The sequence below is a fragment of the Corynebacterium ulcerans genome (assembly GCF_000767685.1).
GTDB classification, from domain to species: Bacteria; Actinomycetota; Actinomycetes; order Mycobacteriales; family Mycobacteriaceae; genus Corynebacterium; species Corynebacterium ulcerans.
Genome location: NZ_CP009622.1, coordinates 1,727,651 through 2,189,023 on the forward strand (window position 1 = coordinate 1,727,651; position 461,373 = coordinate 2,189,023).

General features: G+C 54.0%; 399 protein-coding genes, 15 tRNA genes, 3 rRNA genes, 1 pseudogene and 1 CRISPR repeat array (2 of these 419 only partly in view). Of the genes and pseudogenes, 160 read left to right on the top strand and 258 right to left on the bottom strand.

Going from position 1 to position 461,373, the window contains the following annotated elements:
• Positions 1–913, top strand: the 3' end of a protein-coding gene (gene aceE, locus CULFRC11_RS07795) for a pyruvate dehydrogenase (acetyl-transferring), homodimeric type (protein ID WP_013911953.1). 1,823 nt of this gene lie to the left of the window's left edge; 913 of the gene's 2,736 nt are visible here — the last part of the coding sequence; its start codon lies off the left edge, out of view; it ends in the stop codon at positions 911–913.
• A gap of 89 nt (positions 914–1,002) precedes the next feature.
• Here the strand turns inward: aceE and CULFRC11_RS07800 are convergent, their stop codons facing one another.
• Complete coding sequence (locus CULFRC11_RS07800; RefSeq protein WP_031270461.1) at positions 1,003–1,968, bottom strand: alpha/beta fold hydrolase; 966 nt, start codon at positions 1,966–1,968, stop codon at positions 1,003–1,005.
• Between the two features lie 71 nt (positions 1,969–2,039).
• Between CULFRC11_RS07800 and CULFRC11_RS07805 the strand changes: the two genes are divergently transcribed.
• Together CULFRC11_RS07805 and CULFRC11_RS07810 are read left to right on the top strand one after the other, a co-directional pair.
• Entirely contained in the window at positions 2,040–2,348 is a 309-nt protein-coding gene (locus CULFRC11_RS07805) for an acyl carrier protein (RefSeq protein ID WP_023636049.1), read from the top strand.
• Complete coding sequence (locus CULFRC11_RS07810; RefSeq protein ID WP_023636050.1) at positions 2,345–3,166, top strand: HAD-IIA family hydrolase; 822 nt, start codon at positions 2,345–2,347, stop codon at positions 3,164–3,166. Before CULFRC11_RS07805 ends, CULFRC11_RS07810 begins: the two co-directional genes overlap by 4 nt.
• 1 nt (position 3,167) lies before the next feature.
• Here the strand turns inward: CULFRC11_RS07810 and CULFRC11_RS07815 are convergent, their stop codons facing one another.
• From CULFRC11_RS07815 to CULFRC11_RS07830, 4 genes are all read right to left on the bottom strand, one after another.
• Positions 3,168–3,530, bottom strand: coding sequence for a hypothetical protein (locus CULFRC11_RS07815; protein WP_014526065.1), 363 nt, complete (start codon positions 3,528–3,530; stop codon positions 3,168–3,170).
• A gap of 177 nt (positions 3,531–3,707) precedes the next feature.
• Positions 3,708–4,517 (bottom strand): serine hydrolase domain-containing protein, encoded by an 810-nt coding sequence (locus CULFRC11_RS07820; RefSeq protein ID WP_023636051.1) that lies wholly within the window; start codon positions 4,515–4,517, stop codon positions 3,708–3,710.
• 5 nt (positions 4,518–4,522) lie between these two features.
• The gene (locus tag CULFRC11_RS07825; RefSeq protein WP_046096151.1) at positions 4,523–5,242 is read right to left on the bottom strand and encodes a trimeric intracellular cation channel family protein; all 720 of its coding nucleotides are present in this window, start codon (positions 5,240–5,242) and stop codon (positions 4,523–4,525) included.
• A 163-nt stretch (positions 5,243–5,405) separates the two neighbouring features.
• Positions 5,406–5,479 (bottom strand) — tRNA-Ile (locus CULFRC11_RS07830).
• A gap of 226 nt (positions 5,480–5,705) precedes the next feature.
• Here CULFRC11_RS07830 and CULFRC11_RS07835 point away from each other — a divergent pair.
• The 3 genes from CULFRC11_RS07835 (at position 5,706) to CULFRC11_RS07850 (ending at position 6,978) form a co-directional block, all read left to right on the top strand.
• Positions 5,706–5,778, top strand: a tRNA-Asn gene (locus tag CULFRC11_RS07835).
• 283 nt (positions 5,779–6,061) lie between these two features.
• Entirely contained in the window at positions 6,062–6,304 is a 243-nt protein-coding gene (locus tag CULFRC11_RS07845; RefSeq protein WP_023636053.1) for a hypothetical protein, read from the top strand.
• Positions 6,305–6,396: 92 nt separating this feature from the next.
• Positions 6,397–6,978 carry a neocarzinostatin apoprotein domain-containing protein gene (locus CULFRC11_RS07850; protein WP_023636054.1) on the top strand — a complete coding sequence of 194 codons (582 nt, stop codon included), beginning with the start codon at positions 6,397–6,399 and terminating at the stop codon, positions 6,976–6,978.
• 62 nt (positions 6,979–7,040) lie between these two features.
• Here the strand turns inward: CULFRC11_RS07850 and dnaG are convergent, their stop codons facing one another.
• Together dnaG and glmS are read right to left on the bottom strand one after the other, a co-directional pair.
• Positions 7,041–8,957 carry a DNA primase gene (gene dnaG / locus CULFRC11_RS07855; RefSeq protein WP_031270463.1) on the bottom strand — a complete coding sequence of 639 codons (1,917 nt, stop codon included), beginning with the start codon at positions 8,955–8,957 and terminating at the stop codon, positions 7,041–7,043.
• A 188-nt stretch (positions 8,958–9,145) separates the two neighbouring features.
• Complete coding sequence (gene glmS / locus CULFRC11_RS07860) at positions 9,146–11,020, bottom strand: glutamine--fructose-6-phosphate transaminase (isomerizing) (protein WP_031270464.1); 1,875 nt, start codon at positions 11,018–11,020, stop codon at positions 9,146–9,148.
• A 150-nt stretch (positions 11,021–11,170) separates the two neighbouring features.
• Here glmS and CULFRC11_RS07865 point away from each other — a divergent pair, with 150 nt between their 5' ends.
• Complete coding sequence (locus CULFRC11_RS07865) at positions 11,171–11,713, top strand: guanyl-specific ribonuclease (protein ID WP_023636057.1); 543 nt, start codon at positions 11,171–11,173, stop codon at positions 11,711–11,713.
• A complete protein-coding gene (locus tag CULFRC11_RS07870) occupies positions 11,703–11,960 on the top strand; it encodes a hypothetical protein (protein ID WP_031270465.1) in 258 nt (85 codons plus the stop codon). Before CULFRC11_RS07865 ends, CULFRC11_RS07870 begins: the two co-directional genes overlap by 11 nt.
• On the opposite strand, the gene CULFRC11_RS07875 is transcribed toward CULFRC11_RS07870, so the two are convergent.
• Together CULFRC11_RS07875 and CULFRC11_RS07880 are read right to left on the bottom strand one after the other, a co-directional pair.
• A complete protein-coding gene (locus CULFRC11_RS07875; protein ID WP_038620700.1) occupies positions 11,957–13,231 on the bottom strand; it encodes a deoxyguanosinetriphosphate triphosphohydrolase in 1,275 nt (424 codons plus the stop codon). The two genes, CULFRC11_RS07870 and CULFRC11_RS07875, sit on opposite strands and share 4 nt — an antisense overlap.
• A 2-nt stretch (positions 13,232–13,233) precedes the next feature.
• Entirely contained in the window at positions 13,234–14,004 is a 771-nt protein-coding gene (locus tag CULFRC11_RS07880; protein ID WP_031270467.1) for a YdcF family protein, read from the bottom strand.
• A gap of 179 nt (positions 14,005–14,183) precedes the next feature.
• Between CULFRC11_RS07880 and CULFRC11_RS07885 the strand changes: the two genes are divergently transcribed.
• Positions 14,184–16,262, top strand: a complete 2,079-nt coding sequence (locus tag CULFRC11_RS07885) for a TPM domain-containing protein (protein WP_038620702.1) — start codon at positions 14,184–14,186, stop codon at positions 16,260–16,262.
• Between the two features lie 47 nt (positions 16,263–16,309).
• Here the strand turns inward: CULFRC11_RS07885 and CULFRC11_RS07890 are convergent, their stop codons facing one another.
• From CULFRC11_RS07890 to CULFRC11_RS07900, 3 genes are read right to left on the bottom strand one after another with little or no spacing between them, the layout of a single operon-like run.
• A complete protein-coding gene (locus CULFRC11_RS07890) occupies positions 16,310–16,738 on the bottom strand; it encodes a hypothetical protein (RefSeq protein ID WP_023636062.1) in 429 nt (142 codons plus the stop codon).
• Between the two features lie 20 nt (positions 16,739–16,758).
• Positions 16,759–17,286 carry a hypothetical protein gene (locus tag CULFRC11_RS07895; RefSeq protein WP_023636063.1) on the bottom strand — a complete coding sequence of 176 codons (528 nt, stop codon included), beginning with the start codon at positions 17,284–17,286 and terminating at the stop codon, positions 16,759–16,761.
• A gap of 50 nt (positions 17,287–17,336) precedes the next feature.
• Positions 17,337–18,722 carry a glycine--tRNA ligase gene (locus tag CULFRC11_RS07900; protein WP_014836655.1) on the bottom strand — a complete coding sequence of 462 codons (1,386 nt, stop codon included), beginning with the start codon at positions 18,720–18,722 and terminating at the stop codon, positions 17,337–17,339.
• A 470-nt stretch (positions 18,723–19,192) separates the two neighbouring features.
• Between CULFRC11_RS07900 and CULFRC11_RS07905 the strand changes: the two genes are divergently transcribed.
• Both CULFRC11_RS07905 and CULFRC11_RS07910 read left to right on the top strand, forming a co-directional pair.
• On the top strand, positions 19,193–19,594 hold the full coding sequence (locus CULFRC11_RS07905; protein WP_013911972.1) for an ArsR/SmtB family transcription factor: 402 nt from the start codon (positions 19,193–19,195) through the stop codon (positions 19,592–19,594).
• Between the two features lie 279 nt (positions 19,595–19,873).
• On the top strand, positions 19,874–20,299 hold the full coding sequence (locus CULFRC11_RS07910) for a Fur family transcriptional regulator (RefSeq protein WP_023636065.1): 426 nt from the start codon (positions 19,874–19,876) through the stop codon (positions 20,297–20,299).
• Between the two features lie 53 nt (positions 20,300–20,352).
• Here the strand turns inward: CULFRC11_RS07910 and CULFRC11_RS07915 are convergent, their stop codons facing one another.
• From CULFRC11_RS07915 to CULFRC11_RS07980, 14 genes and pseudogenes are all read right to left on the bottom strand, one after another.
• On the bottom strand, positions 20,353–21,453 hold the full coding sequence (locus CULFRC11_RS07915; protein ID WP_023636066.1) for a VIT1/CCC1 transporter family protein: 1,101 nt from the start codon (positions 21,451–21,453) through the stop codon (positions 20,353–20,355).
• Positions 21,450–22,121: an isoprenyl transferase gene (locus tag CULFRC11_RS07920; protein WP_230478293.1), complete on the bottom strand. Its 672-nt coding sequence runs from the start codon at positions 22,119–22,121 to the stop codon at positions 21,450–21,452. Before CULFRC11_RS07920 ends, CULFRC11_RS07915 begins: the two co-directional genes overlap by 4 nt.
• Positions 22,122–22,206: 85 nt before the next feature.
• Complete coding sequence (recO, locus tag CULFRC11_RS07925; RefSeq protein WP_013911976.1) at positions 22,207–22,935, bottom strand: DNA repair protein RecO; 729 nt, start codon at positions 22,933–22,935, stop codon at positions 22,207–22,209.
• Entirely contained in the window at positions 22,935–23,852 is a 918-nt protein-coding gene (era, locus tag CULFRC11_RS07930; RefSeq protein ID WP_013911977.1) for a GTPase Era, read from the bottom strand. Before era ends, recO begins: the two co-directional genes overlap by 1 nt.
• Positions 23,853–23,949: 97 nt before the next feature.
• Entirely contained in the window at positions 23,950–24,801 is an 852-nt protein-coding gene (gene pdxY / locus CULFRC11_RS07935; protein WP_031270469.1) for a pyridoxal kinase PdxY, read from the bottom strand.
• A gap of 60 nt (positions 24,802–24,861) precedes the next feature.
• A complete protein-coding gene (locus CULFRC11_RS07940; protein WP_023636069.1) occupies positions 24,862–26,193 on the bottom strand; it encodes a hemolysin family protein in 1,332 nt (443 codons plus the stop codon).
• A complete protein-coding gene (ybeY, locus tag CULFRC11_RS07945; protein WP_023636070.1) occupies positions 26,190–26,780 on the bottom strand; it encodes an rRNA maturation RNase YbeY in 591 nt (196 codons plus the stop codon). Before ybeY ends, CULFRC11_RS07940 begins: the two co-directional genes overlap by 4 nt.
• Positions 26,781–27,818, bottom strand: coding sequence for a PhoH family protein (locus CULFRC11_RS07950; RefSeq protein WP_013911981.1), 1,038 nt, complete (start codon positions 27,816–27,818; stop codon positions 26,781–26,783).
• A 47-nt stretch (positions 27,819–27,865) separates the two neighbouring features.
• Positions 27,866–28,636 carry a 16S rRNA (uracil(1498)-N(3))-methyltransferase gene (locus tag CULFRC11_RS07955; protein ID WP_023636072.1) on the bottom strand — a complete coding sequence of 257 codons (771 nt, stop codon included), beginning with the start codon at positions 28,634–28,636 and terminating at the stop codon, positions 27,866–27,868.
• 17 nt (positions 28,637–28,653) lie between these two features.
• Positions 28,654–29,790 (bottom strand): molecular chaperone DnaJ, encoded by a 1,137-nt coding sequence (dnaJ, locus tag CULFRC11_RS07960; RefSeq protein ID WP_014526081.1) that lies wholly within the window; start codon positions 29,788–29,790, stop codon positions 28,654–28,656.
• 232 nt (positions 29,791–30,022) lie between these two features.
• Positions 30,023–31,058, bottom strand: a pseudogene (gene hrcA, locus CULFRC11_RS07965) (heat-inducible transcriptional repressor HrcA).
• 73 nt (positions 31,059–31,131) lie between these two features.
• Positions 31,132–32,286 (bottom strand): radical SAM family heme chaperone HemW, encoded by a 1,155-nt coding sequence (gene hemW / locus CULFRC11_RS07970; RefSeq protein WP_023636073.1) that lies wholly within the window; start codon positions 32,284–32,286, stop codon positions 31,132–31,134.
• 3 nt (positions 32,287–32,289) lie between these two features.
• Positions 32,290–32,970 carry a hypothetical protein gene (locus CULFRC11_RS07975; protein ID WP_013911986.1) on the bottom strand — a complete coding sequence of 227 codons (681 nt, stop codon included), beginning with the start codon at positions 32,968–32,970 and terminating at the stop codon, positions 32,290–32,292.
• Between the two features lie 352 nt (positions 32,971–33,322).
• Positions 33,323–35,158, bottom strand: a complete 1,836-nt coding sequence (locus CULFRC11_RS07980) for an AMP-dependent synthetase/ligase (RefSeq protein ID WP_023636074.1) — start codon at positions 35,156–35,158, stop codon at positions 33,323–33,325.
• Positions 35,159–35,386: 228 nt separating this feature from the next.
• On the opposite strand from CULFRC11_RS07980, the gene malQ reads away from it, so the two are divergent.
• Positions 35,387–37,573 carry a 4-alpha-glucanotransferase gene (malQ, locus tag CULFRC11_RS07985; RefSeq protein WP_023636075.1) on the top strand — a complete coding sequence of 729 codons (2,187 nt, stop codon included), beginning with the start codon at positions 35,387–35,389 and terminating at the stop codon, positions 37,571–37,573.
• 54 nt (positions 37,574–37,627) lie between these two features.
• Here the strand turns inward: malQ and CULFRC11_RS11305 are convergent, their stop codons facing one another.
• From CULFRC11_RS11305 to CULFRC11_RS08000, 3 genes are read right to left on the bottom strand one after another with little or no spacing between them, the layout of a single operon-like run.
• Positions 37,628–37,768, bottom strand: coding sequence for a hypothetical protein (locus CULFRC11_RS11305; protein ID WP_013242396.1), 141 nt, complete (start codon positions 37,766–37,768; stop codon positions 37,628–37,630).
• 42 nt (positions 37,769–37,810) lie between these two features.
• Positions 37,811–38,029 (bottom strand): hypothetical protein, encoded by a 219-nt coding sequence (locus CULFRC11_RS07995; RefSeq protein ID WP_013911989.1) that lies wholly within the window; start codon positions 38,027–38,029, stop codon positions 37,811–37,813.
• A gap of 6 nt (positions 38,030–38,035) precedes the next feature.
• Positions 38,036–40,114 (bottom strand): M3 family metallopeptidase, encoded by a 2,079-nt coding sequence (locus tag CULFRC11_RS08000; protein ID WP_038620706.1) that lies wholly within the window; start codon positions 40,112–40,114, stop codon positions 38,036–38,038.
• A gap of 32 nt (positions 40,115–40,146) precedes the next feature.
• Here CULFRC11_RS08000 and CULFRC11_RS08005 point away from each other — a divergent pair, with 32 nt between their 5' ends.
• Positions 40,147–41,418: a carboxylesterase family protein gene (locus tag CULFRC11_RS08005; protein ID WP_023636076.1), complete on the top strand. Its 1,272-nt coding sequence runs from the start codon at positions 40,147–40,149 to the stop codon at positions 41,416–41,418.
• A gap of 187 nt (positions 41,419–41,605) precedes the next feature.
• Here the strand turns inward: CULFRC11_RS08005 and idi are convergent, their stop codons facing one another.
• From idi to CULFRC11_RS08025, 4 genes are all read right to left on the bottom strand, one after another.
• Entirely contained in the window at positions 41,606–42,160 is a 555-nt protein-coding gene (gene idi, locus CULFRC11_RS08010) for an isopentenyl-diphosphate Delta-isomerase (RefSeq protein WP_029974929.1), read from the bottom strand.
• Positions 42,161–42,193: 33 nt separating this feature from the next.
• Positions 42,194–43,744 carry a hypothetical protein gene (locus tag CULFRC11_RS08015; RefSeq protein WP_023636077.1) on the bottom strand — a complete coding sequence of 517 codons (1,551 nt, stop codon included), beginning with the start codon at positions 43,742–43,744 and terminating at the stop codon, positions 42,194–42,196.
• On the bottom strand, positions 43,744–44,415 hold the full coding sequence (locus CULFRC11_RS08020) for a DUF3558 family protein (protein WP_023636078.1): 672 nt from the start codon (positions 44,413–44,415) through the stop codon (positions 43,744–43,746). The genes CULFRC11_RS08015 and CULFRC11_RS08020 overlap by 1 nt, the downstream gene beginning before the upstream one ends.
• A gap of 302 nt (positions 44,416–44,717) precedes the next feature.
• On the bottom strand, positions 44,718–45,224 hold the full coding sequence (locus CULFRC11_RS08025) for a hypothetical protein (protein ID WP_014526087.1): 507 nt from the start codon (positions 45,222–45,224) through the stop codon (positions 44,718–44,720).
• 123 nt (positions 45,225–45,347) lie between these two features.
• Between CULFRC11_RS08025 and CULFRC11_RS08030 the strand changes: the two genes are divergently transcribed.
• From CULFRC11_RS08030 to CULFRC11_RS08045, 4 genes are all read left to right on the top strand, one after another.
• Complete coding sequence (locus CULFRC11_RS08030) at positions 45,348–47,195, top strand: ABC transporter ATP-binding protein (RefSeq protein WP_023636079.1); 1,848 nt, start codon at positions 45,348–45,350, stop codon at positions 47,193–47,195.
• 135 nt (positions 47,196–47,330) lie between these two features.
• Complete coding sequence (gene brnQ, locus CULFRC11_RS08035) at positions 47,331–48,650, top strand: branched-chain amino acid transport system II carrier protein (RefSeq protein ID WP_023636080.1); 1,320 nt, start codon at positions 47,331–47,333, stop codon at positions 48,648–48,650.
• Between the two features lie 7 nt (positions 48,651–48,657).
• Positions 48,658–49,644 (top strand): LLM class flavin-dependent oxidoreductase, encoded by a 987-nt coding sequence (locus CULFRC11_RS08040; protein WP_023636081.1) that lies wholly within the window; start codon positions 48,658–48,660, stop codon positions 49,642–49,644.
• A 125-nt stretch (positions 49,645–49,769) separates the two neighbouring features.
• Positions 49,770–50,957 (top strand): HNH endonuclease signature motif containing protein, encoded by a 1,188-nt coding sequence (locus tag CULFRC11_RS08045; protein WP_031270470.1) that lies wholly within the window; start codon positions 49,770–49,772, stop codon positions 50,955–50,957.
• Here the strand turns inward: CULFRC11_RS08045 and CULFRC11_RS08050 are convergent.
• Genes CULFRC11_RS08050 through CULFRC11_RS08060 form a run of 3 tightly spaced genes read right to left on the bottom strand, consistent with a single transcriptional unit; the run spans position 50,938 to position 54,300 of the window.
• A complete protein-coding gene (locus tag CULFRC11_RS08050) occupies positions 50,938–52,770 on the bottom strand; it encodes a BCCT family transporter (RefSeq protein WP_038620709.1) in 1,833 nt (610 codons plus the stop codon). The genes CULFRC11_RS08045 and CULFRC11_RS08050 overlap by 20 nt on opposite strands.
• 45 nt (positions 52,771–52,815) lie before the next feature.
• Entirely contained in the window at positions 52,816–53,364 is a 549-nt protein-coding gene (locus CULFRC11_RS08055; protein WP_023636083.1) for a hypothetical protein, read from the bottom strand.
• Positions 53,365–53,379: 15 nt separating this feature from the next.
• A complete protein-coding gene (locus CULFRC11_RS08060; RefSeq protein WP_023636084.1) occupies positions 53,380–54,300 on the bottom strand; it encodes an AEC family transporter in 921 nt (306 codons plus the stop codon).
• Between the two features lie 89 nt (positions 54,301–54,389).
• Between CULFRC11_RS08060 and CULFRC11_RS08065 the strand changes: the two genes are divergently transcribed.
• The 4 genes from CULFRC11_RS08065 to CULFRC11_RS08080 are packed head-to-tail and all read left to right on the top strand — an operon-like array spanning position 54,390 to position 59,167.
• Positions 54,390–55,931, top strand: a complete 1,542-nt coding sequence (locus tag CULFRC11_RS08065) for an ABC transporter substrate-binding protein (protein ID WP_031270471.1) — start codon at positions 54,390–54,392, stop codon at positions 55,929–55,931.
• Positions 55,931–56,881 (top strand): ABC transporter permease, encoded by a 951-nt coding sequence (locus CULFRC11_RS08070; protein ID WP_038620715.1) that lies wholly within the window; start codon positions 55,931–55,933, stop codon positions 56,879–56,881. The genes CULFRC11_RS08065 and CULFRC11_RS08070 overlap by 1 nt, the downstream gene beginning before the upstream one ends.
• 4 nt (positions 56,882–56,885) lie before the next feature.
• A complete protein-coding gene (locus CULFRC11_RS08075; protein ID WP_023636086.1) occupies positions 56,886–57,737 on the top strand; it encodes an ABC transporter permease in 852 nt (283 codons plus the stop codon).
• A complete protein-coding gene (locus tag CULFRC11_RS08080; RefSeq protein ID WP_023636087.1) occupies positions 57,734–59,167 on the top strand; it encodes an ATP-binding cassette domain-containing protein in 1,434 nt (477 codons plus the stop codon). Before CULFRC11_RS08075 ends, CULFRC11_RS08080 begins: the two co-directional genes overlap by 4 nt.
• Here the strand turns inward: CULFRC11_RS08080 and CULFRC11_RS11440 are convergent.
• Positions 59,159–59,293, bottom strand: coding sequence for a hypothetical protein (locus CULFRC11_RS11440; protein WP_256219704.1), 135 nt, complete (start codon positions 59,291–59,293; stop codon positions 59,159–59,161). The two genes, CULFRC11_RS08080 and CULFRC11_RS11440, sit on opposite strands and share 9 nt — an antisense overlap.
• 29 nt (positions 59,294–59,322) lie before the next feature.
• Positions 59,323–60,594, bottom strand: coding sequence for an alpha/beta fold hydrolase (locus CULFRC11_RS08085; RefSeq protein ID WP_023636088.1), 1,272 nt, complete (start codon positions 60,592–60,594; stop codon positions 59,323–59,325).
• Positions 60,595–60,700: 106 nt separating this feature from the next.
• Between CULFRC11_RS08085 and CULFRC11_RS08090 the strand changes: the two genes are divergently transcribed.
• Positions 60,701–61,399 (top strand): YggS family pyridoxal phosphate-dependent enzyme, encoded by a 699-nt coding sequence (locus tag CULFRC11_RS08090; protein ID WP_023636089.1) that lies wholly within the window; start codon positions 60,701–60,703, stop codon positions 61,397–61,399.
• Here the strand turns inward: CULFRC11_RS08090 and CULFRC11_RS08095 are convergent.
• Positions 61,396–62,718: a YeeE/YedE thiosulfate transporter family protein gene (locus CULFRC11_RS08095; RefSeq protein WP_023636090.1), complete on the bottom strand. Its 1,323-nt coding sequence runs from the start codon at positions 62,716–62,718 to the stop codon at positions 61,396–61,398. The two genes, CULFRC11_RS08090 and CULFRC11_RS08095, sit on opposite strands and share 4 nt — an antisense overlap.
• 477 nt (positions 62,719–63,195) lie before the next feature.
• On the opposite strand from CULFRC11_RS08095, the gene CULFRC11_RS08100 reads away from it, so the two are divergent.
• Both CULFRC11_RS08100 and CULFRC11_RS08105 read left to right on the top strand, forming a co-directional pair.
• On the top strand, positions 63,196–64,593 hold the full coding sequence (locus CULFRC11_RS08100) for an FtsX-like permease family protein (RefSeq protein WP_023636091.1): 1,398 nt from the start codon (positions 63,196–63,198) through the stop codon (positions 64,591–64,593).
• A gap of 2 nt (positions 64,594–64,595) precedes the next feature.
• On the top strand, positions 64,596–65,333 hold the full coding sequence (locus CULFRC11_RS08105; RefSeq protein WP_031270473.1) for an ABC transporter ATP-binding protein: 738 nt from the start codon (positions 64,596–64,598) through the stop codon (positions 65,331–65,333).
• Here the strand turns inward: CULFRC11_RS08105 and CULFRC11_RS08110 are convergent, their stop codons facing one another.
• The 7 genes from CULFRC11_RS08110 to lepA all read right to left on the bottom strand — a co-directional run bounded on the left by CULFRC11_RS08110 (position 65,334) and on the right by lepA (position 73,837).
• Positions 65,334–67,079 carry an ABC transporter permease subunit gene (locus CULFRC11_RS08110; protein ID WP_023636092.1) on the bottom strand — a complete coding sequence of 582 codons (1,746 nt, stop codon included), beginning with the start codon at positions 67,077–67,079 and terminating at the stop codon, positions 65,334–65,336.
• 6 nt (positions 67,080–67,085) lie between these two features.
• On the bottom strand, positions 67,086–68,594 hold the full coding sequence (locus tag CULFRC11_RS08115) for an ABC transporter substrate-binding protein (RefSeq protein ID WP_031270475.1): 1,509 nt from the start codon (positions 68,592–68,594) through the stop codon (positions 67,086–67,088).
• Positions 68,591–69,838, bottom strand: coding sequence for an MFS transporter (locus CULFRC11_RS08120; RefSeq protein WP_031270476.1), 1,248 nt, complete (start codon positions 69,836–69,838; stop codon positions 68,591–68,593). The genes CULFRC11_RS08115 and CULFRC11_RS08120 overlap by 4 nt, the downstream gene beginning before the upstream one ends.
• Entirely contained in the window at positions 69,835–70,542 is a 708-nt protein-coding gene (locus tag CULFRC11_RS08125; protein ID WP_023636094.1) for an ATP-binding cassette domain-containing protein, read from the bottom strand. The genes CULFRC11_RS08120 and CULFRC11_RS08125 overlap by 4 nt, the downstream gene beginning before the upstream one ends.
• Positions 70,539–71,168, bottom strand: a complete 630-nt coding sequence (locus CULFRC11_RS08130) for an ATP-binding cassette domain-containing protein (protein ID WP_023636095.1) — start codon at positions 71,166–71,168, stop codon at positions 70,539–70,541. Before CULFRC11_RS08130 ends, CULFRC11_RS08125 begins: the two co-directional genes overlap by 4 nt.
• Before the next feature lie 131 nt (positions 71,169–71,299).
• Complete coding sequence (locus CULFRC11_RS08135; protein WP_023636096.1) at positions 71,300–71,893, bottom strand: hypothetical protein; 594 nt, start codon at positions 71,891–71,893, stop codon at positions 71,300–71,302.
• Between the two features lie 84 nt (positions 71,894–71,977).
• A complete protein-coding gene (gene lepA / locus CULFRC11_RS08140; RefSeq protein WP_038620718.1) occupies positions 71,978–73,837 on the bottom strand; it encodes a translation elongation factor 4 in 1,860 nt (619 codons plus the stop codon).
• Between the two features lie 192 nt (positions 73,838–74,029).
• Here lepA and CULFRC11_RS11085 point away from each other — a divergent pair, with 192 nt between their 5' ends.
• The gene (locus tag CULFRC11_RS11085) at positions 74,030–74,584 is read left to right on the top strand and encodes a type II toxin-antitoxin system PemK/MazF family toxin (protein WP_023636098.1); all 555 of its coding nucleotides are present in this window, start codon (positions 74,030–74,032) and stop codon (positions 74,582–74,584) included.
• A gap of 273 nt (positions 74,585–74,857) precedes the next feature.
• Positions 74,858–75,121, top strand: a complete 264-nt coding sequence (gene rpsT / locus CULFRC11_RS08155) for a 30S ribosomal protein S20 (protein ID WP_023636099.1) — start codon at positions 74,858–74,860, stop codon at positions 75,119–75,121.
• Between the two features lie 97 nt (positions 75,122–75,218).
• Here rpsT and CULFRC11_RS08160 read toward each other — a convergent pair whose 3' ends face one another.
• From CULFRC11_RS08160 to CULFRC11_RS08210, 11 genes are all read right to left on the bottom strand, one after another.
• Positions 75,219–75,866: a LysE family translocator gene (locus tag CULFRC11_RS08160; protein WP_023636100.1), complete on the bottom strand. Its 648-nt coding sequence runs from the start codon at positions 75,864–75,866 to the stop codon at positions 75,219–75,221.
• Positions 75,856–76,257: an ankyrin repeat domain-containing protein gene (locus CULFRC11_RS08165; RefSeq protein WP_038621019.1), complete on the bottom strand. Its 402-nt coding sequence runs from the start codon at positions 76,255–76,257 to the stop codon at positions 75,856–75,858. Before CULFRC11_RS08165 ends, CULFRC11_RS08160 begins: the two co-directional genes overlap by 11 nt.
• Before the next feature lie 10 nt (positions 76,258–76,267).
• Positions 76,268–77,230 (bottom strand): DNA polymerase III subunit delta, encoded by a 963-nt coding sequence (gene holA / locus CULFRC11_RS08170; RefSeq protein ID WP_031270480.1) that lies wholly within the window; start codon positions 77,228–77,230, stop codon positions 76,268–76,270.
• A 47-nt stretch (positions 77,231–77,277) separates the two neighbouring features.
• On the bottom strand, positions 77,278–78,951 hold the full coding sequence (locus tag CULFRC11_RS08175; RefSeq protein WP_038620728.1) for a ComEC/Rec2 family competence protein: 1,674 nt from the start codon (positions 78,949–78,951) through the stop codon (positions 77,278–77,280).
• Positions 78,948–79,628, bottom strand: coding sequence for a ComEA family DNA-binding protein (locus tag CULFRC11_RS08180; protein ID WP_031270482.1), 681 nt, complete (start codon positions 79,626–79,628; stop codon positions 78,948–78,950). The genes CULFRC11_RS08175 and CULFRC11_RS08180 overlap by 4 nt, the downstream gene beginning before the upstream one ends.
• A gap of 151 nt (positions 79,629–79,779) precedes the next feature.
• A complete protein-coding gene (locus tag CULFRC11_RS08185; protein ID WP_023636105.1) occupies positions 79,780–80,610 on the bottom strand; it encodes a DegV family protein in 831 nt (276 codons plus the stop codon).
• An 11-nt stretch (positions 80,611–80,621) separates the two neighbouring features.
• A complete protein-coding gene (locus tag CULFRC11_RS08190; RefSeq protein WP_023636106.1) occupies positions 80,622–81,368 on the bottom strand; it encodes a histidine phosphatase family protein in 747 nt (248 codons plus the stop codon).
• 4 nt (positions 81,369–81,372) lie between these two features.
• Positions 81,373–81,840 (bottom strand): ribosome silencing factor, encoded by a 468-nt coding sequence (rsfS, locus tag CULFRC11_RS08195; RefSeq protein ID WP_014526115.1) that lies wholly within the window; start codon positions 81,838–81,840, stop codon positions 81,373–81,375.
• Between the two features lie 54 nt (positions 81,841–81,894).
• Positions 81,895–82,551 (bottom strand): nicotinate-nucleotide adenylyltransferase, encoded by a 657-nt coding sequence (nadD, locus tag CULFRC11_RS08200; RefSeq protein ID WP_023636107.1) that lies wholly within the window; start codon positions 82,549–82,551, stop codon positions 81,895–81,897.
• A gap of 37 nt (positions 82,552–82,588) precedes the next feature.
• The gene (locus CULFRC11_RS08205; RefSeq protein WP_023636108.1) at positions 82,589–83,875 is read right to left on the bottom strand and encodes a glutamate-5-semialdehyde dehydrogenase; all 1,287 of its coding nucleotides are present in this window, start codon (positions 83,873–83,875) and stop codon (positions 82,589–82,591) included.
• Positions 83,876–83,933: 58 nt separating this feature from the next.
• Entirely contained in the window at positions 83,934–84,848 is a 915-nt protein-coding gene (locus CULFRC11_RS08210; protein WP_023636109.1) for a D-isomer specific 2-hydroxyacid dehydrogenase family protein, read from the bottom strand.
• Between the two features lie 194 nt (positions 84,849–85,042).
• On the opposite strand from CULFRC11_RS08210, the gene CULFRC11_RS08215 reads away from it, so the two are divergent.
• Positions 85,043–85,390: a YbaN family protein gene (locus CULFRC11_RS08215; protein WP_023636110.1), complete on the top strand. Its 348-nt coding sequence runs from the start codon at positions 85,043–85,045 to the stop codon at positions 85,388–85,390.
• 107 nt (positions 85,391–85,497) lie between these two features.
• A complete protein-coding gene (locus CULFRC11_RS08220) occupies positions 85,498–87,090 on the top strand; it encodes an aspartate:alanine exchanger family transporter (protein WP_023636111.1) in 1,593 nt (530 codons plus the stop codon).
• Between the two features lie 39 nt (positions 87,091–87,129).
• Here CULFRC11_RS08220 and proB read toward each other — a convergent pair whose 3' ends face one another.
• The 5 genes from proB to CULFRC11_RS08245 form a co-directional block, all read right to left on the bottom strand.
• On the bottom strand, positions 87,130–88,383 hold the full coding sequence (gene proB, locus CULFRC11_RS08225; protein WP_023636112.1) for a glutamate 5-kinase: 1,254 nt from the start codon (positions 88,381–88,383) through the stop codon (positions 87,130–87,132).
• A gap of 66 nt (positions 88,384–88,449) precedes the next feature.
• Positions 88,450–89,976 (bottom strand): GTPase ObgE, encoded by a 1,527-nt coding sequence (gene obgE, locus CULFRC11_RS08230; protein ID WP_013912094.1) that lies wholly within the window; start codon positions 89,974–89,976, stop codon positions 88,450–88,452.
• A 292-nt stretch (positions 89,977–90,268) separates the two neighbouring features.
• Positions 90,269–90,535: a 50S ribosomal protein L27 gene (rpmA, locus tag CULFRC11_RS08235; protein ID WP_013242446.1), complete on the bottom strand. Its 267-nt coding sequence runs from the start codon at positions 90,533–90,535 to the stop codon at positions 90,269–90,271.
• A 39-nt stretch (positions 90,536–90,574) separates the two neighbouring features.
• Positions 90,575–90,880, bottom strand: coding sequence for a 50S ribosomal protein L21 (gene rplU, locus CULFRC11_RS08240; RefSeq protein ID WP_013912095.1), 306 nt, complete (start codon positions 90,878–90,880; stop codon positions 90,575–90,577).
• 232 nt (positions 90,881–91,112) lie between these two features.
• Positions 91,113–94,496 (bottom strand): translation initiation factor IF-2 N-terminal domain-containing protein, encoded by a 3,384-nt coding sequence (locus CULFRC11_RS08245; RefSeq protein WP_038620734.1) that lies wholly within the window; start codon positions 94,494–94,496, stop codon positions 91,113–91,115.
• Between the two features lie 423 nt (positions 94,497–94,919).
• Between CULFRC11_RS08245 and CULFRC11_RS08250 the strand changes: the two genes are divergently transcribed.
• Positions 94,920–95,621, top strand: a complete 702-nt coding sequence (locus tag CULFRC11_RS08250) for a hypothetical protein (RefSeq protein ID WP_038620736.1) — start codon at positions 94,920–94,922, stop codon at positions 95,619–95,621.
• Between the two features lie 200 nt (positions 95,622–95,821).
• Here the strand turns inward: CULFRC11_RS08250 and ndk are convergent, their stop codons facing one another.
• A complete protein-coding gene (gene ndk / locus CULFRC11_RS08255) occupies positions 95,822–96,232 on the bottom strand; it encodes a nucleoside-diphosphate kinase (protein ID WP_029974871.1) in 411 nt (136 codons plus the stop codon).
• A 97-nt stretch (positions 96,233–96,329) separates the two neighbouring features.
• Here ndk and CULFRC11_RS08260 point away from each other — a divergent pair, with 97 nt between their 5' ends.
• Complete coding sequence (locus tag CULFRC11_RS08260) at positions 96,330–97,280, top strand: ornithine cyclodeaminase family protein (RefSeq protein ID WP_023636115.1); 951 nt, start codon at positions 96,330–96,332, stop codon at positions 97,278–97,280.
• Between the two features lie 25 nt (positions 97,281–97,305).
• Here CULFRC11_RS08260 and CULFRC11_RS08265 read toward each other — a convergent pair whose 3' ends face one another.
• From CULFRC11_RS08265 to CULFRC11_RS08280, 4 genes are all read right to left on the bottom strand, one after another.
• A complete protein-coding gene (locus tag CULFRC11_RS08265; protein ID WP_023636116.1) occupies positions 97,306–97,734 on the bottom strand; it encodes a DUF4233 domain-containing protein in 429 nt (142 codons plus the stop codon).
• Positions 97,731–99,293, bottom strand: coding sequence for a bifunctional tetrahydrofolate synthase/dihydrofolate synthase (gene folC, locus CULFRC11_RS08270; protein WP_023636117.1), 1,563 nt, complete (start codon positions 99,291–99,293; stop codon positions 97,731–97,733). Before folC ends, CULFRC11_RS08265 begins: the two co-directional genes overlap by 4 nt.
• Complete coding sequence (locus CULFRC11_RS08275; protein ID WP_038621021.1) at positions 99,294–102,029, bottom strand: valine--tRNA ligase; 2,736 nt, start codon at positions 102,027–102,029, stop codon at positions 99,294–99,296.
• A 165-nt stretch (positions 102,030–102,194) separates the two neighbouring features.
• Positions 102,195–103,175 (bottom strand): malate dehydrogenase, encoded by a 981-nt coding sequence (locus CULFRC11_RS08280; protein ID WP_023636119.1) that lies wholly within the window; start codon positions 103,173–103,175, stop codon positions 102,195–102,197.
• Positions 103,176–103,790: 615 nt separating this feature from the next.
• Here CULFRC11_RS08280 and CULFRC11_RS08285 point away from each other — a divergent pair.
• Positions 103,791–104,549, top strand: coding sequence for a TetR/AcrR family transcriptional regulator (locus CULFRC11_RS08285; protein ID WP_013912104.1), 759 nt, complete (start codon positions 103,791–103,793; stop codon positions 104,547–104,549).
• A gap of 60 nt (positions 104,550–104,609) precedes the next feature.
• On the opposite strand, the gene clpX is transcribed toward CULFRC11_RS08285, so the two are convergent.
• The 7 genes from clpX to CULFRC11_RS08325 form a co-directional block, all read right to left on the bottom strand.
• Entirely contained in the window at positions 104,610–105,896 is a 1,287-nt protein-coding gene (gene clpX / locus CULFRC11_RS08290) for an ATP-dependent Clp protease ATP-binding subunit ClpX (RefSeq protein WP_038620741.1), read from the bottom strand.
• A 162-nt stretch (positions 105,897–106,058) separates the two neighbouring features.
• Complete coding sequence (gene pabB / locus CULFRC11_RS08295) at positions 106,059–108,860, bottom strand: aminodeoxychorismate synthase component I (RefSeq protein ID WP_023636121.1); 2,802 nt, start codon at positions 108,858–108,860, stop codon at positions 106,059–106,061.
• A 76-nt stretch (positions 108,861–108,936) separates the two neighbouring features.
• Positions 108,937–109,566, bottom strand: coding sequence for an ATP-dependent Clp protease proteolytic subunit (locus CULFRC11_RS08300; RefSeq protein WP_013912108.1), 630 nt, complete (start codon positions 109,564–109,566; stop codon positions 108,937–108,939).
• Positions 109,567–109,581: 15 nt separating this feature from the next.
• Entirely contained in the window at positions 109,582–110,181 is a 600-nt protein-coding gene (locus tag CULFRC11_RS08305; RefSeq protein ID WP_013912109.1) for an ATP-dependent Clp protease proteolytic subunit, read from the bottom strand.
• 340 nt (positions 110,182–110,521) lie between these two features.
• Positions 110,522–111,874 carry a trigger factor gene (gene tig, locus CULFRC11_RS08310; protein WP_023636122.1) on the bottom strand — a complete coding sequence of 451 codons (1,353 nt, stop codon included), beginning with the start codon at positions 111,872–111,874 and terminating at the stop codon, positions 110,522–110,524.
• 76 nt (positions 111,875–111,950) lie between these two features.
• Positions 111,951–112,024: transfer RNA gene (locus CULFRC11_RS08315), tRNA-Pro, on the bottom strand.
• A gap of 383 nt (positions 112,025–112,407) precedes the next feature.
• Positions 112,408–112,482 (bottom strand) — tRNA-Gly (locus tag CULFRC11_RS08325).
• Between the two features lie 266 nt (positions 112,483–112,748).
• Between CULFRC11_RS08325 and CULFRC11_RS08330 the strand changes: the two genes are divergently transcribed.
• Entirely contained in the window at positions 112,749–112,991 is a 243-nt protein-coding gene (locus tag CULFRC11_RS08330; protein WP_023636123.1) for a helix-turn-helix transcriptional regulator, read from the top strand.
• A gap of 134 nt (positions 112,992–113,125) precedes the next feature.
• Entirely contained in the window at positions 113,126–113,929 is an 804-nt protein-coding gene (locus tag CULFRC11_RS08335) for a hypothetical protein (protein WP_023636124.1), read from the top strand.
• Positions 113,930–114,015: 86 nt separating this feature from the next.
• Here the strand turns inward: CULFRC11_RS08335 and CULFRC11_RS08340 are convergent, their stop codons facing one another.
• From CULFRC11_RS08340 to CULFRC11_RS08350, 3 genes are all read right to left on the bottom strand, one after another.
• Entirely contained in the window at positions 114,016–115,026 is a 1,011-nt protein-coding gene (locus tag CULFRC11_RS08340; protein ID WP_038620747.1) for a pirin family protein, read from the bottom strand.
• Between the two features lie 117 nt (positions 115,027–115,143).
• Positions 115,144–115,617 carry a ribose-5-phosphate isomerase gene (locus CULFRC11_RS08345; RefSeq protein ID WP_031270487.1) on the bottom strand — a complete coding sequence of 158 codons (474 nt, stop codon included), beginning with the start codon at positions 115,615–115,617 and terminating at the stop codon, positions 115,144–115,146.
• 221 nt (positions 115,618–115,838) lie between these two features.
• The gene (locus CULFRC11_RS08350; protein ID WP_023636126.1) at positions 115,839–116,459 is read right to left on the bottom strand and encodes a mycothiol-dependent nitroreductase Rv2466c family protein; all 621 of its coding nucleotides are present in this window, start codon (positions 116,457–116,459) and stop codon (positions 115,839–115,841) included.
• A gap of 301 nt (positions 116,460–116,760) precedes the next feature.
• Here CULFRC11_RS08350 and pepN point away from each other — a divergent pair, with 301 nt between their 5' ends.
• From pepN to CULFRC11_RS08370, 4 genes are all read left to right on the top strand, one after another.
• Entirely contained in the window at positions 116,761–119,376 is a 2,616-nt protein-coding gene (gene pepN, locus CULFRC11_RS08355; protein ID WP_023636127.1) for an aminopeptidase N, read from the top strand.
• A gap of 143 nt (positions 119,377–119,519) precedes the next feature.
• Complete coding sequence (locus CULFRC11_RS08360) at positions 119,520–120,479, top strand: mechanosensitive ion channel family protein (protein ID WP_023636128.1); 960 nt, start codon at positions 119,520–119,522, stop codon at positions 120,477–120,479.
• 25 nt (positions 120,480–120,504) lie between these two features.
• The gene (locus CULFRC11_RS08365) at positions 120,505–120,897 is read left to right on the top strand and encodes a globin (protein WP_014836694.1); all 393 of its coding nucleotides are present in this window, start codon (positions 120,505–120,507) and stop codon (positions 120,895–120,897) included.
• 11 nt (positions 120,898–120,908) lie between these two features.
• Positions 120,909–121,805, top strand: coding sequence for a DMT family transporter (locus tag CULFRC11_RS08370; protein ID WP_038620751.1), 897 nt, complete (start codon positions 120,909–120,911; stop codon positions 121,803–121,805).
• 10 nt (positions 121,806–121,815) lie between these two features.
• Here the strand turns inward: CULFRC11_RS08370 and CULFRC11_RS08375 are convergent, their stop codons facing one another.
• The 4 genes from CULFRC11_RS08375 to CULFRC11_RS08390 form a co-directional block, all read right to left on the bottom strand.
• Positions 121,816–122,424 carry a DUF8185 domain-containing protein gene (locus CULFRC11_RS08375; protein ID WP_023636129.1) on the bottom strand — a complete coding sequence of 203 codons (609 nt, stop codon included), beginning with the start codon at positions 122,422–122,424 and terminating at the stop codon, positions 121,816–121,818.
• 5 nt (positions 122,425–122,429) lie between these two features.
• Complete coding sequence (locus tag CULFRC11_RS08380) at positions 122,430–122,858, bottom strand: acyl-CoA thioesterase (RefSeq protein WP_013912121.1); 429 nt, start codon at positions 122,856–122,858, stop codon at positions 122,430–122,432.
• 200 nt (positions 122,859–123,058) lie between these two features.
• The gene (ettA, locus tag CULFRC11_RS08385; protein ID WP_014526132.1) at positions 123,059–124,729 is read right to left on the bottom strand and encodes an energy-dependent translational throttle protein EttA; all 1,671 of its coding nucleotides are present in this window, start codon (positions 124,727–124,729) and stop codon (positions 123,059–123,061) included.
• 168 nt (positions 124,730–124,897) lie between these two features.
• On the bottom strand, positions 124,898–125,464 hold the full coding sequence (locus CULFRC11_RS08390; protein WP_023636130.1) for a single-stranded DNA-binding protein: 567 nt from the start codon (positions 125,462–125,464) through the stop codon (positions 124,898–124,900).
• A gap of 534 nt (positions 125,465–125,998) precedes the next feature.
• On the opposite strand from CULFRC11_RS08390, the gene CULFRC11_RS08395 reads away from it, so the two are divergent.
• From CULFRC11_RS08395 to CULFRC11_RS11095, 7 genes are read left to right on the top strand one after another with little or no spacing between them, the layout of a single operon-like run.
• Positions 125,999–127,717 (top strand): hypothetical protein, encoded by a 1,719-nt coding sequence (locus tag CULFRC11_RS08395; RefSeq protein WP_023636131.1) that lies wholly within the window; start codon positions 125,999–126,001, stop codon positions 127,715–127,717.
• Positions 127,714–129,264, top strand: a complete 1,551-nt coding sequence (locus CULFRC11_RS08400) for a YcaO-like family protein (RefSeq protein WP_023636132.1) — start codon at positions 127,714–127,716, stop codon at positions 129,262–129,264. The genes CULFRC11_RS08395 and CULFRC11_RS08400 overlap by 4 nt, the downstream gene beginning before the upstream one ends.
• A 35-nt stretch (positions 129,265–129,299) precedes the next feature.
• Positions 129,300–130,784 carry a nitroreductase family protein gene (locus tag CULFRC11_RS08405; protein WP_023636133.1) on the top strand — a complete coding sequence of 495 codons (1,485 nt, stop codon included), beginning with the start codon at positions 129,300–129,302 and terminating at the stop codon, positions 130,782–130,784.
• Positions 130,781–133,381 carry a lantibiotic dehydratase gene (locus CULFRC11_RS08410; RefSeq protein ID WP_023636134.1) on the top strand — a complete coding sequence of 867 codons (2,601 nt, stop codon included), beginning with the start codon at positions 130,781–130,783 and terminating at the stop codon, positions 133,379–133,381. The genes CULFRC11_RS08405 and CULFRC11_RS08410 overlap by 4 nt, the downstream gene beginning before the upstream one ends.
• Positions 133,381–134,394, top strand: coding sequence for a lantibiotic dehydratase C-terminal domain-containing protein (locus CULFRC11_RS08415; protein ID WP_023636135.1), 1,014 nt, complete (start codon positions 133,381–133,383; stop codon positions 134,392–134,394). The genes CULFRC11_RS08410 and CULFRC11_RS08415 overlap by 1 nt, the downstream gene beginning before the upstream one ends.
• A complete protein-coding gene (locus tag CULFRC11_RS08420; protein WP_038620754.1) occupies positions 134,391–135,368 on the top strand; it encodes a hypothetical protein in 978 nt (325 codons plus the stop codon). Before CULFRC11_RS08415 ends, CULFRC11_RS08420 begins: the two co-directional genes overlap by 4 nt.
• A gap of 38 nt (positions 135,369–135,406) precedes the next feature.
• Entirely contained in the window at positions 135,407–135,580 is a 174-nt protein-coding gene (locus CULFRC11_RS11095) for a thiazolylpeptide-type bacteriocin (protein WP_013912130.1), read from the top strand.
• 16 nt (positions 135,581–135,596) lie between these two features.
• Here CULFRC11_RS11095 and CULFRC11_RS11375 read toward each other — a convergent pair whose 3' ends face one another.
• Complete coding sequence (locus CULFRC11_RS11375) at positions 135,597–135,749, bottom strand: hypothetical protein (protein ID WP_227914309.1); 153 nt, start codon at positions 135,747–135,749, stop codon at positions 135,597–135,599.
• A 25-nt stretch (positions 135,750–135,774) separates the two neighbouring features.
• Between CULFRC11_RS11375 and CULFRC11_RS08425 the strand changes: the two genes are divergently transcribed.
• Positions 135,775–137,106 (top strand): YcaO-like family protein, encoded by a 1,332-nt coding sequence (locus CULFRC11_RS08425; protein WP_230478283.1) that lies wholly within the window; start codon positions 135,775–135,777, stop codon positions 137,104–137,106.
• 32 nt (positions 137,107–137,138) lie between these two features.
• Here CULFRC11_RS08425 and CULFRC11_RS08430 read toward each other — a convergent pair whose 3' ends face one another.
• The 3 genes from CULFRC11_RS08430 to CULFRC11_RS08440 all read right to left on the bottom strand — a co-directional run bounded on the left by CULFRC11_RS08430 (position 137,139) and on the right by CULFRC11_RS08440 (position 141,023).
• Complete coding sequence (locus CULFRC11_RS08430; protein ID WP_013912132.1) at positions 137,139–137,897, bottom strand: ABC transporter permease; 759 nt, start codon at positions 137,895–137,897, stop codon at positions 137,139–137,141.
• Positions 137,894–138,817: an ABC transporter ATP-binding protein gene (locus tag CULFRC11_RS08435; RefSeq protein ID WP_023636138.1), complete on the bottom strand. Its 924-nt coding sequence runs from the start codon at positions 138,815–138,817 to the stop codon at positions 137,894–137,896. Before CULFRC11_RS08435 ends, CULFRC11_RS08430 begins: the two co-directional genes overlap by 4 nt.
• A 160-nt stretch (positions 138,818–138,977) precedes the next feature.
• Positions 138,978–141,023 carry a bifunctional copper resistance protein CopD/cytochrome c oxidase assembly protein gene (locus CULFRC11_RS08440; RefSeq protein ID WP_023636139.1) on the bottom strand — a complete coding sequence of 682 codons (2,046 nt, stop codon included), beginning with the start codon at positions 141,021–141,023 and terminating at the stop codon, positions 138,978–138,980.
• A gap of 599 nt (positions 141,024–141,622) precedes the next feature.
• Between CULFRC11_RS08440 and CULFRC11_RS08445 the strand changes: the two genes are divergently transcribed.
• The 4 genes from CULFRC11_RS08445 to CULFRC11_RS08460 all read left to right on the top strand — a co-directional run bounded on the left by CULFRC11_RS08445 (position 141,623) and on the right by CULFRC11_RS08460 (position 145,363).
• Complete coding sequence (locus CULFRC11_RS08445; protein ID WP_038620756.1) at positions 141,623–143,908, top strand: carbon starvation CstA family protein; 2,286 nt, start codon at positions 141,623–141,625, stop codon at positions 143,906–143,908.
• A gap of 19 nt (positions 143,909–143,927) precedes the next feature.
• The gene (locus CULFRC11_RS11100) at positions 143,928–144,128 is read left to right on the top strand and encodes a YbdD/YjiX family protein (RefSeq protein WP_013912136.1); all 201 of its coding nucleotides are present in this window, start codon (positions 143,928–143,930) and stop codon (positions 144,126–144,128) included.
• Positions 144,129–144,231: 103 nt separating this feature from the next.
• Positions 144,232–144,305, top strand: a tRNA-Arg gene (locus CULFRC11_RS08455).
• A 368-nt stretch (positions 144,306–144,673) separates the two neighbouring features.
• Positions 144,674–145,363 (top strand): hypothetical protein, encoded by a 690-nt coding sequence (locus CULFRC11_RS08460; RefSeq protein ID WP_023636141.1) that lies wholly within the window; start codon positions 144,674–144,676, stop codon positions 145,361–145,363.
• A 93-nt stretch (positions 145,364–145,456) separates the two neighbouring features.
• On the opposite strand, the gene CULFRC11_RS08465 is transcribed toward CULFRC11_RS08460, so the two are convergent.
• On the bottom strand, positions 145,457–147,298 hold the full coding sequence (locus tag CULFRC11_RS08465; RefSeq protein ID WP_023636142.1) for a S8 family serine peptidase: 1,842 nt from the start codon (positions 147,296–147,298) through the stop codon (positions 145,457–145,459).
• A gap of 274 nt (positions 147,299–147,572) precedes the next feature.
• Between CULFRC11_RS08465 and CULFRC11_RS08470 the strand changes: the two genes are divergently transcribed.
• The 5 genes from CULFRC11_RS08470 (at position 147,573) to CULFRC11_RS08490 (ending at position 151,243) form a co-directional block, all read left to right on the top strand.
• Entirely contained in the window at positions 147,573–148,568 is a 996-nt protein-coding gene (locus tag CULFRC11_RS08470) for an MDR family oxidoreductase (protein ID WP_023636143.1), read from the top strand.
• 139 nt (positions 148,569–148,707) lie between these two features.
• On the top strand, positions 148,708–149,511 hold the full coding sequence (gene cmrA, locus CULFRC11_RS08475; RefSeq protein ID WP_023636144.1) for a mycolate reductase: 804 nt from the start codon (positions 148,708–148,710) through the stop codon (positions 149,509–149,511).
• A gap of 65 nt (positions 149,512–149,576) precedes the next feature.
• A complete protein-coding gene (gene orn / locus CULFRC11_RS08480) occupies positions 149,577–150,236 on the top strand; it encodes an oligoribonuclease (protein WP_013912141.1) in 660 nt (219 codons plus the stop codon).
• 46 nt (positions 150,237–150,282) lie between these two features.
• Positions 150,283–150,358: transfer RNA gene (locus CULFRC11_RS08485), tRNA-His, on the top strand.
• Positions 150,359–150,415: 57 nt separating this feature from the next.
• Positions 150,416–151,243, top strand: coding sequence for a dihydrodipicolinate synthase family protein (locus tag CULFRC11_RS08490; protein WP_031270496.1), 828 nt, complete (start codon positions 150,416–150,418; stop codon positions 151,241–151,243).
• 63 nt (positions 151,244–151,306) lie between these two features.
• On the opposite strand, the gene CULFRC11_RS08495 is transcribed toward CULFRC11_RS08490, so the two are convergent.
• The gene (locus CULFRC11_RS08495) at positions 151,307–152,494 is read right to left on the bottom strand and encodes a L,D-transpeptidase (protein WP_023636146.1); all 1,188 of its coding nucleotides are present in this window, start codon (positions 152,492–152,494) and stop codon (positions 151,307–151,309) included.
• Between the two features lie 381 nt (positions 152,495–152,875).
• Here CULFRC11_RS08495 and CULFRC11_RS08500 point away from each other — a divergent pair.
• From CULFRC11_RS08500 to CULFRC11_RS08510, 3 genes are all read left to right on the top strand, one after another.
• Positions 152,876–152,948: transfer RNA gene (locus CULFRC11_RS08500), tRNA-Lys, on the top strand.
• A gap of 225 nt (positions 152,949–153,173) precedes the next feature.
• Positions 153,174–154,169 (top strand): NADP-dependent oxidoreductase, encoded by a 996-nt coding sequence (locus tag CULFRC11_RS08505; RefSeq protein ID WP_023636147.1) that lies wholly within the window; start codon positions 153,174–153,176, stop codon positions 154,167–154,169.
• 208 nt (positions 154,170–154,377) lie between these two features.
• On the top strand, positions 154,378–154,932 hold the full coding sequence (locus tag CULFRC11_RS08510; protein WP_023636148.1) for an isochorismatase family protein: 555 nt from the start codon (positions 154,378–154,380) through the stop codon (positions 154,930–154,932).
• Positions 154,933–154,941: 9 nt separating this feature from the next.
• Here CULFRC11_RS08510 and CULFRC11_RS08515 read toward each other — a convergent pair whose 3' ends face one another.
• A complete protein-coding gene (locus tag CULFRC11_RS08515) occupies positions 154,942–155,286 on the bottom strand; it encodes an antibiotic biosynthesis monooxygenase family protein (protein ID WP_023636149.1) in 345 nt (114 codons plus the stop codon).
• Positions 155,287–155,395: 109 nt separating this feature from the next.
• Positions 155,396–155,671, bottom strand: a complete 276-nt coding sequence (locus CULFRC11_RS08520) for a DUF3618 domain-containing protein (RefSeq protein ID WP_013912165.1) — start codon at positions 155,669–155,671, stop codon at positions 155,396–155,398.
• An 88-nt stretch (positions 155,672–155,759) separates the two neighbouring features.
• Between CULFRC11_RS08520 and bcp the strand changes: the two genes are divergently transcribed.
• Entirely contained in the window at positions 155,760–156,239 is a 480-nt protein-coding gene (gene bcp, locus CULFRC11_RS08525; RefSeq protein ID WP_023636150.1) for a thioredoxin-dependent thiol peroxidase, read from the top strand.
• A gap of 40 nt (positions 156,240–156,279) precedes the next feature.
• Positions 156,280–156,933, top strand: coding sequence for a transcriptional regulator FasR (locus CULFRC11_RS08530; protein WP_023636151.1), 654 nt, complete (start codon positions 156,280–156,282; stop codon positions 156,931–156,933).
• A 3-nt stretch (positions 156,934–156,936) separates the two neighbouring features.
• Here the strand turns inward: CULFRC11_RS08530 and acpS are convergent, their stop codons facing one another.
• The 3 genes from acpS to CULFRC11_RS08545 all read right to left on the bottom strand — a co-directional run bounded on the left by acpS (position 156,937) and on the right by CULFRC11_RS08545 (position 167,034).
• The gene (acpS, locus tag CULFRC11_RS08535; protein WP_023636152.1) at positions 156,937–157,332 is read right to left on the bottom strand and encodes a holo-ACP synthase AcpS; all 396 of its coding nucleotides are present in this window, start codon (positions 157,330–157,332) and stop codon (positions 156,937–156,939) included.
• Between the two features lie 134 nt (positions 157,333–157,466).
• Positions 157,467–166,565 (bottom strand): type I polyketide synthase, encoded by a 9,099-nt coding sequence (locus tag CULFRC11_RS08540; RefSeq protein ID WP_038620763.1) that lies wholly within the window; start codon positions 166,563–166,565, stop codon positions 157,467–157,469.
• Between the two features lie 220 nt (positions 166,566–166,785).
• Positions 166,786–167,034, bottom strand: a complete 249-nt coding sequence (locus CULFRC11_RS08545) for a hypothetical protein (protein ID WP_023636154.1) — start codon at positions 167,032–167,034, stop codon at positions 166,786–166,788.
• 207 nt (positions 167,035–167,241) lie between these two features.
• On the opposite strand from CULFRC11_RS08545, the gene CULFRC11_RS08550 reads away from it, so the two are divergent.
• Genes CULFRC11_RS08550 through CULFRC11_RS08560 form a run of 3 tightly spaced genes read left to right on the top strand, consistent with a single transcriptional unit; the run spans position 167,242 to position 170,067 of the window.
• Positions 167,242–168,369 carry a sensor histidine kinase gene (locus CULFRC11_RS08550; protein ID WP_023636155.1) on the top strand — a complete coding sequence of 376 codons (1,128 nt, stop codon included), beginning with the start codon at positions 167,242–167,244 and terminating at the stop codon, positions 168,367–168,369.
• Positions 168,366–168,992 carry a response regulator gene (locus tag CULFRC11_RS08555; protein WP_023636156.1) on the top strand — a complete coding sequence of 209 codons (627 nt, stop codon included), beginning with the start codon at positions 168,366–168,368 and terminating at the stop codon, positions 168,990–168,992. The genes CULFRC11_RS08550 and CULFRC11_RS08555 overlap by 4 nt, the downstream gene beginning before the upstream one ends.
• 46 nt (positions 168,993–169,038) lie before the next feature.
• Positions 169,039–170,067 (top strand): DUF418 domain-containing protein, encoded by a 1,029-nt coding sequence (locus CULFRC11_RS08560; protein ID WP_031270502.1) that lies wholly within the window; start codon positions 169,039–169,041, stop codon positions 170,065–170,067.
• 272 nt (positions 170,068–170,339) lie between these two features.
• On the opposite strand, the gene CULFRC11_RS08565 is transcribed toward CULFRC11_RS08560, so the two are convergent.
• Positions 170,340–170,421, bottom strand: a tRNA-Leu gene (locus tag CULFRC11_RS08565).
• Between the two features lie 125 nt (positions 170,422–170,546).
• Between CULFRC11_RS08565 and CULFRC11_RS08570 the strand changes: the two genes are divergently transcribed.
• Entirely contained in the window at positions 170,547–170,993 is a 447-nt protein-coding gene (locus tag CULFRC11_RS08570) for a hypothetical protein (protein WP_023636158.1), read from the top strand.
• A 76-nt stretch (positions 170,994–171,069) separates the two neighbouring features.
• On the top strand, positions 171,070–171,429 hold the full coding sequence (locus tag CULFRC11_RS08575) for a DUF3817 domain-containing protein (protein WP_023636159.1): 360 nt from the start codon (positions 171,070–171,072) through the stop codon (positions 171,427–171,429).
• A gap of 69 nt (positions 171,430–171,498) precedes the next feature.
• Here the strand turns inward: CULFRC11_RS08575 and rdgB are convergent, their stop codons facing one another.
• The 7 genes from rdgB to clpS all read right to left on the bottom strand — a co-directional run bounded on the left by rdgB (position 171,499) and on the right by clpS (position 176,622).
• Positions 171,499–172,122 carry an RdgB/HAM1 family non-canonical purine NTP pyrophosphatase gene (gene rdgB / locus CULFRC11_RS08580; protein ID WP_023636160.1) on the bottom strand — a complete coding sequence of 208 codons (624 nt, stop codon included), beginning with the start codon at positions 172,120–172,122 and terminating at the stop codon, positions 171,499–171,501.
• Positions 172,119–172,853: a ribonuclease PH gene (gene rph / locus CULFRC11_RS08585; protein ID WP_031270506.1), complete on the bottom strand. Its 735-nt coding sequence runs from the start codon at positions 172,851–172,853 to the stop codon at positions 172,119–172,121. Before rph ends, rdgB begins: the two co-directional genes overlap by 4 nt.
• A gap of 38 nt (positions 172,854–172,891) precedes the next feature.
• Complete coding sequence (locus CULFRC11_RS08590) at positions 172,892–173,659, bottom strand: MBL fold metallo-hydrolase (RefSeq protein WP_031270509.1); 768 nt, start codon at positions 173,657–173,659, stop codon at positions 172,892–172,894.
• A 72-nt stretch (positions 173,660–173,731) separates the two neighbouring features.
• Positions 173,732–174,601, bottom strand: coding sequence for a glutamate racemase (gene murI / locus CULFRC11_RS08595; RefSeq protein WP_390073776.1), 870 nt, complete (start codon positions 174,599–174,601; stop codon positions 173,732–173,734).
• Positions 174,602–174,691: 90 nt separating this feature from the next.
• Complete coding sequence (locus CULFRC11_RS08600) at positions 174,692–175,300, bottom strand: rhomboid family intramembrane serine protease (protein ID WP_309543734.1); 609 nt, start codon at positions 175,298–175,300, stop codon at positions 174,692–174,694.
• Positions 175,301–175,595: 295 nt separating this feature from the next.
• Positions 175,596–176,132: a DUF2017 domain-containing protein gene (locus tag CULFRC11_RS08605; RefSeq protein WP_038620771.1), complete on the bottom strand. Its 537-nt coding sequence runs from the start codon at positions 176,130–176,132 to the stop codon at positions 175,596–175,598.
• A gap of 109 nt (positions 176,133–176,241) precedes the next feature.
• On the bottom strand, positions 176,242–176,622 hold the full coding sequence (gene clpS, locus CULFRC11_RS08610) for an ATP-dependent Clp protease adapter ClpS (protein ID WP_013912185.1): 381 nt from the start codon (positions 176,620–176,622) through the stop codon (positions 176,242–176,244).
• A gap of 124 nt (positions 176,623–176,746) precedes the next feature.
• Here clpS and CULFRC11_RS08615 point away from each other — a divergent pair, with 124 nt between their 5' ends.
• The 3 genes from CULFRC11_RS08615 to CULFRC11_RS08625 all read left to right on the top strand — a co-directional run bounded on the left by CULFRC11_RS08615 (position 176,747) and on the right by CULFRC11_RS08625 (position 180,649).
• Entirely contained in the window at positions 176,747–178,102 is a 1,356-nt protein-coding gene (locus CULFRC11_RS08615) for a nicotinate phosphoribosyltransferase (protein ID WP_023636166.1), read from the top strand.
• A 66-nt stretch (positions 178,103–178,168) separates the two neighbouring features.
• Complete coding sequence (locus tag CULFRC11_RS08620; RefSeq protein ID WP_023636167.1) at positions 178,169–180,133, top strand: ATP-dependent DNA helicase; 1,965 nt, start codon at positions 178,169–178,171, stop codon at positions 180,131–180,133.
• Between the two features lie 21 nt (positions 180,134–180,154).
• Positions 180,155–180,649 carry a GNAT family N-acetyltransferase gene (locus CULFRC11_RS08625; protein ID WP_023636168.1) on the top strand — a complete coding sequence of 165 codons (495 nt, stop codon included), beginning with the start codon at positions 180,155–180,157 and terminating at the stop codon, positions 180,647–180,649.
• A gap of 2 nt (positions 180,650–180,651) precedes the next feature.
• Here CULFRC11_RS08625 and serB read toward each other — a convergent pair whose 3' ends face one another.
• Positions 180,652–181,929 (bottom strand): phosphoserine phosphatase SerB, encoded by a 1,278-nt coding sequence (gene serB / locus CULFRC11_RS08630; protein ID WP_023636169.1) that lies wholly within the window; start codon positions 181,927–181,929, stop codon positions 180,652–180,654.
• A 308-nt stretch (positions 181,930–182,237) separates the two neighbouring features.
• Positions 182,238–184,340: a CRISPR direct-repeat array (repeat unit 29 nt; unit sequence CTTTTCTCCGCGTATGCGGAGGTAGTTCC).
• A 53-nt stretch (positions 184,341–184,393) separates the two neighbouring features.
• Between serB and CULFRC11_RS10925 the strand changes: the two genes are divergently transcribed.
• A complete protein-coding gene (locus tag CULFRC11_RS10925) occupies positions 184,394–184,891 on the top strand; it encodes a helix-turn-helix domain-containing protein (RefSeq protein WP_023636170.1) in 498 nt (165 codons plus the stop codon).
• A gap of 390 nt (positions 184,892–185,281) precedes the next feature.
• Here the strand turns inward: CULFRC11_RS10925 and CULFRC11_RS11280 are convergent, their stop codons facing one another.
• Positions 185,282–185,437 carry a hypothetical protein gene (locus CULFRC11_RS11280; RefSeq protein ID WP_155245800.1) on the bottom strand — a complete coding sequence of 52 codons (156 nt, stop codon included), beginning with the start codon at positions 185,435–185,437 and terminating at the stop codon, positions 185,282–185,284.
• Positions 185,438–186,061: 624 nt separating this feature from the next.
• Between CULFRC11_RS11280 and CULFRC11_RS08645 the strand changes: the two genes are divergently transcribed.
• Entirely contained in the window at positions 186,062–186,406 is a 345-nt protein-coding gene (locus CULFRC11_RS08645) for a hypothetical protein (protein WP_023636172.1), read from the top strand.
• A gap of 142 nt (positions 186,407–186,548) precedes the next feature.
• Here the strand turns inward: CULFRC11_RS08645 and ctaD are convergent, their stop codons facing one another.
• Positions 186,549–188,270, bottom strand: coding sequence for an aa3-type cytochrome oxidase subunit I (ctaD, locus tag CULFRC11_RS08650; protein ID WP_013912192.1), 1,722 nt, complete (start codon positions 188,268–188,270; stop codon positions 186,549–186,551).
• Between the two features lie 465 nt (positions 188,271–188,735).
• Entirely contained in the window at positions 188,736–189,722 is a 987-nt protein-coding gene (nrdF, locus tag CULFRC11_RS08655; RefSeq protein ID WP_023636173.1) for a class 1b ribonucleoside-diphosphate reductase subunit beta, read from the bottom strand.
• 438 nt (positions 189,723–190,160) lie between these two features.
• On the opposite strand from nrdF (CULFRC11_RS08655), the gene CULFRC11_RS08660 reads away from it, so the two are divergent.
• Entirely contained in the window at positions 190,161–190,646 is a 486-nt protein-coding gene (locus CULFRC11_RS08660; protein ID WP_014836727.1) for a ferritin, read from the top strand.
• A 69-nt stretch (positions 190,647–190,715) separates the two neighbouring features.
• Here CULFRC11_RS08660 and nrdE read toward each other — a convergent pair whose 3' ends face one another.
• From nrdE to ykgO, 4 genes are all read right to left on the bottom strand, one after another.
• On the bottom strand, positions 190,716–192,875 hold the full coding sequence (nrdE, locus tag CULFRC11_RS08665; RefSeq protein ID WP_038620773.1) for a class 1b ribonucleoside-diphosphate reductase subunit alpha: 2,160 nt from the start codon (positions 192,873–192,875) through the stop codon (positions 190,716–190,718).
• A 150-nt stretch (positions 192,876–193,025) separates the two neighbouring features.
• Positions 193,026–193,463, bottom strand: a complete 438-nt coding sequence (gene nrdI / locus CULFRC11_RS08670; protein WP_023636175.1) for a class Ib ribonucleoside-diphosphate reductase assembly flavoprotein NrdI — start codon at positions 193,461–193,463, stop codon at positions 193,026–193,028.
• 126 nt (positions 193,464–193,589) lie between these two features.
• Complete coding sequence (nrdH, locus tag CULFRC11_RS08675; protein ID WP_013242528.1) at positions 193,590–193,823, bottom strand: glutaredoxin-like protein NrdH; 234 nt, start codon at positions 193,821–193,823, stop codon at positions 193,590–193,592.
• A 474-nt stretch (positions 193,824–194,297) separates the two neighbouring features.
• Positions 194,298–194,420, bottom strand: a complete 123-nt coding sequence (ykgO, locus tag CULFRC11_RS08680; RefSeq protein WP_003852698.1) for a type B 50S ribosomal protein L36 — start codon at positions 194,418–194,420, stop codon at positions 194,298–194,300.
• A 235-nt stretch (positions 194,421–194,655) separates the two neighbouring features.
• On the opposite strand from ykgO, the gene nadE reads away from it, so the two are divergent.
• On the top strand, positions 194,656–195,486 hold the full coding sequence (gene nadE / locus CULFRC11_RS08685) for an NAD(+) synthase (protein WP_023636176.1): 831 nt from the start codon (positions 194,656–194,658) through the stop codon (positions 195,484–195,486).
• An 11-nt stretch (positions 195,487–195,497) separates the two neighbouring features.
• Here the strand turns inward: nadE and CULFRC11_RS08690 are convergent, their stop codons facing one another.
• The 3 genes from CULFRC11_RS08690 to CULFRC11_RS11380 form a co-directional block, all read right to left on the bottom strand.
• Positions 195,498–195,932, bottom strand: coding sequence for a pyridoxamine 5'-phosphate oxidase family protein (locus tag CULFRC11_RS08690; RefSeq protein WP_013912199.1), 435 nt, complete (start codon positions 195,930–195,932; stop codon positions 195,498–195,500).
• 87 nt (positions 195,933–196,019) lie between these two features.
• The gene (locus CULFRC11_RS08695; RefSeq protein WP_023636178.1) at positions 196,020–196,421 is read right to left on the bottom strand and encodes a hypothetical protein; all 402 of its coding nucleotides are present in this window, start codon (positions 196,419–196,421) and stop codon (positions 196,020–196,022) included.
• A gap of 335 nt (positions 196,422–196,756) precedes the next feature.
• Positions 196,757–197,071 (bottom strand): hypothetical protein, encoded by a 315-nt coding sequence (locus CULFRC11_RS11380; RefSeq protein ID WP_230478287.1) that lies wholly within the window; start codon positions 197,069–197,071, stop codon positions 196,757–196,759.
• Positions 197,072–197,078: 7 nt separating this feature from the next.
• On the opposite strand from CULFRC11_RS11380, the gene CULFRC11_RS11385 reads away from it, so the two are divergent.
• The 4 genes from CULFRC11_RS11385 to CULFRC11_RS08715 all read left to right on the top strand — a co-directional run bounded on the left by CULFRC11_RS11385 (position 197,079) and on the right by CULFRC11_RS08715 (position 200,615).
• On the top strand, positions 197,079–197,510 hold the full coding sequence (locus CULFRC11_RS11385) for a hypothetical protein (protein ID WP_230478288.1): 432 nt from the start codon (positions 197,079–197,081) through the stop codon (positions 197,508–197,510).
• A 98-nt stretch (positions 197,511–197,608) separates the two neighbouring features.
• On the top strand, positions 197,609–198,250 hold the full coding sequence (locus CULFRC11_RS08705; protein WP_023636181.1) for a hypothetical protein: 642 nt from the start codon (positions 197,609–197,611) through the stop codon (positions 198,248–198,250).
• A 128-nt stretch (positions 198,251–198,378) separates the two neighbouring features.
• Positions 198,379–198,777 (top strand): ArsR/SmtB family transcription factor, encoded by a 399-nt coding sequence (locus CULFRC11_RS08710; RefSeq protein ID WP_014526176.1) that lies wholly within the window; start codon positions 198,379–198,381, stop codon positions 198,775–198,777.
• Positions 198,774–200,615, top strand: coding sequence for a heavy metal translocating P-type ATPase (locus CULFRC11_RS08715; protein WP_023636182.1), 1,842 nt, complete (start codon positions 198,774–198,776; stop codon positions 200,613–200,615). The genes CULFRC11_RS08710 and CULFRC11_RS08715 overlap by 4 nt, the downstream gene beginning before the upstream one ends.
• A gap of 124 nt (positions 200,616–200,739) precedes the next feature.
• Here CULFRC11_RS08715 and CULFRC11_RS08720 read toward each other — a convergent pair.
• The 4 genes from CULFRC11_RS08720 to pgm form a co-directional block, all read right to left on the bottom strand.
• A tRNA-Ala gene (locus CULFRC11_RS08720) sits at positions 200,740–200,812 on the bottom strand.
• Between the two features lie 175 nt (positions 200,813–200,987).
• Positions 200,988–201,722 (bottom strand): DsbA family protein, encoded by a 735-nt coding sequence (locus CULFRC11_RS08725; protein WP_023636183.1) that lies wholly within the window; start codon positions 201,720–201,722, stop codon positions 200,988–200,990.
• 155 nt (positions 201,723–201,877) lie between these two features.
• Complete coding sequence (locus CULFRC11_RS08730; protein WP_031270519.1) at positions 201,878–202,339, bottom strand: MauE/DoxX family redox-associated membrane protein; 462 nt, start codon at positions 202,337–202,339, stop codon at positions 201,878–201,880.
• Positions 202,340–202,443: 104 nt separating this feature from the next.
• Positions 202,444–204,081 (bottom strand): phosphoglucomutase (alpha-D-glucose-1,6-bisphosphate-dependent), encoded by a 1,638-nt coding sequence (pgm, locus tag CULFRC11_RS08735; protein WP_023636185.1) that lies wholly within the window; start codon positions 204,079–204,081, stop codon positions 202,444–202,446.
• Between the two features lie 126 nt (positions 204,082–204,207).
• On the opposite strand from pgm, the gene CULFRC11_RS08740 reads away from it, so the two are divergent.
• Entirely contained in the window at positions 204,208–204,552 is a 345-nt protein-coding gene (locus CULFRC11_RS08740) for a fluoride efflux transporter family protein (RefSeq protein ID WP_023636186.1), read from the top strand.
• A complete protein-coding gene (locus CULFRC11_RS08745) occupies positions 204,549–204,881 on the top strand; it encodes a fluoride efflux transporter FluC (RefSeq protein ID WP_023636187.1) in 333 nt (110 codons plus the stop codon). Before CULFRC11_RS08740 ends, CULFRC11_RS08745 begins: the two co-directional genes overlap by 4 nt.
• Before the next feature lie 49 nt (positions 204,882–204,930).
• Here CULFRC11_RS08745 and CULFRC11_RS08750 read toward each other — a convergent pair whose 3' ends face one another.
• The 6 genes from CULFRC11_RS08750 to murA all read right to left on the bottom strand — a co-directional run bounded on the left by CULFRC11_RS08750 (position 204,931) and on the right by murA (position 215,785).
• Complete coding sequence (locus tag CULFRC11_RS08750; RefSeq protein ID WP_023636188.1) at positions 204,931–207,531, bottom strand: ABC transporter permease; 2,601 nt, start codon at positions 207,529–207,531, stop codon at positions 204,931–204,933.
• The gene (locus CULFRC11_RS08755) at positions 207,532–208,281 is read right to left on the bottom strand and encodes an ABC transporter ATP-binding protein (RefSeq protein ID WP_014526184.1); all 750 of its coding nucleotides are present in this window, start codon (positions 208,279–208,281) and stop codon (positions 207,532–207,534) included. It lies immediately after the preceding gene.
• A gap of 343 nt (positions 208,282–208,624) precedes the next feature.
• Positions 208,625–208,741 (bottom strand): 5S ribosomal RNA (gene rrf / locus CULFRC11_RS08760).
• Between the two features lie 114 nt (positions 208,742–208,855).
• Positions 208,856–211,941, bottom strand: a 23S ribosomal RNA gene (locus CULFRC11_RS08765).
• 370 nt (positions 211,942–212,311) lie between these two features.
• Positions 212,312–213,831: ribosomal RNA gene (locus CULFRC11_RS08770) — 16S ribosomal RNA — on the bottom strand.
• The 16S, 23S and 5S rRNA genes sit together here, the layout of an rRNA operon.
• A 697-nt stretch (positions 213,832–214,528) precedes the next feature.
• Positions 214,529–215,785 (bottom strand): UDP-N-acetylglucosamine 1-carboxyvinyltransferase, encoded by a 1,257-nt coding sequence (murA, locus tag CULFRC11_RS08775; protein WP_038620777.1) that lies wholly within the window; start codon positions 215,783–215,785, stop codon positions 214,529–214,531.
• 38 nt (positions 215,786–215,823) lie between these two features.
• Here murA and CULFRC11_RS08780 point away from each other — a divergent pair, with 38 nt between their 5' ends.
• Positions 215,824–216,396 carry a cob(I)yrinic acid a,c-diamide adenosyltransferase gene (locus tag CULFRC11_RS08780; RefSeq protein ID WP_023636190.1) on the top strand — a complete coding sequence of 191 codons (573 nt, stop codon included), beginning with the start codon at positions 215,824–215,826 and terminating at the stop codon, positions 216,394–216,396.
• Between the two features lie 67 nt (positions 216,397–216,463).
• Here the strand turns inward: CULFRC11_RS08780 and ramA are convergent, their stop codons facing one another.
• Positions 216,464–217,303 carry an acetate metabolism transcriptional regulator RamA gene (ramA, locus tag CULFRC11_RS08785; RefSeq protein WP_023636191.1) on the bottom strand — a complete coding sequence of 280 codons (840 nt, stop codon included), beginning with the start codon at positions 217,301–217,303 and terminating at the stop codon, positions 216,464–216,466.
• 762 nt (positions 217,304–218,065) lie between these two features.
• On the opposite strand from ramA, the gene cysK reads away from it, so the two are divergent.
• Positions 218,066–219,001, top strand: coding sequence for a cysteine synthase A (cysK, locus tag CULFRC11_RS08790; RefSeq protein ID WP_023636192.1), 936 nt, complete (start codon positions 218,066–218,068; stop codon positions 218,999–219,001).
• Positions 219,002–219,187: 186 nt separating this feature from the next.
• Positions 219,188–219,754, top strand: a complete 567-nt coding sequence (epsC, locus tag CULFRC11_RS08795) for a serine O-acetyltransferase EpsC (RefSeq protein ID WP_013912219.1) — start codon at positions 219,188–219,190, stop codon at positions 219,752–219,754.
• 60 nt (positions 219,755–219,814) lie between these two features.
• Here epsC and CULFRC11_RS08800 read toward each other — a convergent pair whose 3' ends face one another.
• The 8 genes from CULFRC11_RS08800 to CULFRC11_RS08835 all read right to left on the bottom strand — a co-directional run bounded on the left by CULFRC11_RS08800 (position 219,815) and on the right by CULFRC11_RS08835 (position 223,050).
• Complete coding sequence (locus tag CULFRC11_RS08800; RefSeq protein WP_013912220.1) at positions 219,815–220,111, bottom strand: GNAT family N-acetyltransferase; 297 nt, start codon at positions 220,109–220,111, stop codon at positions 219,815–219,817.
• A 235-nt stretch (positions 220,112–220,346) separates the two neighbouring features.
• Positions 220,347–220,553 carry a hypothetical protein gene (locus tag CULFRC11_RS11390; RefSeq protein ID WP_230478295.1) on the bottom strand — a complete coding sequence of 69 codons (207 nt, stop codon included), beginning with the start codon at positions 220,551–220,553 and terminating at the stop codon, positions 220,347–220,349.
• A 483-nt stretch (positions 220,554–221,036) separates the two neighbouring features.
• A tRNA-Phe gene (locus CULFRC11_RS08810) sits at positions 221,037–221,112 on the bottom strand.
• 21 nt (positions 221,113–221,133) lie between these two features.
• Positions 221,134–221,207: transfer RNA gene (locus CULFRC11_RS08815), tRNA-Asp, on the bottom strand.
• Between the two features lie 124 nt (positions 221,208–221,331).
• The gene (locus CULFRC11_RS08820) at positions 221,332–222,408 is read right to left on the bottom strand and encodes an iron-containing alcohol dehydrogenase family protein (RefSeq protein WP_023636193.1); all 1,077 of its coding nucleotides are present in this window, start codon (positions 222,406–222,408) and stop codon (positions 221,332–221,334) included.
• A 156-nt stretch (positions 222,409–222,564) separates the two neighbouring features.
• Positions 222,565–222,638, bottom strand: a tRNA-Asp gene (locus CULFRC11_RS08825).
• 23 nt (positions 222,639–222,661) lie between these two features.
• A tRNA-Glu gene (locus CULFRC11_RS08830) sits at positions 222,662–222,737 on the bottom strand.
• 240 nt (positions 222,738–222,977) lie between these two features.
• Positions 222,978–223,050, bottom strand: a tRNA-Lys gene (locus CULFRC11_RS08835).
• Between the two features lie 268 nt (positions 223,051–223,318).
• Here CULFRC11_RS08835 and CULFRC11_RS08840 point away from each other — a divergent pair.
• The 4 genes from CULFRC11_RS08840 to cydC are packed head-to-tail and all read left to right on the top strand — an operon-like array spanning position 223,319 to position 228,987.
• The gene (locus CULFRC11_RS08840; protein WP_023636194.1) at positions 223,319–224,842 is read left to right on the top strand and encodes a cytochrome ubiquinol oxidase subunit I; all 1,524 of its coding nucleotides are present in this window, start codon (positions 223,319–223,321) and stop codon (positions 224,840–224,842) included.
• Positions 224,843–224,845: 3 nt separating this feature from the next.
• Positions 224,846–225,829 carry a cytochrome d ubiquinol oxidase subunit II gene (cydB, locus tag CULFRC11_RS08845; protein ID WP_023636195.1) on the top strand — a complete coding sequence of 328 codons (984 nt, stop codon included), beginning with the start codon at positions 224,846–224,848 and terminating at the stop codon, positions 225,827–225,829.
• Positions 225,830–225,838: 9 nt separating this feature from the next.
• Positions 225,839–227,407: an ABC transporter ATP-binding protein/permease gene (locus CULFRC11_RS08850; RefSeq protein ID WP_023636196.1), complete on the top strand. Its 1,569-nt coding sequence runs from the start codon at positions 225,839–225,841 to the stop codon at positions 227,405–227,407.
• Positions 227,404–228,987: a thiol reductant ABC exporter subunit CydC gene (gene cydC / locus CULFRC11_RS08855; RefSeq protein ID WP_023636197.1), complete on the top strand. Its 1,584-nt coding sequence runs from the start codon at positions 227,404–227,406 to the stop codon at positions 228,985–228,987. The genes CULFRC11_RS08850 and cydC overlap by 4 nt, the downstream gene beginning before the upstream one ends.
• A gap of 56 nt (positions 228,988–229,043) precedes the next feature.
• On the opposite strand, the gene CULFRC11_RS08860 is transcribed toward cydC, so the two are convergent.
• Positions 229,044–230,549, bottom strand: a complete 1,506-nt coding sequence (locus tag CULFRC11_RS08860) for a succinyl-CoA:acetate CoA-transferase ScpC (protein WP_023636198.1) — start codon at positions 230,547–230,549, stop codon at positions 229,044–229,046.
• A 675-nt stretch (positions 230,550–231,224) separates the two neighbouring features.
• On the opposite strand from CULFRC11_RS08860, the gene dusB reads away from it, so the two are divergent.
• Together dusB and phoU are read left to right on the top strand one after the other, a co-directional pair.
• A complete protein-coding gene (dusB, locus tag CULFRC11_RS08865; protein WP_038620781.1) occupies positions 231,225–232,370 on the top strand; it encodes a tRNA dihydrouridine synthase DusB in 1,146 nt (381 codons plus the stop codon).
• Between the two features lie 47 nt (positions 232,371–232,417).
• Positions 232,418–233,170: a phosphate signaling complex protein PhoU gene (gene phoU, locus CULFRC11_RS08870; protein ID WP_013912228.1), complete on the top strand. Its 753-nt coding sequence runs from the start codon at positions 232,418–232,420 to the stop codon at positions 233,168–233,170.
• 79 nt (positions 233,171–233,249) lie between these two features.
• Here the strand turns inward: phoU and CULFRC11_RS08875 are convergent, their stop codons facing one another.
• From CULFRC11_RS08875 to mshD, 6 genes are all read right to left on the bottom strand, one after another.
• Positions 233,250–233,453, bottom strand: a complete 204-nt coding sequence (locus CULFRC11_RS08875; RefSeq protein WP_023636200.1) for a hypothetical protein — start codon at positions 233,451–233,453, stop codon at positions 233,250–233,252.
• A 198-nt stretch (positions 233,454–233,651) separates the two neighbouring features.
• On the bottom strand, positions 233,652–234,425 hold the full coding sequence (gene pstB, locus CULFRC11_RS08880) for a phosphate ABC transporter ATP-binding protein PstB (RefSeq protein ID WP_014526193.1): 774 nt from the start codon (positions 234,423–234,425) through the stop codon (positions 233,652–233,654).
• Between the two features lie 35 nt (positions 234,426–234,460).
• Positions 234,461–235,339, bottom strand: a complete 879-nt coding sequence (pstA, locus tag CULFRC11_RS08885; protein ID WP_023636201.1) for a phosphate ABC transporter permease PstA — start codon at positions 235,337–235,339, stop codon at positions 234,461–234,463.
• Positions 235,340–235,366: 27 nt separating this feature from the next.
• On the bottom strand, positions 235,367–236,398 hold the full coding sequence (pstC, locus tag CULFRC11_RS08890; RefSeq protein ID WP_023636202.1) for a phosphate ABC transporter permease subunit PstC: 1,032 nt from the start codon (positions 236,396–236,398) through the stop codon (positions 235,367–235,369).
• A gap of 49 nt (positions 236,399–236,447) precedes the next feature.
• Positions 236,448–237,554, bottom strand: a complete 1,107-nt coding sequence (gene pstS, locus CULFRC11_RS08895; RefSeq protein WP_023636203.1) for a phosphate ABC transporter substrate-binding protein PstS — start codon at positions 237,552–237,554, stop codon at positions 236,448–236,450.
• A gap of 294 nt (positions 237,555–237,848) precedes the next feature.
• Entirely contained in the window at positions 237,849–238,760 is a 912-nt protein-coding gene (gene mshD / locus CULFRC11_RS08900) for a mycothiol synthase (RefSeq protein WP_023636204.1), read from the bottom strand.
• A gap of 50 nt (positions 238,761–238,810) precedes the next feature.
• Here mshD and CULFRC11_RS08905 point away from each other — a divergent pair, with 50 nt between their 5' ends.
• A complete protein-coding gene (locus CULFRC11_RS08905; protein ID WP_023636205.1) occupies positions 238,811–239,599 on the top strand; it encodes an LmeA family phospholipid-binding protein in 789 nt (262 codons plus the stop codon).
• 5 nt (positions 239,600–239,604) lie between these two features.
• On the opposite strand, the gene CULFRC11_RS08910 is transcribed toward CULFRC11_RS08905, so the two are convergent.
• Positions 239,605–240,639, bottom strand: coding sequence for a diacylglycerol/lipid kinase family protein (locus CULFRC11_RS08910; RefSeq protein WP_031270555.1), 1,035 nt, complete (start codon positions 240,637–240,639; stop codon positions 239,605–239,607).
• Positions 240,640–240,708: 69 nt separating this feature from the next.
• On the opposite strand from CULFRC11_RS08910, the gene CULFRC11_RS08915 reads away from it, so the two are divergent.
• Positions 240,709–241,353 (top strand): heme-binding beta-barrel domain-containing protein, encoded by a 645-nt coding sequence (locus tag CULFRC11_RS08915; protein ID WP_023636207.1) that lies wholly within the window; start codon positions 240,709–240,711, stop codon positions 241,351–241,353.
• Here CULFRC11_RS08915 and CULFRC11_RS08920 read toward each other — a convergent pair.
• Positions 241,350–242,267: an aminodeoxychorismate lyase gene (locus CULFRC11_RS08920; protein WP_023636208.1), complete on the bottom strand. Its 918-nt coding sequence runs from the start codon at positions 242,265–242,267 to the stop codon at positions 241,350–241,352. The two genes, CULFRC11_RS08915 and CULFRC11_RS08920, sit on opposite strands and share 4 nt — an antisense overlap.
• Positions 242,268–242,320: 53 nt before the next feature.
• Between CULFRC11_RS08920 and ygfZ the strand changes: the two genes are divergently transcribed.
• Both ygfZ and CULFRC11_RS11310 read left to right on the top strand, forming a co-directional pair.
• Positions 242,321–243,451 carry a CAF17-like 4Fe-4S cluster assembly/insertion protein YgfZ gene (ygfZ, locus tag CULFRC11_RS08925; protein WP_023636209.1) on the top strand — a complete coding sequence of 377 codons (1,131 nt, stop codon included), beginning with the start codon at positions 242,321–242,323 and terminating at the stop codon, positions 243,449–243,451.
• Between the two features lie 219 nt (positions 243,452–243,670).
• Entirely contained in the window at positions 243,671–243,874 is a 204-nt protein-coding gene (locus tag CULFRC11_RS11310) for a DUF3073 domain-containing protein (RefSeq protein ID WP_013912240.1), read from the top strand.
• Between the two features lie 96 nt (positions 243,875–243,970).
• Here the strand turns inward: CULFRC11_RS11310 and purM are convergent, their stop codons facing one another.
• The 3 genes from purM to CULFRC11_RS08945 all read right to left on the bottom strand — a co-directional run bounded on the left by purM (position 243,971) and on the right by CULFRC11_RS08945 (position 247,123).
• Positions 243,971–245,035 (bottom strand): phosphoribosylformylglycinamidine cyclo-ligase, encoded by a 1,065-nt coding sequence (purM, locus tag CULFRC11_RS08935; RefSeq protein WP_023636211.1) that lies wholly within the window; start codon positions 245,033–245,035, stop codon positions 243,971–243,973.
• A gap of 75 nt (positions 245,036–245,110) precedes the next feature.
• Entirely contained in the window at positions 245,111–246,673 is a 1,563-nt protein-coding gene (purF, locus tag CULFRC11_RS08940) for an amidophosphoribosyltransferase (protein ID WP_023636212.1), read from the bottom strand.
• Positions 246,674–246,730: 57 nt separating this feature from the next.
• On the bottom strand, positions 246,731–247,123 hold the full coding sequence (locus CULFRC11_RS08945; protein WP_031270557.1) for a sterol carrier family protein: 393 nt from the start codon (positions 247,121–247,123) through the stop codon (positions 246,731–246,733).
• Between the two features lie 150 nt (positions 247,124–247,273).
• Between CULFRC11_RS08945 and nrdI (CULFRC11_RS08950) the strand changes: the two genes are divergently transcribed.
• Together nrdI (CULFRC11_RS08950) and nrdF (CULFRC11_RS08955) are read left to right on the top strand one after the other, a co-directional pair.
• Positions 247,274–247,699: a class Ib ribonucleoside-diphosphate reductase assembly flavoprotein NrdI gene (gene nrdI / locus CULFRC11_RS08950; protein WP_023636214.1), complete on the top strand. Its 426-nt coding sequence runs from the start codon at positions 247,274–247,276 to the stop codon at positions 247,697–247,699.
• 38 nt (positions 247,700–247,737) lie between these two features.
• Positions 247,738–248,760, top strand: a complete 1,023-nt coding sequence (gene nrdF, locus CULFRC11_RS08955) for a class 1b ribonucleoside-diphosphate reductase subunit beta (RefSeq protein ID WP_014526204.1) — start codon at positions 247,738–247,740, stop codon at positions 248,758–248,760.
• Positions 248,761–248,783: 23 nt separating this feature from the next.
• Here nrdF (CULFRC11_RS08955) and trhA read toward each other — a convergent pair whose 3' ends face one another.
• The 6 genes from trhA to CULFRC11_RS08985 form a co-directional block, all read right to left on the bottom strand.
• A complete protein-coding gene (gene trhA / locus CULFRC11_RS08960; RefSeq protein WP_023636215.1) occupies positions 248,784–249,461 on the bottom strand; it encodes a PAQR family membrane homeostasis protein TrhA in 678 nt (225 codons plus the stop codon).
• Positions 249,462–249,599: 138 nt separating this feature from the next.
• Positions 249,600–251,900: a phosphoribosylformylglycinamidine synthase subunit PurL gene (gene purL, locus CULFRC11_RS08965; RefSeq protein ID WP_023636216.1), complete on the bottom strand. Its 2,301-nt coding sequence runs from the start codon at positions 251,898–251,900 to the stop codon at positions 249,600–249,602.
• 14 nt (positions 251,901–251,914) lie between these two features.
• Entirely contained in the window at positions 251,915–252,586 is a 672-nt protein-coding gene (gene purQ, locus CULFRC11_RS08970) for a phosphoribosylformylglycinamidine synthase subunit PurQ (RefSeq protein WP_023636217.1), read from the bottom strand.
• On the bottom strand, positions 252,587–252,826 hold the full coding sequence (gene purS / locus CULFRC11_RS08975; RefSeq protein ID WP_023636218.1) for a phosphoribosylformylglycinamidine synthase subunit PurS: 240 nt from the start codon (positions 252,824–252,826) through the stop codon (positions 252,587–252,589). It lies immediately after the preceding gene.
• Between the two features lie 1,057 nt (positions 252,827–253,883).
• A complete protein-coding gene (locus tag CULFRC11_RS08980) occupies positions 253,884–254,357 on the bottom strand; it encodes a glutathione peroxidase (protein WP_023636220.1) in 474 nt (157 codons plus the stop codon).
• Positions 254,354–256,480: a S9 family peptidase gene (locus tag CULFRC11_RS08985; protein ID WP_023636221.1), complete on the bottom strand. Its 2,127-nt coding sequence runs from the start codon at positions 256,478–256,480 to the stop codon at positions 254,354–254,356. Before CULFRC11_RS08985 ends, CULFRC11_RS08980 begins: the two co-directional genes overlap by 4 nt.
• A gap of 230 nt (positions 256,481–256,710) precedes the next feature.
• Here CULFRC11_RS08985 and CULFRC11_RS11445 point away from each other — a divergent pair, with 230 nt between their 5' ends.
• Positions 256,711–256,836 carry a hypothetical protein gene (locus tag CULFRC11_RS11445; protein ID WP_258863488.1) on the top strand — a complete coding sequence of 42 codons (126 nt, stop codon included), beginning with the start codon at positions 256,711–256,713 and terminating at the stop codon, positions 256,834–256,836.
• 54 nt (positions 256,837–256,890) lie between these two features.
• On the opposite strand, the gene CULFRC11_RS08990 is transcribed toward CULFRC11_RS11445, so the two are convergent.
• From CULFRC11_RS08990 to purD, 5 genes are all read right to left on the bottom strand, one after another.
• Positions 256,891–257,784: a phosphoribosylaminoimidazolesuccinocarboxamide synthase gene (locus CULFRC11_RS08990; RefSeq protein ID WP_013912252.1), complete on the bottom strand. Its 894-nt coding sequence runs from the start codon at positions 257,782–257,784 to the stop codon at positions 256,891–256,893.
• A 210-nt stretch (positions 257,785–257,994) separates the two neighbouring features.
• Entirely contained in the window at positions 257,995–259,434 is a 1,440-nt protein-coding gene (gene purB / locus CULFRC11_RS08995) for an adenylosuccinate lyase (protein WP_023636222.1), read from the bottom strand.
• 29 nt (positions 259,435–259,463) lie between these two features.
• Positions 259,464–260,120, bottom strand: coding sequence for a potassium channel family protein (locus tag CULFRC11_RS09000; protein ID WP_023636223.1), 657 nt, complete (start codon positions 260,118–260,120; stop codon positions 259,464–259,466).
• On the bottom strand, positions 260,113–261,447 hold the full coding sequence (locus tag CULFRC11_RS09005) for a TrkH family potassium uptake protein (protein ID WP_023636224.1): 1,335 nt from the start codon (positions 261,445–261,447) through the stop codon (positions 260,113–260,115). Before CULFRC11_RS09005 ends, CULFRC11_RS09000 begins: the two co-directional genes overlap by 8 nt.
• A 57-nt stretch (positions 261,448–261,504) precedes the next feature.
• Positions 261,505–262,773: a phosphoribosylamine--glycine ligase gene (purD, locus tag CULFRC11_RS09010; RefSeq protein ID WP_031270560.1), complete on the bottom strand. Its 1,269-nt coding sequence runs from the start codon at positions 262,771–262,773 to the stop codon at positions 261,505–261,507.
• 51 nt (positions 262,774–262,824) lie between these two features.
• Between purD and CULFRC11_RS09015 the strand changes: the two genes are divergently transcribed.
• Both CULFRC11_RS09015 and CULFRC11_RS09020 read left to right on the top strand, forming a co-directional pair.
• Positions 262,825–263,250, top strand: a complete 426-nt coding sequence (locus CULFRC11_RS09015; RefSeq protein ID WP_029975534.1) for an HIT family protein — start codon at positions 262,825–262,827, stop codon at positions 263,248–263,250.
• Between the two features lie 4 nt (positions 263,251–263,254).
• Positions 263,255–263,872, top strand: coding sequence for an alpha/beta hydrolase (locus tag CULFRC11_RS09020; protein ID WP_023636226.1), 618 nt, complete (start codon positions 263,255–263,257; stop codon positions 263,870–263,872).
• Here the strand turns inward: CULFRC11_RS09020 and CULFRC11_RS09025 are convergent.
• Both CULFRC11_RS09025 and CULFRC11_RS09030 read right to left on the bottom strand, forming a co-directional pair.
• Positions 263,869–265,377, bottom strand: coding sequence for a sensor histidine kinase (locus tag CULFRC11_RS09025; RefSeq protein WP_023636227.1), 1,509 nt, complete (start codon positions 265,375–265,377; stop codon positions 263,869–263,871). The genes CULFRC11_RS09020 and CULFRC11_RS09025 overlap by 4 nt on opposite strands.
• Positions 265,378–265,420: 43 nt before the next feature.
• The gene (locus CULFRC11_RS09030) at positions 265,421–266,134 is read right to left on the bottom strand and encodes a response regulator transcription factor (protein ID WP_013912260.1); all 714 of its coding nucleotides are present in this window, start codon (positions 266,132–266,134) and stop codon (positions 265,421–265,423) included.
• A 171-nt stretch (positions 266,135–266,305) separates the two neighbouring features.
• On the opposite strand from CULFRC11_RS09030, the gene CULFRC11_RS09035 reads away from it, so the two are divergent.
• The 4 genes from CULFRC11_RS09035 (at position 266,306) to CULFRC11_RS09050 (ending at position 271,561) form a co-directional block, all read left to right on the top strand.
• Positions 266,306–267,760: an MFS transporter gene (locus tag CULFRC11_RS09035; RefSeq protein ID WP_023636228.1), complete on the top strand. Its 1,455-nt coding sequence runs from the start codon at positions 266,306–266,308 to the stop codon at positions 267,758–267,760.
• Entirely contained in the window at positions 267,747–268,316 is a 570-nt protein-coding gene (locus CULFRC11_RS09040; protein ID WP_023636229.1) for a TetR/AcrR family transcriptional regulator, read from the top strand. The genes CULFRC11_RS09035 and CULFRC11_RS09040 overlap by 14 nt, the downstream gene beginning before the upstream one ends.
• 77 nt (positions 268,317–268,393) lie before the next feature.
• Positions 268,394–269,578 carry an alpha/beta hydrolase gene (locus CULFRC11_RS09045; RefSeq protein WP_014836766.1) on the top strand — a complete coding sequence of 395 codons (1,185 nt, stop codon included), beginning with the start codon at positions 268,394–268,396 and terminating at the stop codon, positions 269,576–269,578.
• Positions 269,579–269,650: 72 nt separating this feature from the next.
• Positions 269,651–271,561: a PbuX/PucJ/PucK family nucleobase permease gene (locus CULFRC11_RS09050; RefSeq protein ID WP_023636230.1), complete on the top strand. Its 1,911-nt coding sequence runs from the start codon at positions 269,651–269,653 to the stop codon at positions 271,559–271,561.
• 3 nt (positions 271,562–271,564) lie between these two features.
• Here CULFRC11_RS09050 and CULFRC11_RS09055 read toward each other — a convergent pair whose 3' ends face one another.
• Positions 271,565–272,446, bottom strand: coding sequence for a type IV toxin-antitoxin system AbiEi family antitoxin domain-containing protein (locus tag CULFRC11_RS09055; protein ID WP_023636231.1), 882 nt, complete (start codon positions 272,444–272,446; stop codon positions 271,565–271,567).
• 145 nt (positions 272,447–272,591) lie between these two features.
• Positions 272,592–274,328: a pyruvate dehydrogenase gene (locus CULFRC11_RS09060; protein WP_023636232.1), complete on the bottom strand. Its 1,737-nt coding sequence runs from the start codon at positions 274,326–274,328 to the stop codon at positions 272,592–272,594.
• Positions 274,329–274,481: 153 nt separating this feature from the next.
• On the opposite strand from CULFRC11_RS09060, the gene thrE (CULFRC11_RS09065) reads away from it, so the two are divergent.
• Positions 274,482–275,951, top strand: coding sequence for a threonine/serine exporter ThrE (gene thrE, locus CULFRC11_RS09065; protein WP_023636233.1), 1,470 nt, complete (start codon positions 274,482–274,484; stop codon positions 275,949–275,951).
• 71 nt (positions 275,952–276,022) lie between these two features.
• On the opposite strand, the gene CULFRC11_RS09070 is transcribed toward thrE (CULFRC11_RS09065), so the two are convergent.
• Both CULFRC11_RS09070 and CULFRC11_RS09075 read right to left on the bottom strand, forming a co-directional pair.
• Positions 276,023–279,706 (bottom strand): DUF5979 domain-containing protein, encoded by a 3,684-nt coding sequence (locus CULFRC11_RS09070; RefSeq protein ID WP_023636234.1) that lies wholly within the window; start codon positions 279,704–279,706, stop codon positions 276,023–276,025.
• Positions 279,707–280,191: 485 nt separating this feature from the next.
• A tRNA-Thr gene (locus CULFRC11_RS09075) sits at positions 280,192–280,264 on the bottom strand.
• Between the two features lie 193 nt (positions 280,265–280,457).
• On the opposite strand from CULFRC11_RS09075, the gene thrE (CULFRC11_RS09080) reads away from it, so the two are divergent.
• The 5 genes from thrE (CULFRC11_RS09080) (at position 280,458) to otsB (ending at position 285,114) form a co-directional block, all read left to right on the top strand.
• On the top strand, positions 280,458–282,002 hold the full coding sequence (gene thrE / locus CULFRC11_RS09080; protein WP_023636294.1) for a threonine/serine exporter ThrE: 1,545 nt from the start codon (positions 280,458–280,460) through the stop codon (positions 282,000–282,002).
• A 72-nt stretch (positions 282,003–282,074) separates the two neighbouring features.
• Complete coding sequence (locus tag CULFRC11_RS09085; RefSeq protein ID WP_023636295.1) at positions 282,075–282,419, top strand: hypothetical protein; 345 nt, start codon at positions 282,075–282,077, stop codon at positions 282,417–282,419.
• An 8-nt stretch (positions 282,420–282,427) separates the two neighbouring features.
• Positions 282,428–283,903 carry an alpha,alpha-trehalose-phosphate synthase (UDP-forming) gene (locus CULFRC11_RS09090; RefSeq protein WP_023636296.1) on the top strand — a complete coding sequence of 492 codons (1,476 nt, stop codon included), beginning with the start codon at positions 282,428–282,430 and terminating at the stop codon, positions 283,901–283,903.
• Positions 283,900–284,379 carry a hypothetical protein gene (locus CULFRC11_RS09095; protein WP_023636297.1) on the top strand — a complete coding sequence of 160 codons (480 nt, stop codon included), beginning with the start codon at positions 283,900–283,902 and terminating at the stop codon, positions 284,377–284,379. Before CULFRC11_RS09090 ends, CULFRC11_RS09095 begins: the two co-directional genes overlap by 4 nt.
• 9 nt (positions 284,380–284,388) lie before the next feature.
• On the top strand, positions 284,389–285,114 hold the full coding sequence (otsB, locus tag CULFRC11_RS09100) for a trehalose-phosphatase (RefSeq protein WP_023636298.1): 726 nt from the start codon (positions 284,389–284,391) through the stop codon (positions 285,112–285,114).
• Here otsB and CULFRC11_RS09105 read toward each other — a convergent pair.
• Complete coding sequence (locus CULFRC11_RS09105; protein ID WP_023636299.1) at positions 285,111–286,202, bottom strand: LacI family DNA-binding transcriptional regulator; 1,092 nt, start codon at positions 286,200–286,202, stop codon at positions 285,111–285,113. The genes otsB and CULFRC11_RS09105 overlap by 4 nt on opposite strands.
• Before the next feature lie 41 nt (positions 286,203–286,243).
• Here CULFRC11_RS09105 and CULFRC11_RS09110 point away from each other — a divergent pair, with 41 nt between their 5' ends.
• Positions 286,244–287,077 carry a CE1 family esterase gene (locus CULFRC11_RS09110; protein ID WP_023636300.1) on the top strand — a complete coding sequence of 278 codons (834 nt, stop codon included), beginning with the start codon at positions 286,244–286,246 and terminating at the stop codon, positions 287,075–287,077.
• On the opposite strand, the gene rlmB is transcribed toward CULFRC11_RS09110, so the two are convergent.
• From rlmB to CULFRC11_RS09135, 5 genes are read right to left on the bottom strand one after another with little or no spacing between them, the layout of a single operon-like run.
• A complete protein-coding gene (gene rlmB / locus CULFRC11_RS09115) occupies positions 287,013–287,954 on the bottom strand; it encodes a 23S rRNA (guanosine(2251)-2'-O)-methyltransferase RlmB (protein WP_023636301.1) in 942 nt (313 codons plus the stop codon). The two genes, CULFRC11_RS09110 and rlmB, sit on opposite strands and share 65 nt — an antisense overlap.
• Before the next feature lie 21 nt (positions 287,955–287,975).
• Positions 287,976–289,373 (bottom strand): cysteine--tRNA ligase, encoded by a 1,398-nt coding sequence (cysS, locus tag CULFRC11_RS09120; protein WP_023636302.1) that lies wholly within the window; start codon positions 289,371–289,373, stop codon positions 287,976–287,978.
• A gap of 60 nt (positions 289,374–289,433) precedes the next feature.
• A complete protein-coding gene (gene ispF, locus CULFRC11_RS09125; protein ID WP_013912330.1) occupies positions 289,434–289,913 on the bottom strand; it encodes a 2-C-methyl-D-erythritol 2,4-cyclodiphosphate synthase in 480 nt (159 codons plus the stop codon).
• Positions 289,906–290,643 (bottom strand): 2-C-methyl-D-erythritol 4-phosphate cytidylyltransferase, encoded by a 738-nt coding sequence (gene ispD / locus CULFRC11_RS09130; RefSeq protein WP_013912331.1) that lies wholly within the window; start codon positions 290,641–290,643, stop codon positions 289,906–289,908. The genes ispF and ispD overlap by 8 nt, the downstream gene beginning before the upstream one ends.
• Positions 290,644–290,650: 7 nt before the next feature.
• Positions 290,651–291,232: a CarD family transcriptional regulator gene (locus CULFRC11_RS09135; RefSeq protein ID WP_013912332.1), complete on the bottom strand. Its 582-nt coding sequence runs from the start codon at positions 291,230–291,232 to the stop codon at positions 290,651–290,653.
• A gap of 319 nt (positions 291,233–291,551) precedes the next feature.
• On the opposite strand from CULFRC11_RS09135, the gene CULFRC11_RS09140 reads away from it, so the two are divergent.
• On the top strand, positions 291,552–292,124 hold the full coding sequence (locus CULFRC11_RS09140) for a hypothetical protein (RefSeq protein ID WP_031270605.1): 573 nt from the start codon (positions 291,552–291,554) through the stop codon (positions 292,122–292,124).
• Positions 292,125–292,186: 62 nt separating this feature from the next.
• Here the strand turns inward: CULFRC11_RS09140 and CULFRC11_RS09150 are convergent, their stop codons facing one another.
• Complete coding sequence (locus tag CULFRC11_RS09150) at positions 292,187–293,623, bottom strand: Ig-like domain-containing protein (protein WP_235424591.1); 1,437 nt, start codon at positions 293,621–293,623, stop codon at positions 292,187–292,189.
• A gap of 424 nt (positions 293,624–294,047) precedes the next feature.
• On the opposite strand from CULFRC11_RS09150, the gene radA reads away from it, so the two are divergent.
• Complete coding sequence (radA, locus tag CULFRC11_RS09155) at positions 294,048–295,427, top strand: DNA repair protein RadA (RefSeq protein ID WP_023636305.1); 1,380 nt, start codon at positions 294,048–294,050, stop codon at positions 295,425–295,427.
• Between the two features lie 9 nt (positions 295,428–295,436).
• On the opposite strand, the gene CULFRC11_RS09160 is transcribed toward radA, so the two are convergent.
• Positions 295,437–296,147 (bottom strand): hypothetical protein, encoded by a 711-nt coding sequence (locus CULFRC11_RS09160; RefSeq protein WP_023636306.1) that lies wholly within the window; start codon positions 296,145–296,147, stop codon positions 295,437–295,439.
• Between the two features lie 67 nt (positions 296,148–296,214).
• Positions 296,215–296,844, bottom strand: coding sequence for a carbonic anhydrase (locus tag CULFRC11_RS09165; protein WP_013912337.1), 630 nt, complete (start codon positions 296,842–296,844; stop codon positions 296,215–296,217).
• A 78-nt stretch (positions 296,845–296,922) separates the two neighbouring features.
• Between CULFRC11_RS09165 and CULFRC11_RS09170 the strand changes: the two genes are divergently transcribed.
• A complete protein-coding gene (locus CULFRC11_RS09170) occupies positions 296,923–297,810 on the top strand; it encodes an HhH-GPD family protein (protein WP_031270610.1) in 888 nt (295 codons plus the stop codon).
• A 3-nt stretch (positions 297,811–297,813) separates the two neighbouring features.
• Here the strand turns inward: CULFRC11_RS09170 and CULFRC11_RS09175 are convergent, their stop codons facing one another.
• The 3 genes from CULFRC11_RS09175 to CULFRC11_RS09180 all read right to left on the bottom strand — a co-directional run bounded on the left by CULFRC11_RS09175 (position 297,814) and on the right by CULFRC11_RS09180 (position 301,969).
• Positions 297,814–299,070: a threonine/serine exporter family protein gene (locus CULFRC11_RS09175; protein WP_023636308.1), complete on the bottom strand. Its 1,257-nt coding sequence runs from the start codon at positions 299,068–299,070 to the stop codon at positions 297,814–297,816.
• A gap of 68 nt (positions 299,071–299,138) precedes the next feature.
• A complete protein-coding gene (locus CULFRC11_RS11120) occupies positions 299,139–299,309 on the bottom strand; it encodes a DUF4236 domain-containing protein (RefSeq protein ID WP_013242624.1) in 171 nt (56 codons plus the stop codon).
• Between the two features lie 2 nt (positions 299,310–299,311).
• Positions 299,312–301,969 carry an ATP-dependent Clp protease ATP-binding subunit gene (locus tag CULFRC11_RS09180; protein WP_023636309.1) on the bottom strand — a complete coding sequence of 886 codons (2,658 nt, stop codon included), beginning with the start codon at positions 301,967–301,969 and terminating at the stop codon, positions 299,312–299,314.
• A 232-nt stretch (positions 301,970–302,201) separates the two neighbouring features.
• Here CULFRC11_RS09180 and CULFRC11_RS09185 point away from each other — a divergent pair, with 232 nt between their 5' ends.
• Positions 302,202–302,843, top strand: a complete 642-nt coding sequence (locus tag CULFRC11_RS09185) for a Pr6Pr family membrane protein (protein ID WP_115236930.1) — start codon at positions 302,202–302,204, stop codon at positions 302,841–302,843.
• An 85-nt stretch (positions 302,844–302,928) separates the two neighbouring features.
• Here the strand turns inward: CULFRC11_RS09185 and CULFRC11_RS09190 are convergent, their stop codons facing one another.
• Both CULFRC11_RS09190 and CULFRC11_RS09195 read right to left on the bottom strand, forming a co-directional pair.
• Positions 302,929–304,332, bottom strand: coding sequence for an MFS transporter (locus CULFRC11_RS09190; RefSeq protein WP_023636311.1), 1,404 nt, complete (start codon positions 304,330–304,332; stop codon positions 302,929–302,931).
• 36 nt (positions 304,333–304,368) lie between these two features.
• Entirely contained in the window at positions 304,369–305,361 is a 993-nt protein-coding gene (locus CULFRC11_RS09195) for a nucleoside hydrolase (protein WP_023636312.1), read from the bottom strand.
• 196 nt (positions 305,362–305,557) lie between these two features.
• Between CULFRC11_RS09195 and CULFRC11_RS09200 the strand changes: the two genes are divergently transcribed.
• Positions 305,558–306,355 (top strand): alpha/beta fold hydrolase, encoded by a 798-nt coding sequence (locus CULFRC11_RS09200; RefSeq protein WP_031270613.1) that lies wholly within the window; start codon positions 305,558–305,560, stop codon positions 306,353–306,355.
• Between the two features lie 124 nt (positions 306,356–306,479).
• On the opposite strand, the gene CULFRC11_RS09205 is transcribed toward CULFRC11_RS09200, so the two are convergent.
• The 3 genes from CULFRC11_RS09205 to lysS all read right to left on the bottom strand — a co-directional run bounded on the left by CULFRC11_RS09205 (position 306,480) and on the right by lysS (position 311,252).
• Entirely contained in the window at positions 306,480–307,511 is a 1,032-nt protein-coding gene (locus CULFRC11_RS09205) for a coiled-coil domain-containing protein (protein ID WP_023636314.1), read from the bottom strand.
• Between the two features lie 1,321 nt (positions 307,512–308,832).
• Complete coding sequence (locus CULFRC11_RS09215; protein ID WP_031270615.1) at positions 308,833–309,585, bottom strand: S1 family peptidase; 753 nt, start codon at positions 309,583–309,585, stop codon at positions 308,833–308,835.
• Positions 309,586–309,695: 110 nt separating this feature from the next.
• Positions 309,696–311,252 (bottom strand): lysine--tRNA ligase, encoded by a 1,557-nt coding sequence (gene lysS / locus CULFRC11_RS09220; protein ID WP_038620790.1) that lies wholly within the window; start codon positions 311,250–311,252, stop codon positions 309,696–309,698.
• Positions 311,253–311,366: 114 nt separating this feature from the next.
• On the opposite strand from lysS, the gene CULFRC11_RS09225 reads away from it, so the two are divergent.
• The 3 genes from CULFRC11_RS09225 (at position 311,367) to CULFRC11_RS09235 (ending at position 313,958) form a co-directional block, all read left to right on the top strand.
• Positions 311,367–312,311 (top strand): SPFH domain-containing protein, encoded by a 945-nt coding sequence (locus CULFRC11_RS09225; protein ID WP_038620792.1) that lies wholly within the window; start codon positions 311,367–311,369, stop codon positions 312,309–312,311.
• Positions 312,312–312,524, top strand: a complete 213-nt coding sequence (locus tag CULFRC11_RS09230; RefSeq protein ID WP_023636317.1) for a type II toxin-antitoxin system antitoxin — start codon at positions 312,312–312,314, stop codon at positions 312,522–312,524.
• Positions 312,525–312,668: 144 nt separating this feature from the next.
• Positions 312,669–313,958: a dicarboxylate/amino acid:cation symporter gene (locus tag CULFRC11_RS09235; RefSeq protein ID WP_023636318.1), complete on the top strand. Its 1,290-nt coding sequence runs from the start codon at positions 312,669–312,671 to the stop codon at positions 313,956–313,958.
• On the opposite strand, the gene CULFRC11_RS09240 is transcribed toward CULFRC11_RS09235, so the two are convergent.
• Positions 313,955–315,460, bottom strand: a complete 1,506-nt coding sequence (locus CULFRC11_RS09240; RefSeq protein WP_038620799.1) for an aldehyde dehydrogenase family protein — start codon at positions 315,458–315,460, stop codon at positions 313,955–313,957. The two genes, CULFRC11_RS09235 and CULFRC11_RS09240, sit on opposite strands and share 4 nt — an antisense overlap.
• Before the next feature lie 9 nt (positions 315,461–315,469).
• Complete coding sequence (gene betT / locus CULFRC11_RS09245) at positions 315,470–317,617, bottom strand: choline BCCT transporter BetT (protein ID WP_013912355.1); 2,148 nt, start codon at positions 317,615–317,617, stop codon at positions 315,470–315,472.
• A gap of 206 nt (positions 317,618–317,823) precedes the next feature.
• On the opposite strand from betT, the gene betA reads away from it, so the two are divergent.
• Positions 317,824–319,572: a choline dehydrogenase gene (gene betA, locus CULFRC11_RS09250; protein ID WP_023636320.1), complete on the top strand. Its 1,749-nt coding sequence runs from the start codon at positions 317,824–317,826 to the stop codon at positions 319,570–319,572.
• On the opposite strand, the gene CULFRC11_RS09255 is transcribed toward betA, so the two are convergent.
• The 12 genes from CULFRC11_RS09255 to dacB are packed head-to-tail and all read right to left on the bottom strand — an operon-like array spanning position 319,550 to position 328,348.
• On the bottom strand, positions 319,550–320,218 hold the full coding sequence (locus CULFRC11_RS09255; protein WP_023636321.1) for a pantoate--beta-alanine ligase: 669 nt from the start codon (positions 320,216–320,218) through the stop codon (positions 319,550–319,552). The two genes, betA and CULFRC11_RS09255, sit on opposite strands and share 23 nt — an antisense overlap.
• 7 nt (positions 320,219–320,225) lie before the next feature.
• Positions 320,226–320,612: a hypothetical protein gene (locus CULFRC11_RS09260; protein ID WP_023636322.1), complete on the bottom strand. Its 387-nt coding sequence runs from the start codon at positions 320,610–320,612 to the stop codon at positions 320,226–320,228.
• A complete protein-coding gene (locus CULFRC11_RS09265; protein WP_029974149.1) occupies positions 320,609–321,124 on the bottom strand; it encodes a DUF6779 domain-containing protein in 516 nt (171 codons plus the stop codon). Before CULFRC11_RS09265 ends, CULFRC11_RS09260 begins: the two co-directional genes overlap by 4 nt.
• Before the next feature lie 10 nt (positions 321,125–321,134).
• Complete coding sequence (locus tag CULFRC11_RS09270; protein ID WP_023636323.1) at positions 321,135–321,581, bottom strand: DUF3180 domain-containing protein; 447 nt, start codon at positions 321,579–321,581, stop codon at positions 321,135–321,137.
• Positions 321,578–322,033, bottom strand: coding sequence for a 2-amino-4-hydroxy-6-hydroxymethyldihydropteridine diphosphokinase (folK, locus tag CULFRC11_RS09275; RefSeq protein WP_013912361.1), 456 nt, complete (start codon positions 322,031–322,033; stop codon positions 321,578–321,580). The genes CULFRC11_RS09270 and folK overlap by 4 nt, the downstream gene beginning before the upstream one ends.
• Position 322,034: 1 nt before the next feature.
• Complete coding sequence (folB, locus tag CULFRC11_RS09280) at positions 322,035–322,376, bottom strand: dihydroneopterin aldolase (RefSeq protein WP_023636324.1); 342 nt, start codon at positions 322,374–322,376, stop codon at positions 322,035–322,037.
• Positions 322,363–323,145, bottom strand: a complete 783-nt coding sequence (folP, locus tag CULFRC11_RS09285) for a dihydropteroate synthase (protein WP_023636325.1) — start codon at positions 323,143–323,145, stop codon at positions 322,363–322,365. Before folP ends, folB begins: the two co-directional genes overlap by 14 nt.
• 1 nt (position 323,146) lies before the next feature.
• On the bottom strand, positions 323,147–323,710 hold the full coding sequence (gene folE, locus CULFRC11_RS09290; protein WP_013912364.1) for a GTP cyclohydrolase I FolE: 564 nt from the start codon (positions 323,708–323,710) through the stop codon (positions 323,147–323,149).
• A complete protein-coding gene (ftsH, locus tag CULFRC11_RS09295; RefSeq protein WP_023636327.1) occupies positions 323,703–325,709 on the bottom strand; it encodes an ATP-dependent zinc metalloprotease FtsH in 2,007 nt (668 codons plus the stop codon). Before ftsH ends, folE begins: the two co-directional genes overlap by 8 nt.
• Positions 325,706–326,287 (bottom strand): hypoxanthine phosphoribosyltransferase, encoded by a 582-nt coding sequence (gene hpt / locus CULFRC11_RS09300; protein WP_014836795.1) that lies wholly within the window; start codon positions 326,285–326,287, stop codon positions 325,706–325,708. Before hpt ends, ftsH begins: the two co-directional genes overlap by 4 nt.
• A 3-nt stretch (positions 326,288–326,290) precedes the next feature.
• Positions 326,291–327,133 (bottom strand): tRNA lysidine(34) synthetase TilS, encoded by an 843-nt coding sequence (gene tilS / locus CULFRC11_RS09305; RefSeq protein ID WP_031270618.1) that lies wholly within the window; start codon positions 327,131–327,133, stop codon positions 326,291–326,293.
• A 30-nt stretch (positions 327,134–327,163) separates the two neighbouring features.
• Positions 327,164–328,348, bottom strand: coding sequence for a D-alanyl-D-alanine carboxypeptidase/D-alanyl-D-alanine endopeptidase (dacB, locus tag CULFRC11_RS09310; RefSeq protein ID WP_031270619.1), 1,185 nt, complete (start codon positions 328,346–328,348; stop codon positions 327,164–327,166).
• A gap of 49 nt (positions 328,349–328,397) precedes the next feature.
• Here dacB and CULFRC11_RS09315 point away from each other — a divergent pair, with 49 nt between their 5' ends.
• Positions 328,398–328,874, top strand: a complete 477-nt coding sequence (locus tag CULFRC11_RS09315; protein WP_013242650.1) for an inorganic diphosphatase — start codon at positions 328,398–328,400, stop codon at positions 328,872–328,874.
• A gap of 1 nt (position 328,875) precedes the next feature.
• Positions 328,876–329,160, top strand: a complete 285-nt coding sequence (locus CULFRC11_RS09320; protein WP_023636330.1) for a rhodanese-like domain-containing protein — start codon at positions 328,876–328,878, stop codon at positions 329,158–329,160.
• 36 nt (positions 329,161–329,196) lie between these two features.
• Here CULFRC11_RS09320 and CULFRC11_RS09325 read toward each other — a convergent pair whose 3' ends face one another.
• Positions 329,197–330,639, bottom strand: coding sequence for a cation:dicarboxylate symporter family transporter (locus CULFRC11_RS09325; RefSeq protein WP_038620803.1), 1,443 nt, complete (start codon positions 330,637–330,639; stop codon positions 329,197–329,199).
• Positions 330,640–330,979: 340 nt separating this feature from the next.
• Between CULFRC11_RS09325 and CULFRC11_RS09330 the strand changes: the two genes are divergently transcribed.
• The 5 genes from CULFRC11_RS09330 to CULFRC11_RS11285 all read left to right on the top strand — a co-directional run bounded on the left by CULFRC11_RS09330 (position 330,980) and on the right by CULFRC11_RS11285 (position 337,742).
• Complete coding sequence (locus CULFRC11_RS09330; protein WP_023636331.1) at positions 330,980–332,227, top strand: lipase family protein; 1,248 nt, start codon at positions 330,980–330,982, stop codon at positions 332,225–332,227.
• A gap of 21 nt (positions 332,228–332,248) precedes the next feature.
• Positions 332,249–332,689, top strand: coding sequence for a MarR family winged helix-turn-helix transcriptional regulator (locus tag CULFRC11_RS09335; RefSeq protein ID WP_013912372.1), 441 nt, complete (start codon positions 332,249–332,251; stop codon positions 332,687–332,689).
• Positions 332,690–336,520: a Pls/PosA family non-ribosomal peptide synthetase gene (locus tag CULFRC11_RS09340; RefSeq protein ID WP_038620806.1), complete on the top strand. Its 3,831-nt coding sequence runs from the start codon at positions 332,690–332,692 to the stop codon at positions 336,518–336,520.
• 429 nt (positions 336,521–336,949) lie between these two features.
• The gene (locus tag CULFRC11_RS11320; protein WP_014526249.1) at positions 336,950–337,090 is read left to right on the top strand and encodes a hypothetical protein; all 141 of its coding nucleotides are present in this window, start codon (positions 336,950–336,952) and stop codon (positions 337,088–337,090) included.
• Positions 337,091–337,580: 490 nt separating this feature from the next.
• Positions 337,581–337,742: a hypothetical protein gene (locus tag CULFRC11_RS11285; protein ID WP_023636333.1), complete on the top strand. Its 162-nt coding sequence runs from the start codon at positions 337,581–337,583 to the stop codon at positions 337,740–337,742.
• 70 nt (positions 337,743–337,812) lie between these two features.
• Here the strand turns inward: CULFRC11_RS11285 and ppk2 are convergent, their stop codons facing one another.
• The 5 genes from ppk2 to groL form a co-directional block, all read right to left on the bottom strand.
• Entirely contained in the window at positions 337,813–338,709 is an 897-nt protein-coding gene (gene ppk2, locus CULFRC11_RS09345) for a polyphosphate kinase 2 (protein WP_014526253.1), read from the bottom strand.
• Positions 338,710–338,853: 144 nt separating this feature from the next.
• Positions 338,854–339,039 carry a hypothetical protein gene (locus CULFRC11_RS09350; RefSeq protein WP_023636335.1) on the bottom strand — a complete coding sequence of 62 codons (186 nt, stop codon included), beginning with the start codon at positions 339,037–339,039 and terminating at the stop codon, positions 338,854–338,856.
• A gap of 55 nt (positions 339,040–339,094) precedes the next feature.
• Positions 339,095–339,241, bottom strand: coding sequence for a hypothetical protein (locus tag CULFRC11_RS09355; protein WP_014526255.1), 147 nt, complete (start codon positions 339,239–339,241; stop codon positions 339,095–339,097).
• A 777-nt stretch (positions 339,242–340,018) separates the two neighbouring features.
• Complete coding sequence (locus CULFRC11_RS09360) at positions 340,019–340,213, bottom strand: hypothetical protein (RefSeq protein ID WP_023636337.1); 195 nt, start codon at positions 340,211–340,213, stop codon at positions 340,019–340,021.
• Positions 340,214–340,619: 406 nt separating this feature from the next.
• Entirely contained in the window at positions 340,620–342,260 is a 1,641-nt protein-coding gene (groL, locus tag CULFRC11_RS09365; RefSeq protein ID WP_013912381.1) for a chaperonin GroEL, read from the bottom strand.
• 211 nt (positions 342,261–342,471) lie between these two features.
• On the opposite strand from groL, the gene CULFRC11_RS09370 reads away from it, so the two are divergent.
• The 3 genes from CULFRC11_RS09370 to CULFRC11_RS09380 all read left to right on the top strand — a co-directional run bounded on the left by CULFRC11_RS09370 (position 342,472) and on the right by CULFRC11_RS09380 (position 344,805).
• Positions 342,472–343,833, top strand: coding sequence for a dipeptidase (locus tag CULFRC11_RS09370; protein WP_031270621.1), 1,362 nt, complete (start codon positions 342,472–342,474; stop codon positions 343,831–343,833).
• A gap of 128 nt (positions 343,834–343,961) precedes the next feature.
• Positions 343,962–344,159: a hypothetical protein gene (locus tag CULFRC11_RS09375; protein WP_144245014.1), complete on the top strand. Its 198-nt coding sequence runs from the start codon at positions 343,962–343,964 to the stop codon at positions 344,157–344,159.
• A 97-nt stretch (positions 344,160–344,256) separates the two neighbouring features.
• Positions 344,257–344,805 carry a hypothetical protein gene (locus CULFRC11_RS09380; protein ID WP_023636340.1) on the top strand — a complete coding sequence of 183 codons (549 nt, stop codon included), beginning with the start codon at positions 344,257–344,259 and terminating at the stop codon, positions 344,803–344,805.
• 71 nt (positions 344,806–344,876) lie between these two features.
• Here the strand turns inward: CULFRC11_RS09380 and CULFRC11_RS09385 are convergent, their stop codons facing one another.
• Complete coding sequence (locus CULFRC11_RS09385; protein WP_023636341.1) at positions 344,877–348,515, bottom strand: DUF5979 domain-containing protein; 3,639 nt, start codon at positions 348,513–348,515, stop codon at positions 344,877–344,879.
• A gap of 342 nt (positions 348,516–348,857) precedes the next feature.
• Between CULFRC11_RS09385 and CULFRC11_RS09390 the strand changes: the two genes are divergently transcribed.
• The 7 genes from CULFRC11_RS09390 to CULFRC11_RS09420 are packed head-to-tail and all read left to right on the top strand — an operon-like array spanning position 348,858 to position 356,295.
• Positions 348,858–351,716 carry a Na+/H+ antiporter subunit A gene (locus tag CULFRC11_RS09390; RefSeq protein WP_023636342.1) on the top strand — a complete coding sequence of 953 codons (2,859 nt, stop codon included), beginning with the start codon at positions 348,858–348,860 and terminating at the stop codon, positions 351,714–351,716.
• On the top strand, positions 351,717–352,211 hold the full coding sequence (locus CULFRC11_RS09395) for a Na(+)/H(+) antiporter subunit C (RefSeq protein WP_023636343.1): 495 nt from the start codon (positions 351,717–351,719) through the stop codon (positions 352,209–352,211).
• Positions 352,208–353,878, top strand: coding sequence for a Na+/H+ antiporter subunit D (locus CULFRC11_RS09400; RefSeq protein ID WP_023636344.1), 1,671 nt, complete (start codon positions 352,208–352,210; stop codon positions 353,876–353,878). Before CULFRC11_RS09395 ends, CULFRC11_RS09400 begins: the two co-directional genes overlap by 4 nt.
• Positions 353,875–354,390, top strand: coding sequence for a Na+/H+ antiporter subunit E (locus CULFRC11_RS09405; RefSeq protein ID WP_023636345.1), 516 nt, complete (start codon positions 353,875–353,877; stop codon positions 354,388–354,390). Before CULFRC11_RS09400 ends, CULFRC11_RS09405 begins: the two co-directional genes overlap by 4 nt.
• Positions 354,387–354,659, top strand: a complete 273-nt coding sequence (locus tag CULFRC11_RS09410) for a monovalent cation/H+ antiporter complex subunit F (RefSeq protein ID WP_023636346.1) — start codon at positions 354,387–354,389, stop codon at positions 354,657–354,659. Before CULFRC11_RS09405 ends, CULFRC11_RS09410 begins: the two co-directional genes overlap by 4 nt.
• Positions 354,659–355,012: a monovalent cation/H(+) antiporter subunit G gene (locus CULFRC11_RS09415; protein ID WP_023636347.1), complete on the top strand. Its 354-nt coding sequence runs from the start codon at positions 354,659–354,661 to the stop codon at positions 355,010–355,012. The genes CULFRC11_RS09410 and CULFRC11_RS09415 overlap by 1 nt, the downstream gene beginning before the upstream one ends.
• 20 nt (positions 355,013–355,032) lie before the next feature.
• On the top strand, positions 355,033–356,295 hold the full coding sequence (locus CULFRC11_RS09420; protein ID WP_023636348.1) for a glycosyltransferase 87 family protein: 1,263 nt from the start codon (positions 355,033–355,035) through the stop codon (positions 356,293–356,295).
• Here CULFRC11_RS09420 and CULFRC11_RS09425 read toward each other — a convergent pair.
• From CULFRC11_RS09425 to CULFRC11_RS09435, 3 genes are read right to left on the bottom strand one after another with little or no spacing between them, the layout of a single operon-like run.
• Positions 356,223–357,347 carry a glutamate--cysteine ligase gene (locus CULFRC11_RS09425; protein ID WP_023636349.1) on the bottom strand — a complete coding sequence of 375 codons (1,125 nt, stop codon included), beginning with the start codon at positions 357,345–357,347 and terminating at the stop codon, positions 356,223–356,225. The two genes, CULFRC11_RS09420 and CULFRC11_RS09425, sit on opposite strands and share 73 nt — an antisense overlap.
• Before the next feature lie 19 nt (positions 357,348–357,366).
• The gene (locus CULFRC11_RS09430; RefSeq protein ID WP_023636350.1) at positions 357,367–357,909 is read right to left on the bottom strand and encodes a LytR C-terminal domain-containing protein; all 543 of its coding nucleotides are present in this window, start codon (positions 357,907–357,909) and stop codon (positions 357,367–357,369) included.
• A gap of 10 nt (positions 357,910–357,919) precedes the next feature.
• Complete coding sequence (locus CULFRC11_RS09435; protein WP_013912395.1) at positions 357,920–358,198, bottom strand: DUF3263 domain-containing protein; 279 nt, start codon at positions 358,196–358,198, stop codon at positions 357,920–357,922.
• Between CULFRC11_RS09435 and CULFRC11_RS09440 the strand changes: the two genes are divergently transcribed.
• Genes CULFRC11_RS09440 through cls form a run of 4 tightly spaced genes read left to right on the top strand, consistent with a single transcriptional unit; the run spans position 358,197 to position 362,020 of the window.
• Positions 358,197–358,790 carry a peptide deformylase gene (locus CULFRC11_RS09440; RefSeq protein ID WP_014526268.1) on the top strand — a complete coding sequence of 198 codons (594 nt, stop codon included), beginning with the start codon at positions 358,197–358,199 and terminating at the stop codon, positions 358,788–358,790. The two genes, CULFRC11_RS09435 and CULFRC11_RS09440, sit on opposite strands and share 2 nt — an antisense overlap.
• A 6-nt stretch (positions 358,791–358,796) precedes the next feature.
• Complete coding sequence (locus CULFRC11_RS09445; protein ID WP_023636351.1) at positions 358,797–359,759, top strand: N-acetylglutamate synthase, CG3035 family; 963 nt, start codon at positions 358,797–358,799, stop codon at positions 359,757–359,759.
• 3 nt (positions 359,760–359,762) lie between these two features.
• Entirely contained in the window at positions 359,763–360,530 is a 768-nt protein-coding gene (locus CULFRC11_RS09450) for an exodeoxyribonuclease III (RefSeq protein ID WP_023636352.1), read from the top strand.
• A complete protein-coding gene (gene cls / locus CULFRC11_RS09455; RefSeq protein ID WP_023636353.1) occupies positions 360,527–362,020 on the top strand; it encodes a cardiolipin synthase in 1,494 nt (497 codons plus the stop codon). The genes CULFRC11_RS09450 and cls overlap by 4 nt, the downstream gene beginning before the upstream one ends.
• Positions 362,021–362,027: 7 nt before the next feature.
• On the opposite strand, the gene CULFRC11_RS09460 is transcribed toward cls, so the two are convergent.
• From CULFRC11_RS09460 to CULFRC11_RS09470, 3 genes are read right to left on the bottom strand one after another with little or no spacing between them, the layout of a single operon-like run.
• Entirely contained in the window at positions 362,028–362,789 is a 762-nt protein-coding gene (locus CULFRC11_RS09460; protein ID WP_023636354.1) for a multidrug ABC transporter permease, read from the bottom strand.
• On the bottom strand, positions 362,790–363,719 hold the full coding sequence (locus CULFRC11_RS09465) for an ABC transporter ATP-binding protein (protein WP_023636355.1): 930 nt from the start codon (positions 363,717–363,719) through the stop codon (positions 362,790–362,792).
• A gap of 13 nt (positions 363,720–363,732) precedes the next feature.
• Positions 363,733–364,212 carry an NUDIX domain-containing protein gene (locus CULFRC11_RS09470; RefSeq protein WP_031270625.1) on the bottom strand — a complete coding sequence of 160 codons (480 nt, stop codon included), beginning with the start codon at positions 364,210–364,212 and terminating at the stop codon, positions 363,733–363,735.
• A gap of 76 nt (positions 364,213–364,288) precedes the next feature.
• Between CULFRC11_RS09470 and CULFRC11_RS09475 the strand changes: the two genes are divergently transcribed.
• The 3 genes from CULFRC11_RS09475 to CULFRC11_RS09485 are packed head-to-tail and all read left to right on the top strand — an operon-like array spanning position 364,289 to position 368,915.
• Positions 364,289–365,716, top strand: a complete 1,428-nt coding sequence (locus CULFRC11_RS09475; protein ID WP_046694169.1) for a GlnX family signal transduction membrane protein — start codon at positions 364,289–364,291, stop codon at positions 365,714–365,716.
• Positions 365,716–366,672 (top strand): glutamate ABC transporter substrate-binding protein, encoded by a 957-nt coding sequence (locus CULFRC11_RS09480; RefSeq protein ID WP_023636358.1) that lies wholly within the window; start codon positions 365,716–365,718, stop codon positions 366,670–366,672. The genes CULFRC11_RS09475 and CULFRC11_RS09480 overlap by 1 nt, the downstream gene beginning before the upstream one ends.
• Positions 366,669–368,915: a serine/threonine protein kinase gene (locus tag CULFRC11_RS09485; protein WP_023636359.1), complete on the top strand. Its 2,247-nt coding sequence runs from the start codon at positions 366,669–366,671 to the stop codon at positions 368,913–368,915. The genes CULFRC11_RS09480 and CULFRC11_RS09485 overlap by 4 nt, the downstream gene beginning before the upstream one ends.
• Here CULFRC11_RS09485 and CULFRC11_RS09490 read toward each other — a convergent pair.
• Both CULFRC11_RS09490 and pta read right to left on the bottom strand, forming a co-directional pair.
• Entirely contained in the window at positions 368,912–370,114 is a 1,203-nt protein-coding gene (locus CULFRC11_RS09490; RefSeq protein ID WP_023636360.1) for an acetate kinase, read from the bottom strand. The two genes, CULFRC11_RS09485 and CULFRC11_RS09490, sit on opposite strands and share 4 nt — an antisense overlap.
• Before the next feature lie 3 nt (positions 370,115–370,117).
• Complete coding sequence (gene pta / locus CULFRC11_RS09495) at positions 370,118–371,506, bottom strand: phosphate acetyltransferase (RefSeq protein WP_023636361.1); 1,389 nt, start codon at positions 371,504–371,506, stop codon at positions 370,118–370,120.
• Between the two features lie 249 nt (positions 371,507–371,755).
• On the opposite strand from pta, the gene CULFRC11_RS09500 reads away from it, so the two are divergent.
• The 3 genes from CULFRC11_RS09500 (at position 371,756) to CULFRC11_RS09510 (ending at position 374,863) form a co-directional block, all read left to right on the top strand.
• A complete protein-coding gene (locus CULFRC11_RS09500) occupies positions 371,756–373,108 on the top strand; it encodes an FAD-dependent oxidoreductase (RefSeq protein ID WP_023636362.1) in 1,353 nt (450 codons plus the stop codon).
• Position 373,109: 1 nt separating this feature from the next.
• Positions 373,110–373,580 (top strand): GNAT family N-acetyltransferase, encoded by a 471-nt coding sequence (locus tag CULFRC11_RS09505; protein WP_031270628.1) that lies wholly within the window; start codon positions 373,110–373,112, stop codon positions 373,578–373,580.
• A 122-nt stretch (positions 373,581–373,702) separates the two neighbouring features.
• On the top strand, positions 373,703–374,863 hold the full coding sequence (locus tag CULFRC11_RS09510; protein ID WP_023636364.1) for an HNH endonuclease signature motif containing protein: 1,161 nt from the start codon (positions 373,703–373,705) through the stop codon (positions 374,861–374,863).
• On the opposite strand, the gene CULFRC11_RS09515 is transcribed toward CULFRC11_RS09510, so the two are convergent.
• Positions 374,808–375,863: an ATP-grasp domain-containing protein gene (locus tag CULFRC11_RS09515; RefSeq protein WP_023636365.1), complete on the bottom strand. Its 1,056-nt coding sequence runs from the start codon at positions 375,861–375,863 to the stop codon at positions 374,808–374,810. The two genes, CULFRC11_RS09510 and CULFRC11_RS09515, sit on opposite strands and share 56 nt — an antisense overlap.
• 58 nt (positions 375,864–375,921) lie before the next feature.
• Between CULFRC11_RS09515 and CULFRC11_RS09520 the strand changes: the two genes are divergently transcribed.
• A complete protein-coding gene (locus CULFRC11_RS09520) occupies positions 375,922–376,425 on the top strand; it encodes a phosphoribosyltransferase (protein ID WP_013912412.1) in 504 nt (167 codons plus the stop codon).
• Between the two features lie 37 nt (positions 376,426–376,462).
• Here the strand turns inward: CULFRC11_RS09520 and CULFRC11_RS09525 are convergent, their stop codons facing one another.
• The 4 genes from CULFRC11_RS09525 to CULFRC11_RS09535 all read right to left on the bottom strand — a co-directional run bounded on the left by CULFRC11_RS09525 (position 376,463) and on the right by CULFRC11_RS09535 (position 379,707).
• Positions 376,463–377,953 (bottom strand): disulfide bond formation protein B, encoded by a 1,491-nt coding sequence (locus tag CULFRC11_RS09525; RefSeq protein WP_023636366.1) that lies wholly within the window; start codon positions 377,951–377,953, stop codon positions 376,463–376,465.
• On the bottom strand, positions 377,954–378,121 hold the full coding sequence (locus CULFRC11_RS11325; RefSeq protein WP_013912414.1) for a hypothetical protein: 168 nt from the start codon (positions 378,119–378,121) through the stop codon (positions 377,954–377,956).
• A gap of 117 nt (positions 378,122–378,238) precedes the next feature.
• Positions 378,239–379,129: a PrsW family intramembrane metalloprotease gene (locus tag CULFRC11_RS09530; protein ID WP_023636367.1), complete on the bottom strand. Its 891-nt coding sequence runs from the start codon at positions 379,127–379,129 to the stop codon at positions 378,239–378,241.
• The gene (locus CULFRC11_RS09535) at positions 379,126–379,707 is read right to left on the bottom strand and encodes a hypothetical protein (protein WP_023636368.1); all 582 of its coding nucleotides are present in this window, start codon (positions 379,705–379,707) and stop codon (positions 379,126–379,128) included. The genes CULFRC11_RS09530 and CULFRC11_RS09535 overlap by 4 nt, the downstream gene beginning before the upstream one ends.
• A gap of 272 nt (positions 379,708–379,979) precedes the next feature.
• On the opposite strand from CULFRC11_RS09535, the gene CULFRC11_RS09540 reads away from it, so the two are divergent.
• From CULFRC11_RS09540 to CULFRC11_RS09550, 3 genes are read left to right on the top strand one after another with little or no spacing between them, the layout of a single operon-like run.
• On the top strand, positions 379,980–380,285 hold the full coding sequence (locus tag CULFRC11_RS09540) for a hypothetical protein (protein WP_031270635.1): 306 nt from the start codon (positions 379,980–379,982) through the stop codon (positions 380,283–380,285).
• Entirely contained in the window at positions 380,285–380,542 is a 258-nt protein-coding gene (locus CULFRC11_RS09545) for a hypothetical protein (protein WP_014526285.1), read from the top strand. The genes CULFRC11_RS09540 and CULFRC11_RS09545 overlap by 1 nt, the downstream gene beginning before the upstream one ends.
• Before the next feature lie 25 nt (positions 380,543–380,567).
• A complete protein-coding gene (locus CULFRC11_RS09550; protein ID WP_023636370.1) occupies positions 380,568–380,819 on the top strand; it encodes a hypothetical protein in 252 nt (83 codons plus the stop codon).
• A gap of 43 nt (positions 380,820–380,862) precedes the next feature.
• Here the strand turns inward: CULFRC11_RS09550 and CULFRC11_RS09555 are convergent, their stop codons facing one another.
• From CULFRC11_RS09555 to CULFRC11_RS09585, 7 genes are all read right to left on the bottom strand, one after another.
• Positions 380,863–381,384 (bottom strand): TlpA family protein disulfide reductase, encoded by a 522-nt coding sequence (locus CULFRC11_RS09555; protein WP_023636371.1) that lies wholly within the window; start codon positions 381,382–381,384, stop codon positions 380,863–380,865.
• A gap of 12 nt (positions 381,385–381,396) precedes the next feature.
• Positions 381,397–382,206: a c-type cytochrome biogenesis protein CcsB gene (ccsB, locus tag CULFRC11_RS09560; RefSeq protein WP_013912421.1), complete on the bottom strand. Its 810-nt coding sequence runs from the start codon at positions 382,204–382,206 to the stop codon at positions 381,397–381,399.
• Positions 382,199–383,599 (bottom strand): cytochrome c biogenesis ResB family protein, encoded by a 1,401-nt coding sequence (locus CULFRC11_RS09565; protein WP_023636372.1) that lies wholly within the window; start codon positions 383,597–383,599, stop codon positions 382,199–382,201. The genes ccsB and CULFRC11_RS09565 overlap by 8 nt, the downstream gene beginning before the upstream one ends.
• A gap of 9 nt (positions 383,600–383,608) precedes the next feature.
• Positions 383,609–384,337 (bottom strand): tetratricopeptide repeat protein, encoded by a 729-nt coding sequence (locus tag CULFRC11_RS09570; RefSeq protein ID WP_013912423.1) that lies wholly within the window; start codon positions 384,335–384,337, stop codon positions 383,609–383,611.
• Entirely contained in the window at positions 384,327–385,778 is a 1,452-nt protein-coding gene (locus tag CULFRC11_RS09575; RefSeq protein WP_014526290.1) for an ammonia-forming cytochrome c nitrite reductase subunit c552, read from the bottom strand. The genes CULFRC11_RS09570 and CULFRC11_RS09575 overlap by 11 nt, the downstream gene beginning before the upstream one ends.
• An 11-nt stretch (positions 385,779–385,789) precedes the next feature.
• Complete coding sequence (nrfH, locus tag CULFRC11_RS09580; RefSeq protein WP_014836829.1) at positions 385,790–386,275, bottom strand: cytochrome c nitrite reductase small subunit; 486 nt, start codon at positions 386,273–386,275, stop codon at positions 385,790–385,792.
• Positions 386,276–386,998: 723 nt separating this feature from the next.
• Positions 386,999–388,285, bottom strand: a complete 1,287-nt coding sequence (locus CULFRC11_RS09585) for an adenylosuccinate synthase (RefSeq protein WP_013912427.1) — start codon at positions 388,283–388,285, stop codon at positions 386,999–387,001.
• An 80-nt stretch (positions 388,286–388,365) separates the two neighbouring features.
• Between CULFRC11_RS09585 and CULFRC11_RS09590 the strand changes: the two genes are divergently transcribed.
• Positions 388,366–389,220, top strand: coding sequence for a hypothetical protein (locus tag CULFRC11_RS09590; RefSeq protein WP_023636374.1), 855 nt, complete (start codon positions 388,366–388,368; stop codon positions 389,218–389,220).
• Here the strand turns inward: CULFRC11_RS09590 and CULFRC11_RS09595 are convergent, their stop codons facing one another.
• On the bottom strand, positions 389,221–390,321 hold the full coding sequence (locus tag CULFRC11_RS09595) for an FUSC family protein (protein ID WP_038620813.1): 1,101 nt from the start codon (positions 390,319–390,321) through the stop codon (positions 389,221–389,223).
• A gap of 132 nt (positions 390,322–390,453) precedes the next feature.
• On the opposite strand from CULFRC11_RS09595, the gene CULFRC11_RS09600 reads away from it, so the two are divergent.
• Positions 390,454–391,545, top strand: a complete 1,092-nt coding sequence (locus CULFRC11_RS09600) for a chymotrypsin family serine protease (protein ID WP_038620816.1) — start codon at positions 390,454–390,456, stop codon at positions 391,543–391,545.
• 13 nt (positions 391,546–391,558) lie between these two features.
• Here CULFRC11_RS09600 and CULFRC11_RS09605 read toward each other — a convergent pair whose 3' ends face one another.
• The 19 genes from CULFRC11_RS09605 to CULFRC11_RS09695 form a co-directional block, all read right to left on the bottom strand.
• On the bottom strand, positions 391,559–392,713 hold the full coding sequence (locus CULFRC11_RS09605; RefSeq protein ID WP_013912431.1) for an FUSC family protein: 1,155 nt from the start codon (positions 392,711–392,713) through the stop codon (positions 391,559–391,561).
• Positions 392,714–392,748: 35 nt separating this feature from the next.
• Complete coding sequence (locus CULFRC11_RS09610) at positions 392,749–393,348, bottom strand: hypothetical protein (protein ID WP_031270641.1); 600 nt, start codon at positions 393,346–393,348, stop codon at positions 392,749–392,751.
• Positions 393,349–393,403: 55 nt separating this feature from the next.
• The gene (locus CULFRC11_RS09615) at positions 393,404–394,219 is read right to left on the bottom strand and encodes an ABC transporter ATP-binding protein (protein ID WP_023636378.1); all 816 of its coding nucleotides are present in this window, start codon (positions 394,217–394,219) and stop codon (positions 393,404–393,406) included.
• Positions 394,216–394,488 carry a hypothetical protein gene (locus CULFRC11_RS09620; protein ID WP_014526298.1) on the bottom strand — a complete coding sequence of 91 codons (273 nt, stop codon included), beginning with the start codon at positions 394,486–394,488 and terminating at the stop codon, positions 394,216–394,218. The genes CULFRC11_RS09615 and CULFRC11_RS09620 overlap by 4 nt, the downstream gene beginning before the upstream one ends.
• The gene (locus tag CULFRC11_RS09625; protein WP_023636379.1) at positions 394,481–395,047 is read right to left on the bottom strand and encodes a DUF5808 domain-containing protein; all 567 of its coding nucleotides are present in this window, start codon (positions 395,045–395,047) and stop codon (positions 394,481–394,483) included. Before CULFRC11_RS09625 ends, CULFRC11_RS09620 begins: the two co-directional genes overlap by 8 nt.
• Positions 395,044–395,358 (bottom strand): PadR family transcriptional regulator, encoded by a 315-nt coding sequence (locus CULFRC11_RS09630; RefSeq protein ID WP_031270644.1) that lies wholly within the window; start codon positions 395,356–395,358, stop codon positions 395,044–395,046. The genes CULFRC11_RS09625 and CULFRC11_RS09630 overlap by 4 nt, the downstream gene beginning before the upstream one ends.
• Positions 395,359–395,473: 115 nt before the next feature.
• Complete coding sequence (locus CULFRC11_RS09635; RefSeq protein WP_038620820.1) at positions 395,474–400,078, bottom strand: SdrD B-like domain-containing protein; 4,605 nt, start codon at positions 400,076–400,078, stop codon at positions 395,474–395,476.
• A gap of 177 nt (positions 400,079–400,255) precedes the next feature.
• Positions 400,256–401,290: a class II fructose-bisphosphate aldolase gene (fbaA, locus tag CULFRC11_RS09640; RefSeq protein WP_013912436.1), complete on the bottom strand. Its 1,035-nt coding sequence runs from the start codon at positions 401,288–401,290 to the stop codon at positions 400,256–400,258.
• Between the two features lie 153 nt (positions 401,291–401,443).
• On the bottom strand, positions 401,444–402,586 hold the full coding sequence (locus CULFRC11_RS09645) for a glycoside hydrolase family 76 protein (protein WP_023636382.1): 1,143 nt from the start codon (positions 402,584–402,586) through the stop codon (positions 401,444–401,446).
• Positions 402,587–402,678: 92 nt separating this feature from the next.
• Positions 402,679–403,350, bottom strand: coding sequence for a TrmH family RNA methyltransferase (locus CULFRC11_RS09650; RefSeq protein WP_023636383.1), 672 nt, complete (start codon positions 403,348–403,350; stop codon positions 402,679–402,681).
• On the bottom strand, positions 403,343–403,888 hold the full coding sequence (gene pyrE / locus CULFRC11_RS09655; protein ID WP_014526304.1) for an orotate phosphoribosyltransferase: 546 nt from the start codon (positions 403,886–403,888) through the stop codon (positions 403,343–403,345). Before pyrE ends, CULFRC11_RS09650 begins: the two co-directional genes overlap by 8 nt.
• A gap of 48 nt (positions 403,889–403,936) precedes the next feature.
• Positions 403,937–404,935 (bottom strand): TtfA family protein, encoded by a 999-nt coding sequence (locus CULFRC11_RS09660; protein WP_013912440.1) that lies wholly within the window; start codon positions 404,933–404,935, stop codon positions 403,937–403,939.
• 10 nt (positions 404,936–404,945) lie between these two features.
• Positions 404,946–405,782 carry a sulfurtransferase gene (locus CULFRC11_RS09665; protein ID WP_013912441.1) on the bottom strand — a complete coding sequence of 279 codons (837 nt, stop codon included), beginning with the start codon at positions 405,780–405,782 and terminating at the stop codon, positions 404,946–404,948.
• Between the two features lie 311 nt (positions 405,783–406,093).
• Positions 406,094–407,815 (bottom strand): glycerol-3-phosphate dehydrogenase/oxidase, encoded by a 1,722-nt coding sequence (locus CULFRC11_RS09670; RefSeq protein WP_023636384.1) that lies wholly within the window; start codon positions 407,813–407,815, stop codon positions 406,094–406,096.
• A 704-nt stretch (positions 407,816–408,519) separates the two neighbouring features.
• On the bottom strand, positions 408,520–409,545 hold the full coding sequence (locus CULFRC11_RS09675; protein ID WP_038620823.1) for a YdcF family protein: 1,026 nt from the start codon (positions 409,543–409,545) through the stop codon (positions 408,520–408,522).
• A 454-nt stretch (positions 409,546–409,999) separates the two neighbouring features.
• Positions 410,000–413,647 (bottom strand): DUF6923 family protein, encoded by a 3,648-nt coding sequence (locus CULFRC11_RS09680; RefSeq protein WP_023636385.1) that lies wholly within the window; start codon positions 413,645–413,647, stop codon positions 410,000–410,002.
• Between the two features lie 2 nt (positions 413,648–413,649).
• On the bottom strand, positions 413,650–414,468 hold the full coding sequence (locus tag CULFRC11_RS09685; protein ID WP_023636386.1) for an LPXTG cell wall anchor domain-containing protein: 819 nt from the start codon (positions 414,466–414,468) through the stop codon (positions 413,650–413,652).
• The gene (locus CULFRC11_RS09690) at positions 414,468–415,427 is read right to left on the bottom strand and encodes a class C sortase (protein ID WP_023636387.1); all 960 of its coding nucleotides are present in this window, start codon (positions 415,425–415,427) and stop codon (positions 414,468–414,470) included. The genes CULFRC11_RS09685 and CULFRC11_RS09690 overlap by 1 nt, the downstream gene beginning before the upstream one ends.
• Before the next feature lie 233 nt (positions 415,428–415,660).
• A complete protein-coding gene (locus tag CULFRC11_RS09695; protein WP_023636388.1) occupies positions 415,661–417,214 on the bottom strand; it encodes a SpaH/EbpB family LPXTG-anchored major pilin in 1,554 nt (517 codons plus the stop codon).
• A gap of 690 nt (positions 417,215–417,904) precedes the next feature.
• Here CULFRC11_RS09695 and CULFRC11_RS09700 point away from each other — a divergent pair.
• Positions 417,905–418,792 carry a class C sortase gene (locus CULFRC11_RS09700; RefSeq protein ID WP_023636389.1) on the top strand — a complete coding sequence of 296 codons (888 nt, stop codon included), beginning with the start codon at positions 417,905–417,907 and terminating at the stop codon, positions 418,790–418,792.
• A gap of 124 nt (positions 418,793–418,916) precedes the next feature.
• On the opposite strand, the gene clpB is transcribed toward CULFRC11_RS09700, so the two are convergent.
• Positions 418,917–421,466 (bottom strand): ATP-dependent chaperone ClpB, encoded by a 2,550-nt coding sequence (gene clpB / locus CULFRC11_RS09705; protein ID WP_023636390.1) that lies wholly within the window; start codon positions 421,464–421,466, stop codon positions 418,917–418,919.
• 221 nt (positions 421,467–421,687) lie between these two features.
• Between clpB and CULFRC11_RS09710 the strand changes: the two genes are divergently transcribed.
• The 5 genes from CULFRC11_RS09710 to CULFRC11_RS11130 all read left to right on the top strand — a co-directional run bounded on the left by CULFRC11_RS09710 (position 421,688) and on the right by CULFRC11_RS11130 (position 426,654).
• Complete coding sequence (locus tag CULFRC11_RS09710) at positions 421,688–422,494, top strand: ABC transporter ATP-binding protein (RefSeq protein ID WP_031270648.1); 807 nt, start codon at positions 421,688–421,690, stop codon at positions 422,492–422,494.
• 5 nt (positions 422,495–422,499) lie between these two features.
• Complete coding sequence (locus CULFRC11_RS09715) at positions 422,500–424,086, top strand: hypothetical protein (RefSeq protein WP_023636392.1); 1,587 nt, start codon at positions 422,500–422,502, stop codon at positions 424,084–424,086.
• Between the two features lie 201 nt (positions 424,087–424,287).
• Positions 424,288–425,118 (top strand): hypothetical protein, encoded by an 831-nt coding sequence (locus CULFRC11_RS09720; protein ID WP_038621029.1) that lies wholly within the window; start codon positions 424,288–424,290, stop codon positions 425,116–425,118.
• Between the two features lie 310 nt (positions 425,119–425,428).
• Complete coding sequence (locus CULFRC11_RS09725) at positions 425,429–426,373, top strand: hypothetical protein (protein WP_023636394.1); 945 nt, start codon at positions 425,429–425,431, stop codon at positions 426,371–426,373.
• A 143-nt stretch (positions 426,374–426,516) separates the two neighbouring features.
• Entirely contained in the window at positions 426,517–426,654 is a 138-nt protein-coding gene (locus CULFRC11_RS11130; protein WP_196229953.1) for a hypothetical protein, read from the top strand.
• Positions 426,655–426,960: 306 nt separating this feature from the next.
• On the opposite strand, the gene CULFRC11_RS09730 is transcribed toward CULFRC11_RS11130, so the two are convergent.
• Positions 426,961–428,310: a sodium/glutamate symporter gene (locus tag CULFRC11_RS09730; protein WP_023636395.1), complete on the bottom strand. Its 1,350-nt coding sequence runs from the start codon at positions 428,308–428,310 to the stop codon at positions 426,961–426,963.
• An 833-nt stretch (positions 428,311–429,143) separates the two neighbouring features.
• On the opposite strand from CULFRC11_RS09730, the gene CULFRC11_RS09735 reads away from it, so the two are divergent.
• Entirely contained in the window at positions 429,144–429,851 is a 708-nt protein-coding gene (locus CULFRC11_RS09735; RefSeq protein WP_023636396.1) for a hypothetical protein, read from the top strand.
• 113 nt (positions 429,852–429,964) lie between these two features.
• Positions 429,965–431,095 (top strand): ferredoxin reductase domain-containing protein, encoded by a 1,131-nt coding sequence (locus CULFRC11_RS09740; RefSeq protein ID WP_023636397.1) that lies wholly within the window; start codon positions 429,965–429,967, stop codon positions 431,093–431,095.
• Positions 431,096–431,156: 61 nt separating this feature from the next.
• Here CULFRC11_RS09740 and CULFRC11_RS09745 read toward each other — a convergent pair whose 3' ends face one another.
• The 8 genes from CULFRC11_RS09745 to CULFRC11_RS09780 form a co-directional block, all read right to left on the bottom strand.
• Entirely contained in the window at positions 431,157–431,918 is a 762-nt protein-coding gene (locus CULFRC11_RS09745) for a CPBP family intramembrane glutamic endopeptidase (protein ID WP_052099794.1), read from the bottom strand.
• A gap of 204 nt (positions 431,919–432,122) precedes the next feature.
• Positions 432,123–432,644 carry a hypothetical protein gene (locus CULFRC11_RS09750; protein ID WP_023636399.1) on the bottom strand — a complete coding sequence of 174 codons (522 nt, stop codon included), beginning with the start codon at positions 432,642–432,644 and terminating at the stop codon, positions 432,123–432,125.
• 298 nt (positions 432,645–432,942) lie between these two features.
• Positions 432,943–433,821, bottom strand: coding sequence for a trypsin-like serine protease (locus tag CULFRC11_RS09755; RefSeq protein WP_038620827.1), 879 nt, complete (start codon positions 433,819–433,821; stop codon positions 432,943–432,945).
• Between the two features lie 25 nt (positions 433,822–433,846).
• Positions 433,847–434,824, bottom strand: coding sequence for a DUF418 domain-containing protein (locus CULFRC11_RS09760; protein WP_144245015.1), 978 nt, complete (start codon positions 434,822–434,824; stop codon positions 433,847–433,849).
• A gap of 247 nt (positions 434,825–435,071) precedes the next feature.
• Positions 435,072–436,340: an ABC transporter permease gene (locus CULFRC11_RS09765; RefSeq protein WP_023636402.1), complete on the bottom strand. Its 1,269-nt coding sequence runs from the start codon at positions 436,338–436,340 to the stop codon at positions 435,072–435,074.
• Entirely contained in the window at positions 436,340–437,074 is a 735-nt protein-coding gene (locus CULFRC11_RS09770) for an ABC transporter ATP-binding protein (RefSeq protein ID WP_046096662.1), read from the bottom strand. The genes CULFRC11_RS09765 and CULFRC11_RS09770 overlap by 1 nt, the downstream gene beginning before the upstream one ends.
• Before the next feature lie 3 nt (positions 437,075–437,077).
• On the bottom strand, positions 437,078–438,868 hold the full coding sequence (locus CULFRC11_RS09775; protein ID WP_023636404.1) for an HlyD family efflux transporter periplasmic adaptor subunit: 1,791 nt from the start codon (positions 438,866–438,868) through the stop codon (positions 437,078–437,080).
• 336 nt (positions 438,869–439,204) lie between these two features.
• Positions 439,205–440,032: a carbon-nitrogen hydrolase family protein gene (locus CULFRC11_RS09780; RefSeq protein ID WP_023636405.1), complete on the bottom strand. Its 828-nt coding sequence runs from the start codon at positions 440,030–440,032 to the stop codon at positions 439,205–439,207.
• Positions 440,033–440,383: 351 nt separating this feature from the next.
• Here CULFRC11_RS09780 and CULFRC11_RS09790 point away from each other — a divergent pair, with 351 nt between their 5' ends.
• Positions 440,384–441,478 (top strand): alpha/beta hydrolase, encoded by a 1,095-nt coding sequence (locus CULFRC11_RS09790; RefSeq protein WP_023636406.1) that lies wholly within the window; start codon positions 440,384–440,386, stop codon positions 441,476–441,478.
• Here CULFRC11_RS09790 and adhP read toward each other — a convergent pair.
• Together adhP and exaC are read right to left on the bottom strand one after the other, a co-directional pair.
• On the bottom strand, positions 441,475–442,512 hold the full coding sequence (gene adhP / locus CULFRC11_RS09795; RefSeq protein ID WP_031270659.1) for an alcohol dehydrogenase AdhP: 1,038 nt from the start codon (positions 442,510–442,512) through the stop codon (positions 441,475–441,477). The genes CULFRC11_RS09790 and adhP overlap by 4 nt on opposite strands.
• A gap of 136 nt (positions 442,513–442,648) precedes the next feature.
• The gene (gene exaC, locus CULFRC11_RS09800) at positions 442,649–444,169 is read right to left on the bottom strand and encodes an acetaldehyde dehydrogenase ExaC (RefSeq protein WP_013912464.1); all 1,521 of its coding nucleotides are present in this window, start codon (positions 444,167–444,169) and stop codon (positions 442,649–442,651) included.
• A gap of 372 nt (positions 444,170–444,541) precedes the next feature.
• Between exaC and CULFRC11_RS09805 the strand changes: the two genes are divergently transcribed.
• Together CULFRC11_RS09805 and CULFRC11_RS09810 are read left to right on the top strand one after the other, a co-directional pair.
• The gene (locus CULFRC11_RS09805; protein ID WP_023636408.1) at positions 444,542–445,186 is read left to right on the top strand and encodes a hypothetical protein; all 645 of its coding nucleotides are present in this window, start codon (positions 444,542–444,544) and stop codon (positions 445,184–445,186) included.
• A 176-nt stretch (positions 445,187–445,362) separates the two neighbouring features.
• Positions 445,363–446,601, top strand: a complete 1,239-nt coding sequence (locus CULFRC11_RS09810; protein WP_023636409.1) for an EndoS/ChiA family endoglycosidase — start codon at positions 445,363–445,365, stop codon at positions 446,599–446,601.
• A 99-nt stretch (positions 446,602–446,700) separates the two neighbouring features.
• Here the strand turns inward: CULFRC11_RS09810 and CULFRC11_RS09815 are convergent, their stop codons facing one another.
• From CULFRC11_RS09815 to CULFRC11_RS09845, 7 genes are all read right to left on the bottom strand, one after another.
• A complete protein-coding gene (locus CULFRC11_RS09815) occupies positions 446,701–447,102 on the bottom strand; it encodes a heat shock protein transcriptional repressor HspR (RefSeq protein ID WP_013912467.1) in 402 nt (133 codons plus the stop codon).
• A gap of 19 nt (positions 447,103–447,121) precedes the next feature.
• Positions 447,122–448,312, bottom strand: a complete 1,191-nt coding sequence (gene dnaJ / locus CULFRC11_RS09820) for a molecular chaperone DnaJ (protein ID WP_023636410.1) — start codon at positions 448,310–448,312, stop codon at positions 447,122–447,124.
• A 159-nt stretch (positions 448,313–448,471) separates the two neighbouring features.
• Positions 448,472–449,116, bottom strand: coding sequence for a nucleotide exchange factor GrpE (gene grpE, locus CULFRC11_RS09825; RefSeq protein WP_023636411.1), 645 nt, complete (start codon positions 449,114–449,116; stop codon positions 448,472–448,474).
• Positions 449,113–450,945: a molecular chaperone DnaK gene (gene dnaK / locus CULFRC11_RS09830; protein WP_023636412.1), complete on the bottom strand. Its 1,833-nt coding sequence runs from the start codon at positions 450,943–450,945 to the stop codon at positions 449,113–449,115. The genes grpE and dnaK overlap by 4 nt, the downstream gene beginning before the upstream one ends.
• 308 nt (positions 450,946–451,253) lie before the next feature.
• Entirely contained in the window at positions 451,254–456,815 is a 5,562-nt protein-coding gene (locus tag CULFRC11_RS09835) for a DUF5979 domain-containing protein (protein WP_038620833.1), read from the bottom strand.
• Positions 456,816–456,817: 2 nt separating this feature from the next.
• Positions 456,818–457,594, bottom strand: a complete 777-nt coding sequence (locus CULFRC11_RS09840; RefSeq protein ID WP_023636413.1) for an isopeptide-forming domain-containing protein — start codon at positions 457,592–457,594, stop codon at positions 456,818–456,820.
• The gene (locus tag CULFRC11_RS09845) at positions 457,578–458,474 is read right to left on the bottom strand and encodes a class C sortase (protein ID WP_051373212.1); all 897 of its coding nucleotides are present in this window, start codon (positions 458,472–458,474) and stop codon (positions 457,578–457,580) included. The genes CULFRC11_RS09840 and CULFRC11_RS09845 overlap by 17 nt, the downstream gene beginning before the upstream one ends.
• A 332-nt stretch (positions 458,475–458,806) precedes the next feature.
• On the opposite strand from CULFRC11_RS09845, the gene CULFRC11_RS09850 reads away from it, so the two are divergent.
• Positions 458,807–460,168, top strand: coding sequence for an AI-2E family transporter (locus CULFRC11_RS09850; protein WP_023636415.1), 1,362 nt, complete (start codon positions 458,807–458,809; stop codon positions 460,166–460,168).
• A 43-nt stretch (positions 460,169–460,211) separates the two neighbouring features.
• On the opposite strand, the gene CULFRC11_RS09855 is transcribed toward CULFRC11_RS09850, so the two are convergent.
• The gene (locus tag CULFRC11_RS09855; protein WP_023636416.1) at positions 460,212–460,877 is read right to left on the bottom strand and encodes an ABC transporter ATP-binding protein; all 666 of its coding nucleotides are present in this window, start codon (positions 460,875–460,877) and stop codon (positions 460,212–460,214) included.
• Positions 460,870–461,373 carry the 3' portion of an ATP-binding cassette domain-containing protein gene (locus CULFRC11_RS09860; RefSeq protein WP_023636417.1) on the bottom strand. 1,173 nt of this gene lie beyond the right edge of the window, so only the last 504 of its 1,677 coding nucleotides appear in the window; the start codon falls outside the window, past its right edge; the stop codon is at positions 460,870–460,872. The genes CULFRC11_RS09855 and CULFRC11_RS09860 overlap by 8 nt, the downstream gene beginning before the upstream one ends.

A 461,373-nucleotide genomic window follows, 5' to 3' on the forward strand; every position in this document is an offset into this window, starting at 1 on the left:
GACCTCTTACGCCACCCATGGCCAGGTCATGATCCCGCTGTACATCTTCTACTCGATGTTCGGCTTCCAGCGCACTGGCGACTCCTTCTGGGCTGCAGGCGACCAGATGGCCCGTGGATTTATCCTCGGTGCTACTGCTGGCCGCACCACGCTCACCGGTGAAGGTCTCCAGCACATGGATGGACATTCCCAGATCATCGCGTCGACCAACCCCAGCGTGGTTTCCTATGATCCCGCATTCTCCTATGAGATCGCGCACCTGCTGCGTGAGGGCATCGACCGCATGTACGGCCCAGGCCGTGGCGAAAACGTCATGTACTACCTGACCATCTACAACGAGCCTATCTCTCAGCCTGCAGAGCCTGAGGATCTCGATGTAGAGGGCCTCCACAAGGGTATTTACCTATATGAGAAGGCTCAGGGTGGCGAGCATGAGGTTTCCTTGCTCGCTTCCGGTATCGGAATGCAGCAGGCGCTCCGTGCTCGGGATATTCTGCGCGATGAGTTCAACATTGGTGCGAATATCTTCTCCGTCACTTCCTGGGTTGAGCTGGCACGAGAAGGCCAGGAAAAGAACCGTCAAGCGCTGCGCCACCCGGAAACTGATCCAGGCGAGGCCTTCGCTACAACCCAGCTGAAGAAGGGCAACGGCCCTTACATAGCAGTCTCCGACTTTGCTACGGATCTCCAGGAGCAAATCCGCCGCTTTGTCCCAGGCCACTACACCACATTGGGTGCAGACGGTTTCGGCTTCTCTGATACCCGTCCGGCTGCCCGTCGTTTCTTCAACATCGACGCAGAGTCTGTTGTTGTGGCTACCCTCAACGCACTTGCACATGAGGGCAAGATTGATCGTTCTGTTGCAGCCGAGGCTGCGCAGCGCTTCCATCTCACTGACCCGACTAAGGCATAATCACACGTCCTTATCGCGTTAGGCCGGTGCCCGCACAGTATGTGCATGGCACCGGCCTTCGGTGTTTTCTAAGACTAGAGGCGTTGGGGTCAAGCTGTGGGCAGTTTCCCCACGGAGTGAGCGTGCTCGATCATCTGATCAATCGCCTTATTCACTATCGCAGGCTGCTCCAAAATGATCATGTGCCCGGTATCAGGCGCGACTTGCAGGCCAGCATCTGGCCACAGACTGACAATCCTTTGCGCCTGGCTGAGCGGGGTGACCGAATCTTTTTCTCCCACGATAACTACGCCTTCTATCCCGCTAAGGAGTCTCGCACCTTCCACTTCTTCATGCTCTTGCAGATCATCGAGGAACCCCACGAATGTGGAAAGAGGGGTCTCGTTAATCAGCTGAGCGTGAAAATCAATGACGCTAGGAGGCATAGGAGTTTGGAATACTGTTACTGCCAGCGTAGGAGCCACCAAAGCGGCTATAGATTCTCTGAGTGTGGCGGTTTCTGCCGGAGATGCCTCCACTGCGTTACGGATTTTCTCTGCCACGGGTAGCGCTAAGACCTGAGGCACCCCTTGGCTGGCAAAGGAGTCTACGGCTGTGGCTACCAAAACTAACCCTGCAGTATGCGTCCGAAATTCGGGATAGCGACGCAAGAAATTGATCGCCACCATTCCGCCGAGTGAGTGCCCCACTATCACAAGGGGCCCATTGGGCTTCACTGCTTCTAAAACGCGCGCTACGTCATCGGCAGCGCCGTCGAGAGTGCAATCTTCTACGGAGTATTCCCCCGTGCTCCCGTGTCCGCGTAAATCCATGAGAACGCAGCGGGCTTCATGTGCAACGTGGGCTACCTGCAGGTGCCACGCTGAGGCCGCCAATGTAAAGCCGTGGATAAAGATGACGGTGACGTCAGCATCCTCAGGCCCGTCTAGGTAATAACGGATTCTGCCGGTTTTGCGGGACTCGCTATAAAACCTTTCATGTGCTGTGCTGTGTTTCTTTGCGTGGGCAAGAGCTTGTCGACGCCGGCCCTTGCGCGTCAATCGAGGCAGTCGCATGCGTTTGAGCCTACGCCTGCGTAAAGTCGGAATTGTTCTTAGCCCCTCCCTCATCTCAAGGAGCTCTACCGGTGTCCTCGCTTCAAGACCAGCTTCTCAAGCTGCAAGACAGCACTTCCGATTCTTCTCAACCGGGTGCAAATGCTTCAACCAGGGAAAAAGTCATCGCGGTACTCGCGCTCTTAGGGGTAGAAAAAGAAAACGCAGATCCGTCTTCTCGCCTCGATTCCCTCGGAATAACCTCTCTCGACCGCATCGAACTTACTATTCGGGTAGAGGAACACTGTGGGTTCCGCACGACGGATACTGCGATTTTTGCGCTTGAAACGGTACAGGATCTCATCGATTATGCGGAACGCAAAGGAGAGCAACAGAAATGACCATTTCCTATCTCACAGACATGGACGGAGTCCTTATCAGGGAAGGTGAGATCATCCCTGGGGCAGATCGTTTCCTCAACAGCCTCATGGACAATGATATTAACTTCATGGTCCTCACCAATAACTCGATACACACGCCCCGTGATCTTTCCGCACGGCTGCGTCACATTGGTCTGAGCATCCCGCCCGAGCGCATCTGGACTTCTGCTAAGGCAACTGCCACGTTTCTGAGCAGCCAGGCTGGCGGGCACGACAAGGAAAGAACTGCCTATGTTGTGGGCGAATCTGGTTTAACTACTGAGTTGCACGATAATGGCTGGATACTTACCACTTCGCACCCAGATTTTGTTGTTTTGGGAGAAACCCGAACCTATTCCTTTGAGGCTATTACCACCGCAATCAATCTGATTTTGGAGGGTGCACGGTTTATCTGCACTAATCCAGATGTCACAGGCCCCGCACCTCAAGGAATTTTGCCGGCTACCGGAGCGGTAGCGCAGCTGATCACAGCTGCGACAGGCAAGGAGCCTTACTTCGTGGGGAAACCGAATCCCGTCATGATGCGTTCTGCGTTGAATAACATCGGTGCTCATTCCGAGAACACAGTGATGATCGGCGACAGGATGGACACAGACGTGCGCTGTGGACTTGAGGCGGGCATGCGCACAGTCCTCGTCCGCACAGGTATCTCTGACGATGCAGAGATCTCTAAGTATCCGTTCCGCCCCACTAAGGTCATAGACTCGATTGCAGACCTAACCGAGTCGTTCCTTGACCCCTTCGGCGACGGATATTACGTCTCTAGCGCAGAGGACTGATTTAAACGTATTCCCCGGCGCGCACGGACGTTCGGGGGTGCGTCGCAAAGCTTTTTGCCCCGTTGGCGTAAAAAATCTCGACATCGGCATAGAAGCCCTCATCCGTGGATAGCTGCACAAGGGCATCCCGAAGTTTCTCAAATTCTTCAGCCGTGCCGTTGAGCACCTCCCTGCAGTCGACTGCACGCGGATACAACGCATTGCGCCGCCAGGTCGTGCACCAAGCTGCGTTGAGCTCGTCCACGCCGGGTAACGCATCAATCGGTTCCGTCGCAATATTTTCTACCATCGCAGATTCCACGGTCAGCCGCCATTTTTTTGGCATTCCTTCCACGCGGAGAACCGCAAAAACCTGTTCTTGCATGAGCACCGTTTCACAACTCAACGTCGATACGTATCAACGTAAGACGGGTTTCGTCTTCCCCAACGACCCCGCGTGATGCTGCTCAATACGGCGATTTTCACGCATCACACGCCCCATGCTCAACTCTCAATAACTGGTTTATCCCCCGACACACAGCCCCATTTATTCAACATAAAGTTAAGGTTGAACCATGCGCCACACCGCATCGTTAGCCTGTGCCCAGGGCTCTTTAGCCCACGGACCAAAGGGACGATCCGTTAATGCGATCATCGCCACACCAGATCCGGGGACCAGCCACAGGTATGTCCCCGACTGACCAAAGTGTCCTACCGTAGTCGCCGGCATCTGAGCTCCCGTCCAATGCGGATCTTTCTTGCCCTTAATCTCAAACCCCAGCCCCCACGGACACGGTTTATACATGCCATACCCTGGAACGATGCCGTTGAGGTCCGGGAATTGAACACTAAAGGCCTCGGAAAGGGTCTCAGGGGCCAGCAATCGGGGGTTAAGAAGCTCGCGAGCAAAAGAGACGAGGTCGGATACCGACGACCTCCCCTCGTGTCCGGCAGACCCCCACAGCTGCGTTGAGCGCATCCCTAGGGGCTGAAAAACGGCTTCGTCGAGGTAATCCGCGAACGACATTCCGGATTCCGCTTCCACCGCCTGAGCCAAGAGCTCAAATCCATAAGACGAATAGATACGGCGGATTCCCACCGGCTTCACCGGATCGCCGGACTTAAAACCCACACCAGACGCATGTGCCAGCATATGGCGCACCGTCGCTCCCTCGGGTCCCAGCTCTTGATCCAGCTCAAAGACCCCTTCTTCCATGGCAATAAGGAAACCATAGGCAGACAGCAGTTTTGTCACACTTGCCAGCTCAAACACCCGAGTACAGTCCCCTGCCGTAACCAGGCGATCCCCCGAAATCACTGCACTCGCAACGTTATCCACCGGCCACGTGTCTACCAGCTGTTCTAGTTCCATACGTCCTATCCTAAGTCGAAGTCGCCCTCGATTTTTCGCTTTGAGCGCCGGCCGCGAATAAACCCACGACGCTCACTGCGCCGCACCAGCGCAGCCACCTGGGCAGCAGTCATATTAACCGGTGCCCACTCAGAATTTCGAAACAAAACCCATCCGCGCCAATACGCCACGATTGCCAGACCAGCGCCCAAGATCGGAGAAACCACCATCCCCAATGCATAAAAACCACAGTTGCTAAAGGTCACCATGCTTATCGACGCCACCAAAGCCGGCACTGCATACAGCGGGCCGCCGCCAAAAATACCCGGGACCTGCCCCGTACAAATATCCCTGATCATGCCTCCGCCCACGGCCGTCAAGACTCCCATAAAAACCGCGCTGGTAAGCGGCATATCAAAATTAAGAGCCTTGACCGCGCCAGTAACCGACCACACCCCCAGGACGATTGCATCGCCGTTGACCTTGAAAATTTCCCAAGCCCGTCCCTTGAAATTGATAACCAAGGCCAGCAGCGCACCCGCGATGGCCAACAAGAGATAACGAGAGTCCGCGATGGCCGCGGCTGTTCCTCGCTGCATGAGGACGTCGCGAAGCATACCGCCACCAAGGGCAGAAAATAACGCTAGAAAGACAAAGCCAACAGCATCATAGTCACGTTGACGAGCAATCGTGCCGCCAATAATCCCGTTGAGCACGACACCAATCAGGTCAAACGTGGCGTACATCGTCAAGATGTGGGGGTCAACCGTATTCACTTAGACATCATAACGAGCGCAGGTATCCGCGAGGAAAAGCGAAGCGCCTTCCCCACATACCTCTTCACATTCAACATAGATAGAACAAAAGCAGGTCAGGTGCTAAATAAATCGCACCTGACCTGCAACTTTGTGGGGCCACGGGGGCTCGAACCCCGGACCAACGGATTATGAGTCCGTAGCTCTAACCGACTGAGCTATAGCCCCAACCGACCTACTACCCTTTGGTCGCGACCATTATAAGCGGATGAAGTATAGAAAAGTCGAATCGAGCATTACCCCAATCAACTCCCATCAATCTCCGACATCATCCCGACTACTTATTAGAACTTCCACAGCACTCTCAAACTGGCATCTACCTGGCGATTTGTACCAATCTGCAAACCCCTATATAGTCTTTTCATGTCGCAAGGGAGACCTTGAAGACAGATAATCCTCCATAGCTCAATTGGCAGAGCATTCGACTGTTAATCGAAGGGTTACTGGTTCGAGTCCAGTTGGAGGAGCAAGATAAGCCGGATGGCGCAGCTGAGAAGCTGCGCCATCCGGCTTTTGTCATATTTAAGATCGCCAACCTCACCTTATTGTCGTTTTTGAGAACGCTAGGCCTGCCATGCCCAGCAAAACTCCAGGTCACCATTTCTAGCGTTCTCAAAGACATCTTCCCATCCCCCACGCTCTCCGCCATGGCAATCAACGTTTACCCTCAGAGTTCTTAGGTAGGGTGGACACCAAGCACTACATGCGATCAGTGTTCACGCTAAGACGAAGTGAGTAGGAAGAAAATCAATGATCCAATTTGTGGTTGGCGCAGCTGCCGGATATGTCTTTGGAACAAAAGCCGGCCGTAGGCGTTATGAGCAAATCAAAAAGGGCTATCAAGCTGCAGTTTCCTCGCCCGTGACCCAAAAAGCCGTGCAGGTAACCCGTAAAGCCATCGCTAATAAACTAGATCCGCAACCACGGATGAAAGAAGTAAAGAATTTAAAGCAAGCAGATGGATCAACCGTCCTGGAACCAGATCGCGACTAGCTCACCCCACTCATAGAAGTTTAGCCTATCCTTGATATAGACTGCGGTACTTGAAGCCCGCTCATAATCGAAACCGAAAGGTTAAAAGCCCTATGACTCGCAACTTCAAACGTTCCCTCACCGCAGCAGCAAGTGTCTTGCTGCTTGGCACTGCTCTTGCTGCCTGTTCACCACCGAACGAGAACGATTCGCAGAAGAAAGTCGACACGGCAACGTCAGCAGCTGCCCCGAAGTCGCAAGCTCACGATCATTCGACGGAAAGCGCTGCAGCATCTACTTCTGTGCAAGCTCCTGGCTCTGATCAGGAAGCCGCCATCGTGGCTTCCGCCACTCAGAACCTTGTTGAGGGACAAGAAATTACCCTCAATATCAGTGGACTTAACCCGCAAGCTGGCTACTATGCTGCCATCTGCAGCACAGCCACCCCTCACGGCTCCCCTGCCCCACTGTGCACTGGACAGCACTCCGACACAACCGCACAGGCATGGATTAAATCCGGCGGGATGGGCACTACCCCTCTCAATGCAGACGGAACAGCCACCGCCACTCTCCACGCAGCGTCTACCGGCCAAGGCGTAGATTGCAAGACAGATAAATGTGTGTTGAAGGTCTTTGGCGACCACACTGAGGGATTCCGCGACGTAGCCGAGGTTCCCGTCACGTTCGCTTCCTAAATCCCCTTCCTAGTAAAACCACGACATAAGCGTCGTTAAGCGCTTACGTCGTGGTTTTTCTTTTATTGGAAGACTCTTCTGAGCAACTCGCGACGCGACTGCTCTAAAGCCACCAGCTCAGCAAACATCGAGTTATACGTCACTTCGTCGTCACTGGGACGCATCCGCTGGAGCTTCCCTTTCAGTAGGGCAATCTGGTTTCCTACGCGTTGCTCTTGCAACCTGGACAGAGTCTTGTCTATGTGCTTGAGTAAACCGTTTTCCACTTCTTCTTCGGTTTCTATGTGAACCGGTTCCACGGCCAGCTCCGACACTAGCGATTTCCCCACGAGGTCATGAACGTGATCGGATACCGCAGCAAGCCACGCCGGCCCCTCACCTGTGTGCGCACACCCACCCGCTTGAGCAATAGCGGAATTGAGCGCCGCATACGCTTCATTGCTAAACGCGTCATCTGGGAGGTCGTCAAAGTGTTGACCGGCTACCTGTGGATACTGAAGTGCGAGTTTCAAGGCTTCTCGCTGCGGCCATAGCCGCGGGTCTTTACGGTCTGGCAGCACCATAAGTGTGGTGGCTACCCCCGCAGCCGGGTCGTTGTTCGCATCAAATCGGGTGGCTCGCTTTGGTTTCGGGGCATTCCTTGGGCGGCGCTCTGCAACGCGTACTTGCTGGAGAACCTCGTTAGGGTCGGGCCAGCCTACCCAGCCGGAGAGCAAGCGCGCATATTCGGTTTTGAGCGCTTGATCTTTGATATCCGCAACGATGGGCACTGCACGCCTTAGGGCTTGCAGTCGCCCTTCAACGGAGTCGAGGGAGTATCCGGCTATAAGCGTCCGAATGATGAACTCGAACATGGGGACCCGCTGGGCAACCAGGTCGCGCACTGCAGCATCCCCTTTGCGCAGGCGCAGATCGCACGGGTCCATGCCATCGGGGGCCACCGCCACATAGGACTGACCTGTGAACTTCTGATCGCCCTCAAACGCCCTCATGGCGGCCTTCTGCCCGGCTTCATCGCCGTCAAAGGTGTAGATGAGGGAGCCAGCAAAGTAGGAGTCATCGAGCATATAGCGCCGCAAAATTTGGAGGTGTTCCTCGCCAAAGGCCGTACCACATGCGGCAACAGCCGTAGTGATGCCAGCCGCGTGCATGGCCATCACATCGGTATAGCCTTCCACTACCACTGCTTGATGATTCTGCGCGATGTCTTTCTTAGCGTTATCCAAGCCGAAAAGAACCTTGGATTTTTTATACAGCAAGGTTTCGGGGGTGTTCATGTATTTGCCCAGCTTGTCGTCGTCGAAAAGCTTGCGCGCACCGAACCCAATGACGTCGCCAGAAACGCTCTTGATCGGCCACAACAAACGACGGTGAAACCTGTCGATTGGCCCACGTCGACCCATTGTGGACAACCCTGCAGCCTCAAGCTCTTTAAAATCAAAGCCTTTGCGCAGCAAATGTTTTGTAAGAATGTCCCAGCCATCGGGCGCGTAGCCGCATTCAAACGCATAAATATGCTGCTGAGAAAATCCTCGATCCAGCAGGAACTGACGCGCAGTGGCAGCCTCAGGAGTCTCTAATTGCTCCCGATAAAAGGCATGAGCCGCCTTATTAGCCTCGATGAGACGACGGCGTGTTCCTGGCTCTTCCCGGCGCGCCCCGGTAGTACCGCCCTGGTAATTGATCTGATAATGGATCTTCTCTGCGCAGGCTTCTACGGCCTCGGGGAAGGTGAGGTGTTCCATCTCCATGAGGAAGCTAAACACATCGCCTCCCTTGCCTGTGGAAAAGCAGTGGAAGTACCCGTGGTTGGGACGGACGTGGAAGGACGGAGTTTTTTCCTCTTTAAAGGGGGACAGACCTTTCAAAGAATCCGCTCCGGCTGGCTTGAGCTGCACATACTCCCCCACGATCTCTTCGATGGGCGTGCGCTCCCTGATCGCCTGAATATCACTGTCCGGTATCCGTCCCTTTGCCATAGCCACTACATTAGCGGTCTATCCAAATACGAAACCATCTGTGCAGTACAATGCCCAGCTCGAAAAGAATTTCGTAGCTGGGCAGAGACTGGCAGAGCTAGGCACAGGTGCCATAAGACCGACGGAGCACAGACCTCGTGCAGCCGAAATATCCCAACCGAAGCATTCCGGTGGGTTATCCCTCCGGTTTATTCCACGGTCACTGACTTGGCCAGGTTGCGCGGCTGATCTACGTCAAATCCCTTTGCCGCGGCAACTGCGCAAGCAAAAATCTGCAGAGGCACCGTGGCTAGCAGTGGCTGCATCAGGGTCGGTGACTGAGGGATGCGGATGATGTGGTTGGCGTAAGCCTCCACGGCGGTATCCCCTTCCTCTGCAATAACAATTGTGATTGCGCCACGTGCTCGAATCTCTTGGATATTGGAAACGATCTTCGCATGCAGGGAGTCGCGTCCCCGTGGGGAAGGAACAACTACAAAAACGGGCTGGCCTTCCTCGATAAGCGCGATAGGCCCGTGCTTGAGCTCGCCGGCAGCGAATCCCTCTGCGTGAAGGTATGCGAGTTCCTTCAGCTTGAGTGCACCTTCCAAAGCTACGGGGAAGCCCACATGTCGCCCGAGGAAGAGCACCGACTTCACGTCTTTCAGGTCTTGTGCCAGGGCTTTCACATCGTCTTCCTTCCCCAGCACCTCCTCGACCTTCTCTGGGATTGCGCGCAGCTCAGCCACCACTGCGTTGACTTCATCCGCAAACATATTGCCCCGCAGCTGCGCTAGGTACAGACCTAGGAGGTAGGTAGCGGTGATCTGCGCTAGGAAGGCCTTTGTGGAAGCCACTGCTATCTCGGGGCCCGCGTGGGTGTACAGCGAAGCGTCCGATTCTCTGGGGATGGATGATCCGTGGGTGTTACAGATCGCGATGACCTTGGCGCCTTGTTCCCGAGCATGGCGTACGGCCATGAGCGTATCCATTGTCTCACCAGACTGAGATAGCGCCACGACCAGTGTCTTTTCGTTAACAATCGGATCCCGGTAGCGGAACTCATGGGCCAATTCCACCTCGGTCGGAATGCGGCACCAATGCTCGATTGCGTAGCGTGCCACGTGTCCCGCGTATGCGGCGGTGCCGCAGGCGATAACGATAATCTTGTCTACACTGCGCAACAGCGACTCCTCGATGCGCACTTCATCGAGGGTGAGCTTGCCGTTTTCGTCGAAACGCCCCATGAGGGTATCGCGGATAGCTGCCGGCTGCTCGTGAATCTCCTTCTCCATGAAGAACTGGTAGCCGCCTTTTTCCGCTGCTGCCGCATCCCACTCCACGGTAAATGGATTGCCCTCTGCTGGGGTGCCGTTGAAGTCAGTAATCGCGTAGGAGTTCGGCGTGATGGTTACGATCTGATCGTTGTCCATCTCCACGGCATTCTTGGTGTAGTCGATGAAACCGGAGACATCCGACCCCAAGAAGTTCTCACCTTCGCCCAGGCCGATGACCAGCGGCGAGTTACGACGCGCAGCCACAATGCGATCAGGGCTATCAGCGTGGATAGCCAAAAGCGTGAACGCGCCTTCCAGACGTGTGCACGTCAGCTGCATCGCCCGGGTTAGGTCGCCCTGTGCATCGCCCGCCAGGATACTGCCCAACAACACTGCTGCTACTTCGGTGTCCGTATCCGAAACAAAGTTGTGTCCTTGCGCTACGAGCTCGCTTTTCAGCTCGGCGAAATTCTCAATGATTCCGTTGTGAACTACGGCCAATCGACCGTTGTCCACCACGTGCGGGTGAGCGTTCGCATCTGTTGGGCCACCGTGGGTCGCCCAACGAGTGTGTCCAATACCGAGCACGGAATCAGGCATTGGGCTCTTTTCCAGTTCCTGTTCTAGGGCAGAAACCTTGCCCGCTTTCTTGCGGAAGTTGATCTCCCCGTTTGCAAGGACCGCTACTCCCGCAGAATCGTACCCACGATATTCGAGCCGCCGCATCCCTTCAAGAACCACTTCAAGAGCATAATATTCACGCCCAGACGCACTGGGAGTGCCAACAAATCCTACGATTCCACACATGCGCCTCATGCTACCGCATCGCCGCTGGTAGCGACGTTTGCACTGTTCACAACAATTTTTCCCCGCTCTCTACGGCTGATAACGCAAAAGCGCGTAAAAGCTTGCCGACGCCTCCCGCAATCCGCTCCAGCAACATGACAGAATAAGTCCATGCCCGCTTCTTCACCGTCCCCTAAAAAAGCTCTTCCCACCGCGATCGCAGGGGTGCTCATCGCGATTGTTGCGGGAGCACTGGGATTAAATCTGTCCTCGCACGACTCCCCCGTGGGGAAAAACGACAGTAGTCACACCCCAGTGTCCACGTCTGCCGTGACGGCTTCTCAGACGCAAGAACACACAGCTGCCCCGACTAAAAAGCCCTCTAGTAAAAACACTTCTGTACCTGCTTCCGGTCTGAGCTCTTGTACCGTGGACTCGCTACCCAAGGAAGCTGAAGAAACCATCACCACAATTCTTTCGGGTGGGCCTTTCCCACACCCAGATAACGACGGCGTGAGATTTGGCAATTATGAAGGTCTTCTCCCTCGCCAATCTCGTAATTATTACCGCGAATACACAGTGGACACACCTGGTCTACGTCACCGTGGCGAACGCCGCGTTATCACCGGCGGTGGCTCCCCGCGCGACCCAGACACGTGGTACTACACCGACGATCACTACGAAAGCTTCTGCGAGATCCCTGATGCCGAATAATCACAACACCATTCGTGTTCATAACGTCCATTGCCGGAAGGCACTCTACGAGCAGGTGGCGTCTCAGCTGTACACGCTTGATCGTAAGCCGCCCCGCACTATCGACGCTTTTGTGGATATGCTGCGCGAATTCCACGTCACCCGAATCCATTGCGCCGGATGGCACATGCCCACAGATGAGGCGGCATCGCTCCTCGCAGCTTTGGTTTCTGAGCGCATCACCTTGGCCATCACCCAGGGAGCTTAACCAAAAAAGCCTGCAAGATCAGCGGATTGTTTAGCCATCCGTTCCAGCCTGGATTCGGTCATCGAAGCAATCTGATCAATAATCACGCGCTGCTGTTTAGCTGGGGTATTGGCCTCCTCCCACCAGGTCCGGAACATAGGGTCCAAAGCTCCGCATCCGCCGGCAGTTAAATACTCAAACACTCGATAGATACGCTCGCGTTGCCGGTCTTGCCGACTCAAGTGAGCGGGAGCATCCATCACATAGAGGACAGCGATTGTTTTAAGCAGAGTCACCTCCGCCATGACGTCGGCGGGGATAATGATTCTCCCAGTGCTGCGCCCTAAAGGATGCTGCTCAGTATTGCCGCTACGGGATGCTTCAATGACCGCTCCGATATAGCGCCCCACCAGCTCGGAGGTCATGGATTTAAGCGTGGTAAAGCCCTTGAGCGTTCCAGCGAAATCCGCAGCGGCAGCGACGACAGGAAGATCGCGTAGGCGGTCGGCGGCGTCGATAAGCGCGGCGGGGTCACCGCCAAATGCGCGCGCGCCTTTTTCCGCGAGCTCAGCAAGCTCTACAAAATCCCATAGCACGCTGAGGTTGACGCGACCAGAGACAATCCCATCCTCAACGTCATGTACCGAATAAGCGATGTCATCAGAAAAATCCATGGCTTGTGCTTCCACTGGAGGTGTCTGGTCGCTATGTCCGTGCCTAATCCAATCGAGGATCTCACGGTCTTCGTCATAACATCCGTATTTCCGATTAACGCTGCCGTCAGGATTGGTTTTTGTACGTGGATATTTGCAAGCGGCATCTAATGACGCACGAGTAAGGTTTAAGCCAAAAGATTCTCCCTGTGGAGACAAGATTTTGGGCTCAAGCTTGGTCAGAATTCTCAATGTTTGAGCATTTCCCTCAAATCCACCGCACTCCGTGGCTATCTCATTAAGCGCAGTCTCCCCGTTGTGTCCATACGGCGGGTGCCCGATGTCATGGGTAAGACCCGCCATCTCACAGAGATCGGGGTTGAGCCCCAGACCAGCCCCTATCCCCCGCGCAATCTGAGCGACTTCCAAAGAGTGAGTCAGACGAGTACGCGGAGTATCCCCATCTCGCGGTCCCACCACCTGAGTTTTATCCGCCAGGCGGCGCAGCGCAGCCGAATGCAACACTCGCGCACGATCTCGAGCAAAAGGCCCGCGCTCATCGTTGTGGTGCAGCATCTGACTTTTCTTGCCAGGCTCTACGCACCGACGAGCGGCATCTTCCAGCGAATACTCATACATCTTTATTTCTTCCGCGCTTCTTTTAAAAATCGAATCCTGGTGCGTCTCGACGGCCGCATTTTTGCTTGAAGGTCTCGCAACCTAGTCTCTACTTCAACTGCCACAGAACGACCGCACAATGCAGATACTGTCACCACCAGCAAGCCTCCGTTTTCATGAAGAAATGTAAGCCACCACGGCTTAGAAGGAAAGCGGGTAGGGCTGTACGGAGTCGGCGATGCAACTGCCTTCATCCCCTGTAATCGCGCAATAAGCTCAGATCGCAGCGCATGGTTGGGGTCCGTCACGATGAGAACGGGTTCTTTGACAACCTTTTGAACGGCTTTGAGGGAACTCCAGGTGTCATTACCGTGGGGAACTTCAACCAAAAGATCCGAATCGACGTGCGCCTTTAACAGATATTCACGCCCAACATGAGCTTCTGTAAAACGATCACCGGGCAGCTTCCCACCCACCGTAATCACCTTTTGTACTCGCGCTGTCGCCCATTGATCTGCGGCCCACTGTAAACGAGCCGCAAACTGCCGTGACGGCACACCATCGTATTGTGCTGTCCCAAGAACCACGATTGATCCAAAGCGCCCCCGCTTATTTTTTGGACGAATCCGGCCACGGATCACCATCGCAATCGACGGCAACGCCGCTACACCAAGAAGACACCCCAGCGAACACAACGCCTTTTTCTGCGAATGAGGACGCTGAGGATGCTGTGTTGCGTTACTGCCACCATGAATGCGGCGCAGGAAGCGCTTTCCCGGAAGTCTGGTGTTCATAGAACCTAGTCTGCCAAAAAGCTTGGGATGACCAACAGATCCACGCCAAAAATAGAAATATGGTCTTGGCACGAGGTCTTTCCATAATCTCTCTTCGCATCCCTCACCCTTTGGTTTTCTAGCTCGCAAGCCACGCGGTTCAGAGCACAATGTGAGCTAAGACGACTAAACTGGCTCTCATGCACACGCGCGTGAAAACCACTTGGGGTCCATCAGTCCGACGCTCCGCTGCAGCCGCCTGCGGCAGCGCTCTACTTTTAACGCCACTATTAGGGATAGGCTCGCTAGCGTTGATGACTCCACTAGCAGCCGCGGAACACGTTCACGTGCATGCTGAAGCGCCGCAAAAATATACCCAGCCAGTTACAGACACCACAGGAACCCTTACCAAGGCGCAGATGAAAGAAATCTCTGCTGCTATCTCTGACTTTCAAAAAGCTCATCGCAGGCAGATTAGGGTCGTCTTTGTTCATACCTTTGATGGCTTAACGCCTGAAGCATGGACTAAAAAAACAGTGAATTCTAGCGGCGGAGGCAATGTCGCTGTCTATGCGGTGGCTCTAGACAGCCGTGAGTTTGGGGTCAATGCTGGAGATCAGTGGCCTAAGAAGCCACTCGATAATATGTATAACGCTGCCTACGACAAGCTTCAGCAGCAAGATTGGGCGGGTTCCGCACTGGCGCTTATAGCCAATGCAAACAATACGTCGTCCGGTGCTAGTTCTAGCGGTGGCGTTTCCACAAACACCAGTGGACAATCAGCAGCGTGGCTCGGCGCCGGGGCCGTAGGTCTTGCCGGCGCAGGAGGCGGACTCTGGGTATGGTCACGGCGCAAGCGCAAGGCCGACGACCAAGCTGTTCTCGAGCAAGGACGCGCCATTGAACCAGGGGATGCCTCTAGCCTGTCCCAGCTTCCCACGCCGGCTCTTGAGACACTCGCGCACGAAGAACTGGTAAGTACCGATGAGTCGATCCAAAGAGGTAAAGAGGAACTCAGCATCGCGGTAGCTGAATTCGGCGCAGAGCGCACCAGAAGTTTTAACCGCGCTATGAATGAGTCCACCACCACGTTGCAACGAGCTTTCCAGCTCAAACACCAACTAGACACTGCATCCACCATTGATGAACTCGAGCGACGCTCCCTTTTGATCGAGATCATTTCCAGCTGTGGCACCGCCGATGCTGCACTCGATGCCGAAGCAGCTAATTTTGCAGAGCTGCGCAACCTCTTGGTCAATGCTCCCCAGCAGATCCTTAAACTCACGCAATCAACCGTTGATATACGTGCCCGCATCCCCGCCGCAGAGCAGACACTAAGCGAGCTAAAAGCGAAGTATTCTCCTGCAATGATCGCTTCGATCGAGCACAACGCCGAGATGGCTAAGGTCAGTGTCACCGAGGCAGAACGGTGCCTCGATGCTGCAGGTGAGATACAAAACCGTCCCGCCGGCGAGCAAAGCGGCATGGTGGATGCAATCCGGGGCGCCGAAAATGCTCTGGCTAATGCTGAGAAACTGATTGTCGCAATCGAACGCGCAGAGTCCACCATCATGACCGCCCAAACCGGACTCCCCGCACTGATCGCAGAAATCGACGCTGAGATTGCTGAGGCCACTCAGCTGCGCGAACAAGGCATGCAACAGGGCACCCAAGTAGACTGGGATTCTTTGGACAACGCCGTGACGCATGCGCGTGAGGCAGTGCGTCAAGCGCAATCCCAAGGCGCCACAGATCCCCTCGGCACGTGGTCCACGCTCACCGATGCAGACACCCATCTTGATGACCAGCTTGATATCGTCCGTAAGACCACGGCAGATCATGCACGACAGCTGCAGCTGTTCAACCAGCAATTCAGTGCTGCTTCTGCAAGCGTCCAGGCCGCGCAAGACTTCATTAGCACCCGTGGCCGAGTGATCGGCGCAGAAGCCCGCACAAAGCTTGCCGACGCCCAACGGCTCATCGCGCTCGCGCAGCAAGCACAGGGGCAGGATCTTCGCGCTGCCACGAGCCATGCTCGACAGGCTGGCGCCTCTGCGAGGTCTGCTCTCGAAAGAGCTCAACGCGATGTAGACCGCTACCAGCAGCGCAACAACAACAGTTCTGGCGGCACTGGCGCACTCGTCGCAGGAATGGTGCTTAATGAGATTCTTTCCAATGGACGCCGAGGCGGCTTTGGCGGCGGTTTTGGAGGCTTTGGTGGCGGGGGTGGCGGTTTCTCCGACGGAGGCGGCGGAGGCTTCCGTGGAGGCGCCTTCTAAGCACGCTACGTCTAGGGCCCACTCGTGATTTTTATTACGAGTGGGCCCTAGCTTCGCACCTCGCGTGGGGCGTCGATAAGCCTGCACGCGTAGCTTAAAAAGGCAAGGAATTCAGTAGGAAGCCGTTGTTCTACGGCAATCTGGCCGGTACCAGTACGCGAAAATGCGAGTGTCCCGATCGTCTCACCCGCACGGATTATCTTCCGATGAGTGCTTAGCGCTGACGACCGATCAAGACGATATAACGCTTCACCGCAGTGTGCTTTCAGCCTGTGCACACTCAGTCCTGCGTTTGTAAGCATGTATCTTTGGCCAGACGACGACTCCCCGCGTACCACTATCCCCGTGGGGAATCTTCGCTCTATGCTCACCTGAATCTGGGAATGTGCAAGCACCACGCGATCGTGGCGTACATGCGCAAGCGCCTCCCCGGTGTCGTCGAAAAGAACATCGTTCTTCCATAACGCTTTGTACATGGGGAAGCGCTTTTAGCTGATTAGAGGAGCGAGAGTAAAACCACGGGAATCAGCAGGATCAGGAAAGCGATAAGCATCAAAGTAAAGCTGCTTAACTTTGCCTCCAGAACCGTCCGCGTGACGAGGGAGAGGAAGGCCTTCTGATCGTTGGTCAAAGCGCTAGCTGGCTCGAACTCGGTATAGCTCTTCCGAACACCGTTGTTGCCCCCGGAGAACTGTCCTAGCTTGGTCTCCTCTGGATCTGCGTCTACATAGACCCAGTCGTTTTTGTCTTCATTGATTGCGCGCATTTTACGGCCAGCAGCATCAATATCGATAGCTTTGGCACGACCAAAGCCCTTTGGTGAAGCATCCGCTACAAAAGCGCTCCCGTCAGGCAACTGAGCTGTGATCTGCTGTTTCGATCGACTCACTACCCAGTCCACTCCGCGGACGTTCACATGCTCAGACTCACAGTTATCTGCGGGGAAGGTGGCTAGGGTGTTGTTGGCGTCGTCGAGAAGCTCTACGGTGCCTTTAGCCCGGTTTCCCCAAGCTGTGTAATCCATTGAACTCAATCCTTATAAGCGGTAGTGAACTGGGAATCTAAGAGATGAGGCTAGCAGCCAAGCAGACGAGCTGCGAGGTAGGACTCAAGCTGATCAAGGGCTACTCGCTCTTGGGACATCGTGTCACGCTCACGAACGGTCACCGCGTTGTCCTCAAGAGTGTCAAAGTCGACGGTAACGCAGAACGGGGTACCGATCTCGTCCTGACGACGATAGCGGCGTCCAATCGCTCCAGAGGTGTCATAATCAACATTCCAGAACTTACGCAGCTTGGCGGCAACGTCTTCCGCCACAGGCGTCAGCGTGTCTTTCTTAGACAACGGAAGAACCGCTACCTTCACCGGAGACAGACGCGGATCCAGCTTGAGCACTACGCGCTTATCGACGCCACCCTTAGCGTTGGGAGCTTCATCCTCGCAATATGCATCCACCAAGAAGGCCATCAACGCACGAGTCAGACCGAAGGAAGGCTCGATAACCCATGGGACATAACGCTCGCCGGTCGCTTGGTCGAAGTAGCTTAGATCCTCACCAGACTCCTTGATGTGGCAGCCAAGATCGTAATCTGTGCGATTTGCCACACCCATGAGCTCGCCCCAGGGGTTGCCCTGGAAGCCGAACTTATACTCCATGTCGATGGTGCCCTTGGAGTAGTGCGCACGCTCTTCTTCTGGCACGTCAAACTGACGCATATTCTCCGGGTTAATACCCAGGTCCACAAACCAATTCCAACAAGCCTCAACCCACTCACGGAACTTCTCGTCTGCTTGATCCTCTGGGACGAAATACTCGATCTCCATCTGCTCAAACTCACGAGTACGGAAGATAAAGTTGCCCGGAGTGATCTCATTGCGGAAGGACTTGCCCACCTGTGCAATGCCAAACGGCGGCTTCATGCGCGCGGTGGTCATCACATTCTTGAAGTTAACAAAGATGCCCTGTGCAGTCTCAGGACGCAGGTAGTGCAACCCCTGCTCATTGTCCACAGGCCCCAGGAAGGTCTTCATCAGACCAGAGAACATTTGCGGTTCAGTCCAGTTGCCGGGCTGCCCGGTCTCCGGGTCTGGCACGTCTGCCAAACCATTTTCTGGGGCATGTCCGTGCTTTGCCTCATAGGCTTCAAGCAAGTGGTCTGCGCGGTAGCGCTTGTGAGTGTGTAGAGACTCCACCAGAGGGTCAGTAAAGGTTGCAACGTGTCCGGATGCATTCCACACCTGACGCGGAAGAATGATGGAAGAGTCTAGACCGACCACATCCGCGCGCCCTTGCACAAAGGTGCGCCACCATTGCTTCTTAATGTTCTCCTTGAGCTCTGTGCCCAACGGACCGTAGTCCCATGCAGATCGCGTTCCACCGTAAATCTCACCACAGGGGTAAACGAGTCCACGTCGCTTACACAGATTGACGACGGTGTCGATGACATTGTTCTGAGCCACGAGGTTGAACAACTCCTTTAAATAGATCCTAGGCACAATGGCTTTGTACCCAGTACGGCTAGCCGGCATGGCTTATCGACGCTCAAAAACATCGATACTCCAACTAGTAAACCCTGAAAAAAACTCTCTATGCAACACCGTAGCCTCCCCCGCTCCTGCAATACGTTTTGCAGAACCATGCCAGGCTGCAAATCTGCGTCTTATTTTGAAGTTTCCGCCAGTCTGACCCATTTAATTCATCTCGCTCACGTCCAGTTTGATGCTCCCCTATGCAGCAAAAAATCGATTTGGTCAATCAACTGCACTACCCAATTAGGGTGAAGCAATTTAGGTTGGAAAAACAATGTGGCATAGTTGAACCATAGGTCGCATAACTGCTACATAGGTTTTTTCTGAGGTTTCGTTCATCACAATCCCCTCAAGATGAAACGAAAAAATCAGAATTGGAACATTAGGAAGGTTAGGCGGAAATGGACAGTAGCCCGCGGCTTTCCACTTTCATAGCTTCATCGTCGGATCAGATCAACGCGCAGACCCCTCGTGCCATTGGCGTAGGTCAGCCGTTTGATCCATCCCTCGATTACGTGGGAGTGGCATCGTTGTTTGGGTCCTTTGATTCACCTCTTCGTCTCCAGATTCTTGGACTCTTGGCGGAGCGCGATCATTTTGTATTCGAACTTGTGGATGCGCTTAAGTGCAGCCAGCCCTTGATTAGTCAACACTTACGAGTTTTGAAGAAATCAGGGTTAATTACTAGCGAGCGTCGTGGTCGTCAGATCATCTATCGCTTGCTTCAACCTGAAGCCATGCTCATTGTGGAACAAACGCTTAGGCTTTTTGAAAAAATAGCCATTGATAAGCAGTCGGCGTAGCAAACCGACGACTAAAGCCAGTCTAAGGTCCTTCTTTAAGGGCCTTAGACTGGCTTTTTTCATTAGTGCACGAATATGAAAGATCCCCCACATGGACTATATTGTCATTAGGAGGAAAAATTCACAGCTTATTGACAACGCCAATGCAGCCAGCAGGCATTTCCAGTCCTTAATATGTGCCCTGGCTGTCCTCCCACAACTGCCACACCACCCGCGGGTGCATGACCAAAAGCATTCCGCTTTTCGCTCTCGGTTCTTACCGAGAAAGGAAGACAAGACATGAATCGCACTATCGACCGAAATGTGCCCAAGCTAGGGGTACGTAGTACTCGCCAACGGACCGCCGTTGTCAGCGTCCTTAAAGACCTTGACTACTTCGCCTCAGCCAAAGCCATTCACCAAGAGCTTACAAAGCGAGACCTCAAAGTTGGCCTTACCACGGTCTACCGCACGCTCCAATCACTTTCAGACATTGAAGCTGTCGACGTCCTCCATATGTCCAACGGCGAGACCCTATACCGTCATTGTCTCAGCAACGACCACCATCATCACCTGGTGTGTGCGCATTGCGGCAAAACCGTAGAAATTGACGGAGGCCCCGTGGAGAAATGGGCCAAAGAGATCGCGGCCGCTCACGGATTTGAGCTCACAGGACATGATGCAGAAATCTACGGACTCTGCCAGAAATGCAAGCTCAGCGCTTAATAAGATACAAAAAGCGACCCCATAATCTGGATTATGGGGTCGCTTTTGGCGTTTTAGCCTAAGGCCACACCGAAAAGCTTTCCTAAAGCGTAAGTAACGGCTGCTGCGATAAAACCAACCGCCAGCTGCCTCAATGCTCGCTTCAGTGGCGGTTTCCCGGACAAAATCCCAGTAATACCACCGGTTGCCATCAACGCGATTCCCACCAGTATCAAGGCAGTTATACCTGCTGCTGCGCTGGATAGACCAAAGAAAAATGGCACAATCGGCACCAAAGCTCCCGCTCCGAAGCATAGGAAACTAGATACCGCCGCGGACCATGCCCCATTGTTTGAGAGATCCTTGGAGTCATGCAGTTCGCCAAAATATTTTTCTGGCACGTTTCCTGTATTTCCTTGGGCTTCTAGCACCCTGAATACCTCGGAAGCCTTATTTTCTGCTTCTTCATGGTTCATGCCTCTCGCCCTATAAACGAGGGCTAATTCATTAGCATCCACGTCAAGCTGCGGAATAACTGATTTGGTTCCGGGATGCGGCGAGGAGGCGTCGAGAAGCTCGTTTTGACTCTTCACTGAGATATATTCGCCGGCACCCATCGACAAAGCACCAGATAATAGGCCAGATATTCCAGTAAGCAACACAATATGTGAGCTCACCCCTGAGGCCATCACGCCAAGAACGAGAGCCAGATTAGAGACAAGTCCATCATTGGCTCCGAAAATTGCGGCACGGAAATTGCCACTCATCTGCTCCCGGCCACGAGCTGCCAAACCCCGCACAATCTCAGCATGAATCGCTTCATCGGCTTTCATCTGCGCTGTGGCGTCCTCATCATCTGCGTAGGGGCTTCGTTGCTCTGCAGATTGCATCAAAGCAAGCGCAAATACCGAGCCGAAATGCTCCGCAAGAAAAGCCAAAGTCCGCGTTGAACGATCTGGGCGCTGCGGCATGCCGACGTCATCCCCCAGCAAATCACGCCAATGTTGCTCATGCCGAGCCTCTGCCTCAGCGATAGAAAGAAGAATCTCTCGTTCCTCACCGTCTTTTCTTTTGGCAAGCTCACGATACACAGCTGCCTCGGCACGCTCATTGGCCAAATATTGGCGCCATTTTCTCAGCTGCTTAGCCGTAGGCTGCGTGGAGTCGATTGTCACTTGGTTCCTCCAAACCGACGGTCCCTGCGGGCGTATTCCTCCACAGCACAATACAGGTCATTCGCCGTGTAGTCCGGGAATAATTTATTTTGATAAACCATCTCGGCATAAGCCGACTGCCAGAGCAGGAAATTCGAGGTGCGCTTTTCTCCCGAAGGTCGCAAAAAAAGATCAACGTCGGGCATATCTGGCTCGTCGAGAAACTGCGAGAATGTTGCTTCCGTAATATCTTGTGGTCGCAACTCCCCGTGGGCAGCGAGCCTCGCAATCTCCCTGGCTGCATCCACGATTTCCGCGCGACCGCCGTAATTAACACACATCGCGAGCGTCATATTCGTGTTGTTCTTGGTCAGCTCTTCTGCCGATTCCAGTTCTTTGATCACACTGCGCCACAGACGCGGACGACGCCCCGCCCATCGGATCCGCACCCCAAGCTCATGCAACCTTTCTTTTTGCCGCTGCAGAACATCCCGGTTAAATCCCATGAGGAAGCGCACCTCATCTGTGGAACGCCGCCAATTCTCTGTAGAAAATGCATACGCCGATAGGTAGGGAACCCCCATGGCAAGGCAGGCCTCGACCATCTCCAGCAAGACGGCTTCACCCCGCTTGTGCCCCTCAGTTCGTTTCAAACCCCGCTGGGTAGCCCAGCGCCCATTGCCATCCATGACAAGAGCAATGTGACGAGGAAGAAATTCCGCAGGAATATTTGGCGGCGCAGGTAGCTGATTCACGGCCTATATTCTGCCATCATCAGACCTGATCCAAAACATTGAGGCTTGCCAACCCTCGCTCAAGGTGAAAATAAAGATACGAACGCACAAGCCGATGCGCCTGGAGAAACCTCTCCTGATTCCCCACGGAAAGGGCCGATTCCCGGAATCCCCCAGCCATCAGCCACATCATATGCAGCGTCTCAGGATCAACTTCCACGGCTCCCGGCGGCCTGCAGTGCACACATACGGCACCCCCGGCGACAGGGTGAAAAGCATGATGAGGGCCGGAGGCCCCGCACTGAGCGCAGTCGAAAAGGCTAGGTGCCCATCCAGCGAAGTTCATGGCCTGCAGCAAGAAGGCATCTAAGTCATACAGCGGTTGTTCTGTGGTCTGCAGGCCTCGCAATGCTTCCACTGCAAGGTCAAAGAGCTGGGGCTCCGCCCCGATGGACATCTTTTCCACGGATTCTAAGACAACACAGGCTGCGGCGTAGCGGGTGGGGTCGTCGATAAGCTGCGAGCCAAAGTATGCCACGGTATCCGCTGAGGTAATCGAATCGAGCGTTCTTCCGACATAGAGTTGAACATCAAGCTCGACAAAAGGCTGTAAGCGCGAGCCGAAACGACTTTTCGCCCGTCGCACTCCTTTGGCTACGGCGCGGACAATGCCTCGGCCACGGGTGAGGAGGACAACGATGCGGTCGGCCTCCCCAAAATCGTAAGTACGAACCACCAAGGCCCGTTCCCGATAGCTGTCTCGGCGCACTAGAAGCCTAGTCGTCCCAACTGCTTGGGGTCTTGCTGCCAATTCTTTAAGACCTTGATGCGCAGATCAAGGAAGACGTTCTGTCCCAGAATCTTGATGACTTCCGGTCGAGCGTTATGGATAATGCGACCGAGTCGTCGTCCATCTTTACCAATGATGATCGACTTTTGTCCTGGCCTTTCCACATAAATCACTGCATGGACGTCTAAGACATCCTCGCGTTCCTCATTGGGCAGAATCTCATCTATCTGAACGGCAACAGAGTGCGGAAGCTCATCCTTGAGGCCTGCAAGAGCCGCTTCGCGGATAAGCTCCGCGATGCGGGTCTCTGTGTCATCATCAGTCACATGGTCATCTGGATAGAACTTTGGGCCTTCAGGTAGTAGCCCTGTGATGACATCGAGAAGCACATCGCGTTGCTCGCCTGTGACGGCCGAGACTGGGACGACCTCGCTCTCCCCTCCCAGCAGCTCGTGAAGCGCCATCAGCTGCACCGCGACCTGGTCTCTGGACACTTTGTCTGCCTTTGTGACAATGCCCAAGATCGGAGTCTTGGGGGCAACCTTTTTCACGGCGTCAAGGATCCAACGATCACCCGGACCGATTTTCTCATCGGCTGGAATGGTCAAGCCGATTAAATCCATATCGGCATAGGTGTCCTTGACCACCTCATTAAGGCGTTCACCGAGGAGAGTCCGGGGTCGGTGCAAACCTGGGGTATCCACCACGATGATCTGTGCGTCGGGGCGATGCACAATACCGCGGATAGGATGGCGGGTGGTCTCTGGCTGGTTAGCCGTAATCGCGATTTTCTCGCCGACCAGAGCGTTGGTCAACGTCGACTTGCCTGTGTTAGGTCGGCCAACAAAGCTGATGAATCCCGAACGGAATCCTTCGGGGGTCTCGGTGAAACTCACCTGTCTCCTTCTACGTGGGGAAATCCAAAGTTAATCTCTCCCCATAGTAAGCCATGGGGCAAGCGTTCTTACACTACGCGGCGCAATTCCCCACGAGTTATCCGACTTGTTCCACAGTGAACTGCATCCGAGGGTTCGCATAAGCCTCTTGAGCCTCAATCAACTGCAGCTCGCGTGAGCCTGAGCGATAGGTGGTCTCAATAAGATCAAAAACAGACGATGCGGTGCGGGCTAATGCCGAGGCAGCGTCATGATCTCGGATGTAGTGACCTGTGAATAATGCAGCGGTGACGTCACCTGAACCATTGCGTTTGAAGTCCAGGAATGGGGTCTGAACGAGCCACGCACCTTTGTCGTCGACAGCGAGCATCTCGATGGCGTCGGCAGGAGTTTCCGGCCTGCGCACCGAGGTCACCAAGACGGTGTTTGGCCCCATGTCTCGAGCGGCTGCAACGGCTTCTAGCGTGGAGTCCAGGTCATGTGCGGGGACCTTGGTGAGGTACTCCAACTCGAATTGGTTGGGGGTAATGATGTCTGCGACGGGTACTACACGGTCGCGCAGAAGTGGCGGGATGAGCTCTGAAACAAAGCAACCCGATTTGGCATTTCCCATCACAGGATCACACGCATAGAGAGCATCGGGGTTTGCTGCTTTAATCTGTGCAACGGTGTCAATGATCACGTCTGCGATATCTGAGCCACCTTGGTAGCCAGAGAGCACCGCATCAATGTGGGGAAAAGCCCCACGGGCGGCGACGCCATCGATCACGCTTTTAGCCTGTGACGCAGGGATCAGTTCGCCTCCCCATTCGCCGTAGCCAGTGTGATTGGAAAAGTTCACCGTGTGGACGGGCCAGACTTCGTGACCGATGCGCTGTAGCGGGAAAACGGCGGCCGAGTTCCCCACGTGGCCGTACGAGACATGAGACTGAATGGAGAGGATATTCATGTGTTTAATCATGCGCGTAGCGCAACAGATTACAAACTTGTTGTACCCCCGCGTGGCGTGTCAGGGTGATTCCACATCTGGATCTTCTGGCAAAACTGAGACGACCACAGACCTTACTTGAATCCGCCCACGACGATCCCGTCCGCCTTCTGCGCGTAGTTGGATTGCGCTCGTGCTTACTACAGACCCGGGAAGAGGAACACGGCCCATTTCATATGCGATAAGACCGCCCACTGTGTCCACCTGGTCACGGATGTCTTCGGAGAACTCGATTTCTCTTCCGAGGTCATCCTTGATGGTTTCGATCAGGTCTTCCAAGGAAAGGCGTGAGACTACGCGATACGTAGGCAGAGACTCGTTATCAAGACGCTCAATCGGGGCGATTTCTCGGTCGTCGTATTCATCCGCAATTTCACCGACGATTTCTTCCAAAATGTCTTCGATGGATACCAGGCCGGCGATCCCGCCGAACTCGTCGACAAGCATGGCGATGTGGTTACGATCGCGCTGCATCTCATGCAGCAAAGTATCAAGGTTTTTAGAGTCTGGGACAAAAGTCGCTGGTCGCATGACCTCGTCGACGGTAACGCTGCGCCCGCCATCTGTGGAATAGTACGTTCGTTGCACGAGGTCTTTAAGAAAGACCACCCCTATGATGTCATCGACGGTATCGCCAATCACGGGAATCCGAGAGAATCCTGATCTCACACACAGGCTCGTTGCTTGCCCTGCGGTCTTTCCGGATTCGATCCATACCATATCTGTACGCGGAACCATGACTGAGCGAGCCGTGGTAGAAGCAAGGTCAAAAACGGATTGAATCATCCGCCGTTCCTCAATCTCCACGACTCCGTGTTCCTGGGCTATATCGACCATTTCGCGCAACTCCACCTCGGTGGAATACGGTCCGTCTTGGAACCCCGGTCCGGGCGCAATAATATTGCCGATCTTGATGAGCAGCCTCGGGATAGGTCCCAGGACTGCGGATAGCGCTCTGAGTAACCATGCGGAGGATAAAGAGACTGTATAGGGGTTCTTTCGGCCTACAGTCCGGGAGAACACCCCGATGACAGTAAACGTGATAAGCGATACCCCAACAATCGCTGCAGTCAGTGCCCACGCGCTTGATTCAATGAGGTCAATGGCTAACAGTGCCGCGAAGGCAGCCGCGGTGACGTCGAGAAGCGTGCGCAATAAAACAAGGAGGTTGATGTGTTCGGCACGGTTGTCCAGCACATGCAATAATGTGCGCGAAGCACGTGACTCCGTGTCTTTGTTGATCTGCTCAACCCGCGCCACAGAGATTGAGCTGACAGCGGCTTCCACCGCACCCAAAAAACCGGAGAGAAGAAGCGCGCCTAGAGTCGCAACCCCGCATATGAGGGGGGTCATCGTGGCTCTCCGATAGCGGGTATACCGCCACCGGGCACCTGTTTGTCTAGCTCAGCCCGTTCTGCAGCTGTGGGGAATGCCCCAGCGTTGGAAGGCTTTGGCTGAAACTCCACGCCGCGCTTTTTACAGAACGCATACCAGTCGGATAGCAGCTCATTTTGCAGAGAAAACATCGTTTGCTCGTCTGCAGGCTCAATATGGTCGTAGCCCAAAAGATGCAAACACCCGTGAGTGGTGAGTAACGCGAGCTCATGACCAAGGTCATGCCCAGCTTTTTCTGCCTGTTTCATCGCAAAATCCGGGCAGAGGATAATGTCTCCGAGCAGGGCGGGTCCTGGGGCGCCGGCGTCGGGACGCCCCATCCCGGGGGTCAGCTCGTCCATGGGAAAACTCATCACGTCCGTGGGGCCTTCAATGTCCATCCAGCGCACATGAAGGTCACTCATGGTGGGAACATCGACGACAGAGATGGTGGCTTCCGCATCTGGGTGCACATCCATCTCTCCCAGAACAAACGTGGCTACGTCGATAAGAGCTTCCTCATTCACCCCGTCGAAACCTGATTCATTAACGACTTCGATGCTCACTTAGCTCTCGCTTTCTGCTTCTCGACGCGCCCGCGCCGCGCGCTCCAGGTTTTCTTCATAGTCGTCGTAGGCTTCCACGATGCGTCCCACCAGCTGATGTCTGACCACGTCCGCTGACGTAAGCTCACAGAAATCTACGTCTTCCACGCCACGAAGGATATCGCGTACCAGTCTCAGGCCCGATTTTTGACCTCCCGGGAGGTCTACCTGAGTGATGTCTCCAGTAACCACCATCTTCGACCCAAACCCCAGACGCGTCAGGAACATCTTCATCTGAGCCGCAGTCGTATTCTGAGCCTCGTCGAGAATCACAAAAGCGTCGTTGAGCGTACGGCCTCGCATGTAGGCGAGAGGGGCGACCTCAACAATGCCGGCTTCCATGAGCTTCGGAATGATCTCTGGATCAACCATGTCTCTTAGTGCGTCATGGAGCGGGCGCAGATAAGGGTCGATCTTCTCGTTGAGGGTTCCGGGAAGGAATCCAAGTTTCTCCCCCGCTTCCACTGCCGGACGCGTGAGGATGATGCGACTGACCTGTTTGGTTTGCAGCGCTTGGACAGCCTTGGCCATAGCAAGGTAAGTCTTTCCAGAACCCGCCGGCCCTAGGCCAAAGACAATAGTGTTGTCGTCTATAGCATCGACATAGTGTTTCTGTCCTAGCGTCTTTGCCCGAATCACTTTTCCGCGGCGCGCGATAATGTCACTCGCAAGTACCTGTGACACGGATTGGGGGGCCTCGACCGTCACAATTCCTATGGCATGTTTTACGGAGGCCGGGCTAATCACGTGACCCCGCCTAGCGATAGATTGCAGTTCCTTGAGTACTTTGACCGCACGAGCGACCTCATAATCAGGTCCTGTGAGCGTGACTTGGGTACCACGAACAAAGATAGAGCAGTCGAGCTGATTCTCTAGTACTTTCAGGTTCTCGTCGGTGACCCCGAGCACCGTCTGTGAGTGCTGCTCATCTAGTTCAACAGTTTTGGTGATGATGCCAGCATCTCTGCGGACCCGCACGGTTTGTTGCTCACTAGCCACTGTGTTGATTCAACCTATCTCTAGTTGTTATCTGTCTGTACTGGATTCTACCAGCGCGAAGTCAGTGCGCCGATTGCCGCAAGCGCGACGATTCCAGCCGAGGCGGTTCGCAGAACTTCAGGCCCCAGCTTGGTCAATAGCGCCCCGGCGTCCTGTAACTCGGCGGCTTCCTCTTGGCCGATGCCGCCCTCGGGCCCAATAATCAAGGCAATCGAGGCTGCCTCACGCAGCGGAAGAGCCGCAAAAGGCTGCTGTGCATCCTCATGCAGCATCAAAACCATGTCAAAGCCCTCTGTTGCCAGCCGCCGCGCCAACTCCGATGTAGTGACGGGAGAGTCAATCGTCGGTATAGCAGAACGCCGTGACTGTTTGGCCGCCGCAACCGCAGCCGCCCGCCACTTGTGTACGCTTTTCTCGCGTTTAGCACCCGTCCATTTGGCAACGCACCGCTGGGCTTCCCACGGGACTATCGCATCCACTCCCCCCTGGGTGAGCAGGTCAACAGCCAACTCCGAGCGCTCCGACTTAGGAATTGCCTGGAAAACTGTGACGGACGGAGTCGCAGGCTCCTGCATTCCGCTAGCTTCAACGATCGCTGCGAGCTTGTCTTTCCCAGAAGTTTCCGTTACGAGCGCTTCAACGTGGGCACCGTGGGCGTCGATAAGCTTGATACGCTCCCCAACAACAATGCGCTTCACGCTCACAGCATGGCGCCCCTCAGCACCGTCCAAGCGAACGGCCTCCCCCACGTGGGGAAGGTGGGGGCGCTGGCCTTGGAGGACAGAGTCAAGGTCGTACACAAAGGTGGGCAGCGACATTAGGTTAATTCCTCACATTATCTGCGGAACTTATTACGTATACGGCCAAACAGCGACTCTTCGCCGTCCTCGGCGTGCGAGACTTTTGAAACCTCATCACGGTGTTCACGCAACTGGGTGAGCAAGCTTCTCGACGTCTCATCCAACGCCGTCGGCACAGTTACGTCAACATGAGCAATCATATTTCCGTTGCCTGTGTTGCGTAGCTGTGGCATTCCTTTGCCTTCCACAACAATACGCTCAGCAGGCTGAGTACCTGCAGGTATAGTGAACTCCACGGTTTTCCCGTCCAGAGATTCCACGTTGATCTCAGCACCCAAAGCAGCATCGACCATGGGCACATGAACCGTCAGATGTAAGTCATTTCCTTCTCGTTGGAACACGGCATGCGGCCGAATATGAATCTCCACATAGAGATCGCCTGCAGGTCCACCACCGTGGCCTACCTCACCTTGACCCGCCATGCGAATGCGCATGCCATCGGAAATGCCTGCTGGAACATTAACCACGAGGTCGCGCTGTGCTTTGACACGACCGTCGCCTGCGCATTTATCGCAGGGATCAGGAATAACTTCGCCGGTTCCCTGGCACACCGGGCAGGGGGCAGAAGTCATCACATTACCCAAGAAGGAACGTTGGACCTGCTGGATCTCACCTGTTCCACCACAGTGACCGCATGGGTTCGGCTTTGCTTTGGTTTTGGAGCCTGTTCCCTCGCACAGATCGCACAGAATGGCAGTATCAATGGTGATGGGCTTCTTCACACCAGAAAATGCTTCTTCCAGCGTCAACGAGGAACGAAGGAGAGCATCATTTCCTGGCTGAACACGTGAGCGAGGGCCACGCGACGCACCCGCACCGCCAAAAAATGCCTCAAAGATGTCGCCCAGGCCACCACCGCCAAAGCCGCCGGCGCCATAGCCTCCGCCACCGCCTTGCTCCATGGGGTCTCCGCCCATGTCCACAATGCGGCGCTTGTCGGGGTCTAACAACACTTCTTGGGCGATTGAGAGCTCGCTGAATTTCTCCGCGGCCTCGTCCGACCCGTTAACGTCCGGGTGGTACTTACGCGCAAGCTTGCGGTATGCCTTCTTAATCTCGTTATCAGTGGCGTCACGTTCGACGCCAAGGATTGCGTAATAGTCACGAGCCACAGTAAAAGAATTCTTCCTTCAGCTATTTTTTGAGAAATATCCAACCCAGCCAAGCTCAATCATTTTCTTGGCATTCACATCTGGCTATCTAAAACAACAGCGCAAACACCATGATATGAACTGAAAGGACCGAAACAACAATGATAACGATGCGCACGTTAAGGAGGGAAAACTAGGGCCCCTAATTCGCTAGCGGCGAACGGTACTGAAAAGAGAAACCACCCCACGGGGATTATTCTCCGCTCAAGACCCTCGATACATATTGAGCCACCGCGTAGACCTTGGACATCGTTCCGGAATAATCCATGAACGTGGGGCCCACTACCCCCAAGCCACCTAGGGTTTCTCCCTGTGCGCCATAGCCGGTAGTCACGACCGATGTCCCACGTAGTTGTTCGTCTTCATTCTCCCGGCCGATCAAAACGCTCACGTGGCCTAGGTCTTGAACGTTGGTGAGCAGCTTCAGCACCACTACTTGTTCTTCCAACGCCTCCAGCATGGAAGGCAATGCCGCGGGCGATCCGGGTGAGGTTAGATGCTCCAGCAAGGATGAGACGATCATTCGGCTGTTCCACCAAAGTCTCAATGAGCACGGTTGCGCATCTGAGCACCATCGGTTGGATTTCCGGTGATACTAAGATGTCCGTATTCGTGGGGTCTGCAAGTTCTGCCAAAGAAACAGAGGCATCACTGAGGGTTTTACCGTCTAAGGCCCGGTTGAGGACGTCGCGAAGCTTCAGAACGTGCTCCTGCTCGCATACCTGATCGAGTTCCACATTGCGCTGCTCTACTCGCCCATTATCAGTGATAAGAACAAGCAAAAGCCGCACAGGGCTCAGCAGCACGACTTCACAGTGTTTGACCCGAGAAACCTTAAGATTAGGCAGCTGGATCACCGATGCTTGACGAGTCAATTGGCTCAGCAATTGCACGGAACGGCGCAAAACGTCCTCAAGGTCCACCCCGCCTTCAAGGAAATTTAAGATGGCACGTCGCTCCGCTGCCGACATGGGTTTAATGTCGCTCAAGGAATCCACGAACGCACGGTATGCCTTTTCCGTGGGGATCCGCCCTGAGCTTGCGTGCTGCTGGATGATAAACCCTTCAGACTCCAGCACCGCCATATCATTGCGGATAGTAGCCGAGCTGACGTTGAGATTATGCCGCTCTAGCAGCGCCTTTGATCCCACAGGTTCCTGAGACTGAATGTAGTCCGCCACTATCGCGCGAAGTACTTCACGTCTGCGTTTTTCAGTAGATCCCGCCATGGTGGTTTCCCTCCTCGTGGATGTCTCGACTCGCCATTACCGCACACCAGCTTAACTGTTGCCCCGGCGGGTATCAGTCTGCAACCAAGATGTCGGCGATAATCCCGTCCGCCAATAGCCTGCTTTTCGACGTCACCCGCACCCGCCCTTCTTCCACGCACAGCAGCCCTTGGTGAACCCGCGCCTCGATCACAGACAACTCACCGGCAGAGAACTCCGAAATACTCACGCCTTCTTTGAGGCGCAAGCCCAGCATGATTTTCTCCTCATGCCGTTCAACGTCGCTCAAGGTCTCTTCTTCCTTGATCGGTAATTCTCCGCCTAGGAGGGCCTGGGCATAGCGAGCCGGATGCTTAATGTTATGGAAACGGCGTTGCCCGATATGCGAATGTGCACCAGGGCCCGCACCCCACCAATCACCATCGCGCCAGTACCCCATATTATGTTGGCACTCGCCACCCTCACGTGCCCAGTTAGACACCTCGTACCAAGAGAAGCCTTCCTGGCGTAGGGCCTGATCGATCATCCAATAACGATCCGCATATGTGTCTTCATCAGGAGGCGGTAATTCCCCACGGCGCACTTTACGAGCCATCGCCGTACCATCCTCCACGATCAGCGAATACGCACTCACATGGTCCACGCCCGTGTCTACGACGCGAGCGAGAGTCTCACGAACATCCTCATCTGTTTCTGTGGGGGTTCCATAAATCATGTCGAGATTGACATGCTGAAAACCAGCGGAGAGTGCTTCTTTAGCCGCAGAAAAGGCTCTTCCAGGGGTGTGCTTACGTTCGAGCACTTTCAGCACACTCGAAGAAGCCGATTGCATACCCAGAGAGATCCGGGTAAAGCCCGAGTCCAATAAGGAATCAAAAAACTCAGGACTAGTCGATTCCGGGTTTGACTCCGTAGTCACTTCTGCACCAGGTGCTATACCTGTGGAATTACGTACGGCGCGCAACAAACGATCCAGGCCAGCGGCCTCAAGCATCGACGGAGTACCACCGCCGACAAAAACCGTACTGGCTTGTCTAGTATCACCCGAATCTGCCCGAATCTGCGCGGCTAAGGCCAGCTCTATTTCTAGAGCATCCAGATAGCTTTCCGGGGAAGCAGAACTCCCTAGCTCGCCGGGTGTGTACGTGTTGAAGTCACAGTACCCACAACGAGAAGAACAAAACGGCACATGGACGTACACCCCAAAAGGCGTATCTTTTTGGCTCATGATCTAGCCAACATACTCGCCGGATCCCGCACGCTTAGCGATGACCCTAGCCACGACGGCGTCGATACGCGCGCGCTCATTGAGAAACGCCGGCGGCTGCGCACCACGCATTGTTCGTGTGTACCCCGGGTGTTCCGTCGCCACGGCTTCAGTCCATGCTCGCGCTGCTGCAAACACGATCTCAGCCGTACGGGAATACAGCATCGGCAAATTAAGCGCATCCAAATCTCGCGCCGCTTTTTCCGTCTCCAACAATTCCCACGACACAATGTGAGCAAGGTACTCGCCCACCAAGTCAGTTCGAGCCTCCAAAGCTTGCGAAAGCTCACGAACGATAACAGGAGAATTCTGAATCGGGAACCTCTCCCGCAAAGACTCCGCGTTGAGCACAACCGGACGATCGACCGCATCCTCCATAGCAGCCGACGCCGCCACAGTCCCCGAAGCCAATCCCGATGTCAGCGCCTGACGCAGGCCGACAAGCTCCCGAACGACGGCCCGGGAATCCCGGCGCGCATCTTCAAAGATCTCTTCCAGCTCGGCGACGCAATCATCAACCAGCTCTGCATCCCAATCCGCGATGGCCTCAGCGAGATTCTCGATGTAGGTTGCAACCTCATCGCCAATATTAAAAATCTCTTGGGTCAGCTCACGATGACGCAGCGTAGCATCAAAAACTTGCATTCAGCTGACCCCCTTCCCAGGCATATATAGACGTCCGTCATCATCGCTGCTGCTAGACGTCTGAGGGAACCCAGTAGCAGCGATGCGTTACGAGTGATGACTTTAAAACAGGAATCGATGAAAGCGGTGGCGCCCCGCCGAACAGAACCAAAATCCCGTGGGGAAAAGAGACTTCTTTCTCCTCTCGGCGGGGTCGACATTGTCGTTTTTGAGAACGCTAGCCAGCGCACGTGTTGCAAAACCCCAGGATGAACTTTCTAGCGTTCTCAAAAACGACAAAATAAGCGGAAGAAATAAAAAATCGCCCCCTTCTTCCCTGAAGGCACAAGGAAAAAGGGGGCGAAAAACGCGTCTAGCGCTTGGTGTATAACGCATCGATCTCGTCAGAGTACCGACGCGCCACCACGTTGCGTTTCACTTTCATGGTGGGGGTGAGCTCGTTGTCTTCCTCGGTGAGATCACGATCCAAGATATAGAACTTCTTAATGGATTCCGCGTGGGAAACCGTAGAGTTGGCGTCGTTGATCGCGTCTTGAATCTCAGCCCTTAAGACTGGGTCCTGTGCCAGCTCACGGATCGAACGTCCTTCCGGAATATTTCGATTGAGCTTCCAGCGTTTCAGGGCGTCGTCGTCAAGCGTCACAAGCAAGCCAATAAATGGCTTTCCGTCTCCGACCACCATCGCTTGACTGATAAGCGGATGCGAACGCAGTTTGTCTTCCAGAGGACCCGGTGAAACGTTCTTTCCACCTGCAGTAACAATCAGATCCTTCTTCCGGCCAGTGATGATGAGATGGCCGGAATCGAGGATTTCGCCAAGATCTCCGGTGTTAAACCAACCATTTTCCATTGAGGATTCGGTGGCTTCGTCGTTCTTCCAGTAGCCGTCGAAAAGGGTGGATCCTTTCACCAGAATCTCGCCGTCGTCGTTAATGCGTATCGACGCACCTCCAACGGGCGGCCCAACCGTCCCAATCTTCTGATTAGCAAAGTCCACGGTGGCGGCAGCGGTGGTTTCGGTCAAACCATAGCCTTCATAAATCGGGACGCCAATGCCTCGGAAAAAGTGCATCAAATCTGGGCTCATCGCAGAACCACCTGAGATGCAGTATTTCACTGCATTACCCATCGCTGCGCGAATCTTTGAGTACACCAACTTGTCAAAGGTCTTGTGCTTAAGGGTAAGAGCCCGGCTTGGCCCTTCTGCGGTGTCGAGTGCCCGTGAGTATTCTTGCGCAGTCAGCTCTGCTTGATGGAAGATTGCGGCCTTGAGTGGCCCATCGGCCTGAGCATTAGCAGCAGCGCCATTCCGAACTTTTTCAAAGACACGCGGCACACCCAAAATCAGATTTGGACGAGCACGCTGGAACTCCACTGCGATCGTGGAGAAATCAGACCAATGCGACTGGGTGGCTCCGCCAATGGCCATAGCCAAGGAGACTGCGCGAGCCAAAACGTGAGCTAGTGGCAAGAACGTCAAAACGCGCGAACCGGGGATTGCGATAGCTCCGATGTCGTTGGTCAGAAGCGCGCGTACTTCCGAGAGCCAGTTTGAATGAGTGAGTCGGCAGCCTTTGGGGCGGCCCGTAGTTCCAGATGTATAAACCAGCGACGCAAGGTCTGAGCCTTTGGTATGAGCAATGCGCTCGTTTACCTCAGAGTCTTCAATGGAGCGCCCCTCAAACTTGAGCGTTGTCACTGCTGACGAATTAATCTCCAGAATTCTCCGCAACTGCGACGGTGAACCGCTCAATGCTGGCTTCCCATCCGTCCCCAGCACCAGGTTCTTCATCAATTCCGTGTGCTCGCGGGTTTCAGTGATGGCAAAGACTGCTCCAGAGTCTTCGATGATCCACTCAATTTGGCTAATCGACGACGACCCATAGATCGGAACCGACACGGCACCAGCAGCCCAAATGGCAAAGTCCAGCAGAGACCACTCGTAGCGGGTCTCGGAGAGCAAAGCCACTCGATCCCCTTGCTGAACACCCGCGTTGATGAGGCCCTTGGCAACTTCATAGACTTCTTCCACGAACTCTTTGGACGTGACGTTGACCCACTCGTAGTTTTTCGGCCGGGTGTACATCACTCCAAAAGGACGCGCTTTAGCCGTATCCAGCAACGCAGTTAGGCAGGTTTCATTTTCGCCTACCTCGTATATGGCCTCGGTGGTCGACTCTTGAACCACTTTCTCAACACCTCATTTGTTTTGATCGTGCATTGCCAGCGTGCACCATGCGCCGCAGTTCCCCACGGGGCCGGTGCATCGCAAAACCTGATGTTTTACTCACATCCGTTGATAGACTTTGAATTTACAGCCTTTATGCGCCCAGAGTCATCACTGGGGTAGACGTGTTCCAAATTAAACTACGGACTACGGGACAGACAGGTAGCCACAATGGCAGAATAAAGTCTCGTGGGTTATACAGATTCGCTGCGCGAACTCGCAGCAGCACATGCAGTTTCTTGGTCATTTACCGGATTCGGCGGCGAAGTAACCGAAGTCAGCGAGGATACGCTGGTAAAAACACTTCGTGCGTTGGGCGTTCGCTTTGGAAATGAGCCCGAGGACAGTCCGAACGATCATATGCCGCTCGACGCACCTATGCCGAGCGAGGAACAGATCCGTACCGCTCTTCAGAAGCGTCACGACGAAGAAGGCACGCGTCCACTGCCCCGTTGCGTCGTCGCAACGCAAGGAGACCCTTACGTCTTCAACGTGCACGTCCATGACGGTGCCCCCGCGGACATCACGATTACGCTGGAAGACGGCTCAGTCGCAGCAGACGTCACCCAAGTTGAAAACTGGACGCCACCGCGCACTGTCGACGGCATCACCTGGGGTGAGGCCTCCTTCCAGATTCCCAATGATCTTCCGCTCGGTTGGCACACCATCACGCTGACCTCCGACACGCTCACTGCCAGCTGTTTCCTCATCATTACTCCGCAGCAGCTCTCCACAGCACGCACATTTGTGGATAATCCGGCTACCGGAGTGATGGCTCAGCTCTACTCTGTACGCAGCAACGACTCGTGGGGAATGGGAGACTTCCATGACCTCGGCGAACTGGCTAAAGTCGTGGCCGACAAAGCCGGGGCAGACTACATCCTGGTCAACCCGATGCACGCAGCCGAGCCTTTTCCACCGGTCGAGGACTCCCCTTATCTGCCCACCACGCGACGCTTTATTAATCCCATCTATATTCGCATCGAGGACATACCCGAGCACCTCAGTCTCAGCGACGAGCTGCAAGAGGAAATTGCGGAGATTTCTTCTACGTTTAAAACTCTCAACCACTCCAGCGACAAAATCGAACGCAACCCGATTTACGACGCAAAGCTCCAAGTACTTCATGCGATTTTTGAGGCCGAGCGCGATCCCGCTCGTGAACAGGACTTCCGCGACTTTGTAGCCTCTGAAGGCGACGGCCTTTACGACTTCGCTCTGTGGTGTGCACACCAAGAAATCGCCCATCTCACGGAGTCCAGCTCCCACGCTGCGATACCGACGCCCGAGGATGCTGCAGAATTCTACATGTGGCTTCAGTGGATCTGCGACCAGCAACTGGGCGCAGCGCAATCTGCTGCTATCGACGCCGGCATGAGCATCGGAATCATCGCCGACCTCGCCGTGGGGATCCATCCCGGCGGTGCCGACGCCCAAAGCCTCGCAGATTCCCTAGCACCGCGTGCGTCCGTTGGCGCTCCACCAGATAACTACAACCAGCAAGGGCAAGACTGGTCTCAGCCACCATGGCACCCCGACCGTCTCGCCGAGGCCGGCTACGTGCCGTGGCGCGATCTGCTCCGCACTGTCCTACGGCACGCTGGTGGCATCCGCGTAGACCACATTCTGGGGCTTTTCCGGCTCTTCTGGATCCCTCGCATGCAGTCCCCTGCTACCGGAGCGTACGTCAACTATGACCACAACGCCCTGGTTGGAGTTCTAGCGCTCGAAGCCGAGCGCGCCGGCGCAGTAGTCATCGGTGAAGACCTCGGAACGTATGAACCGTGGGTTCAAGAATTCCTTGCACAACGCGGCATCATGGGCACGTCGGTGCTCTGGTTCGAAAGTTCCCCCACGGGAGGGCCGCGGCACCAAAATGAGTACCGAGAGCTCGCACTCACCTCCGTGACCACGCACGATCTTCCCCCCACCGCAGGACTCCTTGCCGGCGAGCACATCGAGTTGCGTAAAGATCTCGGTATTCTCACCGTCGATCCGGAGCAAGAACATGAGCAAGATATTCGCTGGCAAAGCGAAATTCTGGACGAAATCAAAAATTCCGGCGCCTTCTCCGGCGACACGGTGCCAGAAACTTTCCAGGGGCTTACGCGGGAAGAGCGCGGCACTGCAGACACCCTTCTACCGGCTATCCACAAGTTCCTAGCCAGCACGCCTTCTGCGCTCACGTGCACCGCCCTCGTGGATCTTGTCGGCGACCGCCGAGCTCAAAATCAGCCCGGCACAACCTCTGACATGTATCCCAACTGGTGTATCCCACTGTGTGATGGCAATACCCAAGCCCTCACTATCGAAGACATCGCTGATCTTCCTCTATTCCAGGCCGTAGCGGAAGCATCAAAGAGAAACAAGCACTAACAGCGCACGAATAAAGGCCCATTTCCCCACGGGAAATGGGCCTTTGCGCACGGCCTATATCAGGCTGACTAACCAGGCAATCACGACTAACGCAATAAGCAGGTATAAAGCCTGAGTCACCCGAGACTGTGGATACTTCCGCTTCCTACGCGGAAGCTGCTGGTCCCGTTTACGCAGCTCCTCTGGATTAGCCATTATTCACACTTTCCACATACGTGGGGCGTGTAAGCCCCTCAGTTACTTGGTTGACCTCATTCGAGCTTCTACTCTAGCCCGCACAACCGTGAGGATGCGAAGAATGCGGGCGCCCAGGACGTCGATAAGCCGAAGCCACGCTAAAGCCAGCACGCCGCATACCGGCACCACAACGATCAAAACGAGTGGTGCCTGCAGCCACAAAGGTGCTGACGTTAGAAACTGACTCACCGAGTCAAGAAAGCCCGTCACATGTTCCATCACTCGTTATTGCACCGCCCCGGCTAAGCCACGACGACGCAACAACGGTCCAACATCTTTAGCGCGTCCCCGCAACGACTCGAATGCCACAGTAAAGTCGTCCGCACCGCCACGCGACAACACGAGATCGCGGAACTTTTGCCCCGCGTCTCTGGCAGCGCTTTCCGACGCCGCCACACCTGCGGCTCCCTGCTCGGTGAACCAATCAAAGCCGTCGGCATCCAGCGCCTCTGCCCACAAGTAGGAGTAATACCCCGCCGAATAACCACCAGCAAAAATATGGTTAAAGTAGGTCGACTTATACCGAGGTTCAACGTGCTCTACGTCTAACCCCGCTTCTTCCAAAGCCTTGCGTTCAAATTCTGCGATGTCCTCCGGGGACAGCTGCGCCGCTTCCTCTTTGGTCAACGAGTGCCATGCGAGATCGATAACGGCAGCCGACAAATATTCCGTTGTGGCAAATCCCTGCCCAAACTGACGGGCCTTCCCAATCGCAGCGACCAGCTCATCCGGGATGACCTCACCTGTGTCCACGTGGCGCGCAAAATTCTTCAAGATGGTGGGATCAAACGCCCAGTTTTCATTAATTTGAGAAGGGAACTCCACATAATCCCGCGGGACATTCGTCCCCGAGAACGTGGGATAACGCACCTGAGACAGCAGCCCATGCAATGCGTGGCCGAATTCGTGGAACACCGTCCGCAGAGAATCGATGCTGAGCAGAGCATCAGAACCGTCTGCCGGCTTGGTAATACCCATCACGTTCACCACGACGGGCTTGGTTCCCAGCAAATCCGACTGATCCATAAAACTGCTCATCCACGCGCCCCCGCGTTTCGACGGCCGCCCAAAATAGTCCGTCAAAAACAGACCGATGCCCTCACCGTTTGCGTCTTTGACTTCCCACACCTCTACGCCTTCCGCATAGCCCTCCAAATCTGAGCGCGGAATTACTGTAATTCCATACAGTCGGTTAGCTGCGTAGAAGACTCCGTCGCGTAGTACCTGTTGCAACGGAAAATACTGCGATAGTTCTTCTTCGTCTAAAGCGAAATCACGAGCGCGCACCTTCGACTCCCAATAAGGCCAATCCGCCCCATCCATCGTCGATTCCTGCACCCACTCCTCAGATTCCCCACGGGAGGCTTCGTCGAGAAGTTTGTACTCACCACGCGCATTCGCCGCCGCTGCCGGAGCCAGATCAAACAGCAAATCTCGTGCAGCCGCAGCCGACCCCGCTGTCTCCTCCGCAATCACATAGTCGGCATGAGTTTCGTAGCCCAATAGCGCAGCACGCTCCGCCCGCAGCTGCACGGTCTCCACCACAATGCCCGCATTCGATTCAGCGCCCCTGCGTTGCGACGCCTCATACAACCGCGCCCGCGCCTCATGGCGGGCAAGGCTGCCCTGCTCCGCTTGCACAGTGGGAAGTTCAAGTGGGATGACAAACCCGTCCACGCCGGCCAACTGGGCATCCGCGGCTGCCGAGGCGAGGCGCCCGGGGCTCAGCCCCTCCAATTCCTCCCCGTGGGGAAACTGGACGGCAAGTGCTTTGGTATCGGCGAGTAGATTGCGGCCAAAGGCGTCGGCAAGCACGGACAAGCGAGCATTAATCTCTCGTAGTCGCGCCATATCGGACTCATCTAAACCTGCGCCGTGTCGACGAAACGTCCTGAGCAGATGCGCATGCAGGCGCTCCGACTCGGCGTCCTCTGGTGCCACGACCGCTTCTAGACGCGCAAACAACGCAGGATTCAAATAAATCGCATCCGAATGCTCAGCCAACAAAGGAGCAACCCGAGCTGCGATCTCGTCCATGGCTTCAGAAGAATCCGTCGCATGAAGATTAAAAAATACCGACGCCACGCGCTCTAAGTCTCGCCCGCTGCGCTCCAGCGCTTCCACCGTGTTTTCCCACGACGGAGATTCTGGGTTGTCTGCTATCTGTGCGATTTCTCGGTCATGCGTGGCCAGCGCCGCCTCAAATGCCGGGAGGAAATGCTCCACTGAAATATCTCGGAATGGCGGAAGCTGGTACGGCAGCGAGGACTCTTTTAGCAAAGGATTCGATACAGGTAACGTCATAGGTCACAATCGTAGTTGCTAAAGTAACCGCTATGTCTGAAAGCGCATCTTCGCAGCTCATTACCTGCCCCGGTGGCACCTTCACCGGCACAGTCCGTCAACACGCCAATGGCAGCGTGGCGACCTACGACCCCATCGTTTATGGGAAGCTCACCAGCGAATTTGCCCCCGCACTTCACGTGTATTCCCCCACGGAGAGCACAGACCCCGCAGCGCACAACAACCTGCGCACACAGCTCCACCTCACCGTCACTGCCCCAGCTCACGCCACAAAGTTCAACGACCTTCCGGTCCTAGCGGTGATCCACGGCGGCGGATACGACGCCGGCTCCCGCAACGAAGCCTCCTTCGACGGCGCCGAACTAGCACAAGCCGGAGTCATCGTGGTCAGCATCGACTACCGACTCGGCATCCAGGGCTTTGCACGCTTTCACGACGACGCCCCGCACCACTACCGAGGCATCGACGACTGCTCGCTCGCCCTCGAATGGATCCAAACCCATATCGAGGACTTTGGCGGCGACCCCACCAATGTCACCCTCTTCGGCCAATCCGCAGGGGCAGGAATCGCACTCTGGCTCGCCCGGCGCGACCACTATCGAGGGATGTTTCGGCGGGTGTGGGCGGCGTCGCCAAGCTTCCCCCGTGGGGAAATGAAACGCCGCAAAACAGCCCTCCGATGGGCACTATCCGCGCCAATCACCCAATCCGGACTTGAAGAGTTACGTCGCAAACACCTCGACAAAGGCTACAAACGCTATAAACGCTACTTCCCCACCGATTTGGCGCTGGGCCCCTGGAGCTACGACGCCAACGAACTCACAGCAATCCCCATCATCGTCAGTTCCACCGATCGCGAGCTCTACCAACTGCCCGCCGCTCAACAAGCCGATGCAGCATCATGGCTACACCCGCTGCGCCCGCGCATCGCCCGGCATATGGGGGCCACAGCCGACTACATTCAACAAAAATCCACTCAACCCGACTTTTTCCGCGCCCTCACCGGAGCTTCGCTCATCCACCGCTGGGTAAAGCAAACGCTCAAACGCACATACGGCGACACCTGGTACATCCGTTACACCAGCTCAAACAATCACGAAGCCACCCACTGCAGCGACCTCAGTCTCCTCTTTCATTCCAGAGACAACCAGCCAGATTCCCCACGGGGGATACTTCTGGCCTTCGCCCGCGGCGCTACGCCGGATTGGCCTCGGTATCGCAAAGGTGCCAGCGGGTTGGGGATCTGTGTTGATGGGGCGGGTGCCCAGGTGCTTACTGACCCCCTCCGTGGGGAATTTGAGTAAGTAATCTCCACGGATCAGATAATCCTTCACTCGGCCTAGTTCGCATTCTGGGAGCTCCATCCCGTTTCAAATACTGACGGCGAAAGCAATCCGCTTACCGAGCCTTCAGTTCTGTTCTTGTTATAAAAGCGCATACAAAACGGCACCGCCCACCGTGGGGCAGGTGCCGTTGTAAAAAACTGACGAACTATGTGCCGATTAGTTTGTGCCGTAATTCTTCATGCTCAAGTTGTTCCACCATCCAGGGACTAAAGGCGAAAGGCGCGGCGTCCACGGCATTAAAAAGGTCTTCGGGTTTCATCCAAGCCAGTGAATCTATCTCGTCTGGTCTAGGTTGCAAAAGAAGAGGATCATCAATGTACGCGATAAAAACAGGGCAGATTTCCCACTCAACGGTTCCCTGAGAATCAATTGCTCGGTACCGAAAATCTGGCAAAACGCACTCCAAATTCTTTAGTTCCCCACGGGAGAGACCGATCTCGTGGGGAACCCTACGAATGGCGGCTTCAGCTGATGTTTCGTTGGGAAGTAAATGCCCGCAGGCTGAATTAGTCCACACGCCTGGCCACGTTTTTTTGCTCAACGCTCGCCGAGTCACCAAGATTTTTCCATCAGGGCCCAGGACGTAGCAGGAAAATGCCAGGTGAAGAGGCGTATCGTGGGTATGGACTGTAGATTTGGGAGCGGTGCCGGTCGGGTTACCTTGTGCGTCGACAAGCACGACGAGATCGACGTCGTTCATTCCTCCCACATTATCCGCTCCCGGGCCAAAATCTTATTGCCTCACCCAACTCCCGATGACTCCAGGGACTACGGCATCGCGTTCTCCTATAAGAGCGGCAATATTTTTGTCGGCTTCAACTGAACTCGTCACTGACTTAATTTTTCCGCGCTTATTGCCCTGCGACACACCAGTTGGCGTTGCCATCATTGGCATCATGCGGCCTCCTGCTTGGTTTTGACGGGTGACGCTGCCGGGAGATTCGCCGTGCATTGCATGTCCAGCCCACTGATGTCTGGTTCCAGTCTGGCGTAAAGAGTCTCCAGTGTGATGGATGCCATGGGGAATGTGGTTCTTTCCTCCCACAGAAAAACGCGGTGTACCCGACGTCCCACTCTTATGCGCGTTCATACCGGCAAGTGGCAAACCTAACGCGTTCATTCCATTGTTTGTAGTCGCACCCCCGACCGCATGCGGGATGGTGTGCGCAGCACCAAATCGAGGTGCCTCGTGGGGAAAACCTGTCGCATGCGCCATGTGTGTTCCCACGCTGTCTGCCCCTACTTTTTCTAACTGGCGCTGAGCGCCATACACAGATTCAAACGACGGCGATGCAAAATGCGTACTTTGCGTATCGACGCGACCTCCCGCATTAATTCCTGTCGCGCCAAGTCCAGCTGTAGAGGCTCTCCCGTTACCTGCAATATCATCCATCCCGATTTCAGTTCCGCCTCCACCACCTGCAGTAGAGGTGTTCACATTCATCAAGTTGCGAATGTCGGGCACCGAACGATCGACGATACGCTGAAGTTTCTGTTGGAAATGTAAAAGAGCTGCTCTTTCCGACGCCACTCTCGCAGCAGGATCTGTTATGGCCTTGATACCTGAATTCGCTGTTGCAGCTTCCAGCCACAGCATTGTTTTAATACCAATAAGCTTAGAAACTTCCCCCGCCATGACTTTCGCGTTGCCAGAGAAAATCTCGCTGGTCTGAGCTACCTCGTTGATCCGCTCGACAGCCCGGTCAACCACTTCGCCCTTATTACCTCCAGACAAATCTGTTGCCACCTTACGAAGACGCATCGCAACTTCTAAAGCCAGTCGAGACATATCTGACCAGCTTTGCATCCCGAAAAACACTTCTTGTTCTTGGGTAGCGGCTAGTCCCTGGACAAGAGCGTCCATTGTCGCTGGTTGTACGACTATCGGATGCGAAAAAGAGAAATCTTCATAAGATGTCTCTGGTCTCGTGGGGAAACGGACTGTCTCACCACCTACAGAACCACCTTCATCTGCAATATCTATTCCTCGACGAGCATGATCTTCCTGCCCAGTCAATGCCCCATGGCTTGCGCGGAGCGCATCGTGTAGCCAGCCGATCTGCTGCGTCATCGATTGCAACACTGTGGACGCCGACCCGACTCCCCCTTTAAGCACGATCCCATGATTTGCTCCGATCTGATCAAGCCCGATGAGCGGAGAATATGCACCAGAAATATTGGCTTTTGCTATCTCATTTTGTATTTGTTTGGCCGATTTTCTAATTTCATCGAGCTCTTTTATCGATTTTTCTAAATACTCATTACTGATTCTGAGTTCCAGCATCACAGCCCCCTTGTGATTTCGTTTAATATTTCCATCGCGCTACCACATGCACGATCTTGATCGGTATCGTTTTCATCGCCCAAACGATAAAACACCCAAATCCTTCCCCTTTTTGTAGGGACATATGCTGTACATTCTGTTCCCAGTCCTAAAGAAGGATCTCTATTCTTTGTAAAATAGACGCCTTTAGGAACCTCCATATTTCCTTTGTAGAAGAGAAGTTCTTCTCGTTGAATCGTTTCTTCATACGAAACAATCATCGAGCCAACCATTGCCAAATCATCAGTTGCATCCGGCCTTTCGACAAAGAAATGGCAATGTGCCCGATTCATACCAGAGTGCCCAAAAACCCCATCGCCGGTCGGCCGAATCCCTGCCCGCTCATAAGTTTCCACCGGTACATCCGTACACGGGTCAAAAAATGAGAAATTGGGATCTGCTGGATTCGGTTCCATGACTTCAGGAAAATCCGGATGTGCGTTTTCCGTTGTTGGATTGGTGTGAAGCGCCGCTACAGATTCTTTAACGGTATTCCGTGCGCAAGCGGTGAACATGAGTGCGCAGATAATCATGAACGTTAGTAGCAATAAACTTCGACGCATGAGAGAGTACGACTGCTGCGAATCAGTCCCAAGGTTTAGCCAGTGCATGAGAAAACCCCCTATGCCCATGTCGGACTCCCCCTTCGCGCTGTCACCCTGAGGTCCTCCAACTCAGAGTGAGGGCGCTGTCCGGAGGCGGTCACCACGGTGTAACTTGTGCGTCCGCCGGCCACCGGCCTCCTTGTGGAAACCCGCAACAGCCGTACTCAGATTATTTAGACTACAGAAGGACCCCAATCGGTTCCGCTATTTGAATAATTAACCTTTAGGCATCTAAAAAACACAGCTAAAAGGCATATTTTCCCGTTCCCTACAAAAAATACACTCCACCCAAACGGGGGAGTGTAGACCAAGATAAATATAATATATTGCTAAATACTATTGAGATTTCCTTCAAAAATTGCGTTGCCGATCTGGAAGGTGGCGTCGTAAAGCGTGCCATAGGACGTATTGAATGCGTACTGCAGATTGGTCGACGCACCAGCACCCAGCGGCAAATCCAGCCCCACCGTGCCGGCGTCCACTTGCGACATATCCGCCCCGCTCACACGCAAGGTAGGAGCAGGGAATGCATCTTTGGGCAGTGCAAGATCATTAAGGTTAGTAACCTTCACATAGATCACCGAACCCGACCCCTGGCTATTAGCGCTGGTACCAAGGATTTCCCACTTCACATTCAGGCCCGGATCAGTCTCGGGAGCATTGATATGATCAACCTTGATTGGCGCAACTTGCTTGGGCTGGAATTGAACGGGTGTCGTCGTCGTTGGAGTAACCGAGACGTTCGTTGATACGTCATCACCACCACAAGCGCTTAAAGTTAGCGTTGCGACGCCCACCATGGCACCAGCAACAAGCTGAGATCGGGAAATACGCATCAAATATCCTCACGCTTACGACGAATAACGAACAACTTCCCACAATTTTAACAACGGAGACGATATGAGAGCATTAATCGTCCCCCAACCAGCCATTTTATTCAGAGAGCAGTCACCCTACCCGTGCGATCCATTCTTAGAATCCTCCGCAGCGCTTCCGTCCTTTGGCCCTTTTACCTGGGGGTTATCCTCTCCGCAGTATTTGTTGCCATACTCGCGCTAGCCACCCCCTTCATCATCAAAGACGCCACCGACACTATCGTTTCTGCTGTAAACGGCGAGATGAGCGTCGAAAAAGCTACTCCGCACGTCATTTGGCTTGCCATTGCATTACTCGTCACACAACTCGCGAACACTGCGTTTACAAATGTCGGAGGCTATATCGGCGACGTGATGGCAGCACGGCTGCGGCAAATCTTGTCCACGCGCTATTTTGCCAAGCTCCTAGGCATGCCCCAGCGCTATTTTGACGACCAAGTCACCGGCACAATAATCGCGCGCCTCGACCGCTCCATCACATCAATCACCCAAGCGCTGCAAGCAATGTCCAACAACTTCTTCCCCATGATCATCACCGTGGTGGCAGTGCTGGGCATTTCTGCAAGCTACTACTGGCCACTGGCAGTCCTTCTAGCCATCATCATCCCCGTCTACATGTGGCTGACATCATTGACCAGTAAAAAATGGCAAGTTATCGAGGGACAAAAGAATGAACAAGTCGATCTCGCAGGCGGACGCTTCGCCGAAGTCGTAAGCCAAGTCAAAGTAGTCAAAAGCTTTGTCGCTGAGGTTCGCGAGCTCAAAGGTTTTAGCCACAAATACGCCAAAACCGTTGAGTTCACTCGCAAGCAATCAACCTTCTGGCACTTCATGGACGCCCTCCGCAGCGGCGCAATGAACGTTATTTTCTTCGGAATTTACCTCGTTCTCTTCTACAGAACTCTCCACGGACACTTCTCCCTCGGCGATATGGTTTTGCTCATCCAACTCGTCAACATGGCCCGTATACCCATGACAATGATGAGCTGGGTCGTAGACACAACACAGCGCGCCATCGCCGGTTCTAAAGATTACTTCGAGGTCATGGAAAAGGACCTCGAAGCGACCGTCAATCCCGACATCGCAGCTGCCACAACAGCTTCCGACGAACCGGTCCTTCATGACAACACCATCCCGCCGCTTTCCCCACGGGGAGAGCAACCGGTGGTTAAGTTCTCAAATGTGTCCTTCTCCTACAACGAAGGTGAACAGGTCCTCAACGCCGTGTCCTTTGCGGCCGATCAAGGACAGCGCATTGCCCTCGTGGGGGAATCGGGCGGCGGTAAATCGACAATCGTTAACTTGCTACTCGGCCTTTACCAGCCAAGTGCAGGCCATTTATCGGTATGCGGTGAAGACGTCTCCGAGCTATCTTCAGAGCAACTACGAGCGTCGGTGGGCGTGGTATTCCAAGAATCAAGTCTCTTCTCCGGGACAATTAGAGAAAATATTGCGTATTCCCGTCCCGATGCGACGTTGGAGGAAGTGGTGGACGTCGCAAAGCGTGCAAATGCGCATGACTTTATTAGCTCATTTCCCCACGGGTACGACACACTGATCGGCGAGCGCGGACTGCGCCTCTCCGGCGGCCAAAAGCAAAGAATCGCAGTCGCCCGCGCAATGCTCAAAGACGCTCCCGTACTAGTTCTCGACGAAGCCACCTCCGCGCTGGATACAAAGTCAGAGATCGCGGTTCAGGCAGGACTTGAACAGCTCATGGTGGGACGCACCACGATCATCATTGCCCACAGGCTCTCCACGATTGCGGATGTGGACACTATCATCACGCTTCGCGACGGCACTGTCGACGAAATCGGCTCCCCCGCAGAGCTGGCGCATTCCGGCGGCATTTACGCTGAGCTGCTCGCGTTAACTTCCGATGCTAGTGAAGCAAACAAGGAGAAACTGAAGAAATTCGGGTTCCAGGCGTAATACCGCGAAGCAAAACTTTACAAAATAGTGACTTACATCTCATATTACCTCTTTTTTGGTACTAGGATTCCACTATGTGGGAAAAGAGGTTGTAGGGTATGGATCATCCATTAGATAAGAAGGATGATCCACATCATGACGCTCCCCACGAAGGAAAGTAAGCTCACCACCGGCGCTATCGTCGCGACTGCGCTCATGCTCTTCTCGATGTTCTTCGGCGCTGGAAATCTCATTTTCCCGCCGGTCCTCGGCACGAGCTCTGGCGAAAATTTCACGCCGGCAATCATTGGTTTTCTTCTCGGAGGCGTAGCGCTACCCGCCGTCACTATCATTGCGATGACAATGTCGGGAAGCGACATCCGGGATCTTGGCATTCGTGCCGGAAACTGGTTCAATATCGCGTTTGCCGTCATCGTGTACCTCTCCATCGGTGCTTTCTACGCAATACCGCGTACGAGCGCTGTGAGCTACTCGATGATCGTCCAGCCCGTACTTGAGCAAGATTCCACTCTCGCTTCCGTGGGGTTCAACGCATTATTCTTCGCCGTGGCGTTACTCCTGGCACTTAACCCCACGGGGATCGTAGACAAACTCGGTAAATTCCTCACCCCCGCGCTCCTGGTCTTGCTGGCTGTGCTGGTAGTGCTAGCCATCATCAATCTGCGTAGCGACGTCCCCCCCGCCACCGAAAAATACGCCACCGCGCCGCTGACCACCGGCCTCCTCGAGGGCTACATGACGATGGACTCACTCGCCGCGCTTGCATTCGGCATCCTCGTTATTTCTTCGCTCAAATATAAGAGCGGCCACGAAGGCAAAGCGCTCGTCAAGCCGGCCATCATTGCCTCCCTGATAGCATCTGCGCTGCTCGCGATCATCTACCTCGGACTCGGCTACGTGGGGCGCATCATGCCCGATGGCCAAAGCTACCAAGATGGTGCATCTCTGCTCTCTGGTGCAGCACGACTCACCATGGGAACTCCCGGCCAGGTCGTCTTCGGACTCATCGTCCTGCTTGCCTGCATGACCACAGCAGTAGGCCTGCTAGCAGCCACAAGCGAATTCTTTAACCGTCTGCTCCCAGGCATCTCGTACAAAGCATGGCTGGTGATCTTCTCACTGATTTCCTTCTTCGTGGGCAGCATGGGACTCTCTAAAGTTCTGAGTATCGCAGCCCCTCTCATCACCTTCATCTACCCGGTGGCGATTACCTTGGTAGCACTCACCATCCTCGAACTCTCCGTGGGGAAACTGAAACTTCTGTGGGGTTTCAGGCTCCCCGTCTGGGCAGTCACCATCTGGTCGGCGCTTACCACCATCGGCGCTCAAGGCATCACCGCAGCAGAAAGCCTCGTCAGCTGGGCCCCGCTTCACGACGTCAGCCTCGCCTGGCTACTCCCCGCCTTCACGTTCTTCGCAATCGGCGGAATAATCGACTACACACGAAGAAGCTAATTCCCACATGAAAACCCCAGTCCCGCTCTCAATCCTTGACTTCGCCACAATCCCCCGTGGGGAAACAGCACGAGAAAGTTTCACCAGATCAGTACAACTGGCCCGTGCCGCAGAGCGACTGGGGTTTTCGCGCATTTGGTACGCCGAACACCACAATGTGCCGACGATCGCTTCGTCGGCACCTGCGATCCTTATCGCCCACGTCGCCAACCACACCGATCACATTCGACTCGGCGCTGGCGGCATTATGCTGCCTAACCATTCGCCCTATGTTGTGGCCGAGCAATTTGGCACCCTCGCTGAGCTCCACCCCGGGCGCATAGATTTAGGCCTTGGACGCGCCCCAGGAACAGATCAAAACACAGTTGGCAAAGCCCTTAGACGCTCACCTCACGCCGCAAACTCATTTCCCCACGATGTGGCCGAGCTTCAGGGTTATCTCTCAGACCAATCTCCGATCCCCGGCATTCGTGCAATCCCTGGCGCCGGAACGCAAGTACCTCTCTATATTTTAGGTTCGTCATTATTTGGTGCCCGCCTTGCCGCAGAAATGGGTCTTCCATATGCCTTTGCGTCTCATTTCGCTCCCAAGTATCTTGATGAGGCAATTCGCACCTACCGTGGGGAATTTCGCCCTTCAGTGCATCTAGATAAACCGTATGTAATCGCTGGGGTAAACGTCACGTGGGCAGAAACTATGCAAAAAGCCCACGAAGAGTTTGATGAGGTCTTCCGCAGCACCCTTCGCTCAATCTCACCCCGTGGGGAATCTCTTAGCGATTCTCAACTGGACGCATTAGCCAACACTCACGCCGGAGATAACGTCCGCGAAATGCTGCGTTTCAGCGCTATCGGCACGACCCAAACAGTGACGGATTATTTGCAGCAATTTGTTGCACGTGCAAATGCCGATGAGCTGATGCTCTTATTCCGCACTTCTTCGTGGGACAACCAGCTACGAGCTGTGGAAGAGCTCGGTAACACATGGACTTAGCGAGGTAAATATCCTGGCCCACGCCTGTGGATAACTCCGGTTACTTCCCTCTCGAAAAACAAGTTATCCACAGCACTATCACTCGTCCCTGGATTTTGTCACCTCCACCTTTTAGTTTCCAAGACATGAACGTCAAGGAATGCCTCGAGTTTTTAGCCGCAAACGGAGTTGCATTAGCTGAATATATCTTTTCGGTCTCCCAAAAACCTCGGGCAAAGGTGGAGCTTTCTGCGCTTTTTGGCATTGATCCCACGACTATGGGCAGATACATCAAAACTGCAAAAGCTCTGTTTGGCCCCACGAAAGACAATGCTATGCGAGAAGAAGCCCTGGCTATTGCTCGACAAGGAAATCTAGGGCTAGACACAATCGCACTGATCAACACAAAAGTCTCGCGCCTACGCGACCCTGATAGCCAAGAAGCGTTTCGAGTTGAGCTCCTATTATTCGCGTGCAAACACCCGTTTACAGTCCTGAAGCAGCACGCCGACATTCGCCTCCAGGAAGAAAACAGCGCTTCTGCTTCGCATTCCCACGCGTTGCGCTACGCACGTTTCTCTCATGCCCCAGACGCCAACAATATGCGGTATTTATTCTTATCCCTCCCTGAAGAACTCATGACCGCAATCGAATCCCGCATGGTTGACTACGCACGCCGTTTTAAAAGCGCAACCGTATCAAGCCAACAAACACTCGCTGATGCTATCACTGGCACTTTGCTTCACGACGACTCCCGCTCCCCCGACGGCAACGCTCTTCGCGAAGGCCTTATCCTCTTGCCTGCGGACGGTTGGAAAAATAATGGCGGCAGTGAACTAGTCACCACTGACGGGGCCACAATCAAAGCCGCCGAACTTGCTAATCATCTTCTCGCTGATTTTGGCTATGCCGTGCTGTACGACGAAAACGCCGAACCTGTTGACCTCTTTCGAACCCAACGCTTAGCAAACACAAAACAACGCATCATTCTTACCGCCGACCAGCTTCTTTGCACTGATCCTTCCTGCAGTCGTGCAGCTTTTCGAGCACAATGCCATCACATTGACGCATGGAAACACGGAGGAAACACAAACCTAGAAAATTTAGCCATGGTATGTGGTTCTCATAATGCTCAAAACGACGACGATCACATCCTCGGCAAGCATCGCAATGGACACTACACAAAATGCCCCACGACCGGGCGTGTTGGCTGGCAACCACCCGATCCCGAGGCACCCCTACAATTTAATCAACATCCTTTAGCCAACAAATCAGCCAGGATGTGGGCACTCCGCCACTTCTACCGTGGGGAAATTACTCCCAATTCTCCTTAGGCTGGGGCCGAGAATGCTCCACGATTTTAACTCCTGCAGCATCTTCTTGATCATCGACCACATCACCGGTAATCCCGAGATCTCCTTCGATGACTACGCTTCCTGGAATAACAATGTTCCCGTCCTCATCGTGTGCCAATGAAACAACAGGCAGCTCATTGCCGTCTTCATCGTATCCCGGAGCAGGCATAGCCTCATGTGCTTCTAGCTTCTCCGCAGTATCTGTCTTCCGCCACTGACGAGTTTGAATTCTTCGCTCCGCAGCTGAATCGTCCATCATCCCTTTCATCAGCGAGTACATCATGATGAACTGCGTAATAAAAAACGGGAATGCAACAATAATTACGACTTCTTGGAGCGTCGCGATGCCTGAAGAAGGAGAAACAATCAACAACGCTCCTGCAACAGCACCAATAGCTACTACCCACAGGATTCGATAACCTACGGGCGATACTTCTTCTTCCCCAGTAGAAAACATGTCGTTCACCATGCCGGCTGAGTCAATAGACGTAATAAAGAAAATCACCACGATTACAAGAGCCAACGTCGAGACAGCGCCTGTCCAAGGATATTCTTGGAAAAACCCAAACAGAGCAAAGGGAACATTCCCCTCGTGAACGACGGGGCCAGACAACTTTCCTGGCTCATTTAACTCAATTTCTATTCCTGCACGTCCGAAAACTGCGAACCAGATCACAGAGAAAATGGCAGGTAAAGCCAACACACCACCAATGTACTCACGGACGGTTCGCCCACGGGAGATACGTGCCACGAACATCCCCACGTAGGGAGACCAACAGATCGTCCATGCCCAATAGAACACGGTCCATTTTCCCTGCCACCCTGGATTATCCCCGTATGAGTCAGCCCAGAACATCATCTCGGGAAGCGCTTTAGCGTAAATTCCGAATGACTCAGTGGCAAAGCGCAGTAACGTCAACGTCGGGCCAGAAACCAAGACGAAAAGCATCAGCAGCACGGCGAGTGCAATGTTGACATTCGATAGAATTTTGATGCCCTTCTCCAGCCCAGAGGCAACGGACACGCATGCAATTGCCGTGATAACTAAAATGATGAGCAACTGCGCCCAGCTTACTTCTGGCAACCCCCACAAACGTTGGAGTCCAGAGTTGATTTGCAGTACGCCTAAACCAACAGAGACTGCGATGCCGAAGGTCGTTGCGATGATGGAGAGGGCGTCGATAAGCTTTCCGGGGATGTCATAGATACGTGAGCCCAGAATCGGCGCGAATACAGAACTCACCCGTGGGGGAAGCTTGCGCTTGTAAATGAAATAACCGAGTGCAAGTCCAGGCAAAGCAAAAATAGCCCACATATGAATACCGAAATGGTAGAAAGTGAAAGCAAACGCTTCAGTTATCGCTTTCTCCGATAGCGGCTCTGCATCCTGCCGTGGGACGTTAACTGCGTGGTTCAGCGGCTCAGCCACGCCCCAGAACATTAGTACCGCACCTACTCCACCTGCGAAAAGCATGCAAAACCAGGCAATAAGGCCATGCTCGGGTTCATCGTTGTCATCGCCAAGGCGCAACCGACCAAACCGTGAGATGAACACTCCAACCAAGAAAAGGAAAATAAAGCTCACACCACCGATGTAAAGCCATCCCGTTCCGGTAAGGAGTCCTTGGGCCACTCGGGTAAAGGAGTCTCGCGCAGCGCTTCCTAGGGCGATCGTCCCGATGACGAACACCGTGACAAAACCTAGTGATACGAGAAAGATAAAGGGATCGGTCTTAAGTCCTAAAAAGGGCTTTCTTTGCGGTATTGGCTCCGAAGAAATCGGGGAATTCATGAGACAAACATTTCCGGTAGTCCTACAGGTACCGGTCACACGTTACTAATTTCGTGGGGGATTTCGAACTTCATTTCCCCACGGGGGAAGCAGGCCGACTTTATCAACCACAACCCCATCATTCCTCTGCCCCAGTACATCAGCTATTTCGTAGGGCCGCGGCGTCGCTCCTGCGGGAAATTCGACTGTGTAGAGTTTTTCGCTTCTTCTTTGTTGGATGGCATTGGTCGGCAGCATCGTAAGAAAGCTAGTTTTTGCGTCACTCCAGATCCGGATATGGGCAAGATCCTCGATGGGAAAGGTCGCCCCGGAATGGGTTACGTGCACTTTGTCGCCGATCGTGAGAATAGGGCGACGTCGTCGGGCAAAGAAGGCCCCGAGCGAAGCCAGAGCGCTGATAATCCCCACGGCAGGCGCAACGGCAGAGGCGGCGTAGAGCATTCGCATGGTTCCTGTTGCGTTGTGATGCGCGACGAGGAGCACGCCAAGAAGGCTCGTCATGAGAATCACAAAAAGCACGCACGTGATCGTGGCCTTTGATTGGGCCAAAGCGCGGTAGGAAGTTCTCACTGTTATCGCCATCAAGCACATCATAGTTTCTTCACAGGTTTATCCCAACAAATACATGATTGCGATGAGCACCGGCAAAGAGACGAGAGTGCTTATAACGCCGCTGTTTCTGGCCAAGCTTTCCGACGTTCCATGCCTCAACGCATACGCATACACATTTTGTGCGGTAGGCAGCGCACCCAGGAACGTCGCGACAAGCAAGGCCCGGCCCGTCAGCCCCATCGCCGAAGCAATTCCCCACGCCAATGTGGGGTGCGCAAAGTTCTTAAGCCCGCAAGCCATGATGGTGTCAATCACCTTTGTTTCCCCACGGGGGAAGGTGGTGGCTAGAGACATCCCAAAGAGGATTAAGGCCAGCGGCACGGAGGATTCGCCAAGCAGATGGATTGGTTCGGCAAGGACTGCGGGCACGTGCAGTCCGGCGGCTGCAATCGTTAGGCCGGTTATTGATGCAAGGAACATTGTGTTGCGCAGCGGGGTCCGCACGAGGTTGCCCAGGAGGTTAGTGTCTTTTTTGTTGTGGAGAAAGTCTAGCCAGGTCATGGCTAGCGGCGCGTAGAAAGCAATTTGGAAGAGCATGAGCGGGATGACGAGGGTGGCGTCGTCAAGCACATAGGTGGCGATGGGGATTCCAAGGTTGCCGCCATTTGCATAGCTTGCTGCCAGTGCCCCGATTATGGCGTCGTCGATACGGCGGCGTAGGAGCATAGTGCTGATGCCAAAGGAGAGAAATGCGATGCCCGTAGCGCTGATGCACACGACTATAAAATTGGTCGACACAATCGCAGAGAGCTCGGAGTGCACGATTTTGTCGAACAATAGCGCCGGAGTGGCCACAACATAGACAAAATTTCCTAGCGAAGCAGCGGCGTCTTTGCCTAATACGTTTTTCTTGCCAAGGACAGCGCCTAAGCCGATCACAAGGAAAATCACAAAGAACCCACGGAAAATGCTCTCCATAACTGAGATTGTGCTCCACTTTCCCCACGGGAGGCACCCCCGCTAAAAACAAGTTTGCCCTCATGCATTCACGGGTTAGTCTGCTTGTCATGTTCTCTTTCCCCCGGCGCGCGGTCGCAATGATGACTTTGGCGATCTTTGGTTTGAGTGCGTGCTCTGCTGGTTCGACGGCGTCGCAAAATTCGTTGGTGCATGAGTCCAATGATCACAGTGTGACTCTTGGGCTGACGGCTCCCCCCAGCTCCCTCGATTTCACGACCACCTCTGGCGCTGCCATTCCGCAGGCACTGATGGGCAATGTGTATGAGGGACTGGTTCGGGTTAATCAAAATGGTGAGGTGGAGCCATTGCTTGCGTCATCATGGGAGGTGTCGGAGGACGGCACGCAGTATGTGTTTCACCTTCGCGAGGGCGTTCGCTTCTCCAACGGCGACGCTTTCACAGCGGACACTGCAAAGTTTTCCATCGATCGGGTGCTTTCCGACGCCTGGACTAATGGTCTGAAAGCCCAAATGTCCAAGGTGACCAATACCCGGGTTATCGACACCCACACCCTCGAAGTCACGCTCGCGCATCGCTCAAACACCTGGTTGTGGTCGATGGGCACGTTGATTGGTGCGATGATGTCGCCACGGGGGGTGTCGGACTTGGCCACTAAGCCGGTGGGCACCGGGCCTTATGAGGTGGATAACTGGGCGGTGGGGACGTCGCTATCTTTTACCTCCCGTGGGGAATATTGGGGCGAATCTCCCAAGAATAAGCGGGCTGTGTTGCGCTATTTCGCGGATGCGATTTCTCTGACTAATGCTGTGCGCTCCGGAGACGTTGACGCTGTTATCGGTTTGCAGTCTCCTGAGCTCTTGGAGTCCATACAGCGCGATGGTGACCTCAATATCAACGTGGGCACGACCAACGGTGAGGTGCTGCTCACGATGAATCATGCGCGGGCGCCGTTCAATGATCTTCGCGTCCGGCAGGCGGTGATGTTTGGCGTCGATAGGCAGGCAATCATTGATACCACGTGGGAGGGCTACGGGATCGACACCGGGGGCGCGCCGGTGCCGCCGACGGATCCGTGGTATCAGAAGGCGGAGCAGTATCCGTTTGATCCTGACCGCGCGCGTCAGTTGATGGATGAGGCCGGGGCGACGGGGACCAAAATAACTATTTCGGTGCCGTCGTTGCCCTATGCTGCCACGGCTTCTGAGATTTTGTACTCGCAGCTTCGAGACATCGGCTTCGATGTGAGCATCGAGTCCACCGAATTTCCGTCCGTGTGGTTGGCCAAAGTTTATAAGGGCCATGACTACGACATGTCGGTGATTGCCCACACCGAGGCCCGCGATATTCCCAATATTTTTGCTAACCCAAAGTATTACCTGGGTTACGACGACAAAAAAGTCCAAGAACTCATCGCCCAAGCGGACACCGTGGATGAAGCCGACTATGTCCCCACGATGAAAAAAGCGGTCACGCGGATACTTGATCAGGCCGCGGCCGATAACTTGTTCAATCTGCCCAACATTGTGGTGACGGCAAAGAATGTCAGCGGAGTTCCCGTCAACGCTGTTGGCGACGGCCTCTTGTTGGCTGCTATCGCAAAAGAGGAACCAAGGAAGGTAACGCACTAGTGGTTGCGGCGAAACTTGCACGAGGTGCGGCTAAATACGCGCTTACGTTGTTTATTGCCAGCGTGGTCATTTTTGTCGCGCTTCGGATTGTTCCAGGGAACCCGGCAGAGGTGGCGCTCGGTGTAACTGCGACGCCGGAGGCCGTCGCAAAGCTAAGTGCGACGATGGGGATCGATAAGCCGCTGTGGGAGCAGTATGTGTCGTGGATCGGTGGCCTCCTCCGTGGGGAATTTGGGACTTCGTTGACCAGCTCGACGGATATTTCGCCCATCGTCGCAGATCGGCTTCAGGTCAGTCTGATTCTCGTTGTTTTATCGATGCTGTTCGCCCTTATGCTTGCTGTCCCGCTGGGCTTGTGGGCGGCCAGGCGTTCAGGGCATATCGACGGCATCCTTATCTCCGCGCTCAGCCAGGTCGGGATTGCAGTCCCGAGTTTCCTTGCTGCGATACTCTTTATTTCTTTTTTTGCGGTTCGCTTGCGCTGGTTGCCCACCAACGGTTGGTCGGTGCCCAATGAGGATTTCAGCGGTTTTCTGGTGCGCCTTGTGCTGCCGGTGGTGTCTCTTGGGATTGTTCAGGCTGCGATTATGACTCGATATGTGCGGGCGGCCGTCATGGATGTGATGCGCGAAGATTTCATGCGCACCGCACGAGCCATTGGGTTGAGCTCATGGCAGGCATTGCGCAGTCACGGATTACGCAATGCGGCCCTGCCAGTTCTGACGGTGACGGGCTTGCAGCTCACTTCCCTATTGGTGGGCGCGGTTGTTATTGAACGGGTTTTTGTTATTCCGGGCCTGGGCAGCCTGCTGCTCACCGCTGTAACAAACCGCGATTTGCCCACGGTGCAGACGATCGTGATGATCCTCGTTGTCCTTGCCATCGTGGTCAACGCCATCGTGGATATGGCTTATGTTGTGGTGGACCCGCGCACTCGAAGGGAGGCCTAGGTTCATGCGTAGTAGTCGTTTTTCGCTCGGCGGCAAGATCGGGCTGGGGATCGTTATCGTCGTTGCTGTTCTTGCGTTGGTTTCCTTAGTGTGGACGCCTTATGATCCGCTCCGGGTTATGCCGGGGTCGCGGTTGGAGGGGCCGTCGATAAGCCATGTTTTGGGCACGGATCGCTATGGCAGGGATGTGTTGTCGCAGGTGATGGTGGGATCTCGTATCACGCTCCTCGTGGGGATTGTCGCGGTGTCTGTGGCAGCCCTCGTGGGGGTGCCGCTCGGTGTGTGGGCAGGTATGAGGCGCGGCTGGATAGATTCGGTGATCATGCGCGGCGCAGATCTGCTGCTTGCGTTTCCGGGTCTGCTTCTGGCGATTGTGGCCACCGCGATGTTTTCGGCCACCACGTTGACCGCGATGATGGCTATTGGAGTGGCCAATATTCCGGCTTTTGCTCGTGTGGCGCGCGCGGCGACGATGCAGGTGATGGCGCAGGATTATGTTGCTGCAGCCCGCGACGCCTCCCGTGGGGAATTGAGTATTGCAGTGCGCCACGTGATCCCCAACATTTTGAGTGTGGTGGTAGTGCAGGCATCGGTGGCTTTTGCCCTTGCCATTCTTGCCGAAGCCGGCCTGAGCTTCCTAGGCCTTGGCACTCCGCCGCCGGATCCCAGCTGGGGCCGGATGCTGCAATCTGCGCAATCGTCGCTGGCCACCGCGCCGCTGCTGGCAGTGTGGCCGGGGCTGGCTATCGCGCTGACCGTTTTGGGCTTTAATTTGCTTGGCGACGGCCTCCGCGATCTCACCGACCCCCGTTCCACGCGCCGTACCGCAGGTTTTTCTAAGGAGTCTTCATCATGACGCTTCTCCAAGTCCGCAATCTCACTGCTGCGGGAATCCTGAAGGATGTGGCTCTGGCCGTCGACCGTGGCGAACGCGTCGGGTTGATTGGGGAATCCGGCTCCGGCAAAACGATGACTGCCCTGTCCATCATGCGGCTCATCAACGCGTCAGGTTCCATTCAACTCGATGGACAAGAGCTCACAACGCTATCGGAGAAAGCGATGTGCCGTATCCGAGGTCGCAAAATTGCCATGGTGTTCCAGGAACCCATGACGGCTCTCGACCCGCTCATGCGAGTGGATAAGCAGATCGCTCAGGTGCTCAAAGTTCATTCCGTTTCCCCACGGGGGAAGGTTGCGGAGCTGTTGTCGAGCGTGGAACTCGACCCTGCACTCGGCAAGCGTTTTCCCCACGAGCTCTCGGGCGGGCAGCGCCAGCGTGTATTGATCGCCATGGCCCTGGCCCACGATCCCGACGTATTGATGTGCGATGAGCCAACAACTGCGTTAGACGTGACTTCTCAAAAGGCGATCGTCGACCTAATCTTGCGCCTGGTCGCCGAGCGCGGAACTGGCCTGCTCTTTATCACTCATGATCTGGGGCTGGTGGCCACCACGTGCCAACGCATTCTGGTGATGCAAGGCGGCGCGGTCATCGAGGAAGGAACCGTAGAGCAGGTCCTCCACTCCCCTGCGCACTCTTATACGCGCATGCTTATCGACGCCTCCCAACTTCCTCCCGCCCGCCCCGCCATGATTACTGATGAGTCCATGGTGCGGGCGCGGGGCGTCGAGAAGCATTATCGCCGCTACAAAGCGGTCGATGGCATCGATCTCCACGTCTCCCGTGGGGAAAGAGTCGGCATCGTGGGCGGCTCGGGCTCGGGGAAGACGACCCTGTTGAAGATGATCGCGGGACTCATACGCCCCACGTCAGGCAGCATCTCTGTCTCCGGCACCAAAAAGATGGTCTTTCAAGACCCCATGCGGTCTCTGGATCCTCGCATGACCATCCGCGAGATCGTCGCCGAGCCGCTCCCGCGTGCCAGCGACGAGCGCATCGTTGAGGTTTTAGAAGAAGTCGGCCTCAGTGGGGAGATTCTCGACCGTTTTCCCCACGAGTTCTCGGGCGGGCAGCGCCAGCGTATTTCTATAGCTCGCGCGCTGATTGCGTCGCCGGATATTCTGCTTGCCGACGAACCCGTCTCAGCCCTCGACGTCTCAGTAAGAAAGAAGGTCCTCGCCCTCATAGACCGGCTGGTTCACGAGCGCCATCTCACCCTCTTGTTTGTCTCCCACGACCTCAACGTGATCCGCTCCGTGTGCTCCTCTGTGGTGGTGATGCACGAAGGTCGTATCGTGGAGGCCGGCCCTGTGGATGAAGTGTTTGCCAACCCCAAGGCCGAATACACCAAGCAACTCTTGGCGGCGATCCCCCACTTAGGATGACGTTATATACAGCAACACACTGGGATCAAGAATGTGTTCCTCAGAATAGTTAAGCCCTCCTACCACGTGGGCCAGCTGATCAAACGCCTCGACTTCGTGGGCGGAAAGAACAACGGGATTATTCATGAGAATGAGTGTAAACCACGTGGCTCACATTAGTGATCCGCAACCTTGCTTTTGAGAAGCGCCAGGATTTCCTCGCCGGCCCAGTGGATGCCGTCGTGCTGATACTGGTTGGTGATGTGGAGGCGGGCGTCGCAAAGCTTATCCGCGGTGTGCAACGAATACTCATAGGGCACAAACGCATCATCGACGTACACGCACGCGGCTGCGACGGGACTCTGCGCTAGCGCTTCCGGGCGATACGGTGACGCATCCCACCGACGCATGGCCAAGTCCTGCGCAGCCTGAGCAAACGGAACCAGGGCCGGATCCTCCTCAAAATGCCACGGATAAATGTGCTCGCCTGTGAGATAAAACTTCTCATTGGACCGTGGATCAGCATCCTGCGCAAACCCCTCTATTTCCCCACGGAGGCGGTGGGCGGACCACGCCGTCTGCGGCCCACCAATCCCACCATAAATTGACTCGTGGATCGCGGCGTAGAGCGGGGCGCTCGCAAAACTGACCTGCGCACCAATTTCTGCCAGGACATCAGTTCTGAGTTTCTTCTCCCCGGATCTCTGAAATGGGCTTTCAAGGAGATACGCCAAAGAATAGAATCCTGCCGACCTGCCGAGAGTAATGCCAATGGTGCGGAATCTTCTTGAGCTAAGCCGCTCCCCCGTGGGGAGTTTCTCGTCGGAGTTATCAAGGTGATGGCAGATTTCCCTGATGCGCGCTTCGGCCCACGGGAATTGGCTATAGAATTCCTCGCTGCGGCGGGCGATGGCTGCGTAAGTGGCGCGATACACATCGTCCACGTGGGCTTCAAGGGCTGGAAGACCACCGGTGATATAGGATTCGGCAACCGATTCTGGGTAAAGGGAAAGATAAGAAGTAATGCAGAATCCGCCGAAGCTTTGCCCGTACAGAGTCCATTCGGAGATTCCTAAAGCTTTACGCAATGCCTCGGCGTCATGAACGATGAATTCTTGGCGCAAAAGGTGCAGTTTGTCTGCGTCCGTTCCGAGGGTGTCGCAATCGATACGATGCGAACGACCGGTTCCGCGCTGATCTAAAAGAACCACACGATGAGTCTTCAGTGCTTCCTTGATCACGCCACTGATAGAAATCGGGCGTGGAGCCGGAAAACCAGGCCCTCCTTGGAGGTACAAAAAGGCCGGATAGTGTTCTCCCCCAGCGGGCACCAACTCGCGAGCAAAAAGCTCAAACGTTCCCAGTTCCGGGTTCTGCGGATCCCAGGGGACCTCCAGGGTGTGTTCATGAACTGTGCATCCAAGGTAACGGGTCTTCATGGCACCCATCGTATTCGCAGCCCGCGCATTTCTCGCCGTGCATCTATAAACCGCATGAACCGCATGGCGCGCACCTGTGCACCAAGATCCCTTTTCCCCACGATAGGATTGGGGCATGGAAAACGTGGAAGCTCTCCGCCTCGCCCACGAGGCCGTCCTGGAAAGAATCGCCAGTTCTGCCGAGCGCGCCGGACGCGACGCCGCAGAGGTCCGTCTTATCGCGGTGACCAAGACTCACCCGGTGGAGACCGTACGAGATGCAGTGGCTGCCGGGATGACGGTGCTGGGAGAAAATAGGCCGCAGGAGCTTTCGGCTAAGGCCAGCGAGGTGTCGGGAGTGACGTGGTGCGCGATTGGCCGGCTGCAGCGTAATAAGGCCAAGGAGGTGGCGGCGTGGGCGCAGGAGTTCCATGCGTTGGATTCGATACGCCTGGCCGAGGCATTGCAGCGAAGGCTAGAGGCCGCAGATCGCAGGCTAGAAGTATTTGTGCAGGTCAATACCTCCGGGGAGGTACAGAAAGGCGGCATTGCTCCGGCCGGTGCTGCAGAGTTTTTAGGGCAACTAGCTGACTATGACCGCCTCCACGTACGCGGGCTGATGACGATGGCTCAGAATTCCCCCGAGGAAGCCATTGTGAGGTCGTCGTTTGTGCAGCTGCGTGAGCTTCGCGATACCCTCCAGCCGGACTTTCCCACCGCAACCGAATTGTCGATGGGCATGTCCGGCGACTTTGAATGGGCAATCGAGGAGGGCGCAACGAGCGTGCGGGTAGGCAGCGCACTGTTTGGCCCCCGTGGGGAATATCTGGGTTAGGTGCGCAGGAGGGCGCCGTGTTTCACCACGGTGATCTGCCATCCGGCGCTGCCGACCTCATGGAAATCGGTGACGGCGTGACCGTCGTCGGCGGCCCAGCGTGGAATGGTTTCGGTGGCTTGGGTGCAGTCGAAGTCAATGACGAGCGCTTCCCCGTCGCTGAGCTGGTTGATGGCGGTTTTTGCGTCGATAAGCGGGAACGGGCACACCGCGCCCAGCGTGTCTATCACGTATGTGCCCGGTGCGACTGCGCGCAATCCTTGCTTATCGACGCCCACCTTCACCCCCGTCGGCGCCACCTCAAAGGTGCTGTTCACACGAGTTTTCTGCGTAGGCTTGAGCCATATCTTCGCAGCAGCGGCAACACCTAGCCCGATAAACAGCAACGCTACCCACCCCTGGTAGCTAAACAGACTGGTCTGTACCATACCATTACCCACGGTGCACCCGCCGGCAAGCGCCGCCCCTATACCCATGAGCGTGCCGCCTGCGATCGAGCGTATCGAGGTCGTCGCATCCGGCACCCGCACTCGAAACTCACCCGTGGCCTTTGCTGAGGCAAACGACCCTACGAGGATTCCCACAACAAGCAGCGTCCCCCAATTCAGGAATTTTGCGTCGCCCGTGGTGAGCCAGCTGGTCAAGTGCGCTGTTGGGGTGGTGATGCCTAGGCCGTCGTTACGCCCGGTAGCGGCCGACAGTGGCCATGCAATCACTCCGAGAATCCCCACGAGGAGACCAGCTGTGTTCAGGCTCAGCGGGCGCTTCCATCCAGTGCGCCCAAGTGTGGCCACACTCGCTCCGTCTTTGCTGCGGTAATACCACACCGAATATGCCGTAAGCAGCGAAAGCCCAATCGCAAACCACCACGGGGAGAGCCCAAACGTATTAGGGATGGTGGTTGCGTTAATGGTAAATCCCTTGAGCCAGGTCGCTCCCCCGTGGAGAATTCCGGTCTTCATCGCAGCAGCCGATATGCCGTAGAAGAGCAGCGCAAACCAGGATCCGACCAATCCTTCTCCTGAGCGATACCACGTCCCGGAGGCGCAACCACCGGCCAACACGATGCCGATACCGAAAATAAAGCCACCTATAACAACGGCAAGAGGCGCGAACGCATCCACAGGGGTGGTGATAACACCGAGCGTGCGTAGCGCCGATAACCCCACTGCATGCACGGAAATCACAATAAGAAGCGCCACAAAGCCACGCCACGTTTTTAAAAGATAAATATCTCTGAGCATTCCAGTGACACAGAAGCGACCACGCTGCAAAACAACGCCGAGCACTGCGCCAAGGAGAAGACCTGTTGCAATCATGAGGGGATATTCCTTTGGTCTGGGTTGTGTACCCCACACACGGTAGACATATCCGTCTAGAACTACAAGGATTTTAAAGACAATTCTGTCTATTTTGAATAAATAGGGGTTTGCTGCGGTTTTTTAAAATTCAGCTTTACCCCCGTGGGGAAACTGCGCAGCGTTCTCCTCCCCTTTGCCAAGTTTTCAGCCTCTTCCCCTCGCCTGTTTGTCGTTTTTGAGAACGCTAGCGTGTGCAGACCCCACAAAATCCCAGGACACAATTTTTAGTGTTCTCAAAAGCGACAATGTTGCCCCCCCCCGATTCAACCACTCCCTCGTATCTTCCTTTATCCTCTTAGATATATACCCTTAACTTATGGGCCGCTGAAATTTCTCTAATGTATTTTGGTAGTCCTATTTTTAGGAATCTTCAGATGTATCCCCTCCCTCCACAGCCCTTAAAGTTGATCAATTGCCAAAGCAGGATGGAATTACATGCTCGGGAAACTCATTGTTCGTTCTGTAGTTCGATCTTCGACCACCTGGATTGCTTTATTTATCTCTTCCATCGCTTTGTCCGTTGTCCTTTCTCTCAATATCGGACTTGTTGCAGCTGGGGCGGCAGCCGAGGGTAATGCACAGCAAGCATTTATAGCTATGGGCGGTGTAGCGCTTGGTTTTACTGCTCTTACCGGTTTTGCGTCCTTTGTTCTGGTGGTCGGTATTTGCATCAGATTGCAGCAACGGCACGTCGCGCTTTGGCAGATCGTAGGAGTTATGCCAAAGGCCGCTTTTAGCATTTTGCTCCTGGAGATCCTCTTAGTGAGCGTGTTATCAGCGGTGATCGGAGCCCTCGTAGCTATCGCTGTATGGCCTGTCTACGCCGCTTTCGTGGCTTCTAGCGGTCTTCCGCAGAGCGATGTCCTTACTACCCCGCTCCCTCTGATTGCCCTTGTCATAGGGGTCTCGCTTACCGCGACAGTAAGTGTGGTCACAGGTATCCGCAGTGCGCTTAAGGTTGTCCAGTCCAACCTTGTTCAAGCCTTCTCATCTTCAGCCGCGTTTCCCCACGGGGAAACAAAGTCTCGCGTTCGACGCATCATCGCAGCGTTGACAGGAGCCATCCTGCTACTCGGGGTGCTAAGCCTCTATGTAGCTTTGTCTCGCGCGCCGGAACCAGATTCGGCTCAATCCGTAGGGAATTTCCTTACGTCGTACCCGGGCATGGGACTTTTGCTTTGCTTTGTTTTCGCAATGCTAGGCGGAGCTGTCATTCCTCCGGTGATCTCACTGCTTCGACTCATTCCAATGAATTCCAATGCATGGTTTTTGGCCACACGGGAAGCCTCCGCTCGCCCACGACTCACGCGTTCTTTGGTCATGCCGGTCAGCTTGGCTGCCGCTGCGGTTGGTGTGATAACCATGTGGGTAGGAAAACTCACAGCGGTCTTCACACAAGGTTATGGTGCTGGAGATTCGGTGTCTGCGCCTCCTGAGCAGATGGCGCTTCTTTTGGGTGGTCCAATTGTGGTTGCGTGTGTCTCTGCAGCAGCGGTTGTCTTTGCAACGTATAACCAGCGTTCCGAGGACAACGCTCTGTTGTTGGTCTCTGGGGCAACTCCACCGATGATGTATTCCAAAGCGATAACGGAATCCGTCGTGTACGGCATAACTGCGCTAGTGTGCGCTTGCATCATTGTTGCGGTCAACGAAGTTGCTATGGTCTTTGCTCTTAAAAGCGGCCCCGTCCCGGTCGCTTCCTTCACTGCTCCGGGTTGGCAACCAGTGGCTGTGATTGTGCTTGGGATTGTGTTGGTGCTCATTATGCTGCTGGTCATCGCGGCCAGGGGTGCACGCAAGAATTCAGTATCTATCGTCATAGGGAGTAAGTAATCGTGAATAGGCCCCTTCTCGTTACGACAGGCGTCAAGAAGCATTTCGGTTCAGGCTCGCAGCGTATCGACGTCCTACGCGGCGTCGATGTAGACGCCTACCCTGGCGAGTTCGTCGCAATCGTCGGTAAGTCCGGCTCCGGAAAATCGACACTGTTGTACTGCCTCTGCGGTCTGCACCAAGCTGACGAAGGTCACATACGCCTCGGCGAGCATGACATCACTGGTGCTTCCCGGGCACAGCTGGCCAGTATTCGGCGCGCTACGATGAGCTTTATTTTCCAAGACCTCAATCTGATTAGTGCGCTCAACGTCTCAGATAACGTACGGCTTCCCTCGCAACTGGCAGGGAAAAGGGTGAGCAAAAAGGAGGTAGATAACGTATTGGAGCAAGTGGGGCTGCCAGGCGTCGGCAAGAAGCACCCTCACCAGCTTTCTGGCGGGCAGCGCCAGCGTGTTGCCATCGCGAGATCCTTGCTGCGTCGTCCGCCTCTACTCTTTGCCGATGAGCCCACAGGTTCTCTCGACGTAACTTCAAGTTCCACCGTGATGGACCTGCTCCGCGGGGTCACGTCGGCAGGCACATCTTTAGTCATGGTCACCCATGATCTCGACATTGCGGCTTCCGCCGATCGCGTCATCGTCCTGGAAAACGGGCACAACAGTGCCGTCCTCAACGCGCCCTCTTCTGCCGAGCTTTTTGCGCGCATTCATGGGCAGACAGCAGATAAAGGCGTGTGATCACCGCTTCCGCTCAAAAGTATCGGTTGCCACAGCCGCCACAACTCCCAAGCACACGAGGCCTACCATCGGCCCCAACGCCATCCACGGGGCTCGTTCTAGATAACGCGTAGATTCTTCCAGGATCACACCCCAGTCAGGGCTTCCGACGCTGGCCCCCACGCCTAAGTATCCCAACGCCGCCAGCGAGATCGCATTGTGAGCGATTCTCCCCACGGAGTGGCGGATTACTGCCGGCGCAGTCCACGGCACAACATGGTGACGCAGCAGATGCCATCGGGTGGCTCCCATCGTCGCCGCGAAACGATAATGCCCGCTGGCTTTGGCCTCTTGCACCACCGCTGCACAATGAGAGGCCAACGGAATCCATCCAACGGCTAGCACTGCGACTGCAGCCGTGGTGGTGGAAGACCCCAGGACACCAGCCAGAATGAGGCCGAGGAGGACGGCGGGAAAAGCGTTGAGAGCATCGGCGATGTGCAGCACCCACGACCCCAAATGGCCAGCGATCAGCCCGATGAGTGCACAGGCGGCGGTCACTGCGATGGCGACTCCTACGGAATAGGCAAAGCCGTCGGCAAGCCTGGCCCAGATGTCGCGGCCGAGCTGATCCGCTCCCAACGGATGGCCAAGGGAATACCCGGCAAAACGGTCGTCGGTGTTAATCGCACCGCTGCGCACAACGCCCACGCCCACTGCGATAAGCGGAAGCAACGCCACAGCAAGGCTGATGCGATCGAACACCGTGCTGGTTCCTGCACTCACGCCGGTGCTTAACGACACCCCAGCCACGTCGCTTTCCAGACGTCGCAAGATGAAGCGACGCAGCCCATTCGCCACGATGCCGCTCACTGCACCGACAACAAGCACCACAAACACCGCAGCTTGCAGCACAGGAAGATCGGAATTTAGTGCGGACTCCACCACGGTGCGACCAAAGCCAGGAATGTTAAAGGTGACCTCGACGGCCGCGGTGCTGGCAAGAGTGCCGGCGAAGAAAAGAGTGAGCAAAGGAATCGTGGGTACCAATGAACGCCACAGTAGCTGGCGGACAATACGAGAAGGCGCCACGCCATTAATTCGCCAGGACTCCACCCACGTTTCTCGCATCGCAGAATCAGCTGAAATCAATAGGACCCGCCCATAGACACCGCCAGCGCATACTCCCAGGGCTAACGACGGCAACACCATATGTGCCGGCGACGACCATCCGCCCACGGGTAGCACGTGCAGAGTCAAGGCAAAAAACCACAACACGATCACAGCGACAACAAAGTCTGGAAGCGCCGCCAGCGCTGCCAACATCTGAGGCGCTGCCACCCCAGCGCTTTTACCGCGAGCGGCCCCGGCCAGGCGCGGCCCCACGATCATGAGGGCCACCACCAAACACAGCATCGTGGAGACAAAAGTGAGGGTGGCTGTAATTCCTAATCCGTGGGTGGCCTGCTGCCATGCGTCCTGTGCAGGGTTGGTCCACGAAACCCCAAATTCCCCACGGGAGAGACCGGCAAACCACCGCGACACCGATTCCCACGGAGTCTGCGGAAGATCGAATTCATCCCGAATTGCTTGCAGCAACTCGGGAGTTGCCTCGCGTTCGCGTTCGCGGGCTCGGAGGACGGCAAAGGCCGGCTCGCGCCCTGTGAACCACGGCAATAAAGCTGTGGCTACGAGGGCTAGCAGATATGTTGTTACGGCAATGCCCACCGTGGTGAGCGTGCGTGTGCGAAGGCGAGTCGATCTCATATGGTTTTACTTCTTAGCGGAAAGTTCCGTCTTTTCTGTGATCAGGGAACGCTCCATGGGGTCGGTGGACAGGCCCTCTACGTTTTTGGAAGCGATCAGCAGCTGCTCGTGGGCCAGCGGGACGACGGCTCCGGTGGAGACCACGTCTGCGCCGATGGATGCGGCACTTTGGAGACGGGTGTTGAGGTCTTTCTCACCCTTAGCGTCGGCAATGTCTTTGTCGATCTTCGGGTCGCAGAGGCGCGACAGGTTGTAGGTACCCTCGCAGGAGAAATCGGTCTCTAGGAATGCGAGGGGATCACCGGCACCAAACATATAGTTGCGGGAGCCGATGATGGCGTCAAAGGAGCCGTCGAGAAGCTGCTTTTCCAGGGAACCGTAGTCGGCAACCGTGATCTCCACGTTAAAGCCCAAAGCACGAAGCTGGTCGGCGATGAGATTCGCGGTTTCGGGGAGCTCGGCGCGAGAATCCCAGGTGGCTAGGCGAACAGTCTTGCCCGCCCCGAGATTCGCGTCAGCCTTAGGGGCTTCTGCTGCAAGCGGCTTAGCCTTCTGCGCTGCAGCCCATTCGGTGTCCTGGTTGAAGAGAGAGCCTTGCGTCTTGTTGGCTTTACCCTCGTAGATTTTCTCCACGATAGGCTCGGTCTTGATGGCGCCCGCGACAGCAGCACGCAGGTGGGCGTCTGCAAACACGCCCTTTTCAGCATTGAGGTGCAGCAGCACGGCGCGTGGGAGGTGGACGTCGGTGATGTGGGCGTCGGAAAGCTCTGGCAGCGAGACCACAGGGACACCCTTGACCACATCAAGGTCACCAGCGCGGAAGGCATTGGCGCGAGCGGCGCCGTCTTCGATGAAGGAGACTTTCAGTGTGGAGGTCTTGGGCTTGCCGTTCCAGTAGTCGCCAAAGGCCTCAGCGGTGACGGAACCGTCGGTTTCTTTCTTGACCAGCTTGAAAGGCCCTGTCCCGTGGGCAAATGGGTCGGGATTCTCCCCCTTATATGCGGCCTCGGCGAGGATGGCGGTGCCGGGGTCGGAGAAGCGCTGAACCAAGATGGGGTCAGCCTTAGGCGACGTGACAGTCACCTCATGCTCGCCGGTGGCCTCGACTTTCAGGTCTGCTTTGCCCAGGCCCTTCGGTCGGGTAGCTGCAGAAAGAGCGTGGTCGAGGGCATTTTTCACAGCTTTTGCGTCGAGTTTGCTTCCATCGTGGAATGTCACGCCCTGGCGCAGGCTAAGCACGGCAGTGCGGTCGTCTTTCATCTCCCACTTCTCAGCAAGTACTGGCTTGAGCTTGGCGTTCTGGTCAAGAGTGACCAGGGTCTCCCCGACGCCCATGCGCAGGTTAAGCACAGAATCGTCCGAGAACGGAGAGAAATCAGCGACGGGCTTGAACTGCAGGGCAACGCGCAAGGTTTGTCCGTCGGCAGAGTCAGAGCCTGAGTTGGTGAAACAGCCAGACAGAGTCGCGGCAACGGTCAGGGTGGCAACTGCCAATCCGAGTTTCTTCATTTTCATTGTTGAACGTCTACTTTCTTTTGTTCTTTAAGTTTGGCAAGCCCCACCGCCGAGATGGCAAGCAGCGCAGTCATAGTCAGCCACGGGATTGCGGCGGCCGGCTGAGTGATTTCCGCTTTGTCCAGCGTCGCTCCCACAGCCACAGAACCCAGCAAAACTGCCAAGCCGCCGAAGCTGTTGAGGAATCCGTAGTAAGAACCCAGGTTCTCATTGCTGGCTAGGTCGCCAACAAGATCTCGGGCTATGGGGACAGCGATCATGATTCCGGTATGTAGCAGCACCATCATGATCACGGCTGGCAGGTACGCTGCCCAACCATGTATCTCTATCCCTGACGCCGCACCAACCACGGCAAAGCTCGCAGCCATGAGGCCAAAACCACCGCCTAAGACCACCTTGGCAGGTTGTTTTTCAGCCCAGCGGGTCACACTCGTTTGCAGCGCGATCACAAAAATCGCAGCGCCGGCAAAAAACCAGCCCAGTGAGCTATCCGAGCCAGTAGCGCGACGAAGCTCCACCGGCAGCGAAAGATACTGTTGGTTGTATGCGAGCAGATATGTGGAATATAAAAGCGCAAAGACCACGAACTTTTTGTTGGTGATCACGCTCGCCCATACTGCGACCATCCCCAAAGGTGCACTCTCCCCGTGGGGAATTGTGTTTTTGTTCCACCGGCGCCATAGCAACGCGTGCATCACAAAGATGCCAGCAAAGATGGCGGCGCCGGCAAACGAGACGGTGGAAAAGCCTAGGGGGATCAGCAATGCTCCCAGCAAAGGCCCTGTTAGCGAGCCCACCCGGGAATACGACGCGTCTAGGGCAAACAACCGTGCACGTGTAATCACACCCTGCTTTTCCAGGGTGAAGCCTTCAGAGGCAAAAATGGATTCCACTGCCGGGGAGAACAATGCTGCTGCGAAACCAATGAGCACCACGCCGAGCGTCATCGATCCCACACCCGTCGCCATGCCCACGGTGATAAAACCCAGTACCCGAATGGCAACGCCCACCAACAGAATAGGACCAGCGCCCCATTTATCTGCCAGCCCGCCGCCTAGGAAGAACAGCCCTTGTTGGCTAAAGGTACGAATCCCCAAAACCAGGCCAACCACGGCTCCCGCAGCCCCAAGGTTTTCTGAGAGTTGAACTGCGATAAACGGCACCACTAAGTAAAACCCGATGTTAAAAAGCATCTGGGTGACAAGCAGTGTGGAGATATGGATGGGAAGATTGGTTAGTTTCACTGTTCAAGCTCCAAAGCCGCGCGGAGAAATTCCTGTACTTCAGGATCAGTTGTTTTTACGTGATCGGCTGGCCCGATATAGCGCACCGTTCCACCGATCATCACAAGAAGCTGGCTGCACGTGGCTCGCAGCGCGGCAACATTGTGGGAGACAAAGATAACTGTTGCATCGGATTCCACGAGCAGCGCCTGCAATAGCCGCGCGGTCTCGCCGTCCAAGGCTGAAAAGGCCTCGTCTGCGATCACGAGTTCAGGAGATCCCAGCAGCGCACGGGCGATCGCCACGCGTTGCCGCTGCCCGCCAGAGAGCTGCTTGGGCTTGCGTTGTGCTACCGCCGGGTCCAGCCCAAGCGCCTGCAGAAGACCGGGTATTTCCCCACGGAGGTGGTTGAGTTTTTCCGCGCTCCCCTCCTGCCCACGAAGCCGAATCACTTGCGGTTCGATGATGCACTCGGCCACTGTCATCCGTGAGCACAACGAGGAACCAGGATCTTGAGGAATGTATCCCACCACTGCCGCGTCGACGCTCACACTGCCGGAATCCGGGGCGATCATTTGTGTGATGAGGGAGATCAGCGTGGTTTTGCCGGCGCCCGAGGGACCAATGACTCCGAGTTTCGCGCCCGCATTCACCTCAAAAGATAGCTTTTCGACGCGCCCAGCCACGGTAGCCTCGCAAAATTTTACAAGAACGCGTCTGGTCATAGCTGCGTTACCTTTCCGTCGGCAACGTGTAGCTGCCGGGTGCCTAGTCGCTTAGCCACTCCCGGCGAATGAGTGGAGATCACTACTGCGCCGCCCGTGATCTTGTGGAATGCGTCCAATGCGTCGATCACAGCGAGGGTGGCTATGGGATCGAGTGCTGAGGTTGGCTCGTCGGCAAGCAAAAGCTCGGGGTGCGACGCAAGGGCTCCCGCGATCGCCACGCGCTGGCGCTGACCACCCGATAACTCCAATGGGTAGCGATGCCCCAGCTCGCCGGTGATACCGCAGCTAGCCAAAGCCTGCTCCGCCGCCTGCTTGGACGTTGCCATGAGCCGCACCTGCTTATCACAGCGCACCAACGGATTAAGTGACCCCAAAGAATCTTGCATGATTAGCGCCGTGCGTCGTGCACGTATGATCTCACCTGTGACGACGATTCCCGGCGTAGTCGCCCCACACAGCGCACGCAACAACATAGTTTTTCCTGAGCCGCTGCGACCAGTGATCGCAATTTTGTCGCCAAGAAAAATATCCAGCTTATCCACGCTCACCAGCGCCGCACCAGACGCTGTTGCTATGGTGAGACCCCGTACACTAACAATTGGATCAGCGGGGTCGCGTTCCACGGTCTACTCCTCACGGGCCTGGGCGGTTATTTCCCGGCGCGACCCGTCAACGGCGCACCGACGCTATTGAACGTATTTCGCTTTTCAATAGTTCTGTCGCCGGCTAGCTTAGCGCAGACACAGGTGTGCGCCTAACCCGGATTCAGACCTTCCTGAGGATTCCATACCCAGCGCTTTCCCAAGGAATCCTGAAAGCTGATCCTCACTACTTGATGCCTAGTGCTCGATAACAGCGCGTGTGTTTGCGAAGGCCCACATTCCTCCGGAAGCTCCCACCCCTGCTCAAACCTATTAATAGCAAAATAACGACCTGGTGGAAGTACTTTTATGCACAAAGACCGGGTGGTGATCCCCTGCACCTCCACGTCGATTTGTACGTTGTAGAAGATCGACACCTGCGAGCCTTCATTGGATATAACAAGTCCCCACTGCTGGCACGTGTCTTGTTGATCACGGTAAGCCCACCAGGCCTGTAATCCCCCTGCGATCAGACGACGATCGCGTTCCATGTCTCGGTGGTCCCGCTCTTGCTCGCGCTTGTGCATAGCAAGCTCGGTTTGCCGTTGCTCCTCACGAATCTGCCTATTGAGCTCAACGCTCAAGCTTTCCGATTCTCGAGCATACTTCTCAGATTTTCTCGACTGCCGATTCGCCTGAACCGCGACGAACAGCGCCGCGAGGCCGCTCAAAGCTCCCGCCCATTCCGCTAGTGATCCTATGTCCATAGATTCAAAAACTATCCCCGTGGGGAATAATAAACGAGTTCTCCCGATACCAGGGGGGGTATGTATCGGGAGAACTCGTTTGTGTTACAAGCGGTGTTTAGCCTCATCCGTGGACAAAGCTGCCACGAAGGCTTCCTGCGGCACGGACACCGAACCGATGTTCTTCATGCGCTTCTTACCAGCCTTCTGCTTCTCCAGCAGCTTGCGCTTACGGGAAATATCGCCGCCGTAGCACTTGGCGAGGACGTCCTTACGCAGGGCTCGGATGTTCTCACGGGCGATCACTTTGGAACCAATTGCTGCCTGCACGGGGACCTCAAATTGCTGGCGAGGGATGAGCTCCTTGAGCTTCTTGGTCATCTTGTTGCCATACCACTGAGCATTATCTCGGTGAACGATGGCGGAGAATGCGTCAACTGGCTCGCCTTGCAAGAGGATGTCTACCTTGACCAGGTCTGCCATCTGCTCCCCGGATTCCTCGTAGTTAAGGGAGGCGTAGCCCTTAGTACGAGACTTGAGCTGATCAAAGAAGTCAAAAATGATCTCGCCCAGCGGCATGGTGTAGCGCAGCTCCACGCGGTCTTCGGAGAGATAATCCATTCCTCCCATGATTCCGCGCTTAGTCTGGCACAGTTCCATGGTGGTGCCCACGAAGTCTGAGGGGACAATGATGGTGGTCTTCACGATCGGTTCATAAACCTCACGCAGCTTTCCAGCAGGCCAATCCGAAGGGTTATGAACACGAGTTTCGGTACCGTCTTCGGCGACCACGCGGTAGTTTACCGACGGTGCCGTGGAGATCAGGTCAAGGTCGAACTCACGCTGCAGGCGATCACGGGTGATCTCCATGTGAAGAAGCCCGAGGAAGCCGCACCGGAAGCCAAAGCCCAGAGCTACAGAAGTTTCGGGTTCATAGGTGAGGGAGGCGTCGTTAAGCTGTAGCTTTTCCAGAGCATCACGCAGGTCTGGGAAATCAGCCTGGGAAATCGGGAAAAGGCCGGAGTAAACCATGGGGCGCGGCTCTTCATACCCCTGCAATGGCTCTTCTGCCCCGTGGACAGCCCACGTAACAGTGTCGCCCACCTTGGACTGGCGCACATCCTTCACACCGGTGATCAAGTACCCCACCTCGCCGGGGCCCAGACCTTTGCATTTCTTAGGTGTAGGGGAAACGATGCCGATTTCCAGCAGTTCGTGGACTGCGCCGGTAGACATCATCTGGATCTTTTGGCGCGGGGTCAGCTTGCCGTCGATCATACGAATGTATGTAACGACACCCCGGTAGGTGTCATAGACCGAGTCGAAAATCATCGCACGGGCGGGTGCTTCCGAGCCAAAATCAGTAGTGGGGGCCGGAACTAGCTCGGCAACCTTGTCCAGGAGCTCTGCCACGCCTTCACCGGTCTTACCGGAAACCCGCAGGACGTCCTCGGGCTCGCAACCGATGATGTTGGCTATCTCCAACGAGTATTTCTCGGGGTCGGCAGCGGGCAGGTCTATCTTGTTCAAGACCGGAATGATTTCCAGGTCTTTTTCCATAGCTAGATAGAGGTTCGCAAGCGTTTGGGCCTCGATCCCTTGGGCGGCGTCGACAAGCAAAATCGCACCCTCGCAGGCCTCAAGCGCGCGGGAGACCTCGTAGGTAAAGTCCACGTGGCCGGGAGTGTCGATCATCTGCATGACGATCTGCTGATCGGCAAACGGGCCAGAACGAGGAATCCACGGCAGGCGCACGTTCTGCGCCTTGATGGTGATGCCACGCTCGCGCTCGATATCCATGTTGTCCAGATACTGGTCACGCATGTCACGGGCGTCGACAACATTGGACAGCTGCAAGATGCGGTCCGCCAAGGTGGACTTACCGTGGTCAATGTGAGCGATGATGCAGAAGTTTCGAATCTGCGAGGGATCCGTAAACGTCGTCTCCGCGAATTTGTCGGCCATGGGCGTTACTACTCGTACCTTTCCTTGTGAATTCTCCCTAACACTACCCGACCCACGCCACACTCGAACAATGCAGCATTAGCATCTCAGCAGCCCCCACACACAAAAGCGCAACGCGACAGCCCCCACAAAAGTCCCCAAAAACTACACAACACATGCAAACTCACTACGTGAGGGCTAGGGTATGGGAGCATGGGCATGAAAGACCTAGTGAAGATGCGCTGGCTAAGCAAACTCGCCACCATACTCACACGCGAATCCGATATCCCACTCGATCGCGGCCTCAACAGACTTAACGACCGAATCGGACTCGACCACGAACACCGACGCTTCCACCGGATGGACATCGTCTCCTGCAAAGTACGCCCCTCCGGCGAATGTGCGCGCACTATTTTCTATGCCCCCAACATGGACGGACAAGTCGACCCCGGAGAGGTCGTATGGTTCTGGGCCCCCAGCGACAGCTCCCCCAAGAAACTCCGTGAACGCTCCATCGTGGTTGTAGGGCGCCATGGCCCCAAAGTTCTCGGTCTGCTCATCTCCCCCAACCCGACGCACAACAACGACGACCACTGGCTCGATATCGGCGCCGGCCCCTGGGATGAAGCCGGGCGGCAAAGCTGGGTACGACTAGACAAAGTCGTCTCCGTGCCAGAAGCCGATATTCGACGCTCAGGGGCGGTCATGCCGTCTAGGCGGTTTGAGCGCATCGCCAACCGCCTTCGTGGGGAATTTGGCTGGGAATAACACGAAAAACCTATAACTGCCTTCCTTATACTCCTTAATACTGCCTTCCTGTAGCCCATCCCCTTGAGCTACAGCCAAAAGGTTTGTCCCTACCCCAACGAGCTGGTAAGATTTCCGCTCGTTGTCCATTAATGCCCTTTTGGTGGATGTTCCCGCAAGGCGGTCAGGACCTTGGGTCCGCTTTCATAGCGAGAACAGCTCAGCTAGCGCGCTCCGCGTGCCAGCTCACTGCAATCCGACAAAAGGCTCAACAGAAAATTAAGAGGTATTGCCATGGCAAACATCAAGTCCCAGAAAAAGCGCGTTCTCACCAACGAGAAGGCTCGTCTGCGCAACAAGACCATTCGTTCCGCTGTTCGCACCGAGATCCGCAAGTTCCGTGAGGCTGTCGCTGCCGGCGACAAGACCGCAGCTGAGACCCAGCTTCGCGTCGCATCCCGCGCACTGGACAAGTCCGTGTCCAAGGGCGTCTTCCACCGCAACAACGCGGCAAACAAGAAGTCCAACATGGCTCACGCACTGAACAAGATGGCTTAAGCTTTACGCACGAATAGGCGCCCGGTATCTGAAGTTTTGCTTCACGCTACCGGGCGCTTACTCGTGGGGAAACACAGAAGACGATGCGCTGCACTGGTTAGAACAACGAGGTTGCTCCGGTAAAGACCAAACCGCAGCCCGCGAAAATAAAGAAAAGGCCAGCACCCAGGTCTATCCACGGGCCAGCTTTGAGAAGCTTCACCCGCATCGCGTTAGTGCTAATCACGGTAGCTAAAAGCATAAAACCACCGAATGTGCACGACACCAGTGTCACGATGACCAACAGCGCCGTACCGATACTTGGTTCGGAGGGAAGAAACGGCGCAATAATCGCCGCAAGATAAAGAACAATCTTGGGGTTAGACAAATTTGTGAAAAATCCCTGTCGGAGACAACTCGCCGGAGTCCCCACGAGGGAGTCAAGATTCGCAGCCACCGTAACCCCACCATCGCGAAACTGCGCCCGCGCCGACAACAGCAACCGGCTTCCCATCCACAAAATCCACAGGCCACCTACCAGCTGAATCGTGCTCAAAACGGCGGGATAGGCCGTCAATAATGCAGTCGCGCCAAACACGGTCAACGTAAGCCAGATCGTGACGCCAATCGTAATGCCGCACACTGCGGCATACGCGTGTCGACGTGACTTAGTAGCCAGACGGGTAACAAAAAAGATATCGGGGCCAGGTGTCACCATGCCAACGAGGCTGATGAGCACCAAGGTCCCGAGCTGACTAAGCTCCATGTTGGGAAAGCGTGGCGGCTAGCTCGTCTAAGCCGAACATCCGGGCGGTGTCGATGGCATTCGGATGCCCTTCGTGGGGAAACGCGCCGGCGTTGAGCAGCTTTTCCACCACAGTCATATCCTGCTTGAACACAGCACCTGCAAGAGGCGACTGCCCGCGGCCATTGAGCTGGTTGACGTTTGCCCCACGGGAGATGAGGGCGTCGAGAGTCTCATGGTGCCCGGCGTATGCAGCGAGCATCAGCAGGCTGTTGCCATCTTGGTTGGTGAGGTTGGGATCTACGCCATTGTCGATGTAAGCGGCGAGATTGTTGGTATCGCCGTTGCGGGCCATGTCGAAAAGCTTGGATGCCAGCTCTTGGACATCTTCGGGTACAGAGTTGTCATTCACGGTCAATATTTTAGCGGGCCAGCTCAGAGATGCGCCGGATTGCATTCTCTATTTCAAAATCCGGGTCACCACCTAGGGTCCCGTTGGGGCCATGTCCTTTAAGGCTCGCATCGAGATCAGCCATGAGGATGACCGCTTGACTAATCGCATCGCCATTCCATGCGCGCGCGACTTTAGCCGTCTTTTCAACCACAAAAGGCGCCATACCCAATTGTCGAGCAAGCCCTGCAGAATCAATCCGGCCACGAGTGGAATAGAGCCTTGCGATTCCGCTGATCTTGTAACTCAATGCCGCCGCCAGCGCCACAGGGCTAACCCCCAATTGCAGTGCCCGGCGCGCGCTTGCCACTGCTCGCTGCGTTTGTCCTGAGCATGCCAGGTCTGCCACGTCGAACCCGGAGACTTCGGCAACTCCTACGTAGTAGTCACGGACCTTCGCGGCAGTTATCTCGCCATTGTTATCCGCTATCAGCTGGCTAATCGCGGATGCCAGTTCTCGTAGATTAGAGCCCACGCCTTCTAAGAGAGCATGAACGACGTCAGGAGTGGGGCGAATTCCGTGTGCACGAAACTCCGTGTTTACCCACGGGATGCGTTCACTGGGTTTGAGTTTGTTGGCCTCATGAACCTCAGCGATTTTTTTGATTTTGGGGATCGTCGCTTTTTGTCGGCCGCCGCCGGAGTGCACGATGATCATGTATATGCCGGGCCCGGGGTCGACGGCAGCAGAGAGAATGAGCTGGGTTGGTTCTTTGCCGGCTTCTTCGGCTTTGTTCAGCACGATGATTCGGTCTTCGCCGAACAGGGAGGGACTCAATAAGTCGATAAGTTCCGATTGGTTGACTTCGCCAGCCCTGAGAGAAGACACGGTGATGTCATCGCCGGCTTGAGCCTTGATGCTGTCAATGATGCGCAGACGTGCGCGTTCGGCTAGAAATTCGTCGTCGCCAAGAACAAGATGGACCGGTCCCACTGTTGTACCCACGCAGACAATAGTGCCACAGAGGCGGGCGCTGTTACTCAGAAGCGTCCGTCGGAGGCTTTCTGGGTGCCGTCGATAAGCAAAGCCACGTTTCCGTCCCCGTGGAGAAAGAGGACAGGCGTGCCGTCGCGACGCATCACGGGTCGTTTGTGCGGTTTCGTTTTTTCTTTGACCACGATCAGATCAACACCGGTGGGAGCTGCCTCCGCGTCAGCTGCGGTTTCCACAACGACGATGCTTAAGGTGTGGTAATCGACTTCACGTGGGGTGTGCACAATAAAAGGCCCGGCAACAAGCAGAGCAATGCCCAGCGGCCACGCCTTGTGTGATTGGAAAGCCAGCAGAGCCCATAGCGCAACCACGATCACCCAGCAGGTACCAAGCAGCGTGGATTCTGGCAGAGGTACGCCTAACGTTGATCCTCGCCAGGAGGCGCAGGTGTGGGCAACCATTCCGATCCCGCCGGCGAGCAGATCAAGGAGTTGGATCGCTAGCCAATCGAAGGGAGGAATCCACACGAGTGCGACGGTTACAAGGCCGATCACGGTAATAAGCGGTACGACGGGCGCGGCGATAACGTTGGCGGGGACAGACACCAAAGAAATACGACCCGCCATCATGGCGACGAGCGGGACGGTCACGAGTTCTGCGGCGATCGCAACTGCTATCGACCGCAAGAGGATGTCGGGAATACGCAAGCGTGTTCGTTGCCGCTGGAGGCTAGCGCGTGCCAAAGGCCGATAGATCAGGGGGTACAGAGTGATAATCCCAGCGGTCGCTCCTACGGAAAGAGCGAAACCATAGTGCGCTGCTAGCCCTGGCTCCCATAAGAGGAGGCAGATCACAGCGAGGCACAGTGCATGAATCGGTGGGGTTCTTGACGCGTTCATCGCCGCAATAAGCCCCACTCCTCCCATGACAGAAGCCCTTAACACGGAAGGTTCTGGCCCAACAACGCAGACAAAAGCCACAAGCGCACTGCCTGCAGCCCATCTGCGTATGCGTGGGCTACAGCCGCATGCTGCCAAAAGCGACATAACGGTGGTGGTCAGAATAGTGACGTTTCCTCCGCTCACAGCGGAAAGGTGTGCAAGGCCTGTCGCAATGTATTCCTGCTTTTCTTCCGACGTTTGCAGCGACGTATCCCCCATCACCATGGCGGGTATCAGACCCTGCGACGGCGAATCAGCGAGCGCCGCCACGCGCTCATTAAAACGCGTGCGTAGAAGGGCACTTATCGCATGTATTCCGTCTGGGCCATGTGTCACTGTGATGTCATCGGCAAAGAAAAACCTCCGCCCCAACCCCACAGAACGGCTCATTGTCGCCGTACCCGTCATGGTTATTTCCGTTCCCGGAGTTAATCCAGCCACGGGTTTTCGTAGCAGCACTGGAATAGGTTCGGGAAACCCCGGAACGTGCGCGCGAAACAGCCACCCGGAACGCACTTCTTGCACAGTAGTGCCCACCCTCGCGGTGATTTCCCTACCAAACTGGGCAGTATCTGCCGCGACGGCCCGCAGCCAGCACCCTATGCTTATCGACGCCCCTCCCATGGCCACAGCAATCGCCTGTCCACGATCCCACCGCACCATCACTGCAGCACCTATAGCTGCTATGGCTAACCCCCACCACGGGGTTCGGCTCCACAGAACAGCCAATGTGCATAGCCACGCCACGACTGCAGTGGGAACTAGCCGAAGCTCAGTCATAACATCACGTTCCCCGATAAAGCCTCAAATTTCCTGGGCCCTATCCCCTTCACGTCTTTCAACTGGCCAATGTCTTTAAACCCACCGATCCGTTGGCGGTGCGCGATGATCGCCTCGGCGGTTTTCCCGCCGACCCCGGGAAGCTGAGCCAGTTGCTCTGCCGTTGCACTATTCAGAGATGTTTTCCCATTCTCCTGCGCAGGTGCCCCAACCGCATCGGGCACTACCGTGGCGTGCGGCTCGCCGACGCCGGGAACGTTGATTTGGATGCCGTCGACAAGCTTTTGTGCCTGATTCAAGGAACGCACATCCGAGTCAGGGTATGGTGTTGCCAACCGGAGAGCGTCAGCGACGCGTGCCCCGGCCGGCAGAGTATAAAGCCCTGATTTTTCCACTGCTCCGACCACTGCGACCACGACCGTCGTCTCGGCTGTCGTGGTCGCACTTTGTTGTTGGATACGGGTATCTGCAGCAAGGTCCGCAGGTCTAAGAGCTTTGTCTGTAGCCGTGGATCCCCCACCACGAGCCAACGTTATCGCCCCTACCGCAACGATCAGAATGATCGCCCATATCACTGCGTGCTTTTTACTGATCTCCCATCGAACCCCGTGAGGAAAATCCACGTCCATCACGTCTTCAGTCCCCGTTGGACGTGTGAGCTCGCGCAGCCTCCCCATAGCCTTTTTCTGCACCCGCTTCATGGGGTCACGTTAAGCTCCGAGGGCTACGGGCTGCCACTGCGTAGTATGAGAAGCGCCTCTCCCTGTGGATAACGCTTCATCATCCGCTCTCGCTGTGGATAACTCCGAGGGGTGCTATGCCGTGAAACTAGTTTTTAGTAGGCTCGGAATCATCTGTGTCTTCTGCCGGGGTGGAATGCTCAGAGAAGACAACGGAAATCCCTAAAGCCCCTGCACCACAGTGAACCACTACGCTGCGATCGAGCGTGGTAATCATAAAACTCGACCCACTAGGCAGAGCTAATCTCAGCTGTTCTGCCAGGCTGTGTGCTGCTTCTTCTGCATCGGCGTGCTGAATCGCCACGAACGCCGGATAGTCTGCGCAGCGTTCCACAATGACGGAAGAAAGCTTGGCAAAGGCCCTCGACTGCGTACGCGTTTTTACCGCTAACTCAATTTTCCCATTGTGCAACTTCATAATGGGCTTGGTAGCCAGCGCAGCAGATACCACTGCAGTGGCTGCAGAAATACGTCCCGATTTGCGTAGCTCGTCTACCCGGTGCAGGTAGAGCCATGTGTCAGAACGCGTGAGCGTGTCCCGCGCCAAGGCCTCACATTCATCCAGAGAGGCTCCGTCGAGCGCAATACGGGCAGCAGCCATAGCAGCAGCGCCCACAGCCATGCCAACGGTTCCGGTATCGATCACACGAACTAATCCATCGAAAACGCCGGAAGCAGCAACGGCAGCCGACCAGGTAGCAGAAAGCTCTTTAGAAAGATGCAGGGCAACCACGCCGTCATCGCCACCACGTTCCAGTTGGCGTGCGTAGGCAGCGGCAAGCTCCAGGGCTGTGAGCCCCGACGTTGATACCTCTGATTCCCCACGAAGGATGTGGAGGTCAAGGACGGTGATCCCCAACTCCTCTACCACGTCTTGCGGCAGCCCAGACGAGGAGTCAGTAATAATTCTGACTGGCATCGACCAACCCCCTACTGCGGTTGTGATGAAGGAGTAACGTTGATGCGCCCGAGGCTTACACCCATGTTCCAGCCGTCGAGATACCATTGCGCATGTGCGGCGGTCTCTGGGGTAAAACGGGCTGTCAGCTGGGAAGCATAGGCCTTTTCTTCCGCCTCTTGGCTCGCAGTATGAGGGTCTTTGAACTCAGGGCGTGCTGTCAGCTGCGCCCAGCAGGTGTTATTCAGGCCCGAGAATATCGGGTATTGGCCGACGTCCAAGCCCAGGAGGTGACAGGTTAATGCGCTGATTGTCCCACCATGGGCCACGATGAGCACGCTCGTGTCGTCCCACTCGTGGTAGTCCTGCATGAGCTCGTCGACAACGGGGCGCGCCCGGTGTGCCACATCAAGTCGAGATTCCCCACGGGGAGGCGCCCAGGTGGCGTCGTGACGCCAAATAGCGCGCGCACCGGGATAATCGGTATCCACCTCGTCGATGGTTTTGGCTTGCCATTCTCCCAGATCAGTTTCCCGAAGCCGAGGGTCGGTGGTCACGTCGATGCCGAGACGCTTGCCCACCACGGCAGCCGTGTCGCGAGCGCGCGCAAGATCCGAGGAAATAATTTTTCCGATGGGAAGTGTAGCTAGGAAGTCCGCCGCCGCTTCAGCCTGCGACCAACCGGCATCGGAAAGCACAGTATCGAGGTGCCCCTGCATGCGACGCGTCGCGTTGTATTCAGTCTGTCCGTGGCGGAGCAGGATGAGACGGCGGGTCATGGGACTAGAACTCCTCTTCGGCGGGTTCCTCACCGGCGAGGGGGATCTCGTCGAGAGACTCTACGTTGCGTACATCGATGTCATCGGCCCATTCTTCGGGACGACTCATCGTCTCTACACCTTCGACCTCAATAAGCGGGCAGTCTTGGTAGAGGCGATCAAGCCCGTAGAAGTCGCGTTCGGTGTTGCGCTGGACGTGAACCACGAGCATGCCGTAGTCCAGAAGTACCCAGCGGTTTTCGCGGTTTCCTTCACGACGCTTTGGCTCGTGTCCTTCTGCAGTGAGAACATCCTCGATCTCCTCGACGATGGCACGCACTTGGCGCTCATTGTCTGCGGAAGCCAGTACAAATACCTCACTGATCGCCATGACATCGGAGACGTCAATCACTGCGATGTTGGTTGCTTGTTTCTCATCTGCAGCAAGTGCTGCACTGGAAGCCAAGCGAATAGTGTCTTGGGTTGCGGTCACAGGGGGTCCTTTCCTAAATCGAGCCTAATTGTTCCATGTAATAGCCATGATTGGCTAACTGGTTCGTGGTTTCGGAGTTGGGTCACGGTATGTGTCCGCCCCACCGGGATGATACAAGCGGCGTTTTGCTATGTATTGCACAACTCCATCGGGTACCAGATACCACACGGGTAAGCCTTCACGCGCACGGCGCCTGCACCCTGTAGAAGAAATAGCCATGGCCGGAATCTCAATGAGCTCAACACGCTCTTGATACTTCAGTGGCAGCATGTCCTCTTTAAGCACGTATCCGGGGCGCGTGACCCCCACAAACGTGGCAAGCTCAAGAACCTGCTCCCAGTTTTTCCATGTGAGAATGTTACCTAAAGCGTCCGCACCGGTGATAAAAAACAGTTCCGCATCCGGATATTGCTCTTGCAGATCTTTCAGGGTGTCAACGGTATAAGTTGCCCCTGGCCGATCAATGTCTACCCGACTCACGCTAAACCGCGGGTTAGAGGCGGTGGCAATCACCGTCATCAGATAGCGATCCTCGGCATGCGACACCTCGCATTCTGCCTTCTGCCAGGATGTTCCCGTGGGGACAAACACCACCAGGTCCAGATCAAATCTAGCGGCTACCTCGCTGGCAGCCACCAGATGGCCATGGTGAATCGGGTCAAAGGTGCCACCCATGATGCCTACCCGGCGCGGATGATCGATGACGGTCATGGCCGTATCCTTCCTGCTTCTTCTGATGACGTTCCGACTAGGGGCGCGTTTGGCCGGTCCCCTGCAGGATCCATTTGGTGGTGGTTAGCTCCGGCAGGGCCATCGGTCCACGAGCGTGCAGCTTTTGGGTAGAGATTCCAATCTCTGCGCCCATCCCGTACTGCTCGCCGTCTGTGAACGCTGTGGAAGCATTAATCATGACTGCTGCAGCATCTACTTCATCTGCAAAACGCTGCGCGGTGACGATGTTTCCGGTAGCAATCGCCTCGGTGTGTCCCGTGGAATAGGTTCGGATATGGTCAAGCGCGCCATCGATGCCATCAACGATGCGCGCGGCGATGTCCATAGAAAGGTATTCCTCGGCCCAATCTGCCTCTTCCGCCTGCACGATGTTACTAACGCCCAGCTGTCCTAGCTTGTCGACGTCCCCATGCACCGTTACCCCAGCCTGTTGCAGGGCCTCGATCACCTTCCGCTGCGTTTCTACCGACAGCGCACCGTCGATCAAGACAGTCTCTGTTGCATTGCACACCGAGCAACGCCGTGTTTTGCCGTTGATCAGCATCTCAATGGCCTGATCTATATCAGCGACGTCTCTATCAATATAGAAATGACAGTTTCCTGTTCCAGTCTCGATTGTGGGAACCGTGGCTCCCGTGACCACCGCTTGGATAAGACCTGCACCGCCCCGTGGAATGACGACGTCGACAAGCCCACGTGCAGTGATCAGATCTTGCACACTCTCGTGGGTATCACAGGGCAGCAATTGCACGGCCTCCGCAGGAACGTCATGAGAAACCAGCACGTCTTGGAGCACGCTCACCAAAGCAGCATTAGAATAACGGGCCGATTTGGAACCGCGCAGCAGCGCCACGTTTCCCGACTTCAACGCCAAACCAAAGGCGTCCACCGTCACGTTAGGGCGAGCCTCATACACCATGCCCATAACGCCCAAAGGGATGCGCACCTGACGCATCTGGATACCGTTAGGCATGACGCGACCATCCACGACATTGCCCACGGGGTCTGCAAGGGACGCGACCTGACGCAGCCCATCAGCCATAGCAGTAATACGCCCCTCATCCAGACTCAGACGGTCAATAAGCGACTCGCTCATCCCATGAGCGCGCCCTGCCTCCACGTCGCGGGCATTCGCCGAAAGAATCGTCGGAGTGTGGGCACAGAGGGCCTCAGCGGCGGCAAGAAGGATCGCGTTTTTCTGTGAGCTACGTAAACGTGCCACCCGTGGGGAAACGGCATGCGCTGCACGCGCCTTGGCTAGGACGTCGTCACGCTCGATGCTGCGGATATCTGCGTTGGTCATAACGTATTACCGTACCCAACGTCACAGCTAAGCGTCGTGTGCAGCGCCGGACTGCCTGCTAATATCCCGCCGCCACATCCACTTCCGTAGGCATCGTCTCCCCCGCTTCAAACGCCCTAGCATTGGCCACGAATAATTCGCCGCTGAGCGCACGCATGCGATCCTTCGTGTTTGCCACATGCGGGGTGACAAGAACATTGTCCATTGACCACAACGGATGCCCATCGGGCAGCGGTTCTGGATCTGTAACGTCAAGGGCCGCTCCGGCTATGGTGCCCTGTTGTAGCGCATGAACAAGGTCCTCCGTAACCACGAGGCCGCCGCGTCCCACGTTTACCAACACAGCCTCCGGCTTCATCTTCTCTAGGGCTCGCGCATCCACCATGCCACGGGTCTCGGAGGTCAAAGGCGCAAGAAGCACCACATAATCCGCAACGCCAAGTACCCGGTCCAGCTCCTTATAGTCCACCGTCTCGTCGGCTTGTTCCACCGGCCGCCCCGAACGGTTAACAGCAATCGTGTGCAGCCCAAAACCAGACACAAGTTCAAACAGGCGGCGCGCAATCCCTCCCGCACCCACCACAACCAGGGTCTTATTGTCGTAGAGCCAATTGGTCTTCTCGTCCGGTAGCTTCCTTATGCCCCACGTCTGTGTCCGCACCACTGCCGGGATATGGTGCAGCACCGACAACAACATGGTGAGTGTGGACTCAGCGACTGAATCCGCATAGAGACCAGCTGCGTTTGCCCACCGCACTTGCGGGGTAAGCACTCCCGCCTCTGCGAGCCCATCGACGCCGGCGAATGCCACCTGCACAAACTTCAAGCCCGCGGGCAATTCCGGAAACTGCCGACCCGTTCCGTTAAAAACAAGAAAATCCGCCTCTTCCAGGTCGTCCACGCGGGTATGCCCAGCGGCTTCCAGCTGGCCAGTAGCCTTCTCCCAGATCTCCGGGTACATGACAAACTTCATCGGTTGCTGCCTTTCTTGTCGCGGATCTGTCACTTTGTGTCTTGCCACACAAGGTACGCCTTTATTCCCCGTGGGGAATTTCCCACCGTGTCTCCCCCTTGGCAGTCCCCGACAGACGATCCAACAGATAGCCCCCGACCCGGAACTTAGCTTCCCCTAAATTTTTTTCGTGTTCTCCGCTACAATTACACTTTGTGAAATTTGTTCTGCTTACGTTGGGGATGCTGTGTGTAGCACTCGGGATGCTCGGGGTCTTCCTACCGATACTTCCCACGACTCCTTTTCTGTTAGCGGCTGCTTTCTTCTTTGCACGGAGTTCTGAACGTTTCCACCACTGGTTGCTCAATCACAGATGGTTTGGCCCTTACCTCAGCAACTACTACGAAGGGAAGATGACCCCCTCGCACAAGGCACGCACGCTCACGCTCATGTGGACAGGTTTATTGGTGTCGGCGTTTCTCGTCGACAAGCCCGTGATGTGGTTTGTCTTTATCTGTATCGGTGCGGCCGTTTCCACGCATATCGTGCGGCTCGGGAGATGAACTCACAACGAGTCAATTGATCGTTGTTCAAAAACCCTTAAAAATTGCTTCACAGCCGGTACCATGATTGGTGATACATCATTTGAATCGCTAAGGGGTACGCTGCTGTGTCCAGTCTTTTTCACTATTTGGCTGACCATCCAGTAGTTCTCGTCTTTTTACTGTGCGGGCTAGGCATGGCGCTTGGCCGTATCAAACTACGTGCCATCGGACTTGGTGCAGCGGGTGTGCTGTTTTGCGCCATCGTCTTCTCCGCCGTTGCTCCCCGCTACGGGGTGCAACTGGCCTTACCCAGCGATATTGGGCACTTTGGGCTTGCTTTATTTGCTTTTAACATCGGCATCACCGCTGGGCCGAGTTTCTTCCACAGTGTGAAAAACTTTCTCGTACCGCTGCTAGCAACCGTGGTTCTCTTTGGCGCAGTCGCCGCTGTGGCCTACGGCATAGGTGTTCATCTTTTCCATCTGGACATCGCCGTCGTCGCCGGTACCTACGCCGGCGCGCTAACAAATACGCCTTCCCTCGCCGCCGCCAGCTCGGCATCGGGAGAACCCGCCCTCACAACAGTGGGGTACTCCGTGTCCTATTTGTATGGCGTCGTAGGGATGATGATCGCGGTGCTCTTTGCTCTGCGCTACTCGCGCACTGATAGGGACGCGCCTTCGCCCCTGGATAATCAAACAGTGGTGGTCGATCGCACTGATAAACCGACGATTCAAGACATTCTTACCCTGGTAGACAACAAAGTCGCATTCTCCCGCGTAAAGAGTGGCGACCAACCAGTGCAACATGCAGCCCCCGAACGTGTACTCCTCAAAGGCGACCTGATTACCGTTGTGGGCCCACGCAAAGACATCAATCATGCCGCAACACTTCTGGGTCGCGATTCCACCCGCTCGCTGATACAAGACCGCTCTCAGTTAGACTTCCGCCGCATTACGATCTCCGACCCCAAGATCGCCGGGCGCACTATAGCGTCATTGAATCTAACCGACGACTACCACGCCACTATTTCTCGTGTGCGCCGCGGGGACGTAGACATGATCGCCCAAGCCGACCTAGTCCTCCAAGAAGGCGACAGGGTCCGCGTGGTCGCCCCCACCAAGAAGATGCCGCAGATCACCAAATTCTTTGGCGACTCCGCAGGCGGACTCAGCGATATCAACCCAGTCATTTTGGGTTTGGGCATGGTGGCCGGTCTGCTGCTAGGAGGCATTCCTATCCCCACCGGTGGCGGCTCTACATTCCATATCGGAGCGGCAGCGGGCACGCTCATCGTGGGACTTATCCTAGGAAAGATTGGCCGAATCGGCTCAGTGATCACAACGCTGCCTTACACAGCCACCATTGTGCTCTCTGAGTTTGGGCTTCTCATCTTCCTAGCCCAAGCAGGCACCGTAGCCGGCGGACAAATCATTCATGCTTTCAGCTCCGGCGAATGGCTCAGCATTTTGGCCCTCGGCTTCATCCTGACTTCTCTCCTAGCGGCCTCCGTGTACGTGGTGATGCGCTGGATGTTCGGCATGGGAGGCACCAAATTAGCCGGCTATATCGCTGGCGTGCAGACGCAACCGGCGGTCTTGGCTTTTGCCAACGCACGCACCGGCTTTGATCCTCGCGTCGCGCTAGGCTACTCGCTCATCTACCCGGTCGCAATGATCGCAAAAATCCTCACTACGCAGGTCCTCGCCGGCTTATAGTTCTCTGCGCTTCAAGCTTATCGACGTCCCCCGCCACCTTTACGCACGCGTCGCGTAGTTAGAGAGATAGTCCGCGTGCACCACAGCGCGTTGCTGCCCACGGGGGAAGCTTGACATGGGTCGCCCCTTGAGCGCACTCAGCGTAGCAGAGTCAACAGAGACCTCTCCCCGGCCCACGACTTCACCCTCGGGCCCATGGATCTCTACGATCTCCCCTGCCTGAAAATCACCTTCAACGTCTGTAATTCCCACGGCAAGCAGTGACTTCCCGCCCACGGTGACGGCCTCTACGGCGCCTGCGTCGATACGCAAAATCCCCGCCACGTCAGCGGTATAGAGCACCCAGAATTTCCAGGCGGAAAGGCGATCTTCCTTGGGATCAAACACCGTTCCCACGCGAGCGGAATCCAATGCCGCCCCGATACTGTCCGCGGAGGTCAACAACACCGGAATTCCCCCACGGGAGGCAAGGCGTGCAGCCGTGACCTTAGCTGCCATTCCGCCAGTTCCTACTCGACCCCCATCGCCAGCAACCACATCTTTGAGGTCATTGCCGTCATGAATCTCGTGAATAAAACGCGCATCGGGGTCTACGGGGTTGCGATCGTAGAGGCCGTTGACATCCGAAAGAAGGATCAGTGCGTCCGCGCAGGTGAGGTGGGCCACCAGAGCAGAGAGCCGGTCATTATCACCAAAGTGCATACCAGTGGTTGCCACGGTGTCGTTCTCGTTGACCACGGGCACAGTCCCTAGCTGGAGAAGCCTATTGATGGTGCGCTGCGCGTTGCGGGCACGATCACGACGCCCCGCGTCAGAGGCAGTAAGCAGGACTTGGCCGATGGAACGCCCGTACCTGCCAAAAGAGGTTCCCCACGAGTGGGCAAGATATACCTGCCCCACGGAGGCGGCCGCCTGCTTGGTGGCCAAGTCAGTAGGGCGTTGTGTAAGGCCTAGGGGTCCCATGCCCGCGGCTATGGATCCTGAGGATACGACGATGACGTCGGAACCGCGCTCCATACGGGCTTGGAGGGCGTCGACAAGCTTATCGATGCGCACTGGGTCGACTTGAAAATTCTCGTCTGTTAACGAGGAACTTCCGATTTTTACCACGATACGGCGCGCCTCACGGATACGATCGCGCGTAGGAGAATCGTGTCCATACGCCGGTGAGTCGACAACCTCGGCTGGTAGCTCCGGGAAGCCCAGGGAGCTGGTGGCGCCAGTGTATGGCGAACTTGCTAAACCAATTCCGGTAAGTTCCGCAGTACCAAGGGGATCGTGGCTATTCTCCATGAGGATCTAGTGTAGCCCGTGGGGAATCGCACTTTTGATTCCCCTTGGAGTTAGAGCCTCAGAAAGCTAGCCCTGCCACCTGTCGCGGTTGGCGGACTCACGGGTGACTTCCTGCCCCTCACCAAAGTCGAACTCATCGATAAGACCACGGCGCACCTGCGAGGCACGTTTGCGCTCGGACGCGGACATACGGGTGTTCTTGTCCAAGCGCATGTCTGTTCCGCGTCCGGACATGGTCACCTCTACGCCAGCGGCAGTGGTTGGCTCCCATTCAAAGGACACCTCGCCGATGCTCACGGTACAACCAGGCCGTGCTCCCTTTTTGAACAGCTCGTCTTCCACGCCCATGCGGGCGAGACGGTCTGCTAGGTAGCCCACGGCCTCATCGTTTTCAAAGTCCGTCTGGATGATCCAGCGTTCGGGCTTCTCACCCAATACAACGTAGCCGTTCTCCACGTCAGGATCTTCGATAATCTCAAAGTCCTTCTTCTTTTTACGGGAGTCCACGGCCTGAGGACGCACCACGATGCGCTCTTCATACTTCTGCTTCGGACGCTTACGACGATCCTCTTGCACGATCTCCAGCAGCTTATAGCGCAGCGGATCCAGCCCCTTACGTGCCACAGCAGAGATGATAAACACCGGCCATCCGAATTTCTCTTCAATATCTTCTTTGAGGAATTCTGCCAGCTCTAGAGCATCCGGTATGTCCACTTTGTTCAGGATCACGATACGAGGACGATCGCGCAGATCGCCCAATCCTGTGTCATCATCCAACGCAGATTGATACGCAGCAAGCTCGGTCTCCAGCGCTTCAATGTCTGAAATCGGATCGCGCCCTGGTTCCATGGTCGCTGCATCCACCACGTGAGCAAGAACCGCAGTGCGCTCGATATGGCGCAGGAAGTCCAAGCCTAGGCCTTTGCCCTCTGAGGCACCGGGGATCAGACCCGGGACATCAGCGATGGTAAAGGTATCGTGGCCTACCTCCACCACTCCAAGGTTGGGTTGCAAAGTGGTAAATGGGTAGTCACCGATCTTCGGTTTTGCGGCGGAAAGCACAGAAATCAAGGAAGACTTACCCGCGCTGGGGAATCCCACCAGGCCCACGTCTGCCATGGATTTAAGTTCTAGGATTACATCGTGAACCTCGCCTGGCTCCCCCTTCAGAGCAAAGCCCGGTGCCTTGCGAGCCGCCGAAGCCAACGCCGCGTTACCAAGCCCGCCAAATCCGCCCTTTGCCGCCACGAACTTCATACCGGGAGACGTGAGATCCGCAAGAGTCTCGCCATTTTGCGCAAGGACCACTGTTCCTGCAGGCACCTCAAGCACGAGATCATCGCCGCGTGCACCGTTCCGGTGGTCGCCGGCGCCGTTTGCACCGCGCTTTGCCTTAAGGTTGGGGCGATAATGAAGATCAAGGAGGGTGTGCACCTGGTTAGAAACCTCAAGCACGATATCGCCGCCGTGCCCACCGTTACCGCCGTCTGGGCCGCCAAGCGGCTTAAACTTCTCGCGGTGCACTGAGGCACATCCGTTACCGCCATCGCCGGCTTCAAGGTGCAGAACAACTCGGTCCACGAATCGTGCCATGAGTGGATACCTTCCTAAATTAGGTCCAAAGTTTATGCGCGCCGCTAAGCCACAATGCTGTGAGCTTTTCGACGCCCCCAGCTCGCCGCACGCATCGCCGTTAGGAGCGAGCCTATGCAGACTGATCCTAGCAAGTGCTTAAGACATCGCAGGGGGTGGAAAAGAAAAACGCCCGACCGCAGTGCATGGAGCAGGTGCAGTCGGGCAAAGACAAAGTTGCAAAGTTGCACACTTTATCTGTTTTCCTGGCGGTATCCAGACATAATCTGAACACCTCCAGAAATATTAAGACTTAAGCGTCTACGGTCTCGTTCTCAACGATGTTGACCATACGACGGTTACGCTTGGTAATGAACTCCACAGCGCCAGCCTTCAGTGCGAACAGAGTGTCGTCGCCACCGCGACCGACGTTCTCACCTGGGTGGAACTTGGTGCCACGCTGGCGAACGAGGATCTCGCCGGCGTTGACCTGCTGGCCACCGAATCGCTTAACACCAAGGCGCTTTGCCTCAGAGTCACGACCGTTGCTGGAGCTAGACGCGCCCTTCTTGTGTGCCATGTGGTTTTCCCTCCTTTAGGAAAATGCGAGCCGCGAGGCTTACTTAATACCGGTGACCTTGACCACGGTCAGCTTCTGACGGTGACCCTGGCGCTTCTTGTAGCCGGTCTTGTTCTTGTACTTCAGGATCTTGATCTTCGGGCCTTTGGTGTGCTCGACGATCTCAGCATTGACGCTCACCTTAGCGAGGTCAGCTGCCTTTGTGGTCACATTAGCGCCATCGACGAGCAGGACGGGGGTGAGAGCCACGGACGAACCCGGCTCACCCTCGATCTTCTCGACCTTGACGAAGTCACCTTCGGCAACCTTGTACTGCTTGCCGCCGGTCTTGACGATCGCGTACATACGAGGGCTACCCCTTATCTGATACTCGGCTCAGACGCCTCAAAGCGAAGCATCTGAATTGGACTTACGTGATTACATTTCTGTTCTAAAGCATCCACTCACGCGTACTACCTCGCCCCGCATTGATTGAGGTGATATATCAGCCTCTCGATGCAGGACATGCGCATAGTAGATCGCTTTAAAACAGCGACTGTCAAAGACTACCCTTAACAGCTCGGAAAAAACAAATACGTTAGTTTCTCTTTGCCGCCGTGGTCACCCGACGCGCCACGCGTCGACGTCCCCGACCCGCAGATGATGCGCCACCCACGTCCAGTCCAGCCTCACCTTTCACATACACACCGGAAGATTCCTCACCGATAACAGACTTACGTGGTGTTTTCGCCGAGGATTTCCCCAGGGCTTTACGCACCGCGCGCCGACGCCGTCGAGCGCTCGCGGGCGATTCTTCTACCGCAGCGCTGCTAGTCGAGTTGTCGAGGCTTGTTTCCTGGAGTTTCTTGCGCACGGCACGTCGGCGTCCGCGCCTCCCCCGTGGGGAATCTACCTTCACGGTGCCTGTCGAGGTGTCTGTTGAGTCAGCATCATCTGCAGCGTCTGGTTGTTCTGCAGTTTCCGCAACCTTCCGAGCGTCGTTACGCTTCCTAGCAACACGACGTGAGCGACGGCGGCTACTTGCAGAGATTTCCTCAGAGTCCTCATCCGCAGGCGCTTCTACTTCAGGGGCCACGATGGCGTCGATATGCTTAAAGTCCTCTGGCTTCGGAGCATGATCCGATGTGGAGTTTCCGCGCACCGCACGCTTTCTCCGTGGCGAAGCTTCAAACGCAGCCAGCGCTTCTTCATAAGTGACAGTAGTGCTGCGGCTGAGCTTGTTGTCTGCTAGTGGCAAATGATCGGCGCCCGAGGGCTCGTCGGGATCTTCCTCAAAGGCCCGGTCCAAAGCCGCGTCAACGATGCCCATAACATCGTCTGTTGCGCCCTTGTCCTTGCGCTTGGCGTTACGCAAGCCACGACGCCGCCTGCGTCCCTTCTTCTCTTTGACGGGCTCTGCTGGCGTAGATTCCTCAGCGCTACCTGCCACGGCCTTTACGACCTTCTCCAGCTCTGCGTCATCAATCACAACAGCCGCTGCAAGATCATCGATGCTGGTGCGGTTATCAGCGTCAGAGGTGTCCTCTTCATGATGCTGCATTGCTACAGCTGCAGGGTGCCGCGCCGGATCTTGGTGGGCAACCCCACGATCGCGGGCTGCGTTGTTCCTTCCAGAACGGGCACGCGAGGATTTCTCAATAGCGGTATCCGAGACACCGGCCTCTACCGGGTCATCGTGGATGATCACGCCACGACCCTCACAGTGCTCACATTCCGTGGCAAAAGTCTCCAGCAAGCCCGTGCCAAGCCGCTTTCGAGTCATTTGCACAAGGCCTAACGACGTCACCTCAGAAATTTGGTGACGTGTCCGGTCACGCCCCAGCGCCTCGGTGAGTCGGCGCAGCACCAAATCCTGATTTTCGGAGAGCACCATGTCGATGAAGTCCACGACGATCATGCCACCAAGATCGCGCAACCTCATCTGTCTGACGATCTCTTCCGCAGCCTCAAGATTATTACGCGTCACGGTTTCTTCGAGGTTACCGCCAGCACCGGTGAATTTTCCGGTGTTCACATCGATGACCGTCATCGCTTCCGTACGATCGATCACCAAGGTTCCACCGGAAGGAAGCCACACCTTCCGCGACAGTGCCTTATGCAGCTGCTCGTCTACGCGGTGCACTTCAAATGCATCGCGGCCATCATGCGCCTCACGATCAAACTTGACCAAGCGATCATGCAGCTCAGGGGCCACCGACTGAATATAAGCGTGAACGGTATTCCACGCGCGGTCGCCGTCGACAATCAGCTCAGAGAAGTCCTCGTTGAAAAGATCGCGCACCACTTTCACCAGCATGTTGGGCTCTTCATACATGGTGACCGGCTTAGCTCCCTTGGAGTTCTTCTCTTTCTCCGTGAGCTCCTGAATCTGGTTCCACAGCTTGTGCAGTCGATTCACATCCGCAGCAATAGCCTCTGCAGAAACGTTCTCCGCGGCAGTGCGGATGATAGCTCCGCCATCTTTAGGCACCACCTCTTTGAGGATGTTCTTCAACCGCTTGCGCTCTGTGGCAGGAAGCTTGCGAGAAATACCCGCGCTACGCCCATTGGGCACGTACACCAAATAACGCCCAGCGAAGGAAATCTGGGTGGTCAGTCGCGCACCCTTGTGTCCTGCAGGGTCCTTGGACACCTGAACAAGCACCTGATCGCCAGATTTTAAGGCCTGCTCAATACGACGTCCCCGACCGCCCAAGCCGGCAGCACGCCAGTCCACCTCGCCTGCGTAGAGAACTCCGTTGCGACCTTTTCCGATATCGATAAACGCGGCCTCCATGCTCGGCAACACATTTTGGACACGTCCCAGATATATATTGCCGATCATTGACGACTGCGTATCGCTGGTAACAAAGTGCTCGACGAGCAGATCATCTTCCAAAACACCCACCTGAGTCACCGCTCCGGGGTGGTCGCTGCGCTCACGCTCGCGCACAATCATGGTGCGTTTTACAGATTCCCGGCGTGCTAAGAACTCCGCCTCAGAAACGATGTGGCGTTTATTGCGCGATTCTTCTCGCATTTCCGCACGACGGCGACGCTGCGCCTCAAGGCGGGTAGACCCCTTGATCGCTACCGGTTCGGTGATCAGTTCCTTGGGCTCTTCAACGTCTGAGTCCTCACCGTCCAGCAATTCTTCACAGTCCTCGGCGACGGAAATGTCCTCAGCCTCAGTCTTCTTTCCCCTCCCAGTGCCCCGGCGACCACGGCGACGACGGCGCGACTGCGCGGATTCCTCATCGTCCTCTATGGCTTCGTCGGCATGAGTTTCCAATTCTTCTGCCGGGGTCGGCGCGATGAACAACGGCGTGGGGAAAGCAGGTACAGCCCGCTCCGACGCGGGAGCAGGTGTAATCTCCGGCTCAATATCCGCAAGAAGCTCCGCTACCTCATCCTCGGTGACCACCACAACCAGATCTTCTACTGCTCTATCTGCAGGAGTCTCCGATGCAGATTCTGCTTGTGCAGCCTCTCGGTCTTGCAGTTCGCGCTCGACCTTTTCCTCGATCTGGTGGATCTCATTTTCCACGTTCTTTTCTATCCGTCGGCGCAGTTTCTCGGATTCTTCCGGATCATCCAGCTTGGCTGCCTCAGCGTCGGGATTAAGTTCGCGCTCGACTTTTTCCTCAATCTGGTGGATCTCATTTTCCACGTTCTTCTCCACCCGATGGCGCAGCTTTTCTTCGGCTGAGTAGGTGTCGATGTGGTGGGCGTCGAGAAGCTTTAAAGCTTCTTCGCGGGTCAGCGTCGATTGCGCAACCTTGGTTAGCCCTAGCGTGGCAAGAGTGGCGATAAACTCGCGCGAACTCACCGACGCTAATTTAGCGAGCGCATGTACCCTGATCCGTTCGCCGATTGCGTCACGATCAATAGGTACCGCTGTAACCTCCGGCGCCGCAGGCTTCTCAGCGGTCTTTCGTGTTGCTCGGCGCGCAGGCGCTTTTTTTGTGGTTCCTTCAGCCACGGATCTTCTCCTCAAATGTCTCTTCGACATCGCACTGCCACAATCCGGGCGCTGACAGCCCTACCAGCGTTATCCGCCAAACACACAGGCCGTCGCCGCCGCACAGACATGCAGGGACTCGATTTTTTAGTTATAAGCTTCGTTCTTCTATGGGGCTAGCTCAGCGTTTCACACACCGCGGCCTTGTTATACGCGGACATCCCACGATTCATCTCTCACGACCACGGGTGAAGCGAACGATTACACCCACGCTGTTCATTCTGGCACACCATCAGCAAAACATGGGTGAGGCAGTCCCCCAAACGACCCAATCCCCCGCATAGCACATATGCTATCCAGTGTCGCCATATACGCAGTGCTCTACACTATTAGCGTAACTACATTTTCCGCAGAGCCCCTATTCTCCGCGTAGGACGTGACTATATGCCCTGCTCTACCTCACTTTCTACCACACCCTGGTGGCACTATCTGGTGGGTTCACTCGCTGTCGGTGCGATAGCAACCCTGTTTATCTACGGGCGATGGTTCTCGGCAGTGGGAGTCATAGTTCTTCTGAGGCTGCTGCTATTCAAAGCCCTGAGGCACCCACGCTATGCGCTTCACAGGATTCATATCGACAACGTCAGCGATAATGCTGTTAACCGAGCGTTACGCGGTGGAACACTAGGGATCCTCATTGTTCTTCCTATATGGGTTTCACCTCTCCTGCGAGATATCCACCCCGCTATCACGTTTGCTCTATGCACAGCACTCGCGCCATTCCTCTTCTTAAGCCACACGGATGCTTTGTCTAAAAACAAAGCTCTCATTGCGCAGCACGGCAAGGACGTCGACTCCGCAACCCTGGCAAGCCTTCCCCCGCGCGGGCACGTGGAAGTGCAGATCGTGAAACTTCTCGCCGCCGCTGGTGCCGCAGATGGCTCGCGCGCGCAGCTCGGAAGCTTAGCCAAAATCTCGGGCATTCCTCTGGAAGACCTTACTTCCGCAGTGCGCACGCTCATCGACGCCCGCATCATCACCGCCTTTACTGCGTTATCCCCCACAAACCCAAAGGATTGGTACGTAGAACTCACCCCTATCGGCTGCGCGCTGGCCTCACGCGATCACACGTCTACCGCCACCTAGCTCTTTTTCGTCTTCATTGTCGTTTTTGAGAACGCCAGCCGGGCTAAGCCCACAAAACCCCAGGACGTTCTCCCGTGCGCATTTCTTGTGTTCTCAAAAACGACATTCTCGCCCCAAGATCGCACCCAAAAATGCGTAAAACCGGCACGATGTGCCGGTTTCCTTGTTTTTTTAGAAGCCTTTAAGCGCTCCCAGGACGTTTAGAGGTTCGGGAACCAAATACCGATCTCGCGCTCGGCAGATTCAGGGGAATCAGAGCCGTGGACAACATTGGCTGACATCTCAAGGGCAAAATCCCCACGGATGGTGCCGGGCGTAGCCTTGGACACAGGGTCAGTACCACCTGCGAGCTGACGCCACGCCTCGATGGCACGCGGCCCCTCAACGACTCCAGCAACCAGAGGCGCAGAAGTGATGAACTCAACGAGCTCGCCAAAAAATGGCTTATCTGCATGCTCTGCGTAGTGCTTCTCGGCTGTTTCAGTGTCTGCAACGCGCAGATCCAATGCACTGAGTTTGAGGCCTTTGCGCTCGATACGGGCGATGATTTCTCCGACCAGACCGCGCTCGACGCCGTCCGGCTTGATCAGAATCAGGGTACGTTCAGTCATGGAACACACTCTAGCCAATTCCTGGCAATTCCAAGTACTTTTGACGCTCTAAGAAAAAGATCTCCCGCAGATGGTGCACACGTTATAAGGAGAAAACATGGTCAACTCCCCCAGCCAGCCCCGTGCCTTTACAGCCACGGACATTAACCGTCTTATCTCCCCGGAGAAAGCCCGCCGCTTACTTAAACGTGCACTCAGCACTTCTTTTGATCCTGCTGAAGACCCAGCCCGCCTCGTCCTTCCCACACCAGCCGGTCAGCTCCTTGTCATGCCCTCGGTGATCGACGGCTGGGCTGGCACTAAGGTCGCGTCACTTGCTCCCGACAATGCACAACGCGGTCTCCCCCGCATTCACGCGACCTACGTGCTGATGGAACCAGAGACCCTACAGATCTGCGCCCTTATCGACGGCCAAGCCCTCACCACCCTACGCACACCAGCGGTGTCCGCCCTAGCCACCGAGCTATTACTGACTGATCAAGAATCCGACGCCCCTCGACGCCTCGTGGTCTTTGGCACCGGCCCCCAAGGCCTGGGGCATGCGGAGGCCTTTGCCGCGCTATGCACGCTTTCCGACGTAGCAATCGTCGGCCGGACCCCCTCCTCGGTTGCTTCCTCCGTGGGGAAACTGCAAGAACAAGGCATCCCTGCCCGTGCTGGCGAGGCGGCGGATGTTCGTTCTGCAGACATCATCGTGTGCGCGACGTCTGCACGCACCCCGTTATTTGAGGCCTCGGATGTGCCACGCCATGCCATTATCGTGGCCATGGGCTCGCACGAAGCAGACGCTCGCGAACTTCCCGGAGATCTCTTCCGGGAGGCCTTCGTCGTGGTAGAAGATGTTGCTACTGCGCTGCGTGAGGCCGGTGACGTGATCATGGCTATTGAGGAAGGCCACCTCAGCACAGAGCGACTGGTTGACCTCCGAGGGCTGGTATCCGGCGCAGCCCATCCAGAGACACACAGCCCGCGCATTTTCAAAGGAACGGGGATGAGTTGGCAAGACCTTGCGGTTGCCATCGGATTGATGGAGAAAACCCCGCAGTAGAAACCTGCTTGGTTTCCCCACGGGGTTAAAGGTGCTGGGTGGTGAGCAACCCGCGCTTCATTCTTTCAATGAGATTCTTGCGCAGGTACAGCAGGTACCACCACACGGCAATATAAATGACGGCCATGATGCCCATGGAAATATGCACAACAAATCCTGCGAGTGCGAACACCTGAATGCCCATATTTGCTTTCAGAGCCCAGCGTTTCTTTTGCAGGAAAGACAAGATGAGCATCGCTGTGGACACGGCGGTGACATAGACCCAGTTAAAGGTTGTCCAGTGGATGCCGTTATCAACACGCAAAATAACGGTAAGCACAAGGTAGAAGGAGATGGCTTGCATCATCATGGTCCCGGCCATGACGCCGCGTAGACCCTTCATCGGGTCTTTGGCAGGTTCGTGCCCAGGGCCTAGTGGCCCGTATTCGATCGATTCATCGGAAGAGCGAGTCATGCGGGTTCCTTTCCAAAAAGGGTTCGGGCCTCTCCCGCTGTGACAACGGAACCTGTGATGATAACGCCTGCACCTGATTGAATATCGGTATCCTCGGCCAGTTCGACGGCAAGTTCGACCGCACCAGGCAGGTTGTAGGCCACATGGACGCGTTCTTCGCCGAAGATGTTTCGGGCTTCGTCGGCAAGCTCCTCGGCGTCGAGTGCGCGTGGCGAGGAGTTCGTGGTCACCACGATTTCCGAAAGATAGGGTTCAAGCGACCGCAGTACACCGCGATAATCTTTATCGCTGAGTACAGCCACAACTCCGATGAGTCGTGAGAAATCGAAATCCCTGTCCAATGCCACCCCAAGTGCCGCAGCACCGTGTGGATTGTGGGCAGCATCGATGAAGACTGTTGGCGCAGTACGCACTCTTTCCAAGCGCCCAGGCGACTGCACTGAGGCAAAACCTTCGCGCACTGTGTCTTGGTCTAGTTGCCGGCCTGCTCCTGCGCCAAAAAACGCTTCTACTGCGGCCAAAGCGCAGGCTGCGTTGCGGGCTTGATGTTCCCCGGATAGTGGCAGGAAAATATCGGTGTAGTCGCCACCGAGTCCGCGGATACTTAGTTGCTGCCCGCCCACGGCAATGGTGGACTCAATCACACCAAACTCGGCTCCTGCGCGAGCAACGGAGGCATCCACCGACACTGCTTGTTCCAGGATTATGTTCATGGCTTTGGGATCTTGTTCCGCCACGATCGCCACGTTGTCCGGCGGCGTGAGTAGATCATCAATATCCCATCGAGATTTAATGATCCCCGCTTTCTCTGCGGCGATCTCCTCGATGCTCTCTCCCAGGAAGTCTGTGTGGTCAAGGCCTACTGGCATGACCACAGCGACATCGGCGTTAATCACGTTCGTGGCGTCCCATCGTCCGCCCATTCCGACTTCAACCACAGCAACGTCTACTGGCGCATCCGCAAAAGCCGCATAAGCCATAGCAGTGAGCACTTCAAACTTGCTCATTTTAGGCCCGCCGGATTCCTCCGACTTAGCGTCCACCATCTCCACGTACGGTTTGATTTCTTCCCATATCCGCACGTATTCCCGTGGGTGGATCGGCACACCGTCGATGGCGATGCGCTCAGTGACCAGCTGCAAATGCGGGCTAGTGGTGCGCCCGGTGCGACGATGGAAAGCTCGCATAAGCGCCTCAATCATGCGCACTGTCGACGTTTTTCCGTTAGTTCCCGCAACGTGAATCGTGTTGAATGCACGTTCGGGATTTCCCAGCAGATCCATGAGGAGTTCTACTCTGTCAAGTGTTGGGTCAATCTTGACCTCCGACCACCGTTGATCCAGCTCGGCCTCTACCAGCGCCAGCGATGCGAGGTCTTCCGGGGTGATCTCGCGGGATTCCGGCGCGTTGGCTTCAGCGTGCATGGCGATGGGTAGGGATAGTCCATCCTCGCTGAGTTTCACTTCCCCCATGCCAAGGGTGGCAAGCTCCTCGTGCAGAGTCTCGTCAATGGTGCGCTCAAGCTCACCCTCATCATGTGAATGCTGCTGGTCAACCACTTAGTTCAGCTCCTCAAGGCGGGCGTTGATACGCGCCACCTCTTCTTCTGCGATCTTCTGGCGGTTACGGATTTTCTCTACCACTGCCTCAGGAGCCTTGGACAAGAACGCCTCGTTGCCGAGTTTCTTAGCGGTGGTCTCCAATTCCTTGGTTGCCGCTGCCAAATCCTTCTCTAGGCGCTTACGCTCAGCAACCTTATCCACGGTTCCGGAGGTATCCAGCGAAACCACAACCGTGGCCTGCGACAAGCGCACTTCAATGCTTGCCGACGCCGCGAAGTCCTCCGCAGGGGCCTCAAGACGAACCAAGGAGCGCACAATGCTTTCCTGTTCTGCTAGGTCACAGGCGTTAAAGTCCACGCGAGCGGGCACCTTCTGGGACGGCTTGACGCCCTGGTCTGAGCGGAAGCGGCGTACCTCGGTGACGAGCTTCTCCACATCAGCTATGCGACGAGCAGCGGTGGCGTCGATAAGCGCGCCGCCGTTTGTTTCCGCCTCGGTGGGCCATGCCGCTACGTTGAGGGACTCGCCATCGGTCAGAGCTTTCCACAGGACTTCCGTAACGAACGGCATGGCGGGATGCAGCATACGCAGTACAGCGTCCAGTACTTGCCCCAGCACGATCTGAGTGTTCTCGCCACGACGACGCTCCTCCGGAGTAGCGGAGTCAATATCACGTGGAATCTGCACCTTGGCAAACTCCAGGTACCAGTCGCAGAACTCTCCCCAGGTGAACTGGTAGAGGGCCTCATTTCCCTTAGCAAACTGATACGCATCAAAATAAGAATCTACCTGCGCGCGGACCTGCTCAAGGCGGTCGAGGATCCACCGGTCGGCGTCGCTTAGCTCCTCGCGGGCAGGAAGCTCGCCCACGCGTGCGCCATTCATGAGCGCAAATTTGGTGGCGTTGTAGAGCTTGGTAGCAAAGTTGCGGGAGCTCTGTGCGGAGTCTTCACCAACGGGCAGGTCGACGCCGGGGTTGGCGCCACGGGCAAGGGTAAAACGCAACGCATCAGCACCAAAACGTTCCACCCAGTCCATAGGATCGATGCCGTTGCCCAGAGATTTACTCATCTTGCGCCCGTGTTCGTCGCGAACAAGACCATGCAGGAAAAGGTCCGTAAAAGGTACCTGCGGACGACCATCGCGACCTTCCCCAAGAAGCTCCGGGGTGGTCTCAGCAGCAAGAGTGCCAAACATCATCATGCGGGCCACCCAGAAGAACAAGATGTCATAGGCAGTAACCAGAACCGAGGTTGGATAGAATTTTTCCAGCTCAGGAGTCTTTTCTGGCCAGCCCATCGTGGAGAACGGCCACAAAGCCGAGCTAAACCAGGTGTCCAGGACGTCAGGATCCTGCGTGTATCCCTCGGGCGCCTGCTCATCGGGCCCCACACACACGATGTCTCGCTGTCCGTTAGCGTCCTCAGGGCCGTACCAAATCGGAATGCGATGACCCCACCACAGCTGACGCGAAATGCACCAATCGTGCATGTCATCAACCCACTCAAAGTAACGCGGCTCTGCAGACTTGGGGTGGATGACCGTATCACCTTGGCGTACGGCGTCGCCAGCCATAGCGGCGAGTTCTTCCACACTGACAAACCACTGGAGGGACAAACGCGGCTCAATGGCTTCACCCGAACGCTCTGAATGCCCTACCGAGTGCACATACGGGCGAATTTCCTTAACGATGCGCCCTTGCTCCGCAAGCGCCTCGCGGATCTTGACGCGAGCCTCCGCCCGATCCATTCCATCAAACTGTGTTCCCGTACCTGCGATATGGCCGGTCGAGTCCATAATGGTTGGCATATCAAGGTTGTGGCGCAAACCAAGCGCGTAATCGTTCGGGTCATGCGCCGGAGTGATCTTGACTGCGCCGGTACCAAACTCTGGGTCAACGTAATCATCAGCGACTACGATCATCTGCCGATCCGCAATAAACGGGTGTGGCAACGAGGTGCCTACCAGGTCCTTGTAGCGCTCATCCTCTGGGTGCACAGCCACTGCGACGTCACCCAGCATGGTCTCCACGCGCGTGGTGGCAACGATGACGTGTGGCTCGGAATCATCCAGGGATCCATACCGGATGGAGACAAGCTCGCCTTCAACATCCTTGTACACGACCTCAATGTCGGAGACAGCGGTCTCCAGGACCGGTGACCAGTTAACCAGGCGATTGGCCTGATAAATCATCCCGCGGTCATACATCTGCTTGAAAATAGTTTGAACTGCGCGCGAGAGGCCCTCATCAAGGGTAAAGCGCTCGCGGGACCAATCGACGGAATCGCCGATAGCTCGCATCTGCTTACCGATAGTTCCGCCGTACTCGTTTTTCCAGTTCCAGACATGGCCGATGAATTCTTCGCGGTCATAGTCCCACCGGCTCTTGCCCTCTTTTTCCTTGAGCATGGCCTCGACTTTGGTCTGAGTCGCGATTCCAGCGTGATCCATACCCGGCAGCCACAAGACTTCAAAGCCTTGCATCCTCTTGCGTCGAGCGATGGAGTCCATCAGCGTATGGTCCAAAGCATGGCCCATATGGAGCTGGCCAGTTACGTTTGGCGGAGGAAGCACAATAGAGAACGGCGGCTTGGAGCTAGAGGTGTTAGCGGTGAAGTAGCCAGCATCCACCCAGCTTTGATAAAGCTCCTGCTCATGAGCTTGGGGATCCCAGCTCGCGGGGAGGCGGTCAGCGCGGTTTGCATTCTCATTATTCGCAGTCACGTCGACCATCTTAGCGTTAGCACCAAGCACACTTCACGCTGGGGTTTTTAGGTAGCTCTCGGACCTTCCCCGCTCTCCTTATTCACCGAATCTATAAAACCAAAAATGCCCCCGATCCAAGAGCCACACAAGGCTCTGTCGGGAGCATTATTTTGGATAAGGCTTTTAGAGGGGCTACTTCAGCAAGTCGGCGACAGCCGCGCGCTCCTCTTCGAGCTCTTTCACGTTACGAGCGATACTTTCCTTCTGGAAGTCCGAGAGCTCAAGGCCATCGACGATCTTCCATTCGCCGCCTTCAGCGATAGTCGGGAAACCGAAGATAAGGCCCTCTGGGACGCCATAGGAACCATCCGAAGGGATAGCGGCCGTACGCCACTGGCCTTCCGTTCCATTGATCCAGTCATGCATATGATCGATTGCCGAGGACGCAGCCGAAGCTGCCGAAGACTTTCCGCGGACTTCAATGATCTCAGCGCCGCGCTTAGCCACTCGAGGAATGAACTCGTCTCGGTACCATACATCATCAACCAAGTCAGCCAGCTTTTCTCCGTCCACGGTTGCATAAGCAATGTCCGGGAACTGACCTGCTGAGTGGTTACCCCACACAACAAAGTTCTCAATCCCGTTCTTATCGCGGTTAATCTTATCCGCAAGCTGGGAGATACCGCGGTTATGATCCAAACGCATCATTGCATTGAAACGGTCAGCGGGGATGTCTTTAGCGGCAGACTGTGCAATCAGGGCGTTGGTGTTGGCAGGGTTTCCTACGACCAAGACGCGGATGTCATCGGCGGCGTTGCGGTTCAAAGCGTCGCCCTGTGGGCCAAAAATCTTACCGTTAGCGGTTAGCAGTGCAGCCCGTTCCTCCCCTTTTCCTCGCGGCTTTGCGCCCACAAGGAATGCAGCATTCGTACCATCGAAAGCAACATCGGCGGAGTCAGTCACGGTGATGTTCTTCAAAAGTGGGAAGGCCGAGTCAAGCAATTCCATTGCCACGCCCTCAGCGCCACCGATTGCCTGAGGGATCTCAAGAAGCTGAAGCTCAATTGGGGTGTCCTTGCCATACACATCGCCATTGGCGATACGCCACAGCAAAGAATAGGCAATCTGCCCAGCCGCACCAGTGACAGCGATCTTCTTCACAGCGTGATTCATCGTGAGTTGTACTCCTTACAAATAAAGAACCTAGCTTTATTCGACGCTCACACCGCACGACTGCACCCACCCCACGGTGGCACTAAGCATTTACTTTGCACGGCTGTGAACTACGTCAAATACCACCCTCAAGAGTAATGGTAATGCCACTTTTTTGCCTGTCGGCTCATCGTTTACGCAGGTCACCCACACAAGACAATGATCACATGTGAATTTCAACACTCTTTTTAATCGGTTTACTTTACCCCCGAAAGTGCATTTTTAGCCACGTTTCGCCGACAACGGCGCTGGAGCACCATCGAGAAGGACGCGGATAAAACATCTCAAACACCCCCAAAAAGCCAGAGACGTTAACCCCGAATAGTCTTTAACAGTGAAACCCAGCACTTTTCGACTATCTTTAGCCACGAGGGGTAATGTTTTTCTCTTACTTCCCCTAAAAGTTGTCGTTTCCACCGCTAGGTTAACCTGCGTTCTGCGTTCAAACTGTCATAAGGCAGATCATCTTTATGGAGGAAACAGTTAAAAATATCACTAATTTATCTATATATTTCGCGAGGATTAATCGGCCCATGCATCAGTCCTCGACGTCATTGTTCGAGATAGGAGTACATCGTGAATGGCACTGTGGATCACATCGAGAATACGTCGGTAGATAATACGCCAGAGGTCTCCCCGCAGACGGTGCTTGCAATTGCTCTAGAGATGTTCTCCGAACTCGGTTTCTCCGACGCCAAGCTTGAAGCAATCGCAAAGCAATCCGGGATGTCTAAACGAATGATCCATTATCACTTTGGTGATAAGAAGGGTCTTTATCGCAGATGTTTGGAAGAAGCAGTCCGCAGGCTCAGGCCATCAGCGGAGGAAATGCAGCTAGAAACTCCTGTTCCTGTCGATGGAGTCCGCAAAGTCGTGGAAGCTGTTTTCCGAACCTATGTCATGCACCCAGAATCTATCCGTATTTTGCAGATGGAAAACCTGCATCACTTTGGCAAAATCGCAGAGGCGAGCCCACTCTCCGATCAGTCTTCCATCATGCTTCAGCTAGACAAATTGCTCATGTTGGGACAAGACGCCGGCGCATTCCGCCCTGGGATCTCCGCACAGGATGTGTTCACCCTCATCGCCTCGCTAGCGGTTTTCCGAGTCAATTCTCGCTCCACTACGCTCAACCTCTACAGCGTAGACATGATGGATGAGGACAACACTCAAGGTATGGCACGTCTGGCAGTCGACGCGGTTTTGGCATTCCTCACATCAAACCTCAAAGGTTCTGATGACGTCAGTTACCTCACGTCGACGGCCCCCAGTGATTCGATCACACGCAACATGGAGGAAGCCTCCTACCAAGTCGACGCAGACCCATTTTCTTAAATAATCAGTATCTCAAAGGCGGTTCCACTATCCCGTGGAACCGCCTTTTTTCATCCTTTTTTACGCAGTCTTTTCTTCTCCAGCTTGTTCAGACATCTGTGGAGCCTCTTCTCCTCGCACCGATGCCGCAGTCACCGTGACCACTCCCACATCTTCTAGGTCCGGAATGTCATACATAACAGGGACCAGAAGTTCTTCCATGATGGCTCGCAGCCCGCGTGCGCCGGTGCCACGCTCTATTGCCAGGTCAGCAATGATCTCAAGGGCATCATCATCAAATTCCAGAGCCACCCCATCCATCTCAAAAAGACGCTGATACTGCTTTACCAGAGAATTTTTAGGCTCGGTGAGCACTTTGACCAGAGATCTTTGGTCCAAATTCCCCACGGTGGCAACGATCGGCAATCGTCCGATGAACTCCGGAATCAGACCAAACTTAACTAGGTCTTCTGGCAGGACTTCTTTGAATACGTCGATCTCGTCGATATCTTCTTTGGAAGTCAGCTCGGCGCCAAAACCAATCCCCTTTTTGCCGCGACGTTCCTCAATAACCTTCTCTAAACCGGCAAAGGCACCTGCGACGATAAACAAAATGTTTGAGGTGTCCAGCTGGATAAAGTCCTGATTGGGGTGCTTGCGTCCGCCTTGCGGTGGAATGGAAGCCACTGTCCCCTCAAGAATCTTGAGCAATGCCTGCTGCACGCCCTCACCGGACACATCTCGTGTAATAGACGGATTATCAGACTTCCGAGAAATCTTATCTACCTCATCGACATAGATAATTCCCCGTTGTGCACGCTGGACATCAAACTCTGCGGCCTGCAACAACTTCAAAAGAATATTCTCTACGTCTTCACCCACATAGCCGGCCTCGGTCAGTGACGTGGCGTCTGCGATGGCGAAGGGGACGTCGAGAAGCCTAGCCAAGGTCTGTGCCAGATACGTCTTTCCAGAGCCCGTTGGCCCAAGCATCAAAATGTTGGACTTTTGCAGCTCTGTCTCGTCGTCTTTATTTTTCCGCGTGCTCAGAACACGAGATTCTTCAGCACGCACCCGTTTGTAGTGGTTATACACCGCCACAGACAGGATTCGTTTAGCGTCGTCTTGCCCAATCACATACTTATCAAGGAACGCGGAAATCTCCGAAGGGCGCGGCAACTTAGTGCCCTCGTCCTTCTTCTCCTCAGCAGCAGTGCTGAGCTCTTCCTCGATGATCTCATTGCATAGTTCGATACATTCGTCGCAGATATAAACTCCGCCACCCGCGATCAGCTTCTTTACCTGCTTCTGACTCTTTCCACAGAAGGAGCATTTGAGCAGGTCAGCGCTTTCTTGCATACGTGTCATGGTGAGGTTGAAGCTCTCAATTCTTCCCAGCCGTCAGCGGCCAAACGGATTAGTAATCGACTGTCCTTCACTTTAGCGGGTACGTCAAACTAACGGGCTCGTACGCGCCCAGCGCCTTTTTACCCCAAGGCACAAGACAATCCACCGTAGCAGAATTATCCCTTAGTTTTCTCCGATTAATGGCTGTTGTTTGCCGTCCAGCATATGACGGAATCGCGCTAGTCGTTGGGTATCGCACGGCACTGGCTCACCATCAAGCTCACTCACCCGAGAAATTCCGTGCAACGCATTGACAACCCACAGCTCAACGCCGTGAAGCGCCGAGCGATCATACGTTTTCTGGGCCACTCGATACCCTAATTCCCGAGCAATCTCTATCACCATGTGCTCGGTCACTGAGTCCAGGCGTTCTGCCCGCATGGACACAAGTTCATTATCTTTCCAGGCCATGAGTGCCGCCGTGGTCGTCTCATGTACTCCCCGTGGGGAAACGAGCACAGCATCGTCGGTGGGCACTGCATTTTTGATCCTTAACAGTTCAGGCAGGTCGGGCCCTTTTATGGTCGGATGTTGGATCTTCCCAGGCTGCACCATCACGGTGGTCAGGGTCGTAGCTTCTCGACGCTTCGGCGCAGGCCTAAACCGCACGCGCAGCGTGCCGCCAGGAAGGCTTTCCAAGCGAGGAAACCACTCCCCATGCAGAGGAAGCTCTCGCTTGACGGCGGCTAAGAATCTATCGATCTCTTCTTCTCGCGCCGTCTGCAGCGCGAGACAACTGGTGCGGAAGCGCCGGCAATGGGAGTCAAAGCCGCGGGCGTGGCCGTCGATAAGCAAAAAGGAATCAATCACCGTCGGAGGTTGTGTTTGGAGTGCCGGTTGTAGCCTGGCGCCATCAAACTCCAGAAGCTCTTCATGGGGAAATCCTTGCGCACCCAGGCTCAACAACGGCGCAGACTTTGTGACTATCTCATCCCATTCCGCGTCGGCGTTCGATAACGCGATAATGGCGCCCCCTACCCCATAGCTCAGACGCTGCCCTTGCACAACCGCGGTACGGATCGTCATTGCCAGATCCATGCTCCCGTCCACGGAGATAAAGCCGACCGCCCCGGAATAGACCCCGCGTGGGTGTCCTTCCAGCTCAGCGATAATCTCCATCGTCCTATACTTGGGAGCACCCGTCATTGAGCCGCCGGGGAAAGCCGCGCGGATCACATCCACGGGGGTTGCAGACTCTCTCACTTTCCCGCTGACAGTGGAGACCAGCTGATGTGCTCTGGAAAAAGTCTTTACTTGGCACAACTCGTCTACCCGTACGCTGCCGTATTCGCAGACATGTGCAAGATCATTGCGCACTAAATCCACAATCATGAGGTTTTCTGCGCGGTCTTTCTTATTCGTGGCCAAGTCGTGCCGCATGTCGGCGTCTTTTTTCTCGTCTTGACACCGCGCGCGAGTGCCTTTGATCGGCTCTGAAGAGACCACCCCTTGGCTCATCTTTAAAAATCGCTCCGGTGACGAGCTCACCACGTGGGTATCACCTAGAACAAGCAGCGAACGCATGGGGGCCGGAGCGATCTCTGTGAGGCGTCGATACGCCGCAGGACCATCAAAGTCACCGTCAATGGGCGCTTCCAGCTGGGTGGTCAGGCACACCTCATACGTTGAGCCCTGACTAATGAGCTCTTGAATCTCAGCGATACTGTGCAGATACTTCCGTCGCGATTCCCGCACTCGCAGTCGCCCCACCGCACAAGGGTCAAAAGGCCCCACGGGGGACGCAGCTTGTATCTGCGCCATCGTAGCGTCACACCACTCTATGACTTCTTGTGTCTCGCAATCGTTGTGTGGGGCAAGCGCTACCAGCTGCAAACGGCCTCGCTCGATGACCACAATCCGCTCAGCAAAAAACATTTTTAGTGCTTCACCGAGTACGGGAGCTTGTGCCTGTGCCTGCGGACCAAAGTCAGAATGGTTCGCCTCATAGCCCACGTAGCCGAACCATCCTGGTAGTGCCGCAGGGATCGCGCCATCGTTGCTCTCAACGTGCACCTGCGGGCATGCGTCCATGCTCAGAGACAAGGCATCGAGGGAATCAATTATCTCCCCACCATCATGAGGTGCAATGATGCTTTTACCCTCGAACTCCACCAGCACGCCCTGTCCACCGAGAGCAGCAAAAATATCAACGGGTCCTACGCCCTCTGGGACGGCTGACTCGCGCACCACAACAGACCTATGGGAGGCATGGGCAGTTTCGCACTGCTGTGCCTCCGAGCTTTCCCCACGGGATCGATGCACATGCTGTGCCGCGATCCCCACAAAGTTAGCAATGAGCTGCTCACCATATTGGCTGCCTATGGACTCCGGGTGGAATTGCACCCCCCACCACGGTTTTGTCCTGTGTTCTAGGGCCATAACAAGCCCCTCAGCATTCCTCGCGGTCACTCGCATGCAATCGGGGACGTCGGTGACCACGAGCGAGTGGTAGCGCACCACAGTAAAAGAATCCGCGATTTTTTCCCACAGCGGTCCGGTGGACGTCACCCAGATTGTGTCTTCCCTGCCATGGACCGGCTCGGGCGCTTTTTCTACCTTTCCCCCCTCAACATAAGCCATTGCCTGCATGCCCAGACATACCCCTAGCACCGGAACCTCCGAATGTTCCAATGCCACAGCAGAAATTCCCAGGTCTGAAGGAATGCTGGGTGTGCCAGGTCCTGGGGAAATCACGACCGCGTCAAAGGCATCAGGGGACGCGCTGCCCTGCTTACTGATGCGATTGATATCCAGGGGGGCGTCGTTACGCATCACCGTGACCGAAGCCCCGCAACGTGCAAGGTAGTCCACGATGTTGTACGTAAAAGAATCGTAATTATCGATAACTAAAACGCGGAGAGCAGTCTTCTCGGGCTCGCCGCTAGCTTCTCGACGTCCCCTCGCATCGCAAGCAGGTGTAATCACTCTCCCGATTATGGCAAAGTCCCCGCAGCACCAATAATTTAGGGTACAGCGGGGACTTCTTTAAGACCAGAACTTGCTAGCCGTTGAGCTTGCGATAATCAAAAACCTGGTCAATGATGCCGTATTCCACGGCTTCTTGTGCGGTGAGAATCTTATCGCGGTCAGTATCAATGCGAACCTGCTCAGGAGTACGACCAGTGTGACGCGAAAGGGTCTGCTCCATCAGCGCACGCATGCGCTCGATCTCTTTCGCCTGAATCTCCAGGTCCGAGACCTGTCCCTGCGTCCCCTGGGTAGCAGGCTGGTGAATCAGCACACGGGAGTTAGGCAAGCAGGCACGCTTACCTGGTGCGCCCGCAGCGAGCAGCACCGCTGCTGCCGACGCCGCCTGACCCAAGCAGACGGTGCGCACGTCAGGACGCACGTACTGCATGGTGTCGTAGATAGCCATCAGGGAGGTAAAAGAGCCGCCTGGAGAGTTGATGTACATCGTGATGTCACGATCAGGATCAAGCCCCTCCAACACCAATAGCTGCGCCATGATGTCATTGGCAGAGGTATCATCCACCTGCGTGCCCAAGAAGATAATGCGCTCTTCAAAGAGCTTGGCGTAAGGATTAGTCTCCTTGGTGCCATAAGTAGAGTGCTCGATAAACGAAGGCAGCACGTAACGAGCAGAGGGCATCTGCATTCCGGAAGTAGTCATGTATATTCTCCTGCCTTAGTTAGAAAGCGGACCCTGAGCGGACGCAATCACGTGGTCGACAATGCCATATTCTTTAGCCTGCGCAGCCGTAAACCAACGGTCACGATCAGAATCTTTGGTGATCTGCTCAAAAGTCTGACCGGTGTGTTCTGCGATAAGCTCAGCCATCTCACGCTTGGTCTGCGCGAACTGCTCAGCCTGAATAGCGATATCAGCTGCTGTTCCGCCCACACCTGCTGAAGGCTGGTGCATCATAATGCGTGCGTGAGGAAGGGCATAGCGCTTCCCCTTTGTGCCACCGGAGAGCAAGAACTGCCCCATAGAAGCAGCAAGCCCCATGCCGTACGTAGCGATATCGCAAGGCGAGTACTTCATCGTGTCATAAATGGCCATACCGGCAGTGACAGAGCCACCCGGCGAGTTAATGTACAGGGAAATATCGCGGTGCGGATCCTCAGCCGACAGCAGCAAGATCTGTGCGCAGAGCTTATTTGCGATTTCATCATCCACTTGCGTTCCAAGGAAGATAATTCGCTCGCGCAAGAGGCGCTCATACACGGAATCACTCAGGTTCAGGCCAGCGCTGCCCTGAGCCATGCGGATCTGGTCACTCATTCCAGTACTCCTTACAGATTTTCATTTTTAGCCAGCCACGTGACTATCGAATGCAACCCACGTTACCTGCCTATTAGTCCTCCCATGGCACCTGTTCGCTCACAGCGTAGGACAAACTAACAAGCAGAGCCACTATCCCACCGCTATCCCACAGCGATACAGCCTGTTGCGCGGTTGTATTGCCCAGTTGTCGTTTTTGAGAACGCTAGCAGGGTCGAGTTCTACAAACCCCCACGTCGATTTTTCTAGCGTTCTCAAAAACGACAAAACTTCTATCTCGGCATAGCAAAAGGCCTCAATGAGCGTTGCATCTCATTGAGGCCTCTTGTGTATAAGCCTATTACTTAGCCTCGTCCTCGGAAGCTTCTGCTTCTTCCTCACCGAAGTACTGAGTCGGGTCAACTACGTTGCCTTCCTCGTCCTTAACGGAGACACGGCAGATAGCTGCTGCCAAAGCCTTGCCACGGCGGACATCGGAGAACAAGTTAGCGATCTGACCGGACTGCTGCAGCTGCATCACAAACTGGTTTGGCTCCATGCCATAGTTCTGTGCAGTGAAGAGGATATGGTCGGTCAGCTCCTGCTGAGAGACCTCGGGTGCTTCCTGCTCTGCAAGAGCGTCGAGGAACAGCTGAGTACGGACTGCCTCTTCAGAGTTCTTACGGTTCTCTGCGTCGAAGTCTTCGCGAGTGGTTCCTTGTGCTTCAAGAGCAGCGTTCAAAGCAGCCTCATCGTGAGCGAGCTGGCCAAGCAGCTGGTGCAGCTGAGCCTCAACCTGCTCGTTAACAACACCTTCCGGAAGCTCGAATGTGGACTCTGCGAGTGCCGCCTTCAAGACTTCATCACGAATAGCAGTTGCCTGTGCAGCCTTTGCTTTTTCCTCAACCTGAGCGCTGACGGACTCGCGGAGTTCCTCAACGGTGTCAAACTCGGAAGCCATCTGCACGAACTCTTCATCAACCTCAGGAAGCTTGCGCTCCTTGGTCTGCTGAACAGTTACGGTGACAGTTGCTTCTTTACCGGCGTACTCGCCAGCCTGAAGAGTGGTGGTGAATTCTGCGGACTCACCGGTCTTGAGACCACGGAGAGCGGTATCTAGGCCGTCAATGAGATCGCCAGCACCAACCTGGTAAGACATACCCTCGGTTGTAGCTTCTTCGATTGCCTCACCGTCAACGGAAGCCGCAAGATCAATGGTGGCAAAGTCGTTGGTCTTCAGCTTGCGCTTGGTGTCCTTCAGCTCGCCGAAGCGCTCACGCAAACGATCAATCTCAGCGTCGACTGCTTCTTCATCAACCTTGAGTGCAGGAACCTCTACATTGAAGGCAGCAAAATCAGGGACGGTGATTTCTGGACGAACATCGACCTCAGCAGTGAACTCAACAACGTCGTTGTCTTCGATCTTTGTGATATCGATAGCAGGCTGACCCAAGACCACGAGCTCGTTCTCTTCACAGGCCTGCTGGTAACGGGTAGGAAGCATGTCGTTGACAACCTGCTCCAAAACCGGTCCGCGACCGATGCGGGCGTCGATAAGCTGGCGCGGCGCTTTGCCACGACGGAAGCCTGGAATGTTGATCTGCTGAGCCAACGCCTTGTAGGCCTGATCGATCTCAGACTTCAGCTCCTCGAAAGGAACCTCAACGTTGAGCTTGACGCGGGTGTCGCTCAGCTTTTCGACGGAACTCTTCACGAGCCATTCTCCTGATCGTTGGGTACTCAATAAATTTAAAAAATCCCTCCACCCTTACCAAGTGGAGGGATCTACGTCGGGACGACAGGATTTGAACCTGCGACCCCCTGCTCCCAAAGCAGGTGCGCTACCAAACTGCGCCACGTCCCGTTGTCGAACTTTCAAACAAACGCGCACACAATACAAACATAGAATACGGATTTCCGTACCAAGTTCGTACATGCAGTGTACAAGCTGCCCCTAAAAAGTTACGCCATGGAATCGCATTTTCCCAAAACGCCAGTTCAAGGCCACTAAAAGAGGAAATTACCACTACACGTTAGGACAATTTTTCGCGCTTCAATCTTCCGCCATCGCTTGCTCCCACCCACTCCACAAAAGCCGAGAATTGTCGTTTTTGAGAACGCTAGCAACCATGCACCACACAAAACCGCCGGTCGAATTTTTCAGCGTTCTCAAAAACGACAATCCCCACCCAAACAACATCGCAAAAAGCCGGCAACCTTGAATCAAGGCCACCGGCTTTAAGAAAGTGGAGGGAATGACGGGAATCGAACCCGCGTCTTCAGCTTGGAAGGCTGAGGTATTAGCCACTATACGACATTCCCACTAGCGTTTGAGTGCGTCGAACGCTGTGCGCATAACAGTAGCGGATTTTCGCGATAAGAACAAAACCCCAGCATTTCCCACCAACTTTCACTCCACGGAGCTTCATCAATCATCCCTTGCATCTGTCAGTAAAACCAATTTTTCTACATAATTTCTCTAAAGTTTTTCACCTCTCAAAAATCTTCAAACCCCTCTTTTACCCAACACCAAGGCCCGATAACCTGCATAAAAGACACATTATTGATTAGTGAGTTATTATGTTTTCATGCAACCGAAGATCATCGACGCAGATACCGGCCGCGAATTGTGGACCGCAAATGACTGCGCAGAGTTCTCGGGCACGGCTCGTGGCACTTTTACGAGTTATGCAGGTCGAGGACGTGCCCCTTCCCCCGTAGCTAAACACCATGGTCTAACTCTGTGGGATTCCGAAGCAGTCAAAGAATGGGTCAATGCCCGCAACGCTATGAAAGACCCAGAACCTGAAGACCCCGTCACAGATGTATAAAGTCACATCTCACAAAGTTTCTCTTCCCGCGTTCCTCAGCCCCCATCCGCAAGGTTAGGCTGAGGAACTTTTTGTTTCCTTGGAACGTTGGTCAAAGTAATTAACGTCCCCAATTTTCCACGGAGGCATTCACAATGATTGCGTTATTACTTGTCGTCCTCGTCGTCGGCGGTGCCGTCTTCTTCCTTAGCAGAGGCAATAAAAGTAACCGACAGATCGAGTCAGACAATCTCCAAGACTCAATCGCGGAAGCCCGCCGTTGGATCGAAAGACTAGGGTCACAAGTACTTACGATCTCAGGCACTGATGCAGCATCCACACAAGCCATTGCCGACGCCTCAGAACGCTACAACGCAGCGTCTTCCCAGATCAGCACGGCCACGACGGTGCGCCAAGCAGAATTAGCACGCGAGTCTGCATTAGAAGGCCTGCACTATATGAATGCCGCCCGCGAAATCATGGGATTACCTGCCGGCCCTGAGCTACCACCACTAGAAGGCCAACGCCAAGCAGGAAAGGTCACCGAAAATCGAACCATCGACTTCGAGGGCCAACAAATCACGGCGTCTCCTCACGCAACACCCGATACCCCGAATTACTACCCTGGCGGAATGGTTGCTGGCCGCCCGGTTCCTGCCGGATGGTATTCCGAGCCGTGGTGGGCGGGTGCGTTACGTAGTGGCCTCTGGACCGCCGGATCCGTTTTTCTCTTTAGCTCGTTGTTCAACGGTATGTCTGGCGTCGGATACAGCGCTCATGCCTTTGAGTCCGGCTTTGATAAAGGCTATGCAGAAGGCCTTGCTGCCAATGGCGGCGACGGTGCCGGAGACATAGGAGATGTCGGAGGAGATTCCGGCGATGACGGTGGATTCTTTGATGGTTTCTTCGGCGGCGACGGTGGCGATGGCGGCGGATTCGACTTTGACTTCGATTTTTAGTCGCTAAGCCCCTCCGCAAAGTGTGAAGGTGCCTGTGCTTCCACGCACGGGCACCTTCACTTGTATTTGCTTGTTGTCATTCCTGTCTACGGTCGTGCATACGGCGCCGGGTTTCTCCGCGGCCGTAGGGTCACGTTAGGCAACGTGGGGGCTTCAATTCGTGCTAATCCCTGCGCATTGATCCCCTCACCCCGAGCATTCACTCCGCCATGGCCTTGATAACCAGCGACCTTGCCAAAACGATCTGTTTGGGCTTGCCAAGCATCTCTGTTCTTACGAATCTCTTCGGTCGAGCGTCCTACAAAGTTCCACCACATAACGATCTCTTCCGCAAACGGCTGCCCACCGATCAGCAGTACTCTGCCGTCGCTATCGCTGTGGTTGGATATCACGATGCGTTCCGTACCAACCCCTACATAAGCAAGCGCCGCGTGGGGAATAGCAACGTCTTCTACTGTGATCGTGCCGGCGTCGACAAGCACTCCATGTTCAAAAGCCGGATCGAGGGGTATGGCGAGAGAAGAATTCTTCTTGACGCGTATTTCCGCCCCTACCAGCGGCGTAAACGTTTGTACTGGGCTTTTCATACCGCAGAGCTCGCCAAGAAAAACAATTGCCTGCCCCTCCCCTAGATCCACCGGTTCGGGAGAATAATGCTCGAAGGAGCGGGGCACACTGTTCCGGGCTGAATCCGGCAACGCAACCCAGAGCTGAACACCGTGGAGAGTTTCCGTGGTTGGCGTAGATACCTCCGAATGGCAAATTCCGGCCCCGGAGGTCATTAAATTAACCTCTCCAGGGCGCACCGTGCCAACGTTCCCTCCTGAGTCGCGGTGCTCTATTTCCCCACGGAACAACCAGCTGACGGTCTGCAAACCGCTATGAGGGTGCGGCGCCACATCCATGCCTCCGGTCTGAGAAACATCGTCGGGACCATAATGATCTACAAAGCACCATGCCCCGATCATTGTCCGTTTCTTCTGAGGTAGCGTCCGGCGCACGGTCATCGCACGCAATCCCCCGAGTGGAACCTCCCGAGCAGTGATGATTTCCACTGGGGCCCGCATGGGCTGACTGTTGCTATGCATATTCGTCATCGCTTTCCACCTCATCGATTGCACGTAGTAAAAAATCCCCGATATCACGGCCGGAGAGAGGCCTCGGATATCAGGGATCGTTAGTTGTAAAAAGACAGCTGTAACGCTAGAGAAGAATTAAGCTTCTGGAAGTGCCGGGGCGATTCCTGTGCGCTCGTATTCGGAGAGGATATCGATGCGCCGCTGGTGACGCTCCTCCTTGCTCCACTCCTGCTCGATAAAGGCGTCAATGATCTGGAGTGCTTCTTCTTCAGAATGCATCCGTCCGCCCAAACCGATCAGCTGGGCGTTGTTGTGCTCACGAGCTAGCCGGGCGGTTTCTACCGACCATGCCAAGGCACAACGAGCGCCCTTCACTTTGTTAGCGGCAATCTGCTCGCCGTTACCCGAACCACCCAACACGATGCCGAGTGAACCAGGGTCATTGACCACGCGGCTAGCAGCCTCAATACAATACGCCGGATAGTCATCCTGGGCATCATAAGTGTGTGCACCGCAGTCAATAACCTCATGTCCCTTGGTCTTGAGGTGTTCCGCGATAATGTTCTTCATGTCGAACCCTGCATGGTCCGCTCCGAGGTAAACGCGCATAGTTTCAAAGTGTATCGCATCACCGCACACCACCAAGAAGGGAACGCATCACCTCATATTCCCTTTCCCCGGCCACATAACTTCTTATAAGGACTTAATAAGGAAATGCATCGTTATATGAAGCGCTGGACGAGATCGTACAAGGATCATACGAGGTCATGCGAGTACACCATTAAAAAACATGTGACGCACTGCACCTCGTACAAAGCCTCATACAGGGGTTAGTCAAAGCGAGGGCTCTCTGTCCTCGACCGCTTTAGCTCGAAGAAATAGGGATAGGAGCCTAGCGCGATGGAGGCGTCGAAAAGCTTCCCAGCTTCTTCCCCACGCGGAATCCGGGTGATAACAGGACCAAAGAACGCAGAGTCTCCCAGCTTGATCACTGGTGTCCCCACATCGTTACCCACTAGTTCCATGGCACCGCGATGGTATTCGCGTAATTCTTTATCCCAAGTTTCGGTGTTAGCCACTTCTGCCAATGCGGGATCTAGGCCGACCGTGGACAGTGCAGACTTGATGATCTCGTCATAAGCACCAAAGTCCTGTTTGCCGCCTTGTCCATTGTTATGAATCTCAGTTCCCATGACTGTGTAGAGCTCATCAAGCTTATCGGGGTGCTGCGAGGCGACTGCCGCGAACACTCGCGCTGGCCCCCAGTTCGCCTTCATCTTCTCTTTGTAGTCTTCCGGCAATTCGTCTCGACCTTCGTTGAGAACAGAAAGGCTCATCGGCACCCATTCAACGTGAATGTCGCGAACCTGCTCCACTTCTTTGATCCATCGAGAGGTTACCCAACAAAAGGGGCAGCTCACGTCGAACCAGAATGTCACGTGCTCGGTCATAGAAGTCTCCTTTAATCCCTCATGCGAGTTTCTCATCCAACGCACTTCGAAGTTCTCGGTCCTTAACCTTCCCTCAAGTGCGCAACACTGCCCTTTTCAACGCATCTCCCCACGCGATCATTCCACGCCATGTTTGTCCTGCTGCGTTTGTCCTGCTGCAAAAAAGACTTTGCCCAATAGCCGGTTGCACTGTGGCATCCAGTTGTAAAGTAAATCCACAGATCAAACGCAGTGCCCACAGAGCTTTCGCCCCTAGCACTCTGGATAGCCTCAACTCAAGCTAAAGGAGCTCCTTAATCACATGTCTTCCATCAATCTCACGCAAGCAGAAGCTGAGCAGCGTTCCCGTATCCTTGACGTGCATCATTACGATATTGCTCTCGACTTGACTGAAGGGGATAAAGAGTTTCCTTCCACCACCACGGTCTCTTTCACGGTAAAAGAAGCCGGGGATACTTTTATTGACCTGCGAGCAGCATCCGTAGCAGAGGTGCTTCTCGACGGCACAGACATCACAGCAGCAGCGGTTCCGCTGACCCCCTCCGGCTACGATGAGACCCAGGGACTCGCTTTAAGAGGGCTAACTCCAGGAATGCATTCCCTTACTGTGACCGCTTCATGCGTCTATTCACATACAGGCCAGGGGCTTCACCGCTTTATCGATCCGGAAGATCAGCGAGTCTACTTGTACACGCAGTTTGAAACAGCTGATGCCAAACGCATGTTTGCGTGCTTTGACCAACCGGATCTCAAGGCTACCTACGCTTTTACTATCACAGCCCCCAAAGCGTGGAAAGTAATCACCAATGCTCATACCCAGATAACAACCGCCGCGGACAAAGCTATTCACAGGTCACACGTGGATTACAAGCTTTCCACGTATCTCGTCGCGTTGTGCGCCGGTGATTATCACGAGGTCTCAGACACCTGGTCTGGCGCGCTAACGCACCATCCCGAGACTCCCGCAGACCAACCCACAGCGCTAGAGATTCCGATGTCCATCTACTGCCGGAAGTCATTGGCGCGTTATTTAGATGCGGACACCTTGTTGAGAGAAACCAAGCAAGGGTTCACCTTTTATCATGAGAACTTTGGCATGGCGTACCCGTTTTACAAGTATGACCAGATCTTTGTTCCGGAGTTCAACATGGGCGCCATGGAGAACGCCGGTGCGGTGACCTTCCGCGATGAATACGTCTTTTCCTCTAAAGTCACCAAATACCGCTATGAGCGTCGCTGCGACACAATCCTGCACGAGATGGCCCACATGTGGTTCGGCGACCTTGTCACCATGAAGTGGTGGGGCGACCTCTGGCTCAACGAGTCCTTTGCCACGTGGGCCGCGGCGATCTCTCAAGCCGAGGCAACGGAATACTCCACGGCATGGGTCACTTTTGCCAATGTGGAAAAGTCATGGGCCTACCACCAAGACCAACTCCCCTCCACGCATCCGATCACAGCCGACGCCTCTGATATTGAAACCGTTGAGCAGAACTTCGACGGCATTACTTATGCCAAGGGTTCTTCGGTGCTCAAACAGCTGCAGGCTTTTGTGGGGCGGGAAGCCTTCCTGGCGGGTGTTCGCAAGCACTTTGCCAACCACGCGTTTGCTAACGCGACCTTTGATGACCTGCTTGGAGCCTTTGAAGAGGCCTCCGGCCGCGATCTTTCCCAATGGGCCGACCAATGGCTCAAGACCACTGGAATTAACAAGCTTTCCCCCACTTTTACTGTTAAAGATGGCGTTTATTCCGAGTTCGCCATCCAACAAAGTGGAGCAGCACCCGGCGCGGGAGAGCTTCGTACCCACCGGATCGCCGTGGGGCTTTATTCGCTTATCGACGGCCAGGTGAAAAGAACTCATCGATGCGAGATTGACGTTAAGGGCACATCCACGCCGGTTCCAGAATTACTCGGTCGTGCACAAGCTGACCTGATTCTGGTCAACGACGACGACCTCACATACTGCTTGATGCAGCTGGATCCAGGCTCACTGGAGTTCATTGTTAACAACATCGACAAAATCTCTGATCCCATGGCACGCACGTTGTGTTGGTCCGCCGCATGGGAAATGACAAGAGACGGAAGTATGCGCGCTCGTGACTTTGTCACGCTCGTTGCACGTGGCGCTCAATTTGAGACTGAAATTGCGGTGCTTGAACGCATCCTAAGCCAGGCGGCAAAGGCCGTACGGTCCTACGTGGACCCTGCTTGGGCAGATAACACTGGACATGACATGCTTGCCGACGCTCTCTTGGTGGGTGCTCGCAACGCGCAGCCTGGTTCTGATGCACAGTTGGCGTTTATTCAAGCTCTGGCAAAAATACGCATCACCAAAGAAGCTGCCACCGAATTTGCTGCGATTGTGGACGGCACTACTTCACTTCCGGGTCTCACAATAGATTCTGACCTGCGATGGTGGGCGCTTACAGCGCTCATTGCCCACGGTGACATCACGGGAGCAGCGGTTCGTGAGAGCATAGAGAAGCTACGGGACAAAGATCGTTCTTCCGCTGGTGAGCTTGCGGCGTTGCGTGCATATGCAGCACAACCGGATGCTGAGGTTAAGGCAGAAATCTTTGCTGAGGTTACCGACACAAAGAACACGCTTTCTAACCTCTTCTTACGCCATAAGCTCGAAGGTCTTACTTTCACAGGATCTGGCCCCTGCCTCGCTCAATTTAACTCCGCAGTTTTTGCCTTGGCGGAAAAGATCTGGGCTGAGATGTCGTCTGAGGTCGCACTGGTGACGCTGTCCGGAATCTATCCTTATTGGGATATTTCCGCACAAGGGGTAGAAAATGCCCACGAGTTCCTTAACAAGGACTCCTTGCCAGCTGGTGTTCGCCGGGTGGTGTCTGAAGGGATGTCTGAGCAGGAGCGCGCCTTACGCCTACGTGAAATAGACGCACGCTAGTTTTGTTTCGCCTCTATCCGTAGGACGTCAACTGGCACTTCCTGCGGATAGAGGATTCTCCTCCAGGGGGTTCCTCATGGATTCCACGCACAACCTCCCCTCCCGAAGCTTTAGTGCACAGCGCGCTGCTACGGTGGGCAACGATGACAATCTTTAGTGCTACAGAACAGACTGAGTCGGTCTCCTCTTGGTTAGGATCCGTAAACACCCAAGAATGGCTGATAGACAAACCTATCCAAATTGGGATCACTATCCTTATCGGCCTCATCGCGAACTGGCTTCTGCGGAAAGCCATTACCAAAGCGGCTCACATCAACATCAACAAAAAGCCCTCGAAGATTTCTTCGGTGCTGCCTCTGCGGGGAAAGACCGCTAGCAAGTCTTCTGAGGCCCTCAGCGCGACTCAGGAACAACGTAGGCAATCACGGATGCTCACACTTGCAGCGGTAGGACGCTCTGCAGTCTCTGTCGTGGTGTGGGTCTGGGTGTGCCTTGCTGTCCTCACGTACCTGGGGATCAACGTCACCCCAATCGTGGCATCAGCAGGCGTCGTCGGCGTAGCTCTTGGTTTTGGCGCGCAATCGTTGGTCAAAGACTTTTTATCAGGTGTCTTTATGCTCATCGAGGACCAATATGGTGTTGGCGACACTATCGACGTAGGAGACATCGTGGGAACCGTCGAAGACGTCAGCCTTCGACTCACAACATTGCGCGATATTCACGGCACCCAGTGGTTTGTCCGCAACGGAGAAATTCTTAGGATCGGTAACTTCAGTCAAGAATATGCCGTGGCCCTCATCAATATTCCGGTTGCACTAGACGAGAACGCTAGCGCAGCCATTGAAGCTGTCACTGACGCAGTAAAAGCCGCGGCACAAGAGCCGGCTATTAGCGACGTGCTCCTCGACTCCCCTATCGTCGATGGTGTTAATTCCATTGGGCTCGACCACATGCTGATCCGCGCCCGAGTGACAACCCTCCCGGATCAACAATGGTATGTCACCCGAGAGCTAACGGCGCGTGTCCTCACTGCTCTCCAGCACAACAACATTGATACCCCTTATCCTGAAGGCATTGCGGCTTCGCGACGCATCTCCGACTAACACCCCCTCAGAAAACGAAAGTCCCATGTCTACTCCCCAATCCTTTTACGACGCTGTGGGCGGCGAGTCCACATTCCGTGCATTCGTCCACCGCTTCTACGAGCTCGTCCGCACCGACGACATCCTGGGCCCCATGTACCCGCACGACGATTGGGAGGGTGCGGAAGACCGACTCCGTTGGTTCCTCGTCCAATACTGGGGTGGCCCTCAAACGTTCTCAGAGAATCGTGGGCATCCGCGCCTTCGTATGCGGCATGCGCACTTCCCTATCGACCAAGCCGCCGCAGACCGCTGGCTACTACTCATGGAATCCGCGCTGGATAGCCTCGATGAAGAGACTTTGCCCGCCGCCTATCGCGCTGCTCTGTGGGATCATATGCAGCGCGTAGCCGACATGCTCATCAACCGCGCTTCTTAGTCGAGTTTCGCATGTTGTGGATTCTTCTTGGTGTCGCCGCTGGGGCGGTTATCCCCGTCCAAACGGTTGTTAATACTCGGCTCAGCGCATCCACTGGAACGCCGTTTTCCTCCTCGATGATCTCCTTTTGCGTGGGGACGCTGACCCTCGCGGTAGCTCTCATAGCTGCCACAGGCCAGCTGCCCAACGTCTCAGCTGCTTACCACGCCCCCGCGTGGATTTGGTTTGGCGGACTTTTGGGGGTTATCGCCCTTACCGCGAATATTTTCATGTTCCCCCGGCTCGGCGCAGTGCAAACTGTTGTCCTGCCGATCTCAGGGCAAATCTTCATGGGGCTAGCCATCGATCATTGGGGCTTATTCGACGCTCCACAGAACTCGATAACCCCGCTCCGGGTAGCGGGAGCACTCTTAGTATTTGCCGGAGTACTCGCCACCGTGGGGAAACCGAAAAGTTCTAAGACCCGATCGGGGAGCTTTATTCACTGGATCTGGCGGCTTGCCGGCGTTTCATTTGGCATGCTTACCGCCATGCAGTCAGCTATCAACGGCAGACTTGGCGCTGTGCTTCACTCGGCGGCAACGGCGGCACTCGTGTCATTCTCCGTAGGAGCTGCAGCCCTTATCCTGCTCAACATCGTTTTACGGTGGCGTCCACGGATACAACGCGTCGGGTCTTCTCATCCCTGGTGGATGTGGTTTGGAGGAAGCCTTGGGGCATTGTTTGTTTTTGCTAACGCGGCATTGGTGCCAAAGATCGGAACGGGCCTTACCGTCGTTGCAGCGTTACTCGGAATGATGATCTCGAGCATTGCAATTGAGCGCATCCGTGGTGGACACAGTGGAATCCGGCAGATCCTAGGGGTGGCTGCCATGCTCATAGGAATCGTAGCGATCCGGCTGCTTTAGCGCCTAGCTCCTACGACAACAGGGAAAGTCCTTGAGACTCATAAACCGTTCCGTACGGAGCATCAATGCGTACCCACCGTCCGGCGCTGGATACTCGGAGATGCCTCGGTATATGCGCTGGTGCGGTAGCCGGAGGGATGAATCCCAGGGAGGTGCAGGCAAAGATCATTCGCATCGAAATCTCCACGGATTTATCCGCGCTAGACACCACCATCACTTTTTGATCCAACAGGCTCGCGGGCGGCCCCATCGGACCGGAAAACTGTCGGGCCAAAGAACGTCCTTTTTCTGCAAGGTCGCTGGCAACGCCCACGGGGATTTCGTCGATAAGCTTAAAGCCCGTTAATGGGGGAAGAGCACCTGCCCACGAGGCGTCATGTGGTTTGCCTTCACCTCGTGCCAGCAAATCAGTAGCCAGTACAACCGCGCCGTCTCTCGACGCTTCTCCCCTGACTCTCCGCGATGCGACCACGCTAAAAGGAGTGGTCACATACACGTTCACGCAGTCTTCTACCTGCTGTAGTCGTGCGTAAGCATGCCGGTCTAGGCCGATAGCACGCTGCAACAGGCTCGTTATTCCCGTTGCCGGGCCTTCGGGAATAATTAGACTCTCGTTCATCTTGATTAACGCGCCGATTCTGCAATCTTGGTGAGAACCTGCAGTTCATGGGCCTCAATCTCACGCGGACGGGCAGTCTTAAGATCCACTGCCACCTGCACGGCGAGCACAACCGCACACACGTGTCCCTCGCAGTCCTTCAAACTTTGACGAGTGGTAAACGAGGTAGTCCCGATCTGGACAATGGAGGTTTCAACCTCCACCTCAGCGGTACTGGGCATGATGGGACGCAAATAGTCCACTTCAATTCGGCGAACAAATACCGCAGGAATATCGTGCCCCTGCGCCAAAAACTCATCATTCGCCCACCTGGTGCGCGCTTCTTGAGCTAAATCAACATACGCTGAATTTGTCACATGACCGAAACGGTCGAAATCAGTCCACCGAACGGGAACTGTAGTTGTGTGAACTTGTTGTGTGGATTCTGCCGCCATGCTCTACTTTCTCAAAGTTTTCTATCAGGTTAAAGCACACATTATTCTTCATCTGTGTGTGCTGTTGCACAATGTTAGCCTCGTAACACGTGTTATGTGCAACGATGCCCCTCAGCACTCGTGAATCGGTTTTCCGATCACACATCAAGTACCGAGGGGCATCAACTAGCGCAGTGCACTACCGGCCATGATCGCTATGACTAGCGGGTCAGTTTACGGTGTGTGACGCGAGATGGACGTGCGGCATCAGCGCCGAGACGCTCAACTTTGTTCTTTTCATAATCCTCAAAGTTGCCCTCGAACCAGAACCACTGGCCCTCTTCCACGTTGCCTTCCCATGCAAGGATGTGCGTACACGTACGGTCCAGGAACCAACGGTCGTGAGAGATCACCACGGCACAACCCGGGAACTTCTGGAGAGCATTTTCCAGGGATCCCAACGTCTCCACGTCGAGATCGTTAGTGGGCTCATCGAGAAGAATCAGGTTGCCGCCCTGCTTCAACGTCAAGGCGAGGTTCAGTCGGTTGCGCTCGCCACCAGACAAGACCTTGGATGGCTTCTGCTGGTCAGGACCTTTAAATCCAAAGGCGGACAGATACGCGCGCGAAGGCATCTCGTTTTGGCCAACGTGGATGTAATCAAGCCCGTCGGAAACGACTTCCCACACGGTCTTTTCTGGGTCGATGTTCTCACGGTTCTGGTCGACATAGCTGAGCTTAACGGTTTGCCCGACCTTGACGTCACCGGAATCTGGATTCTCTAGCCCCACGATGGTCTTGAACAGCGTCGACTTACCCACGCCGTTGGGGCCAATAACGCCCACAATGCCGTTGCGTGGCAGGGTGAAGGAAAGGTCTTTAATCAGAACGCGGCCATCAAAGCCCTTATCCAGGTGATCCACTTCCACGACCTGGTTGCCCAGACGTGGCGGAGTGGGAATCTGGATTTCTTCAAAATCGAGCTTCTTGTACTGCTCAGCCTCTGCAGCCATTTCCTCGTAACGCTGCAAACGCGCCTTGTTCTTAGCCTGACGAGCCTTAGCTCCCGAGCGCACCCATGCGAGCTCTTCCTTCAATCGCTTCTGCAGCTTCTGGTCCTTCTTGCCGGCGACCTCTAGTCGCTGAGCCTTGGTCTCCAGGTAGGTAGAGTAGTTGCCCTCATAAGGGTAAAGCTTTCCGCGATCAACCTCACAGATCCAGCCTGCAACATGGTCCAGGAAGTAACGATCGTGGGTGACTGCCAAGACAGCGCCCTTGTAGTCTGCAAGGTGCTTTTCCAGCCACAGCACGGATTCTGCGTCCAGGTGGTTGGTGGGCTCGTCGAGAAGCAAAAGATCGGGCTCAGAAAGCAGCAGTTTAGCCAGCGCTACTCGACGACGCTCGCCTCCCGAGAGGTGCGTAACCGGATCGTCGGACGGCGGGCAGCGCAGTGCCTCAAGCGCTTGGTCGATCTTAGAGTCGATCTCCCAGGCGTCGGCGGCATCCAGTTCTTCCTGGAGCTTGCCCATCTCATCCATGAGCTCATCGGTGTAATTGGTCGCCATTTCCTCGGCGATCTGCTCGAAGCGCTGCTTCTTCTCAAAAATCTCGCCGAGGCCTTCCTCAACGTTTCCACGAACGGTCTTCTCCTCGTTCAGTGGTGGTTCCTGAAGAAGAATGCCCACGGTAGCACCGGGGTCAAGGAATGCTTCGCCGTTGGACGGCTGGTCAAGTCCAGCCATGATCTTGAGGATCGAAGACTTACCAGCGCCGTTCGGGCCCACAACGCCAATCTTGGCGCCTGGGTAAAAGGCCATGGTGACATTGTCCAAAATGAGCTTGTCACCGATAGCCTTGCGCACGTTTTTCATCGTGTAGATGAATTCGCCCACAGTGATATTCCCCTTTAAATGTTGAAATAGGTTTCAGTCACGTCAAAGGGTACATCACTCTTCCTATAAATTCGCCCCGCGCTGCGCCCTCCTAACCTAAAAGAGGTTTTATTTCCTCACTATGCAAGCCCGCCGCCTCTATTATTCGGCGAGTTTTTTAAAAGTCGGTTAAAAGGGCGGATTGTGGGACCCCGTTGCCGCTGCCCCTATTAACTCATCGGAAACGTTCGCGGCACCGTTATCTTCTTCATTCAAAAAGTCATTGGTTCTTGAATAGTCCCGGTCCGGGATAAAAGGTTGGTTATCCGTATTGTCCGGAGCCGGCAGTCCAGGAACATGGTGGATGTCCTCCACAGTCGATTTACGTGAAGACACAACGTAACGGCTCAGCTCAAGCCCCACATAGTTAGCTTTGAGAATTATCTTTGATGCCGGCTTCCCCGTTGCAGCATCAGTCCATTCTTGCGTGATCAAATAACCAGAACAGATCACGGGACGCCCACGTTCCAATGACATCCGGGCGTTCACACCTAGCTGACCCCAGCATTCCACGTCAATGTAGTTTTGGTCCGTATCAATCCACTGAGACTCTCCCCCAGGAGCTTCGTTGTTCGCAGTATTCTTACGCATCCTGCGACTCGCAGCGATACGAAACTTGCAGACTCCACCGCTAGCGAATTGCACGAATGTTGGCTCATTGGTGAGGTTTCCTACGATGGTGCTTTGAATATGCATGATGTGATTCCATTTCTTGAGTTCATTGGTATTAGCTGATAACCACGCAGGTCCGCGTCATCTCGCAGAACTTTGTTCCGCAGCACAAGGGTTAACGCCGATTCCCTGCCCTCCACATCTTGCGCACTTTTCGCGCACACGAATATCCCTCTCATCGTGCCGGCTGCCTTTCTGTGGACAACTCCGCTTCCAGCTGCAAGCTATCCACAGAAGATCTTCGAATAGGCTGCGGGCTCTTGATGCTGTGAACCTTTTATGCTGCGGAATGAGCAACCCGCTAGCTCACCCAAGCTCATCTGCCCATCACCAGCACCTTCTGATAAATATCTATCTGTTTAATAACTTTTCTAAACCTAAGGCACATTTTGCGGTAAGCTTTTGTCAATGAATTTTTGATTCTTCTTCGGATTACCCCCGGGCCATCACCCCGCTCGTCGGCACGCTCTTCCCCGTCGAAAAGCACTCTGTGCTCTAGGAATCCGGCGATGAGTTGAGGGTTTGTGTGAGATTGCTCCCCAAAGGAATGGTGATCGTATGACCCGTATCGTACAGAATTCCCCACGTCCCACCGGCTTGCCAGAGACTGAGAATTCCACAGCGGCTCAGGGATGGCGACCGTTCCTGCACAGTAATGTGATGTTCTCCGAGACGCCCACAGGCGTGGAGTTTCACGATGACTTCCGCCGGTTTTCTATCGACGGCCCAGGCGCATACAAAGCTTTCCGTGCCGCAACGCCCCTTTTTGAAGGCGACGTACTCTTCGCAGATGCTCTCCAACACCTGGGCGCTGCCGGTGCTCAGACCATCAAGCTATTCGAATCCGAGTTATACCGGCATGGGATGCTCACACGGCTGACCCCGGAAAATCCTTCTGTTGCCGCATACCAGTGGGGCGGCCCTTGGGACGGGATCTTAAGACTCCTCGCAAACTACACGCCCACTCCCATTGCTGTTCTGGAGAAGATCAGCCACACGCCTTTTACTATCTGCTGCAACCACCCGGAAAGCGCTCATCTAATCAAAGCAAGTTTGGAAGAAAACGGCTGTGCAACAGTGCGTTGTGCAGCGCTTTCTCCGGATACATCGCACCTCCGCCCCCTGCTCTCTCTGAGCTGGCGCGAACTCAGCGACGCCGCCACCATCACCGTCCGCAGAATTGGCAACGGATTGGTCATCGCATCAGATGTCGCGGCCGAGGCAATGGCTGCGACGCGTGTGTTGGAGTCTTTATCCAATGAGAAAGAAACTGCTGAGGTTCCAGAAGCTCTTATCCGCATGGCTGGCATCGTCGCGTCCTTTGAGGCTTTCAAGATTGTCTCTGGTGTCATGCCAGCAACGCTCACGCAAGCGCTAGTTCGCATTGATCTTTCCACCGGCGAGGTGACCCAACACCAGCTAGGACAGCAGCAGCACGATAATGGCGATTCTCCCCTGTTTTCTCTGGTTGATCCGCTTCTGGGCTTCACGCCGCGCTTCCTTGACGATGATATAACTCAGATGCCCTTGCGACTATCTCAAGTATCCGTGACCGGTCCCGATCAACGGCGTTGGGTTGTCACCGGTTGGGCGCTAGACACTCTGGAGGCTGCACGTGAACGCGCAGTTGAGGAAGCCACTACCCGCGTCCTTCTCTCCCAACAGTCAGCACGGACTATGCCGGCCGCCCCTTTGATGCAGCCCACTGGGCTTCCCACACCGGCTGCCGTGGGAAGTTCCCAGGAAGAAGCCACGGAACGCGCTCTCCCGCGTGCAGCCGCTTATTGGTCTTTTCACTCTGCAACGCAGGGCACCTCGGCGGTTGTTCCATTTCATGCAGGCGCTGAGGCTTCATCCTGTGTGCGGGATGCTCAGGAACTCTATGGCGCAGCCACGTCTATGTTCTTAGAGCTCACGCCTCTGTGGGGATACTCGGTAGTCGTTATTCAATGCGATAATCCCACTCTTAGCGTCGTGGCGGCGGGAGACTCGGCAGAACAAGCCGCGGTATCAGCCGCCTACGGCCACCTCGCGCTTGCACAACTGCATGCGGACAAGCACTGTCCGCCGCACGACGGCTGGTCGCATGCACTTCCGGCGTTAGCCTTAAGAGAATCCAGCATGCGCTGCCTTGCAGAGGAACCGGTGACTGAGCTTTTAACAGATCCCCGTCTCTCTGCCGCCGGGCTCACTGCCGTAGCGTTGCGCCCACGCACGTGGATACCTGCTTCCCCGCCTACCGTCGACCCGGCCGTTCATCGGCCTCTTGTCTCATGACTACGCGCGTCGCCTACCTGCACTGCCCGGCGCGTAATTTCCCAGCGCACGCCCTGCCTCCGCGTCATGAGCAGTGGATAGCGGTCCCCTCCGAGGTGTGCAGGGTCTGCCTTAGCGCATGGGCGGATCGTACGGAAGAGGCTGCGGACTGGGTTAAGGCTGCTAGAGTACCCGGCTTCATCAGACGCTGGCTGTCTGAGCGTGTGCACTATGTCGAACGCCCCCAAGGAGGCTGGAGACTGGCGGCTACTGATGCGCAGTATCTCTCCAGTTCTGCGGTGTTTATTCCGACAAGCCCGCACTGCACTGCACACCACGGCTGGGCTGCTAACGCAGAGGTTTCCGATCTCACAGGGCCTGTACTAGCACCGTGTGGGACGGGGCCGATCACGGAGATTCGCCGTCCTGGAATGGTGGTTTCCCGTGGAACCATGCCTGCTGTGGGATCTCGCCCAGCATTCCATTGGAGCGGTCAGGCACCGACCATTGCTGAGAGTCGAAAGCTAGCTCTTTACGAGGCCGTCGAGCGCGCATCCGCATGTGGGAATAAGGGAGCGGGAGGCGTCGATACGCATATTCCCCACGTCCCTGCCACTGATTTTGGGGTGGACAACGAACGGTGGAACCGTTCTTACGATCACTGCCGCAATTGGACACGCGCTATTCGCCTGGGAGATGAAACCGCATGGGTAGTTCCCACAGATATGGCGTTTTTCTGGTCTGACACACAAGCTCGTTTTTGCTTTGATTCCTCCAGCGGCGCTGCGGTGGGGCGCACATGGGAGGATGCGGTGATGTCCGGGTTAGTGGAGGTCATTGAACGTGACGCTGTTCTGGCCGTATGGCATGGTTCCATGACCGTCCCAGAGATCGATGTTGACTCGATCAATGATCGCACTTACCAGGCAATGCTGCGGCATCTTCGCAGGCAAGGGCTGGTTATCCGCGCGTTTTACTGCCCGCTGAGTGTAGGAGTTCCTGCTGTTATTGCGGTATGCACGGATACTGAGCGCACTTTCCTCTGTGTTGGGGCAGCCGCTGCACCCGATCCTCATGTTGCAGTGCGCAAAGCTCTACGGGAGGTCATGGCGGATTATCCGCAGTCGCGTTTGCTTGCTAGTGCACGGTTGTCAGACGCCGCCGCAGTGCGTGCGGACGGTTCCGGGGCAGCTCATCGCCTCAGCGTTGCCGCTTCCGAGCTTATCGACGCCGCCGCTTTCCTCCTCCTGCCCCGTAAAGAGCTGCTCCGTGTCTCCGACATCCCGGGGTGCCCTCGCTTGTCTCTCGTTGAGCTAGTCGAGCGTCTCAAAGCACATGGCTTTTACGGCTATGTTGTCGACTTCACCCAGAGTTATCACCAAATGGTGGGGCTTTCAGCTGTCAAGGTTATTGTCCCTGGTCTCTTGCCGCTGGAATATATCGGACAGCTGACCAGGGCATTGCATATGCCTAGGTTGAGGCAACAGATGACATGTTTTCGCGCTTTGGGTCTAGCCCCTCCCAGCTCACCTCCCCGTCTCAATCTTGTTCCGCACCCGCTTCCCTAATGTTCCTCATGCTTCGCTGAAAGGTGGTGAGTCCTATGGATCGCCATACTGCAGATTTTTGGGCCACAACAGATAACGCTGCGGCCGAATACACGCAGCTCATCCTGGAGCGCAAAGAACACGGCATGGTCTTCCCTGCTCAAGGTCCTTTTTGGAACCATCAACCCTATCCCGCAAAAATTGTTCCGGACGCCCCTCGTTTCCAGCTCCATACGCTCACCATGTCCCCCACGGACATCGCTATTGCGCAGGCGCTGGAGGATTCCCTGATCAGAACTCGTCTGCGTGCAGAAGTCGACTGCAACTCGCCTACGAGGACCCGAACTGAGGTCCAATCTTTTCAGTGGTCTCGTAATACGGCCTCAGGCGGAGGCTTATACCCAGTGAACGTCTACAGATACAGCCCCGGAGATAGCCACCTGCCCGCCGGCCTGTACTTATTCAACCCCATAACCTGCCAATGGCAGCAGCTAAGGGCTGATTCCCCACGAGGCGAACACTCGCGTGCTGCCGGTGAAACCCTGCTGGTTACCGTGGAGTTTTGGCGTTCAGCGTTTAAGTACGGTGACTTTGCGTATCAAGCGACCTCCGTGGATGTGGGGATCGTTGTCGCGGCGTTAGTCTCCCAACTGGATGCAGCTGTTGGGCCGGTGGCTATCGACTGGTCACCCGACGAGTTCGCTCTCTCCGAATTCCTCGGTAGCGATCCCCTCGACGAGGCCATATATTGCACGATCACGCTGCCTAACGGCTCCCCTTCAGACACTGTTACCGCTGGCGCGCCATCAGCCGTTCTCCAGACTGCTGCTCGACTCGCGCACTCGGGAACGATGCCCGTACGTTTTCCCACCACTGTGGCTTTGCAAAAACAGCGGCTCCGAGAAATGCAGAGTATGCGTGCGCCTTTTTCTACGGAAAGAATCGCCGCCCCGCCACCAGCAATAATCAAGCGAGGCTCCAGCTCTTTTGGGCGCTATTCCGGAGCTCCAATCGACGTGGGTGTGCTTACTCGCATGGTGCAACGCGGGCGTGCCACGGCCGCTTCACTCCTGGGAACACCTCCTGAAACTGATTATTTCTCGGGTACCCAAGCAGCCGCGCTGTGCGTCAACGTCACGGGCTTAGCACATTCGCTTATAGCGGATAGTGAGACATATCCTGCGGCGGCTCCTGCGCGCCCGTGTCCACAGCTTCCCGAGTTATTGCGCAACACCTATCTCCTGAAAAACTACGACCCCCTGCGCAGCTCAGCCGTCTTAGTGCTGTGCGCAGATTTGCAGCGGGTAACCACTACTTACGGTGCCTCTGGTTATCGGTGGGCATGTGCTGAGGTCGGGGCCTTTTGTCACGCTGTCTATGCTGTTGCGGCACAGGAGCGGGTCTCTGTGGGCGCTGTGTTGGGCTTTGATGCTCAGTACCAGCGCAACTACCTCGGTTTAGCGGATAACCTCATCCCGGTCCTCAACATACTCGTAGGTGTGGATCGGCCTCACGCACGGTGGAGGAACTCGTTACTATGACAACCATTTCATGGAAGCTTCTTAATGAAGCCCTGGTTCGCAGCTGCAGTGTGCCGTATGAGGCGTTGCGGCAGCTTTGCGACGCCCCCACCGACGCACTACTTACTGCCGATCTAGACCAGCGACTCCGCGTAGACGCGGCCTTTGATGCCCTTGGTTCTGCGGCCCGCCAGGACGTCGCGGGGTGTACACACACAGTGTTGCGCCACACGCTACTCGATCTCAAGCGAGCTGCACATCATCATGACGTGCGCAAAGTTCGTGCCCTGCTGGCTAAAGCTACATCCGCTGGTGTGCTGTTGCCTGCCGGCGTAGCGACTGCTGTGGATACGGCGATCACTGCCGCCGAAAACGTGCTGTCATCAGCGCAGCTGCACGACGTACTTATGCGTTCCAAGAAAAGAGAGCGCGACTGCCTCGGGAAGATCGCCAGAGACCAAGGAGTTGATTCGGCAGTATTGGTCACGTCGGTCCCCGCTGCAAAAGCCATCCGAAACCTGGGTGCAGATCGTGCGATGTCTGCCAAGCAGCTAGCTCGTGCACACCGCACTGCGCTGGGATACGTGATCCGCAGTGCCACCCGGACGGTACCGTTTTCCGCCCTGTGCACAATCGCGCCGTCTCAGTTGTCCCACACCAGCCGGCACCCGGATGAGTCTCATACCACGGCATCTGTGCACACTATTGCGCGTTGGAACGTCTACGCCATGGCTCAGATTTTCTCTGTTATGAAGAAGGACTTTGGTTTTATTGCCACGCTCCCGGTCCTGGTTAATCCTGACGCGTTATCAGAAAATGGTCACTGCGCGCTGCCGCGGTGTTCCGTCGAATACCTAGGACACGTCGGCGATCGGGACCTCGCCGTTTATCGGGAGGAACGCCGAGTGGTCGATTCCAATGGATTATTTGGAAAAGTCATGGCCTTAGCCGCAAGTGCTCCCCAAAACCACGAATACACGTGTGAGCAGCTGGCCGCAGAGCTCTCGGCGCGTACAGGTTTAAGCAAGGCACAAACAAAGTGCATTGTTCTCGATGCCATCCGAATTTCGGCCTTAGTTGTTCCCACTCTCGATTTATCCCCGTCCACAGCGGTATCTGAACAGCCGATAGTTACGCACTTAGCACGTGGGTCAGAAAAGGCCGCATCTGCTGCACATCTCATTGCCCGCATCGCGGAGGGATGCAACGCGGTGGCGTCGATAAGCGACTTTGACCGCAGACACACTCAGATCCTAGATCTCGCGCACCACTTGGATAGCCTCCGGCGACTCGTCGATCCCAGCATGCCGATATTCCATACCCATGCGTATGAGGATGGGGTCGGGAAAGAATCGACGATTCCCTCCCCCGTCGCGGACTCGTGCGCAGCTCTTAACTGGGAAGCCCTCGCAGACCTGGTCGATCTGCTTGACGTGCGGCAGGCAGAACGCGCGTTGTTTGAGGAGTTTGTGTCCGCAAAATTCCCCCGTGGGGAAATCTGCCACGATGTTCCGGCGCTGGTCAACAGTTTTGTCGCCGAGGTCCTCACGCCACTGCGCCAGATTGATATTGAGGCAGTCGATGAAAATGACCTGAAATCCACTGCGTCTTTGCCGCTGGGTAAGGCTTGGGAATGGATTCGTGCTCGGCGTCGCTTCCTGGCACACGTGGCCGAGTTAAGAAGCAACGCCACTGGCCCAGTGGACATACGTGATCTCCTCATCGATCATCGCCCTCTCGTGCAATCGCGCAGGTATCCGCTTCGTTCTTTGAACGCCTACGTTCAGCAAGGCGACAAGGCCACGGTCGTGATTAACCGAACGCTTGGCGGGCCAGGTTTCCCGTGGTCTCGGTTTGCGCATGCGATGCCGGATTCCGCAGCACGCGCTTGGTCCGAATTATCGGATTATGCGTCTGATGCGGGAGTGAAACTCGTCGAGCTGACAGCCGGAAAAGTGGTCTCCAACCTCAACGCGCATCCGGCTACCTACCCAAGCACCCTTCTCATTCCGGGACACCCTCGAAAAACCACACGTGCATCTGATATTCGACTCGCAGACACGCATCTGGCCTACTGCGCATCCAGCGGACGCTTGCAGCTTTTCGACGCCCACGGCACCGAACTCCTCCCCGCATACATGGGGTACATCACTGACCGAGGTCTGCCATTATCTACGCAAGCCCTCATGCTCCTAGCGCCACCCGTGCATTGTTCTTTGGACTTTTTCCCGCGTATGAGTTCAGAGATAACGCATCAAACGCGCCTGATGCTAGGAGATGCTGTCCTCGCGCGGGAAAGCTGGCTCTTTCCCGCTTCAAGCATCTCTATGAATATCCCGTGTCTCTTAGAAGAAGCCCTGGTGTGGTGGCGCAGCTTTTCCCACCATCACGGGCTACCCGACTGCGGAGTTCTGCGAATATTCGATGCCCACGGCGTTGTGAACAAGGGGCAGTTTTATCACTCCCAGATCATAGGAACGATCACCAACCTCATACGTGTATTACGCAATGCTCACTATGGGTGCGTCATTGAGGAATTCTTTCCGCATGTTGGCGAATCCGGTGTAGCACAGGAATACGTAGTCACGGGAACACGCTCTTTGAAGGAGGGCATCTAATGCGTACACCCGATCCATGGCTCTCTTTTCATATTTTTTATGGAGAAGATCCTTCTCTCTTGCTCCGCGACTGCCTACTGCCCTTTGCCCATGCATGCGTTGCGGAGGGCCTAGTAAAACGGTTCTTCCATATGAATTACTGGCTGGAAGGCGCACATGTCCGCTTAAGACTAGAGCTTTATAAGCCTGCGGACCGTGAACGCATCGTATGCAAAGCCCATCAGACTATCCAACCCTGGATTGACGCTCATCCTTCCAGCGCTCCCCAGCTGTCCCTGCGCAATCCCGAAGGCTATCGGCGCCTCTTTGAACACGAATATCCCATGTCCAGGTTCTCCGACTACATCGATCAGGATGGCCTGCCGCGCCTAGAACCAGATAACTGCATCCGAGAACGCTACTACGAGCGTGAATATGACCGCTACGGCGGACGGATAGGGATGTCGCTTAGCCAAGATGTTTTTCAAGCCTCGACGTTATTCGTCGAAAAGCTTTTACACTCTGGCGTTTTAGAAGCACGGACCTCACGATTAGCCGCGGCTGCGCTAGGAATGATCTGCACTGCGCATACAGTTTTGGCTTCCGACGCATCCATAGGACGTTTTTGGGAAAGCTATCACGCAGGTTGGACCTCGTCTTTTTCTATGCCCACCAGCTACACCTCGCCCACGGCACAGCACAAAATCGCCACCGAGGCTCAGGCGCTCTCACGTGCAGCCACGCCATTTCGTGCGGCCTTGCGCCACGCCCCAGACGGTTCAAGTCTTCCCGAACCCTATGCCACTTTTACTCAACGCATGACGTCTGCAGTGGAGAAACTCCATGCGGCACATGCCTCTCACGAGCTTGATTTTGGTGATTCTGCGGCAGAGGCTGGCCACACGTGGAAAGAGAACTCCATTTTTCTTCTGCGCTCTTATGCACACATGACCAACAACAGAATGTCCGTCAATATCTCCGATGAGGCCTATCTAGCTTATTTACTGCACGCGTTATATCAGGAGGCATTATGACCAGCATCCACGATCTTCGGTTTGCTCCCGGCGCGGCATTGGGTCCGATTATCCACAGTCCTGATCGAAGTTTCGCAGTAGCGCGTAATCCACAGGGTGAGCTCAGCGAGCTAGGCCCACAGGCCTGGATGCTGCTGGATCTCTTCCGGCAACGCGATAATGGGAATAGCGTCGACATGAGAATGCTTGCCATTCCGCAAGTTGCTCAAGCCGTACGTGCAATGGAACACCGGGGACTGCTTACTGCGGCCCCGGATACCGGCGCATCTTCCCATCCCGTAGGCGTGTTGGGACGGCCCCGTGGAGTGTGGTTCGTTTCTTTTGTCACCTTAGTCATGGCACTTGCGGCGGCATCGACGGCCCTGCTCCTGTCTGCGGGCTCCGCTTTTACCCAAACGCATAGCGCGCCTAATCTCACCGGTTTTTTCACAATTCTCGCCGGCGTAATCATCACCATTATTGCCCACGAGTGTGCTCATGGAATCGCCTTTTTTCTGCTGTGCGGAATCAAACCGGCAGTATTTTCCACTGCCCCTTTTCCCCGCCGATTCCTCAGTTTGCAATTACCTGGACTATTGGCGATATCCTCTCGCGCCGGGAAAATTGCAGTCCTTGCGGTCGGCCCTGCCACCACTCTCATATTCACAGGGCTTTCCGTATTTCTCTACAACAAAGGGTTGCTTCCCGACGGTGCCTCCTGGCTCCCCAGAATCTTATTTCTCACCTTTGTTGGCTCCCTTATTCCTGTTCCACATTCAGACGGAACCAAGATTTTGGAGACGATATCCAGAACCAATAATTTACCAAAATTTGCATGGAATTTTGCACGGAGAAAACAACTACGTTCTGAGATATTTCAACAGCAAATCGTTACCATAATTGTTATTTACATTTCACTTTATCTGGGTACCATAATGTTATGGGCAATCATAGTGCTATTCTTTATAGTTTTCCCTGGTAGTCCATATCAGTAGTCCAACCGTACGTCTTCCCATGAAAGGAGCACACCATCATGACAAGCATGCACAGAGACGCTATGTCCGGTCTCAACCTGGATTTGCTCGCAATGGAGGTCGAGGGTCTTGAGGTAAACGACTACGTCGATGCTGATGACACCGCATTCTTCAGCATGTGTTCGTCCACTACCTCTTCCTCCTCCTGCATTTCCACGTCTTCTTCCTCCTAGCTCCAAGCTTTCTTCTCTAAGGAAGCTGCCGGAGCACAGCGACTTCCCCGTTGTGCTCCGGTTCTGCTTGCATCATGATCAGTGCTTCTTCACTAGCGTTTACTGCCCTTGCAGACACGCCTCCGCCACGCGAAGTCGACCACCGTCGGACGGCCGGCTTTGCTACCACGCATGCCTTAAAAAACCTTTGTGACGTGGCAACCGAACTATCAGACGATTCATCGTGGGCAATCCATGTACTCACGGGTCAGGTCGTGAAAATTCCTCGTCCCGTACCTGCTGAAAATTCAAAGCCGTATAGGCTTCCACTGGAGGCTCTTGATGGGATCGTCACTTCTGTCCTCGATCCCACCGTGGGGATTCTAGGCCCTGGTCACTTAGATCGCGGTTGGACTACGTCCGTTCCCTTTTCCGGGACTACCCGCATAAGAACCGCCCTCTGCAATCTTGATCTCACGTGGTCAGGACAGACAGAGTCGCTACACCACAGTCGAAATATCGCAGCATTAGAAGGGCTTGAGCGATTATGCTGCGCCCATTCCCAAGGAAGAGTCATCGTAGGGGCCGCTACAGATCTTCCTGGACGAGCAATCTCTCCTACACAGCTAGGGTTCGGGCCAGAAATGCTCGCGCTCAATCGCGGACTAGTTCCATGGTCCCCTACCGCGCCACACATGTGGGTGGAAGGCCGCAGTCTTTGTACCCATGATTCTGTGTTTCTTCCTGTTGAATGCGTGTACTACGGAGATGTGCCGACGCACCGCTGGGCCGTCACTAACTCCTCCGGCTCTGCCATTGGAAGTTCGCTCACAGATGCCACCCACGCCGCATGCCTTGAGCTCATTGAACGCGATGCCATCATGTCCACGTGGGTACGATCAATTCCCACTCTGCCGCTTCTCCCACATGCCATTGCAGAGCTTGCCCCATTGCTCTGCCGTGCACGACTACTTGAGCTCCGGATTCGACTCACCCGCGCCTATACTGACCTGGGTTTTCCAGTGGTGATCGCAGGTGTCGACGATGGTGTGACAGTGTCTCTAGGCTCAGCCTGCCGCGAGTCACTGACTGCCGCAGCCGTCGCAGCGCTCAACGAAGCCTGGGCTTTTTATCCTGAGCGACGGCGCGTCCGCGCTACCGGCTTACCTGCGCCCGACCGTATTCGTTCGGTTCTCGACCATGCACATCAGGTGTCGTTTCCAGAATGGACAACGCGGATCGACAAGCTGCTCGGCACAGATCAGCCATTATACGAGTACAGAGAGACAGACTTTGCGGCTACGCCTTCCGCCCTTGCCGCGCTTATCGACGCCGGTTTTGACCCGATCTGCATAAACACCACTCTTCCTGAGGTGCAAACATACGGTCTCACAGCCGTAACAGTTGTCGTCCCGGGACTCGTCCCTATCGACTTTGGATGGGACCGACAGCGAGCACAATTTATGGAACGCCCCGCTCACCTTTGCTATCAAGCAACAGGAGGAACCGTAAATCCCATAGAAAAAAAGTGCCACCCCTTTGCGTAGCTGTCCTGAGGTGGCACTCCTTATCTTCTTTTTCATCTTCTTTGCTGCCGCTTCGAGGCAACAAAAGCAAACAACGCAAACACAACAGTCCAAGCAGCAATGTTAGCTACCGCCCACCATAGGGGAGCAGATAGTGCAGCCCCATTCGCTATAGCTTCTTCAGAACCCGATATGGGAAAACGCGCTAGCTTATTAACTCCATACAGTGGCATAAAACGCGATATGGACAGCAAAACCCCACTAAGCGGGATAAACATATTGGACAAAAATGCACAGATTAATACGCCAAAGGAAGCAAGAGAAAGGGCAGCTTCACCGCGTATAAGCAGTGCCACTCCAAGTCCAAAAAATGCAAACGGCACTGCCGTAAGCCATGATGCTAAGAACGCCCAGCCCCATCGAATATCACCTTCTATCTGGGCCGATGTCAAAGCACCAATAACATACACGACAAGGACAGGGACGAAAGAAACGATCAACACCGTCAATACTTTGGTAGCAAGGTATTTCCCACCAACAAGAGGCGTCATCGCAAGCTGACGTCCCCAGCCTTTTTCCTGCTCCAGCGCCGACGTTGCCGCTAGAGTCGTGGCCACGGTAACAGAACCGTAGGAAGCCATTGATGCCATGATCGCCGCCCTGACGTTGCCATGACCTAAGTTTGCATCTCCATAACCTTGAATAGCGCCAAAAAGAAGATACATTCCAGCCGGTAACAAGATAGCAAACACTAAATTTGCCGGGTTACGCACGATGCGCTTGACGTCTATGAGACCAAAACGAATATTCATGCTACGTCCTTTGCTTTACCATCGCGTGAATGAGTCAACTCAATAAATGCGTCTTCAAGCGATGTCGTTGAAACCAACAAGTCATAAGCAGAGGTGCGGTTAAGCAGGTACCGCGCAACATCGTCTGGATGCGTAGTGTCCAGCGTCATTCGATCACCGTTCATGCTTACGTTCTTAACCCCCGGTAATCCGGCGAGCTCTTTCATCGAGGCATGCGGAATGACGGCACTGACGGTTGCACCTCGCACTGAAGCCCTAATCTTTTCGATGGGACCGTCCGCAACGATTTTTCCTTCGCTGATAAAAATAACGCGTTCCGCAAAGTCGTCTGCTTCTTCGATGTAATGGGTAGCAAAGATAATCGTGCGGCCAGCATTCGCTTCCTCACGCATGATGCGCCAGAACTTCCGGCGTGCTTCAACGTCCAATCCTGCAGTGGGCTCATCCAAGATAAGCACTTGCGGATCTGAGAGCATGGCCAACGCAAAACGCAATCGCTGTTGCTGGCCCCCAGAGCATTTCCCTACTTTTCTGCGAGCAAAACTAGACAGATCCCAACGCTTAATCACGTCTTTTACCCGCCCGCGCGCTCCATGTGCAGCGGCAACTGCCTGAATAGTTTCCCGCACTGTGAAGTCGGGAAGCAACCCACCAGACTGAAGCACTGCTTGGCACCGGCCAGAGCAGGTAGCTTTTTGCGGAGGCTCACCAAGTACGTTCACCTGACCAGAATCAGGCGAGCTGAGTCCCAAAATCATGTCGATCGTTGTGGATTTTCCAGCACCGTTTGGACCCAAAAAAGCAACAATCTGGCCCTGTGGGACGCTAAACGACACCCGATCGACGGCAACAAGCCTACGTTGGCCGTGCCGGTGGAACGACTTAGTAAGTGCGGAGACTTGAATGACTGGCGTACTCATAAACTTATGCTAGCCGATCATTTAGCTAATAAAAAGGGTATATATCACTTAAAATAATGAGTGACGTTGAGTCAATAAACCTTGCTACTTCTGCACTCAAGTTCTCATAGAAAAACCACGGCAGAGGTACCATCCACCTTTTCGCTTATCCCCTTTGCACTTACTTATCAAACTCCCGGCTATGGTAATCCGCCGCCGCACCCTGTTCGCCCGAGTTCATTCTTGCCAGCATCTGGTTATAGGCAGCGAAATCCTCATCGTCATCCGACTCAATCCGCTTCTCAATCTCACGCTCCGTTCGACGGTCTTCCTTCAGCCATTCCATAAACAACGCACCGAAAACGATGACCAACGGGAAGGCGCCAGAGGCCCATGCTATGCCGCCGCCAACGTTTTGGTCATGCATCAGATCAACCGCCCACGGCAAACCGAGCTGAGAGTAAAAGCCTTCTGCCAAGATTTTAGAAAGCTGCATAAGATACACGCCGAAGTACAGGTGAAAAGGCATCGAGAAAACCAACCACCCGAGACGGGATAGCACCGAATTATTCACCGGCTTAGGGTCTCCGCCGATCATTTCCCAATAATAAAGCGTCCCTGACAGCAAGAAGACCCAGTTCATGGAGAGATGACCCGCATGTTCGGAAACCATCACCTCATACCAAGGGGTGACATATAAGAGATAGAAAATGGTAACAAACTGAATTGTGTTAAATGCTGGGTGCATGACCACACGCAGCGTTTTTGAATCAATAAATTGTTCCAGCCATTCCTTAGGACCTGGCTGAGCTGCCGTACCCGATCGCAGCGTCGCAAGAGCAAGCTGCAGCGGATTTCCCAGCACTAAAAAGACTGGGATAACCATCGATAGGACCATATGCGTCACCATGTGCATGGAGAACATCGCCGGCATATAGAGCCCCACGCCCGAACTCATACAAAGGCTAAGGCTTATGCTCCCCAACAAGAACCAAAATGTGCGTTGCCACTTCCATTGTTTCCCTTGTGCCCGAAGCCGCAGGAGGCCCACAACATACGCCACGGTAAGCACAATTCCCAAGGTGGTAAACATAATGTCAAAACGCCAGACCGTCCATACATTCCAGAATGTAGGCGCCTTGGTGAGGTCATAACCCATGATGATCGACATCTGGGAAAGATCAGTCACCCGAGGCGGAGGCGGTGGTGTTCTCCCCAATGAGATAGCAACTCCCATGATCGCAGCCATGACAAGCACTTCGACTATCGCGACGCGAGCAAAAAGCCCCCGAGTGTCCTCACTTTTTTGAAGCTGGGGGACGGTAATTGCGCGATGGACAAAACCAAACACCGCCAAAATAATCGTGATGATGGCCTTAGCGACGATCAACCTGCCATATCCACTAGTAAACAAATCCTCCACACGCACTCGGATAGCTGCGTTAATCACACCAGAGATCGACATAGCAACAAGCGACCATAAAGCCACCTGCGAATAGCGCGACACCGCAAGCCCCAGATCCGGCCCCAAGCGCCTACCGTGCGCAATCAAAGCCATAAGGCCGCCGACCCACAGCAGCATAAAAAGCAAATGCCACAAAAGAGAGTTCGTCCCATAATCGTGATCGCCGCCGGCAGCCGAGTGCCCCTCCAACCCCAATGGGATGATCGTGGCGATTGCCCCAACAAACCACACAGGTTGGGACTTCCAACGCTTACTCAACAATGACAAACCACCGACGATGCCAGAGATAATCGCCGTCCATAGCCACGCCAACGCTGCCGGAACTTTAGTAATAGCAATGGGCCAGTTATGTAACTGTACGGCTTGAGAAAACGGCTGGCCGGAGACGTCGGAAAGCACAAGCGGAATCATGAGGATCGCAATAGCACCGAAACAAAGCACGGCAACAGAACCGGTCCGTGCCGCAATATGCCCATCGACGCTCAACTCCGCGCGATCCAACGAGGCGTTTGCACGAGGGGAAACAAAAAAGGCCGAAAACATAAACGACCCCACGCCAAGAGCTGCGAGCATCCAACCTGCAGCACGAAAAAATGGCAACCCTGCAGTGGTCACCGGCCCGGGGTCTGGAATTCCCAATGCGGCCAGGGATTCGCTAAGAAAACCCCATGAAATTAACGCCCCCACAAGGCCCGCAACCACCAAAAAAGCAAGATACAACGGCCATGTGACTCGAACCACGGGGGAGGAAGCATTCGACATAGTTTTCTAGCCTAACCGTTTCCGCTTACGCTGCGCGCTTTTAGTGCATTTTTCTAGGCACGACGCCAAAACCAAGCAAGATGGAAGAGAATTCCAACAGCACGCTTAACCAAACAAAAGTTTAACCTTCGCCACATTAAGCGAAATGGATGAAACAAATTACAGTTGTAGGCCTTTGTTAAGCTACCCTACTTCTTAGTGCCACAGGCTGAATTGTCATACGGAAGGATATTTCCACGTGAGTCCCCGCTTATCCCTTATGAACCGGGAAAATACATTGTTGCGGTCATATCCTTTGCGTTCCCTTAATCAAACATGCTTCAGAAGCCTTGCCCATAGGTGTATGGGCAGCTCTCTCATCGCATAGCAGTTCGACGGTGTGCTGCACGTTGCTCCCAGCATCGAACACGCACAGGCACCCATAATTGAACATTTTTGTAATGCACGGCCACGCGATGTGCCGCTCGACTCTCTTACTGCAGCTTTTATCAGAGAGCGAATCACATCCAGCCAAATAAGACTCGGTTTCTTGATCGGCAAGCGCCCTCAATTTTATCGCTAGCTAATCGACACAGCCCCAAAGTGGAAGGTCATTGCACATGAGCAATCCAGTTCCCACAATCGAAGCGCCCCCAAAGGGCGTGGAGTACATTCACGGAGATACAGCGCCGCTGCCCGTGGGTGTTAAAGACTCGCGCCCCCTGTCCCTCAAATCGCGCATCATACTTATTATCATCGCCCTCATCGCCGCTGCAGGCTGGGGCGTCATTGCCTTCGCCCGAGGTGAAACGATCAACGCTGTGTGGCTCGTCTTCGCAGCAGTTGGCTCGTACTTCATCGCCTACGCATTCTGGGCACGACTTATTGAATACAAGGTAGTCCGGCCACGCGATGATCGTGCTACCCCAGCCGAATACATCAACGACGGAAAGGACTTTGTTCCTACAGACCGTCGCGTGCTCTTTGGCCACCACTTTGCTGCTATTGCCGGCGCCGGTCCACTGGTGGGCCCGGTTATGGCTGCTCAGATGGGCTATCTGCCAGGCACACTCTGGATCGTTCTCGGCGTTATCTTCGCTGGTGCCGTACAGGACTACCTCGTTCTTTGGATTTCCACACGTCGCCGCGGCCGCTCACTCGGCCAGATGATCCGCGATGAGATGGGCACGGTAGGCGGTGCCGCCGGTATCTTGGCCGTTATTACCATCATGGTCATCATCATCGCGGTTCTTGCCCTTGTTGTTGTTAACGCTCTTGCAGATTCCCCATGGGGCGTGTTCTCCATTTCTATGACCGTCCCCATCGCAATCTTCATGGGCATTTACATGCGCTACATCCGCCCCGGACGCGTCACCGAGGTTTCGGTTATCGGTGTGGTTCTGCTTCTTCTCGCCATCATCTCCGGCGGTTGGGTAGCCTCCACAGAGTGGGGCACGGACTGGTTCACCTGGTCTAAGGTCACTCTGGCCTGGGTCCTCATCGGCTACGGCATTGTGGCAGCCATCCTGCCTGTGTGGTTGCTCCTTGCTCCGCGCGACTACTTGTCCACCTTTATGAAGGTCGGCGTGATCGCCCTTTTGGCAATCGCCATCGTGATCAATCGACCCGAGGTTCATATGCCCGCGATCACCGATTTCGCACGCAACGGAAACGGCCCGGTCTTTGCAGGTAACCTCTTCCCATTCCTCTTCATCACCATCGCTTGCGGCGCCCTATCAGGCTTCCACTCACTCATTTCTGCGGGAACAACGCCGAAATTGATTGAAAAGGAATCCCAGATGCACATGATTGGCTACGGATCCATGCTCATGGAATCCTTCGTTGCCATCATGGCTCTCATCACCGCTGTGGTCATCGACCGTCACCTTTACTTTGTGATGAACTCCCCTGCTACCCTCACCGGGCTCGATCCGGCACAGGCAGCCGCGTTTGTCAACGGTCTCGGTCTTCCAGGCGCCGGTATCACCGCTGATGCGCTTACGCAGGCCGCCGACGCCGTGGGTGAAAGCACCATCATTTCACGTACCGGTGGCGCACCGACCTTGGCTTTCGGTATGTCACAAATTCTCACGGATATCACCGGCAACGCTGGAATGCAGTCCTTCTGGTACCACTTTGCCATCATGTTCGAGGCGCTCTTCATCCTCACCACCGTGGACGCTGGTACCCGTGTGGCTCGCTTTATGATGACAGACACCTTGGCCAACATCCCTGGCCTGAAGAAATTCGCCGATCCTAACTGGACCGTAGGCCACTGGCTCTCCACTGTCATTGTGTGCGCCCTCTGGGGATCCATCCTCCTGATGGGAGTTACAGACCCACTCGGCGGCATCAACGTTCTCTTCCCACTCTTCGGTATTGCAAACCAGCTTCTTGCAGCTGTCGCGCTCTCACTCGTTGTGGTAGTAACCGTTAAGAAGGGCCTTCTTAAGTGGGTGTGGATCCCAGGCCTTCCTCTACTCTGGGATGTTGCTGTCACCATGACGGCTTCCTACCAGAAGATTTTCTCCGATAATCCTGCCATCGGATACTGGGCTCAACACACCCGCTACAAGAATGCACTTGCAGAAGGAAAGACTTCCTTTGGCACTGCAAAGTCGGTCGAGGCCATGGAGGCCGTTGTCAGGAACACCGCAGTTCAAGGCTTCTTGTCCGTACTGTTCGCAGTACTCGTGATCATCGTCCTCATTGCAGCTGCGGTAGTCTGTATTCGTGCATTGGGTCAGCTCAAGCGTGGCGAGGAAGTGCAGACTTCTGAAGAGCCATTCCACCAGTCCAACTTCTTCGCACCATCGTCGCTTGGCACATCTGATGTAGAAAAAGTTCTGGTCAATGCGTGGAACGAATATGATCCACCTAAAGCACACGCCCATAGCCACCACTAGCATTCACTAGCGAGGAACGATGGAGACTCTTTCAACAGCGCTGCGATGGGCAACTGCCCCGCTACGTTACTGGGGCGAAGTACTCGGAGAAAAAGACTACGAAAAATTCGTAGCCCACCAACGCGCCCACCATCCCCACGAATCGATTCCCAGCGAACGCGAATATTGGCGCCAGCGTTGGGCTGATCAAGATTCCAATCCAGGTTCCCGCTGCTGTTAGCGTCCGCTAAAAGACAAGGTCGAGACATAGTTCTCGGCCTTTCTTTTACCTCCCCCTCCTCAACTATGAGGAAAACACACGCCGTAGTATTATTTCCATCAATGCCTCCGTAGCTCAGTGGATTAGAGCAGTCGGCTTCTACCCGATTGGTCGCGGGTTCGAATCCTGCCGGGGGCGCTCTGTGATGAGCCGGAACATTGTTGGCACAATGTCCCGGCTCATTTTTGCGTTTGTTAGCAGCCCTCCCCACCACAACCTGCATTTCCATAGACAAAGGGGCAGTGCGTGGCCTGTTTTGAGGCTTTTGTCTATGAAAATGCAGGTTTGAGATCAAGATCCTCAAGGTTTTGTCGTTTTTGAGAACGCTAGCGGGGTGTGGTGTCTAAAAACCCAGGTGAGGTTTTCTAGCGTTCTCAAGACAATCCCAACACCACCAAGCGCCCCCCGCTTTCCTCGCGCCCCAAAATACAGTAGATTTTAATTTGTTTTTAAGATAAAAACCTTATCTTTATAAGCATATTCATATAAACACATGGGAGGGTCCTATGCGCAAGTCTGGAGTCGTCAAACCACTGGCAGTTATCGTTGCTCTCACAGCCATAACTCCTCTTTTATCCGCGACCCCCAGCGCCCTAGCTCGAGAAATCTCGAACAACGCAATAACGGCCACAACTGACGTAGCAGAAGGCGCGCGATTAATACGCCAAATCACGGTCAAAGATCCCAAGGGAATCACTCGGACCCCGTCTAACCCCACAACGGTCCATGCTTCCCACGGAGATACCGTGACCGTGAAGGTCACCATCGAATCAAAAGATAGAAATTCCCGCGGTTTTAGTGACTTCACAGAGCTAGTCCCTGCGGTAGGACAACTAAACAAGGAAGCCATCACCTACACAATCGACCAGCAGCCCCCTGCAAAACTCCTCGAGAAAAGATGGGAAGTACAAGAGCAGTCCAATCAAATCAGGTTCAGAGATAAAGACCTCACAAACCTTCTTCTCGGACAAAAAGTCTCTGTCGAATACACATACACCGTCGACGCTAGCTCGCCGGAACCACGAACAACAGGAATCATGGTTGACGGCTACCCAGACGACAACACTCGCGCCATGGGCCCCAACCTAGTGGTGGATCAACCTAATTCAACAGGAAACTTCCGCTCACTGTGGCAAGGTTTCTTACGCGCATTATCACACTTCTTCAGCCCACTCCTGATGCTCTTTCGCTCATAACTGGAGCCAAAGTCAGCTTCAATAAACAAGACAAAAGGCACGCCTCGCAATAACAAGCGGGGCGTGCCTTTACCTCATACGTCTACACAAGACTTAAGAGCACTTCTTCCATGGGAGAAGACGTTCAAAGCGGGTGCATTGCTGCTGCTTTATTTGTTCCCTTCCGGTGCGTTCCCGGCCAGGGCGTTCCCTTTCCTCAGAAACAGGCTTCCTCACAATAGGGCGAGGTGCGACTGGAGCTTCAGCTACCGGCTCCGGATCAGCCACGGGCTCCGGATCAGCGATTGGCAGGTCAAGCTCTGGGGCAAGAGACTCGCTAGGATCAAGGTCAACCGGCTCCGGATCGGAAGGAGCCGGGGCAGGAACGGTTTCCACGACCGGTGTAGGAACCGTAATTGGCTTAGGAGCAGGACGGGCATCGTCACAGCTACGGCCATTACGGGCTAGCACAGAACACACCGCAGCATGGGCGTCGACAAGCCCTGCACCCATTCCGTGCGCAGTCTTTCGCTGTCCGGGACCAGGCTCTGCTGTATAACGACGTGCCGTGTCGCGAAGGATGCGCTCAATCTCATCGGGGCTGATCGTGGGATCTGCAGCCTTCATCAAAGCGATGACGCCAGCAACCACAGGGGTGGCCATGGAGGTGCCTTCCATGTAGGAGTAGCCGCTCGCTTCAGCGCTGCGCAGACCACGGTTAACAGTGGAAAGGATGCCCCCTCCCGGATTGTGGTTGCTAAAGGCCGGATACATATTGCCGCCAGGCGCACCGACGTCAACGTGGCGCCCGAAGTTGGAGTAGGTAGACCTGTGGCCTTCCGGACCGGTAGCGCCTACAGTGATCACGCCATCACACGATGCAGGCTGCACGTTGTCGGTTGACTGATCCTCATTGCCAGCAGCCACCGCTATTGTTGCGCCACGGGACAGCGCGCGGTCGATGGCGTTTTGGTAGATCGGCATGCAGCGAGACCGTCCGCCAAGGGACAAGTTGATCACGTCGGCCGGGTTGTCATTATGTGGGGTTCCAGGAACGTCCTCGCCTGCAGCCCACACGATTGCATCCGCGATATCCGAGGTGTAGCCACCGCATCGTCCCAAAGCACGAACAGGAAGAATTTTTGCGCCAGGGGCAACGCCAGCAACACCCTCATGGTTGTCCGTAATTGCCGCCGCAATACCCGCAACGTGAGTACCATGCCAGGAGGAATTTGTGGCGCGAGAGTTAGGGCCACAATCCCCTTGATAGGTCCAGTCACCCATGTCAGTGGGGTCGTTATCGCGACCGTCGCGATCCTGAGAGATCTTGGGGTCGGAGATCATGTCGTAACCAGGCAAGACCTTGTCGTTAAGATCAGCGTGGCTGGTGATACCCGAATCCACCACGGCGATAACTGTCTCAGTACCGTCGGCACCCGATGCCCACGCCTTATCGACGTTGGCGCCGAACTGGTCAAAGAGGTGCCATTGGTACTTGTAGTGCTCGTCATTGGGCGCAGCAAGAGAAGTGGAATACTGAACGCGGTCAATATCCGCATAGGCAATTTCTGCCTTGGACTCAAGAGCACCGCGGAGAGAAGGAATTCGTTCCGCAGGTACAGGTGGATCTAGTTCAACGACGTATGAGCCGTCGAACATCTGACGAACGAAAGAGGCGTCAGAAGAAAATTCTTTAACAATCTTATCCAGGATTTTCATCCTTTTGGCTTGATCCAACGTCGTCATTCGGTTGAATGTGACAATGAATCGAGTAGCAGGCGCCTCGCCTGTTGGGGCAGCACTTTGACGCTGCACAACAGCAAGGGAATCATCGGGGTCTTCAGCGGACAAAGCAGGAGCGGCAGTAGTAACAAGAGATGCACACGTTATGGCAGCGCATACAACAGATACGCCACCCCTGCGTGAGAATACGGTTCTTGAGGGATGAATTTTCACTCACGGAATTATAACGAGATGAAATAAAAGCAATCCGAAACTTTTGTTGGAGAAAATTTTCCCCCAAAAATCGCGAAAGAAAACCCACCATCACTCGGTAAGCTTCATTTAATTCTCAGCTTCTACCTATGCAAACTTCCCCTTTTTGGGTGAGTCCAAGTTCATAAAGGAAAAATGAAGTGCTCAACCATACTCACTATTCCGTTTTATATTCACGTGTGTGTATTCGCACGATCCCCCACCCAACGAGACAAAGAGGGCTAGGTTGGAAAACATGACTACTCAATCGCGTTCTGTTGTGGTTTGCTCTTCCGAAACTGGGGAAATCACCACTCAACTCCTCCCGTCAACAGAAGAACACATAGCCGATGGCGATGTGCTCATTAAAGTTGCGTATTCCTCCCTCAACTTCAAAGACGGCATGGCGCTGCGTGGGGATCGCGGCGTGGCCCGCACCTTCCCCCTAGTTCCCGGCATCGATGCTGTTGGGGAGGTCTTAGAATCAGAATCCGAGCGGTTCCAGCCCGGCGATAAAGTCATTGCCAATGGCGCAGGAATCGGAGAATTTCGCCATGGCGGATACACCGAACGTCAGCGTATTCACGCCTCGTCTACGGTGGCTCTCCCCTCTAACTTTTCCATGAAACAAGCCGCAGCTATCGGCACAGCAGGATACACAGCAGCGCTCTCCGTGAACGCGCTTATACAACACGGGGTTCTGCCCGATCATGGCCCCATCCTCGTCACAGGCGCTACCGGCGGCGTGGGGTCAATCGCCATTCTTTTATTGCACAAGCTTGGCTATAACGTTGTCGCCGCGACTGGCCGAATGGAAGAGCACTCAGATTATCTTCTAGGTCTTGGGGCCAGCTCCATCGTGGAACGAAAAGAACTAAGTGAAAAGGGCAAACCGCTACAGCGCGCCATATATGCAGGTGTCGTCGACTGTGTGGGCTCCCACACCCTTGTCAACGCTTGCGCCCAAACTAAGTGGGGCGGAGTGGTTACAGCATGCGGATTGGCACAAGGGGCAGATTTACCAGGAACGGTTCTCCCCTTTATCCTTCGCGGCGTATCACTCGTTGGCATCAATTCCGTTGATGCACCTCTTGAGCACCGCGAAAAAGCTTGGGCTCTACTCTCACAAAACCTAGATACCGAAGCCCTAGATGCAATGACAACCACTATCGGCCTCGACGAGGTCGTCGATGCAGGTAAAGCCTTAATGAATAACCAACTTCATGGCCGGACGGTAGTCGAGATCAATTAACACCAACCCCAAACGTGTGGGCGCCTCACAACTCGACGCCCACAAGCTAAATCCAGCTATAACGACGGTAATGCTACGGGCGCACGTAGTATGAATGAGAACTCTGTGCGCTTTCCAACCAATGTTCAGGAGAACTACCGTGGCATTACCTTCACCATCCATTCATGCACGAGCTGTAGTTACCGGCGCAAGCCAAGGAATCGGACGTGCGATCGCCAAGGATCTTGCCTGCATGGGCCACAATCTCATTCTGGTAGCCCGACGCCGTGACGTCCTTGAGCAGCTGGCGGAAGAACTGGAACAAAACCACAGCGTCAAAGTCGATGTTATGGCCTGCGACCTTGCTAACCCTGAGGAGCGCGCAACGCTCATCAGCGAGCTTCAAGGCGTGGAAGTTAACATCATCATCAATTCCGCAGGAATCGCAAGCTTTGGCCCTTTCATCGACCAGGATTGGTCATATGAAGACAAACAATTCGAGCTCAACGCCCGTGCGGTCTTTGAACTCACCCACGCAGTACTTCCCGGCATGATCAAGCGCGGCACGGGTGCCATCTGCAACGTTGGTTCCGCCGCCGGAAATGTCCCCATCCCCAACAATGCTACCTATGTGCTCACTAAAGCAGGGGTAAACGCTTTCACTGAGGCCCTCCACTACGAGCTCCGAGGCACTGGCGTTGCATGCACATTGTTAGCGCCGGGCCCCGTCCGCGAGGCAGTCGTCGATGACGCCGAAAAATCCATCGTGGACAAAGTCGTACCGGACTTCCTCTGGACCACCTACGAGTCATGCTCGCAAGAAACTCTCGCAGCACTTGCTGCAAACTCGCGCCGGGTCGTTCCTGGGCCTTTATCAAAAGCAATGAATGCAATTTCTGCAATCGCCCCTACTGCAGTACTTTCACCACTGATGGGCTGGTTCTATAAAAAACTAGGATCATAAACCTCAATGCATCTTCGTCCGTTCTTGCGTCAATTCGTGGTTAGAAACACCTCCTTGCTGCCACAATGACGCAAGATACGAGTACCTTAGAAAACATGTCTGATACTCCCGCTAAAAATGATCGTCTCGTTTGGATAGACCTTGAAATGACAGGTCTCGATACTCACCGTCACGTGATTGTCGAAGTTGCTGCGCTGATCACCGATGCAGATCTGAATATCCTTGGCGAGGGAGTAGACCTTGTTGTGCACGCCACTGATGCGGAACTCGCAGAAATGGACGACTACGTCACCACAATGCACGAAAACTCTGGTCTGACGCAGGAAATCCGATCCTCCACTGTCTCCATCAAGGAAGCCGAGGATGCCGTCCTTGAGCTGATTGCCAAGCATTGCGACCCGCAACATCCAGCTCCCCTGGCAGGTAATTCCATTGCTACAGACCGCAGCTTCATCAACGCTTACATGCCAAGGCTCGACGAGGCTCTGCACTATCGCATGGTCGATGTTTCCTCTATCAAAGAGCTTGCCAGACGCTGGTCCCCGCGCGTGTACTTCAATCAACCACAAAAGGGCATGGCACACCGCGCGCTAGCGGATATCGTTGAGTCCATCCGCGAGCTTGAGTACTACCGTCAAGCGCTCTTTAAAAAGGATCTCACCAACGCGGAATGCATTGAGGCTTCTGCTCAAGCAACCCAGTCCTACCAGCAGTTTTTGCAATAATAGATTTGTGAGTTAATATTGTCCTCGCTGCTTTGAAGCGGCAATGGTGGCTGTAGTTCAGCTGGTAGAGCACCAGGTTGTGATCCTGGGTGTCGCGGGTTCGAGCCCCGTCAGCCACCCCAATGAACTCCCTGACTATTTTTAGTCAGGGAGTTTTTGTTATCCGATACAATCACTGCATGCTTAACGCTCGGATCCATGTTGCCGTGCCCACGGCCTTCCATCACGATGAATCCCTCAACATCGAGTCCACCCTGGCCCACGCAGACTGGCTTATCAGCCAAGGCATCACATCAATCCTCTTCGGTGGCTCCACCGGCGAGCAGCACAGCATGGACGCCTCTGAAAAACGTGCTCTCTACGACGCTGTGAATCAGCATCCCTGGGCACCTGGAATTGAGATACTTGTTGGCGTTGCCGCTATCCGACAGTGCCACGCTGTGGAGCTAGGGCGCTACGTGGCGTCGTTAAGCCGGATTGATGGCATCTTATTGGGGTTCCCGCCCTACGTGCGCCCTACGCAGGAGCAGGCACGTCGTTACGCAGTAGCCGTTATCGACGCCGTCCGTAAGCCCACAATCATCTACAACCACCCAGAACGCACTGGTTTCGACGCGAGTGCTTCTACCCTCGCGCAGCTATGCATGCTCGCGCACGTCATCGGCATCAAAGATCCAGGCGGCACGCTCAAGATTGACGAGGTCGCCCAAGAGCTCACCCCCTTTAAAACTCGCTACTACGCCGGCGGTGAGGTCAACATCAACTCCCGCGTCTCCACCGGTTTTACCTACCTCTCCTCCATCGCCGGCAACATGGCACCAAAGGAAACCGTCGAGTGGTTCGAGGCTTTACGGAAGGGCCTTGAACCACCCCATAATGATCTCCTCTCCGAGTTGGTGTCCAAGCTCAAAGGCGAGGCCCCGATTCAGACGCTCAAGGACTACATCACTGACCACGAAGGCATAGATATGGGAGTATGTCGGGCGCCACTGGGTGGCGTCGATTAGCCACGGCACGAAAAGGCCCCGTAACTCATCAAGCTACGGGGCCTTGAAGGCTTTAGGGAAGTATTAGATATTCGAGTTTCCGGCCTTCCAGGTTGCCCAGTCGATATTCCAGTCCCCCAGGCCGTCATAGCCACTGATGTAGCCGCCAATGGTGTTCCGCACGGTGACAATGTCCCCTCGCTTAACAAAGTTCTGGAACCATTGCGCGTTCTCCGTGCTCACGTTGATGCAGCCATGAGACGTATTGGAATTGCCCTGTGCATAGACAGACCATGGCGCCGCATGCACATAGATGCCGGAATAGGACATTTGCGTGGCAAATTTCACATCAACACGGTAGCCGCCCTCCTTATGGGAGAGCCCATAAGATTCCGAGTCCATCACTAGGGAAGGATTCTTATCTCCAATGGTGTAAACCCCATTAGGGGTCGGCCACTTATTCGCTCCCATGGAGATGGGCATCGACCGGACAGGCGCACCATTGTGGTAGATCGTCATGGTCTTTGTTGCGTCATCGGCTACCGCTTCAACCCGATCACCAATGGTAAAAGTCGCAGAATTGTCGTTATCTCCGTAAACGCCTTTGCCTAGGTCCTTGCCATAGAGCTTGGCGTCCACGGTGACTTTAGTGCCCGGTGCCCAGAAATTCTCCGGACGCCACCGCACCTCATAGGGGCTAATCCAGAAAAATGCCCCCTCAACCGCAGGCTCGGTGGTCACTTTGATTGCGTCTTCCACAGCTTTGCGATCATTCACGATTGCATCAAAACGCATCGCGATGACCTGGGCGACTCCCACGACCGCCCCGTCAAGGGGAGCTAAAGAACCAAATGCCTGCGCCGCCGGGGTTACCGTTTGGAACCCCGTAGTGGAAGACTCTCCGTTCTTGTCTTTCGCCACAATGGTGTACGAACGGTTAAAGCCCAAGACCTCGGTAGTAGACCACGAGCGCCCATCCGAGGAGATCTCACCTTGGACCTCTTTGCCATTCTCATTAGTCATGGTCACGTTCTTCAGGCCCTCGCCCAAAGATTTGACCGTGACAAACGCGGAGGGATCCACCCCAGTTTCACCATTATTCACGCTAGCTATGGGAGCAAGCTTCTTCTCCGCCTGCTGCGAGGACTGCTCACTGTGTCCTGATTCATCCCCGCCCCCCTTAGCTATCGTGCATCCAGCCATCAACAATGAGAAACCCAACAGCGTCGCCGCTACCCCTATATACGATCGCTTGGATACCCTTTTGGCCACTATTTTCCTTCTTCTCCTACAACCACGATCGATGTCGCACTTTTCTCACGACACCTCGTCACGACGACGAACCCACATCGTAACGTCTTTTCCCACTGATATAGGCCCGCAGCAACCCATGTTTGCCACATTGTTATCTAACCCAAACCACCAGTGCGTTTCCTCCCCTTCATCGCTTGCCAAGCACCCGTCGTTACGCTCCCTTCCCCTACTTTTAGCGTGCCGACGCCCACCCCAAAGCTCTCTGCGCGCTTCCCACAAAATAGTCATAAAACGCCCTCCCAGAAACACGTTCTGACCAGGCGATTTTACAACAACCATCAAATAGGGTTATATTTCTTCTCGTTGCACAGCGCGCCGCACGGCGCAAAGGACAACAATGCGCCATTAGCTCAATTGGCAGAGCAACTGACTCTTAATCAGTGGGTTCGGGGTTCAAGTCCCTGATGGCGCACTTTTTATAATCTCTCTCCACCTGCTTTTATGTAGATGGAGAGAGATTTTTCGTTTATGCACCTCATTATTCCTTTTTATCTCCCCGAACTTCAAACCCCACAAGACATACGTAATTTGGAATATTTTTCATCTCCGTGGGGTTGTGAGGGATTGTTAAAAGCATTCGTGGAACACACGTCCACGTGCTCACACGCAACCGTCAAGGGAAAAGGAGCATCTTCGTATGACCACAACTACCCAATGGGTTCTCGCGTCTCGCCCGCAAGGCATGCCCACGCTGGAGAATTTCCGTAAGGAAGTCGTCGAGCTCCCCGAGCTTCAAGCCGGCCAAGTGTTGGTTCGCAATGAGGTAGCGACGGTTGACCCGTATATGCGCGGTCGCATGGACGATACGGAGTCTTACGTCCCGCCATTCCAGATTGATCAACCACTATCCGGTGGTGCTGTCGGTGTCGTCGTGGAATCAAAGTCCGAGAAGATTCAGGTCGGAGCGAGCGTGCGCCATTTCCAAGGATGGCAGACGATGGCTATCGTCGATGAGGCTGAAGCTTTAGTGGTAGATACAAACATTGTCCCAGCTCACGCTTACCTAGGCATACTAGGGTTGACTGGTTTGACTGCCTACATCGGCCTGAAAAAAGTCGCGGAGATGAAGGAGGGCGATGTCGTCTTTATCTCTGGTGCAGCCGGTGCCGTCGGCTCAGCCGCAGGTCAGATCGCGCGCCACCTCGGAGCTAGCTTTGTGATTGGTTCTGCGGGCACAGACGCCAAGGTGGAACGCTTGAAAGAGCTAGGTTTCGACGCCGCCTTCAACTATCGCAACGGTGATGTATCCACGGCGCTCAAGCAAGCAGCTCCCAATGGCATTGATGTCTACTTTGATAACGTCGGCGGCGACCATCTTGAAGCAGCAATCGACAACTTCAATGTCTTTGGCCGAGCAGCGCTGTGCGGGGCGATCTCCCAATACAATTCAGAAGAAGTTTTTGGCCCTCGTAATATGCTTTCAATCATTGGGAAGTGCCTGACCTTACGCGGGTTTGTCGCTCCCAAATACATGGATACGGTAGAGGAATTCCAGCAGGTCATAGCCCCGCTTGTGGTCACTGGGCAAATACAGTTTGATGTCACTACTCGCCACGGCGTTGACGCACTCCCCTCCGCCTTCCTGGAGCTTTTCCAAGGCGGCAACACCGGCAAGATGATCGTGGAGTTCTAGAGAATTTCCGCGCCATAGCCCCACTCCCCCGCTCTACTTATCGTTATTTTCAGTTAGTCGGGGGATCTGGTGCTGCGGATAGTGGGCGGCGTCGAAAGGCCTTATCCACAATGCTTACCCCTTTCCCAACCCCAATGCAGTGTTCCTATTGCCGAGATGTATTCTCATATGGATTTATACCTTCTCTGTGCTTTCTCGGAAGGAACATATGCGAGCCCTCATCATTGTTGACGTCCAAAATGATTTTTGTCCGGGCGGGGCGTTAGAAACGGTCAAGGGTGCAATTCAAGCACAATCTATTGCAGAATACACAGCACTTCACGGGAAAAAATACGGCTGTATTGCAGCCACCAAAGACTGGCATATAGACCCCGGCGATCACTTTTCTGAAACCCCAGATTTTATTGATACGTGGCCCCGGCATTGTATGGCGAATACAGAGGGCGCCGATTTTCATCCGCTGCTCTTAAATACCCACTTTGACGAGGTGTTCTATAAAGGCCACTACAGCGCCGCCTACTCAGGGTTCGAGGGCTCCACGGCAGCCGGACAGCTATTAGGCACATGGTTAAAAGCTCGTGGGGTACGCGAGATTGATATCGCGGGAATCGCTACGGATTATTGCGTTCAGGCTACGGCTCTCGACGGGCTACGAGAAGGCTTCCATGTGACAGTGCTCTCGAGCCTTTGCGCCGCAGTAAACGAGGACAACACCTGTGCAGTTTTGCGCCGGCTCACAGATCACGGGTGTGTCCTCGGTTAACCGGCATCTCTACCGCGTAGAGTCCAACACCACGTCAAATTCCAAAAGCTCAGATTTCTGTGCCACGGGTGTTTGACCACCAGAGTGGGAGCTAGCAGCATTCTCATGGCTCTCGCCTCGGCCGTGGCTATGCAGGCTCTGAGCTTCCCCATCGCGCCACTGCGCATAAGATTCTTCGTCAGCCCACTGAGTCACCACAAAATAGCGGTCCTCACCAGCTGTAGGGCGTAGTAATTGAAAACCTTCAAAACCCGGCGCGGCATCCACAGCGTGTTTGCGTGCCGCAAATCGCTTCTCTAGTTCCTCCCCGCGGCCTTCGGGCACGGACAATGCATTGATTTTAATGATGCTCATAGGCACCGATGCTAGTCGTATATCTCACGGCATGCAGAAGCAAAAAGCCATATCCTCACGGGTTCGCGGGATATGGCTTGTGGGCTACTAGGGGTGGCGTCGAAAAGCTTTAGCGCTGTGCGAGAAGACGCTGGATTTCTTTGAGTTCCTTGTTCTTCTTGCGTCCGCGTGCGATGCCCAGGACTACTAGACCAGCCACAGCTACTCCGATACCCGCGAGAATCTTCTGGATTTGGGGATCTTGCAGCTTGGTGGTTGCTTGCTTCTTGGCATCATCGACAAAGTTCTGCGGCTTAGAACGATCCACAATCTCGTCGAGGGTGCTTGCGAGCTGACGACGGGTGCGCTCAATGTCGCGCTGAATGTCATTAATATCGCGTGCCACGGATACTCTCCTCTGAGTTCTTCGCTATTTCCTCCTTACACCTTAGCCCGAAACCCGTTGAGTGTGCGTAGCCGGTATCCTTTAGACCATGACTGAACAAGCGCGACTTTCCATCGGCGATATGGCCCCCGACTTTGATCTTCCCAATGACAAGGGCGGCACCACAGCTCTTAAGGATTTCCGCGGCTCTCGGGTGCTGGTCTATTTTTATCCCCGCGCTAATACCCCTGGGTGCACAAAAGAGGCGTGCGACTTCCGGGATAGCCTTGCTCAGCTCGAAAAACTGGGGATCGAGGTTGTCGGTATCTCCCCCGATAAGGTGGAAAAGCTCAGTGCCTTCCGCAACGACCATGAGCTTAATTTCCCATTGCTTTCCGACGAATCAAAGGAAATCATGAAGGCCTATGGTGCCTTCGGGGAGAAAAAGAACTACGGCAAAGTGGTCCAGGGAGTTATTCGATCGACATTTCTTGTAGAACCAGACGGAACGCTTGGCTTAGCCTTATACAACGTTCGAGCTACAGGACATGTTGCACGTGTGCTCCGCGACCTGCTCGCCAGCGAATAATTATCAATCTGCTCTAGTAAAGAACCAATCGATGTAAGCCATGGGTAAACCCGAAGTAACCAGGACTAGCGGGGACATTCTCCTCCCTCGCCGCCGGCCCGCGCAGCAACGCAGCCGCGAAAGATTCAACAGAATTCTCGCCGCTGCTCGCTCTGTGCTTGTCGACGTAGGCTTTGAGTCCTTTACCTTCGATGAAGTCGCCCGCCGCGCAGAGGTGCCCATCGGAACCATCTACCAATTCTTTGCCAATAAATATGTGATGATCTGCGAACTCGATCGTCAAGACACTGCGGCTTCCTTGGCAGAAATACAAAAGTTCTCTGAGCAGGTCCCGGCGCTTCAATGGCCGGACTTCCTCGACGAGTTCATTGATCATCTGGCGGATATGTGGCGTGCAGACCCCTCTCGTAGGAGCGTCTGGCATGCCATTCAGTCCACTCCTGCTACGCGCGCAACAGCAGCGGCCACAGAAAAGCCCATGCTAGAAATCGTGGGAGAAGCCCTGCGGCCGCTTGCCCCACAAACGTCGGAAGAAGGCCGGGCGGAAATCTCTCGCATGCTGGTACATACGGTCTCCTCGCTGTTGAACTACGCAGTCTATGACCGTGCCTCCACGGATGAGATGTTTCACGCGCGCGTGAAAGAAATTAAAAGGATGCTTGTGGCCTATCTCTTTGCCGTAGCCACCGGTTAGCTTTTATCGTGCAGGCCCGGGAATAATGCACTGCGCGATGGCATAGTCATGATCGTGGCTGATGCTCACCTGCGCCTGGTCTATCTGCGCAAGTCTTTGGATTTCCCCACGGAGAGTCACCACTACTCTCCCCCAAGCGTCCGGCACTACTTCGATGTCTCGCCAGTCAACGTTCTCCGCGTTTATCACCGGCGCGCTACCGTACATCGTTTGACTCCATGCCTTGATAAAGGCCTCTTTGGCTGCCCATCGACCAGCAAGGTGCGCATCTCTCTTTGGCTTTGTCGCGGCCACTCGTAGTTCAAGCGCGCTAAAGACGTTGGTTGCAAAAGAAGACCCTGGCGTATGTAACTGTTCTGCAAAGCTAGGGATGTGAACGAGGTCCGTCCCAATAAACATGGATTATCTTCCTTTTCTCGGGAGCTCTTGAAGTGTAGCGCGCGGGCGGGCTGTATGACATGCGTAGTGTGTGCGAACAAGGGCCTGCCCCACACGGTGCTATCTGTGTGGGGCAGGCCCTTGATCAAAAGAGACTACTTATCTGGCGTCGGAACCAGGATACCGTCGATGAGTCGCGCAGACTCACTCAAAAGGACTGCAGCCTCACGTTCTTTACCAGCGTTACCGCTACTGCCAAGGTTTCGTTCCACCGGGCGTTCGTACAGAGCTGCCCTTCCCATCATGCCTCGGAGCAAACGGCGACTACCGGCAAGTTCACGCTCTGCAGCAGTTTTACGCCATGTGGTAAGAGCTTCTTCGCCGCGTTCACTACGGACAGCCTCTGCGAAGGCTTCTGGATGCACGATAGCCACGAGCGCAGACACATGACCGAATCCAAGGGACGTCACGAGTCCGGCTTTAGGTGCCAACTGCCCAATGTTAAGCGGTCGACGCAGCCACACCAGATGCGAGTGCTTTGCCAGCACAGGATCGACGCAGTCCAGGCTGTAATTAGCTGGGACGATACCAGTGCGTAGAACCTGAGTAAGACCGATCAGCTGGAACGCAGCAGCGCCGCCCTTTGCGTGGCCGGTGAGGCTCTTTTGCGAGATCACGTACAGCGGGTTGCCCTCTGTTCGACCAATCGCGTGCGCGATACGCTCGTGGAGGTCGGACTCGTTGGGATCATTCGCATTCGTGGAGGTGTCGTGCTTAGACACAACCCGGACGTCATCCGCGGAGACTCCCAGGTGTTTCAGATCCGCGAGAAGGCGAGAGTCTTTTCCACCACGCGCAGCGCCAAGGGCTCCCAAGCCTGGGGCTGGGATAGACAGATGCGCGCCGTCTGCAAAGGATTCTGCGAATCCGATCACTCCAAGCACGGGAAGTCCGAGTTCAGCAGCCAGGCTGCCGCGTGCCAGGAGTACTGTTCCGCCACCAGCGGATTCCACGAATCCACCACGGCGTCGATCGTTGGCGCGAGAGAAGTAGCGATCTTCTATGCCTTTGGCCGTCATCTCTTGGGAGTCGGCGGTGGCTGCCATATCACCGAATCCGGTGATTCCCTCGATCGATAGGTCGTCGAAGCCACCGGCAACCACAAAGTCAGACTTGCCCAACTTGATCTTGTCTACTGCTTCTTCCACAGAGACAGCAGCGGTTGCGCATGCTGCCACCGGATGAATCATCTGGCCATATCCGCCCACATAGGACTGCATGACGTGAGCAGCCATAACGTTGGGAAGCGCCTCTTGCAAGATGTCGTTTTGACGAGGTTCTGACAACAAACCATCGATATACAGCGCGCGCATGGACTGCATTCCGCCTAGTCCAGTGCCCTGCGTGGAGGAAACCCGTGCGGGGTGTAGCTCTCGTAGCAGTTCCGCGGGGCTGAATCCCGAAGAGAGGAAAGCATCGACGGTGCATACGAGGTTCCACAGTGCGGTGCGATCTAGGTTATCCACCATGTCTGCGGGGATACCGTACACGCTGGGATCAAAACCTTCTGGGATCTGACCACCGACAAATCGACTCATAGCCATCCTGCGTGGAACACGCACAGCTGATCCGGCTTTGCGAGTGACTGTCCATTCGCCGGTCTCCTTGTTCAGCACCGCTGAGGTGGAGTCTGGCTCTGATTCGACAAAGGTGCGCGCAGTCTCCTTGTCGCTCACGCTAAAGCTGAGGTCCTGATCCAAGTAGACCGTGGTGAGTTCTGGTGCAAGGTTGTCCACCATGTGGAAATCGTCGTGGTAGCGACGCACACCAACGCGAGCCAGAACCTCATCATGGAAGCGATCGTAGATATCCGCCTCATCCACAGGCTCATCGTCAGCGTCGTACCAACCCGGCTTGGGATCTTCATCCCAGTGAACCAGGCCCATGGTCCACGCAAGTTCTAGAACACCTGCGGCACCGAGGTCGCCGGTGAGCTCGGCCTCAAAGCGGGTGCGAGCAGAGCCGTATGGCCCAAGCTCTCCAGCGCCCACGATAACCACCATGTCATCCAGATTCTGGTGAACCTGTCCACGGAAATCTGGACGGGTTTCTTGAGCAGTAGAGGCAAGAGTAGGCAACGCCTTAAGAGTCGGAGCGTTATCTTCAGTTGCCGCTGTTTCTCCCGAACCCTGGGAGTGAATGCTGCTGGCGAGTTCCGCCAAATTGAGATCGCACTCGGCTAAGCCACCCGTGTAATCAACGGTTATCGGAGCTTCCGCAGCTTGACGACGCACCTCTGCGCTGACCTGGCCGATCAGAAGCTCGGCGATCTCCTGCGTGGAATAAGTGGTAACGCCAGCTGCTTCAACCGCCTCGACGAGCGGGTCATTTCCGCCCATGAGTCCGGTGCCACGTACCCAACCGATGAGAACATGAACAAGCGATGTGTTGGGCTTCCACGACTTTTCTACATTCCAGCGTGTGACGAGTGCGTCGAGAGCCGCCTTAGACTCGCCATATGCGCCGTCGCCGCCAAAACGACCGCGGTTGGGGGAACCTGGGAGGACAACATGTAGTCGTTCGCCCACGTGGGTGTTAGTACCCAGCTCCGATAGCCCTGCGATGAGGCGTTCGACGGACCATAGCAAGAGGCGCATCTGCATCTCTGCTTGCGGGCCGGCGTCGGACAAGGAACCTTGGACGCGCGGTGCTGCAAAGGGGAACAAAAGCGTAGGAACAAGTGTTGGCTTGATCACGTGCTTTTGGGCGTTGACCGTCGCGGTTTGTTCCTCGCCAACCCACTTGATGATGCTGTCAATATCTGCGAAAGAGGAGAGGTTCGCAGGAACAACCCACAACGCGGCACCGCCACGGGCACTGTCCCGATAGAGGTCCTTATAGAACTGCAGGCGGGAATGGCTCAACGAGGAGGTCGTGACGACCACGGTCGCCCCTCCGGAGAGCAGTTCAGCGGTGACCGCAGCTGCAATGGAGTTTGGTGAGGCACCGGTGACCACGGCAACGTCGTCAACGAATTCGAGCGCTTCTGTAGAACGCGCTTGTTCAGCAAGCTCTTCGAATCCAAAGAACTCGGCTTGCTGTGCCACGATCTCACCTGCACCAGTAAGATCGAGCGAATCTGCTGATTCTTCACCAAGTGCTGCGCGGGAAAGATCCTCACGCGCCGAAGCCCAGCGGTCGTCGAGAAGAACTGCCTGGTTGGCATCAAAACTCGGGGCGACCTGTCGAGGCCAATCAGCGCCTAACTCCTGAGACACGAGTTCATACAGTGCCGCATCTGCATCGGAGTCTTCTAGCGACTGAGTTTCTGCGGTCTCATGCAAGCCCAGCGAAGACAAAATCGTGCGAGCCGTAGCTGCAAGAACACCTTCTTTTCCTGTCACTTGTTCCGCGAATTCGCCCAGTGCTGCAGAATCGACGACTCCGCCACCAGCTGATGATCCACCTGGAAGTGCTACTGCCACACCCTGGCGAGCAGCAACTTCCTGCACAGCGGCGTCGATAAGCTGATCTAGCTCGGCTGCATTAGAGGGCGCCGCAGGCGTCAAGGTTGCGAGGTCTCCCCCGCGTAGGGACGATCCCTCACGGGCGCCAATAACCACAGCGGCTGTGACGTGATCGACCCAGCCAGTGCCAAGCTGCCATGCGGACGCTACGCGTTCGGAAATATAGTTGGGGCGTTTGCCAGTAGGTCCTGTGATTCGACGAAGGGCGTCATTGGCGGCGTCGGAAAGCACTGGCCCAAAGGCGCTGTAGCCCTTAGCCATCCGCGAGACCGTCTTCTTGAGTTCTACCAATTCCGCATCTGCGGCACCATCGATTGCGCCAAGTCCGAATTCCACGCCCAGGTCTAGCAGCAGCTGGTTACGGCGAGAAGACACGCCCTCAACCAGGGATTCGATCGAGTCTGCATCGCCCATCTGATCCGGACGAACCTTAGTCCACAAAGCGATCAGCATCATCGTCGCATCAGCCGGGGTAAAGGCAATGTCGTCTGGGCGGGCGCCACTAGCGGCTGCCGGGGCCTCAGTCGGTGCCACTGCTGCGGCAACCTGGACCGTTGCGACATCCTGTGCGACTTCAGCAGACTCCGTTTCTGCGTCGGTAGCTTGTGCGGCCACGGCACGCGTCAGCTCATCGGTGGCAAAGACTACCGAGCGGTCGCGTTCAATGTTGAGAACTTCCACCTCGGCGCCGTCATACTGCGGAAGCCTGAGGGTCTGCCCCATCATGTTCGCGATAGTTGGCGCCGAACCCACGCCGACCTCGACAAAGCGCTCCACGCCGAGGCCCCCCTCAGAAACAGGACGCAGGATCAGATCTTGCGTCTCAATCCAGCGCACTGGGGACGCAAACTGCCACGCCAGCAGCTCCACCAGCAAAGTGCGAGCAAGCGTGACCGGTGTCTGAGACAACTCATCAAAGCGCTCGAGGGCGTCTTTAAGGATTGGAGCCGGTGCTACCTCAAGCATGGCAGAAACAAAATCCCGGGTGAGCTCAAATGGGCGTGCTACGAGGTTAGGAACGTAGCGGTCAACCAACATAGACAGATCTATGTCTGCTGGAATCAGGGAATCCAGATGCTCACGGAAGGCGTCCACGCCGTCAAGGAGATGCGAGGAATGGAATGGCACGTCGATGCCAGGAATCATGATGAAGGCCCGCTTGCCCGGCGCGCGGCGTTCAGCATCAGCACCGAGGACTTTGAGCCCCTTGCTTGTCCCTGCCACTGCGTACTGCATGCCGGCTAGGTTGTAATTGACGATTTCAAGGAACTCGCCAGATTCTTGGGATATGCCAGCGACATAATCAAAGACCTGAGATTCTGTGAGCCCCATCTTGTGCGGCCGCAAAGCAGCAAGACCATAGTTGGAGTTTCCGTCTTGGTCTCTCTCTACCAACCGATGCATGGTAAGTCCGCGCTGGTAGACGATCTCTACCACGCTTTCTAGAGACAAAACACCTGCATAAGCAGCTAAAGCGTTGTATTCGCCCACGGAGTGGCCCGCAAACCACGCCTTATTGTCAAGTGCCCCAGCTTCCTTCATCTCGGCTATCTGAGCCACACCGAGGGTTGCCATAGCCACCTGTGTGAATTGTGTGAGGAAGAGAACGCCCTTGGGGTGCGAGAATGTCTCACCAGCAACGCGCACCTCTGTTGGGTTGTTTTGAACGATGTCCAAAACGGAGAATCCCAAATGAGTACGAGTGTGATGGTCCGCGCGCGCCCATACGTCACGAGCAGCTGCAGAGCGCACACGAGATTCCATACCCATACCCTGCGACTGAATGCCCTGACCAGGGAATGCATAGAATGTTGTCGGCGCAGCCATGACAGCAGTTGCGGTAAGGACTATAGAGCCTTGAACGGTTGCGGTGATCTCGCGAACTTCACCGCGCCCCTCGCGCGAATCAATGCCCGAGCGCTCAACCAGGAACTCTACTTCTTGGCCCGGCAACACTGGCGCGAGCATCGTCGCGGTATATTCCATGACCTTATTCGGGCGAGTGGATACAGATTCATCGGAGTAGCCACCAGCGGCAATAAGCTCGGCCATTGCCGATGTCCACATGCCGTGAACAATCACGCCGTCTCCCAGACCTGCCAGCTTTGCGGCGGTTTCAGACACGTGAATAGGGTTCCGGTCGCCCGTCGCTACGGCAAAAGGATGCATGGAGTCCGGGGCCGTGACCGCTGCAAACGCGCGGAAAGACCGAGGTGCGTCAATAACGCTGGGAAGAGCAGAGGTGTTCGTCCGGGCTACGGCATTCCCGCGACGACCGCGGATGGCCATGCGCTCGCTGAGGCGTGCCAGCAGGGTGCCGTCGACACGCAGTTCCGCACGGACGATCACAATGCGCCCAATGGTGGTGTCTACGATTTCCTCAGCCCGTGCGCTCACCTCAATGGATACAGGTGAGGAAGCCTCGGCGGTGACGCAACGAGAGAACAAGTCCTGGTCAGCCACGGTGACATGGTGCTCAAGGTGCACCAATGAGAGCATTCCCTCGACGACCTTCGCGCCGTCAGAGTCTGGGATTACGGCATTGCGCACTGCGGTGAAGATAGCTGGCCATGCTTTGCCCACCAGGATGTCAGGGGCAATGCCTGCTGGTTCGACAGAAGCAGGAAGATAGCCGGCAGTCACGGTCTCATAGGTAGCGGCATCGTCGCGGCTCAGGGTGCTCTGCCAGACGGCAGTCACGCCGTCATCGTCCATGGCTCCCAATACGCCACCGGCAGCTATCTGAGTTAGCCCCTCCATCGCGGTCTCTGCGTCTTCCCTGGTAACCAGCGGTACGCAAGCGGCTGGCGCGTCCTGGGGCACAGTGAGGCGGATGGTGATGCTGGCCTCCACGCCAGGAGCAGTAGACCCAAGCAAAGGCACGTGAAGCTCGGCGTGCTCAGAATCGAGTTCCACGAGTCGTGCCCCGCTCGGTGCGTGCGTCGCAACGTTCGTGTCCACATCCCATTCTGAGGCAGCCCCCAGTCGGGCGGTAAGAGAATCTACTTGACGGCCCGCCCATGACGTACCAGAGGCGTTCAGCACGCGCTCGACCACGCTGGTCTGAGCCTCTTCCACTTCTGCAGCATCCAAGCGATCAACGGTAGCGGCGTTAAAACGCGCCAGCAGCTCAGCGACTGGCTCATTAGCCACCGTGATACCCGAAACCGCGGCCGTACCAGGGATAATAGCCACCTGATCCGCCGTATAACGCTCATCGTGGGCCTGCCACAAGGAGTCCGAACGCCAGCGACGGCGCACATCTTTATCAATGATCGGCACAAAGTTAGCGGGCTTGCCCGGGGTCGCCAGCACCTCTAGGAACCACGCGGCATCCGCCGGGTGCACGAGAGTCTCAGCCGCTGGGTACTGCGCACAGAGCGTATCGACGCCCACCTGTGGCGATTCCGTCTCCTCCAGCGAAATACCCGATGGGAAAGAACCATGATCCTGCGCCACCAGACGAGCCTCGGCGCGGTGCAGCATCTCCACAAACCTGCGGTACCAACTGGAATCAATCCACCGTCCGTCCACAGGGCCAGACAGCTCAAGATAACGCTCAAGCCACTGCTGGTACGTCATGTCTTCAACATCGCCAAAGTATGGTTTGGCCGTCTTAGCAATCGCCGCGATAATCTCTTCGCGCTGAGCTGCCACAGCCTCTGCGTCTCCAGCCACCGAATCCAAGAGACGACCAGCCGTGGCAAAGGAATTATCGATCTCATGAATATCCGCGCCCAGCTGCGATAGGCCAGAAGCCATGCCCTGATTTGCGCTACCAGCTGCGACCCATTCCTGAGTGCCCTGCGTCTCAACCAGCAGCTGCTTTACGGCCTCAGACGTCTTCGCTTCCTTGGTTGCCATGGCAGCCGTGCCCACAAGGATGCCGTCGACAGGCATATCGGGCAAGCCATAGTGACGAGCCCACGAACCAGTCAGATAGTCTGCAGCACGCTCCGGGGTGCCTATGCCACCGCCGACGCACACCACCACGTTGTCATACTCACGGATCTTGGCATATGTGCTGATAAGCAGCTCGTCCAAGTCCTCCCATGAGTGGTGTCCGCCAGCTTTGCCGCCCTCAATCTGCATAATGATAGGGGTTTCTGGCACGTCTTTGGCAATAGCCAGAATCTTCATGATGTGCTTTACCGCGCCGGGCTTAAAAGCAACCCACGGGAATCCACCAGAGCGCAGCTCGTGCACCAGAGCCACGGCGTCTTCATGCTCCGGGATACCCGCTGTGATCACGATGCCATCAATAGGCGCACCATTTTCTCGCGCCTTAGGCACCAGCCGCTTGCCACCGATCTGCATCTTCCACAGATAAGGGTCTAGGAACATGGAGTTGAACTGTGCGTTCACGCCTGGCTGCAACAAGCCGGTGAGCTTGGCTATGTTGTTTTCAAGAATCTCAGGAATGACCTGGCCACCACCTGCTAGTTCTGCCCAGTGGCCCGCGTTCGCTGCCGCCGCGACGATCTCAGGGTCAACGGTGGTCGGGGTCATCCCGGCAAGGAGCATGGGGCTACGCCCAGTAAGCCCAGTAAACTTAGTCTTTACGCGCACGCCGTGAGGAGTTTTTATCAGCGTCGGTGAGAAGGCCTCAAAAGGCTGCGGAAGGACTGGCGCGCGGCCGGCGTCGAAAAGCTGGGCTTGACCTTCCGTACCGCACACGGCAAAGGACATCGCGCCACGCCCCAGAAGTGCCTGCTCAGTCAGAGACACCACGCCACCGTCTGGCCCGACATCGAGGAACCAGCGCGTGCCTTGATCGAGCGCAGTGTGTACATCAGACACCCAATCCACCGGAGTGACCATGACGTCCATGGCGATCTGTCGCGCAAGGTCCGCATCCAGGCCGGCACGCTCTGCTAGTTCAACCACGCGATCAACAGCGGGAAGCATAGCCGGGTGGTGGAAAGCCACCTGAACATTCAAAGACGTTATCTTTGGCGCGAAAGCAGAACCGCCGCGCTTCTTAGCCTCTACCGCACGCGCATCAGCTGCCGCCTGCGAACGCAGAATATTCAGGACTGCCTCGTTGTCTTTAGGACGCCCAACGAGCACAAAATTAGTACGCGAGTTTTTAAGCCCAACAACAGGGCGAATATCTTTATCAATGCCGCCGCACGCAGAAGAAATAGCAGCTTCCAATTGCTCACGGGTGATGCCATCAATGGAAACCATGGGGGCCATACCACCACGTGTCACCAGTCCTGTAACACGAGCATGATGCCCGATGACCGCACCGATAATTTCTGCAATCGCAAGGATCTCTGCGGCGCGAGTAAGGTCCCGCACACTATGAACGCCCAAAACACCCTGCGAATGACCGATAACTGCAGCAGCTTTATCTACATCCAAGCCCTGCTTTTCTAGCAGGTCCAAGGTGGCTAGTTGTGAGGTAAGAATTCCAGGCACGCTCATAGCTGCTTGGGATGTATCCATGCCTGCGTTTTCATCGTGATTGGCCCATTCCAATGGTTTAAACCCAAATGGTCTAGCAACTGCCAGCACGTCTGAGATAGGAATGAGACGTTGCGCTGCCTCTGCGATGATTGGCTCCAAGGTTTTTCCTGCACCCTGAGCTACTGATGCGCGGAGGGTCTTTAACCAATCAAACCCCTGCCCGGCAAATACGAGCGCAAAAGGCTCAGAATCAAAGCGTTCAACGAGACGCGAAGATCCGGACTGCTGCCCTTTAAAGATGCTGTGTTCAGTCACCTGAGTAACTCTCCTGTTGTCTTGGACTGGCGCTCTGCGCTCACGGGTTCACCGGCAATAGCTCCCAAAAAACACTATTGCCGTAAAAACTTTTGCTTGACTAATATGCCACAAAATATGAGGAAACTGTCACCTTTTACATCTTTTTCCGCCAAAAAGTGTCTTACAACACATAAGCGCCTTAATGTTAGATCCATATTTCCGCCATAAAAATAGCTATCTAGCTGCCTAAAATGTCTTCCACTAGCTTTTGTGCCTGGGCTAGCTCTCCATCAGCACTTTGGTCCGGAAAACTTTCTCCGGGTGTGTCATTTTCAGCACCCTCCACTACCCCCTGCTCTTCCAACTGCCCCTCATACCATGAGTCTGCCGGGCAAAATTCCTGACACTCATTCTCGGGGATCACTTCCGCTAATTGCACCAGACCACGATCTGCCAAGTACTCATCAAAATTCCGCGAAATACTCACAGAAAACCACCTTTGCCAGTCCGTCCCAATTCCATGCGAGAGCTTCTTTTTGCCACGTTGCAGTTCCGCATCCGCTTAACCGTGGGCCGCTCACTGAACCTCACACCGCTTCCGCATGTTCTTTCCTTTTAGTGTACGAGCGCATTCAACATCGCTCACTAGAATCGCATAACACCGCCCCTTATCTGCGTTTATCCGCTAAGGACGTTGTCTAGAAAAAGGCTTTGCGCGCCCCGGAGTGACACCGCATCCTTCTCCTTCTCATGTGCGGATACGGTTATCATCGATCACGTGACTTTCCTTCGACGTCATCTCACAGCATTTCAGCTTGCCTTACTACTACTCCCCTTAGCGTTGGCAGTACTAGTTGAACTTGCGATGACAGAAAACCTTGCAATTGCACTCCCCGGGCTAGCCGCTGGCGTCTGTGCAGCCCTTGGGATTAAGGATCACCATTGGCATCTAGCCCTGTGGGGGAACCTCTGTGCAGTCGCCGTCGGGTATGCATTAGGAAGCTACTGGACAAGCGCCGCCAACTGGGCATTGGTCATTTTGGCTGGCATACTTGCTGCCAATACGTCGCCGAGCGTTCCTCGCTGGATGTCTATCGTTGCGGCTCTCACCGCGATGCTCATTCCGCTTCAGCTTGTCGTCTCCGATATAGGCATGGTTATCGTATGGCTGCTCGTTATCATCGCGACCATAGTGAGCTTTGCAATCGGTACTATTGTGCACTCAGAACGCGCGCGTTTGAAAGATCATGAAAGCGCAATTCGAGCACAAGTAAAAAGCGATATTGCGGATGACCTTCACGACGTTGTTGCTCATGAAATCGCGGGTATCGTCGTCCTGGCACAGGCGGGACGAGCACAGGCCGATTCTGCTTCAAGCCAGCTCCTGGAGCAGATCGAGTCTTCTGGAAAACGTGCGTTGGAAGCAATCCGAGACACCGTATCTCAAGCGCGCACTGCACCAGTAAGCGCCACAATCGCAGACATCGAACGGCTAGTCGACGACTTCTCCGGAGAGGCTACGTTCACTGCCCGCACCCAGGCGCCCACTAAAGCACTCATCACCGCAGAGCGCGTGGTATCCGAATCACTCACCAACGTGCTCAGGCACGCCCATGGCGCAGCGGTATCGGTAACATTGGAAGACATTGCGCAAGGGCTAAAAGTGGTCGTTGAAGATTCGGGTGGAACCCCCGCACCCGGCTTAGACAGCGGTTCCGGCAGCGGACTGTATAGCCTAGGAAAACGCATACGTGCACTTGGAGGAACTTTTCATGCGTGCCCGCATGGGACTGGTTGGAAAGTGGAGGCAATAATCCCATGATCCGTATTGTGCTTGCCGACGATCAAGCCATGGTGCGCACCGGCTTTCATATGATTCTCGGGTCACAGCCCGACATGGAGATTCTCTACGAAGCATCTGATGGCGCGGAGGCGCTTGACGCTATCACCAGACTGCGCCCGGATGTAGCCTTATTGGATATCCGCATGCCGCGAATGAATGGCTTAGACGTCGCCAAGCAAATCGCACCTCAGGTGCCTACAGTGATGGTCACCACGTTTAACGATGACGCCTACGTGGACACCGCCTTGGACTATGGCGCCCGTGGGTACCTGCTCAAAGATTCTGGGCCGGAACTACTTATAGAGGCTGTCCGTTCTGCGTATCGCGGCGATGTCCTCATTTCCCCCGAAGTGCTATCGCTCTTACTTGCGCGTCGATCCAAGCTTCACGACGCCCCCTCCGAACTCCCGTTGACCAGCCGAGAACTTGAAGTCGCACGGCTCATTGCTCATGGACGCACAAATCAAGAAATCGCCGCGGACCTCTTTATCTCGCTTTCCACGGTAAAAACCCACGTCGCACGGATTCAAGACCGTCTCCTCGTGCGAAACAGAGTGGAGATTGCGGCAGCATTGTGGCGTTCAGGAGAAATGTCTACGTAGTACTTTCGGCCGACACGGGCTCAGGGATTTTTCATCTCCCAGACCGATTACAACGCATGATCTACCAGCAAAAATAGAGCATGTGAAAAATCGTATTGAATGGCTCGACGTTGTTCGAGGAATCGCATTATGTGGAATTGCATTTGCCAATATCGGCGCAGTATGGGAAGTCGCCGTTCCGCGAAGCCTCTCCTATGACTTTATGCAGCTACTAGTACAACAGCGCTTCTTTCCGATCTTTTCTTTGCTTTTTGGTATCGGATTCGGCTTGATGTGGTCAAAGAACTACGGACGCGTCCCGTTGCTGCGCCGCTTTCTATTCATCGGCGCCTTGGGCGCGCTCCATCAGTTTGTCCATCCTGGCGAGGCACTCCTGTTTTACGCCGCGGCCGCGCTATTTATCCTTCTCCCTTCCACATATATGCCCCGAGTCTGGGTGCTGGCCTTCGGCGTCATAGCGACAGTCCTTGCCTCCCCATTCGGCGGGCCACTGCTCATTCCTGGTTTGTTCCTCCTAGGTAGCGGCCTCGCTCAATATGGCATTCCTGCTGTTCTAGCCGAAAAACCCCGTATTCCTGCCTACGCGCTGATTGTTTTTATCCCTATTGCTCTCATCACCGGCTGGATGCAGTGGCAGAACAAGATCAACGCTGGTTTTAGCACTGAGTCTGCAATCGCAGGGCTCGCTATCGCCGCTGTATGGATTTGCCTGGCGATTCTTCTGATGCACACGCCAGCTCGATCGTTCCTACAAACAGCTTTTGCACCTATGGGACGCCTCGCACTCACCAACTACATCGGTGCGACGCTCATCATGCTGGCTGCTAGCACAGTGATTAGTCTGCCCGATTCTCCAAAAGCTTGGGACATCGCATTCCTCTTTGTCGCCGGAATGCTTGTCTTCCAGATGGTGTTGAGCTGGGTGTGGGATCGCACCCTTGGGCAAGGCCCCTTGGAGCGCCTCTGGCGCATGGTGACATGGTGGAGTTCCGCACCCAAGCGCTCCGATAATCGTGAATCTAGTGCGGCGGTTGAAAACGCCCACGACGCACCTCAGCCTGTTCTTCAGAATTAACGTGTTATAGCACTCGTCCTGTTTGGTCTTCTTTATCTGCAGAAACCAGGCAGGACTTCTGCTATTGGAGGGGATCCATAATGCCGCGCTATCGTGGTTACCTCATCACGGCGTGATCGGCTTCCAGAGCGCTTGCAACCATACTGCTCACAACAATACTGCGATGAACAAAGTTTTCGGATGTCGTGAAATCGCCATGGAGGGCTAGCGGAAAGCTACGCAAGGTAAAAGAAAAAGACCGTCTAACCCAGTGAGACGGTCTTTCCATACTGTGCGCCCGGAGAGACTTGAACTCTCACGTCCTAAGACACTGGAACCTAAATCCAGCGCGTCTGCCAATTCCGCCACGGGCGCTTAGCGCAGGTTCACTGCGCAACGTGTGATGATTATACGGGTCATTGGGCGATTTTGAAAAACGCCAGGTACTTGCACTGAAGAAGAAGTTGGTTTTCCCACGTTAGCGGGTATCCTAAGACACTGTGAATAACTCCGACCAGACGTCCCCAGATCTGCCCACGGTCACTGAGCCACGGCGTTTCCGAGTCCGGTTATGGCACATTGTTTTTCTGGTAGTTGTTGTCGCAGCGACCCTCTCGCTCGCGTGGTGGCAGTGGACGCGCTTTAGGTCTGGAAGTGGCTCATTCCAGAATTTGGGCTACGCGCTGCAATGGCCGTTTTTTGGCGGATTCTTCATCTATGCGTATCGCAAGCTCATGGAGTATGAGAATCAGCGCTATGCCAGCGATGCCGAACTATATGGCAACGCGACAGAGGACGAAGAGCACGCACAAGAAAAGCTTCCTTTTACCGCAGTGTCCCAGGAGGAAAAGAGTTCCACTGAGATCGACGAGTCGTTCCTACCCCAGCGCAAAACCTTGAGCGTAGAAGAGTTCAACCAGCTCAACCAGCAAAAACGTCGTCGTTAATGCTCTGATCGCTGCCATGGATGTTTGTCTGTAGGCTTATTAACCGAGTATCAAAACTAGGAGATTGTAAAGCAGTATGACTACCTCTACCCCGATTCACCCGGAGCGTAAGCGTCGTGTGCGCCAGGCCCTTCGTTATTTCTCTATTTCTGCGTGGGCAACCGGCGTTATGCTGCTGGTCCTCGTCGTGCGGATGATTTGTCAGTACGGGCTGGGAATAGAAATCCCTGAGTGGGGCAAGTACATCGCCCAGGTTCACGGTTTGCTCTACATTGTGTATCTGGTGGCTTCCTTGAACTTGGGAACCAAGGCTCGTTGGGAGCCGACCAAGTGGCTGATCACGGCTCTCGGCGGCGTGGTGCCTTTCCTTTCCTTCTTTGTCGAGTCCTGGCGCCGCAAAGATGTTGAGAAGACTTTCCAGCTCAACGAGTCCTAAGCAGCGCTAAACGCCCACGCACAAAGCTCGGCACTAGACGTACAACCTAGTGCCGAGCTTTGGTTTTTTCTACGCTTCCTGGATGATCCGTGCGATCACAGGAACCAACTGGGTGAGCGCCTTCCTGCGGTGAGAAAGTGCATTCTTTTCCTCCGCCGAGAGCTCAGCCGAGCTGCGGTGTGTGCCTGCGGCGTCTTCTTCCGCTGGTACAAACAGCGGGTCGTAGCCAAAGCCGTTGTCGCCCTGGGGTGCGGTCAGCAGTCGTCCTTCCCAGCGTCCCTCAACAACGTGTTCTTCCCCGTCGGGAGTCACCAAAGCGCACACGGACACGAATGCTGCTTGTCGACGCCCCTCCGGCACATCCCCCATCTGATTCAGAAGGAGGTTGTTGTTGGCTGCATCGTCACCGTGACCACCCGACCACCGGGCAGAAAGAACACCGGGCATCCCGTTGAGCTCTTCCACCGTCAGGCCAGAATCATCCGCGATGGTGATAAGCCCAGTGTTCTTCGCCCCAGCACGTGCCTTGATCAAGGCGTTATCCGCAAAATGCCGGCCGTCTTCTTTAGGCTCTGCGTAGGGTTCCACGGCGTTGAGTGGAACGATCTCCGCTCCTGAGATACCGGCTGCTTCCAGAATGACTTCTAATTCTTTGAGCTTTTTGGCGTTATTAGATGCGACGAGGATTCTCATGCAATCCCCAAAACTGCTTTTTGCGCCTCTACCAGCTCCGCGCAGCCTTTCTCTGCAAAGTCGAGAATGCGTGCGAGTTCATCGCGGTCAAAGGTATTGTGCTCGCCAGTTCCTTGGATCTCCACAAATCGGCCACTTTGCATGATTACGTTCATGTCTACGTCGGCACGGGAGTCCTCTTCATAAGGCAGGTCAAGGCAGACGGTTCCGTCGATAACGCCAACAGAGACAGCAGCCACGGGATCCTTCAGCGGGTTGCCTGGAACGACGCCTTGTTCTTGTAGATGAGCGATGGCGTCGGCAAGCGCCACATACGCACCCGTAATCGATGCAGTGCGAGTTCCACCATCAGCTTGCAGAACATCGCAGTCGATGTTGATGGTGTTCTCCCCCAGTTCGGAGAGGTCCACGGCAGCGCGCAGCGAACGCCCGATCAGACGAGAGATCTCGTGGGTGCGTCCTTTCACCTTTCCACGCATCGACTCGCGCGGGTTGCGATCCAACGTTGCCGCCGGGAGCATGGCGTACTCAGCGGTGAGCCAGCCTTCGCCGGAATCTCGTTTAAAGCGCGGCACCCCAATTTCTGCAGAAGCGGTGCACATAACTCGGGTGTTACCGAACTCGACCAAGACGCTTCCCGCAGGGTTAGTGGTAAAACCACGGGTGATTTTCACGGTACGCATTTGGTCAACTGCGCGGCCATCGGCGCGCTTAAAGTTCGAAGTAGTCATGCCCACCACACTACTGCAGCTGTTCTCCGCCCAAGAGACTAGATGTTGATTTCCATGCCTTGGTAGGAGATATCGATGGGACCGTCGTACTCAGATCGTGCCTTCTCAAGAGCTGCCTCGGCATTCCCCCACGGCGGTATATGCACAAGTACAAGCCTCTTGGCCCCGGCAAGGCGCGCGATGCGACCGGCCTCTGCCCCGCTCATATGCATGTTGGGGGCTTTGCCCTCGTTGGTCTCTCCCCACGTAGCCTCACAGAGAAATACGTCGGCGTTCCGCGCGCAGTCGATCAGGTTCTCTGTATAGGAACTGTCACCGGAATACGCAATAATTTTTCCCGAGCGTTTATGTTCCACGCGCAGGGCAAATGTTTCAATCGGATGCACAACCGAATACGGCGTGATAGACACAGCGCCGACCAGCTCTTCCCGTGCGTTTTCCCACGGCGTAAACGCAAAGGTGTCTGACATATCGTCGATGTTATCCACGGAATCGGCACTCAAGCGTCCCATTCTGATGGGGGTGTCTGAGGGACCAAAACACAGATTGCGTCCCTTCGCTGCCGCCGTCGGATGATAGCGACGCCACACCAAAAGGGAAGGAAAGTCGACGCAATGGTCAGCATGCAGGTGCGAAAACACGACATGTGCATCGGAGGGATTCTGGACGCGTTCGAGCTGCGCTAGGACACCTGGCCCCATGTCCATGAGGATGCTGGGGGCGTTATCCATCTGAATGAGGTACCCGGAGGCAGCGTTGTCGGGGGCGCCCAGGCTTCCGGAACTTCCAAGGATGGTCAGCTTCATATTTTTTACTGTGCCACGATTACGTGCCAAGAGCGAGCGAAAAAGGGGCCATATCCACTAAGTGGATGAACTTTACACCTCCCGTAGCTTTTCGACGTGCGTCACATGTGGCCCCAGAAAACGCATGGCGAGCTGCTCAAATAAGGCAGGGTCTCCTGTGGACTCGAAAGAGCGAATAGGTTGCTTATCTGTGGTGGCGTCGGCAAGCATATCGTTGCGGCTAAGTGTCTTGAGCACGTCTTTTACGCATTCTTCCGAGGAAGAAATGAGGGTGACATTATCCCCCACGGCGAGTTGAATCACGCCTGTCAGCAATGGGTAATGAGTACACCCAAGAACCAGAGTGTCTACCCCCGCGGCTTGCAACCCCTCCGTATAGCCTTGGGCTACTCCCAAGATTTGTCGGCCCGATGTGATGCCGCGTTCCACAAAACTCACAAAGCTCGGGCAGGCTTGCGCATAGACATCTACACCGGGACTTGCAGCAAATAGCTCTTGATATGCCCCCGAGGCAATCGTTCCCTGGGTGCCCAAAACACCAATTTTGCCATTGCGGGTGGTGGCAACAGCGCGTCGTACAGCAGGAAGAATCACCCCGACCACCGGGATGCTATACCGTTCACGCAGATCACGTAACGCGGCTGACGTTGCTGTATTGCAAGCGATCACAATCATCTTGCATCCGCGAGCCACCAACTCATCGCCGATCCGCATGGAAAGCTCTCGAACTTGAGCTATCGGCTTTGGCCCATACGGGCTATGAGCGGTATCCCCGATATATATCACTGACTCTTGGGGAAGCTGCTCCATAATCGCCCGGGCTACAGTCAATCCGCCCACGCCGGAATCAAAAATGCCGATCGGCGAGGAGGCATCAATCGTGCCTTTGTACACAATCGATGGCTCCACGCCCGGCACGTCTGCTTTCAAGGAATCCGACATGTGGTCTTGTATCACGTAGTCCATGCTAATCCGGTCAGCAGGAAGTGTATAGCAAGCGCTGTAACCCACTACTTTTGTGGGCTAGCGCCATCAAGAGCGTTCAAGAGCTCGTTGTTCCCGGCGCGCTTTCAACGCTGGTGGGTCGTCGGAAGTAATAGTCGCACCTGCGATGAGTCCGCCAATAGCTCCGAATAGGTGTGCCTGCCATGAGACTCCAACGTCGCCCGGCAAAACTCCCCAAATCAAGCCACCGTAGATAAACGCCAAAACCATACCGAGCAGTACCTGCGAGAAGCTTCTATTGAAGATTCCTCGAACCACTAGATAAGCAAGCCAGCCGTAAATGAGACCGGAAGCGCCGATATGAGTGGTCCCGATTCCGCCAAAGATCCAGGTTCCCATGCCACCGACAACCGCAGCGATGATTGTGACTTCCCAGAATGCCCGACGACCAGATAGTCCGATGAGGAACACAAAGATTAACCCGGGAAGGGTATTCGCTGAGAGGTGCATATAGTTTCCGTGCACGAGCGGCGACGTAAAGATATGCCAGATCGAGGCACCGTCCAGCGGATGTACGCCAAGTCCTTGAGCGAGGGTGCCGCCAAAAAATATGGTGTTCACAATATGAACCGCCCAGATAACAATCACATAGCCCAGGGCTAAAACTGTGGCGTCGACTAAGCGTTTGCGTCCCATAGACCGCCACGAACTAGTGCTCACGCCTCGGTGTGTCACCCTATTCGCAGAATAACCCGGCGTTGGAAGATACTGCGCGCCATACTCATGTGGAAGGTACCCACCGCTAGTTGATACACCGCCGTAGGTATTCCTGTCTGATTGAGCGTAGGGGTTAAATCGGTTCGTCATAATGAGGCACAGCCTAATAAAGAAATCTCGCAGCTCCATCCCCTACGGCTAGTAAAATGCTGGGAAAACGCCCGGCATACTGACAGTAATCGGGTGTCCCCGCTTCTTGAGTCAAGAGTTTTGATTACCCCATCATCGCATTCAACAGCGACTCTTGGTTATAAGCCAGCCATTCGACCAGACTATCTCGGTCTTGTTCAGCTTCTTCCCCAAAAACCTCTCCAGATGCCACGTAGAGGCGGATATCGTTAAGCGCAGCAACCCATGCATGCGCCTCTGGTTCCGTGATATCCACGTGAACACCACCATCAGGACCAAGAGCCTGACCGAGCACCTGCAGGTGCTCAACCTTCGCACGCGTAATGTCTGTCTCGTGCAAGCAACGCAACAAAGAATTATCTCCCTCGAATTCCTCGTCGCCTTCCTTTTCAAAGTCTGGAAGTAGCCGAGCCAATGCGGGATCGGTGGGGGCTTCTTTATGTCCGCTAGGCATGCCGGTGAGCTCTGCCAGCTCGTCTTTGGGTGCGGTTTGTGCACGGTGGATGAGTGCCTCACTCACCGTGGAAGCAAGGTTTCCAAGAACCTCTCGTTCCATTGGCTCAAACACACATACGAAGTGGGCCCCGCGCATGAGGCCTTTCTTTTTCTTCCATGGCTGCATAGTGATTATGCCTTTCGATCAAAGGAGCACTCGGCTTTTTCGCCTATAAGCGCTACGGGACTCACGTGGGGAGCAAAAGGGGTACACAAACCGTGCACAAACCCCAGGGCTAACCGCCCTGCTGCATCGTGGCCCACAGGCCAGCGGTGTGAAGCTTTTTCACATCGCCTTCAACTTTGTCGCGCTCCCCGGAGGACACCACGGCTTTGCCTTCTGTGTGAACCTGCATCATCAACTCGATAGCGCGACGTTTGCTATATCCGAGGATCGTTTGGAATACATACGTTACGTAGCTCATGAGATTGACTGGGTCATCCCACACGATGCACATCCAAGGCAGGTTTTCGCTGGAGGCCACATCCACTGATAGATCCTCGTCAAGCTCTGGGGTAGCCATCGGAGAAGACACCACAACGTCCATAGTGGGTGCTAAAACGACAGAAGGTAGCTCGTTAAGGGAATGAGTCACATCTTCTTGGTTGACTTGCATACAACACAGCCTAGCCCAATTCCTTAGTTGTTCCGCATGGAGCTTTCCTTCTGAGAACGCGATTAAGCTCTGAACACAACAGCCCCACGGTGAGCTACCGCACAAATATGTGAAAAAGCGTTTTATGACTTGTGCTTCAGCTCTCATCGTTTTCAAGGCTAAACTTGTGTGCGTGACTGAATTCGAATCGACAGCATTGCTCACCGATATGTACGAGTTAACAATGCTGCAATCAGCGCTTGCCGACGGCACTGCATACCGCAACTGTACATTCGAGGTTTTCTCCAGGCGGCTTCCCAACGAACGCCGCTATGGTGTTGTCGCAGGAACAGCCCGAGTGCTCGAAGCAATTAAGCGTTATCGCTTCACCGAAAAGCAACTCGCTAGTCTAACGTTCTTGGACGCTACTACCATCGATTTTTTGCGTTCATACGAGTTCAAAGGACAAATCGATGGCTACCGGGAAGGCGAGCTTTACTTCCCTAGTTCACCCATCCTCACCGTTCGCGGAACATTCGCCGAGTGCGTCATCCTTGAGACGCTCATTCTTTCCATTATGAATGCAGACTCGGCAGTTGCTTCAGCGGCAGCTCGCATGGTCACGGCAGCAGATGGTCGTCCTATTTTTGAAATGGGTTCCCGCCGCACACACGAATACGCAGCGGTTACAGCTGCCCGTGCTGCATATCTCGCAGGTTTTGTCGGTACCTCTAATCTTGAGGCGGTCTACCGTTACGGAATCCCAGGCTCTGGCACCGCAGCACACGCGTGGACGCTACTGCACGTCAACGATGATGGAACTCCCAACGAGCCAGCGGCTTTCCAATCCCAGATCAATGTCCTCGGAGTAGGAACCACCCTTTTGGTGGATACGTATGACATTGCCAAGGGCGTGAAAACCGCCATCGAAATAGCGGGACCTCAATTAGGTGCTGTCCGCATCGACTCTGGTGATCTCGGTGTAATGACGCGAAAGGTGCGCCAAGAACTTGATTCTCTGGGAGCGCATAACACTGGCATCGTCGTGAGCTCTGACCTGGATGAATACGCTATTGCGGGTCTGCGCGGTAATCCCGTCGATGCCTTCGGCGTAGGCACATCTGTGGTCACCGGTTCAGGGGCGCCGACAGCCGGAATGGTCTACAAACTTGTGGAAGTCGACGGACACCCCGTGGCCAAGCGTTCCCGCGGCAAGGCCATGGTGGGCGGAACTAAGCGAGCAGTTCGTACCCACCGCGCCACCGGAACAGCAGTCGAGGAAATCGTATTCCCCTACGACCACGACACCCCACAGATCGGGCAGCTTAATTCTTATGAACTCACCATCCCCCTGATGCGTAACGGAATAGTCGTGGATAACCTGCCCACGCTCGAGGAATCCCGCGCTTATCTGGCAGAACAGCTCATAACTCTGCCGTGGGAAGGACTTGCACTGAGCAAGGACGAGCCCGTCTTGTCGACTCGGTTCGTTGGGTTTTAAGTAGTCTTTTTGCAGGCCTAGGGGCCGCGGGGATCAACGTTGGGTGCAGCCTCTACACTGTGTCCTATGTCAGATTCGCCCCTTGCTTTATCCACCGATGAGTTACTGGATGCGGCGGTAGCTGCCCTCGGCGGCAGCCGTCGTAACGGCCAAGTGTCCATGGCCAACGCGGTGACAAAAGCACTCGAATCAGAACGCCATCTTGCGGTTCAAGCCGGGACAGGCACTGGTAAGTCTTTGGCTTATCTAGTGCCTGCACTGCGCCACGCACAGGCTACTGACTCCACGATCATCGTTTCTACCGCCACGATCGCGCTGCAAAGGCAGCTCGTGGAGCGCGATCTTCCTCGGCTTGCGGACGCCCTCGAACCACACATGAGCAGGCGACCCACCTTTGCCATCATGAAAGGCCGCGCGAATTACGTCTGCATGAATAAGATCGCTGCGGCCGAAGAACCAGAAGACGCCCTGATCGACGAGGAAGATCTCTCCTGGCTAGGCAAGCACGTGGCGCGGATTTATGAATGGGCCAATGAGACCGAAGTCGGCGATCGCGATAGCCTTGACCCCGGTGTTCCCGACTTGGCATGGCGACAGGTCAGCGTCAGCGCGCAGGAATGCATCGGGGCCAGCCGGTGCCCGCACGGGGAAGATTGTTTTGCAGAGATAGCTCGCAAAAAAGCCCATGATGTAGACGTGATCGTCACCAATCACGCGCTCTTAGCCATCGACGCATTATCCGACGTCAACGTGCTGCCAGAGCATGAGGTGGTCATCGTCGACGAGGCCCATGAACTCGACGGCAGAATCACGGCTGTAGCCACAAATGAAATTGGTGTTACCGCCCTGACTATGTCTTCACGCCGGGCAGGGAAACTAGGCGCGGGAGACAAAGACCAAAAGCTCATCGACATCTCCAAAGAATGGGAAGACGCGATGCTCGCCGTGGAGCCAGGCCGGCTCACGTCCCTTCCCGAGTCTCTTAAACAGCAAACAATCGCCCTCCGCGATGCCATCTGGTCTCTTCGGGAACACGTATCCCGAGTGCCAGAAGGAGAAGCAGCAAACGATCCGGAGCGGCACGCCGAGCGGATGTCTCTCTCAAATCATTTGGGTGACCAGCACGATTCTGTTGTCCGCATCCTTTCTGTTTTTGAAGAGGAGGACGCTGCCAGCCAAGAAGACGTTGTGTGGGTGCTTCACGACGACCGCCGCGGCGTCATGATCAAAGTCGCCCCATTGTCCATCGCGGGACTGCTCCATACCCGTCTTTTTAGCGAGAATACGGTGGTACTAGCCTCTGCCACGCTCAATATCGGCGGCAATTTTAACGCGATGGCCGCCAGTTGGGGCCTGCCCAAGGGCTCGTGGGACAGCCTTGACGCAGGAACCCCCTTCGACCCAGCCAAGTCGGGAATTCTCTACACCCCCAACTCGCTCCCCGACCCTGGGCGCGATGGCTTAAGCCCCGAGGTCATCGAGGAAATATATGACCTCATCATGGCTGCCGGCGGCCGTACCCTCGGGTTATTCTCGTCGCGCCGCGCCGCGCAACAAGCCACAGAAGCCATGCGCACCCGCCTACCTTTCGACGTCCTCTGCCAGGGGGACGACACCACCGGTGCGCTCGTCGAAAAGTTCTCCAAACAAGAAAACACCTGTCTTTTTGGCACACTCAGTCTTTGGCAGGGCGTGGACGTTCCGGGCAAGGCGTGTTCGTTGGTCATCATCGACAGAATTCCTTTCCCCCGGCCGGACGATCCGCTGCTACAAGCGCGTAAAGACGCAGCCGACGCAGAAGGCAGAAATGGCTTCATGGAGGTTGCAGCGACTCATGCGGCGCTCCTCATTGCACAAGGAGCAGGCCGATTGCTCAGGTCAGTGACGGACCGCGGTGTCGTGGCTATCCTTGACCGTAGGATCGTGACCAAGCGCTACGGGGCGTTCTTTATTAAATCGCTGCCGGCTTTCTGGCGTACCAACGATCCGCAGGTAGTGCGCGGCGCTCTCGCCCGCCTCGTCGCAAAGTAACTTGAACTAGGAAGGCTTGCCATGGCGCACATTCCCACTCTGCGCAACGAATCGATAAGGCTACGACCTTTGGTGCTTTCCGACGCCCACGATCTCACCGCCACCTGTGTTGACCCATTGACTCAGAAATACACGACGATTCCCGCAGGTTACGCCCTTGCTAACGCAGAAGAATTCATCACGACTGAACACGACAACCTGCGGTGGGTGATCACGACCCGTACAAGCGACCGCTTCTGCGGGCAAATTGAATTACGGCCACTTGTTGGAGAACACAATGCCATGGATGTGGGCTACATGACAGCCCCATGGGCACGAGGGCAAGGCCTTATGACCTCAGCGTTACTGCTCGCCGTGGACTATGCATTGTCACTCGGCGTCCGCCGCATTGAACTACGCACAGATCCTCAGAACAAGGCCAGCCAACGTGTTGCAGAGAAAGCCGGGTTCCTTTACCAAGGCCTCCACAATGACTTCACAGTTTATTCCTTGCTTACCGACGACTACCGCTCGTAGTACTAATTTTTCTGCTGAGGCAGCGGGACTCTACGAATCTTTCCGTCCGAATCATCTGCGGCGTCGATATCAGCCCTTGTAATACCGAGCATGTGAACGACCTCATCCAAAAATGGGGAGTTCACAGAGGTATCGGCAATCTCGCGCAATGCCGGCTTAGCGTTAAAAGCAATGCCCAAACCAGCGGCAGAGATCATGTCGATGTCATTCGCGCCATCGCCCACTGCGACAGTCTGATGCATTTCTATACCAGATTCCCGAGCGAACTCTTCTAAGAATTCTGCCTTGGCTGCCCTATCGACAACCTTCCCGATCACCCGGCCAGTAAGTTTCCCGTCCACGATCTCCAGCGTGTTGGCGCGAACATAATCCAGCCCAAGGTCTTCTGCAAGGCCTTCGAGAACCTGGATAAAACCACCTGACACCACAGCGGTCTTGTACCCCAACCGCTTCAGTGTCCGGATGGTTGTTCTTGCCCCCGGCGTCAATTCGATGGAATCAGCGACCTCATCAATGACGCTAGCGTCGAGACCTGCCAAAGCCTTGACGCGCTCCCGCAGTGACTCTTCAAAATCCAGTTCACCACGCATCGCGCGTTCTGTAACTTCTGCGACTTCTTTTTCCCTACCGGCGTGCGCTGCAAGCATCTCAATAACCTCACCGGTGATGAGCGTGGAATCACAATCGAAACAAATGAGACGCTTAGAGCGTCGCAAAAGCCCTGCACGCTCAATCGCGATGTCCACGCCCAGCTCTGTAGTGAGCTCGGCCAGGGCTTTGCGCAAAGGCATCGCCGCACCTGGCTCACGATTAGCGACAGTAATCTTCAACTCAAGACCAGTAACCGGATAATCAGAAATGCCACGGATCGTATCGATATTCGCATCAAAATTTGCCAGAGTCTGCGCTATGCGCGACAAATCATGAGCTTCCACCGGGTCCCCAAGAATAACCACCTCATGCGTAGAACGCGGGCGTGAAGACTGAGCGACTTCTTGCAGCTCAATCTTGACGCTCTGCCCATACGTCTTCAGAGTCTCCTTGAGACCAACCTCCAGCGTCTCCACACCCTCGGCCTCTACTCCCGCGAACACCGCCAACCCCAGAAACCCTCGAAACTGCGACTGCTCAACATCAAGGATCTGCACACCGTTGGCAGCTAACACACGGAAAGCTGCTGCCGACACTCCCTGTCGATCCTGGCCTGAAATAGTAATAACAGCCGGGGTCAGCTCTGGGCGAAGGCTAACAGTTACTTGAGGCTGGTCCAGTTCAATCACCGATCTATTGTTGCACGACGCACCTCGATTCCTCCCAGTACTCCCCTATTTAGGAATGACGGGCTCCGCATCAACGGATGCGCACTTTATCCTCTTCCTACGGATCGAATCGCCTTATCTTTCGACCTTGTGGTTCTATGCCTTCCCTTGGATATTGCGGGGGTATGCAATAGTCTTTCCCACTTTTGTCATGGTCTAATAAGGGAGGCTAGTTTTCTCACCGATTGTATGGAGTTAATGTGCTGATTCCAGACGCAGTTTGGACTGTTTTTGACTTCTTTGGCGAGTAAACGCGCAGGTAAGTTAGTCTTTTCTCCGCGTATGCGGAGGTAGTTCCCCCGGTTGTGGAGGCGCAGTTCACGGGTAATGCTTTTCTCCGCGTATGCGGAGGTAGTTCCAGCGGCGATAACACTCGAAGCTAAGGATACAACTTTTCTCCGCGTATGCGGAGGTAGTTCCATCACGAGCCAAGATCACCGCCCTACCGAACCCTTTTCTCCGCGTATGCGGAGGTAGTTCCAACGGGGGTAACCCCTAGGCCGTGGTATGTGCCTTTTCTCCGCGTATGCGGAGGTAGTTCCTCGGCAGCGAGCTTCGACCGCTCCCCTTCGAGCTTTTCTCCGCGTATGCGGAGGTAGTTCCCAAGTCATTCCGCGTTTTGATTTGCCTCGCCTCTTTTCTCCGCGTATGCGGAGGTAGTTCCGACTTGCACGCTGACGCTTACCGGTTTGCGATCTTTTCTCCGCGTATGCGGAGGTAGTTCCTACCACATTCGAAAAGCCCACGAGCCAGGACGCTTTTCTCCGCGTATGCGGAGGTAGTTCCCAGCGGTTTTGTAGCAATTTTTTAATAACGTTCTTTTCTCCGCGTATGCGGAGGTAGTTCCAAAACTGCTGCTCAACCCCGCCGCCTCCGCAACTTTTCTCCGCGTATGCGGAGGTAGTTCCCGATCCCTAGCTATGAGCGGTTTTTTAACATCCTTTTCTCCGCGTATGCGGAGGTAGTTCCAGCCCCCACATATCCATTGACGTAGGCTTCATCTTTTCTCCGCGTATGCGGAGGTAGTTCCCCCCAGCACCGCGTGGGTGTGGGGGTTGCAGACTTTTCTCCGCGTATGCGGAGGTAGTTCCCGGGGCACTGCCCTTGTATGCGACGCGGGGGACTTTTCTCCGCGTATGCGGAGGTAGTTCCCTAACCATGTGAAGGTGGTGATCGAATGAGTGCTTTTCTCCGCGTATGCGGAGGTAGTTCCTTGTGGGGCCTGCAGGGATCCGTGAAACTCGACTTTTCTCCGCGTATGCGGAGGTAGTTCCCGTAGAAATGCCGGGACTATTCGGCAATGAATCTTTTCTCCGCGTATGCGGAGGTAGTTCCCACTTTGTCTAGCAATGTCAAGGCGTGGGTAGCTTTTCTCCGCGTATGCGGAGGTAGTTCCGTCTGTGCACGTCGTGAAGTTCAAGGTGTACGCTTTTCTCCGCGTATGCGGAGGTAGTTCCTACTTTGTCTAGCAATGTCAAGGCGTGGGTAGCTTTTCTCCGCGTATGCGGAGGTAGTTCCGTCTGTGCACGTCGTGAAGTTCAAGGTGTACGCTTTTCTCCGCGTATGCGGAGGTAGTTCCTACCGGACGCACCGCAGAAACCTCGCAACCGACTTTTCTCCGCGTATGCGGAGGTAGTTCACCCCGTCAGCCTTTCGGGGGTGGCGGGGTTGGCTTTTCTCCGCGTATGCGGAGGTAGTTCCATCGGCAAAGGCGTAGGAAAGGGACGCAGCGGCTTTTCTCCGCGTATGCGGAGGTAGTTCCGGGTAGGCATCATGCCCACCAGTCGGCTGCTTCTTTTCTCCGCGTATGCGGAGGTAGTTCCGGATGTGGCCTCCTTCTCCGCGATAGCGGAGGCTTTTCTCCGCGTATGCGGAGGTAGTTCCACGTCAAGTCTTCCCATTACCTGAATTCGCTCCTTTTCTCCGCGTATGCGGAGGTAGTTCCTGAGCATCCGCCGCAGCACTCGACGCCTCATTCTTTTCTCCGCGTATGCGGAGGTAGTTCCACCGCTGTGGTGCTTAAAGATGGGCGCCGTTGCTTTTCTCCGCGTATGCGGAGGTAGTTCCATATTTGCGGTATTGATCTTTTGCCGTGGCAGCTTTTCTCCGCGTATGCGGAGGTAGTTCCATGTCTTTATCCTTATGTAGTGGGTGGGTTTTCTTTTCTCCGCGTATGCGGAGGTAGTTCCCGCTGCCAACAGCATCGAGCTGATATGGGTCGCTTTTCTCCGCGTATGCGGAGGTAGTTCCCAAGTCATTCCGCGTTTTGATTTGCCTCGCCTCTTTTCTCCGCGTATGCGGAGGTAGTTCCGACTTGCACGCTGACGCTTACCGGTTTGCGATCTTTTCTCCGCGTATGCGGAGGTAGTTCATAGCTTGACACTTGCTAGATATATAGTTTGTGTCCACCACTACGGAGGTATAAATGTCTATCACGCCAGAACGGGTTATGCAGCTTTTAGGTGAAGGTATGACCCAATCCCAGATTGCTAGGGAATACGGGGTTACCCGTCAATACATCTTCACTCTTGCAAAAAGAGGAGGGCATGAAGCTAGGGAAATGGAATACATCAAAGATGACATACCTTGGCCAAAAGTTAAAGATAAGCACCGCGATAACACAATCTATAAAACGCTACGAATCCACGCCCGCTATATGGAACGGGGACAAGAGGGGGTACGTGGTTCAAGTTATGTTAAACTGCTCGGCATGTATCGAAAACTTGTTCGATTCAATCAAGTTATCGACTACGACGAGTCCTACCCACCTGTAAAAGGTTTGTCGAATACAGGCGGGTTTATGTACGTCCCGAGGTCTCCAGAAGACGGGAACCTCATTATCAAGATGAAGCCCGGTGTGCGAATCACGAAAAGAGGTGCACGCATTTGGCAACTGCCTAAAAAGTTTCCAGAGAAGGAATAAATGGAAGAAATAGTTATCAACTTCCCAGGCGTGATACATCTGAGAGATGGGGAATCATTCCCCCATCCCCGCTGTGCAGACAGCTAGCAGACTTCTCTCCATACACACAGAGGCAGTTCCGGATGATATACAAGAGAAGCTTGACCACAATGTTGGACACAAACCGTAGCGCAGAGCTTGATAAGCAAAATCAATTACTGACCCTACAATCAGTCAAGGATTATTTTTGCGTGTCGCATTTAGATTTAGAGTGATTCTACACGGAGGACTGAAGTCGCTAGCGCGTCCATACTTTAACCTCTTCGGACCCCATAGAGACATACGTTTATCTAAGGGACATATTGCAGTAGGGGTCGACTGTCTACCATATCCTCCGATGATAATGCGGGTTTATTGCTTTGCCCAGGCCTTGGCTAATGACCATGTTTTTACTGCGAGAACCACAAAGAGGAGTGCCGCAAGACCGTAGGTAATGACGCGGGGCGCGCCGAGGGCTACAGACGCAGCAAGCAATCCCAGTATTGCCAAGTGTATGTTGTTTTTCATGATCATGTAGGAATGGAAAGCGTCTCGGCTATGTAGGTGATGACACGAGGTACCCCCAACCTTGTCCTCTCTTTTCTTTAATACAGAGCTCTTGTTTCTTGGTCCTGTAGTCATTGTAGTCAAGAATGAGCCTGCGGTTTGGCATTCGCCACCCCAGCCTAATTCGACGATGACCAGCCACCATAAAGTGTTAGAACTCCATGTAGCAAACGGTTCTGCATGAGGTATTCACAATGCAAATACCAAATGCTCCCCCGCTTCTTTCGGCGCTAAACCGTTGCCAGAATTAAGCCACAGCACCCAAAACCGCACAACCGGAACTAAAAGCGAGCCGGAACAACATTACCCATAATGCTCAGTGCGCTACCCCCCCCCTAGTAGCACCACCTCACTAGCTACATGCCTTCATGTGCCGATACTAAAAGCCGCATCAATACGAGCCAGCCATTATCTCAATGCTCCTTCTTCACCTACCTAAAAGAGGATGCCGTCGAAAAGCTCTTACAGATAGAAGCCCTCTATACAGCTCGAAAAGTTTGAGACACAAAACACTTGATAGCCCCCACCACTTCATATAAATTAACTTAACAATTAATTAGCATTAAAGAAGGAAGGTAGGGTTATATGCAGCTTCAAACCACCGTCACTCGCGTTCTCATAACCACCACCGTTGCACTCTCTTTCGCCCTCGCGTCCACAAGCACCCTCGCTCATGCAGAGACTAAACCCATACCCACTGCATGCCAGGAACTCCAAGCAGACGTAGAGGCCTGGACCGAACAGCTCAAAGAAGCCGAGTCCTCACACGATCAGCTATCTAAAAACGGACACTCCAAGGATGCAATCAAACGCTACCTTGAGCGAAGTCAGCAATACTTTCAAGAGTGTATTTCATCTCCCCCTAAGCATCTCCACTTCGAGCTATCCTCAGCCCTTCCTATGTTCATGAGCAATCTGTCTAGCTCATAGAAATTGCCCAAACTACCGTTAGCCGCTCCCATCAAACGATTCCCCGAGCTATCGTGGGCGTTCACATCGCAACAAAAAGTCGAGGCCTAGATTCTTTCTAGGCCTCGACTTAAGTCAGAGAGTAATCAGTCGCTACTATGCGTTAACTGGTCTTCTTGGTGACCGGCTCCGCGTGGTGCCCCACGTGAGCTTCACGACGCATCCGCTCAACCATGTGCGGATAGTGGAGTTCGAATGCAGGACGCTCGGAACGAATACGTGGCAGCGAAGTGAAGTTGTGTCGCGGTGGCGGGCAAGAAGTTGCCCACTCCAGGGAGTTTCCATAACCCCATGGGTCGTCCACGGTAACGACCTCGCCGTAGCGCCAAGACTTGATGACGTTCCAGATGAACGGTAGAACAGACATTCCGAGTAGGAACGAGAAGATCGTGGAGATCTGGTTCAAAGTGGTAAAGCCATCAGAATCAAGGTAGTCAGCGTAACGACGCGGCATGCCCTCGTTGCCCAACCAGTGCTGAACCAGGAAGGTTCCATGGAATCCTACGAAGGTGATCCAGAAGTGAATCTTGCCCAGGCGCTCGTCGAGCATACGTCCGGTCATCTTGGGGAACCAGAAGTACACGCCAGCAAAAGAAGCAAACACCACGGTACCGAACAAGGTGTAGTGGAAGTGAGCAACCACAAAGTAGGTATCAGAAATGTGGAAGTCTAGCGGCGGCGAGGCCAGCATGATGCCGGTCAGTCCACCGAAGAGGAAGGTCACCAGGAAGCCCATGGTCCATGTCATCGGGGTCTCCCAGGAGACATGTCCCTTCCACATTGTTCCAAGCCAGTTGAAGAACTTCACACCGGTAGGAACCGAGATCAAGAAGGTCATAAAGGAGAAGAACGGAAGCAGGATAGCGCCGGTAACGAACATGTGGTGCGCCCACACAGCCATGGACAGCGATCCAATCGACAGCGTTGCAAATACCAGGCCGATGTAACCGAACATTGGCTTACGTGCAAAGACTGGAATGATTTCGGAGACGATACCGAAGAACGGAAGCGCGAGGACGTAAACCTCAGGGTGCCCGAAGAACCAGAACAGGTGCTGCCACATGATGGCACCGCCGTTACCTGGATCGAAGAGGTGCCCGCCAAGCTTACGGTCGTAAAGCACGCCCAGAGCTGCAGCAGTCAGGAGGGGGAAGATCATGAGAACCAGGACAGACGCCACGAAGATGTTCCAGCAGAAAATTGGCATACGGAACATGGTCATACCCGGAGCACGCATACATAGGATCGTGGTGATCATGTTGATAGCGGAGGAAATGGTTCCCACACCAGTTGCACCAACACCAACAATCCACATGTCAGAGCCAATGCCCGGAGAGTGAATGGAGTCTGCCAGCGGGAGGTACATTGTCCAACCGAAGTCCGCAGCACCGCCAGGGGTGAGGAAGCCGGAAAGCATGGCAGCAGCACCGATCATGGTGACCCAGAAACCAAAAGCGTTGAGTCGAGGGAATGCAACGTCCGGGGCACCAATCTGCAAAGGCAGGATGTAGTTAGCAAAGCCCCACACAATGGGAGTACCAAACAAAAGCAGCATCACGGTGCCGTGCATCGTGAAGAGCTGGTTGAACTGTTCGTTTGAAAGGTACTGCAGTCCTGGGGAGAAAAGCTCCGCACGAATAAGCAGTGCCATAAGTCCACCAAGGAAGAAGAACACAAAGGACATGATGATGTACATGATGCCCAGTTGCTTGTGATCGGTGGTGGTTAGCATTTTCCAGGCCAGGGTACCCTTACGGGCACCGCCGGTCGGCGCGGGCCTTGTTGGCTCAGAGTAATTCTCGAGCCTCGGCGCCACAGCGGTCATACGATCCTCCTGACTTGTGAGCCGCCTCGCTCCAAGTGACGAAGACGACTAAATTTACACTGCCCCATCTTATGGCAGCGTAAGTACGTAAGCCAGCCACAGCCGGCTGGAATTCAGCTAAGTTTATGCGCAATGACCTGCAAAACGAAATGTCTATCTGGGGTTTTACACAACCGGACAACCAATTCCGCTAAAAGTACAGCATTTTCCAGATAGTTCCAGTGATACGCGCCACACAGTAAAAAGGGTGCGTTTTTATACGCCACCCCCACAAAGCGCCCCTACCCCACCCCCAGCGGTTATCAATCCAAAGGATGAAAGGGACGTTAGTTCACTTTTCCCACTTCAAGACCTTCACCTTCAGCCCCACGCTCACCACAGTCTCGCCCACCTCAAAAATAAGCAAAACCGCCGCACAAGAAGAATTTGTGCGGCGGTTTACACGGCCGTTCCTAGCACTTCCTATTAGAAGTCCCAGTCATCATCCGTAGTGTTTTCAGCCTTACCAATCACATAAGAAGAACCAGAGCCGGAGAAGAAATCATGATTCTCGTCAGCGTTAGGCGACAGTGCAGAGAGGATTGCCGGCGAAACTTTGCATTCATCAGCCGGGAACAAGCCCTCGTACCCCAAGTTGTTAAGTGCTTTGTTGGCGTTATACCGCAAGAAGCGCTTTACGTCTTCAGTCCAACCCAGATCGTCGTAAAGATCTTCCGTGTACTGGATCTCGTTATCATAGAGGTCATAAAGAAGGTCAAATGTATATTCCTTCAATTCCGCCTGACGCTCTGGCGTTTGCTGCCGCACCGCCTGCTGATATTTATAGCCAATGTAATAACCATGCACGGCCTCGTCACGAATAATCAGCCGGATAATGTCCGCCGTATTAGTCAGCTTGGCATGGCTCGACCAATACATAGGCAGATAGAAGCCAGAATAGAAGAGGAATGATTCCAGAAGTGTTGAGGCCACTTTCCGCTTCAACGGGTCAGCGCCTTCATAGTAGGAAAGAACGATCTTGGCCTTTTTCTGAAGGTTCTCATTCTCTTCCGACCACCGGAACGCCTCGTTGATCTCCTTGGTAGAGGCAAGCGTCATAAAGATATTGGAATAAGACTTGGCATGCACGCTTTCCATGAAGGCAATATTGGTATACACAGCCTCTTCATGCGGGGTGATCGCATCAGGAATCATTGACACGGCACCAACCGTTCCCTGGATGGTGTCCAGCATGGTCAGCCCGGTAAAGACCCGCATGGTCGTGGTCTTTTCCAGATCATTGAGCGTTCCCCAGCTCTTCAAGTCGTTGGAGACTGGGACTTTTTCAGGGAGCCAGAAGTTGCCGGTCAGGCGATCCCACACCTCAAGATCTTTTTCATCAGGAATGCTATTCCAGTTAATAGCAGAGACCGGTTTTTTATGTGATTCGAGATAAGAACCGTAAGACTCCACCGTTTCACCTTCCTACTTCGGAATTTTCCCTGCCCTACCCAGCAGTCAAAAGCATGCCGCTTTTCGACGCGCAACGGTCAGCCTTATACATAGCCCCGGGGCAGCTTATTACCCGTCGACTCTACCCCACAACAACTCCAGAAGAGGCTATAAGGCTCCTCACCCCTTCAACCAACACCACCTTAATGTTATCTTCATCACATCACATGCCAGACCCGTAGGATGGCATAACCTAAGTTCAACCTGAGCACACACGCACGCCACCCACTCAAAAAATGTGGCCTTTACCACCTTCTAGCTTTTCATTTCACTTTCAGTACCACCGCGCCAACCACCGCAAACCCCACCATTAAGTTAGGCAACCCAATAACAAAAACCCCTGTTATGCTGGGCTAACTTAAGGTGACATATCCGTTATTGCTACTTAGTATCGCTTTCATGAGTATCAATGAAAAACTAGCAGCAGCCCTTAACAACCAGATCACCGCTGAACTCGAAGCTTCCATGGTTTATCTTCAGCTTTCCTACATCCTGGATGATCTTTCCCTCACCGGAATGCGCAACTGGATGCAGGCTCAGCACAAGGAAGAGCTCGATCATGCAGCTCAGTTCTCTAAGCACCTTCTTGATCGCGACTACCGCCCTCAGATCGGCGATATTGCACCGCCGAAGCTCGATGCAAATTCTGCAATCGAAGCATTCGAGGCTTCCCTCGCACACGAGCAGAAGGTCACCGCTATGATCCGTGAACTCGCAGAAATCGCCGATTCCGTCAAGGATTACGATTCACGCCCACTTATCGATCGCTTCCTCGAAGAGCAGATTGAAGAAGAAGCAACCGTCAAGGAGATCCTGGACCGCCTGCGTATCGCCGATACCGGCTCCGGAATCTTGCGTATCGACGCCGAACTCGCCGCGCGCTAAACCGCCCAGCACACGCTGAGGGAAAAAGGGGATGGCCCACCGCTTTCGCGGTGGGCCATCCCCTTTTGTTTAGAGCATGCAGCTGACGCAGCCCTCTACTTCAGTTCCCATCAGCGCAACCTGACGCAGACGGATGTAGTACAAGGTCTTAATGCCCTTTCTCCAGGCATAAATCTGTGCACGGTTAATGTCACGGGTAGTCGCGCTGTCCTTGAAGAACAATGTCAACGACAACCCCTGATCCACGTACTTCGTCGCTACGGCATACGTGTCAATAACCTTTTCAAAGCCGATCTCATAAGCATCTGCAAAATAGTCGAGGTTCTCGTTATCCATGTGGGGTGCTGGATAATAAACACGACCGATCTTGCCCTCTTTCCTGATCTCAATCTTGGATGCGATTGGGTGAATAGAAGAGGTTGAGTGGTTGATATAGGAAATCGATCCCGTCGGCGGCACCGCCTGAAGGTAGCGGTTATAGAGGCCATGAGCGGCCACGGCGTCCTTAAGATCTGCCCAATCGGCGGCCGTTGGCGTATAGATCGAGGAGTCCGCAAAAATCTTTGCTACCTTTTCGGTCTTAGGCGCAAAATCTGCGGGATCAAAGTCATCAAAGTACTCGCCAGTCGCATACTTTGAGGTCTCAAAGCCGGCAAAAGTACGTCCACGTTCACGAGCCAACTTATTCGAGGCCACCAAGCACTGGTAGAGAACAGCAGCAAAGTAGGCGTTGGTAAAGTCAAGGCCTTCCTCAGAGCCATAGTAGATATGCTCGCGACCAAGGTAGCCGTGAAGGTTCATCTGACCAAGACCGATAGCGTGCGCTGCGTCGTTGCCTTTGCGAATCGACGGGACCGAGTTGATAGCAGTCTGCTCCGATACCGCGGTAAGTCCGCGGATCGCTGTCTCGATGGTCTTGGCAAAGTCTGGCGAGTCCATCGTCATCGCAATGTTCAGCGAGCCCAGGTTACAAGAAATGTCTTCGCCGACTTCCTCGTACGTAAGATCGTCGTTGAATAGGGACGGGGTGTTCACCTGAAGGATCTCGGAGCAGAGATTGGACATGTTCACGCGCCCCTCGATGGGGTTCGCCTTGTTCACGGTGTCCTCGAACATGATGTACGGGTAGCCAGATTCAAACTGAATCTCCGCGATGGTCTGGAAGAACTCACGAGCGTTGATCTTGCTCTTACGAATCCGTGGGTCTTCCACCATCTCAGCGTAATGCTCGCTCACAGAGATATCGGCAAAGGCTTTACCGTAGACCCGCTCAACATCGTAGGGACTAAACAGGTACATGTCGTCGTTACGCTTAGCCAGCTCAAAGGTGATGTCTGGAATTACAACACCCAAGGAAAGCGTCTTGATGCGGATCTTTTCATCTGCGTTTTCGCGCTTGGTGTCCAGGAAGTTAAGGATGTCGGGGTGGTGTGCATTAAGGTACACGGCACCTGCGCCCTGACGCGCGCCCAGCTGGTTTGCGTAGGAGAAAGAATCCTCAAGCAGCTTCATCACGGGGATAACACCGGAAGACTGGTTCTCAATCTTCTTAATCGGCGCACCAGCCTCACGTAGATTACTCAGAAGCAAGGCAACACCGCCGCCGCGCTTGGACAACTGTAGTGCGGAGTTGATGGAACGCCCGATGGACTCCATGTTGTCCTCAATACGCAAAAGGAAGCAGGACACGGGCTCGCCGCGCTGTGCTTTACCAGAGTTGAGGAAGGTAGGGGTAGCTGGCTGGAATCGGCCAGTCATGATCTCATCAACGAGGTTACGGGCGAGGTCCTGGTCGCCATCGGCAAGCGTTAGCGCGACCATGCATACGCGATCCTCAAAGCGCTCAAGGTAGCGGCGCCCGTCGAAAGTTTTGAGCGTGTAAGAGGTGTAGTACTTATACGCCCCAAGGAATGACTTGAAACGGAACTTGTGGGCATACGCCTGTTTGAAGAGGTCCTTGATAAACGCGAACTCGTACTGCTGAATGATTTCAGGCTCGTAGTAGTTGTTCTCAACCAAGTACTCAATCTTTTCCTCAAGATCGTGGAAGAAGACGGTGTTCTGGTTAACATGCTGCAAGAAGAATTGATTTGCAGCTTCGCGATCCTTATCAAACTGGATCTTTCCATCCGCGTTATAAAGATTGAGTAGCGCGTTAAGCGCGTGGTAGTCGAGTTGTTCGGTGCGAGACACCGGCTCAGCAACGTGTTTTCCCAAAGATTGCGACACGAAGAAACCTTTACCTTTTCAAATAATGGTGATGTGCGGATACAGAAAATGTTATGAAATTAGACTCTTCTCGGAGTCAACGCTCACGGAGAAGGCGAGTATTAAACAGCAAGGCCCCACGATTCTACGGAAGCCAGCAGTCCCTTGTTTTTACGCTACCGGTTCAGGGAGAAGGCCCAGCGCAGCCGCATTGCTAAGCAAGCCATCACGAACTAGTCGAACGTCTTCATCTGTGCCCAAAAGCTCAAACCTGTAAACATAAGGCACCTGGCATTTAGCTGCGATCATGTCTCCGGCTTTGCCAAAGTCAAGACCAAAGTTAGAGTTACCTCCCGCAATAACCGCGCGCAGCAGTCCTCTATTGTGCTCGTTGTTAAGGAAGCGGATCACCTGCGCAGGCACCGGCCTAGTATTGCCACCGCTTATCGACGCTCCCCCGCCATACGTGGGGCACACCAATACATAGGGTTCGTCCACAACCAGTTCAGGGGAAGACTTATGCAATGGAATTCGCTTGGCAGGAAAACCTAGTTTGCGAACAAACCTCTTAGTGTTCTCCGTTGCGGAAGAAAAATAGACGACGAGCATCTCCGGCTACCTTCCTAAACATCGAGTCCTGGCTCTTATGTATAAAAGCCCAAGCAAGACCTATTGTCTCACTCGGGCTTTCCTAGAAGTCCCTGGCCCCATCACGGCGCTCAGAAGACAAAGTCATTAGGCAACCTGCGCCACCAGCGAGCTGATGCGCTCGGGGCGGAATCCTGACCAGTGCTCACCATTTACCTCAACAACAGGAGCCTGAAGATATCCCAGAGCCATCACGTAATCACGAGCTTCATCGTCGATGCTGATATCTACGAGCGTGTAATCAAGACCTGCACGATCGAGGGCTTTTTTAGTGGCGTTGCATTGAACGCAAGCTGGCTTGGTGTAGACGGTGATCGACATGGCGCACAATTCCTAAATCTTGAGCAAACGGTCCCTAGTACCGAAACGACATAGTTAACAACGTATGTTGTTCCCCGGAGAACATGCGGCGCTCTTTTGCAGCAGCACCACAGCAGAGGGGATACGGGCGGAAATTCTTCATTTCCGCTGTTCTCCGAGCCATTCCGGCGACACAAGAAGACACTATACTTAGTGGTTAAAATGCGCAACAGGCACAATATATAGTAGTTACATTGAGGGAATTCCCAGTACGGCATTTACCCCCGCCACTACATCTAGCGAATAACACCGCCACCCTCTCGCCCACAAGCCGCAACAGAACCAATCCCGGTCGACATAAGGCCAGCTCACCTCCATGTTAAAAATTTTTCGTTATAGAAAAGTTATAAAGAGCGGGGGCCATACCCCACTCACTCACTCCCTAGACATAACAAAAACGACCACCCCGAGAGGTGGTCGTTTGCAAAAAATATCCTAGCCCTGGCGAGCCTTGAAACGAGGATCCTTCTTATTGATCACGTAAACTTTGCCGCGGCGACGGACAACCTGAGCGCCCGGCTTGTTCTTCAGCGACCGAAGGGACTTGCGGACCTTCATCGGGCGCTCCTTTCTTCTCCAAGAAAAGCCATAGAGAGGCTTCACGGTTATTTGGGCATTTCTCCACTCATATGCTTACACATAGGCGGAAAACCTGCCATGACACGAGGGATGATGTTATCTTACCAAGCACTCAAATACCAAACCCTAGCGATCAGCATCCCCCGACCCGCTGATCCCACCTTATTTTTCTACACCCCGCAGCACTCGTTGGGAGAAAAACTAAGATGGCACCATGGACACACTACGCAGCACTATTAAACACCGGCTTCGGACCCAGCCAATCATCAATCCTTCTGAAGAAATCGCGAAACGCGTCGACTTCCTCGCCCACTACCTTGCCGCCTCTGGCGCAAAGGGTTTCGCCCTCGGTATTTCAGGTGGACAGGACTCAACGTTGGCGGGACGCCTAGCCCAACTAGCAGTAGAGAAACTACGCAAAGAAGGACATCCCGCAGATTTTTGGGCCATCCGGTTGCCTTATGGTGTTCAAACAGACGAAGCTGACGCCCAAACTGCCCTTGCTTTTATCCAGCCAGATCACAGCGTCACCATTAATATCAAGCCAGCCACAGACGCCTGTGCAGCAGATGTCGCGCAAGCCCTGGGGTTAAAAGAACTCGGCGACTTTAATAAAGGAAACGTTAAAGCACGCCAGAGGATGATCGCGCAGTACGCTTTGGCCGGTGAGAAAGGACTTCTGGTTATCGGCACTGATCATGCAGCCGAAAACGTCACTGGCTTCTTTACCAAGTTTGGCGACGGCGCAGCCGACATCCTCCCACTCGCAGGACTATCCAAGCGCCAAGGTGCACAGCTTTTACAAGCCCTTAACGCTCCAGATTCCACGTGGCTTAAAGTCCCCACTGCAGACCTGGAAGAAGATCGCCCTGCGCTTCCTGACGAGACCGCCCTCGGCGTCACGTATTCCGACATTGATGCCTACATCGAAGGCACCGACGAAGTTTCTAAGGAAGCTAGCGCCCGCATCGAGCACTTATGGAATGTCAGCGAGCATAAGCGTCATCTACCTGTGGAACCAGGCGACACGTGGTGGCGTCGATAAGCTCGCTGCCTCTAGTAACGCTCCGGCTCTTCTCCGAAGACGAACGCGCGCCCAGATAACTCCATGCAGGGGATGCAGACGAAGTTGTACTTTAATGTTGGCAGCCATGGGCGCAGATTAAGCGTCTCTGCATGCTGAATTTCAGCGGTATCTTTCACCACATGCGCAGTGCCACGGACCACCACTGACCAGCCGGATTCCTCATTAAAGTGATCAACTTCAAAGAGCACCTGGGGGTTTAAATTCACCGTAAACAGCTTTGTACCCTCCGCTGTACGTAAATAAATACGCGGTTCCCCCTGTGAGGTGTCAATGACATAGTTCACCGGGAAGATATCCATATCATCTTTACGCCGGACAACGATCCGACCAACGGGTTCGCCGCGGAGTTTTTCTACAATCTCGTCCTGCCCTAATACCCTGATTGCCTCATAATTGTTATCCATGCCACCCATGTTCCCAGCAGCACACCAAAAAAGCGCGGCCTTTACCAAACTGGAATTATATTTGTCACATCTAGGGGTAGGTTAACCTCAACGAGCAATACCGCCGTCATCATCAACCAACTTCACAAATGGCGGGTGGCTAAACTCCCATTGCTCCACTACCTGAGACAAGACAGCCATCTCCGAGCCAGGCCAAAAGGCTGCCAGTTCAGCACAATCCGGGTTTTCCCCAGCCAACTCGCAAGAAATCAATTCTTCAGCATAGCTCCGAAACCCCTTATCCCCCGGCTCTGAGATCCATGCCCACACTAGGTCCGCAGCATCCACAAAAACAGTCGTTCTTTTATCCGGTCGGTCTTGTTCCCCCACCTTTGCCAAATCTGAACGATAAACCTCAAACTCACGTATCCAGCGCAACGCTTCACCGGAGGCAAGCAATTTTGTTAGCTTTTCGACGCCCTCCCGCGACATATTTTTCTCACCGTGCATGCAGTTTATTGTCGCATACCTGTAAGAAAGACAGGGCTTCTGAAAATCGCGATGGTTTCACGCCTTTAATTACGTTTTCACGTGAAACATCTTCAAAAAACAGAGACACACAACACGGTTTCAATAATAAGAAGTTTCATCAATGCAAACCTTAACGTGATATTTAACACCTTTAAGTAGCGGATAAAGATATAGCCAAAACCGATAACCACTGCCCCCACACGCTCCCCCTTGAAGACATATCTACCAGCACGTAAAGAATGGACGCTTCCCAATGTGGACAAATACACTCGCATGATTAAGCTTAATTTTTATTAAAGACGTGTCAACAATATTCAAAGGGGAATCTTTGCAAAAGATGCAAAGTCCCGACCGTCCCAACACCCCGACACTCCGCGAAAGGAAACCATGAAGTTCACTGTCTCATCCACAACCGGCACCAAGCGAACAGCGATTGCGTTAACTTGCGCGCTTGCCACAGCAGCATCCACCCTCGTTGCGGCGCCTATAGCAAGTGCATCGGACAGAGTTTTCCCTACAGAATGCCAAGGGGTGGAAGTCCAAATCCTCTCTGTTAAGCCCTCATGGGAAGAAGACTCTTCCCAGACCAGCAGTGCTGCTAGACGTGCCCCTTCAGTCGGCGACACCATCTCCTACATGCTGTCCATAAAAAATACAGGTTTCACCCATGAACCCAACGGAGAACCTAGAGAGTTAGGGCTATCGATCCTGACAGACACCATCATCGATGGCAAAGAAGACAAAAACCGCGCCGGAAAATTTACGTGGCCGAACCCCAAAGATGCACATATTTTAAGGGTGGGCGAGCAGGCTTTCTATCCCCATGAACACATAGTGCAGGAAAGCGATCTGCAGGAAAAACAGATTGTCAAAAGGTTCGAATTTCCAGTAAGCAAAGGACCTTCATCCCAGGCGGTCTGTTCAAATCTCGTTACGCATACACACACATGGTCACCAGCATCAGGCTTCATTCAAAAACACTGGCCTTGGCTGGCAGGAGGCTTAGGGGCTATCGCAGCCCTGGTAAGCGGAGTGCTTCTCTTTCTAAAAAATCATCTTTTCCGCTAATTCAAAAGTTTTTAAGTTCCGCTTCTCATCTTCAATAAGTCGCGAAACCTACGGGATTAAGCCCCATCCTCTCCCTCACCCTCCCACGAAAGGAAACCATGAAGTTCACTGCCTCGCCCAAAACCAGCGCCAAGAGAACAGCAATCGCGTTAACCTGCACACTGGCCACCGCAGCATCGACGTTGGTCGCTGCACCAGTAGCAGGTGCAACAAGCAGAGTCGAAGGACAGTGCGATGAAGTCAACCATGTACTACTACCAGTAGAAACATCCTGGGGCTTCGCTAAGCACGCAGAGGTAGGTGACACCATCGGCTACGTAATGACGATTACCAACACCTTCTTCGAGGAAGGAAAGACCAAAATCGGAGTTGCAGTCCACGAAAACCCCAAGATTGATGGTGTTCCTGACACGACGAAGAAAATTGACATAAAGCCAATAACTAATGACGGAAACGGAAAATACCTAAACCAAAACGATTTCGCATCGATTCGCTACACATACACAGTGACCGAAGAGGATATTCAAAAACAAGAAGTCACTAAAAAGCTTGCTTTCCCGATTAGCAAGGGAGACGCTAGCGAAACGATCTGCACCGTTCACTTCGAGCACACACAAAACCTCAAATCCCCCTTCCGCACCTACGCACCGTGGGTAGCAGGTGCACTTGCCATCATCGGCGCAGCTGCCGGAGCTATCTGGTTCTTCTTCAAGGACCAGCTACCGCAGCTCTTCCGCTAACCGCCGTTAGCTCATACAGTCGCTCTAGCCAGGCTCAACCCCTGGGTGGGGTGACTTCTTTTTATATTCAGCCTGCAAACAGACCCAACAGGGTTGCCACGCCCATCCTCAAACCTTAGTATCTAAGCATGCGTGAAGATACTAAGAAATGTACATTCAACCCAGAGAGTCAATACGCTAACTTCGCCGCCGAGGTGTTCACACTGCTCTCGGATGCCACACGCGTGCGCATCATCCTGGCTTTGCGCGACACGGAAAAATCCGTCAATGAGCTCGCAGAAGAAATCAGCAAATCCCCTACGACTACCTCGCAGCATCTAGCAAAACTGCGCTGGGGAAAGATCGTCGAGGCTCGCCAAGATGGCAATCGAGTCTTTTATCGGCTTATCGACGATCACGCCCGCGAGCTCGTCACGCACGCCGTGTTCCATGCTCAGCAGCATGTGGCGGGCTCTGCACCGACGCACCATCGCAATCCTGACGGTTCTATTACTGCCGATGCCGAGACTTCTGGCGCTACACAATGAGTGCCTCATCAACAGACATGCGTAGCTTGTGGCGACGCATCGACCGTGAAGACCTCGCGCGCACCCTATTCGTCGCACTCTGCGCGGTAGCCCTCGCTCTAGGATTGACGTGGCCGTGGCCAACGCTGCCGGCCATCGCGGTTCTTGGCCTGATGGTGGGCTGCTGGCCAATCGCGCTCGAAGCCTTTGATGACTTGCGTCACAGGAAGATGAGCATGGAGCTGTCCATGTTCATCGCAATTGTCGCCTCCGCAGCCATCGGTGAGTGGATAACGTCTTTGGTGATCACCGCTTTCGCGCTGGCTGCAGAGATATTAGAAGATCTTTCGCTGGATCGCGGTCGTGAGGCCTTGACCGACCTGATGACGTTCCTCCCCGAGACCGTGCAGGTCCGACGCGACCATGAGACCACCCTGGTGCCCTTGCATGAGGTTGTCGCGGGAGACACCGTCATCGTCTCTCCGGGTGGACGCATACCGGTTGATGGGATCGTCATTTCCGGCGAATCAAGTGCCGACCAATCGCGCATTACCGGAGAACCTTTGCCCGTGGATATTACGGTCGGCGATGACGTGTTTGCCGGATCAATCAACCAGGTCGGCGTGGTCGAAATTCGTGCGCAACGAGTCGGCACAGAGTCCTCCTACGGACGAATCATCGCGGCAGTGGAACAAGCACAATCCACAGAACCACCAGCACAGCGTCTTGCCGATAAACTCGCAGCATGGCTGGTGTATCTCGCCTTGTCCAGCGCCGTGATCACCTACCTGATTACCCACGATCTCAAGGCCACAATTGCCGTGGTTGTTGTCGCTGGTGCTTGTGGAATCGCGGCTGGCACACCGCTCGCAGTTTTAGCGGCCATCGCCCGAATCGCCAGAAATGGAGCGTTTATCAAGGACGGCGCCCATCTTGAAGCGCTTTCTAGCGTGGATACGATTGTGTTCGATAAAACAGGAACGCTTACTACCGGCGTGCCTACGGTCGTGGAGGTGGTGCCGTCGTCAAGCATTGACCGCGAAGAGCTACTTACGCTGGCAGGAACCGCCGAAGCTTATTCCGAACACCCGCTAGGGCAAGCTGTCGTCGCATATGTTCACGCGCAGGGGCTTCCTATCGGCCAGGCTGAAGATTTTGTTTATCAACCAGGGCAGGGCGTGACGGTCACAATCGCAGGTAAAACGGTGCGCGCAGGCAACCGTTCCCTGGTATCAGGTGCGCCGGATACGGTTGATGCCCACGGTACCGCTACTGCCGTCCACATCAGCATCGACGGACACTATGCAGGCACGATTCTCTTAGCTGATGCCATCCGTGATTCCGCGAAATCCGCTATTGCAGGCCTGAAGAAACTCGGGCTGCGAACCATGATGCTCACCGGCGACCAGGAGGCTACGGCACGGGCCGTCGCAACCGAGCTAGGTATCGACGAAGTCCACGCAGGGTTGCTCCCCGACGACAAACTCGCCATTATCGACGCACAACGCACCGCCGGACGCACGATTGCAATGATCGGCGACGGAGTCAACGACGCCCCCGCTCTAGCGCATGCCACCGTGGGGATCGCCATGGGCTCAGGCACAGATATCGCTCAAGAAAGCTCAGACGTAGTCCTTATCAGCTCTGACCTCAACGATCTTGCACACACTGTCCACGTGGCCAAACGTGCCCGAAAAATCATCATGTTCAACTTCATCGGCACCGTTGCCATCGACATCCTTGGCATGGTCCTTGCCGCGTATGGGTTGCTCTCCCCTGTGTTTGCGGCGTTCATCCATGTAGGTTCAGAAACCGCTTTTATCCTCAACTCCGCTCGGCTCATCCCACGGCGGCGCTAGGGAGCTGCAGGCCAGGCGCCTGTGGTTGGGCTATGCAGGATATCGCAGCCATGCTGGATTCTGCATTTTTACAGTTAGATACAACAAACCCCCGGTAGATAACTACCGGGGGAATTGCTTTCTGTGGAGCTAACGGGATTCGAACCCGTGACCCCCACACTGCCAGTGTGGTGCGCTACCAGCTGCGCCATAGCCCCAGATGTGAACTTCGCGCGTACGCGTCGTTCTTCTGTTCAAGATGGTAGTCATCGATGATGGATTTACCAAATTCTGGGCAGCACACCGATGTACACGCACACCAACCAGCACAAATACCACAAAAAGACAGCGACCCTACAAGGTGGCGTCGCTGTCTTATGCGTTCAGCTGTACTTAGGAAGTAGCCTGGGTAACCCAGGTATTGATGTTTTCGGTGACTTCCTTGCCGTCGATAAAGACGCGCGGTGAGGAAACTTTTCCGCTGTCCTTCTCTAGCTTCTCGGTATTGGCTTTAGCAGCGTCAAGGAAGTGCTGCTTTTCAGCGCCCTCACGAATCTTCTGTACTACCTCATCGGATGCACCGACGTTCTTGGCTGCGTTGGCAAAGTCGTCGTTGCTCCACTGCCCGTAGATGCTGTTCTGCTCTTCCATGAGCAGCGTGCGGTAGTTCCAGTAGGCTTCCCACTCACCAGCGTTAGCAATGGCTAGCGCAGCTGCTCCGCCTTTGCTGGAGCTGCCATCTTCGTTTCCACGATCGAGGAAGTTAAGGAATCGCAGGTTAACCACGATTTCGCCTTTTTCAATGGCTTCCTTCATCGGCTTGTCTGTTGCTTTTCCTAGCTCAGCGCAGTGGGAGCAGGAGTAATCCTCGTAGAGATCAATCTTCTTGGCATCAGACTTTGCGTTTGCCGCTTTCAACTGAATTGCGTTGTCCGTTACTGCACCGCCGAAAGAGATTGACTCACGTTCGCGATCTGCAAATTTATCTGCCTGAGCGCCCCGACCTTGGATCACAATAAAAGCGACCACAGCGATGACCACTACCAGAAGCGCCAGGATAGCCCAGAGGAAACCATTGGACTTCTCAGTAGGGTTTTTAACCCTTTTCACGGAGGATGCACTACTCACTATTTTTACAACCTTGTTTCTTGTCGTTGTTCTCACCCACGAGCTACCTACTTTGCAGACGGAAGAAACATGGGTGATGAGCTTTCAGACTCAATTGATGCCATAATACGTGGTCTTGGGGAGGTAGAGAAGACTCCCCGCAACACATCATGTTTTTATGCGTACAGGGCCCACTTTTTAAAGGGGCGGTACACCGTCCAAAGCGACAGCACAACAAAGACGATGTCTCTAGCTATCACTTTTGCGTAATCAGCAGCAGTGTTTTCTGTAATTCCCTGTGGCCCGAAACAACCACAGTCGATGCTAAGCCCTCGGGCCCACGCTTGGGAAAGTCCAATGATGAACAACACCATGACAAAGGTGGAAACCCAGCTTGCCTTGCGTAGGAATATTCCCAGCAGCAGCAAAACACCGCCGGCGATCTCCAACGGGCCGATAATTATGGAAATCCAGTTAGCCCACGTATCGCTAAAAATTTCATACGCTTTTACCGATTGCGCTGTCTCTAGATGCGACCCTGTTTTAGAGATACCCGCCGAGATCCAGATATAAGCCATAAAGAAGCGTGCGAAGAAGCTCATGGCATCTAACGCCATAGTCTTTCTGGAACGCCTCATCGTATTTTCAGACACAAACCTAAACTCTAATGCAGCTTTAGGGTGGAGGGAAGTGCTGGAAGAGTTCATTGCGCCACCAGCACTAGGCCTCACCAACAGGTTCCTTAAGCTTGGAGTATCCCATCCAGAAGCTCTTGTGCCTCCCTTTGTACCTGCTGTAGGTGCGCTTCTCCGAGGAAGGACTCAGCATAGATTTTGTACTTCTGTTCCGTTCCTGAAGGCCGCGCAGCAAACCAGGCGTTGTCGGTAGTCACTTTAAGCCCGCCAAGTGCCGCTCCGTTGCCGGGTGCATGAGTGAGTTTCGCGGTAATGGCTTCACCCGCTAGCTCGGTAGCCACGACGGCCTCCGGAGAAAGCCCTTTCAACGTTGCTTTTTGTTCGCGGTTGGCGGGGGCATCGATACGCGCGTAGACAGGGGCGCCGTAGGTCTGTGCTAGTTCCGCATAGCGTTGCGACGGACTCTTCCCGGTCACCGCAGCTATTTCCGCAGCGAGGAGGTTGAGGATAAGTCCGTCTTTGTCTGTAGACCACACGGTTGCGTCGTGACGCAAAAACGATGCCCCTGCGGATTCCTCGCCGCCAAACCCCACCGAGCCGTCTACAAGGCCAGGCACAAACCACTTGAAGCCTACGGGCACCTCGATGAGTTTGCGACCCAGGCCGCTGACCACCCGGTCAATCATCGAAGACGAGACAAGCGTCTTGCCCACGGCAATGTTGCTAGACCACTCAGGGCGATGCGTAAACAGATAATCGATGGCTACCGCCAGATAGTGATTGGGGTTCATCAGGCCGGCGTCTGGGGTGACTATCCCGTGTCTATCTGCATCGGCGTCGTTACCGGTAGATATGTCAAACCTGTCTCGGTTGCTCACTAGCGAGGCCATAGAGTCAGGCGAGGAGCAGTCCATTCGGATTTTTCCATCGGTGTCTAGGGTCATAAAACGCCAGGTGGCATCGACAAGCGGGTTAGTAACCGTCATATTGAGCTTGTGGCGCTCGGCTATCGCACCCCAATAGTCCACGGATGCCCCGCCCATAGGGTCTGCGCCGATATGCAACCCGGAGTCTCTTATGGCTGCGATATTGACCACGTTTGGCAGATCCGCAACATAAGAATCTAGGAAATTGTATGCGTGGGCTCGCGGGTCAAGGACACCTTGTACGGAGGTCCGCTGGACTCCGCGCAAGCCATCGCGGAGCAGTTGATTCGCCCGGTTGGCAATCCAGTCTGTGGCATCTGTGTCCGCAGGTCCGCCATGAGGAGGATTGTACTTAAAACCACCGTCGCGTGGTGGATTATGTGAGGGCGTAATCACGATCCCGTCGGCACGCTGTGTCTGGGTGCTCGCATTATAGGTAAGAATCGCGTGCGACACTGCGGGCGTTGGTGTGTAGCGGCCGCGGTCGTCGACAAGCACAGTCACATCGTTGGCCAGCAATACTTCAAGGGCGGAGATCATCGCAGGCTCGCTGAGCGCATGCGGGTCACGTCCGATAAAAAGCGGGCCATCAATGTTGTTGCTCCGCCGATATTCCACGATGGCCTGCGTAATCGCGAGAATATGCTGCTCATTAAACGCGGTGTCCAAAGAGGAACCACGATGCCCGGACGTTCCAAAAGATACCTGCTGGTCAGGGTTATCTACATCGGGATGACGCGTGTAATACGCAGTCACCACTTCTGCAATATCAATAAGATCTTCGGACTGGGCCAACTGACCTGCACGCTCATGTGCCATGATGCTCCTTAGTGTCCGCTCGGTGTCTACCCCTTCTATCTTCGCGGTTTTCGATGTCCGACGCATCTGATTTCTGTGGTTTTGTGACACATCAATCCCCACACTGACGGAGTAGGCTTGGACCTCATGGATAGAGTCCCTCGCTCGGTGGTCGTTGGAAGCGGTGCAGCTCTCGGAGCCGCTGCGCGTTTCCTCATCACCAGTCAGGTATCGCTTATCGACGCCCCCTCTGTCACCGTCCTCATCAATATCGTGGGAGCAACTCTCATGGGTTATTTCCGGCCACGCCCTTTCTGGGGAACCGGGTTTCTCGGGGGTCTTACGAGCTTCTCTGCTTTCGCCCTCTACCTAGCAATACCTCAGATCAGCGGGGTTTCTGCGGTTGCTATTTTCTTCGCCACAGTCTTCGGATGCATCGCCGGATGGCTCCTAGGCAATGCCCTTATGCAGAGAAAAGCCCTCACCCCATGACTCTCTACATGCTCGGATCTGTGGCACTCGGTGGGTTTTGCGGCGGGGTCTGCCGTTTCTGGTTAGGAAAACTGGGGCCCTACCGAGGAACCTTGGTGGCCAACATTGCTGCTTGTGCGTTGATCGCTTGGCTATGGCGGAGCGCACTCCCCCAAGAACTTATAGTGCTTGTAGGTACTGGACTCGCAGGCGCTCTATCCACTTGGTCGACCCTGGCACAAGAACTGGGAATGGATATTGTCCAAGGTCGCTGGCTATTCGCTCTTGCATACCTGGCGGTGACCTGCGTGCTTGGTGTTGGCAGCGCTGGTCTCATCATGCACCTATAAAAAACTCGGGCTCACCTGATAGTGAACCCGAGTTTTTATACGCGAACGGTTAGTCTGCTATAGCGTCCAACGGCGGAGTCTTGGCGGCACGCCGTGCTGGCCACAGCGCGGCAACCACGCCGACAACTGCCGAACCGACAAGTAGCCATAAGATCTCGGCGATGGGGATACTGATCGTTCCAAGTCCTTGAGAAGAAAGAACCTTGAGGAACGCCCACCCCAGGCCAAGGCCGATGACGATGCCGACCACGGCACCATAAAGAGCAATCTGCACTGACTCAATAGAAATCATTGTGCGGATTTGCCTACGCTGGGTGCCTACTGCCCGCAGCATACCGATCTCCTGGCGGCGCTCAATAACGTTCAGCGCAAGGGTATTGATGATTCCGATAATCGCAATCACCACTGCAAGACCGAGAAGAGCATACAGAATATTCATCATTTGAGTAATCGTTGAGGACTGCTCGCCTGCATACTCTTTTGATGTTTGGACACGTACAACAAGGAAATCTTCAACGGCTTTATTAATCCCGTCGCGAAGCTCATCGGTGGTCTTGGTTCCGTTGCCGTTCACAAACAAAACTGAGGTCGTCGAGAGCACGTTCTTGCCCTCGATAGTTTTGCTCGAAGCAATAACGTCATTCAAAACCTTGCTCTCGGAGAAACTACCGACGATCGTGACATGAGCAATCTCCGTCCCGTCTTCCAGACGCAGCGGTACTTGGTCACCGACTTTTAAGTTCTGTGCCTCTAAGTAGCTCTTCTTAGCCACTACGCGATCAGCTTCTGTGAGGTCGAGACTTCCCTCCACACCTTCAGCCTTAACCACATCGTCAATCTTTCCATTCACCAACGCCGTACCGCGCGGATGCGATGCGGCCCCCAGCTTTGCGGTTCCCAATGTGACTGGTGCAAAGCCCATCGATGTCACAGAACCCACGCCCTCTACTTCACGGACTTTCTGCTCTGCTTCCGCAGGTACCGGGAAATGTCCGCCTTGAGGGCCAGACAAGATGAATTCAGCTTTGACCTCACTATTCACAAGATCGCTAATGCTGCTCTTCATCGTCGCCGATAGCATCCCGATCGTTGTCACAAGCGCAACGCCCAAAGTGAGCGCGAACGCAGTCGTCGCAGTTCGCTTAGGGTTACGTCGAGAGTTGGTAGCTGATAGCTTGCCGACGGCCCCGAACGGGGCACCCAGCACACGCCCCAGTGCTCCGACAACGGGGATACTTATTGCGGGTGAGGCAGCAAATACGCCGACAATCACGAACAATGCGCCAACACCTACGGAAATCGCCCGAGTTTTGGTGGCTGCATCCTCTGCGAAAATTCCCACCAACGCAGCGGCGATGCCCAGTCCAATCCCGACCACACCAAAAATAGTGCGGACTTTCAAAGAACTCTCGGATGCGGTTTCTGTAGAACGCATAGCTTCCACGGGCCGAACAGCGCCTGCACGACGAGCAGGCGCCCATGCACTCACTACCGTAACGATTGTGCCCAACGCTAATGGGAGAAGCACCGAAGTGACGGTAAGCCCCAAACCAGCTGCGGGAATTTCCATGCCAAACTTAGCCATCACAAACTGAATGAGCTTGACCAGGCCCATGCCCCCAAAGATGCCGATTATGGAGCCAACGAGGCCGATGATCACCGCTTCGAATACAACCGAACGGGTAAGTTGCTTTCTGGACACACCCAACGCCCGAAGCAGCGCAAACTCTTTTAACCGCTGGGCGACAATCATGGAGAAGGTATTAGCGATGATAAAAGTACCCACAAGGAGAGCAATGAGGCCAAACGCTACCAAGAAATAGTTAACAAAGCTCAGAGCCTTTTTAATGACTCCAGTGATTTGTTCAGCTATAGCGTCCCCCGTGTCTACTTTGTACTGCGGATAGGTCTCTGACAAGTACTTCACTAAATCTTCAGAAGACATACCGGCGCTTTTGACGATCACTGATCCCACAGATCCCTGCGTGTAATTAGCAAGGTAGCCCTCTTCAGACGTTAAGAGGGTCAAGCCAGGCGTATTGGACGAAGCAGGCTCATATGTTCCTACAACGTTGACTTCACGCTGCCCCATTGCGTCAATAACCAAAAGGGAATCGCCAACCTTGATGTTGTGCGCAGAAGCTGTTCCAGTGGCAATAACTACATCGGCATTGTCCTTGGGCGCTGCTCCTTCCGTAATTTTCACGGGTCGGTTACTTGCGCTGCCCTCACCATGAAAAATGGACACGCTGGCTTGCCCAGCACCGGTTTGTATAGCTTTGCGATCCGATGTCGCCACAACAACGTTTGTGGATCCATTAACGTCTACGGCTTTAACGTTTTTGTCGGCCCGAAGCTGTTCAATCTCTGCAACAGTAATGGGATTCTCTTTACCTGAGACAACGGCATCAATGCCTGCAAGGTTGTCGTCCACCACTGCATCGAACGATTTACTCAAAGAGGCCGTAAACATCAAGGAGCCTGAGACAAACGCTGTCCCCAAAACAACAGCCAACAACGTCAAGGCTAAACGAACCTTGTGGGCCAAAACAGACCTTATGCTCACACGAAGCATCGCCGTGGAGCTGTCTTTATTAGGAGAACCGACCGGATATGAAGGTTCTCTGCCTTTCGCAGAATGTTGTCCCATCTACGCCAGCTCCTCAATAGAAGCCATAGTCTGCAAGATGTCTTCTGCAGAAGGGGCACGTAGTTCTTTAACAATCCGGCCATCTGCAAGGAAAACCACCCGATCTGCGTAGGAGGCTGCACGCGGATCGTGGGTAACTATAACCACAGTCTGTCCATCCTGGTCTACGGCAGTCCGCAGAATCGACAAAACTTCAGCCGAAGAGTTGGAATCCAAGTTTCCTGTTGGCTCGTCACCAAAGATAATCTCCGGTTGTGCTACCAAGGCACGAGCGCAAGCGACGCGCTGCTGTTGTCCTCCTGACAATTCAGCTGGACGGTGATTCAGACGCTGGCTCAGGCCAAGGCGCTGTGTCACTTCCTCAAACCAAGCCTTATCGACCTTGCGTCCCGCGATATCTCGGGGAAGCGTAATGTTTTCCGCTGCAGTCAACGTAGGAACCAAGTTGAAAGATTGGAAGATGAAACCAAGACGATCACGCCTGAGCGCGGTCATCTGCTTATCTTTCAACTGCGAAAGATCTGTATCTCCAATGAAAGTCGACCCCGAGGTGACGGAATCCAAGCCTGCCATGCAGTGCATCAAAGTAGATTTACCGGACCCAGAAGGCCCCATAATCGCAGTAAATTCATTGGCAGCGAATTCCACGTCGATGCCATCAAGGGCTCGGACCATGGTCTCGCCTTGCCCATAGCTCTTGGTGAGAGCAACTGCACGAGCTGCTGGCCTCTTGGAGTCGGTGATAGACATATAGAACTAATTCCTATCTGAGGTTGTTTCCAAGCTGCTACATCAAAATCCGTAGGAGCGTAACAAGTCTATTCAACCTTGAAACGTTAGTGCGCGCACCCCATCGCACGACTACCCCCTTATGGCTTATCGGTTAGCCTTCTGCGACCCCATCAACAACACCCCCCGGTGTTTTACTACGGAATAAACCCCACACCCCACACACCCCCTTTCACCCAAAAAAAGGGGTGATCTATGTGTGGGTACACAAAAAGAAGGAGAGTCTAAGCACCACACCCACCCCCACAGGGTAAGGCATCATACCTAGACTCTCCATAATTTTTTTGTTTGTATCAAATTTTTTGGTTGGCGGCGACCTACTCTCCCACACCCTCCCAGGTGCAGTACCATCAGCGCAATCGGGCTTAGCTTCCGGGTTCGGAAAGGGACCGGGCGTACCCCCGACGCTATAACCACCAACACATCCTATATAACACAACACACACGTGTCATGTCAGACACTGCACAGTGAACACAAGCAACAAAACTCTTCTTCTTTTTAAACGCTCCAGGCACAACACATTCACACCACATAAGGTGGTTGTTTATCGGTAAATTAGTACCAGTCACCTCCAAGTGTTACCACTCTTCCAGATCTGGCCTATCAACCCCCTCGTCTAGAGGGAACCTCAAAAGAAACCTCATCTTAAAACAGGCTTACCCGCTTAGATGCTTTCAGCGGTTATCCCTTCCGTACGTAGCCAACCAGCCCTGCCACGGGCGTGACAACTGGCACACTAGAGGTACGTCCGTCCCGGTCCTCTCGTACTAGGGACAGCCTTCTTCAAGTTTCAACGCGCACGGCGGATAGAGACCGAACTGTCTCACGACGTTCTAAACCCAGCTCGCGTGCCGCTTTAATGGGCGAACAGCCCAACCCTTGGGACCTACTCCAGCCCCAGGATGCGACGAGCCGACATCGAGGTGCCAAACCATCCGTCGATATGGACTCTTGGGGAAGATCAGCCTGTTATCCCCGGGGTACCTTTTATCCGTTGAGCGACACCACTTCCACAAGTAGGTGCCGGATCACTAGTCCCGACTTTCGTCCCTGCTCGACCTGTCAGTCTCACAGTCAAGCTCCCTTGTGCACTTACACTCACCACCTGATTGCCAACCAGGCTGAGGGAACCTTTGGGCGCCTCCGTTACATTTTAGGAGGCAACCGCCCCAGTTAAACTACCCACCAGGCACTGTCCCCAACCCAGATCATGGGCCAAGGTTAAGGTGCTCAATCCGATCAGAGTGGTATTTCAACTTGCGACTCCACCACACCTAGCGGCGCAGTATCACAGTCTCCCACCTATCCTACACAAACCGAACCAAACACCAATACCAAGCTATAGTGAAGGTCCCGGGGTCTTTTCGTCCTGCCGCGCGTAACGAGCATCTTTACTCGTACTGCAATTTCACCGGGCCTGTGGTTGAGACAGCAGGGAAGTCGTTACGCCATTCGTGCAGGTCGGAACTTACCCGACAAGGAATTTCGCTACCTTAGGATGGTTATAGTTACCACCGCCGTTTACTGGGGCTTAAATTCTCCGCTTCGACCCCACAAGGGATCTAACAGGTCCTCTTAACCTTCCAGCACCGGGCAGGCGTCAGTCCGTATACATCAACTTCCACGTTTTCGCACGGACCTGTGTTTTTAATAAACAGTCGCTTCCCTCTATTCTCTGCGACCACCGTCAGCTCCATCAGTCTGTCACCAACAATGGTCCCCCTTCTCCCGAAGTTACGGGGGCATTTTGCCGAGTTCCTTAACCACAGTTCACCCGATCGCCTTAGTATTCTCTACCTGACTACCTGTGTCGGTTTAGGGTACGGGCCATAATGACACTCGCTAGAGGCTTTTCTCGACAGTACAGGATCACCAACATCAACCAAAAAGGTCTACGCATCACGCCTCACCCTATATGCAGCACGGATTTACCTATGCCACGGGCCACACGCTTACACCACAATCCAATAAGTGGCTCGGCTACCTCACTGCGTCACCCCATCACTTGGCTACTACCAACGAAGGTCCCACGCACAACCACACACACCCACACAAAGTATGAACACATGCAATTAATGGGCGGTTAGTACCACTGATTCACCACTTGTCGCATCACCACGGGTACCAGAATATCAACTGGTTATCCATCGACTACGCCTGTCGGCCTCGCCTTAGGTCCCGACTCACCCTGGGAAGATTAGCTTAACCCAGGAACCCTTAGTCATCCGGCGGAAAAGTTTTCCACTTTTCATTCGTTACTCATGCCTGCATTCTCACTCGCACACACTCCACACCCGGTCACCCAAATGCTTCACCACATGCACGACGCTCCCCTACCCAACCAACAAAAAATGTTGACTGCCGCGGCTTCGGCGGTGTACTTGAGCCCCACTACATTGTCGGCGCAGAACCACTCGACCAGTGAGCTATTACGCACTCTTTCAAGGATGGCTGCTTCTAAGCCAACCTCCTGGCTGTCTTCGCGATCCCACATCCTTTTCCACTTAGTACACGCTTAGGGGCCTTAACCGGCGATCTGGGCTGTTTCCCTCTCGACCAACGGAGCTTATCCCCCGCAGTCTCACTGCCACGCTATAACATTACCGGCATTCGGAGTTTGGCTGACATTGCTAAGATTGTAGTCCCGCTCAACCAACCAGTAGCTCTACCTCCAGCAAGAAACACGCAACGCTGCACCTAAATGCATTTCGGGGAGAACCAGCTATCACGGAGTTTGATTGGCCTTTCACCCCTACCCACAGCTCATCCCCTCAGTTTTCAACCTAAGTGGGTTCGCGCCTCCACAAAGTCTTACCTCTGCTTCACACTGGCCATGGGTAGATCACCCCGCTTCGGGTCCAGGACATGCCACTAACAACACCCTCGTTAGGATTCGCTTTCGCTACGGCTACCCACCAAAAGGTTAACCTCGCGACATGCCGCTGACTCGCAGGCTCATTCTTCAAAAGGCACGCCATCACCCCACAAAAGAGGCTCTGACGGATTGTAAGCACACGGTTTCAGGTACTATTTCACTCCCCTCCCGGGGTACTTTTCACCATTCCCTCACGGTACTAATCCGCTATCGGTCATTACAAGTATTTAGGCTTACCGGGTGGTCCCGGCAGATTCACAGCAGATTCCACGAGCCCGCTGCTACTCGGGGACATGCACAACCAGCGCACACATGCTTTCACGTACAGGACTCTCACCTTCTACGGCAGGCGTTCCCACACCACTTCCGCTAACACATGCACAAACCAGCAAAAAGATGGCAGCCTTTTTAACGCACACACCCCACAACACCACACACGCAACCCCTGCCAGGTATCACACGCACATGGTTTAGCCTCATCCACGTTCGTTCGCCACTACTAACGGAATCACAATTGTTTTCTTCTCCTACGGGTACTGAGATGTTTCACTTCCCCGCGTAAACCCCCACAACAGCTATGAATTCACTGAAGGGTAACCACACATAACTATGGCCAGGTTTCCCCATTCGGACACCCTCGGATCAACGCTCTATTGGCAACTCCCCGAGGCCTATCGCGGCCTTACACGTCCTTCATCGGCTCATAATGCCAAGGCATCCACCGTGTGCCCTTAAAAAACAACACACACAAAATATGCAAACAAAAAATACCAAGAACTAAAAAGAATAAAGATTATTACTCGCGTCCACTATACAGTTCTCACACAACACAACCACCCCCACACCAACAACAACCCACACAGGCCATCACCAGCACAAAAGCAGCCACAAGAATCAACACAACAGTGCATCATCCCAGACACCCAACAGCATGCCAACACAACAAACAAACAATCCTACAACCAACACAACACAACAACACACCATCACACAACCATGCACAGCCACCATCTGATTAGCAGCACACAATCACACACAACTTTGCTCCACCCGGATTTACAAATAAACAACAACAAACACCAACCAGTGAATGCTGGAAAAATAAAACTCCTTAGAAAGGAGGTGATCCAGCCGCACCTTCCGGTACGGCTACCTTGTTACGACTTCGTCCCAATCGCCGATCCCACCTTCGACCACTCCCCCCAGAAAACTGGTTGGGCCATGGGCTTCGGGTGTTACCAACTTTCATGACGTGACGGGCGGTGTGTACAAGGCCCGGGAACGTATTCACCGCAGCGTTGCTGATCTGCGATTACTAGCGACTCCGACTTCATGGGGTCGAGTTGCAGACCCCAATCCGAACTGAGGCCGGCTTTCAGCGATTCGCTCACCCTCACAGGCTCGCAACGCGTTGTACCGACCATTGTAGCATGTGTGAAGCCCTGGACATAAGGGGCATGATGATTTGACGTCATCCCCACCTTCCTCCGAGTTAACCCCGGCAGTCTCTCATGAGTCCCCACCATAACGTGCTGGCAACATAAGACAAGGGTTGCGCTCGTTGCGGGACTTAACCCAACATCTCACGACACGAGCTGACGACAACCATGCACCACCTGTATACAAACCACAAGGGAAAACGTATCTCTACGCCGATCTTGTATATGTCAAGCCCAGGTAAGGTTCTTCGCGTTGCATCGAATTAATCCACATGCTCCGCCGCTTGTGCGGGCCCCCGTCAATTCCTTTGAGTTTTAGCCTTGCGGCCGTACTCCCCAGGCGGGGCGCTTAATGCGTTAGCTACGGCACGAAAGTCGTGGAAGACCCTCACACCTAGCGCCCACCGTTTACGGCATGGACTACCAGGGTATCTAATCCTGTTCGCTCCCCATGCTTTCGCTCCTCAGCGTCAGTTACTGCCCAGAGACCTGCCTTCGCCATCGGTGTTCCTCCTGATATCTGCGCATTCCACCGCTACACCAGGAATTCCAGTCTCCCCTACAGCACTCAAGTTATGCCCGTATCGCCTGCACGCCCGGAGTTAAGCCCCCGGAATTTCACAGACGACGCGACAAACCACCTACGAGCTCTTTACGCCCAGTAATTCCGGACAACGCTCGCACCCTACGTATTACCGCGGCTGCTGGCACGTAGTTAGCCGGTGCTTCTTATACAGGTACCGTCACAAAAGCTTCGTCCCTGTCGAAAGAGGTTTACAACCCGAAGGCCGTCATCCCTCACGCGGCGTCGCTGCATCAGGCTTGCGCCCATTGTGCAATATTCCCCACTGCTGCCTCCCGTAGGAGTCTGGGCCGTATCTCAGTCCCAATGTGGCCGTCCACCCTCTCAGGCCGGCTACCCGTCGACGCCTTGGTAGGCCATTACCCCACCAACAAGCTGATAGGCCGCGGCTCATCTCGTACCGAAAAAACTTTCCACCACACACACTAAAGTGCGGTCCTATCCAGTATTAGACCCAGTTTCCCAGGCTTATCCCAGAGTACGAGGCAGATCACCCACGTGTTACTCACCCGTTCGCCACTCGAGTACCCCCGAAGGGGCCTTTCCGTTCGACTTGCATGTGTTAAGCACGCCGCCAGCGTTCGTCCTGAGCCAGGATCAAACTCTCCACAAAAAAATCAGTCCAATAAAAGACCAACCAGGCTTCGTGAAAAGCCCAACCAAAACTGGCAAAAAAAACAAACAACCAACAAAAAAATAATCCATTGATCATTCATCAAAAAAAATAATGAAAAAAGTAAAGCAAAAAACAGTGATCATCGATGCCTTGACGAGACAACACAACAACCACCCAACACCCACACACTGTGTGACTATTGTTTGTTCACATGGAATCCCACACCACAACCCACACAGGGCCATAAGCATGAAACACAACCATGTTTCGCATAAACAACTCATTTCCTTAGCACAACATTTTTACAAGCAAGCCACACTTGCCGGCCAAAACTGTGTACACCGTGATCATCACATAAAACATCATGTGATAACGCATCATTGTTTAACTACAAAACGTAGCTATCACCATGTCAACCATAAAATATATTTATAAGTACATTGGCACACTATTGAGTTCTCAAACAACACACCACACACCCCACACACCAACCATCATCAGCGCGCTACAAGCGTAAGTACAACAAACAGTAAACACAGTAACAACAAAAGTCAAACTCTTTGTTACCTTCATTCACTCTCTGGCCACCATCTTGCAACCTCTCGGCCGCGGCGACTCACATAAAGTTACATACCCTCAACAGAACACACAAATCCCCAGCTCACAGGCGTGAAGCTGGGGATTGAAAGAGTGTTTAATCGGTTACCCGCTCGATGGTGGCACCTAGGCGCCGTAGATCTTCAACAAAATTGGGATATCCGCGATCGATATGGAAGACATCGTGAACTTCGGTAATCCCCTCAGCACATAAACCAGCAAGAACTAGTCCAGCGCCGGCTCTAATGTCTGAACTCCACACCGGAGTAGAGGACAACTGTTCCACTCCGCGTAAAACAACGTGGTGTCCGTCCACAGTGGCGTCTGCACCAAGTCGCATCAGCTCGTCGACAAAGCGGAAGCGTGCTTCAAAGATGTTCTCTGTGATCACAGACGTTCCTTGAGCCACGGTCGCAATTCCGATGGCCATCGGCTGGAGATCTGTAGGGAAACCGGGGAAAGGCAACGTTTGATAATCAACGGCCTGGGGGCGACGATCCATACGCACACGGAATCCATGCTCATAGGTCTCGACTTCCGCGCCAGCGACCTTGAGCTTTTCCAGCGGCAAGTGGAGATTCCGTGGCGCGATACCTCCCACGGTGATGTCTCCTTGAGTCATCGCTGCAGCATAGGCCCAGGTTCCAGCAACAATACGGTCGCCAATGACTTCATGCTCAGTGGGGTACAGCTTAGCCACACCGGTGATAGTGATTGTTGAGGTTCCCTCGCCGGAGATATCGGCGCCCATCTCTTTGAGCATGGTGCACAGGTCAAGAATCTCGGGCTCGCGAGCTGCGTTATCAAGGATAGTGGTGCCGTCGGCAAGCACTGCGGCGGTGAGGATATTTTCCGTCGCCCCTACAGAAGGGAAGTCAAGCGTAATTTTTGCGCCTCTGAGTTGCTCTGCTTCCGCAACAACGGCGCCATGCTGAATACGAGTCTTGGCACCGAGCTTTTCTAGTCCACTTTGGTGCATATCCAAAGGCCGGCTTCCAATGGCATCCCCGCCGGGCAAGGCCACAACGGCTCGACCACAGCGCGCGGTAAGAGGGCCAAGCACGCATACAGACGCACGGAACTGACGCACGGCATCAAAATCCGCGTCGCTGGAAATCTCCGCGGGGGTGCTGATACGCACTGTCCCGTTATCGGATTCCACTGAGCATCCAAGTCCTTCGAGCACTCGGATCATATAGGGAACATCCAAGATCTGCGGACAGTTAGTTAGCGTGGTTGTCCCCTCCGCAAGCAGAGCTGCTGCCATAAGTTTGAGAACGCTATTTTTTGCGCCGCTTACCCGTACGGAGCCTTCGAGTCGGGCCCCACCCGTCACTAGAAATCTTTCTTTCACTCCCCCAACCCTACTGACTTCTCACGTAGGTTGGGCTTATGGCCGTTCATTTAACAAAGATTTACACGCGTACCGGTGACGATGGAACCACCGGCCTCTCCGATTTCTCCCGCGTTTCCAAAAATGACCCAAGACTTGTCGCCTATGCAGATTGTGATGAGCTCAACGCGGCGCTCGGCGTAGTCTTAGCCCTATCTGAGGTACCTGACGCAGTTGGTGCATGCCTACGCCGCATCCAAAATGAGCTTTTCGACGCCGGCGCCGACCTAGCCACCCCCATCGCAGAGAACCCCGAATACCCACCCCTACGCATCGAGCAATCTTATATAGACAATCTTGAAAAAGACTGCGACTTTTTCAACGATAATCTAGAAAAACTCAACTCTTTCATTCTCCCGGGTGGCACACCAGCGGCCGCTTTATTGCACTCTGCACGAACTATCGCCCGTCGTGCAGAACGCTCAGCGTGGGCAGCCATAGAGGCACATCCAGACACCACCTCTGTATTACCAGCTAAATACCTCAACAGGCTCAGCGACTTATTATTCATCCTGAGCCGAGTAGCAAACGATAGCAATGACGTGAAGTGGGTTCCGGGAGGAAACCGCTAATCCCCCGAATAGACAAACAAAGGGTAAGAGGTCACCTCTTACCCTTTGGCTTTTACGTCCCTTTAGATCAGGGCAACGCTCCGATACGGCGAGCCGCATTCACGGCCTCGTAGCGGGTATGAGCACCCAGCTTACGCATCACAGAACGCAAGTAGCTCTTTACCGTTTCTGCACCGATGCCCATTTCCTCAGCAGCCTCGACATTGGTATGTCCAAGAGCTACACAAGAAAGAACATCAAGCTCACGAGCAGAAAGCTTGGTGGTTTGCTTGACGTGCACAGGAGCTACCATCTGGTCGCAAAGCTCTTCAAGCTCTTGGCGCAGCTCTTCATGCTCGATGCGGTTAGCCAGCATTCGCAACTTGGAGTGAGTCGCCCTAATCTGCTCCCACTCGGCGCCGTTCATCATGCGCCCCTGCTTGGCTGCCCCGCGCAGCCCCTCGGAACGTCGAGAAGCAGCGATAATAGCGAGGTCCTGTTCCAGAACACGTGCTGTCATGGTGACTTCCTCGATCACCTTGTCTCCAAGACGCACCGGAGAATGAACGCCCACATAAAGGACACCTCGGACCTCACGATGCACGATAACCGGGACCGCAACAATCGAATGCAAGCCCTCGTCCTGGATGACAGGATCCAAGTCATGCGAGATCACGTTAGCCCGCATGTAATCGCTCACGCCTACTGGACGGCGAGTCTTGACCACTCGCCCGCCAACACCAACACCGCTTTCAATCGTTAAATTCTGAAGCGCGGGGGTACGCAATCCCACCCACTGGTTAATCAGTAGGCGATTATCCGCCTGAACGGTCGCGTACATGGTCACTGGGATACCAGTGGCATTTTTCAGTGATGCCAGCGCAGAGCGGATCGCATCGTCATCATCTTTGACGCGTTGAGCTTCCACCGTAAGCCTCCTGTCAGACGCCCGGTCAGGCAACTAACCAATAGATTCGTTGGTTTGTTTAATCCGTTCCTGAGCGAAAATGTGCAACTGGCGAAAGTATATCTACTTTACGGGGGTAGTCAAAAGCCTTCCGATTCGACGTGTTGTTTTTAATATGTCCGTTTTGTCAGAACACAGGGGTGCACGTACAGATTGAAATAGTTTTCACTAAGACATATCCCTTCCACATATTCCATAGGATAGAAATCCCATAAATCCGGATAAATTACGCAAATGCCCCTGCATACTCACATAAAATGGGAATATTATGCGGTCCCCGCAATAGTGCATCCGGTGAAAATATCCACCTCCACTTTCCCAATTTCTATTCCCCTATAGCCCTTAATGTCCCCCATCCAGAGTCGAGACAGTGATCCCAAATGTCCGATTTGTCCGAAAATGAAAACAAAACCATTAATACAATGTGGCACATATCACCAAAGTATTGGGAACTTACTTAGATCTCATCCATACGTAACTCATATAAAGCCGTGTTTTTGATATTATTTACATAAGAATTTACCATACACAAACCTACCTTCCCACCCCTCCACGAGCGGCCAACATTCCAAAAGCCCCTCCTGGGAGAACGTAGACAAATCTGTCTATATGTAAAGACTGAACTGTCTGGTATTTCCCGCGTAGAAAGAGTAAGGTCACCATAAAGCACAAGACTGTGTTTCTATCTGCATAGAATTAACCTGACTAAGGAGTCCCCAAGCTATGTCTAAGGTCTACGACAACATTCTGGACACTATCGGCAATACACCAATCGTCCGCATTAACCGTCTAGCACAGGACCTTCCAGGCAATGTACTGGTAAAAATAGAATCTTTTAACCCAGCCAACTCCGTTAAAGACCGAATTGGTAAGGCTATTGTGGATGCCGCGGAAGCGTCTGGCACGCTTCAACCCGGTGGCACCATAGTCGAGGCAACGTCCGGAAACACAGGCATTGCTCTTGCATTAGTAGGCGCAGCTCGTGGTTATGACGTTGTGCTAACAATGCCAGAAACAATGTCTCTAGAACGCCGCGTCATGCTCCGCGCATATGGAGCAGAAATCATCCTGACGCCCGGTGCCGCAGGTATGCAAGGAGCTGTAGACAAGGCTAACGAGATCGTCCGCGAACGAGGCAACGCTATTCTGGCCAGCCAGTTTGCCAACGCAGCAAACCCGGAAATTCACCGCAACACCACAGGCGAAGAAATCTGGAAAGACACCGAGGGCCAGGTTGATATTTTCGTCGCCGGTATCGGCACCGGCGGAACAATAACAGGCGCAGGTGAGACATTAAAGAAGCACAACCCAGACATTAAGATTTACGCCGTCGAACCAGCAGCTTCTCCCCTACTAACTACAGGTAAAGCCGGCCCTCACAAGATTCAAGGTCTGGGTGCCAACTTTATCCCCGAGGTCCTCAATCAGAAGATCTACGAGGAAGTTCTCACGGTAACCAACGAAGACGCTATTGCAGCTTCCCGCCAGCTAGCAGCCCAGGAAGGCATCCTTGGAGGCATATCCGCAGGCGCGAACCTCAAAGCAGCTCTTGAAATAGCTGCTCGTCCAGAAAATGAAGGCAAGACTATTGTCACCGTCGTCCCAGATTACGGCGAGCGTTATGTCTCCACTGCCCTATTTGAGGATATCCGCGACTAAGAAACCTCTTTTTAGCCCCACGCTTATGACGAGCTCCCCCGGCCAGCCATAAGCGTGGGGAATTTATTTTTCCTGCAGTGGGTTGTACCCCTTAAACAAACTCATTCCGCTAAGAGATTCGCACAGATAATAGTCACAATCTGAATCACCTCAGCAGGAAAAGACGGACTGATAGGCTCAACAAGCATGTACAACATCGTCAAGATGATTCGCGAGGACCTAGCAAATGCGCGAGATCATGATCCCGCAGCACGCGGCGACGTAGAAAACGCCATTGTTTATTCCGGACTACACGCCATCTGGTCGCACCGAGTGGCACATGTGCTTTGGAAGAAAGGCTATAAAGGACCAGCGCGCCTCCTATCCCAATTCACACGGTTTCTCACTGGCATCGAGATCCACCCCGGCGCCACCATTGGCCGTCGGTTCTTTATCGACCATGGCATGGGCATAGTCATCGGAGAGACAGCAGAGATTGGGGAGGGCGTTATGTTGTACCACGGAGTAACCCTTGGTGGGCAGGTTCTCACCCAAACAAAACGCCATCCAACAGTGGAAGATAACGTGACAATTGGCGCAGGCGCTAAGGTTCTAGGCCCCATCACTATCGGCGAAGGAAGTGCCATCGGCGCTAACGCAGTAGTGACAAAGGATGTCCCGGCTAACCACATAGCCGTGGGAATCCCTGCAAAAAACCGCCCTCGTGGGGCTGGAGAAAAGATCAAACTCGTGGATCCGGATTACTACATCTAATACGGATATCAAACGTTTAAGAAGCAGTCACCTTTGACTGCTTCTTTTTAATTTCTCGTGCTAAATAACAAAATCTTGGTACTCAGGATTTTTAGCAATAAATCCCTCCACCGCAGAGCACGTTGGAATGATAGAAAAACCATCTGCATGGCTGCTCTCAAGAGCATGTTTAATCAGCGGTTTGGATAGACCCTGCCCACGGAATGCAGAATCGACCACCGTGTGATTGAAGTCGCGAGACTGGCCGCGTTCAACGTAACTAGCGAATCCTCCGGGCTTCCCGTCTTTGTAAACAACAAAACGGCTCTGCTCCGGCTCATGCTCTACTGCAATGGTGTTATGAGAATTCTGTGTCATAGCTGTCCCCTGATGAGTTGTAGCGTCCAAGTACTCTCTACAACAACGCATCACTGTCCGATGTTCCATTAGCGTTTCGATGCCCCCCCCAGAAACCATTGGATGTCGCTGCTGGCTGAATTCTCGTCAGCGATTGATGTTGATGATCCAACGCATTGTCAATACTGCAGACCTCTTTTACGATCGAACGGGTTAAGAATCATTCCTTTAACCTTCTGTGTCTTGTGAAAAAGGATTATTGACTTGCTGCTTTATGCGCAAGAATCCCCATGATAGTCAAAATAGGAATGGGGGCACTACCCGTGAGTCCCGTAATGGCTGCATAGTGGGTCTCTGTCATTTCTCTCCACAGCAAAAGCGTGAGACCACCGATGGAGAAAATGAGGGCTAACAGAGCTATCCATATCCAGGTTTTTTTGGTGGGCCTTTTGCCACGCTTCATCGGATTGCATAGTACTCATTAACCGAATTCCTACAATGGCGTTCCGTGGCAGGGTGCCACGCCTGCTCTTTTCTGCAATAACACCAAAAATGAGTGCACACAATAAGAGAAAAACTCCGGTGGCAGCAGGTATCCACGTCGCCAACGTTGCTTCCTTTCCATTAACTTCACTGGAAACCAAGAATGGCAAGGGCGGATTCTAGGGGTCTTTACAACGCCATTTTAATCATTGATATTACCCTCGGAGCGTAATTCAGGCGCGGTCCCTATAGTGCGCCCCGACAGTTGTACAGCAGCTTGGACGCTGAAACTGGATGCTATTAACTCGTTAAGACGTTGTCTCCCCACATCGGTAAGACAACGAAATAGGCCATTCAGCGATACTCTGAGCAAACCTTTCAGATAAAAAGTTGCAATGGTTATCTGTATCCAAGCCCAACAACACAAAAAGAAGCCCCATCCTCAACGAGGATGGGGCTTCGGTGGTGGCACGGACCAGGATCGAACTGGTGACCTTCCACTTTTCAGGCGGACGCTCTACCGACTGAGCTACCGCGCCACTGACCACAAAAGTGATCCGCGACCCTGACGGGACTTGAACCCGCGACCTCCGCCGTGACAGGGCGGCGCGCTAACCAACTGCGCCACAGGGCCATATTTATTTGTATGCAATCTGGCAAGCATCGCTCCCCTTTGCACGAGGTAAGACTTTACACAGTAGTCGTCACCTCGCACAAATCCCCAGCGTGCGGGCAGAAAATTATGATTGGAATCCCGTCTAGTCAAAAACCTGAGCTTCAATGATCGCCCGGGCAAATCGATCAAAGTCGTACTCTCCGACTTTCCACTCGGTAGTAGCCGGAATTCTTTCCATAATCGCTGGAACATCAGACTCACTAAGATCCAGATCCGCGAGCGTCAATGGGAAACCCATGGTTTTATAAAACTCCACATACCGATCTTTGCGATCAAAATCTTGGTCATACTGCAAGAGCGCCAGCACTCCATAGGACACGATCTCGCCATGCAGATGCACTCCGACGCAACGCGGTATCGCGGTAGTGGAGTTATAAAAAGCATGTGCCAATGCAGAGTTGTAGTAATACGTTTGCCCCGGATCGACTGTCATATTAGATACGTATCCACAAGTCATAATGATCGCCAGGGCCACTTCTTCAATGGCAGTTGAAGGCTTAGCATTCTTACAATCCTGAAGAGCCTGGAATCCATACTCCATGAGTGCAGGAGTCACGGCTGAGCTCAAATGACGGCCCATCAGCGGGGCGTTGGTCAACTCTTTGCCCCGTGATTGCAATTTGACTTCACATTCCTTTGACATGCCGTCGGCAATGCCCGCCCAGAAGAGATCTACCGGGGAATGAGCGATCACGGAAGTATTGATGAATACATGCTGACAAGGCCCGGGCTGATAGTCGTAGCCATCCAGAGCATCATCCTCCTTGTACATCACGGATAGATTTGTCGCTGCCGCACAGTTAGAGCCCACCGTAGGAAAGTTGAACAGGGGCTTTCCCAGCCGCGCTGCAACAACCTTAACGGTGTCAATTGCCCGACCACCCCCAACGCCAAAGATCACCTCTGCATTGCGCACGGATTCAAGGCTGCATAGCTTATCGACGTTGGCGTACGTGGAATTATGTCCATAAACAATCCAGTCCTCGATAACAAAATCTTGGTCTGCTTGCGCAATTTCAAAAGCCTCACGGGTTTTCTCTATGGCGGTTTTACCCCCGATAACCACTGCACGGTATCCGTAAGCAGCAATGACCTCATCGATTTTCCCATACGCATCTTTACCGATGCTGTAGCCAGGAAGTTGAAGCGAATAAGACATACCTAGTACACCTCAGAAAATTCTAGTTCCGTGATTCACCTTCGCGGTGCCGATTATCCAAGGTAGTGCAATCGCACACCACAGGCCCTCCGCTTTACCCCCGTAAGCTACTGAGAGAATGCAAAAAGCGGCGAGTAAAAACTCGCCGCTTAGTTGCGACCCTGACGGGACTTGAACCCGCGACCTCCGCCGTGACAGGGCGGCGCGCTAACCAACTGCGCCACAGGGCCGTATCACAAAACCACAAAAGTGGTGGTACTCCCAACGGGATTCGAACCCGTGTCGCCGCCGTGAAAGGGCGGTGTCCTAGGCCCCTAGACGATGGGAGCAAGTGTCACCATACTCAGCTAGCTGAGCGGCTCGACTGCAGAGAACTATACTTGATGTTCCAACAATCACAAAACAGCAGGTAAAAGCGCTTCTTTACCGCAATACATGAAGCAAGAAGCGTCAAACCCCAGAAAGGGCCTCACAGACACCAGCCAACGCAAGCACCCTAAGGCCCTACACCCCACCTAAAACAAAAACAGGCCAGACAGTAAGTTACATACTGCCTGGCCTGTATAAGGTGGGCCCTCCGGGGCTCGAACCCGGGACCTGCGGATTAAAAGTCCGTAGCTCTACCAACTGAGCTAAAGGCCCATCACCGTTTTGCCGGTGCGTTTGGCACTTTACTACCTTCATCCCTCAAGTGCGAAATCCAACCCCCATCGTCCAGGTTTTCCCTGCACCCACATCACTCCCCCACACAAAACTCCCGCAAATCACGCGCGATGTGACAGAACATGCCACACCCCCACCCCTCGATGAAAGTTGTCACAGTCGGAAACTTTTTAGCTACGTTTAGCGACAATTAAGTTACCGTAGTATTCCCTTAAGGTTTTATCCCGTTTTCCTGAAAGCAGTTCCCATGGATCTGGTTGACATTTCACGGTGGCAGTTTGGAATCACAACTGTTTACCACTTTATTTTTGTACCGCTCACAATCGGGCTAGCTCCGATAGTCGCAGGCTTTCAAACAGCTTGGGTACTGACTAACAACGACAAGTGGCTGCGAGCCACAAAATTTTTTGGCACTCTCTTCCTGGTGAACTTTGCCATGGGCGTGGTCACCGGCATTGTGCAAGAGTTCCAATTCGGAATGGCATGGAGTGAATACTCCAGGTTTGTCGGCGATGTCTTTGGCGCGCCACTCGCGCTAGAGGGCCTCATCGCATTCTTCGTGGAGTCCACATTTCTTGGACTGTGGATCTTTGGCTGGGGGCGCTTGCCCCGATGGGCTCACCTGGCGTCCATCTGGCTTGTTGCCCTAGCCGTCAATGTTTCCGCTTACTTCATCATCGTCGCCAACTCCTTTATGCAGCACCCGGTGGGAGCCATCTTTAATCCCGATACGGGGCGAGCCGAGCTTGTCTCCCTTACCGAGTTGCTGACCAACCCCACCGCTCTTGCTGCATGGCCTCACGCGGTAACCGGATCGTTGCTTACCGCAGGTACCTTTGTCGCGGGAATTGCCGGCTGGTGGATGATTAAGGAAGCCCGCAATAAGTCCGCAGAAAAGCGCGAAGAAGCAGCCTCTGTATGGCGTCCTCTCTTCCGCATTGGGTCATGGATAACGCTCTTAAGCGTCGCTGGATTGGGTCTTACTGGAGACATTCAGGGAAAACTCATGTTTGTCCAACAGCCCATGAAGATGGCTGCCGCAGAGTCCCTGTGCCAAACCGCCACAGACCCCTATTTTTCAGTTCTATCTGTAGGAACCCATAACGATTGTGGAGCGGTAAAGCATCTCATTGAGTTGCCCGGCATCTTGAGTTTCCTTGCCACCAATAAATTCAGCGGTGTGACATTACAAGGTGTAGAGCAGCTGCAGAAGCAGTACGAACAGCTCTACGGCCCTGGCAATTACACACCTAATCTGTTTGTCACGTACTGGTCATTCCGCGCGATGATTGGGTTGATGCTGGCGTCGATAGTGCTTGCTGTCGTGGGCCTCTGGTACACCCGGCGGGGCGCAGTCCCGCGTGCCCGCTGGATGGGCATTGGCGCATTAATCGCTGTACCTTTCCCCTTCCTCGCTAACTCAGCAGGATGGGTCTTCACCGAGATGGGCCGGCAGCCGTGGGTCGTGGCTCCCAACCCAGATGTGGCACCTGGATCCCCCGGCAACGCAGATCGTATTCACCTCATCGTTGACTTTGGTGTGTCCAACAACCCAGTGTGGGTAGTCTTTACGTCTCTCATCGGTTTCACCCTCGTTTACGGTGCCCTGGCGTGTGTCTGGTTCTGGTTGATGAAGAAGAAAGTTGTGGAGGGAATGCCCACCAACGTGGACTCCGCACCTCTTGTCACTCCACACGATGAAGAATCGCCCGTACGCGTTCTGCAGTTTGGCAAGGATAAGCCTTCAACCGACCGTGAAATTAGGAGCTAGCAGATGGACCTGCACATCATTTGGTTTATCCTCGTGGGATTCCTGTTTACCGGATACTTCATCCTTGAGGGGTTCGACTTCGGCGTAGGCATGCTGTTGCCCTTCCTCAAACACCGCGAACGCGATGCTGCTGTCAAAGCCATTGGCCCCGTGTGGGACGGTAACGAGGTCTGGCTGATCACCGCTGGAGGCGCGCTCTTTGCGGCGTTCCCCGAATGGTACGCCACTATGTTTTCAGGCTTTTACCTGCCGTTATTCCTCATCCTGATCAGTTTGATCTTGCGAGGAGTCGCATTGGAATGGCGCTCTAAAGTTGATACTGCGGCCTGGCGTCGCTGGTGTGACCGTGGCATCGGCATTGGAAGCTGGGTTCCAGCGCTGTTGTGGGGCGTTGCTTTTGCCAACATCGTGCGTGGAGTCGCGGTAGATGCCAACCGACAGATAGATTCCGGACTACACGGTTTATTGGCACTTTTGAATCCCTTTGCGCTGCTAGGTGGAGTTGCCTTTGTCGCGGTATTCCTCCTCCATGGGGCCACGTTCTTGGCACTAAAAACAGACATCCAGCCGGTTCATCGCGTTGCACGCATGATGATTGGGCCAACTATTGCCGTTGGTGCCGCCTTTGCCTTGTGGACGCAACTTTCCTTTGGAAAGACCTGGACGTGGGCAGCAGTAGCGGTCATTGTTGCGGCGTGCGCGGCTACGGTGGCGTCGTTAAGCTTCCGACGCGACGGCTGGGCCTTTAGCGCAACGGCTGTTCTCATTTGCGCGGTCTCAGTGTTGCTTTTTGGCTCGCTGTTCCCGTCGTTGCTTCCGACTACGCTCACCGATGGCATTGGACTCGACATTTATAACGCCGCAAGCTCTGCCTACACGCTCAAGGTCATGACCTGGGCTGCGATTCTTATTACTCCGCTGGTTTTGCTCTACCAAGGATGGACCTACTGGGTGTTCCGCGCTAGAGTCATCGTCCATCGCAATTAGGTGCGCTCTATGAATGGGCCGATCAATATCGACCTCGTACGTAGCACTCCTGCCACGCAAAAGTTCCTCATCGGTGCTGGCGTGGCAGAAGGGGTGCGTAGTTGCCTGGTGCTTGCGCGAGGTTTTCTTATCGGAACCCTCGTGGCACATGCCATTACTACTTTTAGTAGCCACTCCGCCCCGAATATTTCTTCTTGGTATTGGCTAAGCACACTGATAGTCATGGTCGCGCTTGCGCTAGTAACAGGTGCGGCGCGCCACTGGGCTCATGTCAGCTGTGGCAATGCCATAGACCAATTAAGGTCTCAAGCACTTGACGCTTTACAACGCAAAGACCCCCGTGAAGTGCAAGAAGAATCTGGGCTCTGGCGCGCTCTCTTAGGTGAGGGACTTGGCGGCTTGCGCGGATACTTCAGCGATTATCTTCCGGCACTGCTCGCAATGTGCATCGCTACGCCTTCCGCAATCCTCGTCATTAGCCTGCTCGACCTTCCTTCAGGGATTCTCGCCGCAGTCACCATTCCACTCATCCCCCTTTTTATGGTGCTCATCGGCACGCTTACTCGCACCGCCACCCAGCGTCGTCTGCAGGAGACCGGGGTTCTCAACGGACAGCTCGTGGACTTATTATCCGGGGCGCTTACGCTCAAAGCGCTGGGAAACACTGCAGGTCCGGCGGAAGAAATACGGCGCAGCGGCACCCGTCATGCACGCACAACGATGTCCGTTCTCCGGCTAGCTTTCCTGTCTTCCTTTGCTCTGGAATTTATTGCCACGCTCTCTGTCGCGCTGGTAGCGGTGGGCATTGGGCTTCGCTTGGTACACGGAGAAATATCCTTGGAAGCGGGGCTAATCATCCTTATTGTGGTACCGGAGGTCTATGCGCCCTTGCGCAGAGTAGGTGCTGCTTTCCATGCCTCTGCGGACGGGCTCACAGCAGCAAACCAGGTGTTTCAGCTCATCAAAGACGCTCCCCCGTCGCATGTATCGCCAGCGCATGAAACCGCTGAGGAATTGTGTGTCAAAGGACTCAGCGTGGCAGGCCGCGACGGCATCTTGCCGCACAACCTCAGCTTTAGCGCGCCTCGTGGACGCATCACTGTCTTATTGGGTGGCAACGGTTCCGGTAAGTCCACAACGTTCCTTGCTGTTCTCGGCGTTCTTCCTTACACCGGTATCATCAAGGCCCCGCCATTAGAATCCATTTCTTACCTCGCCGCTCAGCCCTATTTTCTGGAGGGAACGGTGGAGGAGAACCTCCATGCTTTTGGCCAACGTGAACCCGCCGCTGTAGAAGCAGTTATGACACAACTTGATGTACACCTGCCTCCTAAACGCCAGATGACCTCTGGCTCGGGTGTGTCCACGGGGCAGGCGCAGCGGCTGGCTCTCGCTCGCTCGCTTTCCCAGCCCGCTAGCCTCTACCTTCTCGACGAACCCAGCGCCCATCTCAGCCCAGAGCTGATTGCACCGTTGATCGACGCGCTTCAACAACGCGCAGCAGCTGGCGCGGCTGTAGTTATAACCACGCACGATGATCGGCTTCTCGCAGCTGCCCACCAGGTGGTGAAACTATGAGTGATACGAGAAAATTTTTGCACCAAAGCGGAGTGCGAAACCGAGACCTGGCCGGCGCTATCGCCGCCGCAAGCATCACTCTTATAAGCGCACTTGGGTTGTCTGTTTTGTCTGGTTGGCTTATCACTCGAGCATGGCAGATGCCTCCGATCCTGGATTTAGCCATCGCCATCACCGCGGTCAGGGCCTTGGGCATTTCCCGTGCAGTATTCAGATATATTGATCGCCTGATCTCCCACCGGCTAGCACTACGCGCACTGAGGAACCTCCGCAGCACTGTCTTCCAGAGTATTGCTGAGACAACAACGCCCCACTCCGATGCCTTCCTCACACAAGGCGACCAGCTCACCCGCCTTTCCAAGGACACTGAGCGAGTGACCGATCTCATCGTTCGCTCGCTCGTTCCGGCTGGCACAGCGCTGGTGGTATCCATTATCGCGGTAGCCTTTGCGGCCCTTTTGCTGCCCACGGCGGGTCTAGCGCTCTTCGCTGGTTTTTGTGTCACAGGTGTGTTCATTCCGTGGCTTTCCCGGCGCTCATCCAACAAGCGGTTGCAACGTGCTGCCGTTGAGTCGGAGGACGCGTGGGAGCAGCAGTTGCAAGGAGTACTCTCGCATCGCGTAGAGTTCCACGCCGCAGGCATCGCACAGCAACGCGCAGAGTCGGCGGTCGCTGCTTCTCGACGCGCCTCCCACGACCAGATCCGTGCAACCCGAAACGATTCTGTTCAGGCATTCTTGCTATCGCTATCCTGCGACCTTACGGTTCTTGGGATAGCGTGGCTGGGAGTCCAGCATTATGGTGGTTCACCGATGTGGTTGGGGATGCTGGTTACCTTGTCTTTAGCAGCCTTTGAGTCCCATGCAGAACTGGCAAAAGCATCTGTCTATGCAGACGTCGTATCCACTGCGTCGCGAGCACTAGCCGAGGTAACCGGCGAGGCGTTACCGCGTCACCCCGCCACCCAGCTTCCCCACGATACAACGCTCACCGTTTCCCAGCTGCAGTGCCTGCATACTGACAAAACGTGGAACTTCACGCTCGAACCCAACGAGCGGCTCCTTATTACTGGTCCCAGTGGACTCGGAAAAACTACGCTGCTCTATACCTTGGCGGGCTTGTTGGAACCGTGTGGCGGGAGTGCGTCGATAGGCGGCGATGCTACTGCTGAAGCTAAGCGAGCGCTTATCCGCATGCACCCCGAAAACGAGTGGCTCTTTTCCACCACCATTCGAGAAAACATCCGCGTTGCCAACCCTGATGCCTCCGATGATCTCATCGATACCACGCTTAGGGCTTTGGGTCTGGGACAGTGGTTGGACGCAAACCAGGGACTCGATACAGTGCTTCTCGACGGCGCCAGCTCGCTCTCCAGCGGTCAGCGCCGGCGCTTATTGCTAGCCCGGGCCTTGTGCTCTACTGCACCAATTGTGCTTCTCGATGAACCCACTGCCCACATCTCCCATACCGATGCCTCCCGCATCCTCGACACTTTGCTCCATCAGCCGCTACCCGGCGCGCTCCCCCATCGCAGCCTGATAATCGTCAGCCACGACCAGAGAAAACCTGTCCGCGGATAGCAAAAGACGCGCCCAGTGTGTTGGACGCGTCCTGTGCTGATGACGAATATGTGTGTTTACTTAGCCATGGTTCCGGTCTCGTTCATGCGCTGATGGAACGAGAATGCCTGGGTGAGATCATGCGGGGTCTGCATGAAAGGCGTTGCTTTCTTTGCAGCCTCGAAGTACTCCTCCAGCAAGGGGCGGTAATCCGGGTGTGCAACGGAGATGGTCTTTTGGACTCGCTCGCGCGGTGCAAGTCCACGCAAGTCTGCGACACCGTACTCGGTGATAAGCACCATGACGTCGTGCTCCGTGTGGTCGGTGTGAGATGCGAAAGGAACGATAGCGGAGATAGCACCGTCCTTAGCCACCGATGGAGAGATGAACGTGGAGATCAAAGCGTTACGGGTGAAGTCGCCGGAGCCACCGATGCCGTTCATCATGCGCACACCATTGACGTGCGTTGAATTCACGTTGCCGTAAATGTCAGCCTCGATCATGCCGTTGGAGGCGATCAGTCCGGTGCGGCGGATCACCTCAGGGTGGTTGGAGATCTGCTGTGGACGAAGAACGATGTGCTTGCGGTAGAACTCCGCGTTCTCGTTCATCTTGTCCGCGTACTCCGGAGACAGCGAGAACGAGGTGGCAGAGGCAACGGTCATCTTGCCGGCGTCGATCAGGTCGACCATGCCATCTTGGATAACCTCGGTGTAAGCCTGAATGTTTTCAAACTTAGAGTCCAACAGGCCTGCCATCACGGCATTGGGGACGTTGCCAACGCCAGACTGCATGATGTAGCGGTCATAATCGAGGCGGCCAGCTTTCACTTCGCCTTCGAGGAAGCCCAAGAAGTTCGAGGCGATCTCGCGAGAGACGTCGTCGAGAGGCTTGAAAGGAGCGTTGCGGTCAGGAGCATCGGTCTCAATAACCGCGACTACCTTATTGGGGTCGATAGAAATCGAGGTATCGCCGATACGGTCACCAGTGTTCTTGATCGGGATAGGAATGCGGTTCGGGGTACGCGGCATTCTCCAGATGTCGTGCATTCCCTCAAGGTGCTCGGACTGCCAGGAGTTAACCTCGATGATGATCTTTTCTGCGGCATCAAGGTATTCCACAGAATTGCCGACGGAGGAAGAAGGCACGATCGAACCGTCTTCCTTAATGCGGACAGCCTCAACGATAGCCACGTTCAGCTGGCCAAAGAAACCTTCCGCGACCATTGCGCCCGAATGCGACAGGTGGATATCGGAGTACAGCATGTCGCCTGAGTTAATAGCTTTACGCATGCTGGGGTCTGACTGATATGGCATTCGGAAACGCAAAGCTCCGGCTTCTGCTAGCACGCCATCGCAGTCTGGTGCGGTAGAAGCTCCGGTAAAGAGATCAATGGTGTAGCTTTCCCCTTTAGCCCGCGCTTCCTTTGCCCGTTCAGCGATTGCAGCAGGCATAACCTTTGGGTAGCCAGCACCGGTAAAGCCCGAGACACCGACTTTATCGCCGTTGTCTACGAACTGAGCGGCCTCTTGTGCCGACATAATTTTGCCCCGCAACTGTGCGTTAGCAATGCGATCAGACATTTATTCCTCCTCAAAGAAACCTGCTGGTGGGGTTCTCGCCCCATCCGCAGAAGGCTCGGACATTACGTGCTTTCCACCCGTCGAGTAATAGCGACCGGCATCACAGCCATTCAGTTATGGGCACCACAATAGTCCAATAATGCGAGCACTGTTGCTTAGTTCACTATTTCACCCATAATTGCCCCCACAGAGCTGAACCTCAGCAAGAATTTAGGAAAAGCAAAGCGTCGATAAACGCTTTTCCCTACCACCATCCACCGATGAACGAGCTTCCGGGAAGCCCATCATGACTGACATAAAGAAAGACAATCAGAGGTACCTTCCCCTCAGACTACTTGCACAAGAAGCACAATTCATAAAATCGATTGTGCAATTGATTACACAGGTCAGGGGCGTGAATCACTTTTCAACCCTCTTTTATCGAGACCACTACCCGCCCCATACCACCCACCCAAACCCATCACAGACAACTGCCACACATATCGATCACAAACACTAACGGCACCACAGGAATAACCCTTAACAAGCCCCCTCCCCCATACTGTGAATAGATTGCACACAATACCCCATGCACATACCCCTGAAGCGAACAAGTATGACCACAAAACACAGGATAACGGACTTCTTCTAGCGAATATTTGAGAGCAAGGCTCCTATTAAGGAACAATGACACGGGTGACTTTGAAGATTGGTGCGCTCAGCCTAGATTCCGCCGTAGCCCTTGCTCCGATGGCAGGTGTAACAAACATAGCTTTCCGCACCCTTTGCAGAGAGCAAGAACTCGAAAGAACCGGAACAGTCTCTGGGCTCTATATCTGCGAGATGATTACCGCCCGCGCGCTGGTACACCGCAATGAGAAGACTCTTCACATGACCACTTTTGGCCCTCACGAAGATGTCCGATCACTTCAGCTGTATACCGTTGATCCTGAGTACACCTTCAAAGCAGCAAAGATGATCGCCGACGAAGGCATCGCAGATCATATAGACATGAACTTTGGTTGCCCGGTTCCCAAGGTGACCAAGCGTGGTGGCGGCTCTGCTCTGCCGTATAAGCGCCGTCTTTTTGGCAATATCGTCGCAGCCGCAGTCAAAGGCGTGGAAGGCACCAATATCCCGGTAACGGTCAAGTTCCGTATGGGCATCGATCAGGATCACCTGACTCACCTCGACGCTGGAAGGATCGCCGCAGAAGAGGGCGCAGCAGCTGTCACTCTCCACGCGCGCACTGCCGCCGAGAGATACTCCGGGGACGCCCACTGGGATGAAATAGGAAAGCTCAAAGAACATCTCGCCCACACCAATGTCCCAGTCCTGGGCAATGGTGACATCTTCAAGCCCACAGATGCCGTCGATATGATCAAGGCCTCCGGCTGTGACGGCGTGGTAGTAGGCAGAGGGTGCCTGGGCAGGCCATGGCTCTTTGCAGGGTTATCTGCCGTCATGCGTGGCGAGGAAATCCCTCCTGAGCCCACCCTGGGAGAAGTCACCCGCATCATCTATCGCCACGCAGAACTCCTCGTCGAGCATGAAGGCGAAACCAAAGGCTGTCGCGATATGCGCAAGCACATGGGATGGTATCTACGAGGGTTCCCCGTGGGAGGGGAATTCCGAGGAGCTCTGTCCCGCATCAGCACGCTCGCTGAGCTCAAAGAGGCCTTGGCGCCGTGGGCAGACTCCGAGGCTTTGGCGGAAGATTCAGATAGCGCACGCGGCAGACAGGGGTCACCGGCTAAGGTATCACTTCCCGACGGCTGGCTTGACGATCCGCAGGACGCTACCGTGCCTGAAGGCGCTGAAATCATGCACTCGGGGGGATAGGCGCTTCATACCCAGCCGCGCTAGCGTTTTAGGGTTATAGTTTCCCCATGCGGACAGCCTACAGAGAACATCTTGATGCCTTTTCTCATGACCTCATCGTCATGTGTGACACGGTGACAAAGATCCTTCGTAATGCCTCCAAAGGACTGATGGAACAGTCGCTGCAAGCAACTCAAGCCGCGCTATCGCTTTCCGACGAGATGGAGGAAATCAAAACTCGGTCAAGCAAGCGCGCTGTTCAGCTCTTGGCCCTTGAAGCTCCCGTTGCCCGCGATCTCAGGCAAATCGTCTCCTCCATCTACATTGTGGAAGACCTGGATCGCATGGCCAAGCTCGCGATGCACATCGCAAGCATCGCGCGGCGTCGTTACCCTGAGTCGGCTATACCTGAGCCTATTACGGGTTACTTCCAAGAGATGTGCCGTCTCAGCTTGGAAATGTCAGAAAAAATCCGCAGCGTCCTCATTGACCCCGATGCAGACGTGGCGCTCGTACTCTCCGCGGATGACGATGCCGTGGACGATCTGCACGACCATCTCATGGGTGTGCTCACTAAACGTGACTGGCCGCACAGCACTCGGGAGGCGGTGGACGTTACTCTGCTCGCACGCTACTTTGAACGCTTTGCAGACCACACAGTCAACGTTGCAGCTCAAATCGTCTATCTCACCTCAGGCCTCATGCCAGAGGAATATCAGAAAAAGCGTAACGACGGCTACGCGCAGGACGAGCTGGAGCGACGATTCTCCGAACTGGAAAAGCAATTCAGCAACTTCGATTGGCCTAAGCCCAAGGAATAGCGGTTATACCGCATGAAAAAGCTTCCCAACTCGCGACCAAAGGGGTTGGGAAGCTTTTTATCTGCGTCTCTCCGTGCGACTACGCGTGGAGAGGACCGGCAGAGCGGAAAGACTCACTGAGGTTTTCTTGGATACGGCGGAAAGATCCAACGAGGAAGTCAGCGACACTGGAGTTGTCTCGCTCTTGTGCTGCATACATGTTGCTAAAAGCTACATCTGCCGCGTTTATCAACTGATCTGCAGTAGGGAGATCGAGCTTAAGTGCGGTGATGGTGCCGGCCATAAATGTTCCTTCTTAGAAGTTCTGAAATCACATTGATGATGTCTCTTGTGACGCTGACTCAGCCTCACGAGAAACTAATCTAACGCCCAAAGTTAAAAGGAAAGCACCGCGCAGGTAAACAATTGGTGAACTTCCCCGCCACCTCAGGTAAATAATCCCAGAAAAGGTGATGACCAGCACAAAGGATCACCTCAGAACCTAACCAAACCGGCCTGAAATATAATCTTCCGTCTCTTTATTTATGGGATTGGAGAAGATTTTCTTGGTCTTTCCCACTTCCACCAGTCGGCCAGGTTTCCCCGTGGCTTCCAAAGAGAAAAACGCTGTCTGATCAGACACCCTGGATGCCTGCTGCATGTTATGAGTAACAATAACGATGGTGTAGTCCTGTTTGAGCTCGTGTATCAGTTCTTCCACCGCCAGCGTAGAAATGGGATCGAGCGCGGAACACGGCTCGTCCATCAGTAACACCTCGGGTTCTACCGCGATGGCCCTAGCAATGCACAAGCGCTGTTGCTGCCCGCCGGACAGACCTCCACCAGGTTTGTTGAGACGGTCTTTGACTTCTTCCCATAAATTCGCCCCACGCAGCGATTTCTCTGCTACCTCTTTGAGCTTCTTTTTGTCCTTGACACCGGCAAGTTTCAAACCCGCCACGACGTTATCCTCGATAGACATAGTGGGAAACGGATTGGCTTTTTGGAAGACCATTCCGATGGTCGTGCGGACCGTAACGGGATCGACATGCGGTGCGTAGATATCCTGGCCGTCGAGAAGCACCGTGCCCGATACTCGGGCGCCCGGTGTCACCTCATGCATACGGTTAAGAGAGCGCAGTACCGTGGATTTTCCGCAGCCTGACGGGCCGATAAAAGCAGTCACAGAGCGTTCCGGGACCTCAATGTTGATGTCCTGTACAGCGTGAAAATCGCCGTAAAAAATGTTCAGACCATCAATTTTTAGCTTAGACATACTCGCACATTAACTTTCTGTTAAAAGAGAACCGGCTACGCGGAGCGGACGGAGAACTTTGATGAAATAACCCGCGCAAGAATATTGAGCACGGTAATAATGAGAACAAGAGTGAGAGCAGCACCCCAGAGCTTGTCCAATACGGCATCCGCTGTGCCAGCTTTATACATATCCAGCATCATCAGTGGTAGCGAAGATTGCGGCCCGGCTGCCAGGTTCCAGTTGATCACCTGAGTCGAGCCCACCAAGATAAGTACGGGCGCGGACTCCCCCATCACACGAGCGATAGCCAGCATCACACCGGTGACTATTCCGGATAAGGCGGTAGGCAGAACTATCCTGGTGATCGTCTTCCATCGTGGAATCCCTAGAGCGTAGGAAGCTTCTCTCAGATCCATGGGGACTACCCGCAGCATCTCCTCCGTGTTCCGGATAATCACGGGAATCATAAGGATGACCAGTGCTAACGAAACCGCGAATCCGGAACGGCCAAAGCCAAACATGACGATCCACATGGAGTAAACAAAAAGTGCGGCCACGATAGACGGAACGCCGGTCAGGATGTCCACCATGAAGGTCGTGATGCGGCCCAAACGATTACCATGTGCGTATTCCACGAGGTAGACCGCCGTAAGCACCCCAATCGGAATAGAGATGAGGGAGCAGATTGCAGTCTGAACTAGCGTTCCAACCATCGCATGCAGTGCACCGCCACCTGGACGAGAATATAAAACACCCCGCTGGGAGGCAGTCCACCACGAAGGGTCAATCACCGTTCCCAAGCCTTTTGTGATCAGGGTGGCAAGGACCCACAACAATGGGATGAGCGCAAGGGCCATGCACGTATAGACAATAAGCGTAGCCGTTTTATCTGTAAGCTTTCGACGCCTAGTGGCGGTCTGCATGTAGATCATGACGTCCTCAGATCAAAATCATTCATATCAGGCCTTAGAGTTCACTATGGACCTGGCAAGAGAGTTAACTGCAAAAGTCAGCAGGAATAAGACCAGTCCGGCAGCGATATACGCCCCGGCGCGTAGGTCATCGTTGAATTCCGGCGCGGCATTGGCGATGGCGGTGGCAAAGGTCGTGCCGCCGTCGAAAAGCGAAAACCGGAACTCAGAAGAAGGAGAAATAACGAGGTAGAGCGCCATTGTTTCTCCCAAAGCGCGCCCCAGTCCCAGCATTGAACCTGAGATAAAACCTGATTTACCAAAAGGAAGCACCGTCATGCGCACGACCTCCCATTTGGTAGCTCCCAGCGCCAGCGCAGCCTCAATGTGCCCGCGCGGTGTTTGCACAAAGACTTCACGAGTGGTCGCGGCGATGATCGGGAGAATCATCACCGCCAAAACCACACCACCGGTAAAGATATTGCGACCGGTGGCAAAAGCCGGTGAGTTGCTATAGGTGGCAAAGAGGAAGAAGCCTCTGCCCCAGCTATTCACCCACTCATAAAATCCTGACAACGCCGGTCCCAAAACCTGCCAGCCCCATAGGCCATACACAATTGACGGAACCGCAGCCAGCATGTCCACCAAAAATCCCAGTGGTTTTACCGCACGCGGGCGCGCATAGTGGGAAAGAAAGATGCCGATCCCCAACGCAATGGGCATAGCAATCACAAGTGCTATCACAGAAACAAGGACAGTCGCTGCCAAGAGGTTGGGAATACCAAAGAGCATCTGTGCTGTGTTCTGCAGGTTCCATGCCCCTGCATAGGTAAAGAACCCAACGATTCCCTCTGTGTTATTACGGAGTGCCGGAATGGCACGCCACACCAAAAACAGCCCGATAGCTGCGATAATCACGCTTATGATCACCGTAGATGAGGTGGTAAGAAGACTAAATATCTTGTCTCCTAGCCGGCGAACCCGAACCGGTTCCTGCTTCGGGCTGTTCTGTGGTGCCGGTGGCGAGGATTCGGGGAGAGTTAAATCCTCAATTGTTATGCGTTCCGCGATGCGTTCCACTGAGATTGCGTCCTTACATAGTTATCGCCAGTTGCCGCTATATTCCCGATTAAGAGATAGCTTTGACTGCTTTTTCTAGACGATCGCGGTGAGTGCCTTTCACTGGGATATACCCCAGGTCAGCAAGCTCTTGGTCTTGGGAATTCAGTGCCACGCTCAGGAAGTCTTTGACTTGGTCGCGGGTGGTCTGGTCATAGCCTGCGGAGCACACGATCTCGTAGGTTGTCAGAACCAACGGGTAGGCGTCTTTTTCTTTCATCGCAAACAACGCTGAGGAATCGACAACCATGTCATTGCCCTGGGTTTTAAAGGTCAGATGGTCCAGAGCGACTCCCACTGAGTCGGGGTTGAGCTGGACTGGTCCTTGACCAAAGTCGATTGCAGCGATTCCCAGCTTTTGCTGCTGGGCAAAGCCGGCCTCAACATAGGTAATGGCGCCGTCAATGTTGGATACTTCGGTAGCCACACCATTGGAGCCGTTTGCGCCTGAGCCGACGGCCGTAGGGAATGCTTGTCCCTCTGTAGACCAATGTTCAGGGCTGGCTGCCTTGAGGAACTTTTGGAAATTATCGGAGGTTCCAGACTCGTCGGAACGATAGACCACTTTGATGTCCGAGTCTGGAAGATTCACGCCCGTGTTCTCCTGAGCGATTGTCTCATCATTCCATTTCTTGATCTCGCCTTTGAAGATCTTGGCCACGGTTGCAGCGGAAAGGTTGAGGTGGTCTACGCCATTGAGGTGATAGGCCACCGCTACTGGTCCGATAACAAAAGGAAGGTGCCATGCGTCGTTGCCGTTGCAACGACCCTTTGCTTTGTCCACTTGCTCTGCACTCAGCGGAGAATCCGAGCCACCAAATGCCACTTGACCAGCGATGAAGTTTTTCCGTCCAGAGCCAGAGCCCGAGGCCGTGTACGCTAGCGAAGCTCCCGATACGGCCTCTTGGTACTTGATGTTGAAGTAGTCCATCGCGTTTTGTTGTGAGGAGGCGCCTTCTCCAACAAGTTCTCCGCCTACTTTGTTCAGACCGGAGACCTCACTGGTAGAAGCCCCGGCTCCGGAGGAACTGCCCGTCTCGGAGCATGCGGAGAGTACGACAGCGCCCATACATACGATACTGAGGGCGGTAGCTGAGCGCTTGAGATTCAGGTTCACGATCGACCTTCCAAATGATGTTGAGTGAGGATCATGTAAGCGACTGCTCCTTGTGTACAAGGAGCGCCTCTCGCTCACGTGGAAGAATCTAAAGAACCAAGGTGACGTACAACACCTCTTTAGGTTAAATCCCGCAAAACGACCGGTGGCCTTTTAGCTTTCCGCAGTTCAAGGGGGTGCATTTTCACGCTTATCGACGCCTCCTGCCGTCTGCTTTTATCCCGATTAGGGGGTAAAAACCTCCCACTTTGGACGCCTAGGTTACGTATTCACCGGCTGATATTAACCTCGTGTTCACGCTTTCCCAGCTGCAGAGAACACCACATGCCGTTCAAAAGTTCTAAATCCAAGCCGGTTATAGGCTTCAAGCGCCGGCTTATTATCTGCTTCTACATACAAGATGATCCGCTGCGCCCCCTCGCGCACCAGATGTTGTAGTCCTGCAGCGACCAAAGGGCCACCGAGTTTTTTGCCTCGGAAGGAGTCTGCAAGCCCCACCACATAGACTTCCCCATCTGCCCCTTTTGCCAGGTCGCCGTGTTTTTTCGTCCAATGGAATCCCGCAACCTCTGGGTTTTCAGGGTCGGCGGTGATAAGGAAGAGAACCCCCTCGGGGTCAAACCACGAGGTCTGCTGCGCACGGGCTAAGCGCTCAGCGTCCCATCCGCCTTGTTCTGGATGCCACCAAAAGGCCTCGTTGTTAATGCGGAGCCATTGAGCGTCTATATCAGGACATAGTTCTCGTGCTTCTACAAGGTTAATTACTCTGTATCCCTCGGGAACAACACCGGAACCTGGGGAAAGATCCTTACTACGCGCCGCCATGACCAGCAGTTCACGTGAGACAGTCAGATCGAGCGCTGCCGCTAGTCGTTGCGCTGCGGGGAGGTATCCATGAGACCAAAAGTCGGTAAGGCCGGCGTCGAGAAGCTCTTGTGCCAGCGCACGCCCAATCCCTTTATTACGCTGTTCCGGTGCAACAACAAACTCTGCTTTCCCTCCGTGATAGGCGCCTACACCGCTAAGGTGCCCGGTGTGGTCATGCACAACGATGTGGTGGTGCCCTAGCTCGAGTTTTTCAAGGCCGGCTACAAGGTGTTCGGCCAGCGGGGCTACGCCATCAGCTTCTTGCGCGGACTTCACAAGGGCTACGGCGGCTTGGGAAAGCTGTTTGTCCGTGGGGATCTGGGTGGATGTGAAAATCATAGCCACCACACTAGTCAGCGCTGCCAGGTCTAGCTGGTAATAATAATGAGGTGAGAATTACAACCCGGTCTCGGCTTTCCATCGCTGTTTGGGCAGGCATTGCTCTTATCTCCCTCATCGCTGCGCTGTGGGGTGTCGATTCCGCAATCGCCGCACGAGCAGAGCACCGAATTTCTCACGACGTTCGTAACAACGCGCATCTCGACCAAAACCCCAGCGTCTACCTTGGTGGTTTTCCTTATGTTGGCGCTCTCTTTTCAGGAAAAGTCCCGGGTCTGGGTGTCAGTGTTTCTGATGTGGAAGTAAACGACTTTGGGCTTCTTACCACGAGCTCCCAAGTCACCGATATGGAACTCAACCGTTCTCAGCTATTCAGCGGCGACGTAGAAGGAACCCATGCCCAATTGCTCACCCGCACCGTCGGCTTCGACGCGGTAGCCGTGGGGAAACAACTCAATATCTTAGATTTAGATCTTTCCAACCCCTATGATGTATCTCCTGCCGGAACCAATTCCAGCGAGGTGCAGCTACGCGGGACCCCAGACGGTTTTAGCAAACCCATCACGGTGATCGCGACCATGCGACTCGAAGGTCCGACATTTAAGCTCACACCTACCGCTGTGGTGGATCGCGGTGAGTCCAATCTAGATGACTCTGCTCTTTTCCGTGCCTTCACATGGACGCTCAACACAAAGACGCTGCCCATCAACGCCCAGGCCAGTTACGTCTATCTTGCGGGCGGAAGCATTCGCTTTGAAGCGCAAGAGCGCAACGTCACCTTGAGGTTGGAAGATCTTGCTCCCGTCCGTTCTGCCTCCAACAAAGTGGTAGTGGATTAAAAGAGCTACATACGAGGGTCGAAAAAACTGAAAGCTAGCCGGATTTTAGACATAGAGTTCGCTTTCACCGGATGCGTCGGCGCATAGACCCTTAAGGCATCAGCCACAGCGCCTAGTCTCATCCCATCGAACTTTCCCACAAATTCCCCATCTACCTGGAAGCTCTGGTTTTCTGCACATGTGATTTCCACGTCCATGGCATCGTCGAAACGCACAATACGACGATTAAACCAACGCTTCATCGCCCGGCTGTGCCCAAAACCCACGAGGTGTGCCATGGCAGCCACACCACCCGGGCCAGATAAGTCGGTCAATCCGAATAACCCTAACCCTAGGTCAAAGGAGTTTCTGGGGTTAGTCACCACGGGGACGGGGCCTAAAAAAGTCCAGGGATTGGTGTTGGAAGCGATGAGCAGCGGCAGGTCGGAATGCTCAAAAAGTTCTCCCTCACGGTTTTTCGCCCGGACTCGCATCCGGGGAGGATGCCGATGTATGCGTCGCCACGCTACCAACGCCGCGTGGAGATAGCGCAGCGGTGTCGCAGCAGCGCCACGCCTGCGAACGCGCTCAACCCCCACGATGACATCGGCATCAATCCCAAAACCTGCGTTGACGGCAAACCACGATGAGCCCCACGTTCCTACATCGATGGTGCGGATCTTGTGGTGCTTCAAGGCATCGACCAGCACTTCAGTCGCCTGAATAGGATCTGGTGGAAAACCCAGCGCGCGGGCAAAGACGTTGGCAGAACCCGTGGGAATCACCGCGAGCACGGGAAGGTTCTCTCTGGGGTCGAGTCCCACCGGACCTAACAGCCCGTTAATGATCTCATTCACGGTGCCGTCGCCACCAACCGCGATAACTACATCAACGTCGTCGCGGCTGAGCCCTGCGCACATGTCTGTGGCATGCCCTTGGTAGTGCGTAAACTTTGTGCGCAACGCTAAGCCCGCTACAGAGCGCAGCAAAGGAATCACCACTCCAAACAAGTCCGAATCTTGAGTGGTGGAATTCGGGTTAGCTATGAGAAGGGCTCGCACGCCCCCCACCTTATCGCCTTTGGCGAACAGTTGGGGTTCTTTGCATAATTGCCACTAGGCTGAGTGGCTATGAGCGACGATACAAACCACGTAGACACTCCTGCGCTCAGCGGTAATGACGCCGTCAACCGCGCCGCAGAACAATGGAAAGACTCCGCCCTACGCAATATTCCAGCGTTCGGTGACCTTCCTATCCCCGATGACACCGCAAACCTGCGCGAAGGCCCCAACCTGCACGATGGACTTCTTGCGCTGCTTCCCCTGGTTGGCGTGTGGCGCGGCACAGGCCGGGCAGATACAGCAGAAGATGGTCAGTATTCCTTTGGACAGCAAATTACTTTTGCCCACGATGGAGAAAACTATCTCACCTATGAGTCTCGCATCTGGAAGCTAGACGAGGACGGCAACCACATCGGCCTCGATCAACGTGAGTCTGGTTTCTGGCGCATCAGCCTCAAAGATGAGATCGAGGTTGTGCTTACTCACTCCACTGGAGTCGTTGAGGTTCTCTACGGCGAGCCTATGAATGAGCGCGCCTGGCAGGTTGAATCTGCCTCCACGATGGTCACTTCTACCGGCCCAGCTTCCTTGGGACCTGGCAAGCGCTTGTATGGCCTCATGCCTAACAACAACCTAGGTTGGGTAGATGAGCGCATGGTGGACGGCGAACTTCTTCCCCGTATGTCTGCCGAGCTTTCCCGCGTTATCGGCTAGCCCAGAGCTGAATAGATAAGCTCGCGGATCTCGTCCTCGTTGTCCGGGCGCGGCAGTTTGACGTCGTTAATGCGCCGCACCCGAGTAGCAACGCGCACTGAACTCACAAGCCAGACGCTGTCGGCTTTCTCAGTGAGATATTCCAGGTCCAGATCCTTTGTTTTACAGTTCCACCCGGCTGCGCGAGCGTGCTCAAAAAGCGCTGCTTGCGTTGTCCCAGGCAGGATATCCCCACCGGGATGAGGCGTGCGTATCTTCTTATCTCGAACCGTAATCACGGTCGATGTCGCACCTTCCAAAATGCGATCTCCCTCGGTGAAAATGACGTCATCAAAATCGTGCTTGCGTGCCCACCGCAAGGCTGCCATGGTGGATGCGTAGTTGAGGGTCTTTGCCCCCAGAATCAGCCAAGGAACCGAGGACGAGTCCACCTGATACCCCCGTGGGCTTGTCATAACGCGCACGCCCTCAGCACGTTGTTTTACAACTCCCGCGTCTACCTTGGTAATCGTCAACCACGCAGAGGGATGTCCTGTGGAAGCACGCCCGCGGGTGTACGTCCATACGCATTTAGCGTCACACGAGTTTTGTGCAAACCACTGTTCGATCGCCATGGTGGTGGCATGCAGCCAATCCTCAATGTTAGGTGCGGGCAAATCCAGCAGCTTTGCAGAAGCGATAAAGCGCTGCGCATGCCTTTCGACGTTGCAGGCTCTCCCCTCCCGTAGGAGAAGCGTCTCAAAGACCCCGTCTCCGCGAGTGACCACAGCATCATCCCAGTAGACCAAAGGCAGCAGCGGGCTATGGGTTCGCACTGATCCGCCGTAGGGTTCCACTGCAAGGATTATGGGTTCAGGATTCTTCGCTTCGTGTCGATCATCCCGATGATCTTGATCTGATGAGCTGGGCGCCATGATTACTCATTATGCCCTGACAACTGCGTGCTCGGTCGCGGTACCATCAAAATGTGACAAATTTTGAGAACTCTAACCCCCACGATTCCGCATATGTGTCTCCGCTTGCCGCCTGGCCGGGTGCCGCGCTGCCCCAAGGCGACGACGATCTCCCCGAATACGCAGGTGTTGCCTGGCATTATGGTGCGCCACTTAATGAACAACGAGTCTTTGACACCGGGGTGGGGCTTATTGATCTCTCTCACCGCCGCGTTATCAAAGTCCATGGTCCGGAGGCTGGAGTTTTCCTGAACAACCTCCTTTCCCAAAAGCTTTCCGACGCCCCCCAGTGTCTAGCAGAAAAAAAGACTGCCACCTCAGCACTAGACCTGGATATTCAAGGTCACATCCTCCACCAAGTGGACATCCTCGCGGGGCTGGATTCGGAGGATGCGCTCTACCTACATCTTCCGCAAGTCCAATACGAGACTTTTTTCGCTTTCCTCACCCGCATGATCTTTTGGTCCAAGGTTGAAGTAGAACCCGCCAACCTTGCAGTCATAACGCTGATGGGTGCTGGAGTCCCTGATTTTCCCTTGCCAAGCTCAGACGCGATTGTGGCTACTGCACAGGTCCCAGGTTTTACTACTCACCGTCTGGATATTCTTGTGCACAGCCCAGAACTCATGAACATCGCGACGCTGCTTAGCGACGCCGGCGCTGTCCCTACTGGGCTTATGGCTTTTACGGCAGAACGCGTGCGAAGCCAACAACCCGTTTTATCTCTCGATCTAGACGATAAGTCGATTCCCCACGAAGCCCCACGGCTCATTTCAGACGCCGTGCACCTCAACAAAGGCTGCTACCGCGGACAAGAAACAGTGGCCCGCGTGGAGAATCTTGGCCGCCCACCCCGCTCGTTGGTGATCGTGCTTCTCGACGGCTCCGCCCCCACGACTCCAAAACCAGGAGATCCGATAGTCTCTGGCGGCAGGACCGTCGGCAAGCTTGGCACCGTAGTCCAAGACTATGAGCTAGGCCCGGTAGCGTTAGCAACAATCAAACGAAGCGCACTGAATTCCTCCAGCCTCGTGGTCGCAGAGGACGTGGCCCTTGCCATAGATCCTGACTCGCTACCCAAAGAAGACGACGAAAAAGCTGGGAGAAAAGCTATCAATAGATTAAAAGGGCTTTCCACCGATTAAGGGTTCGGCTTGGTTACCCCCGCGGGGTAACCAAGAAAAAAATTCAGCACCGCGAACCCACGACTGAGGGGAAAATTTTCCGTGGTTATGGCGGCGGTGCGACAAATCGGACTGTTTCGGGCTATTGTGTCTAACAGGAATATATACGTCGAATATTACAGCTTCCGGAGAAGCCCAAATTCCCAAGTCTTCTCCTGCTCACTCCAAGGGGGTCCTGCCATGGGTCGCGGTCGCGCGAAGGCAAAACAGACCAAGGTTGCACGCCAGCTGAAGTACAACACTCCGAATATGGATCTGGATTCGCTTCAACGAGAGTTAGCTGGGAAGTCCCCTAATTCTAGCGATAACTATGAGAACGATTATTCGGATGAGTATGCAGAGGACGATCAGTACGGGGATTACTCCGACTGGGAGAAAAAGTAGCAAGGCTCTGCCTCCTGCTTAATCACTCCGCAGCTTATAAAATGCGAAGAGGCTCAGGGAATTACTCCCCGGGCCTCTTCGCATATCTTTGAGGTCTTAGTAACTCGGATGGTTTCCGTTGAGAATCACCGATTCCTCGCCCTCGGCACTTACGCGTACGGTGCCTAGCTCCCACGCATCGATATGCCGAGCGGTCAACATAGCAAGCGCACGGTCACGATCACGTGGCGCAACAACAGCGACCATGCCCACACCCATGTTGAAGGTCTTCTCCATTTCCTCCTGCGGTACCTGTCCTACCGTCTCTATGAGTCGGAAGATCGACGCCGGTGTCCAGGTGGCACGACTAAGCTCTGCCGTAAGTCCCTCGGGGATAACACGAGCAAGATTTCCCGCCAGGCCTCCACCGGTGACGTGACAGAAGGTGTGCACCTCACACTCGTCGGCAAGCGCTAAACAGTCTTTTGTGTAAATCCGGGTGGGCTCAAGCAGTTCCTCACCTAGTGTGCGATCGAGCTCTTCCAGGTGTCCGTCGAGAGGCAAACCGGCCTTTTCTAGCAACACGTGGCGTGCCAACGAGTACCCGTTGGAGTGGAGACCGGAAGAAGCCATCGCGATAACAATGTCCCCGTTGCGCACCCGATCAGGGCCCAACAATTCATCTGCTTCCACGACTCCCACGGCAGTCGCGGACACGTCGTAATGCCCCGGCTCCATGACACCGGGATGCTCAGCGGTCTCGCCACCGAGCAAGGCACACCCCGCCTGGATGCAGCCTTCGGCGATGCCGGAAACTATCTGCGCGACATGTTCAGGCACTACTTTCCCGATGGCGATGTAGTCCTGCAGGAACAGGGGTTCTGCACCGCAGACCACCAGGTCATCAACGCACATTGCGACTAAGTCAATACCGATAGTGTCGTGCTTATCCATAGCCTGAGCGATCGCAAGCTTAGTGCCTACGCCATCAGAACCAGCGGCAAGCAGTGGTTCGCGGTATTTGCCAAGGGCAAAGAGTCCGGCAAAGCCGCCAAGCCCGCCTCGTACCTCCGGGCGGGTTGCTTTCTTTGCCAGGGGTGCAAAGAGCTCAACGGCTTTATCGCCGGCTTCAATATCCACGCCAGCGGCAGCGTAAGAGACACTTTCTTTGGGATCCGTCATGGTCCTTATTGTCCTTGTTCTTGGGAGTTTATTTTTGTATTCGGCACACTACGCATGCACCGCTGATAATAATTGCTAATCGATGCTAGCGCAGGAGCTTCGCTTCATGGCAGAAACCAATTCCGCGTTCTTATTCCCCTCAGGCATACCGATGGGATACTCGCCATCAAAGCATGCACAGCACAGCTCATGACGCGGTTGTTGAGTTGCATCCACCATTTGTTCTGCAGAGACATAGCCCAGCGAATCCGCGCCAAGCGCGGAACACACAGAGTGAACAATCTCCGACTCGTTATCACCGGTTACTGCATTAGCAATGAGCTCACCGGGACTAGCAAAGTCAATGCCGTAGAAGCACGGCCACTTCACTGGCGGAGAAGCGATACGAACATGCACCTCGGCCGCCCCGGCCTCACGTAGCATCCGGATGAGAGCACGCTGCGTGTTACCACGCACGATCGAATCGTCGACAACGATCAATCGTTTGCCCTGGATAACCTCGCGCAGCGGATTGAGCTTCAACCGGATGCCCAGTTGCCGCAAGGTTTGCGAAGGCTGGATGAAGGTTCGGCCCACATAGGCGTTTTTCACCAGACCCTGGCCAAAAGGTATTCCGGATTCTTGGGCATACCCCACCGCGGCAGGGTTGCCCGACTCTGGCACAGGAATAACCAAGTCACCCTCGACGGGGGCCTCACGAGCAAGCCTGCGCCCAATTTCCAGGCGGGTGGCGTTAACGTTGCGCGCATGGATCGTGGAATCCGGACGCGCTAGGTAAACGTACTCAAACACACACGTCTTACGTTGCGGCTGAGCAAAGCGTTCACTGTGCACCCCGGAGCCGTCGATAGCAACCAACTCACCCGGTTCTATTTCCCGAACGAAGGAAGCTCCAACGATGTCCAAGGCGCACGTCTCGGAAGCGACAACCCACCCATTGTTTAACCGCCCGAGAGCCAAGGGGCGAACTCCCCATGGGTCTCGGGCGGCATACATGGTTTTTCCATCGGTGAACGTCAAGCAAAACGCTCCACGCATTCTAGGTAAGAGCTCACGCGCTGAGTCCAGCAGACTATGGTCCTCAGCGATGCCATGCGCCAAAAGGGCAGTCATGACGTCGGAATCCGAAGGAGCTTCTTCCGGCTTTACCAGCCCAAGCTCTCCAGCTTCCGCCATGAGCTCAAGATAGTTCACTAGATTGCCGTTATGGCATAGAGCTACGTCTGTCCCGTCGGGAGCGACGCGGAACATGGGCTGCGAGTTCTCCCACATCACTCCACCAGCGGTGGAATAACGCGTGTGTCCGATAGCGATGTCACCGCTGAGGGATTCCAATGTTTGCTCATCAAAAACTTGCGACACAAGGCCTAAATCTTTGAACACCACCACCTGATCACCGTTACCCACGGCAATACCAGCAGCTTCTTGACCACGGTGTTGAAGAGCGAAAAGGCCAAAGTAAGTGAGTTTAGAAACTTCCTCGCCGGGCGCCCAGACACCAAAAACACCGCATTCTTCGCGGGGAGACTGTTCGCCGTGATCGTTGAGGTCTAAAATTCGACGCCCTTGATCAGGTTGCGTCGGGTTAGTAGTTGAGTGTGGAAAGTAATCGTTACAATGACGGTCAAATTGTGCCACTCACGTCATTCTAGCTCCTGATCCATAGAGGCACTAATGGGGCTAAAATCCCGCGCCTTATGTGGGTGGTGTTGGCAAGGTCACAAGAGGCAACCATTTTTCCACCTCGTGCACACGAGTCCCCGATGCATCAATGGAAGGGTTCTCCGCAAGCGCTTCCAGACCGACCGCAACCCTAAGCCATGTGTGCGGAGACATCTCCAGAACATTTGGGGGCGTGCCCCGTGTATGCCGAGGTCCTTCGATACATTGCACGGCAGCAAATGGCGGTACCCGCACCTCCACCGAGTTACCCGGCGCGATCTGCCCGAGGGTACGAACACTCAGGCGCACCGCCTTAGCTAGCGACTCCCGTGAGGGCTGAGGAGTGTGCTGAGGGTCAGTGATCCATTGCGAGACTTCCAGGATAGCTGCGCGGGTTTCTGCGGGATCAATGCTGCGTGGTGCCATAACTTTAAGCATATCTGGTGGAGTCGAGAAGCTAAGCGGGGTTAACCTCGAAGCTTTTGCATTTCACAACGGGCGGCGTACATTCTCCATATCCCCTAAAGTTCAATCCGTTGAACTTTTATGTTCATTTATAGATTTGGAGGGTTAATCATGTCCCCTGAGGGACCCGCCGTGATCTATTTTTCCTCAGTCTCGGAAAACACAAAGCGGTTCGTTGAAAAAACAAGGCTACCTGCGCAGCGCATCGGCTTGCGGGTCAAAGACGACCCCATCCATGCCTCCTCCCCCTTTGTCCTGATTACTCCCACCTATGGTGGCGGCGACTTGGCCAAGGCCGTACCCAAGCAGGTGATCAAATTCCTGAATATCCCGGAAAATCGGGAGCTCTTAAGAGGCGTGATCACCTCTGGAAATCGTAATTTCGGCCCGGCTTTCTGCTTTGCCGGAACCACCATTGCACATAAGTGCGGCGTGCCCGAGCTCTATCGATTTGAGTTGCTAGGAACAGCGGTCGACGCCGAATACGTGCGCACTGCGGTCCTCAACGCCCTGGACAAAGCGCCCGCACACGTATAAATCATCCCCCAACGTTTTATAAGGAGATCTCTTCACCCATGAGTTATATCGATCAGTCCATTACCCCACCTCAATGGCGCACTACCCCGGAAACTCCGATGCGTCCCGTGAACTGGAATCACACAGAAGATCCCAAGGATATGGAAGTCTGGCAGCGACTTACTTCCAACTTCTGGCTTCCAGAAAAGGTCCCGCTTTCCAACGACATCCCCACGTGGCGCGGCATGGGAGAAAACTACCGCACTCTGGTCACTCGAACCTTTACGGGACTTACGCTCCTTGATACCGTCCAGGCCACCGTCGGCGAGATCAGTCAGATCCCTGACGCCCGCACTGAACACGAACAGGCCGTGTACACCAACATCGCCTTCATGCAGGCTGTCCACGCACGCAGCTATAGTTCCGTCTTTAGCACCCTATGCTCTTCCACAGAGATTGATGAGGCTTACTCATGGGCGGTGTCTAACCCCTTGCTTCAACAACGAGCATCCTCTGTCATGAGTCATTACTACGGGGACGATCCGCTCAAGCGAAAAGTTGCCTCAACGCTACTTTCCTCGCTGCTTCTCTACGCTGGCTTCTACCTCCCGCTGTGGCTTTCCACACGCGGCCAGCTCATGAACACAGCCGACATGATCCGGCTCATCCTGCGAGACAAGGCAGTACACGGATACTATTCCGGCTACAAGTACCAGCGAGGCCTGGACGCAAAGCCACAACGCAAAGACGAGATGGAAGACTTCACGTATAGCTTTTGCGACGAGCTCCTCGCCCTAGAAAAAGACTATTCCGCCGACCTTTATGCCAGCGTGGATACCCTCGAAGAACCCCGACCCACCATTGACGGTGTGATGGCCTTTGTTTATTACAACGCCGACAAGGCTCTCATGAATCTTGGCTATGCCCCCGCATACGAGCTCCAAGCCGCCCATGTAAGCCCTGAAATCATCGCCGCACTCACCCCCGAGTCCAATGAGACTCACGACTTTTTCTCCGGCTCAGGATCCAGCTACATTATCGGCCGCGCCGAAAACACCACCGAGTCCGACTGGGACTTCTAGCTTTTCGACGCCCCGCCGGGGCCTTATGCCACCAAGAGCCAGATAGCCACGTGATGGGCGATAGCCGCAACGATCGTGGCTGTATGGAAATGCTCGTGGTAGCCATAGATGCGCGCGCTGCGGCCGGGCCAGCGCAGCGCATACACAACAGCGCCCAGGGAGTAGACCACCCCGCCCGCCGCTAGGAGCCACACGATAGCTGGACCTGCGTTGACCCAGAGGTTGGGAATTACCGGTATCACTAGCCACCCGAGGGCAAGGTAGACGGATACAGCAAGCCACCTAGGGTGGTCTACCCACACGAGCGCGAGTACTACCCCAAGGATGGCGCCAACCCAGGCCACCGTTAAGACCCATGCGGCGGTGGCCGGCGGCAAAGCCACAAGACAAAGCGGGGTGTACGTGGCCGCGATAAAGACAGCGATAGTGGCATGATCGGCTCGGCGCCAGCGATTAATCGTACTCATGCTGCGCCAACGCCCTAAGTGGTAGGAAGCAGATACGCTGAAGAGGGCCACCGTCCCTAGGACATAGATCGTTACTCCCAGTGCTTGACACCACGGGAGCATGAGCCACGCAAAAGTAGCAAGAACAGCACCCGATACCAGAGCAAACAAAGAAGCCACAGCATGGAACCATCCCCTAGTCTGCGGCCGTTGACCGCGGTCTACGACCACGGCCTTTTGCGTTGTCACTGTCATTAGCTCTCCACCTTAAGTTACCACTGCGTAGGTTTCTCGAAGCCTACCTTCCCACGGCTACGTTGCCAAGACTTTAGATACAACAAAAGTGGGCTCCCCGGCACAATACTCCGGAAGAACCCACTTGTTAACTGTATTTTATTCCACTACGGAGTTCGCACCCACAGCGTGGCCGAACAACTCCGGAAGAGTGCCCTCCCATGCCGCACGGAGTTCCTCTACTCCCACAGCAAACTCAGCGTTAGCGCCCTTCATGCTCAGCATGAGGTCATCGCGTGTAACGCCCAACTTAAGAACCGGGATTCCCAGTTCCCGAGCACGCGCTTCCACAGCCTCTCCCGCCTGCGTAGCCACGACCACACGGGATGCAGACTCGGAGAACAAAGCCGTAAACATATCCACAGCCACCTCAGTGACGTCAATGTCCATGCCCGTGTCAGCCTGCACTGCCAGCTCCACCAGAGTCTGTGCGAGTCCACCCTCTGAGATGTCATGAGCCGCAGTCACAATTCCGGGCTCCGCGAAAAAGTGCACGAGCTTTTCTTCATTAGCCAAGTCCACGCGCGGAGGCATACCGGAAAGCCCTGCACCGGAGACCTGCTGCCAAATGGAACCACCGAACTCATCAAAGGTCTCACCCAGGAGATAAAGCTCCTCCGCACCCTCAACAGTTCCCAGTTTCGCGCCGATGGCCTGATGCACATCATCAATCACTCCCAACACGCCGACTACAGGAGTAGGCAAAATAGCCTCATCGCCGGTTTGGTTGTAGAAAGAGACGTTTCCGCCAGAAACCGGGATACCCAGTTCCTTGGAACCATCCGCCAGGCCATGCACAGCCTCCTTGAACTGCCACATCACCCCTGGATCCTCGGGAGAACCGAAGTTCAGGCAGTTGGTCACAGCAACCGGACGAGCACCTGTAACTGCAACGTTGCGATACGCCTCAGCCAAAGCAAGGCGTGCACCGGTGTTGGGATCCAGCTTGGTGTAGCGACCCGACGCATCCGCGGAAACAGCAACTCCACGGTTTGTGGTTTCGTCGATACGCAAAACTCCCGCATCCGCATTCTTGGCCTGAACGGTATTCCCACGCACATAGCGGTCGTATTGTTCCGTAATAAACGCGCGGGAGCACAGAGCGGGGGAAGCGACCATGTCAAAGAGTGCCTGCTTAATCTCCGCAGCATCCGTGGGTTTATTCACGCCAGCGAATTCTTGCAGGGTGTCCTGCCACTCCGGGCGCGCCAGTGGGCGATTGTATACCGGCCCCTCGTTAGCAATGGTGTGCGCCGGAGCATCCACCACGAGTTCCCCACGGTGCCGAATAATCAGGTGCTTGCCGTCCGTCACCTCACCGATCTCAGCGCAGGTCACATCCCAATGCGCACAGATCTCTTGGAAACGCTCGACATCCTCAGGACGCACCACCGCGCACATGCGCTCCTGCGACTCCGAGGAGAGAATCTCCGCCGCGGTCATATTCTCCGCCCGCAGTGGGACGGCATCCAGGTTGACCTCCATGCCACCGTCGCCAGACGCAGCAAGCTCCGAGGTTGCACAGGCCAAACCAGCTCCACCAAGGTCTTGAATTCCCACGACTACGCCCGCTTTATACAGATCAAGACAGCACTCAATGAGCACTTTCTCTGCAAAAGGATCCCCGACCTGCACGGCTGGAAGCTTGCGCTCCGCACCTTCCACAAAGGTGTCAGAAGCCAGCACCGATACTCCACCGATACCGTCAAGACCGGTACGAGAACCAAACAGCATGACCTTGTTTCCCAAGCCCGACGCGAATGCCAGTTTGAGGTCCTCCACCTTCAACATGCCCACGCACAGCGCATTGACCAAAGGGTTTCCGGAATAAGACTCATCAAAGACCGTCTCGCCGCCGATATTGGGCAGGCCCAGGCAGTTTCCGTAGTGGGAAATTCCGTCAACCACGCCAGGCAGCACCCGGGCGGTATCCGGGGCATCAGCAGGGCCAAAGCGCAGCTGATCCATCACCGCGATAGGCCTAGCACCCATCGCCATAATGTCGCGGACGATGCCGCCGACGCCGGTTGCAGCACCCTGATGCGGCTCAACATAGGACGGGTGGTTGTGCGACTCCACACGGAAAGTAACAGCGTTACCGTCTCCGATATCCACAACACCCGCGTTCTCACCGATACCCGCGAGGATCTTCTCCCCCATCTCAGGCGTGGTGGTCTCCCCGAAATAACGCAAGTGCACTTTAGAAGACTTATAAGAACAGTGTTCCGACCACATAACGGAGTACATGGCCAGCTCAGCGTCGGTGGGACGCCGTCCAAGGATCTCCTTAATCCGAGCGTATTCGTCGTCCTTAAGTCCCAGGCTCGCATACGGTTGGTCGAGATTTGGCTCAGCAGTTGCAGCCTCGACCGTGTCATTAAAAGTTGTGCGTTCAGTCATGAAAGTTGCCTCTTCTACGCTGCGATCGTGCCAATTGCGGAAAGGAACAGCTGTAAGCCGTCCACGGACGGGCCCGTTAGCTTTTCGACGGCATGCTCTGGGTGCGGCATCAGCCCCACCACGCGTCCTGTCTCATTGGTAATACCAGCGATTCCGTTAACCGAGCCGTTGAAGTTATCCGTGTAACGGAACACCACACGCCCCTCCCCCTCAAGCATGTCCACAGTCTCTTGAGAGGCCTGGAAACGTCCCTCACCATGCTTGGCAGGGACCAGAATTTTCTGCCCTGCTTCTAGGGTGTTAGTCCACGCGGTGTGATTGTTTTCCACTACCAAATGAGTGTCTACACAGTGAAAATGCAGACCCTGGTTACGTGTTAACGCGCCGGGGAGCAGCTTTGCCTCGGTGAGAATCTGGAATCCATTGCAAATCCCCAATACCGGCATACCCTTCCCAGCTGCTTCTACGACAGAACGCATCACCGGCGCCAAGGCGGAGATCGCGCCAGTGCGCAGATAATCGCCATAAGAGAAACCGCCGGGAACAACCACAGCGTCTACTCCACGCAGATTTGCATCGGCATGCCACAAGCTCACAACCTCTGCACCCGCGATACGAGCAGCGCGCGCAGCGTCGACGTCGTCGAGAGTTCCGGGGAACGTAATTACGCCAATTTTCGCAGTCATTTAGGCGACCTCAAAGATCACATCGAAGTCTTCAATGACCGTGTTGGCCAGCAAGGTCTCCGCCACTTTTTCCAGATCTTCGCGGGATACCGAATCATCGACCTCGATTTCAAAGCGCTTACCCTGCCGGACATCAGCAACACCCGTAACCCCGATACGCCCCAGCGCACGAACGACGGCCTGACCTTGCGGGTCCAGAATCTCTGCCTTTGGCATCACGTTTACAACTACACGGGCCACGTTGACTTCAGCTCCCTTATTCAGAGGTTGGTATGCAAACCGATTCCCAATAGATAGGGAACCAATGGCCCAAGCTTACCTAGACATCGTCGCAAAAAACTAGCCACGAACCCACCAAAAACCACTGGTTATATCCAGAAAAGATCAGGTTATCTCCGCAGGTTAAGGCAAACTTTCGAGCCTCAACACCACTTTAGGTAGGGAACTGGTATTGCCCGATCACCCTCCAAGGAACCCCTTCTCTTTTAAAGAGAACACGTGCTTATGACCTGTCAACCACCCCCACCATGCCCATCCTCACCCCACAGCCCAAGCCTCCCACAAAAGTGCAGGTCATAGCAGCAATAGGAAACATGGAACAGTTTGCCAGCAAACTCCAACACTCCACCCCCGCAGCAACCACACAGTAGCGAACAAAGCGAAAAAATGCAGGTCAAGGGTTGTTTACAGAAATTTCCCAGCGCTCACAGAATTTTTTCAGCTAAAGCTGTTTATGCAGGTCAGGGGCATGATTATGGATAGTTTTACATTATTGCGTCCCTGCTTAATCCATGCGAAACTTCATTACATCAACAGCACACAAGCTGTTGGGAGACCCAAACAGTCACCGGCGAAAGGAGAGAGCATGGCAGCTAACTCTCGGGTAGCAGCTCAGCACAGCGACGCATGGTAGCGAACATGTAGCAGGACGAGCGGCGAACCCGAGGACCAGAAGATTCAAGGAAGAGCGTTACTTGTTGAGGGACTAGCTAACGCACCGCATTCTAAGAATCACTGGTAGCTCGATGCATAGGGATTTTCCCACCTCCTGGGAAGCGTTGAGGGGCGCGACTCAGAGCAGGCATTATGCAGAGACAAACCAACTGGTCCTACAGCCGAATCCATTTTCGGTTTAACTTTCTGAGGCATCTTTCCTTTTGAGATTGAGGGATACCGGCCACCGCGCACACGGTGGCCGGTTCTTTTTTGACACCAACAGCCTGCATTTCCATAGACATTAAGCCGCAAAACGGCGCCCAAGGGATGCTTTGTCTATGGAAATGCAGGCTGTTGGGCGTTAAAGCACCACGTGTTCCTCTAAACATTCGATGATCTCTAGATCATCGGGTTCCATATTCGGTGCGAACCGGCCCACAACTTTTCCTTCTGGAGAGACCACGAACTTTTCAAAGTTCCACTCAATATCCGGGCCGTCTCCCTTTAAGAATTGGTACAGCGGATGAGCATTCTCACCGTTGACGTCTGCCTTTTCAAGAATCGGGAAGGTCACGTCATATTCCCGCCTGCAGAACTCCGCGATTTGTTTATTCGATCCGGGTTCTTCCTCAGCAAACTGATTGCACGGCATCGCAATCACAAAGAAGCCACGTTGAGAGTAGTCGCGATACAACTCCTCTAAAGCTTCATACTGTGGGGTCAGACCGCACTTGGACGCGGTATTCACAATAAGTAGACAGTGCCCTGCCCAGTCATTCATGGTGGTCTCGGTGGCGTCGTTAAGCGTCACCGGAATATCAAAGAACTGCGTCATTCAAGCACTCCCGTCGCCTGGTTAATGAGCCATGCGTATTCAAACGCCGTTTGCTTCCACTTTTCATACCGTCCGGACACTCCGCCATGGCCCGCTGCCATCTCTGTCTTGAGCAAAAAGTCGCCGCTCTTGGCCGTAGCGCGCAGCCTAGCGATCCACTTGGCAGGCTCTACGTACAGCACCCGGGTATCATTGATCGAGGTCAAGGCCAAGATATTGGGATACGCTTTAGCCTCCACGTTCTCATAAGGGGCATACGAGGCCATATAGTCATATACCTCTTTATCGTGCAGCGGATCGCCCCACTCATCCCACTCCGTGACAGTCAGCGGCAGCTCTGGCATCAGCATGGAGGTCAGCGGATCCACGAACGGAACCACGGCCTCAATTGCCTTAAATCGGTCACCTGCAAGGTTGGCAACTGCACCCATCAGCATGCCACCGGCTGATCCGCCCTCAGCCACCAGCTGCTCTGGTGTGGTCACTCCCTGAGCAATAAGGAAATCCGCTACGGCGATGAAGTCCGTGAACGTATTCTTTTTGCACAACATTTTGCCGTTGTTATACCAACCCCGGCCCATCTCGCCACCGCCGCGGATGTGCGCAATGGCAAAGATCATCCCGCGATCCATAAGGGATAGCCGCGCGATGGAGAATTCGGGATCCATAGAGACCTCGTAGGAACCGTAGCCGTAGAGCAGTGTCGGGTTGGCGGTGGTCACGTCGAGATCAGCGCGGTGCACGAGCGATACCGGGATCTGCACCCCATCCTCTGCAGTGACCCATAGTCTGGTTGCTACGTAGTCATCACGGTTATATCCGCCAACGACTTCTTGTTGCTTGAGCAGGCGTTTGGAGCCATCTGCAACTGTGTAGTCAAACACCTGACTTGGGGTGGTAAACGAGGTATAACCGACACGCAGTACGGGTGCGTCCCACTCAGGATTTCCTGCAACACCCACGGTGTAGAGGTCCTCATCAAACTGAAGCTCTTCAAAAGTCCCGAAGCCTTGGTCAGTGAGCTGCATTATTGCTGCACGACCGATAGCACCGGCACGATACCCCACCACGATCTGATCGCGGTAGGTGTCTACGCCTTCAATTCGAACGTCATCACGGTGCGGCATCAACGTTGTCAGATCGGACAGAGCGAAGGGTTCCGCCACTGGCGCCCATCCTATTTCAAAATTCGGCCCTGTAGCGTTATGGGTCACTATCCATACGTCTTCGCCTGCAACCACGCCGTGATCCACGTCGTATTCCACCCCAGACTTCCGGGGGATAATGCAGCGGAACTCTCCCTCGGGATTGTCCATGTCAAGGACCCACACCTCAGAGGTTATCTTTGATACAGATGCGATTATTAGGTATTTTTCTGAGCGAGTCGCACCAATACCGGTATTAAAATGCTCGTCTGCCTCATGGAACACGCGAACGTCTTCGCTCGGGTCTGTGCCGATCTTGTGCCGCCACACGGAATCCGGACGCCATGCGTCGTCGACTCGCTGATAGAACAGGTACTCTTCTCCGGCCCATGTCGCACCGTAGAAAAGATCCTCCAGGACGTCGTCTAGCAGTTCCCCTGTCTCCAGGTCTTTAATCCGCAGGGTAAAACGCTCATCACCTGCTGTATCCACGGAGTAGGCCAAGTAGCGGCCCGACGTGGTGATCGTGGAGGCCCCCAGGGAGAAAAACTCGTGCCCCTCCGCCAGCTCATTCAAGTCGAGAATGACCTGTTCCTGAGCAACCGGCTCCCCTTCCGGAATCACAGGTGGTACCCATGCATCCTGCCCCTCGACTACGGGAATACGGCAGGAATACCCGTAACTTTTTCCCTCCTCCGAACGCCCGTAGTACCAAAAATCGCCGGAGCGCTGCGGAACCGACATATCGGTCTCTTTTACTCGCGACTTTATCTCTTGATAAATATTGTCTCGTAGCTGTGACAAGCCCGCGGTCTCTTGCTCCGTGAAGGCATTTTCTGCCTCCAAGTACGCAATGGTTTCCTGAGACTCTTTGTCCCGTAGCCATTCGTATTCATCGATAAACGTGGTGTCATGCACCGTTCTCATGTGCTGATGAATCGGAGCTATCGGCGCTTGAATTCGCGTTGTTTCAGACATGGTCTAAATCGTAGCGGAAACCACTAACAAGCCTATTTTTTAAGTTTTCAGCTTCCTACCAGACGTTTACGCCCCACCACCAAGACATATATAAAAACGTGAATTTATCTCTGCAGTACTGCATATTTCCATTTCAGTGAACCCCGCCACGTATCGCTCTCTTCTCTTGATTTTTTACAAAGTTCGGCTAGTGTAAATCCGGTCTTACTGAAAAAATGAAAGGTAACATAATGAGCAATGCTGTAGACATTTTTAGCCAGCTCTCTTCAGTCAAAGGTCTGAACTTGCTTTCGGAGATGGTCAGCTTTACCAGCAAAATCGTCAGCGTTGTAGAGAAGATCAACAAGCTCACCTAATAAGGAAAGCAAAAAGCGCTGTACCTGCATCAGGCACAGCGCTTCTTTTATTTTCTATACACAGGTTCCGATCCAATCACTGAACTTTTTTCCAGTGATACGTTCGAATGCCTCTACGTAGCGTTCCCGCGTCGCTTCCACGACGGACCCAGGAAGAGACGGCGGCGGGGTAAGCGAGTCCGTGGACCACCCCGACTTGGGGCCGGTGAGCCAGTTGCGCACGTACTGCTTATCAAAGCTCGGCTGCGCCTTGCCTTCCTCGTAGCCGTCGGCAGGCCAATAGCGGGAGGAATCTGGGGTGAGGGCTTCGTCGGCAAGCACTAAAGTGCCGTCTTCGTCGAGTCCGAACTCAAACTTTGTATCCGCGAGAATAATGCCCCGGGACTCCGCGATGGCTGCTGCCTCGGAGTAGATCTTCAAGGTCACTGCGCGTAGCTCGTTAGCGCGCGCCTCGCCTAGCTTGTCGACGACCGCCTCAAAAGACACGTTCTCATCATGCTCGCCAAAGTCTGCTTTGGTTGCAGGCGTAAAAATCGGCTCGGGCAATTTCGATGCCTCTACCAGGCCTTCCGGCAGTTCAATGCCACATACCTTGCCGGTCTGTTGGTATTCCTTGAGACCAGAACCGGTGAGGTAGCCGCGTGCCACGCATTCGAAAGGAAGCATTTTCAGCTTCTTACATACCAGCGCACGCCCCAAAACTTCTTCTGGAATCGCAGGATCATCGATGGGTCCGGCAAGGTGGTTAGGAAAATCGATGTGATCAAAGAAGTACATGCTCATCGCAGTGAGCACTCGGCCTTTGTCGGGGATCTCCGGATCCAGGATGTGATCGTATGCGGAGATGCGGTCAGAGACCACCATGAGCAGGCGTTCGTCGTCGATCTCGTAGATCTCACGCACTTTGCCCGCGGACACATGAGTGTACTGGGAGAGTTCAGGACGCATAACGTAGCAGTCTAGCCCTCACGTCTCATGCAAGTCATATCTTATCTGCCTTTATGGAGTTAACGTTACGTGCAAAGAGACAAAGAAATCCTAAGTCCACTCATTTGCACTGTTCACGACCCTGCTCGCAAGGCCAGGGTCGTGACGATCCCAAAAATACAGTGACCAAAGCTACAACTGGCTTCTTCAGTGGAGTGGCACTTTTAAACGCTAAAGAATCTCGCCAGGAGTATAGGCCGCGGCACTCGGGTACCTGTTGCTAAGATCCTCCACCCGGTTAAGAACCCGGGAAACCTGCGATTCTGCAGCGCCGATAAAGGCGTGGCGGTCTGCAAGGGCCTCGTCCAGCTGCTCCTGCGTCATCGGTAGTCTCTCGTCTGCTGCTAGGCGCTGAATCAGGTCTTGTCCACCACCGTTTTCTCGCATGTTCAGTGCCACTGCAACAGCGTTTTCCTTGATCACCTCATGAGCAGTCTCACGGCCCACGCCTGCACGAACCGCCGCCATCAAAATACGGGTGGTAGCAAGGAATGGGAGATAACGCTCTAGTTCCCGATCAATCATTGCAGGGAATGCCCCGAACTCGTCGAGGACGGTCAGGAAGGTCTCGTACATTCCGTCGAGAGCAAAAAACGCGTCTGGTAGAGCCACGCGGCGGATCACAGAGCAGAATACGTCGCCTTCATTCCACTGCTGCCCCGCGAGATCGGCAACCATCGTGAGATAACCACGCAGGATGACCTGGAGTCCACCGACCCGCTCACACGAGCGAGCATTCATCTTGTGCGGCATCGCGGAAGATCCAACTTGTCCTTCTTTGAAGCCCTCAGTCACCGTCTCATTACCGGCCATGAGACGAATAGTGGTTGCCAAACTGGACGGGCCCGCTCCCAACTGGACCAGAGCCGACACCGCATCAAAGTCGAGGGATCGCGGGTACACCTGTCCCACAGAATCAAAGACCCGAGAAATGCCAAGGTGATCAGCCACCTGTGTTTCCAAGGACGCCAGCTTCTTCTGGTCCCCACCCATCAGGTCAAGCATGTCCTGCGCCGTGCCCATCGGCCCCTTGATTCCTCTGAGGGGATAGCGATCAAGGAGCTCCTCAACGCGGTCGATGGCCACCAGGATTTCCTCGGCAGCAGAAGCGAAACGCTTACCCAAGGTAGTGGCCTGGGCAGCCACGTTATGAGAACGCCCAGCCATAACCAGTGATTGGTATTGAGCAGCATGGTGTGCCACCCGCGCCACCACTGCGACAGACTTGTTGCGGATCAGTTCCAAAGAACGGTAGATCTGCAGCTGTTCTACGTTTTCGGTGAGGTCACGCGAGGTCATGCCCTTGTGAATATGCTCAAAACCCGCGAGGGCGTTGAACTCCTCAATCCGGGCTTTAACATCATGGCGAGTGATCTTCTCGCGATCAGCAATACTTGCAAGGTCAATCTGGTCGATGACCCGCTCGTAGGCAGTAATAGCCTCCGAAGGGATCTCAACTCCTAATGCTTTTTGAGCCTTCATCACGGCGATCCAGAGCTGACGCTCTAGCAGGATTTTAGCCTCGGGGCTCCACAGCTCGGTGAGCTCGGCGGAAGCGTATCGGTTGGAAAGGACGTTGGTGATCTTCTTCTTTTCTGCCACGTCGCTCATTATCGCACGCGAACCACCGCTTGTCCCCTTTAGTCAGTCATCCCAAACTGTTCTAACTCGTCTGGGTGCCCAGCCGCCAAAACTAAATCCCCTGCTTGCAGAATCATCTCGGGTTTCGCGGGTCTGAACATGCCGTTACTTGGACGAACAGCAATAATCTGGACTCGATCAACCTCGTGTACCCGCTTACCCAGAATTGAGACGGGCGGCGCGACCTTCACGATAGCGTAATCGCGATCGAATTCCGCGTATTCCTGCACCCGGCCATTCATTAAATGCGCTACCCGGCGGCCAGTATCTTGTTCCGGACGGATAATGTGGTGCACTCCGATTTGGCGCAGAATCTTAGCGTGGGAATTATTCAGCGCCTTGGCCCAAATACTCGGCACGTCTAGATCAATCACGGTAGAGGCAGTAAGCAATGACGCCCCCATGTCCGAGCCGATTCCGATCACCACGCGGGAAGCTTCATCCACAGAGAGCTGGCGTAGAGCTTCCTCGTTGGTGGTATCCGCCATGGCGGCATAAGTAAGAATTTTAGCTGCTGCATTGACCACGGATTCAGAAGAATCGACTCCTAAAACCTCAATACCAGAGTGCACCAGCTCTTCTCCCAGAGCCATGCCGAATCGGCCTAAACCAAGAATCACCACGGGTGCTTTGGAACGGGAACGGAACTTAGCCAATGATCGGCCTTTCTACTGGATAGGAGTACAAACGCTTATTGCTACGAGCTGCAAGAGCAGCCACAAGGGACACCGGCCCAACGCGGCCTGCATACATCAAAAGAACCAGGAGCAGTTTGCCGACGCCAGGTAGATCCGCCGTAATACCCGTACTCAAGCCTACCGTGGCAAAAGCACTGACTACCTCGAAGGAAATATCCAAAAATTCAAATTCTGGGGCCACCAACAGCATGGTCATCAGGGAGACAGAGACCAACAGCACAGCCAACATAGTGACTGCCAATGCCTGGCGTACGGTGCGGGTGGGGATTCTGCGACCTCGGATCAAGACGTTGTCATCTCCTCGGATCTCCGCCACCATGACGGTGAGGAGAACCGCCACTGTCGTGATCTTGATGCCACCGGCAGTGCCGCCAGAACCGCCTCCAATAAACATGAGGAAATCAGTGAGCACCAGGCTGGAAGGGTGCAGCTCACCTATGTTGATCGAATTAAATCCCGCAGTTCTACTGGTTACTGATTGGAAAAACGAGGCGAGAAGTTTCGTCGGCACGCTAAATCCAGAGAGGGCACCTCGCCACTCAAATGCAGCGATACCCACGGTTCCTATGACGAGCAGTACGAGCGTTCCGGCGATCGTAAACACCGCAGTCAAAGAAAATCGCCGCTCAGCAATACCTGCCGCCCTATGCTCATGCCTGCGATGCAGCTCCAAAAGAAGGGGGAACCCCAGTCCGCCGAGGATAATGGCACCGGAAATCGGGAGAATAATCCCAAAATCCCCCACGTAAGCCACGAGGTTGTCCGATCGCAACCCAAAGCCAGCGTTGTTAAAGGCTGAGACTGAGTGGAAGACCCCTTCCCATACACTCGCTCCCCAAGAGAAACCCAACCCCTTAAAACGCAAGGTCAAGACCAACGCTACGGCAGATTCCACCACCACGGTGAACGCTAGGGTGGCTACGAGTAGGCCTTTAACCTCGCCGAGTTCTCTGCCGCGCCCCTCCGCAGCTGCGTTGAGCCGGCCCCGCACGCCGATACGACCAACTAACACCCATGCGGCAAAAGACGTCAAGGTCATGATGCCCAAGCCGCCAAGCTGAATTAAAAGGAGGATCACCAGTTGACCGAAATGCGACCAATATGTGGCGGTATCCACAACAGTCAGGCCGGTCAAACATACAGCTGATGTTGCGGTAAACAAAGCCGTGACGACGTCCGCTTGTGCATGCCCTTCTCGTGAAATGGGGAGGAGAAGGACAAGAGTTCCGATGATAACGAGCGTCGCAAAACTACCGGCAACAAGCCGAGCAGGGGTTTTACGCATGAGGCGAAACGTTACTCCTGCCACGGCTTGAAGATCAAGAACTCAGCACTTGCTCAGTTAAATCATGATTTTCTCTTCCACTGCGGGTAGGGCAATGTCAGAGCGGTAATGCGAACCGGGCAGCGTGATCTTGTCTAAAACGTTGTAGGCGTTACGACGAGCGTCGATAAGCGAAACCCCGGTGCCGATCACGTTCAAAACGCGACCTCCAGCCGCGACGAGCTTTCCATCCGCATCGTACGCTGTACCTGCATGTAGCACTGCAGCATCGTCTGCGCCGTTGATCTCACCACCCTTTCGGGGTGCCTCCGGGTAGCCCTCAGCAGCCAAAACTACTGTCAAAGCAAAGCCATCTTCCCACTCCAGCGGGGGCAACTCAGCTAGCTTTCCATTAGCCACAGCGTTCAGAACCTCCGCCAACGGCGATTTAAGCAGCGCCAGTACGGCCTGAGTTTCTGGGTCACCAAAACGGCAGTTGAATTCCACCACCGCGGGTCCTTCTTCGCCCCACGCTATGCCGGCGTACAGCAACCCGGAATATGCACAACCGCGAGCGACCATCTCGCGTGCCACGGGTATGCAGACCTCATCCACAATCCGCTGAACACCATCTTCTGGTAGCCATGGCAACGGGGTGTAGGCCCCCATGCCTCCGGTATTCGGGCCCTCATCATTATCGAACGCACGCTTATGATCCTGCGCTGGAAGCAACGGCACAACCGTTTCCCCATCGACTAAACAAAAGAGTGAGACCTCAGGACCATCGAGGAAGCTCTCCAAGAGCACAGGATTTCCCGCAGCCAAAACAGCATCAACGTGAGCGCGCGCCTGCGCACGATCCTTAGTAACCACAACACCTTTGCCACCAGCAAGGCCATCATCTTTGACCACGTAATGCGGACCAAAATTATCCAGAGCCGCTTCCCGCTGAGCTTCCGAGGCTCCCGGGGTAATCTGCTCCGCACGGGCTGTCTTCACGCCGGCTTTAGCCATAACATCCTTGGCAAAGGCCTTTGAGCCTTCAATCCGTGCAGCATCCTTATTGGGGCCAAAGACTGCAAAACCGTGTGCGCGCAAGGTATCCGCAACTCCTGCAACCAGAGGAATTTCAGGCCCTATCACCACTAGATCCGCGTGTACTTCCTGTGCAACCTTGAGCATCTCATCTGGATTGTCTACCTGCGTTGCTTCCAGGTGAACCGTAGCAATCGACTCCATACCAACGTTTCCTGGGGCCACATGGAGTTTTGTAACCGCGGGGTCCTTGGACAAGCCGAGCGCAAGGGCGTGCTCACGGGCGCCCGAACCGATAACAAGAATGTGCATGATCCGAATCATACCGGCGGGACTGCATATAAGCCGACTATCCTCGAAAACATGAGCAGCGTATTTACAAAAATAATTGCAGGGGATTTGCCCGGTCGTTTTGTCTATCGCGATGAAGACGTGGTGGCTTTCCTGACCATCGAACCTCTAGCGTACGGCCATGTGTTGGTGGTTCCAGTGGCAGAAGTAGATAAGTGGACCGACGTGGATCCCACCACGTGGGCAAAACTTAATGAGCTAGCGCAGCGAGTGGGTAAGGCAATCATCGAGGTGTTTGCTGTACCGCGCGCAGGGTATGTGATCGCTGGTTTCGACGTCCCCCATACTCATATTCATGTTTTCCCAGCCGCAAAAATGTCCGATTACGATTTCTCCCAAGCAATGTCCATGGACGCGACCGATCCAGCTCAGATGGACGCTGCTGCAGAGAAGCTACGGCAGGCCCTGGGAACTGATGAGAAAGGGCTAGTGAAGTAACTCCATGGCGTTGTTGAGGTGGGTGCCCACGCGCGGTCGACTACCGGTTTCTCCATGTGTCACCGGAGACTCCCCTACCCCTGTGCTCTTCTTGCATGGAACATTAGGATCACCGGGTAACTTTGAGAGGCCTGCGCAGCGGCTTGTACAGCAAGGGCGCCCATTTTTCGCGCCGGCTTACGGCAACCATGGAACAGCCGATCTTGATTCCTCGCTACAAGAGCTACTGAAATATGTAGACGGGCTCACCAGCCAGGGAGTGCATCACGTTGATATCGTCGGGCATTCCGCTGGGGGGCTTCTTGCACTGCGAATCGCTCATGCTCGCCCTGGTTTTGTGAGGAAACTGGTGGGGCTAGGTGCAGCTTTCCATGGGGTTCCCAAGAATTTACGTTTTAAGCCTGTGGTCAAATGGATTGGCGGACAAGCTCTTTTGCAGCTTACGCAAAAAATCCCGGCTGAACTTCCAGAGAACGTGGAATTAATTTCCGTGTTTTCTACCGCGGATCGTGTAGTACCAGCGCAGTCAAGCAAGCTAGGCGAACTCGTAGAGATTCACGGAGTTCGCCATGAGGACTTGCCGCGCCAGGCCGACGTCATCGTAGACGCTTTAGGGGCTTAGCGATCTTCTAGCCGGGGAAGCACCAGATGGAAGGTGGTTCCTTGGCCAAGGGTACTGTTCACGCTGATGGTTCCGCTGTGAGCTGCCACCAACGACTTGACGATGGCTAAACCAAGGCCGCTGCCGCCGGTGGAGCGCGCACGCGAAGTGTCAGCACGATAGAAACGCTCGAAAATATGCTCGGCGTCCTTTTCTGACATGCCTATGCCATCGTCAATAATGTCAATGGCGATGTTGTTGCTGGCGGGGTCGTCGTAAAGCTTAATCTGCACCTTTGCATCCTCGCCGCCATGTTTCAAAGCGTTGGTGGTGAGGTTGGTCAATACTTGGTGCAGCCGGGCCGCGTCTCCCAAGGTGATAGGCACACCGGCACACTCAGAACGCACGTCGATGCTGCGATTAGGATAGGCGGCCTGCAGCGAGGACGCTACCGACAGAGAAACCTCCAAAAGATCAACCGGTGCTGTCTCATGGCGGGCTCCCTCGGCACGGGTAAGCGCCAGCAAGTCCTCTACCAAGAGGCTCATACGAGAGGCCTCCCCCTCGATCTTGTCGATCACCAGATCCGCGTCTTTTGTGGCTCCAGAACGGTACAGTTCGGAATAACCACGAACCGACGTCAACGGTGTCCGCAGTTCATGAGAAGCGTCCCCGACGAACCTACGCATCTGGGCTTCTTTATCTTGTAATTCCACGATAAGAGACTGCAGCCTAGAAATCATCGAGTTCAGTGAATGCGATAACGCACCGACCTCTGTATTTTCCGGTGCTTCCGGTACGCGCCTATCTAGATCACCTTGAGCGATCGCTTTGGCAGTGCATTCGACTTCACGCAAAGGGCGTAGCGCTCTACGGATCAAGAAAAACGCGATAAGCGCCATGAGAATCAGTACTGCAATTTCAATGATGACCTGGCCCACAGCAAGCCTGCGCAACATATTCGCTTCTTGGGTGATGTCTTTGGCCACCACCATAGTTACGCCGTTTCGTGTCTCGGCGGTGACTCGCCACATGGCTTCTTTGCGGCTCTTCGGACTTGATTCCACTGTATGAGGACCTTGGCCAGCGTAAACCTGACTCAGATCTGGTTCAGAAACATCCTCGTTATAGACGTTTGTGGTTCCATCTTGATAGATCTTGACCACATAAAATTCTGTCGGCGGCCGTGCGCTCGTAGCACCAGGGTTGGTTTTAAAGAGCGAATCTTGTTTAGCCCACCCGTTGAGCCCTAGTTCTAGTTCCTTGTCAATGCGTGAGTAGGTGAGTTCTCGCATCGTCCGGTTTACGGCGACAGCGCTGCCAAGCAGGCCCACTGCGGAGACCGCAACCACGATTACCAATAGCCCAAAGCGTAATGGCATCCCAGATAAAACATGTTTGTCTCGAATTCGAGCGATCAAGTTTTTACCCGTTTTTTTGGCACCTCGATACCCCCAGCGTTGTTTCTCGCTGTGGGCAGGGGTCCCGCGAACCACCGCGGTGGAATATGGGTTCTGGGTGCTCATCTACTACTTTCTGCTTTGGGTTTCGCCGCGCTTACTACGGCTATTACGCATTTCGTGGCTTACGCAGTACGTATCCCACGCCTCGCACCGTTTGAATCAGTTGCGGGTCATGGGTGTCCACTTTGCGACGCAAATAAGAAATATAGGACTCGACAACATTTCCATCGCCGCCGAAATCGTAGTGCCACACGTGATCCAAAATCTTTGCCTTAGACATCACGACCTCAGCGTTCAGCATCAGGCAGCGCAGCAAGTTGAACTCGGTGGGTGAGAGGTCCACAACCTTTCCGGCCTTTGTCACCTCATGGGTGTCGTCGTTAAGCGTTAGATCGGCATACACCAAGGTGGAGTCGTCTTCGACCATCTCTACCGTGCTACCTCGACGTAAAATCACCCGCAAACGAGTAATCACTTCCTCCAGAGAGAAAGGCTTGGTCACGTAGTCATCGGCCCCGATGGTCAAACCATGGATTCGGTGTTCCACAGCGTCTTTTGCGGTCAAATACAAAACGGGACCGTCGAGGCCCTCCGCTCGGAGCTTGGGCAGGAGCTCGTAGCCGTCCATGCCCGGCATCATGACGTCGAGAATGAATGCATCAGGCTTAAAATCCTTTGCCACTTCCAACGCTTCTACGCCGGAATTAGCTGTGGCAACGTCAAACCCTTGAAATTTTAAGCTGACGTTCAAAAGCTCAACGATGTTTGGCTCGTCGTCGACGACCAGTATTCGCTTAGTTTTTTCGTTCACGCCTTCCATTTTTACCTGCCCTGGTCTCCTGGTGAGGACACAACCTCACGATTAGTTCCCTTAAGTCAACAATATGGCTCTGCTTTTCTTCTGAAGCGTAGCTGGTAACTACCTGTGAATGAGTTAGCGTCCTATACCAAGAATTGAAACTGTAATGACCGTTCGGTACAGTTCTGGATTATGGAATCTCGACAACGCTGGATCTTTTTAGGTGTTATCTCGTTGGGACTCTTCATGATCGGTGCAGACAATTCCATCCTTTACACCGCTTTACCTGTACTAAGAAGCGAATTACACACCACCGAGCTTGAAGGTCTCTGGATCATCAACGCCTACTCCTTAGTCCTCGCAGGACTTCTCCTTGGAACAGGCACACTCGGAGACAAGATCGGGCACCGACGAATGTTCGAAATCGGCATTACGATCTTCGGACTAGCATCCTTGGCCGCATCTTTCGCCCACAACCCGCTGGCTCTCATCACTGCGCGCGCCGCCTTGGGCGTGGGTGCCGCCACCATGATGCCCGCCACACTCGCCCTACTCCGCATCACTTTCCCCAATGTCCGTGAACGCAACATCGCCATCGGAATCTGGGGTTCAGTCGCCACGCTAGGGGCAGCACTCGGACCGGTCATCGGGGGATTCCTGATCGAGCACTATTACTGGGGTTCTGTATTCTTGATCAACATTCCAGTAACCCTCATTGCTTTCGCAGGAACGTTATTAATCGCACCACCGAACAAGTCCAACCCCTCCCGCCATTGGGACTTTCTTTCTTCCTTCTGGGCGATGGTGACCATGGTGGGCTTAGTTCTAGTGATCAAGGAGCTTACACACGCCCACATAGAGTTAGCGGTACTCATCGGAGCGCTAGCCGCCATCGTTATCGGAGCCCTGCTTTTTAGCCAACGCCAGAACAAACTCTCTGAGCCGCTTCTCACCTTCGATGTATTCAAAAATCGAGTTTTTACAGCAGGAACCCTGGCCGCAGCGCTAGCAATGTTCATCCTCTCCGGCGCAGAGCTCATGACCACACAACGCTTTCAGCTAGCGGAGGGTTTTACCCCCTTACAGGCAGGTTTACTCACCGGAGCCGTAGCTCTAGCAGCTTTTCCTAGCTCAATCCTAGGCGGAGCGTTGCTGCACCGCATCGGCTTTCTCCCACTCATTTCTGGTGGCTTCCTTTCCATGGCAATTGGGACGGCCATCGCCATCGGGGCCACACGTGCCGACACCTTTCCCCTCTTTGTTGTCGGGTTACTTCTCGTAGGTTTCGGCGCGGGGTTGACCATGTCCGTATCGTCAACGGCGATCATCGGCTCAGCCCCAGCGCGACGCTCCGGCATGGCTTCTGCCATGGAGGAAGTCTCTTATGAGTTTGGCACCCTACTCTCGGTAGCAATGGTGGGATCTTTGTTCTCATTCTTTTATGCACGTTCCGCACCCGAGGTTATCGCCCAAAACTTTGAGCAGGGTCTCTCGCACCCCACGCTTGCCGACGCCGCCCGCGCCGCCATAGACACCTCGTACGTATCCGTGCTCGTCATCATTGCTATAACTGCATGCATCGCATGCGCCATCACCGCATATCTATTGCGGAACAATCCCAAGGAGACTCAGTTTGCGCACGAATAAAAAAGACTCACTGTTGGCTACAGCTCTCAGCATCGTGGAGTCAGATGGCCTTGCAGCGCTCACCTACGATTCTCTCTCTGCGGCCAGCGGTATATCCAAGTCCGGATTGATCTATCACTTCCCTACTCGCCACCAGCTCCTTGTAGAGCTCAACACATCCGCAGCCCGGACATGGACCCATAAGCTAGAAGCAGCCGCGGGGGGACCTGCTTCCGAAGTTTCTCTCAGACAGAGAATGCGCGCGCTACTGGAGGTGGAATCACACAGTGCTACCCGCGCAGATCTCTTATTAAGCATCGACGCCAACCTGAATGAAGAAATTCGCGCTATCTGGGATCAAGCTTTAGCCCCATGGACAGACCCCCATAATCCACATGCTGTTGTCGTACAACTTATCGCAGATGGGCTTTGGGTGTACGACCACATCAATGCTCGCCCGCTCACACAACAACAGCGGCAAGCAGTAGTAGAGACTGCACACACTTTTCTCAATAAACTATCCGACGCCCCCTCAAAACCCTCCCCCACCTCCGACTTCACGAATAACATAAAGTAATCTAAGATAAATCTCATGTTTGGCGGTTTCCCCGCCGTGGACTCCGTAGAAAACCACTTTAGAAAGCCTCAATCAACATGAAATTGTCCCGTTCCCTCGGCGTTGCTGTACTGTGCACGGCGCTCGTCGTCACGCAAAGCCCTGCACACGCTTCTTCTACCTCGTCCGCGCCGGTTTCTAGTTCAGCGAACTCCATCGTTGCATCACTCACTGCAGCAATCGCGAACTCTCCTAGCTCCAGCGACACCACTATCAGCAACGCCGCTCGACTGGCGCAATCGCTTGGACTTCCATCTGTACGCATTCCGTCGGCGTTCGGCAGCTCAGATTCTGAATACCCACTGCCTACAAACCCAAATATCACCAAGGCAGAGGTACTTAGTCGCACCGTCGAACCGACGATTCCAAACCTAGAGCGCTGGGTTGTGGCTTCCCCAGCGATGCAGCGCAACGTCGAGGTTGTTGTTCGCGTGGCTAAGGACACTTCTGTTCCTTCCCCAGTCCTCTATCTTCTCGACGGCATTGGCGCAATGCGCAACCCCGGCTGGGTTCGTGAAGGCGGCCTGCACCCCGCACTCGGCGACCAGAACGTGTCTGTGGTTATGCCTACTCAGGCGCTAGCTTCCCTTTATTCCGACTGGCTCACAGATGATCCAGCACTTGGGCATTTAAAGTGGGAAACCTTCATCACAAAGGAACTCACAAAGCTCGTTGAAGACCCAGCCCAAAAACTCAACTTCAACGGCAAGCGCGCCATCGGAGGTCTTTCGATGGGTGCTATCGGTGCTGTCCACATTGCTAACCAGAACCCTGACCTGTTCAAAGGGGTATTCGGAATCTCCGGATGTTACTCCACCCAGGAGCCAGTGGGACGACTCACCACAAAACTTGTGGTGGAATCCCGCGGCGGCAATGTCAACAACATGTGGGGCCCGGACGGTTCTGAACTATGGAAGCGTCACGACGTCCCCTCGAACCCCGAGGGTCTCCGCAACATGGCAGTTTATCTAGCGAGTGCTGACGGCGGAGTCCTCCCCTCTGATCTAGAGCATGCAGCCTCCCGTCCTTTCTATGAACTACCAGTGGCCGTAGCTTTGGAACAGGGAACCTTGCACTGCACCAAGCTTCTCGACTCTGCAATGCGCGCCCGAGGAATGAACCACCAAGTAGTCGATCTGCTTCAGGGCGGTGTCCACGACTGGCCTCTCTTCAACCGCCAGTTGCGTCCTGCCTGGGATGCCATCAAGGGTGTTCTTTACTAACAAACCGTGGGGTCCCTGTGAGTTGCTAAGGTAAACGGGTCTAGAACCGACCTATCTCAAGGAGCTCTGCTCGTGACCTCAGCGACCCACCCCGTGGACGCACTTCCCTCGTCTCCTAAACTCGTCGCGCTAGGCATCCAGCATGTTTTAGCGTTTTATGCTGGCGCGGTGATTGTGCCGCTGCTCATCGCAGGTTCTCTCAACCTCGACGCAGCAACCACCATCCATCTCATCAACGCCGACCTCCTCACCTGTGGCTTAGCCACACTGATCCAATCAGTCGGCGTAGGGAAATATATAGGCGTACGCCTACCGATCATTCAGGGAGTCACCACAACTGCGGTGGCTCCCATTATCGCGATTGGCCTTAGCGTTTCTGACGGACAAGGCGGCGTGGAATCGCTTCCCACCGTATACGGCGCAGTCATCGTAGCCGGGCTTTTTACGTTTTTTGCCACGCCAATCTTCGCGCGTTTTCTCAAGTTTTTTCCGCCGGTAGTCACCGGCTCGGTTTTGTTGGTGATGGGCACATCCCTCCTCGCGGTCTCCGCAAATGACTTCATCAACTACGCCGAAGCCACACCGTTGAGCCGTGATCTCTGGTATGCCTTTGGCACTCTCGTGGTCATCATCTTGGCGCAACGGTTCTTCCGTGGCTTCCTAGGAACCCTCGCCGTTCTCATAGGCCTGGTCAGCGGCACTCTCGTGGCGCTTTTCTTAGGACACGCGGACCTCTCGGAGGTCTCCAACGCTGCGGCTGTGGGGATCACAACGCCGTTCTACTTTGGAACCCCCGTTTTCAACGCGAGCGCCTGTTTCTCCATGATCATCGTCATGATCATCACCATGGTCGAGACCACCGGCGATGTGTTTGCCACCGGCGAGATCGTGAAAAAACGTATCCGACGCGACGACATCCAGCGGGCTCTCCGCGCAGACGGCCTTTCCACTTTCCTCGGCGGTGTCATGAACTCTTTCCCCTACACCTGCTTCGCCCAAAACGTGGGGCTCGTCCGCATCACGGGAGTGAAGTCGCGCTGGGTCGCAGCTTCCGCTGCCGGTTTTATGATCATTCTGGGGTTGCTGCCTAAGGCCGGAGCCATCGTGGCCTCCATCCCCTCACCGGTATTGGGCGCAGCATCTCTGGCACTCTTTGCCAACGTGGCATGGGTCGGGCTACAGACCATCGCTAAAACCGACCTCACGGATAATCGCAATGCAGCTATCGTTACCACTGCGCTGGGCCTAGCCATGCTGGTCACGTTCAAGCCTTCCGTTGCTGAGGCCTTCCCCGAATGGGCCCGCATCTTCGTCTCTTCCGGCATGTCCATCGGGGCTATCGCAGCGATCCTCCTCAACATTCTCTTCTTCCATGTGGGCAAGCAAACCGGATCTGACGTGGCCCGCGACGCCAGCGGTGAAGGCGTGTCTTTGGATGAAATTAACGCCATGAATCGTGAGGATTTTGTCGCAGCATTGCGCCCGCTGTTCAACCAGGAAACCTGGCCGTTGGAGGAAGCCTGGGAATCGCGCCCGTTTGCGGACGTCAGCGAGCTACGAGCAGCCATCCAGGTTGGGGTTCTCACGGCTTCTGGGGAGCGTCGAGAAGCTTTGATCCACGACTACCCAGATACCTCTGCCATATTATTAGCCACCGACGCCGAGGCTCCCAGCATCAGCGCCGAGCGCGGCTCCCTCGGCTTCGACGACCTCGACGACGTAGAAACCGCGCAACTCCTCGAGGTCAGCGCTGCCTACCGCGAGCGTTTCAATATGCCATTTGTCTACTGCCTAGGCACCAACGACAGCATCCGAAGCATCGTGGACACAGCTATACGACGCCTAGCTAATTCCGATGAGCAGGAACACCGCGTGGCTCTCTCTGAGATCATTGAGATTGCCAATGACCGCTTTGACATCCTCCTCGCCGATGCCAACCCCGTCCGCTCCGCGTGGGATCGGAAGTTCACCGAAGTGGAATAAGCGCTACAGCATAGGATGCCAATCCCACACTGGTGTCTTCTCAAACGCCAATAAAGGAGCGTGCCCACCAGACAGCCGGGCACTCACCAAGGCAACTATTTGCCCTGCTGTCTGGTCAAGGCATTCAAAGACACACCACGCGGAATAACGCACCAAGGCATAGCCTCGACGCACGGCGTCATTGCCTTTCCACCGGTCATAGACAAAAGCATGACGATTTCCGTGGTAGGTGTACCCGTCCACCTCAACGATAACTTTGCTCTTTGTATGTACCCCATCCCACCGATAAGCGCCGATCTTCAGGTTTTGTTCAAACGAATATCCCATAGAGCGTAGCTTTCGGAACAAGAGGATCTCTGCAGGACTTTCTGCTCCTACAGCTGCAAGCTCAATTACTCGACGGGCATGCTTAGTCAGCCGGGTTCTGGACATATCACGGATTAATCGAGCTGACCCGGTCTTTCCCCAATAGATGTTCTCAATAAAATCAACGAGCTCAGCAATAGTCATGGCCTCGGCATTATTGAGAACATCAAGCGGAGGAGTTACGCGAACCCCCTGCCTGAACTCTGACGCTGCAGACCGCACCTGTTTAATGCGGATCACATCATTAGAACAAGCAGATCTGCTCTTGATAATTACGGCCTCCACCGGAGTCTCAATCTCGGCAGACATATGCACCTGCATCGCTGTGCGCCTGCTAAAGACAATCCCAGGCCGAGACTTTTGCAATGCTTTGAGCAGCAGAATTCCCTCTGGTCTTTTGTCGGTGTACATTCCGCGCTCCACACGGTAAAGATCGCCGTGTTTTATTTTCGTTGCGATCGCGCTGCGGGAAAGTCCCGATTGAAGGAGCTCTTGGGTAGTAAAGATGTGATTGCCCATGTGTTCTTAGACGTCGAGGGCTTTGCGATCGGTTCCCGGTAGTAGGAAGAGACGGAAAAACCTGCATTTCCATAGACAAAGACGCCTAAAAATGTGTTTTTACAGCCTAATGTCTATGGAAATGCAGGCTCCCCGGCCCATGTATTCAGGGGCGCGGGATATTCCGCAGGTTAGACCGCGCCATGTCCACCATGTGGCCCACTCCTCCGCCGAAGACCGTGCGCGTTGCCGCCTTAGAGAAGCCCATGAGCATCTCCATGGTGATATTTGGTGGGATGGAGAGGGCGTTGGGGTCGGTGGTGACGTCGATAAGCACAGGCCCAGGGTAAGAAAAAGCTGCCTCTAGCTGTTCTCTTGCGGTCTTTGGGTCGGTGATCGCGATGTGGCGCAACCCTACGGCAGCCGCAATCGCCGCAAAATCAACGTGTTCATGGTCAGTTTCATACTCAGGTATCCCCTCCACGAGCATCTCAAGCTTGACCATCCCCAAGGAAGAGTTGTTAAAAACAACGATCTTGATGGGTAATTGATGAAGTTTCACCGTGAGCAGCTCCCCCATGAGCATGCTGAGACCGCCGTCGCCGGAGAAGCATACAACCTGCCGGTCTCTATCACTGGATTGCGCGCCAATTGCATGGGGTAAAGCATTGGCCATGGTTCCGTGGCGGAAGGAACCCAGCATCTCGCGCTTGCCGTTGGGGGTTACGTAGCGGGCGGCCCACACGTTGCACATGCCGGTGTCGATGGCGAAAATAGCATCATCATCGGCTATCTCATCGATAATGTTGGCAATGTACTCGGGGTGAATAGGCGTGTGCTTTTCCACGTTGGAGGTATATGCCTCAATAACATCGGTGAGCTTTCGGTGATGCAGGTCCAGCATCCGATCAAGGAAACTGCGATCAGTCTTTTCCTCTATGTGCGGCAAAATATTCTCGATTGTTGCAGCTACATCGCCCACGACGGGATGGGTAATTCGGGTGCGCTTACCAATGTGGGAGGCATCAATGTCCACTTGCGCCACATTCTTTTTGGGGAGGAACTCGGTATAGGGGAAATCAGTGCCGAGCAAGATGAGGAGATCGGCCTCATGGGAGGCGTCGTGGCAAGCACCATATCCGAGCAATCCCGACATTCCCACGTCATAGGGATTGTCATGTTGGATATACATTTTTCCACCGAGCGCATGCCCGACGGGGGCTTTGATTTTTTGGGCTAGCGCAAGCACTTGTTCGCGAGCATAACGAGCACCCGAACCGCAGAAAAGCGTAACAGTGGAGGCCTCATTGATCGCCTGGACCAGGTCAGCTGCCTCCGCAGGATCTGGATAGAGAATCGGCTTTCCCTTCGCGATCACCGAGCTGGCAAAAGTATCATCCTCCGCGCGCTGCATGGTGACGTCGCCCGGGATCACCAGGACCGATACGCCCTTTCCCGCCATGGTGGACTGGATTGCATGATGCACAATCGCTTGCCCTTGGGTCGCGGAGTTGGCCATCTCGCAGTAGCCAGAGCACTCCGCAAACAAGGCTTCGGGGTGGGTTTCTTGGAAGAAGTGGGAGCCTATTTGCATAGAGGGAATGTGCGAGGCAATGGCTAGGACTTTTGCACCGTTGCGGTGGGAGTCGTAAAGCCCCTGCACAAGGTGGGTGTTTCCGGGGCCACAGGAGGCTGCGCACACGGCAAGTTCGCCGGTGATCAGCGATTCTGCGCCGGCGGCAAACGCCGCAGCTTCTTCATTACGGACGTGCACCCATTCGATACTGGATTTTCGCACGGCGTTGACAATGGGATTGAGGCTATCGCCAACCAACCCAAAGATGCGTTTTACGCCTTGGGCTTCCAGGGTCTCCACAATTTGTTCTGCAAAAGACTGCGCCATGATCGCCCTCCATAAAGTTGATGATGGTTCCGATTGTGCTTCTCTGTTATTCATCGCCGCCATAGTTCGACTGAAATCACACACCCACCCCTAATTGTGACATAAATAACTAAACGCTGTAGTTCTGTTCGCTGCGGTATTCTGTGTCTCATCATGCTGAAGCTTTTCGACGCCCCCATCTTCCGCATCTTGCGACGTAGGCAAGCAGCATCAACGGGCACCGCTACCATCGACGTCGCAGCCGCACCCCCACTCGCACCCCTCGCACCTGTCGACCTCAGCGACCGCGGGCAAGTCACCGGTGTACTGGAAATCGCCGCGCGTATCGGAGAAATACTTATCTCCGCAGGATCAACCAATTCCGATGCCAGCGACCAGGTTAAAGCCGTTACAGAATCATTCGGACTGTGGTTTGTTCACGTCGATCTCACCTCCAACCGCATCCGACTCTTTGCCAATGTTTCTGAAGACCGACGTAATCCGGTAACGGTTGTTCGCGTAGTGGCCCCCGCCCCTCAGAACTTTCGTAAACTCATGCAAGTGGATCGCTTGATCCGCGACATCCACTCAGGCCACGCCTCCCCCCTGGACGCAGAGACCCGCCTCGACGCTATACATCGCGCACCCGACCCCATCGGGCTGCCCGGAGTCGTCGCATCTTTTGCCGTAATGAGTGGTGCCGTGGCGTTCCTCCTGGGAGGAAATATTCCCGTCGCGCTCATTTCCACTATCGCCGGGGCCGTCATCATCTGGATGAGCGCCTGGCTAGGCAAGCACGGCTTACCCATCTTCTTCCAGAACACTGCAGGCGGTATTTTTGTCGCCTTCCTAGCCGCTATCACATATGACTGGGGGCAGTACTTAGGACTCTCCATACGCCCCAGCATGGTGATTGCCACGTCAATCATCGTGATGGTCGCGGGACTGACGCTGGTGCAGGCGATTCAAAACGGAGTTACCTCTGCGCCGATCACAGGCACGGCACGGCTTTTCGACGCCCTCATCATCACCGCCGGCATCGTCGCTGGCATCGCCATAGGCGTATCCCTTGCGGGGTCACTAGGTTTCTCACTGCCCCCGGTAGAAACCGTCCCAGTCCCCAACTTCGCTTCCAATACGGTCCGCGTTTTGGGCAGTATTTTTGCCACGTCCGGCTTCGCTCGCGCTTGCTACGCAGATTGGCCCTCTGTCTTCATCTCCGCACTCACCGCGGCCTGCGGTTCAAGCTTGTTTTATTTTGTCCTCATCCCCCATGGCGTTGGAGACATTACCGGCTCTGCGCTCACGTCCGTCCTCATCGGGCTCATAGGCGGCTTCTTGGGACGTCGCTACCTGATCCCTCCTCTCATCATCTCCATCGCTGGCATCACCCCGCTACTCCCGGGATCTGCAATTTATCGAGGCCTCTACGGGCTACTCCATGATCAAATCTTGGTCGGCTTCTCCAACCTCTCTTATGCCATAGCCATCGCCACAGCACTTTCTTCTGGGGTGGTCTTTGGCGAGTGGATTGCGCGTCGTTTCCGCAGGCCCCCGAGTCTTGATCACTATCGACGCTTCACCCGCAAGCTCGTACGCAACCGCCGTAAAAAGATCTACAAGCAAATCGCGGCAGGCAATTAGGGCATGAAAAAGGCGTGGATCCTTCAACGGGTCCACGCCTTTTCTTTAATCTTTAGATCCGTACTCTACGCTTAGCTATTGCGACGACGGATCACTAATATCAGCCCAGCAAATATGGCAAGCATACCTAGTATGGCAACGACACCAATCTCAGCGCCCGTCTTAGCCAGCAGCTTCTTCGGTTTCTTGTCAGCATCCTTTGGAGCAGGCACATTCTTGGGCGCCGGCTGCGGAGCCGATGTAGCCGGCGTGACTGGCATAGAGCTAGACGAGGAACCCGATGGTAGCAACGGCGGGATAAAGAGCGGCAAAGTAGGTACCAAGATCCACCACCACGGAATATTTGCAGTGTTATGAACTTCAATCAATGCGGCTTCTTTGACCGTCTGGACAGAAACCAGCAACGTTGCCGTCCCATCACCATGGTCTTTTAGCTCAACACCTGGATTAGTGGTGCTAAAGCCTGGAGTAGACCAGGTAGTAAACGCAGTATTTTTGGGCATGATCTCCTTCAGTAGGAGTTCAGTTCCAACCGGAAGCGGATCTAGATTAGTGATCTTTCCTTCGCTGATTTTTACCTCACGGGTCTGCTTCACTCCCTTTTCATCTGTCCAAGAAACCTCAACATCAAACTCACGAGGATTCTGAGACGAACCGGAAAGCACTGATCCCAAACCACTCACTTTCTTAGTCAAGGAGATACGACCAAGACCGTCATAAGCATTGACGAGTGTAGATTCGCTGGTACTTCCCTTATCTCCAACAACTACTTCAGTAGCAGTGGTAGAAGCTGAAAGATTAAACTCAAATCCTTCAACTTTGGCAGTATCAGTCTTCTCTGTGAACTTACATGTAGCGCCAGAACGCACATCCGTGATTTCTGCAGGCTTCTTAGCAGAAATCGTCACCGTACCCTTCTTGGAATATGTACCCAAGGTGCATACATAATCCACATCGAAAGTCTTATTCAGCAGAGCATCTACCTGTGGCCCTAGAATTTTCTTGTTCAGTTTCAAAGAAGCGCGCCACGCGGAGTACTCGTTGGTTGCAACAACTTTTTCTTCTTTGTTGTCAACAATTGTGATGGAGTCAAGCCCAGAAACCTTTAGATCTGCCTTGCCAACCTCAGCATTTTTCTCTGTGACTGTACAGATAGAACCAGCCGGAATATTTTCAGCCTTGGCTTCTTCACCCGCACCGATTGGGCCAAGAACACCTTCTTTGACTTCACCGAGTTCTTCGTTCACGCACTTGTAATCAAAAGTGAATTTCTTACCGGTAGCAACACCATCAGGATCTACCAATTTCTTAGTGATACTGAAAGATCCAACTTTCTTAGAGTACGTGTTGTTCACAGTCACGGTCCCGGTAGTACCTGCAGTAATAAGAACTGGAGCACCAGTTTCAACGACCAACGAGTAGCCCTTAACCTGAGCGCTTTCCTGATCCTCGGTGACAGCACAAGATGCACCTTCCGGCAGCTTCTCCACAGTGGCTTCGCCAGCACCAGAAATCTCTTTCACACCTGAAGCGATTTCTTTACCGTCCTTGGTACAGGTGTAGTTGAACTTATAGTTCTTCTTTTCCTGCGCGGTAGGAAGTCCATCAATGGTCTTTACGATCTTAAACCCACCGACCGCGGTGTGATACGTGTTGGTCACAGTAATCTGTGCGGTCTTATCTGCGATAACGCCTACTGGCTGCCCATTATCAATGTCAACGGTTGCATCATCGATTTGGGCGGAGTACTCACGCTCAGCAACTTTGCAGGAATAACCAACCGGGATTTCTGGAGATTCTATAGAGATACCATTCTTGATTGATAGTGCCCCCTTGATCTCTTCTGAACCGTTCTTGGTACAGGTGTAATCCACGGCAAAGGCTTTGTCCTCAGGTACGTTAACTCCGTTTGCTACGACCTTCTTAAGAACCGAGAACTTGCCAAATTCCTTCTTATAACTGTTAGTTACTTCTACTACTTCTGCCTTCTCCTCAACAATAAGTACTTCTTGTTTCTCCGGAATTTCAACAGAATAGCCAGGCACTTTGGCAGAATTTTCTTGTTCAGTTACAAGACAAGATGCACCCACGGGAACACCATCAACCTGTGTTTCTCCAGCTCCCTTAATAGAAGCTACGCCCGCTTTTACTTCAGCATCATCTTTCTTACAACTGTAATCAAATAAATAAGTAGGAAGATTCTCCGTCTCAGGCAGCCCCTTGACAGTTTTTACGATCTTAAAGCTGCCGTTCTTAGGCTCGGTTTTCTTGGTGTAAGTATTTACTGCCTCGACAACAACAGCATCTTCTGTTTTCTCACGAACCGGGAACTCGACTTTTCCGTCTTCGACTTTATTTCCGCTGATAGTCCAAGTGGTTTCCCTCTCGAACCCTTCAATGTCAGCATCTTTTTCAGAAACCTTACAAATTAATCCTTTGTCAAGGTCACTGACGTGGAAATTTTCACCACCTTTAATTTTTTGAGTTCCACTCTTTGAGATTTCTTCAAGATTTTCTAAAGGCGAGCACGACCAATCAAAAGTAAATTCCTTCAAAGGATCATTTTTCACCCCATCTACCTGTTTTTGAACTGCAAATCCACCTTTTTTACCTTCAGCCCAACCTCCAGCAGAAGGAATAAAGACTGTTCCGTCAACATCATTTCCGTTTATATTCGCATGATTTATTACAGCACTTCCCGGAGCAGGTTTTTTCTCTGTATAAGTAATCAACGTAATACGTGGACCAGTGCTTGGATCTACCCCATAGGGAAAACGAACAGTAAGTTTCTCTGGAGTACAATTAATCTCATAGCCATAGCCATGTGGAATCGGCGTAGTCAGGTCTGTCATATTATGAATTCCGCCTTCGACGCGACCATAACCATCGACTATATAATGCGGTGTTGGGTCCACAGCAGCACTACGAACTGCATCCAGATGTACTGGCGGTCGACCGAAATCAAAATTGCCAGAGCACGCAATTTTATGCCCTTCAGGAGGTGTATCCGTTACTGTGAAATCTTTCTTTCCGGTATCACTTCCTACAAAAATCGTCCACGCGAAAGGATAAAGAATCTTACCATCTAATTGAATAGGAGCATCGTATTGAACACCAGTTTTACCATTTCTATGTGTCACCCCAGGTGGACCATCAGGCAGATAAACTCCCTGCAAATTACTGTCACCACATCCCCCAAAAGTAAGAGTTCCCGGATTCTCCCTACTCCCAAAACCGTTTACAGACAGTCCGCTATGTTTGTGATCCCATTCCACGGTAAAAAAGGCTGATCCCTTAACCTGGAAATTCGTTTGTACATAATCCGTTAGCGTGAAGACTACTTCTTTTTGCCCTCCCGATATAACGGCAGTAGCTACAGTTTTTCCGTTTTCATCTTTCAACGGAAGAAAACCTGTAGCAACAGTCATTAATTCTTGCGGTAATTCAACCTTAAATTGGTCTCCGTTCTTCGCGTCTTCATTAACAGACCAGTTAAACTCCACCTCTGCCCGGCCTGACTTTTGGTCATACACATTATTGCTAACGCCTGGGCTGCCGTCTCTCCATTTAAGATCTGTATACTTCGCGGCACATTCTTCCCGTACTGCTTCTTGGGCTACAGACTTCGGTATCACCGCGCATAATGCAGCAACCAAAACCACAATCACAGTCGTGACTAGAGCTTTGAATGCAGGGATACGGAACAAAGATTTCCGCAGAGGGGAGGACGCGGATAAAGGAACCTCTAAGTTCATTCTTTTCCAATCTAATTAAAAATTCTTCGATTTAGCCCACATCCGAGTTCAGACCAGTTGCACTAAATATAGAAAAGAAAGAACGTCAGTCTATCCCGGAAATTACAAGTTCACCCACGGTATCGATAGCTTAAAAAGGCATACTTTGACGCCGTCTACGAACATGATGGCTATATCAACAAAAATACCAATTTTTAAGAAATGGACATAATTTTCCCAGGTTTTGCACACCCTACCCCCCAAGTAAACCCACCTATCTCCACCCCCATGGCATACTTGGGGTATGGACGCACTGCGGTGCTCCACTTCCGAGGCTCGTGTGAAAACACGAGCTTTCGTGCATTCAAGAGGAAAAATGTACATCGGATATTTCGACGAATATAGATAGCCCTGCGGCCTGAACCTGCACCCCACCCATATGCCAAAACTCCCCCTTAGTTGGCATCTGTCTTCTCAGTCCAACTACAGGGGGAGTTTTTATTTTGAGCTGGAGATGGGACTTGAACCCACAACCTACGGTTTACAAGACCGTTGCGCTACCAATTGCGCCACTCCAGCACACGCTTAAGACTGACTCACTGAGATTAGTGAGCACCCTTTCGCACGATGATGAATCGTACAACACGAGTGGGCTTTCAGCCAAGCAGGGCTGTGAGCATGAGCTATACCCCTCCCCCACGTGAAAGCTAATGTTTGAGTAACCTCCTAAACTGTAGGATGCAAAGACAACCCAAGGATCAGGGGGCTCGCGGTGAGTTTGCTGGATAAGCTTCGGAGCTGGAATAGCAGTTCCGGCCGTCTGGCCACGATCGATACGGTCAAAGCTGCGCCACCGCCTTCCCCCCTTGCCCCAATTGACCTCACTGACCCAGCCCAGGTTGCCGCGGTCATGGATCTCGCTGCTCGAATCGGGGACATTCTGCTCTCTGCGGGCACGTCCAATCGCGATACACGTGCGCAGGTTCACGCGGTGACCGCAGCTTATGGTTTGCTCTTCTGCCACGTTGACATCACGCTGAACACGATCACGGTGTTCACTACGATCGGCACTACAAAAAAGACTCCTGTCAGTGTGTTTCGCGTCGTCCGCTCTCTCACTACGGATTTTTCCAAGTTAACTGAGGTGGACCGCTTGATTCGTTCGATTCAGGCAGGTGCTACGCCACCGGATGTGGCGGAGAAAATCCTCAACGAGTTATCGCAGACGCGTGCTAAGTACCGTTTTCGTACCGCGGTTTTCGGCTGGGGTTTCCTGGGCGCTGCTGTGTCGATGCTGCTTGGTGGCACTTTTTTGGTCGCGGCGATCTCTTTCGTCGTGTCGCTAGTCATCATGGGCGGAAGCGTGTGGCTTGATCGCAATTCTTTGCCATTATTCTTCCAATATATCTTTGGCGGTTTTATGGCTACGGTTCCCGCGGCTGTCGCTTATTCGGTGGCCAGCCATTATGGGATGCACGTATCGCCAAGCCATATTGTCGCAGCGGGAATTGTTGTCATGATGTCCAATCTTGCAATGGTCCAGTCGTTGCAGGATGGCATTACAGGTGCTCCGGTCACCGCCAGTGCCCGATTCTTTGAGACCCTGCTGCTCACTGGCGCGATTGTGGCAGGCGTAGGCGCGGGGATTCAGGTTGCGCAGTTAATGGGCATTACGCTTCCGCCGCTAGAGGCTGCAGTCTCGTTGGCTGCTAAACCTTCCGTTTCTAAGGTAATTGCCGGTGCTATTGCTTCGGCAGCCTTTGCTGTGGGATGTTTTGCCGAGTTCTCTGCTGTTACAGTTTCTGGGCTTACCGCGGCAGCAGGTTCCTTTGTCTTCTATTACGTGCTTATTCCTTTGGGAATCGGCCCCGTGGTGTCTATTGCTATTGCCGCAACGTTCATCGGCCTCGCCGGCGGTTTGCTTGCCCGCAGGTTTTTGATCCCGCCGCTTATCACTGCCATTGCGGGCATCACGCCCATGCTCCCGGGCCTTTCCATCTATCGAGGCATGTACGCAGCCCTCAATGAGCAGGTTTTGTTGGGATTTACCAACGTAGCTCTGGCGCTTTCGATTTGTTGCGGTTTGGCAGCCGGAGTGGTGTTGGGTGAATGGGTTGCACGCCGAGTACGTCGACCGCAGCGCTTCAATCCCTATAAAGCTTTTCGACGCACGCGCCGTTATTCCTTCCGCCAAGCTCAGGCCGCTGCGGAGAAGCGCGCAGAGCAGGAAGAGCAGGAAAAACTGGCGCTGCGTAGGCGCATGTCGAAAGGCCACACGCCTAAGTACACGGCGACCAAGCGACGTCGCGGTTTATAGAGTAGAATGTTGGTTTTGCACTGCTTTTCATGAGCCGCGCTTCCGTCGTCTTCACTATTCTGAGGAGGATCCTTGCCACCCAAGGTCACTGACACCCGTACTAATTCGGCCGAGTCTCTCCACGCTGTCGAAGCAGAGACAGCCGCTGCCGCACGCCGCATCGTAGCTGGTTACGCCAAAGATTTCTTTGATGGCGTGACCTTGATGTGCATGCTGGGTGTAGAGCCAGAGGGCTTGTCTTATCGCAAGGTTGCCGCCGAGCACGAGGAAGCTAACGCTCCAAAGAAGACTCGCGCTAAGAAGACCACCAAAAAAGCTGCCAAGAAAACCACCAAGAAGGCCGCGAAAAAGACAACTAAAAAGGCTACTAAGAAAGCCACCAAGAAGACGACGAAGAAAACCGCTAAGAAAGCCTGAGGCTAACTGTGAGTGATGAGTTCGGCGACAACGACTTTGTCGTAGTAGCTAATCGCCTACCTGTTGATTTAACCGTTAATCCTGATGGTACCTCCCAATGGGTAGCTAGCCCCGGCGGACTTGTCACAGCACTCAGCCCTATTTTGTCCCAGCACAGCGGTTGCTGGGTGGGGTGGCCTGGCACCACGGACGGGCATGCGCCCGAGCCTTTTAAGACTGAAGACGGCATTCTTCTTCACCCTGTAGCCCTCACCGATTATGACTTTGAGGGCTTCTACGAGGGCTTTTCTAATGCCACCTTGTGGCCGCTTTATCACGACCTCATTGTCCACCCCATCTATAACCGAGACTGGTGGTCGGCTTACCGGGAAGTAAACCTCAAGTTTGCTAACGCGGTGGCAGAGGTGGCTGCAAAAGACGCCATAGTGTGGGTACAGGATTATCAGTTACAGCTGGTGCCTGGTATTTTGCGGCAAACACGCCCAGATTTAACTATTGGATTCTTCCTTCACATCCCGTTCCCCAGCCCGGATCTCTTCCGGCAACTCCCGTGGCGGGAGGAAGTGGTACGCGGGCTTCTGGGAGCAGACCTCATCGGCTTCCACTTGCCAGCTAGCGCAAACAACTTCCTGGAGTTAGCACGGCAAGTAACCGGAACTACGGGCTCTCATACTGGCCAGCCAGACACTTTAGTGGTTCAGGGAACCGCTGCTGTGCGCTCGGTGGAAGCCTCACTGAGGGCAAGCGATGGCAGAGACGTGGGCGTGGCAGCCTATCCCATTTCTATCGATGTCACTCAGCTGACGGATATGGAAACAGACGCCGAGGCCACCCGCGCCGAGTTTGGAGACCCCAAAACCATTATCTTGGGCGTCGATAGGCTTGATTACACCAAGGGAATCCTCCAGCGGCTGCTGGCCTTTGAAGAGCTACTGGAAAGCGGCGCTTTAGATGCTGATGATACAGTCCTGGTGCAGGTAGCTACCCCTTCTCGCGAACGCATCGAGCACTATAAGCAGACTCGCTCAGAAGTTGAGGAGGCCGTGGGCCGTATCAATGGCCGCTTTGGTTCCATCGGGCATTCAGTAGTCCATTATCACCACCGCTCTTTAACCAAGACCGAGCTTGCCTCGCTCTATGCTGCAGCCGATATTATGCTGGTCACCCCCTTTAAAGATGGGATGAACCTGGTGGCCAAGGAGTACGTGGCGTGCCATGGTGATGGAACGGGAGCCTTGGTGCTCAGCGAGTTCGCAGGTGCTGCCTATGAGCTTGAACAGGCTTTCCTGTGCAATCCCTTTGACATGGAGTCCATTAAGAAGCAGGTCGTTGCGGCGGTTACCTCGTTAAAATTCACGCCAGATGCTGCCAAAGAGCGGATGATGGCTCTGCACCGCCAGGTTGTGGACCATGACGTGAACCTCTGGGCTGCGTCGTTCCTTGAGGATCTCCACCGGCTTCATGAAAACGGAGTGGAAGAGTGAAAGTCAAGGTCACCGCAGCATTATGCCTGCTCGCTCTCGGCTTGGCCGGGTGTGGGGAGAAGAAACAGCAGGTCGCAGGCTCACAATGGCAAGTGACCGACGTCTACACCACACCGGAGTTTCCTCATGAGGTTCCCGATGCCATAGCAGGGGCTGCGGTGATGAGCTTCGGCGGTTCTTCCATGACCGGCTTCACCGGTTGCGCCCCATTCCAGGGCAAGATTTCCTTTAGCGCACAGGAAAAGCAGAACGTCGCACCTCAGGATGCTGATCGGCTTACTGTAAAGGCCGTAAAATTCCAGCCTATCGACGATGCAACTTGCGAAGGGCGCACGCGGTATATTCATGATTCTCTCGTCGACATCATTGTTGATGCTTCCTTTACCGTGCGGCACGACGGCGCCGGTGTGATAACGCTTCTGCGCAACGGAAACGCAATCGATTCGCCAGCGATACGGCTTGTAGTAAAGCAATAAGGTGGAAAAATGACCCCCGAGTTATCTCGTCTCGCTTGTGTACCGCGTCTGCTTATCGTCTCTGATTTCGACGGCACCCTTGCCGGTTTTAGCACTGATGCTCAAGCTGTCCCCATCGAGCACCGATCGTTGGACGCACTGCGTCGTCTAGCTGCGCTCCCTCACACGGACGTAGCTGTTCTCTCTGGCCGCGGCCTTGAGGAGCTCCGGCACGTCAGTGGGCTCACAGACCCCATAGCGCTCATCGGATCTCATGGGGCGGAGTCCTCCACCGGCGCCCCACAGCTCACTGAGGAACAACACACTGCCCTGCTATCCGTCACGGCCGCCTACGAGGCCATCGCGCAGCGTGTTGAGGGGGCCTTTGTGGAATACAAGCCGTTCCACCGTGTGCTGCATGTTATCCGAGTAGCCGATCATGATCTCGCTCGTCGCCTCCTTGATGAGGCCCTCTCCCTGGATATACCTGGGGTAACGCTCAAAGAGGGCAAGTGGATCGCTGAAGCCGGCGTGATCGATACCAATAAGGGGACATGGCTTGCTCACCAGCGCACGCATGCCGACGCCACCATCTTCCTCGGCGACGACACCACGGATGAAGACGCTTTCCGAGTCCTAGGCCCCGAAGACCTCGGGGTGAAAGTCGGCCCCGGAGAAACCGCAGCTACGCATCGTGTGGAAGACCTCAAAGGTGTCGCAGACCTGCTCACACAGCTTGCAGACCTCCGCGCCTAATCTCTAGGAGCCACCACAGTCTTACCTGGATGCAGGCTGGTCGTGAGAATCTCGCGCTCTGTCCCGGTCGTGTCTTGTTCAATGAGGCGATACAGCATCCGTCCAGCGCACTCGCCTTTGATCTTATTAGGCTGCAGGACTGTTGTTAGCTCACTATTCAGCGCCGGTGCGATGCCGTCAAAGCCGGTCACTGACATGTCCTCAGGCACAACCAGCCCTACGCGCTTGGCATATTCGATAACGCCAAAAGCCATCGTATCCGTGGTGCACAGCACCGCGGTGAGGTCTGGGTGTTCTGTAAGCAGCTCGCGCGCTGCGTCGATGTTGTTGGCGGGATCGTTGATGTGTCGTTCCACGATCGGGACTGCACCTTGTGGAATCCCCGCAGCGTCGAAGACTTCTAATGCCCCCTGAACACGTGCCCTTTGCACATGATGCCGCGCCGAGCTGAGTCTTTCCGCCGTCACCGGCCCATTGTTAGGAACCGAATCCAGGCGAATGCACAATATCCCGATGCGGCGATGTCCAGCGTCGATAAGGGCTTGCGCGGCCGGAGCAATCGCAGCATGGTCGTCTATCCCAACAAAGGACATGCGAGTGTCATCGGCTGGCTGGTCGCACACCACTGTGGGGAGACCGCGGGTGTGCACGGCTTCTAAGAACGGGTCACCTTGTGCCACCGAGTACACCACAAATCCGTCCACCACAGCGGAGTTCACCAACTGCCGTGCGGCAACCGGGTCCAAAGAGTGCGGCCCTACCGGAACCAGCGTCATCGAGGTCTGGGAACCAGCCGAGGCCTCGGCCATTCCCGCCAAAAAATCTACGGAAGCTAAGTCTTCAAAGGCATAGCTCAAGTGATCAGTGAACAGTACTCCCACAGAACCCACGCGGCGGGTGCGCAAAGACCTTGCCGTTGGGTCCGGGCCCGGATAGCCCAGGCGCTCTGCAGTAGCCAGAATTTGTTCACGCAATTGCGTGGATAGCTGCTCCGGATGGTTGTAAGCATTGGACACCGTGGTCCGGGAAACACCTAACTCCTGCGCCAAGGACGCCAAACTCGTTCGCTGCTTCTGACGGGAAACCATAGGCACCAACCTACCGCATGAGGTAAATATACTGGGCCATTATGAAGCACAAACTCGGTGAAAGAACTTATATTCGGATCGATCCGGCTGTTCCCAACGGCTCGCTTCTCATGTACCTGCATGGATCCAGGCAATCGGCAAGTGTGGCCCGAAACTTCACCGATAGGACTTTCGACTACTTCGCAGAACACGGCACCACGGTCATCTACCCGGAAGGTATCTCGCATCATTGGAACGACGCACGCCGTAGTTTCGCAGAACAGACTCGACTGCTAGGTACCGATGACGTCGCTTTTCTCACAGCACTCGCAGCCCCGTATTCCCAGGTCTTTGGTGTGGGCTTTTCCAACGGCGCTCATATGTTGATCCGGTTGCTCCACGATTCACCCGGTACCCTCGCCGGCGCAGCCCTCATCGCGGCAAACCAGCCCACCCCTTCTCACTTCCTCAGTACCCCAGAGCACTGGTGCCCGACCAAGATTCTCACCATGCATGGCACTGAAGACCCTATTTCCCCCTATCACGGGGGGCTTATCGACGCCGCCCGCGGGGAAGTCCTCTCTTTCTCAGACACCGCCGCCTACTATGCCCGGCTCAACGGCCTAGACCGCTCAACAGAACGCACGACCCAGGGGTTTAGGGTGACATCGTGGCCTGGCGAGCGCCCCGTCGAGGCATGGTCGCTCACGGGCATCGGCCACGTGGTTCCCACGCGGCATCCCGTGACATCCGCATTCCTGGGCCCCACGTCGACCAATTTTGTGGCGGCTACGGCAATCGCTAGGTTCTTTGACTTGCCGTACCCAGAAGCTACTGAGTTCTGCGCTGGCGAGCGAACTCGCTCAACACCACGCCCGCAGCCACCGATGCGTTGAGGGATTCCACCCATCGCGACATCGGAATAGACATGATGGAGTCGCATGTCTCTCGCACCAGGCGGGAAATGCCCTTGCCCTCAGAGCCAACAACGATGACGACGGGCCCCTTGCCGTCGTACGTATCCAACGTTGCGTCACCGCCGGCATCGAGGCCAACGACCTGGTAACCGTTTTGCTGGAACTCTTTGAGCGCGCGCGTGATATTTGTTGCCTTGGCCACCGGGAGTCGCGCCGCAGTACCAGCCGAGGTACGCCAAGCCACAGCGGTCACTGAAGCAGAACGGCGCTCTGGGATCACCACGCCGTGCCCACCAAAGGCAGCCACCGAGCGGATAACAGCGCCCAAGTTACGCGGATCGGTGATGTTGTCCAGCACCACGATCATGCCGGGTTCACCGGAATCCTTGGCCTGAGTAATCAGATCATAGACCTCAACGTACTTGTATGGCGGGATCTGTAGGCCGATGCCTTGGTGCATGCCGTTGCCCGTCATGCGGTCAAGTTCGTGTCGCGCGACCTCAATCAGTGGGATGCCACGGCTATGAGCCATCTGGACGGCTTCGCTGAGTCGGGCATCATTCTTTGTGCCTTCCGCGATGTAGAGGCTCGTGGCAGGAACCTTGGCATGCAGGCACTCCACTACTGGGTTACGGCCCACAACCAGCTCAGCCGTCTCCTCTTTCTTATGGCGGCCCTGATCACGACGCTGCTTTTCCAGCTTGCGCTTGTGCGCCGCATGGTACACGCGATCTTCGGCCTTTGGCGTAGGGCCTTTGCCTTTTAATCCGCGCCGTCGAACAGCACCAGATCCTTTGGTAGCGCCCTTTTTGTTGGTCTTGCGAACGCCGGGGCGATTGGTCTCTTTTCCTGACATTGACTGTCTTTCTTGGTCTATTTATTGATTGTCGTTGAGCGCCCAGGTGGGGCCATCGGCGGTGTCTGTGACTGTGATGCCGGCAGCAGCAAGCCGGTCGCGGACCTGATCTGCTGTTGCCCAGTCTTTGGCTTCTCGTGCTGTGGTGCGTCGTTCAAGTTCCGCGCGTACAAGGACGTCGAGGGCAGCCATCGCGTCCTCAGAGGTATCGGACTCAGTGCTCCACTGCTCTGATTGCGGATCGATTCCAAGAACTGAAGTCATAGCGCGTATCGACGACGCAATGCGCTGAGCCTCTACGATATCGCCCGAGGATAAAGCGGTATTACCAGCGCGAACTAGACCATGAATCTCCGCGAGAGCTTTGGGGACCGCGAGGTCATCGTCCAAAGCCGCCGCAAATTCCGGTGTCCAGGTACCGATCTCCACCGGTCCGACTTTTGCGAGGAATGCCTCAATACGACGATAACCAGCAGCGGCTTCTAAGAGAGCGTTATCGGAATACTCGAGCATAGAGCGGTAATGAGCTGAGCCAAGGTAGTAACGAAGCTCCACTGGACGTACTTTCTCCAAAATATTGGGAACGGAAAGAACATTGCCCAGCGATTTTGACATCTTTTCCCCGCTCATGGTCACCCAGTGATTGTGCATCCAATACTGAGCGAATCCATCACCTGCGGCATGCGATTGCGCGATTTCGTTCTCATGATGTGGGAATTGTAGGTCAAGGCCGCCGCAGTGAATGTCGAATTCACCGCCGAGGTACCACGTGGCCATCGCGGAGCACTCAAGATGCCAGCCGGGGCGCCCGTCTCCCCACGGTGTAGGCCACGATGGTTCACCCGGTTTGGCAGCCTTCCACAGCGCAAAATCGTGCACGCCACGCTTGCCGTGGTTTTCTGTTTCGCCTTGCTCCATCTCTTCGACTTTGTTGCCGGAGAGGCTTCCGTAGTCTGATCTCTGCGCCGCAGTCCAGGCAGAAACATCAAAATAGACGGAGCCCTCAGCTTCATAGGCATAACCGTTATCTATGAGGCGCTGCATATAGTCGATCATTTGAGTGACGTGGCCGGTGGCACGAGGCTCAACGGAGGGCGGGAGAACCCCAAGCTGATCGTATGCCCACGTGAACTCTCGTTCATACGTGGATACCCATTCCCACCAGGGGCGACCGTGTTCTTCCGCTTTGCGGAGAATCTTGTCATCAATATCCGTGACGTTACGAACAAACGCAACATCGAAGCCTTTGGCGAGCAGCCATCGGCGCAGGATATCAAAAGCGACTCCCGAGCGAACATGCCCAATATGTGGCTGTGCTTGAGGAGTTGCTCCACACAGGTAGATCGATGCGTGTCCTTCACGCAAGGGCGTGAAATCTCGAAGCGAACGTGTTCCTGTGTCAAAGATGCGTAGAGTCACAAAAACTAGTCTATCGGACGTGGGAGCTTTTGCTTCATTTGCTTAACCCACGCCCAATGGTTACTTCCAGACCACCGCCGTAGCCACGGCGGCCCGCCCTTCACTGCGCCCTGTAAAACCGAGATGGTCGGTCGTGGTGGCTGATACAGAAACGGGCGCGCCGAGTATCTCGCTCATCACACGTTCGGCTTCTTCCCGGCGCGGCCCCATTTTGGGACTTTGTCCTACCAGCTGCACGGCCCCGTTGCCGATGGTAAAACCATGTTCTTCCAGCAAAGCTCGGCATTCCTGTAGCAAGCGTGCACCGGAAACTCCGTCGTATTCTTTTCTTCCTACTCCCACAAAGGAACCTAGGTCGCCAAGGTTTGCTGCGGACAGGAGAGCGTCGACAAGCGAATGCGCGACCACATCCCCATCGGAATGTCCCTCACAGCCGTCTTGGCCAGGAAAAAGTAGGCAGGCTATCCAGCAGGGTTTGCCAGCTTCGATTTGGTGGGCGTCGGTGGCAATCCCCACGCGCGGGATGATCGGGTTAGTCACTGGGTACCTCAAAGATCGTAGGTTCGGCTTCATCGGTCACTGCCTTGGCCAGCGCGTAATCCAATGGTGTGGTTACTTTGAAGGCCATGGGGTCGCCCTGCACGCACTGAACGTTCACACCGAACCATTCCATAAGGCTGGCATCATCCGTAGCGATAAATTCAGGTTGTTGCTCAAAATAAGCAAGGTTCGCGGCACGCAATTGGGCCAGATCGAAACCCTGCGGAGTTTGCACCGCGCGTAACGACGAGCGTACGGGGGTACGCAGCACTGTTGTGCCGTCGACCTCTTTGATCGTGTCTGCCACGGGCAGGACCGGAATGACGGCCTCTGCCCCCTCCAAAACCGCACGGGCGACTCGTGCAATCATCCCCGGCGGAGTCAGTGCACGAGCAGAATCATGGATCAACACTACCGCGTCTTTATCAGGTAGAGATTGCAATCCGCACCAGACTGAATCAGCTCTTTCCTCTCCACCGTGCACGAGCCGAACGGGAATTTCTGGGGATGGAAGCAGCCCCGCCTGGCCCAAAATGCGCTCAGCATAATCTTGCATCTCTGGGCTAATAATCACGATCACTTCATCAACAATGCCGGAGGTGAGCATCGCTTGGACAGATCTAACCAAGAGCGCTTTACCTCGAAGCGGCACATAGGCTTTAGGTAACTCAGCCCCCAGGCGTTTACCTTTCCCCGCTGCCGCAACGATAGCTACGACGCGCCTAGGCATGGCGGTTCTAGTCCTCGTCGTCAAAGCTGAGGTCATCCAGATCGATATCTGACTCCTCAACTTTGTTGACCTCAGGGAGGTCAATCCCAGCAGCGCGATGACGCTCTATGGTCGCATCGACCTCTGAAAGCAATTCATCTGCCTTCTTTTCATCGATGTTCTCTGCCAGAGCTAGCTCACCAACAAGTATCTGGCGAGCCTTGGCAAGCATTCGCTTTTCACCAGCAGACAAGCCTCGTCCCTGGTCACGACGCCATAGGTCGCGAACTACCTCAGCAACCTTGTTCACGTCACCGGAAGCAAGACGTTCTTGATTTGCTTTAAAACGACGTGACCAGTTTCCGGCTTCCTCCACGTCGATCTCCCGCAAGAATCCAAAGACCTTTTGTAGACCTTCATCATCCACAACGTCACGTACGCCCACCAGCTCAGCGTTCTTAGAGGGAACACGAACCACGAGATCTGATTGATTGATTTGGAGGACCAAGAATTCCAAGGTCTCACCGTTCATTTCACGCTGTTCGATCGCCTCGATGACTGCGGCACCATGATGCGGATAGACGACGGTATCGCCGACCTTGAATTCCATCTAAACTCCTTGAGCGTTCGCGTTTAACCGCCGTATTCTACCACGACTCCAACCAGCACTTTTAGCCGAGTACACCATTTCCATCAGAACCGGACAATAAATGTTTTCCGCTCCAGGAAAATACGCGACGAGATATGCAAAATACCCGACTGATCTCCACCGCAAGGCAAAAAGTTCCCATGGTTCTAAAGTTTCCCCCCGTTTGGCTTCGCCGCTGCACAAATAAGTGTGTGAACAGCAGCACTAGATACTAGAGTGAAGAACGAAAAATGTGACGAAACTCTGCTCACAATCGTCACGCCCCTACAGTCTCACCCCTATGGAGGACGAACAAGTGAAGTCCATGAAGTCTGTCGCCCGCCGTGGCGCTTTGATCTCCGCCGCTGCAGTTTCCACAGTCACCCTGGCAGCCTGCAGCGCAGGACAGATCACTCAGACCTCTTCACAGGTCGCAGCTGTGGACGGAACCCAGGCTGACACCGAAAACGGCACCATCGCACTCCGCGACGTAACTGTTCACCTTACGGACAAAGGTGAAGCGGGCGTAAAGTTCACTGCCGTAAACCAGGACAACAGCAATGCACGGCACACGCTCAAGTCCATCACCGTTGGTGGAGAGAAAGCAGTGATCACCGGGGAGACCACGATCAACTCAGATTGTTCGCTCGTTGGCGATGTCCCTTCCGAGCTGACCAAGCTCACTAAGCCAAAGAACATCTGCATCGAGCACGTTTCCACCACAATTGCTAACACCGGCCTAGCCGTCGGTGGAAACAAGGAAGTTGTGTTCACCTTCGATTCCGGCACCATCACTACCACTGCAACGATCTCCACCCCGGTCGTTGAATCCGGCACACAGGACCGCGAGGTTGGCGCCCACAACGCCCACTAATCACTTAAAGCAAAACCAAAAGGCTTCTCCATCAATGTTGATGGAGAAGCCTTTAAGCTTTTCTACTTAACTTTGCGCAATACCGCGATACCGCCAGCGATAGCTATGAACCCAATCGCGTTAAAAGCTAAAGCCGTGGGAAGCATTCCTCCCATGAATTCCCCCTGAGCTTCACGCATGATGTGCATCGCACCAGGGAAGACCCACGGGCCACCAGCCATCGGCCGAGGCTCAGCCATAGCGGTATGTTGCGGTTCTTTATCCACAACTTTGACCTCTTTAGTGGGCTTGCCACTCTTATCCCTGCCAGCCTCCACTTGCACGTTAACGTCGCTATGATGCGGATGTGCTTCTGGTGACGTTGCCCCTTGCGGAGCAGGAATCATATGAAGCTCTTGGCCTGGGACCTCTTGGCGTCCTCGCAACTCCGGATGCTGCACACGTTCGCCTTCTGGCTTCCGCCCTCCAGGCAGAATCGGTCCAAAGATACGGTGGGGACGCTCGGCACGTGTTTCCTTTGCGTTTTCTTCCCCCAGAAGATCAAGCAAGGACGCTAACCCAGATATGTCTACATCAGAGTTTGTAGTTTTTTCTTCCCCGCTAGCTTCAACAGATACTCGCGGCTCCTTTTTTTGTGGAGCTGTGGGGAGAGGTCTTCCACCATCAGATATAAGAGGTAAAGGAAGTCCGGGATCAATAACCGCCATTGGAGGAGCGTTTGGATCTAAAATATCCAACGGAGCATCCACAAAATCTCCCGGTTCTTCTTCATCTTCCGGTTCATCTTCTGGATATTCCTCATCCGGTTCAGTCACATCTTTAAATGGGTCTTCTGAAAAAGTGTCCACGGCAGGCATGTGATCGGATGCCTCAGCACTAGGGAACCAGGCGCCTTCCATATCTGAAGAGTATGACTTTTTGGTAGCTAAATCATTCAGCTCCGGGGACTTGGGATTCACATGCACTAGCGCCTGACCAAAGCCACCCAAATCGAGAATACTAGGACCGGTTAGGCCAGACTGGTGCACGGGAGCATTCACAGTGAGGTGACCTGAGGAAGTTTGACCAGCTATTTCTTTATTGAAGGTAATCCGCAAATAGTTGTTCGCATCAATAACGCCTTGCGCAATCACCCTGTTTAACGTGCGATCAGGAATCTCAAAAGTAAGGGGTCCTCCAATATCTAGCTGCTTAGGCAATTGATACTGAATCGTGTCCCCTTCACGAATCCCCGTCACGTCTTTCCATGCAATAGCTATGCCGACGAACTGCCCCTCCTCGATATGAAATTCCCGGCCCCCTTGTTCCCCTTTGGGAAAAACCTTCACATCGGTAATCGATGCGCTTCTATCACTGGCCCGTCCAGGCTCTAATGTTTGAAGAGGGCCTGGTGTCGCCGAGGAAACGCTCACAATCTCCGGAGCGTTATGCGCCATAGCCGGGGCGGAAAATGCGACTGCAATGCAAGCAAGCGAGCCAGCAAAACCTACCTTCGCCACATCTCGCACTCTTCTCGCACCCATGTATACCTACCTAAATTCAGCTTCGCGGAACACCCATACCAAGCCGAATGGAATCTAAGCTTTTCCCTAAGCCTATTTTTAATTTACTCCTGTCATAGTAGTTGACTTTCCCAAACATCAACAACTCTTCCCACATTTTCCCGCAAACACACAACCCCCCGCTCAGGCTACATAAAACATGAAAAGCCTGCCGGTCATACAACTTTTAACCAATCAATACTTTAGCTAATTATAATAATCGCTTCAGGAAAATTCATACCTTTATTTTTTTAATATCTGCACCGATGCAACTACCAGTAATTATGCATTTTTACCGATTATTTCAAGTCATTTTTATGTAGCATGCAGTATTCGAACATCCGAACACTCCAATGTCATGACTGTGTCCTATGGTGTTCTCATGGCAAAGAAAGCGCGCAGCATTCACGCATGCAAAGAATGCGGATATTCCTCCCCCAAATGGTTGGGACGCTGCCCCGAGTGCGGATCTTGGGGGACCATGGAGGAACAGCGTGTGAGCGCTCCTTCAAGCACCCCAAGCGTCTCATCCAGGCCCATGGGTCTCACCCCAACATCACCTGCCGTATCCATCACTAGCATTAACGCGAATACATCAGTGACGCGTTCAACCGGTATCAGTGAACTTGATCGAGTGCTGGGCACGGGCATTGTTCCAGGCTCAGTGGTCTTGCTGGCCGGCGAACCAGGCGTAGGTAAATCCACACTCTTGTTAGAAGTCGCGAGTAAGTGGGCGCAACAACCTGACGGCGATTCCACTCGAATCGCACTCTATGTCACTGCAGAAGAGTCCGCCGGGCAAGTACGAATGCGTGCAGAACGCACTGGCGCGTTGCAAGAAACCCTATATCTCGCCGCGGAATCACACCTTGACATTGTCTTTGGTCATGTAGAGCAGCTAAAACCAAGTCTACTTATCGTGGATTCCGTACAAACCATGCAAGCCGCAGGTGTGGAAGGCGTCGCAGGAGGCGTGGCACAGTCACGCGCGGTGACTGCCGCGTTAACGAGCCTTGCAAAAACCACCGGAATCCCCATCCTCTTGGTGGGACACGTGACCAAAGACGGAAATGTGGCGGGCCCTCGCGTCTTGGAGCACCTTGTGGACGTGGTCCTTAACTTTGAGGGCGATAGACATTCCAGCCTCCGAATGCTGCGTGGCATCAAAAACCGTTTCGGAGCTACCGATGAGGTCGGTTGCTTTGAACAACAGTCTGATGGCATCCACGAGGTCCCCGACCCCTCCGGGCTTTTTCTTTCCCACCACGGCTCCACTCCTGATGGCACAGCTGTCACTGTGGCTATGGATGGAGTACGCCCCATCGTTGCTGAGGTACAGTCACTCGTGGTGCCCACTGAAGCTAAAAACCCGCGCCGCGCGGTCACCGGACTTGATCCCACGAGAGTCCCCATGGTTCTTGCAGTTCTCGCAGCCAGAGCTGGCAAAAAAACGCATAGTAGTGAGGTCTATGTGGCCACCGTGGGTGGCATGAAAGTAGGAGAACCTGCTACAGATCTTGCTATTGCCCTTGCCACCGCTAGCGCGCTGATGCGCACCCCCCTGCCCCCTAAAACAATTGTCTTAGGAGAAGTAGGACTTGCCGGGGAGATCAGGCGGGTGCCCAATATTGATCGTCGCCTTGCAGAGGCACAACGACTCGGATACACCGCCGCCATCATCCCGGATGGCATCACTAAGACAAAGGGGATTACCGTTAAAAAAGTACGCGACATCCAAGAAGCCCTGGATGCCGCGTTTTAAAGATCGACGCTACTGAAGGTTAAAGGTGTAAGCCGGCGAGGGGTTGCCACCGATAACAGTGTGGAGATAGTAGCTTCCGGCAGGCACTGGCTGGCGACCCGAACATTGTTTTGGTGCGCTGCCAGTCCTAGACCAGATAGCCTCAAAGTAGCGTTCTTCGCCAGCTTTGAAGACGGTCTTTCCTTTGGCTACTGCTTGATTACAGTCTATGTCTGACCAGATTCGCTGATTTGTAGCAAGGTTATAGACCTCAAATCGCAGCGGATTTTCGTCTGCATTAATCTCGCAGTCCGCTTTGGTGGGGTTCTTCACCGTCATAAAAAACTTTGGCTGTGCTTTAGCGCCATAATTCGCCTGGTCGCTGGCTGCAGAAACCACAAGGTCTTCCACAGCACAGGTTGTCTTCGCATCGGCAGCAACGCTGGAACTTGGCTCAGCAGATGACTTTTGTGCCTCAGACGTCTTTTCAGACTCAGTACTCTTTTGCGAGCTGTGCCCAGAAGTTTCAGAAGCCCGTGCAGTGCTTGTTGTCGTCTCTGCAACCGATGCCCCGGAGTCGGCCACGTTAGTGTTCTCGGTGTCTCCCCCACCGATGGTTGAGAGAACCCACACGATGAGGAGAACCACAACCACGAGCGCCACCACAGCAGCTGCTCGGCGCCGCTGGTAGTAGACCTCGGGCAGGCGCCGGTTCTCATGTTGTTCGCTTCGTCGATCCACGTACTCAGACTAAGTGTTTTCCGTGGTCGTCTGGGGGAACATCGTGGCGTGTCTTCACGAGTCTTTCTTAAAACCCAATCGTGTGAAGGGTCTCTACCTTTCCGTCGGATAAGCGATACCGAGCGGATACCAAGGCCGTGCGGTGTTCTTCTACCGCTTTACAGATGGCTGGAGAAGTCTGCAGAATCCGCGTGACCGTAGCTGTAGCGTGGTGGCGTTCAAAATCTGCATGATCACTGCTACCTGCTGTTTTAGACTCAAGAATGCTTGGGGCAATCTGTTCAACCAGCGTGCGCTGGAAGCCAGCCGGCGCGCCATCGCCCTCAATAACTTTTGCGGTAGCAGCCACAGCGCCACATGATTCATGGCCCAAGACCACGACTACTTCCACGCCCAAGCCAGCAACAGCAAATTCAAGCGAGGCTAGTACGCCGGTATCTATCACTTCACCTGCTGTGCGGATAACGAAAATGTCACCAAAACCGGCGTCGAAAAGCATTTCCGCTGGAACACGCGAATCACAGCACGTAAAAACGCACGTCCGAGGGGCCTGGCCCTTTTTTAATTCATCGCGACGCGCCACATCCTGGTTGGGACGCTGGGGGTTCCCCGAAGCAAATCGCGCATTGCCCTCAAGAAGCAGTGCCCACGCTTGTTCAGGATCACGAGGGGAATGAGGGTTATATCCGTACGACATGACATATATTCTTGCACCCCTCGCCTCATAAATGTGACATTGCACTCAGGCAGGGGGTTACACTGGGTACCCACGAATATGAATGCATCAGAGAAAAACAACATCATCACGGCCCTTTTACGTTGGTATCGCGCTAACGCCCGTGCAATCATTTGGCGTACCCCCGAAACCTCCCCGTGGGGAATTCTTCTCAGTGAAGTCATGAGCCAGCAGACTCCTGTGGCACGCGTTGAACCAATATGGACGCAATGGATGACAAGGTGGCCTACTCCTCGAGACTTTGCGCAAGCACCCAAAGACGAGGTTCTTCGGGCATGGGGAAGCCTCGGGTATCCGCGTCGCGCACTGCGACTGCACCAATGCGCCCAGCAAATAGTCGCACTCCATGATGGAGAAGTCCCAGCAGACGTGGAAAAACTCCTAGCTTTGCCGGGTATCGGCGATTACACCGCCCGTGCGGTAGCAGCGTTTTCCTTTGGCCAGCGAGTAGCGGTGGTAGACACCAACGTCAGGCGTGTTTACCACCGTCTTTACCTTGGCCGCTACCTCGCGGGAAACCCCTCCAAGAAGGAGATCGCGGAGGTGCAAGCTCTGTTGCCGGAAAACGATGCACCTGAGTTTTCTGTGGCGCTTATGGAACTCGGTGCGCTTGTGTGCACCACCACGCCATCCTGCGAGGCATGCCCGGTGCGTTCCCACTGTGCCTGGATCGCGGCCGGAGCGCCCCGCCCCAGCGAGGAAGAACTAGAGGCTAAAAAGAAGCGCGTACAAAAGTTTGTGGGGACGGATCGGCAGGTTCGTGGCCTTATCATGGCGCTCTTGCGCTCGGCTGATGCCCCTGTCCCCCTCAGCAGTATCGACGTCTTGTGGCCGGACGCGTCGCAACGCTCCCGCGCACTTTTTTCTTTGCTTGACGACGGCCTCGCTGAACAAAACGCAGCCGGGCTCTTCCGCCTCCCCAGGTAGGCGCTAGTCGTGCCCCAACTTGTCGAACTCAATGAGCTTGCCGTACGTCCATGATTTATCTGTGAGAAGCCGCGCCAGCACCAGCCCCGCCGAGATCGAGAACACCACCATCATCGCAGTGGCCGCGTTCACCAGAGCCTGATCCATGTCTCCCCTATTGAGGTAATACACGGCCCGAAACATCGCGGTACCGGGCATCAAAATCACAGCCGCAGGCACGGTGGTTGTGATGCGGGGCAAGTTCACGCTTTTCGACGCCACCGCCCCGAACAGCCCGATAATCAGTCCCCCGATGAACACTGCGAAATACCCAGTGGAGCCATTGGCTTCCAAGAGCAGCCTTATCACGTTTGCTGTCGTCCCCACCGTGGCAGCCACCAAGGCCATGCGCCGTGAACTATTAAAGAGAAAAGCAAAACCGCCAATGCCAACAAAGCTGGCCAGAGCTGCCACCGCATACCAACTGCTGCCTGGTTCAACGATCACTGGTTCCGGGTTAAGGCCAGTGGCCCAGCTGATCATGGCCACTGAAAAAGTTGCCGTTAAGATGACTGTCACTGCATAGACCAGCCGGGAAACACCCGCATCAAAGTCAAAGCGACCAAGATCAATCATCGCAGAGAACAGGGGGAATCCCGGGACTAAAAAGAGCACCGCGGCCACATAGCCGGCGGTAAAGTTCTGGGTTTCCCCCACATCTATGCGGATGAGGATATGCGCAAGGGCAAAAAATGTCAGGCACGCGACTGTCCCCGCCGCGACGACGCACCCAAGTTGATGCATGTGCTTGTGATGAAGATACGCCCGAACTGCCTGCCCTAGCCCCGCAGACACCGCCACGAGAGCGATCTCCACGATGGCAAAGTGATTCAATACCGCGAAACTGGCACACGCCAGCGCAGCGGCAAGAGAGACCACCAACAAACTCCAGCGCTTACGCACGTTATAAACAATTTTGTCCAGCGCTGCATTGAGGTCTTCCGCAGTAATCTCATGGTGCAAGCTATGGGATAAGGACTCTAATGCCTCAATCCGCGAGGCATCCACAGCCGGACTCTGCGAACGCGCCACGATCGTCCGGAAGCTATCGCCCCGATGAAACGTCGACGTAATCTGCGTGACCCCCACCACAGCATCCATTCGATCAAATCCCAAGGCACGCGCAGCCCGCTTCATCGCTCGGATTACCCGATAGCCACTCGTCCCCGCTCCCATCAGTAGCATGCCTAAGCGGATGACAGCGTCTGCCTCCACTCCCATTCGGTACTGATCGTGATTATCCACATAACGATAGTAGCGCCAGCCTGACAAGGCTGACGCTACATTTTCTACTTCCAGCGACCTCTGAAGCTAAGCCCGCCTGGTAGCTTCACGTACACGCCACCACGACTATTCAGCGTTACTGGACCGATCTTGGTACTCGCTGATGCTCCCGAGCCTGAGAGATTCAGCCAGCTATTTTTACCGATCTTTTTGCGCTTGCGGTAAGTGATACCCATGATTACTGTTCCTTAGCTTCTTCTACGTCAAAATCAGCTTCGGGAACCATCTCAGGATTATCCGCTGCATCGACCACAGCTTGCTGTGCCTCAACGACCTCAGGAGATTCCGTGGCAAAATCTGGCAGTGGCTTTGGACGTGGCGCGAAGGTGAATGTGGCTTTGTCGGTCTCCTTGGACTCGCCATCCCAGCCCTCAACGTCCACCGTGACGATCTCGCCAGCGCCGACCTCACCAAAGAGAATCTTCTCGGAGAGTGCGTCCTCGATCTCACGCTGAATCGTACGACGCAATGGGCGTGCACCCAACACAGGATCGAATCCCCTGCGCGCCAAGAGGCTCTTTGCCTTCTCGGTGAGCTCGATACCCATGTCTTTCTGAGCCAGAGCCTTTGAGACACGACCAACCAGCAGGTCTACCATCTGAACGATCTGGTCCTGTGTGAGCTGGTGGAAGACCACGACCTCGTCGATGCGGTTAAGGAATTCAGGGCGGAAGTGCTTCTTCAGCTCGTCGTTAACCTTCTGCTTCATCCGGGTGTACTGGCCATCCGCGTCATGCTCGCCAACAGAGCTAAAGCCCATGCCCACAGCCTTGGAGATGTCCTGCGTGCCGAGGTTTGATGTGAAGATCAGAACGGTGTTCTTAAAGTCCACCACGCGGCCTTGGCCGTCAGTAAGCCGTCCGTCTTCCAACACCTGCAGCAGCGTGTTGTAGATCTCTTTGTGTGCTTTCTCGATTTCGTCGAAAAGCACAACGCTGAAAGGCTTGCGGCGTACCTTCTCCGTGAGCTGGCCGCCTTCCTCATAACCAACGTATCCGGGAGGAGCACCGAACAGGCGTGAAGCGGTGAAACGATCATGGAACTCGCCCATATCGATCTGGATCAGCGCGTCATCATCGCCGAAGAGGAAGTTAGCCAATGCCTTGGAAAGCTCGGTCTTACCCACGCCGGATGGTCCAGCGAAGATGAAGGAACCGGAAGGACGACGTGGATCTTTTAGACCGGCGCGGGTACGGCGAATCGCACGGGATACAGCCTTGACTGCATCCTCTTGGCCGATGATGCGTTTGTGCAGCTCATCTTCCATGCGCAGCAGACGAGAAGATTCCTCTTCTGTCAGCTTGAATACTGGGATGCCTGTCCAGTTGCCCAGGACTTCCGCGATCTGCTCCTCGCCGACCTCAGCGATCTCTTCCAAATCGCCAGAACGCCATTGCTTTTCTTTCTCTGCGCGTTCCTCGTTCAGCTTCCGCTCGGTATCGCGCAAGCCAGCGGCCTTCTCAAAGTCCTGCGCATCAATTGCGGCTTCCTTTTCCCGGCGCACCTCTGCGATGCGGTCATCAACCTTGCGGATCGACTCGGGGGCGGTCATGCGCTGAATACGCATGCGAGCTCCGGCTTCATCGATAAGGTCGACTGCTTTATCAGGCAAGAATCGGTCGTTGATGTAGCGATCCGACAACTGTGCTGCGGCTGCTAGCGCGCCGTCCGTGATGGAGACGCGGTGGTGTGCCTCGTAGCGGTCACGCAGGCCCTTGAGAATCTCAATGGTCATCTCCACGCTTGGTTCCGGCACGTTGACTGGCTGGAAGCGGCGCTCAAGAGCGGCGTCCTTTTCAATGTGCTTACGGTACTCGTCGAGAGTTGTTGCGCCGATGGTCTGCAGCTCACCGCGGGCAAGCTTTGGCTTCAGCAGGCTGGCAGCATCGATAGCGCCTTCAGCTGCGCCGGCACCTACCAGGGTATGGATCTCGTCGATGAACAAGATGATGTCGCCGCGCTGGTTAATCTCTTTGAGAACCTTCTTTAGACGTTCCTCAAAGTCGCCACGATAACGCGATCCTGCAACCAAGGAACCCAGGTCTAGAGAGTACAGCTGCTTATCTTTCAGGGTCTCGGGCACCTTGCCATTGACAATATCTAGAGCCAGGCCTTCAACCACGGCAGTCTTGCCTACGCCGGGCTCGCCGATCAAGACAGGGTTGTTCTTGGTGCGACGGGAAAGAACCTGCATAATGCGCTCGATTTCTTTCTCACGTCCCACAACTGGGTCCAGCTTGCCATCCTTAGCAGCCTGGGTCAGGTTTCGACCGAATTGATCCAGCACCAAGGAGTTTGAGCGATCACCAGCGCCGCTGCCGCGACCTGCGCGCGCTGCACCTGTGCCCGCGCCCACGGCCTCGCCGCCAGATTCGTTATTTTCCGGGCTCTCCCCGCCTTCATAACCCGAAAGCAACTGGATAACCTGCTGGCGCACGCGAGGCAGATCTGCCCCAAGCTTGACCAGCACCTGAGCGGCAACGCCTTCGCCTTCACGGATCAAGCCCAAAAGCAGGAACTCAGTACCGATGTACTTGTGTCCCATCTGCAGCCCCTCGCGGAGAGAAAGCTCAAGCACTTTCTTGGCGCGCGGAGTAAAAGGAATATGCCCGACTGGGGGCTCGGAGCCGTGTCCGATAATTTCTTCGACTTCTTGGCGAACCGCTTCCAGGGAGATGCCCATAGATTCGAGGGCCTTTGCAGCAACACCCTCACCCTCATGGATAAGTCCGAGCAGGATATGCTCGGTGCCGATGTAATTGTGGTTAAGGCCGCGCGCTTCTTCCTGTGCCAGGACGATCACGCGACGTGCACGATCGGTAAACCGCTCGAACATGGTTGCACCTCTTTTTCACTAGTTTGCCCCGCTAATGTCACCCACTGTAACGCTGTGCTTTGACATTTCCTTGCACTATCAAGCAAAACAACTCGCCGTTCCCTTGTAATAACCTACATAAGCTGGCCTTTTATAGGTGTACGCCGGTAGCGAACAAACACCGCAACGTCATTTAACGCCTTGCCCAACGTGTTCACTTGAATTAGCTCTTACAACGCGTATAGTTTCGCCAGTGAATACACTTGGACGTCTTCTCGGTCTTGTTGGCCTTATCGGCATCATCCTTGCGGCTTATCAGACCGCAACAGAGCCTTTTACCAGCTGGCCTGCTTTTGATACTCCAGCCAAAACTCTGCTCGCTGAGTTCTCTTTCTTCACAATGTGGTCAAACATTGTAGGCACCATTTATCTCTTGCGCGCAGGTCGTACTCCCCGCTGGTTCACTGTCGACGCAGTAGCCATGCTGGTGGTCACCGGAGTCGTGTACAACACGCTTCTTGGTGGCGAGCTCCACGGACTCTGGACAATTAGCAGTCCCATTCAACACACCTTTATGCCCATAGCAGTCCCCCTCTACTGGCTATTGACTATCCGTGGCCGCCCAACATTCCGGCTCAGCTCCATCATCGGCGCACTGGGAATTCCGGTGATTTGGTCAGTACTGACCTTCTATCGCGGCGCAACCACCGGCTGGTACCCATATTTCTTTATCAATGCCACAGATCTGGGGCTTCCCATCGCGCTGCGCAACATGGCCGGCGTTTATCTCGGATTCTTTATTCTCGCCATAGTCCTGGGCCTCATTGAGCGTTTGATTCTGTGGTTAAAGCGCAACTCTAAAACTGCCGCCACAATTGCAGCGTCCTCACTCTAGTGTTTTCCCCCTTCTATCACCGCATAAAAGTGTGCCCCAGCATCGCATGATGCTGGGGCACATAATGTTGTTAGACCTCGAGTTTTTAGACCTCGACGTGCTTCGGGATAAAGAAGCTCGTGGCCACGGACAAGCCAAGAATTATAGCTCCGACGATAAACGCCGTGGTGTATCCGGCTGTTGAGTCCGATCCTGCCGGTGATCCCGCGACCATGAAGACCGGCAGTACCGCGAAGGAGATTCCGGCACCGAGGTTAAAGGCAGCAGAGTTCATGCCGGGGAGGAATCCCTCATTGTCTGCAGGTGAGTTCACCACACCTAAGTTGTTCAGCACGATATTGCCGATTCCGGCGTATGTAATGCCTAGGAGGACTACCGAGGCAATAAGCACTACTTTGGACGTGCTTCCTGCCAGAGCCAGGACAAGAAGAAGTGCTGCGGAAGACGCATTACCGATCCGAAGCAATCTGCTGTAGCCGATGCGCGGCGCCCAACGCCCAGCGAACGGCCCTACAAGCCAGCCGATGAGAGCGTAAGGGGTAAGCAGCATCAGGCTGGCGAGATCAGCCGGAAGGCCGAAACCTGCATCAGGATTCTGTGCGAGCGAAATAGCTACGCCATTCACTGCAGCAAACACACCCGTCATGGTGAGCACAGTGGTCAGCAGCAAGCCCCAGGTTTGCCGACGCGCCAGATATTTGGGCGCAACCATGGGCTGGTCGTGCTTGTTTTCCCATTTCCAGAATCCTGCAAACACAGCAAGTCCGAAAACGATAAGACCGGCAACAAGTGCCCAGTTTGCGGCCGCAGCTTTGCCCGCCTCGTTGGCAGCCATAGTGATGCTGAAGACAGAAATCACCAGGATTGCTGCCCCCACCCAGTCCATCTTCACGTTGTCAGATGGCTTAGATTCTGGTGCCCAAAGCGCAACAACAAAGGTAGCAATAGCGCCGACAATGGCAATAAGCCAGAAGACTGAACGGAAGCCGAGGTGCTCTGCCATCCAGCCCGAGGCGATAACGTCGATACCTGCAATACCGCCGTTGACTGCCGCAATGATGCCCATGAGCGTTCCTAGACGCACCTGGTCACGTACTTGGCTGCGCAGAATAATCAAGGTCATCGGGATGGTGGGACCGGAAATACCTTGCAACGCACGAGCAATAGCCAGCACCGTGATATTGGGGGCGAAGGCCGCCATAAAGCCGCCGAGAGACATAACGGCAAGCATGATCACAAGAATTTTGCGGCGCCCCACGATATCCGACAGCCTAGGGAGGAAGAGACCGCACATAGCCCCGCCGGTAAAGAAGGCCGTTTGAGTGAGGCCAACGGTTGCCTCGTCAGTCCCTAGTTCCCTTGCCATGGTGGCAAGCACTGGGGAAAGCATTGAGGCATTGAGTTGGAAGGCGATTGCTGCGGTAAGCAGAACCGTCATAAGAAGGGCGATGCCACCCTTGCGGGTGTCTACTGGGTCATGAAGAGTCATAAAGTTACCTGTGTAATAAGGAACGGATTAGTCCGCTTAATCCGCAAAATTCGTGTTTCCGATGTTGGCAAGTGCCTGCGTCAGCATTGTCCAGAACAGATCGCAGTCAGCGTCGACTGCAACGTGATGCTGTGGGGTTTCCTCAAAATCATCACACTGGGCCAGCGTGGATGGGTCTGAGTTTGTCCATGTTCTACGCAGGTCCACAATGGTTTGTCCACGGGCGTAGTCGCCTTGGGTTTCCACATGGATTGGGGCTGCAACAGTACGGATAACTGAGGGATTGGCCACCGCGGCAACGGCAAGAGGGTCGTGCATCGGTGGGCCAGGGTAGCGACGCTCACGTTTGTAGGAAGCACCAAAGAAGTCGATCAGTTCTGCAACAAAGGCAGAGACGTCGGTATTGACGTCGATAAGCTGTTGCAACCGCTCGGGCACTGCTAGTACTTTATGCGTAACATCCAGGCCCACCATGGTTACTTTCCAACCGGCTTCAAAAACAATCCGTGCTGCTTCTGGATCCGCAAGAATGTTGAATTCAGCTGCCGGATTCATGTTTCCGGTGTGGTGTCCACCACCCATGAGGGTTACGCCAGCTACCCGCTCAACCAGCTCCGGATACATGCGAGCAAACAAGGCGATGTTGGTGAGTGCTCCAGTGGGAACCAGAGTGATACTGCCTGGCTCGTGTTCTTTGACAACGTCCGCGATCAGGTTCACAGCGTGGCGCGGGTCGAGTTCCACGCCGGGAGCTGGGAGCTGAGGCCCGTCGAGTCCCGAATCACCGTGGATTTCTTCAGGAATGAGCTGCGGGCCCAACAATGGCCTAGCTGCACCAGCAGCAAAAGGAACCCCCGTGATTCCCGCAACTCGCGCCATAGCACGAGCGTTTGTGGTTACCTTTTCGAGCGTTTGATTTCCAGCCACGGTAGTAACCGCAAGTAGGTCAATATCGGGACTTCCCCAAGCAAGCAGGATCGCAATGGCATCATCATGCCCTGGATCGCAGTCGAGGATAATCTTTTTCAAGGTGACTCCCTAGTACGTGATCTAGCAATGTTCGCTGCACCACACACTAGCGTGTCACTGGTTATATCCATAAGAGAACACCTGTGAAAGTTGCCACTCCGCTACCCCCTTTAACGTGGAGAAAATCGTTTGCATTTTGATTGCATAAGCGAATGGAATGCGTCACCCCGCGCACCAAACTGCCATACTTTTACCTATGAACATCCACTATCAGCACACACCTCTCCCACCCCGGATGACTGTCCTGCTCACTCACGGGTACGCGGAGCATTCCGGCAGATATCAACCGCTCATACAGACTTTTCTCGACGCAGGATACGACGTCGCTTCCTACGACCTACCGCAGCACGGCACAGCCTACGACCCGACGCGCCCCCAAGCATGCGTCAACGTTGCACAGCTTATCGACGACCACCTCACCGTCCGCGAAACCGTCACCCAGAACATACGCACTCGTAGCCTCGCGCTTTTCGGCCACTCCATGGGTGGGGTAATCACAGCAGGCTCCCTGCAGAAGAATCCCTCTGGGGTTTCTGCGGTCATGCTATCCGCCCCGGCACTGCGCCAATTCCCCGCCATTCCCTTACCCTTGGCAAAAGCATTGCGTGCACTCGCCACAGCTATTCCTAGCCTGCCCACGGTCAAGCTTTCTAGCGAGGATATCTCCCACGATCCCGCCGTTATCTCTGACTATGATTCCGACCCTCTTAATTATCGCGGGGCAGTTCCACTACTAACCGCCGTCTCGATGACACTTGCAGGAGCACACGTACTTCACTCCCCCTGGCCCGCACACGTGCCACTTTTTATCGCGCATGGAACCGCAGACAAACTCGCAGACATTCGCGGATCAGAAGCTTTAGCAGCCTTAGCCCGCACACAGCTCATCACAGTTGACGGCGCTTTCCATGAAATATTTAACGAACCCGAGGCACCAGAGCTTAGAACAACAATGATTAATTGGCTGGACCAGCAGGAAACTAAAGCGGCATAGCTTCAGGTTTGTATGCTGCAGATTTTATCAAAATAAAAGAACAACAATACAAAAACTCCCTCCCGAGAAAATCTGTTCATTAAACAGTTTCTCGAGAGGGAATTATTCTTTTAGAATTCCAGAATTAACCGAGCTTCAGCTTGGACAGGAAATCCTTAATGTTAGGCAGGAAGTGTGCAACCAGGCCACCCAATGCTAGGAGTGCAGCACCCACGGCAGCCGCGACACCAACCCACTTACCCCAGGAAGACTCCTTGGTATCTGTTTCCACATCACCATCTGCGTCGCCGTTTTTACTATCGTCGCCCTTACCTTCATCGACAACGTTTTCCTCATCGGCGACGTCAGTAGTAACTTCTTGGCTTTCTGCCACTTCTTCCTTGGGAGCTTCTTCCTGCTGCTTAGCCTTTTCCAGCTCCTTCTTCACTTCTTCCAACTCAGCTTTTGCAGCTTCAGCTTCTTGCTTAGCAGCTTCAGTTTCTTGCTTGGCTGCGTCAAGCTGCTGCTTAGCAGCTTCAGAGTCCTTCGCATGGTTAGCCTGCAACGCAGATAGTTCTGCTTTTACATTCTTAAGAGCATCAGCTGCGTCTTTTTCATAACCCATGTACTCAACAATGCGCTCTTGCATACGGTCAACACGAGCAGCTTCCTCTGCAGCCTCAGCCTTTGCCTCAGCTAGCTCCTTTTCAAGCTGTTGTGTTTTCTCAGCCTCAACAACGTCCGACTTTCGTGCTGCATCAAGTTCCGCCTGAAGCCTAGCTGCCTTTTCCTTTACGGCTTGAAGCTTTGCCTCTTCCTCGCCAAACTGATCATTAATAGCCTTCAAGAGAAGACGATTCTCTTCAGCATTTTTAACTGCTTTGTCATTCAGATCAGCAATCTGCTTCTGCAATTCAGCAATCTTCTGCTTGGATTCAGTCTCATCATCAGAGTACTGATCGTTAATATCCTTCAAGAGCTTGAGAGTATCTTCAGCATCTTTCTTAGCCTGCTCTTTCAACTTGGCAATTTCAGCTTCTAGCTCTTTAACCTTGGCATCGTTGCTAGTTGCCTGAACTACCGGAGCAACTGCATCAACCGCAATTGCCTGAGGGACGGCAACAACGCTAGCAGCAATAGAAAGACCCGCAATTGCGGAAATGAAACGACGATTCATACTCGCAGTTCTCCAAACCTAAAAAATGAGGGACAAAATATCTTTCTCAGACGCTAGCAAAAGCGTTATGCAAATATGAACGTCAATATTTTTATACAGAAGAAATTACCCCCCCCCCGCAGAATAATCCATCATATTTCCACTTTTATTCATACCCCCCTAAATCATAAACTTTTAGCAAATAAACAAAAATAGATAAAAGATAGATTCGGAAAAATAGACACTCTATACGTAGAATATAAATCAACAATATGTACGCGAGCGTATTTAATTTTACAGTCTATTAATATTCGATCCGACTTAAACAACGGAAGATCAAAAACACATAACCGCAGTACAGGCACACTTTACAATCCGCGCACATTAATACTTATATTCAAAATTCGGCATAGCTTTCACCAAATTCACACAAGCAAAACCAGACAGAACAATTCGGTCATTACATTCCGAGAAATAAAACAACAGAACGGAAAGTGCCATCAACCCATAAGGAGGGACAACTGTAGCTTCTTTAAGAAAACAATAAAATGCGTATTTATATAAGCTACCTTCTGAAAGATAGACAGCTTTAACACGAGACAGTCAGGGCTCGGAACAAACCGAATCGCTGACCAACTCCATCGTGAATCCCCCTAGAGTCGAAATCATCGACGATGCGCTTCTTCACTCCCCAATGGCTGGTGTCTGATTTTCTAGTCCAACCAGTAGGGAGCAAAATTAGGCTTAAGAAGCGGGATGATCTGGCCCCCAAAGATTTCTCCGTACCCGTAACTCCCGCACATTTCTCTTAAGCCAGAAAAGGTACTAACACACGAAACTAACGCTGCTGCGATCCAAGGCGGGAGATCTTGAAAATTCACGATGTGTCCCCTACCAAGAGAAAAGAAAAAAGCCATAATTGCTGTCGAGACGATGAAGAAAATGGCGCTGCCGCCAATCACCCTAATCAAATACGTTTTCTGCGACATTACGACCAACTCTGATGAATACTTTTCTCGACGTGACATCACTTTTGAAAGGTTCATAAGTTGACCTGGCCTCCGAAAATTGGACTACTGTAATTCTAGGTGGCTAGGGCTCCATCATCAGGTAAGAAACAGTCTCACAGATGCCAAAACCGGCGAGCTGAACGATTGAAAAAGTTACTTCTATTCCGCCCACCCCCTTCAAACATAAATAAAACCGGACGGAAGCAATGAAGACTTCCGTCCGGAATTAAAGTCACGCTTAGTTAAAAACCGACGATTCCCCTACAGACCAACATCGGCTAAGCATTAATTAAAATGATCTACGGGGAAAAGCCGATTCCAAGAAGTTGCTCTCATTTCCTATCTGAGGAGAGGGCTTGCTCATCTAAGCCTCCCTCGCTGTCATTCCCCAGGTTCGGATGAAGCTTTTCGTTTGAGGTAGTGGCAATCTTCTGTTTAATCCAGTCAGAGACACGCGTAACCGAACCGAAATACCGCAGCGGTCCATGCGCCCCATTGCGCGACAACACTCCCACCACAGTGTTATCCACAAACAACGGTCCACCAGAATCTCCTCGAGCTGGATAGGCCTCACCGAGATACTGAACAGACATTGACAAATCGTAGTACGGATCCTGAACGTACTTAGCTACGGCAACGTCCGCCTTCTTAAGACGATCTCCCGTTCCAAATCCCCAACCAAAAACGCGTCCACGTGTGCCAAAATCCACATCGGTTTCGCCGATTTCAGGATATTTATCAAGGTGCATATACTCCGGAACATAAGCGAGGGCTACATCCCCGTACGGCGCCCAATAAGCAGCTGTTACCTTGTACTTCTTCGCCTGAGGGTCTTTATCAAAAGGGCGGTTGAGCCCGTGGTAAGCGGTTCGCTCAATGTCTCTCGCCTCGACACAATGTTTTGCCGTAAGCACCCAATGCGGATCAATTATTGTTCCTGTACACGCATCAATTTGGACTACTGCTCGAGCTTGATCATCCGGAACACTCACTTCTGTTCCATTAACCATCGCCGTAGCAGGTGCCTGCACAAGCGCAGTAGAGAGACATGCGCCCACAATGGTCGCTATAACTTTTTTATTCACATCTTAAACTGTATTTAAGACTATATAATTATTACAATTTTCACAGTTATGAAGATTTTCACACAAAAGGCGCACCCATACCAGATGCGCCTTTGACAAAATGAAGTGTTTTAGCGTTCTGGTTTCACCATCGGGAAGAGAACGGTCTCGCGAATACCCAAACCAGTGAGTGCCATCAGGAGGCGGTCGATACCCATTCCGGTACCGGACGTCGGAGGCATCCCCTGCTCCATTGCAGCGAGGAAGTCTTCATCCAAGACCATGGCCTCGTCGTCACCACCGGCGGCCAGGCGTGCCTGATCTTCAAAGCGCTCGCGCTGAATAACCGGATCGACAAGCTCGGAGTAGCCGGTAGCCAACTCGAAGCCGCGAACGTAGAGGTCCCACTTTTCGGTCACTCCCTCTTTGGAGCGGTGATCACGGGTAAGCGGGGAGGTCTCCACGGGGAAGTCACGCACAAAGATCGGACCGGTTAGCTGGTCCTCGCACAGGAACTCCCAGATCTCTTCCACAAACTTTCCGTGGCCCCAGCCCTTACCAGGTTCTACCCCAATGGCTTTGGCAATCGCCTTTAGCTCATCCACGGTGGAGTGGATGGTAACTTCTGGCTGCCCTGGGAACTTGCGCGCAAGCGCCTCGTTAAGGGATGGATACATCTCGATGGAGGGCCACTCCCCACCAAGGTCATACTCCGTACCATCTGCAAGTGTGACGGTGGTGGAACCGAATACATCTTTAGCGATGTACTGGATCATGTCTTGGTGCAGCTTTGCGCCATCGTCGTACGTTCCATACGCCTGGTAGGTCTCCAGCATGGAGAACTCCGGGCTGTGGGAGGAGTCCACGCCCTCGTTGCGGAAATTGCGGTTCACTTCAAAGACCCGCTCAATTCCGCCTACTACACAACGCTTGAGGTAAAGCTCGGGGGCAATGCGTAGGTAAAGGTCAATGTCCAAGGCATTGGAGTGAGTCTCAAATGGACGCGCTGCAGCACCGCCGTGCAGGGTCTGGAGCATAGGGGTCTCCACCTCCAGGAAGTCGCGCGATTCCAGAAAGTTGCGCAGGGAACGCATCACCTTAATACGAGTCAGCGCGTTGGTACGGGCCTGCTCTCGCATGATCAGATCGGTGTAGCGGTGACGGATACGAGTGTCTTCGCTCATATCAGCAAAAGCGACGGGCAGTGGCCTCAGCGACTTGGACGCCATCTGCCAGCTCTTAGCCATCACTGACAGCTCGCCGCGCTTAGAGGCGATAACGCGTCCACGGATGGAGACGATGTCGCCTAGGTCTACGTCGCTCTTCCACGCAGCCAGCGCCTCGGCACCGACTTCAGCCAGAGAGAGCATTGCCTGAATGTGCTCGCCATTGCCCTCTTGCAAAGCCGCAAAGCACAACTTGCCGGTATTACGAACAAAAAGGACACGACCCGCAATAGCAACCTCATCGTGGGTTTCATCGCCGGCGGTGAGGTAGGTAACCCCCTCTTCCTCGCCAGTCTCGCCTTCCCCAAGGACCTGGTATTTCTTGCGCAGATCGGTGATTGAGGTGGTCCTATCAACAATCACCGGGTAGGCGTCCACGCCGGCGTCGATAAGCTTCTGGCGCTTATCGCGACGAATACGTAGCTGCTCTGGCACGTCTGGGGAATTTTTCTGCTCGCTCACGGGGTATAAGGGTAGTCCACGTGCAGTAACCTGACCAACCCCTCCTCCCCTTTGACAAAGTGATATCACATTATTTAATCTGATATCACTTTTCCCTCACTGAAAGGAAGTGCCATGCCAACAGTCACTGATCGCCCCGTGGGTCATGAAGGCGCCCAAGTTGACGTCACAGAAAAGACCCCGTGGATTGGAGGTAGCGGCCTCGCTGGCATCGCCGCCCTTGCGGTGATCATTGGACTTCCTGGCACGGCCGCGCTCGCAGCCTTTGGCGTCTACCTATTGGATAAAGACAGCGGCACCGGCGTACTGCCACTTGTATGCGGCATCGTGCTCTTCGTCCTCTTCTCCATCCTCGCCGGAATGATCAAGGTCATCTCCCCCGGCCACACCCTGGTGGTGCAATTCTTTGGCCGCTACCTTGGCACAAACCGAACAACCGGCCTCTCCCTTAACCCACCACTGAGCAATTCCGTCAAAGTTTCGGTCCGTGTGCGCAACTTTGAGACCAACGAGATCAAGGTCAACGACCTCAACGGCAACCCAGTAAACATTGGCGCAATCATCGTGTGGCAGGTGGCCGATACTGCCAAGGCAACTTTTGCCGTGGAAGACATGGACGAGTTCATTCACTCCCAGGCCGAGTCCGCGTTGCGCCACGTAGCCACCACTCACCCCTACGACGGCGGAACTGCAAATCTCCCGTCACTGTCTGGCTCCACCGAGCTCGTGTCCAAAGAGCTTGCCGACGAAGTCGCCGCACGGGTCGCCGTCGCCGGACTAGAGATTGTCGAAGCACGGATATCCAACCTGTCCTACGCGCCGGAGATCGCCCAGGCCATGTTGCAACGCCAGCAGGCAAACGCGATTGTCGACGCCCGCGAGACCATCGTCGAAGGCGCCGTCTCCATGGTGGAAAGCGCACTTGCTCAGCTAGAATCACGCGATATTGTGGAACTCGATCCGGAGCGTCGCGCAGCCATGGTTTCCAACCTGCTCGTAGTCCTCTGTTCTGACAACAACGCACAACCCATGATCAATACAGGCAGCTTGTACACCTAAATGCCCAGAAAAAGCATCCCCCTTCGCATTGACCCGGCGGTGGCCGAGGCTATCGCCCGCTGGGCGCACGACGAGGCGCGCAGCGTCAACGCCCAGATCGAGGTGATGCTGCGTGACCAGCTCCGCAAAGCAGGGCGATTGCCTAAAAATGTCGGAAAAATCCCCAAACCCGGCAGGCCACAAAAAATTAACCCCGATCTAACCCCAGACTGATCTGTACAGAATCGCGTCACAGCAGCGTAGAGGTCAATTCCTGGGGTTTTCCCTTTAGTTTTATAGACCAATCTGTCTTTTGGGAATAGACATTCCTGTACTAGCGTTGTGCCAGACGAAACAAACACAACCCAAAGGGGAATCATGAAGTGGAATAGCTTTGGAGCTCAGGTGATTTACGGCCTTATCGCCGGAGTTATCCTCGGTCTTATCGCCAACTCAATGCCAGACGGGAACTGGCTTACCACCGCGCTTACTACCGTGGGCAGCGATTATGTCACGCTCCTCAAGGTCTTAATCCCGCCTCTGGTTATGACAGCCGTTATTACCTCCATTGCCAACCTGCGCCAGGTTACTAATGCTGCACGACTAGCTGTAAAAACCCTTATCTGGTTTGCCATTACCGCATTCTTCTCAGTACTTGCGGGCATAGGTGTTGGCCTGCTCTTTAAGCCCGGCGAGACCTCGGGGCTGCAGGACACCTCGGCAGCGCCGTCATCCGTTGGCTCGTGGTGGGCGTTCCTTGAAGGAATCGTCCCCACCAATCTCGTGGGTCTAGAAGCGCATACCAAGGTCGTCGATGGCGTAGCCTCCACCGGACTCAGCTTCAACGTGCTTCAGCTGCTGGTAGTGGCCATCGCCCTAGGAATCGCGGCGGTGAAAGTCGGCGAGAAAGCCGAACCTTTTATCAACTTCAACCGCTCACTACTGGAGATCATTCAGAAGGTGCTGTGGTGGATTATTAGACTCGCCCCCATCGGCACCGCCGCTCTTATCGGCAAGGCTGTGGCTACCTACGGCTTTGACGCCATGGGTGCCCTGGGCAAGTTTGTTCTTACCGTCTATGTCGGTCTAGCCATCGTCTTGCTCGTAATCTACCCCGTGACTTTGAAGCTGCATGGCCTTAATGTCACCCAGTTCTACCGCCGCGTCTGGCCGGTAACGTCCCTGGGCTTTGTCACCCGTTCCTCCATGGGCGTTATGCCCGTCACCGAGCAGACGGCTGAGGCAATCGGCGTTCCCAAGCACTACGCTTCCTTCGCCGTACCGTTAGGCGCAACCACCAAGATGGACGGCTGCGCTGCGGTCTACCCGGCAGTAGCTGCGATATTTGTGTCCCAGTTCTACGGTGTCCCGCTCAACTTCACCGATTACGTTTTGATCGTTATCGTTTCCGTCCTCGGCTCTGCAGCCACCGCCGGAACCACAGGCGCTACCGTGATGCTCACGCTCACGCTGTCCACCTTGGGCCTCCCCTTGGAAGGCGTTGGCCTACTGCTCGCCATCGAGCCGATCATCGACATGGGCCGCACCGCAGTGAACGTGACGGGCCAGGTAGTTGTCCCGGCTATCGTCGCAAAGCAAGAAAAGCTTCTCGACGCCGTCCAGTTCAACGCAAAGCGCACCGTCGCCGAAGAAAAAGTCTCCGTCTAACCGGCAAACCAGCCGGTGACACCCGGCGCGATGTTCTGATACACATGCTTGAGCTCTTGGTACTCGGCCAAGCCCGTGGGACCAAGCTCCCGACCATTTCCTGATTGTTTCATTCCACCCCACTCCGCTTGCGGCAGATAGGGGTGGAAATCGTTTATCCAGATAGTTCCGTGCCGCATTGCACGAGCCATACGCTCCGCCTTACCAGCATCGCGGGTCCACACGGCACCAGCCAAGCCGTACGTTGTGTCGTTAGCTATTTCTACAGCTTCCTCTTCCGTCCGGAAGGTCTCCACGGTCACTGTAGGACCGAATGCCTCATCGTGCACGCAGTCCATCTCGCGGGTACAGCCGTCGATAACGGTGGGGAGATAAAACTCCCCTCCCATCTCTTCTGGAAGCCCACCGGTAAGCACTTGCGCTCCCTGTTCCTTGGCATGTTCGACGTACGCGTGCACCTTGTCACGGTGTTCTGCAGAGATGAGCGGGCCAGTCTCTGCATTCTCATCCAGCGGCCCACCCAGACGAATCTTTTCTGCGCGCTTGACCAGCTCGGCAACAAATGCGTCGTGGATCGACTCTTCCACAACAAGCCGCGAGCCTGCGGAGCACACTTGTCCCGAGTGGACAAAGGCCGCGTTGAGAGCGTTATCCACTGCGGCATCAAAGTCAGCGTCGGCAAAGATCACATTGGGATTCTTACCGCCAAGTTCCAATGCCACTCGTTTAACCGTCTCAGCGGCATTACGCGCGATAATTTTCCCGGTCTCAAGCCCGCCGGTAAAGGAAACCATATCCACGTCTGGACTCATAGATAAGGGGTTTCCGCAGCGTGCACCAGCACCAGTGATCAGGTTGGCCACGCCCGCAGGAACACCCGCCTGGCTCAAAATAGTCATGAGCATCATGGCGGTATGCGGAGTGAGCTCGGCCTGTTTTAATACAAAAGTGTTACCGGCTGCCAGTGCAGGAGCAACCTTCCACGCCACTTGAAGAAGCGGATAGTTCCACGGGGTAATAAGACCGCATACCCCTATAGGTTCGGCGTCGATACGCGAGCGCACGTTGGGGTCTCCCGGATCAACCACTCGCCCCGCCGAATGCTGCGCCAGGGTGCCAAAGTACTCAAAGGCGTTTGCGATATCGTCCATGTCTAGCTCGGACTCAACAAGCCGCTTGCCGGTGTCCGCGGACTCAGCGCGCGCAAGCTGATCTTTATTGTCCCTAATAGCCTCTGCCACTTTCAGCAGAATCTTGCCGCGCTCTACTGCCGGCGCCCATTCCCCAGCATCAAAGGCTCGACGCGCGGCTTTAATAGCCTTTTCTGTATCTGCCTCGGAAGCCTCAGAGACAGTGCCCACAACGCTGCGGTCGGCTGGATTGGTAATCACACGGGTCTCGCCATCGAGCGCCGGGACCCACTGTCCGTCGATAAACAGCGTCGCGGGACCATGAGCGCATGCGTCTGTGAGCAAGGGGGATGTAGTTGGATCAAAAAGCATAAATTCTCCTTAGTGGTCTTCGCGCCAGAAGCGTACCGGCTGAGCGCCGTCGCTAAGATCAGAGCTGCCTGGCAAGTCTTTTTGCATGTGGAGGAACTCCAGATGGCGCTCATAGAGATCGAGCACGTTATCAATGAGTTGTTCACCTGTATACCCAAAAACGTCATATCCAAGAGAGCCTGTGAGGTCGAAAACCTCAATGCGGTAGTAGTGCTCTTTTCCTGGGTTCTTGGTAAAGGACGGCACGGGATTAGACACCGCAAATAACTGATAGCGGAAGTTTTGCTCGTCTCCCAGATCAACCGTGAGGTCGAGGCTTCCCACCGGGGATTCCGGCACGTCGGTAGCAACAAGCGAGGCATCAAGGCCACGATCGCACAGCTCCTGAGCCACCTGCTTGAGCGCCGGGGTAGCTACTTCTTCCAGGAAACGTTGCGTCTTTGCAGCGCTAGGCCAGGTGTTGGCACGGCTTAGCCGGCGACGCCACGTACTGCCGTCCGAGCTACGCCCAGACATCGCCCCGTGCATGGAGATTGTCCGGGCGTCCACTTGGGCACGTTCCAGTCTGAAGGACCTGACCAATCCCAGCATGATCAGATACATCACCACCGTAAACGGCAGCCCCATCACCACTGTCGCGGACTGCACGGTGGTCACGCCGTCGATTTGCAGCAACACCACGGTAAGCGCGCCCACCAGCACGGCCCAGAAGATGCGTGACCACACGGGCCCATCCTGGCTTGAATGCGTTGTGGTGGAGGTGAAGTTGCTCATCACCAATGCACCCGAGTCCGCGGAGGTGATATACAGCAGCAGACCGATCAAGGTGGCCAGGGCGATAATCGCAGTCGCCCCAGGATAGGTGGCCAGCAGATCATAGAAGCCACGCTGTGGTTCCTCGGCTGCGGCATGTCCAAACTCGTCATTGCCGCCTCTGACGATGTCCAGCGCGGAATTACCAAAGAAGCTCATCCACAGAAGGATGAAAAGGAAAGGCACGCTCAACGTTCCAAAGACAAACTGGCGCAAGGTGCGCCCTCGGGAAATGCGGGCAAGGAACAGACCAACAAAAGGCGCCCAGGCTACCCACCATGCCCAGAAGAACAGCGTCCAGGCCCCGAGCCAGGCTTTTGTATGCTCGGGATCATCCGCGAAGGCGTAGGTGTCCATCGTCATTCCGGGCAGCGAAGCCACGTAGTCGCCGATGTTCATCACGAGTCCGTCGAGGAGGAAGGCCGTCTTTCCTGCCACCACAACGTACACCATCAGTGCAATGGCCAGGACCACGTTGATCTCACTGAGCATTTTGATGCCCTTATCCACACCGGATACCGCAGACAGCGTCGCGATAGCCACTGAGACAACCACCAGGATGATCTGCCATGTCGCACCCTCTTCCACGCCAAAGAGCACCTTGATGCCGTAATTCAGCTGCACCACGCCAATACCCAGCGATGCCGCAATACCGAACACAGTTCCCAGCATGGCTGCCACGTCAACAGAGTCTCCGATCGGACCATGGATACGCTTGCCGACGAGCGGATACAGCGCCGAGCGAATAGCAAGCGGCATATTCAACCGATATGCGTAATAGCCAAATGCCATTCCCATAAGCGAATACATAGCCCATCCGGTAAAACCATAGTGGAAGAGCGCCCACACGACTGCCTCTTCTGCAGCCTCACGGGTTTCCCCGCTTCCCACGGGTGGCCCGTAATACTGAGCCACCGGTTCTGCCACAGAGAAGAACATGAGGTCCACGCCGATACCAGCAGCAAAGAGCATCGCCGACCAGGAGAACAATTTGAACTGAGGGCGAGAGTGATCCGGGCCTAGTCGGATCTTCCCGGCACCCGAGAAAGCCACCCCCAAAATAAACACGATCACCACTGTGGCAGTCAGGATATAAAACCATCCAAAATTGGTGGCGATCCACGTGGTAACGCTTCCAAGTGCCTTTTCCGCGGATTCTCGTCCAATAAAAGCCCACAGCGTCACGGCGAGGATCCCCGCCGCCGAGGCGAGAAAGACGGGCCAATTAGTCCGGGCAGGAGGAACCCCGCTCGTTCCTACGTTGTAGGAACCAACAAGGACTTTACCCCCATTTACGGGTGGAGAGTCATGTCCACTCTCATCCCCTAATGCTGTGTTCGGCATTACTGGATAACTCCTCAATAATTTCTTCCGATCGACAGGAACTACACCGCATGACCTGCCAATATTCGATAGTTTCCCCACCCGAAATATTGCGGTGAACTGCATATTCTCCGAAGAGGGAACCTGACCCGAGAATACACAGAGCCGTGGCCGGGACACCGGGACGCTGGCAGACTGGACGGAAACGATTCAGAAAGGACATCCATTTGTTTTCGCATGACACGGCTGGAGAAACGGTTGAGGATCGACACCGCGATGTGGTGATCGTGGGTGGCGGCTCCGCAGGTTCTGTCTTGGCTAACCGCCTCAGCGAAGATGGCTCCTCGGTCATGGTGCTAGAAGCCGGGCGCTCCGATTCACTCTGGGATCTTTTCATTCACATGCCCGCGGCATTCTCGTTCCCGATTGGCAACAAGTACTACGACTGGGCCTACGAGTCCGAGCCAGAGCCGGAAATGAATGGGCGCCGCATCTACCACGCACGCGGCAAAGTGCTTGGAGGTTCCAGCTCAGTCAACGGCATGATCTTTCAACGCGGAAACCCCATGGATTATGAGAAATGGGGAAAGCTGCCGGGCATGCAGAACTGGGACTATGCCCATGTGCTGCCCTACTTCAACAAGATGGAAACTGCGCTAGCAGCCGACCCCGACGACCCACGTCGCGGCCATGATGGTCCTCTCAAGCTCACCCGTGGTCCTGCCACAAACCCGCTCTTCCAAGCATTTTTCCGCTCCGTGCAGGAAGCTGGCTATAAGCTGACTAACGACGTCAACGGATACCGCCAGGAGGGGTTCGCCCCCTTCGACCGCAACATCTTCAAGGGCAAGCGCCTCTCCGCAGCCCGCGCGTATCTCCACCCAGTCAAATCGCGTAAGAACCTTGATGTGCGCACCCGCGCATTCACCACTCGCATCCTTTTCACCGGTGACAAAGCCACCGGCGTGGAATACGAATGGAAGGGGAAGACTCGTCGAGTCCACGCGGACAAGGTGATTCTCTGCGGCGGTGCGTTCAATACCCCACAGCTGCTACAGGTGAGCGGAATCGGCGACCGCGAGGTCTTGGAAAAGGCCGGCGTGGAAGTTCGTAAGCACCTCCCCGGTGTCGGCGCCAATCTTCAGGACCACCTCGAGGTCTATGTGCAGTACAACTGCACCCAACCGGTGAGCTCGCAGCCCTACTACAAGATGATCAATCGCCCCAAGATTGGTCTGCAATGGCTGCTCACCAAGAAGGGCCCCGTGGCGTCCTCCCACTTTGAAGCAGGCGGATTTGCTCGTTCCAACGACGACGAGGACTACCCCAACCTCATGTTCCACTTCCTTCCAATGGCGATCCGCTACGACGGCTCCCAGCCAGAAGGCGAACACGGCTTCCAATTCCACGTCGGCCCGATGTATTCCGATACCCTCGGCCACGTTCATATCACCTCGCCAGATCCCAAGGAAAAGCCAGAAATTATCTTCAATTACCTGGCTACCGACCAAGATCGGCGCGAGTGGGTAGAAGCCGTCCGGACCTCCCGCAAGCTGCTAGACACCCCTGCGATGAAGGAGTTCACAGACGGAGAAATCTCCCCCGGCCCGCAAGTGCAGACTGATGAGGAGATTCTGGAATGGGTGCGTAACGACGCAGAAACGGCCCTGCACCCATCATGTACTGCAAAAATGGGTTCTGCTGACGACGAATACGCGGTGGTAGACCCCGACACGATGCAGGTTCATGGCGTTGAAGGGCTCTACGTCTGCGACGCTTCCGTCATGCCGATTATCACTAACGGAAACATCTACGCCCCCGTGGTCATGATGGCAGAAAAAGCTGCCGACCTGATCAAGGGCGTGGAACCTCTAGCCCCCATCAACGAGCCGTTCTACCAGGCAAAGAAGGACATGCCACTCTACGTCGAGGAACCCCGCGACCACACGACTGTTATTCCTGGTTCAGATCACTAGCACTATCGATCAACTGGACTCCGCCGAAGGTAGCCGCCACATACACGCGGTTATCTTCACAGCGGACATAGTCCGGTTCTACCCCAGCTGCAACAAGCACCTGTTTCGCAGCGTCAACGCCTCTCAGCGCCCCCGCGGTAACCGCAGCAGAAAGAGCCAATGCTTTCTCTCGATCCTCCGCGGGGATCAGGGCGTTATGGGAGGAAATGGCTATTCCGTCTGGCATCCGCACCGTAGGCACCGAATGCACCTTGACCGGTATATGTAGGTCAGTAATCGCACGCTGCGTCTGCAGCAAGAATGCATAATCGTCCTCGCCGTAGATGACGTCTGTAGGGCCGACCAGGTTCAGCAGTGCTATCCGACGTGTCAGCCGAGGGGAGGCGTCGATAAGCGTGCGCTCTGGCTCGCTGTGATCAATGTAAACGGCATCGACTCGTTCTTCGGCGAAAGCCGGCTGGTTCTCGCGAGCTACCACGACAACCACGGCCCCCGGGATTCGCTTCGCCGTCCGGAGCAACGCTACGTGTCCCGCGTGCACTTGGGTGCCAATAGAGACCAACACAACGGGCTTGCCTTGTTTCCTAAAAGCACGACTTACCATCGCAATATCGTCAAAAACCTGCGCCTGGCCAAATTGAAACATAATTCCCTTACAACAATTCCTCAGTAATATCGCCCAGCATGGGTTGAAGCAGTACCCGCGCTGAATCACGCATCTGTTCTAGCTGTTGGACCTGTACTAGTCCAGCGAGCAGCTCTGGCCATTTATCTTGCGATATATGAATAGCATGCGCTCCGATCTCTGCGAGCAAGAGCTCAGCCACGGTCGCAGCGACGTCGTTTGTGGCGGTAACAGCGTAAATATCCGGCTTTAATTCTTTAAGGACAAAGGACATACCGGATAATCGCCCCACGAGACCGTCCCAAGCGGGCTCATCAAATGCTAATTCCGCGTGTTCCACAGCACGGCGGTGCCCCACAGCAATCAGCCGAGTAACAATCTCGTTGTTCCCGCTGATCGAAAGAACCGGCCTCACCGATTGCGCTTTAGCAAATCAGCGACGGAAACCGCGTCTGAGCGCTCTTCTCGTCGGCGCCGGCCATGCGGTTCAGGTTCGGTGGGGACCCAATCGACCTTGGCAAAGCTATTGGTCTCCGCAGCAACGGCATTTCTAAAGGCAGCAGCACGCAGCTCTTCTGCTTTTTCTTGATCGCTAGCCTGCTCGATTTCTGGGATCCGAGTGGCCTGTGCTTGGATCATCGTCGGCTCAACAAAAACCTGCCCCGTGAGGGTTTCCAGTTGAGTCCGCACTTGCGCCACTTGCTCTCTAATCTGCGCCAAGGTCTCTTGTTCCTCGACGCGTTGCTCTAGAGCTTCTGCCTGCGCACGGTAACGGCCCACCAGAAAGAATCCGAGCACGGCTGCCCAGAGCGCCGCAAGCAATGCAAGCTTGAGTACTCCCTGGTTACCAGTGAACAGCATGATTATGCTTGCCACCAAAGACAGCACGACAAGCGCAATGAGTAACTTCTGCCCGTTGTCCTTCATGCCATCCAAACTACCGCACTGCATCCACAGGCGGCACCGTACACGATTTTTCTAACCAATATCCTGCCGCAGACATCGCCACCCCACCGAGCGCAGAGGCAATCACGATAGGTAGATCTTGCGCAGAAATATGCGATGTGAGCACAAAGATTCCCAGGCTCACATAGCCCCCGCCGAAAATAGCTCCTGTCCATGCAGAGGCTTTGCCTATCACAAGGAACTGCGCGGCTGTCACAGGATTCAGTTGCGAGCGATCTTGTCCAATCTGGTCATCTTTAATGCGTGTCCGCACCCGGACAGCCAACAGCACGCATAAAACCGCCATCCCCCACAGGCATATCGCCACCCCCAAAGGAACCGAGGGCAGCACGCCATAAAATCGCATCACCAAAATAAAGGACGCAAGAGCGCAGAAGAGGAAAACCCCTAACAGCCCGAGGACGGAGGTTTGTTTCATAAGGTCCCCACAATCGGGAAGGTTCCGGTGATCAACTCCGATAACGGACGCCCGTTTAGGGTTGCGTGAGGATCCGCCTCAAGCCACGGGACCAGCACAAAATTGCGCTCGTGTGCATAGGGGTGCGGCAGTGTTAATTCAGGATCATCTGATGTCACACCCTCAATACACACAATATCTACGTCGAGAGTCCGAGGGCCCCAATGCCGAATCCGCTTGCGCTCCGCGGCTTGTTCTAAAGCCTGACCGCGTTTGAGCAGCTCCATCGGTGTCTCATCCACATCCACGATGAGCACCGCGTTAAGGAACTCATCCTGGTCTTCCACGCCCCACGGCGGAGTGGCATAAATACTCGATGCAGCAACGAGGTCAGGTAAGAACTCCTCGTACGCCGACCTTAAGAGGGCATAGCGATCGTCCATGTTGGACCCGATGGATAGAACTGCTCTCATGTTATCGCCTTGCCACCACAGCTACGTCGGCAAATTCGAGCGGGATGGGCGCATGCGGTTTATGCACCGTCACTTCAATGCCCGAAAGCGGGAAAGTGCTCATGGCCGTATCGGCGATTTCCGATGCGACAGTCTCAATCAGATCGCGTGGCTCCCCGGTAAGAATTCCATACGCCAGCTGTGCTAGCTCGCCATAGTGCACCGTCTGGGTCAGATCATCCTGCGTGGGAAAAGTGAGCCAACAGGTGATGTCAACAAGGAACTCCTGCCCCTCGCGTTTCTCATGCTCAAAGACTCCGTGATAGGCGTAGCCTTTAAGGCCTTTAAGCTCAATGCGATCCATGCTTCCTCCATTTCGCTGCAACATCCACAGCCGCTCGAGATAGCGCCACGTTGTGTACCCGGACGCACCACACGCCCTGATGAGCCGCGATTGCTGTGACTGCGGCGGTCGCTGCGTCCACGTCTGAGCCTAGGCTAGCTAAAAAGCGCTTTCTCGACGCCCCCACGAGTACCGGATACTTTCTCATAAATTCTGGAAGAGCGTTCAATAAAGCCCAGTTGTCCTCTGCGGTTTTAGCAAACCCGAGGCCTGGGTCGATGACAATGGCTTTCGCGTCGATACCCGCGGCAAGGGCATTGCCAATGAGTGTGTCCAGGCCTTCATGAACATCGCGCACCACATTGGTGTGATGCGCACCTGCGGCATCCCCAAAGGTTGCCGTTTTCCAGTGCATCAGACACACAGGAAGCTGCGTATCAGCCATAACCGAGTACATGTTCTTGTCTGCGAGGCCGCCAGAGACGTCGTTAAGCAAACTAACCCCGGCCTCGGCTGCTGCGGCAGCGACCGAGGCACGCATGGTATCTACTGACGTCCTGATTCCTTCAGCATGCAGGGCTTTAATCACAGGAACGACGCGGGCAAGCTCAACCTGTTCGCTCACGCGAGTGGCACCTGGACGGGTGGACTCGCCGCCTACGTCGATGATGTCCGCGCCCTCTGCCACGAGTTGCTTGGCATGCGCCACCGCGGAGTCGAGATCGAGATACTTTCCGCCATCAGAAAAGGAATCAGTAGTCACGTTGACGATTCCCATTACGTGCGTCATGTCAGCTCCGAATAAGGCTCAAAACCTCCGCACGGGAGGCCGCGTTGGTTTGGAAACCGCCTCGAACCGCAGATGTGGTGGTGGTGGCTCCTGGCTTACGTATGCCGCGCATCGCCATGCACAGGTGCTCGCATTCGATCACCACGATCACGGCCTGAGCTTCCAGTTTTTCTACCAGAGCATCGGCTACCTGAGAGGTTAATCGCTCCTGCACCTGGGGACGCTTGGCATACAGATCCACCAAACGCGCCAACTTAGATAGGCCCGTCACTTTCCCGGACTGCCCCGGAATGTATCCGATGTGCGCCGTGCCAAAGAAAGGCACCAGGTGATGCTCGCACGTTGAGTAGATCGGGATGTCTCGAACCAGTACTAGCTCACGGTGGTCCTCGCTAAAAGTCTTGTTCAAGACCTCCGTAGGGTCAGTGTGCAGGCCGGCAAAGACCTCTGCATATGCCTTTGCCACACGCGCCGGTGTTTCTTGGAGTCCTTCACGCTCCGGGTCCTCGCCCACCGCAATAAGGAGTTCCCGGACTGCTGCTTCCGCGCGATCGCGATCAAACACGATCTGCCCTTTCGCTTTGACGACGCGCACGCTCCGCCTTGGAAGCGTCGAGAAGCGTGAACGGCTTCGGGGGTTCTTCGCCTCGCTCGATAGCCAACTCTGTGGGGGTCTTCACTGGCTCGCGTCCGGCTTGACGTGGGAAACGGGCGTCTTCATCCGGGAAGACATCCCCCACCTCACGCGGAACGATGCCTTGGAAGAGCTCCTCCAGGTCGGGGCGACGCAGGGTCTCCTTCTCCAAGAGCTTCTCTGCCAAACGATCCAGGTAATCGCGGTACTCGGCGAGGATCATGTACGCCTCGGTGTGCGCACGATCGAGCAGATACTGCATCTCGCGGTCAATCTGCGCCGCGACCTCTGGCGAGTACTCCAGCACTCCGCCGCTACCACCACGGGCAAAGGGATCGCCCTGTTCTTCGCCGTATTTGACCATACCTAGAGTAGGCGACATGCCGTACTCGGTAATCATGGCCTTGGCTATCTTGGTTGCCTGCTCAATATCTGCGGAGGCGCCGGTGGTGGGCTCACCAAACACCAGCTCCTCAGCCGCGCGTCCACCCATGGCAAAGACAAGGCGTGCGTACAGCTCATCGCGGTTGTACATGCCTTTGTCGTCTTCTTGCGCAGTCATGGCATGTCCACCGGTACGTCCACGCGCCAAGATGGTGACCTTGTACACCCGCTCAATGTTTTTCAGCGCCCAGGCGGCCAACGTGTGTCCACCCTCGTGGTATGCGGTGACCTTCTTTTCCTTCTCGGAAATCACCTTGGAGCGGCGCGGCCCGCCGACCACTCGATCTGTGGCTTCTTCCAGAGCATCAGCGGTAATCACGGTCTTGCCAATACGTGCCGTGAGCAACGCGGCCTCGTTGAGTACGTTGGCGAGGTCTGCACCGGACATACCTGCAGTACGACGAGCCAGCGACTCTATGTCTGCATCTGGGGCAAAGGGCTTGCCCTTGGCATGGACGCGGAGGATTTGTTCACGTCCCTTGAGGTCCGGGTTGCTTACTGGGATCTGGCGGTCAAAACGGCCAGGACGCAGCAAAGCCGGATCCAGAATGTCTGGTCGGTTAGTAGCAGCCATGATGATCACGCCTTCGCGGTCACCAAAGCCGTCCATTTCCACCAGCATCTGGTTAAGCGTCTGCTCGCGCTCGTCGTGTCCGCCGCCCATACCGGAACCACGCTGCCGGCCCACGGCGTCGATCTCGTCGATAAAGATGATGCAGGGACTGTTCTCGCGGGCTTGTTTGAAAAGGTCACGCACGCGGGAAGCACCCACGCCAACGAACATCTCTACGAAGTCAGAACCAGAGATTGAGTAGAACGGCACACCGGCTTCTCCGGCGACGGCCCTAGCCAAGAGGGTCTTACCCGTACCGGGAGGACCGTACAGCAAAACACCACGTGGGATCTTTGCGCCCAGCTGCTCATACCTGGATGGGTCTTCAAGGAAGTCCTTGATCTCATGCAACTCATCCACGGCCTCTTCTGCACCAGCCACGTCTGCAAACGTGTTGGTGGGCATGTCTTTGTTCAGTTCCTTAGCGCGGGAACCACCAAAACCGAACATGCTGTTTCCCTGCATACGGGAGAACATCCACATGATGAGACCAAAAACGATCAGCATCGGCAGGATGTATCCGAGCATGGAAACGAGGAAGTTCTCCTTATTCACGTTGGTGGAGTACTTCTCTGCCTCGGACTTCTCTACCTTGCTAAAGATCTCCGGGGACGTACGCGCGGGATACCGAGCCAGGATCTCAGAAACCTCGCGACCCTCGTGGTCGATGGCGTTCTTGAGCTTGATGCGGATGCGCTGTTCGCGATCGTCGATTTGGACTTCTTTGACGTTTTTCTTGTCCAACTGAGCGATAGCAACAGATGTGTCTACTTGCTTATAGCCACGGGCGTCGTTGCCCAGCAAAGTAAAGACATAGATGGCCATCAAGACGATGGCAGCAATCACCGAATACTGCAGGATTTTTTTGTTCACTTGTAAACCTTAGGATGCAGCGAAGCGACAAACGGCAAGTCGCGGTACTTCTCTGCGAAGTCTAGACCGTAACCGATCACAAATTCATTGGGAATATCAAAACCGATGTCAAGGCAGTCTATATCCGTCTTCACTGCCTCAGGTTTACGCAGCAACGCGACGATCTCCAAGGACTTTGGCTTACGCCCATTGAGGTTACGAATCAGCCATTTAAGTGTGAGGCCGGAATCAATGATGTCCTCGATAATCACTACGTTGCAGCCCTGGATGTTGCGGTCCAAATCCTTCAGAATCCGCACCATGCCAGAAGACGTGGCGGAGTTACCGTAGGAACTCACCGCCATGAATTCCATCTGACAGGGGATGTCGAGAGCCCGGGCAAAGTCGGTGAGGAAGAATACCGCACCCTTGAGCACACAGATCAAGACGAGATCGTCCTCTTCGTCGCGGTACTTCTCTGACACCAGCGCCGCCATCTCCTTGATGCGGGTCTGGAGTTCTTCTTCGCTCACGAGGACGGCCTCAACGTCAGCTCCGTAGGAGTTGACGGGCACTTGATAATCCTTCTTGTCGTGCATCTGTCACCTTTCTTTCGACAAAAGTTTGCCATCTTTGCGGATTACTTCCAACCTGTTGCCAACCGCTACGCCGCCTTGGCCATGCCAATCGGTGACCAGGCGTTCTACTGCGTCGATGTTAGCGCCTGTAACCGGTGCTTTGTTTTCCTGGAGGAAAGCAGCGAGATAGCGACGTCGAAAAGCTGGATGCGCGGCCCGCAACTCATCCAAAGTTGCGTCGCTGACCTGCAAGGCTTCATCGTCGTGCGCAATATTCATGGCAGCTCGTGCCAACGCTGGGACGGGGTCGCCGCCAATGATGTCAGAGAGCAACGGGATCACCTGTTGGCGGATAGCAACGCGCCTAAATTCTCTTTGGTCATTATGCGGATCGTGCCACGGTTCTAACCCCAATTCCGCACATGCACCCACGGTATCTGCGCGGCGCACCGACAAGAAAGGTCGCCATACGGTTCCCTGAACCAGCATGCCGGCGGCCTTCCCTCGCAGCGCCCCCAACAACAACGTCTCGGCCTGATCGTCCGCGGTATGGCCCACCACCACTGGTTTTCCAAACCCTCGCAGAGCCTCGTAGCGAGCCCGGCGCGCGTTCGCTTCGAGGCTTCCACTTTTCTCCACGTCCACCTGGACCACAGTGGCTTCCGCGCCTAGCCCCCGCACGGTCTCCGCCGCACGTTCCGCCACATGCTCCGATCCCTGTTGCAGGCCATGATCCACGCACACAGCTAGCACCCGATATTTCTCGGCGACCAGTGCGGCGACCAGTGCCAGGGAATCCGGCCCACCCGAAAGTCCCACCACCACGTCACGGTCGGTTACCGCCCGGACTGCGACCCGGCAGGCCATAAAGCGTGGGCTTTTTCGTGGCCAGAACATCTAAGCCTCACGCACCGCATTCGCAATGGCGTCGAGGGCCTCGCGAGCCTGTCTAATCTCGGAGCCATTAGAGATCATGGCAAAGCTATACACGTGCCCGCTTTTCGACGGCACAACCCCGGCCAACGCAGAAACCCCGGTCAGCGTGCCAGTTTTGGCGCGAACCCAACCAGCTCCTGGTGTGTTGTTAAAGCGATTCTCCAGCGTTCCTGTGCCGCCTGCTACCGGTAGCGCCAACACGGAAGCGGAAGCCACCTGGCTCAGCAGTTTCGGAGTGATCCGGTTATCCAAGCTCAGTCCAGAGTTATCCACGACCGTTGAACCATTGACGTCTACGCCATTTTTTCTCAGCACGTCGAGGGTCGCCTCCACGGGACGCTCCGCGGAGAGTTCCCGGCCAATGGCTTCCGCCATAACGTTATCTGAGTCTTCCATCATCATGGAGATGCGCTTTTGCAACGTTGGCGACTCGGTACGAGCAACCACGTCCCCCTCCGAGGAATCCGTGTATCCAACGGTCCCCGCGCCCAATCGCTTGGCCAGGGCTTCTGCTACATCAAAGGCCGGACGATGACTCCTAGGAACATCGCCTGAGGTCGCCCCCAGCCGTCCCCCATAGAGCATCACAGGCTCCAGGGGGGCTACGAATCCGGCGTCCACGTCAGCGGGGTCCCATCCGGGGAGGAGCTTGTCTTTCCATGCGGTGGCGTCGACAAGCACAGTGTCTACCCCTGTGCCGATCTGCGCAGCTAAGGAATCAATTTGCTCGTGGGTCAGCCACACGTCCCCGGAGCCTTTGATTATTGCCGTCCGGTCTTTCTTCCGCACCTCTGTGACTATGCGGTCCTGCGGGCCGAGCTCATACAATGCGGCTGCGGCTGTGAGTAATTTTGTTGCTGAGGCTGGGGTCAATGCAGTCTCAGCATTGTGAGAAAGGACCACTTCACCTGTGGTGATATCAGTGATCATTGCTCCAAAGTTACCCAGCCGCCTATCTTGAGCCATTGCGCTCAAGGTGGCCTTCAGCCCAGTATTATCCACATCTTTCGCTTCAAGGGCCGTAATACCGCGTTCCGGCTTATCTACCTGCACCGGATCATGTACCAGCACATTAGCAACAGCGAACACCACCGTCGCTATGACCGCAGCCGTTACTACCACTGTTGACATCCACCACTTCTTCATTGCCGCTATCCTAGTACGGTAGTATTCCGATTCTATTAAGGAGCATCGCATGACCATGGAAGTCACCATCGAGATCCCCAAGGGTTCCCGTAACAAGTACGAGGTCGATCATGAAACCGGCAAGGTTTACCTCGACCGCTACCTGTTCACCCCCATGGCGTATCCGCTGGATTACGGCTTCATCGATCACACCCTTGGCGAGGACGGCGATCCCTTGGATGCTCTAGTCATCCTCCCTGAGCCAGTATTCCCTGGCGTGATCGTTAAGGCACGCCCCGTTGGTGTGTTCAAGATGACCGATGAGGCAGGCGGCGACGACAAGTTGCTCTGCGTCATCGACGACGTTCGCTGGGATCACATTCAGGACATCACCGACGTCTCTGAGTTCCTGCGCAACGAGATCGAGCACTTCTTTGTTCACTACAAGGATCTTGAGCCGAACAAGGAAGTCACCGGCTCCGGCTGGGGCGACAAGGCTGAGGCGGAAAAGATCCACGCCGAGGCTATCGAACGATTCAAGGCTTAACATGGAAGTATCGGTACGCGATATCCCACAAGGTGCCCAGCTTATCGACGTCCGCGAGGCCGACGAATACGCTGAGGTCCATGCTCTAGGTGCTATCAGCATTCCGATGAGCGAATTCACCGTGCGCCTCAACGAGGTAGACACAGAGCAAGACGTCTATGTGATTTGTAAATCTGGTGGACGCAGCGCCCGCGTGGTGGAATACCTCGTGGCTCGTGATATCAAAGCCATCAACGTTGCCGGAGGCACCGATGGTTGGGTGGAAGCCGGACTTCCCACCGAATAAAAGCTAAAGGCTAGGCCCTAGGGCCTAGCCTTTTGTTTATTTCTGGTAACGCGTGAGGTCCACCTGCGGGGTAGGCTGCAGCGTCGCATGCGCCGGGTTAGTCACCGTGGGGTTACTAAAGTGCACGTCGCTATCGTCGGCAGATTCCACATAAGGAATCTTTCCATCGAGTACGTCATGTGCCCGTTGTACGTCAAGCGTGTTGGTCCAGCGTCCCACCAAAATCGTGGCCACGGCGTTGCCGCTGAAGTTAGTCAAAGCGCGGGCCTCAGACATGAAGCGATCGATGCCCACGATGACGCCGACGCCGTCGAGAAGCTCTGGACGATGCGAATGTAGGCCTGCGGCGAGCGTGGCAATGCCCGCTCCGGATACTCCGGCTGCGCCTTTAGAAGCGATAATCATAAAGACCAAGAGGCCAATCTGCTCCCCCAGAGTGAGCGGCTTATTCATTGCGTCCGAGATAAAGATGGCAGACATGGTGAGATAAATAGCCGTGCCGTCGAGGTTAAAGGAATAGCCGGTGGGAACCACGATTCCCACAGTCGATTTATCCACTCCCACGTGTTCCATCTTGCGCATCAGGTTTGGCAGCGCAGACTCAGAAGATGAGGTGGCAACGATAAGCAATAGTTCGCGACCCAAGTACTTCAAGAGTTTCCAGATATTAAAGCCTGCCCCGATGCGCAGAATGATTCCCAGCACCACAAAAATGAACAACACACACGTGATGTAGAAAGCCAGCATCAAAATCGCAAGCTGTTTAACGGCCTCAAATCCCGTTGCGCCCACCACGCCTGCGATAGCACCAAACGCGCCGATTGGCGCTACCCACAGAATCATGGTGAGCATCTTGAACACGAGCTTCTGCAGATGAGCGATACCGCGCAAGATGGGCTCGCCAGCTTTGCCCATTCCCTGGACAGCGAAGCCTGCAAGCAAGGCCACAAAGAGCGTTTGCAACACAGACCCTGAGGTCAAAGAAGAAAAAGCTGTCTCCGGGATGATCGACTGGATAAAACCGACCAGCCCCGTTCCATGCTCGGCTTTATCAGCAAAAGCGGCGCCCTCGCCCGCGGTAGCCTCGATGTCTAAACCGCTGCCCGGCTCAATGAGGTTGCCCACCAAGAGACCCACGGCAAGAGCAAAAGTGGACATGATGATGAAGTACGTTAAAGCCAATCCGCCTGCTTTACCCACCGATGCGGCAGCGCGCACTGAGCCAATGCCCAACACGATCGTGCAGAAGATCACCGGGGAGATCATCATCTTGATTAAGGACACGAACATCGTGCCAATAACTTTGAAGTTTTTGGCAAGGTCTGGGACGATAAGGCCGAAAGCAATACCTGCGACAACCGCAATGATCACTGCGATATAAAGCCAGTGCGTCCTGTCTTTGGGCGTCTTCGATTCAGCAATTTGTGGCTCCCTCGCTGGTAGGAGGGGGCTGTTTTCCCCTAAATGTGGTTCAGCCACGGTGTCCTCGATTCGAATGTTTGCGGTAGTAACGGAAATACGCAGTTCTACGAATTAAGCAACGTTGCCTATCGGTGCGATCCGTCTCACGTATCCCTATGGGCTAGAACATACGCCCGACAACCGAGATAGAAGAACATTGCCTTTCCATTCAATTAACCTAATACCCCCGAATGATCGACCTATCCCAACACTGTGCAGGTCATTCTCTCCGATAAGACCACACCCACACGCACACCAAAATTTAGCGCGTGTCTCTCCAGACAAAGCCCTTGAGAGTCCCTAGGATTCAAAGGTCCATTACTTTTTATAGCAAAACTATCTAGAAGTGGTCGTGTATATGCTCTTTCCACCTCGCTTTAAAAGCTCGTTCCCCAAAGCTCTAGCAACAATCGTTATTGCCGCTTTGTATGCAGGGTTCACTCCGGCCACAGCTCAGGTCATCCCATATACCGACCCAGACGGGTTTTATTCATCTATCCCCTCTGCGACAAACACCGCACCGGGCACTGTTCTCAGCCAGCGGGACGTCTCGCCACCTGTCTTAGACGTATTAGTAAAAATGAAGCGCATCGCCTACACGTCTACTCACCCCAACGGCTTTTCCACCCCCGTAACCGGAGCTGTGCTTACACCCACCACCCCGTGGCGCGGCCCCGGCCCACGCCCCGTAGCACTCCTAGCGCCAGGAACTCAAGGAGCAGGCGATTCCTGTGCACCTTCAAAACTGCTCACACTAGGCGGAGAATATGAGATGTTTTCTGCCACCGCGTTATTAAGCCGTGGCTGGACCGTAGCACTAACCGATTATCAAGGATTGGGCACTCCAGGTAACCACTCCTATATGAATAGGAAAGCCCAAGGTGCTGCACTGTTGGATTTGGGGCGAGCCGTCACCACGCTGGGGTTACCGGATGTCAACAGTCACACTCCCCTTATTCCGTGGGGGTATTCCCAAGGCGGCGGTGCATCCGCAGCCGCAGCCGAGATGCACCGCTCATATGCTCCTGATGTGAACATCGCCCTAGCCTATGCTGGCGGAGTTCCCGCTAATCTGCTTTCCGTCTCCAGTTCTTTGGAAGGTACCGCCCTGACCGGCGCGCTGGGATATGTGATCACCGGGATGTATGAGATCTACCCAGAGGTCCGCGAGCCAATAAACACCTTGCTCAACACCCGCGGCCAACAGTGGCTCGACCAGTCAAGCCGCGATTGCCTCCCCGAGAGCCTTCTTACCATCCCGCTTCCAGACACAAGCATCCTCACCGTATCTGGGCAGCGCTTGACCAGTCTCATCTCCGCCGAGGTCTTTCAACGCGCCATTTCTGAACAAGAAATCGGGCTTATCGCTCCCGACGTTCCCGTGTTCGTGGCGCAGGGGCTGCATGATGGCATTATTCCCGCAGGGCAAGCCCGCGACATGGTTAATGGCTGGCGTGACCGCGGCGCCGATGTCACATATTGGGAAGATCCAGCGCCTGCACTGGATAAACTTTTAGGACACATACACGTACTGGGGTCATCTTTCCTCCCCGCAGTCGAGTGGGCTGAGCAACGTTTGGCCATGTTATCGCCACCAACTCCCTAAGAATGTGATAGACCTAACTATATGGTCGCCGATATTCCCGCTGCACTTCTTCAATCACCGTCCTTCCAACTAGAGCATCTGCGCCGCCGCACACGCGATTGTGTGGAAGAAGCCCTGTCTCATGAAGGAATAACCCTGCGGGAATATTGGGTACTCACATGTCTTGTTTCTAGTGATGTCCCCACTCAAGCCACTCTGTGTGATGCCCTTGGGATAGACGCCTCCGACATGGTTCGACTTATCGATTCTCTAGAGGCCAAATCCTGGACCACGAGAGAGCGCGACCCTCAGGATCGTCGCCGTCAGATCGTCAAAGCTACCAAGGCTGGCAAGTCAGCGCATCCGCATCTCGCGGAAGTGGTGACCAAAGCAGAGGACGCCGCGCTCGACGACTCGACGGCAAAACAGCTCAAGCACCTGCGCAAACTAGCGGCAGCAATCATCACTGCAAACGAGGATTAGTTGATCTCTTCTGACTACCTCCGCTCTAGCGAGGCGCCTTCTCCCCGAACGCTTTACGACGTCTTCACTCACACGGCGACCACATTCCCCGAGGCTGCAGCTATCGACGACGGCAGCATCATCACATATCGCGAACTCCTAGAACGCGTTCAAGCAGGTGCCCAACAACTCCACGCTGCGGGGGTGGGACCCGGTAGCCGCATTGGTGTCCGAATGACATCAGGACACAGCGACCTCTACATCGCTATCTTGTCCATCCTCGCAGCCGGTGCAGCCTATGTGCCAGTGGATGCCGACGACCCCGATGAACGCGCAGAACTCGTTTTTAGCGAAGCCACCATCCAAGGCTGTTACAACGACGACGGCTTTCACTCCTACCAAGACAGCACCCCGATTACGCCAACTGTCCCTGCGCTAGAGGACACGGCATGGATCATCTTCACGTCTGGCTCTACCGGAAAGCCAAAAGGTGTGGCAGTCTCGCACCGCAGTGCCGCCGCCTTCGTTGACGCAGAATCTCAGCTCTTCTTACAAGATGCACCTATCGGCCCCGACGACCGAGTGCTGGCGGGACTTTCTGTTGCCTTCGACGCCTCCTGCGAAGAGATGTGGTTGGCCTGGGCACACGGCGCTTGCTTGGTCCCGGCCCCACGTTCCTTAGTGCGCTCCGGAATGGATCTTGGCCCATGGCTTATTCGCCGAGACATCACCATAGTCTCTACCGTGCCCACGCTGGCGGGGCTCTGGCCTACAGAGGCGCTCGACAACATCAGGCTTCTCATCTTGGGAGGCGAGGCGTGTTCGGCGGAGCTCGCCGAGAAGCTATCCGCCCCAGAACGAGAAGTCTGGAATACCTACGGCCCCACCGAGGCCACCGTGGTCGCTTGTGCCGCGCTGTTGCGGCCAAGCCATCCGGTATCTATCGGATTTCCGCTAGCCGGCTGGGACCTAGCCGTGGTGGATGCACAGGGAAAACCAGTAGAAATCGGCGGGGTCGGCGAGCTGATTATCGGCGGGGTTGGCCTGGCGCGGTATCTGGATCCACAGAAAGACGCAGAAAAATACGCCCCGGAGTTAGGGTGGTCGCGCGCTTATCGTTCCGGTGACCACGTCAAGCTCACGGAAGACGGCCTACTGTTTGTTGGGCGTGTCGACGACCAGGTGAAGATCGGGGGACGTCGCATTGAGCTCGGCGAAGTCGATGCACATCTAGCCGCCCTCCCCAACGTGCGCCAATCCACGGTGGTTGTGCACAAGACCGGCGCAGGAGACAGCGTTTTGGTCGGATATCTCTCGCTCACCGATGAGTCCCTAGAATTCGATCACGACCAGGCCCGCGCCATTCTCAGCAGCTCAATGCCGGCAGCGCTTGTCCCACGGCTCTGTGTGCTCCCAGAGCTCCCCACCACGACCTCCGGAAAAGTAGATAAACGCGCACTCCCCTGGCCAATCCACTCGGATGTCACAGCAGCGAACCTCAGCGACACCGAACAGTGGTTGGCCGAGCTCTGGGTGGATGTGTTGGGGATGGACATTGCCGACGCCAACGCAGACTTTTTCTCCTTGGGAGGAACCTCCCTAGCTGCAGCCACACTGATAGGACGCATCCGCGAACGGGTTCCCACCATCGCCGTGCGCGACCTTTATGACCACCCGCGCCTCGGCGCGCTTGCTGAGCATGTAGAGAGCATCCACGTCGCTCCCTCTACTCAGGAAGCCCCTGCGCAGCCGGTCTCCGCTCAAGCCCGCGCTATCCAAGGGCTAGTTCAATTAGTGGCAATGACGCTAAGTTCCCTGCAATGGGTGGCTGGCTTAGCACTCATCAACAACATCGCAGCCAGCGCAGGCGTCAGCTGGGCACAACATATCCCGTGGTTGATAGTCATTGCCCTCCTCATCTTTGTTACTCCCCTGGGCAAACTGGCGATCGGCGGTTATGCCGCGCGAGTTCTAACTAAGGGAATCACGCCAGGTTCTTATCCACGCGCCGGGCGAACACACCTACGAGTCTGGGCAGCAGAGCGCATTGCCAACGCCTCCGGGTCCCGGTCTATCGCAGGTGCCACCTGGGTGAATTACTATGCGCGTGCGCTCGGTGCACGAGTAGGCGACGGCGTGAATCTGCACACGATTCCACCGGTCACAGGGCTTCTTACCCTGGAAGACCACTGTTCAGTGGAACCGGAAGTAGATTTATCGGGTTATTGGGTAGACGCCCGGCATATTCATATCGGTGCAATCCATGTGGGAAAAAATGCTCGCATCGGCGCCCGTTCAGTGCTCATGCCGGGGACAGTCATAGGCGACAACGCACACGTGGAAGCCGGTTCTACGGTCACTGGAAACACACCAATAAAAGCCAACGCCCGGTGGTCTGGGTCGCCGGCGCAAAAGGTGGGGCGCTCCAAGCACCGCTTCCCGGATACACCTCCGCCACGCCGCCCCCAATGGGTCCTCGCCTATGGCTTATCTTCTTTGTTCCTCGCACTTCTCCCTTTGTGCGCAGTGGCTATCGGTGGGGCCGCCATGATCGCCTTTGTGCACGCCACCGGCATTCACCCTTTCCTGGGCATGATAGGCACCGCCCCCGCAGGGACTCTCATAGCTTTTACCTCCTATGGGCTCTGTGTCTGGGCGCTCATCCGGCTACTGAGCCTGCGGCTCACCCCAGGTGTTGCTCCTGTGCGCTCGGCCACGGGTTGGCGGGTGTGGTTTATTCAACGCCTCATGGACGATGCCCGCACATATCTTTTCCCGCTCTATGCCGCACAGCTGACGCCTTTATGGTTCCGGAGCCTCGGCGCAACGGTGGGCAAAGACGTGGAAATCTCCACCGCCGTCATGGTGCCTACATTTGTTGATATCCGCGACGGTTCTTTCCTTGCCGACGACACCCTCGTCGGCGGTTACGAACTCGGCGGAGGCTGGATGCTCGCCGGGGCAACCAAGATTGGCAAGCGCTCTTTTGTGGGGAACTCCGGCATCGCTGGCCCACAGCGCAAACTAGCCAAAAACTCCCTCGTAGCGGTGCTCTCCTCCACCCCAAAGAAGTCCAAGGCTGGATCTAATTGGTGGGGCTCGCCGCCAGAACGCATGCGCCGCGTCACCGTGACCACCGATGCGTCGGAAAGCAGCACCTATAGGCCGCGTCTCCGGATGCGGATTCTCCGAGGCGCTATAGAAACCCTCCGGCTGCTCGCCCCCATCACCAGTGGCGTTCTTGCCACAGCGGTGCTAGCTAGCCTGCAGTTGTTACTGATTAACCTAGGCCTTGGGGCGACGATCCTGCTCGGTGGTGTGGTTCTTATAGCTGCCGGAGCCCTTGCGTTACTGATCACGGTCGCCATGAAGTGGCTGTGTGTTGGCCGCCATCGCACAGGCGACCACCCCTTGTGGAGTTGGTTTGTATGGCTCAACGAATTGCAAGACACCTTTGTGGAAGTGGTCGCGGCCCCCTGGTTCTTTAACCACGCACTCGGCACGGGATCACTCACTATCGGGTTACGTCTCCTCGGCGCGAAGGTAGGCAAAGGTGCGTGGATTGAGACGTACTGGCTGCCCGAGACCGACCTCTGCCAGATCGGTGCTGGGGCTACGATCGGCCCCGGCGTGGTGGTGCAGACCCACCTCTTCCAAGACCGCGTGATGAGCCTAGGTATCGTCACCATCGCACCGGGAGCGACCCTGGCGGCGCATTCTGTCGCGCTTCCCGCTTCCAAGCTTGCCGACGCCACCACTATCGGCCCCGGCTCACTCGTCATGCGCGGTGACCAAGTTCCAGCGCACACCCGCTGGCAAGGAAATCCGATTGAACCGTGGATTCCCAGCTAATCCCTGTTTTGTTCACACGTCACCAAATTTTTTGCAATTTTGCGTAACGACGCCAGCAAGTCCTCCGATACTCAAAATGTAAGGCTTAAGGCGCCATACCCAGTGGCGTTCTCAACGACTTAGGGGCACCCGCCCTTCAGTCATGCCTTCACCCAACAGGGTAAATGTAATAACCCTCATTACAATTACCTTAAAAAGGGTGCAGAACCCACCCCCTTTTAGGTGGAAATTGCATCTTTTATTATTAGAGCGCTTTACCCCCTTTACGGTTGCTACCTGCGAAATTTTCGACTTATAGTGGAAGTTTTTCCTAAACTTTTTCCGAAAAATTTCAAGAGCGGCGATCAACACCAAAAGGGCAGGTAAGGTGCATTAAACAGGGGAAGATCATTACTTCCCCGTAACGCCCTCAACCGAAAGGAACATCTTATGTTCACCGCAATCCATAATTTTGTCCTCGACCTCCTCGACCTCGACTTCCTGTCCTCCCAGCCAAAGGACTACTTCCTCGGCGCCTGGGATTCCTTCCTTGACATCTTCGACGCCATCAAGGACGGCTTCTCCTCCTAACATGGAGTAGACACTAAAAGGGCGTGGCCCACAGGTATCACCCTGTGGGCCACGCCCTTTTTTTTTTGGGGGGGGGGGGGGAGGATGGCCGCATTTTTCATGCATTTATCAACACATACCCCACCCAAACAACAGAGAACACATGAAGAGAACTATATAAAGACTAAATTTTTCTTAGCGCAATAATCGGGTAGACTGTCCATAAAGTATGGGAATTTTAAAGCTTTCCTTAATTTTTTAAACAAAAGGAGCAACCATGGCCAACGCCATTTATAATTTCTTCTTCAGTCTTCTAGATCACGAGATCTTATCCTCTTCGCCGAGCGCCTACTTTAATAACGGATGGAAAGCAATCAAGCAGCTTTTCAACGCTTTTTCTTCTTCTCGATAGAGACTCGAGAGATCCAAGACCGAGTCTCGCAGCTCATAAGAGCCTCTCTAAAAGTCAGACTTATTAATTCCATGACTCACTCAGCCGAAAGGAATATTCATGTCTAGCGCTATTTACCATTTCTTCGACGATCTTTTCGCTTTTGATTTCCTCTCCTCGAATCCAGAAGGATACTACTCAGATGCTTGGGCATCTTTTGAAAATATCTTCCTTCACGTAAAGCACCTTTTCCTTGACATCAAGGACAGCCTTTCTTCTTAATCTGCAATAAAGAAAAGGCGAAAGCGCGTTCCAGCAGTTTTTTTAACTGTTGGAACGCGCTTTCGCTGTCTTAATCCCCAATTCGATCTCGTCCGCGCATCACGATATTCGAGTCCGGTATTCCTACAACATCATGATCTTTGTTTGTATATTCAAACTTACTCAAGATGTATCGCATCGCATTGATACGAGCTCGTTTCTTATCGTTAGAACGGATAGTGATCCAAGGAGATTCATCCGTGTCCGTATAACGGAATTGCTCTTCCTTCGCCCGCGTATAGTCATCCCATTTATCCAAAGACGCGAGGTCCATCGGAGAAAGCTTCCACTGCCGCACAGGATCAACCTGCCTAATTGCGAACCGTGTCCTCTGTTCCTTCTGAGTCACCGAGAACCAAAATTTGGTAAGCGATATACCGGAACCCAAGATCATATTTTCCAGCATTGGCACTTCCCTAAGAAACTCCGCATGCTGCGATTCCGTGCAGAACCCCATCACACGCTCCACGCCCGAGCGGTTGTACCATGAGCGGTCAAAAAAGACGATCTCACCAGCACACGGGAAATGCTCAATATAGCGTTGGAAATACCATGAAGTGGATTCTCTCGGCGAAGGTTTCTCCAACGCAACCGTCCGAGCACCACGAGGATTCAGATGCTCATTAAAACGCTTAATAGTGCCACCTTTACCGGCAGCATCGCGCCCCTCAAACAAAATGATATGACGCTGACCAGTATCTTTTGTCCAGTTCTGCCACTTCAGTAACTCAATCTGCAGAGCACGCTTCGTGTGCTCGTACTCTTCTCGCGACATGCGCTCGGGATAGGGATAGGACTCTTTCCACGTGTCCACCGGGGTCCCGTCCGGAGCCAAGAGAATGGGATCATCCTCATCAGAGTCATCAACTATATAGCCCTCGATTGCCGCAAGGTCTATGGTTGGTAGCTCTTTCTCCGATGCACTCATACTCATAATGATAGCGCTCCTCCCCCTCAGAAACCCGACTATAGGGATAAATAATCATCCAGATTCTGAAACATTCATGCTTCTACCGCATGCAAAAATCCCACTGTTCAGATGAAGCCAAACAGCGGGATTTGTACTTAAGCGTTACTTGCTAGAGCCAGAAGAGAGGAAAGCACTCGAGAGCTGACCACCCCAGGCATCAAGGTTAGAAGAAAGGTCGCCCTTGAAGATGAACTTGCCGAAATTCACAAGCGCATCATAGCCCTTGAAGAAGTCACCGAGGCGCTCCAGGCCGAGAACAAGATCGTTAGCCATCTGAACAATATTCATTATTTAGCTCCTAGTAGGATAAGACGAATTTGGTGTTTTGACGATCGATTATTGCTTAGAAGACTTTGTCGACCGGGATCAGGCGAGCCCACTCAAGAGCAGTCTCGACGACAGCGTGTACAGCTTTAGCGATCTTATCGAACTCAAAACCCTTGAAGGTGTCAAGAATGTTTGAAGAGAGAGAAATCAATTCAGAAGACATATGTACTCCTAGAAGTAATCCCGGAGGGGTCCGGGTTGGAAAACTTTCCCACCGAGACTTGGCTGCAACACTAGCCTCTGATGGCTCATTATGAATGATAACACCGGAGCATGCCGGCGCTAGCTAAGCCAAAACTCACGTAGAGCGTTTTTAACAGCAGCTCAAACATCCATTCCGCTTATGTAACACTTCCGTCGAACGCGCAAATATAGTGTTTCCCTAGGTTGAAGGATGCGAATCCCTATAACAACCCGATTCCAACAGGACCAACTACCCCACAAATAGGGGCAGGTTGAAGCAAAGTAAAATTTTTCAAATTTCGCCCCCATATGGGGTCAAATTTGGCAAAATGCCTAGATATGGAATTAATAGCTGAACGCTTTTACCCGCAAAGAGCTTGTTCCCCCTCTAACTTTTGCGTGTATTTTTGCCTTTACCTGCCAAGTATTGACTTTTATCCTGCTCATACTTTATGGATACAGAAAAGTTCTTTGCCCCCCAAAAAAAGCCGGATCCTTTAGCCCCACCACGCATTAATCCCCGCCTGTTAGCACCCAACGGCCCAACAAACGGGGATTAAATCATTAAAATATCAAGTATTATTTGAAAATCTTGATCATCGATGCAACGTTGCCACCAAGCTTGGCAAGCGACACCATGAAATCAAAGATCTCCTTAACAACGCCGGTGGTTGAGAGATCGACCCAGTTTTGCATGTGCTCCATATTTTCCTCTTTCAGATTTGTGTACGTGTTTCAAGCGTTAGGGAAGATACCCTTAGGCTGCAGGTGTAGCAGGAGCCTCAGTTTCAGTAAAGATCTTCTTGGTGGTATCCGCAGCGCTGGACATTCCACCGTTTATCCATTCAGCCAGCTTCATCAGAAGCTTTGGAACACCCTGGAAAAGGCCGGAAATTGCTTCCATGCCATCCTTGAACTTGCCCAGGTGATCTGCCATAACTGTCATATCCATGAAGTATCTCCTCTGAGAGAGAGGTCGGTACGTGTACCGACAGGAATTAGTAAGTAACGTCATCAGACGTCTCGGATAGCAATTGTGTCACAAAGTTGCCCACATTCAAGCCAGGCCACTCACACCTTCCAAACCACACAATAATGCATCAACCAAACAGTCGATAGAACTGTGCAAAAAGTTAGAAAAAATGGCCCCTCCGTTCGTTAATTTCATTGTTAAAAAAGGTTTCCGGCCGATATTCACCCACTCATGTGCGCTATGTGACAAATTAACTTTCGCCTTCAACACAAAAACTTGACCTACGCAACATTGTGAAAATTAGGAATTACGCCCTTTTTTACCCCAAAAATGGGGGAACCCGGCCCCTTATTCAGGGGCCGGGTTGAAGGCATCCAGACTTATCTTAGAAGCCCATTCCACCCATCTCGTCAGCGCCAGGCATTGCAGGAGCAGCTGGCTCCGGCTTGTCGGCAACAACAGCCTCGGTGGTCAGGAACAGAGCTGCGATGGATGCAGCGTTCTGCAGTGCAGAGCGAGTAACCTTCACTGGGTCATTGATGCCAGCAGCCATCAGGTCAACGTACTCTCCGGTAGCTGCGTTGAGGCCTTCGCCTGCAGGGAGGTTAGAAACGTTGTTAGCCACAACGCCGGGCTCTAGGCCAGCGTTGAGAGCGATCTGCTTCAGCGGTGCAGACAGTGCCTCGCGGACGATCTTCACACCGGTAGCCTCGTCACCGGTGAGGTCCAGGTCGCCGTCGAGAACGTGTGCAGCTTGCAGCAAAGCAACGCCGCCGCCGGCAACGATGCCTTCCTCGACAGCTGCCTTAGCGTTGCGCACTGCGTCTTCAATGCGGTGCTTACGCTCGGTGAGCTCAACCTCGGTAGCCGCACCAACCTTGATCACAGCAACGCCACCGGCAAGCTTTGCCAGGCGCTCCTGCAGCTTCTCACGGTCGTACTCAGAATCCGAGTTTTCGATCTCAGCGCGGATCTGGTTTACACGACCCTCGATCTGCTCAGGCGATCCTGCACCCTCGACGATGGTGGTCTCGTCCTTGGTCACTACAACCTTGCGTGCGCGGCCCAGCAGCGGGATGTCAGCGGTCTCTAGGGAGAGGCCGACCTCTTCAGAGATAACCTGTCCACCGGTGAGGATTGCCATATCCTGCAGCTGTGCTTTACGACGATCACCAAAGCCCGGTGCCTTCACAGCAACAGACTTGAAGGTGCCGCGGATCTTGTTCACAACAAGAGTGGAGAGTGCTTCACCCTCGACGTCTTCAGCAATAATCAGCAGTGGCTTGCCAGCCTGCATGACCTTTTCCAGCAGCGGCAAAAGCTCCTTGATGTTGGAGATCTTGCCGGAAACTAGAAGGATGTATGGATCTTCCAGAACAGCCTCAAGACGCTCCATGTCGGTAGCAAAGTAGCCAGAGATGTAGCCCTTATCAAAGCGCATACCCTCGGTCACCTCAAGGTCAACGCCAAAGGTGTTGGATTCCTCAACGGTGATGACGGATTCCTTGTTCAGGGTTCCGTTGCCTACTGCGTACATAGCCTTGGCGATCTGAGCGCCAATTGCTGGATCAGCAGCAGAAATACCAGCGGTCGCAGCGATCTGCTCCTCGGTCTCTACTTCTTTAGCGTTCTGCAGAAGGTTTTCGGTCACCTTAGCCACAGCCTGCTCAATGCCGCGCTTGATCCCCATTGGGTTGGAGCCTGCAGCGACGTTGCGCAGACCCTCGCGGACAAGTGCCTGAGCCAGAACGGTAGCGGTGGTGGTGCCGTCGCCGGCAACATCGTCAGTCTTCTTAGCGACTTCCTTAACCAGCTCAGCGCCGATCTTCTCGTACGGGTCCTCGAGCTCAATTTCGCGAGCGATAGAGACACCGTCGTTGGTGATGGTCGGGGCGCCCCAGCTCTTTTCTAGAACAACGTTACGACCCTTAGGTCCGAGCGTGACCTTAACCGCATCAGCCAAGGTATTCAGGCCCTTTTCAAGGCCCCGGCGTGCTTCCTCATCAAAGGCAATGATCTTTGCCATGAAAGTTTGTGCTCCTTATATATAGGACGACACTCACGTCTCGACGTTCCAGCAGGCGCCCGCGACGGCACGGTGGGCCGAGTGTAAACCAACCTCACCCGCTGATATGTCTCGAAAATTTCGATTTATCTAGCACTCTAATGATCAAAGTGCTAACCACCGTTTTAGCAGTCTCCCCATGCGAGTGCAAGATCGTTCTACACTGGGCACCATGATTACAGACATCGTTAATAAGGTACGTCCGCTCGTCGAGAAGCAAAGGGACGCCATATTCAAGGATCTCAGCGAGATCACGTCCTACAACTCTGTGCACTCCACTCCAGAATGCGCTGACGACCATGCCTCCGCATGCGCATGGGTCGTGGATGCGCTGACCAAAGTCGGATTAGAGGTAACCGAATACCCCTACGACGGCGGAGCCACCACCGTTCTGGGCACCAAGAAAGCCGTCGGGGACGCTCCGACCGTTCTGTTGTACTCGCACTATGACGTCGTACCCGCCGGTGATCCCGCCGACTGGATCAGCGACGCCTTTACGCTTACCGAACGCAACGGACGCTGGTACGCCCGCGGCGCTGCCGATTGCAAAGGCAACCTCGTGATGCACCTCGCCGTGCTGCGCGCGATACAGGAACTCGGCGGCACCGACCTAGGCATCACTTTCCTCGTCGAAGGCTCCGAGGAACAAGGCGGCGCAGAGCTTAGCTCGCTTATCCACACCCAGCCCGAGCTCTTCCAATCAGATGTCATCCTCATCGCAGATTCCGGCAACCAGGAAGTAGGCGTGCCGACGCTCACCACCACCCTTCGTGGCGGCGCACAAATCACGGTTACGCTCAAAACTCTGAACGCCGCAGTCCATTCCGGTAGTTTTGGCGGGGCCGCTCCCGACGCCACTGCAGCGCTTATCCGACTGTTGGATTCGCTCAAAGACGAGCACGGCCGCACCGTCATAGACGGCGTAGATTGCTCTGCGCGATGGCCAGGAGGAGCTTATGATCGCGAAAGCTTCCGCGCCGATTCCACCATGCTTGATGGCACGCAGATCATGGGAACCGACGAAGATAACCCTGCAGATATGGTCTGGGCACGCCCAGCTATTTCCATCACAGGTTTTACCTCCACCCCGGTAGACAAAGCAGTCAACGCAGTCCCACCCGTGGCCAGCGCACGACTCAACCTCCGCGTACCGCCAGGACTCAAAGCCACCGACGTTGCAGAAGCTCTTATTGCACACCTCAAAGCCCACGTTCCATGGGGAGCACATATTGAAGCCAGCTACGACGATGCAAATGAACCATTCGAAGCCAGAATCGATGGCCCGGCAATGTCTCACTTCAACGCCTGCCTAGCCAACGCCTACGGCAAGGAAGACACCGTACATATCGGCTCGGGCGGTTCCATCCCACTATGCTCTGAGCTCCTAGGGATCATGCCGCATGCAGAGCTGGCACTTTTTGGCGTAGAAGAGCCACAATCCACGATTCACTCCCCCAACGAGTCCGTAGATCCCAATGAAATCCGCGATATTGCAGTCGCAGAAGCTTCTTTCCTACTGACATACGGAAAATAGCCTTAACCAGGAAACCCCGCAGGCAATGTTGGTCATGGCCTGCGGGGTTTCTGCGTGAAAGAGAACGTCTTCCGATGCTTTTGTCGTTTTTGAGAACGCTAGAAGGCACACGACATACAAAACCCCAGGTGGCGTTTTTTAGCGTTCTCAAAAACGACACCACCCCCGAACTCAAAAAACCCTTGCGGCTCAACCACATCCCCGTTAGCATCGCAGGTGTGATCCACATCATTGATTTCTCTCAGCGTGCACAGCAAGTGCTCGTGGCCCCAGTAGCGGCCCGAGTGCTCAAGGCTGCTACAGCCATGTGCCCGTCTGTGGGATAGGAGGACTGACTCCCACATTCGGGAAGCAGCCGTTAAACCCACAACATCCAACGTCGGTCCATACTCTTTATCTGTTTTCACACAAGGACCGAAATCAATGTCTTCTTTCACCTCATCGCTTACTTTCCGTTCTCGCCGTTCGTTGCCGACAAAAACCTATACCCAACACTCCCCTATCCCCAGCACGACGCGAGTGTTTGCCGATGATCCTTTCCGAGCACGCTTCGGCCATAAGTTGCCTAAAGGTTTAAGAGAAGAAGCACATGGCATGCAATGGCGAACCTTCACCGCTATCTATACACCAGCTTCCGCAATCCGCGTCCACATCACAGGCGTACGCAAGCTACGCGGCAACCACAACTCCTATGACATTGAGCTTCATCGGAACACAACTGACGGAAGAATCACTGAAACCCACTCAATCGTGGCATCGGGCCCCATCGCTGCATGCACCCACATCTTGGCTAATGCAGGGCGTCGAGTAGAAATTCTTTCTTTCCACCAATTCGAGATATTCGAATCCACCGTGACGTTTGTGCTTGCTTCCCACAATCATCGCCAACACTGGGCAATGGGTTTCGGCGGTAGTCGTGAACACTCGGCTGCAACTGCAATGAGCTCTGCGTCTGAGCTGTTGTTTGGGTAATCACATAACAAAACCCTGATCGCGATAGGTCTACGATCAGAGCCTCGTTTTAGTTAACTAGCAGTAATAGGTCAGTTTTTCTTCTTTCCTCTGCGAATAATAAACACACCAGCTGCAATAAGTAGAGCGCTTGCAAACCCAAGACCAATCACACTCGCGCCGGTCTTAGCCAAAGGAGTCCGCTGCTTATTCACTTGTGCCTTATTCGTCTGTTGTGGTGCAGGTGCTTGTGGAGCAATCTGCGGTGGAACAGACGAAGTTGGCGGAATTATCGGCGTGATCACAAATGGCAGAAGCGGGATTAGCGGTATCAAAGGAATGAGTGGAACCAGCGGAGAGAGCGGTGGCTTCTCGTAACCATTCACTGCAGAGACGGTGATCGTAGGATTTCCTCCGATAATGCTAATTTTTCCGTCGTTGGAAATAGTGTGGTTCCAATTTGTTCCGTCGATGTGCGCATCACGTTCCGTTATCGTGCATTCTGATCCATCAGCGATATCAGAAACAGGGTCAGAAGAACCTTCGCCCTTGATGTTGAGAATTCCCCGAGCAGTTTCTTTATCCCGCTTTGTGCAGACGTAATCGAAGGTGAAAACTTTTTCTTTCGCCTTATCTGATGCGGCGCCCACCAACTGTTTACGAATAACAAAGCCACCCGTATGTGCTTTATAGGTATTAGTAGCAGTGACGCTTACTACCTGGTCTTTCTCACCGATAACAAACCGCTGGTTCTCCCATGTAGTCGCAAGAGAAGCTCCAGGTATAGACGCATCCTTTTCAGAGACAACGCACTCTGTGCCTATAGCTATTTCTTCAGATACGGCAACGGAGCCTCGTCCATTCACAACAGGAACAGTGGCCTCGCCGCTAAGGTTGCCACATGTCCAAGCGAAACCAAACTCTTTGGGAACAGCCACCCCAGCTTCAGCATCAACGATTTTATTGATCTTAAAGCTACCCTTTTGCTGGGTAAACGTATTGTGTGCCTTAACCAGAAGGGCAGGAGCGTCTTCCGATGGAACTTTAAACTTTGCAGTTGCACCGTTTACAGAAATATCTTCACCGGAAAGAGTAACCGACCAATCAACTCCATCGTGGCGAATATCAGATTCGGTAACTTCGCATTCAGAGCCCACTGGTATTTTTTCGATGTGTTTCGTTTGTCCGTTCATAACGGAAACAGATCCATCAATTGCATTTCCACCGGTAGGAGCCTTGCAAGAATACTTGAATTCAAAAGGAAGTTCCGCTAGCTTCGCAAGATCCTTAGCGTCCCCACCAACAGTCTTGCTAATCGCAAAACCACCATCGCTGTAATCGAAAGTATTTGTTGCAGTTATTTGAACAGTCTTATCTTCTTCAATGGTGAACTCACCATTCTTGGTAATGCTGCCAGTCCAGGTAGTTCCACGTGGCGAATCGAAGGAAGCTTCTGTAACTTTGCAGCGAGTTCCTACGGGAATATCAATAGGACCGCTAATAATTTCGCCAGCCTTGACAGTAAGGGGGCCTGTTTTCTCTCCACACACATAGTTAAAGCTGTATTCAAGATCTTTGGCTAGCCCTGCGGCAGGTCCATTGACGATCTTTTCCAAGAAGAATCCACCAAGCTTCGGCTTATAAGTATTGATGAACTTCACATCAATACTCTGCTTTTTATCTTTACCGATTGTAAACTTGCCGTTTTCTACAGACGACGTCCATTCATATCCGGAAATAGCAGCATCTGTATCCAGCTCTTTAACTTCACACTCAGTGTTTTCTAGGAATTCCGGCGATACAAAAGGCTTCTCTGCAGACACCTTAAACGGCGTCCATTCAGAGCTTCCACACTTGTATTCCCCTGAAAATTCTTTGCTCTGGTACTGAGGATCAGTTGCTACCTTGGCGTCGCCTTCCACAACCTTCTTAACGGTGAAGGTTCCCTTTGGAACAGGCGTATAGATATTGGTTGCAATGACTTTAGCAGTCTGTTCTTTCCCGATGGTTATGATTCCATCGTTAGGAGTCAACGTATGAGACCAAATGTGTTGCTCTACATCTGTTCCTTCTTCAAGCTCCTTAATCACGCATTTAGTACCCACTGGATACTCTTTTTCAGAAGTGAATGGCTTATTTACGGAAGCCTTTACCTTCTGAGAAGCTTCATCGTTACAGGAATAAGTGAAATTAAATTCCTTATCCTTCAATCCATCGACAATAGCCGGATCGCCTACCAATTGCTTTTCAATAATGAAAGATCCAGTCTCCTCTTTCGGATCTTCCGGATAGGTGTTTGTGGCAATGAGGTCTACCGAGTTTTCCTTAGGATCACGAATTGTAAAAGTAGCTGACGCAGCTGGTTGTCCATCGATAATCCACGACAATCTCGGTTCCGGCGAGCCTAGCTGATCATTTTTTTCTTTAACTTCACAGCTCATGCCCTTTTCCAAAGAAGTAAAGTGTCGGTAATCTGTCCCGTCACCCTTAACTTTGAACTCTTCCGATACGATTTTAGAACCGTCCATCTGTTCGCACTTATACTCAAAAGTAAATTCACTCGGTATATTCACGCCAGATCCGATAACTACTTTTCGTACCGTAAATCCACCTAATTTACCAGTACCAAATCCACCAGATCCAGGAATAGCAGCATATCCTGTGTAGTCTTTGCCATTTACCGTTGCAGTATTAGTCTGTGTACTAAAAGCTTCTGGCTTAGTTTCTGTATAAGTAGTAAAACGAACTATTGGACCAGTCTGTGGAGACAAACCATAAGGGAACTCAAATACTATTTCCTGCTCTGAGCAGGTAACAGTAAAGTTATGTCCAGTAAAAGTGTTTTGAATTCCTGTAAAGCCGACATAACGCCCGCCATCAGCATAATTATTGGCATTAATGATGCTGCCTAGGTAGAAAAAGTCGTTCGACCATGTCCCGACACTCACGACATCGCTGGGTGAAGTCATTGCAGAATCGCACGCAAACTTATGCCCTTCAGGCGCTTTATCTGTTACGCGGAAGCCGCCTTCTGCAGTTTCAGTCCCTTTAGTACTGCCATTAATCCAAACAGTCCAATCAGTTAGATAGATGTCTGCTTCATCTACAGTTTTCTTTCCTCGATACTGACCGGCTTTTGATGTTTCATGGGTATTTCCCCCTGGGCCATCTTTCGGATAGACGCCCGCTAGAGCACCTTGACCGCATCCAGAGAACTGAAGTAACCCATCAACTGCAGAGTCATACCCGGTCTCGGTATTGATCTGAGATCTGTCCCATTGAAGTGATACTTTCACCTTGCCTTGAACATCGAAATGAGTGCCGGCAAAATCAGAGAGCGTCACTATCAGATTCTTACCTGACCATTCAGCAGTTCCGACTTCTCGATTAGAGGCATCACGCAGTGTGAAACGCTGGTCAGCTCCCGTTGCAACCTGCAACTGAGGTGGCAGCGTGAAAGTCAGTTTATCGCCCGCTTTAGCAGTGTTGGGAACTTTCCAATCAAATTCTGCAACAGCAGATTCGCCGGCATTTGTGTAACTTCCTCCTTGAACTCCACCCCCTTCGACCCAATGAAGGTTATCCCAGCTTCCAACACATGTTGGCTGAGCAGAGGTTTGAGGAACTTTCCCGACATACACCGACACTGACATTACAAGCAGAGCGGCGAGCAATATTGCAAAGAGGCTCCGCGGCAGGCTACTCGCCTGCTTTTGTGAGGGACTTTTCATTTTCAGTTTTGCCTTAACTAAATTCGTTTTGCCCAAAAATAGGCACACAGCAGATCTTCTACATATAGTTATTTCACAAAACCTAAAATAACTAAAGCTACTGCAATTAAATTCTTAATTTTGTCGCTTACTTTTCTTCCAAAAAACTAGTTTTGACCTAAAACCCCTGCTAGCGAATGTCCGCAATCTCGCACCCCAACCTGCGCTAAGATAACAAGAGTGAGCTGCGCCGATGCATGACGCAAAAACTACACCTCAATACCAATCCCGCTGCGTTACTACATTGCACGCACTTTCACTTCGCCTTGTACGTCCACGACAGCCAAAGGATTATTTCGCCCTGTGCTCGTATTGCTGTTAGCTCTCGCGGCGACCGCCACGGTCGCCCCAATTGCAGTGAAAACTTGTGGAAGGCCAGCTTTCGGCCTTCTTTCCATTACGCCCTTCGCCGGGTTTGCGTGGATCTTTGGCAAGTTGATCAGCGGTGACTTTTCTTCGGGCAAAGCCCTCACCGCTCATTACGGGTGGATGAGCAGCGCGCATTTAGATCTGACTTTCCGGCTCGATTCGCTTTCCGCGCTGTTCAGCTTGATCATCTTGGGCGTCGGTGGCTTGGTCTTACTGTATTGCTGGAATTACTTTGATTCTGTGCCTCGCCGATTGCGACCTTTTGCGGGACAACTATCCGGCTTTGCGATGGCCATGTACGGGCTCGTGATCTCCGATAACATGCTGCTGCTCTATGTTTTCTGGGAGATTACCTCGGTGCTCAGTTTCTTGTTGGTGGGCTACTACGGCGAGCGAGCGTCATCACGCCATGCTGCAATGCAGGCGCTGATGATCACCACTTTGGGCGGATTATCAATGCTCGTAGGCATTATTTTGTTGGGTCGCCAGACGGGCATTTGGGAGTTGTCCGGCCTTGCCAACGCAAGCTTGGAGGGGACCCACCACATTTCTTATGCCGTGGTCCTCATATTGGCGGGCGCATTATCCAAGTCGGCTATCGCCCCAACGCACTTTTGGTTGCCCGGTGCGATGGCTGCGCCAACGCCAGTATCTGCTTATTTGCATTCTGCGGCAATGGTCAAAGCAGGGATTTATCTCGTTGCTCGGTTAGCTCCTGATCTTGCTTTCTCGTATGTCTGGTACTTGGTGGTGATCCCTCTAGGGATTTTCACCATGCTTTTGGGTGGCTGGATGTCCTTACGCCAAACAGACCTCAAGCTGATTTTGGCCTATGGCACTGTCAGCCAGCTGGGCTTTATCACTGTGCTCGTAGGAATTGGCTCGCATGCGGCCATGGTGGCGGGTCTTGCGTTAACGTTTGCGCATTCTATGTTTAAAGCGACGCTTTTTATGGTCGTAGGGGCAATTGATCACACAACGGGAACCCGCGACATACGCAAGCTCTCCGGGCTTGGGAGAAAGCAACCGATCTTGATGGGCGTCGCCACGCTTGCTGCCGCATCGATGGCGGGGATTCCCCCGTTGTTCGGTTTTGTAGCAAAAGAGGCAGCTCTTGAGGCGGTGCTGCATGAGCATGCTCTCGTGGGATTGCCGGGGCAGGTAACGCTTGTGGGGATAGTGGCAGGTTCGATTCTCACTATGGCGTACAGTCTGCGGTTTCTCTTCGGGGCGTTTGCTACCAAGGGCGGGCAGGTCTCCGAGCCGGTGCTCACGATGCATCCTATCGGCCCGCTGTTATGGATTCCTCCAGCACTATTAATGGTGTTGACCGTGCTCACTGGGGCGATCCCGCAGCTGTTAGGTACTCTTCTGAGCGCCCACACGACCTCGATTTTCGGCGAAAAAACGCACCTGGCCCTGTGGCATGGGTTTACTATTCCGCTCGCATTGAGCGCCGCAATCGTGGGAATCGGAGCGGTTATGCACTGGCAGCGTGCAACAATCGCCAAGTTGCATTTCACCGAGCCGGCTCTGGGCAACGCTAGCGCTGCGTATGACCGCGTCTTGGATCTTCTTCGGACATCCTCGCTGCGTTTAACCGCCTCCACCCAGCGAGGTTCGCTGGTTATTAACTCGGGCTCTATCTTTGCGGTCTTTGTCCTTGTCCCGCTCATCGCGCTATTAAGCGGAGAGCGTAGCGACGTCCACATGATCCTCTGGGATACGCCGCTGCAAGCAATCATCGCCGGAATCATAATCGTGATGGCTATTAGCGCAGCCGTCCAATCCAACCGGCTCTCTGCCCTGATCATGGTGGGAATGACTGGCTATGGTGCAGCCATGATTTTTGCGCTGCACGGCGCCCCCGACCTTGCACTTACTCAAATACTGGTGGAAACCATCACGGTGGTGGTGTTCATGCTGGTTCTTCGCCGTTTCCCGGCGCGCACCCAGTGGCAACCTTCCCATCGCGCTAACAGACTGCGCGCGTGGCTTGCCGCAGCCGTGGGCTTCACCGCCGTCATTCTCACTGTGTTTGCCATCAACGCCCGGACCGAAGCCCCGGTGAGCGCTGTTATCCCCGACCTGGCCAAAGACATAGGCCACGGGGCAAATGCCGTCAACGTGTTGCTGGTGGACATTCGCGCCTGGGATACCTTCGGCGAAAGCACTGTCCTTATCATCGCAGCGATTGGTGTTTCCTCCCTGATCTATCGCACCAAAAGCTTCCAGCGGGATTCACGCCGCCCCACGTTGCATGATTCTGGCGGCTGGCTTTCCTCAGAGGCAGCGCGTAACCGCTCTTTGATGGTGGACGTGTCCACTCGACTGCTGTTCCCCATCATGATGGTGCTCTCCGCCTATTTCTTCTTCGCAGGCCATAATGCTCCCGGCGGCGGATTCGCAGGCGGACTTGTCGCGGCCCTCGCTCTTGCGTTGCGCTATCTTGCAGGAGGCCGCGAAGAGTTGGAGCAGACCTTCCCCATCGATCCTTCCCGCGTCTTGGGAGTCGGCGTGCTGCTTACCGCTGCCGCCGTTATCTGGCCAGTCTTTATTGGCGCGCCGCCGCTGACCTCCTATGCGTGGGATCTGCATATTCCGATTATCGGGGACATCCATGTGGTCAGCGCTTTGCTTTTCGACGCCGGCGTCTACCTAATAGTCATCGGATTGGTGTTGCACGTCCTCACGTCTTTGGGCAGCCAACTCGATCTGGATGAGGAATTGCGTAAACAGCGTGCACGGGAACGAGTGAAAAAACTCAAGGCTCGCGTAGGAAAGGAGAAGTAAATGCTGGTCAATCTCTCATTACTCCTTGCCGCAGGCGTTCTTGTGTCAGCTGGTGCTTATCTGGTGCTGGACAGGGCTATGACCAAGATGATGATGGGGCTGTTGCTTATGGGCAATGGCGTTAACATCCTGGTGCTCATGGCTGGCGGCGCGCCGGGGTCGCCGCCGATCAAGGGGCGCGATTCTGCGCTTTATGGCGATACAGTTGCGGATCCGTTGGCTCAGGCCATGATTCTTACGGCAATCGTGATTTCCATGGCGCTTACTGCATTTATCCTTACGCTTGCGTATCGGCAGTACCGTTACCGTACTCAAGACGTGGTGGAAGACGACGTGGAGGATGCTGCAGTTGCAGCCCGCCCGCCGCTGCCTTCAGCGGCACCTGACCATGATCTTTCCGACGACCCAGCCACCGGGCGAGTCACCAAGCTTGGCGACGAGTTCGGCCCCCGTTGTTTCGAGGCCCCATTGACAGACTCGCAGGAGGACCAGTGATTCCTTTTCAAAGCCTCCTTGACGCGATGCCAGTTCTTATCCCGCTTCCCATCGTGGTCCCTGCCGTGGGCGCAGGCATAGCATTAGCAGCTGCGAAGCATCTGCGCGTTCAACGCATAGTCGCAGCTCTCACGCTCTTTGCCCTCATTTCTTTGGCTGTCACCATGCTGTTTGTGGTGGATCAGGAAGGCATTCAGACCATTCAGATCGGCGGTTGGGATGGGCCCGTGGGTATTACCCTCGTGGCGGATCGCCTTTCTACCCTGATGCTGATGGTTTCTTCCATCGTTTTGTTCTGCGTGATGTGGTACGCAATTGGCCAGGGAGTTCGCGACGGGGAGGAAGACGAGCCTGTGGCGGTCTTCTTGCCCACGTATCTTCTGCTCAGCATGGGCGTGAACATGTCGTTCCTCGCCGGCGACCTCTTTAACCTCTACGTGGGCTTCGAGGTCTTCCTCGTCGCGTCTTATGTGCTTCTGACTCTGGGCGCTTCCCCTGCACGCGTGCGCGCAGGGGTGGGTTATGTCATGGTCTCCATGCTGAGTTCGCTTGTGTTTCTTATCGGACTCGCTTTGGTGTATGCGTCCGTCGGCACGCTTAATATGGCGCATATTTCAGAGCGCATGGAATCGGTGCCTGGTGGCACCCAAACCGCGATCTTTGCGGTGCTCCTCATCGCCTTTGGCATCAAGGCTGCAGTATTCCCGCTTGATTCGTGGTTGCCGGACTCCTACCCCACCGCGCCGTCTTTGGTCACGGCCGTCTTCGCAGGTCTGCTTACTAAGGTCGGTGTGTACTCGATCATCCGAATGCGTTCTGCGGTGTTCACGTCGGGATCTTTGGATACGTTATTGATGTGGGTAGGGCTGGCCACCATGTTGGTGGGGATCTTGGGCGCGATGGCACAGAATGACATCAAACGCCTCCTCAGTTTCACCCTGGTCAGCCATATCGGTTACATGATCATGGGCGTAGGGTTAGGCACAGCGCAGGGACTTTCTGGGGCGATCTTTTATGCTATGCACCATATTTTGGTTCAGACCGCACTCTTCTTGGTGGTTGGACTCATCGAGCGCCAAGCCGGTTCCTCCTCGTTGCGCCAACTGGGCTCCCTGGCCAAAGCCACGCCCATCCTTGCCGTCCTCTACATCATCCCGGCGCTTAACCTGGGCGGGATACCACCGTTTTCCGGCTTCCTGGGCAAGGTCATCCTCGTGGAGGCAGGCGCTAACGAGGGCGGCCCGCTCCCCTGGCTGCTTATCGGCGGCGCAATTGTGACCAGCCTGCTCACCCTCTACACCATGGTTTTGGTGTGGTCTAAGGCATTCTGGCGCGACCGCAAAGACGCACCCGACGGGGGAACTGCCTACGCGCGACCGGCTTTGCTCTCTGATGTCACGGACAAGATCGATTTTTCTGAGCGAAACGACGTCGGCCGGATTCCGACAGGAATGCTCATGTCCACTGCCACGTTGGTGTCTGTGTCGCTTGGCCTTAGCCTCGTCGCAGGCCCGGTGAGCAATGTGACGTCCCGTGCCGCTGAGTCTGCGCAAGATACCAGTATCTATCGCACAGCTGTACTTGGTACCGATCGGAAGGAACCGGGGAGAACCCTAGAACAAGAGCGTCTCGACGAAGGCAAGGACACGAGAGGAGTACAGCAATGATCGCAGGCGCCCGCCGTCGATTCCGCCCCCTCTTTGTCGTGGTAGCCACGGTGATGTGGGTGATGCTCATGGGAGAGCTATCCGTGGGAAACCTTGTCGCGGGTCTCCTCGTAGGTCTTATAGTGAGCATCGCGTTGCCGCTTCCTTCGCTTCCCGAGGAGGGGCTCACCATCAATGTGCTTCCCTTTCTCGAACTTATGTCGCGCTGGACTTTATACCTTTTTAGCGGTTCCATTCGCGTGGCGTGGCTTTCTATCAGAAAGGCCGAGCCGCCGCGTTCTGCGATTGTGACGGTTCCGATGCGCGTGGATAGTGAGCTCGTGCTCAGCCTTGCTACCACCTTGTACAACCTTCAGCCGGGAGGAACGGTCACGGATATAGATGTGGCAAACCGCCTGTGGACTGTTCACATCTTGGATGCAAGTTCCACAGACAAAGTCGATGCGGAAATTGCAGCCATCGAGCAATATGAGCAGCGACTCAAGCGGGCGTTTGAAAGGAACAACGCATGAACCAAGATGTCTACAACCTCGTGTTGTTCTTCGTAGCGTGTATTTTCGCCTTATCGTTCATCCTTACGTCTTACCGGATCATTGCCGGCCCCAACTCTATTGACCGTTTGTTGGGACTCGACGGCGTGGTCGCCATGCTGCAATGCGCGCTGGCTGCCTATATCTGCTGGAGCTTAGACACCACCGTGTCTAATGCGATGCTCGTGATCGCACTGTTGGGGTTCATCTCCACGGTGGCTATCACCCGTTTTAGAAAGAAGGACGACTAATGAACTCCAACATCATCGCGGATGTCGCCTCTTTAGTTTTCCTTCTCACAGGCGCTTTCTTTGCCCTTTCCGCGTCCATTGGGCTTATCAGGTTCCGATCCCCCCTGGCGCGGGTACACGCGATTACTAAGCCACAGACTGTTGGGCTCATTCTAACCATTATTGGTGCGATTATCCGGGTGCTGGGAACGGATTCTCCCACCGGTGACCTCGGCGTTCTGGTGCTTCTGGTTCTCTTTGCCCTCATTACTTCCCCGGTCACCGGGCAACGAGTTGGCCGCATCGCACGCAGAGAAGGCCTTTATGACGACACCTGCACCGTACACCGTGATAAAGTTCGCGATGGAAAGTAGCCGCTGAGCAGGAGGACAGCATGAAGGCACACAACCTCAGAGGAGCCCCCACAATCCTTGTGATTTTGGCCTTCTTCATCCCCTGGGATCTGCTGCAAGAGGATTCAATCCTCAGCAAACACAAGCTCACCCAATGGATGCCCGTTGATCTGCACGTTTACACACTTGCGGGGAGGCACTTGCAGTCTGGCGGAAAGCTTTACAGCGACTCTTTTATATGGGATCTTCCGTTTACGTATCCGCCCTTTTCTGGTGCCCTTTTTAAATACCTCGCGCTTTTTAGCGACGACTGGCTCACCGTCATCTGGCAAGGCGCAAATTTCCTGGCGCTCATCGGGGTGATTCTGCTTATCTTGGCTCGCGGCGAGCGTCGCGTTACCGTGACCACCGCATTCGTGGCTGTGGGGTTGGCCGTCGCTTCGCTAGGGCTAGAGGCCATCCGCGGCGGCTTTTTCTATGGGCAGATCAACCTGATCCTCATGCTCCTGGTTGCTTTGGACTTCCTCCCCAACAACCGCCGCTTTGCTGGTATTGGGGTAGGACTAGCAGCAGGTTTAAAGCTTACTCCCGCGTTTTTCGGCTTTGTGTTTCTTCTGGAGCGCCGCTGGGGTGCTGCGTTCCTCTCCGCAGCCACTTTTGGAGTCACCGTACTCGTAGGCCAGCTCGTAGTCCCGGATGCCACTAAGTTCTGGACGTCTGCTATCTCTGATTCTTCCCGCGTTGGTGTCCATACCAATGCTGGTGCACAATCGCTGCGCTCCATCATGGATCGTGTCCTTGGCATTCAGGGAGGGCCACTATGGATACTGGCCGTTATCGTGGTGATTGCACTAGCTGCGTACTCGATCAGACTGGCGATTAAGCGCAATAACATGCCCATGGCGATGGCTATGGGCGGCATCACCGCATGTCTGGTGTCCCCCTTTAGCTGGTACCACCACTGGGTCTGGATGGTTCCGGTCGTGGTCTGCATCTACCTTGCTGTCGACGATGCAATCAATGAGTTCAACGCCAAACATTCCCTAGGGTGGGCCGGATGGTTACTCAACCAAGCCGGTGCAATCGTAGCCACCGGCATCGTAGTGGCGGTCACAGCTCCGCAGGTCAGCTCGATCATCTGGAGCGATATGGCCTTTTTCAAGCGCAACGAGCATCCTCAGGACCTGGGCAACCTACTCTTCTGCGGGGCAGGGATCCTGGTCATCGTGGGCTATGGGGTCATAGCGTCCATCTCTGCAATGGTGAAATCTACAACCGATTCCCATGAACCAGTAGCCTCATAAACCGCACGCTGGCGCTGATAACCTGCACCGCGATGACAAACGCTTACAACACGGTGCAGCTCTTTCTCGCACCCTAGCTCTTGAGCTAGGGGTGTAAGCACTCCCACCCATCGGCGCAGTTCATCCGTTACAAGCCGCTCCTCGGTGTCCCGCGACGTAATAATGATTGCATCCATGCCGTAGCGGGCAGCGCGCCACTTATTCTCTGCGATATGCCAATCCTGCAGAGTTGGCAGTTCTTCTCCCCGATCCAGCATCCGATCAAAATAGACCACCAAACAATGGGTAAGCGCTACGGCAGCGGACAGCTCGGTGAGGTTACTGGTGGCGTCGCAAATGCGCACTTCGATCGTGCCCCACTTGCCTGCTGGCCGAATATCAAAGTGCATCGAACCAGTGTGGTTGATTACTCCGGACTTGCCTTGGTCTTCCATATAGGATTCCCACTCTGCCCAATCACGGAACTGATAAGGCAGCCCAGCGGTAGGAAGCTGCTGGTACAGCATCGTTCGATTAGAAGCGTATCCCGTATCTAGTCCGTCCCACCCCGGAGAAGAAGCCGTTAACGCCAGCAAATGCGGATACATGGTGAGCATTGCATTGATGATCGGCCACACACGATCTTTGCTCGATATGCCCACATGAACATGGATGCCCCAGATCAGCATCTGGTTTCCCCAGTATTGGGTACGCGCGATGATCTCGTTGTAATGGCCCTTTTCGCTCACCGGCTGTTGGCGGAAGTCAGAAAAAGGATGCGAGCCAGAACCCCATATCTTAAGGCCCAATTCCTCTGTCACCTCACGCACGGCCAAAAGTGCCGTGCGCAATTCCTCCACTGCCTGCGGGGTGGTCTCGCATACAGAGGTGACCAGCTCAATGGTGTTGGCCAAGAACTCCTTTTCCAAATGCACCTCAGGGTGCCTGGAAGCCACAAGATCAATCACTTCGGCTGCACGAGGAACCAGATCTCGTGTCTCTGGGTCGGCGAGAGCTACTTCCCATTCCACTCCCAGAGTCGGACGAGGTGAGGCATTGAAGTTTTCGGCCATGGCAGGCCACCTTTCAAAGCTAGTTGACTTCCTCGGCCAGCACGAGGACCACGGTATGAGGGTCCTCAGTCCCGCCAGGAAGATTATCTGCCCGCGGCACCGCTACTCCGCCGACGCGTTCTGCTAGTGTACGCGCGGCCTTCTCTGCGGCGGCGTTTTCTGGGGTGAAGTAGACAGTATTTTGAGGCACCGCACCATCTGGGAAATTACCTACTTCTCCTAACTCCCATCCTTCATGTTTCAGCTTATCCGCTACCCCAGCGGCAAGACCTTGAATCGTGGAGTTGTTAAGAACGTGAACCTTCTTCACTTCAGCATGCGTAGGAGGAGGCGGCACTGGGGCTGCCGTTGTCTGGGGCGGCTTTGCCACAGTGGTTGGCTGCTGCGGCCGTGGCATCTGAGTCGTAGTGCTCTCAGCGGTGACGGTGGTGTCTGATGCTTTTTCACGAGTCATCGAGTACACGCCCCACGCCGCGAGGAGCAAAGCTACGGCGATCAGGATCATGGCCATGCCGCGCAGCGGAAGGCGTTGTTCATTGTTTGGGGAAGGTTCTGTAGTCACCTGAGCTATTCTATCGTTTTTGTGCTTGCGCCCGGCGATCGGCTCTTTGATCCCGGATCCTACGCAGACGCGCTGTGAGCACCGGATACTCAGACATCACCTCAGGGACGTCAATGGCCCGGTTAAGAGATTGAAAGTATCTCACGGGAGACATTCCAAGTTCCTCCCGAATTGCTTCTTCTTTTGCACCCAGACTGCGGGGTGCGCGGTCTTCAAAAGCGAGCAATGCCAACTGTTTTTCCAGTCGAGTAAGGTTATTGGCATCAGACATGCCTACACTGTAGGACATGACAGTTCGACCCATCGTGATCCACGGCGATCCCGTTCTCCATAATCCCACGGCCGAGGTCACCGAGCCGATTGATTCTCCCGAGCTACAAGAGCTCATCGCAGACATGTACGAGACCATGGCTGTCGCCCATGGCGTCGGCTTAGCCGCAAACCAAATCGGCGTGGGCAAGCGCCTTTTTGTCTTCGACTGCCCCGATGATGAGGGCCATATGCATCGTGGGTGCGTAATCAATCCGGTTCTGGAAACCACGGAGATTCCGCAAACGATGCCTTCCGACGACGGCTCTGACGATGAAGGCTGCCTCTCTGTCCCCGGCGAGGGCTTCCCCACAGGCCGCGCCACCTGGGCCAAAGTCACAGGGCTAGACGAGCATGGCAACCCCGTATCCTATGAGGGAACAGGCTTCCTTGCTCGATGCTTCCAGCACGAGGTAGGGCACCTAGATGGTTTCCTTTATACGGATACCTTGGTCGGACGCTATAAGCGCCAGGCAAAAAAGGCCATTAAGCGCAATGGCTGGACTGAAGCCGGTCTTACGTGGATGCCGGGTGAAGATGAAGATCCCTTCGGCTGGGATACCGAGGAATAAGCCGGAATGTCACGGATTTTCCGTTCTGACGCAGTGGCCCCAGGTGATCGCATCGTGGTGCGTCGTAAAGCTAACGACATTATTGGTCACGTGCTGAGCATCGACGAGGAAACCCTCGTGGTGCGGCCACAAAAAGTAGGCGGTTTTCCGTCTGAGGTTCCGGCGTTATCCATCCCACGCGCGGACGTCATCATCATGAAAAAGCTGAGCCCGCGCACTGTCCGCAACTCGGATATTCGTGCAATCGAAACCGCCACGGCCAAAGCCTTCCCAGGTATCGAGCACACCTGGTGCGGTCAATGGCTCATGCGCTCTGGCGACGGCATCACCGAGCGCTCCAACAGCGCTGCCCCACTGGGACACACCGCCATGTTCACTCCCATCCCGCTGGAAGAAATCCATGCGTTTTATAGGCGACATAATCTGCCCACGCGCGTTCTTATCCCTGAACGTATCGGCGCGATGGCGGAAAAACTCGTGGCACAGCCTGGGTGGACTTTAGGCCCCGAAATCATCGTGATGACGCGCGATCTGGATGATCTTCCGGCTACCACATCCGACTGGGAGTTTCGCATCGACGATCAACCGGACCACGATTGGTTGTCGCTCTATAACTTCCGTGGCGAGCCGCTCCCCGAGCATGCTCTCGATCTGCTCCGCGGGGAGATCGACGGGACAATGGGTTTTGGCAGGTTGCTTACCCCCGAAGGAGAAACCGTCGCTATCACCCGTGGCACCATCACCGATGATTATCTCGGATATTCAGCCGTTGAGGTGGCACAAGCTTATCGACGTCGCGGCCTAGGCACCGAGCTGGGCAAGCATATGCTGCACTGGGGTGCGAGGGAAGGCGCCACGCGGGCCTATCTTCAAGTGATCGCCGCCAACGCTGCTGGCATTGGGCTCTACGAAAAACTTGGTTTTGTTGAGCATCACCGGCATCGATACGCGGAAGCGGCTAATCTTTAATCCATGCGCATTGTCAACTGGAACGTGAATTCCGCTCGCACCCGTGTAGACCGGATGGTCGATTTTTTGCAGCGCCATAACGTGGATGTCCTCGCGGTTCAGGAGACCAAGTGCAAGGATGCACAATTCCCCTACGAGCGCTTCCATGACATTGGCTACCAAGTAGCTCACTTTGGGCTCAACCAGTGGAATGGTGTTGCCATTATCTCCCGAGTGGGTCTTGAGGATGTTCAGACCCACTTCCCGGGTCAGCCGGGCTTTCATAAAGACCCACAGAAAGACCAGGCGCTGGAAGCTCGCGCGATCGGCGCCCTCTGCGGGGGTGTCCGCGTGTGGAGCCTCTACGTTCCTAACGGCCGCGAGATCGCAGACCCGCATTATGACTACAAATTACGGTGGCTTTTTGCGTTACAATTGCATGCGCAGGATGTAACAGAACCCACGGTATTTCTAGGCGACTTCAATATTGCACCCCGCGACCAAGATGTCTGGGACATGTCCTTCTTTGAGGGAAAAACCCATGTCACTGAACCCGAGCGCCAAGCCTTTGAGGCTTTAACCGCTTCTGGTCTGCAGATCGCTTCCCCCCTCGAAGGCTTTAGCTATTGGGATTATCAGGCGGGAAGATTCCTCAAGAACCAGGGAATGCTTATCGACTTCCAGCTCGCTACAACGGACCTGAAAGTAGAGAAAAGCTTTATCGACGTCGACGAGCGTTCGGGGAAAGGGGCCTCCGATCACGCTCCGGTTATCGTGGATTATGTAGTATGAGCTGGCAAATCGACCTGAGCACATGGCAGACGGTAGGTCTGATTATTGATTACTCCATCAAGCTCATTGCCATTGGCTTTGTGCCAGAAGGTCGCCGCCCGAGTTCCTCTACTGCATGGCTCCTCGCTATTTTGTTGATTCCTTTCCTAGGTCTTCCTCTATTCCTGACCATGGGTAGCCCCTACATCAACAAAAGGCGGCACGACCTGCAGCGCAAGGCCAACAAGGACATTGAAAATGTTCAGGCAAAAGTTCCCGATTATCCAGAAGGTTCAGTAATCGGTGACGAGCTCGTCTCCATGATTAAGATGAACAGACGGCTCACCTCGCTGCCCGCCACCACGGGATATAACCTCGGCGTACATTCCGATTATGAGGCATCTATTCAGGCCATGTCCGATGCTGTAGACCAAGCACAAAAATACGTTCACGTGCAGATCTACATCATGGCGTGGGACGACACCACCGATGTTTTCTTCCAGTCGCTTGCCCGTGCTGTACAACGCGGAGTGAAAGTGCGTCTCCTCTTTGACCAGGTAGGAAGCTGGAAGTACCCAGGATATTTGAAGCTAGGAAAGCGCCTCTCGGAGATAGGCGTGCAATGGCGAATCATGTTGCCGCTACAGCCTTTCCGCTGGCGCTTCCGCCGACCGGACCTGCGCAATCACCGCAAGATGCTCATTATCGACGGCGAGCATGGCTTCATCGGCTCACAAAACATGATCGAAGCGGGTTATCTTAACAAGAAAAACCTCTCCAGCGGGCGGCGCTGGGTGGACGTTATGGTCGAACTTTCGGGCCCCGTCGTCGCGTCTATGAACATGGTTTTTGCTGTGGACTGGTTCCAAGAAGCCGACGATCTCCCTCCCATCGACGACCACATGGTTAACCCAGAAATCCCTGACCAGGATGAAACCGATGTTAATCTTCTGCAGTTAGTACCCTCTGGCCCCGGATACAGTACTGAACCCAATCTGCGCCTGTTCAACCAGATCATCCATCATTCCAAGCATCGCCTGGTCATGTGCAGCCCCTACTTCATTCCCGATGAATCCATGCTTGAAGCGGTGACGTCGGCATGCTATCGCGGAGTCAGGGTCGAACTGCTGGTTAGTGAGCAAGCCGACCAGTTTATGGTCGACCATGCGCAATCCAGTTATTATCAAGCGCTCTTGGAAGCCGGAGTGCATATCTATCGCTACCGCAAGCCGGCAGTACTGCATTCCAAGTTTTTGATTGCGGACCCCCAGCTCGATGACACTCTCTCGGTGGGAGTCATCGGCTCCTCCAACATGGATATGCGCAGCTTCGGCTTAAATTACGAAGTCTCCCTGATGATGGCTCGTGGAAACATGATTCGCCAGCTAGATCAGCTGGCGAACGACTATAAGAAAAATTCCGTAGAGCTCACGCTTGAGGAATGGAATAAGCGCGGGTTAATCCGCAGATACATAGATAACATCATGCGTCTAACCTCCGCGCTGCAGTAATTACGTATTAGGCGTCACGCTTGTTCAGCACGATAATGCCCAATGCCAGAATCACAAAGGCCCACACAGCAAAGTATGCGCCGCTTCCCTCATAACCCCATGGAACATCTTTGATCGCTGTTTTCCCTAGGAAAGCGTTCATGTTGTTCATCGGGCCATACTTAACAATCCAGGTTCCGATCTTGGGGAGGAAACCAAGGAGCGTCTCCAGCGCGAGGACCCAGATCAGCATCAACGTAGTAGCACCAGCAGTCTGCCTGAGCAGATAAGCCACGCCGTGGGAGAACGTTACCAAGAGCGCAGAAACGAGGGGGAAGACCCACATGATACGCAGAGCGTTCTCGTTGTCCCACACATTGAAGGTCTTGCTAGCTTCAGCGCCCGCGACCAATTTAGACGTGTAGAAGCACAATATAACCACTGCAAAGGTAAGAGCAGCGGCAACCACGGCATAGAGCAGCCACTTGCTCATCGCGACTAATGTGCGATTCGGGGTGGCAAGGAACGTAACAGACTGATAATTGTGTCGGTATTCTGCGGTGACCACCATGATCGCCTGAATTGTCACGACAAGGAAACCCAGAGCTTGGACCGCAAGCACAGTGCTAGCAGGGCTAATAATAGGAATGCCCAGAGGGCCTGGTGCTATCTCACGAGAGTTAAGGGCCGCAAAGCCAATGCCAAAGAAGGCGAAGAGAGCCGTGGTCCACCAGAACGCCTTAGTAGTGCGCAGTTTGGTCCACTCAGCGCGGATTGAGTTGAGGAACATTTAGTGATTCTCCTTTACCTGCGCGTGGTACTGAACGGCATCGTTAGTCATTTCCATAAAGGCATCTTCCAGCGATGCGCGTTTGAGGGAAAGCTGCGACAGTGGAACTCCACCAGAGTGGGCCATTGCTCCGATCTCATCGGTGCTGCGCCCAGCGATGCTGAGGTATTCACGGTCTTCTTCATCAGTACCCCACTCAGGGACAATCTCGTATTCCCCAAGCAGCTCGGCTAGCTCTTTGAGATACGGCGACCGCACTATGACGCTGGACGCGGAGTTATCGCGAATAAATTCGTAGGTGGACGTATCAGCCACGAGCTTTCCCTTGCCAATAACAACAAGGTGATCAGCGGTCTGAGACATCTCGGACAGCAGATGCGAGCTCACCAAGACAGTACGACCTTGGCTAGCCAACGAGCGCAAAAACTCACGAACCCATCGGATGCCCTCAGGGTCGAGTCCGTTAACCGGCTCATCGAGGATAAGAATCTCGGGGTCACCCAGCAAAGCACCGGCAAGACCCAGACGCTGGCTCATACCGAGAGAGAAACCTCCAGCTTTTTTCGATGCCACGTTGCTGAGCCCAACGAGGCCCAGGACTTCGTCGACACGCTTAGTAGAAATGCCATTGGATTGAGCTACCCACTTGAGGTGATTTGCGGCAGACCTGTTGGGGTGTATGGCTTTAGCGTCAAGGAGCGCGCCTACTTTAGTCAGAGGTTTTTTCAGCTTGGTATAGGCCATGCCATCGATGGTCGCGGTCCCCGAGGTAGGAGAATCAAGGCCGAGAATCATACGCATCGTCGTGGATTTACCGGCGCCGTTGGGGCCAAGGAATCCAGTAATGATGCCGGGCTTGACGGTGAAGGTCAGGTCATCGACCGCCCGCACCTGCCCGTACTGCTTAGTTAAGCCACGCACTTCAATCATGCGCTCTAGTCTGTCACATTTCTCTTAGCATCTTCTCAACACGAGGTTTGAGGCTCACCCACGCGGTGGAAAAGGCAGGTAATAAATCAAGCTCATCCACCTCAGATATGGGAACCCAGCGCAGCTCTTCCGATTCCGCATTGGCCACTGTATCCAGCTCTTCTTGCGCCAAGGCCAACACCGTCGTGTAGGTCCAGCCCGAGTGATACGGTCCGGCAGTCACCACCGATTGAACAAAAGCATAGTGCTCAAAGGAGATTCCAGTTTCCTCATATGCCTCACGTGCAGCAGCTTCTTCCGCTGTCTCGATGAGATCACGTGCCCCGCCTGGCAAAGCCCACGTGCCACCATGATTAGTCCAAGGCGCTCTGTGCTGCATCAATACTGACTCAGTGCGTGCAGCAGTAAGAAGAAGTCCTGCGGCGCCGTATTTTCCCCACAGCTGCGTACCATTGGGTCCCTCGACCCAACCATCTCCGGATGTTGTAGGCATGTGCTCTACTCTAGCTGCCGGTATACTTCTAGGGTAGATTACAACTTCTGCAACATCTGTATCGTCTGTAACGGAGATGAGGTTTACCGTGGAGGACATCGCGCATACCTCTCTGTCGCCCGACGTGGAAGACTCTTGGCTCGACCGGATCAGCGAACGTCGCGAACGACAGCGCTCCCGTTTCCACGCCTTCTGGCACGAGTCAGTTACATACCCCGTCCTGTGGACCAAGAAACTACTGCAATTTCTCTCCACTACGCCAGGACGCATGACCACGCTCGTGATCGTCCTCAGCGTTACCCTCTTATCCGCAGGCGTTTCCATGTCCCAGACAGCCGCTGACAGACGCGCCGATCTCAAAACGTTGATAGACAATACCGAACCTGTCTCCTACCTCGCACAGAATCTTTATTCTTCGCTGTCGCTGGCCAACACCACGGCGTCGGTAAGCTTTGTGCGTGCAGGGGTGGATACCAGCGAAAACCGGCAGCGATATGAGCAAGCTATCCAAGATGCATCGCGGGCCGCTGCGCAGACAGCCGGAGGACTCGGCGATAATTCTGGGCGCCATCTAGAGCTGCTCACGCATATTTCTCAGCAGATTCCTGTCTACACCGGCCTTGTGGAAACCGCGTGGGCTAACAATAGGCAAGGCAACCCCGTAGGCGTGGCTTATATGTCCCAGGCATCCACGCTCATGCGCGAAGAGATTCTGCCCGCCGCCGCAGAGCTCTATACGCTCACCAGTAATAACGTGAGCAGCGAGCAGCAACAGCTCGCCCGCCCGCTCTGGGTTCCCCTCGGAGGCCTTTTTGTTGCCCTTATTATGTTGGTGCTCGGGCAGCTGTGGCTCGCACACGTTACTCGCCGCCGGCTCAATGGGTGGTTTGTGCTGGCCACGTTCTTAATGGTCATCGCCACGTCCTGGGTGTCTACTGCCAATTTCCTCACGTGGAGTGCCAGCTCTACTGCGTACCAAACAGCCTCAGCCCCACTGCAGTCGCTCACGGACGCTCGCATTCGTGCCCAACAAGCTCGAACCAGCGAGACGCTCGCTCTAGTGTGGCGCCAGTCGCTGGAAAATTCCAATACCAACTTCAGCGCCACCATGAGCACCGTGGACAAGGCACTAGAGAACTATGAAAACTCTCGACTGGTGGACAATTCCAACAACCGAGACCACCTCGACCAAGCCGTCAAGGCAGCAAAGGCGTGGAGGAGCTCCCACGAAAAACTCGCAAAAGCGCTTAACTCTGGCGACTATGAAGAAGCCCTAGCGCTAACGCTCTACAATGACGCGTCCGCCGCAACGCCTTCCGCTTTTAATGGTTTGGATTCTTCCTTAGCCAAGCTTATCGACGACGCCCGCCAAACCGCACGCGGCTATATCGCTCGCGGGGCTAACGCATCAGACCTGGTGAGCACCGTGATTCTCGCTCTCACTCTTGTATCCGTGCTCTCCCTTTGGCTAGGTATTCGCCCTCGACTCCAGGAGTACCTCTGATGTCGCGTCGCTTTCTTGCTTTACTCACTACTCTTTTGTTCTGCACCGCAGCATGCGCAGAACCCGAGTCTCCGGTTCTTGAGCCTCCCAGCCGCACTCCATCCGCGACACCAAAGCCCCTCGTTGATTCCGCATTACCCGATGTAGATACCAGCAACCTGCTGGGTTCGCTCCGCCCCAACAACAATCCCGAGGGTGTCCGAAGAATTCGCGAGCGCGGTCGCCTGGTCGTGGGCATCGATCAATCGCAAAACCTCCTTAGTTTCCGCAACACCGCTACCGGCGAGTTGCAGGGCTTTGAGGTTGACCTGGCTAAGGAAATATCTCGCGACATTTTCGGTGACCCTACCAAGATCGACTTCCGTTACGTCGATGCCGGCACATGGATCAAGTCGTTAGAAAACAACGATGTTGACCTAGCTATCCGGTCAATCTCGATTACCCGAGGTCGTCAAGATCAGGTCTTCTTTTCCACTCCCTATTTCTCTGGCAAGACAAAGCTCCTCACTCAAAAAAACTCCGGCATTAACTCCGTGGATGATCTCCCCGGAAAGACTGTGTGCGCCACTTCAGAATCCACCGGTGCTCAGAGAACTAGGTATGTAGCACCTCGCGCCGAACTGCTTGTAGTGAGTAGCTCTGCCGACTGCCTGCTTGCTCTGCAGCAGGGGGATACCGACGCCGTGATCTCGGACGATACGATTCTCTCTGGCATGCTCGCGCAGGATCCTTTCACGGAAATAGTAGGTAATGCGCTGGCTGAAGAAGACTATGGCATCGCTTTTGCCAAACCCGGCCCTCGACACGACTCTGAAGGGATCATCCGGCAGGTTAACGCTACTATCGAACGTATTTTTAGAGACGGAACCTGGCAAAGGTCCTATGCCAAGTGGTTCGGTGCGTATCTTCCGCCTCAGAATCCCCCTGCGCTGAATTATCGTGAGGAGAAACCATGAATGACCCGCTGAGTCGTGGCACCGAGGCTGTCCCCTTTGACCCCTTCGCGGATGATGACGACGATGAGGACCTCACGGGGCTTCTTAACGACCTGAACACTATCCAGCAGGACACAGATGCCGGCACGCGTTCCCGAGAGAAAGCAATTTCCACGTTCCGCTCCCGGCGCGGCACTAACCGCGATGACCGCACCGTGGCCAATGGCATGGTCGCCTTGCCTTTCATCCGTGTCTCCACGGTAGAAGAAGTGCTCAAAGATGATGAGTACATTGAAAAGAAAGGGCTGGAAAAACCTCTTCTCCAGCGCGGCGATATCCTGGCTAATCAATACGAGGTCCAGGGGGTGATTGCTCATGGCGGTATGGGCTGGATCTACTTGGCTAGTGACCGGAACGTTTCTGGGCGCGTCGTCGTACTCAAGGGCATGCGGGACAAGGCTAATCCGCATGACTACGGCGCCGCGGTGGCGGAACGCGAATTCCTCGCTGATATTACGCATCCTGGGATCGTGAAGTCGTATAACTTCATTGACGATCCCCGCGTTGAGGGCGGTTTCATTGTCATGGAGTACGTTCCGGGGCCGTCGTTAGCGGATCGACGTAAAGAGCAGCCCGGGGGGTTGTTCTCCATCGACATTGCCATCGCCTACATTCTGGAGATTCTTCCCGCGCTCGATTATCTGCACTCACGCGGTGTGGTCTACAACGACCTCAAACCCGATAACATCATTGTCGCCGAAGACCAGGTCAAGTTGATCGATCTGGGCGCGGTGTCTGGCATCGGGGCCTTTGGATATATCTACGGAACAAAGGGCTTCCAGGCACCTGAGGTAGCCACCGATGGGCCCTCGATTGCGAGCGATATTTACACAATTGGCCGGACTCTTGCCGCCTTGACGGTGAATCTTCCCTCCGCCGATGGGGTTTATCTGCCCGGCATCCCCTCCCCCGACGAGGAAAATCTCTTTGCCCAGAATCTTTCCTTTTATCGCCTACTGCGCCGTTGCATCAGCAGCGATCCGGCTAAGCGCTTTGCCTCTATACGCGAGCTAGAGACCCAGCTGTTTGGAATTCTGCGCGAGTACCTTGCGCTCACTGAAGGGCGGCAGTTTCCAGCCCAGCATTCGCTCTACTCGCCTCAGCGTTCCACTTTTGGCACTAAGCACATGGTGTTTCGCACGGATCAGCTTATCGACGGCATCGAGCGCAACGTGCGCATCACGTCCGAGGAAGTCAACGCTGCGTTGCCTGTCCCCCTTTTAGACCGCACCGATCCCGGAGCGATTATGATTTCTGGGGCTTCCTATGCCGAGCCTTCACAAACGCTGCAGACGCTACGTGATGCGATGGCTCAGGAAGAATTCGCCGATTCCAAGGAGATTCCCCTCGGCGTGGTGCGTACACTCCTTGACCTGGGCTTTACCGATGAGGCTCGCTCTTGGCTGGATACGTTGGATACCAAGCTAGGCGACGATTGGCGCCACCAGTGGTATTCCGGGGTGACTTCGCTGTTCCTGGACGATTACGTGACTGCTCAGCGCCACTTCAATGAGGTCTACAGCATTCTTCCCGGTGAGGCTGCGCCAAAACTAGCACGCGCTGCTGTTTGCGAGATGTTGCTCCAGGACATGGGGATGGATTCGGCGCAGCTCTTGTCCCCGGATACTGCTGTCTCTGCTGCGGAGCTCAAGGGCAACACCATTGGTATGTGGAGTGAATTGACTAAGGACCCCGAAACTCTACGCTTCAAGGCCCTTTATCTCTATGCTTTGGTATGGCAGACAAATCCCACCACGGTGTCCTCAGCATTTGGGTTAGCGCGGCAATTGGTGGCTGAAAACCAGGTCGATCTGGCGGTCTCCACACTAGATCAGGTACCGCAAAACTCTACGCACAGGCGTATGGCTGAACTTACCGCCATTTTGCATCTGATCAATGGCGACCTTAGCGAGTCGCGCATCAGACGTGCCGCTCGCAGGCTCGAAGGCATACCTACTAATGAGCCGCGCTTCTTGCAGATCAAGATCGCAATCATGAACGCTGCTTTAACGTGGCTGCGCCAAGCCAATCTCGAGGCTGCCGCAGCGGACAACGATCTCTTTGACTATCACTTCACGCAAGAGGGGCTGCGCACCGGCCTTTATGATTCTCTCCGGCTCTTAGCGCGCAGCGCCCCCAACGCCCACCACCGATATACGCTGGTGGACATGGCCAATCAGGTCCGACCTATGACCTGGTTCTAGATGGATTCCGCAATGGTCTTTGCGTAGCGAGCGATAGCTAGCTCCTCGTTGGTAGGAACCACGAAGACCTTCACTGTGGAATCAGGGGTGGAGATTTCGCGAGCGCCGTCGGCACGCACAGCGTTGATCTCCCGATCAATCTTGATGCCAAAGCTCTCAAGGTCTGCGAGAGCGTCGGCACGCACGGCGTCATCGTTTTCGCCTACGCCTGCAGTGAAGGTGATGGCGTCGATGTGTCCCAGAGCCACCATGTAAGAGCCGATGAAGCGGCGCAGCTGGTGGATGTAGACGTTGTAGGCAAGACGAGCGTCTTCATTGCCCTCGGCGATCAGCTGGTGCAGCTCGCGGAAGTCATTAACACCCGAGATGCCCTTCACACCGGAACGCTTGTTCAGCAGATCATCGATCTCGTCGATGCTCATGCCTGCGGTGCGGTGCAGGTGGAAGATGATGCCTGGATCGATATCGCCAGAGCGGGTACCCATTGCCAAACCAGCCAGTGGGGTCATGCCCATGGAGGTGTCAATCGGCTTACCGTGGCGGATTGCAGCGGCAGAAGCTCCGTTGCCTAGATGCAGCGTGATCTGGTTAACGGTCTCGGGATCCTTACCCAAGAGGGCAGGAACCTGCTGTGAGATGTACTCGTGGCTGGTGCCGTGGAAGCCGTATCGACGCACACCGTGTTTCGCAGCGGTCTCGCTTTCGATTGCGTACAGCGCCGCAGCCGGGGGCATTGCATGGAAGAAGCCGGTGTCAAACACAGCAACGTGTGGGATCTCAGGCAGCAGCTCGCGAGCGACCTCAATGCCGGAGATATTCGCTGGGTTGTGCAGAGGGGCCAGCGGAATGAGTCCGCGGATCCACTCCACGACCTCATCGGTGATCAGCTCAGGCTGGGAGAAGACCTGGCCGCCGTGTACGACGCGGTGGCCAACAGCTTCGAGTTCAACGTCCTTAGGGCCGCAGCCGTGCTCGCCCATGAGTTTGAAGGCCAGGTCGAGGCCTGCGGTATGGTCGACAATTGGGGCCTCCACGACGTACTTCTCGCCGCCGTGCTTCAGCGTGATTTTGCCGCTTGGCTCACCGATTTGCTCGACGAGACCAGAGGCAAAGGGTGCGTCAGTTGCGTGCTGAGTGGGATCGACAAGTTGGAACTTGATCGATGAAGAGCCCGAATTGAGAACTAGGACCAGCGCCATGTGCTATTTTCCTCCTGCTTGGATAGCGGTGATGGCAACGGTGTTCACAATATCGGCAACCGTCGCACCGCGAGACAAATCATTAACCGGCTTATTCAGGCCCTGTAGGATCGGGCCCACGGCCAGCGCGTGGCCGGTGCGCTGTGCAGTCTTGTATCCGATGTTTCCGGCCTCAAGGTCCGGGAAGATAAAGACATTTGCGTGGCCTGCGACCTCGGAGTTGGGCATCTTCTTAGCCGCAACGCCTGGGTCACAAGCAGCGTCGAACTGTAATGGGCCGTCGAGCTTGAGCTCGGGGTCGAGCTCATGAGCCTTGGCCACTGCTGCGACGGAACGGTCCACGTCAGGGCCGGCTCCGGAGCTACCGGTGGAGTAAGACAACAGGGCGACGCGTGGATCAATACCAAACTGAGCTGCGGTACGAGCAGAAACCACTGCGATTTCTGCCAGCTGCTCAGCGGTGGGGTTGGGGTTCACGGCGCAGTCGCCGAATGCCCAGAGGCGGCCTCGCATCACCATCAGGAAGATCGACGAGACAACCGAGGTGCCCGGCGCGGTCTTGATGATCTGGAAGCTTGGCTTGATGGTGTGCGCGGTGGTGTGTGCAGCACCGGATACCATGCCGTCGGCAAGCCCCTCATGGATCATCATGGTGGCGTAGTAGGAGATGTCCTTCATGGTCTCCCGTGCCTCTTCGAGAGTCACGCCCTTCTTCTTGCGCAACTCAGCAAAGTCGGCAGCGAACTTCTCCGCGTTAGGGTCGGTGGCCGGATCCTGGAGGTGAGCCTTGGAGAGGTCAAAACCCAGCTCTGCCGCGCGAGCGGTGATAGTCTCCGGGTTGCCCAGAATGGTCAGCTCACAGATGTCCTGAGCGAGCAGCTGGTGTGCCGCCTCAAGAATGCGGTCATCGTCACCTTCCGGCAGAACGATGTGGGATTGCTGTGCTTTAGCCTGGTCGAGCAGCCATGATTCAAAAACAGGAGCGCTCATAACAACGGGGGACTCAACGTTCAGACCCTCGCGAATCTTCTCTATGCCAGCTTCGGTCTCCGCTTCCTCAGCGGTGAACGTAGCAGCCACAACGGCACCCAGCTCGGCGCATTCCTCTGCGGCGAGGTCGATGTGCACGCCGGGGGCGTCGATAAGCAGAAGGAGGGGAATGCCCAAAGCGGAGGCTGCTCGGGCATCAAAGTTGACGTTTCCAGAGCCGATAAACAATCCGGGGCGGTTTTCTAGCGGTTTAGACGCCAGAATTGCTGCAAGGTCAGCCTGCTTTTCGACGAGCTGCTGAACCGGAAGTCCGAGGCGATCTGCAAAAGCGTCGACGGCAAACCCGTCAAAGTTTCGTCCTGCGCGGGTGAGCAGGACTGATGCGTGCTGAATTTCAGTCACTTACGCGATCCTTTCATGGCCAAAAGTAATGCGTTGACACCATGATTGAAGGGCTCAACGCATACTCGGTATGATTCGCAAGCGAGTTTACCGTGAAACTGCTCTCGTTTTATACAAACCTGAAGGTTGCTTACACTGCCAGCCCGCAGCGTAAACTAGAACAATCACCCCTAAATAGGCCCCCTAACCGGCTTGTTTTAAAATTTTTAACATTCAAAACTCTCGCTCAGTATAGGAATTGTGACATTAATGACTGAACCAATGCGTGTAGCCATAATAGGCGCGGGCCCAGCTGGGATTTACGCTTCAGACCTACTAGTAAAATCAGAGGTAGACGTAAAGATCGATCTCTTTGAGCGTATGCCCGCACCTTTCGGATTGATCCGTTACGGAGTAGCACCGGACCATCCGCGCATCAAGGGCATCATCAAATCCCTTCACAATGTCCTAGATAAACCTGAGATTCGTCTACTGGGCAACATTGACGTAGGCAAAGACATCACCATCGATGAGCTACGCCAGTATTATGACGCCATCATTTTCTCCACCGGCGCCGTAGCCGACCGCTACCTTGAGATTCCCGGCTCTGACCTCAAAGGTTCCTATGGTGCAGGCGAGTTCGTTGGCTTCTACGATGGCAACCCCGACTTTGAGCGCAGCTGGGATCTCTCTGCCAAGCAGGTCGCAGTTATCGGCGTGGGCAACGTGGGCCTCGATGTCTCACGCATCCTGGCCAAGACCGGCGACGAGCTCCTGGTCACCGAGATTCCCGATAATGTCTACGAAGCCCTAAAGAATAACCAGGCCGAGGAAGTCCACGTCTTTGGCCGCCGGGGCCCCGCTCAGGTCAAGTTCTCCCCGATGGAGCTGAAAGAGCTCGATCACTCCCCAACCATCGAGGTTGTGGTCAATCCCGAGGACATCGACTACGACGAGGCTTCCATCGAGGCTCGCCACGCTTCCAAGTCCCAAGACCTGGTCTGCCAGACCCTGGAAAACTACGCGATGCGCGACCCCAAGGGAGCACCTCACAAGCTCTTCATCCACCTCTTTGAGTCCCCCGTCGAGATCCTCGGCGAGGACGGACAAGTAGTGGGATTGCGCACCGAGCGCACCGAATATGACGGCCAGGGCGGGGTCCGCAACACCGGAAAGTTCACCGATTGGCCAATTCAGGCCGTCTACCGCGCCGTGGGCTACCGCTCAGAGGCCATCAATGACGTTCCTTTCGATCCCACCAACCACGTCATCCCCAATGACGGCGGACACGTCCTCCACGAGGGCGCCATCGTCCCAGGCCTCTACACCACCGGCTGGATCAAGCGCGGCCCCGTGGGACTCATCGGCAACACCAAGTCCGACGCCAAAGAGACCACAGAAATGCTGGTCGCAGACTGGCAGGATGGAAAACTCACCGCAGCCGTAGAGCGTAACGACGCCGCCATCGTCGACTTCCTCAAGACCCGAGGAATCGCCGTAACCACGTGGGACGGCTGGCATATTCTCGACGCAGCAGAGCGCGCACTCGGCGAGGCTGAGGGCCGTGAACGCAAGAAGATCGTGGAATGGGATGAGATGGTCTCTCATGCAGCGCCCGAATGAGATGAACACGATCTTTGCGGTGTCCGCTCTGAAAGATCTTTCACCGCTTGAGGTTCACAAGATCTACAAGCTCCGAGTGGACGTCTTTGTCCATGAGCAGCGGGCACCCTACAAAGAGATCGACGAGATCGACGCCCAAGACACCACGTTGCACGTCCAAGCCTGGTCGCCGCAGCGAGAGATCCTGGGCGTGGCTCGAATTTTCCCCGAGGACCCCGTCGTTCGCTTGGGCAGGTTTGTGGTGGCAAAAGAACAGCGTGGGACCGGACTAGGACGCGAACTGCTGTTCCAAACGCTACGCCTCATCCATGAGCAGTACCCCGGACGAGATACCTTTATCCATGCACAATCAGCCTTGGAGGGCTACTACGCAGCCTACAGATTTGTCCGTTCAGGCTCACCGTTCAAGGAAGACGGAATACCCCATCTTCCCATGACCCTCAGTGCAGAAAAACTCGCCCACTTATTCTAGACAGAACAGAAACCCGTAGCCAATAAGCTGCGGGTTTTCTTTTTACGCCCTTTACGGATTAGAACGTTTGTGCTAGGATTGGTTTTACTATCAGGACTGCGGGGACCTTATAGGGGGGAATCATGAAAGCTTGGGGAACGTATCGCGGATGCGACATGGGAGACCCTCTCTGTGTAAGCGAGAGGCTTGCACTGCAATTTGAATACCACAGGTGGGCACAGCTCATCCCGAGTAAAGACACCGATATAGAGGAATACTGCGTTTCCATCGGGGAAAGAATCAACAAGGGAGCACGCTATGTGGAACTCCGCATTGATGCCATGCAGACCCTCAAGGCCTTACCACTATTGCACCAGCTCGAGCTCAGCCTGTGGCATCTAGATTTCTCGCGGCTCATCGCTATTGCCCAATCTTTATATGGAGTCGAGCCCGACCTCTTTGACGTCATCGATCAGGCCCTAGCCCGCCACCTACATCCCAAACGCCCGAATCAGAAGGTGCCAGGCGCCCAGGCTATCCGGCGTTTCCTACACAAGCTCTTGGAGTCTCTTCATGAGGTCATCGAAGAGCCCGAGCAGAAACTCGAACCCTGCGTTAGCTTCTTTGAAACCTCCCGAGGAAAAACGGTGATCGAGGCTGTGGTGGACAATGGCACAGCTCATGTATTGAAAGAACGCCTAGCTCAGCTTGCGAGGGAACATGAATGCACCGATGTGGAAGCTCTTTTCTTCCTAGCTGCAGGACAAGCGCCGACAGTGCATCTTTATTCAGTAAAAGGAAGCGACGTAATCGAGACCATCGACGGCTCGTCTTTCGACGCATCCACCAGCGAGGCAATCGCGGCTGTTGCAACATGGCGAGACATTGACCCCTATAAAGACACCACACTCGCCCAATACAAATTTACTGGCGACCTACGCCGCTGGATCCAAGCTCGCGATGGAACCTGCCGGTTCCCTGGCTGCAATGTTGCCGCCTGGCACTGCGATATTGACCATATTCAGGAGTATGGCCTCAACGGTGCAACCAAGGCAGACAATGCCCAATGTCTATGCCGCAAGCACCACAATCTCAAAACTGCTAAAGCCGTGGATTGCATTGCCGGAGAAGGCGGCGAGGTGACCTGGCTGCTAGATAATGATCTCCGCGTCACCACAGTGCCCGAAGGAATTATCAGCGGGCAGCGCATGTTTGGGCAGTCTTTTATCCAGCGGGCGGCCAAACGGATTAAGAAGCGTCGTCAAAGGACTCGGGAGTATGTGGTTGATGCCCCGCCATTCTAGAGATGGCCAGCATTGCTCGGTCAACTGCTTCGACCGTGGTATCTGCCGTAGATAGCGCCACGGCCCCCCGCTGTGTAACTGCCACATGGATTTCCGGCATGTTCAGAGCTTGGACAACGGATGCTCGCGTAATCGGCCGGATGTCATTAGAAAAGGCGATTGCTCCTGGGGTGACCAGGGTTGCGTCGATGGGCAGACCCAGCACGGCGCGCGCATGGAGTGTGAATTGGTCAAAACGTTGTGTTGCGCACGTGACGGCACCGCTCCGGAATGGGTAGGGCGAGAGTTCGGAGAAATAGACGTCCTCGCCGATCACAAAGAGCTTCACTCCGAAAATCCCGCGACCTCCTACGGCATTAGTGATGCGCGCTGCCACGCTGCGAGCGTTATCCAAGGCGATAGAGTTCAACTCGACTGGCTGCGCTGCGCCGATAAGAATCCCGTCTTGGCGTATGTGAACGATTGGCTCGCAGAACCACGTGGCTAGTTTCTCCGTCTCCGGATCGACTGAGCGCACAGCCATCAGGGTGATTTCATAGTCGAATTCGATGTACCGCTCCACCACCATGCGGCTACCGTCCCACGCTGCCGCGCAATCCTCAGCGGAGGCCAGAAGGTGAATCGAGTTAGCCGATTTAGCTACACAGGGGTATCCGAGTTCATTGGCGGCGTCGAGAAGCTCATGCGCAGAGGATGCAAACCGAAATTTACTCATGGGCAAACCAAGCTGCTCGGTGGCGATCCGGCGGATTCCCTCGCGGTCATAAGCGCAGGGCGAAGGCACGAGGCGGTCTCCGATACCGGCAGGAATGTTTTTGGTCACAGGGACCACATAGTCCGGCTGATGGTGTTCTATATCCTCGAGTGTCGCATCGGCTAGCACCGTGACCTCGGCTCCAAGGTCGGCAAAAGCCAAGGCGAGTCTCTTCCCCAGGTCGGTGTCGCCAAGAACCAGAACTCGGGTTGGGTCAGGTGAAACAATGTACTCGGGGATAAACATGTCATTTATGCTACAAGGCGGCTACCACGAAGAGCGCCTAACGCGCTAAAGTTCGCTTATGGCATACCACGCAGACTCAGCAGATCTTGAGAATAAAGAAGTCCTGACTTGGGATGGGTTCGGCAACGCGAATCGCGAACTCGCCCAGCAGATCGTCGATGACGGCTACGACCCAGAAATCATTGTGGCCGTCGCTCGCGGTGGGCTCGTCCCCGCCGGTGCACTGTCTTACTCCATGGGAGTAAAGCTTTCCGACGCCATCAACGTCGAGTTTTACACCGACGTCAACGAGACCTTGCCGGATCCCGTGTTGCTTGAGCCTCTCCTGGACACCAACTCGATCAAAGGCCGCAGGGTCCTCGTGGTGGATGATGTCGCCGATTCTGGACGCACTCTCCAGCTCGTGCTCAAGCTCCTTGAGTCGCATGGCGCAGAGGTTCGCTCCGCAGTGATCTACGCTAAGAGCCGCTCGGTCGTCTCCCCTACATATGTATGGAAGCACACCGACGAGTGGATCGTCTTCCCTTGGTCAGCTGAGCCACCGGTAACCAAGCAGGCATAAGAAAAAGCGCCCCTCGGGGCGCTTTTTTCATGGGTCTTTAGGAAAGCTTGAGCTCGTGCACTACGTCACGGTCACCGTCGTGGGCGAGCACAAAGGCGCTCTTTCCTGCAACGGCGACGTCGCGGACGTCGTTAAGCTCTGGGAGGTTGCGAGTCTCCTTGACGCTGAAGTCTTTCATGTCGATGGTCAGCAAGCTGTTGTGTTCCTTGGAAAGGACATACAGGGTGCCATCGTGCAGGTCTGCGCCGACTGGGTAAACGCCCTCGGCATCGAGCACGCCCTCGCGAACCAGCTTGTTGTCTTCCTTGGAGAACTCGGAAATAACAACCTGCTTGGAGCGCTTGTGAGGAACGCTGAGGGTAACAAAGGTATCGGCCTTGCTTTCCGACGCCACGGTCAGCGTGTAAGCCATGCGGGCACGAATAGTACGCAGCTCAGGGCGTCCCTTGGAATCAAAGATCGGCATGATGTTGCCGGAGGTTTCGGTGAAATCCTTCCACGCAATCTTCTCATCGACCTCGTCCTGGATCACAGCACCATAGACGGTCTTGTTCTGAGCAATAGCTACCAGGCCGCCAGGCTTGAAGAAAGCCGCATCCACGGTGTTGTGGATATCGGAGCCGTTGGGGACGTCGACACGCGCGAAGGAGGAGTGCTCCTTGAAGTTCTTGTCGGTGTAGTAGAAACCGCCCTTAGTAGAAACCAGGCCGAACTTCTGGTTCTCAGAATCGTAGGCGATGCCTGCAGCGCGGCCTTTTCCACGGAAGCCCGTGACGTCAAAACCGATCTCATGAGTACCAGCAAGCTCAAGAGTCTTCTTGCCAGCTACCGGAGTGGTGTCAAACTCCACGCCCTTGTAGGGGTCGGGGGCGTTGAACTTGTGCAGACGGATGTCGCTGAGGGACTCGTACTGGTGTTCTTTGTCCCAGTACTTTGCGGTCTGAGCAATGTTGAAGGTGAAGCGAGCTGGGTCGCCGGCACCTGCGTAAGGAGGGATGCCGTTACCGATAAGGAACTGGACGCAGTTAGCACAGGTGATAACGATGGCAACGATCGCAACAAACTTGGTAGCAGGTGAGAATTTCTTCACTTCTAGCTCGGAAGAAATGAACTCCTGCTGGAGCATTTTGTCCTTGCCGATGAAGATCAAACCAACGGCGAGGACGCCAATAACAACCCAGTACACCAGGATGCCCCAGGTGTATGTGTGTACACCGAGCACGGCGTCGCCAAAGCCCTGTCCTAGGTCAGCATTCGCGCGTCCACCCCAGTGGCGCACCGTTGTGTACAGGTAGTAAAAAGCGACCAAAAGGAGCATAACTATATAGCGCATGCGAGCGCCATAGCGCAGGATAAAGACGCCCAAAGCGCCGATCAAAACCATGCCAAAACGCTCGTTACCACAGAGAATGCACGGAGATTCACCGTTGATAAAACCGAGGTAGATGTTGGCCACGCCCACGGGGAACGCCATGATGACAAAAACCGCTGCGGCCAGGATAAAACGGAAAACTTTTGCGTTAAACATTTAGAGGTTCACCGCCGGAACAATCGAAGTGGCGGAAGCCATGAAGAACATCAGCACAGAGAATGCAAATGATCCGACCAACAATCCAAACGCCAGCTTTTCTTTTTCTGGTTTGAGGAAGACCAGAATGAGTGCTGCTGCACACAAGCTGTAGAAAACAAACTCCACGAGAGAGCCTTTCCTAGTTGAGGGAAAACTATGACGTACAAATGATAAAACTAAATGTGTGGTGTACCGAATTCAGGCAATAGTTTGTTATAAACACCACATTTTTACATCACTTCCTCAGGCCGCAGATACCGCAGCCTTCTCATTCCGGCAGAGCCATCTAGCCACCACAATGAAGATACTTATGGAAATCGCCAGTTTCACCAGCACAGCGACGGTCGCATCCAGACCAAAGGTAAGAGGGGAATTCCATAAGCCATGCAGACCTAACGACAACACAAGAAAAACCGCCGCGCGAAAAAATCGACCCCTCCCGGTTTCCCCTTGAGAAAAGCCAATTCCCAGTAAATAACAAAGCCCAATGGCCGCCACCCCGGTGTACGTCCAATGCGATACCACGCCAAGCAATACGCGGAAGGTGGCTAACGTAACCCCTCCCGATAGGTCGCTATTTATATCCTCAAAAGCAGCGCCTATGGCAAACCAAAAATCTTCAGTCAATTGGAACCCTAGGCCAACAAAAGCACCAACAAAGAAGCCATGCGTCGGCCGCACAATCCATTTTCGATAAAGCAGAATGATCGCCAGAACAATAACCAGCTTGATCCACTCCTCCGATAGTGGACCAAACACCGCCACGCCCCATTCTCTATAAAACTCCCGGCCAAAAATCAGCGGGAAAAATCTATCGATCTCACCATTTGTCTTCACCGCGACCACAGGCCCTATCAACCCGCCGAAGACAAAGGCACTGCCCCACATAATCCTGTTGTACTTCTCTTTTCGCAGACGTGATCTGTCAACAAGGACAAGCACGCCAACAACAAGGATGCCCCCGGCTATGCAGATAAGAAAGATATATAAGGAGGGCAGCGGCATAGCCCTTAGTTCCCGCCCTAATGTTTTCAAAAGATACGCCAAGGACAGGGGGCTTGCGACGACCAAAAGCCACCACAAAGCAGACGTCCGCCTACGGCTCTTCATCTCTAACACTTCACGGTCATTCACTTCTGCTGCGCCCCATTATCTACATCAAATGCTCCGTCCTTAGCCATGCCTCCACGTACGGACTGCACTACATCGGCAGGATCAATTTCATTACCCGAGGAAACAACCGTAAGAACAAGCTTTCCCGCGCCGACAATGACGCACCTCTTCGGAGCGGCTTGCTCAATCTCACAACTTCGCCCCACCAAGTCGTGCTTGCTTCCAGACTCTTCAATTGCTTGCGGAACTCGAACTTCATCACCCCGCCACTTTGCAGGTCCTTGCTTCCGGTTTAAAACCAACAAGGCGCGTTCAAGCGATTTTTCCTGATTCTCCGCACCAGTAGCCAGGTGAAAAGAAATACGCGCATCCCCTTTAACCAAGGACGCTCTAGCTTTTTGTGGAGAAATAACCTCACTAAAACCAGCCGGGGCTGCAACCTCCACCTGGGATTCTCCCGCCTCTAACGTAATTTTCCCTCCCTGAACTTGCCTCGTCGTTTGCGGCGATGCAATTTTCCCCACAGCAACAGGCACTGTCCACGCCACAGCAAGCAACACGATGATCGCAACAGACTGACGCAGGTCTCTAATTTTCACCGAAACCCGCCCCCTAAATCGCACAACATTTCAGCCATTCCTCCGAATAGTAATTTCTTTAAAAATTCTAGTCTGAGAATAAGTTTTTCCCGTGTTATGCCTGACTCAACTTCAGAAAAACGTTCTTAATGCTAAGAAAATGGGTTTTTGAGAATAAAAATGACCAAATATGTATCATTTTCGACCCAAAATCATATTAGTGAGATAGGGTGTTCACGCATCTCTGGAACATCTGTAGGAATTTGCACAGAAAGAGCAGGAAGGTCCCCCTCTTGGGTTCTATCGAATATTTATTGCAGCAAGCTGGCTGGTTTGAGCAAAACATTACACAGCCAGGTAGCGGCTGGTTTGATTGGCTGGTCACACCTACCAAGCACTCCTTGGTTGATATCTTCACCGGCAAGACCGGCGGAGTCATCGGCACAGGTCGCGATCTCGCTATCGGCACCCATATCCCGAAGTTCTTCCAAGCACTACTCAACCTCGATGGAGCTTCCGCTGAGGGACTCGGATCTTCTACCCCGGATTGGTCCTCATCCGGATCATCTGCCAGCACCCCAGCCAAGGAGGCAAACTAATGGGTTCTGTTGAAAGCTTTTTGACCAACGTTGGGGTCAGCCAGACTGTTGTTGATTACTTCCATGGCCGCATGGGAAACAGCCTCATTGGCAGCTTCTTAAAACTCATCACGCCTTCCTTTGGTGAGGGTTTTGAGTCTGCTAAGAAGTTCTTCGGGGCAATTCTCAACCTCGACTCCGCCTCCACCGAGGGCTTGGGATCTAGCGGAATTAACCTCTCCTCCGATAAAAGCCAAACCCCTCCAGCAAAAAACTAGTCTCTCAATAAGGAAGTAATTAATCATGCACGAGACCCTTCTCGCCGCCGCAGACGTTGCCACCCAGGACAAGGGCTTCTACAAGTTCTTCGAGATCATTTTCAAGAACGTCGCAACCATCAACGACTTCATTGCCCGCGGCATGGGCTCCTCCATGGCCGGCGACAAAGGTGTAGAAGAGGGCAAGGGCTTCAAATCCATCTTCCACCTTTTCCATGAGTGGCTAACCACAGGTTCTTCCGCTCCTGCTGCTCCTGAAGCCCCCAAGGCTGCTTAATCTTTAAGCGTCCACTAAAAAAGCACCCTGTCAGGGTGCTTTTTTAGTTCTCCAGCGCTTTCTTTATGTCTTGACGACTAATCGTCCCCGCCTTGATCCACTTAACTTTGAATTGATCATCAATTACAACATGTGAGGGAACTGCGGAAACCCCATATGATGCAGAAATTGTCCCACGTGCGTCCGGTATTTGGATGTACGTAAGACCAAGTTTTTCTGCATACTGGCGCACATGCGCGGAATCCTCGTTGAGGTAAATAGAAACCACCGCAATGGTGTCTTCTTTTGCCAGTTCTTGAATTTCCGGAATCTCTGCACGACAGTTTGAGCACCATGTGGCGTTAAAAACTAGCCATACGGGTTTTCCTTTAAGTGAGGAAAGATCAAATGGATGCCCCTTAATATCTAGTGCTTTAAAATTAGGGGCTTCTTCTCCCAACCGGATTGTTTTTCCATCGGTTTTGTCTACTGTTACCGTATTTTCTTGCGGCTTCTGCACCACATAGACAGCCCCTAAAACTACGACAATGACTGCAAGCAGAATAATCACGCGTTTGTTAATCACCGTGTATGTCTCCTAAGCGTATGAGTGGAGGCCGCCAAAAAAGTGATTGCCAAAGTATGCGAACAGTACAGCGATGAAGCCGATTATGAGTAGCCAGGCAGACTTAGTTCCTCGCCAATTACGCACTACTCGAGCATGCAGGAAAGCTCCGTAGAAGAGCCACGTAACAAATGCGGCTGTTTCTTTAGGATCCCAACCCCAATAGCGTCCCCATGCAACATTTGCCCACACCGATCCTAGAATAATCATGATGGTGAGCAGTGGAAAGGTAAGAGCTGCAGCACGGTAGCCCACTTCGTCGCATAGCTCTGCGCTGGGGAAATATTTGCTCCGAATGTACGGGGATAGTAAATACAGCACGGCAGCGCCAAAAGACACGCACGCTGCACCATAAGCGACCACAGCAAATCCCACGTGGAACGTCAGCAGTACGCTGTTCTGCAGTGCAGGAACCAATGGCTTGAGTTCGGTATCCAATTGGGTCGCGTAAATTAACATGACTGTGACCACGGGGAGAACGACCACAGATAAAATGTGGAATTTATAGCGCCAGGCAAAGAAGACTAAGGCCGTAAGAATGCCCGCACTAAAGGCCACAGAAAACTCATGCTGGTTGGCAAAAGGCCCGTGCCCGGTGTGAATCATGCGGACTACCAGGTAGAACAGCGTCAACACTAAAGTCACGAGGGTAAAGGCCGTCGTGTACCACGAATTTTCGCTCTGCTTGTTCCGTCTTCCTGTAATAAATAGGATTTCTGCGAGCAAGCCCAGAATTGCAAATGCTATAGCTCCATTAAGAGCGTATTGGGATATCTCAAGCATGAGTGCCTTCCTTATTTACGCTGGAGCTCTGGCTAATGTCCTGGACGAGCTGGCGAAATTCTCGGTCTAACAGTGTGTCTTGTTGTTCTACGGACGCAACATAAATAGTGTCATTGGTGACCCGCACCCATATGCGGCGATGTCTAAAACCAAAGGTCATCACCATTCCAATGATGAGCAGCACTGAGCCAACCCACATCCATAAAGTTCCAGGATCATTGCGCACCGTGATAGCAGTGAAACGTTGTTCCCTTTCAAAGGTGACTTTTACGGGCCCCACCTGTGCTTGAGTGCCCTGGTCAACGGTTGCAGCGCCTATTTTCTTGTCACTGCTCACCTGATAAACCTCAATGGTCGCAGTACCCACGTTGGCGGTTCGTTGTCCGGATGCAGGCGTTGCGACGATAATCTCTAACCCTCGATCCGGCAGATCTAGCCTGCCCACGACGTTCATTCCATCACCAGACGTCCACTTTAACGGCACAGCTTTCTTTACGATTTCAGCACCTTTGTCATCGGTTACTGTGATCGCTGCTGCAACACCAAAAGAGGCTTGGTGAAATCTAACCCCATCCACAACGATCGGAGTGTTGACTCGTACATCCTGTTCAGCGACTTTTTCTGAACCTTTTCGTACAATCAGGTGCGAAACATAATCGGTGGGGCGCCCTTGAGGGTCATATACGTCATCAAAAGAAACTGCTTCTACTGAAAGCTCTGTCCCATTGCCCACTTCGGCTTTCTCACCTATAGCAATATCAAGATTCGTTTCAAATCCGGTAAAAGCTGAAACCCCAAAGGCCGCAAGGATAACCACAAATGCTGCATGCGCAATAACCGTGCCAAACGGGCCATAACGAAACCTATCGGCATAAAGTCGCGAAGGATCTTGGTCGTCCACGACCAGGCGGAAACGTCGAGAGCATAGTGCATTCCGAACTAATTTCAAGGATTCTTCCGTTGCACGCTCAGTAGGAATAGCAGCACGGTACTGAGCATTGCTAAAAAACCTATCGGAAACGTGAATACGAGGATGTAGTGTCTTTTTGATCAGCTCCGGAAGCCGGTGCGTCGTGCACGCAATGATAGAAAGCGCGAGCAGTACCGTTACCCCTAGGAATAGCGGGGACGACCACATATTAAAAAATCCCAAGTAGTCAAAAATGGTCGCCCAACCACCCAGTTTTTCCTGTGCGTTGGGGAGCCAACGAGCATAACCTTCAGGGTCTGTTCGGCGAGACACAGGTGCCTGCATCACCAGTGTGCCAATGAGAGATAGCACTGCCATCGCCAGAATGATAAGAACACCCACCAGCTTGGAGTGCAGGATTCGGTAGACTCTTCTCAAAATTGCGCCTACCGTAACCTGGCCATATTGATTCTTTTCAGTCATGGAAGCTCCTTATTTCTGCTTCGGCGGAGCTTCAGTCGTAGGCTTCACAGCTCCCATGTGATTTTGAGCTGTCTTAGCTAACGGTGAACCAGGGTCGATCTCTATTACTTTGCTCCAGGCTCGGTGTGCCTTAGCCTCATCAATCGGCTCTTTAGCTACCGCGCAGAAACCAATGTTGTACCAAGCCTGCACATTATTCGGGTCTAGCTCAATGACCTTGTTCCACTGGGTTTCTGCTGCCTCAAAGTCACCAAAGTTAAAGAGCAACAATCCATATTCAAGATGCGCATCAATGTTCTTAGGTTCTTTCTCCGTTACTTCCTGAAGCTCGCGCATACGAGCTTGGATCGCAACAGGATCTTCCCCTCCCATGGACATGCCACCATGCGGATCGCTAGCGGGTTCAGGCTTACCCCAGGTATAGATACCCACTCCTGCCGCGGCTATGAGAACGGTAACTAAAACCAGTAACAATGTTTTAGAAACATGTTTCGTTTTCGATTCTTGCCGTTGTACGCGGTTTAGCGGAGTTGAGATGAAAAGATCAGAATTTTCACCCAACTCTGCGGTAGCTAACTCGGGATCTGGTTGATCACTTTTTATTTCCACCAAACCCACATAACGGTCTCTTCCATCACGGATAGCCTCTGCACGGGCCTCAGCCCATGCAGATACCTCCGCAGGAGCAGTCTCCAAGAAATCAAGGATCAGCTCCTCGCGTTTTACATCAGTGTCCACGAGATTGTGCAGCTTCCTTGTTCTTCTGGGTTACGCTCGAAGGCTCTAGCGTTTTCAGATCAACACCTTGGAGAACTAGCTGACCTTTCCTGGAGGCATCCAAGGAGTCGCTAATAATCCGCTGGATGTAGTCAGGCGCATGGAAACCATTGGAGTTCTCGGAATACACATAATCCAGATAGAAGCTAGCTTTATTCTGATATTCGCGCGCCAGTTTAAGCCGATCTTCGGGAGTCGCAGGATCATCCTTTGCTTTTTCCAAATCCTTAATCAGCGCTGTAAGCGAATCAAATGCCTGATCACGCGAATGAATAAAGCGGTCTTGGATTTGGACTACCCGCTGTTCCATCTCTTTATCCGAAGAATTATGGCAGGTCATACAGGAATTATTTATGTTAAGCAGCGGGCTTTGGAGATGGTGAGAGGAAACTTTCTTAGCCCCATGCCGTTCATAAGGCATATGACAATCAGAACAAGAGACGCCATTTTGGGCATGGATCGAGTTACTCCATACGTCAAACTCCGGATGCTGTGCTTTCACAATATCCGCGCCAGTTTTTGTGTTTACAAAGTCGACGTGCCCGTCTTCCTTGTAGTAATCCCAGATCTGGTCGATCTCAATGCCTTTAGCCCATGGGAAAGTAAGGGTCTTATCTTCACCTTTGAAGTAGTACTCCACGTGGCATTGTCCACAGACATAAGAACGCATTTCCTCGTGCGTTGCGTCTCGGTTTACGTCAAAATCTTTCACGCCTTGCGACGCCTTCAGGTCCCTAATTCCGTTAGCAAAAGCTGGTCGAGTGATTCGTAACTGCATAGTCTTAGGGTCGTGGCAATCAATGCACGCTACCGGATGTTCAACAAGTTGAGTGACTTCCTTATAACTCATCTTGTTCATCTTTTTAAAGCCTTCGTTCGCGTCCCCATCGCCCAGATCATTCATCAGCTTCACTGTAGAAGCATGACAATTTAAACAAGTACCTGGCTGTTTAAACTCAGTGACTCGCTTGGTCTTACGCTGATCATCCAGCATGTATTGATGTCCACGGGCTTCCCGATAGTCCACAGCAAACGCGTACCCTGACCACATTTCTTTCAGCCGTGGGTCTTCTTCAATCCGACTCTTGGCGACTTCGGTTCGCGGGTCTTTGTCATCCGGCTGGCGGCTCTCCTTCACCGATCCGCCATGAGTAGTTGCGCCCATCTCTGAAGTCTTCAGATAAGACTCGTACTGAAGGGGAAAGTTCTTTCCCCATTCCGCAGGGTCCACAACGTTCTCATCTATGTTGACCACGTTGGCAAAGTGATCTGTGACCTCTGATTTACGCTCCATAATATTGATGAGGAGCGCCGTAATGCTCATCGTTATCAGTGCGGTAACAATAATCGCACCGGTGAGGATGAGATATCGCCGTCTAGTTTTAGACGCGTGCGTGCTCATAATAAGTGACCTCATCTAGTCTTGTGTCCAACAGTTGCATGGCAATGTGTGCATTGGATTTGGGTTTCGCCATAGGTGCCGTGAATATCTGAAGTGAAGTCGCCGTGGCAGGTCAAACAAGCATCGTTGGTTACTTTTCGGCTCGCATCACGGATTTGGATGTTGTCTGGAAACCATCCTGTGGTGAATTTAAAACCATGGTTTACTCCGTGCTCAGCTTTGACTAAATACTTGTGCACAATATTGTCGTGAGGGACGTGGCAGTCATTACATGTCGCTACTGCTGAGTGGGACCCCGCTAGCCACGCGTTGTATTGCGGTTCCATAACGTGACAGTTCACGCACGCTTTTGGGTCGTTTCCTAAATAGGAATAGCCCTTGGCATAAATGAATGTGTACAAGCCCACCCCCACAAATGAACCAATCACAAAAATCGCAAGAATCTGCACGACAAGTGCCGAAGTGAGAACACGATGCTTCCGCATACCTGAACCCATAGCTACCCCTTCACATTCCAGATCACCGCGAATAAATGTCACATGGCGCTCATGAAAGATAATACGGACACAGTTAGAAAAAAATGTGATAAGAGATATAGGTAACTATTTTTAAAGAACTTTCCACACCCACGCCACCCCACTGTAAAAAATCAATAGCTATCCCCTGATTGGGAATCAAGCAACTCGTCGGCTCCAACGGTAAAGGAATAACTGTGGGTTCCCTTGAAACTTTCCTGCTCAATGTTGGAGCAGACCGAGATCTCATCGATTTCTTCCAGGGAAAAGGTACTGGATTGCGCAGCCGCGCGATCAATCTGATAGCAAGTTTTTCGGCAAGGGATTCACCTGTACCAGAGCATTCTTCCAGGCCTTATTCAGCTTAGATTCCGCGTCTACAGAGAGGCTCGGTTCAGGACTCCACAGCCTTTCCACCAAGCAAACAGACACGAAACAATAAAGGGATTCTTTTTATAAGCAGCACGGCAACAGAAGCACAACAGGGTTTTATAAGTTCTTTGAGATTGTCTTTTTTTAAAAAAAACCTCGCGGTGGTTAATGAATTCATTGCTCATGGTTTGGAGTCTTCCAGTGCAAATGAAAAGAATTCTAAGGGTTTTTCCGAGCTTCCCACACCTGGCCACCACTGGTTCTTCTGCCCCAGCACCCAAGCCAAAGCCTTAAAAATGGGATGGGCTTCCACCGGAAACCCATCCCATATTTTTATGCCATTACGTCGTGGCAAATAATCGTCTGATCGCGCCCTGGCCCGACTCCGATGTAGGAGATTCGGCAGCCAGATAATTCTTCTAGCCTGCGCACATACGCTTGTGCCTTTTCCGGTAGCTCCTCGAACGTGGTGCAGCCGGTAATGTCTTCGTCCCACGCAGGCATCGTCTCATAGATAGGTACTGCGTGATGGAACTTGGATTGAGTCATCGGCATTTCATCATGACGCTCCCCGTCCACGTCATAAGCAACGCAGATGGGAATCTCTCCAATGCCGGTCAGCACATCCAGCTTGGTCAAGAAGAGATCGGTGAAGCCATTTACACGAGACGCATAACGAGCAATCACGGAGTCGTACCAGCCACAGCGACGCTTCCGACCGGTGTTCACTCCAACTTCGCCGCCTGTGGTCTGCAGGAACTCGCCCCACTTATCAAACAGCTCTGTGGGGAATGGTCCGGCGCCCACACGCGTGGTGTATGCCTTGATGATGCCCAGAGAGCTGGTGATCTTGGTCGGACCGATGCCTGCGCCTACGCATGCGCCACCGGCGGTGGGGTTGGAGGAAGTAACAAACGGATACGTGCCGTGGTCGACGTCGAGCATGGTGGCCTGGCCGCCCTCCATGAGGACGTTCTTGCCGGCATCGAGCGCCTCGTTGAGCACGAGTTCAGACTCGATGACCATGGGGCGCAGTCTTTCCGCGTAGCCCAGGAAGTACTGGACTATTTCTTCTGCGACGATGGCCTTGCGGTTGTACATCTTGACCAGAGTCTGGTTCTTTACATCGAGCGCGGACTCGATCTTCTGGCGCAGGATGGACTCATCAAAGACATCTTGCACGCGAATGCCTATGCGTGAGACTTTATCTGCATAGGCTGGCCCGATACCGCGACCGGTGGTGCCGATGGCACGCTTACCCAGGAATCGCTCCTGAACCCGGTCAAGAATCTGGTGGTAGGGGGCCACAAGGTGAGCATTGGCGGACACTTTGAGTCGCGATGCGTTGGCACCACGAGCCTCAAGCCCGTCGATTTCGTCGAAAAGCGCTTCAAGATTGATCACTACGCCGTTTCCCAAAATGGGGGTGGCGTTTTCCGAGAGAACACCAGCGGGCAGGAGCTTAAGCTCGTACTTTTCTCCACCGACTACCACTGTGTGACCTGCGTTGTTGCCGCCGTTGGGCTTGACCACGTAGTCAACCTGGCCGCCCAGGATGTCGGTTGCTTTGCCTTTGCCTTCGTCGCCCCATTGGGCACCGACGATCACGATTGCTGCCATGATTTACACGTCCTTGACTTTAGAATGCTCACAGACGTTTCATCATTGTACATACAAGCTCGTTTTCTTCCCTCCTCACCATGACAGATCACACACTTCCCAGAATTATTATCGCCTGCTGCGGCACTCCGCCCCCGCTTGTTTCTGCCGACCGCATAGAACAGCTTTCTGCTATTCCTACCCGCAAAGAGCTGCGCTTTCTTGACCAAGAAGCCGCCGCGATCCTGCCTGAAGACCCCACTCCTTCCCTCGCCGAGATCGCAGCCATGCCCGATGTCCCGCATTTGGGGTCCCCGCAGTATGCACCGCAGCAGGTAGACCGCCCGCTACGCGTGGTGGTGATCGGCTCCGATGCAGCCCTTTCCGCCGTCATCACACGTCTGATGCGCGCCGACGCCCTGTGGGTGGAAGTCGCCTTTGTTCCCACCGAGCACACCTCACGCGTCGCACACCTCTGGCAGCTCCCTTCAGATCCCCTCACCTTCGCGCTCTCGGGCTCGGTTCGCCCTAAACCGCTCGTGCGTGACGACGCCGGCATCGCCGTCGCAGGTACCGCCACGGTCACCGCCTGGGACGCGGGAGAAATCACAGGAGAGGTTATCGTGGATGATCACGTGTTGATTCACCATCAAGGCAAGAAGAAAGCACCCCGCCGTGGCGTCTTTGGCGCACAGCTCACTTCCACGCTGGATGCCCCTGGTGTACAAGGAAATGTGATTGTGACTCCGCTACGTGAGCCGGAGGTTAGTGGTTTCGTCGCAAAGCTAGGAAAGCGCGAGTTTGGGCTTGTCAATGAAGACGCATGGCTGGGGCGAGCATTGCAGGGAGGCGGCATTGATTTCCGAGTTGAGGTCGATGGGGTTTCACGGAAGCGCCCGGTAGATCGGGTGACGTTTTATCGGCATCTGCGGGACCTGCAGTCGGTGCGCCCCTGATCATTCTTCCCACAGCTCGGGCGGATAGGCCGGCGTGGTTGATGTGGGGGCGAGGATGGCAACCGCAGATTCACGAGACAACCCACACACCTGCAGCAAATCCACAATGATAGAGCGCGATTGAGCAAGGATCACCTGGGCGGAAAGCACCCCGGAGTCGGCTATGTCGGGAGTACAGCGGCCGCCGAGGTAACGCAAGCGTCGGACGAGTTCGGGAATCTCAGCCGGGTTGTCGTTGGAGCTAGCAATGCCCTCCACGATGTCCGCCAGTTCTTCGATAATCGCAAGTTGTTCCGCCGTTACGGTGTCGTGGTCTTCCACCAGAACCTGAGCACGGCGCGCGAGCACACGTGTATTACGGACGGCATTATCCACCGGCGCGAGGATGCGGATAAAAGATCTGACCCGATGGCGCGAGGCCCACAGTAGCGGGGACACTGTGCTTTCCTCTTGGCCCGACTTGGCAGCTTCGAGCATGGCGTTGATGGAGGCTTGCGAACCTCTAGCGCGTTCCAGCTCTTCCTGGATAATGTCAGGATCAGCTGTCTTGAGCCCTACGGATACATGTTTGAGGACCGTGCTAGCCAGGCGGAGCACCGCAGAGACTTCACGACGTCCCTCCGCGAGCGGAGAGTGCGGCAGCAACGCCATAACAACGATGCCCGTGATGCAGCCGAGGAAAGCATCAATCATGCGATCCGGGCCCGCGGAGGTGCCTGGGGGCATGATTGTAGCGATCAAAATTGAGCCAATAGCCACCTGATTAATAAGGAGCTGGCTCTTGGAAAGAAAGGTCGCAACAAGCAACGAGATAAAGATAGCGAGCGGCACCTGCCAATGTCCCACGCCTATTCCCATAATCAGGAGATCCCCAAGACCCACCCCGATAGAGCAACCTATGGATAGTTCTATCGCCTTTTTGATGCGATTTCCGCTGGTCAAGCCAAGGATAATGATAGCGGCCATTGGCGCAAAGAAGGGCTTGTCATGCCCAATCAGATTACGAGCAATCCAAAAAGCGATGCCGGCTGCAAGTGACATCTGAACAATAGATAGGAAGCTTCGCCTTAGTCTTAGCACCCTCTCCTTGATATCCAGCATGTTTGCCAGCCTAGTTGATTTCCCTTGCATAAGTATTTATTATTTTTCGCCCCCACCTGAGGGAAAAAACACAGCTACCTTCCACCCCGAAATAAATTCATAATGCATTTGCAATCAACCGGAAGGAAAACAATGCACCTCAAACGCAAATTAGCGGCGGTGCTTGCAGTCGCAGCCCTCTTGCCATTGCCGCTGGCAAGCGCCCAAGACGCTCCCTCAGTTCCCGCAGCTGTTGATCAAGGAGACCGGCTACTGATTCAAAGGACCGCCAACACACTTGGCGTGTGCACCGTGGGCTATGTAGACACCGAAAATAATCGTGTGTGGACTGACGCTCACTGCGGTGACAATGGTGCTGAGGTCTACGACGAATATCACCAGAGCATCGGCACCCTACGCCACGTCTACCCTCAGGAATGGGCATCACTCAGCGACACGACAGAGATGCAGTGGAGTGTCAACAGCCGAGCATCCGACCTGGCTTACGTGGAGATTTCTGACTCTAACCTCCTCGGACAGAACTACTTCTCTCAGGATTCCGTAGCTGAGCCAGAGGTCGGCGATGTCCTCTGTGCATACGGCAGCCGTACTCAGCGCATTGCGTGCCCCCCCATCACCAATGTCAGTGGCCCGGTAGTACTCACTGGTGACATTGGATCCGATCACGGCGATTCCGGCGGACCTGCTTGGGTTGAAGGCAAGGGTTACATCGGGCAGCTTCTCGGAGCAGATCGTGTCTGGCGCTCGGATAAGGGTGAAGTATCCACCACCGTTTTCCGCAAAATTGGCACCGATGACTTGCGCAATCCCCTCAATCTGCGCGAGCCGCTGCCTTACCACGATCTCGACTTTGATCGCCTGCGCCACCCAGAGGTGACCACCACCAGCAATGGTGAGCAGATCCTCCGTGAGAAGGCAGAGCGTGACCGTGCCGAGCGCGAACGCGTCACACGTGCAATGGAAGGCGATCTGGATGCTCAGCTAGGCCGTGCTCGCGAAGACGAGCGTGCCCTTGAGCGCCGCGCTAACGAGCTAGAGAACGAAGTAAACGGCGAGTCTGACCGTGAGCGCCGCGAGGATCTGGAGCGCGATCTGGAGAACGCTAAGGCTACTCGTGACGTGGTGAAGGAGCAGAAGGAGACCCTAGAGCGTGCCGAGCAGCACCGCACCACTGAGTCTCAGGGCTCTTCCGGTGGATTCCTCAAGTTCCTCTTCCGTCGCTAGAAGTACTGAATAATCATTCACCGTCGTTCCAAATTTTTCTTACAGTCGCTGGGTGTTCCGAGGTAGGGGCGAGAACCTCTACCGCGGAGCGCCTAGACTGGCCACATATTTGGAGCAGATCCACGATCAATGATCGGGTCTGCGCCAACACGGCCTGAGCGGAGAGTACTCTCCCCTCGGCCACATCTAAGCCCGAGCGCGCGCCGGCATCTCTGAGGATGCCGACCAGCTTGGGCACTTCTGCGTTTTCAGAGACTTCCGTGTTGCCAAAGTACAGGTTTGAAAGCCGCTCAGACACACAGGCCAGGGTCTCTATCAGCTCAATCTGCTGCGCGGACACCTCGTCTTGGTCCTCACAAATCACCAATGCCCGGCGCGCGAGCACACGCGTATTACGCATTGCGTTGTCCACGGGGTTAAGAATCCGCATCATCGAACGAATCCGTCGGCGTTGTGCCCAGAGCAGTGGCGACGCCTGAATGGTCTCCTTACCCATATTGGCAGCGGCGATCATCTGATTGATGTGCCCTTGGGTACCTCGCGCCAGGACAAGGGCATCTGCAATGGCGTCAGCGTCGCCCGTGCGCAGCGCGTTGGCAACCTTGCGTTGGACAACAACCATCACGCCCAGAATATTTGCGATTTCCCGCCTTCCCGAGCGTAAAGGCGAGTCAGGAATGAGCGCTATGACCGCGATTCCCACGAGGCCGCCAACCAGAGCATCCAGCATACGGTCAGTGCCTCCCGAGGTACCCGGCGGAAGAATAGTTGCAATCAGGACTGCCGCAAACGACGCCTGATTAGCCACAAGGACGCCTTTATCCGCCACAGTGCCCAGCACAATGGACAGGGCCACGACGACTGAGATCTGCCAGACCCCGGACCCGACAAGGGCGATGAGGACGTCGCCAAGCCCTACACCGATGCTCACACCCAGGACGAGCTCAAAGGAACGGCGGAATCGCTCGCCGCCTGTTGTGCTCAGCACAATCACCGTGGACATAGGGGCAAAAAAGGGCTGTTCATGGCCAAAAAGATGCAAACCTACCCAGTAGGATAGCCCCGCCGCAAGCCCCGCTTGGATCACATAAATCCAATTAGAGCGCAGACGCATCCACCCCTGTTGGAATCTGTTCATCCGTTGTGTCTCTGACCACGTAGGTGCCATAAGCTCCTCAATCTACTCTGTTACCTGAGTAAATCTTAGTCGCCTCGGATTTCTCTGCGGTCGTACAGCCACATCGCTGCATAAAGAACCACACACGCAAGGGGGACGCTGGCCCATGCTGGCGGTGCAGACTCCCAGATTGCACCAAGCTGCATCAAGAGAAAAACTGCACATCCCACGCCTGCCGCAGCAACCATCCGCTGCCAGATCACAGCGGCGCCGGTAATCACTGCAAGCACAAACGTCATCTGCATAAACCATTCGCAGCTTCTCCGTGCTAGCAATGCGGCTTCCCCAAAAACCACGTTGGTTGCGCCCCACACTATCAGCGTTCCTAGCGTTACGACGCCCACCGACAGCGCATAATAGCTGAATACTTTGGAGCTGATGTATGCACGACGCGACACATTTCTGCTCAGCACTAGGACGGCTTCCCCACCACTAAGGCCTCCGCTTATTCCGTGAGCAGACACGATGATAATAGCGATGCTTATAACTTGGTGTAAGTTCTTCTCCCATTGCCCATATGAGTCTCGCCACGTGGGTTCAGGCATTGGCAAATTCTGAATTATATCGGACATAAACCATGCGGTGAGTGGGGAGGCTACGGCAAGGAAGAGTCCTAGTCCCAGCACAATGTGGCTGCTAGGAGTTGACGCTATTCTTCGGAGTTCGTAGAACCACAGGACTTTATTGCTGTTCATGGCACACCGACTCATAGACATCTTGCAAAGTAGATGTTTCGATTGTCACGGGCACTCCCAATTGAGATTGCAAGGCAGCACGCAGGGCCTCGTCTCCGGGTAGGCGGAGGTATGTGTTGGCAGATCGGTGTGTTGCCAACACATCCTGTATCTCTCCCTCAAGCACAAGTTTTCCTTTATGCAGTAGGCCTACGTGGTCGCATACGCTTTGGACGTCGGCAAGCAAGTGCGAGGTAAAAAGGACTGTGGTCTGCCCGCGCAGTTGCTTGATGATCGCTAAAACATCAGCGCGCCCTAACGGGTCGAGAGCGCTCGTAGGCTCATCCAACACAAGCAGTCGCGGTGCGCCTATCAGGCTGGCTGCGATGCCCAGACGTTGCACCATTCCTCGTGAAAAGCCTCCCACGGTGCTTCTGGCCCCCGCCAGACCAACGAGGTCTAACAGGTCGTGTGCTCGATCAACCACCTGGTCTGAGTCCACTCCGGATACTCTGCCTAAATATATGAGCGCATCTATGGGTTTCATCCATGCAGCAAAACGGGGAACATCTGGCAAGTAGGCTATTTGGTTACTAGGCTCTGGCGGCAACGTCCCCCGAGGCAGCCCGAGCACCGTTGCACTCCCTGACGTAGCCGCAGCAAAACCCAGCAGAATCCTGATAGTTGTGGTCTTTCCTGCACCATTCGAGCCAATGAACCCGTATATAGAGCCTTCAGGAACGCTCATGGAAAGATTATCCACAACAACGACGTCGCCATAACACTTGCTTAGGTCCTGCGTTTGCACAGCAAGTACAGTCATAAAGCATCCCCATAAAGCTGTTCAATCGTTTTTGCCCCTTTGGTGGGCTGAGTTCGTTCCGGTTGATCGCGATGTTTCCGATCCCGGAAATACACGACCAAAAACACAATGCTGCCCACCGTTTGTCCCACCAAGATCGCTACGATCCATACCCATCGGGACTGTTCAGCTAATCGACGATCCCCGAGCTGTGCAGCATAAAAGAGCGCTGTGACTGTCAATACTCCTTGCAGTGCGATTAACCACCACAAAGGCGCAAGCTCACTCATTGTCCTTTGCCTTTAACGTTGCATCCAAGTTGAGCAGCGCGGATTTGACGGTACCCACTACCACGGCGGTGGTGACCACGGGAAAACTCAGAACCGCGATCGTGGACAGCGGACGAGAATCAGCCTTGGCCGCACATACATCCAGGAACGCCATAGTTTGCACCCCAAGAGTTTGCGCTTTTACAGTCACGTCTTTATCGGCGCTCCACAAAGCCATTGCCCCACTAAGCGCGGTATAAGGCACAAGTTTCTGCTTACTGGCAACGCAAGCAGCCAGCGCTACCACACCGGTACCAATAAAGGGCATGTACTTCAGGGCTTTGAGCGTTTGCGACGGCACGTACTCCTGCAAATCCGGTAGCGAGTCATCGGGGCGCACCAACCCTAGCTTTACGGCAAGCGCTCCCACATTAAGATCCCATCCGATACCCAACGATCGCGGCACAAAAAGAGCAGGGTTCTCAGGCTCGAAGATTTTAAATTGCGTCTGCGGAGAATGCACTGCGACGCCAAAAATCTTTATGGTTCCGTCTTGTTCTCGTTCATAAAAGCTGGTCATTTTCCAATCCCTTCCAAATGTTCGTTGACAAATACAGACAGTGCGCGCCATTCCTGCGCCAGCTCCGCTATGCGTTCGCTCCCCTTTTCTGTGACCGAATAGATCTTGCGAGGAGGTCCCGAAGGCGACTCCTCCCAATGGCTACTGATCCACGCGTGCTTTTTCATTCGGGTCAGTAGTGGGTAAAGAGTTCCCGAAGAGACCTCCATCCCCAGATTCTCAATGAGCGCACCACCGTAGGTGGGTTCCTTTTCCAAGGCCGCCAAAACGATCAGTTCTAGTACGCCTTTTCTTAATTGCGATTCCGCCATCTCACCTTCTATGCGTAGCCAACTACTATGCATTACATAGTAGACAGATTGTGTAGGCATACACAAGGGCGGTACACCTCGCAATGAGATGTACCGCCCTTAGCCTTATGGCTTATTACTTATTCTTACGACGCGCAACGAGTGCAACGCCTGCAAGGACAAGCACCAGTGCCGCTACGAGCAGCCCCACAACACTTGCACCTGTGGTAGCCAGCATCGGAGACTTCTTGGCTTCTGCCTTTGGTGTCACCTTTGTCGGTTCGACCTTCGGCTCCGTCTTCGGCTCAGCTGGTTTAGGTGCGGGGGTAGGAGTAGGCGCAGGAGAGTTGCTGCTGCCATTACTACTACCTTCGCTGCTTCCGCCTATCAAAGCAGCAATCAAACCAATCCCGCCGATGATGCTACCAGCGATGATCAGGTTACGAATCAAATCGCTGTTGCCTTCAGGAACCGGATACACGATGGTGACAGTTCCATCATTTGTTCCAGGGTTTCCGTACTCATCTTCGCCGTTGTACTTCACCGTATCCGGGCTTCCGCCAAAGTCTGCCTCAGGCGTGAATGTGAAGTTGCCGTTCTCGTCGATAGTCCAGACACCCTGGCCAGGAACGGTCATCTTCTTGCCGTCTTCGGAGATCTCAGCGCCCTTAGGCTGACCCTCTTTAACAAACTTCACGGTTTCTGGCAGCAGATCTGCAGGATAATCAGGGTGGTTGCCCTTACCTGGGGTAACGGTAACCGGCTCGCCGGTCTCGCCCTTATCCACAAAGTGCGGCAACGGGAACTCGCCATCGTCATCTTTTGGAATAACAATCGGCGTGTATTGAGAAACATGAGTCACTTCACCCTGGGTAGCCGTAACCATCACGGTATTTGCTACACCAACAAAATCAGGATGAGGTTCAAAGGTAACCACGCCATCGCTATCAATGGTGTATGTACCCCGACCTGGCACCTCTACCTTGTCGGTGGGGTTGCCGGAGGCGTCGACAAGCTTGTATTCAACCGGAAGAGTCGGATCGATCCCTGGGAACATTTCTGCAGGAGTGATGCCCGCGTCCGTGATGTTTCCAATCTCTTCCGAGTCATTGTCGGTTGACTTCTGGGTCTCGCCTTGGCGGGCTACGGTCACCGAGCTCCGGGTCTCCGGCTCAGAGATGTAGCCAGCGTCCAGGTTCGGGGTGTTCTCCCCTGCCTTGACCTCAGCGGTAGCAGTCTCACCCGTGGTCAGGTCAGCGTTGGAATCTTTTTCCTTGGTGACGTCTGCGTCCGAAGACTTCTTGGTCAAGTTTTCTGTATCACCAAAGCGCACGGAATAACCGGTGCCAGGAACAAGATTCTCAAACTTGTACGTGCCGTCTTCCCCGGTTTCCACGGGGTCAACGCCCTCGACGGGCTTGCCGTCCTTGAGCAAGGTAACAGTCACGCCAGCGCGAGGCTTCTCATTATCGTCGCGGATACCATCCCTATCGGCATCAAACCACGTCATACCGGACAGCGAACCTAGCTTGACAAAGCCAAAGTCCAAGGTCAGATCCTGAGCGCCGTCCTTGGCCAACACACCCGGGGCAGTCTGGGCGCTCTTGATAGAAGAATCTTTGTCCGCATCGGTTGCGCCGGACTTAGCAGGAACAAAGCCCTCTGGGTTCTTGACAACCTCAACGGTGTAGCTTTGTCCGTCTTTCAGAAGCGGAAGGTTCTCAAAGAGATATTTGCCATTCTCATCCGTCACCACGTTCTCAACTGGGTCGCCGTTGATGTCCTTGGCAGGTTTACCTTCTGAGTCGAGAAGCTTGAGCTCGACACCCTTGATTCCGCTGTCTTCGCCATCGTTCTGGATGCCGTCGTTGTTCTTGTCATGCCAGACGAAATCGCCCACGGAAACAGTAGGAGTGATGTAGCCAGCATCAAGGTTCGGGGTGTTCTCCCCTGCCTTGACTTCGGCGGCGGCAGTCTCACCGGTGGTTAGGTCAGCGTTGGAATCCTTGTCTTTAGTGACATCGCCTTCCGTCTTCTTGGTCAGGTTCTCTGTATCACCGAAGCGAACAGAATAACCAGCGCCAGGAACAAGATTCTCAAACTTGTATGTGCCGTCTTCCCCGGTTTTCACTGGGTCAACACCCTCAACAGGCTTGCCGTCCTTGAGCAAGGTAACGGTCACGCCAGAACGAGGCTTCTCGTTCTCGTCGCGGATACCATCCTTGTTGGAATCGAACCACGTCATGCCGGACAGTGAACCAAGCTTGACAAAGCCAAAGTCCAAGCTCAGGTCCTTGGCCTTGTCTTCCTTCAAAGCACCTGGTTTGGTTTTCGCACTGTTAGTGGAGGAATCCTTCTCCGAGTCATCGGTAGCACCGGACTTAGCAGGAACAAAGCCCTCTGGGTTCTTAACAACCTCAACGGTGTAGCTTTGACCGTCTTCCAACGCTGGAAGGTGATCAAAAAGGTAGTTGCCCTTCTCATCTGTGATGATATTAGGTATTAACTGGCCTTTATTGTTCTTAGCCGGCTTGCCTTCCGGATCAAGAATCCTTAGCTCAACACCGGGGATGCCGCTGTCATCGCCATCGTTCTGGATGCCGTCGTTGTTCTTGTCATGCCAAACAAAATCACCAACGGAAACGCCCAGTTCAAAGGGTACAACAACTAGACCTGCGTCTACGTCGCGACGATCCGACTGCAGATCAATGACATCGGTGAGACCAATGCTGTTGATCTTACGTTCGACAACATCAGAATCTTTTTGAGTGTCACCTTTTAAAGGAACTGTGGGCGCCGTGAAAGGTTTACCCTCCGGGGTACGAGCAGCAGAGTAGTCGAACTGCACCTTGTACTTGCCCTTGGGCAGGTTTTCAAAGAGATACTCGCCGTTTTCTCCGGTGGTCATCTCATAAGGCTCGTTTGTTCCAGGCTTATTGACAGGCTTACCCTGCTCATCCAGCAGCGATACCTTGACGTCTTTAACGCCTGGCTCGCCATCGGTTTGTGAGCCATCAGAGTCCTTGTCAAACCAGACCTTGTCACCCAAGGAGACCAGAGGTTCAGGCTTCTTTTCAACCGTGAACTTGAGGTCTTCTACCTCACCGCCCTGTACAACACTGGTGGGCTGCTTCATATCATCAGCCTTGACGCCTTCGCCGCCTACGCGGATGCGTGCGTAGTAGTCCTTGCCAGGCTCAGGTTTATTAGCGGAGTCACTCCAGTCGAAGGTGACGTTGCCGTCCTTGACTACGCCAACGCGACGCTCAGACTCGTCGAACTTACCGTTGTTGTCCAGGTCCACCCATGCCACAACATCGCTGTTTGTAGCAGTTGCAGGGAAAGTGACCTTACCGTTGTTCTGCTCAAAGCCGTCTTTGAACACGCTTGGCTGGACGTCTTCTTCGGAGTCCTTATCGGCTCCCGGGCTCCAGTTTTGGCCGCCATCGCGAGTTGGCATGTTTTCGCCGACACGGTTCTTGGCTTCAAATGCAACGTCCGGGTTCTGCTTTGGCTGACCCGTTACGTTCCAGTTATCCAGGATGTGGCTGGCTTCGCCATAAGACTGCGGTGCGTCGCCCTGATCCGTAGGAATGAAGATACCTGCGACAACACCCTGGCGAGAGCCAGTCTTGCCACGTGGGTTGTTATCCAATTTGACAGAAACCGTCTTAGCCCCACGACTGACGAGTAGAGGCTGGGACTGCGGGATGGATTTCCATTCTCCGCCTTCCTCGTTCAGCTCTGTATCCACCCAGCCATAGCTCTTATCGCCGTTTTGCAAAGACCACTCATCGCCGGGCTTTACAACGATCGGATCATAAGGCTTAACACCATCTGGAACTTCCGCAGGCACTGCAGGCTTATTGTCTACGTAGTAATAGCGCTTCTCTTTGCCGACGAGATCCTGAATAACCTGCCAACCACCGTTGGCATCCGTCACCAAGCCAAGATTCTCTGGGACTCCGCCACGACGCTGTCCCGGGGCCCCATTGACCTTAAAGGTGGTGCCATAGGGGTTGTTGTGGTCCTCCACCTTGATGCCAGTGGATTCGCCGTCAGACGCGATCACATCGAGAGAAATCGGCTTGCCGTTCAGGGTGCCTTTAATATCAAGGTCAAAGGTGTAGCCCTGGTTGCCTACGTTATCGGCGTTGTTGCCAAAAAGAGTGGGGTCCAAGTACTGGCTAATCTGCCACTTTGCACCAGGATCGCTGGGGTACAGGACATCCCTATCAAACCACTTATCGCGCTCTGAGTTGCGGCCTGCAAGCGCAGCAAAATCGATCGGACGGAAGAAGTCATTCCACGTCACGTTACGTGCCCAGATGCCACCGTTGTCCACGGTGAGAGGTGTTCCGTTGCTGCTCTGAGCATCCGAATACATAGCCTTGATGCTCTTGATGGTTACGGTGACTTCCATCCCTTTAGGCAGACCATCAGCCTCTTTATAGGTATAGGTGTCACCTTCTTTGATGCGCTTACCGCCAAAGCCGCCTTCATTATTTTCAGGATTTGATGAATCCCACTTATTTTGAAGTTCGTCACCGCTGGCTACTTTGGAAAAATCAAAGAAGAAAATCTCATTAGCAAATTTCGCATCCGGGTTACTGGTGAATGCATTTGTTGTTCCGTCATCGACGGCCGCAAGGGCTGAGGGTGCCGCTACGGTTAAGCCTGAGATGGCAAGGGTTGCAGCTGTAGTGATTGCCACAATCCGAGGACCAGGTCTATTACCCACTGGGGTCTCCTAGAGAAGGAATGATTAAGTTAACCGTTCAAGCTAAGCAGCACATTTACAGCAGGTCAAAGAACTAAACGATAATATATTTTAATCAAAAGCAAATCCGAAGTTTTTCATAAAAAACACCCAGCCAATGCTAATTGACTGGGTGTTGAAATATATACGGATTTAAGTTTACTTGGTCACCGAGGTTCCCACCGAATGCAGATCGTGGCAAGCCTCAATGATGCGCTCGGACATGCTCTGCTCAGCCTTCTTCATGTAGGAGCGAGGGTCATAGACCTTCTTGTTTCCAACTTCGCCGTCAACCTTGAGCACGCCGTCGTAGTTAGAGAACATGTGAGCAGCAATCGGGCGAGAGAATGCGTACTGGGTGTCAGTGTCCACATTCATCTTGATTACGCCGTAGGTCAGTGCCTCCTCGATCTTCTCCTTCTCGGAGCCGGAGCCACCATGGAAGACGAAGTCGAATGGCAAAGCGGAGTCGTCTAGACCGAGCAGCTTACGAGCAACCTTCTGGCCTTCAAGAAGAACCTCGGGGCGCAGCTTAACATTGCCTGGCTTGTACACGCCGTGGACGTTTCCGAAGGTTGCGGCCAGCAGGTAGCGGCCATTCTCGCCGGTGCCGAGGGCGTTGATGGTCTTTTCAAAATCCTCTGGAGTGGTGTAGAGGTTAGCGCCGGCCTTGGCCTCTACGCCGTCTTCTTCGCCACCAACAACGCCAATCTCAGCCTCAAGAATAATGTGAGCGTTTCGTGCCTTCTGCAGGAGCTCTTGAGCAATCGCAAGGTTCTCATCAATCGGAACCGCAGAGCCATCCCACATGTGCGACTGGAACAGTGGAAGCTCGCCGCGGTCTACTCGCTCCTGGGAAATAGCGATGAGGGGGCGAACGTACTCGTCCAGAACTTCCTTCTGGCAGTGATCGGTATGCAGAGCAACGTTGATACCGTAGCTCTTTGCTGCCTCATGAGCGAATGCAGCGAGAGCTACAGCACCCTTGACCTTGTTCTTTACCGCAAGGCCGGAACCGAACTCCGCACCACCGGTAGAGAACTGAATAATGCCGTCGGACTCAGCTTCAGCGAAACCCTTCAGAGCTGCGTTGATGGTTTCAGAAGAGGTGCAGTTGATGGCTGGGAAGGCGAATCCGCCTGCCTTAGCCCGATCCAGCATCTCGTTGTAGACCTCGGGAGTTGCGATAGGCATGAAAAATCCTCCAGTTGGATTAGCTTATTCGTTTCATCTGTGAGCACGATTGCTCGTAGCCTGTATCCCAGTATGCCAGCAACCCCAGCAGAATGCTCCCCTTCAATCCGAAAAATTAGGAGAGAAATCACACAGATTCGGACATAACCGAAACTATTCAGACTCGACTATATGTGCAGCGGCCTCCAGCAGCATCCATCCCGAAAGCTGCACGGACAAATCGCGTTCGTCGATACGCACTACATTCACGATGTCACTCAATGCCGAACCTCCCACACCAAAGTTGTGAGGAAGCTTCGCATCATCTGTCCAGTCAGTGGCAAATACCGGAAGGCCATCGACCTCTAGGCGATGATTCCACACGCTTTCCGCAGAGGCCATAACCAGGCGCTTAGCAATATTGCGCGCAGAGCGATTAGCCTCGCCGTCTCCCGGAAGTCGCACCGCGGCATCAGCAAGGTAACGCGCCAAAATTCCTTTGAAGAGCCCTCCGTCACCGTCGCCAGTTACCCAGTCGATCACACCCGATGACGTTGACATTTCCTTAGCCACCGCATGAATCACAGCACGCGCGTGAGCCAGATAAGTAATAGAGTCTTCATAGGTCGCTTCGTCGGCGCGCAACGCCTCGGCAATCTCCACGCACGCCCCGATAACCACGCCTTGACAATAAGGATGCGTGTATTTAACCAGCTCGGGCCCACGCATACTCATGCGCAGGCCATCCATCACTAGGCCTTTTTCATCAATAAGATTGTCAAAAATCCAGTCGATAATCTCGCGCGCTTTGGCAATGTCGCCATTGCGCGCAAGCATAATAGCTGCGGGTCCGTTGGTAGGAACGTTAAAAAAGTGCTCGCCTACACGCCATGGCAAAACGCCGACTATGGAATCCGCACCACCAACAATGTTGGCCTCCAAGGCCCGCAAGTGTTTGCGTTTACCTCGACCCCGCATACGACGTTCCCGGTCCAAGGCAAGCGCCAGCCAAGACTTATCGTCGTAATAGTTATTTCGAGTTAGCTTGCCCAGGTTGCGGATCTGGATACCCGCAATAGTCTCCCGGATCCGCTGCTTGCGAGCCTTACTTGGGCGGCGAATGGCGGCGTCGACAAGGCAGTCCAAGTAGTGTGCCTGCCACCAGTAATGCCACCGATAAAAAAGCTTTTCTTTAATATTCGGTGGCCACGCTACGACGGCTAAATTTGTACGAGGTAAGCCCCACAACGAAGACGCATGCCTCTCGTTAATCGCAGACTCAGCGAGATCGGCACGATGCAGCCATATTTCGTTCAACGTGATACCTACTCTTCTCGTAGAAAAGCCCGCCACCAGCTGGTGCGGCCGAACGGAACATTTCCCCAATACTAGACAAAAGTTTTAGCCAGCTACCACGCTTTCCCCAGATCGGCGTGTTGCCTTATCCAAGCATGCATGGCTATACCAGCAGCAACGCCGGCGTTAATCGAACGTGTCGAGCCAAACTGCGCAATAGAACACGTCATCAATGCCCCTTCTTGCGCCGCTTGGGTCACCCCCGGTCCTTCCTGCCCAAAGAGCAGGAGACACTTTTCTGGCAGCTCGGCGGTCTCTAACGGAACGCACCCCGGCGTGTTGTCTATGGCCACGATTGTGAGGCCTTCCGCCAGCGCCCAGTCAACCAGGGTCTGGGTGTCTGGGTGATGCATAAGGTGCTGGTAGCGATCAGTAACCATTGCTCCACGACGGTTCCATCTACGCCGCCCCACAATGTGCACCGTGTCTACGGCAAACGCATTAGCGGTGCGTACGACGGTGCCAATGTTCGCGTCGTTTTCAAAGTTTTCAATCGCGATGTGCAGGACGTGGCGCCGGGTGTCAATGTCCTGGATGATGGCAGGCCTTGACCAATAACGGTAGGCGTCGACAACGTTGCGACGATCCCCCGATTCCAGCAGCTCGGGATCATAGTAGGCATCCGTGGGCAGCGGCACGCCGGGGTGTTCTTCTGCCCACGGCCCAACCCCGTGGAGGCCCTCTCCCCACTCGGTAGGACCCGGCGCGGAGGTGATGTTAGACAAGACCTAGATCCTCAAGCCCGATGAGGTAGCGGTATTCCAGGCCCTCTGCAGCAATAACATCGGCTGCACCAGTGGCACGATCGACGACGGTAGCCACGCCCACGACCTCGGCACCCATTTCCCGCAGGGCGGCGACCGCAGTAAGCGGCGAGTTTCCGGTGGTTGTTGTGTCTTCCACCACCAGAACTTTCTTACCCACAACATCGGGTCCTTCAACACGACGCTGCATACCGTGCTTCTTAGCTTCCTTGCGCACAACAAAGGCATCGATTGCGCGGCCCTCAGCATGCATAACGGAGGTTGCCACAGGATCAGCACCCAGGGTAAGCCCACCAACGGATACATAATCCCAATCGGCAGTAAGCTCACGCAGCAGTTCTCCGATCAGGCGTGAGGCGCGGTGGTGCAACGTAGCCCGACGCAGGTCAACATAATAGTCAGCCTCTTTGCCCGAAGATAGCGTGACTTTCCCATGAACAACGGCAAGTTCTTTGATCAGTTCCGCTAGTTCTTTTTTCTTTACTGCATTGATAGTCATAGGTGCGGGAGCTCTCCTTATTTTTCACTGCCGTCAGGCTTTAGCTACTTAGTTTAGAGGGTCTGTTCCGAGTTCCTCGGTGAGGTCCTCAAAAATCGTGGAGCCTTGGCTCAGGTCACGCAGAACACGAGTTCCGTTATAGCGTTGCGTCTTTGGCTTATCGCCCTTAGCTATGGCAGCAACCTCGTCGCCGCCAACAGGCCGAGGCTCAACGACTCCGCGTGCCTGCGCTGTCGCACGAGTCGGTAGTTGGACGGGGTCTTCTTTGCGTGCCACCACTGGTAAAACCGGAACCGGATCTTCGGAGTCGTCCTCCTCTATCTCCGGGGCATCCGGCATTGGCCTGGTGGGATCGCAGTCTGTAAAGTCCACGGGCTGGGTGGCGCCGCTTCGTGGTGGCAATACCCGCGCGGCGTCGGCAAAGAGCGCGAGCGGTTGGATGAGCGCATCCCAGTCTTCGTGCGTGGAGCCGCGTTCAAGCTGGGCGAGCACCCAATCGGATTCTTCCCACACCACCGACACTGCGCTGGGCATACTGGCAAATGCTTTATCCACCCGCTCGTCCAGCATTCTTTCGATCGCGCCTTGGTCGTTCCCATACAGAATGAATCCCTCGATGCGGCTGACCTGCATTAAGTCTTCTGCATCTTCTTGTGCTTCTCGACGCGCCACTACAACCACGTCCGAGGTAGCAGCACGACGCAGCGCCATCACGCTCACCCCGCCTAGTTCCACAAGGTGCATTTCATATCCACCAGCGATGCCACTTACGACGTCGCGGGCGACTGCTCCTTCTGCGGCTACTCCCCTGCTCCATTCGTCGGCAAGAAAAGCGTCTTCTTTGGTGTAATCAAATCCTTTAGATTCAGCCCACGCCTTCTTTTCCTTCCGGCTCCCCCGCGGTATGGCCGCGAGTTTCTTTGATGGACCGCCCTTCTCCTCCACGTCTGTGTTCTGCTTCGCTGTGGTTGCTCGATTACGTGAAAGGTCAAACAACCACAGCCCAGCCCCAAGGAGCCCCACAATTCCGGCGAAAAGAAATAGCATGGCTTAAAGCCTAGCGCGCATCTCCATGTTCAACAGGGTTCTTAGGATCTGCCGCCCATTGCGACCATCCGCCCACGTAATGCCGAGGCGTTCCTAGGCCAGCGATATTCATAGCAATGATCGCTTGCGCCGAGTGGTTACCCGAACCCGAGTATGCAATCACATCATCTGCACTAGTGATTCCTACTGCAGCAAATGCCGCGCGGATTTCCTCGGGTGTTTTAAACAGACCCTCCTGGGTGAGCAAATCTCGAGAAGGAACATTAACGGCTCCGGGGATGTGTCCGGCTTTAAGATCTAACCGCTCCTTGCGCCCAGCAAAGCGATTAGCCTCACGAGCATCCAGTAGGATCCCCGTGTGGTTTTTCACATCTTCAATCGTTGCAGTAGGCATGCTGCCCAGTTCCGGCTCAATGGTGGAATAGGTCCGTGGATTACCTGGACCGCCTAGAGTCTCATAGCCTGCGGCTTCCCAAGCCTTCTGTCCGCCATCCAAGATGACAACATCTGGGACTCCCGCCCACTTGAGCACCCACCAGGCGCGAGCAGCAAAAAGACCACGGTAATCGTCATACACCACAACTTGACGATCATCCGTCAGGCCCCAGCGGATAAACCAACGGGCTAGAGTGTCCTTGGTGGGAAGCGGATTACGCCCCAGCTTGGAACTTGGGGCAGAAGCCAACGCAAAAGCTGTGTCGCAGTAACGCGCGGTGGAAATGTGCTCCGAATTGAAGTGCGCATAGCCTCCACCTTCATGCGGCGACCAGAGGCTGGCAAGAATGATGTTGTTACTGCCGGTGTTGATTCGCTGCGCAAGCTCCTCAACGCTAATTGTGATACCCATACCAAAAGTCTAAGGTCCATCGCAGTTTTTCGCTTGTTGGATACCCCAAAAGCGTTTCTGCAATCACCTATAACTCGCTCAAAAATACTTTCCCTGCACCTATTTACACTTTTAATACCTTTAGCTTAGTATTTACTTAGGTTTGTAAGTGACCTCCGACACTTACAAACCGTCATACTTTCACCAGAAATCCCCCACTGCCCCAACTACCCAGAAAAAGAAAAAGACCTGGCACTATGGAACAAGTTCCATAGTGCCAGGTACTGGGATAGTAGCCCACAGCAAGGACTACTATACCCTACTTCCGCAATTTAGCCCTCAATATCCAAATTTACGTTGGGGCGAGTTTGCGTCGCAGTGGTCATAATTGTGTTCGCTTCAACATCCGTTAATGCTTTTTCTGCAGCTAGTTCTGCGTTTACACGATTAACGAATCCCGAAATCTCTTCTTCCACGCGTACATCATCCCACCCTAAATATGGGGCAATACGTCGCGCTACACCATCCACAGCACCCACACCTCGGTCTGCGTATTCCATTCCCACACGCAAACGGCGCAACAATACGTCCTCCACATGCAAGGCCCCTTCATGGGTGACTGCATACAGAACCTCTGCCCAGCAATAGCCTTCAGCGCCCTCCACAGGAGTCAGCAGTTGCCGGTCTTCCAACCCTGGAGCCAATACCTGCTCACATAGCGAGCCATACCGCCCCAGCAGATGGGTTATTAACTGTTCATCCACCCCGTACTTAGTGGCCAACATCGACACCTGGTTAACTAACGCATGGTATCCATCAGCGCCCACAATAGGTGTACGCTCAGTCACTGATTCTGGGGCAGTAACCTTGGCCTCCTTGAGAGCCACATCGACTGCATCTTTGCCGATTACTCGATACGTGGTGTACTTTCCACCAGCCACGGAAACCAGCCCTGGAGTCACCACAGCTACAGCATGGTTACGCGACAAATTCGTCGTAGCATCAGACTTGCCACTGAGCAATGGACGCAACCCGGAGAAGACTCCCACGATGTCTTCATATCCCAATTGCCGGCTCACACGCTGATTAACCTGCGATAACACATAATCAATATCGGCGCGTGTGGGGGCAGGATCCGGCTTGGATAAATGCTTGTCCCAATCAGTGTCCGTGGTGCCAATAATCCAATAGTTACCCCACGGAATCACGAACAACACTGACTTCTCCGTAACAAAGCACAGTGCCGCGTCGGCGTCGAGCTTATCCTTCTCCACCACAATATGAATGCCCTTGGAGGCATGCACAGAGAACTTGCCTTGAGCGCCGGCAAGTTTTTCTACCTCGTCGTTCCACACACCCGTGGCGTTGATAAACACCTTGCCGCGGATCGTTGTCACAGCGCCGGTATCAGTATCGCGCACCTGCGCCGCCACTATCCGACCGGAAGCATCCTTATCAAAGCCCACTACCTGAGTTGATGGACGTACTACCGCACCGTAATGAGCTGCAGTACGCAGCACCATCATGGTATGGCGAGCATCATCAACAAGGGTGTCGTAGTAACGAACACCGCCCACAATGGCGTCGTTGCGCAAGCCTGGAGCAACTTTTAATACGCCTCCACGAGTGAGGTGTTTTTGCATGGGCACGCTTTTCGCCCCACCCATGAGGTCATAAAGAGTGAATCCGCCGAACATCATCACGCGTTCCCAGAGTCGATGAGTCAGCGGGAAAATGAATTTTAAGGGTTTGACCAAGTGAGGCGCTAAGACCGACATATTGAGTTCGCGCTCATGGAGAGACTCCGCAACAAGCTTGAAATCCAACATTGCAAGATAGCGCAAACCACCGTGGAACATTTTCGACGATCGCGAGGAAGTGCCAGCAGCAAAGTCACGAGTCTCTACCACGGCGGTACGTAGTCCTCGCGTGGCCGCATCGAGCGCCGCTCCAGCGCCCACAGAGCCGCCGCCGATAATGACAACGTCGAAGTCTTCTGATCCGAAACGATCCCAGGCCTGCTCAAAACCCTGAGGATTAAATGACATACTCATACCGATCAATGCTCCTTCTCTGGCTTGCTTTGAGAACAAACCACTAACGCACCACGATGGAAAGTAGCCCTTAACACACGCCGCGTTCCCCCGCTGGTGCTTGTAGTTAATGCCTTATGGTCCCCATACTAGGTCTGTCTTTTCCTCATGGTTCTGAAAATAACGTGATTGCGGCCACCAATTTTTTTCATAACACCCCTACCAGTATTTATGCGGAAAATAAAATATACGCTAGCGTAGGTTTTTTGTTTCACATCACGCCCAATAGGGAAAAACATGCCCTATTTCACTCACGGAAGGCCGAAAATAAAAAAAATAGAAGGTAGTCAAATTGACTACCTTCTATCCCCTGCAGAGCAGATATGTACCAGTTGTTCCTACTACTTATGTGACCGCCAAGGCGCCCCTCGCGCCGACCCCTCTACTAGGTCTGACTTACCCTTACGAGTGCACATAGGAAACACTCATAAAGTAAGAGCAAGCCAAACCATAGGTCAGGCAGGTCACATAGGCCGTTAGGCTAGCACTATATATTCTGCCCAAAAAGAACTATAGCTACAGGGCGGGCCATACACAAGGTTCTTCCCAAAGTTTTATTAAAACTTTTCACCCATTGGTGAAATTATCCCCCTGAGCAGCCATTTTTACACTACCCCCACTCAGACCACTCACCCCCACATGGCTTTATCACCCACCCCCAGCGGTCAAGACAGGGCCAATGCGCCGAGCAGTAACATCCCCACAGAGAATAATCCGAGCAGTGCCGCGTGGATTTTCCAGTTGAACACCATAAAGGCCACAAATTCACGCAAAAAGGCCGTAGGGACATAGTACAGGGCCGTAGGCGCACCATAAGAGCTCCACGCCACACCCAAACGTTGAGCAAGAGCACCTGCCCGCATAGCGTGATAATTACTCGTCACTATCGCCACCTCTGCCGCCGCGCCAAGCTCACTGTCCACAACCGCTTTACTAAAACGAATATTTTCTTCTGTTGTCGTAGAGCGATCTTCTACATAAACCACAAATTCTCCAGAGGTCCGTTCTTCGACATAACGACGCATGGCTTCAGCCTCTGGAATTGGTTCATCTTCCCCCTGCCCGCCAGAACACACAAAAGCTTTCGCCCCTACATCACGCGCCAAACGGATCCCCCGGTCCAGCCGCGATGCCAACAGCGGCGTGACCTCCTCACCCCTAATCCCACTTCCCAGCACAACCACTGCGTCATAGTGAGGAGCACGAGGCCATCTCCCGTAGATCAGTGCTTGAAGCGTATACGCCGTGAGATTAAAGCCCACATACCCCACAACACCGATGTACCACGCCGCCAACCAGAAGAACATCGACAGCGCAGATCCACTGCCAAACACTGGATTACCAGCAAAAACAAAGAAATACGCAAGTAAAGTTCCCAATCCCGCGATCAGCGGCAGGGAATGCGCTAATGAAATCCCCTCACGCTTCATCAAAAAGTAGCTATTTACCAACAGCGCAAGTGCTATGCCGAACACAAATCCGATGATCACCACAAGCACACCAAAGCCCGCTACGATCCCCCAGCCCGGATCCAGCTCAAAAATAAAGTTGGCCACAGCGATCCACGACAAAAAGATACTGACCAAAAGAATCAGTCCAGTGTGCTGTCGTCTCCGATCCTCCACCAACCGATATATCGCCCACCCAAGTAGCAATGCCCCCACGACAAGGTACGCGATATCTAAACCCATGATGCCTTTCCGCAAAGCTTCTCGACGCCATCTCAAACCCGTGCAGCAAAAACAACAGGATTTTGCCACTTTTACATAGCTGTTCCCAGAGTTTCCTACTAGCACAAAAGAAAAGTGCTGGTCAGTTTAAAAACTGACCAGCACTCTCCCAGCTAGCATATTGAGGGGGATGCTAGCTTCGTATCATTTGGATGCGATACCCCTGAAGCATAACTCACAATCCGACGAGACGCTACCCGGATCAAACCAGCTCCACACAAATAGGGTAATACTTACGCTAATTCAAAAATACTTATAACAAGTTTTCCATATTTTCCTCACACTCCAGCAGCGTAAATTTCCCCTCGACACCAGGTCAATCGCATTTCAGATGAAAAGCATATGGCTCGGCGTGACAAGAATTCATCACACCGAGCCAAGCACTGCTAAGCAGCAGCAACTAACAATTTTCGGACTAGTATCGTCTCATTCTTCCGATTCCTAGGCCAACACCGACTATTGCCACACCCAGAAGAGCGACCATGCCAACTCCTATGCCACCGGTCTTAGGCAAAGTACCACTTTCTTTTACATCAGCGATTGGGATAGTGATAAGTCCTTTATCAACTTTGATGTTGCTCGTTAGTACAGGGAAAGCATTTACCTGCCTGGGGAACTTAACCACAGGATTACCAGCTGTATCCTTTTCAATCCTCATAAGCATGGGTTCCGGTAGAAGGCTATACCCCGACGGAGACTTAGTCTCAACCAAGAAATAGTACTTATCGGTCTTCACGTCGGCAGTACCTGAGGTGCCATCAGCATTGACCACAATCTCTGTTCCGGTTTGTGCAGGCACGTAATTGCCTACGCTGTCACCGACCGGATCTCGAAGTTCAAATTTAGCGTTGAGCGTCTTGGTGTGATTATCCGCATCGACTTTTTGAATCTGAATCTTCAAAGGAGTGTCCGTGCATTCCTCAGCGGTCGTTGTATTGTTCCCGGACATCGGATCCGTCTCATTACCAATGATGGTCGCAGTATTCCGAGCACAACCATCAACCATCGTCTCTGGCTGCTTAGCAGATATTTCTACGCTCACGGAAGAGCTGGGAGGAACAGGGCCAAAAATAATTTGGATTGAATTACCACTAGTATGAACACTCGTCTGGGTAGCAGTGGTGCTCTCCATCCTGATGTCTGAATATCCCTGCTCAAACGTATCGTTGAGAACAAAACCAGAGCTTCCGTTAAGCAGGCTCTTGTTGGCGACTTCAATCCTCCAATAAATCCGACCGTTCTCCTCTTTTATAAAGGTCTTAGTAGCTTCCAGATCCACCTCAGCGGGGACAAGACCGTTACTTGTACCGTCTGAGTTATAAGAGCGTGGTGCGGTGTCATCTATGGATACCAACTCAAAAGTAGGGTTTGCGGAGTCTGGGTTGGTCACTTTCAATTGCACTACGTCACTGGTTGCACCAGCACTGGCCGTACCAAATCCTAGATTTCCATTACCGTAGCTCCACGCTTTACCCCATTGGTGTCCCGTTGGGATTGCCTGACCGGCAAGAGTACGCAGATCCGTTATATCCCAAGTGGTAAGGGAACCATCGTTCATGTTCATACGCTCAAGCACGATGCGATTGTTCGCAGCCCAACCGTTTTTAATGCCCCACGCATAGTTACCTTTAGTCCCAGGAAGAGCAGTCCAGTCTTCGGCTCGGGAGCAGTAGTTTGCTTCATCATTGCCGCACCTAGCAGAAGCTGAACCAGTAGGAGTTGCAGTACGGTTGCTCAGATCGATTTTGTAGAAGTGTCCACTTCCAGACAAAGAAGAGTTGGTCACCCAATAGTTTCCGTTTAGGTCAACAAAGCCCGAGTTGACTCCACCCCACAGGTCGTTCGGCCACGGCTGATTGTACGAACCGCCGATACCATAGCTTTTCTGTGTAGCAGCATCAGTAATTCGTCCCAAGTTATACACTTTTCCGGTAACCGGATCGATCTGCAGTAAGTGCCCAGCGGGGAAACATGGGTCTTCTAAAGGCACATACTGATAGTTTCTGCCATCGCTACTTTTAACAGTATGTCTGCCAACTCGTCCTTGAGATACCGCATACAGCCAATTGTCTGCGGGGTTATAGGCAAGGGCATTGACGACCCACCCCGTTTGATCACCTATTTTCTGGAATTGGGTGCCTGCCTGTGTCTGCAGATAAAGCTGAGACATATTTCTAGCCTGGCTATTGGGCGTACTTGCAGTGACATACACGGAAGTACCACGAGCTTTTTCTGCTGCGGTCAAGGTACGAGCTGGTTGGCGGGATGAAACTCTCCGTTCGTCTCCGCTCCACGGCATGGGCATGCCGGTGTCATCCACAGGACGGTCCGTAGGGCTACAGACAGTGGGCATTGGAGACGCGGTTCCTTCTCCCAACAATTGAATATTACAAGGGGTGTAAGCGCCGGACCTAAGCTTAGATGGAATATACAGAGCAAAAGGCTTACTTCTACCTACAGGTATCCCTGGATTAAACGTAGCACTCAAATATCTGCCATTAATCGTTATTGTAAAATCTGTAACGTTGGCGTACTTTTTTCCACCAGCCACCGCATAAATTTTGGAATCCGCTAAATCAGCTGGTATTTCGAGACCACTCGGGAGATATACGGACATCACATATACGCTAGCGACTTCCGTCACAGTTGTAGAAAATAAGAATTTACTTCCATCCGCACGACAGTTTTTAATGGGTGACGTCTTCAAATTGACGTAATTGTTTGACGGCGGTGCAGGAAGTTCTCCCCACAGCGTCATTGTCCCGGTTGTCCAGGTCGTACCAGTCCACGGACCAGTTGCCTCAAACGTGGTTTCCTCAGGGTAATCTTGAGGCTCCTTAAACGTGAAATACGCATCATCGCTATCCACACGAAGTTCATACTTGCCAGGATCGACAACTGTATTCCCGACCTTAAGCGACCATCCTGCAGAGCTTGTAAAACCAGCTACCTCAGTATGGATATTTAGCTCTTTTACCTTTCCTGGACCTTGTTTCTGGGTACTGATAGTAAGGATCCCATTCTGCAGATTCGCAGCTGAATTACCGGATCCGAGTCGTTCTAAATCCGGAGTGCCAGCAACCATGGGAACTGCAGCTCTTAATGCTTGTGGGCTAGGAGTTCCATACACCTGCAAACCAACTGGATTTCCTTTTTCACCAGTGGGAACAGCATCACTAAAGTTAGAACCACCGCTTATGGACATCACGATCTTTTGCCCCGCGCTGATTTTATACAGTTGCCCAAAAGTAAGCTTCGCGTTCTCGGCGCCCGCTTGAAGGCCTTCGAATTGTTCTATCAATTTACGCGTTCCATCAGCGTCTTCTGCAAAAACTTCAATTTTATTGGCTGCTTCTTTAAGAGCTTCACCAAAAGACAGGCCAACGCCTGCAATAGAAGAGTTTTGTTTAACTACCGAGGAAAATTCGGCAGTAGCCCCACTACCAGTTTTCGCGTTTGGCGAGGAATTAATTGTAGATGGAGACACTGATTCCACAGCAGAACGAGGATCTAGTGGCTGCGGTGCAGCAGAAGTTGCTGAGGTTTCGGTTGAGGCGCCAGTTATTGTGCCGAAAACTCTCATTTTCCCCTCAGACCACTGAGTACTGACGGGTGTGTTTAGTGATACTTCGTCACCAGGAGAAGCTACAACTGGAGGAAAAGAAGCAACCCACATGCCACTTGCTAGATCCCACGTGATGCTGTTAAAAGGAACTTCGGTGTGACCAATTGTGACACCCCACGTGTCGTCAAATATAGGTGTATTCAAACCCTGCAGTGCATCATTTTCCAGACTAATGCGGTCAACGGTAGCAGCTGTATCAAGTGGAACACTGAATGTTTGCTTTTGTATTCCTGCTACAGCAGTGACTTGTTCCGCAGCAATTTCTTGAGTTTGCGCGTTTGCGCGTGGCGCTGAGCCAACCGTTGCAATACTTATTGCAAGTGCGAGAATTCCGCTAAAGGCAACAAAAAAGTTGATAAATGCCTGCGCCCGAAATGCTACGCGCACAGAAGAGCGCGCCGAGATATTTCCTGGCTGAGATTCGTTGATCATATTCATGCTCACTTTTTGCTTTGTTCTCTGCGGCGGTTAACAGCTAGAAACACAAAACCTAGACTGATGAGGAAGGCTGCGCTGACAACCAGCCAAATAACAGCTGCTCCTGTCAAAGGAAGCCGCTCTACACGACGTTCAGGTGTTGAGGATGGTGGTACCGGAACCGTCGTACTGGGGGTGACGTTAGGTTTCGGCGGTGACGGTATCTGCGTTGAAGGAGGGGCCCAAGGTGGCGGTGTTGGTTCAGGCTTAGGATCATTTTTGAACTTCATTACGACTGTAAAGCTGTAATCCCATTCGCCGTTTTCGCCTACGATCGGGACAATAAGAACTTCTTCTTGAGGTTCCCGATCTCCCGGTTTAGATGATTTCGCAGTAATAAGGTATGCACCCGGTATAAGCTCCGGAAAATTTGCTTCACCTTTAGCATTAGTCACCGCAGCATATCGCTCGAGGACATTGAGGGTTTTTGCTTGATTGACAGTAAGCTTCGCAGCTTTAGTGTATCCCTCTGAAGTATTGATCGGATCAGTTTCAAGCAAGGTAACTGTCACTTCATATCCAGGTAGACCAGCATCTGTACCACTTGAGCTATCTGGAATTTTGATAGTGATATTAGCTTTGCGATCTAGATCGATAGTCTCGAATGGAGGCGCTGGCCTAGGGAAACCAGTGACAGCAGCCAACGCAGATGGAAACGCTATGTTGCTCGTAGACGGCCCTAGCAGTCCGCCTCCGAATATCAGTCCAGCTGTCAAAGCGATGGAGACGGCGAGTATTAGGTTACGTCGAACCCCGTTATATACGATTCTTTGCTTCTGCATCACAGTTCAGTTTTATTCTCGGTAGATTCGGAGTCAGGGACGATCAGGGAGTTCTCATGCCGTTTAGCGGCTCTACGTGATTGCTGTATTAACCACGCAATAAGGCAGACAAGTCCCGCAATAAATATTGCGGTGAGTACATACATCCACCATTGCCAAGAGATACCTTGTGCCTCGTCGAGCATGTTTTTCTCTTCTTCGGCTATCGGAACTTGATGTCCACGAACTAATAAACGATGTGTGTTAATCCCGTAGGGAGTACAGGTAACTAATGTGATTAAGTCTTTGCCAGCCTCAACTTTTAGATCTTCAGTCTCATTGGGAAGAACTACCTTGATCTGGTCGACCTCATATTTAATTTTGTGTCCAGCGATATGTATAAAGAACGCATCGCCCTTTTTAACGCGATTTAAATTGTCAAAAAGTGTCGCTGTCGGTATTCCCGTGTGCCCTGTCAAAACCGAGTGGCTACCAGGTCCGCCTACTGGAAAATCAGATCCAAAAAGATGACCAATTCCCTTTTGTAGTACGTCCTCACTCGAACCGTGATAGATAGGTAAATCCGCTTTTATGGACGGAAGAATGATCCGCCCCATCGCATCCTGTCCATTCAAGATGTTTAGGTATTCTTGATACGCATAGTTATCCGGGACAAAGTGGTTAACCCACGGATCGAAGATCGGCCCTTGCGCGCGTTCCTCGTTATATTTGTGGGCCGCGTCCCAAGCTTCTTCACGCACTACCTGTGGTGTTGAGTTATCGATTTTTGCGTACTCCACCGCTGCACGTTGCTGTTTCCAGTTGTTCCATTGCGTAGCTACTACTGGATAAACCATGACAATTAGCCCAATAATCACTACTAATGCAGCTAGCATATGGTTATTTTTCTTCTTTACATGTTTTAGCTTCAAACGATGAACGGGTCCACGCCGTTCAGTCTTTGCTACAGAGTCTGGCATTCATTGCTCCCGAAGAATCCTCAGAAGCACACCTTTTATGACAGACCACAATGTGCCAAGAGGAAATAAATAATCAAACGATGGATTAGCTCAGTTCGCTTTAGGACTAAGCCAAGGGTGGGAAGATGCGGTTTTCCGCTTCTTCCCACCTCATAATCATTAGTGACCAGTAGATATTGTTGGTTTGAGTCCAAATTCAACGCTGGGAACTAGTCACACCTGAAAAGGTCGTACTAGTTTTTAGCGGAGTTACGACGTGCCAACCATGCGCCAGCACCGATGATTAAGGCACCAAGTGCTGCGAGAATACCGATACCAGCACCACCCGTCATCGGAAGATTCGGAGTTGTGTCTTCCAAGTTCTTCAGTTTTCCGCCTTCGCCTACCTCAGAGAGAAGCCTAATTACCTTCTCAGCCTGCTGAGTTTCTACATCTGCCTTCAAGACTTTGAACTCAATAGGCTCTGCAAGAAGCTCAAATCCCTTAGGGGATTTAGTTTCCACAAGGCAATAAGAGCTATACAGGTTTGCTGTTCCTTCAGTAGCATTTGCATAGTCATTTACATGCAAACCATCAATAGTCACAAGACCGTCGGCTGCAGACTTATATACATCCGCATTATTAACTTTCAATTGAGTTAATACCGGGGTTTTTCCATCTGTCGAGTCCTTGTCACAAGTTTGATCATCTTTGACACCGAAAACTTTAAATTCTGCATCTGCAAGGCCTTTTGTCACGTCGCTCGCTGACACCTTGGTGAATTTAACTCCACCATAGTAAGTATTAACGGTCGGTGTTTCTTTTGGTGTTTGCTCTTCGCCCGTATTTGGGTTGTTCTCAAAGACCTGCGCTGTGTTAACAATCGCACCGTTCTCAGGCTGCTCTTTCACGGTTGCAGGAATGTGGACCGATACGGGCTGATTATCTTTAAGTTTCGCCAGGCCAGCCTCAGTAAAGGCAACAGTAACCTTTTGCCCTTCAACAGAAACCTTATAGTCTGTCGACTCAAAACCGTCTACGGTAACTTCATTAGGCTGCGGAGCAGTCAACTTAGGATCAAGCGTATCCTCTACACGGAAAATTGTACGGACCTGGTTTTCTTTAACTGTTTGAGCATAAGCGGTAATCGTGTAGTCAATTTTATCGCCAACATTCTTACCTGAGTCCTCCACGCTCTTCTCTGGAGTCTTAGACGCATAGTTCTTTGGATATGCATGAACATCGTAATTCCACTCAGTTCCTCCCGCCTCTGCATTGGATTGAGTCATAGGAACAAAAGCTAAGAATGGAGCCGCAGGCGCGTAACCATCTTTCGGGGCTGTTTCTACTACCAAATATGCACTGGGGGCGAGATTTTCCCATTTCGCCTCACCGTTTGACTGTGTTAGCTTCTCACCATTTATTTGCTCAACCTTAGACAGATTGGCTTTACCATTCTCAACAAGGTCCGAAGCTTTTAACCCAGCTGCTTTAGCGATGCCATCGTTGGTGGTCAAATCAACATTTTTAACTTTGTAAACAGTAAAACCAACGCCCTCGAGAGGAGTGCCTTGCACACCCGAATCCTCGTTGCCAGTAGGAGTTCCGGTATCGCTCGGATCTGCTTTTTTATGCAGAGTCAAGGTACCCTGAGCATTCTTATCTACCAAAGGGCTAGACACAGATTGTGCAACAGCAGCTGGAGCAAAATCGGTAGTGGCTTGGACTCCAACAGCACCAGTCGTCAAAGCTAGACCACACATTGCAGCGAAGGTCACAGAGCGCGTCGTACGCGAGAACTTATTCACGAATTTTTCCTTTTCAAAATACGATTGCGAGTTTTTTACTCGCGCCGAACTGCGATTACGTTCGTGCAAGGCCTACCGTTATATCCGTCAGCGCATTACGAAAAAACGCATTATGGGACATGAAATCCACATGCGTTAAACAGATAAATGTTAAAAGGGGAATGCGATCATTACCTCTGTATTGTCCACAAGACAGAGGATTTGATACCCACGAATCAAATCGCCGGGCTTGACTTTATCCCAGTCAACAATGAAAGCCCTATCGCGAAATTTCATAGAAAATAGGTCTCTAATATCAACTCGCCATAAATAGAAAAAATAAGTACTAAATTATAAAAAGCATGTAGGTAGGACAAGAAATTTACATTAATAAATTGTCCCTACTCTAAGCTTTTGTTGATATAACAACTACCCTTTTCGGGGGAGGCTTGAATCTTTACAATCAGACTTCCCCAACATGAAAAACTGCAAACCTTGACCATATTGCAAAAAATCCCCCAATTCTAAAAAATACCTCAAGTAGATTGCGCACAATTTAAATAAAAAATAAGAAAATTCAAGTTTTTAGATATTCCTTTCGCATACGCCTTTAATTATATGTTGCTAATTTTTAGATTTTGCTCACAGTGCCTAGATTTGTTGCCTAGATGCTGAGCTTTAGCCAGCACATGGCGAACTTGAGGTAAATGTATGGTCAAGCACGCAGATGCTAAAGAAGAACTGGCCCACAAAAAGAAAAAGCAGAGCAAAGGCAACGCTTTCGTCGCACTTTTGATCATCCTTCTTGGTCTGTGCGTTTTGCTTTATCCCGTCATATCCACGCAGTGGAATAACTATGCCCAATTGAAAGCTGCCGATGAATACTCCAAATTGGAAAAATCAACGCCTCCAGAAGTACTAGACACTGCATGGAATGCGGCACAGGCTTATAATGCAGAACGGCTGGTGAGCGACCGCGTTCTTGATGCATGGAACGACACTACTGATGAAAATTCCCCTGCCTATCAACGCTATCGCAGTTATCTCTCCCAACTCGCTGAAACCGATGCTATGGGCCGCATACTTATCCCATCCATCGGTTCTGATTTACCCATTTATCATGGCACGGGGGAACGCTCTCTAAGCCGAGGCGTAGGTCACTTATACGGAACTGACTTACCAGTGGGAGGCGTCGATCGGCACTCTGTGCTTTCTGCGCATACCGGACTACAGAACGCTACGTTGTGGGACAACCTGAACAAGGTCAAAGAAGGCGATGCCTTCTATATCGCCGCGGCCGGACACAAACTTAAGTATCAAGTTGATCACATAAGTGTGGTCCTGCCTGAGGAGACAGATGCGCTCCAAAGGGTTGAAGGGCAAGACCTCATCACTTTGGTCACGTGTACACCGTACGGAATCAACACACACCGTCTTCTCGTGCAAGGCCATCAAGTCCCCATGGATCCGCAGGAAGAAAAAGTGTTTGAAGAAGGCTCGGGAATGAACATGCAGTGGTGGATGTGGGCAATTCTTGCGGCTGCCGTTCTCACTATTGTTTTGCTCATCGCTTGGTGGCGCAAAAACTTTAGTAAGTAAAGAGAAAGCATCGCCGAGGAAGTCTTCCTTGTCCTGGAACAACAAGAAATGACTTATCCTCGGCGATGCTTAAACTAGGCGCCTGCAATAGATCTGAGGCACACCTTAGGCCTCAGGCTAGATTTTAGCCCTTCGCCAGTTCCAAAGCCCCGCCACCATCGGCCACATCCACGTGCACGGTATCGCCGTCGCGGATCTCACCTGCCAGCAGCTTCTTAGCTAGCTGGTCGCCAATCGCCTGCTGGATCAAGCGACGTAATGGACGTGCGCCGTAAGCGGGCTCGTAACCGCGTTCAGCCAGCCACAGCTTGGCAGCATCCGAGACATTCAGAGTCAGGCGGCGCGCCGAAAGGCGGTGTGCCAGCTGAGCGATCTGGATGTCCACGATGTGGGTCAGCTGCTCTTCTGAGAGTGGGTCAAAAATCACTACGTCATCCAAGCGGTTAACAAATTCTGGTTTAAAGGCCCGCTTGACTGCATCCATCATCTGCTCGCGGGTGCCACCGGCTCCCAGGTTGGAGGTGAGGATGAGGACGGTGTTTCGGAAGTCGACGGTGCGACCTTGGCCGTCGGTAAGCCGGCCCTCGTCGAGCACCTGCAGCAGGATGTCAAAGACGTCGGAGTGAGCTTTCTCCACTTCGTCGAAAAGCACTACCGTGTAAGGACGCCGGCGCACGGCCTCGGTGAGCTGGCCGCCCTGGTCGTAACCAACGTATCCGGGAGGGGCACCAACCAACCGAGCCACGGAATGCTTCTCCCCATACTCAGACATATCGATGCGTACCATCGCACGTTCATCATCAAACATGAACTCAGCCAAAGCTTTGGCCAGCTCAGTCTTACCCACACCTGTAGGACCGAGGAAGAGGAACGAGCCAGTCGGACGATTCGGATCAGCCACACCAGCGCGCGCACGGCGCACCGCATCAGAGACCGCCTCCACGGCCTCCAGCTGGCCCACTACTCGGCTACCCAACTCGGATTCCATGTGTAGAAGCTTCTCGGTCTCGCCCTGAAGCATCTTGCCCGCAGGGATACCAGTCCATGCAGAGACGACGTCCGCGATGGTATCCGGAGTAACTTCCTCCGAGAGCATCGTGGTGTCAGTGGTATGGGCTTCAGCCTCAGCCACCTGCTTTTCCAGCTCCGGGATACGGCCATAACGCAGCTCGGCTACCTTGCCATAGTCGCCTTCGCGCTCAGCGATCTCGGACTCAGAACGCAGGTGTTCCAATTCCTCTTTGGCCTCGCGCACCTTATCTATTGCAGACTTCTCATTGTTCCAGCGGGCTTTGAGCTCACCGAGCTTCTCGCGTTCGTCGGCAAGCTCCTGGCGCAACTTCTCCAAACGCTGCTGCGACGCTGCATCCGTTTCCTTGCCCAGCGCGACCTCTTCAATCTCCAAACGTCGCACGATGCGTTCTAGCTCGTCGATCTCCTGCGGGGAAGAATCGATCTCCATGCGCAGCCGGCTAGCGGCCTCATCAACCAGGTCAATCGCCTTATCCGGCAAGAAACGCGACGTGATGTAGCGATCCGAAAGAGTCGCCGCAGCTACCAATGCAGAATCCTGAATACGCACGCCATGATGCACCTCATAGCGCTCTTTGAGTCCGCGCAGGATACCGATGGCGTCCTCCACAGATGGCTCGCCGACAAAGACCTGCTGGAAACGACGCTCCAAAGCAGCATCCTTCTCGATGTACTTGCGATACTCATCGAGGGTGGTGGCACCCACCAAGCGCAGCTCGCCACGAGCCAGCAGCGGCTTAATCATGTTGCCGGCATCCATAGCGGAATCCCCGGTAGCGCCCGCACCAACGATGGTGTGCAGCTCATCAATAAAGGTAATGACCTCGCCCTCTGCTGCCTTGATCTCATCAAGCACAGCTTTGAGGCGCTCCTCAAACTCGCCACGGTACTTGGCGCCAGCAACCATCGAACCAAGGTCAAGGCTAATCAGGGTCTTCCCCTTCAGAGACTCCGGCACATCGCCTGCGACAATCCGGCGAGCCAAACCTTCTACAATCGCGGTCTTACCCACGCCCGGCTCACCGATAAGAACCGGATTATTCTTGGTGCGACGGCTCAACACCTGAACCACACGACGGATCTCAGAGTCACGCCCAATAACAGGGTCAATCTTTCCCTCACGAGCACGGGCCGTAAGGTCAGTGGAATACTTCTCCAAAGCCTGGAACTGCCCCTCAGGGTCTTGATTAGTCACCTTCTTGCTTCCTCTCACAGAGGGGAACACACCTTTAATAACGTCATAGGTAGCGCCTCGCTTAGTCAGCAATTCCGCAGCATCGGACTTGCCCCGAGCAATCGCAGCGAGCAGCACCTCAGTGGACACATACTCATCGCCTAATTCGCCAGCCAGCTCTTGCGCAGCGGTCAGCGCGTTCAAAGCTTCGCGGTTAAAGTTGGGATTTGCCATCCCAGAGCCCTCAGCCTTGGGGTACCCTGCCACAAGCGCATTGGCCTCCTGCGCCACCACCTGCGGGTCCACGCCCGTAGCACGCAAAACCGGCACCGCAATGCCATCTTCCTGGCCCAAGATCGCTGCAAGTAAATGAGCTGGGCGAATATCCGGATTGCCCAGCGACGAGGCCTGCTGCAGCGCAACCTGCAAAGCCTCTTGCGTTTTAGTTGTTGGATTGAATGAATTCATATTTTTCCTTTCATGGACCTTCTGTTCTGTAACCACCGCCTCTTGCCTGTATCAGAGCTCTGTCGGTGGGTTGTGAATCTCTAGTCATTTACTCCAACGCACACAAAGTTGAGTTTGTTCCACTCAAGTCAAAATTTTTTGAGTCGAGGCGACTCAACTTTTCTACGGATGGCACCCCCACCCCACTCCCGCCCCGCAAAACCTCAACTATCTTTGTCTTTATGACCTCTCACACGCCTCATCTCCCTCCGCTCAACGACGACCCCACAAGTCAAGCCTTTGCCGTGCGCGGAATGTTTAAGCAATTCGGCCCCAAAGTCGCAGTAGATAACCTCAGCCTGGACGTTCCCTACGGCAGCATCTTTGGCCTGGTCGGCCCCAACGGCGCCGGCAAAACAACACTGATCTCCCTAGCCACAGGTCTCCTGCGCCCCGACGCCGGCCAAGCGTGGATAGCCGGTAGCGATATGTGGACCGATGACGTCGCAGCTAAGCAAAAGATGGGGTTGCTTGCCGACGGCATCCCCGTCTTCGATCGACTCAGCGGCCCGGAGTACCTCGAATTCCTTGGCGGCCTGCGCAACATGACTCCTGACGTCATCAAAACTCGATCCACGGAATTGCTCCACACCCTAGGCCTGAAAGACGCCGGAGATACCCAAATCATGGATTATTCCGCCGGCATGACCAAGAAAATCCTGCTGGCAGGCGCACTGCTCCACGCACCAAAACTGCTTATCTTGGACGAGCCACTAGAGGCCGTAGATCCTGCTTCTGGACGCACAATCCAACGAATCCTACGAAACTTTGCCGCCAACGGCGGAACCGTCATCTTGTCCTCACACGTGATGGAGCTTGTAGAAGGTCTCTGCGACCACCTAGCAATCATCGACCACGGACGCGTACTCACCATGGGCAGCGTCGACGAGGTGCGCCAAGGTACCAGCCTGGTGGATGCGTTCATCGATTTTGTGGGCGGGGATGCCGTATCGTCCGACTCACTCGACTGGCTCAAAGGCGAGGACTAAACCCCATGACATCAACATTAGTGCGGCTACACCGCACACTACGCTCACGTCTTTTTAAGAAAAACCCCACGGCCGTCATGATGCTCATCCTGGTCGGCTTCTACGCCCTCGGCGGATTGGCAGGAACGTCCCTCCTCCTGGCCGCTGCAGCCGAGACCCAAAGCTGGAACGTGCTACCACTCATCCTCGGAGTAGGATGCCTCGGCTATCTCGTGGTCGAATCAGTCATCCCGAGCGGTGAAAACCAGATCGATGTGCGCACGCTAGCACCTCTCCCCATCGAGGCAAAGCAGATCCTGCCAGCGCTCGCCATCATCCCCCTACTCACCTCCCGAGGTGTCCTCGCACTAATCTGTGCTGTGGTGACGGCAGTCGTCGGCACGCTTATGCTTCCAGGAGCGTGGGGCCTGCTATGGAGCGTCGCGACGCTCATCAATACCGCCGCAGCCATCCTCCTAGCGGAACTGCTCAAGGCAGCAATTAGCGGATCTAGTCGCGCCAACAACGACAAGAAAAACATAATAGGCGTGGTTTTGGTATTCCTCATTATCCTGGGGTTCAACCAAATACGCTGGGACAATGTCTCGCCTGAAGCGCTAGCCCCTACCGGAGAAGTACTTGGCTGGCTTCCCATCGCATCCGCCGGAGGCGTTGTTGCCTCACTCATTGCAGGAGCCGCATGGTGGGTCATCGCAGCAAAAATCCTGATCACTGTGGCAACGTTTGTGGTAGGAATACGGGGTTGGAAAGCACTGGTCTCCGGGCACCTCAAGAACCCCAATGGCACCTCACAGGCGTCGGCACAACCCGCCAAGACCAAAAAAGATAAGGGGCGGCAGACTCTCCTCGTACCCGGCGCACCCCACACCGCCGGCGGATATATCTATTCCCGCGCGATCCAGTACTACCGACGCGACAGCCGACTCTTAGGCTCGCTCATCATGCTTCCAGTCATGATCGCTTTCTTTATCTTCAAAGCCCTGACCGGACAGCCGGAAATGCTGTACATATCTATTTTTATCCTCGCTTGGCTGTGCGGTATCTCCGCAGCCAATGATTTCGGTTACGACGGTCCCGGTATTTGGTCGATCATCGTTTCCGGGACTCCTGTCAAAACATGGCTACGCGCGCGTCACCTCGCGGCCATTACCCCACCAATAGTTTTCTATGTCTTCACTGCGGTTTTGACTTTTATTCTCTCCCCGAATACAACACTCGCACTATTTATTTTCATCGCCAGCCTGGGCGCATTCCTGAGCTCCGCAGCAATCGGACTGCTTTTCACCTCTTTCAACGCATTCCCCACAGCCCCTCCTGGCACCAACCCATGGACCGACAAATCTGGCTATTCCGGCGCCGCCATGCTTAGCAGCTTCGGCTCCCTGATAGGAGTGTGGTTCCCCCTAGCACCTGGCGCGATCCTGCTAGCTATCGGATACTTCAATTCCTCCCAGATGTTCTTAATTATCGGAGCGATTCTTGCCATTGCCATCCCGGCAGCCGCCTACTATGCGGTTCAGGTGATGTGTATTAGACGCATAGAGAAGAACATTCCAGAATTGTTCAGCAAAGTCGGACACTGGGTGAGCTAGACACCCTACTCCCCAAAGGCTGTTACCCATTGCGAGTAGCAGCCTTTCTTCATGCTCGCGCAAACATGAAATTGTCCTTTGTTCCACAAAGCTATATATTTACTCCGTTCACAGCTAACGCTAAGTTAACTATTCCCTATGAATGGCCATGGCGCTCGCATGATTTTTATTCACATCCCAAGATTTCCTGAAAGGCCCCTCGTGAAAAAACTCATCGCACCCATGCTGACCTGTGCAATCATCAGCGTCGCTCCCGTCGCGCAAGCGCAGGAGGAAAGCTTTGAAGACATTCTCTTTTCCGGAGAAGAACTAGACACCGAGCGCAAAGAACTCCAGAAAACCATCGAGGAACTACTTAAGAAAGACCCCCAAGACGACAAGGAGTCCGCAGAACTCCTTACGAAACTCTCAAGCCTTCTCGACCGGTATCAAAAGTTCGGAAGCGCATACGAGCAGTACTCCGAAGGGCTTTCAAAAGAAATTGATGAATTCCGCACCGAGGTAGAGGCAAAAGACAGTCAGCTCAGCGAATATCACCGGGTCATCCCCAGCTACGAAGCTGACTATAAAGAGCTTTCCGACGAGCGTGACCTGGCACAAAAGTCCGCCGACGAACTCGCGACCGGCCTACTAGAGGCAGAAGAAAAACTCGAGGAAGCACAGGTTAAAAACCAGGCCCTGCAGACTCAGCGTCAAGAAATTTCTGACCTCATCGACAAGGCCCAGAGCCTAGGCACCCTACCCCAGGATGCCCTAGATCAGATCAAAGCCAAGTTCCAAGAGACTAACCACCTCCAGGAAGGCTTTGCCAACAAACTAGAGAAACTCACAGAGGAAAAAGAGCGTCTAGCCAAAGACGTCAAGCGACTCCAAGAGCGCACCAACACCCTTACCTCCGAGAACGCTTCCCTCCGTGATGACCTGGGAATCTTCAAAGCACTCACAGGACTTTTCGGCGCACTTTCCGCCATCGCAGCAGTTATCGGCCTAGGAGCATTCCTGAAGCCATTCATCGAGCGCTTTATTCGATAAAAGATTTCACATAAGCCCGCTAGCCAAGAGCTAGCGGGCTTCAATCGTTTTTATAAGGAAAATTTTTAAAGGATACGTATCAAAGAAATACTTAATCCCTATCTACCTTATCTAAGGTGCTAACCCCCGCTTATCACAGGTAAAACTTAACAAAGCCCGCAAACTTTTGAATATAAGCGCACTACACAGCACTTTTGACACTTTAGAAACGTTAATTTAATGTTTACCAAGTATCCGCCAGGCACAGCATTTTCACATGCGCCCGTAAGGTCCTGGTGAAAAATCCCCATCGAAAGGCTATGCCCTCATTATGAAGAAGCTGCTGTCTTCTGCCCTCACCTGCGCTATTGCAGGCTCTCTGCTCGTCGCTCCTGCCGCACATGCGGAGGACCAGGCTAGCGACCCCGAAGTGCTCCTTCGAATTTCCGAGTCCACCAAAGGCAATTTCGATCCCGAAACAAACAAGTGGTCCTGCATAACTACAGGAGATTACGTCCCGCTCACCGGAACCGGTTCTCGAGTTACGCTTACCGCATCTGGCCCATGCACTCGCTCTGAATACGAGACACTCCTTGAAACCGTCCTCGATCACCTGAATGAAACAATAGATCAGGTCGGCGGACTTACGGACGAAGTCAATACTCTCGAAGGAAAGCTTCAGGCCAGCGAATACGAGGTCGGCCACCTCCACAAGAACCTAACAAACTCTCGCAACGAGCTTGACGCCACAAAGCGAGAAAACCGCAAGCTATCAAACGCGCTTGAAGCTAGTGAGCAGGAGGTCGACCATCTCCACAAGAACCTGAAGAACTCTCGCGATGAGTTGGATGCGACCAAGCAGAAGAACCGCGAGCTCAACGCAGAAATAGAAAAAGCCGAAAAGGAAATCGACGAGCTCGAAGCAAAGAACGCGCTCACCGAAGCCGATCTCAATAAGCTCAAAGCTGAGCTCGAGAAAACAAAAGCAAAGCTAGCCGAGGCAGAAGCTAAGGTAAAGGCTCTGTCCGATAGAGTCACCCAGCTTGAGGCAGAGGTAAAGGACCTCAAAGCCCGCAATGCCGAGCTTCAGAAGAAGAACGACGACCTCACCGCTGAGATCGATTCTCTCAACGACGAGAACGATTCCCTGAACAACGGTCTCAACACTTCCATCGGATTGAACATCTTCTTCGGCGTTATTTCTGCCATCGCCGCAATCATCGGCATTGGTCACTTCCTCAAGCCAGTTTTTGAGAAGTTCTTCCACCGCCGCTAAATTTTTCCGCGATTCGCGCATTTAAAGGGTGGTCCTCACGTGATTAACGTGAGGACCACCCTTTAGCTTTCTCCGCATAAAAGACAAAACCGCAAAAAGTGTGTCTCTCGGCGTGTCGTCCGGGGGGGACACGCTTTGTTTTATTGGAGGGGCCCTTTTCTGATTCCGATGCTGTGGGTGTATTTGGTCCCGATAGCCTTGTCGTAGAGGACTGGATGCCCGGTTTCATCATCGGCCCTGCACAACCAGGGCATCGTGGTCTGTTTGTCGTCACTGACTAAGCAAACAGCAGTCCCTACCGCACGTTAACGTCGGATTCAGGTATTCAGGAATAACTCCCAGGGAGCTATTCCAAGCCGTTTTAGATAGGTTTACCAGCAACAACCCCTAAAAGCAGACACACTTTTTGCTATTTAACCCACAAAAGATCCAACCATCTCCCCACACGACTTTCCATAATGCGCACCCTTGGCCGTCATCGCATCGCCTTGACGCACAGTTCATTCCAAGGCATAGAGAAACCCCGGTCAGAGCCGCTGACCGGGGTGATACTACGGTGAAGGGTAGCGTCGAAAAGCTAAGAACACCTAGTTCGCAGGCGCGGGGCTAGATTCCTTTGTGCGCTTAGGCAACCAGCCGGAAAATATCGGAATAGCAAGGATCGCTACGGCAAGCACCAAGGCGAATCCGCCCAAGCCAAACGCAAATCCCGAGAGGATCGCAATCGGCGCAAGGATGGTCATTCCGATCTCAAATGGGGCAAATCCTACATAAGCCACGCCGTATTCATTAAGCGTTCCCGACTTCAGGTCGGGGTCCACGATCTTGAGCAACGCAATGCCGGTAGCCACAGCCGCCGTCGCCCAACCCCAGCTGAAAATACCGCGTTCAAGCCAGGAATCTCCGAAGAAGACCGGGGACATGACAAAGAAGAAGAAAACGCAGTAAATAATGCCAGCAATAAAGAGGATAATCAGCGGAACGATATAGCTTGCCACAGCTGATGGCACGATGGACGCAATACCGAAAGCGATCAGGAAGTCAGTTGCGCCACCAGAGACCGTCTTGACCGTCTGCTGATCCAGGTATCGCGGACGACGAATGACCTTAAGGAAGATCACGCCACAGATACCGGCAACAAAAGATAGGGCAAACAGCGGGATAGAAATGTTGGGGAAGATGCTCTTAACACCCTGCTGAGCAAGGTAAGCAAAGAGTACCGTCACCGAGATAAAACCGATGTGCAGGGTAAGCGGCTCAATAGAGGAAGGGTTGGTTGTGGCACGTCCGATGGAGGGCTGCTTTTCCACATCCTCAATGTGCCCACTGCGCAACTCCCACGGCAGCTCTTTAGGCAGCGTGTTGGTACGGCCGGTACGAATACCCCAGTTTGCAAAGATAATTCCGCCGATAATCGCGGCAAGAGTACCCACCGTTGCAGAGGTGAAGCCTAACGACGCCGCAGCCTCCGCCCCGATGCTATCCAGCGAGCCACCCACGGCAGCAGCGGTACCAAAGCCACCGACGAAGCCGACCGGAAGCATCATGCCAAACCAGTCCTCAGTGCCAAAGAATGGTTTGAAGACGAACAGACCAAGAAGAATGAACAGACCCCACTGCCCCAAGAACATGCCGGTGGAATACGACCACATGTTGCGAGCTTTGGAAGCGTCGCGGGCATGGAAAGTCATCGAATATGGCATTGCCGCGAAAACGATGGCGATCAACAAGGTGGAGTAATCGCCCAAGCGATCCGAAAACTTAAGTATGCCCAGAACCTCTGGGCCAAGGAGCAAACCAAGCAGACCAGCGGTGATGGGAGCCGGAATAAGAAGGTGACGGAACCACGCAAAGTGCCTTCGCATAAACGTGCCAACGATCATCAAGATCGAGATAAACCCGACGTCTATAAGCAAACTATATGGCGTGTAATCCATTGTTGTCCTTTTCTGTTTTTCCGCTTGTGATGCAGGCTTTTAGAGGGAGCCTCTCTTCGGCGCAGGTCATATACGTATTGAGTTCTCCAGTCCTTTGGCACGAAGCCCCACAAGAGGGCACATAGAACCTGCAAACTTGGCAGGCTTAACCATGGGGCCGCTACTCGACCATGCTCCATGCAAAGGGTGTGGCGATAATTTTACTTTCCACACTCTAGTAAGAAGGGTCACAAGAAGAAAAACGTGGACTTGAACACTATGTTTTCTTTCACACCGGCGAAGCCAGATATCGCACTAAGGCTCCTTCGCTCCTCCTCCGGCCGACACTAAAAGCATGTACACAAGGCATATTTCCCCATATCTCTTACCGTGAAAACTCTAAGAAATATCTAGAGCCCTACCAATAGCAGGGGCACCCCCCTCTCTCCCCGCAAGCCGCAAAATCCCACATAAAACAAAATGTCGCGCCGATTCCCTTTGATTGCAAAGATGCTCAAAAACAAGCCATCACCACTGCCATAAAAAGGCGCCTAATATGACAGACTTCCGGCACAGTCTTGGCACGCTTTTGGCCAGATCACACGACTTTCATTGTTAAAGAACAACGCATACAGGAAAATTGCAGGGGTTAAAAACACCTCAGGAACTGCAATTTCTCTAAATGCAGCAAATTTTCAATATTTTGACAGGTAAAAAATCTCAAAAAGTTCTTGACCTGGGGAACTCTTATGTATATTTTTCTTGGATGTTATTTAGTCAACATTAGTAAGCGACTCAGCTTTTATATTTTCGACTGCACTCAATAGAGCGCAGTGCTAAGGAGAATCTCTAAGTTGAATATCGATTCAATATATTCGAATATTTCCCGCAGGATAGCTGCCCCAAGAATCCATCGTCTTGTCATCTCAGCCATCATCGGGGTCCTAAGCGGACTGATCATCCCGGAAGAAGCAACAGCCCAACCAACCATAGAGCACCCGTCGCAAAGCGATAGTATTAGCAGCCTTAAAGACTCCTACCACTTGCCAAAGTTAACACGCCCGCCAGTTGCAGCAGAGCAACAGCTTCACAAGAAAGATCTTCAAGCAGCTACCTGGACAAAAATCATGGTGGCTCCCGGAAAATCCAAAACCATCCCGATTAAGGAAGTCTTCTTTGACTCCCCGATCTGCACCATAATCAAAGATTCAGACGACATCGAACCAGTGTGGGTTACCCACGAACCCAGCACCACAAGATTTTCCGAAATATTCCGGGTACACGTGCCCACCACCGCTCATCTGGGCGATACACATCTCGTCCTCGTTTATAAATGCGACGCAGAAACCCCAGACAACGCTTTCACTTTTGAGATTACGGTCGCCGATTTCGATCAAGATACAGCCGACCTTGCACACAACAAAGCAAGCTCAGTCTCTAACAGAGCAGAATCTCCCACGTATTATGACAACAGCAACTTGCTCTGGCTGTTTTTCGCCGTCGTTCCCCTCATATCCATCCTGTGCGCGATCGCATTCTGGTCGCTTACCACGTCTTTTTAGCGTCTTTTCTTGAGACAAAAAGCGTGGAACGACAGATAAATACATGCGTGTATCCCAACAACTTTTTTAGTTGATACATACCAAATAGCGTTCGCTTAGTTTAAGCTGGGTCCATGCTAGATCACAGATCTATCACGGAGCTTCTCCTTGACAACAAAGACGCGTTTCACACGCAGGTATTTGCCAACTTCTATCACAGCAACCCCTACGCGCGCGCCACAATTGCCCCTAGTGAGCAACTTACCCCTACGGTAATCTCGCTTATAGGTGGGCTAGAAAGCGACGGAAAAATATCCGACGCGGTAAAAGAGAAGTTCCTCGAGCACACGAAGCTACTCGACGCCCGAGGCTTCCATCACTACACTGCACTGGCCAGCGCGGTTCGGAGTGCATTGCAAACCATGTGCGCCGACCTCCCTTTAGATAAGGTCCTTGCAGCGGAACAAGCGATCACTTCACTCGCAGCCGACTTAAATAAGGCGAGCAATCCCCGCGAGCCAATCAGAGCCTCAGTGGTAGAAGTGGAACGTCGTAGTCGCAGAATCTCCGTGGTACGGCTTATCACAGAAGAGACTATCGACTATCGCCATGGTGATTTTCTCCAAGTCACTACAGAGCTGCTCAATGGGCATTGGCGGTATCTGTACCCAGCCATTCCCGCTAACAAATCTGGTCACATCGAGTTTCATATACTGCGCGATGAGTTAACCACCCCCACCGGAGCACTTACCACGGCGCGAGAAGGTGACGACTGGCTCCTCGGATTGGGAGAAGGCCACCTGTATATTCCACAAGACACTGACCTGCTTCTCATCGCACACAGCACTGGTCTAGCCAGTTTGCGCCCCATCATCTTGGATCTCATGGCGCAGTCCGATCCTCCACGAGTCCATCTCTTCTTCGGGGCAGATTATCCTGGAGAGCTCTACGAGCTTGCCGGCCTGTGGCAGCTAGCTGCCACAGCTCCTTGGCTCTCAGTGTCTCCTATTGTCAAAAACAACGCTGACGCATGGTGGGTCCAGCCCAGCAAATACTGCACAGCACCACGCGGGCTCCACATATTCCGTACCGGCCAAGCAGGCGAGGTTGCAGCTAGCTACGGAAACTGGCGCGATAGATCAATCATTATTTCCGGCCCCGAGGAGGATGTACAGACCAGCCGCACGGCGCTCATCCTAGCGGGAACCCCGTCTTACAATATTCAGACGCTGAGTTTTTCCCCCAAGCCTTGGTATCTCCCCTAAAGCAGGGATAAAGGGTGTGTGCATAGCCTAGTAAGCAATGTGCACACCCTTTGAGCAGCTCTTAGATGCCAAAGAGATAAAGTATGGCCAGGCCTACAACATCGCAAATCGCGTGAGCCAAGAAGAAGGGGTACAGGTTTTTGTCCTTGCTTCTGGTGTACAAAAAGTAGAAGGCGATTCCTAGGATCAAGCCGATGGCCAATGCCGAGCTAAGGCCTTGATACGTATGGAAAACTGTTCGTACTACGAGCGAGAAGATAAACGCTGCCACCCTGTACTTAGGCGCAACGCTAAGGCAAATTCCCAAGAAAAAGATCTCTTCATAGAAGCCATTCTGGAGAGAGAAAAGCACTAGAGACAGATCAAGTTTTGCGATCAAAGCTTCTAGATTGCTCTGCCCAATCACCTCAGATGCTTCTGCGGCTTCGATGGCAGACTCAAGCGGCTGAATAAATAGCGCGACTATCGAATGATAAGCGTCGAAAAGCAGCGCTACCCCAACAAAAATAACAATCGCAGCAAAGGTAGATTTCAGCGTTATACGAATAGTCCATTGCTTAAAATTGAACCTACGCAGAATCAGATAGACCGCTGCTATGACAAAGAAAAACAGCTGGTCAAAAAACGCCTCATAGTTATCGTTCGTGCTGAATTCTATAGGGGTGAGATCGCCTAGAATAGGGTCTTCAAGTGCAAGGAATCCCACTGTAGAGATGTAGGTGGAATAACCAAAAAAGATCACTGCCAGGATCACAAGATCCCACCACTTTAAATGATCTATCCGGTCTCCTCCCAAGAGGAATTCTTTTATTTTCGTCTGCACTCGGAAGCACGCTCCTTGAAGTTCTCAGCATTAACCTTTGCGGTGAAAAGAAGTTTATAGCAGTGTATTCGCTGAGAAAAATTTATAGTACAGATAGTAAAAATCTCATCTTTTAGTCGGACGTCGCCTCCCCTAAGCGACATCCTTCCCATAAAAGCCCCTCAATAAGCGAATCTAAGCTTCTCCCCTACCCCACTAGTGTGGCTACTTCTTATAGAGAAGATTGCGCAATCTTGTCTTTGAGTTAATAAATGGCTTGCACGATACCACCTTGTCACCTTGCACCGCTTTCAGCTCTCCCCATCCACGACTGAAGACTTCATACAAAGGCACCGTCACTGTCAGCGTGACAGCCCATTTAACGGGAGCAATGGAGAAAGCTTCATCAAATAACTCATCAAAACCATCTTTTCCGTACACAGAAAAGCCAGTCGATACAAACAAAACCGCTAGAAGTATGACCAGACCCAGAAGAAATAACCGCTCAGGGGCAAACGCCTCACTAGCAGGAACTATTGAGTAGCCCCCTCGGTCCACGTCCCTGACCCATTGACCACGAGACACAAAAATTGAAAGATTTAATAATAGAATTATCTCTATAACTACGCTACCTGCTGCATGAACGTTGTCGTTCTCTTCCAAAGCAGCGCTAATATCCCAGAGAAAAAAGACCATAGCGACAATAAGGGATAGGTAGATAATATAATATCTCCGCCGAAAACCCACTGTTTTCTTTCTACTATTTAACAAAATTTTCTCAATCTCAATTATTATTTACATCCGGTTTTCGGCCTAATTTTTCTTATTCACCAGAAGTTTTGTCCGGTACTAAAAATTAGTATTGCGAATCAGCGCATGCCAGTCTCTTAAGCCTAGAAACCTCTAACATAGGCTAGCGGAATCCCTGTTGCGCTCTTTACTGTACTATTTTTGCACCCTCGGAACTATTTCACAGGCCGGCAAAACGAAGCTAACGCCTGCTTTAACCATGTAAAGCAGGCGTTAGGCCGGACAGTTTTATAAACTAACTCTTTTTCGATAGCGGCTTAGAGATTCGAGAATATCCAGCGATAAGTAGCAAAAGAACTACTGCCGCAGCTCCATACCAGTTGGCACGTCCACCGTGCTGCTTAGGGGTAATTCCCTCAGCGGGCTCAGTGTATTCAGTTTGGAGCAATCCCTCACCGTTTCCTTGAATGACGTTTTCGATCCAGGACTTCTGAGGGCCGACCGTACTATAGAAAGCTTGTGGCGCAGGTTTATTGATGTCTTCGCTTGCGCCGCTTGCAGTTGTGACACCAGCTACAGCACCGTCAATAAATAATGGCCCACCGGAATCTCCACCTTGGACGCCTTCTCCGTTGCGAGTAGTGATATTCAAGAATGCACTTTGGGCGTTCTCCCCGTCCGCAAAAATATCAGTGACAGTCACATCTGCGAAAGGAAGCTTTCCAGACGTAGCAAGTTTAGAAGCATGGCTCCAGCCGCAAATTCGGCCTTGGTCATTTACCTTCACCGTTTTGTCCGATATTTTCGCGGTGGAAACCCCTTTCATAGGTTCCGCTACATACGCTAGGGCGATGTCCCCCACAGGCGCGAAAAGCCAACCGGAAATATCATATTCTGAGGTATTCGATCCTTGTCCGACGCGCACTTTTGAGCCGCTAGGATCCTCTAGCTCAAAACAATGTCTTGCGGAAAGAATCCAATGCTCATTAAGCACCGTACCTGTGCAGTTACCATAGGCAGATGCCTTGCCCACCCTTAAAGCCGCTACTGATCGGCTCTCCGCGTTATCAGGCGCTGCTTGAGCATTTTCTAGCGCATAACCGGCCGGTGCAGTCGCTAGAGCGATGCTTAGGCTTGCTGCGAAAAAAGCTGTAAAACGGTTGAGTCTTTTCATCTTTGATAGTCCTTCCTAAATCCCTTTATTTGGCAGCTGCCTGTTTCACTTCATCGGTAGTACTGGAAGCGGAAACACTATCTGCCGGAAATTTCGAAGGTGAAGGAACAATAAGCTGAATCAAGTACCTGACTATGCTTTCGATCGGTCCTCGTTTGAAGAATTTCGCCCACACAACCGCAAAAACTATTCCAACGATGATAGAGATAAGAACAAACGCGTTTGAGGTTTCAACGACGTTCTTGATCACATATTCAGCGCTCGCAACATGAGCAACGTACATGGTGAGAGACATCGCGCCAAAGGTTGTGAGAGGCTTTAGTATTTTCGCATTAATGTTTTCACCCAGGAAAAGACACAGCGCTACAAATGCAGTGCTTGCACCTAAGGACAACAAGATATTTCCTAGGCCGCCGGTATGACCTACGGCTGAGAAGAACAGAGGCGTTTCCACGTTAAGCCTCACATACAAACCGATAGCAGCGACAATCGCGCCACCGATCCCCCAAATGAGCCGGTTTTTATTATTACGCAAAACCTGGAACAGAATCATGCCAGCGACCATGTAAGCAAGCCAGCCTAGCATCGAATAGGGCGAATAAATGTCCACCAAGCTGTGCTCTATAGCAGCTGCCAGCATTAATGCAATAAGCAGCATTACTTGATACTGGAGGCGAATCTTGGGCACCCAAAATAGCAGTACCATCGAGGCTCCCATAATTATCAAGATAATTTGAATCTTATGGGCAAAAGAGACTAGAGCTACACCAATTAAAAGGACGAGCAAACCTCTAGTGATTAAGCGCAAATAGGTCGTTTTCCCTGGTTTATCCGAGATAACCACCATCGTCATGCCTGCGACCACGGCAAACAAAGAAGAAGCGATTCCCGAGCTTAGGGTTTTGCCGACCCAGGTTAATTCCGCTACATGTGTAATTATCATCCCGATGATAGCCACTGCGCGGGCTAAATCTAGACCTATTATTCTATTCTTCGTTTCCAAAGGTATTTATCCTTTTCCGAGATCTGATTTTTAAGCTAGGTCGGCTGTTCACTCTTCAACCAAACCACCGGTTTTTCATCCTAAAATTGAATTATGTGAAATCTGTGAACGTTGGGTGGCAATACCATTGTAGAAAGTTTCAGATACCTGAAGAAAATTCACCCATAAAACGTAGTGTGAAGAGCAAAACCGTGCCACAAGTACTGTGTGGCACGGTTTTAACGTAAAGCTCCGTTTTTAAAAAACGTTACTCGTAGCGTAACGCCTCGATCGGATTCAACTTAGCTGCTTTATTGGCAGGGTAATAACCGAAGAACAAACCAATAGCCAAGGAGAAACCTAGGGAAAGGAGAATTCCTCCGATGGGTGGGAACACAAGTTCTTTCAAGAGATGAGAACCAATCACACCGATGGAACCGCCCAGGAGTACACCAATAGCTCCGCCGATAGTACAAATGATCATCGATTCAACAATGAACTGCAGTCTGATATCGCGGCGTCTAGCTCCTAGAGCTTTCCGGACACCAATCTCTCTCGTTCGCTCAGTAACGGTAACCAACATAATGTTCATCACGCCGATACCACCCACAACCAGAGAAATACCTGCAATAGCGGAAATCACTGCACTAATATTCTTCAACGTAGAGTTGAAGGATTGAACTGTGGATTTATTATCTTGAAGAGTCGCATGGTACTCGCTGTTGTCCGCATAATACGCATCCAAAACGCGTTGAAGCACCTGGCGTACTTGTGTTTCATCAGCGCCTTGTGCAATGCGCACGGACACCGAATCCCACGCAATAGGTTTATCGTTAAAATTCGACTGGATGGTGTACGGAACGTACAGCTTAGATTGAGTACCAGTGTTAAATAGTCCACCCGATTTTTCTTCGTGGAACACGCCTACAACGACCAAAGGAGTAATGGTTCCATTAGGGAGGCTTACTTCAATTTCTGCGCCAAGGGCCTTTTGCGGATCATTACCAAATAATTTCTCCAGAGTAGAAGGCGCAATAACAGCGACTGCACGCTCACCGTTAGTGTCTTCTTCAGTAAAAACGCGCCCGTACTCTGCAGTTATCTTTTTTATCTTGAGGTAATCGTTATTCACCGATAGAACAGTTGACTGTTCTTCCCGTGTGGCGTATTCCAAGGTCACAGCCTGATGGCTAGTCTCACCCACGCTAATACCATCAATGCCTGTTCCTGCAGCATTTTTTAGCTGGTTAATCAGATCCGGCGTCAATTTTGCCGACTCATCAATGAGCCCGCCGCCCTGAAAACCAGGTTCCGCAGGAGCAGCCGACTTGCTGCGCTCCGACACCTGAATGGTGAGATCGTTAATTCCGGATTCAGCCAAGGATTTAGACGTCTGGGCTTGTAATGATTTACCCAACGTCAAAATCGCAATCACAGAAGCGATACCAACGATAATGCCTAGCAGGGTAAGCAGCGAACGCAGTTTGTTTACGCGGAGACTACTCAAAGCTAGGGAAATTGACTCACTAAAGGTCATTAGTGTCCCTCCCCTAAGGTGTTACCGTCAACAATCACACCGTCGGTCATAGTAACAACGCGAGTGGTCTCAGCAGCCAACTCTGGGTTGTGGGTAATAAAGACGATTGTTTTGCCAAAGTCTTGGTTAAGGCTATGGAAAAGGTCCATGACCAGGCGCCCGGTATGGGAGTCAAGGGCACCGGTTGGCTCGTCGGCAAGCAAAAGCGGAGGCTCGTTCGCCAGAGCGCGGGCAATCGCTACACGCTGTTTCTGGCCGCCGGAAAGCTCAGCAGGATTATGCTGCATACGTTCTTCCATGCCAACCATGGCTAGAAGTTCTTCAGCCCTTTCGAGTCGCTCTTTCTTAGGAACCCCGGCATACATCATGGGCATTTCGACGTTCTTCAGCGCCGAGATACGCCCAATAAGGTTGAAGCTTTGGAACACAAAGCCAATGTTCCGGCTACGGTGATGCGCAAGCTCATCCTCGTCGAGTGTTAGTACATCCGTGCCGTCGAAAAGATACTCACCCGAGGTTGGTTGGTCCAGCAACCCAATGATGTTCATCAGGGTCGATTTACCAGAACCGGAAGCACCGACGACGGAGACGAACTCATTGCGAAAGACATCAAAATTAACGCCAGGCAGGATCGTCAATTCACTTTCATGCCCAATATTGAAAGTTTTGACGATATTCCGCATCGAGATAAGCGAATCTTGATCATGCGAAGTTTCTGAAGCGGTAATGCTCATCACCTATTTGCCTTCAACAATTGCATTTTGCTGCATGCTGACAGAAGTACCGATCATGTCCTTGTACTTGGAGGCTTGGTTAAGAACCTTGTCGCCCGGCTTGAGTTCTCCACCTGTGATCTCTGCGATGATGTCAGTGGTATTGCCAACGGTAACTGTACGAGCCTCGATGACAGAAGAACCATCTTTATCTGCAAGAACAAGCACCTTCTTGGTGTTGCCTTCTTGGTAGATAGCCTCGGCGGGAAGTTTGATGGTCTCACGATTCTTATCAATGTTTACCCGCGCCTTGACACTACCGCCGATCAACAGACCATCGCGATTTCCGGTCAACTCAATCTCGACAGGATACAGAGGCTTTGCTTTGGTTGTATTTTCTGCACCAGCTGCTGGCAGCTTAGCCACATTGACGATCTTCTTGATACGTCCTTCAAAGGTCTTGGTTCCGCTAGACGTAGATGTCAGGGTCACTTTGTCGTTAACGCGAAGCTTAGCGACGTCCGCCTCTTTTACGTTTGCATTCACAATCAAGGAAGAATCATCACCGATAGTGACTATGCCGTCTCCTGCTGCTGGCTTACCCTGCTGAGCGGGGACTGCCATAACAACGCCGGAGAAAGGCGCACGCACGTCCGAGGAATTGATATCGAGCTGCAGTTTGTTCAGTGTCAGAGCCGAGGAGTCTTGAGCCGTGTTCGCGCTGCGCCATGCTTGATTAATAGCCAATTCCTGCTGATCAAGCTGTTGTTGCGCAGCAAATTCAGCTGCTGCCGCATTAGTGGAAGCCTCTTTGTGTGCTTCAAAAGCATTTGCTACCCCACGCTGAGCATCGCTGAGCTCCCGGTCTACCGTGGCAAGGGTCGCGATATAGTTACGCTCGGCCTCTGCGAGCTGGCGCTGCGCTCCGTTGAGCTTAACCAGTGAGTCGGCGCTACCGATAACCGATTCAACAACAGACTGCCCCGTACCATCAGGAGACTGATTGCGGTTGCGCATCTGCGACTCAAGTGCAGAAATCTGGGAGTCAAGCTCGGCCTTCTTATCGTCTTGGGCCTGCTCGCGCTCTGTTTTGAGCTCTGCCAAACGGGTCCTATCCTGAGAAAGTCCCTCATTTTCCTGAGAGTTACGAGTGATTCCGAAGACTGTAGCGGCGCCGCTTCTTGCAGCATCAAGTGCAGCAGAGAACAGCTGGTCACGCGCCTGCTTCACCGCAGCATCTTGGGTGCGCAACTCTGGAGTATTCACATGCTGTCGGTCTTGAGCTTTACGTTCAAAGGCCTGCTGAGCCTTGATGTATTCCTCATTAGCCTGACGACGCTGAGCATTAGCACTATTGATCTCAGTGTTCAGCCCCTGATCAAGGCGGCTCTTCAAGTGGTCATACTGCTGTTGCGCAGTTTCCGCCTGTGCCATTGCTTGATTCAGGTTCTGTGCTGCCGTGGCTCGTTGGTTATCCAACTCAGTCTTCGTGGAAGATGTATCAATCTTTGCCAATAGCTGGTCAGCTGATACCTTGTCTCCCACCTTGGTAGATATGGTGGCAACAGGGCCAGTGAGGTGCGTATACAAAGTTGCGGTACGAATTGGCTCAACAGTGCCTTCCACCAAAACGCGGTTAGCTACCTCCGCAGACTCCAACTGCGTGTATTCAGATACGGGAACAACTTGCCCTTGTTCCTCGGGAGCAATGAAATACGCGCCTACTCCGACCAATGCCAAAACCGACAGAAGCGGTATAAAAACTTTTTTCTTCTTTAACGTCGTTAAAGCTCGAGACGCGACTGCGGGTGGCATACCTGTCCTTTCGGCCAACTCAAGCGCGAGTTGTTTTCAATTTCAATTACAAGCAACGGTTGAGAATATTAGTAGAAGACTTGCTTAAAGTGAAGCTCAGACTATAACTTTCACATCTTTCTTCCCCAACCGGTTAGTAGTCAATGCAATACCGGTCACAGGACGAACATGTGGCAGCAAAACCGCAGTAAAAGCAAGGATTGAAAGATAGACAAACAGGAAAATGCTTATCTTGGCAATCTGGCATTCTTCTCAACACAGAACGCCTTTAACCATACAGCGTTAGATTTTCTGCGCATAAAATCAAATAAAACCAAATAATAAACTTAATTTTTGTTAGAAAAAGGAATGTTCCTTTCCGTACTCATCTATGCCAGATAAAACAGGAACAGAGCGTCGAAGTTCAGAAAGGTTCTCCGTAGATATATCTGCGATTAACAGCTCGGGCACACTCCCTGCTTCCGCTACACACACCCCATCCGGACCAATAACCCTAGAAAATCCAATACCCGTCGGGCCCTGTTTCCCCGAGTCCGCCTGATCTACTGCCACCACAAAACATGTTGAGTCCAATGCTCGAGCAGAAGTAAGCAACTGCCACTGCTCCCTCTTCCCCTCACCACTAGCCCAGCTAGCTGGCACAAGGATGACCTGCGCCCCTTTATGCGCAAGAGCCCGGAATTGGCCAGGAAATCTAACGTCATAACAGGTAGCAAGACCAAAAGTGATTCCGTCATAGAGAAAAGTAATGAGCTTTTCCCCAGGTTTAACCGTATGAGATTCTCGATACCCAAAGGCATCGTAGGTATGGATTTTGTTATAAAAAACAGGGCTGCTCATGCTAGGGAGGACAACAACCAACGTGTTATAAACCCTGTTGATCTCCTTCCCCTCGACCTCCACCGCGTCTGCCGGAGTAAACATCCCTACGACGATGCCAATATCGAGCTCATCGGACAATTCTTTGAGCTTCCCCACAAAAGCCCCTGATATGTCTTCAGCGTTTATGTCCAGACGTCCGGTATCAAATGCTTGCATCGAAGCTTCTGGGAAAACTGCCATCCTTGCGCCCCGCCCTGCTGCATGCCGCACCTGATCTTCAATTCGGCGTAGGTTTTCTTGTTTATCGCCCGTAGCAGAAATCTGTGCCAACGCAATTCGCATACCTTTATAGCCTAGGCCTCTTGTGGATAGTTTTCACTTAACTCACAATTTTTCTCCGCCTCAGCCCGCCCGCTTGCCCGTTTCTTCACACACGCGCACGCTACCCAGTATGACCTTCATGATCCAACCGACAGCCCTACCCCATTTCTTTCCGGGCCCTAGCACCCACATCCCTGTCTCACACTTAAATCCAAGCGCAACAGCCTCAGCGTTAGACAGCTTTCTGAGTTCCGCAGCACTCACTACAAATAGGTACGAGGATTGCATCACTGATCTACTCTCTCAGTTGCGTGATGCCATTACCCTCTCCATGGAGATAGACTCCGATACCTCGCAATCACTCCAGGCGACATGATGTTCACATTGCAATCAGGGCAACTTCTAGCTTCCGCCCATGCACTTTCAGCGTTTTCCCGCTCTGGCAGCTCTATCGCCCAAGGTCTTCGTTCCACGTGGAACCAAGGATTAGAACAGCTTTATGGCAGGGCCTTTGAGATTGCAGCCGCTACTCTCACCCGTCGTTTAAGCTGTTGGCTCGACCCACATAGGGCAGCCAACTACCTCGCCCATATTCTCTCCATAACCGCCAGGCTCCAGGAAGAGTTGGAACACCATCATGAGTATTTACGTTTACTTCCACAACGCACCATCGATGAGTCTTTCCTTATCACCAAAGGCATCACGCATTTACAAGAACTAGGAAAGCTTCTCGACGCCACCTGCGCCCAGTCCATCACGCAACTTGCGGCTTTGTGCACCGATGAAACCGACTATCCCCCAAGCACACTAACTACCACCCAGCTACAGACCGATTTCCCTGATGCCGAGATACTTCATGCAGACGCCCATCATGCAGTGGTCGCTTTTGGCAACGTATCCACCGCCAGTTCAATCACCACCCTAGTAGCCGGCGTTTCCTCCTCTGATCCCAACACGTGGCCAGACAATTTCCGGCATGCCCAACGCGTATCCCAAGCAACAGGCGGCGCAGCCATCGCCTGGCTGGGATACTCCGCACCTGCACATATTCCCGCGGCAGTCGCCACAGCCCCTGCGTCTCGCGGGGCACAGGCTTTAAAAGACTTTCAAGCCTCGCTACGCAGCAGGAACCCTCAGGCCAAGCTGCTAGTGCTAGGACACAGCTACGGATCCGTGGTTGCTGGCAAAGCAGCGGAAACCGGATTAGAGGCAGACACCCTTATTTTCGCCGGCAGCCCAGGGGTGCCTCCTGTGATCAAGCTCAACACCGACTCCCCTCGCATCATCTCGGCCTTAGGGTCTTTAGACCCCATCGGATTAACGGGAACAAAGTACACAGCCGTACATGGCAAAGACCCCACTGCCCTTGGCTTTCCAACCGAACAGTGGGGAATCCCCGGAGGACACTCGAGCTATATAACCAGTCCGCTTTTCCTCAAGCGCCTTGCCGAAGAAGCGCAGCGTTAGTACCTAATCGCCATGCGCCCATCGACTTTGCCCTGATGCATATCGGCGAAGACACTGTTGACGTCGTCAAGCTTGCATTCCGTAACAGTAGGCTTAATCATGCCGCGCGCATAGAAATCGAGAGCTTCTTCCAAATCCTGGCGTGTTCCCACCAGCGATCCGCGAATGGTTAGCCCCTTGAACACAATCTCAAAGATAGGTGCAGGGAACTCTCCTGGAGGAAGACCATTAAATACGATCGTTCCACCTTTTCGAGTCATACCAATGGCTTGACCGAACGCTTGCGGGTGAACGGCGGTGACCAGAACGCCATGCGCACCACCCTGAGTAAAAGCATTGATCGCTTCAACCGGGTCTTCCTTCAACGCATTTACTGCAAATTCAGCACCATGTTTCCGCGCAAGCTCTAATTTTTCGTCCGCGATATCCACTGCAATTACGCGCATACCCATAGCTACCGCATATTGCACAGCGATATGTCCCAGACCGCCGATACCAGAAATGACCATGTACTGGCCCGGCTTGCACTCAGTTTCTTTGAGGCCCTTATATACAGTCACACCAGCACACAAGATCGGGGCAACCTCGATGGGGTCAGATCCCTCTGGAATACGAGCACAGTAACGGGTATCTACCAGCATGTATTCACCGAAGGAGCCATCAACCGTGTAGCCACCATATTCCGCGTCATTGCAAAGAGTTTCGCGGCCGGTGCGGCAATACTCACACTCCCCACACGCAGACCATAGCCATACGTTGCCCACCATATCTCCGAGCTGCACTCCGTGATGGCCAGGCCCTAATTTAACGACTTCGCCCACGCCTTCATGCCCAGGAACAAACGGTGGTTCCGGTTTCACTGGCCAGTCGCCTTCCGCTGCGTGAAGGTCTGTATGGCAAATGCCGGAAGCTACTAGTTTCACCAGCGCCTGGTTGGGTCCCGGCTCAGGCAAATCTACATCATGAATAGTGAGTTCAGGGCCAAAGTCGTCAACTACAGCAGCGGTGAAGGCCTCAGGGAAATCGTTTTTCACGTCGATCTTTCCTTTCTCGTAGGCATTTTCAATACCTACACCTTGTTGGGAACTATAGTCATTAAGTCCCCTAAATGACTGAACCCCAACCGACATAACGCCGGCTGGGGACAAAACCATATTCAATTAAAAGCAACTAAAATAAGCCCGTAGGGTTTTCGTCATAAGAAACGAGCAGGTTCTTGGTCTGCTGGTAGTGATCCAGCATCATCAGGTGGTTTTCGCGCCCAATTCCCGATTCCTTATACCCGCCAAAGGCCGCATGAGCTGGGTAATTGTGATACTGATTCACCCACACACGACCCGCCTGGATAGCACGTCCAGCGCGATATGCGGTGTTTTGATGACGAGTCCATACACCGGCACCAAGGCCATAATTGGTGTCGTTTGCAATCCGAATAGCCTCATCAAAGTCACTAAAGGTAGCAACCGAGAGCACTGGACCAAAGATTTCTTCCTGGAAGATACGCATATCATTAGTCCCTTTGAAGATGGTCGGCTCAATGTAATAGCCATTCTCCAAACCATCAATACGGTTGACATGACCACCAGTAAGTACCTCGGCGCCTTCCTTCGGGCCAATGTCCAAGTATCCAGAAATCTTATCCATCTGCTCCATGGAGGCCTGGGCACCCATCATGGTCTCAGTATCCAAAGGATTACCGAGCTTGATCTTGCGCACTCGCTCCACACCTAACGCCAGGAATTCTTCTGCAATGGACTCGTGAACAAGCGCACGCGAAGGACAGGTACACACCTCACCCTGATTCAGGGCAAACATTGCAAGTCCCTCGATGCACTTGTCCCGGAAGGGGTCTTCGTAATCCATAACGTCACCAAAGAAAATCGATGGCGATTTTCCACCCAGCTCTAGAGTGACCGGAATGATCTTGTCCGCAGCAGCCTTATTAATTAACTTACCCACCTGCGTCGAACCGGTGAAGGCAATCTTGCCGATACGAGTAGAGCTAGAAAGCGCAACGCCAGCCTCCTCCCCCAAACCGTTCACAATGTTAAGAACACCATCCGGAATCAGGTCTCCCACAATATCGATCCAATACAGAATCGAAGCTGGGGTCTGCTCGGCAGGCTTAAGAACAATCGCATTGCCAGCAGCTAAAGCAGGAGCAATCTTCCAGGCCGCCATCAACAACGGGAAGTTCCACGGAATGATTTGCCCCACCACCCCAATGGGCTCATGGAAATGATAAGCAACTGTATTGTGATCAATCTGCGACGTTCGCGACTCCTGAGCCCGAATGGCACCCGCAAAATAGCGGAAGTGGTCAATGGCCAAGGGAATATCAGCCGCTAGCGTCTCACGTACAGCCTTGCCATTCTCCCAGGTCTCCGCAACGGCAATTTCTTCCAGATGCTCTTCCATACGGTCCGCAATCCGGTGCAATACCAGGGCACGCTCCGCCGGCGAGGTCTTACCCCACGCCTCCGCCGCAGCATGCGCAGCGTCGAGAGCCTTCTCAACATCTGCCGCTTTACCACGGGCGACCTGGCAGAATACTTCACCCGTAACCGGAGTGACATTGTCTAGATATTCACCATCTACAGGCGGTACCCATTGACCACCAATGTAGTTGTCATAGCGCTTTTTATAGTTAGCAACTGCGCCTTCAGTACCCGGATTAGCATAAATCGTCATGATCAATCACTCCTTCATAAGCCTAGCCGACAGTGAGGTGACCAACAAGGAATAGCAAGATGCGTCATACATCACTCTGGAAACCTCTAACAGTCAACCTATAGCTTTTTAGGGCGTTTAACACCCCCTATTTTGATGATTAAAAGTTGCCAACCCCGACCAATCCCCATAGACGCTCGCAAGAGGCGCGTTTTGCAAATTTTGCAATTTTTACCCCCATTAAAAACTTAATAAAATCGCAACCTTTTTCAGGGGTAAGTAAATATAAATCTCAGTTAAAATTGAAGTAAGACCCTAAAAGAATTTCACCCTAATCACCACAAGGATCTACTGCTTTTCACTATCCAAAAACAAGGTAACGAGGAGTTTCTCATGCGACATCTTCGAAAAATTGGCATCTACTCCGGAATCATCGCCACGTCTCTACTTGTCGGAGCGCTTCCCCACGCCGCCTACGCCTCCCCCGTGGCGGCGCCACTGCACTGCACGATAGACGCAGGAAGATACGGAAAGACCGTTCAGGATACTCAAACGACATTTGACGTTTCCATTCCAGAAAAAGTCGCCGTGGGAGAGACCTTTGTGGCAAAGTTTAAGCTTTCCGACGTTCAAATCCGCAACGATGCATTAAAGAAAATCGGCAGCATCAGAATGGAGAAAAGCGCAGTCAATATACACGTTGGGGACAACGTCCAACTTGCAGAACCCCAGGAAGGTCTCGCAATATCCAACGGAATCCTCACGATTTCCGATAAATTGACAGCCTCCCTCCATCGGGACACCCTCACAACCTCGGCACCGGAACTAAACATCAAACTCCGAGCCACCGGCGGCAGCTCTGTTGTTTTTAAAACCGCTAAAGAGGTCACTACAGGCACAGTTCGGGCGCGCGTTTTTATTATCAGCGCAACAGCCCACTCCAACTGCACCACCACGCCTGACATACAGCTAGCTTCAGCAACCGTAACTCCAGGAAAGGCCGCCACCAACAGCGAGGCCACACTCCCCGAGGAATAAGTTTCAACACATACCAACGATGAATGGAAGTGGGTGGAAATTTCCCGCCCACTTCCACCATCTTCACACCCTCCCCCATATGGCACTTATATTTTTTTAATATTTAACTTGCCTATGGTTAATAATTCCCTTAATATGAAGCTCGCTTCTTAGCAATCTCTTATTGAAGGGTTACTATGCGAAACGTTACTCGATCAGTCTCACGCTTTGCCACAGTAGGCATCACTTCTGCTGTTTTTGCTGCAAGTTTGAGCACTGTAGCCTCGGCAGCTCCTGCCGCTTTGTCCAATGCGCCGCTGGCTGCAAGCCCTGGACAAGCGGATAAAGTCGGGGCACAAGCAACGTGTGCCGCCAAACCCATCTTCTTCGGGTATTACCGGACGTGGCGTGATAAGGCTATTGAGCTTAACGACGGAGACAAGTGGAAGGACAACCTTCACACCAAGCTCACCGATATTCCGGAACAGGTAGATATGGTCTCTCTGTTCCATGTGCCAGACAACCAAAAGAGCGACCAGCGGTTCTGGGAGACCTTTGATAAGGAGTACCATCCCACGCTCAAAGAACGCGGCACCAAGGTTGTTCGGACAATCGGCGCAAAGTTGCTCCTCAATAAGATTAAAGAAAAAGGTCTCTACGGGCAGTCCAGGGAAGACGATTCCAAGTACCGAGAGATTGCCCATGAGGTATATGAGGAGTACGTCGCAAAGCATAATCTCGACGGATTAGACGTAGATATGGAACTCCGCGAGGTAGAAAAGTATACAAACCTCAGATGGCAGCTCCGTAAGATCATGGGTGCATTCTCGGAGCTCATGGGCCCAAAAGCGCCTGGAAACGCTGGAAAGAAACCTGGCGATGAGGGATACAAATATCTCATCTACGACACATTTGATAATGCCCAACTAGCGCAAGTCGCCCTCGTCGCAGACGTGGTGGATTATGTTCTCGCCCAGACCTACGACAAAGGCACAGCGGAAAGCATCACTCGAGTATGGAACGGGTTCCGGGACAAGATTAACTCCTGCCAATTTCTGGCGGGGTACGCCCACCCTGAGGAAAATGACACAAATCGTTTCCTCACGGCGATCGGCGATGTCAATACTTCTGGCGCAATGAAAGTCGCTGCTTGGAAGCCGGAGGGTGGCCAAAAGGGCGGAACTTTTGCCTACGCGCTCGATAGAGACGGACGCACCTATGACGGCGATGATCTCACAACTCTCAAGCCCACCGATTTTGCCTTTACCAAGCGTGCGATTGAGCTCACCAAAGGCATATCACTCACAGACTTAGGAACTAATGGCTCCAGAACCCCGAGAGCGAATAGCTCCCACACGGAAACCAGTAGTTTCTTCAACGATCCTTACTACCAAAAGCTTATGAAGGAGGCCGGTATAGCAGATAACAAAAACTAATCTCGCGGGCGCATAACTTAAGGCCCACGACTCACACACGGTTATTGGGGATTCTGTGAGTCGTGGGCCTTTTGCTGCACCGATGCTGCGCTGAGAAAATTAGGAACGCTTCCCCCGGCGCGGCTCCCACATCACAACCGCCGTAGAACGAGGAACGTGCACGATCTCTCCCCGAGAGCGAGTGCCGTTTTGCTTTAATTGCTCCAGCTCTTCACGTGCGGCCGCGAGTTCGTCGCGAAGCCTCTTGTTATCTTTTTTGAGCTCGATGATCGCTTTAATACCTGCAAGATTTACGCCTTCTTCTTGACTCAGGCGTTGAACGGTACGCAGTAGTTCCACATCAGAGCGGGAGTACCGGCGTCCGCCTCCACGGGTGCGCTGGGGGGTGACCAGGCCGAGCCGGTCATAAGTCCGCAGCGTCTGAGCGTGCATTCCAGATAGTTCAGCGGCCACGGAGATGACAAAGACCTCGCCAAATTCAGAATTATTTCTGCTTGTCATCCTTTACACCTCCTCCGTGTTATTTTCCGTCCCAATCCGCGCGGGGATCGAATCCGGAATCCTTCTCTGCCTGAGCATAAGCCCTTAAGGCACTAGCTTGGGCAGCGTCAAGGTTTTTGGGAACCTGGACCTGAACTTTGACCAGCAAATCACCTGCACTTCCGTCCCGTTTAGGCACACCTTTGCCACGAACGCGCAGGACGCGACCATCAGGAGTTCCTGAAGGGATACGAACCCGAACCGGCATGCCTAGCGTGGGCACTGAAACCGTGTCACCCAGTGCGAGTTCTGCAAAGGACACCGGTACCGCCACTTCCAGATCGTCTCCGGAGCGCGTAAAAACTTTGTCATTACGCACATGCACAGTCACAAAAAGGTCACCGGCAGGTGTGCCGTTGGGTCCCGCCTCGCCTTGTCCAGCGAGTCGGACTTTCTGTCCATCAATCACGCCCACAGGAATACGCACGGTGATGGACCGAGTCCGACGCACCGTACCCGTGCCGTTGCAGTCAGGGCATGGGTCTGTGATTTCCTTACCCGTGCCTCCGCAGTGTTTACAAGGTGCAGAAAACCCAAAGGCTCCTCTATTTTCTGAGGTAAACCCCGTGCCGTTACAGTGGCTACACGTGGTGGGAGCACCACTCTTAGACCCCGAGCCATGGCAGGTAGAGCATGGTGCATCGCCAGTCAGCTGCACCGGGATTGTGGTTCCCTTTGCGGCTTCACGGAAATCCAGGGTTATTTGCGTTTCGACGTCCGCCCCCCGCGTCGGCCTAACTGTGCTGCGAGCACCACCGCCGCGGTTGAAAAGGCCACCGAAGATATCCCCAAGACCACCTTCTTGAGAGAAGCCTCCACCCGATCCAGATCGATTCCCGAAAATGTCTCCGAAGTCGAAGTTTTCTTGCGTCCGAAACCCGCCGGGGAATCCGGCGCCTCCGTTCTGTCCAAAACCACGCATACCGCCACTAGCGATCATGGCTTTAAACTCATCGTATTCCTTGCGTTTGGACTCATCGCCCACCACGTCATAGGCCTCTGCAACCTGTTTAAAGCGCTCTTCCGCGGCTTTGTCACCGGGGTGAGAATCAGGGTGGTTCTCGCGCGCAAGCTTGCGGTATGCCTTTTTAATCTCAGACTCTGTTGCCTTCGAAGAGACCCCTAGGTCAGCGTAATAGTCTTTTTCAGCCCATTCGTTTTTCACAGCCATTGGGCATCTCCTCCTTTCGGGAACATCGTCTGAGAATGCTCTCTTCCGAGTCCGTGGGTTTAGCAGATTTCTTTATCTCGTGCACAAAGGGCGCGGCAAGATTCTCGTGTAGAAAAGCCCCGCGCCCTTGTATGCACTTTCATCATTCTGCGGGTGTGATTACTCAGCAGACTCCGCAGGATCAGCAATGATCACCATCGCGGTGCGCAGCAGTCGGTCGCCCATCTGATAGCCCCGGCGCAGAACCGTCCCTAGGACTTTCTCATCGCCAGATGAGAGGTCCTGAACAGCCTCGTGGCGCTCAGCGTCAAAGGCATCGCCTTCCTCACCAAACGAGGTGACCTTCAGGCCTTCAACCACACCGACGAACTTGTCGCGGAAAGCCTTCAGTGGGCCCTCTGCAAGGTCACCGTGCTTCTCAGCAAGGTCAAGATCGTCAAGTATCGGAAGAAGCTGCGTCATAACCTGCGCTTTAGCAGCCTCTATCCCAACCTGGCGCTCACGCTCGGTACGGCGACGATAGTTCGCGTACTCTGCGCTCACGCGCTGTAGATCCTCAGTCCTTTCCGCAAGCTGATCTTCCAGCGTAGGCTCAGCAGCTTGCGCTGCTACCTCAGCGTCGATGTCAGCAAGGGCATCTTCGAGGTCAGCTTCCAACGTGGGGTCGATGTCTGACTCAAGGCTCCCCTGATCTGCGCGCTCTGCTTCCTCTGCAGCAGCCTCTGCACGCTCCGCAGAGGTTGCCTCTGGATCGGTGTGCTCGGGATCGCCCGGGTTATCAGGCATACCGTGGGATTGGGTCACTTCTTCTCTTCCTCCTCGTCAACAACTTCAGCGTCGACGACATTCGGATCAGCCTGGGAAGCAGCGTCAGCAGCACCTGCATTGGCAGCTTCTGCCTCGTAGATTGCCTTGCCCATCTCCTGAGACTCGGTGGACAGCTTCTCCACGGCGGTCTTGATGGCCTCGATGTCGTCACCCTTAAGTGCCTCATCGACAGCATCGGCAGCTGCGATAACCTTGGTCTTCAGCTCCTCGGAGACCTTCTCGCCGTTCTCTTCCAAGAACTTGCGGGTCTGGTATGCCATGGTCTCAGCGGAGTTGCGAGTCTCTTGCTCCTCGCGACGCTTCTTGTCCTCTTCTGCGTGCTGCTCTGCATCCTTGACCATGCGATCGATCTCTTCCTGAGACAGACCGGAACCATCCTGAATCTTGATGGTGTTTTCCTTGCCGGTTCCCTTGTCCTTAGCAGACACGGAAACGATGCCGTTGGCGTCGATGTCAAAGGTGACCTCGATCTGCGGAATGCCACGCGGTGCTGGAGCAATGCCACCGAGTTCGAAGGAGCCAAGCAGCTTGTTATGAGCAGCGATTTCTCGCTCGCCCTGGAACACCTGAATCTGGACAGAAGGCTGGTTGTCTTCAGCCGTGGTAAAGGTCTCAGAACGCTTGGTTGGGATGGTGGTGTTGCGCTCGATCAGCTTGGTCATCACGCCGCCCTTGGTTTCAATGCCCAAGGAGAGCGGGGTGACGTCGAGAAGCAAAACGTCTTTGACCTCGCCGCGCAAAACGCCAGCCTGGAGTGCAGCACCTACGGCTACGACCTCGTCTGGGTTAACACCCTTGTTAGGCTCGCGGCCACCGGTAAGTTCCTTCACCAGCTCAGAAACGGCAGGCATACGCGTGGAACCACCGACCAGCACAACGTGGTCAATCTCGGAAACAGAAACACCTGCGTCCTTGATCACCTGGTTGAACGGTGCCTTAGTACGATCAAGCAGATCCTGGGTGATGCGCTGGAACTCAGTGCGAGAAAGGGTCTCATCCAGGAACAGTGGGTTCTTATCTGCATCGACGGTGATGTACGGAAGGTTGATGGTCGCAGACTGGGAGGAAGACAGTTCGATCTTTGCCTTCTCAGCGGCCTCGCGAAGACGCTGCATAGCCATCTTGTCCTTGGACAGATCCACGCCGTTGCTGCTCTTGAACTTGTCTACGAGCCATTCGACCACGCGGTTGTCCCAGTCGTCGCCGCCCAACTCGTTGTCACCAGCGGTTGCGCGAACTTCAACAACTCCATCGCCGATCTCCAGAAGGGAGACGTCGAAGGTTCCGCCGCCGAGGTCGAAGACGAGGATGGTCTGCTCTTTCTCGCCCTTTTCCAGGCCATAAGCCAAAGCGGCAGCAGTAGGCTCGTTGACAATACGCAGAACGTTCAGGCCTGCGATCTGGCCGGCCTCTTTGGTGGCCTGACGCTGAGCATCGGAGAAGTATGCTGGGACCGTAATAACGGCATCAGTGACCTCATCACCTAGGTAAGACTCTGCGTCCCTCTTGAGCTTCATCAACGTACGAGCAGAAATCTCCTGCGGGGTGTACTGCTTGTCGTCGATACCTACGGTCCAATCGGTACCGATGTGGCGCTTAACAGAACGGATAGTGCGATCAACGTTGGTCACAGCCTGGTTCTTGGCGGACTGACCGACCAACACCTCACCGTTTTTAGCAAATGCAACCACCGAAGGGGTGGTGCGGGAGCCTTCAGAGTTAGCAATAACCTGAGCCTCGCCGCCTTCCAGTACGGAAACCACCGAGTTGGTGGTACCGAGGTCAATTCCTACTGCGCGTCCCATGTGATGTCCTCCTGAGTGTTTGGTTTTATCTTTAAACGTTTTTACTTAAAGTTGACTGACCCTGACTCAATTTTACCGGACCGTCCAACTACAAGTAATGAACTTACCAGATACCTTGAGTGCCCGTCACTCAACCTGACACTATGCATAACGACACTACCCACAAAGTTGTTCCCACAAGACTCAACTTTTTTAAAAATTCCCCGTTTCCGCAGTTCACCCATACCCCACAAGACACGCAAAGCCCGCGGCGAGCGCCTTATCCTACAAAGCACTCACCGCGGGCCGCGCTCAATGCGCTAGCTCAACTATTCGTTGCGACGTCGCCAAGCATAAATACCGCCGGCGAGAAGCAGAAGAACAACTGGAATGATCGTAAAGAGCTTGCGTCCGCCACGACCAGTCAACGGCAGCTCTCCAGTCTTCACGTTGGCTACTTGAATAACCCACGCGCTCGTTGGATCGTTTTCGTTCTTACGGCTCACGCTGATTAGCCCTGAATCGGTGGCTTGCGGATCAAGGGTAAACCGCAGATCGCCTTCCTGATCTCCCGTGGGCACCACATTGAATCGCCAAGCCTGAGGGAGCAACTGGGCGCCTTCGCCAGGAGTGGTCTCTACAAGGTAATAGCTACCAGGAGCAAGCGATAGAGGCCGCTGATCCTCAGGAACAATATCCGTAAAGAGAGGCTCACCTGCGGGGCGATCACCTTCCGCACGGAAAATCGAGAACTTCGATCCCTTCAGTGGAGCGCCCTTGGCATCCACTTTCTCAATCAAAATCGACCCTTCAGTGCGATACAGGCTGTTGATATAAATGATGTCTCCACCCTGCTCGGCGTTGAGCTCAACCTCTTCATCGGGACGAATAGGCGTGCGCTTTGCCTTAGCGATCTGCTCCTCAAGGGACTGGTTGGCCTGCTCAGTAGGGGTAGCTTCAAACAACTGAGTTGTGCTTTGCTCCAGGCGCAGCCCCTTGCTAGCTAGCAAAGCCCGTTGCTCCTCAGTCAACTGCTCCGAAATCCAACAACGCGTTCCTGTAGGAGCACCTGGTGCAACCCAGCTCTGGTTATGCCGAATATCAAAGGTTCCCTTGACCGTCTGGGATCCAGTAGGTGACGTTGCCCCTGCCCGGAAGGCTTCCGGAACAGGCTGCGTGGGAAGCAATGGCAGCTCGCAACGATAGCTAAACCGGAATTGGGGATTTTCTCCCAAGGCGTCTTTAGGACCTTCGAGGTACTTCTGGACGGTAAAGACCATGGTGTCCATCCAATAACTATTTTCAAACACCACGTCTGTGACATTGCCTACCTGGAGGTCCACTGGCTTGATAGTGATCGACTCTGGTTTATCCAGGAAGATCTGGTCCTTACGGGATGCATAAACACGGTGCGTTGATTTCACCTTGTCGGCAAACTCGGCAGGAACCTTGTCAGAGGTATCCTCAGTAAGCTCGCACTCCACGGAGACCGGAAGTTGCTTGCCGTCTTTACCCAGAATTTCTATCAGCTTTCCGTCAGCGGGAACCCTGAGAGAACCTTCATGCACTTGGTCTGTCAGTGGGTCTTCGCACCGCCAGGACACACCAAAGGTCTCTTTGTTTGTGAGGTACTCGTTAACATTTCCCTGCTGGTTGCCCACATACTTCGTGGCCACGCGCAGCTGTGCACGCTTACGTGCATAGTCGTTTATCACCGTCACGTTCTGAGTGGAATCAGGCACCCCAGCGATCTTGAAAGCTGCCGTGGCTCCCGCCGTATCCGTGAGAGGCGTTTCTAGCGTTGCGCCTTCAAAGGACACCTTCACATCTGCGTCATAGCGGTTGATCTGATCCTCTTTAATCATGCATGACCATCCCACCGGGATCTCCACGGCTTCTTGATCCGGTGCATTTGCGGTAGCAAACAGCCCGTTTCCGGCTCCCCGGATAGTGCGCTGTGCGGTAATTGTGCGCTCGCTACCTGGATCTTTACACACTAGGCTAAACACAAAGTCCTCATCAGAGGCCAGGCTTGGCCCGTCTCCCGTGAGTTGTTTAGTCACCTGCACTTTGAGCTTGTCTGCGGTATAGGAGTTCCACAGAACAAGGGTGCCTTGGAAGTTAGGTTCTGCAGCGTTAGCATCCTCAGCTTCGCGGATCTTTATCACCGCAGAGTTCTCACCCTGAGCATTCTCGCAGTTTTCCGCCAAGGTGCACGAGGTCTCGGTCCCGTTGCCGTCTTGGTCTGCGGTCACCGCCCAGGTCAGCGCGAGCTTGTGGTTAGCCAACTGCGGGGTGTCAAGGTTCTCCGATACGCGGCACTCCGTGCCAATAGGAAGGTTGTCTATCTTATGCTCGCCTCCCAATTCAAAGCGGGCGATATTCATAGTCCCTTCGCGTATCACCTGTCCGTTATAGGTACAGGTATAGGAGAAATCGAATCTCCGGTCTTTGCTAATCGCATTAATGCCGTCTCCGCCTACCTTTTTGCGTAGGTTGAAGCTACCGGTCTTGACCTTGTAGTTATTGGTCACGGTGCTAGTGGTCGCACCTGCGACGTTATCCACAACAAAGGCATCGGTCTTCTCGGCATCCATGTGCCCGTCGCCGTCAAGGCTGAGCGTAGGCCCTTCCAACCCATCGACTTCCACCGTGTTCTCAGTAAAGGAGCATGAGGCGTTAACAGGAACTTCTACCTCAATGGATTCTCCCCTGCCGATCTGCGCAGTGCTTTGGAGCAGTTCCTTGCCGCCGCGACTACAGGTGTATGTGAATTGGAACTTAGTATCTGCGAACAGCCCCTGGATGATGTTGTCTGGGACTTGCTGTCCGTTACCCTGATACGTCGCATTGACCTTCTTGTTCAGGGTCAGCTTTGCCAGGGCAGGCTTGTACTCATTGCGAACATCGATGGTGGCGGCTTGCCCGGCTTCCGGCATGGTAAATGTCATCACTTTTCCGGTCACGCTCTTATCGACGCCCTCCATGGACGTTGTCTCACTAACCTCTTGCGAGTGCTGCGTAGCATTCTCCGTCAACGTGCACTCAGCGCCTACCTTGATACCGCTGATCACTTCTTCCGCCTCGGCGCCGAGGGAGAAGTTCTTGTTCGTTCCATCGGTACAGGTCAACCCAAAGCTAAAGGTCTTAGGAACGTAGTCGTCTAAGTCATCCACGTCTTCCTTCAACACAGCAACCTTCTTGGAAATGGTGAGGTCACCGTTCGGAGTAGAAAATACATTCTTGACGTCTACCGACGTTCCCGCCTTCGATTCCACCGTGGCCACGTTGGTGCTGAAACTCTTATCCAGCTCCACTCCATCTGGCACGTCATAGTCCTCCGTGAGGGAACATTGCGTTCCCACGGGGAAGGTGCCCAAGGTCTTCGTTTCCCCATCGGTCAGAGTGACCTCAACGGAACGCGGAGACTCCTCGGCCGGAACAACACACTGCGCTTTCACCGTGAAGGAAGCACCCTGGAGCTCTGCACGCTTTGCTTCGTCCAGCACCTCGCTCACATCGACGGATTTTTTCACCGTGATGGGACCTTGGTCCCTCACAAACTCATTAGTCATCAGCGCTTTACGCGGCGTTTCATTAGCTGGGCCAACCGTCACTTGTACATCGGCAGCCTTGTTCACCGTGGCATTTTCTACCGCAACGTCGCGCTCGCTCACGGTACAGGTGGAGGCCACCGGCACGCCGTCGATACGCAAAGCCTGTCCGCCCGCGACTTTGATGCCCTCTTTTTTGAAGACCTCTATGCCTTCCCGGCGGCAGACCGCATCGAAGATGAACTCTCGTTCACGCCCCAGGTCAGCGTCTTTTCCGCTTACTTTCTTCTCAATGATGATGGATCCGCGCTTTGGCTCGTAGTCATTGACTGCCTTGGTCTGCGGCTCCGTAGCCTTATCGGGATTGAGCCAGAAGTAGTTGCCCTGGCAATTCTTCAGATCAGAAGAGCCTTCTCCAGCATTCACGCACACGTTTGATTGCCACGACGGCGTGAGATCGTATCCCTCGATAGCAATCGGGTTCGCAGGGGTTCCTTCCTCGATGAAGGCGCACTCGGTACCCACGGGCAGGGGGCCAATAGTAGCCTCGCCGTCGAGCGGGATATTAACCTCACCGTTTGCCACGTATAAAGGCTGCGCATTACCACCGTTTTCCGGCCGCTGCGTGCGATCCGGGACATAGCGACACGTGTACTTCACCGGGTAGCTCTTGGGCAACAACGAGGCCGGGATCTTCTCACGATTCACAACCTGCTTGGAAAGCTTGAACGTCCGCATAACCGGTTCATAGGTGTTGGTAGCTACTGCTGAGACCCTGCCGTTATCGTCATAGGCTTTCTTCCCCACAACAAATTCAATCTTGCGGTCATTTGTGTTTGCCGATTCCACGTTATCGGTCGCCCACGTCGTCTTGAGCGTGTAGAGCTTCTCATCGACCTGCGGCTGAGACTCTTCCACCACGCACTTTGTGCCGAGCGGCAGGTCACCGATCTGCCGGCGGTCACCGGAAAGAAGACCTTTTTCTTCTTTCTTTGCGACTTCCTTGCCCTGATACGTACAGGTGTAGTTGAAATCGAATTTCCGTCCACTGACGGTGGGCGACAACACCGAATGAGGAGTGACTACGTCCTTGCCTATCTCCACCGGAACCTTGGGCACGTTGGAGAAGGTACAGGAGGTAATTTTCGCCGGATCGAGGGTTATCTGTACCCCTTTTTCTGTCTTTTTACTCTCAATGGGTTTAGGCTCCCCACCTGCCTGGAACGCCTGGCAAGTAACTGCTCCTTTGCCTTCCTCTACGAGTTGGAATGCGTCCTGTTGTTTTTCAGTGATGGTTACCTGCGGTGTCCCCTGACTAAAATCTCCTACTGCGATAGCAGCGACGCCACGGTCATTAGTTATCAGCTCTTTCTGGGGAACGCCGGTTCCATTCAAATCAAAGTGCCATCCGGCGCCCGCCTCTATAACAGCGCTATCCCCGTCCACAATTTCTTTGTTCACTAGTAAACAACCAGTGACAAAGTTCTTTTGTAGATCAGTCACTAACTTCTCGTAATCAGGAGAAATGATCGTCTTTGCAGGTGTAGTCGCAATCTTTCGCAGCATTTCTTCTGCGGTTAAACGCTCCGCCACCTGCCAGTAACCGTAATAGTAATCGTAATAAGAACTCGGCTCATAGATATTCTGCGGGTTCTTGTCCTGAATGACTTTTCCAACGCCGATGGGAATAAGTTCGGTGTTAAACTTGGCAAAACGGTCTTTCTGGGCAACGGCAGCAGAAACCTCGGTTACCTCAGTAGTATTTCCAAGGTAATTTCTTCCATTGTTATTCCATGTAGGCTGACCATCTGTAATGAAGTAGACTGTGTGGTATTTCGTGCCAGCTTCAATATCATCCGCAACTTGTTTTAGTCCAGCTTCCCAGTTAGTGCCACCATGCGCTTCACCTGGAAGATACAACGTGTTAATGCGATCTTCTAGTTGCTTAACCTGTGCTGGATCGCGAAGCGATATGGCTTTGAGATTTTCGTTGCCCTCACCATACGCAGGAGCTGCACTCGCAAAGGTATAGAGGCTAAACGTGTAAGGCGCGCCCTCCAGAGACTTCACCATTTCCCGCAGCGTCTTCTTCTGGTTTTCCAGGTCTGCTTGGCTCAGAGAGTTGGAAAGGTCTACAACAAAGGCGACAGAGGCGCCGCATTTATTAAGGTCAAGGTCAGGATTCTGAGGTTGTGCTGGCGCTGTCTGGGCTTGCGCCGGGGGCGTCGTCTCAGTGAAGGGAAATGCCAGTGCAGCAACCATGATGGCCAACACAGCTGCAACGGCCACCATGTGGCGCGTCGCTCGCTGGAGCTGTTTTTTTACAGTAACGATCATGATTACTCGTCATCTCCTCGGTTGTTTTTCTTATTCCACATCACTGCGCCAAATCCCAGGGCCGCTAAGAGAACACCCAAGAGCACAACGCCTATGACTGATGCGCCTGTTCGCGCTAACGGTGAGTTCGTTGGATTTTTCTTGTCCGGTTTATCCGGCTGTGGGTTGGGCACCGATGGAGCACTAGTAGCCGGTTGCGGAGGCTGTGGTGTCTTTGGTGGAAGAGGAGGAAGCGTTGAATCCCACCATGGCTTCGTAGGGTCGTTATCCTCTTTGTGCTTAGGTTTGGGATGAACCACGAGATCGTAATTCCACTCACCTGTCTGAGCAGAAGACGGCAACGGAACAATAAAAGGCTCAAAACCATGGTCAGAGCCCGCGACGGGTTGGACTTTATACAATCCGATGGGGAGGTTATCAAAGCGTACGCGCCCCGCATTGTCTGTCTTCGCCTGCCAGGACTGAGCTTCTGGCTGCCGAAGGGCCTCGGAAACAGACAGTTTGGATGCAGCCAGCCAGCCTTCTTGGGTGGTCAGATCGATGTTGCTGATGCGAGCAATACGCACGGGGATCCCGGATAGTGTTCCGCTGGCAGTTGGAGAATTTTTAAATTCGATGGTCAGGCTTGCGGTACGAGTTGAATCGATGGTCGATGCTTGAACAGAATCCACAGATACTGCGGGACGGGCGAAAGCTACCGGTGAAGGGAACAAGATCGTCATCCCCATCACGGCAGCCGCAGCTAGTCGTATAAGCACTAGTTTATTTTGTTTCAGCATTAGCTAAGCTCTCTCGTATCTCATTATTTTTAGCCCGTCTGCGCAGGTAAATCGCTAAAACCACAGCCAGGATCACAAGCGAGGCCAGGATTCTCCATAGCATCCAGCTTTCCCATCCCCCGGTAGACTGCGGCAGATTTTCCTCCCCCGTCTCCACACGTTCCGCATGCACAAGTAACCGATGCGTATTAATCGCGTAAGGGGTGCATGTGATCAAGGTGAGCAAGTCTTTTCCGCTTTGCGCCCTTAAACTCTCAATTTCATCGGGGAGCACAACCTCAGTGTTGGTCACTTTGTAGGTGAGGACTTTGCCCACGGTGTCTACATAGATCATGTCTCCAACCTGCATTTTTTCCAGGTTGTCAAACATCGTGGCCTCTGCCAGCCCTGAGTGTCCGGTAATAACCGCATGGGTGCCGTCCCCTCCCACCGGCAACGATGATCCGTAGATATGCCCCAAGCCCTTATCTAAAACATCATCGTCGGTCCCATGAAACACCGGAAGCGTCGTATTGATTGAGGGAATAGAGACTACCGACATAACCGCGTCGTCCGTGCCCGGCGCGTTAAGCTGGGCTAAATACTCACGATATAACCCGCTATCTTTAGAAACCCGCGACAGCCACGGATCTAATATTGGGATATGCGCTAGTCGGTCGTTATAGCTTTGAGCTTGGGAAATCCATCGCTCTCTATCTGCGTCAGACATACCTTTTTGCGACTCGATATATTTTTGAGCCTCCCGAGCGTGGGATGCATTGTAGATATAGGCTGCAGCTACTGGATAAAGAAGCGTGATCACTCCTGCGATCACCAGGACCAGAGAAATCATGACAGATGTGCTTGACGTTCTGCTTAGGTTTTCCTTCATAGAAGGCACCTTCTCTCCTGCTTGCTTTGATCGTCACGCTCACAGCCCCACAAGCGGCGGCAATGCAAACAAACATGTCCTTCATGAGGGGGTCAGGAACTGTCGTACACGTCACAAGTTCCGAGACTCGTAACAATGGCATGCTACTCTTTTTAATTAAATTTATTTATAATAAAAGCTTTTAATGAGTTAAATGCTTATCGACGTCGTGGCTAGACAGGTAATATTCATAACCTTTTGCTCCAACCACATCCCCCTATAAAGAGGAAAACTTTACTTGGGGGATGTATTTTTGTTCCAACGATTCTTAAATCTCCACAGCTGTGGCATCCTTATTTCTGATGGATACGCATAAGAACCCCAGCTCCCCGACTGCTAATACGGCACAAGATCGTGACATCTCCGATCTTTTAAACTCTGCTGTCGAGGAATCAGAACCACTCACCATCCCAGCTAGCGAGACTCCTCGTAAAGACCGCGCGATCATTCTTGGCGCCGACGCACGGTGGGCTTCCGGCTGGGCGCTCCGTTTTATTATCGTGGTCATAGCCAGCGTTATGGCATGGCGCGGCCTAGCCACCGTATGGCAAGGTGTGCTGCCCGTCATCCTTGCGTTATTGCTGTGCACGGTTCTGTGGCCGCCGGTGAGGTGGCTGCGAGCTCGGAAGGTACCGCCAGCGGCCGCAGTCATCATCGTGGCTATCGGATTCTTTGGCGCCATCGGAGGCATCTTTGCGGCAATGGCCCCGAGCGTGAGTTCTCAGTCGAAAGATCTCGTCGATCGCGCTACCGAAGGCATTAATCGAGTGCTGCAATGGGCTGAACAGGGTCCACTCAACTTGGATACATCGAAGGTTGATGGCTATATCCAAAGCCTGACACAGACCCTCCAAGAGCACTCGCGCAACATCGCCAACGGTGTGTTCTCCGGGCTTACCACAGCATCATCGATCCTTATCACAATTATTCTGATGCTTATCCTGTCCTTCTTCTTCCTCAAGGACGGCACCCGCTTCCTACCTATGGTGCGTAGGCTCACCGGCCCTAACGTAGGATGGCACCTTACCGAGGTACTCACTCGTATTTGGAATGCTCTCGCCGGTTTTATCAGGGCGCAAGCTATCGTTTCCTTGGTCGATGCAGTCCTCATCGGAATCGGTTTGCTCATCCTCAAAGTTCCGCTTGCACTAGTCCTGGCAGTCCTGACCTTCTTTGGTGGTTTTATCCCTATCGTGGGAGCTTTCACCGCAGGAGCACTTGCTGTGGTCATTGCTCTGGTGAGTAACGGTGTTTCTAACGCTATCTTTGCGCTCATCCTCATCATCGCTGTGCAGCAGATCGAAGGCCACATTCTGCAACCCGTATTGCAGTCCAGGGCTATGAATCTGCATGCGGCAGTGGTCTTGCTTTCTGTGACCATTGGTTCCGCGCTGTTTAGCGTTGTCGGAGCTTTCTTGGCCGTCCCAGTAGCAGCTACCTTGGCTGTTCTTATCCGCTATCACTCTGAGCTAGTGGCCCTGCGCGCGGGAGAAATAACTCTCGACGAAATCGAGCTGGCCACGGCTGAAGAAGCAACTCCTCCCATTAATGGCGAGCAGGCTTGGGGAAATCTCAAGGAACAACTCACCAAACTAAGTTTGAGAAAAACGTCAAATGTGGTCATTAAGAAGGAAGAAGCTCCTTCAAACCCCACAGACGACTAATAAAAATGAGGCCCTGGAAAACCCAGGGCCTCATTTTTATTAGTTACGATTGTTTCAATTGATCCATCTCAAGCACGGTATCCGCACACGCTGCGAGTAAGCGATGATCGTGGGATATAAGCAGCACTCCCACTCCGTTATCAGCTTGTCGACGCAACAAGGACACCACGGCAGCCGTAGCTAGTGGGTCCAGCATTGACGTCGGTTCATCGCAAATAAGGAATCGCGGCGCCTGCGCCAATGCACGAGCAATGCAGGCACGCTGCAACTGGCCATCACTGACTTGATGAGGCAACCTGTCCAGCAGGGTGGCGTCGACAAGCGCTTCATCAGCGCATTCGTTCACTCGTACTGCAATGGCGTCTTCATCGAGTTTGCCAGCGATACGCAGTGGCTCTGCAATGATGTCTTTAATCTTCCACCGCGGAGAACACGCGTCTCGAGGTGACTGATTGATGGTGGCAATATCCGGATTACGGTGGCCTCGCCGCGTAGAAACTTCTTGAGAATCCATGAGCACCTTCCCCAGGGTCGGGCTCATCTTTCCGGCTAGTAGCCGAGCCAGTGTTGTCTTGCCTGATCCAGAAAGCCCCACCAAACCGATCATCTGACCTGGGACAATCTCAATACTTACGTTCTCTAGAACGGGTGAGTTCTTAGTAAATTCAACAGTTACCGCGGATGCGCGAAGGTTCTGTGTGTTATCCACGTTCAAGTCCTTCCGTAACTTTTAATCCGCCACTAGGCAGTGCTGCCAACAACGCACGTGTGTACGCATGATCTGGTGTGTTCAGAACCTTACGAGCAGGGCCGGTTTCCATGATCTCGCCATTCCTCATCACGGAGACGGTATCGCAGATCTCGGATTCCCGTAGGTCTTCTATGTCGTGGCTGATCACCAAGATTCCCACGCCTTGAGAGTCCGCAATTTCTTTGAACAGAGCCAAAATATCGGAGGTAAGCTGCGGATCCAATGCGCTGGTCGGCTCATCGGCGATGAGGTAGGTAGGGTTGCCAGCCAAAGCGGCTGCAATGGCTGCTCGCTGCGCCATACCGCCAGAAAGCTGATGCGGGAAGAATTCCGCGGTCTCCTCTGGAAGATGAACAGTACGCAATAGCTCCGGAACAGTATTTTTGCCCTGGTGTCGATCAATAATCTCTTGCAGCTGAGTACCCAGTCGGCGCACTGGTGTGAAAGACTGCGC

What these genes read in the sequence shown, in the direction of transcription:
- CULFRC11_RS07800 (WP_031270461.1), bottom strand. Translation starts at nt 1,968, where the DNA reads ATGCGACTGCCTCGATTGACGCGCAAGGGCCGGCGTCGACAAGCTCTT.
- CULFRC11_RS07810 (WP_023636050.1), top strand. Translation starts at nt 2,345, where the DNA reads ATGACCATTTCCTATCTCACAGACATGGACGGAGTCCTTATCAGGGAA.
- CULFRC11_RS07815 (WP_014526065.1), bottom strand. Translation starts at nt 3,530, where the DNA reads ATGCAAGAACAGGTTTTTGCGGTTCTCCGCGTGGAAGGAATGCCAAAA.
- CULFRC11_RS07820 (WP_023636051.1), bottom strand. Translation starts at nt 4,517, where the DNA reads ATGGAACTAGAACAGCTGGTAGACACGTGGCCGGTGGATAACGTTGCG.
- CULFRC11_RS07825 (WP_046096151.1), bottom strand. Translation starts at nt 5,242, where the DNA reads ATGTACGCCACGTTTGACCTGATTGGTGTCGTGCTCAACGGGATTATT.
- CULFRC11_RS07845 (WP_023636053.1), top strand. Translation starts at nt 6,062, where the DNA reads ATGATCCAATTTGTGGTTGGCGCAGCTGCCGGATATGTCTTTGGAACA.
- CULFRC11_RS07850 (WP_023636054.1), top strand. Translation starts at nt 6,397, where the DNA reads ATGACTCGCAACTTCAAACGTTCCCTCACCGCAGCAGCAAGTGTCTTG.
- dnaG (WP_031270463.1), bottom strand. Translation starts at nt 8,957, where the DNA reads ATGGCAAAGGGACGGATACCGGACAGTGATATTCAGGCGATCAGGGAG.
- glmS (WP_031270464.1), bottom strand. Translation starts at nt 11,020, where the DNA reads ATGTGTGGAATCGTAGGATTTGTTGGCACTCCCAGTGCGTCTGGGCGT.
- CULFRC11_RS07865 (WP_023636057.1), top strand. Translation starts at nt 11,171, where the DNA reads ATGCCCGCTTCTTCACCGTCCCCTAAAAAAGCTCTTCCCACCGCGATC.
- CULFRC11_RS07870 (WP_031270465.1), top strand. Translation starts at nt 11,703, where the DNA reads ATGCCGAATAATCACAACACCATTCGTGTTCATAACGTCCATTGCCGG.
- CULFRC11_RS07875 (WP_038620700.1), bottom strand. Translation starts at nt 13,231, where the DNA reads ATGTATGAGTATTCGCTGGAAGATGCCGCTCGTCGGTGCGTAGAGCCT.
- CULFRC11_RS07880 (WP_031270467.1), bottom strand. Translation starts at nt 14,004, where the DNA reads ATGAACACCAGACTTCCGGGAAAGCGCTTCCTGCGCCGCATTCATGGT.
- CULFRC11_RS07885 (WP_038620702.1), top strand. Translation starts at nt 14,184, where the DNA reads ATGCACACGCGCGTGAAAACCACTTGGGGTCCATCAGTCCGACGCTCC.
- CULFRC11_RS07890 (WP_023636062.1), bottom strand. Translation starts at nt 16,738, where the DNA reads ATGTACAAAGCGTTATGGAAGAACGATGTTCTTTTCGACGACACCGGG.
- CULFRC11_RS07895 (WP_023636063.1), bottom strand. Translation starts at nt 17,286, where the DNA reads ATGGATTACACAGCTTGGGGAAACCGGGCTAAAGGCACCGTAGAGCTT.
- CULFRC11_RS07905 (WP_013911972.1), top strand. Translation starts at nt 19,193, where the DNA reads ATGGACAGTAGCCCGCGGCTTTCCACTTTCATAGCTTCATCGTCGGAT.
- CULFRC11_RS07910 (WP_023636065.1), top strand. Translation starts at nt 19,874, where the DNA reads ATGAATCGCACTATCGACCGAAATGTGCCCAAGCTAGGGGTACGTAGT.
- CULFRC11_RS07920 (WP_230478293.1), bottom strand. Translation starts at nt 22,121, where the DNA reads ATGGATGGCAATGGGCGCTGGGCTACCCAGCGGGGTTTGAAACGAACT.
- pdxY (WP_031270469.1), bottom strand. Translation starts at nt 24,801, where the DNA reads ATGAATATCCTCTCCATTCAGTCTCATGTCTCGTACGGCCACGTGGGG.
- CULFRC11_RS07940 (WP_023636069.1), bottom strand. Translation starts at nt 26,193, where the DNA reads ATGACCCCCCTCATATGCGGGGTTGCGACTCTAGGCGCGCTTCTTCTC.
- CULFRC11_RS07955 (WP_023636072.1), bottom strand. Translation starts at nt 28,636, where the DNA reads ATGTCGCTGCCCACCTTTGTGTACGACCTTGACTCTGTCCTCCAAGGC.
- hemW (WP_023636073.1), bottom strand. Translation starts at nt 32,286, where the DNA reads ATGAGCCAAAAAGATACGCCTTTTGGGGTGTACGTCCATGTGCCGTTT.
- CULFRC11_RS07975 (WP_013911986.1), bottom strand. Translation starts at nt 32,970, where the DNA reads ATGCAAGTTTTTGATGCTACGCTGCGTCATCGTGAGCTGACCCAAGAG.
- CULFRC11_RS11305 (WP_013242396.1), bottom strand. Translation starts at nt 37,768, where the DNA reads ATGGCTAATCCAGAGGAGCTGCGTAAACGGGACCAGCAGCTTCCGCGT.
- CULFRC11_RS07995 (WP_013911989.1), bottom strand. Translation starts at nt 38,029, where the DNA reads ATGGAACATGTGACGGGCTTTCTTGACTCGGTGAGTCAGTTTCTAACG.
- CULFRC11_RS08000 (WP_038620706.1), bottom strand. Translation starts at nt 40,114, where the DNA reads ATGACGTTACCTGTATCGAATCCTTTGCTAAAAGAGTCCTCGCTGCCG.
- CULFRC11_RS08005 (WP_023636076.1), top strand. Translation starts at nt 40,147, where the DNA reads ATGTCTGAAAGCGCATCTTCGCAGCTCATTACCTGCCCCGGTGGCACC.
- idi (WP_029974929.1), bottom strand. Translation starts at nt 42,160, where the DNA reads ATGAACGACGTCGATCTCGTCGTGCTTGTCGACGCACAAGGTAACCCG.
- CULFRC11_RS08015 (WP_023636077.1), bottom strand. Translation starts at nt 43,744, where the DNA reads ATGCTGGAACTCAGAATCAGTAATGAGTATTTAGAAAAATCGATAAAA.
- CULFRC11_RS08020 (WP_023636078.1), bottom strand. Translation starts at nt 44,415, where the DNA reads ATGGGCATAGGGGGTTTTCTCATGCACTGGCTAAACCTTGGGACTGAT.
- CULFRC11_RS08025 (WP_014526087.1), bottom strand. Translation starts at nt 45,224, where the DNA reads ATGCGTATTTCCCGATCTCAGCTTGTTGCTGGTGCCATGGTGGGCGTC.
- brnQ (WP_023636080.1), top strand. Translation starts at nt 47,331, where the DNA reads ATGACGCTCCCCACGAAGGAAAGTAAGCTCACCACCGGCGCTATCGTC.
- CULFRC11_RS08040 (WP_023636081.1), top strand. Translation starts at nt 48,658, where the DNA reads ATGAAAACCCCAGTCCCGCTCTCAATCCTTGACTTCGCCACAATCCCC.
- CULFRC11_RS08045 (WP_031270470.1), top strand. Translation starts at nt 49,770, where the DNA reads ATGAACGTCAAGGAATGCCTCGAGTTTTTAGCCGCAAACGGAGTTGCA.
- CULFRC11_RS08050 (WP_038620709.1), bottom strand. Translation starts at nt 52,770, where the DNA reads ATGAATTCCCCGATTTCTTCGGAGCCAATACCGCAAAGAAAGCCCTTT.
- CULFRC11_RS08055 (WP_023636083.1), bottom strand. Translation starts at nt 53,364, where the DNA reads ATGATGTGCTTGATGGCGATAACAGTGAGAACTTCCTACCGCGCTTTG.
- CULFRC11_RS08060 (WP_023636084.1), bottom strand. Translation starts at nt 54,300, where the DNA reads ATGGAGAGCATTTTCCGTGGGTTCTTTGTGATTTTCCTTGTGATCGGC.
- CULFRC11_RS08065 (WP_031270471.1), top strand. Translation starts at nt 54,390, where the DNA reads ATGTTCTCTTTCCCCCGGCGCGCGGTCGCAATGATGACTTTGGCGATC.
- CULFRC11_RS08075 (WP_023636086.1), top strand. Translation starts at nt 56,886, where the DNA reads ATGCGTAGTAGTCGTTTTTCGCTCGGCGGCAAGATCGGGCTGGGGATC.
- CULFRC11_RS08080 (WP_023636087.1), top strand. Translation starts at nt 57,734, where the DNA reads ATGACGCTTCTCCAAGTCCGCAATCTCACTGCTGCGGGAATCCTGAAG.
- CULFRC11_RS11440 (WP_256219704.1), bottom strand. Translation starts at nt 59,293, where the DNA reads ATGAATAATCCCGTTGTTCTTTCCGCCCACGAAGTCGAGGCGTTTGAT.
- CULFRC11_RS08085 (WP_023636088.1), bottom strand. Translation starts at nt 60,594, where the DNA reads ATGGGTGCCATGAAGACCCGTTACCTTGGATGCACAGTTCATGAACAC.
- CULFRC11_RS08090 (WP_023636089.1), top strand. Translation starts at nt 60,701, where the DNA reads ATGGAAAACGTGGAAGCTCTCCGCCTCGCCCACGAGGCCGTCCTGGAA.
- CULFRC11_RS08095 (WP_023636090.1), bottom strand. Translation starts at nt 62,718, where the DNA reads ATGATTGCAACAGGTCTTCTCCTTGGCGCAGTGCTCGGCGTTGTTTTG.
- CULFRC11_RS08100 (WP_023636091.1), top strand. Translation starts at nt 63,196, where the DNA reads ATGCTCGGGAAACTCATTGTTCGTTCTGTAGTTCGATCTTCGACCACC.
- CULFRC11_RS08110 (WP_023636092.1), bottom strand. Translation starts at nt 67,079, where the DNA reads ATGAGATCGACTCGCCTTCGCACACGCACGCTCACCACGGTGGGCATT.
- CULFRC11_RS08115 (WP_031270475.1), bottom strand. Translation starts at nt 68,594, where the DNA reads ATGAAAATGAAGAAACTCGGATTGGCAGTTGCCACCCTGACCGTTGCC.
- CULFRC11_RS08125 (WP_023636094.1), bottom strand. Translation starts at nt 70,542, where the DNA reads ATGACCAGACGCGTTCTTGTAAAATTTTGCGAGGCTACCGTGGCTGGG.
- CULFRC11_RS08135 (WP_023636096.1), bottom strand. Translation starts at nt 71,893, where the DNA reads ATGGACATAGGATCACTAGCGGAATGGGCGGGAGCTTTGAGCGGCCTC.
- lepA (WP_038620718.1), bottom strand. Translation starts at nt 73,837, where the DNA reads ATGGCCGACAAATTCGCGGAGACGACGTTTACGGATCCCTCGCAGATT.
- CULFRC11_RS11085 (WP_023636098.1), top strand. Translation starts at nt 74,030, where the DNA reads ATGGGCATGAAAGACCTAGTGAAGATGCGCTGGCTAAGCAAACTCGCC.
- rpsT (WP_023636099.1), top strand. Translation starts at nt 74,858, where the DNA reads ATGGCAAACATCAAGTCCCAGAAAAAGCGCGTTCTCACCAACGAGAAG.
- CULFRC11_RS08160 (WP_023636100.1), bottom strand. Translation starts at nt 75,866, where the DNA reads ATGGAGCTTAGTCAGCTCGGGACCTTGGTGCTCATCAGCCTCGTTGGC.
- CULFRC11_RS08175 (WP_038620728.1), bottom strand. Translation starts at nt 78,951, where the DNA reads ATGACTGAGCTTCGGCTAGTTCCCACTGCAGTCGTGGCGTGGCTATGC.
- CULFRC11_RS08180 (WP_031270482.1), bottom strand. Translation starts at nt 79,628, where the DNA reads ATGGGGAGGCTGCGCGAGCTCACACGTCCAACGGGGACTGAAGACGTG.
- CULFRC11_RS08185 (WP_023636105.1), bottom strand. Translation starts at nt 80,610, where the DNA reads ATGCCAGTCAGAATTATTACTGACTCCTCGTCTGGGCTGCCGCAAGAC.
- CULFRC11_RS08190 (WP_023636106.1), bottom strand. Translation starts at nt 81,368, where the DNA reads ATGACCCGCCGTCTCATCCTGCTCCGCCACGGACAGACTGAATACAAC.
- nadD (WP_023636107.1), bottom strand. Translation starts at nt 82,551, where the DNA reads ATGACCGTCATCGATCATCCGCGCCGGGTAGGCATCATGGGTGGCACC.
- CULFRC11_RS08205 (WP_023636108.1), bottom strand. Translation starts at nt 83,875, where the DNA reads ATGACCAACGCAGATATCCGCAGCATCGAGCGTGACGACGTCCTAGCC.
- CULFRC11_RS08210 (WP_023636109.1), bottom strand. Translation starts at nt 84,848, where the DNA reads ATGAAGTTTGTCATGTACCCGGAGATCTGGGAGAAGGCTACTGGCCAG.
- proB (WP_023636112.1), bottom strand. Translation starts at nt 88,383, where the DNA reads ATGGAGAATAGCCACGATCCCCTTGGTACTGCGGAACTTACCGGAATT.
- obgE (WP_013912094.1), bottom strand. Translation starts at nt 89,976, where the DNA reads ATGGCACGATTCGTGGACCGAGTTGTTCTGCACCTTGAAGCCGGCGAT.
- rpmA (WP_013242446.1), bottom strand. Translation starts at nt 90,535, where the DNA reads ATGGCACACAAGAAGGGCGCGTCTAGCTCCAGCAACGGTCGTGACTCT.
- rplU (WP_013912095.1), bottom strand. Translation starts at nt 90,880, where the DNA reads ATGTACGCGATCGTCAAGACCGGCGGCAAGCAGTACAAGGTTGCCGAA.
- CULFRC11_RS08250 (WP_038620736.1), top strand. Translation starts at nt 94,920, where the DNA reads ATGCCCTGCTCTACCTCACTTTCTACCACACCCTGGTGGCACTATCTG.
- ndk (WP_029974871.1), bottom strand. Translation starts at nt 96,232, where the DNA reads ATGACTGAACGTACCCTGATTCTGATCAAGCCGGACGGCGTCGAGCGC.
- CULFRC11_RS08260 (WP_023636115.1), top strand. Translation starts at nt 96,330, where the DNA reads ATGGTCAACTCCCCCAGCCAGCCCCGTGCCTTTACAGCCACGGACATT.
- CULFRC11_RS08265 (WP_023636116.1), bottom strand. Translation starts at nt 97,734, where the DNA reads ATGACTCGCTCTTCCGATGAATCGATCGAATACGGGCCACTAGGCCCT.
- CULFRC11_RS08275 (WP_038621021.1), bottom strand. Translation starts at nt 102,029, where the DNA reads ATGGTCGACGTGACTGCGAATAATGAGAATGCAAACCGCGCTGACCGC.
- CULFRC11_RS08280 (WP_023636119.1), bottom strand. Translation starts at nt 103,175, where the DNA reads ATGAATCACGCTGTGAAGAAGATCGCTGTCACTGGTGCGGCTGGGCAG.
- clpX (WP_038620741.1), bottom strand. Translation starts at nt 105,896, where the DNA reads ATGACACGTATGCAAGAAAGCGCTGACCTGCTCAAATGCTCCTTCTGT.
- CULFRC11_RS08300 (WP_013912108.1), bottom strand. Translation starts at nt 109,566, where the DNA reads ATGACTACTTCCGGAATGCAGATGCCCTCTGCTCGTTACGTGCTGCCT.
- CULFRC11_RS08305 (WP_013912109.1), bottom strand. Translation starts at nt 110,181, where the DNA reads ATGAGTGACCAGATCCGCATGGCTCAGGGCAGCGCTGGCCTGAACCTG.
- CULFRC11_RS08330 (WP_023636123.1), top strand. Translation starts at nt 112,749, where the DNA reads ATGCAACCGAAGATCATCGACGCAGATACCGGCCGCGAATTGTGGACC.
- CULFRC11_RS08335 (WP_023636124.1), top strand. Translation starts at nt 113,126, where the DNA reads ATGATTGCGTTATTACTTGTCGTCCTCGTCGTCGGCGGTGCCGTCTTC.
- CULFRC11_RS08340 (WP_038620747.1), bottom strand. Translation starts at nt 115,026, where the DNA reads ATGACGAATATGCATAGCAACAGTCAGCCCATGCGGGCCCCAGTGGAA.
- CULFRC11_RS08345 (WP_031270487.1), bottom strand. Translation starts at nt 115,617, where the DNA reads ATGCGCGTTTACCTCGGAGCGGACCATGCAGGGTTCGACATGAAGAAC.
- CULFRC11_RS08350 (WP_023636126.1), bottom strand. Translation starts at nt 116,459, where the DNA reads ATGACCGAGCACGTGACATTCTGGTTCGACGTGAGCTGCCCCTTTTGT.
- pepN (WP_023636127.1), top strand. Translation starts at nt 116,761, where the DNA reads ATGTCTTCCATCAATCTCACGCAAGCAGAAGCTGAGCAGCGTTCCCGT.
- CULFRC11_RS08360 (WP_023636128.1), top strand. Translation starts at nt 119,520, where the DNA reads ATGACAATCTTTAGTGCTACAGAACAGACTGAGTCGGTCTCCTCTTGG.
- CULFRC11_RS08365 (WP_014836694.1), top strand. Translation starts at nt 120,505, where the DNA reads ATGTCTACTCCCCAATCCTTTTACGACGCTGTGGGCGGCGAGTCCACA.
- CULFRC11_RS08370 (WP_038620751.1), top strand. Translation starts at nt 120,909, where the DNA reads ATGTTGTGGATTCTTCTTGGTGTCGCCGCTGGGGCGGTTATCCCCGTC.
- CULFRC11_RS08375 (WP_023636129.1), bottom strand. Translation starts at nt 122,424, where the DNA reads ATGAACGAGAGTCTAATTATTCCCGAAGGCCCGGCAACGGGAATAACG.
- CULFRC11_RS08380 (WP_013912121.1), bottom strand. Translation starts at nt 122,858, where the DNA reads ATGGCGGCAGAATCCACACAACAAGTTCACACAACTACAGTTCCCGTT.
- CULFRC11_RS08390 (WP_023636130.1), bottom strand. Translation starts at nt 125,464, where the DNA reads ATGCATATTCAAAGCACCATCGTAGGAAACCTCACCAATGAGCCAACA.
- CULFRC11_RS08395 (WP_023636131.1), top strand. Translation starts at nt 125,999, where the DNA reads ATGACCCGTATCGTACAGAATTCCCCACGTCCCACCGGCTTGCCAGAG.
- CULFRC11_RS08400 (WP_023636132.1), top strand. Translation starts at nt 127,714, where the DNA reads ATGACTACGCGCGTCGCCTACCTGCACTGCCCGGCGCGTAATTTCCCA.
- CULFRC11_RS08405 (WP_023636133.1), top strand. Translation starts at nt 129,300, where the DNA reads ATGGATCGCCATACTGCAGATTTTTGGGCCACAACAGATAACGCTGCG.
- CULFRC11_RS08410 (WP_023636134.1), top strand. Translation starts at nt 130,781, where the DNA reads ATGACAACCATTTCATGGAAGCTTCTTAATGAAGCCCTGGTTCGCAGC.
- CULFRC11_RS08415 (WP_023636135.1), top strand. Translation starts at nt 133,381, where the DNA reads ATGCGTACACCCGATCCATGGCTCTCTTTTCATATTTTTTATGGAGAA.
- CULFRC11_RS08420 (WP_038620754.1), top strand. Translation starts at nt 134,391, where the DNA reads ATGACCAGCATCCACGATCTTCGGTTTGCTCCCGGCGCGGCATTGGGT.
- CULFRC11_RS11095 (WP_013912130.1), top strand. Translation starts at nt 135,407, where the DNA reads ATGACAAGCATGCACAGAGACGCTATGTCCGGTCTCAACCTGGATTTG.
- CULFRC11_RS08430 (WP_013912132.1), bottom strand. Translation starts at nt 137,897, where the DNA reads ATGAATATTCGTTTTGGTCTCATAGACGTCAAGCGCATCGTGCGTAAC.
- CULFRC11_RS08435 (WP_023636138.1), bottom strand. Translation starts at nt 138,817, where the DNA reads ATGAGTACGCCAGTCATTCAAGTCTCCGCACTTACTAAGTCGTTCCAC.
- CULFRC11_RS08440 (WP_023636139.1), bottom strand. Translation starts at nt 141,023, where the DNA reads ATGTCGAATGCTTCCTCCCCCGTGGTTCGAGTCACATGGCCGTTGTAT.
- CULFRC11_RS08445 (WP_038620756.1), top strand. Translation starts at nt 141,623, where the DNA reads ATGAGCAATCCAGTTCCCACAATCGAAGCGCCCCCAAAGGGCGTGGAG.
- CULFRC11_RS11100 (WP_013912136.1), top strand. Translation starts at nt 143,928, where the DNA reads ATGGAGACTCTTTCAACAGCGCTGCGATGGGCAACTGCCCCGCTACGT.
- CULFRC11_RS08460 (WP_023636141.1), top strand. Translation starts at nt 144,674, where the DNA reads ATGCGCAAGTCTGGAGTCGTCAAACCACTGGCAGTTATCGTTGCTCTC.
- CULFRC11_RS08470 (WP_023636143.1), top strand. Translation starts at nt 147,573, where the DNA reads ATGACTACTCAATCGCGTTCTGTTGTGGTTTGCTCTTCCGAAACTGGG.
- orn (WP_013912141.1), top strand. Translation starts at nt 149,577, where the DNA reads ATGACGCAAGATACGAGTACCTTAGAAAACATGTCTGATACTCCCGCT.
- CULFRC11_RS08490 (WP_031270496.1), top strand. Translation starts at nt 150,416, where the DNA reads ATGCTTAACGCTCGGATCCATGTTGCCGTGCCCACGGCCTTCCATCAC.
- CULFRC11_RS08505 (WP_023636147.1), top strand. Translation starts at nt 153,174, where the DNA reads ATGACCACAACTACCCAATGGGTTCTCGCGTCTCGCCCGCAAGGCATG.
- CULFRC11_RS08510 (WP_023636148.1), top strand. Translation starts at nt 154,378, where the DNA reads ATGCGAGCCCTCATCATTGTTGACGTCCAAAATGATTTTTGTCCGGGC.
- CULFRC11_RS08515 (WP_023636149.1), bottom strand. Translation starts at nt 155,286, where the DNA reads ATGAGCATCATTAAAATCAATGCATTGTCCGTGCCCGAAGGCCGCGGG.
- bcp (WP_023636150.1), top strand. Translation starts at nt 155,760, where the DNA reads ATGACTGAACAAGCGCGACTTTCCATCGGCGATATGGCCCCCGACTTT.
- CULFRC11_RS08530 (WP_023636151.1), top strand. Translation starts at nt 156,280, where the DNA reads ATGGGTAAACCCGAAGTAACCAGGACTAGCGGGGACATTCTCCTCCCT.
- acpS (WP_023636152.1), bottom strand. Translation starts at nt 157,332, where the DNA reads ATGTTTATTGGGACGGACCTCGTTCACATCCCTAGCTTTGCAGAACAG.
- CULFRC11_RS08555 (WP_023636156.1), top strand. Translation starts at nt 168,366, where the DNA reads ATGATCCGTATTGTGCTTGCCGACGATCAAGCCATGGTGCGCACCGGC.
- CULFRC11_RS08575 (WP_023636159.1), top strand. Translation starts at nt 171,070, where the DNA reads ATGACTACCTCTACCCCGATTCACCCGGAGCGTAAGCGTCGTGTGCGC.
- rdgB (WP_023636160.1), bottom strand. Translation starts at nt 172,122, where the DNA reads ATGAGAATCCTCGTCGCATCTAATAACGCCAAAAAGCTCAAAGAATTA.
- rph (WP_031270506.1), bottom strand. Translation starts at nt 172,853, where the DNA reads ATGACTACTTCGAACTTTAAGCGCGCCGATGGCCGCGCAGTTGACCAA.
- CULFRC11_RS08590 (WP_031270509.1), bottom strand. Translation starts at nt 173,659, where the DNA reads ATGAAGCTGACCATCCTTGGAAGTTCCGGAAGCCTGGGCGCCCCCGAC.
- murI (WP_390073776.1), bottom strand. Translation starts at nt 174,601, where the DNA reads ATGTCGGATTCCTTGAAAGCAGACGTGCCGGGCGTGGAGCCATCGATT.
- CULFRC11_RS08600 (WP_309543734.1), bottom strand. Translation starts at nt 175,300, where the DNA reads ATGGGACGCAAACGCTTAGTCGACGCCACAGTTTTAGCCCTGGGCTAT.
- CULFRC11_RS08605 (WP_038620771.1), bottom strand. Translation starts at nt 176,132, where the DNA reads ATGCAGCCATGGAAGAAAAAGAAAGGCCTCATGCGCGGGGCCCACTTC.
- clpS (WP_013912185.1), bottom strand. Translation starts at nt 176,622, where the DNA reads ATGCAAGTCAACCAAGAAGATGTGACTCATTCCCTTAACGAGCTACCT.
- CULFRC11_RS08615 (WP_023636166.1), top strand. Translation starts at nt 176,747, where the DNA reads ATGACTTGTGCTTCAGCTCTCATCGTTTTCAAGGCTAAACTTGTGTGC.
- CULFRC11_RS08620 (WP_023636167.1), top strand. Translation starts at nt 178,169, where the DNA reads ATGTCAGATTCGCCCCTTGCTTTATCCACCGATGAGTTACTGGATGCG.
- CULFRC11_RS08625 (WP_023636168.1), top strand. Translation starts at nt 180,155, where the DNA reads ATGGCGCACATTCCCACTCTGCGCAACGAATCGATAAGGCTACGACCT.
- CULFRC11_RS10925 (WP_023636170.1), top strand. Translation starts at nt 184,394, where the DNA reads ATGTCTATCACGCCAGAACGGGTTATGCAGCTTTTAGGTGAAGGTATG.
- CULFRC11_RS11280 (WP_155245800.1), bottom strand. Translation starts at nt 185,437, where the DNA reads ATGAAAAACAACATACACTTGGCAATACTGGGATTGCTTGCTGCGTCT.
- CULFRC11_RS08645 (WP_023636172.1), top strand. Translation starts at nt 186,062, where the DNA reads ATGCAGCTTCAAACCACCGTCACTCGCGTTCTCATAACCACCACCGTT.
- ctaD (WP_013912192.1), bottom strand. Translation starts at nt 188,270, where the DNA reads ATGACCGCTGTGGCGCCGAGGCTCGAGAATTACTCTGAGCCAACAAGG.
- CULFRC11_RS08660 (WP_014836727.1), top strand. Translation starts at nt 190,161, where the DNA reads ATGAGTATCAATGAAAAACTAGCAGCAGCCCTTAACAACCAGATCACC.
- nrdI (WP_023636175.1), bottom strand. Translation starts at nt 193,463, where the DNA reads ATGCTCGTCGTCTATTTTTCTTCCGCAACGGAGAACACTAAGAGGTTT.
- nrdH (WP_013242528.1), bottom strand. Translation starts at nt 193,823, where the DNA reads ATGTCGATCACCGTCTACACCAAGCCAGCTTGCGTTCAATGCAACGCC.
- ykgO (WP_003852698.1), bottom strand. Translation starts at nt 194,420, where the DNA reads ATGAAGGTCCGCAAGTCCCTTCGGTCGCTGAAGAACAAGCCGGGCGCT.
- nadE (WP_023636176.1), top strand. Translation starts at nt 194,656, where the DNA reads ATGGACACACTACGCAGCACTATTAAACACCGGCTTCGGACCCAGCCA.
- CULFRC11_RS08690 (WP_013912199.1), bottom strand. Translation starts at nt 195,932, where the DNA reads ATGGATAACAATTATGAGGCAATCAGGGTATTAGGGCAGGACGAGATT.
- CULFRC11_RS08695 (WP_023636178.1), bottom strand. Translation starts at nt 196,421, where the DNA reads ATGCACGGTGAGAAAAATATGTCGCGGGAGGGCGTCGAAAAGCTAACA.
- CULFRC11_RS11380 (WP_230478287.1), bottom strand. Translation starts at nt 197,071, where the DNA reads ATGGTGTCGCCGACTGAAGGGGCACGTCTAGCAGCACTGCTGGTCTGG.
- CULFRC11_RS11385 (WP_230478288.1), top strand. Translation starts at nt 197,079, where the DNA reads ATGCTGTCCATAAAAAATACAGGTTTCACCCATGAACCCAACGGAGAA.
- CULFRC11_RS08705 (WP_023636181.1), top strand. Translation starts at nt 197,609, where the DNA reads ATGAAGTTCACTGCCTCGCCCAAAACCAGCGCCAAGAGAACAGCAATC.
- CULFRC11_RS08710 (WP_014526176.1), top strand. Translation starts at nt 198,379, where the DNA reads ATGCGTGAAGATACTAAGAAATGTACATTCAACCCAGAGAGTCAATAC.
- CULFRC11_RS08715 (WP_023636182.1), top strand. Translation starts at nt 198,774, where the DNA reads ATGAGTGCCTCATCAACAGACATGCGTAGCTTGTGGCGACGCATCGAC.
- CULFRC11_RS08730 (WP_031270519.1), bottom strand. Translation starts at nt 202,339, where the DNA reads ATGAGGCGTTCCAGAAAGACTATGGCGTTAGATGCCATGAGCTTCTTC.
- pgm (WP_023636185.1), bottom strand. Translation starts at nt 204,081, where the DNA reads ATGGCACATGAGCGTGCAGGTCAGTTGGCCCAGTCCGAAGATCTTATT.
- CULFRC11_RS08740 (WP_023636186.1), top strand. Translation starts at nt 204,208, where the DNA reads ATGGATAGAGTCCCTCGCTCGGTGGTCGTTGGAAGCGGTGCAGCTCTC.
- CULFRC11_RS08745 (WP_023636187.1), top strand. Translation starts at nt 204,549, where the DNA reads ATGACTCTCTACATGCTCGGATCTGTGGCACTCGGTGGGTTTTGCGGC.
- CULFRC11_RS08750 (WP_023636188.1), bottom strand. Translation starts at nt 207,531, where the DNA reads ATGGGACAACATTCTGCGAAAGGCAGAGAACCTTCATATCCGGTCGGT.
- CULFRC11_RS08755 (WP_014526184.1), bottom strand. Translation starts at nt 208,281, where the DNA reads ATGTCTATCACCGACTCCAAGAGGCCAGCAGCTCGTGCAGTTGCTCTC.
- CULFRC11_RS08780 (WP_023636190.1), top strand. Translation starts at nt 215,824, where the DNA reads ATGGCCGTTCATTTAACAAAGATTTACACGCGTACCGGTGACGATGGA.
- cysK (WP_023636192.1), top strand. Translation starts at nt 218,066, where the DNA reads ATGTCTAAGGTCTACGACAACATTCTGGACACTATCGGCAATACACCA.
- epsC (WP_013912219.1), top strand. Translation starts at nt 219,188, where the DNA reads ATGTACAACATCGTCAAGATGATTCGCGAGGACCTAGCAAATGCGCGA.
- CULFRC11_RS08800 (WP_013912220.1), bottom strand. Translation starts at nt 220,111, where the DNA reads ATGACACAGAATTCTCATAACACCATTGCAGTAGAGCATGAGCCGGAG.
- CULFRC11_RS11390 (WP_230478295.1), bottom strand. Translation starts at nt 220,553, where the DNA reads ATGAAGCGTGGCAAAAGGCCCACCAAAAAAACCTGGATATGGATAGCT.
- CULFRC11_RS08820 (WP_023636193.1), bottom strand. Translation starts at nt 222,408, where the DNA reads ATGTCTTATTCGCTTCAACTTCCTGGCTACAGCATCGGTAAAGATGCG.
- CULFRC11_RS08840 (WP_023636194.1), top strand. Translation starts at nt 223,319, where the DNA reads ATGGATCTGGTTGACATTTCACGGTGGCAGTTTGGAATCACAACTGTT.
- cydB (WP_023636195.1), top strand. Translation starts at nt 224,846, where the DNA reads ATGGACCTGCACATCATTTGGTTTATCCTCGTGGGATTCCTGTTTACC.
- CULFRC11_RS08850 (WP_023636196.1), top strand. Translation starts at nt 225,839, where the DNA reads ATGAATGGGCCGATCAATATCGACCTCGTACGTAGCACTCCTGCCACG.
- cydC (WP_023636197.1), top strand. Translation starts at nt 227,404, where the DNA reads ATGAGTGATACGAGAAAATTTTTGCACCAAAGCGGAGTGCGAAACCGA.
- CULFRC11_RS08860 (WP_023636198.1), bottom strand. Translation starts at nt 230,549, where the DNA reads ATGTCTGATCGCATTGCTAACGCACAGTTGCGGGGCAAAATTATGTCG.
- phoU (WP_013912228.1), top strand. Translation starts at nt 232,418, where the DNA reads ATGCGGACAGCCTACAGAGAACATCTTGATGCCTTTTCTCATGACCTC.
- CULFRC11_RS08875 (WP_023636200.1), bottom strand. Translation starts at nt 233,453, where the DNA reads ATGGCCGGCACCATCACCGCACTTAAGCTCGATCTCCCTACTGCAGAT.
- pstB (WP_014526193.1), bottom strand. Translation starts at nt 234,425, where the DNA reads ATGTCTAAGCTAAAAATTGATGGTCTGAACATTTTTTACGGCGATTTT.
- pstA (WP_023636201.1), bottom strand. Translation starts at nt 235,339, where the DNA reads ATGATCTACATGCAGACCGCCACTAGGCGTCGAAAGCTTACAGATAAA.
- mshD (WP_023636204.1), bottom strand. Translation starts at nt 238,760, where the DNA reads ATGATTTTCACATCCACCCAGATCCCCACGGACAAACAGCTTTCCCAA.
- CULFRC11_RS08915 (WP_023636207.1), top strand. Translation starts at nt 240,709, where the DNA reads ATGAGCGACGATACAAACCACGTAGACACTCCTGCGCTCAGCGGTAAT.
- CULFRC11_RS08920 (WP_023636208.1), bottom strand. Translation starts at nt 242,267, where the DNA reads ATGGCGCCCAGCTCATCAGATCAAGATCATCGGGATGATCGACACGAA.
- CULFRC11_RS11310 (WP_013912240.1), top strand. Translation starts at nt 243,671, where the DNA reads ATGGGTCGCGGTCGCGCGAAGGCAAAACAGACCAAGGTTGCACGCCAG.
- purM (WP_023636211.1), bottom strand. Translation starts at nt 245,035, where the DNA reads ATGACGGATCCCAAAGAAAGTGTCTCTTACGCTGCCGCTGGCGTGGAT.
- CULFRC11_RS08945 (WP_031270557.1), bottom strand. Translation starts at nt 247,123, where the DNA reads ATGGCACCACGCAGCATTGATCCCGCAGAAACCCGCGCAGCTATCCTG.
- nrdI (WP_023636214.1), top strand. Translation starts at nt 247,274, where the DNA reads ATGTCCCCTGAGGGACCCGCCGTGATCTATTTTTCCTCAGTCTCGGAA.
- nrdF (WP_014526204.1), top strand. Translation starts at nt 247,738, where the DNA reads ATGAGTTATATCGATCAGTCCATTACCCCACCTCAATGGCGCACTACC.
- trhA (WP_023636215.1), bottom strand. Translation starts at nt 249,461, where the DNA reads ATGACAGTGACAACGCAAAAGGCCGTGGTCGTAGACCGCGGTCAACGG.
- purL (WP_023636216.1), bottom strand. Translation starts at nt 251,900, where the DNA reads ATGACTGAACGCACAACTTTTAATGACACGGTCGAGGCTGCAACTGCT.
- purQ (WP_023636217.1), bottom strand. Translation starts at nt 252,586, where the DNA reads ATGACTGCGAAAATTGGCGTAATTACGTTCCCCGGAACTCTCGACGAC.
- CULFRC11_RS08980 (WP_023636220.1), bottom strand. Translation starts at nt 254,357, where the DNA reads ATGACGCAGTTCTTTGATATTCCGGTGACGCTTAACGACGCCACCGAG.
- CULFRC11_RS08985 (WP_023636221.1), bottom strand. Translation starts at nt 256,480, where the DNA reads ATGTCTGAAACAACGCGAATTCAAGCGCCGATAGCTCCGATTCATCAG.
- CULFRC11_RS11445 (WP_258863488.1), top strand. Translation starts at nt 256,711, where the DNA reads ATGAGCAATGCTGTAGACATTTTTAGCCAGCTCTCTTCAGTCAAAGGT.
- CULFRC11_RS08990 (WP_013912252.1), bottom strand. Translation starts at nt 257,784, where the DNA reads ATGCGTCCTGAACTCTCCCAGTACACTCATGTGTCCGCGGGCAAAGTG.
- purB (WP_023636222.1), bottom strand. Translation starts at nt 259,434, where the DNA reads ATGAGCGACGTGGCAGAAAAGAAGAAGATCACCAACGTCCTTTCCAAC.
- CULFRC11_RS09005 (WP_023636224.1), bottom strand. Translation starts at nt 261,447, where the DNA reads ATGCGTAAAACCCCTGCTCGGCTTGTTGCCGGTAGTTTTGCGACGCTC.
- purD (WP_031270560.1), bottom strand. Translation starts at nt 262,773, where the DNA reads ATGCACATTCTTGTTATCGGTTCGGGCGCCCGTGAGCACGCCCTTGCG.
- CULFRC11_RS09015 (WP_029975534.1), top strand. Translation starts at nt 262,825, where the DNA reads ATGAGCAGCGTATTTACAAAAATAATTGCAGGGGATTTGCCCGGTCGT.
- CULFRC11_RS09020 (WP_023636226.1), top strand. Translation starts at nt 263,255, where the DNA reads ATGGCGTTGTTGAGGTGGGTGCCCACGCGCGGTCGACTACCGGTTTCT.
- CULFRC11_RS09025 (WP_023636227.1), bottom strand. Translation starts at nt 265,377, where the DNA reads ATGAGCACCCAGAACCCATATTCCACCGCGGTGGTTCGCGGGACCCCT.
- CULFRC11_RS09030 (WP_013912260.1), bottom strand. Translation starts at nt 266,134, where the DNA reads ATGGAAGGCGTGAACGAAAAAACTAAGCGAATACTGGTCGTCGACGAC.
- CULFRC11_RS09035 (WP_023636228.1), top strand. Translation starts at nt 266,306, where the DNA reads ATGGAATCTCGACAACGCTGGATCTTTTTAGGTGTTATCTCGTTGGGA.
- CULFRC11_RS09045 (WP_014836766.1), top strand. Translation starts at nt 268,394, where the DNA reads ATGAAATTGTCCCGTTCCCTCGGCGTTGCTGTACTGTGCACGGCGCTC.
- CULFRC11_RS09055 (WP_023636231.1), bottom strand. Translation starts at nt 272,446, where the DNA reads ATGGGCAATCACATCTTTACTACCCAAGAGCTCCTTCAATCGGGACTT.
- CULFRC11_RS09060 (WP_023636232.1), bottom strand. Translation starts at nt 274,328, where the DNA reads ATGGCGCAGTCTTTTGCAGAACAAATTGTGGAGACCCTGGAAGCCCAA.
- thrE (WP_023636233.1), top strand. Translation starts at nt 274,482, where the DNA reads ATGCTGAAGCTTTTCGACGCCCCCATCTTCCGCATCTTGCGACGTAGG.
- CULFRC11_RS09070 (WP_023636234.1), bottom strand. Translation starts at nt 279,706, where the DNA reads ATGAACTTAGAGGTTCCTTTATCCGCGTCCTCCCCTCTGCGGAAATCT.
- otsB (WP_023636298.1), top strand. Translation starts at nt 284,389, where the DNA reads ATGACCCCCGAGTTATCTCGTCTCGCTTGTGTACCGCGTCTGCTTATC.
- CULFRC11_RS09105 (WP_023636299.1), bottom strand. Translation starts at nt 286,202, where the DNA reads ATGGTTTCCCGTCAGAAGCAGCGAACGAGTTTGGCGTCCTTGGCGCAG.
- CULFRC11_RS09110 (WP_023636300.1), top strand. Translation starts at nt 286,244, where the DNA reads ATGAAGCACAAACTCGGTGAAAGAACTTATATTCGGATCGATCCGGCT.
- rlmB (WP_023636301.1), bottom strand. Translation starts at nt 287,954, where the DNA reads ATGTCAGGAAAAGAGACCAATCGCCCCGGCGTTCGCAAGACCAACAAA.
- ispD (WP_013912331.1), bottom strand. Translation starts at nt 290,643, where the DNA reads ATGCCTAGGCGCGTCGTAGCTATCGTTGCGGCAGCGGGGAAAGGTAAA.
- CULFRC11_RS09135 (WP_013912332.1), bottom strand. Translation starts at nt 291,232, where the DNA reads ATGGAATTCAAGGTCGGCGATACCGTCGTCTATCCGCATCATGGTGCC.
- CULFRC11_RS09140 (WP_031270605.1), top strand. Translation starts at nt 291,552, where the DNA reads ATGGAGGACGAACAAGTGAAGTCCATGAAGTCTGTCGCCCGCCGTGGC.
- radA (WP_023636305.1), top strand. Translation starts at nt 294,048, where the DNA reads ATGGCAAAGAAAGCGCGCAGCATTCACGCATGCAAAGAATGCGGATAT.
- CULFRC11_RS09165 (WP_013912337.1), bottom strand. Translation starts at nt 296,844, where the DNA reads ATGTCGTACGGATATAACCCTCATTCCCCTCGTGATCCTGAACAAGCG.
- CULFRC11_RS09170 (WP_031270610.1), top strand. Translation starts at nt 296,923, where the DNA reads ATGAATGCATCAGAGAAAAACAACATCATCACGGCCCTTTTACGTTGG.
- CULFRC11_RS09175 (WP_023636308.1), bottom strand. Translation starts at nt 299,070, where the DNA reads ATGGGAGTGGAGGCAGACGCTGTCATCCGCTTAGGCATGCTACTGATG.
- CULFRC11_RS11120 (WP_013242624.1), bottom strand. Translation starts at nt 299,309, where the DNA reads ATGGGTATCACTTACCGCAAGCGCAAAAAGATCGGTAAAAATAGCTGG.
- CULFRC11_RS09180 (WP_023636309.1), bottom strand. Translation starts at nt 301,969, where the DNA reads ATGTTCGAGCGGTTTACCGATCGTGCACGTCGCGTGATCGTCCTGGCA.
- CULFRC11_RS09190 (WP_023636311.1), bottom strand. Translation starts at nt 304,332, where the DNA reads ATGACTCTTCATGACCCAGTAGACACCCGCAAGGGTGGCATCGCCCTT.
- CULFRC11_RS09200 (WP_031270613.1), top strand. Translation starts at nt 305,558, where the DNA reads ATGAACATCCACTATCAGCACACACCTCTCCCACCCCGGATGACTGTC.
- CULFRC11_RS09205 (WP_023636314.1), bottom strand. Translation starts at nt 307,511, where the DNA reads ATGAATCGTCGTTTCATTTCCGCAATTGCGGGTCTTTCTATTGCTGCT.
- CULFRC11_RS09225 (WP_038620792.1), top strand. Translation starts at nt 311,367, where the DNA reads ATGCCAACAGTCACTGATCGCCCCGTGGGTCATGAAGGCGCCCAAGTT.
- CULFRC11_RS09230 (WP_023636317.1), top strand. Translation starts at nt 312,312, where the DNA reads ATGCCCAGAAAAAGCATCCCCCTTCGCATTGACCCGGCGGTGGCCGAG.
- CULFRC11_RS09235 (WP_023636318.1), top strand. Translation starts at nt 312,669, where the DNA reads ATGAAGTGGAATAGCTTTGGAGCTCAGGTGATTTACGGCCTTATCGCC.
- CULFRC11_RS09240 (WP_038620799.1), bottom strand. Translation starts at nt 315,460, where the DNA reads ATGCTTTTTGATCCAACTACATCCCCCTTGCTCACAGACGCATGCGCT.
- betT (WP_013912355.1), bottom strand. Translation starts at nt 317,617, where the DNA reads ATGCCGAACACAGCATTAGGGGATGAGAGTGGACATGACTCTCCACCC.
- CULFRC11_RS09255 (WP_023636321.1), bottom strand. Translation starts at nt 320,218, where the DNA reads ATGTTTCAATTTGGCCAGGCGCAGGTTTTTGACGATATTGCGATGGTA.
- CULFRC11_RS09265 (WP_029974149.1), bottom strand. Translation starts at nt 321,124, where the DNA reads ATGAAGGACAACGGGCAGAAGTTACTCATTGCGCTTGTCGTGCTGTCT.
- CULFRC11_RS09270 (WP_023636323.1), bottom strand. Translation starts at nt 321,581, where the DNA reads ATGAAACAAACCTCCGTCCTCGGGCTGTTAGGGGTTTTCCTCTTCTGC.
- folK (WP_013912361.1), bottom strand. Translation starts at nt 322,033, where the DNA reads ATGAGAGCAGTTCTATCCATCGGGTCCAACATGGACGATCGCTATGCC.
- folB (WP_023636324.1), bottom strand. Translation starts at nt 322,376, where the DNA reads ATGGATCGCATTGAGCTTAAAGGCCTTAAAGGCTACGCCTATCACGGA.
- folP (WP_023636325.1), bottom strand. Translation starts at nt 323,145, where the DNA reads ATGACGCACGTAATGGGAATCGTCAACGTGACTACTGATTCCTTTTCT.
- hpt (WP_014836795.1), bottom strand. Translation starts at nt 326,287, where the DNA reads ATGCACGACAAGAAGGATTATCAAGTGCCCGTCAACTCCTACGGAGCT.
- tilS (WP_031270618.1), bottom strand. Translation starts at nt 327,133, where the DNA reads ATGGCCTGCCGGGTCGCAGTCCGGGCGGTAACCGACCGTGACGTGGTG.
- dacB (WP_031270619.1), bottom strand. Translation starts at nt 328,348, where the DNA reads ATGAAGAAGTGGTGGATGTCAACAGTGGTAGTAACGGCTGCGGTCATA.
- CULFRC11_RS09315 (WP_013242650.1), top strand. Translation starts at nt 328,398, where the DNA reads ATGACCATGGAAGTCACCATCGAGATCCCCAAGGGTTCCCGTAACAAG.
- CULFRC11_RS09320 (WP_023636330.1), top strand. Translation starts at nt 328,876, where the DNA reads ATGGAAGTATCGGTACGCGATATCCCACAAGGTGCCCAGCTTATCGAC.
- CULFRC11_RS09330 (WP_023636331.1), top strand. Translation starts at nt 330,980, where the DNA reads ATGCTCTTTCCACCTCGCTTTAAAAGCTCGTTCCCCAAAGCTCTAGCA.
- CULFRC11_RS09335 (WP_013912372.1), top strand. Translation starts at nt 332,249, where the DNA reads ATGGTCGCCGATATTCCCGCTGCACTTCTTCAATCACCGTCCTTCCAA.
- CULFRC11_RS11320 (WP_014526249.1), top strand. Translation starts at nt 336,950, where the DNA reads ATGTTCACCGCAATCCATAATTTTGTCCTCGACCTCCTCGACCTCGAC.
- CULFRC11_RS11285 (WP_023636333.1), top strand. Translation starts at nt 337,581, where the DNA reads ATGTCTAGCGCTATTTACCATTTCTTCGACGATCTTTTCGCTTTTGAT.
- ppk2 (WP_014526253.1), bottom strand. Translation starts at nt 338,709, where the DNA reads ATGAGTGCATCGGAGAAAGAGCTACCAACCATAGACCTTGCGGCAATC.
- CULFRC11_RS09350 (WP_023636335.1), bottom strand. Translation starts at nt 339,039, where the DNA reads ATGAATATTGTTCAGATGGCTAACGATCTTGTTCTCGGCCTGGAGCGC.
- CULFRC11_RS09355 (WP_014526255.1), bottom strand. Translation starts at nt 339,241, where the DNA reads ATGTCTTCTGAATTGATTTCTCTCTCTTCAAACATTCTTGACACCTTC.
- CULFRC11_RS09360 (WP_023636337.1), bottom strand. Translation starts at nt 340,213, where the DNA reads ATGGATATGACAGTTATGGCAGATCACCTGGGCAAGTTCAAGGATGGC.
- groL (WP_013912381.1), bottom strand. Translation starts at nt 342,260, where the DNA reads ATGGCAAAGATCATTGCCTTTGATGAGGAAGCACGCCGGGGCCTTGAA.
- CULFRC11_RS09370 (WP_031270621.1), top strand. Translation starts at nt 342,472, where the DNA reads ATGATTACAGACATCGTTAATAAGGTACGTCCGCTCGTCGAGAAGCAA.
- CULFRC11_RS09380 (WP_023636340.1), top strand. Translation starts at nt 344,257, where the DNA reads ATGTCTTCTTTCACCTCATCGCTTACTTTCCGTTCTCGCCGTTCGTTG.
- CULFRC11_RS09385 (WP_023636341.1), bottom strand. Translation starts at nt 348,515, where the DNA reads ATGAAAAGTCCCTCACAAAAGCAGGCGAGTAGCCTGCCGCGGAGCCTC.
- CULFRC11_RS09395 (WP_023636343.1), top strand. Translation starts at nt 351,717, where the DNA reads ATGCTGGTCAATCTCTCATTACTCCTTGCCGCAGGCGTTCTTGTGTCA.
- CULFRC11_RS09405 (WP_023636345.1), top strand. Translation starts at nt 353,875, where the DNA reads ATGATCGCAGGCGCCCGCCGTCGATTCCGCCCCCTCTTTGTCGTGGTA.
- CULFRC11_RS09410 (WP_023636346.1), top strand. Translation starts at nt 354,387, where the DNA reads ATGAACCAAGATGTCTACAACCTCGTGTTGTTCTTCGTAGCGTGTATT.
- CULFRC11_RS09415 (WP_023636347.1), top strand. Translation starts at nt 354,659, where the DNA reads ATGAACTCCAACATCATCGCGGATGTCGCCTCTTTAGTTTTCCTTCTC.
- CULFRC11_RS09420 (WP_023636348.1), top strand. Translation starts at nt 355,033, where the DNA reads ATGAAGGCACACAACCTCAGAGGAGCCCCCACAATCCTTGTGATTTTG.
- CULFRC11_RS09425 (WP_023636349.1), bottom strand. Translation starts at nt 357,347, where the DNA reads ATGGCCGAAAACTTCAATGCCTCACCTCGTCCGACTCTGGGAGTGGAA.
- CULFRC11_RS09440 (WP_014526268.1), top strand. Translation starts at nt 358,197, where the DNA reads ATGACAGTTCGACCCATCGTGATCCACGGCGATCCCGTTCTCCATAAT.
- CULFRC11_RS09435 (WP_013912395.1), bottom strand. Translation starts at nt 358,198, where the DNA reads ATGTCCTACAGTGTAGGCATGTCTGATGCCAATAACCTTACTCGACTG.
- CULFRC11_RS09445 (WP_023636351.1), top strand. Translation starts at nt 358,797, where the DNA reads ATGTCACGGATTTTCCGTTCTGACGCAGTGGCCCCAGGTGATCGCATC.
- CULFRC11_RS09450 (WP_023636352.1), top strand. Translation starts at nt 359,763, where the DNA reads ATGCGCATTGTCAACTGGAACGTGAATTCCGCTCGCACCCGTGTAGAC.
- cls (WP_023636353.1), top strand. Translation starts at nt 360,527, where the DNA reads ATGAGCTGGCAAATCGACCTGAGCACATGGCAGACGGTAGGTCTGATT.
- CULFRC11_RS09460 (WP_023636354.1), bottom strand. Translation starts at nt 362,789, where the DNA reads ATGTTCCTCAACTCAATCCGCGCTGAGTGGACCAAACTGCGCACTACT.
- CULFRC11_RS09465 (WP_023636355.1), bottom strand. Translation starts at nt 363,719, where the DNA reads ATGATTGAAGTGCGTGGCTTAACTAAGCAGTACGGGCAGGTGCGGGCG.
- CULFRC11_RS09470 (WP_031270625.1), bottom strand. Translation starts at nt 364,212, where the DNA reads ATGCCTACAACATCCGGAGATGGTTGGGTCGAGGGACCCAATGGTACG.
- CULFRC11_RS09475 (WP_046694169.1), top strand. Translation starts at nt 364,289, where the DNA reads ATGAGGTTTACCGTGGAGGACATCGCGCATACCTCTCTGTCGCCCGAC.
- CULFRC11_RS09480 (WP_023636358.1), top strand. Translation starts at nt 365,716, where the DNA reads ATGTCGCGTCGCTTTCTTGCTTTACTCACTACTCTTTTGTTCTGCACC.
- CULFRC11_RS09485 (WP_023636359.1), top strand. Translation starts at nt 366,669, where the DNA reads ATGAATGACCCGCTGAGTCGTGGCACCGAGGCTGTCCCCTTTGACCCC.
- CULFRC11_RS09490 (WP_023636360.1), bottom strand. Translation starts at nt 370,114, where the DNA reads ATGGCGCTGGTCCTAGTTCTCAATTCGGGCTCTTCATCGATCAAGTTC.
- CULFRC11_RS09500 (WP_023636362.1), top strand. Translation starts at nt 371,756, where the DNA reads ATGACTGAACCAATGCGTGTAGCCATAATAGGCGCGGGCCCAGCTGGG.
- CULFRC11_RS09505 (WP_031270628.1), top strand. Translation starts at nt 373,110, where the DNA reads ATGAACACGATCTTTGCGGTGTCCGCTCTGAAAGATCTTTCACCGCTT.
- CULFRC11_RS09510 (WP_023636364.1), top strand. Translation starts at nt 373,703, where the DNA reads ATGAAAGCTTGGGGAACGTATCGCGGATGCGACATGGGAGACCCTCTC.
- CULFRC11_RS09515 (WP_023636365.1), bottom strand. Translation starts at nt 375,863, where the DNA reads ATGTTTATCCCCGAGTACATTGTTTCACCTGACCCAACCCGAGTTCTG.
- CULFRC11_RS09520 (WP_013912412.1), top strand. Translation starts at nt 375,922, where the DNA reads ATGGCATACCACGCAGACTCAGCAGATCTTGAGAATAAAGAAGTCCTG.
- CULFRC11_RS09525 (WP_023636366.1), bottom strand. Translation starts at nt 377,953, where the DNA reads ATGTTTAACGCAAAAGTTTTCCGTTTTATCCTGGCCGCAGCGGTTTTT.
- CULFRC11_RS09545 (WP_014526285.1), top strand. Translation starts at nt 380,285, where the DNA reads ATGGGTTCTGTTGAAAGCTTTTTGACCAACGTTGGGGTCAGCCAGACT.
- CULFRC11_RS09550 (WP_023636370.1), top strand. Translation starts at nt 380,568, where the DNA reads ATGCACGAGACCCTTCTCGCCGCCGCAGACGTTGCCACCCAGGACAAG.
- ccsB (WP_013912421.1), bottom strand. Translation starts at nt 382,206, where the DNA reads ATGCTTGAGATATCCCAATACGCTCTTAATGGAGCTATAGCATTTGCA.
- CULFRC11_RS09565 (WP_023636372.1), bottom strand. Translation starts at nt 383,599, where the DNA reads ATGACTGAAAAGAATCAATATGGCCAGGTTACGGTAGGCGCAATTTTG.
- CULFRC11_RS09575 (WP_014526290.1), bottom strand. Translation starts at nt 385,778, where the DNA reads ATGAGCACGCACGCGTCTAAAACTAGACGGCGATATCTCATCCTCACC.
- nrfH (WP_014836829.1), bottom strand. Translation starts at nt 386,275, where the DNA reads ATGGGTTCAGGTATGCGGAAGCATCGTGTTCTCACTTCGGCACTTGTC.
- CULFRC11_RS09585 (WP_013912427.1), bottom strand. Translation starts at nt 388,285, where the DNA reads ATGGCAGCAATCGTGATCGTCGGTGCCCAATGGGGCGACGAAGGCAAA.
- CULFRC11_RS09590 (WP_023636374.1), top strand. Translation starts at nt 388,366, where the DNA reads ATGACAGATCACACACTTCCCAGAATTATTATCGCCTGCTGCGGCACT.
- CULFRC11_RS09595 (WP_038620813.1), bottom strand. Translation starts at nt 390,321, where the DNA reads ATGCTGGATATCAAGGAGAGGGTGCTAAGACTAAGGCGAAGCTTCCTA.
- CULFRC11_RS09600 (WP_038620816.1), top strand. Translation starts at nt 390,454, where the DNA reads ATGCACCTCAAACGCAAATTAGCGGCGGTGCTTGCAGTCGCAGCCCTC.
- CULFRC11_RS09605 (WP_013912431.1), bottom strand. Translation starts at nt 392,713, where the DNA reads ATGGCACCTACGTGGTCAGAGACACAACGGATGAACAGATTCCAACAG.
- CULFRC11_RS09615 (WP_023636378.1), bottom strand. Translation starts at nt 394,219, where the DNA reads ATGACTGTACTTGCTGTGCAAACGCAGGACCTAAGCAAGTGTTATGGC.
- CULFRC11_RS09620 (WP_014526298.1), bottom strand. Translation starts at nt 394,488, where the DNA reads ATGAGTGAGCTTGCGCCTTTGTGGTGGTTAATCGCACTGCAAGGAGTA.
- CULFRC11_RS09625 (WP_023636379.1), bottom strand. Translation starts at nt 395,047, where the DNA reads ATGACCAGCTTTTATGAACGAGAACAAGACGGAACCATAAAGATTTTT.
- CULFRC11_RS09630 (WP_031270644.1), bottom strand. Translation starts at nt 395,358, where the DNA reads ATGGCGGAATCGCAATTAAGAAAAGGCGTACTAGAACTGATCGTTTTG.
- fbaA (WP_013912436.1), bottom strand. Translation starts at nt 401,290, where the DNA reads ATGCCTATCGCAACTCCCGAGGTCTACAACGAGATGCTGGATCGGGCT.
- pyrE (WP_014526304.1), bottom strand. Translation starts at nt 403,888, where the DNA reads ATGACTATCAATGCAGTAAAGAAAAAAGAACTAGCGGAACTGATCAAA.
- CULFRC11_RS09660 (WP_013912440.1), bottom strand. Translation starts at nt 404,935, where the DNA reads ATGCTATTTCTTTTCGCCGGAATTGTGGGGCTCCTTGGGGCTGGGCTG.
- CULFRC11_RS09665 (WP_013912441.1), bottom strand. Translation starts at nt 405,782, where the DNA reads ATGGGTATCACAATTAGCGTTGAGGAGCTTGCGCAGCGAATCAACACC.
- CULFRC11_RS09670 (WP_023636384.1), bottom strand. Translation starts at nt 407,815, where the DNA reads ATGAGTATGTCATTTAATCCTCAGGGTTTTGAGCAGGCCTGGGATCGT.
- CULFRC11_RS09675 (WP_038620823.1), bottom strand. Translation starts at nt 409,545, where the DNA reads ATGGGTTTAGATATCGCGTACCTTGTCGTGGGGGCATTGCTACTTGGG.
- CULFRC11_RS09680 (WP_023636385.1), bottom strand. Translation starts at nt 413,647, where the DNA reads ATGAATATGATCAACGAATCTCAGCCAGGAAATATCTCGGCGCGCTCT.
- CULFRC11_RS09685 (WP_023636386.1), bottom strand. Translation starts at nt 414,468, where the DNA reads ATGCAGAAGCAAAGAATCGTATATAACGGGGTTCGACGTAACCTAATA.
- CULFRC11_RS09690 (WP_023636387.1), bottom strand. Translation starts at nt 415,427, where the DNA reads ATGCCAGACTCTGTAGCAAAGACTGAACGGCGTGGACCCGTTCATCGT.
- CULFRC11_RS09700 (WP_023636389.1), top strand. Translation starts at nt 417,905, where the DNA reads ATGGTCAAGCACGCAGATGCTAAAGAAGAACTGGCCCACAAAAAGAAA.
- clpB (WP_023636390.1), bottom strand. Translation starts at nt 421,466, where the DNA reads ATGAATTCATTCAATCCAACAACTAAAACGCAAGAGGCTTTGCAGGTT.
- CULFRC11_RS09710 (WP_031270648.1), top strand. Translation starts at nt 421,688, where the DNA reads ATGACCTCTCACACGCCTCATCTCCCTCCGCTCAACGACGACCCCACA.
- CULFRC11_RS09715 (WP_023636392.1), top strand. Translation starts at nt 422,500, where the DNA reads ATGACATCAACATTAGTGCGGCTACACCGCACACTACGCTCACGTCTT.
- CULFRC11_RS09725 (WP_023636394.1), top strand. Translation starts at nt 425,429, where the DNA reads ATGAAGAAGCTGCTGTCTTCTGCCCTCACCTGCGCTATTGCAGGCTCT.
- CULFRC11_RS09730 (WP_023636395.1), bottom strand. Translation starts at nt 428,310, where the DNA reads ATGGATTACACGCCATATAGTTTGCTTATAGACGTCGGGTTTATCTCG.
- CULFRC11_RS09740 (WP_023636397.1), top strand. Translation starts at nt 429,965, where the DNA reads ATGCTAGATCACAGATCTATCACGGAGCTTCTCCTTGACAACAAAGAC.
- CULFRC11_RS09755 (WP_038620827.1), bottom strand. Translation starts at nt 433,821, where the DNA reads ATGAAAAGACTCAACCGTTTTACAGCTTTTTTCGCAGCAAGCCTAAGC.
- CULFRC11_RS09765 (WP_023636402.1), bottom strand. Translation starts at nt 436,340, where the DNA reads ATGACCTTTAGTGAGTCAATTTCCCTAGCTTTGAGTAGTCTCCGCGTA.
- CULFRC11_RS09770 (WP_046096662.1), bottom strand. Translation starts at nt 437,074, where the DNA reads ATGAGCATTACCGCTTCAGAAACTTCGCATGATCAAGATTCGCTTATC.
- CULFRC11_RS09775 (WP_023636404.1), bottom strand. Translation starts at nt 438,868, where the DNA reads ATGCCACCCGCAGTCGCGTCTCGAGCTTTAACGACGTTAAAGAAGAAA.
- CULFRC11_RS09780 (WP_023636405.1), bottom strand. Translation starts at nt 440,032, where the DNA reads ATGCGAATTGCGTTGGCACAGATTTCTGCTACGGGCGATAAACAAGAA.
- CULFRC11_RS09790 (WP_023636406.1), top strand. Translation starts at nt 440,384, where the DNA reads ATGATGTTCACATTGCAATCAGGGCAACTTCTAGCTTCCGCCCATGCA.
- exaC (WP_013912464.1), bottom strand. Translation starts at nt 444,169, where the DNA reads ATGACGATTTATGCTAATCCGGGTACTGAAGGCGCAGTTGCTAACTAT.
- CULFRC11_RS09805 (WP_023636408.1), top strand. Translation starts at nt 444,542, where the DNA reads ATGCGACATCTTCGAAAAATTGGCATCTACTCCGGAATCATCGCCACG.
- CULFRC11_RS09810 (WP_023636409.1), top strand. Translation starts at nt 445,363, where the DNA reads ATGCGAAACGTTACTCGATCAGTCTCACGCTTTGCCACAGTAGGCATC.
- CULFRC11_RS09815 (WP_013912467.1), bottom strand. Translation starts at nt 447,102, where the DNA reads ATGACAAGCAGAAATAATTCTGAATTTGGCGAGGTCTTTGTCATCTCC.
- dnaJ (WP_023636410.1), bottom strand. Translation starts at nt 448,312, where the DNA reads ATGGCTGTGAAAAACGAATGGGCTGAAAAAGACTATTACGCTGACCTA.
- dnaK (WP_023636412.1), bottom strand. Translation starts at nt 450,945, where the DNA reads ATGGGACGCGCAGTAGGAATTGACCTCGGTACCACCAACTCGGTGGTT.
- CULFRC11_RS09835 (WP_038620833.1), bottom strand. Translation starts at nt 456,815, where the DNA reads ATGATCGTTACTGTAAAAAAACAGCTCCAGCGAGCGACGCGCCACATG.
- CULFRC11_RS09840 (WP_023636413.1), bottom strand. Translation starts at nt 457,594, where the DNA reads ATGCTGAAACAAAATAAACTAGTGCTTATACGACTAGCTGCGGCTGCC.
- CULFRC11_RS09850 (WP_023636415.1), top strand. Translation starts at nt 458,807, where the DNA reads ATGGATACGCATAAGAACCCCAGCTCCCCGACTGCTAATACGGCACAA.